Annotated in this window: 429 protein-coding genes and 6 pseudogenes (1 of these 435 cut by a window edge); 234 read left to right on the forward strand and 201 right to left on the reverse strand. The window is 67.6% G+C overall.

Going from position 1 to position 456,484, the window contains the following annotated elements; all coding sequences use genetic code 11:
- Positions 1-49: 49 nt before the first annotated feature.
- Entirely contained in the window at positions 50-679 is a 630-nt protein-coding gene (locus D7252_RS05465; RefSeq protein ID WP_120774459.1) for a LysE family translocator, read from the forward strand.
- Positions 680-743: 64 nt separating this feature from the next.
- Positions 744-1,715 (forward strand): acetylxylan esterase, encoded by a 972-nt coding sequence (locus tag D7252_RS05470; RefSeq protein WP_120774460.1) that lies wholly within the window; start codon positions 744-746, stop codon positions 1,713-1,715.
- 34 nt (positions 1,716-1,749) lie between these two features.
- Here D7252_RS05470 and D7252_RS05475 read toward each other — a convergent pair whose 3' ends face one another.
- From D7252_RS05475 to D7252_RS05515, 9 genes and pseudogenes are all read right to left on the reverse strand, one after another.
- Positions 1,750-2,862, reverse strand: a complete 1,113-nt coding sequence (locus tag D7252_RS05475) for a hypothetical protein (RefSeq protein ID WP_120774461.1) — start codon at positions 2,860-2,862, stop codon at positions 1,750-1,752.
- Positions 2,856-3,611, reverse strand: coding sequence for a hypothetical protein (locus tag D7252_RS05480; protein ID WP_120774462.1), 756 nt, complete (start codon positions 3,609-3,611; stop codon positions 2,856-2,858). Before D7252_RS05480 ends, D7252_RS05475 begins: the two co-directional genes overlap by 7 nt.
- The gene (locus tag D7252_RS05485; protein WP_259461053.1) at positions 3,608-4,843 is read right to left on the reverse strand and encodes a VWA domain-containing protein; all 1,236 of its coding nucleotides are present in this window, start codon (positions 4,841-4,843) and stop codon (positions 3,608-3,610) included. Before D7252_RS05485 ends, D7252_RS05480 begins: the two co-directional genes overlap by 4 nt.
- On the reverse strand, positions 4,825-5,811 hold the full coding sequence (locus D7252_RS05490; RefSeq protein ID WP_251050633.1) for a VWA domain-containing protein: 987 nt from the start codon (positions 5,809-5,811) through the stop codon (positions 4,825-4,827). The genes D7252_RS05485 and D7252_RS05490 overlap by 19 nt, the downstream gene beginning before the upstream one ends.
- Positions 5,802-6,293: a hypothetical protein gene (locus D7252_RS05495; RefSeq protein WP_120774464.1), complete on the reverse strand. Its 492-nt coding sequence runs from the start codon at positions 6,291-6,293 to the stop codon at positions 5,802-5,804. The genes D7252_RS05490 and D7252_RS05495 overlap by 10 nt, the downstream gene beginning before the upstream one ends.
- Positions 6,280-7,167: a DUF58 domain-containing protein gene (locus D7252_RS05500; RefSeq protein ID WP_120774465.1), complete on the reverse strand. Its 888-nt coding sequence runs from the start codon at positions 7,165-7,167 to the stop codon at positions 6,280-6,282. Before D7252_RS05500 ends, D7252_RS05495 begins: the two co-directional genes overlap by 14 nt.
- 16 nt (positions 7,168-7,183) lie before the next feature.
- Positions 7,184-8,149, reverse strand: coding sequence for a MoxR family ATPase (locus tag D7252_RS05505; RefSeq protein WP_120774466.1), 966 nt, complete (start codon positions 8,147-8,149; stop codon positions 7,184-7,186).
- A 310-nt stretch (positions 8,150-8,459) separates the two neighbouring features.
- Positions 8,460-9,185: a Pr6Pr family membrane protein gene (locus tag D7252_RS05510; protein WP_251050635.1), complete on the reverse strand. Its 726-nt coding sequence runs from the start codon at positions 9,183-9,185 to the stop codon at positions 8,460-8,462.
- Positions 9,186-9,255: 70 nt separating this feature from the next.
- Positions 9,256-10,349, reverse strand: a pseudogene (locus tag D7252_RS05515) (DMT family transporter).
- 38 nt (positions 10,350-10,387) lie between these two features.
- Here D7252_RS05515 and D7252_RS05520 point away from each other — a divergent pair.
- Entirely contained in the window at positions 10,388-11,674 is a 1,287-nt protein-coding gene (locus D7252_RS05520; RefSeq protein ID WP_120774467.1) for an adenylosuccinate synthase, read from the forward strand.
- A gap of 16 nt (positions 11,675-11,690) precedes the next feature.
- Complete coding sequence (locus D7252_RS05525; RefSeq protein ID WP_120774468.1) at positions 11,691-12,797, forward strand: beta-propeller fold lactonase family protein; 1,107 nt, start codon at positions 11,691-11,693, stop codon at positions 12,795-12,797.
- Positions 12,798-12,980: 183 nt separating this feature from the next.
- Here the strand turns inward: D7252_RS05525 and soxR are convergent, their stop codons facing one another.
- Positions 12,981-13,457, reverse strand: coding sequence for a redox-sensitive transcriptional activator SoxR (gene soxR, locus D7252_RS05530; RefSeq protein ID WP_120774469.1), 477 nt, complete (start codon positions 13,455-13,457; stop codon positions 12,981-12,983).
- Positions 13,458-13,520: 63 nt separating this feature from the next.
- On the opposite strand from soxR, the gene D7252_RS05535 reads away from it, so the two are divergent.
- Positions 13,521-14,900 carry an MFS transporter gene (locus tag D7252_RS05535; protein WP_120774470.1) on the forward strand — a complete coding sequence of 460 codons (1,380 nt, stop codon included), beginning with the start codon at positions 13,521-13,523 and terminating at the stop codon, positions 14,898-14,900.
- Between the two features lie 61 nt (positions 14,901-14,961).
- On the opposite strand, the gene D7252_RS19935 is transcribed toward D7252_RS05535, so the two are convergent.
- Entirely contained in the window at positions 14,962-15,132 is a 171-nt protein-coding gene (locus tag D7252_RS19935; protein ID WP_183055190.1) for a hypothetical protein, read from the reverse strand.
- Between the two features lie 79 nt (positions 15,133-15,211).
- On the opposite strand from D7252_RS19935, the gene D7252_RS05540 reads away from it, so the two are divergent.
- The 6 genes from D7252_RS05540 (at position 15,212) to D7252_RS05565 (ending at position 20,382) form a co-directional block, all read left to right on the forward strand.
- A complete protein-coding gene (locus tag D7252_RS05540) occupies positions 15,212-16,648 on the forward strand; it encodes an NAD(P)/FAD-dependent oxidoreductase (protein ID WP_374225762.1) in 1,437 nt (478 codons plus the stop codon).
- 157 nt (positions 16,649-16,805) lie between these two features.
- A complete protein-coding gene (locus tag D7252_RS05545) occupies positions 16,806-17,108 on the forward strand; it encodes a DUF427 domain-containing protein (protein WP_120774471.1) in 303 nt (100 codons plus the stop codon).
- Positions 17,109-17,150: 42 nt separating this feature from the next.
- A complete protein-coding gene (locus D7252_RS05550; protein WP_120774472.1) occupies positions 17,151-18,023 on the forward strand; it encodes an ABC transporter ATP-binding protein in 873 nt (290 codons plus the stop codon).
- The gene (locus D7252_RS05555) at positions 18,020-18,703 is read left to right on the forward strand and encodes an ABC transporter permease (protein WP_120774473.1); all 684 of its coding nucleotides are present in this window, start codon (positions 18,020-18,022) and stop codon (positions 18,701-18,703) included. The genes D7252_RS05550 and D7252_RS05555 overlap by 4 nt, the downstream gene beginning before the upstream one ends.
- Positions 18,700-19,422 (forward strand): ABC transporter permease, encoded by a 723-nt coding sequence (locus tag D7252_RS05560; protein ID WP_120774474.1) that lies wholly within the window; start codon positions 18,700-18,702, stop codon positions 19,420-19,422. The genes D7252_RS05555 and D7252_RS05560 overlap by 4 nt, the downstream gene beginning before the upstream one ends.
- Before the next feature lie 45 nt (positions 19,423-19,467).
- Positions 19,468-20,382 (forward strand): ABC transporter substrate-binding protein, encoded by a 915-nt coding sequence (locus D7252_RS05565; RefSeq protein ID WP_120774475.1) that lies wholly within the window; start codon positions 19,468-19,470, stop codon positions 20,380-20,382.
- 212 nt (positions 20,383-20,594) lie between these two features.
- Here the strand turns inward: D7252_RS05565 and D7252_RS05570 are convergent, their stop codons facing one another.
- Positions 20,595-21,854, reverse strand: coding sequence for an AI-2E family transporter (locus D7252_RS05570; protein WP_120774476.1), 1,260 nt, complete (start codon positions 21,852-21,854; stop codon positions 20,595-20,597).
- A 62-nt stretch (positions 21,855-21,916) separates the two neighbouring features.
- Between D7252_RS05570 and D7252_RS05575 the strand changes: the two genes are divergently transcribed.
- Together D7252_RS05575 and D7252_RS05580 are read left to right on the forward strand one after the other, a co-directional pair.
- Positions 21,917-22,216, forward strand: coding sequence for a chorismate mutase (locus D7252_RS05575; protein WP_120774477.1), 300 nt, complete (start codon positions 21,917-21,919; stop codon positions 22,214-22,216).
- A gap of 159 nt (positions 22,217-22,375) precedes the next feature.
- Complete coding sequence (locus D7252_RS05580) at positions 22,376-23,569, forward strand: ROK family protein (RefSeq protein ID WP_120774478.1); 1,194 nt, start codon at positions 22,376-22,378, stop codon at positions 23,567-23,569.
- A 38-nt stretch (positions 23,570-23,607) separates the two neighbouring features.
- Here D7252_RS05580 and D7252_RS05585 read toward each other — a convergent pair whose 3' ends face one another.
- A complete protein-coding gene (locus tag D7252_RS05585; protein ID WP_183055191.1) occupies positions 23,608-24,936 on the reverse strand; it encodes an MFS transporter in 1,329 nt (442 codons plus the stop codon).
- A 59-nt stretch (positions 24,937-24,995) separates the two neighbouring features.
- On the opposite strand from D7252_RS05585, the gene D7252_RS05590 reads away from it, so the two are divergent.
- Positions 24,996-25,592, forward strand: a complete 597-nt coding sequence (locus D7252_RS05590; protein ID WP_120774480.1) for a CGNR zinc finger domain-containing protein — start codon at positions 24,996-24,998, stop codon at positions 25,590-25,592.
- Between the two features lie 97 nt (positions 25,593-25,689).
- Here the strand turns inward: D7252_RS05590 and D7252_RS05595 are convergent, their stop codons facing one another.
- From D7252_RS05595 to D7252_RS05630, 8 genes are all read right to left on the reverse strand, one after another.
- Positions 25,690-26,478 (reverse strand): TetR/AcrR family transcriptional regulator, encoded by a 789-nt coding sequence (locus D7252_RS05595; RefSeq protein ID WP_120774481.1) that lies wholly within the window; start codon positions 26,476-26,478, stop codon positions 25,690-25,692.
- A 67-nt stretch (positions 26,479-26,545) separates the two neighbouring features.
- Positions 26,546-26,977 carry a nuclear transport factor 2 family protein gene (locus D7252_RS05600; protein WP_120774482.1) on the reverse strand — a complete coding sequence of 144 codons (432 nt, stop codon included), beginning with the start codon at positions 26,975-26,977 and terminating at the stop codon, positions 26,546-26,548.
- A gap of 88 nt (positions 26,978-27,065) precedes the next feature.
- On the reverse strand, positions 27,066-27,527 hold the full coding sequence (locus D7252_RS05605; RefSeq protein ID WP_120774483.1) for an SRPBCC domain-containing protein: 462 nt from the start codon (positions 27,525-27,527) through the stop codon (positions 27,066-27,068).
- A 9-nt stretch (positions 27,528-27,536) separates the two neighbouring features.
- Positions 27,537-28,181 carry a dihydrofolate reductase family protein gene (locus D7252_RS05610; protein WP_120774484.1) on the reverse strand — a complete coding sequence of 215 codons (645 nt, stop codon included), beginning with the start codon at positions 28,179-28,181 and terminating at the stop codon, positions 27,537-27,539.
- A gap of 1 nt (position 28,182) precedes the next feature.
- Positions 28,183-28,521 carry a helix-turn-helix transcriptional regulator gene (locus D7252_RS05615; protein WP_120774485.1) on the reverse strand — a complete coding sequence of 113 codons (339 nt, stop codon included), beginning with the start codon at positions 28,519-28,521 and terminating at the stop codon, positions 28,183-28,185.
- 53 nt (positions 28,522-28,574) lie between these two features.
- Positions 28,575-29,495: a carbohydrate ABC transporter permease gene (locus D7252_RS05620; protein ID WP_183055192.1), complete on the reverse strand. Its 921-nt coding sequence runs from the start codon at positions 29,493-29,495 to the stop codon at positions 28,575-28,577.
- Positions 29,496-29,497: 2 nt separating this feature from the next.
- A complete protein-coding gene (locus D7252_RS05625; protein WP_120774486.1) occupies positions 29,498-30,472 on the reverse strand; it encodes a carbohydrate ABC transporter permease in 975 nt (324 codons plus the stop codon).
- 30 nt (positions 30,473-30,502) lie between these two features.
- The gene (locus tag D7252_RS05630; RefSeq protein ID WP_120774487.1) at positions 30,503-31,747 is read right to left on the reverse strand and encodes an extracellular solute-binding protein; all 1,245 of its coding nucleotides are present in this window, start codon (positions 31,745-31,747) and stop codon (positions 30,503-30,505) included.
- A gap of 321 nt (positions 31,748-32,068) precedes the next feature.
- Here D7252_RS05630 and D7252_RS05635 point away from each other — a divergent pair, with 321 nt between their 5' ends.
- From D7252_RS05635 to D7252_RS05655, 5 genes are read left to right on the forward strand one after another with little or no spacing between them, the layout of a single operon-like run.
- Entirely contained in the window at positions 32,069-32,965 is an 897-nt protein-coding gene (locus D7252_RS05635) for an SIS domain-containing protein (protein ID WP_120774488.1), read from the forward strand.
- 25 nt (positions 32,966-32,990) lie between these two features.
- Positions 32,991-33,983: an ROK family protein gene (locus D7252_RS05640; protein WP_120776824.1), complete on the forward strand. Its 993-nt coding sequence runs from the start codon at positions 32,991-32,993 to the stop codon at positions 33,981-33,983.
- Positions 33,980-34,936, forward strand: a complete 957-nt coding sequence (locus tag D7252_RS05645; RefSeq protein ID WP_120774489.1) for a 1-phosphofructokinase family hexose kinase — start codon at positions 33,980-33,982, stop codon at positions 34,934-34,936. The genes D7252_RS05640 and D7252_RS05645 overlap by 4 nt, the downstream gene beginning before the upstream one ends.
- Complete coding sequence (locus D7252_RS05650; protein ID WP_120774490.1) at positions 34,933-35,823, forward strand: class II fructose-bisphosphate aldolase; 891 nt, start codon at positions 34,933-34,935, stop codon at positions 35,821-35,823. The genes D7252_RS05645 and D7252_RS05650 overlap by 4 nt, the downstream gene beginning before the upstream one ends.
- Complete coding sequence (locus D7252_RS05655; RefSeq protein ID WP_120774491.1) at positions 35,820-36,596, forward strand: DeoR/GlpR family DNA-binding transcription regulator; 777 nt, start codon at positions 35,820-35,822, stop codon at positions 36,594-36,596. The genes D7252_RS05650 and D7252_RS05655 overlap by 4 nt, the downstream gene beginning before the upstream one ends.
- 72 nt (positions 36,597-36,668) lie before the next feature.
- Here the strand turns inward: D7252_RS05655 and D7252_RS05660 are convergent, their stop codons facing one another.
- The 9 genes and pseudogenes from D7252_RS05660 to D7252_RS05700 all read right to left on the reverse strand — a co-directional run bounded on the left by D7252_RS05660 (position 36,669) and on the right by D7252_RS05700 (position 46,331).
- Positions 36,669-37,316 carry a hypothetical protein gene (locus D7252_RS05660; RefSeq protein ID WP_147406691.1) on the reverse strand — a complete coding sequence of 216 codons (648 nt, stop codon included), beginning with the start codon at positions 37,314-37,316 and terminating at the stop codon, positions 36,669-36,671.
- Positions 37,317-37,606: 290 nt separating this feature from the next.
- A pseudogene (locus tag D7252_RS20565) lies at positions 37,607-38,079 on the reverse strand (SdpA family antimicrobial peptide system protein).
- Positions 38,080-38,200: 121 nt separating this feature from the next.
- Entirely contained in the window at positions 38,201-38,560 is a 360-nt protein-coding gene (locus D7252_RS05670) for a hypothetical protein (RefSeq protein ID WP_120774494.1), read from the reverse strand.
- A 90-nt stretch (positions 38,561-38,650) separates the two neighbouring features.
- The gene (locus tag D7252_RS05675; RefSeq protein ID WP_120774495.1) at positions 38,651-39,064 is read right to left on the reverse strand and encodes an SdpI family protein; all 414 of its coding nucleotides are present in this window, start codon (positions 39,062-39,064) and stop codon (positions 38,651-38,653) included.
- 681 nt (positions 39,065-39,745) lie between these two features.
- Positions 39,746-42,196 (reverse strand): CHAT domain-containing protein, encoded by a 2,451-nt coding sequence (locus D7252_RS05680; protein ID WP_120774496.1) that lies wholly within the window; start codon positions 42,194-42,196, stop codon positions 39,746-39,748.
- Positions 42,197-42,414: 218 nt separating this feature from the next.
- Complete coding sequence (locus D7252_RS05685) at positions 42,415-43,986, reverse strand: S8/S53 family peptidase (protein ID WP_120774497.1); 1,572 nt, start codon at positions 43,984-43,986, stop codon at positions 42,415-42,417.
- Positions 43,987-44,044: 58 nt separating this feature from the next.
- A complete protein-coding gene (locus D7252_RS05690; RefSeq protein ID WP_120774498.1) occupies positions 44,045-44,500 on the reverse strand; it encodes a hypothetical protein in 456 nt (151 codons plus the stop codon).
- Positions 44,497-45,123: an RNA polymerase sigma factor gene (locus tag D7252_RS05695; RefSeq protein WP_251050637.1), complete on the reverse strand. Its 627-nt coding sequence runs from the start codon at positions 45,121-45,123 to the stop codon at positions 44,497-44,499. The genes D7252_RS05690 and D7252_RS05695 overlap by 4 nt, the downstream gene beginning before the upstream one ends.
- Before the next feature lie 140 nt (positions 45,124-45,263).
- Positions 45,264-46,331, reverse strand: a complete 1,068-nt coding sequence (locus D7252_RS05700; RefSeq protein WP_120774500.1) for a YihY/virulence factor BrkB family protein — start codon at positions 46,329-46,331, stop codon at positions 45,264-45,266.
- Between the two features lie 143 nt (positions 46,332-46,474).
- Here D7252_RS05700 and D7252_RS20325 point away from each other — a divergent pair, with 143 nt between their 5' ends.
- Positions 46,475-47,374, forward strand: a complete 900-nt coding sequence (locus D7252_RS20325) for a hypothetical protein (protein ID WP_251050638.1) — start codon at positions 46,475-46,477, stop codon at positions 47,372-47,374.
- Between the two features lie 72 nt (positions 47,375-47,446).
- Here the strand turns inward: D7252_RS20325 and D7252_RS05710 are convergent, their stop codons facing one another.
- Positions 47,447-47,920: a DUF2243 domain-containing protein gene (locus D7252_RS05710; RefSeq protein WP_120774501.1), complete on the reverse strand. Its 474-nt coding sequence runs from the start codon at positions 47,918-47,920 to the stop codon at positions 47,447-47,449.
- Positions 47,917-48,774 carry a cytochrome c oxidase assembly protein gene (locus D7252_RS05715; RefSeq protein WP_120774502.1) on the reverse strand — a complete coding sequence of 286 codons (858 nt, stop codon included), beginning with the start codon at positions 48,772-48,774 and terminating at the stop codon, positions 47,917-47,919. The genes D7252_RS05710 and D7252_RS05715 overlap by 4 nt, the downstream gene beginning before the upstream one ends.
- Before the next feature lie 297 nt (positions 48,775-49,071).
- Between D7252_RS05715 and D7252_RS05720 the strand changes: the two genes are divergently transcribed.
- From D7252_RS05720 to D7252_RS05730, 3 genes are read left to right on the forward strand one after another with little or no spacing between them, the layout of a single operon-like run.
- Positions 49,072-49,542, forward strand: coding sequence for a DUF4383 domain-containing protein (locus D7252_RS05720; RefSeq protein WP_183055193.1), 471 nt, complete (start codon positions 49,072-49,074; stop codon positions 49,540-49,542).
- A 4-nt stretch (positions 49,543-49,546) separates the two neighbouring features.
- On the forward strand, positions 49,547-50,695 hold the full coding sequence (locus D7252_RS05725; protein ID WP_120774503.1) for a zinc-dependent alcohol dehydrogenase: 1,149 nt from the start codon (positions 49,547-49,549) through the stop codon (positions 50,693-50,695).
- Between the two features lie 2 nt (positions 50,696-50,697).
- Positions 50,698-51,273 (forward strand): hypothetical protein, encoded by a 576-nt coding sequence (locus tag D7252_RS05730; protein ID WP_120774504.1) that lies wholly within the window; start codon positions 50,698-50,700, stop codon positions 51,271-51,273.
- Here D7252_RS05730 and D7252_RS05735 read toward each other — a convergent pair.
- From D7252_RS05735 to D7252_RS05750, 4 genes are all read right to left on the reverse strand, one after another.
- Positions 51,262-52,386, reverse strand: coding sequence for an aromatic acid exporter family protein (locus tag D7252_RS05735; protein ID WP_120774505.1), 1,125 nt, complete (start codon positions 52,384-52,386; stop codon positions 51,262-51,264). The genes D7252_RS05730 and D7252_RS05735 overlap by 12 nt on opposite strands.
- A 141-nt stretch (positions 52,387-52,527) precedes the next feature.
- Complete coding sequence (locus tag D7252_RS05740) at positions 52,528-53,214, reverse strand: hypothetical protein (RefSeq protein ID WP_120774506.1); 687 nt, start codon at positions 53,212-53,214, stop codon at positions 52,528-52,530.
- Complete coding sequence (locus D7252_RS05745) at positions 53,214-54,131, reverse strand: ABC transporter ATP-binding protein (RefSeq protein WP_120774507.1); 918 nt, start codon at positions 54,129-54,131, stop codon at positions 53,214-53,216. Before D7252_RS05745 ends, D7252_RS05740 begins: the two co-directional genes overlap by 1 nt.
- Positions 54,128-54,517, reverse strand: coding sequence for a GntR family transcriptional regulator (locus tag D7252_RS05750; RefSeq protein ID WP_120774508.1), 390 nt, complete (start codon positions 54,515-54,517; stop codon positions 54,128-54,130). Before D7252_RS05750 ends, D7252_RS05745 begins: the two co-directional genes overlap by 4 nt.
- A gap of 128 nt (positions 54,518-54,645) precedes the next feature.
- Here D7252_RS05750 and D7252_RS05755 point away from each other — a divergent pair, with 128 nt between their 5' ends.
- The 6 genes from D7252_RS05755 to D7252_RS05780 all read left to right on the forward strand — a co-directional run bounded on the left by D7252_RS05755 (position 54,646) and on the right by D7252_RS05780 (position 62,126).
- Complete coding sequence (locus D7252_RS05755; RefSeq protein WP_120774509.1) at positions 54,646-55,779, forward strand: class I SAM-dependent methyltransferase; 1,134 nt, start codon at positions 54,646-54,648, stop codon at positions 55,777-55,779.
- A 352-nt stretch (positions 55,780-56,131) separates the two neighbouring features.
- Entirely contained in the window at positions 56,132-57,454 is a 1,323-nt protein-coding gene (locus D7252_RS05760) for a glycine betaine/L-proline ABC transporter ATP-binding protein (protein ID WP_120774510.1), read from the forward strand.
- On the forward strand, positions 57,454-58,422 hold the full coding sequence (locus D7252_RS05765) for a proline/glycine betaine ABC transporter permease (protein WP_120774511.1): 969 nt from the start codon (positions 57,454-57,456) through the stop codon (positions 58,420-58,422). Before D7252_RS05760 ends, D7252_RS05765 begins: the two co-directional genes overlap by 1 nt.
- A 99-nt stretch (positions 58,423-58,521) precedes the next feature.
- The gene (locus tag D7252_RS05770) at positions 58,522-59,442 is read left to right on the forward strand and encodes a glycine betaine ABC transporter substrate-binding protein (protein ID WP_120774512.1); all 921 of its coding nucleotides are present in this window, start codon (positions 58,522-58,524) and stop codon (positions 59,440-59,442) included.
- 143 nt (positions 59,443-59,585) lie between these two features.
- Positions 59,586-60,497 (forward strand): glycine betaine ABC transporter substrate-binding protein, encoded by a 912-nt coding sequence (locus D7252_RS05775; RefSeq protein ID WP_120774513.1) that lies wholly within the window; start codon positions 59,586-59,588, stop codon positions 60,495-60,497.
- 168 nt (positions 60,498-60,665) lie between these two features.
- Positions 60,666-62,126 (forward strand): lipase maturation factor family protein, encoded by a 1,461-nt coding sequence (locus D7252_RS05780; RefSeq protein ID WP_120776827.1) that lies wholly within the window; start codon positions 60,666-60,668, stop codon positions 62,124-62,126.
- A 286-nt stretch (positions 62,127-62,412) separates the two neighbouring features.
- Here D7252_RS05780 and D7252_RS05785 read toward each other — a convergent pair whose 3' ends face one another.
- The 4 genes from D7252_RS05785 to D7252_RS05800 are packed head-to-tail and all read right to left on the reverse strand — an operon-like array spanning position 62,413 to position 64,680.
- Positions 62,413-63,180 (reverse strand): ABC transporter permease, encoded by a 768-nt coding sequence (locus D7252_RS05785; protein WP_120774514.1) that lies wholly within the window; start codon positions 63,178-63,180, stop codon positions 62,413-62,415.
- A complete protein-coding gene (locus tag D7252_RS05790) occupies positions 63,177-63,965 on the reverse strand; it encodes an ABC transporter ATP-binding protein (protein ID WP_120774515.1) in 789 nt (262 codons plus the stop codon). Before D7252_RS05790 ends, D7252_RS05785 begins: the two co-directional genes overlap by 4 nt.
- Before the next feature lie 2 nt (positions 63,966-63,967).
- Complete coding sequence (locus D7252_RS05795) at positions 63,968-64,333, reverse strand: DUF1048 domain-containing protein (RefSeq protein WP_120774516.1); 366 nt, start codon at positions 64,331-64,333, stop codon at positions 63,968-63,970.
- A 2-nt stretch (positions 64,334-64,335) separates the two neighbouring features.
- The gene (locus tag D7252_RS05800; RefSeq protein WP_120774517.1) at positions 64,336-64,680 is read right to left on the reverse strand and encodes a PadR family transcriptional regulator; all 345 of its coding nucleotides are present in this window, start codon (positions 64,678-64,680) and stop codon (positions 64,336-64,338) included.
- Positions 64,681-65,006: 326 nt separating this feature from the next.
- On the opposite strand from D7252_RS05800, the gene D7252_RS05805 reads away from it, so the two are divergent.
- A complete protein-coding gene (locus D7252_RS05805; RefSeq protein ID WP_259461054.1) occupies positions 65,007-70,199 on the forward strand; it encodes an S-layer family protein in 5,193 nt (1,730 codons plus the stop codon).
- A 97-nt stretch (positions 70,200-70,296) separates the two neighbouring features.
- Here D7252_RS05805 and D7252_RS05810 read toward each other — a convergent pair whose 3' ends face one another.
- Complete coding sequence (locus D7252_RS05810) at positions 70,297-72,831, reverse strand: LuxR C-terminal-related transcriptional regulator (protein ID WP_120774518.1); 2,535 nt, start codon at positions 72,829-72,831, stop codon at positions 70,297-70,299.
- A gap of 122 nt (positions 72,832-72,953) precedes the next feature.
- Here D7252_RS05810 and D7252_RS05815 point away from each other — a divergent pair, with 122 nt between their 5' ends.
- Positions 72,954-73,508 carry an ECF transporter S component gene (locus D7252_RS05815; RefSeq protein ID WP_120774519.1) on the forward strand — a complete coding sequence of 185 codons (555 nt, stop codon included), beginning with the start codon at positions 72,954-72,956 and terminating at the stop codon, positions 73,506-73,508.
- A gap of 151 nt (positions 73,509-73,659) precedes the next feature.
- Here the strand turns inward: D7252_RS05815 and D7252_RS05820 are convergent, their stop codons facing one another.
- The 5 genes from D7252_RS05820 to D7252_RS05840 form a co-directional block, all read right to left on the reverse strand.
- Positions 73,660-74,661 (reverse strand): magnesium and cobalt transport protein CorA, encoded by a 1,002-nt coding sequence (locus tag D7252_RS05820; RefSeq protein ID WP_120776829.1) that lies wholly within the window; start codon positions 74,659-74,661, stop codon positions 73,660-73,662.
- A gap of 358 nt (positions 74,662-75,019) precedes the next feature.
- Complete coding sequence (locus D7252_RS05825; protein ID WP_120774520.1) at positions 75,020-75,814, reverse strand: SDR family NAD(P)-dependent oxidoreductase; 795 nt, start codon at positions 75,812-75,814, stop codon at positions 75,020-75,022.
- Positions 75,815-75,909: 95 nt separating this feature from the next.
- A complete protein-coding gene (locus D7252_RS05830; RefSeq protein WP_120774521.1) occupies positions 75,910-76,749 on the reverse strand; it encodes an SDR family NAD(P)-dependent oxidoreductase in 840 nt (279 codons plus the stop codon).
- An 85-nt stretch (positions 76,750-76,834) separates the two neighbouring features.
- Positions 76,835-77,683: an SMP-30/gluconolactonase/LRE family protein gene (locus D7252_RS05835; protein WP_120774522.1), complete on the reverse strand. Its 849-nt coding sequence runs from the start codon at positions 77,681-77,683 to the stop codon at positions 76,835-76,837.
- Positions 77,680-78,513 carry a hypothetical protein gene (locus D7252_RS05840; protein WP_120774523.1) on the reverse strand — a complete coding sequence of 278 codons (834 nt, stop codon included), beginning with the start codon at positions 78,511-78,513 and terminating at the stop codon, positions 77,680-77,682. Before D7252_RS05840 ends, D7252_RS05835 begins: the two co-directional genes overlap by 4 nt.
- Positions 78,514-78,572: 59 nt before the next feature.
- Between D7252_RS05840 and D7252_RS05845 the strand changes: the two genes are divergently transcribed.
- The 6 genes from D7252_RS05845 (at position 78,573) to D7252_RS05870 (ending at position 83,056) form a co-directional block, all read left to right on the forward strand.
- Positions 78,573-78,875, forward strand: a complete 303-nt coding sequence (locus D7252_RS05845) for a hypothetical protein (protein ID WP_120774524.1) — start codon at positions 78,573-78,575, stop codon at positions 78,873-78,875.
- Positions 78,876-78,975: 100 nt separating this feature from the next.
- Positions 78,976-79,920, forward strand: coding sequence for a phosphate/phosphite/phosphonate ABC transporter substrate-binding protein (phnD, locus tag D7252_RS05850; protein WP_251050641.1), 945 nt, complete (start codon positions 78,976-78,978; stop codon positions 79,918-79,920).
- A 155-nt stretch (positions 79,921-80,075) separates the two neighbouring features.
- On the forward strand, positions 80,076-80,828 hold the full coding sequence (gene phnC, locus D7252_RS05855) for a phosphonate ABC transporter ATP-binding protein (protein WP_259461055.1): 753 nt from the start codon (positions 80,076-80,078) through the stop codon (positions 80,826-80,828).
- On the forward strand, positions 80,812-81,663 hold the full coding sequence (gene phnE, locus D7252_RS05860) for a phosphonate ABC transporter, permease protein PhnE (RefSeq protein ID WP_120774525.1): 852 nt from the start codon (positions 80,812-80,814) through the stop codon (positions 81,661-81,663). Before phnC ends, phnE begins: the two co-directional genes overlap by 17 nt.
- Entirely contained in the window at positions 81,660-82,427 is a 768-nt protein-coding gene (locus D7252_RS05865; protein ID WP_120774526.1) for a tyrosine-protein phosphatase, read from the forward strand. Before phnE ends, D7252_RS05865 begins: the two co-directional genes overlap by 4 nt.
- On the forward strand, positions 82,424-83,056 hold the full coding sequence (locus tag D7252_RS05870; RefSeq protein WP_120774527.1) for a TetR/AcrR family transcriptional regulator: 633 nt from the start codon (positions 82,424-82,426) through the stop codon (positions 83,054-83,056). Before D7252_RS05865 ends, D7252_RS05870 begins: the two co-directional genes overlap by 4 nt.
- Here D7252_RS05870 and D7252_RS05875 read toward each other — a convergent pair.
- A complete protein-coding gene (locus D7252_RS05875; protein WP_120774528.1) occupies positions 83,043-83,480 on the reverse strand; it encodes a VOC family protein in 438 nt (145 codons plus the stop codon). The two genes, D7252_RS05870 and D7252_RS05875, sit on opposite strands and share 14 nt — an antisense overlap.
- A gap of 74 nt (positions 83,481-83,554) precedes the next feature.
- Positions 83,555-86,095 (reverse strand): MMPL family transporter, encoded by a 2,541-nt coding sequence (locus D7252_RS05880; protein ID WP_120774529.1) that lies wholly within the window; start codon positions 86,093-86,095, stop codon positions 83,555-83,557.
- Between the two features lie 70 nt (positions 86,096-86,165).
- On the opposite strand from D7252_RS05880, the gene D7252_RS05885 reads away from it, so the two are divergent.
- The gene (locus tag D7252_RS05885; protein WP_120774530.1) at positions 86,166-86,738 is read left to right on the forward strand and encodes a TetR/AcrR family transcriptional regulator; all 573 of its coding nucleotides are present in this window, start codon (positions 86,166-86,168) and stop codon (positions 86,736-86,738) included.
- Between the two features lie 70 nt (positions 86,739-86,808).
- On the opposite strand, the gene D7252_RS05890 is transcribed toward D7252_RS05885, so the two are convergent.
- The 5 genes from D7252_RS05890 to D7252_RS05905 form a co-directional block, all read right to left on the reverse strand.
- Positions 86,809-87,159, reverse strand: coding sequence for a TraR/DksA C4-type zinc finger protein (locus D7252_RS05890; protein ID WP_120774531.1), 351 nt, complete (start codon positions 87,157-87,159; stop codon positions 86,809-86,811).
- A gap of 64 nt (positions 87,160-87,223) precedes the next feature.
- Complete coding sequence (locus tag D7252_RS05895; RefSeq protein WP_120774532.1) at positions 87,224-87,946, reverse strand: DUF2786 domain-containing protein; 723 nt, start codon at positions 87,944-87,946, stop codon at positions 87,224-87,226.
- Positions 87,947-88,152: 206 nt separating this feature from the next.
- Positions 88,153-88,308: a hypothetical protein gene (locus D7252_RS19945; RefSeq protein ID WP_183055194.1), complete on the reverse strand. Its 156-nt coding sequence runs from the start codon at positions 88,306-88,308 to the stop codon at positions 88,153-88,155.
- Between the two features lie 75 nt (positions 88,309-88,383).
- Positions 88,384-90,723 carry a phosphoribosylformylglycinamidine synthase subunit PurL gene (purL, locus tag D7252_RS05900; protein ID WP_120774533.1) on the reverse strand — a complete coding sequence of 780 codons (2,340 nt, stop codon included), beginning with the start codon at positions 90,721-90,723 and terminating at the stop codon, positions 88,384-88,386.
- An 89-nt stretch (positions 90,724-90,812) separates the two neighbouring features.
- Positions 90,813-91,754, reverse strand: a complete 942-nt coding sequence (locus tag D7252_RS05905; RefSeq protein ID WP_120774534.1) for a YafY family protein — start codon at positions 91,752-91,754, stop codon at positions 90,813-90,815.
- A gap of 107 nt (positions 91,755-91,861) precedes the next feature.
- On the opposite strand from D7252_RS05905, the pseudogene D7252_RS05910 reads away from it, so the two are divergent.
- Positions 91,862-92,315: pseudogene (locus D7252_RS05910) on the forward strand (VOC family protein).
- 118 nt (positions 92,316-92,433) lie between these two features.
- Here D7252_RS05910 and D7252_RS05915 read toward each other — a convergent pair.
- The 10 genes from D7252_RS05915 to D7252_RS05960 all read right to left on the reverse strand — a co-directional run bounded on the left by D7252_RS05915 (position 92,434) and on the right by D7252_RS05960 (position 105,171).
- The gene (locus D7252_RS05915; RefSeq protein WP_120774536.1) at positions 92,434-93,162 is read right to left on the reverse strand and encodes an SGNH/GDSL hydrolase family protein; all 729 of its coding nucleotides are present in this window, start codon (positions 93,160-93,162) and stop codon (positions 92,434-92,436) included.
- On the reverse strand, positions 93,159-94,331 hold the full coding sequence (locus tag D7252_RS05920; RefSeq protein ID WP_251050643.1) for a DUF4185 domain-containing protein: 1,173 nt from the start codon (positions 94,329-94,331) through the stop codon (positions 93,159-93,161). The genes D7252_RS05915 and D7252_RS05920 overlap by 4 nt, the downstream gene beginning before the upstream one ends.
- A gap of 64 nt (positions 94,332-94,395) precedes the next feature.
- Positions 94,396-96,513 carry a hypothetical protein gene (locus tag D7252_RS05925; RefSeq protein ID WP_215110903.1) on the reverse strand — a complete coding sequence of 706 codons (2,118 nt, stop codon included), beginning with the start codon at positions 96,511-96,513 and terminating at the stop codon, positions 94,396-94,398.
- Positions 96,514-96,544: 31 nt separating this feature from the next.
- Complete coding sequence (locus D7252_RS05930) at positions 96,545-97,357, reverse strand: carbohydrate ABC transporter permease (RefSeq protein ID WP_120774538.1); 813 nt, start codon at positions 97,355-97,357, stop codon at positions 96,545-96,547.
- Between the two features lie 2 nt (positions 97,358-97,359).
- Positions 97,360-98,235, reverse strand: a complete 876-nt coding sequence (locus D7252_RS05935; RefSeq protein ID WP_120774539.1) for a carbohydrate ABC transporter permease — start codon at positions 98,233-98,235, stop codon at positions 97,360-97,362.
- An 8-nt stretch (positions 98,236-98,243) separates the two neighbouring features.
- The gene (locus D7252_RS05940) at positions 98,244-99,515 is read right to left on the reverse strand and encodes an ABC transporter substrate-binding protein (RefSeq protein ID WP_120774540.1); all 1,272 of its coding nucleotides are present in this window, start codon (positions 99,513-99,515) and stop codon (positions 98,244-98,246) included.
- 153 nt (positions 99,516-99,668) lie between these two features.
- The gene (locus tag D7252_RS05945) at positions 99,669-101,507 is read right to left on the reverse strand and encodes a class I mannose-6-phosphate isomerase (protein WP_120774541.1); all 1,839 of its coding nucleotides are present in this window, start codon (positions 101,505-101,507) and stop codon (positions 99,669-99,671) included.
- Positions 101,504-102,409, reverse strand: coding sequence for an ROK family protein (locus tag D7252_RS05950; protein ID WP_120774542.1), 906 nt, complete (start codon positions 102,407-102,409; stop codon positions 101,504-101,506). The genes D7252_RS05945 and D7252_RS05950 overlap by 4 nt, the downstream gene beginning before the upstream one ends.
- 116 nt (positions 102,410-102,525) lie before the next feature.
- Entirely contained in the window at positions 102,526-103,551 is a 1,026-nt protein-coding gene (locus tag D7252_RS05955; RefSeq protein WP_120774543.1) for a LacI family DNA-binding transcriptional regulator, read from the reverse strand.
- Positions 103,552-103,746: 195 nt separating this feature from the next.
- On the reverse strand, positions 103,747-105,171 hold the full coding sequence (locus D7252_RS05960) for a serine/threonine-protein kinase (RefSeq protein ID WP_120774544.1): 1,425 nt from the start codon (positions 105,169-105,171) through the stop codon (positions 103,747-103,749).
- 184 nt (positions 105,172-105,355) lie between these two features.
- Between D7252_RS05960 and D7252_RS05965 the strand changes: the two genes are divergently transcribed.
- The 4 genes from D7252_RS05965 (at position 105,356) to D7252_RS05980 (ending at position 108,755) form a co-directional block, all read left to right on the forward strand.
- The gene (locus D7252_RS05965) at positions 105,356-105,583 is read left to right on the forward strand and encodes a DUF2188 domain-containing protein (RefSeq protein ID WP_120774545.1); all 228 of its coding nucleotides are present in this window, start codon (positions 105,356-105,358) and stop codon (positions 105,581-105,583) included.
- On the forward strand, positions 105,583-106,377 hold the full coding sequence (locus D7252_RS05970; RefSeq protein WP_251050645.1) for a 3-keto-5-aminohexanoate cleavage protein: 795 nt from the start codon (positions 105,583-105,585) through the stop codon (positions 106,375-106,377). Before D7252_RS05965 ends, D7252_RS05970 begins: the two co-directional genes overlap by 1 nt.
- Positions 106,378-106,488: 111 nt before the next feature.
- Complete coding sequence (gene gnd / locus D7252_RS05975) at positions 106,489-107,553, forward strand: phosphogluconate dehydrogenase (NAD(+)-dependent, decarboxylating) (RefSeq protein WP_120774546.1); 1,065 nt, start codon at positions 106,489-106,491, stop codon at positions 107,551-107,553.
- 95 nt (positions 107,554-107,648) lie between these two features.
- Positions 107,649-108,755, forward strand: a complete 1,107-nt coding sequence (locus tag D7252_RS05980; RefSeq protein ID WP_120774547.1) for a GntR family transcriptional regulator — start codon at positions 107,649-107,651, stop codon at positions 108,753-108,755.
- A 75-nt stretch (positions 108,756-108,830) separates the two neighbouring features.
- On the opposite strand, the gene D7252_RS05985 is transcribed toward D7252_RS05980, so the two are convergent.
- The 5 genes from D7252_RS05985 to D7252_RS06005 form a co-directional block, all read right to left on the reverse strand.
- Positions 108,831-109,973 carry a glycoside hydrolase family 76 protein gene (locus tag D7252_RS05985; RefSeq protein WP_183055195.1) on the reverse strand — a complete coding sequence of 381 codons (1,143 nt, stop codon included), beginning with the start codon at positions 109,971-109,973 and terminating at the stop codon, positions 108,831-108,833.
- Between the two features lie 118 nt (positions 109,974-110,091).
- Positions 110,092-111,345: an ABC transporter substrate-binding protein gene (locus tag D7252_RS05990; RefSeq protein ID WP_120774549.1), complete on the reverse strand. Its 1,254-nt coding sequence runs from the start codon at positions 111,343-111,345 to the stop codon at positions 110,092-110,094.
- A gap of 40 nt (positions 111,346-111,385) precedes the next feature.
- A complete protein-coding gene (locus tag D7252_RS05995; RefSeq protein ID WP_215110904.1) occupies positions 111,386-112,339 on the reverse strand; it encodes a carbohydrate ABC transporter permease in 954 nt (317 codons plus the stop codon).
- On the reverse strand, positions 112,339-113,295 hold the full coding sequence (locus D7252_RS06000; protein ID WP_215110906.1) for a carbohydrate ABC transporter permease: 957 nt from the start codon (positions 113,293-113,295) through the stop codon (positions 112,339-112,341). Before D7252_RS06000 ends, D7252_RS05995 begins: the two co-directional genes overlap by 1 nt.
- Entirely contained in the window at positions 113,292-114,647 is a 1,356-nt protein-coding gene (locus D7252_RS06005; RefSeq protein ID WP_259461056.1) for a glycoside hydrolase family 125 protein, read from the reverse strand. Before D7252_RS06005 ends, D7252_RS06000 begins: the two co-directional genes overlap by 4 nt.
- 480 nt (positions 114,648-115,127) lie before the next feature.
- Here D7252_RS06005 and D7252_RS06010 point away from each other — a divergent pair, with 480 nt between their 5' ends.
- The 7 genes from D7252_RS06010 (at position 115,128) to D7252_RS06040 (ending at position 122,551) form a co-directional block, all read left to right on the forward strand.
- A complete protein-coding gene (locus D7252_RS06010; RefSeq protein WP_259461057.1) occupies positions 115,128-116,750 on the forward strand; it encodes a GAF domain-containing protein in 1,623 nt (540 codons plus the stop codon).
- Positions 116,747-117,436, forward strand: a complete 690-nt coding sequence (locus tag D7252_RS06015; RefSeq protein ID WP_285229029.1) for a response regulator transcription factor — start codon at positions 116,747-116,749, stop codon at positions 117,434-117,436. Before D7252_RS06010 ends, D7252_RS06015 begins: the two co-directional genes overlap by 4 nt.
- 152 nt (positions 117,437-117,588) lie before the next feature.
- Positions 117,589-118,197 (forward strand): hypothetical protein, encoded by a 609-nt coding sequence (locus D7252_RS06020; RefSeq protein WP_147406693.1) that lies wholly within the window; start codon positions 117,589-117,591, stop codon positions 118,195-118,197.
- Between the two features lie 27 nt (positions 118,198-118,224).
- Complete coding sequence (locus tag D7252_RS06025; RefSeq protein ID WP_147406694.1) at positions 118,225-120,516, forward strand: S26 family signal peptidase; 2,292 nt, start codon at positions 118,225-118,227, stop codon at positions 120,514-120,516.
- A gap of 168 nt (positions 120,517-120,684) precedes the next feature.
- Positions 120,685-121,335 carry a hypothetical protein gene (locus D7252_RS06030; protein ID WP_120774553.1) on the forward strand — a complete coding sequence of 217 codons (651 nt, stop codon included), beginning with the start codon at positions 120,685-120,687 and terminating at the stop codon, positions 121,333-121,335.
- A 47-nt stretch (positions 121,336-121,382) separates the two neighbouring features.
- Positions 121,383-122,336: a hypothetical protein gene (locus tag D7252_RS06035; protein ID WP_120774554.1), complete on the forward strand. Its 954-nt coding sequence runs from the start codon at positions 121,383-121,385 to the stop codon at positions 122,334-122,336.
- The gene (locus D7252_RS06040; RefSeq protein ID WP_120774555.1) at positions 122,333-122,551 is read left to right on the forward strand and encodes a DUF2283 domain-containing protein; all 219 of its coding nucleotides are present in this window, start codon (positions 122,333-122,335) and stop codon (positions 122,549-122,551) included. The genes D7252_RS06035 and D7252_RS06040 overlap by 4 nt, the downstream gene beginning before the upstream one ends.
- Here D7252_RS06040 and D7252_RS06045 read toward each other — a convergent pair.
- Positions 122,542-122,922 carry a type II toxin-antitoxin system VapC family toxin gene (locus D7252_RS06045; RefSeq protein ID WP_183055196.1) on the reverse strand — a complete coding sequence of 127 codons (381 nt, stop codon included), beginning with the start codon at positions 122,920-122,922 and terminating at the stop codon, positions 122,542-122,544. The genes D7252_RS06040 and D7252_RS06045 overlap by 10 nt on opposite strands.
- On the reverse strand, positions 122,919-123,182 hold the full coding sequence (locus tag D7252_RS06050) for a type II toxin-antitoxin system Phd/YefM family antitoxin (RefSeq protein WP_120774557.1): 264 nt from the start codon (positions 123,180-123,182) through the stop codon (positions 122,919-122,921). Before D7252_RS06050 ends, D7252_RS06045 begins: the two co-directional genes overlap by 4 nt.
- Positions 123,183-123,394: 212 nt before the next feature.
- On the opposite strand from D7252_RS06050, the gene D7252_RS06055 reads away from it, so the two are divergent.
- A complete protein-coding gene (locus D7252_RS06055; protein WP_120774558.1) occupies positions 123,395-123,856 on the forward strand; it encodes a hemerythrin domain-containing protein in 462 nt (153 codons plus the stop codon).
- A 3-nt stretch (positions 123,857-123,859) separates the two neighbouring features.
- On the opposite strand, the gene D7252_RS06060 is transcribed toward D7252_RS06055, so the two are convergent.
- Positions 123,860-124,246 (reverse strand): VOC family protein, encoded by a 387-nt coding sequence (locus D7252_RS06060; RefSeq protein ID WP_120774559.1) that lies wholly within the window; start codon positions 124,244-124,246, stop codon positions 123,860-123,862.
- A 248-nt stretch (positions 124,247-124,494) separates the two neighbouring features.
- Between D7252_RS06060 and D7252_RS06065 the strand changes: the two genes are divergently transcribed.
- Both D7252_RS06065 and D7252_RS06070 read left to right on the forward strand, forming a co-directional pair.
- The gene (locus D7252_RS06065; RefSeq protein ID WP_147406695.1) at positions 124,495-125,325 is read left to right on the forward strand and encodes a hypothetical protein; all 831 of its coding nucleotides are present in this window, start codon (positions 124,495-124,497) and stop codon (positions 125,323-125,325) included.
- A 3-nt stretch (positions 125,326-125,328) separates the two neighbouring features.
- Complete coding sequence (locus D7252_RS06070; protein WP_120774561.1) at positions 125,329-125,616, forward strand: hypothetical protein; 288 nt, start codon at positions 125,329-125,331, stop codon at positions 125,614-125,616.
- A 116-nt stretch (positions 125,617-125,732) separates the two neighbouring features.
- Here the strand turns inward: D7252_RS06070 and D7252_RS06075 are convergent, their stop codons facing one another.
- Both D7252_RS06075 and D7252_RS06080 read right to left on the reverse strand, forming a co-directional pair.
- Positions 125,733-125,954 (reverse strand): response regulator transcription factor, encoded by a 222-nt coding sequence (locus tag D7252_RS06075; RefSeq protein WP_120774562.1) that lies wholly within the window; start codon positions 125,952-125,954, stop codon positions 125,733-125,735.
- An 849-nt stretch (positions 125,955-126,803) separates the two neighbouring features.
- Entirely contained in the window at positions 126,804-127,805 is a 1,002-nt protein-coding gene (locus D7252_RS06080; RefSeq protein WP_120774563.1) for an SDR family NAD(P)-dependent oxidoreductase, read from the reverse strand.
- A gap of 77 nt (positions 127,806-127,882) precedes the next feature.
- On the opposite strand from D7252_RS06080, the gene D7252_RS06085 reads away from it, so the two are divergent.
- Together D7252_RS06085 and D7252_RS06090 are read left to right on the forward strand one after the other, a co-directional pair.
- Positions 127,883-128,461: a TetR/AcrR family transcriptional regulator gene (locus tag D7252_RS06085; protein WP_259461058.1), complete on the forward strand. Its 579-nt coding sequence runs from the start codon at positions 127,883-127,885 to the stop codon at positions 128,459-128,461.
- A 180-nt stretch (positions 128,462-128,641) separates the two neighbouring features.
- Positions 128,642-129,124 (forward strand): hypothetical protein, encoded by a 483-nt coding sequence (locus tag D7252_RS06090; protein ID WP_147406696.1) that lies wholly within the window; start codon positions 128,642-128,644, stop codon positions 129,122-129,124.
- Positions 129,125-129,150: 26 nt separating this feature from the next.
- Here D7252_RS06090 and D7252_RS06095 read toward each other — a convergent pair whose 3' ends face one another.
- The 3 genes from D7252_RS06095 to D7252_RS06105 all read right to left on the reverse strand — a co-directional run bounded on the left by D7252_RS06095 (position 129,151) and on the right by D7252_RS06105 (position 133,001).
- Complete coding sequence (locus D7252_RS06095) at positions 129,151-129,477, reverse strand: hypothetical protein (protein WP_147406697.1); 327 nt, start codon at positions 129,475-129,477, stop codon at positions 129,151-129,153.
- 796 nt (positions 129,478-130,273) lie between these two features.
- Positions 130,274-131,452 (reverse strand): Cmx/CmrA family chloramphenicol efflux MFS transporter, encoded by a 1,179-nt coding sequence (locus D7252_RS06100; protein ID WP_120774566.1) that lies wholly within the window; start codon positions 131,450-131,452, stop codon positions 130,274-130,276.
- A gap of 268 nt (positions 131,453-131,720) precedes the next feature.
- The gene (locus D7252_RS06105; protein ID WP_120774567.1) at positions 131,721-133,001 is read right to left on the reverse strand and encodes a S8 family serine peptidase; all 1,281 of its coding nucleotides are present in this window, start codon (positions 132,999-133,001) and stop codon (positions 131,721-131,723) included.
- Positions 133,002-133,361: 360 nt separating this feature from the next.
- Here D7252_RS06105 and D7252_RS19810 point away from each other — a divergent pair, with 360 nt between their 5' ends.
- Positions 133,362-133,952, forward strand: coding sequence for a DUF2510 domain-containing protein (locus D7252_RS19810; protein WP_147406698.1), 591 nt, complete (start codon positions 133,362-133,364; stop codon positions 133,950-133,952).
- 70 nt (positions 133,953-134,022) lie between these two features.
- Here the strand turns inward: D7252_RS19810 and D7252_RS06115 are convergent, their stop codons facing one another.
- Positions 134,023-134,532, reverse strand: coding sequence for a DUF4188 domain-containing protein (locus tag D7252_RS06115; RefSeq protein WP_120774569.1), 510 nt, complete (start codon positions 134,530-134,532; stop codon positions 134,023-134,025).
- Between the two features lie 70 nt (positions 134,533-134,602).
- Here D7252_RS06115 and D7252_RS06120 point away from each other — a divergent pair, with 70 nt between their 5' ends.
- Positions 134,603-135,214, forward strand: a complete 612-nt coding sequence (locus D7252_RS06120; RefSeq protein WP_120776839.1) for a MerR family transcriptional regulator — start codon at positions 134,603-134,605, stop codon at positions 135,212-135,214.
- An 8-nt stretch (positions 135,215-135,222) separates the two neighbouring features.
- Here the strand turns inward: D7252_RS06120 and D7252_RS06125 are convergent, their stop codons facing one another.
- From D7252_RS06125 to D7252_RS06135, 3 genes are all read right to left on the reverse strand, one after another.
- A complete protein-coding gene (locus D7252_RS06125; RefSeq protein WP_147406699.1) occupies positions 135,223-135,630 on the reverse strand; it encodes a hypothetical protein in 408 nt (135 codons plus the stop codon).
- Positions 135,631-135,788: 158 nt separating this feature from the next.
- Positions 135,789-137,567, reverse strand: coding sequence for a DUF2075 domain-containing protein (locus tag D7252_RS06130; RefSeq protein ID WP_183055197.1), 1,779 nt, complete (start codon positions 137,565-137,567; stop codon positions 135,789-135,791).
- On the reverse strand, positions 137,564-137,899 hold the full coding sequence (locus D7252_RS06135) for a nucleotide pyrophosphohydrolase (RefSeq protein WP_120774571.1): 336 nt from the start codon (positions 137,897-137,899) through the stop codon (positions 137,564-137,566). The genes D7252_RS06130 and D7252_RS06135 overlap by 4 nt, the downstream gene beginning before the upstream one ends.
- A gap of 175 nt (positions 137,900-138,074) precedes the next feature.
- On the opposite strand from D7252_RS06135, the gene D7252_RS06140 reads away from it, so the two are divergent.
- Entirely contained in the window at positions 138,075-138,476 is a 402-nt protein-coding gene (locus D7252_RS06140) for a (deoxy)nucleoside triphosphate pyrophosphohydrolase (protein WP_120774572.1), read from the forward strand.
- Here the strand turns inward: D7252_RS06140 and D7252_RS06145 are convergent.
- Complete coding sequence (locus D7252_RS06145) at positions 138,473-139,555, reverse strand: hypothetical protein (protein WP_120774573.1); 1,083 nt, start codon at positions 139,553-139,555, stop codon at positions 138,473-138,475. The two genes, D7252_RS06140 and D7252_RS06145, sit on opposite strands and share 4 nt — an antisense overlap.
- Before the next feature lie 215 nt (positions 139,556-139,770).
- On the opposite strand from D7252_RS06145, the gene D7252_RS06150 reads away from it, so the two are divergent.
- Entirely contained in the window at positions 139,771-141,021 is a 1,251-nt protein-coding gene (locus D7252_RS06150) for a hypothetical protein (protein ID WP_120774574.1), read from the forward strand.
- Between the two features lie 107 nt (positions 141,022-141,128).
- A complete protein-coding gene (locus tag D7252_RS06155; RefSeq protein WP_259461059.1) occupies positions 141,129-142,406 on the forward strand; it encodes a DUF4041 domain-containing protein in 1,278 nt (425 codons plus the stop codon).
- A 76-nt stretch (positions 142,407-142,482) separates the two neighbouring features.
- Here D7252_RS06155 and D7252_RS06160 read toward each other — a convergent pair.
- Positions 142,483-142,984, reverse strand: a pseudogene (locus D7252_RS06160) (STAS domain-containing protein); the annotation flags it as partial.
- 322 nt (positions 142,985-143,306) lie between these two features.
- On the opposite strand from D7252_RS06160, the gene D7252_RS06170 reads away from it, so the two are divergent.
- Positions 143,307-144,386 carry a DUF2510 domain-containing protein gene (locus tag D7252_RS06170; RefSeq protein ID WP_220659885.1) on the forward strand — a complete coding sequence of 360 codons (1,080 nt, stop codon included), beginning with the start codon at positions 143,307-143,309 and terminating at the stop codon, positions 144,384-144,386.
- Between the two features lie 171 nt (positions 144,387-144,557).
- Complete coding sequence (locus D7252_RS20330) at positions 144,558-144,839, forward strand: hypothetical protein (RefSeq protein ID WP_251050647.1); 282 nt, start codon at positions 144,558-144,560, stop codon at positions 144,837-144,839.
- Positions 144,840-144,938: 99 nt separating this feature from the next.
- On the opposite strand, the gene D7252_RS06180 is transcribed toward D7252_RS20330, so the two are convergent.
- Complete coding sequence (locus D7252_RS06180; RefSeq protein WP_120774576.1) at positions 144,939-146,069, reverse strand: GTPase family protein; 1,131 nt, start codon at positions 146,067-146,069, stop codon at positions 144,939-144,941.
- Between the two features lie 241 nt (positions 146,070-146,310).
- Complete coding sequence (locus tag D7252_RS06185) at positions 146,311-147,015, reverse strand: GntR family transcriptional regulator (RefSeq protein WP_183055198.1); 705 nt, start codon at positions 147,013-147,015, stop codon at positions 146,311-146,313.
- A gap of 142 nt (positions 147,016-147,157) precedes the next feature.
- On the opposite strand from D7252_RS06185, the gene D7252_RS06190 reads away from it, so the two are divergent.
- From D7252_RS06190 to D7252_RS06215, 6 genes are read left to right on the forward strand one after another with little or no spacing between them, the layout of a single operon-like run.
- Complete coding sequence (locus D7252_RS06190) at positions 147,158-148,201, forward strand: autoinducer 2 ABC transporter substrate-binding protein (protein WP_120774578.1); 1,044 nt, start codon at positions 147,158-147,160, stop codon at positions 148,199-148,201.
- Positions 148,185-149,720: a sugar ABC transporter ATP-binding protein gene (locus D7252_RS06195; protein WP_120774579.1), complete on the forward strand. Its 1,536-nt coding sequence runs from the start codon at positions 148,185-148,187 to the stop codon at positions 149,718-149,720. The genes D7252_RS06190 and D7252_RS06195 overlap by 17 nt, the downstream gene beginning before the upstream one ends.
- On the forward strand, positions 149,713-150,678 hold the full coding sequence (locus tag D7252_RS06200) for an ABC transporter permease (RefSeq protein ID WP_120774580.1): 966 nt from the start codon (positions 149,713-149,715) through the stop codon (positions 150,676-150,678). The genes D7252_RS06195 and D7252_RS06200 overlap by 8 nt, the downstream gene beginning before the upstream one ends.
- Before the next feature lie 8 nt (positions 150,679-150,686).
- On the forward strand, positions 150,687-151,643 hold the full coding sequence (locus D7252_RS06205; protein WP_183055199.1) for an ABC transporter permease: 957 nt from the start codon (positions 150,687-150,689) through the stop codon (positions 151,641-151,643).
- A complete protein-coding gene (locus tag D7252_RS06210; protein WP_120774582.1) occupies positions 151,640-152,662 on the forward strand; it encodes a carbohydrate kinase family protein in 1,023 nt (340 codons plus the stop codon). The genes D7252_RS06205 and D7252_RS06210 overlap by 4 nt, the downstream gene beginning before the upstream one ends.
- Positions 152,655-153,725: an ADP-ribosylglycohydrolase family protein gene (locus tag D7252_RS06215; protein WP_120774583.1), complete on the forward strand. Its 1,071-nt coding sequence runs from the start codon at positions 152,655-152,657 to the stop codon at positions 153,723-153,725. Before D7252_RS06210 ends, D7252_RS06215 begins: the two co-directional genes overlap by 8 nt.
- Positions 153,726-153,795: 70 nt before the next feature.
- Here the strand turns inward: D7252_RS06215 and D7252_RS06220 are convergent, their stop codons facing one another.
- Both D7252_RS06220 and D7252_RS06225 read right to left on the reverse strand, forming a co-directional pair.
- A complete protein-coding gene (locus D7252_RS06220) occupies positions 153,796-154,359 on the reverse strand; it encodes a dihydrofolate reductase family protein (RefSeq protein ID WP_120774584.1) in 564 nt (187 codons plus the stop codon).
- A gap of 214 nt (positions 154,360-154,573) precedes the next feature.
- The gene (locus D7252_RS06225; protein WP_120774585.1) at positions 154,574-155,077 is read right to left on the reverse strand and encodes a MarR family winged helix-turn-helix transcriptional regulator; all 504 of its coding nucleotides are present in this window, start codon (positions 155,075-155,077) and stop codon (positions 154,574-154,576) included.
- Positions 155,078-155,166: 89 nt separating this feature from the next.
- Here D7252_RS06225 and D7252_RS06230 point away from each other — a divergent pair, with 89 nt between their 5' ends.
- Positions 155,167-156,096 (forward strand): NADP-dependent oxidoreductase, encoded by a 930-nt coding sequence (locus D7252_RS06230; RefSeq protein ID WP_120774586.1) that lies wholly within the window; start codon positions 155,167-155,169, stop codon positions 156,094-156,096.
- Positions 156,097-156,103: 7 nt separating this feature from the next.
- Here the strand turns inward: D7252_RS06230 and D7252_RS06235 are convergent, their stop codons facing one another.
- Positions 156,104-156,787 carry an HNH endonuclease gene (locus tag D7252_RS06235; protein WP_120776841.1) on the reverse strand — a complete coding sequence of 228 codons (684 nt, stop codon included), beginning with the start codon at positions 156,785-156,787 and terminating at the stop codon, positions 156,104-156,106.
- 146 nt (positions 156,788-156,933) lie between these two features.
- Here D7252_RS06235 and D7252_RS06240 point away from each other — a divergent pair, with 146 nt between their 5' ends.
- Positions 156,934-158,274 (forward strand): HNH endonuclease signature motif containing protein, encoded by a 1,341-nt coding sequence (locus D7252_RS06240; protein WP_251050649.1) that lies wholly within the window; start codon positions 156,934-156,936, stop codon positions 158,272-158,274.
- A 72-nt stretch (positions 158,275-158,346) separates the two neighbouring features.
- Here D7252_RS06240 and D7252_RS06245 read toward each other — a convergent pair whose 3' ends face one another.
- The 5 genes from D7252_RS06245 to D7252_RS06265 are packed head-to-tail and all read right to left on the reverse strand — an operon-like array spanning position 158,347 to position 164,288.
- Complete coding sequence (locus D7252_RS06245; protein ID WP_120774587.1) at positions 158,347-159,306, reverse strand: metallophosphoesterase; 960 nt, start codon at positions 159,304-159,306, stop codon at positions 158,347-158,349.
- Positions 159,307-159,345: 39 nt separating this feature from the next.
- Positions 159,346-160,383, reverse strand: coding sequence for a LacI family DNA-binding transcriptional regulator (locus D7252_RS06250; RefSeq protein ID WP_120774588.1), 1,038 nt, complete (start codon positions 160,381-160,383; stop codon positions 159,346-159,348).
- On the reverse strand, positions 160,380-162,164 hold the full coding sequence (locus D7252_RS06255; protein WP_120774589.1) for an iron ABC transporter permease: 1,785 nt from the start codon (positions 162,162-162,164) through the stop codon (positions 160,380-160,382). Before D7252_RS06255 ends, D7252_RS06250 begins: the two co-directional genes overlap by 4 nt.
- Before the next feature lies 1 nt (position 162,165).
- Positions 162,166-163,188, reverse strand: coding sequence for an ABC transporter ATP-binding protein (locus D7252_RS06260; protein WP_120774590.1), 1,023 nt, complete (start codon positions 163,186-163,188; stop codon positions 162,166-162,168).
- An 8-nt stretch (positions 163,189-163,196) separates the two neighbouring features.
- Positions 163,197-164,288: an extracellular solute-binding protein gene (locus D7252_RS06265; RefSeq protein WP_120774591.1), complete on the reverse strand. Its 1,092-nt coding sequence runs from the start codon at positions 164,286-164,288 to the stop codon at positions 163,197-163,199.
- A 326-nt stretch (positions 164,289-164,614) separates the two neighbouring features.
- Between D7252_RS06265 and D7252_RS06270 the strand changes: the two genes are divergently transcribed.
- The 4 genes from D7252_RS06270 to panB are packed head-to-tail and all read left to right on the forward strand — an operon-like array spanning position 164,615 to position 167,488.
- Entirely contained in the window at positions 164,615-165,370 is a 756-nt protein-coding gene (locus tag D7252_RS06270; protein WP_120774592.1) for a DUF2520 domain-containing protein, read from the forward strand.
- Positions 165,367-166,230 carry a pantoate--beta-alanine ligase gene (gene panC / locus D7252_RS06275; RefSeq protein WP_120774593.1) on the forward strand — a complete coding sequence of 288 codons (864 nt, stop codon included), beginning with the start codon at positions 165,367-165,369 and terminating at the stop codon, positions 166,228-166,230. Before D7252_RS06270 ends, panC begins: the two co-directional genes overlap by 4 nt.
- Positions 166,230-166,622, forward strand: a complete 393-nt coding sequence (gene panD / locus D7252_RS06280; protein WP_120774594.1) for an aspartate 1-decarboxylase — start codon at positions 166,230-166,232, stop codon at positions 166,620-166,622. The genes panC and panD overlap by 1 nt, the downstream gene beginning before the upstream one ends.
- Entirely contained in the window at positions 166,619-167,488 is an 870-nt protein-coding gene (panB, locus tag D7252_RS06285; RefSeq protein ID WP_120774595.1) for a 3-methyl-2-oxobutanoate hydroxymethyltransferase, read from the forward strand. The genes panD and panB overlap by 4 nt, the downstream gene beginning before the upstream one ends.
- On the opposite strand, the gene D7252_RS06290 is transcribed toward panB, so the two are convergent.
- Together D7252_RS06290 and D7252_RS06295 are read right to left on the reverse strand one after the other, a co-directional pair.
- Positions 167,489-167,710 carry a helix-turn-helix transcriptional regulator gene (locus D7252_RS06290; RefSeq protein WP_120774596.1) on the reverse strand — a complete coding sequence of 74 codons (222 nt, stop codon included), beginning with the start codon at positions 167,708-167,710 and terminating at the stop codon, positions 167,489-167,491.
- Entirely contained in the window at positions 167,710-168,198 is a 489-nt protein-coding gene (locus tag D7252_RS06295) for a DUF2975 domain-containing protein (RefSeq protein WP_120774597.1), read from the reverse strand. Before D7252_RS06295 ends, D7252_RS06290 begins: the two co-directional genes overlap by 1 nt.
- Positions 168,199-168,308: 110 nt before the next feature.
- Here D7252_RS06295 and D7252_RS06300 point away from each other — a divergent pair, with 110 nt between their 5' ends.
- Positions 168,309-168,878, forward strand: coding sequence for a TetR/AcrR family transcriptional regulator (locus D7252_RS06300; RefSeq protein WP_120774598.1), 570 nt, complete (start codon positions 168,309-168,311; stop codon positions 168,876-168,878).
- 77 nt (positions 168,879-168,955) lie between these two features.
- Positions 168,956-170,407 (forward strand): MFS transporter, encoded by a 1,452-nt coding sequence (locus D7252_RS06305; protein WP_120774599.1) that lies wholly within the window; start codon positions 168,956-168,958, stop codon positions 170,405-170,407.
- Positions 170,408-170,445: 38 nt separating this feature from the next.
- Here D7252_RS06305 and D7252_RS06310 read toward each other — a convergent pair whose 3' ends face one another.
- The 3 genes from D7252_RS06310 to D7252_RS06320 form a co-directional block, all read right to left on the reverse strand.
- A complete protein-coding gene (locus D7252_RS06310) occupies positions 170,446-170,838 on the reverse strand; it encodes a type II toxin-antitoxin system VapC family toxin (RefSeq protein WP_120774600.1) in 393 nt (130 codons plus the stop codon).
- Positions 170,835-171,065, reverse strand: a complete 231-nt coding sequence (locus D7252_RS19950) for a FitA-like ribbon-helix-helix domain-containing protein (protein ID WP_183055200.1) — start codon at positions 171,063-171,065, stop codon at positions 170,835-170,837. The genes D7252_RS06310 and D7252_RS19950 overlap by 4 nt, the downstream gene beginning before the upstream one ends.
- Positions 171,066-171,207: 142 nt before the next feature.
- Entirely contained in the window at positions 171,208-171,489 is a 282-nt protein-coding gene (locus D7252_RS06320) for a helix-turn-helix domain-containing protein (RefSeq protein WP_120776843.1), read from the reverse strand.
- A 68-nt stretch (positions 171,490-171,557) separates the two neighbouring features.
- Between D7252_RS06320 and map the strand changes: the two genes are divergently transcribed.
- The 4 genes from map (at position 171,558) to D7252_RS06340 (ending at position 176,752) form a co-directional block, all read left to right on the forward strand.
- Positions 171,558-172,328, forward strand: coding sequence for a type I methionyl aminopeptidase (gene map / locus D7252_RS06325; RefSeq protein ID WP_120774601.1), 771 nt, complete (start codon positions 171,558-171,560; stop codon positions 172,326-172,328).
- A gap of 83 nt (positions 172,329-172,411) precedes the next feature.
- Positions 172,412-173,017, forward strand: coding sequence for a PadR family transcriptional regulator (locus D7252_RS06330; protein ID WP_120774602.1), 606 nt, complete (start codon positions 172,412-172,414; stop codon positions 173,015-173,017).
- Between the two features lie 27 nt (positions 173,018-173,044).
- Positions 173,045-174,754 (forward strand): AarF/ABC1/UbiB kinase family protein, encoded by a 1,710-nt coding sequence (locus tag D7252_RS06335; RefSeq protein WP_120774603.1) that lies wholly within the window; start codon positions 173,045-173,047, stop codon positions 174,752-174,754.
- Positions 174,755-174,796: 42 nt separating this feature from the next.
- Positions 174,797-176,752 (forward strand): BCCT family transporter, encoded by a 1,956-nt coding sequence (locus D7252_RS06340; RefSeq protein WP_251050651.1) that lies wholly within the window; start codon positions 174,797-174,799, stop codon positions 176,750-176,752.
- On the opposite strand, the pseudogene D7252_RS06345 reads toward D7252_RS06340, so the two are convergent.
- Positions 176,704-178,309 (reverse strand): annotated as a pseudogene (locus D7252_RS06345) (SDR family oxidoreductase). The gene D7252_RS06340 and the pseudogene D7252_RS06345 overlap by 49 nt on opposite strands.
- A 152-nt stretch (positions 178,310-178,461) precedes the next feature.
- On the opposite strand from D7252_RS06345, the gene D7252_RS06350 reads away from it, so the two are divergent.
- The 7 genes from D7252_RS06350 to D7252_RS06380 all read left to right on the forward strand — a co-directional run bounded on the left by D7252_RS06350 (position 178,462) and on the right by D7252_RS06380 (position 184,437).
- Entirely contained in the window at positions 178,462-178,950 is a 489-nt protein-coding gene (locus D7252_RS06350; protein ID WP_251050652.1) for an SRPBCC domain-containing protein, read from the forward strand.
- Positions 178,947-179,264 (forward strand): metalloregulator ArsR/SmtB family transcription factor, encoded by a 318-nt coding sequence (locus D7252_RS06355; RefSeq protein WP_259461060.1) that lies wholly within the window; start codon positions 178,947-178,949, stop codon positions 179,262-179,264. Before D7252_RS06350 ends, D7252_RS06355 begins: the two co-directional genes overlap by 4 nt.
- A gap of 29 nt (positions 179,265-179,293) precedes the next feature.
- Positions 179,294-180,526, forward strand: a complete 1,233-nt coding sequence (locus D7252_RS06360; RefSeq protein ID WP_120776845.1) for an MFS transporter — start codon at positions 179,294-179,296, stop codon at positions 180,524-180,526.
- 79 nt (positions 180,527-180,605) lie between these two features.
- On the forward strand, positions 180,606-181,913 hold the full coding sequence (locus tag D7252_RS06365; protein ID WP_120774605.1) for an ABC transporter substrate-binding protein: 1,308 nt from the start codon (positions 180,606-180,608) through the stop codon (positions 181,911-181,913).
- Between the two features lie 70 nt (positions 181,914-181,983).
- Positions 181,984-182,856, forward strand: coding sequence for a carbohydrate ABC transporter permease (locus D7252_RS06370; RefSeq protein WP_120774606.1), 873 nt, complete (start codon positions 181,984-181,986; stop codon positions 182,854-182,856).
- Positions 182,853-183,746, forward strand: a complete 894-nt coding sequence (locus D7252_RS06375) for a carbohydrate ABC transporter permease (RefSeq protein ID WP_120774607.1) — start codon at positions 182,853-182,855, stop codon at positions 183,744-183,746. The genes D7252_RS06370 and D7252_RS06375 overlap by 4 nt, the downstream gene beginning before the upstream one ends.
- A 1-nt stretch (position 183,747) precedes the next feature.
- Positions 183,748-184,437, forward strand: coding sequence for an alpha/beta fold hydrolase (locus D7252_RS06380; RefSeq protein ID WP_120774608.1), 690 nt, complete (start codon positions 183,748-183,750; stop codon positions 184,435-184,437).
- On the opposite strand, the gene D7252_RS06385 is transcribed toward D7252_RS06380, so the two are convergent.
- From D7252_RS06385 to hisD (D7252_RS06395), 3 genes are read right to left on the reverse strand one after another with little or no spacing between them, the layout of a single operon-like run.
- On the reverse strand, positions 184,423-185,163 hold the full coding sequence (locus D7252_RS06385) for an HpcH/HpaI aldolase/citrate lyase family protein (protein ID WP_120774609.1): 741 nt from the start codon (positions 185,161-185,163) through the stop codon (positions 184,423-184,425). The genes D7252_RS06380 and D7252_RS06385 overlap by 15 nt on opposite strands.
- The gene (locus tag D7252_RS06390) at positions 185,163-185,921 is read right to left on the reverse strand and encodes an SDR family NAD(P)-dependent oxidoreductase (protein ID WP_120774610.1); all 759 of its coding nucleotides are present in this window, start codon (positions 185,919-185,921) and stop codon (positions 185,163-185,165) included. Before D7252_RS06390 ends, D7252_RS06385 begins: the two co-directional genes overlap by 1 nt.
- Positions 185,918-187,246, reverse strand: a complete 1,329-nt coding sequence (hisD, locus tag D7252_RS06395) for a histidinol dehydrogenase (RefSeq protein WP_120774611.1) — start codon at positions 187,244-187,246, stop codon at positions 185,918-185,920. Before hisD (D7252_RS06395) ends, D7252_RS06390 begins: the two co-directional genes overlap by 4 nt.
- Before the next feature lie 99 nt (positions 187,247-187,345).
- Here hisD (D7252_RS06395) and D7252_RS06400 point away from each other — a divergent pair, with 99 nt between their 5' ends.
- The 3 genes from D7252_RS06400 (at position 187,346) to D7252_RS06410 (ending at position 190,640) form a co-directional block, all read left to right on the forward strand.
- Positions 187,346-188,347 carry a LacI family DNA-binding transcriptional regulator gene (locus D7252_RS06400; protein ID WP_183055201.1) on the forward strand — a complete coding sequence of 334 codons (1,002 nt, stop codon included), beginning with the start codon at positions 187,346-187,348 and terminating at the stop codon, positions 188,345-188,347.
- A gap of 133 nt (positions 188,348-188,480) precedes the next feature.
- Positions 188,481-189,461: an ester cyclase gene (locus tag D7252_RS06405; RefSeq protein WP_120774613.1), complete on the forward strand. Its 981-nt coding sequence runs from the start codon at positions 188,481-188,483 to the stop codon at positions 189,459-189,461.
- 30 nt (positions 189,462-189,491) lie between these two features.
- Complete coding sequence (locus D7252_RS06410) at positions 189,492-190,640, forward strand: hypothetical protein (protein ID WP_120774614.1); 1,149 nt, start codon at positions 189,492-189,494, stop codon at positions 190,638-190,640.
- Between the two features lie 40 nt (positions 190,641-190,680).
- On the opposite strand, the gene D7252_RS06415 is transcribed toward D7252_RS06410, so the two are convergent.
- Positions 190,681-191,607: a LysR family transcriptional regulator gene (locus tag D7252_RS06415; protein WP_120774615.1), complete on the reverse strand. Its 927-nt coding sequence runs from the start codon at positions 191,605-191,607 to the stop codon at positions 190,681-190,683.
- A gap of 76 nt (positions 191,608-191,683) precedes the next feature.
- Between D7252_RS06415 and hisD (D7252_RS20335) the strand changes: the two genes are divergently transcribed.
- Positions 191,684-193,000 carry a histidinol dehydrogenase gene (hisD, locus tag D7252_RS20335; protein WP_120774616.1) on the forward strand — a complete coding sequence of 439 codons (1,317 nt, stop codon included), beginning with the start codon at positions 191,684-191,686 and terminating at the stop codon, positions 192,998-193,000.
- A 122-nt stretch (positions 193,001-193,122) separates the two neighbouring features.
- On the opposite strand, the pseudogene D7252_RS20340 reads toward hisD (D7252_RS20335), so the two are convergent.
- The 7 genes and pseudogenes from D7252_RS20340 to D7252_RS06455 form a co-directional block, all read right to left on the reverse strand.
- Positions 193,123-193,278, reverse strand: a pseudogene (locus D7252_RS20340) (alpha/beta fold hydrolase); the annotation flags it as partial.
- A gap of 14 nt (positions 193,279-193,292) precedes the next feature.
- Positions 193,293-193,871: a TetR/AcrR family transcriptional regulator gene (locus D7252_RS06430; RefSeq protein ID WP_120774618.1), complete on the reverse strand. Its 579-nt coding sequence runs from the start codon at positions 193,869-193,871 to the stop codon at positions 193,293-193,295.
- Positions 193,871-194,752: an alpha/beta fold hydrolase gene (locus tag D7252_RS06435; protein WP_120774619.1), complete on the reverse strand. Its 882-nt coding sequence runs from the start codon at positions 194,750-194,752 to the stop codon at positions 193,871-193,873. The genes D7252_RS06430 and D7252_RS06435 overlap by 1 nt, the downstream gene beginning before the upstream one ends.
- Before the next feature lie 126 nt (positions 194,753-194,878).
- On the reverse strand, positions 194,879-195,751 hold the full coding sequence (locus tag D7252_RS06440) for a CPBP family intramembrane glutamic endopeptidase (RefSeq protein ID WP_120774620.1): 873 nt from the start codon (positions 195,749-195,751) through the stop codon (positions 194,879-194,881).
- A gap of 48 nt (positions 195,752-195,799) precedes the next feature.
- A complete protein-coding gene (locus D7252_RS06445) occupies positions 195,800-196,573 on the reverse strand; it encodes a GIN domain-containing protein (protein ID WP_120774621.1) in 774 nt (257 codons plus the stop codon).
- An 81-nt stretch (positions 196,574-196,654) separates the two neighbouring features.
- The gene (locus D7252_RS06450) at positions 196,655-197,419 is read right to left on the reverse strand and encodes a hypothetical protein (RefSeq protein ID WP_120774622.1); all 765 of its coding nucleotides are present in this window, start codon (positions 197,417-197,419) and stop codon (positions 196,655-196,657) included.
- A 121-nt stretch (positions 197,420-197,540) separates the two neighbouring features.
- Positions 197,541-198,293 (reverse strand): SDR family NAD(P)-dependent oxidoreductase, encoded by a 753-nt coding sequence (locus tag D7252_RS06455; protein WP_120774623.1) that lies wholly within the window; start codon positions 198,291-198,293, stop codon positions 197,541-197,543.
- 179 nt (positions 198,294-198,472) lie between these two features.
- Between D7252_RS06455 and D7252_RS06460 the strand changes: the two genes are divergently transcribed.
- From D7252_RS06460 to D7252_RS06470, 3 genes are all read left to right on the forward strand, one after another.
- Positions 198,473-198,874, forward strand: coding sequence for a metalloregulator ArsR/SmtB family transcription factor (locus D7252_RS06460; protein ID WP_120774624.1), 402 nt, complete (start codon positions 198,473-198,475; stop codon positions 198,872-198,874).
- Positions 198,875-198,876: 2 nt separating this feature from the next.
- On the forward strand, positions 198,877-199,854 hold the full coding sequence (locus D7252_RS06465; protein WP_120774625.1) for an SRPBCC family protein: 978 nt from the start codon (positions 198,877-198,879) through the stop codon (positions 199,852-199,854).
- Between the two features lie 149 nt (positions 199,855-200,003).
- Complete coding sequence (locus D7252_RS06470; RefSeq protein WP_120774626.1) at positions 200,004-201,356, forward strand: FAD-dependent oxidoreductase; 1,353 nt, start codon at positions 200,004-200,006, stop codon at positions 201,354-201,356.
- Here the strand turns inward: D7252_RS06470 and D7252_RS06475 are convergent.
- Together D7252_RS06475 and D7252_RS06480 are read right to left on the reverse strand one after the other, a co-directional pair.
- Positions 201,347-202,024: a Pr6Pr family membrane protein gene (locus D7252_RS06475; protein ID WP_120774627.1), complete on the reverse strand. Its 678-nt coding sequence runs from the start codon at positions 202,022-202,024 to the stop codon at positions 201,347-201,349. The genes D7252_RS06470 and D7252_RS06475 overlap by 10 nt on opposite strands.
- A 46-nt stretch (positions 202,025-202,070) precedes the next feature.
- Positions 202,071-202,628 carry a TetR/AcrR family transcriptional regulator gene (locus tag D7252_RS06480; RefSeq protein WP_183055202.1) on the reverse strand — a complete coding sequence of 186 codons (558 nt, stop codon included), beginning with the start codon at positions 202,626-202,628 and terminating at the stop codon, positions 202,071-202,073.
- 37 nt (positions 202,629-202,665) lie between these two features.
- Here D7252_RS06480 and D7252_RS06485 point away from each other — a divergent pair, with 37 nt between their 5' ends.
- Positions 202,666-203,847: an FAD-dependent oxidoreductase gene (locus tag D7252_RS06485; protein ID WP_251050654.1), complete on the forward strand. Its 1,182-nt coding sequence runs from the start codon at positions 202,666-202,668 to the stop codon at positions 203,845-203,847.
- A 3-nt stretch (positions 203,848-203,850) separates the two neighbouring features.
- Here the strand turns inward: D7252_RS06485 and D7252_RS06490 are convergent, their stop codons facing one another.
- The 6 genes from D7252_RS06490 to D7252_RS06515 form a co-directional block, all read right to left on the reverse strand.
- Positions 203,851-204,246: a MauE/DoxX family redox-associated membrane protein gene (locus D7252_RS06490; protein ID WP_120776846.1), complete on the reverse strand. Its 396-nt coding sequence runs from the start codon at positions 204,244-204,246 to the stop codon at positions 203,851-203,853.
- Between the two features lie 38 nt (positions 204,247-204,284).
- Positions 204,285-205,043 (reverse strand): ribonuclease H, encoded by a 759-nt coding sequence (locus D7252_RS06495; protein ID WP_120774630.1) that lies wholly within the window; start codon positions 205,041-205,043, stop codon positions 204,285-204,287.
- A 49-nt stretch (positions 205,044-205,092) separates the two neighbouring features.
- Positions 205,093-205,794 carry a hypothetical protein gene (locus D7252_RS06500; protein ID WP_147406700.1) on the reverse strand — a complete coding sequence of 234 codons (702 nt, stop codon included), beginning with the start codon at positions 205,792-205,794 and terminating at the stop codon, positions 205,093-205,095.
- A complete protein-coding gene (locus D7252_RS06505; RefSeq protein WP_120774632.1) occupies positions 205,766-206,062 on the reverse strand; it encodes a hypothetical protein in 297 nt (98 codons plus the stop codon). Before D7252_RS06505 ends, D7252_RS06500 begins: the two co-directional genes overlap by 29 nt.
- 93 nt (positions 206,063-206,155) lie before the next feature.
- Entirely contained in the window at positions 206,156-206,470 is a 315-nt protein-coding gene (locus D7252_RS06510) for a protealysin inhibitor emfourin (RefSeq protein WP_120774633.1), read from the reverse strand.
- Positions 206,445-207,512 carry a M4 family metallopeptidase gene (locus tag D7252_RS06515; RefSeq protein ID WP_120774634.1) on the reverse strand — a complete coding sequence of 356 codons (1,068 nt, stop codon included), beginning with the start codon at positions 207,510-207,512 and terminating at the stop codon, positions 206,445-206,447. The genes D7252_RS06510 and D7252_RS06515 overlap by 26 nt, the downstream gene beginning before the upstream one ends.
- A 158-nt stretch (positions 207,513-207,670) precedes the next feature.
- Between D7252_RS06515 and D7252_RS06520 the strand changes: the two genes are divergently transcribed.
- On the forward strand, positions 207,671-209,260 hold the full coding sequence (locus D7252_RS06520) for an SDR family NAD(P)-dependent oxidoreductase (protein ID WP_251050655.1): 1,590 nt from the start codon (positions 207,671-207,673) through the stop codon (positions 209,258-209,260).
- Positions 209,261-209,412: 152 nt separating this feature from the next.
- Here D7252_RS06520 and D7252_RS06525 read toward each other — a convergent pair whose 3' ends face one another.
- Positions 209,413-209,751 carry a helix-turn-helix domain-containing protein gene (locus D7252_RS06525; RefSeq protein ID WP_120774635.1) on the reverse strand — a complete coding sequence of 113 codons (339 nt, stop codon included), beginning with the start codon at positions 209,749-209,751 and terminating at the stop codon, positions 209,413-209,415.
- 75 nt (positions 209,752-209,826) lie between these two features.
- Between D7252_RS06525 and D7252_RS06530 the strand changes: the two genes are divergently transcribed.
- Positions 209,827-210,483: an FMN-dependent NADH-azoreductase gene (locus D7252_RS06530; RefSeq protein WP_120774636.1), complete on the forward strand. Its 657-nt coding sequence runs from the start codon at positions 209,827-209,829 to the stop codon at positions 210,481-210,483.
- Between the two features lie 107 nt (positions 210,484-210,590).
- Here the strand turns inward: D7252_RS06530 and D7252_RS06535 are convergent, their stop codons facing one another.
- Together D7252_RS06535 and D7252_RS06540 are read right to left on the reverse strand one after the other, a co-directional pair.
- The gene (locus D7252_RS06535) at positions 210,591-211,667 is read right to left on the reverse strand and encodes a HAMP domain-containing sensor histidine kinase (protein WP_120774637.1); all 1,077 of its coding nucleotides are present in this window, start codon (positions 211,665-211,667) and stop codon (positions 210,591-210,593) included.
- Between the two features lie 10 nt (positions 211,668-211,677).
- Complete coding sequence (locus tag D7252_RS06540; RefSeq protein WP_120774638.1) at positions 211,678-212,349, reverse strand: response regulator transcription factor; 672 nt, start codon at positions 212,347-212,349, stop codon at positions 211,678-211,680.
- A 102-nt stretch (positions 212,350-212,451) separates the two neighbouring features.
- Here D7252_RS06540 and D7252_RS06545 point away from each other — a divergent pair, with 102 nt between their 5' ends.
- From D7252_RS06545 to D7252_RS06560, 4 genes are read left to right on the forward strand one after another with little or no spacing between them, the layout of a single operon-like run.
- Entirely contained in the window at positions 212,452-213,129 is a 678-nt protein-coding gene (locus D7252_RS06545) for a M15 family metallopeptidase (protein ID WP_120774639.1), read from the forward strand.
- Entirely contained in the window at positions 213,126-214,250 is a 1,125-nt protein-coding gene (gene alr, locus D7252_RS06550; protein WP_120774640.1) for an alanine racemase, read from the forward strand. The genes D7252_RS06545 and alr overlap by 4 nt, the downstream gene beginning before the upstream one ends.
- Entirely contained in the window at positions 214,247-215,197 is a 951-nt protein-coding gene (locus tag D7252_RS06555; RefSeq protein WP_120774641.1) for a D-alanine--D-alanine ligase, read from the forward strand. Before alr ends, D7252_RS06555 begins: the two co-directional genes overlap by 4 nt.
- Before the next feature lie 42 nt (positions 215,198-215,239).
- Complete coding sequence (locus tag D7252_RS06560; RefSeq protein ID WP_120774642.1) at positions 215,240-215,629, forward strand: VOC family protein; 390 nt, start codon at positions 215,240-215,242, stop codon at positions 215,627-215,629.
- Positions 215,630-215,987: 358 nt separating this feature from the next.
- Here D7252_RS06560 and D7252_RS06570 read toward each other — a convergent pair whose 3' ends face one another.
- Positions 215,988-218,522: an RNA helicase gene (locus tag D7252_RS06570; protein ID WP_120774644.1), complete on the reverse strand. Its 2,535-nt coding sequence runs from the start codon at positions 218,520-218,522 to the stop codon at positions 215,988-215,990.
- A 31-nt stretch (positions 218,523-218,553) separates the two neighbouring features.
- Complete coding sequence (gene deoD, locus D7252_RS06575; RefSeq protein WP_120774645.1) at positions 218,554-219,267, reverse strand: purine-nucleoside phosphorylase; 714 nt, start codon at positions 219,265-219,267, stop codon at positions 218,554-218,556.
- Positions 219,268-219,405: 138 nt separating this feature from the next.
- Here deoD and putP point away from each other — a divergent pair, with 138 nt between their 5' ends.
- Positions 219,406-220,917 carry a sodium/proline symporter PutP gene (putP, locus tag D7252_RS06580; protein ID WP_120776848.1) on the forward strand — a complete coding sequence of 504 codons (1,512 nt, stop codon included), beginning with the start codon at positions 219,406-219,408 and terminating at the stop codon, positions 220,915-220,917.
- 36 nt (positions 220,918-220,953) lie between these two features.
- Here putP and D7252_RS06585 read toward each other — a convergent pair whose 3' ends face one another.
- From D7252_RS06585 to D7252_RS06595, 3 genes are all read right to left on the reverse strand, one after another.
- Positions 220,954-221,622, reverse strand: coding sequence for a DNA alkylation repair protein (locus D7252_RS06585; protein WP_120776849.1), 669 nt, complete (start codon positions 221,620-221,622; stop codon positions 220,954-220,956).
- 104 nt (positions 221,623-221,726) lie between these two features.
- Positions 221,727-222,764, reverse strand: coding sequence for an aromatic acid exporter family protein (locus D7252_RS06590; RefSeq protein ID WP_120774646.1), 1,038 nt, complete (start codon positions 222,762-222,764; stop codon positions 221,727-221,729).
- Positions 222,765-222,879: 115 nt separating this feature from the next.
- A complete protein-coding gene (locus D7252_RS06595; protein ID WP_120774647.1) occupies positions 222,880-223,422 on the reverse strand; it encodes a hypothetical protein in 543 nt (180 codons plus the stop codon).
- A gap of 122 nt (positions 223,423-223,544) precedes the next feature.
- Between D7252_RS06595 and D7252_RS06600 the strand changes: the two genes are divergently transcribed.
- The 14 genes from D7252_RS06600 (at position 223,545) to D7252_RS06665 (ending at position 238,802) form a co-directional block, all read left to right on the forward strand.
- On the forward strand, positions 223,545-224,123 hold the full coding sequence (locus D7252_RS06600; RefSeq protein ID WP_120774648.1) for a TetR/AcrR family transcriptional regulator: 579 nt from the start codon (positions 223,545-223,547) through the stop codon (positions 224,121-224,123).
- 192 nt (positions 224,124-224,315) lie between these two features.
- Complete coding sequence (locus tag D7252_RS06605; RefSeq protein ID WP_120774649.1) at positions 224,316-225,656, forward strand: cytosine permease; 1,341 nt, start codon at positions 224,316-224,318, stop codon at positions 225,654-225,656.
- Positions 225,653-226,792, forward strand: coding sequence for a DUF917 domain-containing protein (locus D7252_RS06610; RefSeq protein WP_120774650.1), 1,140 nt, complete (start codon positions 225,653-225,655; stop codon positions 226,790-226,792). Before D7252_RS06605 ends, D7252_RS06610 begins: the two co-directional genes overlap by 4 nt.
- On the forward strand, positions 226,792-228,339 hold the full coding sequence (locus D7252_RS06615; RefSeq protein WP_120774651.1) for a hydantoinase/oxoprolinase N-terminal domain-containing protein: 1,548 nt from the start codon (positions 226,792-226,794) through the stop codon (positions 228,337-228,339). Before D7252_RS06610 ends, D7252_RS06615 begins: the two co-directional genes overlap by 1 nt.
- Before the next feature lie 113 nt (positions 228,340-228,452).
- Positions 228,453-228,908, forward strand: coding sequence for an SRPBCC family protein (locus tag D7252_RS06620; RefSeq protein WP_120774652.1), 456 nt, complete (start codon positions 228,453-228,455; stop codon positions 228,906-228,908).
- Between the two features lie 130 nt (positions 228,909-229,038).
- On the forward strand, positions 229,039-230,109 hold the full coding sequence (locus tag D7252_RS06625) for a DUF998 domain-containing protein (RefSeq protein ID WP_120774653.1): 1,071 nt from the start codon (positions 229,039-229,041) through the stop codon (positions 230,107-230,109).
- A 93-nt stretch (positions 230,110-230,202) separates the two neighbouring features.
- A complete protein-coding gene (locus D7252_RS06630) occupies positions 230,203-230,475 on the forward strand; it encodes a hypothetical protein (protein WP_120774654.1) in 273 nt (90 codons plus the stop codon).
- A 68-nt stretch (positions 230,476-230,543) separates the two neighbouring features.
- Entirely contained in the window at positions 230,544-233,423 is a 2,880-nt protein-coding gene (locus D7252_RS06635; protein ID WP_147406701.1) for a helix-turn-helix transcriptional regulator, read from the forward strand.
- A gap of 75 nt (positions 233,424-233,498) precedes the next feature.
- Entirely contained in the window at positions 233,499-233,702 is a 204-nt protein-coding gene (locus D7252_RS06640) for a cold-shock protein (protein WP_017831237.1), read from the forward strand.
- A 182-nt stretch (positions 233,703-233,884) separates the two neighbouring features.
- Entirely contained in the window at positions 233,885-234,913 is a 1,029-nt protein-coding gene (locus D7252_RS06645; RefSeq protein WP_120774656.1) for an iron-siderophore ABC transporter substrate-binding protein, read from the forward strand.
- Between the two features lie 32 nt (positions 234,914-234,945).
- Positions 234,946-235,992 carry an iron ABC transporter permease gene (locus D7252_RS06650; protein WP_120774657.1) on the forward strand — a complete coding sequence of 349 codons (1,047 nt, stop codon included), beginning with the start codon at positions 234,946-234,948 and terminating at the stop codon, positions 235,990-235,992.
- 2 nt (positions 235,993-235,994) lie between these two features.
- A complete protein-coding gene (locus D7252_RS06655; RefSeq protein WP_120776850.1) occupies positions 235,995-237,062 on the forward strand; it encodes an iron chelate uptake ABC transporter family permease subunit in 1,068 nt (355 codons plus the stop codon).
- Positions 237,059-237,859 (forward strand): ABC transporter ATP-binding protein, encoded by an 801-nt coding sequence (locus tag D7252_RS06660; protein ID WP_120774658.1) that lies wholly within the window; start codon positions 237,059-237,061, stop codon positions 237,857-237,859. Before D7252_RS06655 ends, D7252_RS06660 begins: the two co-directional genes overlap by 4 nt.
- Positions 237,849-238,802, forward strand: a complete 954-nt coding sequence (locus D7252_RS06665) for a siderophore-interacting protein (protein WP_120774659.1) — start codon at positions 237,849-237,851, stop codon at positions 238,800-238,802. Before D7252_RS06660 ends, D7252_RS06665 begins: the two co-directional genes overlap by 11 nt.
- Positions 238,803-238,882: 80 nt before the next feature.
- On the opposite strand, the gene D7252_RS06670 is transcribed toward D7252_RS06665, so the two are convergent.
- Positions 238,883-239,725: an alpha/beta fold hydrolase gene (locus D7252_RS06670; protein WP_120774660.1), complete on the reverse strand. Its 843-nt coding sequence runs from the start codon at positions 239,723-239,725 to the stop codon at positions 238,883-238,885.
- Positions 239,726-239,822: 97 nt separating this feature from the next.
- Between D7252_RS06670 and D7252_RS06675 the strand changes: the two genes are divergently transcribed.
- Together D7252_RS06675 and D7252_RS06680 are read left to right on the forward strand one after the other, a co-directional pair.
- On the forward strand, positions 239,823-240,386 hold the full coding sequence (locus tag D7252_RS06675; RefSeq protein ID WP_120774661.1) for a TetR/AcrR family transcriptional regulator: 564 nt from the start codon (positions 239,823-239,825) through the stop codon (positions 240,384-240,386).
- Between the two features lie 163 nt (positions 240,387-240,549).
- Positions 240,550-241,347 carry a TspO/MBR family protein gene (locus tag D7252_RS06680; protein ID WP_120774662.1) on the forward strand — a complete coding sequence of 266 codons (798 nt, stop codon included), beginning with the start codon at positions 240,550-240,552 and terminating at the stop codon, positions 241,345-241,347.
- On the opposite strand, the gene D7252_RS06685 is transcribed toward D7252_RS06680, so the two are convergent.
- From D7252_RS06685 to D7252_RS19955, 7 genes are read right to left on the reverse strand one after another with little or no spacing between them, the layout of a single operon-like run.
- Positions 241,329-242,000 (reverse strand): response regulator, encoded by a 672-nt coding sequence (locus D7252_RS06685; RefSeq protein ID WP_120774663.1) that lies wholly within the window; start codon positions 241,998-242,000, stop codon positions 241,329-241,331. The genes D7252_RS06680 and D7252_RS06685 overlap by 19 nt on opposite strands.
- Positions 241,997-244,534 (reverse strand): ATP-binding protein, encoded by a 2,538-nt coding sequence (locus D7252_RS06690; RefSeq protein ID WP_120774664.1) that lies wholly within the window; start codon positions 244,532-244,534, stop codon positions 241,997-241,999. Before D7252_RS06690 ends, D7252_RS06685 begins: the two co-directional genes overlap by 4 nt.
- Positions 244,531-245,133 carry a potassium-transporting ATPase subunit KdpC gene (gene kdpC / locus D7252_RS06695; RefSeq protein WP_120774665.1) on the reverse strand — a complete coding sequence of 201 codons (603 nt, stop codon included), beginning with the start codon at positions 245,131-245,133 and terminating at the stop codon, positions 244,531-244,533. Before kdpC ends, D7252_RS06690 begins: the two co-directional genes overlap by 4 nt.
- Before the next feature lie 42 nt (positions 245,134-245,175).
- The gene (gene kdpB, locus D7252_RS06700) at positions 245,176-247,446 is read right to left on the reverse strand and encodes a potassium-transporting ATPase subunit KdpB (protein ID WP_120774666.1); all 2,271 of its coding nucleotides are present in this window, start codon (positions 247,444-247,446) and stop codon (positions 245,176-245,178) included.
- Between the two features lies 1 nt (position 247,447).
- Positions 247,448-249,127 (reverse strand): potassium-transporting ATPase subunit KdpA, encoded by a 1,680-nt coding sequence (gene kdpA, locus D7252_RS06705; protein WP_120774667.1) that lies wholly within the window; start codon positions 249,125-249,127, stop codon positions 247,448-247,450.
- The gene (locus D7252_RS06710) at positions 249,127-249,216 is read right to left on the reverse strand and encodes a potassium-transporting ATPase subunit F (protein ID WP_120774668.1); all 90 of its coding nucleotides are present in this window, start codon (positions 249,214-249,216) and stop codon (positions 249,127-249,129) included. Before D7252_RS06710 ends, kdpA begins: the two co-directional genes overlap by 1 nt.
- Positions 249,213-249,353, reverse strand: a complete 141-nt coding sequence (locus D7252_RS19955) for a hypothetical protein (protein ID WP_183055203.1) — start codon at positions 249,351-249,353, stop codon at positions 249,213-249,215. The genes D7252_RS06710 and D7252_RS19955 overlap by 4 nt, the downstream gene beginning before the upstream one ends.
- A gap of 335 nt (positions 249,354-249,688) precedes the next feature.
- Between D7252_RS19955 and D7252_RS06715 the strand changes: the two genes are divergently transcribed.
- The 4 genes from D7252_RS06715 to D7252_RS06730 all read left to right on the forward strand — a co-directional run bounded on the left by D7252_RS06715 (position 249,689) and on the right by D7252_RS06730 (position 253,063).
- A complete protein-coding gene (locus D7252_RS06715) occupies positions 249,689-250,387 on the forward strand; it encodes a GTP pyrophosphokinase family protein (RefSeq protein ID WP_120774669.1) in 699 nt (232 codons plus the stop codon).
- Between the two features lie 94 nt (positions 250,388-250,481).
- Positions 250,482-252,104, forward strand: coding sequence for a molybdopterin-dependent oxidoreductase (locus D7252_RS06720; protein WP_120774670.1), 1,623 nt, complete (start codon positions 250,482-250,484; stop codon positions 252,102-252,104).
- 39 nt (positions 252,105-252,143) lie between these two features.
- Positions 252,144-252,632, forward strand: a complete 489-nt coding sequence (locus D7252_RS06725; protein ID WP_120774671.1) for a molybdenum cofactor biosynthesis protein B — start codon at positions 252,144-252,146, stop codon at positions 252,630-252,632.
- A complete protein-coding gene (locus tag D7252_RS06730; RefSeq protein WP_120774672.1) occupies positions 252,629-253,063 on the forward strand; it encodes a molybdenum cofactor biosynthesis protein MoaE in 435 nt (144 codons plus the stop codon). The genes D7252_RS06725 and D7252_RS06730 overlap by 4 nt, the downstream gene beginning before the upstream one ends.
- A gap of 120 nt (positions 253,064-253,183) precedes the next feature.
- On the opposite strand, the gene D7252_RS06735 is transcribed toward D7252_RS06730, so the two are convergent.
- The 5 genes from D7252_RS06735 to D7252_RS06755 all read right to left on the reverse strand — a co-directional run bounded on the left by D7252_RS06735 (position 253,184) and on the right by D7252_RS06755 (position 256,857).
- Complete coding sequence (locus D7252_RS06735) at positions 253,184-253,417, reverse strand: MoaD/ThiS family protein (protein ID WP_120774673.1); 234 nt, start codon at positions 253,415-253,417, stop codon at positions 253,184-253,186.
- On the reverse strand, positions 253,414-253,935 hold the full coding sequence (moaC, locus tag D7252_RS06740; RefSeq protein ID WP_120774674.1) for a cyclic pyranopterin monophosphate synthase MoaC: 522 nt from the start codon (positions 253,933-253,935) through the stop codon (positions 253,414-253,416). The genes D7252_RS06735 and moaC overlap by 4 nt, the downstream gene beginning before the upstream one ends.
- Positions 253,932-255,167, reverse strand: coding sequence for a gephyrin-like molybdotransferase Glp (gene glp, locus D7252_RS06745; RefSeq protein ID WP_120774675.1), 1,236 nt, complete (start codon positions 255,165-255,167; stop codon positions 253,932-253,934). The genes moaC and glp overlap by 4 nt, the downstream gene beginning before the upstream one ends.
- Positions 255,164-255,937 (reverse strand): HesA/MoeB/ThiF family protein, encoded by a 774-nt coding sequence (locus D7252_RS06750; protein ID WP_120774676.1) that lies wholly within the window; start codon positions 255,935-255,937, stop codon positions 255,164-255,166. Before D7252_RS06750 ends, glp begins: the two co-directional genes overlap by 4 nt.
- A gap of 86 nt (positions 255,938-256,023) precedes the next feature.
- The gene (locus tag D7252_RS06755) at positions 256,024-256,857 is read right to left on the reverse strand and encodes an AraC family transcriptional regulator (RefSeq protein WP_251051090.1); all 834 of its coding nucleotides are present in this window, start codon (positions 256,855-256,857) and stop codon (positions 256,024-256,026) included.
- Positions 256,858-257,101: 244 nt separating this feature from the next.
- Between D7252_RS06755 and D7252_RS06760 the strand changes: the two genes are divergently transcribed.
- From D7252_RS06760 to D7252_RS06795, 8 genes are all read left to right on the forward strand, one after another.
- Positions 257,102-261,451, forward strand: coding sequence for an LPXTG cell wall anchor domain-containing protein (locus D7252_RS06760; RefSeq protein WP_120774678.1), 4,350 nt, complete (start codon positions 257,102-257,104; stop codon positions 261,449-261,451).
- A 116-nt stretch (positions 261,452-261,567) separates the two neighbouring features.
- A complete protein-coding gene (locus tag D7252_RS06765; RefSeq protein WP_120774679.1) occupies positions 261,568-261,840 on the forward strand; it encodes a hypothetical protein in 273 nt (90 codons plus the stop codon).
- A 112-nt stretch (positions 261,841-261,952) separates the two neighbouring features.
- Positions 261,953-262,345, forward strand: coding sequence for a molybdopterin-binding protein (locus D7252_RS06770; RefSeq protein ID WP_120774680.1), 393 nt, complete (start codon positions 261,953-261,955; stop codon positions 262,343-262,345).
- A 1-nt stretch (position 262,346) separates the two neighbouring features.
- The gene (gene modA, locus D7252_RS06775; RefSeq protein WP_120774681.1) at positions 262,347-263,111 is read left to right on the forward strand and encodes a molybdate ABC transporter substrate-binding protein; all 765 of its coding nucleotides are present in this window, start codon (positions 262,347-262,349) and stop codon (positions 263,109-263,111) included.
- The gene (modB, locus tag D7252_RS06780) at positions 263,108-263,896 is read left to right on the forward strand and encodes a molybdate ABC transporter permease subunit (RefSeq protein WP_120774682.1); all 789 of its coding nucleotides are present in this window, start codon (positions 263,108-263,110) and stop codon (positions 263,894-263,896) included. Before modA ends, modB begins: the two co-directional genes overlap by 4 nt.
- Positions 263,893-264,978, forward strand: coding sequence for a sulfate/molybdate ABC transporter ATP-binding protein (locus D7252_RS06785; RefSeq protein WP_251050657.1), 1,086 nt, complete (start codon positions 263,893-263,895; stop codon positions 264,976-264,978). Before modB ends, D7252_RS06785 begins: the two co-directional genes overlap by 4 nt.
- Before the next feature lie 59 nt (positions 264,979-265,037).
- Positions 265,038-265,619, forward strand: a complete 582-nt coding sequence (locus tag D7252_RS06790) for a helix-turn-helix domain-containing protein (protein WP_120774684.1) — start codon at positions 265,038-265,040, stop codon at positions 265,617-265,619.
- Positions 265,612-266,322 (forward strand): SRPBCC domain-containing protein, encoded by a 711-nt coding sequence (locus D7252_RS06795; protein WP_120774685.1) that lies wholly within the window; start codon positions 265,612-265,614, stop codon positions 266,320-266,322. Before D7252_RS06790 ends, D7252_RS06795 begins: the two co-directional genes overlap by 8 nt.
- On the opposite strand, the gene D7252_RS06800 is transcribed toward D7252_RS06795, so the two are convergent.
- Genes D7252_RS06800 through D7252_RS06850 form a run of 11 tightly spaced genes read right to left on the reverse strand, consistent with a single transcriptional unit; the run spans position 266,311 to position 277,648 of the window.
- On the reverse strand, positions 266,311-267,528 hold the full coding sequence (locus tag D7252_RS06800) for a multidrug effflux MFS transporter (protein WP_120774686.1): 1,218 nt from the start codon (positions 267,526-267,528) through the stop codon (positions 266,311-266,313). The genes D7252_RS06795 and D7252_RS06800 overlap by 12 nt on opposite strands.
- Positions 267,518-268,486 carry an aldo/keto reductase gene (locus tag D7252_RS06805; RefSeq protein WP_120774687.1) on the reverse strand — a complete coding sequence of 323 codons (969 nt, stop codon included), beginning with the start codon at positions 268,484-268,486 and terminating at the stop codon, positions 267,518-267,520. The genes D7252_RS06800 and D7252_RS06805 overlap by 11 nt, the downstream gene beginning before the upstream one ends.
- Positions 268,483-270,474: a beta-galactosidase gene (locus D7252_RS06810; RefSeq protein WP_120774688.1), complete on the reverse strand. Its 1,992-nt coding sequence runs from the start codon at positions 270,472-270,474 to the stop codon at positions 268,483-268,485. The genes D7252_RS06805 and D7252_RS06810 overlap by 4 nt, the downstream gene beginning before the upstream one ends.
- 58 nt (positions 270,475-270,532) lie before the next feature.
- A complete protein-coding gene (locus tag D7252_RS06815; RefSeq protein ID WP_120776851.1) occupies positions 270,533-271,537 on the reverse strand; it encodes a LacI family DNA-binding transcriptional regulator in 1,005 nt (334 codons plus the stop codon).
- Positions 271,530-271,997: a hypothetical protein gene (locus tag D7252_RS06820; RefSeq protein ID WP_147406702.1), complete on the reverse strand. Its 468-nt coding sequence runs from the start codon at positions 271,995-271,997 to the stop codon at positions 271,530-271,532. The genes D7252_RS06815 and D7252_RS06820 overlap by 8 nt, the downstream gene beginning before the upstream one ends.
- On the reverse strand, positions 271,994-272,686 hold the full coding sequence (locus tag D7252_RS06825; RefSeq protein ID WP_120774690.1) for a ThuA domain-containing protein: 693 nt from the start codon (positions 272,684-272,686) through the stop codon (positions 271,994-271,996). The genes D7252_RS06820 and D7252_RS06825 overlap by 4 nt, the downstream gene beginning before the upstream one ends.
- Positions 272,679-273,638, reverse strand: coding sequence for an aldo/keto reductase (locus tag D7252_RS06830; RefSeq protein WP_120774691.1), 960 nt, complete (start codon positions 273,636-273,638; stop codon positions 272,679-272,681). The genes D7252_RS06825 and D7252_RS06830 overlap by 8 nt, the downstream gene beginning before the upstream one ends.
- Positions 273,635-274,636, reverse strand: a complete 1,002-nt coding sequence (locus D7252_RS06835) for an ABC transporter permease (protein WP_183055204.1) — start codon at positions 274,634-274,636, stop codon at positions 273,635-273,637. The genes D7252_RS06830 and D7252_RS06835 overlap by 4 nt, the downstream gene beginning before the upstream one ends.
- On the reverse strand, positions 274,633-275,652 hold the full coding sequence (locus tag D7252_RS06840; protein WP_120774693.1) for an ABC transporter permease: 1,020 nt from the start codon (positions 275,650-275,652) through the stop codon (positions 274,633-274,635). Before D7252_RS06840 ends, D7252_RS06835 begins: the two co-directional genes overlap by 4 nt.
- Before the next feature lie 35 nt (positions 275,653-275,687).
- Complete coding sequence (locus D7252_RS06845; RefSeq protein ID WP_120774694.1) at positions 275,688-276,776, reverse strand: substrate-binding domain-containing protein; 1,089 nt, start codon at positions 276,774-276,776, stop codon at positions 275,688-275,690.
- Between the two features lie 53 nt (positions 276,777-276,829).
- Positions 276,830-277,648: an ATP-binding cassette domain-containing protein gene (locus D7252_RS06850; RefSeq protein ID WP_120774695.1), complete on the reverse strand. Its 819-nt coding sequence runs from the start codon at positions 277,646-277,648 to the stop codon at positions 276,830-276,832.
- A gap of 205 nt (positions 277,649-277,853) precedes the next feature.
- On the opposite strand from D7252_RS06850, the gene moaA reads away from it, so the two are divergent.
- Both moaA and D7252_RS06860 read left to right on the forward strand, forming a co-directional pair.
- Positions 277,854-278,951: a GTP 3',8-cyclase MoaA gene (gene moaA / locus D7252_RS06855; RefSeq protein ID WP_120774696.1), complete on the forward strand. Its 1,098-nt coding sequence runs from the start codon at positions 277,854-277,856 to the stop codon at positions 278,949-278,951.
- Positions 278,952-279,038: 87 nt separating this feature from the next.
- A complete protein-coding gene (locus tag D7252_RS06860) occupies positions 279,039-279,320 on the forward strand; it encodes a hypothetical protein (RefSeq protein WP_120774697.1) in 282 nt (93 codons plus the stop codon).
- On the opposite strand, the gene D7252_RS06865 is transcribed toward D7252_RS06860, so the two are convergent.
- From D7252_RS06865 to D7252_RS06875, 3 genes are all read right to left on the reverse strand, one after another.
- Positions 279,317-280,531 (reverse strand): amidohydrolase, encoded by a 1,215-nt coding sequence (locus D7252_RS06865; protein ID WP_120774698.1) that lies wholly within the window; start codon positions 280,529-280,531, stop codon positions 279,317-279,319. The two genes, D7252_RS06860 and D7252_RS06865, sit on opposite strands and share 4 nt — an antisense overlap.
- Before the next feature lie 202 nt (positions 280,532-280,733).
- Positions 280,734-281,132 carry a hypothetical protein gene (locus D7252_RS06870; protein ID WP_147406703.1) on the reverse strand — a complete coding sequence of 133 codons (399 nt, stop codon included), beginning with the start codon at positions 281,130-281,132 and terminating at the stop codon, positions 280,734-280,736.
- 18 nt (positions 281,133-281,150) lie between these two features.
- Positions 281,151-282,110, reverse strand: a complete 960-nt coding sequence (locus tag D7252_RS06875; protein WP_147406704.1) for a hypothetical protein — start codon at positions 282,108-282,110, stop codon at positions 281,151-281,153.
- Positions 282,111-282,238: 128 nt separating this feature from the next.
- On the opposite strand from D7252_RS06875, the gene D7252_RS20570 reads away from it, so the two are divergent.
- Positions 282,239-282,478: a helix-turn-helix domain-containing protein gene (locus D7252_RS20570; protein ID WP_374225784.1), complete on the forward strand. Its 240-nt coding sequence runs from the start codon at positions 282,239-282,241 to the stop codon at positions 282,476-282,478.
- A gap of 39 nt (positions 282,479-282,517) precedes the next feature.
- On the opposite strand, the gene D7252_RS06885 is transcribed toward D7252_RS20570, so the two are convergent.
- On the reverse strand, positions 282,518-283,159 hold the full coding sequence (locus D7252_RS06885; protein WP_120774702.1) for a TetR/AcrR family transcriptional regulator: 642 nt from the start codon (positions 283,157-283,159) through the stop codon (positions 282,518-282,520).
- Between the two features lie 150 nt (positions 283,160-283,309).
- Between D7252_RS06885 and D7252_RS06890 the strand changes: the two genes are divergently transcribed.
- From D7252_RS06890 to D7252_RS06915, 6 genes are all read left to right on the forward strand, one after another.
- On the forward strand, positions 283,310-284,980 hold the full coding sequence (locus tag D7252_RS06890) for an ABC transporter substrate-binding protein (RefSeq protein ID WP_120774703.1): 1,671 nt from the start codon (positions 283,310-283,312) through the stop codon (positions 284,978-284,980).
- A 176-nt stretch (positions 284,981-285,156) separates the two neighbouring features.
- Positions 285,157-285,981 (forward strand): ABC transporter ATP-binding protein, encoded by an 825-nt coding sequence (locus tag D7252_RS06895; protein WP_120774704.1) that lies wholly within the window; start codon positions 285,157-285,159, stop codon positions 285,979-285,981.
- A complete protein-coding gene (locus tag D7252_RS06900; RefSeq protein ID WP_120774705.1) occupies positions 285,978-286,790 on the forward strand; it encodes an ABC transporter ATP-binding protein in 813 nt (270 codons plus the stop codon). The genes D7252_RS06895 and D7252_RS06900 overlap by 4 nt, the downstream gene beginning before the upstream one ends.
- A complete protein-coding gene (locus D7252_RS06905) occupies positions 286,787-287,782 on the forward strand; it encodes an ABC transporter permease (RefSeq protein WP_120774706.1) in 996 nt (331 codons plus the stop codon). The genes D7252_RS06900 and D7252_RS06905 overlap by 4 nt, the downstream gene beginning before the upstream one ends.
- A gap of 64 nt (positions 287,783-287,846) precedes the next feature.
- On the forward strand, positions 287,847-288,863 hold the full coding sequence (locus D7252_RS06910; RefSeq protein WP_120776852.1) for an ABC transporter permease: 1,017 nt from the start codon (positions 287,847-287,849) through the stop codon (positions 288,861-288,863).
- Entirely contained in the window at positions 288,863-291,109 is a 2,247-nt protein-coding gene (locus D7252_RS06915; RefSeq protein WP_120774707.1) for a glycoside hydrolase family 3 N-terminal domain-containing protein, read from the forward strand. Before D7252_RS06910 ends, D7252_RS06915 begins: the two co-directional genes overlap by 1 nt.
- 32 nt (positions 291,110-291,141) lie before the next feature.
- On the opposite strand, the gene D7252_RS06920 is transcribed toward D7252_RS06915, so the two are convergent.
- Positions 291,142-292,665: a SulP family inorganic anion transporter gene (locus D7252_RS06920; protein ID WP_120774708.1), complete on the reverse strand. Its 1,524-nt coding sequence runs from the start codon at positions 292,663-292,665 to the stop codon at positions 291,142-291,144.
- 158 nt (positions 292,666-292,823) lie between these two features.
- On the opposite strand from D7252_RS06920, the gene D7252_RS06925 reads away from it, so the two are divergent.
- Both D7252_RS06925 and nhaA read left to right on the forward strand, forming a co-directional pair.
- Positions 292,824-293,192 carry a MerR family transcriptional regulator gene (locus tag D7252_RS06925; RefSeq protein ID WP_120774709.1) on the forward strand — a complete coding sequence of 123 codons (369 nt, stop codon included), beginning with the start codon at positions 292,824-292,826 and terminating at the stop codon, positions 293,190-293,192.
- 99 nt (positions 293,193-293,291) lie between these two features.
- Entirely contained in the window at positions 293,292-294,626 is a 1,335-nt protein-coding gene (gene nhaA, locus D7252_RS06930; RefSeq protein WP_120774710.1) for a Na+/H+ antiporter NhaA, read from the forward strand.
- A gap of 21 nt (positions 294,627-294,647) precedes the next feature.
- Here nhaA and D7252_RS06935 read toward each other — a convergent pair whose 3' ends face one another.
- From D7252_RS06935 to D7252_RS06985, 11 genes are all read right to left on the reverse strand, one after another.
- Complete coding sequence (locus D7252_RS06935; RefSeq protein WP_120774711.1) at positions 294,648-295,448, reverse strand: ABC transporter permease subunit; 801 nt, start codon at positions 295,446-295,448, stop codon at positions 294,648-294,650.
- Positions 295,441-296,379 carry an ABC transporter ATP-binding protein gene (locus D7252_RS06940; RefSeq protein ID WP_120774712.1) on the reverse strand — a complete coding sequence of 313 codons (939 nt, stop codon included), beginning with the start codon at positions 296,377-296,379 and terminating at the stop codon, positions 295,441-295,443. The genes D7252_RS06935 and D7252_RS06940 overlap by 8 nt, the downstream gene beginning before the upstream one ends.
- 48 nt (positions 296,380-296,427) lie before the next feature.
- Positions 296,428-297,117: a TetR family transcriptional regulator gene (locus tag D7252_RS06945; protein WP_120774713.1), complete on the reverse strand. Its 690-nt coding sequence runs from the start codon at positions 297,115-297,117 to the stop codon at positions 296,428-296,430.
- 85 nt (positions 297,118-297,202) lie between these two features.
- Positions 297,203-298,675, reverse strand: a complete 1,473-nt coding sequence (locus tag D7252_RS06950) for a sodium:alanine symporter family protein (RefSeq protein WP_120774714.1) — start codon at positions 298,673-298,675, stop codon at positions 297,203-297,205.
- A 78-nt stretch (positions 298,676-298,753) separates the two neighbouring features.
- Positions 298,754-299,407 carry a response regulator transcription factor gene (locus tag D7252_RS06955; protein ID WP_120774715.1) on the reverse strand — a complete coding sequence of 218 codons (654 nt, stop codon included), beginning with the start codon at positions 299,405-299,407 and terminating at the stop codon, positions 298,754-298,756.
- A complete protein-coding gene (locus tag D7252_RS06960; protein ID WP_183055206.1) occupies positions 299,404-300,528 on the reverse strand; it encodes a sensor histidine kinase in 1,125 nt (374 codons plus the stop codon). The genes D7252_RS06955 and D7252_RS06960 overlap by 4 nt, the downstream gene beginning before the upstream one ends.
- Positions 300,529-300,538: 10 nt before the next feature.
- Positions 300,539-301,219, reverse strand: coding sequence for a DUF2306 domain-containing protein (locus D7252_RS06965; RefSeq protein WP_120776853.1), 681 nt, complete (start codon positions 301,217-301,219; stop codon positions 300,539-300,541).
- Positions 301,220-301,280: 61 nt separating this feature from the next.
- Positions 301,281-302,285 carry a LacI family DNA-binding transcriptional regulator gene (locus D7252_RS06970; RefSeq protein WP_120774717.1) on the reverse strand — a complete coding sequence of 335 codons (1,005 nt, stop codon included), beginning with the start codon at positions 302,283-302,285 and terminating at the stop codon, positions 301,281-301,283.
- An 87-nt stretch (positions 302,286-302,372) separates the two neighbouring features.
- Positions 302,373-304,034, reverse strand: coding sequence for a glycoside hydrolase family 13 protein (locus tag D7252_RS06975; protein ID WP_120774718.1), 1,662 nt, complete (start codon positions 304,032-304,034; stop codon positions 302,373-302,375).
- Positions 304,035-304,250: 216 nt separating this feature from the next.
- On the reverse strand, positions 304,251-305,147 hold the full coding sequence (locus tag D7252_RS06980) for an SDR family oxidoreductase (RefSeq protein WP_120774719.1): 897 nt from the start codon (positions 305,145-305,147) through the stop codon (positions 304,251-304,253).
- Positions 305,148-305,311: 164 nt separating this feature from the next.
- Positions 305,312-306,958 carry a beta-N-acetylhexosaminidase gene (locus tag D7252_RS06985; RefSeq protein WP_120774720.1) on the reverse strand — a complete coding sequence of 549 codons (1,647 nt, stop codon included), beginning with the start codon at positions 306,956-306,958 and terminating at the stop codon, positions 305,312-305,314.
- A gap of 260 nt (positions 306,959-307,218) precedes the next feature.
- Between D7252_RS06985 and D7252_RS06990 the strand changes: the two genes are divergently transcribed.
- The 6 genes from D7252_RS06990 to D7252_RS07020 all read left to right on the forward strand — a co-directional run bounded on the left by D7252_RS06990 (position 307,219) and on the right by D7252_RS07020 (position 314,239).
- Complete coding sequence (locus D7252_RS06990) at positions 307,219-308,541, forward strand: extracellular solute-binding protein (RefSeq protein ID WP_120774721.1); 1,323 nt, start codon at positions 307,219-307,221, stop codon at positions 308,539-308,541.
- A 109-nt stretch (positions 308,542-308,650) separates the two neighbouring features.
- The gene (locus tag D7252_RS06995; RefSeq protein ID WP_215110914.1) at positions 308,651-309,634 is read left to right on the forward strand and encodes a carbohydrate ABC transporter permease; all 984 of its coding nucleotides are present in this window, start codon (positions 308,651-308,653) and stop codon (positions 309,632-309,634) included.
- 1 nt (position 309,635) lies between these two features.
- Positions 309,636-310,490, forward strand: coding sequence for a carbohydrate ABC transporter permease (locus D7252_RS07000; RefSeq protein WP_120774722.1), 855 nt, complete (start codon positions 309,636-309,638; stop codon positions 310,488-310,490).
- Positions 310,491-310,602: 112 nt separating this feature from the next.
- Positions 310,603-311,715, forward strand: coding sequence for an ROK family transcriptional regulator (locus D7252_RS07005; RefSeq protein WP_183055207.1), 1,113 nt, complete (start codon positions 310,603-310,605; stop codon positions 311,713-311,715).
- Positions 311,712-312,824, forward strand: a complete 1,113-nt coding sequence (locus tag D7252_RS19815) for an ROK family transcriptional regulator (protein ID WP_183055208.1) — start codon at positions 311,712-311,714, stop codon at positions 312,822-312,824. The genes D7252_RS07005 and D7252_RS19815 overlap by 4 nt, the downstream gene beginning before the upstream one ends.
- A gap of 149 nt (positions 312,825-312,973) precedes the next feature.
- Positions 312,974-314,239 carry a hypothetical protein gene (locus tag D7252_RS07020; RefSeq protein ID WP_120774725.1) on the forward strand — a complete coding sequence of 422 codons (1,266 nt, stop codon included), beginning with the start codon at positions 312,974-312,976 and terminating at the stop codon, positions 314,237-314,239.
- 48 nt (positions 314,240-314,287) lie between these two features.
- Here D7252_RS07020 and purQ read toward each other — a convergent pair whose 3' ends face one another.
- The 3 genes from purQ to D7252_RS07035 all read right to left on the reverse strand — a co-directional run bounded on the left by purQ (position 314,288) and on the right by D7252_RS07035 (position 315,907).
- Positions 314,288-314,995: a phosphoribosylformylglycinamidine synthase subunit PurQ gene (gene purQ, locus D7252_RS07025; protein WP_120774726.1), complete on the reverse strand. Its 708-nt coding sequence runs from the start codon at positions 314,993-314,995 to the stop codon at positions 314,288-314,290.
- On the reverse strand, positions 314,992-315,240 hold the full coding sequence (gene purS / locus D7252_RS07030; RefSeq protein WP_120774727.1) for a phosphoribosylformylglycinamidine synthase subunit PurS: 249 nt from the start codon (positions 315,238-315,240) through the stop codon (positions 314,992-314,994). Before purS ends, purQ begins: the two co-directional genes overlap by 4 nt.
- Positions 315,241-315,343: 103 nt before the next feature.
- Positions 315,344-315,907 carry a DUF2306 domain-containing protein gene (locus D7252_RS07035; RefSeq protein WP_120774728.1) on the reverse strand — a complete coding sequence of 188 codons (564 nt, stop codon included), beginning with the start codon at positions 315,905-315,907 and terminating at the stop codon, positions 315,344-315,346.
- A 67-nt stretch (positions 315,908-315,974) separates the two neighbouring features.
- Here D7252_RS07035 and D7252_RS07040 point away from each other — a divergent pair, with 67 nt between their 5' ends.
- A complete protein-coding gene (locus D7252_RS07040; protein ID WP_183055209.1) occupies positions 315,975-316,595 on the forward strand; it encodes a MerR family transcriptional regulator in 621 nt (206 codons plus the stop codon).
- Positions 316,596-316,634: 39 nt separating this feature from the next.
- On the opposite strand, the gene D7252_RS07045 is transcribed toward D7252_RS07040, so the two are convergent.
- Positions 316,635-317,165 carry an adenine phosphoribosyltransferase gene (locus tag D7252_RS07045; protein WP_120774730.1) on the reverse strand — a complete coding sequence of 177 codons (531 nt, stop codon included), beginning with the start codon at positions 317,163-317,165 and terminating at the stop codon, positions 316,635-316,637.
- A 146-nt stretch (positions 317,166-317,311) separates the two neighbouring features.
- On the opposite strand from D7252_RS07045, the gene D7252_RS07050 reads away from it, so the two are divergent.
- The 5 genes from D7252_RS07050 to D7252_RS07070 all read left to right on the forward strand — a co-directional run bounded on the left by D7252_RS07050 (position 317,312) and on the right by D7252_RS07070 (position 323,253).
- The gene (locus D7252_RS07050; RefSeq protein WP_120774731.1) at positions 317,312-318,622 is read left to right on the forward strand and encodes an ABC transporter substrate-binding protein; all 1,311 of its coding nucleotides are present in this window, start codon (positions 317,312-317,314) and stop codon (positions 318,620-318,622) included.
- A 121-nt stretch (positions 318,623-318,743) separates the two neighbouring features.
- Positions 318,744-319,793: a carbohydrate ABC transporter permease gene (locus D7252_RS07055; RefSeq protein WP_120774732.1), complete on the forward strand. Its 1,050-nt coding sequence runs from the start codon at positions 318,744-318,746 to the stop codon at positions 319,791-319,793.
- Positions 319,790-320,677: a carbohydrate ABC transporter permease gene (locus tag D7252_RS07060; protein WP_120774733.1), complete on the forward strand. Its 888-nt coding sequence runs from the start codon at positions 319,790-319,792 to the stop codon at positions 320,675-320,677. Before D7252_RS07055 ends, D7252_RS07060 begins: the two co-directional genes overlap by 4 nt.
- Before the next feature lie 5 nt (positions 320,678-320,682).
- Positions 320,683-322,146, forward strand: coding sequence for a GH1 family beta-glucosidase (locus D7252_RS07065; RefSeq protein ID WP_183055210.1), 1,464 nt, complete (start codon positions 320,683-320,685; stop codon positions 322,144-322,146).
- Between the two features lie 111 nt (positions 322,147-322,257).
- Positions 322,258-323,253 (forward strand): LacI family DNA-binding transcriptional regulator, encoded by a 996-nt coding sequence (locus D7252_RS07070; protein WP_120774735.1) that lies wholly within the window; start codon positions 322,258-322,260, stop codon positions 323,251-323,253.
- 52 nt (positions 323,254-323,305) lie between these two features.
- Here D7252_RS07070 and D7252_RS07075 read toward each other — a convergent pair whose 3' ends face one another.
- Positions 323,306-323,962 carry a GntR family transcriptional regulator gene (locus D7252_RS07075; protein ID WP_120774736.1) on the reverse strand — a complete coding sequence of 219 codons (657 nt, stop codon included), beginning with the start codon at positions 323,960-323,962 and terminating at the stop codon, positions 323,306-323,308.
- A gap of 170 nt (positions 323,963-324,132) precedes the next feature.
- Here D7252_RS07075 and D7252_RS07080 point away from each other — a divergent pair, with 170 nt between their 5' ends.
- Genes D7252_RS07080 through D7252_RS07095 form a run of 4 tightly spaced genes read left to right on the forward strand, consistent with a single transcriptional unit; the run spans position 324,133 to position 329,526 of the window.
- Positions 324,133-325,410 carry an NRAMP family divalent metal transporter gene (locus D7252_RS07080; RefSeq protein ID WP_120774737.1) on the forward strand — a complete coding sequence of 426 codons (1,278 nt, stop codon included), beginning with the start codon at positions 324,133-324,135 and terminating at the stop codon, positions 325,408-325,410.
- A gap of 3 nt (positions 325,411-325,413) precedes the next feature.
- Positions 325,414-326,175, forward strand: a complete 762-nt coding sequence (locus D7252_RS07085) for a LamB/YcsF family protein (RefSeq protein ID WP_120774738.1) — start codon at positions 325,414-325,416, stop codon at positions 326,173-326,175.
- A gap of 4 nt (positions 326,176-326,179) precedes the next feature.
- Positions 326,180-327,817 carry an urea amidolyase family protein gene (locus tag D7252_RS07090; RefSeq protein ID WP_120774739.1) on the forward strand — a complete coding sequence of 546 codons (1,638 nt, stop codon included), beginning with the start codon at positions 326,180-326,182 and terminating at the stop codon, positions 327,815-327,817.
- Positions 327,814-329,526, forward strand: a complete 1,713-nt coding sequence (locus D7252_RS07095; protein WP_120774740.1) for a biotin carboxylase N-terminal domain-containing protein — start codon at positions 327,814-327,816, stop codon at positions 329,524-329,526. Before D7252_RS07090 ends, D7252_RS07095 begins: the two co-directional genes overlap by 4 nt.
- 9 nt (positions 329,527-329,535) lie before the next feature.
- Here D7252_RS07095 and D7252_RS07100 read toward each other — a convergent pair whose 3' ends face one another.
- Positions 329,536-330,876: a uracil-xanthine permease family protein gene (locus D7252_RS07100; protein WP_120774741.1), complete on the reverse strand. Its 1,341-nt coding sequence runs from the start codon at positions 330,874-330,876 to the stop codon at positions 329,536-329,538.
- Between the two features lie 119 nt (positions 330,877-330,995).
- Complete coding sequence (locus D7252_RS07105; RefSeq protein ID WP_183055211.1) at positions 330,996-331,919, reverse strand: phosphoribosylaminoimidazolesuccinocarboxamide synthase; 924 nt, start codon at positions 331,917-331,919, stop codon at positions 330,996-330,998.
- Positions 331,920-332,000: 81 nt separating this feature from the next.
- Here D7252_RS07105 and D7252_RS07110 point away from each other — a divergent pair, with 81 nt between their 5' ends.
- Both D7252_RS07110 and D7252_RS07115 read left to right on the forward strand, forming a co-directional pair.
- Positions 332,001-333,533 carry a DHA2 family efflux MFS transporter permease subunit gene (locus D7252_RS07110; RefSeq protein WP_120774742.1) on the forward strand — a complete coding sequence of 511 codons (1,533 nt, stop codon included), beginning with the start codon at positions 332,001-332,003 and terminating at the stop codon, positions 333,531-333,533.
- A gap of 71 nt (positions 333,534-333,604) precedes the next feature.
- The gene (locus D7252_RS07115) at positions 333,605-334,135 is read left to right on the forward strand and encodes a GNAT family N-acetyltransferase (RefSeq protein ID WP_120774743.1); all 531 of its coding nucleotides are present in this window, start codon (positions 333,605-333,607) and stop codon (positions 334,133-334,135) included.
- A 98-nt stretch (positions 334,136-334,233) separates the two neighbouring features.
- Here D7252_RS07115 and purD read toward each other — a convergent pair whose 3' ends face one another.
- Entirely contained in the window at positions 334,234-335,511 is a 1,278-nt protein-coding gene (purD, locus tag D7252_RS07120; protein ID WP_120774744.1) for a phosphoribosylamine--glycine ligase, read from the reverse strand.
- Positions 335,512-335,578: 67 nt separating this feature from the next.
- Positions 335,579-336,259, reverse strand: coding sequence for a CoA pyrophosphatase (locus D7252_RS07125; RefSeq protein WP_120774745.1), 681 nt, complete (start codon positions 336,257-336,259; stop codon positions 335,579-335,581).
- Positions 336,260-336,344: 85 nt separating this feature from the next.
- On the opposite strand from D7252_RS07125, the gene D7252_RS07130 reads away from it, so the two are divergent.
- A complete protein-coding gene (locus D7252_RS07130; RefSeq protein WP_120774746.1) occupies positions 336,345-336,716 on the forward strand; it encodes a sterol carrier family protein in 372 nt (123 codons plus the stop codon).
- A 66-nt stretch (positions 336,717-336,782) separates the two neighbouring features.
- Entirely contained in the window at positions 336,783-337,094 is a 312-nt protein-coding gene (locus D7252_RS07135) for a potassium transporter Trk (RefSeq protein ID WP_120774747.1), read from the forward strand.
- 3 nt (positions 337,095-337,097) lie between these two features.
- Here the strand turns inward: D7252_RS07135 and D7252_RS07140 are convergent, their stop codons facing one another.
- Complete coding sequence (locus D7252_RS07140) at positions 337,098-337,703, reverse strand: zinc-binding alcohol dehydrogenase (RefSeq protein WP_120774748.1); 606 nt, start codon at positions 337,701-337,703, stop codon at positions 337,098-337,100.
- A 148-nt stretch (positions 337,704-337,851) separates the two neighbouring features.
- On the opposite strand from D7252_RS07140, the gene D7252_RS07145 reads away from it, so the two are divergent.
- From D7252_RS07145 to D7252_RS07170, 6 genes are all read left to right on the forward strand, one after another.
- A complete protein-coding gene (locus tag D7252_RS07145) occupies positions 337,852-338,655 on the forward strand; it encodes a hypothetical protein (RefSeq protein ID WP_120774749.1) in 804 nt (267 codons plus the stop codon).
- Complete coding sequence (locus D7252_RS07150) at positions 338,652-339,068, forward strand: phage holin family protein (RefSeq protein WP_120774750.1); 417 nt, start codon at positions 338,652-338,654, stop codon at positions 339,066-339,068. Before D7252_RS07145 ends, D7252_RS07150 begins: the two co-directional genes overlap by 4 nt.
- Positions 339,065-339,640, forward strand: coding sequence for a DUF3618 domain-containing protein (locus tag D7252_RS07155; protein ID WP_120774751.1), 576 nt, complete (start codon positions 339,065-339,067; stop codon positions 339,638-339,640). The genes D7252_RS07150 and D7252_RS07155 overlap by 4 nt, the downstream gene beginning before the upstream one ends.
- Before the next feature lie 119 nt (positions 339,641-339,759).
- Positions 339,760-340,875, forward strand: coding sequence for a phosphoribosylformylglycinamidine cyclo-ligase (purM, locus tag D7252_RS07160; protein ID WP_120774752.1), 1,116 nt, complete (start codon positions 339,760-339,762; stop codon positions 340,873-340,875).
- A gap of 6 nt (positions 340,876-340,881) precedes the next feature.
- A complete protein-coding gene (gene purF, locus D7252_RS07165) occupies positions 340,882-342,354 on the forward strand; it encodes an amidophosphoribosyltransferase (protein WP_120774753.1) in 1,473 nt (490 codons plus the stop codon).
- Positions 342,354-343,679, forward strand: a complete 1,326-nt coding sequence (locus D7252_RS07170) for an MFS transporter (RefSeq protein WP_120774754.1) — start codon at positions 342,354-342,356, stop codon at positions 343,677-343,679. The genes purF and D7252_RS07170 overlap by 1 nt, the downstream gene beginning before the upstream one ends.
- 100 nt (positions 343,680-343,779) lie before the next feature.
- Here the strand turns inward: D7252_RS07170 and D7252_RS07175 are convergent, their stop codons facing one another.
- The gene (locus tag D7252_RS07175; protein ID WP_017204296.1) at positions 343,780-343,965 is read right to left on the reverse strand and encodes a DUF3073 domain-containing protein; all 186 of its coding nucleotides are present in this window, start codon (positions 343,963-343,965) and stop codon (positions 343,780-343,782) included.
- Between the two features lie 148 nt (positions 343,966-344,113).
- Here D7252_RS07175 and D7252_RS07180 point away from each other — a divergent pair, with 148 nt between their 5' ends.
- Together D7252_RS07180 and D7252_RS07185 are read left to right on the forward strand one after the other, a co-directional pair.
- Positions 344,114-344,656 (forward strand): universal stress protein, encoded by a 543-nt coding sequence (locus tag D7252_RS07180; protein WP_120774755.1) that lies wholly within the window; start codon positions 344,114-344,116, stop codon positions 344,654-344,656.
- Positions 344,657-344,695: 39 nt separating this feature from the next.
- Complete coding sequence (locus tag D7252_RS07185; RefSeq protein WP_120774756.1) at positions 344,696-344,923, forward strand: DUF6457 domain-containing protein; 228 nt, start codon at positions 344,696-344,698, stop codon at positions 344,921-344,923.
- A 134-nt stretch (positions 344,924-345,057) separates the two neighbouring features.
- Here D7252_RS07185 and D7252_RS07190 read toward each other — a convergent pair whose 3' ends face one another.
- Positions 345,058-345,690, reverse strand: coding sequence for a helix-turn-helix transcriptional regulator (locus tag D7252_RS07190; RefSeq protein ID WP_120774757.1), 633 nt, complete (start codon positions 345,688-345,690; stop codon positions 345,058-345,060).
- Positions 345,687-346,529 carry a DUF4097 family beta strand repeat-containing protein gene (locus D7252_RS07195; protein WP_120774758.1) on the reverse strand — a complete coding sequence of 281 codons (843 nt, stop codon included), beginning with the start codon at positions 346,527-346,529 and terminating at the stop codon, positions 345,687-345,689. Before D7252_RS07195 ends, D7252_RS07190 begins: the two co-directional genes overlap by 4 nt.
- 227 nt (positions 346,530-346,756) lie before the next feature.
- On the opposite strand from D7252_RS07195, the gene D7252_RS07200 reads away from it, so the two are divergent.
- The 5 genes from D7252_RS07200 to D7252_RS07220 all read left to right on the forward strand — a co-directional run bounded on the left by D7252_RS07200 (position 346,757) and on the right by D7252_RS07220 (position 350,221).
- Positions 346,757-347,557 (forward strand): MerR family transcriptional regulator, encoded by an 801-nt coding sequence (locus tag D7252_RS07200; protein ID WP_120774759.1) that lies wholly within the window; start codon positions 346,757-346,759, stop codon positions 347,555-347,557.
- A 181-nt stretch (positions 347,558-347,738) separates the two neighbouring features.
- Positions 347,739-347,990, forward strand: a complete 252-nt coding sequence (locus tag D7252_RS07205; RefSeq protein WP_120774760.1) for a cupin domain-containing protein — start codon at positions 347,739-347,741, stop codon at positions 347,988-347,990.
- Between the two features lie 251 nt (positions 347,991-348,241).
- Positions 348,242-348,754, forward strand: a complete 513-nt coding sequence (locus tag D7252_RS07210) for a hypothetical protein (RefSeq protein ID WP_120774761.1) — start codon at positions 348,242-348,244, stop codon at positions 348,752-348,754.
- 290 nt (positions 348,755-349,044) lie between these two features.
- A complete protein-coding gene (locus D7252_RS07215; RefSeq protein WP_120774762.1) occupies positions 349,045-349,419 on the forward strand; it encodes a hypothetical protein in 375 nt (124 codons plus the stop codon).
- Between the two features lie 4 nt (positions 349,420-349,423).
- A complete protein-coding gene (locus D7252_RS07220; RefSeq protein WP_120774763.1) occupies positions 349,424-350,221 on the forward strand; it encodes a nitroreductase family protein in 798 nt (265 codons plus the stop codon).
- Positions 350,222-350,233: 12 nt separating this feature from the next.
- Here D7252_RS07220 and D7252_RS07225 read toward each other — a convergent pair whose 3' ends face one another.
- Positions 350,234-351,760, reverse strand: coding sequence for an FAD-dependent oxidoreductase (locus D7252_RS07225; protein WP_120774764.1), 1,527 nt, complete (start codon positions 351,758-351,760; stop codon positions 350,234-350,236).
- Positions 351,761-351,846: 86 nt separating this feature from the next.
- On the opposite strand from D7252_RS07225, the gene D7252_RS07230 reads away from it, so the two are divergent.
- The 4 genes from D7252_RS07230 to D7252_RS07245 all read left to right on the forward strand — a co-directional run bounded on the left by D7252_RS07230 (position 351,847) and on the right by D7252_RS07245 (position 356,480).
- Positions 351,847-352,245, forward strand: coding sequence for a CrcB family protein (locus tag D7252_RS07230; protein ID WP_259461062.1), 399 nt, complete (start codon positions 351,847-351,849; stop codon positions 352,243-352,245).
- Positions 352,242-352,601 (forward strand): CrcB family protein, encoded by a 360-nt coding sequence (locus tag D7252_RS07235; RefSeq protein WP_120774766.1) that lies wholly within the window; start codon positions 352,242-352,244, stop codon positions 352,599-352,601. Before D7252_RS07230 ends, D7252_RS07235 begins: the two co-directional genes overlap by 4 nt.
- Positions 352,602-352,678: 77 nt before the next feature.
- Entirely contained in the window at positions 352,679-353,278 is a 600-nt protein-coding gene (locus D7252_RS07240) for a TetR/AcrR family transcriptional regulator (protein ID WP_120774767.1), read from the forward strand.
- Positions 353,279-353,294: 16 nt separating this feature from the next.
- Positions 353,295-356,480: an efflux RND transporter permease subunit gene (locus tag D7252_RS07245; protein ID WP_120774768.1), complete on the forward strand. Its 3,186-nt coding sequence runs from the start codon at positions 353,295-353,297 to the stop codon at positions 356,478-356,480.
- A 78-nt stretch (positions 356,481-356,558) separates the two neighbouring features.
- Here the strand turns inward: D7252_RS07245 and D7252_RS07250 are convergent, their stop codons facing one another.
- Complete coding sequence (locus D7252_RS07250; RefSeq protein WP_120776856.1) at positions 356,559-357,455, reverse strand: aldose 1-epimerase family protein; 897 nt, start codon at positions 357,453-357,455, stop codon at positions 356,559-356,561.
- 263 nt (positions 357,456-357,718) lie between these two features.
- Between D7252_RS07250 and D7252_RS07255 the strand changes: the two genes are divergently transcribed.
- Positions 357,719-360,031: a DEAD/DEAH box helicase gene (locus tag D7252_RS07255; RefSeq protein ID WP_120774769.1), complete on the forward strand. Its 2,313-nt coding sequence runs from the start codon at positions 357,719-357,721 to the stop codon at positions 360,029-360,031.
- 155 nt (positions 360,032-360,186) lie between these two features.
- Here D7252_RS07255 and D7252_RS07260 read toward each other — a convergent pair whose 3' ends face one another.
- Positions 360,187-360,726 carry a YaeQ family protein gene (locus D7252_RS07260; protein ID WP_120774770.1) on the reverse strand — a complete coding sequence of 180 codons (540 nt, stop codon included), beginning with the start codon at positions 360,724-360,726 and terminating at the stop codon, positions 360,187-360,189.
- 49 nt (positions 360,727-360,775) lie between these two features.
- Entirely contained in the window at positions 360,776-361,933 is a 1,158-nt protein-coding gene (locus tag D7252_RS07265; protein WP_120774771.1) for a helix-turn-helix domain-containing protein, read from the reverse strand.
- 124 nt (positions 361,934-362,057) lie between these two features.
- On the opposite strand from D7252_RS07265, the gene D7252_RS07270 reads away from it, so the two are divergent.
- The 7 genes from D7252_RS07270 to D7252_RS07300 all read left to right on the forward strand — a co-directional run bounded on the left by D7252_RS07270 (position 362,058) and on the right by D7252_RS07300 (position 370,311).
- Complete coding sequence (locus D7252_RS07270) at positions 362,058-363,350, forward strand: ArgE/DapE family deacylase (protein WP_120774772.1); 1,293 nt, start codon at positions 362,058-362,060, stop codon at positions 363,348-363,350.
- Between the two features lie 159 nt (positions 363,351-363,509).
- On the forward strand, positions 363,510-364,838 hold the full coding sequence (locus D7252_RS07275) for an MFS transporter (RefSeq protein ID WP_120774773.1): 1,329 nt from the start codon (positions 363,510-363,512) through the stop codon (positions 364,836-364,838).
- Positions 364,835-365,224 carry a RidA family protein gene (locus D7252_RS07280; protein WP_120774774.1) on the forward strand — a complete coding sequence of 130 codons (390 nt, stop codon included), beginning with the start codon at positions 364,835-364,837 and terminating at the stop codon, positions 365,222-365,224. Before D7252_RS07275 ends, D7252_RS07280 begins: the two co-directional genes overlap by 4 nt.
- A complete protein-coding gene (locus D7252_RS07285; protein WP_120774775.1) occupies positions 365,217-365,867 on the forward strand; it encodes an RraA family protein in 651 nt (216 codons plus the stop codon). Before D7252_RS07280 ends, D7252_RS07285 begins: the two co-directional genes overlap by 8 nt.
- Before the next feature lie 10 nt (positions 365,868-365,877).
- The gene (locus D7252_RS07290) at positions 365,878-367,587 is read left to right on the forward strand and encodes a thiamine pyrophosphate-dependent enzyme (protein WP_308162457.1); all 1,710 of its coding nucleotides are present in this window, start codon (positions 365,878-365,880) and stop codon (positions 367,585-367,587) included.
- A gap of 28 nt (positions 367,588-367,615) precedes the next feature.
- Positions 367,616-368,947 (forward strand): M20 family metallo-hydrolase, encoded by a 1,332-nt coding sequence (locus D7252_RS07295; protein ID WP_120774776.1) that lies wholly within the window; start codon positions 367,616-367,618, stop codon positions 368,945-368,947.
- Positions 368,944-370,311 (forward strand): NAD-dependent succinate-semialdehyde dehydrogenase, encoded by a 1,368-nt coding sequence (locus D7252_RS07300; protein ID WP_120774777.1) that lies wholly within the window; start codon positions 368,944-368,946, stop codon positions 370,309-370,311. Before D7252_RS07295 ends, D7252_RS07300 begins: the two co-directional genes overlap by 4 nt.
- A 66-nt stretch (positions 370,312-370,377) precedes the next feature.
- On the opposite strand, the gene D7252_RS07305 is transcribed toward D7252_RS07300, so the two are convergent.
- Positions 370,378-371,439, reverse strand: a complete 1,062-nt coding sequence (locus tag D7252_RS07305) for an Rv2578c family radical SAM protein (RefSeq protein ID WP_120774778.1) — start codon at positions 371,437-371,439, stop codon at positions 370,378-370,380.
- A 74-nt stretch (positions 371,440-371,513) separates the two neighbouring features.
- Here D7252_RS07305 and D7252_RS07310 point away from each other — a divergent pair, with 74 nt between their 5' ends.
- Positions 371,514-372,443: a M15 family metallopeptidase gene (locus D7252_RS07310; protein WP_120774779.1), complete on the forward strand. Its 930-nt coding sequence runs from the start codon at positions 371,514-371,516 to the stop codon at positions 372,441-372,443.
- A gap of 150 nt (positions 372,444-372,593) precedes the next feature.
- The gene (locus D7252_RS07315) at positions 372,594-373,757 is read left to right on the forward strand and encodes an acyl-CoA dehydrogenase family protein (protein WP_120774780.1); all 1,164 of its coding nucleotides are present in this window, start codon (positions 372,594-372,596) and stop codon (positions 373,755-373,757) included.
- A 203-nt stretch (positions 373,758-373,960) separates the two neighbouring features.
- On the opposite strand, the gene D7252_RS07320 is transcribed toward D7252_RS07315, so the two are convergent.
- The 4 genes from D7252_RS07320 to D7252_RS07335 form a co-directional block, all read right to left on the reverse strand.
- The gene (locus D7252_RS07320) at positions 373,961-374,836 is read right to left on the reverse strand and encodes a siderophore-interacting protein (RefSeq protein WP_120774781.1); all 876 of its coding nucleotides are present in this window, start codon (positions 374,834-374,836) and stop codon (positions 373,961-373,963) included.
- A gap of 10 nt (positions 374,837-374,846) precedes the next feature.
- Positions 374,847-375,665, reverse strand: coding sequence for an energy-coupling factor transporter transmembrane component T (locus tag D7252_RS07325; RefSeq protein WP_374225763.1), 819 nt, complete (start codon positions 375,663-375,665; stop codon positions 374,847-374,849).
- Complete coding sequence (locus tag D7252_RS07330) at positions 375,662-377,350, reverse strand: ABC transporter ATP-binding protein (protein ID WP_120774782.1); 1,689 nt, start codon at positions 377,348-377,350, stop codon at positions 375,662-375,664. Before D7252_RS07330 ends, D7252_RS07325 begins: the two co-directional genes overlap by 4 nt.
- 100 nt (positions 377,351-377,450) lie before the next feature.
- Complete coding sequence (locus D7252_RS07335; protein WP_120774783.1) at positions 377,451-377,993, reverse strand: ECF transporter S component; 543 nt, start codon at positions 377,991-377,993, stop codon at positions 377,451-377,453.
- Between the two features lie 168 nt (positions 377,994-378,161).
- Between D7252_RS07335 and D7252_RS07340 the strand changes: the two genes are divergently transcribed.
- The 7 genes from D7252_RS07340 to D7252_RS07370 all read left to right on the forward strand — a co-directional run bounded on the left by D7252_RS07340 (position 378,162) and on the right by D7252_RS07370 (position 387,784).
- Entirely contained in the window at positions 378,162-381,212 is a 3,051-nt protein-coding gene (locus D7252_RS07340; protein WP_120774784.1) for a S8 family peptidase, read from the forward strand.
- A gap of 198 nt (positions 381,213-381,410) precedes the next feature.
- Positions 381,411-383,699 (forward strand): carbon starvation CstA family protein, encoded by a 2,289-nt coding sequence (locus tag D7252_RS07345; protein WP_120774785.1) that lies wholly within the window; start codon positions 381,411-381,413, stop codon positions 383,697-383,699.
- Between the two features lie 10 nt (positions 383,700-383,709).
- Entirely contained in the window at positions 383,710-383,943 is a 234-nt protein-coding gene (locus D7252_RS07350; RefSeq protein ID WP_120776859.1) for a YbdD/YjiX family protein, read from the forward strand.
- A 115-nt stretch (positions 383,944-384,058) separates the two neighbouring features.
- A complete protein-coding gene (locus D7252_RS07355; protein WP_120774786.1) occupies positions 384,059-385,237 on the forward strand; it encodes a sensor histidine kinase in 1,179 nt (392 codons plus the stop codon).
- Positions 385,238-385,245: 8 nt separating this feature from the next.
- Positions 385,246-385,965: a LytTR family DNA-binding domain-containing protein gene (locus tag D7252_RS07360; protein ID WP_120774787.1), complete on the forward strand. Its 720-nt coding sequence runs from the start codon at positions 385,246-385,248 to the stop codon at positions 385,963-385,965.
- Positions 385,962-386,336 carry a heavy metal transporter gene (locus D7252_RS07365; protein ID WP_120774788.1) on the forward strand — a complete coding sequence of 125 codons (375 nt, stop codon included), beginning with the start codon at positions 385,962-385,964 and terminating at the stop codon, positions 386,334-386,336. The genes D7252_RS07360 and D7252_RS07365 overlap by 4 nt, the downstream gene beginning before the upstream one ends.
- Entirely contained in the window at positions 386,333-387,784 is a 1,452-nt protein-coding gene (locus tag D7252_RS07370) for a cation acetate symporter (RefSeq protein WP_120774789.1), read from the forward strand. The genes D7252_RS07365 and D7252_RS07370 overlap by 4 nt, the downstream gene beginning before the upstream one ends.
- 60 nt (positions 387,785-387,844) lie before the next feature.
- On the opposite strand, the gene D7252_RS07375 is transcribed toward D7252_RS07370, so the two are convergent.
- Positions 387,845-388,762 (reverse strand): pirin family protein, encoded by a 918-nt coding sequence (locus tag D7252_RS07375; RefSeq protein ID WP_120774790.1) that lies wholly within the window; start codon positions 388,760-388,762, stop codon positions 387,845-387,847.
- Positions 388,759-389,130 carry a GNAT family N-acetyltransferase gene (locus D7252_RS07380; protein WP_120774791.1) on the reverse strand — a complete coding sequence of 124 codons (372 nt, stop codon included), beginning with the start codon at positions 389,128-389,130 and terminating at the stop codon, positions 388,759-388,761. Before D7252_RS07380 ends, D7252_RS07375 begins: the two co-directional genes overlap by 4 nt.
- 113 nt (positions 389,131-389,243) lie before the next feature.
- Here D7252_RS07380 and recQ point away from each other — a divergent pair, with 113 nt between their 5' ends.
- The 31 genes from recQ to D7252_RS07545 all read left to right on the forward strand — a co-directional run bounded on the left by recQ (position 389,244) and on the right by D7252_RS07545 (position 435,984).
- Complete coding sequence (recQ, locus tag D7252_RS07385; protein WP_120774792.1) at positions 389,244-391,328, forward strand: DNA helicase RecQ; 2,085 nt, start codon at positions 389,244-389,246, stop codon at positions 391,326-391,328.
- Positions 391,329-391,680: 352 nt separating this feature from the next.
- Positions 391,681-393,765 (forward strand): acyl-CoA dehydrogenase, encoded by a 2,085-nt coding sequence (locus D7252_RS07390; protein ID WP_120776860.1) that lies wholly within the window; start codon positions 391,681-391,683, stop codon positions 393,763-393,765.
- A gap of 64 nt (positions 393,766-393,829) precedes the next feature.
- A complete protein-coding gene (locus tag D7252_RS07395; RefSeq protein ID WP_120774793.1) occupies positions 393,830-394,876 on the forward strand; it encodes an NAD(P)-dependent alcohol dehydrogenase in 1,047 nt (348 codons plus the stop codon).
- A 28-nt stretch (positions 394,877-394,904) separates the two neighbouring features.
- Complete coding sequence (locus D7252_RS07400; RefSeq protein ID WP_120774794.1) at positions 394,905-395,474, forward strand: DNA-3-methyladenine glycosylase I; 570 nt, start codon at positions 394,905-394,907, stop codon at positions 395,472-395,474.
- Positions 395,475-395,610: 136 nt separating this feature from the next.
- The gene (locus D7252_RS07405; protein ID WP_120774795.1) at positions 395,611-401,679 is read left to right on the forward strand and encodes an Ig-like domain-containing protein; all 6,069 of its coding nucleotides are present in this window, start codon (positions 395,611-395,613) and stop codon (positions 401,677-401,679) included.
- 129 nt (positions 401,680-401,808) lie between these two features.
- Positions 401,809-407,871 (forward strand): Ig-like domain-containing protein, encoded by a 6,063-nt coding sequence (locus D7252_RS07410; protein ID WP_120774796.1) that lies wholly within the window; start codon positions 401,809-401,811, stop codon positions 407,869-407,871.
- Positions 407,872-407,913: 42 nt separating this feature from the next.
- On the forward strand, positions 407,914-408,885 hold the full coding sequence (locus tag D7252_RS07415) for a MoxR family ATPase (protein ID WP_120774797.1): 972 nt from the start codon (positions 407,914-407,916) through the stop codon (positions 408,883-408,885).
- On the forward strand, positions 408,885-410,147 hold the full coding sequence (locus tag D7252_RS07420; RefSeq protein WP_120774798.1) for a DUF58 domain-containing protein: 1,263 nt from the start codon (positions 408,885-408,887) through the stop codon (positions 410,145-410,147). The genes D7252_RS07415 and D7252_RS07420 overlap by 1 nt, the downstream gene beginning before the upstream one ends.
- Entirely contained in the window at positions 410,144-412,588 is a 2,445-nt protein-coding gene (locus tag D7252_RS07425; RefSeq protein WP_120774799.1) for a transglutaminase domain-containing protein, read from the forward strand. The genes D7252_RS07420 and D7252_RS07425 overlap by 4 nt, the downstream gene beginning before the upstream one ends.
- Positions 412,585-414,006: an RDD family protein gene (locus tag D7252_RS07430; protein ID WP_120774800.1), complete on the forward strand. Its 1,422-nt coding sequence runs from the start codon at positions 412,585-412,587 to the stop codon at positions 414,004-414,006. Before D7252_RS07425 ends, D7252_RS07430 begins: the two co-directional genes overlap by 4 nt.
- Complete coding sequence (locus D7252_RS07435; RefSeq protein ID WP_120774801.1) at positions 414,003-414,818, forward strand: PP2C family serine/threonine-protein phosphatase; 816 nt, start codon at positions 414,003-414,005, stop codon at positions 414,816-414,818. Before D7252_RS07430 ends, D7252_RS07435 begins: the two co-directional genes overlap by 4 nt.
- A complete protein-coding gene (locus tag D7252_RS19960) occupies positions 414,818-416,257 on the forward strand; it encodes an FHA domain-containing protein (protein WP_183055212.1) in 1,440 nt (479 codons plus the stop codon). Before D7252_RS07435 ends, D7252_RS19960 begins: the two co-directional genes overlap by 1 nt.
- Positions 416,254-417,885 carry a serine/threonine-protein kinase gene (locus tag D7252_RS07455; protein ID WP_120774804.1) on the forward strand — a complete coding sequence of 544 codons (1,632 nt, stop codon included), beginning with the start codon at positions 416,254-416,256 and terminating at the stop codon, positions 417,883-417,885. The genes D7252_RS19960 and D7252_RS07455 overlap by 4 nt, the downstream gene beginning before the upstream one ends.
- Entirely contained in the window at positions 417,885-419,381 is a 1,497-nt protein-coding gene (locus D7252_RS20505) for an RDD family protein (RefSeq protein ID WP_120774805.1), read from the forward strand. Before D7252_RS07455 ends, D7252_RS20505 begins: the two co-directional genes overlap by 1 nt.
- Before the next feature lie 57 nt (positions 419,382-419,438).
- Positions 419,439-423,959, forward strand: coding sequence for an FtsK/SpoIIIE domain-containing protein (locus D7252_RS07465; RefSeq protein ID WP_120774806.1), 4,521 nt, complete (start codon positions 419,439-419,441; stop codon positions 423,957-423,959).
- Between the two features lie 114 nt (positions 423,960-424,073).
- Positions 424,074-424,367, forward strand: coding sequence for a WXG100 family type VII secretion target (locus D7252_RS07470; protein WP_251050658.1), 294 nt, complete (start codon positions 424,074-424,076; stop codon positions 424,365-424,367).
- Between the two features lie 124 nt (positions 424,368-424,491).
- Positions 424,492-424,719, forward strand: a complete 228-nt coding sequence (locus D7252_RS07475; RefSeq protein WP_120774807.1) for a hypothetical protein — start codon at positions 424,492-424,494, stop codon at positions 424,717-424,719.
- A 10-nt stretch (positions 424,720-424,729) separates the two neighbouring features.
- Positions 424,730-426,508: an ABC transporter substrate-binding protein gene (locus tag D7252_RS07480; protein ID WP_120774808.1), complete on the forward strand. Its 1,779-nt coding sequence runs from the start codon at positions 424,730-424,732 to the stop codon at positions 426,506-426,508.
- A gap of 88 nt (positions 426,509-426,596) precedes the next feature.
- Positions 426,597-427,295: a hypothetical protein gene (locus D7252_RS07485; RefSeq protein WP_120774809.1), complete on the forward strand. Its 699-nt coding sequence runs from the start codon at positions 426,597-426,599 to the stop codon at positions 427,293-427,295.
- Positions 427,296-427,302: 7 nt separating this feature from the next.
- Complete coding sequence (locus tag D7252_RS07490) at positions 427,303-428,007, forward strand: hypothetical protein (protein WP_251050660.1); 705 nt, start codon at positions 427,303-427,305, stop codon at positions 428,005-428,007.
- Positions 428,008-428,025: 18 nt separating this feature from the next.
- Positions 428,026-428,604 carry a hypothetical protein gene (locus tag D7252_RS07495; protein ID WP_120774811.1) on the forward strand — a complete coding sequence of 193 codons (579 nt, stop codon included), beginning with the start codon at positions 428,026-428,028 and terminating at the stop codon, positions 428,602-428,604.
- Between the two features lie 256 nt (positions 428,605-428,860).
- Entirely contained in the window at positions 428,861-429,724 is an 864-nt protein-coding gene (locus D7252_RS07500; protein ID WP_120774812.1) for a hypothetical protein, read from the forward strand.
- Between the two features lie 91 nt (positions 429,725-429,815).
- The gene (locus D7252_RS07505; RefSeq protein ID WP_120774813.1) at positions 429,816-430,517 is read left to right on the forward strand and encodes a hypothetical protein; all 702 of its coding nucleotides are present in this window, start codon (positions 429,816-429,818) and stop codon (positions 430,515-430,517) included.
- A gap of 4 nt (positions 430,518-430,521) precedes the next feature.
- Positions 430,522-431,160, forward strand: coding sequence for a hypothetical protein (locus D7252_RS07510; protein ID WP_120774814.1), 639 nt, complete (start codon positions 430,522-430,524; stop codon positions 431,158-431,160).
- 151 nt (positions 431,161-431,311) lie between these two features.
- Positions 431,312-432,013, forward strand: a complete 702-nt coding sequence (locus D7252_RS07515) for a hypothetical protein (RefSeq protein WP_120774815.1) — start codon at positions 431,312-431,314, stop codon at positions 432,011-432,013.
- The gene (locus tag D7252_RS07520; RefSeq protein ID WP_120774816.1) at positions 432,013-432,642 is read left to right on the forward strand and encodes a DNA/RNA non-specific endonuclease; all 630 of its coding nucleotides are present in this window, start codon (positions 432,013-432,015) and stop codon (positions 432,640-432,642) included. The genes D7252_RS07515 and D7252_RS07520 overlap by 1 nt, the downstream gene beginning before the upstream one ends.
- Positions 432,643-432,662: 20 nt before the next feature.
- Positions 432,663-433,043, forward strand: a complete 381-nt coding sequence (locus tag D7252_RS07525) for a hypothetical protein (protein ID WP_120774817.1) — start codon at positions 432,663-432,665, stop codon at positions 433,041-433,043.
- A gap of 122 nt (positions 433,044-433,165) precedes the next feature.
- Positions 433,166-433,864, forward strand: coding sequence for a hypothetical protein (locus D7252_RS07530; protein WP_120774818.1), 699 nt, complete (start codon positions 433,166-433,168; stop codon positions 433,862-433,864).
- Positions 433,865-433,867: 3 nt separating this feature from the next.
- Positions 433,868-434,443: a hypothetical protein gene (locus tag D7252_RS07535; RefSeq protein WP_120774819.1), complete on the forward strand. Its 576-nt coding sequence runs from the start codon at positions 433,868-433,870 to the stop codon at positions 434,441-434,443.
- Complete coding sequence (locus D7252_RS07540) at positions 434,440-434,976, forward strand: SMI1/KNR4 family protein (RefSeq protein ID WP_147406706.1); 537 nt, start codon at positions 434,440-434,442, stop codon at positions 434,974-434,976. The genes D7252_RS07535 and D7252_RS07540 overlap by 4 nt, the downstream gene beginning before the upstream one ends.
- 285 nt (positions 434,977-435,261) lie before the next feature.
- Complete coding sequence (locus D7252_RS07545; RefSeq protein WP_120776862.1) at positions 435,262-435,984, forward strand: hypothetical protein; 723 nt, start codon at positions 435,262-435,264, stop codon at positions 435,982-435,984.
- A gap of 49 nt (positions 435,985-436,033) precedes the next feature.
- Here the strand turns inward: D7252_RS07545 and D7252_RS07550 are convergent, their stop codons facing one another.
- Both D7252_RS07550 and D7252_RS07555 read right to left on the reverse strand, forming a co-directional pair.
- The gene (locus D7252_RS07550) at positions 436,034-436,504 is read right to left on the reverse strand and encodes a recombinase family protein (protein WP_120774821.1); all 471 of its coding nucleotides are present in this window, start codon (positions 436,502-436,504) and stop codon (positions 436,034-436,036) included.
- A gap of 54 nt (positions 436,505-436,558) precedes the next feature.
- Positions 436,559-437,548 carry a malate dehydrogenase gene (locus tag D7252_RS07555; RefSeq protein WP_120774822.1) on the reverse strand — a complete coding sequence of 330 codons (990 nt, stop codon included), beginning with the start codon at positions 437,546-437,548 and terminating at the stop codon, positions 436,559-436,561.
- 51 nt (positions 437,549-437,599) lie between these two features.
- Between D7252_RS07555 and D7252_RS07560 the strand changes: the two genes are divergently transcribed.
- Both D7252_RS07560 and pip read left to right on the forward strand, forming a co-directional pair.
- Positions 437,600-438,487, forward strand: a complete 888-nt coding sequence (locus tag D7252_RS07560; RefSeq protein ID WP_120774823.1) for a neutral zinc metallopeptidase — start codon at positions 437,600-437,602, stop codon at positions 438,485-438,487.
- A 70-nt stretch (positions 438,488-438,557) separates the two neighbouring features.
- The gene (gene pip, locus D7252_RS07565) at positions 438,558-439,532 is read left to right on the forward strand and encodes a prolyl aminopeptidase (RefSeq protein ID WP_374225764.1); all 975 of its coding nucleotides are present in this window, start codon (positions 438,558-438,560) and stop codon (positions 439,530-439,532) included.
- Positions 439,533-439,557: 25 nt separating this feature from the next.
- Here the strand turns inward: pip and D7252_RS07570 are convergent, their stop codons facing one another.
- The 3 genes from D7252_RS07570 to D7252_RS07580 all read right to left on the reverse strand — a co-directional run bounded on the left by D7252_RS07570 (position 439,558) and on the right by D7252_RS07580 (position 442,251).
- Positions 439,558-441,369, reverse strand: a complete 1,812-nt coding sequence (locus D7252_RS07570; protein ID WP_120774824.1) for an aldehyde dehydrogenase family protein — start codon at positions 441,367-441,369, stop codon at positions 439,558-439,560.
- 34 nt (positions 441,370-441,403) lie between these two features.
- Positions 441,404-441,667 (reverse strand): glutaredoxin domain-containing protein, encoded by a 264-nt coding sequence (locus D7252_RS07575; RefSeq protein WP_120774825.1) that lies wholly within the window; start codon positions 441,665-441,667, stop codon positions 441,404-441,406.
- A gap of 128 nt (positions 441,668-441,795) precedes the next feature.
- A complete protein-coding gene (locus tag D7252_RS07580) occupies positions 441,796-442,251 on the reverse strand; it encodes an adenylyltransferase/cytidyltransferase family protein (RefSeq protein ID WP_120774826.1) in 456 nt (151 codons plus the stop codon).
- Between the two features lie 158 nt (positions 442,252-442,409).
- Here D7252_RS07580 and D7252_RS07585 point away from each other — a divergent pair, with 158 nt between their 5' ends.
- From D7252_RS07585 to D7252_RS07595, 3 genes are all read left to right on the forward strand, one after another.
- On the forward strand, positions 442,410-443,588 hold the full coding sequence (locus tag D7252_RS07585) for a glycosyltransferase (RefSeq protein WP_120774827.1): 1,179 nt from the start codon (positions 442,410-442,412) through the stop codon (positions 443,586-443,588).
- A gap of 61 nt (positions 443,589-443,649) precedes the next feature.
- Positions 443,650-444,975: a phenylacetate--CoA ligase family protein gene (locus D7252_RS07590; RefSeq protein WP_120774828.1), complete on the forward strand. Its 1,326-nt coding sequence runs from the start codon at positions 443,650-443,652 to the stop codon at positions 444,973-444,975.
- 112 nt (positions 444,976-445,087) lie between these two features.
- Positions 445,088-446,086 carry a Wzz/FepE/Etk N-terminal domain-containing protein gene (locus D7252_RS07595; protein ID WP_147406707.1) on the forward strand — a complete coding sequence of 333 codons (999 nt, stop codon included), beginning with the start codon at positions 445,088-445,090 and terminating at the stop codon, positions 446,084-446,086.
- 3 nt (positions 446,087-446,089) lie between these two features.
- Here D7252_RS07595 and D7252_RS19965 read toward each other — a convergent pair whose 3' ends face one another.
- The 3 genes from D7252_RS19965 to D7252_RS07610 all read right to left on the reverse strand — a co-directional run bounded on the left by D7252_RS19965 (position 446,090) and on the right by D7252_RS07610 (position 450,097).
- Complete coding sequence (locus D7252_RS19965; protein WP_183055213.1) at positions 446,090-447,733, reverse strand: family 16 glycosylhydrolase; 1,644 nt, start codon at positions 447,731-447,733, stop codon at positions 446,090-446,092.
- A 115-nt stretch (positions 447,734-447,848) separates the two neighbouring features.
- Positions 447,849-448,745: a hypothetical protein gene (locus D7252_RS07605; protein WP_215110917.1), complete on the reverse strand. Its 897-nt coding sequence runs from the start codon at positions 448,743-448,745 to the stop codon at positions 447,849-447,851.
- Positions 448,742-450,097 carry a Gfo/Idh/MocA family oxidoreductase gene (locus D7252_RS07610; protein WP_308162461.1) on the reverse strand — a complete coding sequence of 452 codons (1,356 nt, stop codon included), beginning with the start codon at positions 450,095-450,097 and terminating at the stop codon, positions 448,742-448,744. The genes D7252_RS07605 and D7252_RS07610 overlap by 4 nt, the downstream gene beginning before the upstream one ends.
- On the opposite strand from D7252_RS07610, the gene D7252_RS07615 reads away from it, so the two are divergent.
- From D7252_RS07615 to D7252_RS07625, 3 genes are read left to right on the forward strand one after another with little or no spacing between them, the layout of a single operon-like run.
- The gene (locus D7252_RS07615; RefSeq protein WP_183055214.1) at positions 450,065-450,973 is read left to right on the forward strand and encodes a glycosyltransferase family 2 protein; all 909 of its coding nucleotides are present in this window, start codon (positions 450,065-450,067) and stop codon (positions 450,971-450,973) included. The two genes, D7252_RS07610 and D7252_RS07615, sit on opposite strands and share 33 nt — an antisense overlap.
- 4 nt (positions 450,974-450,977) lie before the next feature.
- Positions 450,978-451,427, forward strand: coding sequence for a PssD/Cps14F family polysaccharide biosynthesis glycosyltransferase (gene pssD, locus D7252_RS07620; RefSeq protein WP_120774832.1), 450 nt, complete (start codon positions 450,978-450,980; stop codon positions 451,425-451,427).
- Positions 451,424-451,990 (forward strand): glycosyltransferase, encoded by a 567-nt coding sequence (locus D7252_RS07625; protein WP_120774833.1) that lies wholly within the window; start codon positions 451,424-451,426, stop codon positions 451,988-451,990. The genes pssD and D7252_RS07625 overlap by 4 nt, the downstream gene beginning before the upstream one ends.
- Before the next feature lie 22 nt (positions 451,991-452,012).
- On the opposite strand, the gene D7252_RS07630 is transcribed toward D7252_RS07625, so the two are convergent.
- The 4 genes in view from D7252_RS07630 to D7252_RS07645 are tightly spaced (at most 17 nt apart) and all read right to left on the reverse strand, a layout consistent with a single transcriptional unit that may run on beyond the window.
- Complete coding sequence (locus tag D7252_RS07630) at positions 452,013-453,524, reverse strand: lipopolysaccharide biosynthesis protein (RefSeq protein WP_120774834.1); 1,512 nt, start codon at positions 453,522-453,524, stop codon at positions 452,013-452,015.
- On the reverse strand, positions 453,514-454,857 hold the full coding sequence (locus D7252_RS07635; RefSeq protein ID WP_120774835.1) for an O-antigen ligase: 1,344 nt from the start codon (positions 454,855-454,857) through the stop codon (positions 453,514-453,516). Before D7252_RS07635 ends, D7252_RS07630 begins: the two co-directional genes overlap by 11 nt.
- A 17-nt stretch (positions 454,858-454,874) precedes the next feature.
- Positions 454,875-455,579: a CDP-alcohol phosphatidyltransferase family protein gene (locus D7252_RS07640; RefSeq protein WP_120774836.1), complete on the reverse strand. Its 705-nt coding sequence runs from the start codon at positions 455,577-455,579 to the stop codon at positions 454,875-454,877.
- A protein-coding gene (locus D7252_RS07645) for a fibronectin type III domain-containing protein (RefSeq protein ID WP_120774837.1) crosses the window boundary here: on the reverse strand, positions 455,576-456,484 show its end. The gene runs 2,787 nt beyond the window's last position; the window shows 909 of its 3,696 coding nt (coding positions 2,788-3,696); the start codon falls outside the window, past its right edge; its stop codon occupies positions 455,576-455,578. The genes D7252_RS07640 and D7252_RS07645 overlap by 4 nt, the downstream gene beginning before the upstream one ends.

The raw sequence follows: 456,484 nt of genomic DNA on the forward strand, positions 1-456,484 counted from the left end.
CGGCGTCCCGCTACACTCGGCGACACTCTCATCGCCTTCGGAGGCCCCTGTGGAACTCGCGACTCTTCTCGCCTTCTCGATCGCCGCCGTCGTCGCGATCGCGATTCCCGGGCCCACGGTGCTGCTCGCCCTCGCCAACGGGTCGCGTTACGGCGTCCGCCGTGCGACCTTCGGGATGCTGGGAGCGGTCGCGTCCGACATCGTGCTGGTCGTCGCCGTCGGGCTGGGCCTCGGTGCTCTTCTTCTGGCGAGCGAGCTGGCGTTCTCGGTGGTGAAGTGGGTGGGGGTCGCGTACTTGGCGTTTCTCGGCATCCGGATGCTGCGCTCGCGCGGTGCGCTCCTGCATGGCGACCCCGGTGCCGACCCGCGCGGCGCACGCGGAGCGCTGTTCACCAAGAGCTTCCTGGTCGCCGTGACCAATCCGAAGGGCTACCTGTTCGTGGGGGCACTGCTGCCCCAGTTCATCGGGCCGGGTACCGCGCCGATCCTGCAGTATCTCGTCATCGGAGCGCTGTTCTGCGCCCTCGACTTCACCATCATGTTCGCCTACGCGATGCTCGGCTCGCAGGCGATCCGCTTGCTCAAGAAGCGCGGCACGGTCTGGATCGAGAGAGTCTGCGGCGGTGTGATGCTGGGCCTTGCCGCGTGGCTGGCCACATCGCGCCGCGCGGTCGCCTGAACCGCGCAGCCCCGGGAACCCGGTAGCGTGATCGCAGTCCATCTGCCCTGACGCTGGAGCCTTCATGCCCCGTTTCGATCTCGCTCCTGCCGAACTGCGCGAGTACCGTCCGCAGATCGCCGAACCCTCCGATTTCGACGACTTCTGGCAGCGCACGCTGGCGGAGTCGAGAGCCGCCGCCCAGGAGCCGACCCGCGCGGCGGTCGATTCGCCGCTCGCGCTGGTGGACGTCTACGACATCGAAGTCAGCGGATTCGCCGGCGATCGTGTGCGCGGGTGGCTCGTCGTCCCGAAGGACGCGACGGAACCCTTGCCGACGGTGGTCGAGTTCAACGGCTACGGCGGCGGTCGCGGACTTCCGCATGAGCGTCTCGCCTGGGCCGCCGCCGGCTACGCGTGGGCGTGCATGGACACCAGAGGGCAGGGAAGCGGCTGGGGTGCCGGCGGGGTGACGCCCGACCCGCACGGCTCAGGGCCGGCGACGCCCGGCTTCATGACACGCGGAATTCACGACCCCGACGAGTACTACTACCGGCGCGTGTACACCGACGCCGCGCTCTTCGTCGATGCCGTGCGCGGTTTCGACGAGGTCGACGCGGCGCGGGTTGCCGTCACGGGCGCGAGTCAGGGTGGGGGCATCGCGATCGCCGCTTCCGGCCTCACCGAGGGGCTCGTCGCCGTCATGCCGGACGTGCCGTTCCTCTGCCACTTCGAACGAGCGGTGGGTCTGACCGACTCCGACCCGTACCAGGAGATCGTGCGCTATCTGTCGGTGCACCGGGATGCCGCTGCCCGCACGTTCGCCACGCTCTCGTACTTCGACGGTGCGAACTTCGCGGCGCGCGCCACGGCCCCGGCGCTGTACTCGGTGGCGCTGATGGATCCGGTCTGCCCGCCGTCGACGGTCTATGCCGCGGCGAACCGCCACCTGTGCGGTGCGGAGGTCATCGAGTACGCCTTCAACCGGCACGAGGGCGGGCAGGGCGTGCAGTGGGAACGGCAGGCGGCCTGGCTCGCAGGGCAGCTGGCCCGCTGAGGGGCGGGAGCACCGTCGAAGTCGGCGGCGCGACTCAGAATCCCGGGTAGTCCTTCAACTTCTCCTCGAACTCCGCGCGGTCCGCCTCGCTGAGCACACCGCTGGCGATCACGACCAGTTGCAAGCCCTCGAGCGGCTCGCCCGTACGGGCGTTCTGCGCCTCGCGTGCGGTGCGGAAACCGCCGTCGGGGTCATTCGAGAGATCGTAGATGTTCGCGTAGAACCGCAACGGGTCGGGATAGTTCTCTGTGTAGTACTCCCAGGTGTTCTGCGTTCGCGGGTCGTCACTGCCGTACAGCTTCGCGATCACAGCCGGGTCCATGCCGGAGATCGCCGGGTCGTTGAACGCGTACAGATTCCAGAGACCGTGTTCGAGCACGACCTCATCGATCACATCCATCACCTCGAGTTTGCGTGCGTAATCCTGGATGGGCTCGTTGGTCGCCCACCCCGCCGAGGTGTACTCCGCGAGCATCGACTCACCGCCGTACCCGTTGCGCTCCGGACGCAGATCCTCATCTCGCACCTGCGTCCACGTGTATCCGAACTCCTCCGTCAACCGCGTGCGGATGTCGGCGAAGAGTTCGTCCGCCTGTGCCCGCACTTCCTCCAGCGACTGCTGGCTCAGGGTCTGCTGCGGGTCGGTGTCCTTGATCGCGGGGTATGCCTCCGCGTGCTTCTGCTCGTCCGACTTCCGGCCTTCGTAGCTCCCCGACGCCGACGTCTGCAGAGCGCTCATTCCGCCTACCGTCGCCACGTTGAACAGCAGCGCCACGACGAGAGCGATCGCGCCGAGCATCCGTCCTCGCGGCGAGAAGAGGGCGGCGACGATCACGGCCACGGTCAGCAGCTGCAACGCCAGCATGGTCACGCCGTAGAGGATGTCGGTTCCGCCGGCCAGGAGCGTGCCGAGCAGGGTGAGAGCAAAGAGAACAGAGGTGACGATCGCGGTCCAGCCGAGCGCGTTCGCCGGCTTCTTCGCGCCGTCGGCCGTGGCGTTCGCGTGGACGCCAGGGGCCGGAGGCCCGGCGACCGCCGGGGTCTGCTGTCGCCGGGCACCGCGATACCCGCCGGGCGGTGGCACGGGCGGGGCGCCCTCGGCTCCGGCGAGGTAGCGCGCCCGCTGCTTCTCGTGATCGCTCACCATGGTTTGTCCGTTCCCGAGCCGCCCGGGTCGTCGCCCTGCTGCTGGTCGCGCTCCTGAGTGCCCTGCTCGAGCTTCTCCTGCAGGTCTTCGAGCTTGTCCTCCGACGGCTGCGGCTCTTCTTCGGCCGGCTGCTCCTCCTCCGGCTGCGGCTGCTGCTCCTGCTCCTGCTGCTTCTGCTTCAGCCGCTCCTCCGTGCCCTCCAGAGTGTCCGACATGTCGCGCTCCGGGTCGGAGGACTGCTCCTGCGCCTGGTCACTGTGACATTCCTCCGGAGTCTCGACCGTGATCGTCAGAGCCTCGCCGTACAGTTCCGCCGCCGCGGCGCCGTCGCCGTCAGCGCGGGCGGCGTCGCCCATCCGCTCCACGACGAGTGCCAGGTTGATCCGCACGCCACACACCTCGAGGCCGGTCGCCAGGTCGAGGGCTTCCTCGAGTTCCGCGCGCGCCTCAGGCAGCTCATCGGCCCCGGCGAGGGCGGTGCCGACGTTGAAGGGTGCTTTATACGGTTCGAACCAGTTGAGGAACTCCTGGCCCCGGGCCGACGCCTCGGAACCGGCGTAGTCATCGACCACGTAGGCGCTGATCGCCTGATGCGCGAAGGCGTACATGCCGAGGAGCTTGCCCACGAACAACAGCGCCGCCAGCGTGAGCGGGAGAGTCCCGATCGCGACCCAACGACGGATGCTGCGCCGTCGGCGGTTCGCACGAAGGAGGGCGGCCGCGTCATCCCGGGTGTCTGAGGAACTCACTGCGCACCTCCTTCGGGCGTGGCGGGGGACGTTTCGTCTCGTCGCTGCGCTCCTCGCTCAACGACCGGGGTGCGGGCGGGCGTGGCGGGGGACGTTTCGTCTCGTCGCTGCGCTCCTCGCTCAACGACCGGGGTGCGGGCGGGCGTGGCGGGGGACGTTTCGTCTCGTCGCTGCGCTCCTCGCTCAACGACCGGAGCTTCGGTCGTTGAGCGAGCGGAGCGAGACGAAACGCCCTCCGCGGCTGCCCGCGGACCTCGCAGCTGCCGAAGCCGCGCGATCAGCATCGTCGCCCGGGCCAACTCGAAGCCCAGGAGGCCGAGCACCACCAGCGCGGCGATCCAATACAGCTCCGTGACATTGCCGACCTCGCCCGACTCGGCATAGCTGGTCGTGGTGGAGGGTGCCGCCGGGAGTTCGGGCGCAGCATCCGCCGTTCTGTGCTGGTACTCGACCCCGAGCTGGTCGGCGATGGCCTGCAGGTTGCCCTCGTCGATCACCGACAAGGCGCTCTCGCCTTCGTACTCGATGTAGCCCTCGTCTGTGCCGACGCCGCCGCTGTTGATGCGCATCGGCCCGCCCTCGGCGGTGCCGTAGCCGAACACGCCGCCCGAATCGGTGTACTCCGCGCTGGAGGAGAACGGTTCCGGCGGGGTGCTGACGGTCTGCTCGCCGTCGCCGAAGTAGAACACCATCCGCGAACGGTCGGGCGATGACTCGGCGGCCGAGGCGAGCGTCTCCGTCAGCAGCGGAGCTGCGATACCGATCGAGCTGCCGCGGGACTGGCTGGTCACCTCGGGACGCAGCACGTCGAGCGACCCCACCAGCGCAGTGGTGTCGGTGGTCAGCGGCATCCGCAGTTGAGCAGCGGCGTCGGAGGTGATCAGGGCGAAACGCGCACCCGGATACTGCTCGATGAGTGCCCGCACGTCGTCTCTCACGCCGTCGAGTCTGGGCTGGTCGCCGTCCCAGTCCTCCGCGACGATGCTCGCCGTGGTATCGACGACCAGCACGATGTCGGTGTCGGTCGCGAGCGTCTGGGTGGCGCCTCCGGGAATCCCTGGGCGCAGCAGCATCATGAGGCAGGCGAGCACCATCACCAGGCGGAGTGCCCAGAGCGCGCGCTGTCCGGATCGCACGAGAAGCCAGACGACCAGAGCAATCGCGGGCGTGAAGAGCAGCACGAGCAGCAGCGGGTTGAGTGCGGGTTGGAAGATCACAGTCTCACCCTCCACAGCACCACGATGAGCGACAGAACCGCTATCGACAGCACCACGATCCAGAGGTTCGGGGTGTCGGTCCAGACGACTTGCGCCTCGCCGCGCAACTCTGTGGCCTCCTGCTCCTGAACCCGCTCGACGATGTCGGCGACGGTGGTCGTGTCGCGGAGGCCGTAGGCCGCACCCCCGGTGGCTTCCGCCGCTGCGGCGAGTTCGGCGCTGACGTCGGCGTCCTTTCCCTGCACGGGATTCAACGCGAACACACGCACGTCCTTCGCTGCCGCATATCCGGCCGCCTCTTCGAGCGTCACGATCGAGGCACCGTTGACCTCGTTGTCGGTGGCGAAGATCACCGAGCGTGACCGCTCGTCGTCAGGACGATCGAAACCCATCGTGCACGCCGCGAGACCGTCGCCGATCAGCGAAGCCCCTTCGCCGTTGAGCGTCCCCACCCAGTGCTCCGGGATCTCGTCGACGTAGTCGAAGCTCGCCTTGAGGCTCGCCAGGTGCTCGCGGATGAAGTCGTAGTCATCGGTGAGCGGGAAGATCTGCACCGGCGAGCTGTTGAAGATCGTCAGCCCGATGCGCTCGCCCTCGAAGCCGTCGAGCAGCTCTTCGAAGACGGTCAGCACCTCGATATCGACCTCGGTCATCGAACCGGACACATCGAGACACAGCATGATGTCGCGGCTGGTGTTCACCGGCTGGATCGTCTGAGACGACATCGGCCGAGCCGCCACGACGCCGGCGACGAGGATGGCGACGGCGCCCAGAGCGAGGATGCCGGACAACGCGAGCACTCGTTTCCGCAGCGCCTGCCGGAACGCCGGCAGGCGGCGCAGGCGTTCGGCCCGAGCGACGCGAGCCCGCTCGCCGGCGTTCGTCCCCCCCGGGCGGCGCAGGCCGAGGATCAGCCCGATCGCGAGTGCGAGCAGCACCACGCCGACCGCCACGAGGATCATCCAGAAGTTCGCTAGTGCCATGTGCGCACCACCGTCCGCGCGGCCTCAGCACCGGCGATCGGGTCGATCGGCGGACCCTGGCGGAAGATGCTCGGGTAGTAGTGGCGGCCCATCGCGTCGATGAGCGCCGGGTGCACGCCGCGTGCCACGAGGTCGTCGAGCGCGAGCACCGGAGCCTCGAGTCCGCTGTACTCGTTGACGAACGTGCGGACGACCCGGCTCAGCTCGAGGTTCGCGTTCCGAGCCGAGAGCCTGCGCTCGCGGTAGTCCGTCTCGATCAGCTGGACACGGTCGAGGTACTCGGTGCGCAGCTGCGAGAGCACGTCGACGGTGAGCAGCTGCTGCCCCGAGTGGTCCGGAGGCGCGGACACGGCCCGTCGCGGTCGCGTGAGCACGATCAGCAGCCAGGCACCGAGAACCAGGAGCGCGAGAACGCCGAAGGCAAGCAGCATCCATCCCCAGCCGTACTGCGCCGGCGGATAGAGCTCATCAGAGCCGGGCATGCGACCTCCGGTTCAGCAGCCGCAGGAGCTGCGAGACGGCGTCGTCCTGACTGTCGAGCACGGCGTGACTGATCTCCATGCGCTTGAGCGTCTCGGCGAGGTGAGCGGCGTCGGCCTCGGTCTGCGCCGCCAACTCCCCGACGATGCCGAGGTCTCCCTGCACGAAATCCGGGACGTCCCAGCGGCTGTCGACGTCGCTGCGGATCGTGCGCGTGCTGTGGTCGAGCACGGGATCGGCGTCGCGCACCGTGAGCCACAGCACATCGTGTTGTACGCGCAGGCGGCGCAGCATCCGTTCGGTTTCGTCCGTGATGGGCGCCTCGTCGGTGATCACGACGGCGATCATGCGGCGGGAGATGGTGCGCGTGACGAACGAGAGCAGGGCGTCGCGATCGCTGGGCGCGGTGCTGTGGTCGATCGCGTGGTCGACGGTGCGCAGCGCATGCTCGAGCGCCCCTTCGCTGCGACCGGGCGCGCGTCGCCGCACGCGCTCCGCGTCGCCGTAGACCACGGTGAAGTCGTCGCCGTGGCGGAGCGCCAGGACGCCGAGCACGCCGGTGGCGAGGATGGCGAGATCCTTCTTCGACCTCTCATCGTGCGCGAGCGCCGCCATCGAGCGGCCGGTGTCGACCACGAACATGATGGTGTGCATGCGCATCGCTCGGTGGCGACGGACGAGCGGCGCTCCCAGCCGTGCGGTGGCCCGCCAGTCGATGTCCCGCACCTGATCGCCGTACTCGTACGCCCGCAGATCCTCGAAATCGAGGCTTCGCCCGTGCAGCAACGACGCGTATGCGCCGTCGAGCGCATGCAGCGACTTGCGTGCGGAGTGGATGAAGAGCTTGCTCTTCACCTGGGTGATCAGGCTGGCCACGGCGGTGTCCGCGTCCTCAGGGTGTGGGCACGCTGGCGAAGATCTCGTCGATGATCTCCTCGCTGCGGATGCCCTCGGCGTCGGCCTCGAACGTGAGCAGCACGCGGTGGCGCAGCACGAGGTGGCGGAGGGAGCGGATGTCCTCGGGCAGCACGTGCGCACGGCCGTTGAGCAGTGCGAGTGCCCGCGATGCCTGGAGGAACGCGATGCTCGCCCGCGGGCTCGCGCCGTACTTGATGTAGCGGGCGCGTTCCTCGCCGATGTACGGCGCCGGGTTCCGCGTCACGTAGGCGAGCGAGACGATGTAGTTGCGGATCGCCGGGTCGACGTAGATGCGGCTCGCGACATCCTGCAGCAGATTCACGTCGTCGAGGGTGACCGCGCTGGTCACGTGGCGGTCGGGGTCGAGCACGCCGGAGTCGATACGGCTGAGGATCTCGAACTCCTCGGCAGGACTCGGATACTCGACGATCTCCTTCAACAGGAAGCGGTCCATCTGCGCTTCGGGCAACTCGTAGGTGCCCTCCTGCTCGATCGGGTTCTGCGTCGCGATCACCAGGAACGGCTTCGGCAGATGGTGGATCTCGCCGCCGATGGTCGTCTGGTGCTCCTGCATGGCCTCGAGCATGGCGCTCTGGGTCTTGGCGCTCGAGCGGTTGATCTCATCGAGCAGCACGAAGTTCGCGTGTACCGGACCCAGCACGGTGCGGAACGAGCCCGTGGCCGACTCATAGATCTGACTGCCGGTGATATCGCTCGGCAGCAGGTCGGGGGTGCACTGGATGCGCTTGAACTGCGCTTTGACCGTGTCGGCGAGGGTGCTGGCCGCAGTGGTCTTCGCGAGCCCCGGCACGCTCTCCAGCAGGATGTGGCCGCCCGCGATGAGAGACACCAGCAGGCTCATGCGCAGGCGGTCCTGGCCGACCATCTTCGCCGAGTACGAGTCGGAGATGATCCGGAGCACCTCGGCCGCTCGCGACATCTCGGCCGTGGAGGGCGCCGCCTGCGGTTGTGCGCCGGACGGAGGAGCAGCCGCGGAAGGTGCCGGAGGAGCCGCGGGCGCGGGAGGCGGCGGCGGTGCGGAACTTCCCTGAGGATTCTGCGCGTAGGGCTCGTTCATGTGGTGGCTCCCTCGTTCACACGGGGACACATCTCGCAGCCATCCCCGCGCACCAGCGTAACGGCTTCCGCGTGCCCCTCACTCCGTCGGGACGCTCGTCCTTGGGGGCGCTCCGAGCGCAGTTTCTGCCGTCTGAACGTCTTCATGGCGGCAGACGTCGCGACCGGAACCGTCACATGGCCGGCAGAGGCGGGGCGAGGTCAGGGGATCGGATGCCGCGCCGCCGACCGACGAGCACCACGAGAGCCGCCGCACCGATGATGATAGCCGCGATCAGGATGACGTAGAGGGCGACGCCGCCGTAGCCGCCGCTCACCCGAGGGTCGAGGAACGGATACGGGTACCACCAGGTGTTTCCCGTCGACGGTGCCGTCACGAGGTTCGCTCGCATCAGGGTGTAGACGGCCCACACGATCGGGAAGATCGCGGCGATTCCCACCGTGCCCCAGCCGAGGGCCCGCCGTCGCGGTGCGAAGAGGACGTCGGCCAGCATCACGACGGGGATGACGACGTGGAGCACCTCGTTGGACCACGGGACTGTCGCTCCCTGCGGGAGCGATATTCCGCGTAGGAGCAGGTTGTACACGACGCCGGTGACGATCATGTAGGTGCTGGCGCAGACGAGCAGCACGGCAAGCCATCGCGGTTCCGTGGTCGTGGCGCTCTTCTGGCGAAGCGCCCAGATGCCCGCAATGGCGAGCACGACCGCCGCCAGCACGTTCGACTCGATGGTGAAGAAGCTGAAGAAGTTCGTGATCACCGTGGGCATGTGACGTCCGTAGTCCGTCTCGGCGTTCCGTGCGACGTCGAGCGACCGGGAGAGCTGGGTGACGATCGCCGCGATGGCGAGTGCGGATGCCGCCAGCCGCGCGTAGGGCCACCAGGTCGTCACAGTCATCTTCGCCTCCGCCGGTCACTCTAGCGGGCGGGCGATCCGGCGTCGGCGCTGACGCCGGGGGTGCGAACGATCAGGTACGCCGCCCCCACCGCATCCGCGTGACGAGGACCCCGAGCAGGCACAGCGCACCACCGAGGAACATCATCGGGGTGGGCACTTCGCCGAGGATGGCCCAGGACATCAGGATCGCGATGGCGGGGACGACGTACGTGGTCGCCGAGGTCTGGCCGGCGGTGCTCCGCTGCAGCACGTAGGCCAGGTGGTGAAGGCGATCGCCGTGGGGAAGATGCCGAGGTAGACCACCCACAGCGTGGCGTCGAGCGGTGCCGTCTGCAGTGCGCCGACGAGACTGCCGGCCCAGGGGAGCAGGGCGATGGTGCCGGCGCCCGCCCCGAGCCAGGTGAGCGTCGTCGCGTCTACGCCCGCACTGAGCAGGCGCTTCTGCACGAGGGTGCAGCCGGCGTACATGACGGCGGCGAGGAGCGCCAGCAGGAGACCCGTGATGTCGGGTCCGGCGCTCGTCGAGGAGTTCATGCCGATGAGGACGACACCGAGAAAGGCGATCGGCGCGCCGATCACGAGTGGCTTGGGGAAGCCCTCGCGGAGGAACAACCCGCTGAAGACGACGACCATGAGCGGCGCGAGGTTCACCACCATCGCTGCGGTGCCCGCATCGAGCGTGCGCTCGGCGCTGTTCAGAGCCAGGTTGTAGACGCAGAACCACCCCACGCCCCACACGGCGATCAGCCACCAGTGACGACGCTCGGGAAGACGGATGCCGTGGCGAAGCGCGATGATCGTGAGCACGACCGTGCCGATGGCCATGCGCAGCAAGGCGAGCGCGCCGGGGTCGTAGTGCGGGCCGGCGCCGCGGATGCCGATGAACGCCGACGCCCAGAGCACGACGGTGACGAGCGCTGCGATGAGGACGAGGGGTCCTTGCGCCTTCGGCGCCGCAGCGCTGGTGCGGGCACCGGGATCGTGGGATACGGCTTCTGGCATTCTTCGATCCTGACAGGGGCAACCGACATCGGGCGACCGGCTGGAGCGACAGCATCCGTCGGTTTTCCGCCACGGCGCACCATCGCGATCAGGGCGGCGTCCAGAGGAGGGCTGTCCGACCCCTCCCGATAGGATGGGGGCGCCCGAAGAGGGCCAGCTCATCGGCCGGTGCAAACCCGGCGAAAGCAGGGGGGACACCCATGCCAGGAATCGTGATCGTCGGCGTGCAGTGGGGCGACGAAGGAAAGGGCAAGGCCACCGATCTTCTCGGTGAGCGCACCGACTGGGTGGTGAAGTTCAACGGCGGCAACAACGCCGGACACACCGTCGTCGTCGGCAACGAGAAGTACGCGCTGCACCTGCTCCCCTCCGGCATCCTCTCGCCCGGGGTCACCCCCGTTATCGGCAACGGCGTCGTCGTCGACCTCGAGGTGCTGTTCTTCGAGCTCGAAGCGCTCGCCGCCCGCGGCATCGACGTCTCGCGGCTCCGCGTCAGCGCGAACGCGCACATCATCACGCAGTACCACCGCACGCTCGACAAGGTCACCGAGCGCTTCCTCGGCAAGCGCATGATCGGCACCACCGGTCGGGGCATCGGCCCGGCCTACGCCGACAAGATCAACCGCGTCGGCATCCGCGTGCAGGACATCTTCGACGAGAACATCCTGCGCCAGAAGGTCGAGGGTGCGCTCGACCAGAAGAACCACCTGCTGGTGAAGATCTTCAACCGTCGCGCGATCACCGCCGACGAGGTCGTCGAAGACCTGCTGTCGTACGCCGAGCGTCTGCGTCCGATGGTCGCCGACACCGGCTACCTGATCGACCAGGCCCTGGGCCGCGGCGAGGTCGTCGTGTTCGAAGGCGGCCAGGCCACGATGCTCGACATCGATCACGGCACCTACCCGTTCGTGACCTCGTCGTCGGCGACCGCGGGTGGCGCCTCGACCGGTTCCGGCGTGGGCCCTGGCGCGCTCGACCGCATCGTCGGCATCGTCAAGGCGTACACGACGCGCGTGGGTTCCGGCCCGTTCCCGACCGAGCTCTTCGACGAGCAGGGCGAGTGGCTGCGCAAGCAGGGCTTCGAGTTCGGTACGACGACCGGCCGCCCCCGCCGCGTGGGCTGGTACGACGCACCCATCACCCGGTACGCCACGCGCATCAACGGCATCACCGACCTCGTCCTGACCAAGCTCGACATCCTCACCGGCCTCGAGCAGGTCCCGGTCTGCGTGGCGTACGACGTCGACGGCGAGCACTTCGACGAGGTGCCGGTCAACCAGACCGACTTCCACCACGCGAAGCCGGTGCTCGAGTACTTCCCCGGTTGGAGCGAAGACATCTCCACCGCGCGCAGCTTCGACGACCTGCCCCAGAACGCACAGGACTATGTGCTGGCGCTCGAGAAGATGAGCAACACCCGCATCTCGGTGATCGGCGTCGGCCCCGAGCGCGACCAGGTCATCGTCCGCCACGACCTGCTCGACTGACTGGCGGAGACGGCGCGTGACACGATTCTGGCTCGGCGGCTACGGCTCCACCATGGAGGGGTCGGCTGACGGCATCGGCCTGCTCGCCGGTGACGAGGGGCGCGAGGCTTCGACGCTCGCCTACCGGGGGGCGGTCACCGAGACGCCGTCGCCGTCCTGGCTGGCGCAGCATCCGTCGCTCGACGTCGTCTATGCGGCGCTCGAGGGAGATGCGGCGGTGCAGGCGTTCGCGCGCACCGGTGACGCGTCGCTCTCGCCGCTCGGCTCGCCGATGCCGGTCGGTGAGAGCGTGTGCCATCTCGCCGTCGCCCCGAACGGCTCCGCACTGGTCGCGAGTTGCTACGGTGACGGACGCGTGGTGCGGGTCGGCCTCGACGCGGCCGGCCGAATGGTCCCCCAGAAGACCGATGCCGCGGCTGCGCTGCGCGCCGCCCTGTTCGGCGAGGATGATCCGGATGCCGCAGCCGCGACTCCCGCGGGAGTGGGGGTGGCGGCATCCGATCCGCATGCCGCGGGCCCTGACCGAGCTTCGCACGCGCATTCCGCGGCCTTCCTGCCCGATGGCCGCATCGTGACCACCGATCTCGGCTTCGACCTCGTGCGGTTCTGGCGGCAGACGAGCAACGGACTCGCACTCGACCACGAGGTCGTGCTGCCGCTCGGGACCGGCCCGCGCCACATGGTCGTGCACCCGAGCGGGCACCTGCACGTGGTCACCGAGTACTCGTGCGAGGTGTTCACGCTCGCTTCCGCGGCAGACGGCACCTGGAGCGTCGTCTCGTCGACCATGGCGAGTCCGATCGCACAGGTCGGCACCGACTTCCCTGCCGAGCTCGCGCGCTCGCGCGATGGGCAGTTCCTCTACACCGCACTCCGTGGCAGCAATACGATCGCGGCCCTTCGTGTGCGCGGCGGCGGGGAGGCCCTCGAATCGGTGGCACTTGCCGACGCCGGTGTCGACTGGCCGCGCCACCACCTCATCCACGAGGGCAAGATGCTCGTCGCCGGGCAGCGTTCCGACACGATCACCCTGCTCGACCTCGACGAGCGCACAGGCGCGCCCCTCGGCATCCGCCACGAGGCGCAGGTTCCGACGCCGACGCACTTCCTGCTCGTTCGCTGACGCGCGCCCGGCGCCGCCGGCATCCGCCGCTGCCCGGGCCCGCCACCCGTGCCCGGGCCCGCCGCTTCCCGCGGGTCCGCACACTTGTCGGGAGGTCTCACGGATTTCGGGCGACACGCCGCGATTCGGCCCGACAGGTGTGTTTTCTCCCGACATCTGTGCCCACACCGCGGGCATGGGCCGTCATTCCGCGGCGGACGCTCCGGTCGACAGCCAGCGGATCGGCCCCGCACCCTTGCGGCCGAGAACGTCGCCGGGATTCTGCAGTGCGCAGGAGGTGAGGCTCAGGCATCCGCACCCGATGCAGCCATCGAGGTCGCCACGGAGGTGTTCCAGTTGGCGGATGCGGGCGTCGAGTTCATCGCGCCACCGCTGCGAGAGACGGGCCCAATCCTTTTTGGTGGGGGTGCGCCCTTCCGGCAGCGATTCGAGGGCCGACCGGATGTCTTTCAGGGGGATGCCGACGCGCTGCGACACCCGGATGAACGCCGCCCGTCGCAGCGTGTCACGAGTGTAGCGACGCTGGTTCCCGGCGGAGCGTTCGGACGCGATGAGCCCGTTGCGCTCGTAGATGTGCAGCGCCGAGGTCGCCACTCCGCTCCGGGCGGAGACTTCCCCGATCGTGAGCCGCCGGTCTTTGTCGCCGTCCAGCTGGGGCATGCCGCCTCCTCGTCATCTGCGCGACTTGACCTCAACCATAGTTGAAGTCTTAGCGTCATCCTCATGACGACTGAGACGGGCGAGCTGCCGACGAAGAATGCGACACCGCCACGCATCCTGGATGGTGAGCACCTCTGGATCACCATCGGCGCGTGCGCGCTCGTGTTCCTGGGAGCGTTCGAGTCGCTCGCCGTCACGACCGTGATGCCGACGGTCAGCGCCGATCTCGACGGCGGCCGGTTGTACGCGCTCGCGTTCGCCGGCCCTCTCGCCACGGGTGTGATCGGAATGGTGATCGCGGGAAACTGGGCCGACCGCCGCGGACCGGTCACGCCGCTGTACACGGCGGTGGTCGTGTTCGTCGCCGGGCTCCTCATCGCGGGGCTCGCGCCCAGCATGGAGATCCTCGTGGTCGGGCGCTTCGCTCAGGGCCTCGGAAGCGGAGCGCTGATGGTGGCGCTGTACGTCGTGGTCGCGCGCGTCTACCCGCAGGAGCTGCACCCGGCGATCTTCGCGGGATTCGCTGCCGCCTGGGTGGTTCCGTCGCTGATCGGCCCCACGATCGCGGGAGCCGTGACCGAACTGTGGAGCTGGCACTGGGTGTTCCTCGGCGTCGTCATCCTGGTGCTGGTCGCTCTACTGATGGTGGTCCCCGCGTTGCGCGGCCTGTCCGCCGAGGGCGACGTGACGACGCCGTGGGCCTTCGGGCGCCTCGGCTGGTCGGTGCTCGCCGCTGTGGCCGTGCTGGCACTGAACCTGGTCGGCGACATCCCCGCGGTCGGACCGATTCTCGCCGCGGCCGCCGTCGTCGTCGCGCTCGTGGCCGTCCGCCCCCTGGTCCCGCGCGGAACACTGCGCGCCGTTCGAGGCCTCCCCGCAGTGATCCTCGTCCGCGGCCTCGCAGCGGCAGCCTTCTTCGGTGCGCAGGTGTACCTGCCGTACCTGCTGACCGACCGTTACGAGCTCTCACCGACCGTGGCGGGACTCTCGCTGACCGGTGGAGCGCTGGCATGGTCCACCGCAGCGACTGTCCAGGGGCGGATGGGCATTCGCCTGTCGAGCGTGGCGGCGGTGCGGTGGGGAACGGCACTGGTCCCCGCCGGCATCCTGGTGACGGTCGCGACTGCCGCGTTCCGCTGGGATGCCGCCGTCGTCACCGTCGCCTGGGTCATCGCCGGCGCGGGCATGGGGTTGATGAGCCCGCGCACCAGCGCTCTGACGCTGGCGATGTCGAGCCCGGAGAATCAGGGGTTCAACAGCGGCGCCATGACTGTGGCGGATTCCTTCGGCAGCGCTCTGGCGCTCGCCGTGACCGGCACGCTGTTCACATCGGTGGCCGCATTCATCGATCCGTTCACTGCGGTGTTCGCTCTGGCGGCGGTGACGGCGATGGCGGCCGCGGTGCTGGCGCCGCGAGTACGTGCGGAAGCGGACGCTTCGTGAGCCGGGTTCGGTCGGTTCGGTCGGTGCGGGTTGGGCCGCGTGGCTCACCTGTCGGGAGAAATCACGGATGCCGGGCGACACGCCGCGGTCCGGCCCGACATCTGTGACTTCTCCCGACACCTGTGCCCACGCCGACGGCATCCGCGGTGCCCACGCCGACGGCATCCGCGGTGCCCACGCCGACGGCATCCGCGGTGCCACGCCGCCGGCATCCGCCCCGCCTGCCGGGCATCCGCCACGCCGCCGGGAACAACTGGCCTGTGACTCGGCGTTGGTCATGAGCAAGACTGGGCGACGGAAAGGTGTGACCCATGGCTGCTGCGGAGATGACTGACGAATACGACCTGATCGTGCTGGGCGGAGGGCCGGTCGGGGAGAACGTCGCCGATCGCGCGGTCCAGGGAGGGCTGACGGCGATCATCGTGGAGAGCGAACTCGTCGGCGGCGAGTGCTCGTACTGGGCGTGCATGCCCTCGAAGGCGCTGTTGCGCTCAGCGCAGGCTCTCCGCGCCGCACAGCACGTGGCCGGGGCTGCGCAGGCCGTGACCGGCACACTCGACGTGCGCGCCGTCTTCGACCGTCGGGATTCGTTCACGAGCAACTGGTCCGACGACGGGCAGGTGAGCTGGCTCGACTCGGCCGGCATCGACCTGGCGCGTGGCCACGGGCGGCTCACGGGCGAGCGTGAGGTGACGGTGACGGATGCCGACGGCGCGACCCGCGTGCTGCGTGCCCGTCACGCTGTGGCGATCAGCACCGGGTCGGATGCCGTCGTCCCGCCGATCGAAGGCTTGCGGGAGTCGTCGCCGTGGACGAGCCGCGAGGCCACCAGCGCCGAGGAGCTCCCGGAGAGCCTGGCCGTGATCGGCGGCGGTGTGGTGGCGGTCGAGATGGCGACGGCATACGCCGCGCTCGGCTCGACGGTCACGCTCATCGCGCGCGGCGACCTGCTCGCCTCGATGGAACCGTTCGCGGGTGCGAAGGTCGGTTCCGGACTGAAAGAACTCGGCGTCGAGGTGCTCATCTCCACCGGCACCAAGGCTGTGCATCGAGATGCCGACGGCGTCACGGTCACGCTCGACGACGGTCGGGAGATCACGGCGACCGAGGTCCTGGTCGCGACCGGTCGTTCGCCGCGCAGTGCCGACATCGGCCTGGAGACGGCGGGGTTGGAGCCCGGTCGGTGGATCGAGACGGATGACACGCTGCGCGTTCCCGGTTCCGAATGGCTCTACGCGGTGGGCGATGTCAACGGTCGGGTGCTGCTCACCCACCAGGGGAAGTACCAGGCGCGCGCTGCGGGAGATGTGATCGTCGCCAGGGCGAAGGGCGCGGGGGTCGATGACACCGCCTGGGGTCGTCACGTCGCCACAGCCGATCACGCCGCGGTGCCGCAGGTCACGTTCTCGTTCCCCGAGGTCGCCTCCGTCGGCCTCACCGAAGCCGCCGCCCGCCAGGCGGGGCCCCACGTGGAGGTGGTCGACTACGACCTGGGCGGGGTGGCCGGTGCAAGCCTCTACGAGGACGGCTTCGACGGCCAGGCGCGGCTCGTGATCGACAGTGAGCGCGACGTCGTGATCGGCGCCACCTTCGTCGGCCCCGAGGTCGCCGAGCTGGTGCACACCGCCACTGTCGCCATCGTCGGCGAGGTTCCGATCGCGCGACTCTGGCACGCCGTGCCGTCGTACCCGACGATCAGCGAGGTCTGGCTCCGGCTGCTGGAAGGCTACGGACGGGATTCCGCATGACGATGCGCATGAGTGGTTCCCCCGTCCCGCAATCCGTTCGGCCCGCGGCGCCGAACAGCTCGCGGAATGTTTCGCCCCTTGACGGTCCTGTGGACAGCCCGCCCCGGATGTCCCTGCTGTCTTATACGCTCGAACCCACATCCGAGGAGGCACGATCATGAAGGCTGTACTCGCAGGAACCGTCATCGCCGAAGCCGACGAGAGCGATCTCGTCCGCATCGAAGGCAACTGGTACTTCCCACCCGCATCCATCACGCCCGACGCGCTCGTCGAGAGCCCGACGGCGTACACCTGCCCGTGGAAGGGCGCGGCGCAGTATTACTCGGTGCAGGCCGACGGCCAGCTGCACACCGACTATGCGTGGTCCTACCCGACCCCGTTCCCGTCGGCTTTCGACCGTGTGGGCAAAGACTTCTCCGGCTACGTGGCGTTCGACCCGAGGGTTGACGTCGCGCCGTAGCCCGAGGGTCACCGCATCGATCGACCGACGGGAGTCCACCCCATGATCGAGTTCCGCAACGCCACCAAGCGCTTCCCCGACGGCACCGTCGCCGTCAACGACTTCAGCCTGGTGCTGCCGTCGCGCAAGACGACGGTCTTCGTCGGTTCATCCGGCTGCGGCAAGACGACCTTGCTCCGAATGATCAACCGCATGGTCGAGCCGACATCGGGCGACGTCGAGATCGACGGCGAGAGCGTGCTCGGCGGGGATCCGGTGGCTCTCCGGCGCCGTATCGGATACGTGATGCAGAACTCCGGGTTGATGCCCCACTTCACGGTCATCGACAATGTGGCGACCGTTCTGCGGCTGACGGGCGTGAAGAAGGCGGCGGCGCATGCGCGCGGGCGTGAGCTGCTCGACACCGTCGGCCTCGACCAGGCCCTGGCCGACAGGTATCCGAGTCAGCTCTCCGGCGGTCAGCAGCAGCGCGTCGGTGTCGCCAGGGGTCTCGCCGCCGATCCGAACATCCTCCTCATGGATGAGCCGTTCGGCGCCGTCGACCCGATCGTCCGGGCCGATCTGCAGCAGGAGACCCTGCGACTGCAGCAGCAACTCGACAAGACGGTGGTCTTCGTCACCCATGACATCGACGAGGCCTTCCTCCTCGGCGACCAGGTCGTCATCCTCGACAAGGGTGCGCGCATCGTTCAGGTCGGCAGCCCGAGCGAGATCATCGAGAATCCGGCGGATGACTTCGTGGCCGCGTTCATCGGCGCCGACCGCGGACGCCGCGCGCTGCACCTCAAGCAGACGCCTCGCGGCACCGTGGTCGTCGATTCCGAGGGGCGCACACAGGGTGCGATCGTCGATGCCCCGGACGCCGTCGCCGAAGCCCTGCTGAGCGAGGAGAGCGTGACGAAGGGCGCCCCGTGAGCTGGGTCGTCGACAATCTCGGTCTCATCCTCGAGCTGACTGCGGTTCATCTGCAGCAGAGCGCGATCGCGATCGTGCTCGGGTTCGTACTCTCACTGCCCCTGGGCTGGGTCGCCTGGCGCTACCAGCTGGTGAAGGGGCCGGTCATCGTCCTCACCGGCCTGCTCTACACGATTCCGTCCCTGGCGCTGCTGATCCTGCTCCCGTCCGTCGCCGGGTACTCGGCCCGCAGCCCGGTGAACCTCGTGATCGGGCTCACGATCTACGCCGTCGCGATCCTGGTGCGCGCCGTCTCCGATGGTCTGGATTCCGTCGACCCTGCGATCCGGCAATCCGCGACGGCGATGGGGTACGGCGGGTTCCGACGATTCTGGACCGTCGACTTCCCGCTCGCCGGTCCCGTCGTTCTCGCGGGCCTCCGGGTCGCTGCCGTCAGCACGATCTCGCTGGCCACCGTGGGCATCCTCGTCGGGGTGCAGAATCTCGGCTATCTCTTCACCGACGGTCTGCAACGACGCATCCTCGTCGAGGTCTTCTCCGGCATCGTCGCCGTCGTGGTGATCGCGCTTCTGATCGACCTGCTGCTCCTGTTGCTCGGTCGTGCCCTCATGCCGTGGACGCGCGCCGCGAAAGTGCCGACCGCACCGCGTCAGACGATGACGCTGAGGACCGCCGCATGAACGTGTTCACGGACGCCTTCGCGTGGCTCTTCTCGCCAGATCGGTGGGACGGCCCGTATTCGCTGCCGATCCTGTTCGGTCAGCACATGTTCTACACGATCGTCTCCGTCGTGATCGCCGCGGCCATCGCGGTCCCGCTGGGCTGGCTCATCGGGCATACCGGCCGCGGCCGCGAGGTCGCCGTCGCGGTCTCCGGCGCCGCAAGGGCCATCCCGTCCTTCGGGCTCATGGTGCTGCTGGTGCTCCTGCTGGGCGTGCTGCGGATTCCGGAGGCGGCGATCATCACGTTCGTGCTCCTCGCGATCCCGTCGCTCCTCGCCGGCGCATACACCGGCTTCGAAGCCATCGACCGTCGCGTGCTCGATTCCGCGCGGTCGATGGGCATGACCGAGTGGCAGGTGTTCTGGAAGGTCGAGGTCCCCCTCGGGCTCCCGCTCCTCGTCGGCGGCATCCGTGCGGCGCTTCTCCAAGTCATCGCGACAGTGACCATCGCGGCCTACGTGAACCTCGGCGGCCTCGGCTGGCCGATCATCCAAGGCATCCCGCTGCGCAAGTTCGATCAGGTGCTCGGCGGCGCGATCCTCGTCGCCGTGCTGGCCCTGACCGTCGACCTGCTGCTCGCGATCGCGCAGCATGCCGCCGTTTCGGCCGGAGTGCGCTCCACGCCGCAGCGGCGCTCCCGAACAGCCGTGAGGGTCGCGACTGCGGCCCCCGCCTGACACCTACCCACAGCGTCCCCGTTGTCCCCAAGAAGAGGAAGTCCCATGTTCACAGCACGCACCTCACGACTCGCTCTCGCCGGTGGCGTCTCGCTCGCCGCCGCGCTCGTCCTCGCCGGTTGCTCCGGCAGCAACCCGCTGGATGCTCCGACCGAAGAATCCGGCTCCGGAGGCGACACCGTCGTCATCGGCTCGCAGGCGTACTACTCGAACGAGATCATCGCCGAGATCTATGCGCAGGCACTCGAGGGCGCCGACTTCACGGTCGACCGCCAGTTCAGCATCGGGCAGCGCGACGCGTACATGCCGGATGTCGAGTCCGGTGCGATCGACGTGTTCCCCGAGTACACCGGCAACCTCCTCGAGTACCTCGATGACAGCGCGACGGCCACGAGCCCCGAAGACGTCTACGAGGCGCTGCAGGAGGCGCTGCCCGAAGGGCTCACCGCACTCGACTACGCCGAAGCGTCTGACCAGGACACCTACACCGTGCTGAAGAGCTTCGCGGAGGAGAACGGGCTGACCAGCATCGCCGACCTCTCGAAGGTCACCACGCCGGTCACGATCGGCGCGCCTCCAGAGTTCGAGCAGCGCCCGTATGGCCCGGCCGCGGCCAAGGAGGTCTACGGTGTCGACCTCGCCTTCTCGGCGACCGGCCCGACGACGCTCGAGTCGCTGCTGGCCGGCGAGATCCAGGTCGCCGACATCTACTCGGCCGACCCTGCATTCCAGACTGAGGAGATCGTGGCTCTGGAAGACCCGGAGAACATCATCCTCGCCTCCAACGTGGTGCCGATCGTCTCGGACGACGTCGCAGACGAGGTCTCCGACGTCATCAACGAGATCAGCGCCAAGCTCACTGCCGAGGAGCTCGTCGCTCTGAACGTGCAGAGCACCGTCGACCAGAAGTCGGCGTCCGACATCGCGGAGCAGTGGCTGGCCGACAACGACCTCGGCTGAGTCGTCGTCGAAGCAGAAGTGCCCGGGCCTGATGGTCCGGGCACTTCTGTCTGTGCGCCCCGTCCGTCTGCCGGCAGCCTCCTGCTGTCTGCAGCATCCGTTCCTGCATGAGCGGACGACGGGTGCATGACCAGGTTGCCGGTTCGGCTCCTGCAGACGGCATCCGGTCATGCATCTGCTCCGGAGGAAGGCAGGGGCCGGGTCCGGACGGGCTACACCCGGGCGTCCTGGCGCGGCACCCAGACCTGTTTGATGATGATGAGGATCGACGCCGTGACGGGCACCGCCACGAGGGCACCGAGCAGCCCGAGCAATGTTCCACCGGCGAGAGCGCCGATGACGACGAGGGAGCCGGGGACCGCGACGGCCTTGTTCATCACTCGCGGGGTGATGACGTACGCCTCGATCTGCATGTAGATGAGGTAGATGACCGCGAAGATCAGGGCGCCGAGCGGGTCGGAGAGGAGCGCGATGCCGGTGCCGATGACCCAGAACAGCACCGGTCCGACGAGCGGGATCAGGGTGATGCAGAAGGCGATCGCCGCCAGCAGCGGCGGGAACGGCAGCCCGAGAATCAGGTACAGCGCGAGCACGAGCATCGCGTTGAAGAACGCGAGGATCACCATGCCCATGATGTAGCCGCCGACCGAGTCGGTGATCTGGTCGGTGATGTCGCGGGCACGGTGACGGTCGCGGGCGGGGGCGAGGCTCAGCATCCCGGTCTTCATGGAGGGAAGGCTCGCAAGGAAGTACAGCGTCAGCACGAAGACGATGATCCCGCCCGAGATGCCGGTGGCGATGCCCGCGCCGACCTTCAGGGCTCCTCCTCCGATCGTGGCGAGGTTGCCGAAGTCGGAGAGGAACGCCTGGATCTCGGCGACGAAGTCTTCGAACTGCTCACCGAACTGGTTTTCGAGCGTTGCGTAGATGTCGCTGCGCGTGAAGTCCTGGATCATGTCCGGCACGGAGCGGACGAAGGTCGCGATCTGTTCGACGACGGTCGGGATGATCATCCACAGCACGAGACCGACGACGACGATGAGTCCGAGGATCACGACCACGACAGCTTTCGCCCGGGACAGACCGCGCCGCTCGAGGAACCGCACCGACGGGTCGAGGCCCAGGGCGGCGAACAGTGCGAGCGCGATGTAGATCAGCACGGTCGACAGGTTGGTGAGCGCCAGGCCGATGGCGATGGCGGCGAGACCCCCGAGTGTCACGAGGAGTCCGAACACGAACGGTCGGTCGATGCGCGTCCAGAACGAGCGGCTGGTCGGTTGCGGGTCGACGCTGGTCGGCGGGTGCGCGGCGGCGGGTGTGGGCGCGGATGCTGTCGCTGACTCGGAGCCGACCACGGCACGATCGCGAGTAGAGCCTCCGACATCTGCAGCGGCGCGGTTCGAGGCCCTCGTCGCGGCGCTGGATGCGTCGTCGGGAAGGGGCGCGGTCACCGACGGCTCTTCGTTGCTCATGTGCTCACGATAGCGGTGAGCGACAGCTGAAGCGGGGTTGTTCGCGGCTCTAGAGTAGGGGCATGACAGCCGCTGAGGACCCGCAGGCCGAACTGCTCCGACTTCGCGCCAGTATCGACAACATCGATGCCGCGCTGATCTTTCTGCTCGCCGAGCGGTTCCGCGCCACGCAGCAGGTCGGCCAGCTCAAAGCCGAGCACGAGATGCCGGCATCCGACCCCCATCGCGAGGAGCAACAGGTCGCACGCCTTCGCGCGCTGGCCGAGCAGGCGAACCTCGATCCGGAATTCGCAGAGAAGTGGTTCAACTTCGTGGTGGCGGAGGTCATCCGGCACCACACCGAAGCGGCCGAGGGGCGCTGAGAGAGGTGCCGGACGGGCGACGGTGTGTGCAGCACTCGCCCGTCCGGAGTTGAGAGAGGCCCGCAGGCCAACTAAGTTCAATGAATAAACTTACGGAGAGACTACGGATCGCCCCGCGATCTGTCAACAGTCCGTCGCCGAGCGCCGGGGAGGAGTGACGTGCTGAACACGGACGACGCCCTCGACACGCAAGCATCCGTTCGACGTGCGAATCTGCGGCGGGCGCTGCAACTGGTCTTCTCCAGCCCTGGCACCCAGACCCGTGCCGGGATCGCTCGGGCGACAGGGCTCACCGCAGCGACCGCGTCCTCCCTCGTCGCCGAGCTCATCGAGAACCGCCTGGTGGTGGAGGGCGAACAGGCTGCGAGTACCGGGGGCAAGCGCGCGACGACGCTCAGCATCGACGCGACGCACCACCTGATCCTCGTCCTGGTGATCCAGCCGACCGGCGCGCACGTGGCGCTCGTCACCCTCGACGGCACCGAGCTCGACGCGCGTGTGGTCACGTACACGGTCGAAGATCGCGACCGTGCGCTCGACGACGCCGTCGCGGCAGTCGCGGCAGAGTTCGGGGACCGTCTCCTTGCCGCTGCGGTGCAACTGCCGGGAACCACCGACGGCCGCTCCGTGCTCGAGAGCGTGCAGCTGCGGTGGCAGAACGTCCCTCTCGCAGAACGATTCGAGCGGATGCTGGGCGCGCCGGTGCTGCTCGTCAACGACGTCGACGCCGAGGCTGTCGCCGAGACCGGCCTGGAGGATTCGCCTTCCGGATATCGACTGTTCCTGCACATCGGCGGGGGCATCGGCGCTGCTGTGACCCTCGACGGCGAGCTCGCCCCCGGGCCGCGCGATCGGGCGGGCGAGATCGGTCATGTGCAGGTGATCTTCGGCGATGTTGCGAGACCCTGCCGGTGCGGACAGCGCGGCTGCCTCGAGTCCGCCGCAGCGTTGGGGCCGATGCTCGGCGAGAGCTTCTCGGATGCGATGGATGCCGAGTCGATCCGCGCACTCGTCGCGAACGCCGACGAGAGCGCGCTCGCCGAGGGGGCAGACGCGCTGGCCAGGGCCATCAAGCTCCTCAGCGCTCTGCTCGACCCCGCCGAAGTGGTGATCGGGGGGCCGGCGACCTACCTCGGTGCGGCCTTCCTGGATCACGTGCGTCAGCAGACCGACTACCCCGCCCGCGGGACCTCCCAGGTGCCCATCCGCTACGCCGACCCCCGCGTCTCGATGTCAGCGGGTGCTGCGCAGGCAGCGCTCACCCTCGCGCTCGGTGTGCGCTGGAGCGCGGCGCAGTTGCGCGCAGCATCCGCTTCCTCGAGGGTTGCCCCGCGGGAATCCCCTTCGCGCTGAGAGTATCGGACCGCAGAAAGTGCGATCCTCCGCAAAACCTACTTCACCTCCGAGGGCGCCTTCGCACCACCGGCGGGTGCCTGGCGCTCGGTCGCCGCGAAGTCGAGCGCCAGGTCGTCCAGGCTCTGGACCCCACGCAGGGGAGAAAGCGCCACCCACACGATCGTCGACAGGCAGAGCACCGCGCCGACGAGGATGCCGAGTCGAGCCCCCAGCCACTCCCCGACGAAACCGCCCGCGAGCGCTCCGAGCGGAATGGTGCCGTACGTGACGCAGCGCATGGTGGCGTTGACGCGACCGAGCAGCTCGTCGGGCGTGCGCAGCTGTCGGATGGTGATCAGCAGCACGCTCGACAGCGCTGTCCCCGCGCCGTTCACGCCCATGATGACTGCCAGCGCGAGGACGGACATCAGCGCGGGCCACGAGGGTGCGACCGCGGGGATCAGTACGAGCATCGTGCACTCGACGACCGCGCAGAGCACCATGATCCTTCCCACACTCGCGTGGCGCGCGAGGCGCGATGCGCTGGCGGCGCCGACGAGAGCGCCGACCGCGCCGGCCGAGAAGATCACCCCGACCTGGGCGGCCTCGAGTCCGAGATCGTGGATCGCGTACAGCGTCAGCAGCAGGGTGACCCACTGGGCGAACGGATTGTAGATCGCCGAGAAGCCGACGTTGGCGCGCAGATAGGGATCACGCATGACGTGCAGCGCACCTGTTCGGAGTTCGCCGAAGAAGTGTCTCTTCGCGGTCGGCGGCCGAGTCTCTTGCGACCGCATGGCGATGAGGGCGGCGGCGGACAGCAGGTGGGTGGCGGCATTGACAGCCAGCGTCACCGTCACTCCGAAGATCTGGAGGAGGACGCCGCCGAGCCCCGGGCCACCGACTTCTCCAGCGGCTGCGGTGGCCTGGATCCGTGCGTTGGCGAATCCGAGCCGGTCGCGGGGGACGAGGGAAGGGATGGCTGACTGATGCCCGATCTCGTAGACGACGGTGAAGGTGCCCAACAGGATGGCGGCGATGAGCAGCAGGGGGAAGCCCAGGAGCCCGGCGGCGGCAGCCACAGCGAGGCCGAGAGTGAGGATGCCGCGTGCGAACTCCGACACGATGAGTAGAGTGCGGCGGCGATAGCGGTCGATCACCACGCCGAGCGGGAGGGCGAGGACGAGAAAGGGCAACCATTGCGCCGCCCCCAGGACGCCGAGGTCGACGGACGAGACGTGGAGGACCGTCACCGCGATCAGCGGGACGGCGAACTCCCGCACCTGGTCTCCGATGACCGACGTGCCCTGCGCGAACCAGAAGAGTCCGAAGTCATGCCGCCAACGGGGACGCTCGCGCTTGCTAATGGGTGATGACGTGTTCACCCGTTCAGGATGCCGCATTCATAATGCTTTGACAACCCCAGGTGCATTAGAATCGAGTCATGGATGCCATCCGCGAGCGACGCGCTGCGTTCTCTCAGATCGCCGGTCACCCTGCCCTCGATCTGGTGAACACGGTCGAATGGCGTCTCTCTGAAGCTCGTTTCGAGGAAGATCTCGTGGACTACGACGACGTCGTCCGTTGGTCGCGGCAACTCGCGCTTGTGAGTGACGACGAAGCTGACGCTCTCGAGACACTCGAATCGCGGTCTGCGGCGGACGCCGCGAAAGAGGCCGCCAACGTGCGAGCACTCCGCGAAGCGATCTACCAAACGCTCTTCCACACCGATGACGCGACGGCGGTCACGGACGAGTACCGCGACGCCGTGAATGAGGGGCGACTGAGCCGGATCGATGATGAATGGACGTGGGAGTTCCTCGTCGACCTCGCTCTTCCGCGTCGTCGGATCGCGCTCGCGGCGTTCGACCTGTTCGGCCGCGACGACCTGTCGCGGCTGGGGCAGTGCCGAGATGCGGAGTGCGGATGGGTCTTCCTCGACACCTCCCCGCGCCACAATCGCCGGTGGTGCGTGTCCGCGGACTGCGGCAACCGGAACCGCGTGCGCGAATACTACGAGCGGAGCAAGACGGCGCCGTGACTGTGTGGCGGGATGCAGAGGGGCGCCTCACCGTCCTCGCCCCGTGCGATCGTCGCGGCGAGTGGACGATGCCGTTCTTCTGAGCGGACCGCGACGATCAGCGCTGCGAATCGGGCAGGGCGCCGCCGGAGCCGGCCAGCGACTCCAACGCCGTCATCGTCCGTTCGAGCCCGAAACGATACGCGTGGTCCGGGTCATGAGCGCTGGCGTGGGCAGCGCCGGCCGCCGAACCGATGCGAGCAGCGAGGGGGTAGCGCTCTGCGGTGATCATCTCTGAGAGGAGGGCCCCCGCCTTGTCCCACCACTGCTGATCGTCTTCACCCCCGACGGATGCCTGGCGTCCGCTTTCGATGTCGCGGGCCGCATTTCGCACGAAGCCGAGGAGGAACGTGAGCGCGTCATCCGTCTCGAGATCGCTCAGACCGGAACCGCGGAAAGCGGTCAGCTCGTATTCGTACTTCGCCATCTGCCCGGGGCCCAGCGGTGGGCGGAGTGTGGACAGCTGAGCGGCCCAGGGGTGCCGCCGGTAGAGATCGAGATTGCCGTCGGCGACGGCACGGACTCGAACGGGCCACGGCTCCCCGGCGAAGGGGGGTCGCGGCATCTTCGCGAAAGCATCGTCGAGGATGAGATCGAGGACCTCGGCGCGACCGGGCACGTAGGTGTAGAGACCCATCGGCTTGACGCCCAGCCGTTCCGCCAGACGTCTCATCGTCAGTGCGGCCAGACCATCATCGTCCGCGAGGGTGGTCGCTGCTTCGACGATCGAGTCCAGGTCGAGCGCGCGCTTCGGCCCCCGCCTCGGACTCGACTCCTGTGGAAGATGCCCACGCCAGAGAAGTCGCAACGACGCGGCGGGATCGCCGGAGCTGGTGGCGTCGGTCATCCACCCATTCTGCCGGTTGCCGCGAGGCTGACTCCTCTGGCGTGAGACCTTCATCCCCCGCTGTCGATCACATCTGTTCGTGCCATCCGCCGGCGACCATGGTCTGGAACTTCCAGCCGTCCGCCGTTCGGATGAGCAGATCGCCGTAGCGCATCGCCGTCTCCTCGCCGCCCACGGTGAATGAGGCGTCCGTCACGACGAAGCAGAGCGATGGCGAAAGGAAGATCGGATGCCGGGTCGAGGTCATCTCGCCCCCTCCGTCCGCTCCGACGACCTCTCGCATCTGCGCGATGAATCTCTCGCGGTCGCACGGCGCCGTCACGCCATGCCCCGCCGCGTCATCCGTCACTTCGTTCAGTGGGAACGCGGCCATGTCGGCCATCGCTTCCAGATCGCCCGCTCGAACGAGGTCGTCGTATCGAGCGAACCAATCGAAGATCTCCTGGATCGCAGCGGAGGATGCCGCGCCGTTCTCTGCTGCTCGGGTCACATCGGACATTGAATCTCCTTCTCTCGAGACTAATAACGTACAGGGTACGCGATTATTCCGAGAGAAGGAGGGTTTTTCCGGATCGCCTGGCTGCGCGTCAGTCGAGATGCCGTGCGAGAGCGTCGAGGAGGCCGCGCGTGCCCTCTTCCCGTTGCGGCGCATCGGCCGAGAATTGGTCGAAGAAGACCCCCTGCTCGGTCTGCGTGAGCCGCGTTCCCTCCGGGATCGTCTCGAACTCGAAGGAGACGAGCGATGTCGACATGTGGATGCCGTCGATCCACATGTCGTAGGTCATGACGATGCGGACCTGGTCGACGATGTCGGTGTAGACGCCTTCGTACCGGGAGAGCGGGCCGCCGTGGAAGCGAGCTTCGTCGATGTCGCGTCCGCCCACGCGAAAGTCGAAGGCCCAGGCGGAGCGGTCGAACGCCTCGCCGTCACCGAACCAGTCGCGCTTGCGGTCTTCCTCCGCGAATGCCCGCCAGACGTTCCCCACCGGAGCGGGGTAGTCGCGGGTGAGCGTGAAGTCGGCATGTGCGAGTCGGCGATCGTGTGTCATGGCCGCGTCCTATCGGGTGAAGGTGAGATGGATCGTGCCGCTCTCGGCGACCTCGGTCGTCACGGTGTGCGTGCGCTCCAGGCCGCGGAGGTCTGCCCATACCGGGTTGCCTCGACCCAGAATGATCGGCGCGATCCCCACGTGCAGCTCATCGACGAGACCGGCGCGGAGAAATGCCCGAGCTGTGCGGATGCCGCCGCCCACGCGCACATCGAGACCGTCGGCCGCGTCGGTCGCCTCGCGGAGGACATCCTCGATCTCTCCGCTTCGGAAATGGAAGGTGGTCCCCCCGTTCATGGAGATGGGCGGCCGGGGCGCCGAATGCGTCAACACGTAGACGGGGTAGCCGAACGGCGGCTCATCTCCCCACCACCCCGTCCATCCGTCTTCAGGATGCGTGTGCAGGCCGAACATCGCCGCCCCCATGATCTCCGCCCCGATGCCTTCGAACGAGGCTCGTGCGTAGGCGTCGTCGATTCCGCTCGAGCCGGCGCCGCTGCTGTCGCCGAAGACCTTCTCCCGGAACGTGCGCGTTTTCGCGTAGGCGGCCGTCAGAGCATCCCAGTCCTCGCCCATCGGGTTGTCGACAGCAGGGTCGGGGGCGGCGGTGAAGCCGTCGAGCGACGAGAAAAGGTCGATGCGAACGCGAGTCATGTCAGATCTCCTCGAAGGATGAGCGGGAAAGATGGATGCCGAGTCGGTCTGCCCGGGTCTCGGCCGGCGTGCGTTGCTGATCGAGCCACAGATGCAGCACGTCCAGTGCCCCGGGCCGCAGGCTCACGGTGCGCACCCGACCTTGCTTGTGTGACGTGACCACGCCGGCGTCCTCGAGAATGCGGAGGTGCTGGAGCAGCGAAGGCAATGCCATCGACAACGGGCGCAGCAGTTCTGACACGACGGCCGGTGACTTCGCGAGCCGCTCCACCACAGCCCGCCGCGTCGGATCCGCGAGTGCGCGCAACAGCGCATCCACATCGTCCAAATAGTTAGGCATTTGCCTATCTATTCACCGATTCGCCACTCTGTCAAGAGGTCGGGCCCGGAGAGCTACTTCACACTTCCGGCGGTCAGCCCGCCGACGAGCCGCTTCTCGATGAGCATGAACAGGACGACGACCGGCAGGATGGCCACGATCGACACACCGAACACGTACTGCCAGCTCGTGTCGTACTGGCCGACGAACTTCGTCAGCGCCACCGACAGCGGCTGATTCTTGTCGGTCGACAGGATCACGAGGGATGCCGCGAACTCGTTCCAGCAGGCGACGAAGGTGAACACGATCGCGGTGACGATCCCCGGCCACACGAGCGGCAGGTTGATCTTGAACAGCACGGTGAAGCGTCCGGCGCCGTCGATCTGCGCGGCCTCGTCGACCTCCTTGGGGATGCCGGCGAAGAAGGAATGCATGATCCAGACCGCGAAGGACAGGTTGAACGCGGCGTTGATGAAGATCATCGCGACCCACGTGTCGCTGAGGCCCAGCACGGTGAACTGGCGGAACAGGCCCGAGGTCAGCACTGCCGGCTGCAGCATCTGCGTGACGATCACGTGGAAGAGGAACACCATCCGGCCGGGGAACTTGAAGCGGGCCGTGTAGTACGCGGCCGGCAGCGACACAGCCAGGACGAGCAGGGTCGCGAAGACCGAGATGACGATCGTCGAGATGAGGTTGTACGGCAGCGGCGTCTCCGGCGTCGACCACATCGAGAAGTAGTTCTCCCAGTGCCACTCGGTGGGGAGATATGTCGGGTCGACGGAGCGGATCTGCGGTTTCGTCTTCACGGAGCCGAAGAACATGATCAGGTACGGCAGGACGAAGATCGCCAGCACCAGGAACCCGGCGGCCATGCGAAGGATGACGCGGGGCAGGGTCACCTGGTCTTCGGTGTAGCGGCGCTTGCGGCCGCGGATGCGCGGGGCGCTGTCGGCGCCGGCGGTGGTCACGAGGGCGGTCTCGGTGACGGTCACGATCAGACCTCCTTCATGGGCTTGACGGTCTTGACGTAGATGGCGACGATCACGATCACGATGAGGAAGGCGACGACCGACAGCGCGCTGGCGACGTCCACCTTCTTCTGCAGTTCGATGTATTTGAAGATCATCGTCATGATCGTGTCGGCGCCGTAGCCCGGGATCGAGCCGGTCATCACCTTGAGGATCGGGAGCGAGTTGAAGACGTTGATGATGTTGATGAGGATCGCGACGGCCAGGGCGCTGCGCAACTGCGGCAGCACGATCGACCAGTAGGTGCGCGCGGGGCCGGCGCCGTCCATCTTCGCGGCCTCGATCGCGTCCGCGGGCACCGATTGGAGCCCGGCGAGGATCGTGTACGTCGTGAACGGCAGCGACACGAAGATCGCGATCACGATCGACCAGATGAACGCGGTCGTCGGGTTCTTGGTCCACCCGTAGCCGACGGCGTCGTCCGACAGACCGATGTCGTAGAGGAATTTGTTGAAGACCCCGAAGTACGGCTCGAGGCTGTAGTAGAAGACCATCGTGGTCATGACGACGGATGCCGCCCACGGCACGATCACGGCCATCCGGACGATCTGCCGCCCGGGGAAGGCCTTGTTCAGGATCTGTGCGAGCCCGAGCGAGATCACGACCGTGAACAGCACGACCGAGACGACCCAGACGATCGTTCGGAAGAAGATCGGCCAGAACTCCGCGAAGCCGAACACCGTGGCGAAGTTGTCGAACCCGACCGAACCCTTGTCGAGGCCCGAGAGGGAGATGTCGCGGGTGGAGTTGTAGAACATCACTCCGGCGGGGAACAGCACCACCCCGATGATGAGCAGCAGTGCGGGTGCGATCCAGGGCAGGGCCTCGAGGAGGTCCTTTCCCCTGGAACGGCCGCGAACGGCTGGTGCGGTGCTCGGAGTGCGGGGGCGGCCGGTGGAGGCCGCCCCCTCAAGGTTCGAGAACTGTGTCGTCTGGCTCATGGTGTACTCGAACCTCTCCGATCAGCGGGCTCAGCCCGCGTCGACCTGCGCCTGGATCTGCGTCAGAACCTCAGCCGCCGGCTTGTCCTGAATCTGACCGAACAGCGACTTGAACGCACCGTCCGTGGCAGACCACTGGGCGTTCGTCGACGGGTAGAACTGGGCGTCGGGCAGCACGTCGAGGAACGGCTTGAGGGCCTCCTCGCCGGCGAGCTCCTCGGAACCCGACTTCGTGACGGGCAGGAAGCCCTCGGCCTGCACCCACGGCACGTAGACGTCGGCGGAGTAGAAGTAGTCGAAGAAGGTCGTGATCGCCTCGGCCTTGTCGCCGTCGTTCTGGAACGCCATCAGCTGGTCGGCGACACCGAGGGTGAACGGCTCGCCGTCCTTCGTCGGGATCGGAACGATGGAGTAATCCAGCTCCGGGTTGCCCTCTTCGATCTGGCCCACCGTCGGCGGGAGGCCGACCTGCATGCCGATCTTGCCCTGGATGAAGATGTCCATCAGCGGTGAACGCTGCGTGGAGCCGGGGTCGCCCTGCGTCGCGCCGGCGTCGATCATCTTCTTGATCTGCTCGGCGCCCACCAGGTTCTCCGGGGTGTCGATGGTGATCTCGGACTCATCGCCGAAGGATCCGCCGCCGCCCCACAGCCAGACGGCTGCCTCGGCCTGCGCCTCCTCCGAGCCGAGCGGCATGCCGTAGCCGGCGACGCCTCCGCCGAGCTCGGAGACCTTGGTGGCGGCATCCAGCAGCTCGTCCCAGTTCGTCGGAGCCTCGACACCGGCCTGCTCGAGCAGGGCGTTGTTGACGAACAGCGCACGGGCCGATGCGATGAAGGGCAGTGCGTAGGTGGTGCCCTCGAGCTGCTCGTTCTTGATGAACGACTCCTGGAAGTCGGAGAAGGTCTCCGGGCTGGTGACCTCTTCGACGTCATAGAGCAGCTCGTCGGCGGCGAAGCCGGCGAAGGGGCCGCCGTTGTAGATGTCGGGGGCCTCGCCCGCCTGGACCTTCGTGGAGACGACCTTCTCGAGGTTGTCCCAGGACTGCACCTCGAGGTTGACCTTGATGTCGGGGTTCGCCTCTTCGAACCCTTCGATCACGTCTTCCCACAGGCCCTTGGTCTGGTCGGAGTAGCTGGGGACGAGCAGGTCGAGTGTGGTCGAACCTTCCGCGTCGCCGCTGTCGCCCGACGATCCTCCGAACCCGCACGAAGCGAGCGAGAGCGTGGCGACGGCCGCGATGGCGGCGGTGCCGAACCGCAGTGACTTCTTCATGTGTATTGCATTCCTCACTGTGAGTCCGCTCCGTCAGGCGTGGATCGTCTGGGGGCGGGGTGGTGCACAGTCGCAACAACGTCACGCGACAGTGCGTGGTGATCGATTCGCCAAGGCGGCAGCCGCGATCGTCTGAGTCGGGACCCAGGGCTCCTGCGAAGATCGGAATCGACGCAGGGATGGAACTCGTTAGATTATTTGTCAGGAGAACAAACTAATCAAGGTAGATCGCACCTCGATGTCTACGAACGCCATACTATGATCGACCAAGCATCTAAACAATCACAAGTATGCAACTTCTCGCCAGGAAGGCACACTCTCATGACCGAATCGCTCCCCGGCGCACACATGCGCGAAGAACTCAACTCGCAGCCCCAGAGCTGGGCGACAGCAGCAGACCTGAAGGCAGAGCAGGCGCTGCTGCCCCAGCCCGGCGCCCGTGTCGCCGTCGTCGGCTGCGGCACGTCGTGGTTCATGGCGCAGTCCTACGCCGCGCTGCGTGAGAGCACCGGCCACGGTGAGACCGACGCGTTCGCGGCATCCGAAGCCTTCATCGACCGCGGCTACGACGCTGTCGTCGCTCTCACCCGTTCGGGGACGACCACCGAAGTGCTCGAACTCGTCGAGCGGATCAAGGGGCGCATCCCGACGATCGGCGTGATCGGTGACGCGACCTCTCCGCTGGTCTCGCTCGTCGACGAGGCTGTGCTGCTGCCGTTCGCCGACGAGCAGTCCGTCGTCCAGACGCGCTTCGCCACGACGGCGCTCGCCCTTTTCCGCGCCTCACTCGGCGAAGATCTCTCCGCGGCGATCGCAGACGCTGCCGCGGTGCTCACCGAGCCCGGCGACGACGAACTGCGCGACGCGGAGCAGTACACCTTCCTCGGTCGCGGCTGGACCATCGGACTCGCTCACGAGGCCGCCTTGAAGCTGCGCGAATCGTCGCAGTCGTGGACCGAGTCGTACCCGTCGATGGACTACCGACACGGTCCGATCGCGATCGGGGCGCCCGGCCGAGTGACCTGGCAGTTCGGGGCAGCGCCGGAAGGCCTCGCCGCACAGGTCCAAGCCACCGGGGCCCGGTTCGAGCAGCGAACGATCGATCCGATGGCCGACCTCGTGCGCCTGCATCGTCTCGCTCTCGATCGTGCCGTAGCCCGCGGCCTCGATCCCGATCAGCCCCGCAACCTGACACGATCCGTCATTCTGGACGCGTGACGGCGACCACCGAGCGGAATCGATGATGACCGGACCTGAGGGCGCTGCATCCGTGCCCGACATCGCACGTGACGCTGCAGGCGACGCGCTCGCCGCTGTGCGACCGCTCGGTGCCGGCGCGCCCGTGCTGGCGTTCGACGTGGGCGGCACCGATATCAAGTCCGCCCTCTTCGACGCGGACGGCCGCGCTCTGGGTCTGCGCCGGACGCCCACGCCGACCGCCGACGGCGACCGCACCGAAGTGCTCCTCGACCGTCTCGAGATCCTCGCCGCAGAACTCCGTGCGGCGCATCCCGACGTGGTGCCGGGCGCGGCGGGACTGGTCGTTCCCGGGATCGTCGACGCGGATGCCGGGCTCGGGGTGTTTGCGAGCAACCTGGGCTGGCACGACTCCCCGCTGCGCGATCTCGCCAGTGCCCGACTCGGCCTCCCGGTGGCGTTCGACCACGACGTGCGCGCGGCGAGCTGGGCCGAACGCCGGCTCGGCGGCGCCCGCGACTACGCCGACGCCGTCGTGCTGGTGATCGGAACGGGCATCGCCGGAGCGCTCCTCGTCGGCGGCGTGCCCTACACCGCCGGAGGATACGCCGGCGAGATCGGACATTCCCCGATCGCCGACGGCCCCCAGTGTGCGTGTGGCGCGCGCGGGTGCCTCGAGGTGGTCGCCTCAGCCGGTGCGATCGCCCGACGCTATGCCGACGCGACGGGCGTGGTGCCCGACGGCGCGAAAGACGTCATCGCGCGGGCGGTTGCCGGTGACCCGGTCGCCGGCGAGATCTGGGACTCCGCTCTCGACGCCCTGACTCTGTCGCTCGCCCAGCTCACCGCCGTCGTCGCCCCCGAGGCCGTGGTGATCGGCGGTGGACTCTCGCGCGCGGGCGGTGCGCTGTTCGACGAGTTGCGCACTCGGCTCGCCGCACGGCTCAGCTTCCACCGCCTGCCTGTGCTGGTCCCCGCAGAACTCTCCGGCAACGCCGGCCTGCTCGGCGCTGCGCTCCGCGCACGGGAGGTCGCGTGATCCTCACCGTCACCCTCAACCCTGCGCTCGATCTCACCTGGCACGTTGATCGCCTGGTCGAGGGCGGCACTCACCGAGCGGATGCCGGAGCTGCGCGCGCCGGCGGCAAAGGCCTGAACGTGGCGCGCGTCGCGCACGCCGAGCGCGCGGAAGTGCTCGCGATCACCACGGCGGGCGGTCGTGTGGGCGACGAGTTCGCCGAGGAGCTGGGAGCGAGCGGTGTGCCCCATGCGCTGATCCCCGTTGTCGCCGAGACCCGCCGCAGCATCGCGATCGTCGACGAGGCCCGTGGCGACACGACGATCGTCAACGAGCGGGGGGCGAACCCGGACGACGCCGAGTGGGCCGCCCTGTTTGCCGAGGTCGTCGATCGCCTGCCGACCGCCGGCGTGCTCGTCATCTCCGGCAGCGTCCCCCCGGGCGCGCCCGACGCGCTGCTGCCCATGCTGATCGCGGTGGGCAGGGATGCCGACATCCCCGTGCTCGTCGACACCTCTGGTCCGGCGCTGCTGCGCGCCGCGGATGCCGGAGCAGCGGTCCTCAAGCCGAACGCGGCCGAACTCGCCGACGCCACCGGTATCGCCGACCCTGTCGAGGGAGCGCGGTCGCTGATCGGCCGCGGGGCCGAACTCGTGCTGCTGTCGCTCGGAGCGGACGGCATGCTCGCCGTGACGGCATCCGCCCTGGTCCATGCTCGCCTCGCCGAGCCGCTCGCCGGCAATCCGACCGGTGCGGGTGATGCCGCCGTGGCTGCGTGCGCGGTGCAGTACGCCGCGGGGGTGCGCGACCCTGAGCAGATCCTCCGGCGGGCCACCGCATGGTCGGCCGCTGCCGTCCTGATGCCCCTGGCCGGCGACATCTCGCCGCGGTGGACCGAGCTCGAACAGAACCTCCTCGTCTCTCATCCTGATCCTGCGTCGTACGGATCAGCGTCTCGGAAGGATCCTTCGTGACCCTCGTCTCCGCTCGTGACCTCGTCTCCGCCGCATCCGCCGCCGGAACGGGCATCGGCGCATTCAACGTGATCCACCTCGAGACCGCCGAGGCGCTCGTGCGGGCGTCGGCGCTCGCGCAGTTGCCGGTGATCATGCAGATCTCTCAGAACTGCGCGGACTATCACGGCGCTCTGGAGCCGATCGCCCTGGCGACCCTGGCCGTGGCGCGGAGGGCTGCGACGCCGGTCGCGGTGCACCTCGACCACGCCGAGCGACCGGAACTGGTCGACGAGGCCATCGCCCTGGGGTTCGGCTCCGTCATGTTCGACGGCGGCGCCCTTCCCTACGACGAGAACGTGGCGATGACGGCGGCGGTCGCCGCTCGTGCGCACGCAGCCGGCGTGTACGTCGAGGGTGAGCTCGGCGAGGTCGGCGGAAAAGACGGCGCGCATGCGCCGGGCGTGCGGACCGACCCCGCGGAGGCGCGGGAGTTCGTGAGCGCGACGGGTGTCGACGCTCTCGCGGTGGCCGTCGGTTCCTCGCACGCGATGACGGACCGCTCGGCGTCTCTCGATCTCGACCTCATCACGAGACTGCACGAAGCCCTGACGGTGCCGCTCGTCCTGCACGGCTCGTCAGGCGTTCCGGACGCGGTGATCGCCGATGCCGTCCGTGCGGGGATGACGAAGATCAACGTCTCCACGCACCTGAACGGGTTCTTCACCCGCGCGATCCGCGAGAAGCTCGCCGCTGAGGAGTCTCTGGTCGATTCGCGGAAGTATCTTTCGCCGGCTCGCGAGGCGCTGGCTGACGAGGCGGCGCGGATGCTCCGTCTGTTCGCCCTCGCTAACGTCGATGCGGTGGCCGGTGCCGGGCCGGCGGCGACCGACGCGGTGTCGCGGTGAAGCGCGCGGCGCGGCTGAACGCGATCCTCGACTTCCTCGCTGCGACCGGCGAGGTCACGGTCGATCAACTCGTCGAGCAGTTCGGCGCCTCCGCAGCGACCACCCGCCGCGACCTCGACACCCTCGCCGAGCAGCGGCTGCTCACACGCACACACGGCGGGGCGGTGGCACAGACCGTCGCGTACGAACTGCCCATCCGCTACAAGAGCCACCTGAGAACCCACGAGAAGGCGAGCATCGCCCAGGTCGCCGCCTCGCTCGTCGAGCCGGGCATGGTGGTCGGGCTGTCGGGCGGAACGACGACGACCGCCATCGCCGCCGCGCTCGCCGCGCGCGACGATCTGGCCGCACACATCGGGATCACGGTCGTGACGAACGCGGTGAACATCGCGGCGCAGCTCGCCACCCGCCCCGACATCAAGGTCGTCGTCACCGGAGGTGTCATCCATTCGCGCAGTTACGAACTGGTCGGACCGTTCGTCGAACAGCTGCTGAGGGGCGTGCGTCTGGACATCTCCTTCATCGGCGTGAACGGGATGGATGCTGCGGCCGGCGCCACCACCCAGGACGAGCGCGAAGCTGCGGTGAACCGGATGATGGCAGAGCGCGCCCGCCGTGCAGTGGTCGTCACCGACGGCAGCAAGCTCGGCGTCGTGGCCTTCGCATCCGTCGGTGGCGTAGAGCTCTTTCCGACCGTCATCACCGACGAGAAAGCGGATGCCGCCGCTGTCGCCGCGCTGCGCGAAGCCGGGCACGAGGTTGTTCTGGCCTGAGACGGTCTCTGACGCTGACCGGTGTGCGAGGCCACAAACGCATCCGGGACGGGCCTGCGGTCGAGTGCAAGGTCAGAAACGCATCGCGGAAGGCTCTTGGCGAAGCGTTTGTGACCCCGCACCTTGCGCGGCAGCGTGTGTCTGGCGGAGCACTGCCTTCTGCGTGAACGCCGCGGCGGTCGCGCACGTTACGGCACCGACCATCGCCAGCGCGAAGCTGACGAGACCGAGAAGGACCGCGATCGCGAGATGGAGTGCGATGCAAGCCCAGAGCGCGTAGCGCTGCATCTTGGTCGAGCCGAGCAAAAGTATCGCGATGGCGGCTTCCAAGGCGATGGTGCCCCACGTAAGGGTGGCACTGATTGCGGGCACGCCGGTGAGGAAGCGAGCAAGCTCGCCGAGAGGCCCCACTGCACCGAAAAACTCCATACGGACGACGTAGTACAGCGCCGTCCCGTCGCTCCATTGTTCGACGGGTAGCTTGGCGAGGGCGCTATTGATATACACGTAAGGCATCTGTATGCGCAAACCCCACAGTGCTGCCCAAGCGATCGCGTTAAGGACAGGAGAGGGGGTATGGGCTCGTCGCCTCCACGCGAACCATCGGCCGTCAGCTACGGAGACAATCGCAATCCAGAAAGTTGCGACTATGAGTATCGCCTCACCGCCCTCAGGCAGGTCGATGACCATCCCGATACTGAGGGCGATGTACCAATGCATCCAGCTGAGATAGCGGGGCGCGAGCCCCGCACCGATGGCGACGAGTAGAACCGCTAATACCCAGCGGACAGGCTCGGTCTCCGCCCAACAAAAGGCAGACTACCCACGCAACGGCTGATCGCATTTAGCGAGGGGAGGCTCTGACCCCACCGGGACAAACATCGCGCTGGTATGGGTGGTCAGCAAGAGCGATAGTTGGGATAGCGCGAGCACCGCGCGCCCGACGGCGAACCATCGTGTGCGCGCATCTAAGCGCGCTACAGCGGCATCGATGCGCGCGATGACACCTCTCATGAGCAGCCGACTTGGAGATGTGCGACACGGGACTCTTGACGCCAGCCGACGTAGTCGTCGCGGAACTGCCAGGGGACGGGCCGGGTCTCGGCGAGCAGGATGGATCCGCAAACCGTGGGATGAGGAGCAGGCGTATCGACGAACGTCGGAGACAACTTGGCAGCCTCCACGAGGCAATCCTCGCCCTCGAGTAGCTCGTCACAGTCGACCCAGTCAAGGATGCCTAGCCCCAGGCTCGCAAGCTCGGGTCCTTGCGCTCGCTGGCTTCGCCCGATCCGAAGAGGTTCTCGACCCGCGCGTTCGGGAACAGCATCGCGCTGGCGATGGCCTCATCATCGACCACAGCGTAGACATGGAACTCTGGATCGTTTGGAGGCTTGGTGAAGAACGCCCACCCCTGTGGCATGAAGCCCCTGAAGACTAACCTCAGCGCGGATCCATCGCGGAGCGAGAGTACGTTGCTCGGCATGCCAACAAAGATGGCGATGGCAAGCACTGCACCGACCGTCACTAGGCCGATCAAGCCAACTACTCCACTCAGGTGAGACTGCGTGAACACTCGCCGAGTCCGCAACGCAAACGAATCGACGTCAGCCAATGGCGCTGCTGATCTGATCGACGACGTTGTCCTGCTCGAGGGTGGAGAATCCGCCTTCCATCGAGGGAAGATAGACGGCGACGATCACCGTTACGGCAGCGCCGAGATGGAAGCCTGCGACCGCGGCGAAGACAACTGCCCATCCACCAGCAGCGACGGCGGTCACGGCCGCAAGCCAGGTTTCGGTGACCGCCCACGTGCTCCCCAGCGGTTGGACGCCTGGACCGCGCTGTTCCACCTCTGTCGCGGCATTCGCGTACAGATCCGACACGTACCGGTTGAACGTGTCGGCAAACAGGGCCAGGCCAGCATCGACACGGGCGGGGTCCCCTGTCTGAACGGCTTTCGTCACCTTTGTGGAAGTCTCTGGCTCTCAGCGACCGCCGGGGCGACGGATGCCAGGGCCAAAGCGAATGCCCCCGTCATCGCAACTACTGCATGCTTAATCCGCTTCATTGGTTACGTCTCTCTGTTTGTGATTGTCGTGGCCGGTACCAGTTGCCCTCGCAGCCCGGTTGGCAACGATGCCGCTGATTATTAGGCAGGCAAGGACGGAGGCGAAGCCTCCCAAGGTGATGACGATGACAGCGGGATTGGAAGCTTCCGCACCCATGAAACCGAGGGACGCCAATGCCAAGCCGAAAACGGTCGCCGCGATTGCCGAAGACCACACCCACGGGACTGGAGCTATATGCCCGCGAGACCACGCCTCATCGGAGGCGAGCGTCGCGCGGGTACGAATACCCAAGGCGCGATTGCGGTCGAAGGACTCGTTCTTCATCGCACGACTCATGGAACCGAAGATAACCGCCGTGAGAAAAAATCCTGCTGCGATAACGAAAAGGGTGTCTGTCACCCTTCAGCCCTTGCGTACTTCATCACTCAGGCGCCGTCGAGGAGCGACATGGGAACCATCGATCTCTGATGTGATCGCGCCTTCGAGCGCTTGCAGCACTCGCGATAAGCCCTAAGGGCTCTCGAAACGATTTTCATGACACGTGATGACACTGCACACAACCCCCTGAACTGCCTAGTACGTAAGGGTTCCACGGATCCTCACCCAGGTCCAGAAAGTGCACCTTCTATTCGTGGAGCGTTGCTCCGCGAGCGTGGTTTAGGCGCTGCTCTCTTTTGATTAGGGTCAGGGTCAGCGCGGTGGGAAACTATCACGTGCTCACGCCAATATGGCAATATAACGCGCGATATCCGCCGCCCCGCAGGCGCTCCGAGATTTGAGCCGGGACGGCCACGCGGCTTGAACACCAATTTGTGGGCTGTCCTTCACGGGTGCGACGGAGCCCCCCTAGGGCCCCGGCGTCCCCAGATCGCCGAGGCCCTGCGAGAGTGCCGCGGCCTCCCAGCCGCAGCACCCTCGGAGCAGATGGTGTCCGTGTCGTATCCGTGCTCCCCAGCGGACGGATTCCCCAGAACGACTGCGCCTCCCTCGCACCTCACGCCTTCGAGGCCCTTCGCATGACACCTTCCGAAGAACAGGAGGGGGAAGCATCCGTTCTGATACATCGAAGGGAAAAACGGCTCAGAATCCGTTCCCGTGAGTCTGGAACGGCGCACGGAGTCCGGTGCGAGCGGATGCCGCGCTCAGAGCGACCGCCGGCTCGACTCCTCGGGCGAGATCGGCATGCACGGCGCTGAGCAGTTCGCACGCGATGTCGTCGGGCACCGCGACGGGGGCGGCGATGACGCACTCCGCGCCGGCATGCAGCCACACTCTTGTCATGCCGAGTGCTTCCTCACCCCAGCGCACCGACGAACGGCCCAACTCGCAGGCGGACAGGATGACGACCTCGGGAACCCGCGGAATGAGGTCGACGTCGTAGCCGAAAAGCGTGCCGTCGACGAGCTCGAAGCCCGAGAACAGCGGGTTGTCCACCGCGTGCCTCCCGTGGGCGGCGATATGCAGCACGTCGGTGTCTGTCGCGAGGGCCGTCACCGCCGCGACCGTGGCGTCCTGCCCTTCGAGGATCTGCGGCGCAGCCGCTCTCCCGCCCCAGGCTTCCGCCGCGCGCCGCACCTCCTCAGACGCCCGGGCCACCCGGGGCCCTGCGGCCAAACCGACGACGCGGGTGCTCGACCCGCTTCGGCGTCGTCCGGAAAGCCACCGCGAGACGGAGGCGGCGAGGGTGAAGGGCGTGCCGGCCATGCCGGGCAGCATCGACCACGGCACACCACCCAACGCACCCGGCACCGTGATCACCACGCGTCCGGCAGCGGGGGCAGCGAGACGAGCCGGCGCGAGCAGGTCGGCGTCGAGGAGCCGCAACCGCGCATCGAGTGCCTTCTCGGTCACCAGCCCCATCTGCCCGCCGCGGGTGAGGGCGGCCATGTCGAGATCGGCGCGCAGTCCGTCGAGCCCTGCTTCGACCCGCGGCCACGACAGGTCGACGATCGTCGCTCCGGAAGCCGTCACCACCACGCAGTGCAGCGCCGACCCGGTGAACACGTACGACAGCACCGCTGTGTCGGGATCGAGCTGCACCATGGTGTCGCGCAGGCCGAAGCGGTCACGCGTACCGCCCGAACCGGTCGTCGCCCACTGACGTTCACGAACGCGATCACGGAGGGTGCGCACTCGGGCGTCGGTCGTCCAATCCTGGCCGGCGAGCTCGGCGCGCAGCATCCGCAGTTCGGCCAGGTCGTCGGCCAGAGATTCGTCATGCGGCGGACGCACGGGCGCCACCTGCTGGCTGAGGTGTCGGGCGCGCTCAGACCATTCGAACAGGATCGCGGGGTCGCGCAGCCGCGCAGCGGCTGCCAACCCGGCGAACATCAGCTGACTGCCGTGCATCGCGACGGACGCCTGCAGGTCGAGTGCGCCGAAGGATCGCTGCCAGGCGGCCAGGAGGTCGAGCCCCTCGGCCGTGGCACGCAGCGCCTCGCGGTGCCGTCCCGAAGCGGCGGCCCGCGCGGCCCGCACTTCGTGGGCCCGCAAACGCAACGGCGTCGGCGCGGACTCGTCGATCCGCGGCATGCGGCCCGTGCCGTCGCGCCGGGCACTGAGCCGCAGAGCCATGGCCTCGGTGCGGAAGCCACGGCGTTCGAGGACCTTCGCGACATGCGCGAACGCGTCGGCGTCAACGCGGCTCCGGGGGCGAGCCTGCTGCTGCGCCTCCAGACGGACAGCATCGGCTCGCGCCGCCCAGCCGTCGTTGCCGAGAGCCGCGAACCGTCGGGCAGCAGCGCGCGCGGTGCGCTCCGCGGCCGCGGAGTCATGGCGCAGCAGGGAACGGGCGAGATGGAACTCCGCTTCGGCTCGCGCCTGCCGCATGCGCTGCGCCCCGAACTGTGTGGCGACCTGGCCGAGCAGCGCCTCGGCTTCGGTGGTGAGGCCCGCATCGCGGAGCACCTCGGCCCGGTCGAGGTCGCTGATCGCGGCGGCCAGATCGCTGCTCGCGGCGAGCGTCGGTCGAGAACGGGTCATGAGCGAGAGTGCGGTCACGAGGTCGCCACCCAGCAATGCCGCGTAGCCGAGATTGTGCGTGGCCTCGGCGAGCGGCCCCTCGTCACCCGCCGCCTCGTAGACGGCGACCGCGCGCCGGAGATCCTCGATGCAGGCGTCGAGCTCGTGCCGCTGCATCCGCACGACCGACCTGTTCATCAGGCAGTTCGCCAGCTCGGTCGTGTCCTCGCTGGCCGCCGCGAGCGCGTCGACGGCCCGGGTGAGCATCGTCTCGGCTTCTTCCAGCCGCCCTCCGTGCATGAGGAGGGTGCCGAGCTGGCCGCTGAGGAGTGCCACCGTCTCGCGCAGCAGGCCCGCACGGCGGAGCGCCGTCCGGCAGAGACGTTCGGCCGCGGCGGGTTGACCGGTCTGCGCGAGCACGTAGGCGGCGGTGCCGTCGATGCGGGCGCGCAGGTCGGCGTCGTCGGTACGAGCGGATGCCGCATCCAACGCGCGTCTCGCCTGCGTGAACCGTCGTGCATTCGCCGCTTCGACGCCGCGCCGGTGCAACTCGATCGCGGCCAGGGGCATTCGACCAGGATGCCGTGCGCCAAGGCTCCGGGGAAGAGCGGGGACCCTCCGGCATCCGCGCCGGCGTCCAGGGGCTCGTCCGCCTTCGGGGCACAGATGTCGGAAGAAAGTACAGATGCCGGGAGACACGCCGCGTTTCGGGCCGACATCCGTCCGTCAACCCGACAAGTGCGCGGTGTGTGCCCGTCAGCAGACCCGAGACCGCTGGGCGGCAGCCGTCAGCTGCGGTCGACCGGCGTGGGCAGTGTCGTGAGCACGGCCGCGACGGCCTTGGCCGCGGCATCCGCCTTCACGCCCTCCGTCGGCACCGGCCCGAGTTGCGCGGCGATCCGCCCGGCGACATACGGGGCGGCGAACGACGTGCCGCTCCACACCGCGAAGCCCCCGCGGTAGTCGTCCGGGTCGAGGGTCTCGCGGCGAAGGCCGTCGAGGTCGGCCCGCGTCGCCGCCTGATCGCCACCGACGAATGCGGGTGATGTGCTCACCACGGCCGCACCCGGAGCATAGGTCTGCACCCACGGTCCGACGTTCGAGAACAGCGCGACCGACCGTGCCGACGGATTCAGCGCACCCACCGAGATGTGCGGCGCGGCGGTGTCGGGCCGGATGCCGTTGTCGGCTCCCGGCCATGGCCACAGCGACGCCGGGAACGAGGGCCGGTCGATGGCGTCGTTGCCTGCCGAGCAGACGACGACACAACCGAGCTCCCGGGCTTTGGCGAGCAGGGCGAACAGGGTCAGGCTGAACAGGCCGTCGGTCGGCGTCTCGTGGTAGTAGCCGAGCGAGAGACTCAGCACGTCGATCGGGAACCCGGTCTTGGGGTTCTCGCGATGACGACGCAGCAACTCCACGACCTGGCCCACCGTGCGCAGCAGAGTGCTCTCGTCGATCACACCGAGCGCGCCGGCGACACGCACCGAGAGGATGTCGGCATCCGGGGCCGCCTGGCGGACGATGCCCGCGATGAAGGTGCCGTGCCCGGCGACCGCATCGATCTCGCCGTCGAGCTGACCGTACAGATCGGGATAGCGTTCCGGGTCGGCGTCGTCGGTGAGGCCGACCGGAACGCCGTCGAGCTCGATGTGGCGGGTGACGACGTCGGCCGGCAACCAGGCGTGTTCCCCGCAGCCGGTGTCGAGGACGGCGACGACCGGCCGTCGTCCGCGCTTCGGCGCCGGTCCGCGCTGAGGTGCCGGTCCCAGCCAGCTGACCGGCTGCCGCGCTCCGCGTCCGGGTTCGAGATAGTCTTCGCTGCCGCCGGCGCCCGCCCCGCGGGTTCCTCCGCCGACGGGATTGGTGCGGCTGAAAGGGTTCGTCCGGCTGAAGGGATTCGTGCGACTGAACGGGTTGAGCCCCACCGGATCGATGGACAGCACATGCTCGAGACTTGTGCGCGGCATCGTCGAGCGCGACATCCGACGTGCTCGCTGGAGCACGCGCCAGGCGTCCGGGGCGATCGGCGACTCTCCCCGTTCCGGTTGGTCCGGCGTCGTCAGATGTGCGCGAAGGAATCCGGGGACGCCCGGGGCGATCTCGCGGGCAGCACGGTCGCCGGACTCGATCTCGAGCCGCCACCCGAACGAGTCGGCGGCGTCGCGTAGCGTCCGCACCTCCTGGTCGTAGGCCTCGTTGTCCTCCGGTGTCTGTGTGATCAGCAGCCGTTGCGGCAGGTATGCCGTGGGGAAAGCCCGGATGCCGTCGACCGGCTCGAGGCTCGGGTCGAGTGCGGTGCCGCGGCGGATCGATCCTTCGGCCCGGTCCTGCCAGGTCCATCCCTGCGGCTGATCCATGGGTCATCCTCTCGGTGCGGGTCACCCCGCGGTATCGTCGGCGGGCAGCGCCCGAGGGTCAGAGTTCGAACTGCGGCGTCGAAAGCATGCGCGAGGGAGCCTCGGACCCGGTCGTCAGACGCACGCGGGTGAGGCCGGGAGGGACCTCGTCGAAGACGAATCGCCCCGTGTCGGTCGGCGTGGTCGTCGTCGATCGCTCCCCTTGGGTCAACACGATCTCGTCGGCGCGGGCGTCGACCCAGCCGTCCACACGACGGCGTCCGGTCGCGGTCGTCGTGACATGCAAGAGGATGCTGGTGCTGCCGTCGCTGAACTGCAGCGTGAGAGCATCCGCTTCGCCGCGCACGGCGGCCAGGTCGCCGTCGACGAGGGTGAGCAGCGCATACTCGCGGTTCAGACCGTCGGCGGCGACCGCCGCGACCATGCGATCGATCAGGTCCGCGGGCATCGGGTCGACGTCCCCCCACAGCGTGCGCAGCCGCGCGAACATCGCGGCGTCATCCTGGTCGGTCACGGCAAGCCCTCCTCTCGCGGCGTGAGCGGCGCATCCAGAAGTGCGCGCAGCTTGGCGAGGCAGCGGTTGCGTGTGGGCCCGATGCTCCCGATCGGCATGGCCAGATCAGCGGCGAGTCGTGCGTAATCGGGACGGTCGTCGAAGGCGATCACCCGCAGCAGTCGCTGGCAGCGCTCGGCCAGGCGTTGGACGGCCGCCCAGAGACGGCGGTTCTCATCGCCGATCGCGGCGTGCTCTTCGGCGGAGGCCTGTTCCGGAAGAAGCACGTCGAGGTCTTCGGCATCCGCCGTGTCGATCCGGTTGCTGGCCTTGCCGACTTTCCACGCCTCACGTCGCGCAGTGGTCGTGAGCCAGGCGGCCACCGCCCGCGGGTCGGTGATGGAGACGTGCCCACGTACCAACCGCAACCAGGTCGTCTGGACGACGTCTTCGGCGAGGGTGCGCTCGAGGCCGTAGGCGCGCACGACGTGCCAGAGCACGGGCGTCATGAGGCGTACGAGCTCGTCCATCGCGCGGCTGTCGCCCTCGCGCCATGCGTCGAACGACTGGGCGGCGCGTTTCCAGCGGGCCGGTCCGTCGTCTGAAGCAGGATCGAGAGCAGCGCCGGGTGCGCCGTCGATCATGAAGCCCATTGTGATCACACCTACCAGGAGCACGGCAAGACATTCCTGATACATGTCCGGGTCCAAGAATTCCGGTGACGTGCGGGGGTGATGCGGCGACCGATGCCGTTTTCCCCGCGCTCACTTCCGATCGACCGCGGTCACTTCCGGTCGCCGTCGTCTTCCCGCGCGGCCTGCTGGCGGAGCCGGCGTCCTTCCTCGATGTCCTTCTGCTCCTTTTCCGCCGCCTTGTCGCTCTTGCGGGTGTCGCGCGCCGGGAGCTGGATGTCCTCCTCGGCGGCGATGCCCGCCTGCAGCTGTCGGCCACGTTCGAGCTCGGCATCGAACTCCGCACCGAACAGCAGCGCGAGGTTCGCGATCCACAGCCACAGCAGGAAGATGATGATGCCCGCCAACGACCCGTAGGTGCGGTCGTAGTTGGAGAAGTTCCCGACGTAGAAGCCGAAGGCGAGGGTCGCCAGGCCCAGCACGATGATCGCCAGCAGGGCGCCGATGCTGATCCAACGGAACTTCGGCTGTTTCGCGTTCGGGGTGGCGTAGTACAGGATCGCCACGATCAGCACCACGATGAACGCCAGCACAGGCCACTTCGCGATGGACCAGATCGTCTGCGCGACCTCACCGATGCCGAGGGCGTCGCCGATCGCTTTCGTCACAGGACCCGAGACGACGAGGATGATCGCGGCGATCACGATCAGCACGATCGTGATCACGGTCACCAGCAGTTGAGTGGGCTTCAGCTTCCAGAACGGCCGACCCTCCTCGATCTCGTAGATGCGGTTCATCGCCCGGCTGAAGGCACCCACGTATCCGGATGCCGACCAGATCGCGAGCAGCACACCGGTGATCAGCGCGAATCCGGCCGCGGGGGAGTCCGCGATCTGCTCGATGGGCCCGCGGATGGTCTCGACCGTCTCGCCGGGAGCGACCTGCTCGATGATCCCGAGCACCGCGTCACTGGCGGCCTTGCCCTGCCCGACGACCCCGAGGAGCGAGAAGATCGCGATGAGACCGGGGAACAGCGACAGCACGGCGTAGTACGTCAGCGACGCGGCGATGTCGGTGCACTGATCGGACGAGAACTCTCGGATCGTCTTCTGCAGGACGTACTTCCAGGACCGCTTGTGGATCTCATCCGGAGAGTCCGGCTTGCCGGGGGCTTCAGGATCGGGGCCGGTGCGGTTCGTGGAGTGGGCGTTGCTGGTCATCGCTCCTGTGTACCGGCGGATGCCGTATCGGCCAGGACCCTTGCGGTCGACGGGATCACGGTGTAAACGGCGGAACAGTACGCGCTATCGCTCGGCGGGACAAGCACCTTCGACCACAGCTCCCCGGGGCCTAGCTTCAGAGCATGAGCACCGACAACAGCAATCCCGATCCCCGCGTGACCCGCGATACGGGCACGCCTGTCCACGACCCGAGCTCGTCCGGCGCCGCGATCCCCGCAGATGACGCTCGCACCGTCCCGCACGATCAGCAGGGCGTCCGCGACCACAACGACATCCGTGACCACACGGATGTCCGTGACCACAACGATGTCCGTGACCACAACGATGTCCGTGATCACAACGATGTCCGCGATCACAACGATGTCCGCGACAGCGATGTCCGTGAGCCGGTCGTCGTTCACGACGATCGTGACACCCGCCATGTCGGCGCGCCGGGCGATGCGGTACCTGTGACCGACGCCCGCGCACTCCAGCACGACGTCCATCAGCGCGAGAAAGCCGAGTTCGGCGGTTTCAAGTTCGGCTCGGCGTTCTTCGGCTGGCTGACGGCCATGGGCACCACCGTGCTGCTCACCGCGCTCGTCACGGCCATCGGCGCGGCGATCGGCATCGGCAACGATGTCTCGCCGGAGGAGGCCGCAGAATCGGCGATGGGCACCGGCGGGATCGTCGCGTTGATCGTCATCGGCCTGGTCCTTCTGATCTCCTACTACGCCGGCGGCTACGTGGCCGGTCGGATGGCGCGCTTCAGCGGAGTCAAGCAGGGCATCGCCGTCTGGCTGTGGGCGATCGTCATCGCGATCGTCATCGCCATCATCACTGCCATCGCGGGCGCGCAGTGGGACATCCTCGGCAACCTGCAGGGCTTCCCGCGCATCCCCGTCACCCCGGAGACCGCAACGCTCACCGGCATCCTCACGGCGCTCGGTGCGGCTGTCGTCACGTTGATCGGGGCGATCCTCGGCGGCATGGCCGGCATGCGGTACCACCGCAAGGTCGACCGCGTGGGTCTCACGCGCTGAGCCACCGCTGAGGCGACGAGCGAACAACAGCGCTCGTCGCCTCAGCGCTGTCCGCGCTACCGGGGCTTCGCCTCACCGAGGCGGCGTCGTCCGGCGCTGCACCCTGACTCCGAGCACGATCCCCGCGGCGAGCAGCAGCAGCCCCGCCCCGTTCCAGGCGATGTCGTAGGGCACAAGGTCGACGTCGTACCTGATCTGGTGCAGTCGGAGGATCTTGTGGTCGACTGTTCCGTCCCACAACTGGAACGCACCCAGGCCTGTCAGAAACCCGGACGCGGCGACCGGTCCCGCGAACTGCCGTCGCCGCTGCGCATCGAGCAGGAGGAAGAAGCCCGCGCCGAGCGCCACCAGCTCCGCCGCGTGCAGGAGGCCGTCGGAGACCAGGCCGACGTCGCCGGATGCCCGGTCATAGAAGTGATGCCACTGAAGCAGCTGGTGGAAGACGATCTCGTCGAGCGCCGCCATCGTGCCGACGCCCATCAGCGCGGCGCCCCAGAAGGTCCGGGTGCGGAAGATCATCCGGTTCGTCGGCTGCGGTGAGCTCATGGCATTCCTCTCTGCAGCGCGCTCGGGCGCCGCCGCGGCATCCGACCGTCCTGTGTGGCCCGGCGCCGCGCAGGGCTGCGGTACCACCCCCACAGCAGCAGGCCGATGAGTGTCAGGTCGACCAGGTCTCCGCCGTAGAACATGATCTGCGCTCCGGTCTGCAGGTCGGCGGGTGACACATCTGGAGCGTGGACGAGCCCCGCGAGCGCGCCCGGTGCACCCACCGCCGCGGCGTACAGAGTCTTCGCCAGGATGCCGTGCGCGGCGAGGGAAAGCGCGAGCACGACGAGACGCACCGCGACGGAGGCGCGGTGCGGTGAGGGGTCGACCGCGAGGATCGAGGCGGTGAACAGGACGCCCGTGAGAAGAAAATGCGCCATCAGCAGGATGTGCAGGAACGATTCCGAGGTGTTCTGGTACAGCGGCGTGAGGTGCAGCACCCAGAGTCCTCCGACGTTGAGCAGTGCGGCGACGACCGGATGCATGAGCACCCGCACCGGCCAGCTGCGCAGCGCGCGGCTGAGGCGGCGCGCGGGAAGCACGGCGAAACTGCGCAGGGCGAGGGTGACCGGCGCCGCGAGCACGAGGAACAGCGGCGCGACCATCCCGATCAGCAGGTGGCCGACGATGTGAGCGGTGAACGGGCGGTCGGCGGATGCCAGCGTGCCGGACAACGCGATCGCCGCCGTCGCGAGCCCGAGCAGCCAGAACGTCATGCGCCACCAGGGCCACGGTCGTCCGATGCGCTGCTCACCCACCGCGGCGGCGACATAGACGATCGCCGCGGCCACGAACGGAAGCAGCATGATCCACTGCCCGAACGGCGAGCCTCCGCCAGGGGAGTGGTCGTGCACCTGAGGCCCCGTTCTTCGTACTGCGCGGAATCGATCCGAATGCGGTGGCGGGTCCCCCTCGCGGATCGAACTCGCCAGATCATGACCGTAACGAGGTTTCGACCCTGGTCTGAGGGGGTTGACACCCGGTCAGCTGAGGCCGGATCCATCCATGGCCGTCATCGGACGTCGTGAAACTAGAGCGTGATCGCCACGGCGTCAATCCCCTCTTCACAGATGCCGCAGATGGTTAGCGTCAGGCCATCCGGACCGGTTCCACCGCCGGTCGACGCACCGCCACAGCTGAGGAGCACTGTCATGAGCACAACCACCGATTCCTCGTCCGGCTACGCCAGGACGGCCATTCAGAAGACCGCGCTCGTCGTCGGCATCGTCTTCCTTCTCGTGGGTATCGCCGGCTTCATCCCGGGTATCACCCAGGACCAGCTCCACGGTGCCGGCGCCCATTCCGAGGCGATGCTGATGGGAGTGTTCCAGGTCTCCGTGCTGCACAACTTCGTGCACCTGCTCTTCGGTGTCGCCGGTATCGCCGTCGCGGCCCGCGCTCGGGCATCGCGGTTGTACCTCATCGTCGGCGGTGTGATCTACCTGGTCGTGTGGGTCTACGGTCTCATCGCCGTGAACAACGACCAGCTGAACTTCCTGCCCGTCAATGACGCCGACAACTGGCTGCACCTCGTGCTGGGCGTGGGCATGATCCTGCTCGGCCTCCTCGTGTCGCGCTCGTCTCGCACCGACCGGCCCGGCACCCGGTCGGCACGCGCGTGACGACATGAGAGCGATGGCCTACCGCGGTCCCTACAAGATCCGCGTCGAGGAGAAGCCGGAACCGAAGATCCAGCACCCGAACGATGCCATCGTCCGTGTGACGCGGGCCGCCGTCTGCGGCTCCGATCTGCACCTGTTCCACGGGATGATGCCCGACACCCGCATCGGGCACACCTTCGGCCATGAGATCGTCGGCATCGTCGACGAGGTCGGGTCGTCGGTGCAGAATCTCAAACGCGGCGACCGCGTCATGGTGCCTTTCAACATCTACTGCGGCACGTGCTACTTCTGCAGTCGCGGGTTGTTCTCCAACTGTCACAACGTCAACCCGAACGCCACCGCCGTCGGAGGCATCTACGGCTACTCGCATTCGACCGGCGGGTACGACGGCGGCCAGGCGGAGTTCGTGCGTGTTCCGTTCGCCGATGTCGGCCCGTCCGTGATCCCGGAGTGGTTGAGCTCGGAGGATGCGCTCATGCTCACCGACGCGTTCTCCACCGGCTATTACGGAGCGCAGCTCGGCGACATCGCGGAACGCGACACGGTCGTCGTCTTCGGAGCGGGACCTGTGGGCCTCGCGGCTGCACGATCCGCCTGGTTCCTGGGTGCCGGACGGGTCATCGTCGTCGACCACATCGACTACCGGCTGGAGAAGGCGCGGACCTTCGCGTACGCGGAGACCATCCATCTCGGCGAGGTCGCCGATGTCGTCCTCGCGGTGAAGGAGGCCACGGGACACCTGGGAGCGGACGTGGTCATCGACGCCGTGGGTGCCGAAGCCGACGGCAGCGTCCTCCAGCACATCGCCGGGGCGAAGCTGAAGCTGCAGGGTGGTTCGCCTGTCGCGGTGAACTGGGCTGTCGACTCGGCGCGCAAGGGCGGCACCGTCTCTCTCCTCGGAGCGTACGGACCGGTCGTGACGTCGGTGCGTCTCGGCGACATCGTGAACAAGGGGCTCACCATTCGTGGGAATCAGGCCCCGGTCAAGCGTCAGTGGCCGCGCCTCCTCGAGCACATCCAGGCGGGTCATCTGCGTCCGAGCGACCTCCTCACCCACCGATTCCCGTTGGAGCACATCGCCGACGCCTATCACGTGTTCTCGGCCAAGCTCGATGACTGCATCAAACCCGTCGTGATCGTCGGAGAGGAGTGACCATGCCCTATGAAGCAGCGAAACCCGATCTCGCGCCATCAGCGGAGGTGCTGGAGGGGCGGATTCCCGGATGGGGTGCGGACCGCGCCCCGGAGCACCGTCGAACCTGGCAGCAGCGCGACGACATGGAGCCGAACGGGGCGCACTGGACGTTCCCCGAGCGGCAGCCGAACGACGCGCGCCGAGAGCGATCGATCGAGCATGCGATGCTGACGCCCGTCTACGGGACGGCGCAGCCGTTGCACGGGCTCTCCGGGAGGATCCGCCGATTCGCCTACGACCGGCTCAGCGAGACCAAGAACACTCGCTGGCTGATACTCATCGTGGGCGACCGGGTCGAGTCGGTCGGCGCCCACATCCGCTCCCTGGCCAGCCGTCGGCCAGACGACCCGGTGACGCAGACCGGTGTCCTCTCCGAGTTCGGACATCGCCCCGTGTCGTCGCGGTTCGGGCGGGGGCGGCTGGACTCCCGGCACGCCTGGCTCGATCCGATCGTCGTCGTCGGACCCTGGGTGGGAGCGATCGTCCTCGTGGGCGCGGCTGTGCGCAAGGTGGCGGGGAGCCGGTCACACGGCTGAGTCGTCTTCGGGGGCCTCGGAGTCACGGGACCGCGGACTGCTGAGAATGAGAATGCGCCGCAGGTGCATGGCCGCCAGTACGCCCGGGCCCATCGAGCTGCGAACATCCATCGTGCGGTCGTCGACCTGTTCCAGCAGGAGCCGGATCGCTCGAGCCGCCTGGCCACGCTCGCGGTGACCCTCGCTCGAGTCGGGGTCCTCCTGCGCGATCACCTCGGCGACGGCGTGACAGGCCGCAGACAATGGCTCTGGCAGCGTCGGGTCGAGGGGCAGGGCCGTCGGCCGCTCCCAGATGGTGTCGGCGGTGACCTCGGAGATGTCGCGGATGAGGTGGGCGATCCGGTCGAGGGCCGTCAGCTGCTCGTGAATGTGGTGAGTGTCTCCTCGTCGCCCTCGCGCGCGGATGTTGCCACGGCGGCTCTCATCGGCCTCGGCCAGCGCCGCACGCAGCGACGCGGTCGTCTCAGCCAGCGAATCCGCATCCTCCGCCCACTGCTCCGTCTCGGGCGGCCAGGATTCTGAGACCGCGTCGCCGATGTCATGGAGATGGGCACTCAGTTGTTCACGGAACGCCTCGACTCGTGCCTCGGCCGCTCCGGTGAGCGGTGCCGGCGCGATCAGCACGTTCACCAGAAGGCCGATCACGACGCCGACTGCCATCTGGGTGAGGTAGCCGAGCGAGTAGTCGTCCGGGTTCTGCCCGCCGATCACCAGGACGAAGAGGGCCGCGATCGGTACGTACTCGCGCCCGGCGCCGAACCAGCCGGTGCCCGACAGCAGCACCCCGACGCCGATGACCACGGGGATCGTCCACCACGTCGGCCCGATCGTGAGAATCACCAGGGTGGCGAGGCCGATGCCGGTGGCGAGGCCGAACAGTGTCTGCAGACTCGTGCGCACCGATCCCATCAGTGTGGGATACATGCTCACCAGCGCACCGAGCGGGGCGTAGTACGGGTACTCGTCGGTGACACCGGGCATGTGCGGCGCGATCACCCACGCGAGCCCGACGGCGAGCGTTGTCTTGGCGACGAACAGCAGCCGGGTGGGTCGGACGGCCTCGCGGACGGAGGTCACGAGGCCCGAGCGTCGTTCGCGAAGAGTGATGGTCACGCGGAAAGACCCTAGCCGTCGGGATCCGCCCCTGCCACCCCCTTTGCGCCAGAGGCGGGCCGCGGGTAACGGGGTGCCGCCCACGCGACGGCGCCGGCCGCCCTGTGCAGGACGGCCGGCGCCGATTGATGCGAGGGCGGATCAGGGAATCGTGCGGCGGAACGCCAGGAACGACACGACCGTGAACACCGCGGTGACCAGAAGCGCCCAGAGTGCGATGCCGAGAGCGCCGAGCTCCATGATCGCTGCTCCCACCTCGTTCCAGAGGTCGAGGCGCGTCGCCACGAACAGCAGCCCGACCAGCAGCAGCGACAGTCCGACGCTCACGATGATCAGCACCAGCTGCCCCCAGCTCTTGTAGATCGTCGCACCCGTGAATCCGACGACGAAGAAGAACAGCGCGAGGGTGAAGTACACGACGAACGCGCCGCCGGGCCCGGCATCCCACAGCCAGGGTAGGTAGAACACGTAGCCGTTGACTCCGTAGCCGTTCGTCGCGACCTCGATCCCGCCGCCGATCAGGAACAGCACCCCCATGAGAGCGCTCGCGAGGACGGCGGTGAGCATGGTTCCGAGGAAGAACTCCCGCCGGGTGATGCTCATGGCCTGCGAGAACGGGAAGGTGAGGGTCATCGCCGACATGCCGACCGCGAAGAAGTACCACAGCGGTGCCTGGCCTCCGCCCCCGTACTTGGGCTCGTCGAACGGGATCATCGCGTAGATGATGACCGAGATCACGACGGCCGAAGCGAGGATGATCAGCGGATACCAGACGAAGGTTCCCTTGTTGATCAACTGCAGGCGGATGACGTTCATAGTGCGTCGCATCAGCGGACCTCCTCTTTCGTGACGGAGTCGTTCGTGTGGGTGTGGGCGTCCGCCTTCTGCGTGAGTCGGACGACCAGTTGCTGCAGTGACACCGGCGCGAGATCGAGACCGGATGCCGTGACCTCCGCCCTTTCGTCGGCGGTCAGACGCCCGAGTACGGTGACCGACGCGACCCGCCCGAGCGCCTCGCGGTGCAGCACTTCCCGGCCTGCTGCCCAGGCCTCGACCTTGGCGGCGTCGCCCACCACGGTCACCGCGCGGTCGCGCACCGTATCCGTGTCTTCATCGAGCAGGATCTGACCGTTGTCGATCACGATGACCTTCTCGATCAGGTTGGAGACCTCGTCGATGAGGTGCGACGACAGGATGATCGTTCGCGGGTGCTCGGCGTAGTCCTCGACGAGCCGGTCGTAGAAGATCTGCCGCGCGACCGCGTCGAGTCCGAGGTAGGGCTCGTCGAAGAAGGTGATGTCGGCTCGGGAGGCGAGCCCGATGATGACGCCGACCGCGGACAGCTGACCGCGAGAGAGCTTCTTGATCGTCTGTTTCATCGGCAGCTGGAACTGTTCGATCAGCTCCTCGGCGAACACCTGGTCCCAGTTCCGGAAGAACATGCTCGCCGCCTTGAACGCGTGCTTGGGGTAGGCGTCATCCGGATACTTCTGGCTCTCGCGGACGAAGCAGATCCGCCCGAGCACGTGGGCGTTCTCGTACGGATTCTCGCCGAAGACCTTCACCGAGCCGGAGGATTCGAAGTTCTGGGCGGTGAGGATCGACATCAGCGTGGTCTTGCCCGCACCGTTTCGGCCGAGCAGACCGTAGATCGCGCCGCCCTCGATGGTGAGTGACACATTGTCGAGAGCGCGCTTTTCCTTGTAGCGCTTGGTGAGATTCTGCACTTCGATCACGGCGGTCATGCGAGGGTCTTCCCTTCTGCGGTGGTGTTCTGGGCGGCACGCTGCTTGAGCAGTGCCGCGAGGTCGTCGGCGTCGAGGCCCAGCGTGCGTGCCTCGGCGAGGAGTGGGTCGATGTATCGGTCGGCGAACACCGCGCGACGCTCGCCGAGGAGCGCGTCCTTGGCTCCCGAAGCGACGAACATGCCGATGCCTCGACGTTTGATGAGCACACCTTTCTCGGTGAGCATGGCGACTCCCTTCGCTGCGGTGGCGGGGTTGATCCGGTAGAACGAGGCGAGTTCGTTCGTCGAAGGCGCCTGCGCATCCTCCCCGAGCGAACCGTCGATGATCGAGTCCTCGATCTGCTCGGCGATCTGGAGGAAAAGCGGCTTGCCTTCTTCGATCACGTGTCCTCCGAAGTGGTTTGTCGGTTACTTACATCACTAAGTAACCATGGAACCCGGCGAGTGTCAAGGTGTTCCTCAACGGGCGGCCCCCGGGTGAACCAGCGAGGGCCGACGCGTACAGTGGGCGAGTGCCGGAGTTCCCCTACAGCCGCCTGCGACGCTGGCCCGACGTCGAAGCGGACAATCTGCAGGCGCACGACGCCACCGACGTGCTCCTCGTCGATCGCGCGACCACGCTCGATGTGCCGGGCGACGAGATCGCGGTGATCGGCGATGAGTACGGGGCGATCACCCTGGCACTGACGGATGCCGGCCGCCACGGCATCCGTGTGCATCAAGACCTCGTCACCGGGCGGCGAGCACTGCGGCGCAACGCCGACGAGCTCGGCCTCGCGGGGTTCCGTGCGCACGAACTCGATACCGACCTGCTCGCGGGTGCGCGGCTCGTGCTGCTGCAGCTGCCGAAGTCGCTGGCCGAACTCGAGGAGATCGCCGATGCCGTCGCCCGATGGGCCGCGCCCGACGTCGTGTTCGTGGCCGGCGGGCGCGTCAAACACATGACGCTCGGGCAGAACGACGTTCTCGGGCAGAGCTTCGAACACGTCCAGGCGGAGCGCGCCGAAAGGAAGTCACGGCTGCTCGTCGCCTCTGGGCCGCGAACGGTTCCCGAGCAGAGGCCGTTCCCCGTGTCAGCGCAGCACGACGGGTTGACCCTGGTCGCGCACGGCGGCGCGTTCGCCGGGGCGCGCCTCGACATCGGCACGCGTGTGCTGCTCGAGTCGCTCGGCCTTGCCGGAGGCTCCGCTCGCGCAGCCCGCGGAACCGACGCGGGCCGCGTCGTCGACCTCGGCTGCGGAACAGGTGCGCTCGCCGCGGCCTACGCGCTCGCGCATCCCCAAGCGCGCGTGACCGCGACCGACCGCTCGGCGGCGGCCGCGGCATCCGCTCGCGCGACGATGGCGGCGAACGGTGTCGCCGACCATGTCCTCGTCACGCATGACGACGCGGGGTCGGAGCTCCCGGATGCCGCGGCCGACGTCGTGCTCCTCAACCCGCCGTTCCATCTCGGCAGCAGCGTTCACACCGGCGCGGCGACGCGCCTTTTCGAAGCGGCTGCGCGCCTGCTGCGCCCGGGCGGAGAGCTGTGGACCGTGTACAACTCGTCTCTCGGCTACCGATCGGAACTGAACCGTCTGGTGGGTTCGACCGAGCAGCTCCACCGCACCGCCAAGTTCACCGTGACGCGCAGCATCCGTCGCTGATCGAGGTCGGCGAACCTGGGGAAAATCCGAGAACCGCAAATTCTATGAATCGGCTCAATCCCCGGTCAGGCAGCGAAACGCGGATGGTCACCCGGGGCTGGATTTGTCCCTGATCGGCCATTTCGTTACGTTGGTCTGTGGGCCTGACGGCCCGAAGACCAGTCCGCGACCACGTCCTTCTTTCGATGAGCTGTGCTGCGAAGAGGCGTGGGCGTACGGTCGATGCTCTCTGCGGCGGATCCGAAATCCGCCGCCCGCGCCGCCACAGCAGTCATGTCGAACGGCCTCGTGAGGATCACCCGGGCGTAACCGAAGCAGGCTCAGTCACCCGAAGGCGAGCCGCGGGGGAAACGTGTCCGAAATCGCACTCGAAGCGCGCAATCTGTACAAAGTGTTCGGGAAGAATCCGAGCCAGGCCGTCCGTCGCCTGAAGGCCGGAGAGAGCCGTACCGCTGTCACCGATGCGGGAACCGCGGCCGTCATCGACGCCAGTTTCGCCGTCAATCGCGGCGAGATCTTCGTCATCATGGGCCTGTCCGGGTCCGGTAAATCCACCATCATCCGCATGCTCAACGGTCTGCACGATGTCACCGACGGCACGGTCACCGTGAACGGCGACCCGATCACCGGCATCCCCAGTGCACGACTGCGCGAGATCCGTCGCGACCGCATCTCCATGGTGTTCCAGCACTTCGCCCTGCTGCCGCACCGCACGGTCGCTGCGAACGTCGCCTACTCCCTCGAGCTCAAGGGCGTCGGCAAGGCCGAACGCCTTGCGAAGGCCGAGGAGATCCTCGCCGTGGTCGGCCTCGAAGGCCAGGGCGAGAAGATGCCGTCCGAACTCTCCGGAGGCATGCAGCAGCGCGTCGGCATCGCGCGTGCGCTCGCCGCCGACAGCGACATCCTGCTGATGGACGAGGCGTTCAGCGCGCTCGACCCTCTCATCCGACGGGAGATGCAGGAGCAGCTGCTGGAACTGCAGCAGAAGCTGCAGAAGACGATCGTCTTCATCACGCACGACCTCAACGAAGCCATGTTCCTCGGTGACCGCATCGCCGTGATGCGCGACGGTCGCATCGTGCAGATCGGCACGCCGGAGGAGATCCTCATGGACCCGGCGAACGACTACGTCGAGCAGTTCGTGCAGGACGTCGACCGCGCCCGCGTGCTCACCGCCGCGAACGTGATGGAGCGGCCCCGCCCCGTGGTCGCCGAGACCGCAGGTCCGCGCACGGCCCTGCGCCAGATGCGCGACGCCTACATGTCGGCCACCTACGTCGTCGGCCGTGATCGCCAGCTGCTCGGCGTCGTGACCGACCGGGACGCGGTCAAACTCGTGCGCCAGGGGGCCACCACCCTTTCATCCGTGCTGAAGCCGGTGCTGCAGAGCGTCCGCGAAGACGATGTGCTGATGAACCTCTTCGTCCCCGCCGTCGAGTCGCCGCTGCCACTCGCTGTGACGGACGCCGATGGCCGCCTCGTCGGCGTCATCCCCCGCGTCACGCTTCTCGCGGCCCTGGGTCCCGGGCCCGGGGCGACGGAGGAGATCATCCTCCCGCTGATTCCGATGCCGCAGGCCGAGATCGATGCCGTGCTCGAGGACGGATGGACGGCCGATCCGGGTGCTGCGGGCGATGCCCCGGGCTTGGACGCCCACAAGGAGGAGGTGCGCTGATGGACGGTTTCCGCATTCCGATCGGCACGTGGGCCGAAGCAGGAGTCGACTGGGTCAAGGACAACCTCGAAGGGCTCCTCGATTTCGTCTCGTTCGTCGTCAGCTTCCTCGTCGAGGGGCTCACCCAGATTCTGCTGAGCCCGAACTTCGCCGTCATCATCGTGATCGCCGCGCTCATCGCCTGGCTCGTGCGGTCGTGGCAGCTCGCGATCGGCACGGTCGTGTCGTTCGGCCTCATCGTCGCCATGGACCTCTGGGTGCCCGCGATGCAGACCCTCGCCCTGGTGCTGGTCGCCGGCGTCATCGCGGTGCTCATCGCGGTGCCGCTGGGCATCTGGTCGGCCCGCAACGCGACCGTTCGGGCGATCATCAAACCCGTCCTCGACTTCATGCAGACGATGCCGGCCTTCGTCTATCTGATCCCCGCGATCGTGTTCTTCGGCATCGGAGTGGTGCCCGGTCTCGTCGCGACCGTGATCTTCGCGCTGCCCCCGGGCGTGCGCCTCACCGAACTCGGCATCCGCGGAGTCGACTCCGAGACCGTCGAAGCAGGTCACGCGTTCGGCGCGAAGCCGGGGCAGATCCTGCGCGGTATCCAGCTTCCCCTCGCGACACCGACGATCATGGCGGGCATCAACCAGGTCATCCTCCTCGCGCTGTCGATGGCCGTAATTGCCGGTATGGCCGGCGCCGACGGGCTCGGCAAGATGGTCGTCGAGGCCATCGCCACCATCAACATCGCCAAGGGCGTCGAGGCCGGACTGGGCGTCGTGCTCATCGCCGTGTTCCTCGACCGGGTCACCGCGGCCCTCGGCACGCCGAGTGAGAACCGCTCGTCGCTGCTGGGAATGGTGTCGCGTCGTCGCACGCAACGCCGTGTCGACGCGTCCGCCGCTGCTGCCGAGGCCGCCGAGGCGGCCGAGCGCGCCGAGGCCTCTCCGCACCGCGCCCCTGTCCTCACCTCCTGACGCCGGCGCGTCCCACACGTAACACCCGCAACACCGCAACACCGCATCACACGCACACACAGCGAACGACATTCATACGGAACCGAGAGAGAGACACTCATGAAGAAGAAGCTCCTTTCCATCGCGGCGCTCGGCGTCGCAGCATCCCTCACCCTTGCCGGCTGCAGCGGCGACGGATCCGGCGGCACCGGTGGCTCGGGCGGCGACAACGCCTCCGGCTCCGGCGACAAGGGCACCATCACACTGGGCTTCCTGCCCTCGTGGACCGACGGCCTCAGCACGGCGTACCTGCTGGAGGACCAGCTCGAGAAGCTCGGCTACACCGTCGAGATGAAGACGCTCACCGAGGCCGGCGCGCTCTACACCGGTCTGGCACGGGGCGACGTCGACATGTACCCGTCGGCATGGCCCGAGCTGACCCACGCCGACTACATGGAGCAGTACGGCGACGACATCGAAGATCTCGGCAAGTACTACGAGAACGCCAAGCTCACGATCGCCGTCCCTGAGTACTCCGAGCTGAACTCGATCGAAGACCTCAAGGGCAAGGCCGCCGACTACGACGGCAAGATCATCGGCATCGAGCCGGGCGCGGGCCTCACCTCGCAGACGCAGAAGATGCTGCCCGAATACGGTCTCGACGGCGAGTACGAGCTCGTCACCTCGTCGACCGCGGCGATGCTCACCGAGCTGAAGGCTGCGACCGACAAGCAGGAAGACATCGCCGTGACGCTGTGGCGTCCGTTCTGGGCGAACGACTCGTTCGGGATGAAGGACCTCGAAGACCCCAAGGGTGCGATGGGTGAGGCCGAAGGCCTGCACTTCCTCGGACACAAGGGCTTCGCCGACGAGTTCCCCGAAGCGGCTGAGCTGATCGAGCAGATCACGCTCGACGACGCGCAGTACGGTTCGCTGGAAGACCTCGTGGTCAACGAGTACGGCGAGGGCAAGGAAGCGGAAGCCGTCGACGCATGGCTCGACGAGCACGGCGACGAGTTCGACTGGACCGTCTCGGAGTAATCGCTCTCCGCACCATCGAAGGGGCGTCGCACCTGCTGCGGCGCCCCTTTCGCGGCCCGCGGGCCGTCACGCACCACGCCGTCACGCACCACGCCGTCACGCACCACGCCGTCATGCACCAACGTCACACAGCAAGGACACCCATGACCACTCGCACACGCACTCGCAGCCTCGCCATCGGCGCACTCGGCGTCGCGGGCATCCTCGCATTCGCCGGATGCTCGGCGGGCGACGGATCCTCCCAAGCCGGAGAGGAGAGCGGAGAGACCATCACGCTCGGCTACCTGCCGTCCTGGACGGACTCCCTCAGCAACAGCTTCCTTCTCAAGGACCAACTCGAGAAGCTCGGGTACACGGTCGAGTTGAAGACCCTCAGCGAAGCGGGGCCGCTGTACACGGCCCTCGCCGAGGGTGATATCGACATCTACCCCTCGGCGTGGATCGACGTGGCCCAGGTCGGATACTGGGAGAAGTACGAGGACGACCTCGAAGACCTCGGAACGTACTACACCGGCGCCAGCGGCCTGCTCGCCGTGCCGTCGTACGTCGATGTGGACACGATCGCGGACCTCAAGGGGAAAGCCGACCTGTTCGACGGGAAGATCTACGGCATCGAGCCGGGGTCGGGTTCGGCGATCATCACCGAGGAGACCCTGATGCCCGCGTATGGGCTGGATGAGGACTACGACCTGGTCACGTCGTCGACGCCCGCGATGCTCGCCGCGCTGGGCGATGCGATCGACAAGAAGGAGCCGATCGTCGTCACCCTGTGGCGTCCGTACTGGGTCAACGGCGCGTACGACATCAAGGAGCTGAAGGACACCGAAGACGGATACGGCGAGGCGGAGGGTCTGCACTACATCGCCCACAAGGGGTTCTCGGAGGAGTTCCCCGATGCCGCCGAACTGATCGGCAAGATCAAGATCGACGACGCGCAGTATTCCGCTCTCGAGGACACCGTCGTCAACGAGTTCGGCGAGGGTGAGGAGCCTGAGGCCATCGACGCCTGGCTCGACGCGCACGGCGACGAGCTCGACTGGACCGTGCCGGAGTAGTCGTCGGCACCGTCGGCATCCGTTCCGGTCGCGGTTTCTGCCGCTTCGGCACCGTCCCAGCGGCAGAAACTGCGACCGGAGTTACAGGTGGCGACGCGAACTGCGACCGGAACGCCGGGCCGACGCAACCCCCTGCGGGCAGATGCGGGCGCGGCGTAGCCTGTGGCCGTGGACGGGTTCGCAGCGGTCGACTTCGGGTTCGCCCGCGAGGTCCTGCAGCGGGGCATCGCGGCGCTGTACTTCGTCGCCTTCCTCTCCTCGCTGAATCAGTTTCGCCCTCTCCTCGGAGAACGCGGGCTGCTCCCCGCCCCGACGCTCCTCGCGTGGGTCGGCGAGAACAGGGCGAGACGGCGGATGCTGCATCCGACCCTGTTCCTGCACGTCCGCTACTCCGACCGCCGGTTGGCCGCACTCTGCTGGTCGGGCATGGCGGTCGCCGCTCTCGTCGTCGCCGGCATTCCGCAGATCGGCCCACCCTGGCTCGCGATGCTCTGTTTCCTCGCGTTGTGGCTCGGCTACATGTCGATCGCCAGCATCGGCCAGACTTTCTACTCGTTCGGCTGGGAGATGCTGCTGCTCGAGGCGGGCTTCCTCGCCGCCTTCCTCGGCTCGAACGATCAGCCCCCGCCGACCGTCGTCATCGTGCTGTTCTGGTGGCTGGTCTTCCGGCTGGAGTTCGGTGCCGGGATGATCAAGATCCGCGGAGGTCGGGAGTGGCGCGACCTGACCGCCCTGACGTACCACCACGAGACGCAGCCGATGCCGGGCCCGCTGAGTCGCCAGGCGCACCTGCTGCCTCGCTGGTTCCATCGCGCCGAGGTGCTGGGAAACCACTTCGCCCAACTGGTCGTGCCGTTCTTCCTCTTCGCACCGCTGCTGTCCGTCTGGGTGCCGGGCCCGGTTCCGCAGATCGTCGGGACCACCGCCGGCGCCATCGTGATCGCGACCCAGGTGTGGCTCGTCGTCACGGGCAACTTCGCCTGGTTGAACTGGGCGACGATCGTGCTCGCGTTCTCGGCGGTCGGGTTGCCGCCGACCATCGAGCGAGTCCCGCCGGATGACAACCTCCTCTCCGGCATCCCGCTGTACTGGGTCGTGCTCACGTCTCTCGTCGGTGCGCTGTATGTCGTCGTGAGCTGGCCGGCCCTGCAGAACCTGTTCGCGCGGCGCCAGCTCATGAACGCGAGTTTCAACCGTTGGCAGCTCGCGAACGCGTACGGCGCGTTCGGGACGGTGACCAAGGAGCGGATCGAGTACGTGGTCGAGGGGTCGATCGACGAAGGGATGCTCTGGCGGGAGTATGAGTTCAAGGGCAAGCCCGGTGATGTGCGGCGGATCCCGAGGCAGTTCGCGCCGTACCACCTGCGCCTCGATTGGCTGATGTGGTTCCTCCCGCTGGGCAGGTCGCTCGAGGACTGGTTCTCAGCGTTTCTCGTCAGGCTGCTCGAGGCGGACAAGCCGACGCTCGCGCTGCTGCGCCACGATCCGTTCGAGGGTGCGTCGCCGCAGTGGGTGCGCGTCGTGTCTTACCGCTACCGCTTCGCCACCCGGGCCGAACGACGCGCGGGCGCGGGGCACTGGGTGCGCAGTCGGCGACGCGTGGTGCTGGGCCCCGTCGGCCTGCGCTGACCGGTCGGGGCGCCGGGCTGCCCCGGTCACCCCCGCGTTCGCTCCGGTCGCAGCATCCCCCCGTCCCGTCGTTTCGGTCGCAGTTTCTGCAGTGGCATCGTCACCTCCTCTTGTTCCGGTCGCAGTTTCTGCCGTCCTCAACCGGGCCAGACGGCTGAAAGTGCGACCGGAGTCCGTCGTCAACCCGGCCAGATCCGAAGACCCGACGGACCGGCGTCCGAGCGCGGCGAAACGCCCCGGCCGGGTCGAGTGACCCGGACGGAGCGTCCCGTCTCGCTGGGAGAGATCAGCTCACCTTCTTCCGGTAGGCGATGATCGCGAACACGTAGGCGACGACGAGGATGCCGACGCACCAGGTGAGAGCCACCCAGATCTCGGCGCCGACAGGCTGTTCGGCGAACAGCGCCTGGATCGTGTCGACGATCGAGGTGACGGGCTGGTGTTCTGCGAACCACTGCACCGGACCGGGCATCGTCTCGGTCGGGACGAACGCCGAGCTGATGAACGGGAGGAAGATCAGCGGGTACGAGAACGCGGTCGCGCCGTCGATCGACTTCGCGCTAAGTCCGGCGATGATCGCCAGCCAGGTGAGCGCGAGGGTGAACAGCAACAGGATGCCGATCACACCGAGCCAGGCGAGGGGGCTCGCCCCGGTGCGGAAGCCCATCAGGAATCCGACGGCGAAGATGATCGCCAAGGTGATGCCGTTTGCGACGAGCGACGTGAGCACATGCGCCCACAGCACGCTCGATCGGGCGATCGGCATGGAGTGGAACCGTTCGAAGATGCCGCTCTGCAGATCGTTGAAGAGTCGGAATGCCGTGTAGGCGATGCCCGACGCGACGGCGATCAGCAGGATGCCGGGGAGCAGGTAGTTCACGTAGTTGTCCACGCCGGTGCTCTGCTGCAGCGCACCGCCGAAGACGTAGACGAACAGCAGCATCAGGGCGATCGGCGTGACCGCAGTGGTGACGATGGTGTCCGCGCTGCGGAAGATGTGCCGCATCGAGCGGCCCGTGAGAGTCGCCGTGTCGGCGACGAAATGCGTGCTCATGCTGCGTTCTCCTTTCCGGAGGTGTTGCTGCCCTTCGCCGGGCCGATGAGGGTGAGGAAGATCTCCTCGAGGGTGGGCTGCTTCTCGACGTACTCGACCTTCGCGGCCGGAAGCAGTCGCTTCAGCTCGGCGAGGGTGCCGTTCGCGATGATGCGACCCTCGTGCAGGATCGCGATGCGGTCGGCCAGCTGCTCCGCCTCATCGAGGTACTGCGTGGTCAGCAGCACGGTGGTGCCGCTGTTCGCGAGTTCCTTGACGACGTCCCACACCTCGATGCGCGCCTCCGGATCGAGACCGGTGGTCGGCTCGTCCAGGTAGATGACCTCGGGGTGTCCGACGAGGCTCATCGCGATGTCGAGCCGACGCCGCATCCCGCCGGAGTACGTGCCGGCCTTGCGGGCGCCGGCATCAGTCAGTCGGAATTTCGCCAGCAGGTCGTCGGCGATCTTCCCGGCGTCGGGCAGGTGGCGGAGCTTGGCGACCAGCACGAGGTTCTCACGCCCGGTGAGGACCTCGTCGACGGCGGCGAACTGCCCGGTGAGGCTGATGCGCTCGCGCACTCCGAGGGGGTCGGTCGCCACGTTGACGCCCTGGACGGTGGCTGTCCCGGCATCCGCTTTCAGCAGTGTGGAGAGGATTCGGACGACCGTGGTCTTGCCGGCGCCGTTCGACCCGAGGAGGGCGAAGATGCTTCCCTTCGCCACCTCGAAGTCGACGCCGCGCAGCACGTGCAGGTCCTTGTAGGACTTCTCGATGCCCTGCACCGAGATCGCGGGGGCGGTCATGGTCATGCCTCCTTCTTCTTCGCGTCTTCGAACGCCTTGATGAGGCGCGCGCGCTCCTTGTCGATCCACTGCCGTCCGCCGTACGCCGCGGCGTAGTTCTCGGCGAATTCGACCGGGTCGTCGCCGACGATCGATGTGACCGGAGTGCCGTCGATGGCGGCGCGCTCCCACAGGTCAGCGATGTCGAGGAACATCTTCACGATGACGTCGCCATCCGTGACGCCTCCGTAGTACAGGTTGTAGCGCTGCTGGGCCTTCGCCATCTCGCGGTAGGGCTCCGGGAGCGCGTTGATGCGGGCCTGGGCCTGCTTGTACTGCTTCTTCTCTTCGAGCGATCCGGTGATCGCTTCGATCCACTTGGCGGCCATGGTCAGTTCTCCTTGATGTCGGTGTTCGTCGTGTTCAGCTGTTCGATGTGGTGCTTGAGGAAGTCCCAGGTCTTCCAGAACTCCCCGAGTTCGTGAGTGCCTGCCGCGTTGAGGGTGTACACCTTGCGGGGCGGACCCTTCTCGCTCGGCACCTTCTCGACGTCGACGAGGCTCTTCTGCTCGATGCGAACGAGCAGGGCGTAGATCGTGCCCTCGGCGATGTCGGTGAACCCGTGGTCGCGCACTCGTGTGGTGATCTCGTACCCGTATGCCGGCTGCTCGGCAAGGAGAGCCAGAACGATGCCCTCCAGAGTGCCCTTGAGCATCTCGGTCATCTGCTTGCCCATGAACTCCTCCTTTCTTCGGTGTCAGTACTCAGTGATGCTGGGTACCAGTAGAAAGTAACACTAGGTACCGGTACTTAGCAACACCGAATACCAAGAAACTTCCAGAGGTGCCGATGTGCGGGATCTCCGTACGACATGACCGGAGGGGTGAAAACCGGGGGTGAAATCCGTCGGTTCGCCCGTCGCCGGACCCTGGTGACGGCCATGCTTGCTGAGGCCCCGACCGGGTGCAGCGATGCTCGCGTGCGCTCGGCGGTCAACGTCTGAGGGGACGGGCCATCCGGCGCGTGAGTGCGCGCCGGGGTTGCGATCAGGGGAGAGCAGTCGTGTCAAATCGTGGTGCGCAAGAGCACACATCGTCGGATCGCCGTTCGGCGACGAAGGCAGATCGCTGGCGGCGTGGGCTGAAGAAGCTCGTGGGGGGCTTCGTCAGCACAGCGGTCGTCGCGTCGTCGATGGTCTTCGTCGGCGGGGCCATGACCGCAGCTCCGGCAGCAGCGGCAGACCCGTTCCTGTGCACCCCTGGCGCGGTCTTCGTGCAGAGCTCCACGGAGATCCGGGAGTTCGCGGTGAACGAGCAGGGTGGCGCCCCTGGGGAGGGCGGCACCCTCGGCACCGCGGGCTTCGGCATGAACCATTCGGACAACGGCCTGGGCATCTCGGCAGGCGGCCGGTATGCGTACACGGTGACCAACAGCTCGTCCAGCAAGATCCTCGCCAAGCACGACCGCATCACGGATCAGACGACGCGTACGCCGTTCACCCTCAACTCCGCCGTACTGCGCGGCGCGGTCAACCCGGTCACCGGTGTCTACTACTTCGCGAGCAGCACAGCGGGTAACGCGATCAACCTCTACGCCTGGGACGAGAGCGTCTCTCCGCAGACGTACGTGCAGGTCGGGACCCTTCGTCCGGCAGACGGCAGCAGCGACTTCGGCGCGAACGGCGACATGGCCTTCACGGCTTCGGGCCAGCTGGTACTCGTCGCCGACCGCTACATCTACTCGTCCGACCTGCCGGCGACGCTCGAATCGAGCACCGCCACCATCGAGGCCAAGCAGGTGCACGACATGGGTGCCGGTGTGCAGGGCAACGGAATCGCGTTCGGCAACCGGGGCCACATCTTCGTCTCGGTCTCCGGTGGCGGCAGCCGCATCGTCGAGGTGGACCTTCCGCGTGGCGTGACGGTGAACACCACGCCGCTGGGCAGCTTCGCGCCGACCGACATGTCGAGCTGCACCTTCCCGAACACGATCACCCTCAAGAAGGATCTGCCGGACGGGCGGCAGGCCGCGACCGACCAGTTCGGCCTCAGCGTGCAGGCACCCGTCGGCTACCAGGATCTGCAGACCGTGGCCACCACCACGGGGACGGCTGAGGGAGTGCAGCCGGACTACGCCGGACCGATCTTCACCAACCAGGGCGACACCTTCACGCTCGCCGAAACGGCTTCGGGCACGACCAACCTCGGCCAGTATGCGGCCAGTCTCGTGTGCGAGCAGCTGAACCCTGACGGCTCGACATCTCCCGTCGCCGTCAACGGCAACCAGGTGACGCAGCCCGCCGGCGCTCTCGGCACCGACGTGAACTGCACGTTCTCCAACGCTCGTCTGGTCCCGGGTCTGAACCTGAGAAAGACGGCTGATCCAGCCGCTGGCGTCGCCGTGAGCGCAGGACAACGCATCACGTACACGGTCGAAGCCGAGAACACCGGTAACACGACGCTCGACCCCGTCGAGATCAACGACGACCTCTCCGGTGTCTTCGACGACGCCGAGTACCAGGGCGACGTCTCCACCGCGATCGACGGCACCGAGGTGACCGCCGGCGCGGCGGCCATCGACGGCGATGCCCTTGCGTGGACAGGAGCGCTCGAGGCCGGACAGATCCTCACGATCACCTATTCCGTGATCGTCGACGAGGGAGTCGAAGGAGCGAGCATCGCCAACAGCGTGACCGCTTCGGGCACCCCTCCCGGGGGGATCGATCCGATCCAGCCGCCCGCAGTGACCACCGAGCACCCGGTCGCAGGGTTCACCATCGCCAAGACGGCTGACCCGGCATCCGGCTCCGTCGTCGAACCAGGGCAGGTCATCGAGTACACGGTGACCGGCACCAACACCGGGGCGACCGCCCTGAACCCGGCATCCATCGCCGACGATCTCGCCGGCGTGCTTGCACACGCGGAGTACAACTCCGACATCGCGACCGCGATCGACGGCACCCCGCTCGCGACCGGTGGTGCGACCCTCACCGGAACCGACCTCGCGTGGAGCGGTGCGCTGCAGTCCGGGCAGACGGTGACGATCACCTACTCGGTGACCGTGGGCGACACGACCTCCGGTGAGATCCTCAGCAACGTGGCTTCGGGCAGCGCCGTCCCGACGACGCCCAATCCCGCCGATCCGACCGGGCCGCAGGTTCCCGGCCAGCCCATCGTCCCTCCGACGGTGAGCACCGAGCATCCGGTGATCGGGTCAGGCTTCACCCTCAGCAAATCGGCCGACCCGACCACGGGCACGGCTGTCGAAGCCGGTGACACCATCGAATACACCCTCACCGGGACGAACACCGGTGACACGGCCCTCGACCCGGCGGAGATCGTCGACGACCTGTCGGGCGTTCTGGGCGATGCCGCGTACAACGACGACGTCACCGCCGACCGCGGTTCCGCGAACGTCGACGGTTCGACTCTGACCTGGACGGGCTCGATCCCCGCCGGGGAGTCCGTCACCATTCGCTACAGCGTGACCGTCGACGCAGGTGTGGAGAGCGCCCTGCTGGCGAATGTCGCGAACGGCGAGGCGACACCGCTGGTTCCGGTCGACCCCACCGATCCCGACGGTCCGACGACCCCGGGAACCCCGATCACGCCGCCGCAGGTCGAGACCGCTCACCCGGTCGTGGCTGCCGGCTTCGAGGTCGGCAAGACGGCCGACCCGGCCACCGGCACCGCCGTGAACGCGGGCGACACCATCGAGTACACCGTCACGGGCACGAACACGGGCAACACCGTGCTCGACCCGGCGACCATCGCCGACGACCTGTCGGCTGTGCTGACGGATGCTGCATACAACGGCGACGTCGCCGCCTCGATCGGCACGGCCGCCCTGGTGGACTCCACGCTCACCTGGAGCGGTGTGCTCGCCCCCGGCGACGAGGTCGTCATCACGTACACGGTGACCGTAGACGAGGACGCGTCCGGCGTCCTGCTGCGCAACACCGCCGAGGGACAGGCCACGCCGCTGATCCCCGAGGACCCGACCGACCCTGACAGCCCGACGAACCCCGGCACTCCGGTCACGCCGCCCCCGGCGTCGACGGAGCACCCGGTCGTCAATCCGGGCTTCGCGCTGACGAAGACCGCCGACCCCGCTTCGGGGAGCCGCGTCGACCCCGGCAGCGTGATCGAGTACACCGTGACCGGAACCAACACCGGCGACACCGTGCTCGACCCCGCCACGATCGCGGATGACCTCACCGCTGCGCTGGCCGTGGGCTCGTACAACGACGACGTCGTCGCCTCGCGCGGCGAGGCCGATGTCACCGACGAGACACTCGAGTGGACAGGCTCCCTCGTACCCGGAGAGAACGTCGTGATCACCTACTCGGTGACCGTCGACGGGGATGCCGGTGGCGAGACCGTCCGCAACTCCGCAACAGGCGAGGCGACGCCTCAGCTGCCGGCGGACCCGAGCGACCCCGAGAGCCCGACGACACCGGGAACGCCTCTCGTGCCGCCGACGGTGATCACGGAGCACCCCGTCAACACACCCGGTTTCACCTTCGCCAAGACGGTGGACCCGGCATCCGGCACCGCGGTCGACGCCGGGCAGGTGCTCACCTACACCCTGACCGGGACCAACACCGGTGAGACGACGCTGAGCCCGGTCGAGATCTCCGACGACCTGTCGGGCGTGCTGGACGATTCCACGTTCAACGACGACACCGCTGCGACGATCGACGGTGCTCCCGCAGCGCCGGCCGAACTCGTCGGCGATGAACTCTCCTGGACCGGATCGCTCGCCGTCGGCGAGGCGGTCACCATCACCTACTCGGTGACGGTCGGTGCCGATGCTGTCGGCACGCTGGTGGAGAACTCGGCAACAGCCACCGCGACGCCTCCCGGTGGCGACGAGATCACGTCACCGGAGAGCACGACGTCCAACCCGGTCAACGAGCCCGGCTTCTCTGTCTCGAAGAGCGCGGATCCCGCTCCGGGAACGGCCGTGGACCCCGGCACTGTGGTCACGTACACGGTGACCGGCGTCAACACCGGTGAGACGGTCCTCGACCCTGTCACGATCGTCGACGATCTGTCCGGAGTTCTCGCACACGCCGAACCCAACGGTGACGCGAGGGCGACGATCGACGGCGGGGCGGCACCGGCTCCCTCCCTCACCGGCGAGATGCTCACGTGGGATGGCGCGCTGCAGGTCGGCGAGACCGTGACGATCACCTACTCGGTGACCATCGCGGCGGATGCCGGCGGCGCGGTACTGACCAACTCGGTCACCGGCACGGCGACGCCTCCCGGTGGCGGATCCGCGATCGAGACGCCTCCGGCCATCACAGATCACGCGATCAACGAGCCCGGCTTCGAGCTGGTCAAGACCGCAGACCCGGCTTCGGGTTCACGGGTCGACCCCGGCAGCGTCATCACCTACACGGTGACCGGCGTCAACACCGGAGAGACGGCACTCGCTCCCGTGTCGATCAGCGACGACATGTCGGACGTGCTCACTCATGCCGAGTACAACGGCGACGCGACGGCGGTCGTGAACGGCGCAACCGTGTCGGCGCCCGAGTTCGCCGGCGAGGAACTGATGTGGACCGGCGAACTCGCGGCAGGTCAGCGCGTCATCGTCACCTACTCGGTGACGGTGGACGGTGACTCAGGTGGAGAGACCATCGCGAACGTCGCATCGGCCAGCGCGATCGCTCCCGGCGGTGCGGAGCTCTCGCCGGCACCATCTGCCACCGAGCACCGCGTCGGAAAGCCGGGCTTCACCTTCGAGAAGACGTCGGACCCGAGTTCCGGAACGATGGTCGCCACCGGCAGTGTGGTGACGTTCACCCTCACCGGGGTCAACACCGGCGAGACGGCTCTCGACGAGGTCGTCATCTCGGATGACCTCAGCGGGGTGCTCCCTCACGCCGACCTGACGGGTGATGTGGTCGCGACAGTGGGTGACCACGAGGTGGCTGCTCCCGTGATCGACGGGACGGATCTGCGGTGGACGGGAAGCCTTGCGGAAGGTGAGGTCGTCACGATCACCTACGCGGTCACCATCCATGCCGACGCCGCAGGCAAGACGCTCGAGAACGTTGCGGTCTCGATCGCCACACCCCCCGCCGGAGATGTGATCACCCCTGCGCCGAGCGGAACCACGCACCCCGTGCAGACGCCCTTGGCCGTGACGGGTGGGCAGCTGGCTCCGTGGGCGCTGATCCTCGGGCTGGGGCTGCTGCTCGGAGGCGCCGTGCTGCTGATCCTGCGTCGTCGGGCCTCGGCCTAGCGGTCGGCGGCCACTGGCCACTGTGTCTGCGCAGCTCGCGAGGGCTGCGCAGACACGGTCGTCTCTGTGGCGGAGCGAGACGCGGTGAGAGCGGTGCCTATCGCTCCGACAGCAGGTCGTGAAGCGCGGCCTGCTGGACGGCCTCCGCCCTGTTCGCGGCGCCGAGTTTGCGATACACGCTGCGAAGCTGCGTCTTGAGCGTGTTCTGCGACACATTCAGATCCGCGGCGATGTCCTGCAGCGACGAGCCTGACGTCAGGGCGCGCAGGACGACGAGCTCCCGGGAAGAGAGTCGCGGCCGGGCCGCGATCGAGGGCAGCGCAGCCGTCTGAGGGAGGGAGACCGTGACCTGGTCGGCCAGTGTCTCGCGGAGGAAGGAGAAGTCGTCCGGAGACATCAGGGCGATCGGGGTGGCCAGTTCGCGATCCTCGAGCCGAATGCCGAGTGCCTCCGTCGCAGCTCGCACGGCCGCGGCGCCTGCCGTGCGGTGGAGGGCGGCACTCTGCACCGCGGCGGTCTCCGCCCGCTGTCGTGCCGTGTCCGGCGAGAACCGCGTCTGCTCCAGCATCCGCAGAGCTTCCGACGCCTCGCCGGTCGCCAGCGCGAGTCGGGACTGCTCGAGCACCGTGTCGAACCGGTCGTGCTGCGCATCCTTCTGAAGAGTGCGTCTGGCGGCATTCAGATCGCCGACTGCGAGCTGCAACAGCGCGCGCGACCTGCTGAGCGCATCGCGGGCGTGCGCACTGCCGGCCTCGCGTCCGCGCAGGCGCGCGAACGACTCCAGCTGCTCGAGCCCTGCCGCCGCCCTGCCGTCGTGGAGTGCCACCCAGGCCTCCACTTGCGCCATCGCGACCCAGTGCTCGCTCGTCGAACGGTGCGGGCCGAAGACCCGGATGTGCTCGCGCGCCGCGTCGAGGTCGTGCGCCTCGACCGCGAGCAGTGCCTCGGCCACGCGATAGAACGTGCCACGGTAGCCGTCGAGTTGCTCCTGATCCCAGGTGCCCTGACGGATGATGTCGACATAGTGCTGGGCTTCCGGCATATCGCCGTTCCGCGCGTGGATGCCGCTGAGCAATGCCACGCCGTGCAGGGCATGCCGTGTACCGCGCGACGCCGCCAACGACGCGGCGAAGTCGAACCACTCGATCGCCTCGGCAAGACGGCCGCCGTAATACAGCGAGATGCCGAGGTGCGTGCAGAGCAGCGGGATCTCATCGATGTACGCGTCCCACTCGGACTCGGGCGTCTCCTCGAAGAGTGCGAGGGCCCTCGAAGCGACGTGACCGGCGCGCTCCGGCATCCCGATCAGCCGCAGTGCGGCGCTCTCCGCTGCCCAGATGTAGATCCGTTCCATCGCGGGCAGGTTCTTGCGCCGGGAGTTCGCGGCGGAGATCGCCACCTGCAGGAGCTGCAGTCCGCGGATTCTCCGCAGTTTGCTCGCGATGTAGCAGATCGCGAGGATCATGGCGATGAGCGGTTCGTGCTTGAGGCGTGAGAGGGGCAGCCGGCCCAGCAGCCTGACCACCGTCTTGCCGTCGTTCTCGAGGAGATTGTTCCAGCCTGACATGATCACGTGCGACGCGAGAGCGAGGTCGTCCTGCTCGACCGCCAGTCGCAGAGCCTCGGCCGGGGCACGCCGTCGCAGAGCCCCCTCGACGGCCGCGCGCCGAAGTCGCGGTACCTCTGCGGGATACGAGCGCTGCAGTTCCCGGCGCATCAGCGACCGCACGAACGGCGCGAACACGAACACCGGTGCCGCGTCGGAGGACCACCGTCCGAAACCGAATGTCTCGAGGTCGTCGAGCAGGTGAGCGGCATCCGCATCGCCGGTGAGCGTGCGCGCGAGGCCGGGGTCGACGGCGTCGGCGATGCTCATCCTGGTGAGAGACGCGAGATCGTCCGAATCGAAGCCGGAATCGGCGATGCGGATGCGCATGTAGTCCTCGACAGCGGCCGTGCTCGCTTGCAGCAACGCCTCCGGCGAACCCGGAACCGCGCGCTTCGTGGCACCGTGGATGATGGCAGGGAACCCGTCGGTCGCGTCCAGGATCCTGGTCGCTGTCGACGCGTCCACGTGCAGGGCGCGGGAGATCTCCGTCGCGTCGAACATGAGGGTGTCCGGGGCGATGAAGGTCCGGTCGATCACGAGGTCGAGTCCGTCGCTGTCGAACGTGCTGCGCCGGTTCGTCGCCGCGATCAGTCGGACATCGCGGCTGCCGGCGACGACGCGGCAGACGTCGAACACGCTTTCGCGGCTCAGATTGGCCGCATCGTCGAGGATGATGACGAGCGAGCCCGTATCGTCCTGGAGGCACTCGGACACCGCGTTCCACGGACGGTCGAGGGCTTCCTCGGTGAAGGTTCCTCTGCCGTGACGCACCAGCGCACGAAGCAGGTCGCGGGCGAAGACCGCGCTGGACGCGGCGTCGCTGTCGACGGTCAGCCACACCACGGCGGCTGCAGTCTCGCGTGCCCACTCGGCCATCGCGACCGTCTTGCCGGAACCACACGCTCCTCTGAGGACGGTGAGCCGGCTGTCGTTCTCCAGCTCCGCGGTCACTCGCGGACGCGAGGTGAGATCGCTCTGAGCGCGGGGGACGTCTGTGCGCACACCTGTGACGGATGCCGACATCGACCCTCCCCATTGCTCTCGACTCTCCACAGTATTCCGGAATTCTGCGGAGAGGAGCGGTCCAGGCGGGAACACGACTCGGCGGGTGCGAGGAGGAAGGGCCCGCATCCTAAGCTCAAGACGTGAATGATGCACCGCGGACGAATGCGATCAGGTCGATACGCACGAGCGCGCTGCTGGTGAGCGCGGCCTTCGGCGCGATCCAGGCGCTGGTCTTCGTCGCGGTCGTGCCGTTGACGTCGGTGCTGGCCGTCTCCTCGCCGCCGGCCTACGCTCTGGTGGCGGGCGTGCACAGTCTGATGCCGCTGCTCGCGCGCGTGGTCACCCGAGCCCCCGGCATGGCGACGTTCACGGCCTTCGTGACGGGACTGCTGACGTCGGCGATCTCACCGATCGGTCCGCTCGCCGCGGTGCCGCTCCTCGTCGCCGGCATCGTCTTCGACCTCGTGCTCCCGTGGGTGCGGGACCGACGCGTCGGGCCGAAGCGCATCCTCTTGGCCGGAGCGATCGTCGGAGCCGTGCTGTTCTTCGTCGCGCTGCCGGTGTTCTCTCCCGAGCATCTCGTGCTGCCCGTGCTCCTGGCCACGCTTCTCGCACGCATCGTCGGAGAGCTGGCGGTCGCCGGCGTGGTCATCGCCCTTCGGCGGCTCCTGGTGCGCGCCGGCGCGGTCCGCTAGTTGCGAGTCGGTCGGCTACGGGCAGCACAGATGTCGGGCGATGGAACAGATGCAGGGCCGTTTCGCGTGATTCGACCCGACATCTGTGCGATCGCCCGACAAGTGTCCCGAGGACGGGTGTTCCGGGGACGCGTGTTCCGGCGGCCTGGCGTCAGAGCCAGCGCTTGTACTTGAACACTCCGTACAGTGCCACGGCGAATGCGGCCATCGCGCCGAGCGCCATCGGGTATCCGAACGCCCAGTCCAGCTCGGGCATCATGTCGAAGTTCATCCCGTACACGGTGCCGACGAGCGTGGGCGCGAAGATGATCGCCGCCCAGGAGGAGATCTTCTTGATCTCGTCGTTCTGCGCGAGACCGGCCTCCGTCTGCCGGCGGGCGACGAGCGCGGAGTGCACGGTCAGCGCGTTCTCGAGAATCGCGCGGAACGAGTCGACGCGCTCATTGACGCGGATCGTGTGGTCGAGGACGTCGCGCAGCGACCGCTGCAGCTCCTCGTCGATGCGGTACTTCTCCGAACCGCGCTGCAGCCACTCCAGCATCCCGCTCAACGGGTGCACCGCGCGCTGGAAGTTGATGACCTCCCGGGAGAGCTCGTAGATGCGGCGGGAGAGGGCGTCGTCGTCGCTGTCGCCGAAGAGCTCGTCTTCGATCTCGTCGATGTCGTTCAGGAGGCCGGCGACGATCGGCTCGTACCCGTCGACGACCTCATCGAGGATCGCGTAGAGCACGGCTTCCGGTCCCATCGCGAGCAGTGCCGGGTTCGCCTCCATCCGCTGACGGACGGCGGCGAGGTTCGGTGATTCCGCGTGCCGGATCGTGACCACGAAGTCGGGGCCAACGAACAGGTGCAGTTCACCGAACTCGATCGACTCCTGCTCGTCCCGGTAGCGGGCGGGGCGCAGCACGGCGAAGAGCGTGTCGCCGTAGCGCTCCACCTTCGACCGCTGGTGACCCGACAGTGCGTCTTCGACGGCGAGCGGATGCAGGTCGAACTCGCGAGCGACGGACGCGACCTCTTCGGGGCTGGGTCGATAGAGACCGATCCAGGCGATGCCGCCCGCGGCATCCAGCATCCGGTAGGTCTCGTCCAGGTTCTTCGGGGTCTCCACGCGACGTCCTTGGACGTACACGCCGTTGTCGATGAGCGCCATGATCAGCTCTTTCTCGCAGGCGCACGGCGGCATGAGCCATCGTGCGCAGATTCGTCAGGGGCGGGAGACGCCGCCGACGGCTGCGAAGAACAACGTGCGGACGCGGAGAGGATGCTCAACGCGAGTGCGCACAGAGTCGCGACGCAGCAGTGGCGGCGTCGCTACTATCACCGGACATCGCCATCACCGCCTTTCGGACTCCTGGGGTCAGATGACCCGATCGGCCATGATACTCCTCGAAACCTGGGACAGCCGTTCCGTCTCACGAAGACGTCCGCTGTCGGTCGTTGAGCGAGCAGCGAAGCGACGAGACGAAGCGGTGCCTCCGCGTGCTCAACGACCGAGGGGGGAGGCCCGCCTACGGAACGATCGAGTCGATGTAGCCGCCGTCGACCCGCACAGCAGCGCCGGTGGTCGCCGAGGCCAACGGGGATGACAGATAGGCGACCATGTTGGCGATCTCCTGCGGTTCGATGAGCCGCTGCAGCAACGACTGCGGACGGTGCAGCCGCATGAACTCGCGCTGCGCGTCCTCCCAGGGGAGTGTCGAGTCGACGAGCTCGTACACGAAGTCCTCGACGCCGCCGGTGTGCGTGGGGCCGGCGAGTACGGAGTTGACGGTGACCCCGGTGCCCGCAGCATCCTTCGCGAATCCCCGAGAGACAGCGAGCAGCGCGGTCTTCGACATGCCGTAGTGGATCATCTCCGTGGGGATGACGACCGCCGAGTCGCTGGCGATGTTCAGCACCCGACCCCAGCCGCGCTCCTTCATCCCGGGAAGCGTCGCGCGGATGAGGCGTACCGCAGCGAGCACGTTGACCTCGAAGTACCGCCGCCACTCGTCGTCGGAGATGTCGAGCGCGGGAGTCGATCCGAAGATGCCGAGGTTGTTGACGAGCACGTCGACGGCTCCTGCGGCGGTGAGCACCGCATCCGCCCCCGCTTCGTTTGTGACGTCGCCGGGCGCGGCGACGAGCCGGCGCTCGGGTCCCTCGGTCTGGAGCTCCGAGACCACGGAGGCGACGGTCTCGGCGCTGCGACCGTTGATGGCGACGCGTGCCCCGGCATCCGCCAGTGTCGCCGCGATCGCGCGTCCGATGCCCTGGGTCGAACCCGTCACGAGTGCGGTCTTGCCGGTGAGGTCGATGATCATGGTGTTCCCTCCGTGGTGGATGCTGCCGAGTCCTGCAACCGTGGACCGGTCACATTCATGCCCGCTCTCGTCGCAGAGAAGCTCGTTTCCGGCGATCAGGCCTCGACGCCCACGAGTTCGGCGCTCTTCCTCCAGAGGGCCTCGGCGAGGTCGGCGTCATCTACCTGCGGGTTGACCCGGGTGCTCAGGACGCGCTCGTCGTAGTACGCGCCAGAGAACCAGGTCTCGTCGGGGGTTCCCTCGATGAACCAGCGCAGGTGCGAGCCGCCCTTCTCGCTGCCGATCAGGAGGAGGTGCTTCAGCGGGCTGCGGTACACCAACCGCATGATGCTCGACGATTCGGCCGCGAAGTTGGTGCGCACCGTCCCCGGATGGAAGGCCACCGCGCTCAGCCCCTCGGCATGGAACTTCGTGTGCAGGCTCTTCGCGAAGAGCACGTTCGCGAGCTTGGCATCGCCGTACGCCTTGTTCGCGCTGTACTGCTTTCGGTTGTCGAGGTCGTCGACGTCGATGCGGCCGAACAGCCGATGGCCGACACTCGACGTGTTGATCACCGCAGCGTCCGCCTTTCGCAGCTGCGGCAGCAGCAGATTCGTCAACAGGAACGGGGCGAGGTGATTAACCTGGATCGTCTTCTCGAAGCCGTCGATCGTCGGCGTCTGGTCGCCGAAGATGCCGCCGGCGTTGTTCGCCAGCACGTCGATCCCCTCGTCACCGACGAGTTCCCTGATCTGTTCGGCCAGCGCCCGGACGTCATCGAGACGAGCGAAGTCGGCGACCAGATGTTCCGCCCGGATCTCGCGCGCGACCGCGGCGGTCTTCTCGGGCGATCGACCGACGAGCAGCAGACGATGCCCCGATGCGGCGAGTTGACGAGCGGCGGCGGCCCCGATGCCGTCGGATGCTCCGGTGATGACGATCGTCTTCTGGGGCATGGAGGCCTTCCGGATCGGATGCTGCGGGGGTGTGACGAGCCGGCGGATGCCGGCGGCGATGCGTTGCGGCGCAGCGGTCCGATTCTCAGCCGGCGTACGGAGCGACGGGCAGACCGCGCACGCCGGGGCGAACCGCGAACACGGACCCCGCCGCGGTGTCATGGTCGACCGGCAGGCCCTGCGCCGAGGTCGTGATGTAGAGAGTGCCGAGGTCGTCGTCGCCGAACGTGCAGGCGCTCACCTGGGGCACGGGCAGCTCGATCGTGGCGATCAGCGCACCGGAGGCGTCATAGCCGTGCACAGCACTGCCGCCCCACAGGGCCACCCAGACGCTGCCGTCCTCGGCGACCGTCAACCCGTCGGGAGCGCCCTGCTCCTCGGGCACCTTCACGAATGCGCGTCGACCGCGCAACTCTCCGTCGACGACGTCGAACACGTCGACACGCTGCGTGGCGGTGTCGTTGAAGTACGCGCGGCGGCCGTCGGGCGAGAACCCGATGCCGTTCGACACGGTCGTGCGGGGAACCAGGGTCGACACGGCGAGGTCGGCGTCGAGCCGGAGCAGCACGCCGGCATCAGGGGTGGACTCGTAGCTCATCGAGCCGGCAAGCAGGCGGCCTCGTGCGTCGCAGCATCCGTCGTTCATGCGCACCGCGGGGTCGTCGAGGAGGCGGGCGGCCTCTCGCGCCTCACCGTCGACGTCATCCGCGAGATACAGGGTTCGGGCGCCGACGGCGACGAGGCCGCCATTCCGGCGCGGCCGGGCGAAAGCCAGGTATTCATCGTCGAAGTGCTGGCGGGTCACGCCGTCTGAGCGCAGGGTGAGCAGATCGCCGGCGTCGCCGTCGACGAAGCGCAATCCGCCCCATCCACCCCACCACACGGGGGCTTCGGCGTGGTGAGCGATCGGTCCGGTGACGTTCTCAGGGGTCATATGCCTTCTCGGGGTTTCGGCGGGGAGGAGCGCAGCGGCTCGGCGACCGGCATCCGCTCGGCTTCCGGTGGTGGCGCGGGTGCGGCTCCGGGGTCGGTGACGGGGCGCGCGGAGATCTCCTTGGCGACCTGCTGCTCGAGCACGGTCACCGCGTCGTCGGACAGCAGGATGAGCCCGTCGAGCTCTTCCCGTACACGCTTGTAGGCGACATTCCGCTCAGCCTGGGTGGCCGACTCGTCGACGGCGACCTTGAGGAGCTGCTGCGCCCGCTCGAGGCGCTTGCGCTCCGCCGCCGTGAAGGTCGAGTCCCGCAGGCGCCGCGCGTCTTTCTCGGCTATCTCGAACGCCACGGCGTAGTCGCCGACGGCCTGCAGATACTCGGCGACCTGATGCTCGGTCACCTTTCTCTCGGCGGAAGCCGGGCGCAGAGCATCCGCCGTCTTCTTCGCCCGCAGGAAAGCGGCAGTCAGCGGCTGGCGGCCGTCGCTCATGGCGGGGTAGGCGATCAGCTTGGCGACATCGAGCTCGTAGTCCAACCACCGGGCCGTGATCTCATCGTGCTCGGCGAACAGGCGTACGAGCAGGTCGTCGGGAGCGACGGATGCCGTGGTGTCGACGACCGACGGCCCGCGCCGCTTGTCCTGGCGGGTCAAGGCGCGTGCCTCGATCTCGGCGGCCTTGAGTTGGGCCTTCATGCGGAGGGTCTCCAGGCGGCGTTCGTGACGGCGCTTCGCGCTCTGCTCCCATGCTTTGGCGGCGCCACCGGCCATCCCCATGACGGGGAAGATGAGCCACCAGTAGTTGCCCGCCCACTGCCAGAACTCTTGCATGATGTGCTCAGCCTACTTCTCGTGGTGCCGCGGATGTCTGCGGTTGATACGGTCAGAGGATGATCACCGGCGTCGTGCTGAAGATCGTGCTCGTCGCAGTGGCGCTGGTCGTCCTCGTGGTGATCGTGCGGTCGCTGTTCGTGCGACCCGACCCGGCGCGGGGCCGCGGCCGCGGCATCCGACCGCCGAGGGGGATGGTGATCGCCGCCGGGGTGCTGCTGGCTCTCGGTCTGGTGTCGTCGGTGCTGGGTTTCGGCAGCGGTGACATGCGCGACCCGGTGCCGTTCCGCATCGCCTCTGTCGTGCTGGTCGCTGCCGGACTCGTGGTCCTGCTCGTCGACCGCCGTATGCGCCGTCGCTGATCGGTCGCCTGAGCGCCTCGACACCAGCCGTTCACTCAGCGTTACGTTCCGAGTACGGCGGTCTCGTAATTGCCTGTCACCTTCGCGAGTTGGAATACCGATGTTCTCGGAATTCCGGAACGTCTCCTCCCGAAAGGTCATCATGCGCCGCTTCACCCTGCCCGTCGTCGGCCTCCTGGGCGTCGCCGCCCTCGCACTCGCCGGTTGCCAGAGCCCCACAGCGGAGGCGGCCCCTGCCGATCCCGACGCTCCCATCACGATCGCCACCCTGCCCGTCGGCGACGACCCCACCGCGGAGAACCCCGTCGAGGTGTTCGCCGAGCTGCTGGAGGAAGCGACCGGCCGCGACGTCGAGGTCACCGACGTTCCCGACTACCTCAGCGTCGTCGAGGCGATCCGCGCCGACCACGTCGACATCGGCATCATGAGCGGTTTCCCCTCCGCCCTCGCCGTGAACACAGGTGAGGTCGACGCGCTGGTCGCCTTCCAGGGTGACGGCAAGCCCGTCTCCACCTGCGTCGTGCTCGACGACTCACCCATCCAGGAGGTCGAGGATCTCGAGGGCAAGACGGTCGCCTTCGCCGACCAGGCGTCGAGCTCCGGCTACTTCATGCCGGTGTACATGCTGCACGAGGCGGGCCTCGAACAGGAAACCGACTACGAAGCGATCTTCGCCGGCGGTCACGAGGGCAGCTTCGCCGCCTTGGAGCAGGGACAGGTGGATGCCGCGTGCACCGCAGTCATGCTCACCGAGCTCGGCGCCCCCATGTTCCCCTTCGCGGACGGCGAGTGGCGTGCGGTCGGCGAGAGCCCGGCCATGGACATCCAGGGTGCTGTGCTCGGACGTCAGTCGCTGGATGCCGACAAGCGCAAGGTCATCCAGGACGGCATCGCGGAGGTGTTCTCTGCCGAGAACGCCGAGAAGCTCGGGGCATACGGCGCGTTCGCGGCGGCCGAGCAGACCATCGACCCGGAAGACTCGGAGTTCGAGTCCTTCGCCGAGATCGCAGCAGTGGCGGGCGTCGAGCTCAAGGACCTCAAGTGACGCAGCTGAGCGTTTCGGCTCGCTCCGCTCGCTCAACGACCGCGGAGGTGGGGAGCGTTTCGTCTCGCTCCGCTCGCTCAACGACCGAGAGTCCTTCGGTCGTTGAGCGAGGAGCGGAGCGACGAGACGAAACGTCCGCACCGCCGCTTCCGCTCGTGACCGTCCGCGACCTCACGGTGGCGTACGACGAGCAGAATGTGCTCGACGGCGTCGACCTCGACCTCTTCCCCGGCGAGATGGTGGCGCTGCTCGGCGCTTCCGGGTCGGGCAAGTCCACCCTCATGCGCAGTCTCACCGGTTTCGCGCCGATCTCCTCGGGCTCGGTGCGTGTGGCCGGGCACGACGTCACGAATCTCCGCCGTGGCGAACTGCGCACGCTCCGCTCCGATGTGGGGCAGGTGTTCCAGCAGTTCAACCTCATCCCGCGCCTGAGCGTCATGACGAATGTGCTCACCGGCGGGCTGCACGGCGCCGGACCGATCAATGTCGTCGGCAGCTTCTCCCATGTCCAGCGGATGCGGGCGCTGGAGCTGCTCGATCGCGTGGGCATCGCGCACAAGGCATCCGCCCCCGCCCGTTCGCTGTCCGGAGGCCAGCAGCAGCGCGTGGCGATCGCGCGAGCCCTGATGCAGCAGCCGAAGGTCATCCTGGCCGATGAGCCGGTCGCGTCCCTCGACCCCAAGCTCGCCGACTCGGTGCTCGATCTCCTCCGTGAGATCGCGACGCAGGACGGCATCCCGGTGTTGGTGAGCCTGCACGTGCTGCCGCTGGCGCTCGCGCACAGCGACCGGATCGTCGGCCTGCGGCATGGCGAGATGGTCGTGTCGGGGGCGACCGCAGATCTGGATGCTGCCGCTCTGGCATCCCTCTACGACGATGAGGAGCACGGCGATGGCGACCACCACTGAACCCCGGGTGCGGCGGTCGGCTCCGACCCCGCGCCCTGAGCTGGACAGCGCCGAGCGCGCACGGCTCGAAAGCGCCTTCCGGGTGCCGCGCGCCCGTTTCCTGATCGGTCTGCCGATCGCGGCCTTGCTGTTGCTGTGGTCGTTCAACGGCGCCGAGTTCAACTTCGTCAAACTCGGCGAGGGTGCGGTCAACATGGGCGAGTTCCTCGGGCGGCTGTTCCCGCCCGACTTCTCGAAGATCAGCACCATCCTCGCGCTGCTGGTGGAGACGTTCCAGATGGCGGTGGTCGGCACCGTGCTCGGGGCCGTCCTCTCGCTCATCGTCGCGTTCGGCGCCACGTCGACCATCTCGCCGAAGTGGCTGTACTACCCGACCCGCTGGGTGATGAACATCATCCGGTCGGTGCCCGATCTCGTGTTCGCGCTCATGTTCGTCTCCGCCGTCGGGCTCGGGCCGTTCGCCGGCATCCTGGCCATGACCCTCGGGTCCATCGGCTCGATCGGCAAGATCTTCGCCGAGGCCATGGAGCAGGTCGACCGAGGGCCCGTCGTGGCGATGGAGGCGGTCGGCGCGTCGAAACGGCAGGTCATCCAGTACGGCATCCTGCCGCAGGCCGCGCCGCTGCTCACCTCGTACACATTGCTGCTCTTCGAGGGCAACGTCCGTGGCGCGACCATCCTCGGCCTCGTCGGCGCGGGCGGCATCGGCCTGGAACTGACCACCGCGATGCGCATGTACGACTACGGACACCTCAGCGCCATCATCATCTGCATCATCGTGCTCGTCACGGCGATCGACCAGGGCAGTGCCCTCATCCGAAGGAGAATCACATGACCACGATCGACACGGATCTCGTCCTCAGTGCGCCGGTCAACCTGCGCGACCTCGGCGGGATCGCCATCGAGGGCGGTGTGCTTCGTGAAGGCCTCGCCATCCGCACCGACGACCTCGCCTACGTGACCGAGAACGTCGCGGCCGAGCTCGTCGCCGGGGGGATCACCGCGATCATCGACCTGCGTTCGCCGGTCGAGGTGTCGGTCACCGGGCGGGGTCCGCTGGCCGAGCATCCGATCTCGTACCATCACCTCCCGCTGATCGCGGACGTCGGGGAGTCCATGGACCGCGACGCGCCCACCTTCAGCCACGAGAGCATGGGGCTGATGTACCTGCGCATGGTCGAGAACGCGGCGCCGCAGCTGGTCATCGCGCTCAATGTGATCGCGTACACCCCCGGTGCGGCGGCGTTCCACTGTGCGGCGGGTCGTGATCGCACCGGAGTGCTGGCGGCCATGCTGCTGCTCGCCCTCGGTGCTGCGGACGACGACATCGTGACCGACTACGCGCTCACCGGCAACAACATGCGCGCGATCATGCAGCGCACCGCCCCGGTCATGGGCGCGATGTGGCGCGCGCTGGGCTTCGACGCCAGCGCGCTCTCGAACACCTCCCGGCTGCTCGAAGGCTCGATGGACGTCTCGATGCGCAGCCTGCTCGACACCCTGCGCGCACAGTACGGCGACCCGCTCACGCCGCTGCGTGCCGCCGGGCTGTCGGAGGCGACCATCGCGCGGCTGCGCGAGAGGGCGCTGGCCGCGTGACGACGCTGACCACGGATGCCGGGGCCGCGGTTCGCCGCCGCCCCGGTCGTCCGCGCGACGAGGACATCGACGGGCAGATCGTCGCCGCGACTCTGGAGATCATCGATGCGGGCGAGGAGGTGACCGTCAATCGAGTGGTCGTGCGCAGCGGAGTGAGCCGCGCGGCGCTGTATCGACGCTGGCCGTCGCTCACCACCCTCATCGCGGCCGCGCTCGACGTGGGCCGCGAAGTGCCTCCGGAGTATCCCGCGGGGCACGACCTCCACGAGATCCTGCTCGCGGGTTTCGGTCTCGGCCCCGACGGGGTCGCCCCCTCGGCGCCCGGCTATTCGGAGGAGCGTTTCCGTCAGCGCATCCGCCTCGTGATGTCGGATCGCGCCCTGCAGAAGGCGTACTGGGAGTCGCACGTGTCACGGCGCCGCGTGCCGCTGCAGAATGCGCTGCGCGCCGGAATCGAGCGGGGTGAGCTGCGCGGCGATCTCGATGTCGAGGCGTGCTTCGACGCCATCGCGGGCGCGGCGTACTACCAGATGGTGGTGCGGGGTGATCGGATCAGCGACCCGGCGGTGGTGGCGCGGCTGCGCGCGGCGATCGAGGTGATCTGGCGCGGGATGGTCAGCTCTTCGTGAGGTCCTGTGTGAACATCACCAGGATGCCGCTGGGGCCCCGCAGGTACGTGAGCTTGTACACGCCCTGATAGTTCGCGACGCCCCGGAGCGGGTGGTAGCCGTGCCTGGCGGCGATCACCAGAGACTCCTCGATGTCGTCGACGGCGAACGCGATGCGGTGCATCCCGATCTCGTTCGGGAGCGTGGGCTCGGTCTCGATCGCTTCGGGATGGATGTACTCGAAGAGCTCGATCTGACCATGCCCGTCGAGGGTCTGGAGCACCGCGATCTTGGCATGGTTGCCGTCGAGGCCGACGGCCGTGTCGGCCCATTCGCCGCTGACCTCGTCGCGACCGAGCACGGTGAGACCGATGTCCGTGAAGAACGCGATCGTCGCTTCGAGGTCGCGGACGGCGATCCCGACATTCTCCAGAGTGATGGCCATGGGACGGATGCTACTCGCGATCGTCTCCGGAGTGAGGGGTCAGGCGTCAGGGTCAGGCGTCAGGCCGCAGGGTTTCAGGGCCTGTGCGTCGGCACCGAGTCGGTCGTCGTCGGAACGGCGACGGCCTTCATCCCGGGGTGGTCGCGCTCGAGGGCCGCACCCTCCATGTCGACGTTCGGCAGAATCCTGTCGAGCCAGCGCGGCAGCCACCACGCGGAGCGTCCGAGCAGGTGCATGAGCGCGGGCATCAGCAGCATCCGCACCACGAACGCGTCGAGCAGCACACCGAAGGCGAGGCCGAATCCGATCGAGCGGATGATCGTCGATTCGGAGAAGATGAACCCGCCGAACACGGACACCATGATGAGGGCGGCGGCGGTCACGACCGAACGGCCCGCGCGGAAGCCCTGCGCCACGGCATCCCGAGCTGAAGCCCCGTGCACGTACGCCTCTCGCATGCCGGACGCGAGGAACAGCTGGTAGTCCATCGCGAGTCCGAACAGGATTCCGACGAGGATGACGGGCAGGAAGCTCAGGATCGGCCCGGTGCTGTGGAGTCCGATGATCTCGGCGCCCCACCCGAACTGGAACACCGCGACGATGAGTCCGTAGGTCGCGAACAGCGACAGTACGAAGCCGCCGGTGGCGATGAGCGGCACGAGCAGCGAGCGGAACACCACGATCATGATCAGCAGCGAGAGTCCGACCACGACCACGAGATACAGCGGCAGCACCCCGGCGAGAGCCTCGGAGATGTCGATGTTGGTGGCGGCCTGACCTGCGACGCCGAGGGTGATCCCGTCGGTGACGGCCGGCATCGTGCGAAGGTCTTGCACGAGCTTCTCGGTGGAGGCGCTGTTGGGGCCCTCGGCCGGGACCACCTGGAACGCCAGGAGCGTGTTGTCGTCGGAAGCCGCGATCGGGGCGACCGCCACGACGTCCTCCTGGTCGGCGATGGCCTGAGCGATCGTGACCTGCGTGGAGAGAAGGTCGTCGTCGCTCACCGCATCGTCGAGGCTCGCGGTGACCAGCAGCGGTCCGTTCGCGCCCTCACCGAACTGCTCGTCCACGGTCTGGAACGCCGCGTAACTGGTCGAGTCGCTCGGCTCGCTCGAGCCGTCGGGCAGGCCGAGTCGCATCGACATCGCCGGGAGGGCGATGATCAGCAGCGCGATGACGCTCACCAGTGCAGTGACGACCGCGCGGAGGGTCGACATCCGCTTGACGGGCTTGCCGGCCGCGTGCTCCTGACCGATCGTGGTGCGGGCGCGGCGTCCGAGCAGCCGCGTGCCGACCAGCCCGAGGATGGCGGGAGCGAGTGTGATCGCGACGAGCACGGCGACCGCGACGCACACCGCCCCGACCGTTCCCATGAGTCCGAGGAACGGCACACCGGTGACGTTGAGAGCCAGCAGCGCGACGATGACCGTCGCCCCGGCGAACACGACGGCTGTGCCGGATGTACCCGTCGCGATGCCGATCGATTCGCGCACCGGGACCCCGGCGAGTACCTGCTTGCGGTGCCGGTTGACGATGAAGAGCGAGTAGTCGATGCCGACGGCGAGCCCGAGCATGACGCCCAGCACCGGGGTGACCGACGCCATGTCGACGACGCCGGAGAACGCGAGGGATGCCGTGACACCGACGCCGACCCCGACGAGGGCGGTGACGATCGGGAGGGCCGCCGCGATGAGCGACCCGAGCATCACGATGAGCACGATCGCTGCGAATGCGAGCCCGACCGCCTCTCCCACACCGAAGATCTCGGGGACACCCTGCGCGATGTCGGTGCCGAAGTCGACCTCGACCCCGTCGATGGGCGCGGACTCGAAGTGGTCGATCGTGCCCTGCTTGACCTCTTCGGAGAGCTCGAGGCGCGGGTCGGTGAACGAGACGTTGACGATGGCGGTCGATCCGTCTTCGGAGACCACGCCGATGCCGTCGGCGAGCTCGAGGAGAGCGGAGCCCTGTTCGACCTGTTCGGCGTTCTCATCCAGTTCGAGACGGTTCGCCTCGAGCGTCGCCTGCTGGGCCTCGAGTTCGGCGAGCTGTGCGTTGAGCGCGGCCAGCTGGGCGTCGAGGGCCGCGAGCTGCTCCGGGGCGGCGCCGGCTTGTTCTGCCTGGGCCCTGGCTGTGGTGAGTTGCGAGAGTCCTGCGTCGAGCTGCGACCGGCCCTGGTCGATCTGCGTCTGGCCGGCCTCGAGCTGGGCGCGGCCATCGGTGATCTGAGCCTGGCCGTCAGCGAGCTGCTCAGCCTGCTCGGCCTGCTGCTGCTGTGCATCGAAGGGGTCGATCACCGAGGCGACACCGTCGAGATCTTCAGCGCTCGCAGCGAGGTCGGAGATGGACTGCTTCTGCTCGTCGGTGAAGGCCGAGCCGTCTGTGGTCTGGTACACCACGGTTCCGGTGCCGCCGGCCGTGTCGGGCAGCTTGTCGGCGAGCTCATCGGTCACAGCGCCGGAGGCGGTGCCGGGGATGTCGAAGCTGTTGCTCAACGTGCCGCCGAGGGTGAGGAAGGCACCGATGCCGAGCCCGAGGATCACGATCCACGAGACGATCACCGGCCATGCCTTGCGCGCAGCGAACGAACCCAGACGGTACAGCAGTGCGGCCACGGTGATCTCCTTCAGACGGAAATGATCATACGGTACGTCTCGTCTACAGTTCTGTGGCTATCCTGAGAGCATGGTCAACGAGCATCGGAGCGGGCCCGTCCGCAGCACCGCTGCACGTGATGCGATTCTCGACGCGACCTCCCGTCTGTTCCATGCTCAGGGGTACGACCGGCTCACGATAGAGGGCATCGCCAAAGAAGCCGGCGTCAGCAAGCAGACCATCTACCGCTGGTGGCCGTCGCGGGGTGCGCTGATCGCCGACTGCCTCGTGGACGGACGGCTGATCCCGGTGGACTTCGTCATGCCTGACACCGGCAACCTGTTCGAAGACGTCGAGACCTGGCTGCGTTCGGTGCTCGCGATCCTCGAAGCGCCCCAAGGCGACGCGTTGCTGCGTTCTCTCGTCGCGGCCGCGGCGGACGATGCCGACGTCGGGGAGCATCTCACGGAGAGCCTCGGCGTGGAGAAGCACCTGTCTGAGCGTCTGCGGGGTGGAGTCCGAGACGGGCAGCTTCCGGCCGATGCGCCGGTCGCACAGATCGGGCGAGCCATCCTCGGTGCGATCATCGTCGAATCGCTCGGACGCGAGACCCGCGACCCGGGGAAGGTCGTCGAGCTCGTGCGGTACCTGCTGACCCGCTGAGCGTGCACTCACGCCGCGGAGCCGTCTCGCAGGCGGCGGGCGGGTCGAGCCCGTGCGCCCAGAACTCCCGTCAGCGCCCGAGCTTCTCGGCGCAGGCGACGCAATGGATCGCGAACGGGCGCACCTCCAGGCGTGCGTGCGGGATCGGGCGACCGCAGTTCGCACAGATGCCGTAGATGCCGGCATCCATTCGCGCGAGCGCGTCGTCGACCTGACGCAGTTCGGATACCGCGGCCTCGGCGAGTCCCGTCAGACGCGACCACTCCGATGAGAGCGTGACGCCCTCGGGGTCATGCTCGTCGTCGTCGTTCGAGCCCTCGCGGTCGCGCATGAGTTCGGCGAGTGCGGACGACGTCGTGGCCACGCGTGCCTGTGCCTGCACCCGCAGTTCCTGCAGCAGCGTGCGCAGATCGGCGGTCATCCCCACACTCTAGGCACCGCCTCCGACGCTGCAGCACCCCTTGTCGGCAGCTCGGGGGCGGGTGTCACCGCGTGAGCCCCCGCCCGGCGGTCACGGCGCGCTCGCCGGTGTGCGCCTCGCGGCCCGAGCGATGGCCGTGGACATATGCCCCGGCGTCGGGGCCCTGCCGCGCACGGCCTCTGCGGGTAGCCAGCCGGTCGACGGCAGCATCCACCCGATCGCGGCGAGAGGCCAGGACCAGATCGGTTCCGCTGCCCGACTCCTCGATGATGGTGCGCCGACTCTCTCGGATGCGACCTGCCGCGCCGGCGCCGAAACCGCGGATGAATCCACTCCGCGCCCGTCGCTTCTCGCTTTCGGAGTGCCACTGGTAGGCGTCTCGATGTGCGGCCCACCATGACCGCATGGCGACCATGGCCTGCACCTGCAGACTCTGAGTCAACGTGGCCGCCTGCTGCGCATCGGACGAGAATCCCACGAGATACAGGATCGAGAACTCGCCCTGATCTGCATGGAGAGGGCGCACGGTGTCGAGTGCCAACGCCACGCCGCTGCCGACCTCGCGCAGATCGCGCGCGTAGCTGCCGGTGAAGACGATCCGCTCCTGCACGACCTCCTCCTGCGTCTGCCCCAGGCGCCCGCGACGTTCGTCCAAGCGCGCCTGTTCGATGCCGTACTTCACGATCAGGCGCTCGGCGTGTTCGGTGAGCGCTTCGGCTTCTTCGGGCGTCGTCGTCTCGGCCTTCGCCAACAGCTTTGCGACGAGGTCGAGCTTCGCTTCGTTCATGAGATCCCCCTTGGTTGCGGTGCCTCATATCTTCCGCGGGGGTGCTCCCACCAGCGGTGTCCGGCTACGACGCCGGGGGACAACTCTGCGGCGCCGGCACGCGGTGCAGGAGAAGGGAGGGTGAGGTGTTTCGTCTCGCTTCGCTCGCTCGACGACCGGGGAGGGTGGCTGGGGCGTTTCGTTCGCAGGCTCGCTCGACGACCGGGTCAGCCGAAGATGATCGTGAGCACCGTCGCTCCGCCACCACCGAGGATCAGCGCGATGATGACCGTCCATGCGACGATGCGGATTCGACGGTTGCGCTTCTCGCCGAGGTCGCCGTAGTCCTCGTCGTTCGGGTTCTGCCGGCTCACGTCACTCATGCGTTTCGTCTCGCTTCGCTCGCTCAACGACCGAGGTCGAGGATGTCGGTGGTCATGCGTTTCGTCTCGCTTCGCTCACTCAGCGGCGGCGGGCGCCGGCTCGGCGACGGTCGGACCGAAGTACGAGGGCAGCGTGGCCTTCGAGCGCTCGCGCAGCTCAGCGACCGAGGCCGTGAAGACGTCCTGCACCTCGAGCTGCGGTTCGCTGTCGGTCACGCCGATGCGCGCGACGGGGTAGCCGCGTCCTTCGCAGAGGCCCTGGAACTTCACGTCGTCTTCGCGCGGCACGGTCACGAGCACGCGACCGGTCGATTCCGAGAACAGAGCGGATGCCGCATCCACACCGTCGCGCTCGATGATCTCGTTCAGCCAGACGCGCGCGCCGACGCCGAAACGCATGACACCCTCGGCGAGGGCCTGACCCAGGCCGCCTTCCGACAGGTCGTGCGCTGACGAGATCAGCCACTCGTCACGAGCCGCGGCGAGCAGCCCGGCGAGACGCTTCTCGCCCGCGAGGTCGACCTTCGGCGGCAGCCCGCCCAGGTGGTCGTGCACGACGTCGGCCCACGCCGAGCCGGAGAGTTCGGTCGAAGTCGTGCCGAGCAGGTAGATGTTCTGGCCGATGTCCTGCCAGCCCGAAGGAATGCGGCGGGACACGTCGTCGATGATGCCGAGCACGCCGACGAGCGGCGTCGGGTGGATCGGCACGTCGCCGGTCTGGTTGTAGAACGAGACGTTGCCGCCGGTGACCGGGGTGCCCAGTTCGTAGCATCCGTCGGCGAGGCCATCGACCGTCTGCCCGAACTGCCACATGACCTCGGGGTTCTCGGGCGAGCCGAAGTTCAGGCAGTCGGTGATCGCCGTGGGCGTGGCACCGGTGACGGCGACGTTGCGGTAGGCCTCGGCGAGCGCCAGCTGCGCACCGGCGTACGGGTCGAGCTGGCAGTACCGGCCGTTGGCGTCGGTCGAGATCGCGAAGCCGAGGCCCGACTCCTCGTCGACGCGGATCATGCCGGCGTCGTCGGGGAAGCTCAGAGCGGTGTTTCCGAGCACGTAGTAGTCGTACTGGTTGGTGATCCAGCTCGTGTCGGCCAGGTTCGGCGAACCGACCAGCGCGAGGAACTGCTCACGCAGCGTCTCGGGGTCGTTCGCGCGCGGCAGGTTCTCGGCAGCATCCGCCTGGAGTGCGTCGATCCACGTCGGGTAGGCGACCGGACGGTCGTACACGGGGCCGTCGACGGCGACGGTCGACGGGTCGACGTCGACGATGCGCTCGCCCTGCCAGTCGATGATGAGGCGGCCGTCGCCGGTGACCTCTCCGAGCACGGAGGTCTCGACCTCCCACTTGTTCACGACCTCGAGGAAGGCGTCGAGCTTCTCGGGAGCGACGATCGCCATCATGCGCTCCTGCGACTCCGACATGAGGATCTCCTCGGCCGTGAGCGACGGGTCGCGCAGCAGCACGTTGTCGAGCGAGACCTTCATGCCGCTGTTGCCGTTGGCGGCGAGCTCGCTGGTCGCGCAGGAGATGCCGGCAGCGCCGAGATCCTGGATCGCCTCGACGAGTTCGCCGCGGTAGAGCTCGAGGCAGCACTCGATGAGCACCTTCTCGGCGAAGGGGTCGCCGACCTGCACGGCCGGGCGCTTCGTCGGGCCGGTGCTGTCGAACGAGTCGGATGCCAGGATGCTGGCGCCGCCGATGCCGTCGCCACCGGTGCGGGCGCCGAAGAGGACGACCTTGTTGCCGACGCCGGTCGCGTTGGCGAGCTTGAGGTCTTCATGGCGGAGCACACCGACCGCCAGCGCGTTGACGAGAGGGTTGGCCTGGTAGACGGAATCGAAGACGGTCTCGCCGCCGATGTTCGGCAGGCCGAGGCAGTTGCCGTAGAAGCTGATGCCGCTGGTCACGCCATGCACGACGCGGGCGGTGTCGGGGTGGTCGACGGCGCCGAAGCGCAGCGCGTCCATGACGGCGACCGGGCGGGCGCCCATCGAGATGATGTCGCGGACGATGCCGCCGACACCCGTGGCCGCGCCCTGGAACGGCTCGATGAAGGAGGGGTGGTTGTGCGACTCGGCCTTGAAGGTGACGGCCCAGCCCTCGCCGACGTCGATGACGCCCGCGTTCTGGCCCATGCCGACCATCAGGCGTTCCTTCATCTCGTCGGAGACCTTCTGGCCGAAGCGGCGCAGGTAGTTCTTCGACGACTTGTAGGAGCAGTGCTCCGACCACATGACCGAGTACATCGCCAGCTCGCCGCTGGTGGGACGGCGGCCCAGGATCTCCTTGATGCGCGCGTACTCGTCGTCCTTGAGGCCGAGCGCACCGTACGGCTGCTCCTTCTCGGGGGTCGCGGTCGCGTTCTCGACGGAGTCGGGGACGTGCTTGTGGACAGGTGCAGGGGCGGTGGTCACGCGCACTCCAAAGGAAGGGGCCGGCGGGGCGGTTTCAGTCTACCGGGGCTCAGAGCGGCGGTCCCGTGGCGGGTGCGAGGGCGCAACCGTCACGCGGATGCTGCGGCGAAGCGGAGCGCGAGGAGGCGGGCGGCTTCCGCCAGGGGCGGCGGCCCTTCCACGGTGAAGGGCGCGTCGAAGCGGGCGACCGAGGCGAGGACCCCGGTCCACGACCAGGAACCGACGGTCACCCGGCACGAGTGAGCGTCGATCTCCTCGAGTTCTCCGTCGGCGACCCACGGCGCGACCTCCCGGGCCGGGAGCTCGATGACCACCACGCCGACGCAGGGCCAGCGGTCTTCGTTGTCCGAGCCCTTCGCTCGCGCGGCCAGGTAGGTCTGGGCATTCCCACCCGGCAGCGGGCGAGGCGTGAACGACGGGCCGGTGGGGATGCGCGGGCGCAGTCGGTCGAGCCGGAAGGTGCGCCAGTCATCGGCCTCGAGGTCCCACGCGACCAGGTACCAGCGACCCTCACGAGCGACGATCTCGTGCGGCTCCGTACGGCGGGCGGGTGCGTCGTCATCTCCGTAGTCGAAGCGCAGCATCCGACTTTCTCTCACCGCGGCACTCACCGCTTCCAGAACGGCGGCATCGACTCGCGTCGAGCTCTCGGTGCCGGAGAAGCGGATCCCGTCGACACGATGCCGCAGCCGCGAAGGCATCACCTGTCGCACGGTGGCCAGCGCCCGTGCCGCGGCCTCGTCGATGTCGATGCCGCTCGACGGCACGTTCTGCAGGGCGACGGCGATCGCGACCGCCTGCGCGTCGTCGAACAGCAGGGGCGGCAGCTCCGATCCGGCCGCCAGGCGGTAACCGCCGTCGGGTCCCTTGATCGCGCCGATCCGGTACCCGAGCTCGCGTAGGCGGTCGACGTCGCGGCGCACCGTGCGGGGACTGACGTCGAGGCGCTCGGCGAGCACGTGCCCCGGCCAGTCCCGCTGCGTCTGCAGCAGCGACAGCAGAGCGAGCATGCGTGCGGAGCTTCCGGTCATGCCTCCATTGTGCGCCGAGAAGAGGACCGAAACTGACCTCTTCTGCTGTGATCGTTGATCCCGACGGCGCTTCCACCGTCACGACACCTCGCACCGAAGGACACACCATGACTGTCACCACCACCACTCAACAACTTCCGCGGCACCGCTCGGCAGGCGCTCGAGTTCTACCAGTCCGTCTTCGGGGGAGAGGTCACCGTCGCCACGTACGGCGACTTCGGCATGCCCGCCGGGGTCCCGGGCGTTGACAAGGTCGTCTTCGGGCAGATCGAGAGCGCCGACGGCATCCGTCTGATGGCCTACGACATCCCCGGCCACGACGAGTCGGATGCTGCGGCGACCGCCGGTTCGACCCGGCGGGAGAACGGCACCACCGTCACGGACCGCACGTTCTTCCAGTCGCTGAGCGCCCCGTCGCTCGACGAGCTCGCCCGCTACTGGGACGGCTTGTCCGAGGGCGCCGACGTCATCGAGCCGCTCGCCGCCTCCGCGTGGTCGGCCGGTTTCGGCATGCTGACCGACCGCTTCGGCGTGACCTGGGTGCTCGACGTCCGGGCCTGACAGCCAGGTCGGGCACACCTGTCGGGCCAGAAGACAGGTGTCGGGCGGCAACGCGGGATGCCGCCCGACATCTGTGCTTTCTCCCGACAGGTGTACCCGGCCACCGGAAAGCGGAACGTCAGACGGGCGGCCAGAGCGGATGCCGCGCCACGGCCACCCGCGCGGTGAGGTCGGTGAGTACCCGGGAGTCGGCCGTATCGAGACCCAGCGCCTCGGCGAGACCGAGCGCCAGGAACGCGTGCCCGGCGGCGTTCGGGTGGAACGCGTCGTCGAACAATCCCCACGCGACCCCCTCGTTGCCGGGCCCCGTGCCCGCCGAGAACTCCGCGAAGCGGGTGTGCTGATCGACCAGGATGACGGCATCCCGGTCGGCGACGCGACGGATCGCCTGCGCGAACTCCCCGACCCGCGCGCGGTCGGGTGCATGCCGCAGATCGACCGTGGGCGGCGTCTGAAGCACCGGGACGGCACCGAGCCGTCGCACCCGGCGGACCAACTCCGTGACCGACTCCGCGAACGCATCGACCTCGATCACCGGATCCAGCCACTCGGTCGTGCAGTCGTTCGTCCCGATCATCACCGTGACGACGTCGGGTCGCCAGGCGGCGACGCGCCGCTCGAAGTCGCCCAGGACGAGGTCGGCACGCCATCCGGTGATCGCCGTGTTGATGACCACGTCCTGCACCCGCCCCAGGTCGCCGCGGGTCAGCTCGTGCAGATGATCGACGTAGTTCCGGGCGCCTCGGGTGTGGATCAGGCCGTGGGTGATCGAGTCACCGGTGAACACCCACGTGAGCGGCGCTCCGGAGGCAAGGAGCCCCCGGAGCGCCGCACGGTCGTCTGTCATCGGCTCACGTCCAGCTGCACGTCGATGAAACGCGGTCGGTAGATGGACGCGTCGTCGTAGACGTCACCGACGTTGTCGAAGGTGTTGACGTTGTACGTGACGAGGATGCGGTTGCCCTGACGCAGATTCGGATGCTCATGAGCGTTGTAGGTGAACACGTCCGGGTCGCCGTAGCTGCCGAAGGTCCCGGTCTCCGGTGTCCGATACAGTTCGACCGGCTCGCTGAACGGTCCCGTCGGCGAGCAGGAGGTGCGGGCGACGATACGGGTGCTGAAGATCTCGGATGTGTCCTGCGTGACGAGCAGATAGCCGTCGCGGAACTTCGCCACACTGAACTCGTTCGCGACGTACGGCGCGACCGGCACGGCATCCGCTTCTTCCGTCGACCAGCCCGAGCCGTCCCAGTACGTCCAGGTGCCCGCGATGCCCTGCTTCCCCTCGGTGCGCGCGACGTAGCCGGAACGGACACCGCCGGGGTCTGCGACACCGTAGATGTAGGTCGTGCGGCCCTCTTCGAGAGTCCACGAGCCCCAGTTGATCCCGGTCGCCGAGGGAAGGTCGGTGATGGCTTCGAGCTGCAGGCTGTCACCGTCGAGAGTGGCGAGACGATTGGCCGTCCACCGGAAGTCGAAGCTGCCGGTGCCCGTCCGTTCGAACTGCAGCAGCGGCACCTGCACCGTCCCCTTGGCGCCGGGCGTCGGGTCGCCGATCCAGTACCAGCTACCGTCGGCCTCGGGCGGGATGATCCCCGCCGGGGCGTCCGGCGTTCCGCCGGTGATCGTCTGCAATCCGCCCCGCCGGTCCTGTACGACCACCGAGTTGTTCACGAACGGCGAATCGGTCGGGCGGGAACCGTCGGGGTTCACCGTGCCGAGGAACGTGTCGGAGAAGAACCAGCCCGTCTTTCCCTTCCCCAGCGGCAGTGAGTAGGTGCTGTCGCCTCCGGTCCACTCGCCGCCGGTGTTGCCGTAGGTCGTGAACTGCTCGGTGAGCGGCTGGTTGATGCTCGCCGTCGCCGTGAGTGTCCGGTCGGTCAGCGAGCACTGACCACTCGAACCGTTTCGGTCGCCGGCGCTCGTCGGCACTGCTGCGCTCGCCGGGGCGGCTAACAGCGCGCCGGCGCAGAGGGATGCTGCGGCAAGGGCTGCCGCGATCGTGCGTCTTCTCATGTCGATCACTCCTTCGTGTTCGTGGGTGCTGCGGGGTATGGGCGTTTCGTCTCGCTTCGCTCGCTCAACGACCGGGACTCGGGGTGACACCTCCCGAGGCGTCGACGTCGTACATCCGCTCCCCCACGCGCAGACCGCGCAGGCGGGCGTCCGGGTCGAGCGCTGCCACGCACCCGGCCGCGCGGATCGTTCCGTCGGCGTCGACGGAGACGCCGAACAGGGCGTCGATCACGAGCTCGACCCACGCTCCGGATGAGGAGCAGGACCAGTCGATGATGTACGGCAGTTGCGGAGGGGCCTTGCGTGCGCCGCCGTTGATGCCCGGCACGGCCTCCTCGACGAAGTGGGCCTGTCCCATCGGTCCTTGGTTCGCCGTGCGCGAGAGCCCTGCGATCCAGTCGGTGAGCACCTCAGGGGCGCCGAGAGCGGCGAGAGCTCGACCCGCGTCAGCGGGCCATGCCGGATACGCGCCGTTCCACTGATGGTCGGGTCGAGGGCTGTAGCTGGCGTCCGGGTCCCACGGCGAGAGCGCGCGCATCCAGTTCTCCGTCTGCAGCTCGCGCTGGAAGAAGTCGACCATCTCGGTGCGGACGCGAGGTGCGAGATCATCGGCCACGGTGGTGCCCACGACACTGAAGTCGTAGCAGTGCCGCACCGGAAGCCGCGTGCCGTCGGGTTGGCCGGCAGAGAAGATGCCGTCGCCGAGGTAGCGGTCGATCACGGCGGGCAGCAGTGCTTCGGCATCCGCCCGCAGTGCTGCCGATGACTCGGCGTCGCCCTGCAGTTCGGAGAGCGCGGCGGCCGTCCGCATGCTCCAGACGTTCGCCGCGTTGAGGCTCGCGACCTCGTGCGTGTACGAGCTCACGCACTCGAGCAGGTTGTCGATCTCGCCGTAGTCGGCGAGCGGAGAGTCGTGACGAAGGGCTTTCCAGGCGGTTGCCCACTGTCGCACCGACTCGGCCACGGTGTGGTCGCCGACGACCTCGTCGAGGAAGGCCGCATCGCCCGTGAAGCGCACGTAGTCATGCACGAGTCGGGTCATGGCGTAGTCGTTGACCGAGTACCAGCGCCCCACCGGACCGCCGGTCAGTGACGACGTCCCGAAGTGGGAATGGATGTCGAGCGAGATCCAGTGCCGCACCTGATTGCGCATCTCCACGGGGTCGAGCAGGGCGTGACTGACCGAGCTGAGGCTGTAGTCCCAGATGAAGGTCGTCGTGCCCCAGTAGTTGGGCATGAGGGTGTCGTACGACCGGCCGAGCACGTTCCCGGCGAAGTCGCGGCGGAACCAGATGACGCCGAGCACCGCCCACCAGTACAGGCGCCGAAGCGGAACCGAGGCCGTCTCCAGCACAGGCAGCGAACCGGAGAACTCCCCGTCTTCGGCGGTGAAGGCCGCGCGCAGCTGACGGTTCCAGAACTCCTCTGCCGCCTCGAGCGCGGCAGGAATGTCGGCGGCGACGGCAGCATAGGCTTCGGCGGCATCCGCTTCTGAGCGACCGACCGCCTGCACGTAGCCGGTGCGTGCGGTGCCGCCCGCGGGCACCGCGAGAGTCATGATCAGCTCGCCACCCCGGCCGTTTCCGCCGATACCGGTGTCGAACGCCTCGGGCAGCTCGGCGACGCCGCTCAGCGATGCCGCACCGCCGAGGAGACCCTGGATGCTCCACGCCCCGGCGTCCGTCGACGAGAAGACGATCCGCTCGCCGTCGACCGATGCGGCGTCACGCTCCGACGGCGACTCGGCGTCGAGCCACGCCTCGGGAGACCGGGTGGCCCGCGCGGCGGACGACAGGCCGAGGCGCACCTCGCGGTCGGATGCTCCGGAGTTCGACACCGCGATGTCGATGGCGACGGCAGTCTGTCCTGGTACGCACACCGTCGTCGTGACGATCTCGAGTTCGCCGACGGACGCTCGCCGCACCACCCGGTCGGGACGCCACTCGTGGGTCACCGGCACTCCGTACGAGGCGAACAGCCGTCCGTCGACGAAGAGGACGGCGGTCTGGGTCAGCCCTTGCGAGATCGGCGGGAACTGCACCGCGCTCAGGGCGGTCAGGTCGTGGTCGACCCGCACCGTCCCGAGCATGTTCGTCAGCCCGGTCGGCGCCATCATGTCGTCGTAGTGGTGCGTGACCGCATCGGCGGCGAGGTCCTCGACGGTGGGGATGAGCGGATGCATGATGCCTTTCAGCAGGAGCGGTGGGTGGACGTCAGTACTGGCCGAGCGCGAGGCCCTTGGCGAAGAACCTCTGCGTGCAGAGGAAGAGCACGACTGTCGGCAGCGAGACGAGCACCGCCGCAGCGAGCACGACCGACATCTGCGCACCGCCGTAGGTGCTCTGCATGCCGGACAGGGTCGTGATGATCGGACGGATGTCATCGGACTGGCTGAGCGTGAGTCCGAGGAGGAGATCGTTCCAGACGAAGGTCGCCTGCAGGATGAAGATCGCGACCAGCGCGCTCGATGCCATCGGCAGATACAGGCGCAGGAAGATGCGCCAGGTGGTGGCGCCGTCGAGCACGGCCGCTTCGAACACGTTGTGCGCGACCCCGGTGAAGAAGTTCCGCATCACGAAGGCCGAGAACGGGATGGAGATCACGGTGTAGATGATCACCATCCCCACGCGGGTGTCGAAGAGGCCGATTCGGGAGTAGGCGTCGAACAGCGGCAGCAGCACCATCTGCAGGGGGAAGACGGTGCCGCCGAAGATCACGACGAACCAGAGGAAGCCGCGCTTCAGCCGCAGGGCCACGATCGCGAACCCGGCCGCGGCGCCGACGAGCACGGCGATCGTCGGCGAGACGATCGAGTACACCAGCGTGCTCAGGATGCTGTTGCCGAGCCCCGAGAGCGTGAACGCGTCGGCGAAGTTCTCGAACAGGTGGAAGTCGGTGGGGATCCACGACTCCTTCGACGTGAACGTGAGCGGATCCTTCATCGCGTTCACGACCAGGAGGTACGCCGGCAGCAGCCAGATGAATCCGAGGATGACGAGGACGGCGGTTCTGATGATCTTGGACATGGTCACATCTCGTTCTTCGGGGAGAGCTGCTGACGCAGGTAGAGCACCGAGGCGATCAGGGTGATGACGGTGAGGAACACCGCGATCGCGGAGCCGAGCCCGTAGTCGCTGTTGACGAAGGTCTCCTTGTACATGGTCAGCGCGAGGGTCTCCGAGACGGTGCCGGGGCCGCCTTTGGTCATGCCCCAGACGATGTCGAAGGTCTTCAGGCTGGCGACGATCGAGAGCCCGACGACGACAGCCGTGAGCGGCCGGAGCATGGGCCAGAGGATGCTGGTGAACAGACGGACGCCACCGGCGCCGTCGATCCGCGCAGCCTCGAGGGGCTCCTTCGGGATCGCCTGCAGGCCGATGGTGAACAGCAGCGCGTTCACGCCGACCCCCTGCCACGACGAGGCGATGATCATGACGACCGTGTTGAGCGGAGCATCCAGCAGCCACCGCGGCGGATCGGTGATGCCGAACGCGCCGAGGGCCTGATCCAGTGCACCCCCGGACGAGAGGATGAACGACCAGACGACGCCGACGCCGATGCCGGAGAGGGCGTAGGGGATGAGGAAGGGGAGGCGCAACCAGATGCCGCCGCGGAGGTTCCAGGTGAGCAGCGCGATCGTGAGACCGATCCCGACGGGGATGATCAGGGTGCCGATCACCCAGAGCACGGTGTTCATCGCCGACCCGACGAAGTCTCCATCGGTCAACATCTCGACGTAGTTGTCGAAGCCGATCCACTCGGGGCTGCCGAGCCCGTTGTAGTCCGTGAAGCTGAGGAAGATCGTCCACAGCAGGGGCAGGTAGAGCAGGACTGCGACCAGGAGCACGCCCGGGGCGATGAAGCCCCGGGCGGACCACTGGTACGGCGTCTTCTGGTGCGCCATCCGCTCGACTACTCCTGCTCTGCCCAGTACTTGTCAGCCGTCGCCTGGATCTTCTCCAGGTAGGGCATCGGGTCGCCGGGGTTGGCGTTGAACGCGCCGAACTGCTCGATGGCCGTGGTCACGATCTCGGTGGGCATCGCCTCGAAGAACCGGTCGTAGAGCTCGTGGTCGTCACCGGCGATCTCGGTGCCGAGTTCGGCGAGTGCCGGGTCGGACACCTCCGTCTTCGGGTTGAAGGCGACGTCGCCGTGCGCCTCGTTCCAGGCGGTCTGCGCGTCGGGCGACATCCACCATTCGGAGTACGCGAGGCCGAGGTCGCGCTGCTTCGAGTTCTCGGCGGTGCAGATCGGCCCGGATTCCACTGCCACCGGTGTGGCGTCGAGGTCGCCGTTCACGGCCGGGATCGCGAACATGCCGTAGTCGTCGGCGGTCATGCCCGCGCCTTCGAGGTTGCCCGCGAAGAACGTTCCGAAGTTGATCATCGCGTAGTCGCCTTGCTTGAGGCCGACCGCGGGATCGGTGGTGCTGCCGGCGTCGCTGAACCAGCCCTTCTCCTGCTCTTCGAGCCAGAGGTTCATGACGTCGACGATCTCGGGGTCGGTGTACTTCACCTCGCCGGTGGTGAGTCCGGCGTACAGCTCGGGGTCGGTCGATGCGACCAGGTGCTGGAACCACTGGAACGTGAACAGCACGCTGGTCTGGTAGTACGGGGTGACTCCGGCGTCCTTCAGCGTCTCGGCTGCGGCGTCGAGGTCGTCCCAGGTCGTCGGCACTTCGATGCCGTTGTCGGCGAAGGCGGCCTTGTTGTAGAACATGATCCAGTAGGCGATGTTCATCGGCACGCAGTACTGCTTGTCGTCGAAGGTGTAGCTGTCGCGGAGGTCTTCGCTCACCCAGCCCTCGTCGACGGCCTTCGTCCAGATGTCGGTCGTCTCGGCGACCAGGCCCTCGTCGACGAGCTCCTTGAGCGAATCGCCGGTGTGCCAGGTGAAGAGACCGGGGGATTTCGCCGTGCGGAAGGACTGTTTGATGAAGGCGTCGTACTGGTTGGCGTCGGAGTATCCGGTCGTCTTGAGCGTGATGTCGGCGGCTTCGCCGCTCACCTCGTTGAGAGACTCGAAGTCTGGTTTCCAGGCCGCCTTGTCGGTGTAGAAGTCGAGGGTCCCGGAGACCTCTCCGCCGTCCGAGCCGGAGCCGGAGTCGCCGGAGCAGCCGGACAGGACCATACCGCCGAGGATGAGACCGGCCGCGGCGGCGGCGATCGTGCGTCGCGAAATCATTCTGAACTCCCTTGTTCGTTTGGTATCGTTACCAGAAATCTGGGTTCACGCTACCAAGGTGATGAGTGCGGTGCAAGAGATTCCTGCCTCGGGCAGCTCTTGCGGGGGTGGAGCGGGCGTACCGATGCTGCGTCGTGCCGTTCTGCGCTGTGTTCAGTTGTCGCTCGTGCGCGAACCGCGCACGTAGGCCTTGACGGTCGCGAAACGCGCGCTTCGCGAATGCTCGGTGCGCTCGATGCGGTACGCGCCCACGGCGGCCGGGATGATGAACGTCTCGGCGTAGTGGATCACGAACGGCTCGAACGCTGCGGTCGGGCTGACCACGCGAACCTCGTCTCCTTCGACGAGATTGAGCACGTTGACCGTGCCGTCGGTGTCGTGATCGGCGGCGTCGTTGAACCAATGGCGGCGCACCTCGATGAACTCGAGTTCGTGGAGGCCGGTGCGTTCTTCCGTCACTCCGCCGTCCGTGCGGATCGTCTCCACCTGTCCGACCAGATTCTGTTCCACCCATGCGGTGTCACGATCCCACTGGATGTTGCGGGCGCCATGGTCGAGGTGCACAGGACGGGGGATGCCGTCGAGGCCGACGCGGCCCCAGTCCCAGAGCTTGAAGGTGAAGATGAACGGCGTCGCCGAGATCTCCAGCACCATCGAGTTCGCGCCGGAGCAGTGCACGGTGCCCGCCGGGATCGCGAAGTGATCGTGCTTGCGCGCCGGGAAGGCGTTGATGTACTTCTCTGCCGGGAACGGATGATCGCCGTCCTGAGCAGTCGCGAGATCCTGCAGCATCGCGGAACGGTCGACGCCTTCCTTGGTGCCGAGGTAGACGATCGCGTCATCTCCGACATCGAGCATGTAATAGCTCTCGTCCTGCGTGTAGTGCATCCCGAAGGTGTTCTGGATGTAATCGGTGAGCGGGTGCACCTGCAGGCTGAGGTTTCCGCCCTGCATCGTGTCGAGGAAGTCGAAGCGGATCGGGAACTCGGCGCCGAAGCGAGCGAAGGTCTTCGCGCCGAGGAGGTCGACAGGACGGCTGAACACGAGGTCCAGCGCAGGGATCTCGATGACACCGCCGTCGCCTTCGAGCAGGAGGGAGTTCTCTTCCGGCACGCAGTCGAAGCACCAGGCGTAGTTGTCCTTCGACGGGTCCAGTCCGATGAGATTCTTCATCCACTGGCCACCCCAGACGCCGGGGTCGAAGAACGGCACGACGCGAAGTGGCCGAGTGGCGGCATCCTCCAGCGCCTGCCGGAACGCCGTGCCGGTGATCATGCCGGCGTCCGGCGAGTCCGCATGCGCCTCCGCCGGTGCGATCGCGTTGCCGTCGACGACGAAGTCGACCGTGTCGAAGAGTCCGCGCTTGTGGCGGTCGGCGACGCGCCACTCCACGAAGAACCCGCGCTTGTACTTGCGCAGGTTGTCCTCGCCGGCGTTGTCGGCGCGCCAATTGGTGGCACCTCTCCGCTGGCGCAGCTGTATCTCCCACCGGGCCATATCGACCAGCACCGTGGTGGCAGGGCCGTCGATGCGCGAGTCCACGAGGGCAGCACCCCAGCCGAGGACGACGGTCGGGTTCCCGCCGACCGTGCGAGCGAGCTCGTCGAGGGCGACCTCGTCGTAGAAGTCCGTCAGGGTGAAATGGCTCATCACGCCGAAGACGCGGTCGTCGGTCAGATTGGGTGCGATCAGTTCTTCGACCTCGGCGATCGGCCGAGCAGCGGTCTCGACCTCGAGGAAATCCCAGTTCGGAAGGGCGGCCCGCACCTGCGAGGTGAGAGCCGGAACGTCGACGCCGGGATACGCGTCGACCAGCAGGACGGGCGTCGTGCCCGACACCCGAGCGCGTTCCTCCGCGAGGGCGGCGGCTGCGCGCCAGGCGTCCGGTCCGCGGACGATCCGCTCGCCGGCGGGAAGGGCGACCGTGGGTTGTGTGTCGTACCGACCTCGAGTCGTGTGGCCTTCGTGCATGTCGCTGATGGGGGTGGTCACTTTTCCTCCAGTTGGGGGTGAGCGGTGTGCGGGCGAGCGGTGTCAGCAGCGGCAGTGCCTGAGCGGGCCAGCACGCTCAGGCCGCGTGCGACGGACAGCTCGGGTTCGGGAGGGACGATGAAGCGCGGCATCGTCATCGAGGGCCACAGGTGGGTGCGCACGAATGCCTCGATCGGCGCACGGACGGCGGCACCGGCACGGAGGATGCCGCCGGAGAGGATGACCACTTCCGGGTCGTACGAGTGGACGAGCGTCGTGACGACGGCACCCCAGACGTGGAGGAACCTCTCGCGCACCGTGCGGTGGACGTCGTCCGAGAACACCTCCGCCATGCTCACTCGGTCGCCCAGCGCCCACGTGCTCGCGAGCGCTTCTCCGCAGCCGACGTTCCCACACGGGCAGATCGGTCCGTCGAGCTCGACCGTCAGGTGGCCGCCGAGGATGCCGGCATGCCCGGTCCGTCCGCGCAGAGGGACACCGTCGATCATGGCCGCCGTTCCGATGCCGGTGCCGAGCGTGATCAGCACGGCATCGCGCTCGCCTGCCGCGCTTCCCGTGGAGGTCTCGCCGACGAGTGCCGCTCTGGCGTCGTTGTCGACGGCGGCCGGATGGCCGAACTCGCGGAGAGACCAGGCGCTGAGGTCGAAGTCTCGGAGGAAGTGGTACTTCGCGTTGGCGTGCAGCATCCGTCCTGTGCGCGGGTCGACGACTCCGGGGACGGCGATGCCGACGGCGTCCGCTGTGCGCCCGGTCCGGGCGAGGAGCCGCTGAGCTTCGGCGCCCGCGGCGGCGAGGTCGGACACGCTCCCTGTGACGGGGATCCGCGTGGAGGCGATGACCTGCGCTCGGTCGGCGACAGCGAGTTTGATCTCGGTGCCTCCGAAATCGATGCACAGTTCCATCCGGCCTCCTCGTCGATGATTGGTAACGTTATCAACGAGCGAAAGTCCTGTCAACGATCTGCAACGATCGCCGGCCGTAGCGACAGCTCTCGCGCACGTCGCGAAGGGTCGGACTTCTACCGCACCCCGACCCGGAGTGACACCGGCAGTTCGATCTCGCGAGGTGCAGCATCCCGCTCGCCGCCGTCGAGCCGATCCAGCAGCAGTCGTGCCGCGGTGCGCCCGAGCTCCCGCGGGTCATGATGGATGACGCTGATCGGCACGGGGGAGAGTTCGGCGAGTTCGAAGTCATCGAAGCTCATCAGCTCGGGGAAGTCGGATGCCGTGCGCAGCCCGATACCCAGCTGATGGCTGATCTCCTTGAGCGCACCGATCGCGTTGCGGTTGTTGGCGCAGAAGACGGCCGTGGGCGGGTTCTTGGCGCGGAGGAGAGCGCGCGTCGCGTCACGCGCCTGATCGACGGTCTGCTGATCCGTCGCGATGAGCCGCGGATCGACGGAGAGGCCGCGGGCTTCGAGGGCGCGGACGAACCCGGCATGGCGGCGGGCTCCGGTGAAGATCGAAAGGGTGTTGCCCAGATAGCCGATGCGGGTGTGGCCGCGGTCGATCAGAGCAGTCACGCCGCGGAACGCCCCGTCGTCATCGGCGAGCACGACGCTGTCGGCGGCGAGACCGTCGACACGGCGAGAGGCGAGAACCACGGGTACGCCCTGATTCTGCGAGTGTGCCAGGTGCGCCGAGCTCGCGCCCGCCGGAACCACGATGAGCCCGTCGACGCGGCGACCCAGGAAATCGCCGACGAGCTCGGCCTCTCGGGCGACGTCTTCGGAGGTGTTGCCGAGCAGGATCCGCCGGCCGGCCAAAGCCGCCTCCTCTTCGACGCCCAGCGCGAAGGTGCTGTAGTACGGGTTCGCGATGTTCGTGATCGCGACGCCGATGAGCCCGCTGCTGTGGCCGGGGCGGATGCTGCGCGCATTCTCATTCCGGTGATAGCCGAGTTCGGCGACGGCTTCGAGCACGCGCTGCTGCACATCGGGCTTCACATTCAGCCCGCCGGAGAGCGTGCGAGACACGGTCATGGGGCTGACGCCCGCTCGTCGAGCGACCTCTTTGACGGTGGGACGAGGCGTTCGTTCACCCATTCCAGCCCTCCGACCCGTGGTGCCTGCGATTTTAGGGAACGTTACCAGCGCTCGGCATCGGGACGGTGTGTGGGAGAGCCGTCGGGGGCGGCGGCGCGGGGTGCAGATGTCGGGCCGAACAACAGTTGTCGGGAGATATCGCCGATTCGGCCCGACATCTGTCCGATCGCCCGACATCTGTACATAGCAGGGCGGCTACTTGTCCTTGCCCTTGGGCTTGTCGGCGTTGTCCGCCTTCTTATCCGAACCCTTGTTGCCGTTGCCGTTGCCCTCGTTGCCCTGGCCTTGGTTGCCCTCGTTGCCGTTGCCCTGGTTGCCCTGGTCGGTGACGGGCTCGACAGGAGCTTCCCGTTCGGTTTCGACGGGGGTCTCGTCGACGGTCTCCACCTCGGTGACGGGCTCGGTGGTCTCTACAGGTGCGCGCACGGCCACGTCCGATGCCGTCCGGCCGAGTTGCTCCGCGGGCGGCGTGAGGGCTGCCGCGCCGACTCCGATGCCGCCGACCACGAGGAGGGCCGCAGCGCCGATCATCACTCCGCGTCGAACGCGTGAGGAGCGTGCCTGCTCGCTCGGATCGACGGGTGCGAGTACCGCCGTCGCTCGCGTTTCCCATGGCGCGTGTGCTTCTGTGCTCGCGTTCGCCGCGCCCGCTCCACCCGGTGCCGCCGCTCCGCCTGCTGCCGCGGCTCCGCCTGCCGCCGCGGCTCCGCCTGCCGCCGCGGCCGCCCCCGCGGCGAAAGCCACCGTCTCATCGGTCTCCGCTCCGCCCGTGCGTGCGAGGTCCCGCGCCGCACGCGCGACCTCGGTGGCGGTGGGCCGCTCCGACGGGTCGAGGCGCGTCATCCGTTCCAGAAGGTTGCGCCACTCGCCCTCCACCGATGGCGGGATGACCGGCGCTGTCCCCACGCGGGCGACGGCGGATGCGCGGCCCGACCCCAGCGAGGGGTACGCCGACATGCCTGTCAGTGCTTCGATGGCGACCAGGCCGAGAGCGAAGATGTCGACCGGCGTTCCCGGATCCGCGTCGGTGAGCTGCTCGGGCGCCATGTAGGTGAGCGTCCCGAGGACGATGCCGGGCGAGGTCATCCGCGAGTTCCCGATCGAGTGCGCGATGCCGAAGTCGGCGAGTTTGGCGGCCCACGCCCCGCCACTGCGTGTGGTTCGCGGAGCCATCAGCACGTTCGACGGTTTCACGTCGCGGTGGACGATCCCCGCCGCGTGCACCACGGCCAGACCTTCGGCCAGGTCGCGGACGATGCGGGCCAGCTCGCGCGCACCGATGGGCCCGTCTGCCATGCGCTCGGCGAGAGTGGGGCCGTCGATGTACTCCATGACGAGGTACTGGGGCCGCTTGGGCTCGAGCTGCGCGTCGAACAGGGTCACGAGCGCGGGATGGCTCAGTGATGCGAGAAGGGCCTTCTCCGTGTGCGCGCGATCTGCGGAGCCGAGTTCCTCGCCGTCCGCCTCCCCCTCGTGGATCATCTTGATCGCCACGACGCGGCCGAGATGAGTGTCCTGGGCGCGATAGACAGTGGCCATGCCGCCTTTGCCGACGCGGTCTTCCAGGATGTATCGTCCGTCGAGCAGTGCCGCCGTCGGCGACATCACTTCAAACGTCATCTCACACTCCTCTGTCACGGCATTCGGGTCCAGCTTCACCTGACGTTAGTTCACCTGCCTGGGATTGCCAGAGGGCTTGACGTGGCGCGGAAACAGTGAATCGCCTCGTCGAGGCGGGTGTGTCAAGGGGCTCCCGCCTCCCTGCATCCCCTCGTAGAAAGGATGCAGACGAAAGGAATTCGGCATGGCCGCAGGCGATATCGAGACGTACCAGCGCGACGGGATCTGGTTCAACCGGATCGAGGGTGAATCGTTGACATTGGGGAGCAGCTTCGAAACCGAGGAGGAAGCGGTGAAGGTCGGACGCGGGGCCGCTGTCGCGCGCCAGGTCGCACACAACGTGCGCACCGAGGAAGGCCCCTCGCAGGACGACAGCGCCTATGACCGCCACCCGCGAGACATCATCGGTTGATGGCCGCAGCTGATTCGACGGCGATCCGTGGGCGTTCCGCCGCGCGGATGCTGCAGGCGTGCGTCAACGGAGCGCGGGACGTGGCGCAGCATCCGTGGTTGAGTGCGGACGCGACGGTTGTCGCCGCTGATGCCGCACGCGCGGTGGCGGCCGGAGCGCGGGAGATCCACGTCCACCCGAAGGATGCCGCCGGCCGGGACAGCCTGGCGCCGGAGGACGTCGACGGATGGGTGCAGGCGATGCGGGCTGCGTGTCGGGGCGTGCCGATCGGGGTCACCACCGGGGCGTGGGCCGAGCCCGATGTCGAGCGCCGACTCGCTGCGATCTCCGCCTGGACTCAGCTTCCCGACTACGCCTCGGTGAATTGGCATGAGGCGGGAGCGGACCACGTCGCCGCGCTGCTTCGGCGGCGCGGAATCGGCGTCGAGGCAGGGATCTGGGACGGCGCGGGCCTGGAAACCTGGAAGCGCTCGCCGACGCGCAGCGACTGCCTGCGGGTGCTGGTCGAACTGCCGGACGAGTCGGCCGAGATGGTCCGAGCACACGCGGAGGGGCTCATCGCTCATGTCGCTCTCGCGGAGCCGAGCATCCCGGTCCTGCTCCACGGAGAGGATCGTTCGGCGTGGCCCGCGCTCGATCTCGCCGTCGAGCTCGGCTTGGACGCGCGGATCGGGCTGGAGGACTGCCTGCTGTTCCCCGACGGACGAACGGCCACCGACAACGCCGCACTGGTGCGAATGGCGAGAGGGCGGATGCCGGCGGCAGCCCTCGGGGCACGGAACTCCGGCGGTTGAGTCCTCCGCGGCTTCACTCCGGAGAAGTGCCAGGGGCGTAACATCACGTCGAGAAGCGCCGATGGGCACACGGTCGTCGGCCGACGGAGAAGAACCACCGGAGGGACTGCGATGCAACTGGCGATGATCGGACTCGGACGCATGGGAGCGAACATCGTTCGCCGGCTGATGCGAGACGGCCACGAGTGCGTCGTGTACGACGTGAACGCGGATGCCGTGCGGACTCTGGTGGACGAAGGGGCCGTCGGCGCCGAGAGCATGGCCGACATGGCCGCGAAGCTCCAGGCGCCGCGTGCCGTCTGGATGATGGTGCCCGCATCGCTCACCGGAAAGGTCGCCGACGAGGTCGCTGCGGTGCTCGAACCCGGCGACACCCTCATCGACGGCGGCAACTCGAACTACCGCGACGACGTCCGGCGGGCTGCCGTGTTCCGGGAGCGCGGAATCGACTACGTCGACGTCGGCACCAGTGGCGGCGTCTTCGGGTTGGAGCGAGGGTACTGCCTCATGGTGGGCGGACCGGATGCTGCGGTACAGCGCCTCGAGCCGATTCTCCGCACGGTCGCCCCCGGACCGGGCGAGATCGAACGAACCCCGGGTCGAACCGGGGACTTCGCTCCCGAAGAGCAGGGCTACCTGCACTGCGGGCCGTCCGGGGCCGGACACTTCGTGAAGATGGTGCACAACGGCATCGAGTACGGCATCATGGCGGCGCTCGCCGAGGGGCTGAACCTGCTTCACAACGCGGATGCCGGTGTGCGGGAGGCGCAGCACTCCGCCGAGATCGCTCCGCTCGAGGAGCCGGAGTTCTACCAGTTCCCCATCGACACGTCGAAGGTCGCCGAGCTGTGGCGTCGCGGCTCGGTCGTCTCGTCCTGGCTGCTCGACCTGACCGCCGCCGCGTTGACCGACAACCCCACGCTCGACGGCCTGGCCGGGCGGGTGTCCGATTCGGGCGAGGGTCGGTGGACGGTCAAGGCGGCCGTCGACGTCGGAGTGCCGGTTCCGGTGCTCGCGGCATCCCTGTTCGAGCGCTTCGCGTCGCGTGACGAAGACCGTTTCGCCAACCAGGTGCTGTCGGCCATGCGGCTGCAGTTCGGCGGCCACCAGGAGCTCCCCGCCGGAGACGTGCTGGAAGCGGGCAGCCGCCGGTCGGAGTCGGGCTCCGAGAGCTGAGGCGTTCGCGCCGAGATCCGTCTGGGGCGCGTTGCCCGCCGCACCGCTGCCGCTGTAGATTAAATATAACTATTTGACACGGCGAACGGACGAGCGTGCTCTACAAGCGGGTGTATGAATCGTTGCGCGACTCGATCACGCAGGGGACCTACGCGGTCGGCGAGAAGCTGCCGTCGGAAGCCGAGCTGTCGAAGCAGTTCGAGGTCAGCCCGATCACGGTGAAGCGCGCACTGGAGCTGCTCCGTGCCGACGGAATGATCATGCGTCGGCCCCGCATCGGCACCATCGTGACGAGCGCCTCGCCGACGACAGCGGGCGCGGTATCGGAGTCCGACCGCGGACCGCGCCTCATCGGCTGCGTCCTCACCAGCTTCGACGACACCTTCGGCAACAAGGTCATCGAGGGCATCCTGGCGGCGGCGGGAGCCGACACGCACGTCGTCTTCAAGCGGTCAGGTGGAGACCTCGCCGAGGAAGACGCGTGCATCCGGGCGCTCATCGATGCAGGGGTGGAGGGTCTGCTCCTGCTGCCGAGCTCGTCGGAGTACATTCCGCCGGCGGCGCTCGAACTCGTTCCGAAGAAGTTCCCGGTCGTGATCCTCGACCGCCTCTTCGACGGCATCCCGGTGTCCGCTGTGTGCTCCGACAACGCCGGCGGTGGGCGGGCCGCCACCGAGCACCTTCTCGAACTCGGGCACCAGACGGTCGGATTCGTGAGTTCGACGAGCCACGTCTCCTCCAGCGACGACCGGCGAGGCGGCTACATCCACGCGCACGCGATGAACCATCTGCCGCTGGAGAACCGGGCTGAGCTCCGGACCATCGGCTCGACCGTGCCCGGAAGCTCGGAGACCACCGAAGACGACATCGCGCGTCTGGTCGAGTTCGTGCAGCAGCATCCGGACATCACCGGCTACGTCGCCGCCGAATACAACATAGCGCTGATGCTGCGGGAGGCGTGCCACCGGATCGGGTTGGCGGTGCCGACCGACATCTCGATCGTGTGCTTCGACCATCCGGACGCGTTCTTCGACACACAGCTCTTCCGGTTCACGCACGTGCGCCAGGCGCAGACCGAGCTCGGATCAACCTCGATCGAGTCGGTCCGCCGGCAGATCCGTGAGCCGCACGCGATCGAGAAGGTCGTCCTGCCGACGGAGTTGGTGCTCGGGTCGTCGTCGGCGGCGCCGCGAGCGCGCTAGCCCGGCGGAGGCCAAAACGCACGTGCGAGACGTCTCGCACGTGCGTTTCGACTGCGCGTCAACAGGCGGATGCTGTCAGCCGGCCACGGCGCCCGCGGGCGCAGCGGACGATGCCGTCGCACTCGACTCGGCACCGGCCTCCCGCGCCTCGAGTCGCGCCCGCTGCTCGACCGCGAAGATCGCACTGACCATGGTCGAGTACGGGATCCACTCGACAGGCTCCTTCGACCAGTCGTTGCCTGGGCGCAGGTGTCCGCCGACGACGCCGTTCTCCCACAGGGCATCCGTGCCGGCTCGCAGGAAGCGCTCCAGCTCGACGCGCTGCTCCGTGAACTCGTCGTCCCCGTCTTCCGCGAGGCGAGCGAGCACCGCGAGCAACTCCCCGAGATAGCGGTAGAAGACACCCTTGAAGAGCCCCTCGTCACCGCCGTCGCCCTCGTCGGGGAACACGGTCCCGTCGCTCAGCTCCCGCACGGCGGTCATGGCCGTCTGCACGGCACGATCGAGGTAGTGCCGAGCATCCGTCGCGGTGAACAACTCGACCGCCGCGCCGATGTAGAGGCCCTGGTTGTAGGTGAAGCGCCACTGAGTGTCGACGGCGCCGTCTTCGTTGCGGTTGACACCGTCCTCCACGAAGCCGTTCTCACTGACGAGGTTGGCGGTCAGCCACTCGAAAGCGAGCTGCGCGTAACCGAGGTAGTCGCGGGACGAGTCGTGGCGGCTGAGACGTACTCCGAGGATGACCAGCGGACCGTTCGCCGGAGTGTTCTTGTAGGCGAGCTGCTGCTTGCGCCACGCGAGGCTCCATCCGAGGGTGTCGTTCCACCCCTCGGCGATGACGTGGTCCCAGATCGCGATGGCCTCGTCGAGGTACTGCTGCTCGCCGGTGGCCTGGTGCACGCGTTCGAGGGCGAGCGCGAACCACAGCATGTCGTCGAAGTAGTCGTTGAAGAGCTGTCCGCCGTTGCGTTCCACGATGTTGTCGCGTGCGACGATCGCGAGCTGGCGCCAGGCCGGGTCGCCGGAGCGGTCCCAGGCGTCGGTGCGTGCATCGATCACGTGGGCCAGCCACCAGTAGTTGAAGACCTCGGTGTTGCCGCGGTCATGCGGGTGGCTGTTGGCGAGGTACTGCGGACCTCCGACGCGGAAGAAGTGGTCGAGGCTGTGCTGTGCGGTGTCGGCGCGGGCCGACCACGTCTGGGCGGGAGTGCTGGTCATGATTCCTTTTCCTGGGTTGCCGTGGCGTGTGTCACCGTTCGAGTGGCGCGAATGGACGCGTTTCAGCGGAGATGCGACCATTCGCGCCACTCGAGACGAAGTGAGCGGATGCTGAGGCTCAGCGGTTCTGTTCGAGGATCTGGTCGCCCTGCTCCTGAGCATCCTTCAAGGCCTGCTCGGCCGAGATCTCGCCGGAGAGGAAGCGCTCGAGTGCGGGGACGAGCGCCTTGCCGTCGACGTCGGAGTAGCCCTTCACGTTCGGTCGGGCCTGGGCGTAGTTCATCGTCTCGATGAAGGCCGCGTAGTGCTCGTTCTCGGTGAAGTAGGGGTCGTTCGCGGCTTCGATGTTCGCGGGGATCCAGCCGGCGATCTCTCCGAACGCGACACCGTTCTCGGCCTCGGTCGTCCACCACTTCATGAACTCCCAGGCGCCTTCGGCGTTCTTCGCGCCCTCGGGGATGACGAGCCCGAAGCCGCCCATGTAGGCGCCGGTGTCGCCGTCGGGGCCGGCGGGCGGGGGCACGACGCCGTACTCGAGGCCTTCGACCTGGTTGAGCGTCGACAGCGCCCACGGCCCGTCGAGTTTCATCGCGGTCTTGCTCTCGGCGAACGAATCTCCGGTGTCGCCGAAGCCCTGCTCGTAGACGTCGGCGTCGAGGAGGCTCTTCCAGAACTCCAGCACCTCGAGACCCTCCGGGCTGTTATATGCCGTCTTGGTCTGGTCGTCGTTGAGCAGCTGCCCGCCCGCCTGGGCGAGGTACATGTTGAACAGTCCCGGGTCGCTGAGGTCGAGCCCTGCCTGCTTCAGCTTGCTGCCCTCGGAGACCGCGAGTGCCTCCGCCGCGGTCTTGAGCTCGTCCCAGTCGGTGGGCGGTTCGACGCCGGCTTCCTCCAGGAGTGTCTTGTTGTAGAGCAGCGAACGATTGTCGACCAGCAGCGGCAGACCGTACAGGGTGTCGTCGACCTTCATCTCCTCGAGCGCGGGCTCGTAGAAGATGCTCGTGTCGATGGCATCCTCTTCGACGAACTCGTCGATGGGCGCGAGGGCCCCCTTGGGCGCGTAGAGCGAGGTCTGGTACCTGTCCCAGAGCACGACGTCGGGCACCTGACCGCCGGCGAGGGCGGTGAGCAGCTTCTCCTCGACGAGCTCCTGAGGCACGTAGGACACTTCGTAGTCGTCCTGCGATTCGTTGAACCGCGCAGCCTGTTCCTCGAGCTGGTCGACCTGGTCGCCCGACCAGGATCCCCACATGACGACGGGTTCGGGGCCGTCTCCGCTGCCGGCATCGCCGCCGCCGGAGGAGCATCCGGCCGCGGTGACGGCGAGTGACGCGGTGGCGAACAGGGTGAGGACTCGCAGGTGTTTCTTCATCGAACTCTCCTTGGTGAGGTGGGTGAGGGGGTGAAAGGGGTTACTTCGAGCCGACGTGCGCGACGCCCTCGATGATGTAGCGCTGTGCGAACAGGAACACCAGCAGCACGGGGAGGCTGGCGATCACGGTGCCGGCCATGAGGGGGCCGTACGCGGTCTCGTAGTTGTTGACGAACGAGGCGAGGCCGACCTGGACGGTCATCATGTCTTGGCTGTTGAGCACGATCAGCGGCCAGAGGAAGTTGTTCCAGCCCGCCTGGAAGCTGATGATGCCGAGCACGGCGAGACCTGCTTTGGCGAGGGGGAAGTAGATGATCGCGAAGATGCGGAACTCGCTCGCGCCGTCGATCCGGGCGGCTTCACCGAGCTCGTCGGGCAGCGTCTCGAAGAACTGCTTCATGAAGAAAACCGCGAATGCGCCGGCGGCCCCCGGGATGATGACGGCCCAGTAGGTGTTGATGAGTCCGAGTCCGCCCTGGCCGAGCGCGTCGTTGCCGCCGGCGAACGGGATGGATCGCAGGATCAGGAAGGAAGGGATCATCGTGATGATGCCGGGGATCATGAGCGACGAGAGGAACACGGCGAACACGGCGGCACGTCCGCGGAACTTCAGCTTCGCCAGCGCGTATCCGCCGAGGGCGCCGAAGAAGATGTTCGTCAGCGCGCCGCCGATGCCCAGCACGAGGGAGTTCACGAAGTACTGTCCGAACGGCACCTCGTCGAACACCTGCAGGTAGTTCTCCAGGGTCGGGTTCGCGGGAATCAGGTTGAGGGCACCCGAGAGGATCTCGGTCGCCGGCTTGAGTGACGTGGAGATCGTCCACACCAGCGGCGCGACCGTGATGATGCTGATGAGCACCACGCCGATGTACCAGGCGACGGTGGCGACGCGCTGCCGGGTCGTCTTCTTGCGGGCGGGCGGCAGGAGTCGCATGGCGGTGCCGGCGGCGAGAGCGGTCTCGATGGTGCGGGTGCCGCTGAGTGTGTTCGTCATCAGCTGTTGTTCCTGTTCGTGAGCCGTGCATTGAGCAGGGAGAAGACGAGGATGATCAGGAACAGCACGAACGACAGCGCCGAGGCGTAGCCCATCTCGAGGGCGCCGAAGCCTTTGTTGTAGATGTAATAGACCATCGTGACCGTCGAGTTTCCGGGGCCGCCCTTGGTCAGCACGTACGCCTGGTCGAACACCTGGAACGCTCCGATGATGAGGAGCGTCGAGACCAGGAACGTCGTGCGGGTGAGCGAGGGCAGCGTCACGTACCGGAACTGCTGCCAGGCGTTCGCGCCGTCGAGGCGTGCGGCTTCGTAGAGGTCGTTCGGGACGCCCTGCAGTCCGCCGAGGAAGATGATCATGTTGGCGCCGAAACCGGCCCAGACGCTCATCATGACGATCGCGATCATCGCCCACTGCGATTCGTAAAGCCAGGCAGGGCCGTCGATGCCGAACCAGCCGAGGACGACGTTGAGGAGGCCGTTCTGCGGGTTCAGCATCCAGAACCAGATGGTGGCGGTCGCGACGGTGGAGGCGACGACGGGGATGTAGAAGAACGTCCGGAAGAGGCGGACGGCGCGGTGGCGGCGGTTCAGCAACAGGGCGGTGCCGAGGGCGACGAGGAGTCCGGCGGGGACGTAGAGGAGCGTGTAGTACGCGGTGTTGCGGAGGGCGACCCAGAAGAACGGGTCCACCGCGATCGCGAGGTAGTTGTCGATCCCGAGCCACTCGAAGTCGCCGACGATGGCGTAGTCGGTGAAGCTGATCACGAGCGCCATGACGATCGGCAGGGCCATGAAGACGACGAACAGCGTGACCGGTACGAGCAGGAACAGCCAGGCGTTCCACGTCATCTGCCTCGCCGAGGGGTTGCGGGATTTGCGCGGGCGGCGCGGTGCCGGTTTCGTCGTCGCGGCTTCGGGGGCGGATGCCGGGGGCGTGAGGGTCGGGGCGCTCATGCGCTGCGCGCTTCCGTGAGAGGCGCTTCCGTGGCGGGCGCTTCCGTGAGGGGAGTCCGCTTCAGCGTGCGGAGGCCGGTGATGTCGAGCACCAACTCGCAGAACATCGCGTTCGCCCACGAGAACCAGGGGCGCGTGTAGACCTCGGGGTCGGTCGCGAGGAACGATTCATGCATGAGGCCGGTGCCGGCATCCGTCTCCAGCAGCAGGCGACGGATGCGATCCTTCTCAGCCGGGTCGTCGGTGGTGAGGGCTTCGATGCAGAGGCCGATCGGCCAGACATGACCGGCGGGTGTGTGGGGACTGCCGAGGCCGCTGGAGTCGGTTCCCGAGGGGAGCGCGCCTGACACGAAGGTGGGGTTCGACGTGCTGAGGATGAAGGCGCGGGTCGCGAGATACAGCGGGTCGTCGGTCTGGCACCAGCCGAACAGCGGCAGGGAGAGGAGGCTGGGCACGTTCGCGTCGTCGAGCAGCAGGATGCCGCCGCGCCCGTCGATCTCGTAGGCGAGGACGTCTCCGTGATCGGGGCTGGGGACGACCGCGTGCTGCTGGATGCCTCGTTGGATGTCGGTGCGAAGGGCACGCGCGCTCGCCGCGAGGTCGGCGTCGCCGAGGACCTCGGTGGCTATGGTCTCGATGTGCTGGAGCTCGACGGCGGCGAACATGTTGCCGGGGATGTTGTAGCCGTGGGTGCAGGCGTCGTCGCTGGGGCGGAAGGCCGACCAGGTGAGGCCGGTCGGGGCGGTATCGCTGCCGCGGCCGTCGCGCACGAGGGTGTCGGTGGGCGGGCAGTCGAAGCGCTGGAACCGGTAGGGCGACTGGGTCTCGTGGTTCTGCTCGGTGCGCCAGAGATCGATGATCACCCGGGCTGCGCGTGCGAAGGAGTCGCCGAGGTGGTCGGTGCGTCCGGTCGTGGTCCACAGGTCGTGCGCGAGCTGCACCGGGTAGCAGAGGGAGTCGACCTCGTACTTGCGCTCCCAGATCCACGGCGACTGGTCGGTGAGGTCGCTCTGGTGTCCGGCGCCGTTCGCCTCGGCGTTGAACGCGTTCGCGTACGGGTCGAGGAGGACGTACTCGATCTGCCGACGGTTGACGGCGGCGATCATGTCGCTGATCGTCTCGTCTTCGGCGGCGAAGTGCAGGTAGGGCATGAGCTGGGCGGAGGAGTCGCGCAGCCACATCGCGGGGATGTCACCCGTGAGCATGAACAGCGTTCCGTCGGGCATCTCGCGGAGCGTCGTGCCGAGTGTGTTCTCGAAGCACCGCGCGAACATCGCGGCGGTCGCCTCGTCTGTGCGTTCGCTGACGCGCTCCACGACGGAGTGGATGAAAGCCGAATGGGTCTGAGCCACGGTGCTCCTCGATCGGTGTTCCTGGGCCGCCCGGCACTGGACGACACCGCCGAGTGTAGAACGGAATCTGCAATAAGTCTATTTATATATATTGATATACGGAGGTGACGGAGGCGGACGTCTATGAGCACGCTCGCGCGCCCGAATAAGTATGTTTATTCCTGATCTCCCGTTTGTTGCGAGAGCGAAGCGAGACGAAGCGCCCCGTTCGTTGAGCGGCCCGTACTCAACCCGTGACGCGGATGGCTCGCCCGCCGCCCGCCGCCCGCCGCGGCCGCAGCCGACCGCACGCCCTATCGAACGGCCGGTCTGAGCGGTACGTTGGCATGAGATCGCAGGAGCCCTCAACGAGGATCTCGCTCAGAGTCGCGGCAGTGAAGCGCAATCGATATGACCGAAGACCACGAATTCAGCTTCCTTGATGATTCCCGCGGCGACTTGGATCGTGCGTTGGATGACCTGGTCGGTAGAGCGCGGACGGTGTTGGCCACGCAGGGCCGACTGCGTTCGCTGCTGAAGGCCAACCAGGCCGTCGTCGAGCACTTGGAGCTCCCGGTCGTGCTGAGGCGGATCGTGGAGGCGGCTGTCGAACTGGTCGGCGCCCGGTACGGCGCACTCGGAGTCGTCGCGGCGGACGGCACGCTCGAACAGCTGGTCCATGTCGGGATGACGGACGACGAGATGACGGCGATCGGCCGGCTTCCGAGTGGTCACGGTCTGCTCGGCGCGCTGATCGATGACCCCCGACCGATCCGGCTCGACAATCGATCCGAGGATCCTCGGTCCGTCGGCCTCCCGGCCGGCCATCCGCCCATGGACAGCTTCCTCGGCGTGCCGATCCGGGTGCGCGATGAGGTCTTCGGCAATCTCTATCTCAGCAATCATCCGGGAGGGAGTTTCACCGAGGAGGACGAACAACTCGTGACCGCACTCGCGGCCACAGCGGGCGTCGCCATCGAGAACGCCCGGTTGTTCGCAGAGATCCGTCGTCGGCAGGCGTGGAGCTCCGCGTCGGCTGAGATCAACGAGACCTTGGTGTCCAGCGATGAGGCGAACTCCATCTCGACGCTGGCCGCCCGGGTTCTCAGACTCGCCGAGGCAGACGTGGTCTGGGTCCTGCTTCCGACGGATGACCCGAAGCAGTATCGCGTGGAGACTGCGCGCGGACTCGATCACCTCGCGGTGGAGGGGAGCCGCATCCGGATTGCGGGGTCCGTCGTGGCGCGCGTCTTGGAAGACCATCACCCGCGCCTGATCGATGACGGTTCGACGCACGAGGTCGGATTGAGCACGGGCGACGCGATCGGGCCTGCCATGGCGGTTCCGCTCATGGCAGGGGGCCATCCTCAGGGCATCTTGTATGTGGCTCGCACAACCGGTCGTGCTCGTTTCGCGGCGTCCGATCTCGAGATGGCGGCAGACTTCGCCGGTCAGGCGAGTCTCGCGGTGGAGCTGACGGCAGCCCGAGTCGATCGCCAACGCATGGTGCTGCTCGAGGAACGAGGACGCATCGCGCGGGATCTGCACGATCACGTCATCCAGCAGCTGTTCGCAACGGGTCTCGACCTTCAGAACGTGGCTGAATCGATTGCGCCGTCATCCGTCTCGGACCACATCACCCACTCGGTGAGCAATCTGGATGCCGCCATCTCACAGATCCGGACCGTCATCTACGCCCTCACGCCTCCGGACCACGACCGGCACGATACGATCCGCAACAGGATCATCGAGCTCGCCGGCAAACTGTCGCCGGGGCTCGCGCGCACCCCGTCGGTCACATTCTTCGGCCCCGTAGACCTCGTCATCACGGCGGACCTCGCGGACGATGTGATCGCTGTGGCCCGTGAGGCCCTGTCGAACGTCATCAAACACGCCGACGCGCAGAACACCTCCGTCTCGCTGTCTGTCAGCGAGGGCTCCGTCTCTCTGGAGATAAGCGATGACGGATGCGGGTCACGCGGCGTGCTGCGGCGCAGCGGCGTCGCGAATCTCGAGCAGCGTGCGCTCCGCCGCGGGGGAGCGTTCACCTTCGATTCAGACGCGACCGGGACGCGTCTGAGATGGAGCGTCCCTTTCGCTCCCGATGATTCGCTGGGTGCATGATGGCGACGATCCGCACCTTCCTGGTCGACGACCACGAACTGGTACGGCGTGGTGTCGCCGGACTGTTGTCGACGCAGGCGGACATAGAGGTCGTCGGCGAAGCCAGCACCGCGGCACAAGCCCGTTCCCGCATCCGCGCGACGACTCCTGACGTCGTGATCCTCGACGTCAGGCTGCCGGACGGGAACGGGATCGACGTGTGTCGCGATGTGCGGTCGACGAACCCGAGCACCAGGTGCATAATCCTCACCGCCTACAACGACGACGAGGCCATCTACGCGGCGGTCTTGGCCGGCGCATCCGGTTATGTGCTGAAGGACGTCCGCGGTAGCGGGCTCGTGGAGGCGATCCGTGCAGTGGCAGAGGGGCGGTCACTCCTCGACCCCGCCCTCACCCGGCGGGTGGTCGAACGCCTTCGCTCGCCGCATTCGAGAGATCCTCGGCTCGGCTCACTGGGCAGGCGGGAACAGCAGATCCTGACCTTGATCGCCGAGGGGATGACCAATCGGGAGATCGGTCATTCTCTCGCCCTCGCCGAGAAGACCGTCAAGAACTACGTATCGTCGCTCCTCAGCAAACTGGGTCTGCACCGGAGAACGCAGGCAGCCGTGTTCCACCTCGAATCCCGCGAACCTCATCGTGGCGCGAATCCATCGAGAACCGATCCCGTCGTCGACTCGGTGTAGATGTCTCCGCGGCAGGACCTTCGGCACTGTTGCTGCCCCTCAGCGCGTCGCATGCTGAGAAGGCTGAAGGCCCACAACCACCCGATGGGGCCGGTCCTTCGTGCATCGTCGCCGTCTCGAGCGTCGGTGCCGCTTCGGAGGGGGAACTTCTCATGCAAAAACCCACTGTTCGTACTCGTCGTCTCGCAACGATGGTCGTCGGTCCAGCGGCGATCCTGCTCGCAGGCCTGATGGTCTGGCAGGGATCCAACGCCGCGTTCACCGCGACCACCCGCAACACGGGAAGCAACTGGCAGACCGGGTCGGTGATCCTCTCCGATGACGATCTCGGCGCGGCAGCCTTCCGCATCGACGGAGTGGTGCCCGGCCAGACCGGCTCGAGATGTCTTGTCGTGACCTCGCAGTCCACGGTTCCCGGGCAGGTTCGCACCTACGTGCAGAACCTCGGAGCCCAGGGTCTCGAGGACTACATCACGATCAAGCTGGAGCGCGGGACCGGCGGCAGCTTCGCTGACTGCACGGGCTTCGTGGCCACCAGCAGCCTCCCGGGGCCGCCTGTGCCCCTCTCCGCCGTCAGCGTCGCTATGAGCGGCTACGCCTCTGGTGTACTGCCCTGGAACACCACCGGAGTCTCCGGCGAGTCCACGGTCTATCGCGCGACGTGGACCTTCGACGTCACCGGATTGACCCAGGCGCAGGTCGACGCGCTGCAGGGAAAGTCGGTCAGCGTCGACGTCGTCTGGGAACTGCAGTCCTCCTAGGCGCTTCGGCGACGCGGAGGCTGACTGATGACGGGGCAACTTGTGGAGGAGGAGTCCCCGACCCGACGCGCAGTCGCTTCGGGCTGGGGGCTCTTGCTCGCGCGCCTACTCGCGCACGGGTACCTGCTGTTCCTCGTCGCGCTCCTCTGCTGCGCCGCGCTTCCGATGGCGTTCGGCCTCACCGGAAACGTCGTGCAGAGCGGGTCCATGGCGCCGCACATCCGCGTCGGCGACGTCGTGCTCTCCCGCCCGCTGCCCGCAGAGGCGCCGACGCCCATGGGCTTGGTGGTGACGTTCCCCGCGGCCCCAGGGTCGGCGACACCGGGCGAACGGTTGCACCGCGTCGTGGGCACCAACCCAGACGACTCTCTGATCACGGCCGGCGACGCCAACCGGGATATGGACAGCGCTCCGCTTGATCGCGCCGACATCATCTCGGTCGCCAGCCTGCTCATCCCCTGGATCGGCCTTCCTGCTTTCTGGTTGCAGCACGACCTCATCCTTCCGTTCGCCGGGTGGGTCGCTGTCACCCTGCTGGCCCTGATCGTCGAGTTCGTCTCCACACGCGATCAGAAGAAGGAACGTTCGAGACGCGAGCCCGAGCGCGCCCGGCCACCGCGGCGCCGCCTGCCCGCCCGGGTCGGCGCCCGGCATGCGTTGCCGGTCGTCGCGCTCGTTCTCTGTGGGGCACTCGCCGTCACCGCCCCGAACGCCCCCTCCGCGAGTGCGGCGTTCACGGCTACGACCGTGAACGTGTCGAGCAACTGGGTCGCCGCGGTAGTGCTGACTCCCGCCGAACTCGCGTTCGCCGACAGTCCGTCGAACGCGACCGGCGGCACGGCCTTCGCCACCCAGCCCGCCGTGGAGATCCACACCGCGAGCGGTGCCGACACGACGAGCACCGCGCCGGTGTCACTGTCGATCACCACGCCTGCGGGTGCCGCCCTCACCTGTGGTGCCAACCCCATGGCGGCTGTTGCCGGAACGGCCCAATTCGCCGGCTGCAAGATCGACAAGGCCGGCACGTATACGTTGACCGCAACCTCGCCAGGCCTGTCCAGCGCGACGAGCACGAGCTTCACCGTCTCCGTCGGCCCTGCCGCCAGACTCGTCTTCACAGCGAGCCCCGGCAACACGGCCCGCAACACCGCTTTCAGCAGACAGCCGGTGGTCGCCGTGCAGGACGCGGGTGGCAACACGGTCACAAGCAGCAGCATCCCGGTCACGCTGTCGGTCAACAGCGGCACACTGATCTGCACGAGCAACCCGAGGAATGCGGTCGCGGGTGTGGCGACGTTCGCCGGATGCCGGATCGACCAGGCCGGGAACAAGGTGCTCACGGCACGGTCGGGAAGCCTGACCGGAACGAGCGCCGGTTTCTCCATCTACTCGGTGGCCAGCAGACTCGCATTCCTCACCTCGCCGTCGTCGTCCGTCAGCCGCACAGCCTTCGCCAGTCAACCTGTCGTCGCCATCCAGGATTCGGCCGGTCTCACCACCGGCGGGACAAGCGCCATCACCCTCGTGATCACGACACCAGCGGGTGCCACGCTCGCCTGCAGTGCAAACCCGGTCGCCGCCGTCAACGGCACCGCGACGTTCACCGGATGCGCCATCGGCAGAGCCGGCACCTACACGCTGACCGCGACCGCCAGTGGTCTCAGCTCAGCGACGAGTATCAGCTTCACCATCCGCGCAGGCCCGGCCACGCGCCTCGGCTTCACCTCCTCCCCGTCGAGCTCGACCAGTTCAGTCGCTTTCTCCACGCAGCCCGTCGTGGCCGTACTCGACGCCTTCGGCAACACCACCACCAGCACGGCCGCCGTCACGCTCGCCGTCACGACTCCGGCTGGGACGAGCATGATCTGCACGAGCAACCCGAAAGCGGCTGTCGCCGGGGTCGCTGCTTTCGCCGGATGCCGTATCGCTCGAGCTGGCACCTACACGCTGACGGCAAGCGCAAACGGGCTGACCTCCGCCACCAGCGGCAGCTTCACCATCTTTGCCGGTGCCGCCGCGAAAGTCGTCGTCACGACCTCGCCCGCGAGCGCGGTTCGCGGTGTGTCCTTCTCGACCCAGCCCGCTGTCGCCATCCAAGACGTCGCAGGCAACCTCATCTCGACCACGGCACTGGTCACTCTCACGATCACAGCTCCGACCGGGGGAGCAACGCTGAGCTGCTTCTCCAACCCCATCGCCACCTTCGGCGGAACCTGGACCTTCAGCGGATGCCGGATCGACCGCGCCGGAACCTACACCCTGACGGCGGCGTCATCCGGATTGTCCTCAGGGCAGGGTACGAGCTTCGTCGTCGGGTGAGCCGTCGGCGGCGACGATATCCAAATCGCACACGGCGACTCGCTCCGCTCGCTGAGTGCGGGTCTCCGCCCCTGTTCGTTCAGCGACACTTCGACTCGCTCCGCTCGCTCAGTGCGGGTCTCCGCGAGACGAAACGCCCTGTTCACCTTGGCGGCTTAGTCTCGCGACATGCCGCACCAACTCGTTCCTGTCTACGCGGTCGTCGCCGGCGTCCTCATGGCCGCGTTTCAGCTCCTCCGACCGTGGGGCGATGTGACGGAAGAGCCCGGCGCCATGGCGGAGGCGTTCGCCGACCCGCGCTGGGTCATCGCCCATCTCGCGGGAGCTGCGGCCTTCGTGATGCTTGCACTCCTCGCTCATGTCGTCGTCGCCTCCGGCGTGCGCGAGCAGACGGTTCGGCGGCGGTCACCGGTCGCGCGGATCGCGCGTTACGGCACGGCACTCGGAGCGGCGCTCGTGCTCCCCTACTACGGTGCTGAGACCTTCGCGCTGCATGAGATCGGTCGCGCGGCGCTTGCCGGCTCGCCCGTTGATGTGGTGGCGTTGAGCGGCAGCATCCGAATGAATATGGCGGCGGTGACACTCTTCGGAGCCGGGTTGCTGCTGGTCGCGGTGGCGATGGTGTGCCTGTCGATCGTCGCGGTGCGGATGGGTGTTGCGGCGTGGGCCGCGTGGCCGCTCAGTGTGCTGGCGGCGCTGGTGCTCCCGCAGTTCGCGCTGCCGCCGGTGGGACGGATGGCGTACGGGGTGGCGTTCCTGGTGGCGGCGGTGCTGTTCGCGGTGGGGTGGTCACGGCATTTCACTCGCCATTCGAGTTGAGCGTGGGCAGTAGGAGCGCTGGGCATCCTGTGGCAGAGTCTTGCCCCATGACCGAAGCATCCGTCGCACCCCCTCCCGCACCGCGCGCGCGACTCCTCTCTTTCGCGATCGGGCTTGCCGGCGGCATCCTCGGTCTTCTGCCCTGGCTGGTCGGCGGCGGCATCCTTCCGCTGCAGAATCTGTGGGCGGTGGAGACGATGCCGGACGACATGCCGTTCGCCATGCTCCCGCTGAGCCAGTACTTCGCGACCCTGCTCTTCTCGCTCGTGCTGCTGGGAGGTGTCTTCGCCGGTCTCGCCGTGCACGTCGTCGGTCGGCGGCGGGGAATCGCCGCGTGGCCGGCATCCGTCGGAGTTCTGCTCGTGCACCTGATCGCGGTGGCGCAGAGCTTCACCATCCTGTCTGACGGGCTCGGGATCGGCAGGGGCGGTGACACTCGGGCGACGCTCTACTTCGCGGGGATGCTCGGCGGCGTCATCGTCGCGATGCTGTTCGCGCAGCTCGGGTTCTGGATGATCTCGCGCCCCTCGGTCGCAGTCGCCGCTCTCGGGGTGGCGCTCGCCGCCGTGCCGTTCGCGAGCTGGGTCAGTCGGTGGTTCCTCGCGGTCACCGGCGACGCGTTCCCGCCCCCGTTCCTCTCCGATCTGGGTCGCTGGCTGCCGGCCGTGATCGTCGGAGCCGCGCTGGTGTGGTGCGGGGTGCGTCCGGCGGCGCGGATCGCGGTGTGGGTCGTGTCTCTGCTCGCGCTGTGGGTGGTGCCGGCGCTGTTCACCGCGATCCAGTACGGACTCGGGATGCGGGTACTGCAGGGCAACGTGGCCGATATGGCGGAGGCGTCGGCGCAATTGTTTCCGCTGGCGCTTGCGGAGATGTGGGTGCCGGTGGTCGTCGCGCTGGTGATCGGGGTCGTCGGGACGGTGGTGCGGATGGTGCTCGAGCGCGATCGGCCGGATGCTGCGCCGGAAGCCGAGCGTGACGACGCGGTGGTGGGCGAGCGATGACGAACCGCAGGGTGGAATTCCGATACGACCCGGAGGTCGACGCGGCGTACATCCCACTCGCCGACGGCGTGATCGATCGCACGGTCGATCTCGAAGAGATGCCGCTGAAGCTTCCCGTCCTCGTCGACCTCGACAGCTCGGGCCGGATCGTCGGGATCGAGATCCTGCACGTGAGCTCGACGGTCGGGCCGGGCGAGTCGATCGGTCAGAGCTGATCTGAAGCGGGTATGCCGAGCCGAGCCGCGACGGCTGCGAACTCTCGATCGAAGGTCAAGATGCTCGTGATCGTATCTCCGAGCTCGAGGGCAGTCGCCAGGTGCAGAGCGTCGAGGGTGCGCAGACCGCAGTGGATGTCGATGGCGCGTTCGAGGGTGTCGTCGCCGAGGGAGACGAGGGCTACGCGGTCGAGGAGTTCCTGCGCCGCGTCACGGTCGATCGCGCGGCGGTCGGCGACGGCGTGCAGTTCGACGGCGAGCAGCTTTGAGGAGACGAAAGGGATGCCGTCAGCGAATGCTTTGCGGACGACGTCACTGCCGTCCTCGTCGATGAGTGCCTTCGCCGCGGCGGAGGTGTCGAGGTAGATCACACGCGGTCCCCGCGAATGTCTTCGAGGATGTCTGCGGTCGAGCGGGTGCTGCGGGCCGCGGGTGCTTCGAGGCGGCCAGACTTCTTCGGCAGGGTGACGCGCCCCGACGCGACCAAGCGTTGCCATGCCGTGTCGGCGGGTGGCGTGAGTTCAGCGATCGGCCGGCCGCGGTCAGTGATGGTCAGCCGTTCGCCGGCCTGGACGCGGGCCAGCACCTTGGCGGTCTGCTGATTGAGTTCGGTCTTCGTCACGGTGGCCATTCTCGGATTCTACCCCCTTCTAGTAGAAGTACTAGAAGGGGGTGCGGTGGGTGGCAGGTGGGGTTTCACAGGACGGTACGCGCGGCTGCCGACATGCGCCGATCGTGTTAGCGTTTCGGCAGCGTCGCGTGTCGTTGGCAGTCTGTGTCAGGCATGGAGGCGCCGGATCCGAAGGAGCGCGACGATGAACACGTCGACCCCTTCGCCCTCACGTGACTGAGGGCGAGAAGACCAGGCTCGTCGCCTGGAGTAGAGAACTGCGCAGCGTCCACCAGCGGTTGCGCAAAGCACTGTCGATCACCCAGGAAGCGCTTGCGTCCGGCGAACCGCCGGGCCGTGATCTGCTGCTGTTCTGCCACGGCTTCTGCACCGCGTTGACCGGGCATCACGAGGGTGAAGATCGGATGCTGTTCCCCGCGATCGCCGCGGAGCAGCCGGAACTGCGCGAGACGCTGCGGAAGCTGGAGCAGGATCACTCGATGGTCGCCCATCTGATCGGCGGCATGCAGGCGGCCGTGGAGTCGTCGGCGACCCCTGAGGAGTTGTCGCGACATCTCGAAGGGATCGGGGCGATCATGGAGAGCCACTTCCGCTACGAGGAACGGCAGCTGCTGTCGGTGCTCGAGACACTCGCGCTGGATGCTGACCCCGGGGTCGTGCTGGGGCCGCTGTGACCGTCAGAGGGCGTGTCGGTTCGTCCAGCCGGACCAGTCGGGGTGGTCGATGATGCAGAAACGGTTGCCCTCGGGGTCTTCCATGATGATGTAGTCGGCGTCGTCGGGTCTGCCGTCCCAGTGCACCTCGCGGGCTCCGAGGTCGGTGAGGCGGCGGACCTCCGCGGCCTGATCGTCTGCATAGATGTCGAGGTGGATGCGCGGAGGCAGCACGCGCTCGGAATGATGTGCGTCGAGCGAGATGCACGGAGCGTCGGCGTCGCGCGGACGGAGGACCGCCCAGTCATCCTGGGGCGGGTCTCGCAGGATGTAGTCGAGCGCTTCCGTCCAGAAGCGGATCTGTTCGTCGAGGTCGTTCACGCGGAAGACAATCGAGCCGATGGCCAACATGCGGTCGAGTTTAGAGCGGGGGCGGTGAGCGAGCCAGGGCTTCGGACTCTGTCCTGGCGTCGTGGTCGTCGTCGTAGGCAATGGTCTCCACGCGCGGGCATCGTCGACACACGATGATCACCGGCAATCCGGTCGACGATATTCGGCCAAAAGGCCTAACAGTCGCGGCTTCTTCAGTGTGACTCTCCTTTCACCAGGCGCTCGTGTCTGACCGCCCATCGAGGGCGCTGAAGGAGAAAGGAGACATCATGACGATTTCCGGCCGGAGGACAGGTATGGCATCCCGACCGACAGCGATCGTTACCGCGACCGCTTTGTGCGCTGCGCTTGTCGCTGTTTCGCCCACGACCGCGTGGGCCGACACAGAGAACGTTGCTTCCGAGGAGGTCGTTGCTGACGCGTTGGCAGCGCTCGACGACTCGCTCCTTCTAGACGCGACCGATGACAGCGGAGTGGGCATAGTAGCGCTGAGCCGGGGCAGTGTGAAGGTGCCAGCCGACCTGAAGGAAGGCGTTTCAATTCGTGCTGCTGGGCAAGATCCCCTGACGGTGGCGCTGCCTGAAGCGGATGTGGCCAGTGCTGCGGAGGTGCTGGCCGACGGCACGGTCACGTATCCCGCGGGACGATCGAACAACTCGGTCATCGTGAGCGACGTGGGCGTGCAGATGCTCACCACGATCGTGGGCGCCGGCGCTGCAACCTCTTTCGAGTACGAGCTGTCGCTTGAGCCGGGCCAGAAGCTCCAGCTAGTGGGTGACGGCGCCGCCGTGTTCAACGCGGACGGAAGTACGGCGGCGACGGTCGCTCGCGCATGGGCGGTCGACGCGAGCGGCGCCTCGGTGCCCACGCGTTATGAAGTCCACGGCTCGACCCTGGTGCAGCGGGTAGATCACACTGCTGACGACGTCGTCTATCCCGTCGTCGCGGACCCGATCTGGTTGGCGCCGTGGGTCGTTCGCTGTCTCGCGGGGCTCGGTCTCAATTCCTCGCAGATAGCGGGTATCGGCAGTAGCGGTAGTCCAGGTGCGATCCTGGCGGCGTTCGGCTATGCCGCGGTGCGCTGCGTATTGGGGCGCTGACCGATGTTTGCAACCGAAACGCTGGAACAGTTGATGGCGCGTCTCAAGCAGGTCGAGGCCGACATCGCTGCCCACCCGTTGGCTTCCGAGCACGTGAAGCTGGCTCAAGCCGTAGTTGACAACGCTGACGACAAAGACGAAGTCGAGGTGAATCGGCAACTCACGGAACGAGGACTGCCGAGGTTGGAGGAATTGGGGAAGATCGTGGTTCAGGGCACTGCGAGCTGGTGGCGTCTACACCGGGACAAGAAGAGGATTGAGAAGAAGATCGGCAAGCTGTCACACAGCTGACACGCTCCCCTTATGGGCAGAGGTGGCTGCGGGCCGCCTCTGCCTTGTCCTGTGTGTGCCTGCGGAGAGTCGTAATCAGGGATGTTGTGGTCTCGCCCGTCGGGCCTGATAAGAGTTCAGCTCAGGCGAATCAATCCAGCCTTCGCCGCCAACAAAACCACCTGGACGCGATCACGCACGTCCCACTTGGCCATGATCGAGCCGAGGTGGATCTTCACGGTGCCGGGTGCGAGGTGAAGGGCATGGGCGATCTCAGCGTTGGACTTGCCGCGTCCGAGCTGTTGCAGCACCTCAGTCTCTCGTTCTGAGAGGGCAGGGAGCTGGAGGTGAGGGTTCATCGGCCTTCCAGACGTGGTCGTGTCGACATGGATGCCTGGCAAGCGAAGCTCACGTATGAGGTCACCGGCGACCCGCCCTTGGGATTACGTACCTGTCGGATAGCAGCGCAGTACTCAGCGGTGCCTTTGCAGTAGTCGCAGGCAACGCGTTAAGTGGGGAGTACGTCGTGCAGTCATGAGGTGTGAGCGATCAAAAGGCCGGTCGAGTCGGCCGTGCCCGGAAAGGCTGCGTCTGCGGCACTCGTCACGTACCGGATCCTGACTATGTGATCGGCGATGTAGGCCTTTTGGCCTATCACCCCGGGTTCGCCCGGTGCGACTCTTCTTGCGTTTTTTCGCATCGCCGAAGCCGCAGCGCCAGCTGAAGAAGGCCAGCAAGGATTGCCCCCACGGCCCGGCAGAAGATCCAGCTTCGACTGGCCGCCCATACGCAGGCAACGGAGGAACGGTTGGATTCTGCATCCAGCAGGCCGGCGCATACAGTTGAGGAGAATCTGATGGCCCGTGCAAGGCTGGCGTCACGGCTTCCCGTGATAGCGCCCCTTCTGGCAGTCGGTCCAATACTCGTGAGTCAGATCTCGCCCTTTAGCGGCATCGCGGCGATTCTCTGGCTCATTTCTGGTCTTTTGCTGTTGACGGGATTGATCGCTGCCCTGGTAAACATACGGGGCAGAAGGGCCCGCATCTTTTCTGAGAACAGCACTGCCTCTGACCGCAGCCGTCCCGCGCCACCGTGATCCGAGTGGGACGGCTCAGGGAGATTGCCTGGCGGTGTCACTCGCGAGACCAGAAAAGCACCTCTCCGAGCCCGGAGAGGTGCTTTTCTGACCTGGCGCGCAGAGGCGGGGCCTACTGAACTGACCACCCGCCGTCCGACGCGAGCACGGCGCCATTGATGTTCACCGCGTCGTCCGACAGCAGGAACGTGATGGATGCTGCCAGCTGCTCGGCCGTCGCCACGGTCGGGATCGCCTGCTGGAACGGGCCGAGGCGATCGGAGCCGTACTCCGACATGTTCGGTGGCATCGGGATGCCGGTGGCCACACCGCCGGGGGCGACCGAGTTCACGCGGATGCCCTTCGGTCCGTACATGAACGCTGCCGACTTCGTGACGCCGATGATGCCGTGCTTGCTGGCCGTGTAGGCGTTGCCCGACGCGTTGCCGCGGAGGCCCGCTTCGCTCGAGACGTTGAGTACCGCGCCGCGGCCCGCCGCCTCCATCAGTGGCAGCACCGCGCGCATGAGCTTGAACGGCGCGGTGAGGTTGATCGCGATGACGCGGTCCCAGACAGCATCCGTCGTCTCGCCCGCGGGGGAGAAGTCGTCGTTGATGCCGGCGACATTCGCGAGGCCGTCGATGCGGTCGCCCGCTGCGGCGAGCACCGCGTCGATGGCTTCCTGCTTGGTGAGGTCACCGGCGACCGTGATGATGTCGGCATCCGACAACTCTGCCTTCAGGGCGTCGAGCTTCTCGGCGGCGATGTCGCTGGCGATCACGCGTCCGCCTTCACGGGCGATGCGCGAGGCGGTGGCCTTGCCGATGCCGGATGCGGCGCCGGTGACGATGACGGTCTTGCCGGCGAAGCGTCCGCCGGTGGTCTTCTCGGTCCAACCGGCGGTGTCGTCGGCATCCGGGATCTCGCCGCCGTTGGCTGCGCGCACGAGGTCGTCGACGACCGCCTGCGGCAGCTGGCCCTGGCTCAGCGCGACGAGCTGCTGCAGAGGCAGCCCCAGCACGGGAGTCAGCGTGGCGGGGTCGGCGCCCGTCTGCTCGAAGAGGCCGCGGATGAGGGGACCGCCAGTGGGGTCGTTCATCCAGTCGCCGATGGTGGAGTGTGCGGTGAGGGCCATGCGTTTCTCCTTGCTTCGGGCATTTCGCAACGGTGCGTCTACTTATGCTCGAGTCTACGCCTGAGTACGCTCGGATGGTGCCTCGTCCTCGCAGTGAGAAAGCCCGTCAGTCCGTGCTGGACGCGATGCGGCGCACGCTCGCCGCTGACGGCTACGAGGCCGTGACGATCGAGGGTCTCGCCGCCGAAGCCGAGGTCTCGAAGCAGACCATCTACCGCTGGTGGCCGTCGAAGGCGGCGATCCTCGGGGAGGCGCTGCTCGAAGGACCGATCCCAGGAGCGGATGCTGCGCCGCCGATGACCTCCGACCTCGGGGCTGACCTGCGGGCGTGGTTCTCCGCGACGTCCGCACAGTTGGCGCGGCCCGAGGGTGTGGCGCTGGCGCGCGCGCTCATCGAGGTAACCGCGGCGGATCCGGAGTTGGGGCTGCGGTTGAACGAGCGCCTTGCTGCGCCGATCCGCGAGTGGGTCGGTGAGCGGATCTCGCGGGGGCAGGATGCCGGAGATGTGCGAGCGGATGCGGATGCCGCTGCGATCGCCGACCAGCTCATCGCGATGGCGTCATACTCGGCGCTGATCGGTCAGCCGTTGAGTGCGGAGCGCGTCGAGGCGACCGTGGGGCTGTTGCTGCGGGGAATCGCGGACGCCGGTCGTTGAGCGACACTTCGACTCGCTTCGCTCGCTCAGTGCGGGTCTCCGCGAGACGAAACGCCTCATGCAGCAGGGAACCCTGGATGCCGCAGCAAAGGCGTTTCGCTCGTCGCCAATGCGCTCGCGCACCCCCAACAAAGCGCCAAAACGCTTGCGCTCGCGCATCCCGCGGAGTTCAGTGGAGTGATGAGCGAGGGTGAAGAGCTACGGAATCAGATGGACCGCCTCGTCGGCACGTGGCGATCCACGGGTCGCTTCGTGGGCGGCGACAACGCCGGTGATGAGTGGTCCGGTTATGACATCTACGAGTGGTTTCCTGGCCGACATCACATGGTGCATCGCGTCGATGTGGAGATCTTCGGCGGTCGGAAGGAAGCGATCGAGATCTTCACTCCGCGCGCAGGTTCGTCGACCGAGTTCGATCAGACGTCCTTCGACGCCGACGGCACCGTGGAGAAGGCGGTGGGCCGGTTCGATTCGGAGGGTCGATATCGCAACGACGGTGAGGGGGTTCGCGCCTTGCTGACGTTCCACGGGCCGGACGAGATGCGAGCCCGATGGGAGATGCGTCAACCGGACGGCAGCTGGATCGACTGGATGCTCGTGATCTTCGCGCGAACGGGTCCCCCGCGCATCGAGGTGCGGTCGAAGGGCGACCACAGCTCGTAGGCCCTCGAGGACCACCACCCGGCACGTCAGATCACGGGGGGAACGACGTCGCCGGTGGCTCGACCGTCGGCGTGCAGCAGGTGTCCCAGGTGAGGGGGACTTCTTCGATGCGTCCCAGCTGTCCGCCGATGTGAGCGGCCATCGCGGACGCGGATCGCCAGCCGCCCAGACTCGCGCATCTCGGCGATCGCATCCCGCACTCGTCGCGGGGCCATGCCCAGCCGTGCCGCGAGTTCCGTGGTGCCCGCGCGCCCGTCGTAGGCGAGCTCTGCCGCGATGGCGCGACGCTGGTCCGCCGAGATTCGGATCGGAGAGGTCGGCGCTCGTCGTTCGGCTGTCTCGATCTGCGTCACCTCCTGAGCTGAGAGTGCTCGGAGCCGCCACCTGCGCGCATCGCGGACAGTCTCGGACACCAGGTGGGTGCGCATCGCACGGACGCCGGAACCCCGCGGATGCGCTCCAGCGTGGAGCATCGCGATTGTCAGGCCCCACGGGCAGTCTGCACACGGTGCGCCATCGCACGAGAGTGAGGCCCGCCCAAACGGGCGGACCTCACTCTCAGTGTGCGTCGCGTGTGTGTCAGTCGTGTCGTTTGCCGCCGCGCTTGATGCGAACGAGCAGGTAGCCGACGAGCGCGACAACTGCGATGATCACGACGACCGTGATGATGAGATGCACGGGTGCGATACCGGATGACATTTGCTTGTTACCCCGTGATGTTGAAAGAGCTTCTGGACGTATAAAACGTTGCGTCGTAGTTCATCGTCCAGAGGGACGTTACTTTCCCCGCCCGCGTTTCATATAGGCCGTTTGGCCTGTAGACGAACGTCTGGTTTGCCCTATTCCCTCTCTAGTGGCGTGTGATTCCGCTTCGCGAGCCTGCCCCCATCGTCGACCCGGACTTTGCCGCTTCCCGTGAGAGTGCCAGCGGGCGGAAGGTCCCGTCGAGACTTTGGAGTTATGGAGTTTGGCCGAAAGACTCGCATGCTGAACCTTGGGCGTAAGTAAATCTACGTACGGATCTTGCCCGTGGGCGCACGGATGAGCCCACGGACGTGCGGTCGCGGATGGTTGCTGGCCTCTATCGGCCGGCAGTGGAGCCAGCGAGCACGAGGGCCCGATCCGGCGAGCGGTGATCCTCGCCGATAGTCACCGCGCCACTGCCGAAGGAGCCTCCGCGAGCAAACCCCGTGCCGCCCCGGCCATGATGAGCGCAACCGCCGTCAGCCCGGCCGCCACCAACATCGGGGCGCTCAGACCCGCACCCACCGCGATCGCCCATCCACCGAGAACCGGCCCGATAGCCGCTCCGATGTTCAACGCGGCGGTTGCGTACGATCCGCCCATGGTCGGTGCACCGGATGCCGCGTACAGAACTCGCGCGATCAGGGTGCTCCCGACTCCGAACGAGAGCACGCCCTGCGCGAGAACGAGCACAAGGATCACCGCCGGGTGGGATGCCGTCAGAGTCATCGTGATCCAGCCTCCGAGCAGCAGCGGTCCGCCGACGGCGAGGACGAGTCCGGGGTAACGGTCGGACAGCCGCCCCGCGACCGTGACTCCAGCGAACGATCCGATCCCGAAGAGCACGAGCGCGACAGGCACCCACACCTCATCCAGGCCCGCGGTCTCGGTGACGACCGGAGCCAGGAACGTGAAGGCCGCGAACGTGCCGCCGTTGATCAGAGCGCCGAGCGTCAGGGCGAGGATGAGGCGAGGCGAGGCCAGCTGGCGCAGCTCGCTGCGGAGGGTGGTGGTGGCGGGGCCAGTCATTGACTGGCCGTCCGTCTTCGTAACGCCCCGAACAACGCCGACGATGGCGGGCAGACAGAGGAGTGCGATCGCCCAGAAGGTCGATCGCCAGCCCAGCGCGGTGCCGAGCAGCGCTCCGGCGGGGACGCCGGCGACGGTCGCGATGGTCGTGCCGGAGAGCAGCACCGCCAGTGCTCGTCCTTTCCGGTCGGCTGCCACGAGCGTGGTGGCCGTGGAGAGTGCGACGGCGAGGAACCCTGCATTCGCGAAGGCGCTGAGCACGCGTGTGATCAGCAAGACAGAGAACTCAGACGTCAGCGCTCCGACGACGTGGCATCCGGCGAACACGACAAGACAGGCGACAAGGGTGAGTCGAGGTGGCCAGCGGCGGGCAAACGCCGCCATCAGCGGTGCGCCGACGACCATCCCGACCGCGAACGCCGACGTCAGCAGACCCGCGGTCGCAAGGGTGACTTCTAGGTCGGACGCGATCGCGGGAAGGAGTCCCGCAAGCATGAATTCTGAAGTGCCCATGACGAAGACCGCCAGGGCAAGCAAATAGAGAGAGAAGGGCATCGAGTACTCCGAGGTGAGAGATCAAGAAAGGGAGCTTCTTGGTCACCACGGCCATCGCCCGAGTACGACGGAGTCACGCCCGCGCAGAGGGCGGGCGTCGCTTCAGCGGTTCACGGGGCTGGCGGTGTGACCGGCAGCCCCTGACCTGTCTGACTCAGGACTCGACATGGTCACGATGCTACCTGGGCCTACAGTCTTCACGTCTTCAGTGGACGCAACAGCGACTCCGTAGCCGCCGGCATCAGCCGACGGCTACGGAGAAGGTGTCTTAGGGGAGACGGTTGAGGGCGTCGGGGATGGAGATAGTTCGACCACCCAGGGTCTGCTCCGCGCGCTCACCGGTGATGGGGGCGCCGGATCGCTGCAAGGCATCGATGCGCATATTGAAATCAGTGACTGTGCGAGGAGACCCGGCCTTATCGGCGAGTACTGCGAACGCGGCGGCGACCTGCGGAGCGGAGAATGACGTGCCCTTCGCGGTGCTTGCGCCTCCGGGGTAGTAGGTGAGCATGGTGTTGGCGGTCGGTGCCCACTCGCCGTAGCCCACCGGCGCGTAGAGAGTGCGCCAGCCCATGTCGAGCACGTTGGAGTACGCGGTCGGCACGGTCGGGTGCGCGATCTCGGTCGCACCGGACGGCACGATCGACTTTCCGCAGGTGTAGGGCGTGCTGCCTTCGGTCAAGCCTTCGTTGCCGGCCGAGATCACGACGGCAACTCCATAGGCAAGGAGCCGCTTGGCAATCGCGTCGATCTTCGCTCCCGGGGATCCAGGCGTGCACGTGGTGGCCGAGCTCCAGTTGTCGCGGTTGCCGTACATCCCTGAATTCGAGATGTTGACGGCCACGATCGGGTTGGCCTTGAGCTCTGCCGTATCGGGGCTCTTCACCAGCTTCTCGGTTTCGAGCAGAGCGTTGAGAATGCTGTTCGTCTCGAACATCGGGCCCGTCTTGCCCGTGCCGACCTTCATCGCGATGAGCTTCGCTCCGGGCGCCACACCGGAGTAGGGCTGTGTCTCATTGACTGAGCGCCACACGCGCTGGCGCGGCTGCCCGACGAGCAGGCCAGCAGTCATCGTGCCGTGCGCCGCGTGGCAGAAGCCTCCGTCATCGCTGCAGGTCTGCGAAGCGCCGTTCGACGGAGCGGAGACACCGGATCCGCCCGCTCCCTCCTGGCGCACGAAGGACTGGTCGGGGAGTCCGCTCCCGGGGTACGTCTCCGACCGTGTCATGGTCTCTCCGCCGGAGCACAGGCTCCCGAACTTTGCGTCGAGCTGCCCGAAGCAGTACTCGCCGATCACCTGACTGGCGAGCGCGGAATCGGTCAGATCGAAGGCGCCGTCGATGTCGACGATCGTCGTGCCGGACCCGTCGTAGGAGGCGCCGGTCGAGTCTTTGAACTGACCCGCGATCGTGCCTCCGAGGTTGTATGGCGCTGAGCGGATGGGAACGAGCGGGGGGTCGTCCGTTGGTGCGGCCGTTGCGGGTGCTGCGACGGTGGCGACACAGGAGAAGGCGGCGAGAACGGCGACAGCGAAGTGGGTACGTTTCATCCGGCCACCGTAGGGATGGGTGGCGAGGCCGCGGAGCGTGTCATCGCGATTAAGTGGTCAGAGCTCGGGGCAGCAGGGGTGGCACCCAGCCGTTAAGTGTTTTCGCGCCACGGATGCAGTGCTTGGCCTCAGGGGCTTAGGTGGCGAGCCCGGTCGTCGAGCGGCGCTTCCACTGGTTCCGTGCGCTGCGGGTCTCTGCGAGAGGATCGCCCGCGCCCACGCCCAGCGGATTCGGTTGGCGGATGCCGTTCCGGCGGGGGACGTAGTCGGGTCGAGGGATGGGGTCGATGCTCCGTCGGAGTGCATCGCTGAGTGCAGCGTGCTCGGGGCGTGCTCCTCGACTGCCGGGCGGCGCTGAGCATGGCTCCCCTGCCGCTACGCTCGGCATGGAAAGCAGCATCGGCGCGCGCTGTCGCGCGCCTGGAGAGGAATGACATGAGCACAAATCCTGCCGGTTGGTACCCGAACGGTGACCAGTGGGAAACATACTGGGATGGCGCGCAGTGGACCGAGCAGCACCGCGCCGTGGCGCCTACGGGGATGCCAGCACCGCCTGCACCGCCCGCGACTGTCGCTCAGCCCGCTACCGAGTCGTACAGCAATGATGGGGCGTTGCTGAGGTTCAAGTCGCACATCGACGGGAAGAACGCAGACGTCGTGATTTTCCCTGATCGCATTGAGTGGCTCATGGCTAGAGGCGTGTCGGGCGCGAAGGTGACGGCCGGAGTCTTGACCGCTGGACTCTCGGTGTTCGCGACCGGTGTGAAGAATGGCAAGGCAGGGAGCCAAATGATCCCGATGAAGTCGATCACCGGAGTTTCGACGAAGCGCGACGGAATTATCAACACGATCGTGACAGTGACGTCCTCGAGCTCGGCGATCGGCTTCCGCGTCTCGCACAAGGAGGCCGAGCAGATGCGTCAGCTCCTGAACCAGCTCATCCTCGTCTGACTCGTGCGCCGAAGCCCCGCTCAGAAGAGTCGAGGCTTCGGCGTCCGCGAATCAAGCGCTGAAACCCGGTCTACGTATTGACCGACGGATGCTGCGCCGCCTCGGTTCGCCCATCCACAAACCGCGCCTGCGCCCGGTCGTGCCGCTTCCCGACCTCGACCATCTCGGTCGCCTTCGGCAGTCCCATCGGCCTGGTCGAGACGTACACGCTCTCGGCGCGGTCGACGAGGAAGGTCTCGTGCCAGATGCCGACCGCTCCCGGAGCTTTGCGCGCCATCTTGTTGAAGCGGGTCCAAGCGGGGCGGTGTTCGTGCGAGGGGCTGGACGCGTAGGCATAGAGCTTGTCGATGGATGACCAGTACTGCACGAGGTACGGTCCGCCGGCGCCGAGGAGCAGGTGGAAGCCGAGGAGGCCCGAGTCGGGGTCGGTGGCGAGCTCGCGCAGCATCCGCGGCATGGCGCCGAAGACCGGCATCCAGAGGTCGGGGCGCCACCAGCTGTTGATCTGCATTCCGATGTGGAACACGACGAGCTCGCCCTCGTGGCGGTGCGTCATGCGTCCCTTGATGACTCGCGACATGCTGTCTCCTCGACTCGATAGTCCTGCTATCCATAATGGATAGCGCTACTATCGAAGTCAAGAGGTGGCCATGAGAATTTCCGAACTGTCAGCCCAGACCGGCGTGAGTGTGCCGACGATCAAGTACTACCTGCGCGAGGGGCTGCTTCCCGAGGGTGAGCGCAGCGCGCCGACCCAAGCCGCGTATGGCGAGAAGCATGTGGAGCGGCTACGGGTGATCCGGGCGCTGCTCGACGCCGGGGTGAGCATCGCCGAGACGCGGCGGGTGCTGGGGGCGCTCGATGATCCGCCAGAGGATCCGCACCTGCTTTTGGGGGCGGCGCATTCGGCGATCACTCCGGCGGTGGGTGACCCGCTGGATTTGGCGGAGGCTGAGCGGCTCGTTGCGGGGCTGGGGTGGAAGCCGGGGATGTGCGACGCTTCTGTCTTGAACGCGGTTGCGCGCGCGTTGCAGGGGTTGGAGCAGGCGGGGTTTGAGGTTCCGGACGCTGTGATGGCGGAGTACCTCGCGAGCATGCGGCGGATTGCGGATGTGGAGATCGCCGGCGTGCCGGAGGAGTCTGCGGAGGCTGCGGTGCGGTACGTGGTGTTGGGGTCGGTGCTAGTGGAGCCGTTGTTGTTGGCGTTGCGGCGAGTGGCGGAGCAGGTTTCGTCGGGGGAGAGGTTCGACCAGCCAGTTTGATGAGTTGTTCAGTACCCCACCAAGAGCGCGCCTTCGAACGGAAGACGGAGACGGTCAGATGCGTAGATAGCTGACAGCTGGTCGCGCGTTCGGGCGAAGGCACTAGTGCTGGTGTTCCCGTAGCGGTAGATCTCTGGCGTCATGATCACCATGTATGTTGCGTCCAGCAATAGCGACATCCGAATGATGTCGCGGTAGTCAGCGTTTCCCATTGCTCCACGGCCGGCTTCGACCTCGACCGCGATGCCGAGCTCGTCGTGGAAAGCGTCAATTTCGTAAGAGACTTCGGGGCGACCGTTGTCTCCGAACAGGACGGGGCGCCGGATTCGCTGGGCTGCTAGCTTGCCGGACTCGACGACATAGCCGAGCTCTTCCATGCCGGGACGCAGAGCGGAGAGCACGTAGTCACTGGTCAAGCGGTCGTGATCCGCAGCACGCAGGGGCTCAGTGTCGACTACAGGCCGACTGCTAGCCACCACCCCCACGAGCTGTTCGACCAGGAAGGCGGCCGAGCGTTGCGGGGGAAGTAACTCCACTTGGGATAGCTCACCTGCTCATCTTCCCGTGCTTCGCGTTAGATCGGACTCTGTCGGTCCGATGTAGATGCCAAAGAATCGTCCAGCAGCGCCGCCCGGATCTGACCGCGCAGGGCCGGATCGCAAACGTAAACGTACGTTCCACGAATCCCACGAGTCAGTAGCACTCCGTAGATGTTCCGAATGAACACCAGTAGATCGTCGTCTGAGAAGGCGTCCTTGAGGTGGCCGGTGTTCTCTTTCCCCTTCTTGTCCCGATACCGTTCACGGTCCGCGACGATCCGGCCGGAATCACGGTCGAGCCGCAGATCCGGCCCGATGATCACGCCGGCGTAGTTGAGGTCGTAGCCCTGCACCGTGTGGATGGAGCCGACCTCATCGAGAGATCCCGCAGAGTTGATCCAGTCTTTCTGCGCTTTGTTCCAGCGCATGCGCTCGCCGTCGAGCTCGATGTCGAAGGCATCACGGTCGTTCTTGGAAGCCCAGTCCCACGCATACCCAGCGACGAGCCGCGAGAGTCCAACTTCCGCGTCCTTCTCCCGTATCGCAGCACGCATCTCCCGGAGGTCGTCAAAGAACTGGAGGTCGTAGTCTCCGAGGTCAGGAAGTGCTGGTTTCTCATCGCGGAGTAGGGCTCTGATGAACTCGACGTAGTCCGCACCCGCCCGCACTCGCATCTGCGTGGTGAGGCGAAAGAAGCGGTGAGTATCCCGCGCAGCCCGCACCTCCCTGTTGAGAGTTGCAGGGGAGAGATCATGGGGACGGACACTCTGCTCGCCGTCGATGAGCAACAGCTGGTGCCTACTTCGTGCCTTGATCCAGTCGAGTTGAGTGTGACGAGGATCGTCCGCACCGAAAAGTTCAGTGTTGATGTCCCGGAACTTCTTGTTCTGAACCCCGGACGCCTGGTTCGCACGCTGACCGAGTCGGTGGGTCTCATCAACAAGGACGAGATCGTACGCGGAGTCAGATTCGCCGAGTTGGAACGGGGACAGCACCATGTCTGCATGGAGCTTCGGCGTTTTCCTGAACACCTTCTTGACTGACTCGCGCAGCGACTGTTGAGGGATCACGAGCGCCATCCGAAGGGTCCTCAGCAGGTCCCGGTTTTCGGGAACGAAGAACTCGGAGAACATCGAGTCGGGCTCGATGTCATCGTGGTCCTGATAATCGCGGATGTCGGCGAGCAGCTTCATCAGAAAGATCGCGATGATCGTCTTGCCTGTGCCGGGGTTGCCCTCCACGACCAGCGTTGACCGAGCGTTCGGATGCTGAAGGTCATCCAGCAAGCCCTCAACGATGTCCGTGATCGCGACTGCTTGGTCGTTGGTCAGCACTTTGAACGGCGAGAGTTTGAAAAGGTCGGAGTTCTCGATCTGCGGGATGCTGCGACTGAACAGTCCTTCTTCGCGGAGGGCTTCAAACACATCGCGGAACGACTCGCGATAGAGATCGCGATCGTAGTACTGGGCGTCGGTGAGACCGTCATTGCCGTTGAGAATCGCGTATCGACCGTCGCCGTGGAACCACCGGATTAGGTGGGACTCCAGGTCGAGACATACCGACTTGTTGAAGGTGTGGTCGATGACTACCCGAATCGACTCAAGTCCTTCGTTCTTCTTTGAGCCTCCGAGGTGCTGCCGCATGCGCGTCGCTGCGCTGACCGTCTCCCCGACGTACAGCCCAGGAATCTTGCGATCCGTCGCACCGTCGATCATATAGACGACAGGCCAGTTGGTGTGACGCGTATCGTCGTGTGCCCAGCAGTCGACGGCTTCGCGGCGGAAGAGGAGCCGCTGGATGCTGAAGCCGGTCAATCGCGCTCCTCGGCGAGCTTGGTGTACTTCGTCGTGCGTCCCTTTGCCAGCGCGACGGGATACTTCGCCTTCGTCGATTCCAGCTTGCGCATGACGATCTCGTCTAGGTCGACGCCGATCTTGTTCGCGAGGTGGACGCAGTAGGTGACGACATCCGCGAGTTCGGCTTCAACCTGCTCTCGATCGAACTCGGGCGACCACTGGAAGCATTCCAGGAGTTCGCCAGCCTCGATCGAGATGCTCTTCGCGAGATTCTCGGGCGAATGGAACTGGTCCCAGTCACGCTCGGCGACGAGGTCGCGCAGGGCAGCGAGAGTCGAGTCGGTCAACATGATGCGACGTTAGCAGTGCCCTCCGCAAGATCGACAGCTGCGCAATCCGGCGGTGCTAGGCAGTGCTGCTGTCAGCCGCGCTACGCGCGCCCAACTCTTCGTGAATCCGAAGCGCCGGCTCGCCGCAGTTGACGCTCGCGGCACCCTGCTAGCTTGCTCATGAGGTGATGTGGGGATGAACCGAGAACGCGTTGTTGAAGTTGTCGCGGCAGTCATCGAGCACGATGGCCGGGTACTCGCGTGCAGACGTCGCCCGAAGAAGGCTGCGGGCGGAAAGTGGGAATTCCCCGGCGGCAAGATCGAACCTCACGAGACGCCAGAGTCTGCACTTGTCCGAGAGATTCAGGAGGAGCTGAGCATCGGTATCGAAGTTGTCTCTCGGCTGCGAACCGACGAGACGCAGGTCGGAGATAGCGTGATCCGCCTGATCTGTCTTCGTGCACGTCTGACGGGCGACGCTCCGACGGTAAGTCTCGACCACGATGAACTGCGCTGGCTCGCGCCGGAGTCTCTGCCCGAACTAGATTGGGCCGCACCCGATCTGCCTGCTGTCGCCGAACTCGCCGGCAGAGCCTAAGTAGCGACTGAGAAGCTTCCTTCGTCTCGGACGACGAGAATGATGCCGAGGTCGGACATCAGCGACTCCAGATGTTTGATCGGCCGGCCCGGGAGGAGGACGACGGGAACGGCCGCAATGCCTGCACCGCGAGCAACCCGGGCGTAGTCCAAGACCTGGCCGATCGCCGTGCGGACGTATCCGCGGGCAGTTGACTTCTTGGCTTCGATGACCCATCCCGACTCGGGGACATACATGTCCGGTTCAATCATGGTGCCCGCAGAACGCAGCAGTAAACGGTTTGGCGTCTGACCCTGTTGCTGGAGCCATGCACCAAAGTCGGCTTGAAGCTCGAACTCGATGCGCGAAACCACGCGCTCATCGACCGTTGTCCTTTCGTCGACCCAATATGGCGTGGACTCGGGTGCGACCCACGATGTAACCTGCGCTTCGCGCACAAGCGACCGCGGCCGGGGATCGAGCGCCTCGATGTCGGCAGCGACTGGGACGAGGTTGAAGATGATGCCCTCACGTAGGTTTCCGTCAGAATCGGGAATCGTCTCGGGCCGGTATGGGGGCTCGCCGGTGGTGAACTCTCCCACGTAGGTGACGAACGTTGCCTGCTTCGTGAACAGGCGAATCGGCCGCCCATCTCGTGCCGCATCGCGGAGCGCGGCGTTCCCGCGGACGAACTGCTGGGGCCCGTACTGCCCTTCCCCTGTGTAGGAGAAGGAACCGTCCTCCTGAAGTCCTTCGAAAGCGTCGTATCCGTGGCGCGCGCCACTCTCAGCGCTAGTGATCACGAGGATGTCTGGAATGGAACGAGGCGTGATGATGCCGCCCTGCTCCTGCCCGCCGTAGGCAGCGTGGAGTTCGCGGCGGCGCACGGTGTCACCAACCTCCAGAGTCCAAGTGGTAGTTGTGACCCCGGACCCTTGCTCGCGAAAGCGCGCTCTCACGGCAGCCGCCTGATCTTCGTCAAGCTCCCACCGTGCGCGGTCGGCGGCGAGCGTCCCGTACAGCGCACGAAGTTGGTCGCGAATGCGCTTCTGATCCACGCCAAGTTCGAGCGACAAGGTAGCTGGCGTGATGAGGGTCATGCGCGCAGCATACTGATATTCCGGTTGATGCGAAGCGGTCTCCGATCCGAGCTCAGGATCCCTCGCCGCAGATATTCACGGTCCTAAGAGCCCGTTCTACTCAAACCTTCACGTTGATCATCGTCTGATCGATCACGGTCCAACACTCATGTCGCAGACGGGCGAGCGGCTGTGGACCCCCATCGATAGAATGCGGGAGAATTCAAGGGAGAAGCATGGCGCGTCGTAGAGGGTTTTTCGCTGAGGTTCAGCACCAGGCGAAGTTGTCGGAACAGCGCCAGCGGGCGGCGCAACGGCAGCATGATCAAGCCGTGCGGCAGGCGACCGCTGCGCAACGGGCAGCCGAGCGCGCACAGCTCGCTGCGGAGCGCGCATCGGAGCAAGACCGAAAGCGTCTCGAGCGTGAAGCTGCTCAGGCATACGCGGCCGCCCGAGTGGCCGAGGCTGAGGACATGACGACCGATCTACGTGCCAGGCTGGCGGAGTTGGACGGGTTGCTGGCCGCCACGCTCGAGGTCGACGACTTCGTTGACCTCGAGACGCTGCGCGTCGTGGCTCAGCATCCTCCGTTCCATCACCCGGAGCTTCAGTATCCCCTTCCGCCCCCTGCCCCGATCCCTCATCCGCCCCTCCCCGTGAAACGCGAACCTGAGGCCCCGAAGGGTCTCTTTGGCCGGAAGCAGAAACAAGAGCAGGCCGCTGCGGCGGCAGAGGAGCAGTACGCTGCCGACTACCGGGCTTGGAAGGTGGTCTCCGACGCGCTCCCGGCGCAGCGCGCTGCAGCGCAGGCACAGTACGAGGAAGCGGAGCGGAAGCGCCAGGCGGAGCTGGCGTTCGCGGTCGAGCGCCACAAGCAAGAGTCTGCGGAGCGAGAGCGTGAGGTCGCGGAGCAGAACGAAGCGCTTGATCAATTGATCGCGGGTTTGGCGTACGGAACTGTCGACGCAGTCCAGGAATACATCTCAGTCGTGCTCGCAAACTCGGTATATCCGGAGTGGATGCATGTCTCGCACAGCGCCGATTTCGAGCCCAGCGACGCCGAACTCAAGATGCGCATCATCGTGCCAGGACCGGACATCGTACCCACCGCGAAACACTACAAATACGTCAAGGCCTCCGACGAGATTGCGCCGGTTGGGGCAACACAGAAGGAGACCAAGGACCGCTACGCGTCGATAGTAAATAACATCGCGTTGAGGTCCGTCCACGAGGTCTTCGAAGCGGATCGCCGATCGCTGATCCAGTCGATCAGTCTCGAGCTGGGCGCAGAGACGATCAGCCCTGCGACTGGGCAGCCAATCTACGTGCCGTTTGTCGCGGTTGCGGCGAGCCGCGAAGCTTTCGAAAAGCTCGATCTTTCAGCGGTCGTGCCGCTCGCCACGCTGGAGCACCTGGGTGCCGCCGTGTCGAAGAACCCCTACGGCCTGACGCCGATCACGGCCGGCGGGGTACGGCGCGCACGATGACTGAAAGCGGCATAATCTTCAACCCGCCGCCCGGGTGGCCGAAGCCGCCTGTCGGCTGGATTCCGCCCGCAGGGTGGACTCCTGACCCGGCTTGGCCTGAGGCCCCCGTGGGTTGGCAGCTCTGGCTGACCCCTGACGATGGCCAAAAGGCGACTCAAGGGGCACCGATCAATGCGTCGATGGCGGCCGAGGTCGCTCCTGCCAGAACCCGCGCCGAGGCGAAAGCGGAGGCTTCTCGATCCACACTGAATCCTCCGAGCTCCGAGATGGCGTCGCCCACCACGGAGGCAGGAAGGATCGCCTACTTAGAGGCGGAGAATGCGTCCCTGCGTGCTCAGGTTGGTGCAGCGACGTCAGGGGATTTCGTGGAGCTCGACGATGCGCGAGTCCTGCAAGACGTCGGCATCTACCGCTATCACCACCCACTCGAGTCGGCTGCCGCCTACCAAGACGAGCTTCGCAATCTGGAGCGCGCTGTAGCCGAGCTAGTTAGTTCTGGGCGCGCGATCGTGAGGTCGGAACTCTTCACGCTGAACAACTCGCTCTCCCAAGGACGCCGCATGTCGGACGATCTCGCGAAACTCATGCTCAGGGCGTATAACGCTGAGGCGGACAACGCCATCCGCACGCTTCGCGCGGGAAACGTTGTGACAGCTCTAAAGCGTCTGGATGCCTCGAAAAAGGCGATCGCAAAACTTGGACAGCTGATGGAGATGCATATCGGTGACGAGTTTCATGAGCTACGAGTTCGAGAAATCGAGTTGACCGCTGACTGGTTGATTAAGAAGCAACAGGAGCGTGAAGCGGAGCGCGACGAGCGTGCGCGGTTACGCGAGGAGAAGCGGGTCTCACGCGAGCTCGCCGAGGAACGTGCGCGCTTGGACAAAGAACGTCTGCATCTCGTCAACACACTGGCGGCACTGCAGCAGGCTGGAGACGTAGACGACGCACTAATCCAGCGTCTTGCTGCGATTGATGAGGCGATCGTTCAGAACGACTTCCGCGCGGCCAACATCCGCGCTGGCTATGTTTACGTCATATCGAACCAGGGCGCGTTTGGAAGCAACGTGGTCAAGATCGGGCTGACCCGCCGTCTCGAGCCGCGTGAGCGGATCTTCGAGCTCGGAGGAGCGTCCGTTCCGTTCCGGTTTGACACGCATGCGTTGTTCTTCTCAGAAGATGCCGTCACGCTTGAAGCAGACCTTCATCGGCACTTCTCCGACCGAGCTGTCAACCGAGCGAATGCTCGCAAGGAGTTCTTCTTCGCTACCCCCACCGAGGTGCGCGACGTGCTCCTCAACAAGGTTGGAAACATTTTGGAGTTCACTGACGAGGTCGAGGCAACGGAGTATCGCCAATCGGTAGCGCTCTGGCCTACGCAGTAGTCCGGCCGTCAGCGGCGCTGGAAATGGCCGCTAGCCGCTTTACGAAATGAATGCTCGCACCACCTGCTCTACTCAGGCCGACCGTCAGCCGCCCCTGCATCCGCTGACTACTCTCATTCATCCCGACGATCTCCACGGGCTTCCCAGCGCCACATACTTCGTGTCGATCGCATCCAACGTGGCAACCGTCGACGCATCTCACACATGCGGCCCCGACAGATCAATCACGACGCGATCAGGATCGATTGAGTACGAGAACAACGTCGTCAGGTCATTGCTCGACGCGAGGACAGTGCCCCTTCCACGACATACGTCACAACACCTCCCGCCGCACCCAGAACCCGACGAACCGTCACGAAGTGCGTCACCCGCCGCACGAACAGCACCGACGCCACGAGCGCTCCGCCGACGACCCCGACCGCCAGGTTGTGCGTGATCAGTACCAGCACAACGGTCAACACCATCACGAAGGTCTCGCTCTTCGGCATCCGCTTCAATGTCGACGGACGCACCTTGTGCCAGTCGAACGCTCCGATCGCGACCATGATCATCACGGCCACGAGCGCCGCCATCGGGATCGTCCCGGACCTCGCGGGTCAGCATCCGCGGATTCTTCAGCGCTTGAAGCACCGTGGATTCGCCCGCTAGCGGGCAGGATCATCGACCGCAGTTGTGAAGAGAAGGCCCAGAGAAGGGTGCTCGCGAATGAAGCAGACGTCTAGCGAAGCGGATGCCGGGGCAGGTGCCTCTGCCTGCAGACCCCGCGCGACGACCAGCCGAACAGCGCGTCGGCGTGTGCGATAACAATCAACCCCGGTGGGTCACTCCCTGATAGACGCCCGTCATAACGAAGCTGCAACTCCGCACGGAAGGCTCACAGCGCTCTGCCAGGATGAGCGCATGACGACACCGAATACCACTCCCGCCGGTTGGTACGACGACGGCTCTGGTCGCCAGCGCTGGTGGGATGGTCAGCAGTGGGGGAGCTTTGCTGACGAGGTTAGCGCGGGCGGTCCCACGGCGATCGCAACGGCCCCCGCCGCCTACTCCGGTGCGCATCCCGCCGGAGCCCTTCCGAAGAAGCTCAACGTTCTCGCTTTGGTCGCTGCGATCGTTGCCGCTGTCGGATTTATTTTCGCTTGTATGCCCGGCGCCATGATCGTTGGCTGGATTCTGCTGCCGATCGCCTTCGTGCTGAGCATCGTCTCGCTCTTCCTCAAAGGTGACAAGAAGTGGCTCGGCATCGTCGGCCTCGTGCTGTCCATCGTCGGGACGATCGTTGGTGTCTTGGTGTTCCTCGGTGTTGTCGCGACCGCCGCTGACGAGGCGTTTAGCGGCGGTGACACCAGCGTCACCCAGCCGGGGGAACCTGGCGAGGCCGAGGAGCCTGCCGAAGAAGAGCCTGCAGAAGCTGCGGAGGGCAGTCGGGAGAACCCATTCCCTATCGGGTCGGAGATTAGCAACAGCGACTGGGCCGTCGTCGTTAACACGGTGAACGCTGACGGCAACGCCATCGTCTCCGAAGCCAACCAGTTCAACGAGGCGGCTCCTGCTGGTTCTCACTATGAGATCGTGAACTACACGATCACTTACAAGGGTGCCGACTCGGCCACCTCGTCCGAGGTCACGGTGGATGTCGTGACGTCCGCTGGCAATGTCATCAACAGCTATGACACCTATGTCAGTCTTTCGGATGAGTTTGGATTCGAGGAACTCTTCGCAGGTGCTACCGTCACTGGATCGCAGGCGTTCCTGGTGCCCGATGGCGAAACCATTGTCGTTCGTGTCACCCCGGTTTCTTCGCGGACGAGGTCTTCATTCAGCCGTGATCATCCGATGATGCGAATGAAGCCCTGGCACCTGCGGTGTCAGAGCTTCGCTCGTCTCGTTAGGTGGAGCGCGCTCCGCCCCCTCCCCGATGACGGATGCTGCCCCAAACTTCGCCGCAGAACACGGTATCCGCCGCCTTCCCCGGCGTGACGGTGATCGCGAGGATCCGCCGCGTGCTGACCCTTTCGCTGACCGCGGCGCTCCTATTTCCCGCCTTCATGTCGTCCAGCAAGGGCTATTGCCCGGGGTGGCGTCGACGCGAACGGCGGGTTCATCGACGCGACCGGCAAATCCGTCGAGGAGGCACCTCAATGCGTCCAGTTGACGCTGGCGCCAGGCCCGCTGGTCTTCGTCGGGATCGCGCTGATCGTCCTCATCGCGATCGGCCGGGTCATGAAGGCACCCGACGAACTCACGGCCCTGCGGATCCTCGACCGCTCGGCGATCGCCGTCGCTGCCCTCGTGGTCGTCGCGATCGTGGTGTCCCAGGTGTGGTTCCAGATGATCCCGCTCGAGGCCTTCAACGACGGGTCCTGGTCGCTCTTCAGCCCCTTCCCCTCCGGCAACATCGACGTCGAGATCACGCCGATGACGATGCCCTGACCGCAAGGTGTGGCGATGGCGTTTCGTCTCGCTTCGCTCGCTCAACGCCCGGGACGGGGCGTTTCGTCTCGCAGGCTCGCTCAACGGCCCGGGGCCGCCTCAGCCCTTCCCCGGCTTGACCTTCTTGAACCACACACCGACCTGCTGCTGGAACAGTTCCCGCACCATGTTGTTGTCGAGCGCACCGTCGATACCCCGCAACCTGCCCTGCGTGAGTTCCCCGCAGACGACAGCCCATGCGTATCCGATAGCGAGGGTGAAGGAGCTCGCCACGGCACCGGAGACCACGCCGCCCACGATCGTCCCCGCACCAGGGATGAGCTTCAGCAGACCGCCGGCCGCGGCGCGTCCTGCGGCCGAGACCGCCACCGTGGCCGCGGTTGCCGCGAGGGTGGCGGTCTCCATCTTGACGCCGTAGATGGCGGAGACTCGGGCCATCATCGCGAGCTGAATCGGCACGAGCACTCCCGCGTCGGCGACCGGGATGGGTATTGCGCCGACAGTCAGCGCCGACGCGGCAGCCGTGCGGACAACTGCTTGAGCTTGTTTGCGCTTTCTGTCCAGATCGACTTTCTGTGCTGCCGCAAGGGCTGCTTCAACACCTGCGGGAGCTGCGCGAAAGGTGGCATCAACAAGATCCTTCAGGCCGTGTTGCACCTGTCCGGTGAACTCGTCCGCCGTCGACATCACCAGGATCGGTCGGCCATTCACGATCGGCAGGTCGAGGCTGGCGATGTGCTCAGCCAGGGTCACGGCATCCGCGTGATACTGGCCCGCCCGGGACGGCACCTGCGTGAGCACGACGACGACCGGAAGGCCCAGCTGGTGGAGCTTACGGATGAACTCCGCCTCGGTCTCTTCGAATCGACGGTCCGTCGCTCGGACGCAGTACCACGCGACGTGGATCTGCTCGGAGAGCGGTTGTTGCCGCATCCGCTTGATGTACGCCCCGAGCTCCTTGATCAGAGCGTCGGTGTCCTTCCCGATCTCCAGCCCGCGGGTGTCCAGGAGCCCGAGGAAGCCGGATCGATGGATGTAGAGGTGCTCCTCCATCGTGACCGGCTCGCCGACGCCCGTGGGTGCGACGTCTTCGCCGAAGATGGCGTTGATCAGAGTGGACTTGCCGACGCCCGTCTTGCCGAAGATCGCCAGGTTGAACCGGCCGATCTCTCGCGCCTGATCCTTCCACTCCTGGCGGAAGCTGTCTTCGGAGAAGGTTTCGTCAGTCATCGCGCACGCTCTCTGAGACTGCGGCCTTGCGGCTCGTGAGAGGACTTCCCTCTCGGTGAGCATCATCGTATAGGCCGTCGCTCCGCGCCGGCCGAGGGTTGAGTGCTCGGGGCGGGGAGGCGTTTCGTCTCGCAGGCTCGCTCAACGACCGGGGCGGCGCGCAGGAAGGCGTTTCGGGTCGCCTGTGCTGCCGGTTCTGCTTCCGATGGAGTCAAGACCCTCGGGCGGGCCCCGCCGAGCTCTACTGCGTCAACTTCACGAAATACTCATACCGGTCACCCGGCGATGAGCTCGACACATACTCGACCGGCCGCCCGGAGGTATCGCTCGTCCACCGGTTGATCGTCAGCAACGGGAATCCCTCCGCGACCCCCAAAGCGTCCGCCTGCTCAGGCGTCGCGGCCTCGGCGCGGATCTTCTCGCTGGCTTCCCTGAGGTAGATGCCCAGCTCCGCGAACAGCGCATACAGCGACTGCGTTCGACCCAGGTCCTCGGCTTTGAGCCGGGCGCCGATCTCGTCGGGAACCCACGACACCATCAGGCAGAACGGCCGGTCGTCGTTGAGCCGCACACGCGCGATGCGCCAGAGGTGGGCGCCGGGCAGGAAGTCGGTGGCGTTGAGGGGCGGCGAGGGATCGGGTTCGATCACGATGTCACGGATGCCGGGCCGGAGGCCGAGATCGCGCATGACGTCGGTGAAGCTGCGCAGATCGCCGAGCGTGTGGGTCATGCCCTGCTCGCTCACGTAGGTGCCCGACCCGCGCTGCCGTCGTAGCAAGTTCACCTGGGTGAGCACGTTGAGCGCCTGGCGCACCGTGTTGCGACTGACGCCGAACAGCTCGCCCAACTCGAGCTCGCCGGGGAGGCGTTCCCCCGACTTCCACCGGCCATCGGCGATCTCCTGTCGCAGTTGGTCGGCGATCTGTTGATATGCCGGTTTTGTCACCCTGTCACCTTGCCATAAGCCAAATGTACCTACAGCTATTGAAGTTGTACCCACAACTTGATATGGTCATCTCACGCTGTACCCGACCACACGATACAAGCCAGCGCGAGCTACCCCCCTCGATCAACGAAGAGAAGAGATCATGCAACGACGCAACCACTTCCGCCGCACCGCTGCGACGGCCGCCGCTCTGCTCACCGCTGTCGGCCTCCTCGCCGCCTGCACGGGCCCCGATTCCTCCACCTCTCCGGGGGCCACGGATGGCGGCGGCGATGGCGACGCCCGCATCGCATTCGTCTCGCAGGTCGAGGGCATCCCCTACTTCTCCGGATTCAAGACCGGGGCGGAGAAGGCCGCCGAGGAGTTCGGCGTCTCCTACACGCAGTCGGGCCCCGCCAAGGCGGACTCCGCCGAGCAGAAGCGAATCGTCGACGGACTCGTCGCCCAGGGCTACGACGGCATCGCGATCTCGCCCCTCGACCCCACCTCGATGGACGGCTCGATCGCCGCGGCTTCCTCCGACGGCCTCGCCGTCATAACCGCCGACGCCGACGCTCCGAACAGCAAGCGCACCGTGTTCGTCTCCCAGGTCAGCGACGAGGAGCTCGGCCAGACGGCCATGGACCAGATCGCCGAGCAGGCCGGCAGCAAGGGCCAGTACGCGATCGTCTCGGGTGCGGCGGATGTCGCGACCTTCAACTCGTGGTCGCAGGCAGCGGTTGACCACCAGCTCGCCGAATACCCCGATATGGAGCTCGTCGGCGGCATCCGCCACACCGCTGACAGCGCCGAAGCCCTCCGCGAAGCGCAGGACCTGCTGACCGCCTACCCGGAACTCGCCGGCATCATCGCCGTCCCTTCCACCGCGGTCCCCGGTGTCGCGCAGGCCGTGCAGAACGCCGGCAAGTCCGGAGACGTGGCCGTGACCGGATTCGGCAGCCCCAAGACGGTGTCCCCGTTCATCGCCTCGGGTGTCATGAAGTCCAGCGTGCTGTGGAACGTCGAAGACCTCGGCTACCTCACCGTCTGGGCTCTCACCCAGGTGATCGAGGGTAACGAGTTCTCCGCAGAGAACGACGTCCCCGGGCTCGACGAACCCGTGCGCTACGACGAGGCCACCCAGACCCTGCTGCTCGGCGAGCCGACCGTGTTCACCAAGGAGAACGTCGATGACTTCGACTTCTGACCCGTCACCCCTCCTCGCCGTCCGCGGAGTCTCGAAGAGATTCGGCGCGGTCGTCGCACTGGAAGACGTCTCCCTCGAGATCGGCCGGGCCGAACGCGTGGCGATCATGGGCGAGAACGGTGCCGGCAAGTCGACGCTCATGAAGCTGCTCGCCGGCGTCTACAGCCCCGACGACGGCTCCATGTCGTTCGACGGGGAGCCGTACGCTCCCGCCGACCCGCACGCCGCCCTGGCCCTCGGGGTGTCGACGGTCTACCAGGAGCCGGCGTTCTTCGCCCACCTCTCGGTGATCGAGAACCTGTTCATGGGCAACCTTCCCCGCACGCGGCTCGGATCGGTCGACACCGCGGCGATGCGCACCGAGGCCCAGGCCTTGCTGCGAAGGCTCAACCTCCCGGAGAAGCTTCTCGACCGGAAGATGGGCGAACTGTCGCTCGGCGAGCAGCAGCAGGTGCTCATCGCCCGGGCCGTACGCGTCGACGCCCGCATCCTCATCCTCGATGAGCCGACCTCGATCTTGACCCGAGCCGAGTCGGAGCGGCTGTTCGACATCGTCGACACGCTGATCGCCGAAGGGACCTCCGTCGTCTCGATCACCCACCGCTTCGACGAACTCGAGCGCCTGGGGGAGCGGTTCATCGTGCTCCGGGACGGCCGCTACGTCGGCGAGACCGACGACCCGGCGCAGGAGCCGCTGCTGAAGATGATGGGTGGCCGCTCGGGCGCAGCCCTTGCACCCCTCGCCGCCGAAGAGCGCCCGCCGCTCCCCGAAGGTACGCCCCCCACCCTGACCGTCGAGCGGCTGACGGTCGAAGGGCAGTTCGAGGACATCTCCTTCGAGGTCTACCCCGGGCGCATCACCGGCCTGTACGGACTCGTGGGCGCCGGACGCAGCGAGGTCGCCCTGACGATCTTCGGAGCGACCGCGCTGACCTCGGGCACGATGACCCTCGGCGCACGTCCCTTCGCGCCGCGCAGCACCCGCGACGCGCTCAACCACGGCGTCGCCTACGTGCCCGAAGACCGCAAGACCCAGGGCGTTTTCCCGTTCATGAACGTCACCGAGAACCTCACAGCATCCACCCACGAGAAGATCACCACGACCGGGCTCATCCGCGTCGCCAAGGAGCAGGGGTTCGTGTCGGCATGGATCTCGAAGTTCTCGATCAAGACCGCGACCAGCCGAGCCGGCATCCTTACCCTGTCGGGCGGAAACCAGCAGAAGACGCTCCTCGCCCGCGCCGTCGCCACCGAGCCCAAACTGTTGATCCTCGATGAGCCCACCCGCGGGATCGACGTCGCCACGAAGGCCGAGATCCATCGCGACATCCGCGACCTCGCGGCCACCGGTGTCGCGGTGCTGGTCATCAGCAGCGAACTCCCGGAGCTGATCGCCCTGTCCGACCACGTCCACGTTCTGAGAGAGGGGCACATGACCGCCTCATTCACCCGCGAGCAGGCGACAGAGGATGCTGTGCTCCGCGCCGCGGTCGGAGCGGGGGTGAGCGCAGGTGGCTGATTCCCGTTCTCTCCGGCGCGTGCAGCTCGCACTGCTCCCGGTGCTCCTCATCGTCGAGTTCCTCGTGTTCTCGCTCCTGTCCCCGCGCTTCTTCACCCCCGAGAACCTCGCGAACATCGCCTACAACTCCGCCGACCTCGCCCTGGTCGCCGCAGGTGTCACGCTCGTCGTGATCCTCGGCGGCATCGACGTCTCGACCGGCTTCGCCGTCGGGATCGTCGCGTGGACGGTCGCCAAGCTCAGCGGCACCGGCTTGCCGGCGTTCGTGGTGATCCTCGCCGCACTTGTCGTGGGCGCCCTGCTCGGAGCCATCAACGGCAGCCTCGTGACCTTCGGCAAGGTGCCGCCCATCATCGCGACACTCGGAACCGCGGCGATCTTCCAGACCGCCCTGTTCGCACTCTGGAACAGCAACGACCTGTTCTCCAGCCCCATCGCCCCGATCTTCTCCGGCGAACGCGTGCTGGGCGTGCCGATGGTCGTCGCCCTCGTGATCGCCGTCTACGCGCTGCTCGCCTGGTTCATGCATCGGCGCCCCTCGGGCCGCGAGCTGTATGCCACCGGATCCAACCCCGAGGCCGCGCGGCTGTCGGGCATCCGCGTCAAGCGCCTCACCTTCCTGAGCTATCTGACGATCGGTGTACTGGTCGGGCTCGCCGGTCTGATCTACGTCGGCCGAGTGGGTGTCGTGCAGGCGTCGAGCGGAAACGAACTGACGCTCCTCGCGATCGCCGCGGTCGTCGTCGGCGGTACATCGATCCTGGGTGGCGAGGGCTCCGTCCTTCGCACTCTCGGGGGCCTCGTCTTCATCGTGGTGCTGCAGAACGGGATCGTCCTCGCCGGCGTCCCGCCGCTCTGGAACGGACTCATGGTCGGTACCACGATCATCCTCGCCGTGGCCATCGACGTCCTCGCGGCGCGCAAGGCCAACCGCCCACTCCTGAGAGGTCTCGCATGAATCGCGTGATGAGGTCCATCCCCTGGAGTGACCGCCGGGTCTCCCTCGCACTACTCATCCTCGTCGCACTCGTCGCGATGAGCCTGCTGTCGCCGTACTTCCTTCGCCCCGACAACCTGCTCTCCATGACGCAGTACGGCGCGGTGCTGGGACTGCTCGCCCTCGGGCAGAGCATCGTGATCCTCGGCGGCGGCGGTGGCATCGACCTCTCGGTCGGCTCGACCATGAGCCTTTCCGGCGTGGTGTTCGGACTGCTCGCGGTCAACGTCGGCCTTGACCCCTGGGTCGCGGCCCTCGGTGCCATCGCGGCGGGAGCGCTCCTGGGCGGCATCAACGCGGCTCTGATCACCCTGCTGCGCATTCCTCCGCTCATCGCCACGATCGCCACCCTGTACCTGTTCGCCTCCGCGGCGCTGGTGCTCACGAACGGCATCGACATCAATGGCTTCGACCGTTCCGGCTTCGCCTTCCTCGGTCAGAGCAAGATCGCCGGGTTCCCCACGCAGGTCGTGCTCGTCCTGCTACCCGCCTACGTGATCGCCGCCATCATCCTGTCGCGCACTCCTGCGGGCCGCCGCATCTACGAGACGGGCAACAACGCCCAGGCAGCGCTTCTCACGGGCGTGAACGTGCGCGCTACCCGCGCCGGTCTCTACATCACCTCGGGAGCGCTCGCCGGTGTCGCGGCCGTCGTCAACGCGTCATGGCTGCTGAACGCCAAGGCCGCTGCCGGTGCGGGCATGGAGTTGCAGTCGATCACCATCGCGGTCCTCGGCGGCATCGTCATCACCGGTGGCATCGGCCGCGTATCCGGCACGTTGCTGGGCCTCGTGCTCGTGGTGATCCTCAACTCCGGTCTGCAACTGGCCGGTGTGAGCAACACCTGGCAGATCGGTCTTCTCGGAGCCGTGCTCATCATCAGCGTCCTGATCGACACCCTGCGAGTACGGAGGCAGCGCACATGAGCGAGCTCAGCACCCTCAGCACCCTCATCCCCTCGATTCCGGCACGAGGCGAGCGGGCGATCGACTTGCTCGTCGTCGGCGACACCGGCATCGACCTCATGGTCGACGTCGCCGACCTGCCCGGCCGAGACGCGAAGTCGATCGGGCAGAGTCTCGGCATCCACCCCGGAGGCATGGGTGCGAACTTCGCCGTCGCAGCCGGCCTGGCGGAGTCGGCGCTGCGGGTCTCCCTGTTCTCGCGCGTCGGTGACGACCCGTTCGGCGTCGGATGCATCCGTGCGCTCGCCAGTGCGGGCATCGCGACCGATCATGTCGAGGTGATGCCCGACGAGCTCACCTGGTGGTGCGCCGTCGCGGTCGCCGCCGACGGCGAGAAGAGCCTCCTCGGCGGACGCACGCCGGCCTCTCTTCCCGATGCCTCCCGCGTGGGCCGCGACGTGCTCTCGGCGACCCGCTGGCTGCATGTGCTCGCCGACGTTCCGGGGTCGGACGACCTGATCCGGCGCGCGCGATCGGCCGGAGCGAGAACCAGCGTCGACGTCGAGGGCAGCTACGTCGTCGAAGACCCCGAACGGGCGAGGGAGCTCATCGCCCTCGCAGACCTGGCGATCATCAACACCGGCGCGGCGCAGAACCTCACCGGCACTGCCGATGACGAGACGGCGCTCGCCGCTCTTCTGGACGGCACCGCGCACCGCGCCGTCGTGCTCACTCGCGGTGCGGGCGGCTCGCTTTTCGGAGCTACAGACGGCGACGGCGCCATCTCGGTCTGGTCGCAGGCCAGCGTGATGGTGCCGCGTGTGGTCGACACGACGGGCGCGGGCGATGCATTCGCCGGCACGGTCGTCGCTTCGCTGCTCGCCGACCGTGGCGTCGACCAGGCTCTCGCCGCAGCGGCCGCGCACGCTGCCCAGACGATCCGGCACCTCGGGTCCCGCTCCGGTGGCGTCCCCGGGTGGCCGCACACCGTGACTCACCGCACACCTGCCTCACAACAAACAGGAGACATCCATGACTGAACTGACTGTCGCGACCCCGCAGACCGACCCGACGCGCTTCACCCGCCTCGAAGACAAGATCCTCGGATCACTCGCGACCGCGGTGATCGGCGACGCACTCGGTGCTCCGACCGAGACGCGCAGCATTCCCCAGATTCGCGCGCTCTTCGACGGTCCTGTGACGGAATTCCAGAAGCCCCTCGCGGATTCTCCCTACTCGAAGGGTCGTCACGCGGCGCAGATCACGGATGACAGCAGTCAGCTGCTCATGCTCGCCGAGGTGTTCATCCGCACTCGCACGGCGATCACCGCGCGCGACGTCGCCGACATGATCCTCGAGTGGTCGACGAACACCGACTACTTCCCGCACTTCGCCGGACCCACGACCCGTCGCGCGGTCGCTGCGCTTCGTGAGGGCGCAGACCCCGAGACGATCGGCGCCGCGGGTGACGAGGCCACCACCGGTGCGAGCAACGGTGCCGCGATGCGCGCCGGTGCCGCCGGACTCGCCCACCCGGGAGACGTGGGTGCCGCTGTTCAAGCGGCGCTGATCACGGCACGCCCCAGCCACTTCACCTCGGTCGGAGTCGCCGGGGCCGCCGCCATCGCCGGCGCCGTGGCCGCTGCGCTCGTCGATGACGCGAGCGTCACCGACGTGGTCGATGCCTTCCTCTGGTCGGCGCTCGAGGGAGAGCGGCTCGGACGCGAACTCGGGCGCGAGGTCCCCGCGCCGAGCGTGTACGAGCGTGCCAAGCGCGCCGCCGAGATCGCGATCGTCGAGCGCGACCAGGACCGGCTCGTCGCGCGCATCGCCGCCGAGATCGGCACCGGGCTCCCGGCAGCCGAGGCTGTTCCCGCGGCTCTCGGATTCTTCGTCGCCGCTGCCGGCGACCCGTGGCGCACCGTGCAGGCGGCTGCCAACGCGGGCGACGACACCGACACGGTCGCGTGCATGGCTGGATCGATCGCCGGAGCCTTCTCGGGCTTCGCCGCCGTGCCGCGCGACAAGTACGCGCAGGTGCTGGAGGCCAACCCGATCGACATCGCCGACGTCGCCCAGCGGTTGTACGAGGTCGTTCGCTGACGGACATCCGGCAAGGATGGGGTCGGGCCTCGGAGGTCCGGCCCCTTCCGCGTCCCTCCGCCAGCTGCCGTCAGACTCGCGGACGATACCGCTGCACGACGACTCCCGACCCGAACTCCTCGCGCCCCACGAGCTCGAGCTGCACCCGCTCGCTCAGCCCGGCGAGCAGCGTCGGCCCGTGCCCGGCGACGACCGGATGCACGGCGAACACGTACTCGTCGATGAGTCCCCACTCGGCCAATGCCGTCGGCAGCGTCACGCCGCCCACCGACAGAAAGCTGTCTCCCGGCTCCTGCTTGAGGCGCTCGACCGCCTCTCGGAGGTCGCCGTCGAGCAGTTCGGAGTTCCAGTCGACCGCAGTCAGGGTGCTCGAGACGACGTACTTCTTCGTCCGGTCGATGGCTTCGGCGAACAGGACCTCCGACTCATCCATCCAGTCGGGCCACACGCCGTCGGCCGGACGCCGCCACGCCGACTCCATCATCTCGTAGGTCACGCGGCCGTAGATCTCGGCATCCGCTCGTTTCATCTCGGACGTCCAGAAGTGCATGAACTCCTCGTCGGGTGGGAGCCCCGCCTCGTGATGGCAGCATCCGTCAAGCGTGACGTTGATGGCATATCGCAGCGGTCTCATCTGTCGCTCTCCCTTGGATGCGCAGTGCGGTTTCTCGGGAAGGTAGCAGAGCACGATCGCGCTGTCACCGGCGTGGGCACGCGAAGGAGGCGTTTCGTCTCGCAGGCTCGCTCAACGACCGGGGTGGTTGGACTCGATCAATGGCTGGACGCTGTGGGGGTGAGGCGTTTCGTCTCGCTCCGCTCGCTCAGCGACCGGCGGGGGCCGAGCTCGCTCAACGACCGGGGGTCGGCTTGCGCCGGCCGGCCGACCGCGGGGGATTCGCGCGCAGGTGCCCACTGACCTGCGTCATCACTCGCGCGAGCGTGTCGACATCGGCATCCGTCAGTGATTCGAACAGCAGACTCTTCACTGCCTCGATGTGCCCGGGGAACACTCTCGCCAGCACCTCCCGCCCCTCTGCGGTGATGGCGACGATCGTGCTGCGCTCGTCCTCGGGTGACGGCGCCCGCGTGACGAGCCCGCGTTCCTCGAGCGACTGCGCCTGATACGTCAGGCCACTCCTGCTGTAGACGACCCCGTCGGCGAGGTCGGTCATCCGCTGGCTGCCGCCCGGAGCGTCGCCCAACCGCGCGAGCAACTGGAACTGTACGTAGCTGAGCTTCCCGACATCTTTCAGCTGCTTCTCGACCGCGTGCCGCAGGAGGCTGCTGACTTCGGTGAAGGCGAAGTAGGCGGCGAGCTCCGTCGAGGAGAGCTGAGGAGGATTCGTGCTCATGCCCTAAGTATACGGCTTGCTTCGAATTCGAAGCAGTGCTACTGTCGACTTATTGCTTCGAATTCGAAGCACAACGAAAGGACAACATTATGAAGGCAGTACGGTTCCACGAAGTGGGCGGCCCCGAAGTTCTCCAGTACGAAGACATCGAGCAGCCCACGCCCGCCGCGGGTCAGGTGCGGCTGCGTGTCGCAGCATCCGCCTACAGCGCCGCCGACAACGGCATGCGCGCCGGCTTCCTCCCCATCCCCGTGGTGCTCCCCCACGTTCCGGGTTACGACGTCTCCGGAACCGTCGACGCGATCGGCGACGGCGTGAAGGAGTTCGCTGTCGGAGACGCGGTCATCGGCTTCCTGCCGATGGTGGAAGACGGAGGTGCCGCCGAGTATGTCGTCGCCCCGGCATCCGCTCTGGTTGCGGCGCCGAGCAGCGTTCCCCTCGCGGATGCTGCGGCGTTGCCGTCCGTCGCCCTCACTGCGCGCCAGGCGCTCTTCGATGAAGGGGGTCTCGAAGCGGGCCAGCGAGTCCTGATCGTCGGCGCGGGCGGCGTCGTCGGCAAGTACGCCATCGCCCTGGCCAAGAGGGCCGGCGCGTACGTCATCGCCACGGCAAGCCCGAGAAGTGCGGATGCTGTGCGCGCAGCCGGTGCGGACGAGATCATCGACCACACCGAAACCGATGTGCGCGAGGCGGTCACTGAGCAGGTCGACCTCCTCCTCAACCTCGCCCCCATCGACCCGGACGAGTTCACCGCCCTGGTGAGCCTCGTCCGCTCGGGTGGAGTCGTGGTGAGCACCACCGCCTGGATGCCGGCACCTGACGACGCCGAACGGAACGTGCGGTCGGTGGTCGTGTTCGTCCGCAGCGACGCCGAACAGCTCCGGGAGCTCGTGGCCCTGGTCGACAGTGGCGATCTGCGACTGGAAGTCACCCGCCGCATCCCGCTCACCGAGCTGCCGGCGCTGCATGCCGAGGCCACCTCCAGACCGATCGCCGGCAAGGTGATCGTGATTCCGTGAGGTGTCGTCACTCCCGTGGCAGTCGTGGTGCGCTATCCGGCCCGGAGGTCGCCACAGCTGCCGCGGGAGCGGCGGCGTGAGCTGCGGCTCGGGCGGCGTCGCGGGCCGCGCTCCGAGCGGCGTCATGCGCTTGTCGCACGCGCGTCCTGATCTCCTGCGCGTCTTGGTCGGCGACGCGCATCAATTCCAGCAGGCGCTTGTGGTGCGCCCAGTGCCGATCCCACAACTCGGGCCCGACTGCGGCGAGGAAGTCGACTTTCGTCGGGACTCCGCGGCGTTCATACTCCTGAAGCCGCGCGATCCGCTCCTCGATATCTCGGATGCCCCGGGCTGTGGGTGAGAGCCTCGCGGTGCTGCGCATCCACACGAGCCAATTCTTGTTCCCCTTGCTCTGGTTGCACTTCCCGCAGGCAGGGACGAGGTTGTGAATCTCAGAGATATAGCCGGTCGGTCGCTGCTGGTCCACGAGGGGTCGCAGATGATCCCACTCCGTGCTTTCGCCGCCGCAGTACGCGCAGGCGATGTGGTCGAGCATTCCCAGGACATCCAGCGCGTCGCGGACCTCGGCCTCGGAAGGCATCACGACCGGGATGACTCCGTTCACGAACGAGTTCGTGATGCTCGAACTGCGGCCCGAGATCCGCACCGGATTGGGCATTGCGAACCAGCTCAGATACACCGGAGAAGTCATGAGTCGATCTTCGTGGATTGGCGACCGCACGCGCACGAATCCCATCGTCGAGCGGGCATCTGGATCACTTCCACCGATATGCCGAAGTACCGGCGTAATTCGAACAAACGTTCGAAACTCGCAACGATCCGAGGTAGTATTGAGGCATGGCAGAACTGATCGGATTGCACGAGGCGATGGCTCGCCTCGATGCGGTCTGGGCAGACGCTGACGCCGCGTCCGGCCTGTCACGCGAGCAGCTGATCGCCGTGAACGACGCCATCGGCGTGGTGCAAAGGCGAGTGGATGCCGTGCACGCCGACGTCGCTGCGGGAATCGCTCATGAGTCCCGCCCCGAGTTGGGTGCTGAGGGTCTGGCCAAGCAGCAGGGGTTCCGCACCGCAGCCAAGCTGATCGCCGCGACGACCGGGGTGTCCACCGGCGACGCCAGCCGCCTGGTGAAAGTCGGAGAGGCGACCGCGCCGCGCACAGACCTTTTGGGCGCCCAGCTGCCGGCCAAGTATCCGGCGCTGCGAGAGGCACTCGCCTCCGGCGCCCTCGGTGTGCAGGCCGTGGCCCTGATCCTCGCGCTGCTGGAGCGTTGCCGCATCGCCGCCGGGGCCGAGCGCATCGCGCAGGCCGAACAGTTGCTCGCCGAGGCCGCCGTCGGACTCTCCCTCGACGACGTACGACGCCTGGTCGTGCGGGCAGAAGCCTGGCTCGACCCCGACGGTATCGAGCCCAAAGAAGACGACAAGCGCTCGAAGCGATCACTGACGATCTCCGAACGCGGCGGAATGGTGCACCTGAACGCCATCCTCGACGCCGAGACCGCAGCCCCGGTGGTGGCCGCGATCCGCGGGTACGTCACCGCCGCCTTCGCGGCGCGCCAAGAAGCACCGGATGCCGATGCACCGGATGCCGACCGCCGCAGCGTCCAGATGATCCAGGCCGATGCTCTCGCCGTATTCTGCGGCCACGTGCTCAGCTGCGGCCAGAAGGTTCCGCTCGCCGGGGCCACGGTCATCGTCCGCATGAACCTCGACGACCTGCAGAACGGCACCGGATCAGCGACGATCGACGGTCTCGATCAGCCGGTCAGCGCGAAAACCGCCAGACAGATGGCGGCCGCCGGAGGAGTGATCCCCTGCGTCCTCGGCGGGGACAGCGAGATCCTCGACTGGGGCAGAGAGAAACGCCTCTTCACACGGGCGCAACGACTCGCACTCGTGGAACGCGACGGCGGATGCGCGATGTGCGGACTCCCACCCGAAATGACCAAAGCACACCACATCCGATGGTGGAAACGAGACCACGGGCCCACCGATCTCACCAACGGGGTCCTCCTCTGCGAGACCTGCCACCACCGCATCCACGACAACGGCTGGGACATCCACATCGACGGCACCGGAATCAGCGCACACGTCTGGTTCCTCCCACCCCGCTACGTCGACCCCGACCGCACACCCCGCCTCGGCGGCCGCGCACGATTCGACATCGCCGCATGAGCCGGGGCGGCGTGGGGCGGGCGCTTCGTCTCGCTGGCGCTCGCCCAACGGCCGGGAGTCAACCACCGGGAGTCAACGACCGGCCGCCCGCCAACCGATCCCACGCCCCGCGATCCGCCGACCGGCCTCATCCGCAGGGACCGCCTCGCCGACATCCCCGCCCCACTGCAATGACACAGCCGAATGCACGATCGTGTCCGCATACACATGAACCAGGTTGTAGCCCTGCGCAGCATCCTGACCACGGGTCGCACCAGGCGGCTGTGTCAGATCCTGGCCATACGCACTCGACGACGCCGCCACCACCGGCACCCCCGCGAACAGGCCGAACGACGGGTGGTGGACATGCCCAGACAGAATCCCCCGCACCTCCGAACCCGCCAACACCTCACGCAACCGAGCCTGACCCCGCAACTCCACCATCACCGCGGTGTCCAATACCGTCGGCAACGGCGGATGATGCATGAGCAGCAAGGTCCCCGCCGACGCCGGCGCCTCGAGCTCCGCCGACAACCACGCCAACTGCGCATCGTCGACCTCACCCCAATGCGCCCCCGGCACCGTCGAATCCACCACGATCACGCGCAGATCGCCGAACCACCGGACCTCGGTGATCGGCTCCTCACCCACAAGACCGCTCGCAGAACCACCGGCACCGGAAACCGTAGGTCTACCGGCGTCCCCGGCAATCCCCGCAATCCCCGCGCCCGCCAACAACTCCGCCCGCATCGCCGCCCGGTCGTCATGGTTCCCGGCCGCCCACACGACTTCGCACCCCAGCGCTGCCGCGGCATCCTCCACCAGCGGGCGCAGCCGCCGATACGCCGACACATCGCCCCGATCCGCCAGATCACCCGTCAGCAACAGAGCATCCGGCTTCAACCCCGAAGCCACCAGCTTCGACAGCATCAACTCCAGATTCGAATCCGCATCCGCGCTGCTTCCGTACAGCGGCGAGCGTTCGCCAGGCAGATGCGTATCCGAGATGTGCACGAAAGTATGCGACGGACGGGGATGTTCGGTGAGGATCATGTCACTTCCTGGTCAGCGAACGGTCGAACAATCAACATTTCAGACAGCGGCCGCCGTCGAACCGACGACCAGCGAACCGGCGAACGACCTCCGCACGGTCGCACCAGCACCAGCACCAGCACCAACACCCGCACGCAACAGGTCCTGCATGGTCTCCACGGCCGCCGCCGCCACCGACTCCACCGGAATCCGCACGGTCGTCAGGCCCAGCAGATCGGCTCCAGGCAGGATGCCGTCGCACCCGGTGACACTCACGTCACCGGGCACGTCGAGCCCTCCGGCCAGAGCAGCCCGCATCACCGCGAGCTGCCGATAGTCCGAGGCGCACATGATCGCAGTGTCTCCCGACACCACGGCCCCCATCGCCTCGGACACCCCTTCATCCGGCCGTGCCCCGGCCGAGATCATCGTCACCGACGCGCCCGCGGCGATCAGCGTCTCCCGCATCGCCTGCGCGCGCAGATGCTCCGGATACGACGCCTCCGGACTCCCGGCCAGCACCACCACCCGGCGATGCCCCAGCGACAGCACATGCGTCGCCAGCATCCGCCCGTGCGCAGCATCGTCATAGTGCGCCGAGTGAATCCGACCCGACTCCTCGCCGCGACCCGCCCGCAGAATCGGCACCTGATCCGTGAACGGCGCTAGCTGCTCCGAGGTGATGCCACCCGTCGCCACGATCAGCCCCGCCACCCGCATCCCGAGCAGCCGGTGCAGCGCACCCACCTGCTTCGCGCCCTGCTCGTCCGCACCGATCGTCACCGTCACCAGGTCGAGCCCGCGCCGATGCGCCTCGTCCTGCAACCGCGAGAACAGCAGACCGTACGCAGGGTTGCTCGCATCGCGCAGCATCAACCCGACCGTGTCCGTGCGACCGGCCGCCAACTCCGCCGCCATCGTGTTCGGCACGTAACCGAGCCGTGCGGCGACCTCCAGAATCCGCTCCCGGGTCTCCGACGCGAAGCGCCCCTCACCCTTCAGCGCGCGCGTCGCCGTCGCCCGCGACACTCCGGCCGCTGCCGCCACGTCGCTGATCGTCACACGCAGAGCGGGCGTCGCATCCATCTCGCCGCTCATGCGGACCGCGCCTTCCGCCGCCGGCCAGAACCGTTCCGCGACCCTCGTCCGTACACGAGATACATGGTGACACCCATGATGATCATCAACAGCACCGTGTACACGAACGTGATCGGCATCGCATCGAGGTTGTTCTCACCTCGCGTGCTCTCCTGGATCGCCACACCCAGAGGCTTGTACAGCGGGTGATAGAGGAAGATCGCCGCGTCGTAGTCGTCGAGCAGGCTGTTGAAGTTCAACGCCGTGATCGCCGCCGCCGTCGGCAGCACCAGGGGGATGATCACCCGACGGAACGACGTCAACGATCGGGCGCCGAGAATCCGGGATGCATCCTCCAGCGAATCCGGCACCGACGCGAAACTCGCCTTCAGCAGCCGCAAGGTGAACGGGATCTTCACGCAGATGTACGCGACGAGCAGCAGCACCGGCGTGCCCGTCAGCACGATGTTCCCCACGATCCCGCGGGGCCGGTCGAACGCCATCACCAGGGCGAGGGCGATCAGCACGATCGGCAGAATCCACGGGATGTGCAGCACGTACTCGATCGCGGTCGTGATCGGGTTGCGGTACTTCTGCAGCACCCGCGCCACGAACAACAGCCCCACGACCACGATCACCGACGCGAGCGCGCTGTAGACGACGCTCACGATGAACGGGCGAAGCGCCGAGGCACTGCTGAACACGGTGATGTAGTTGTCGAGCGTGAAGCTGTCCAGCGTGATCGCGCCCGCCAGGATGCTGCGCGCATCGACGAACGAGAACACCGCGATGAGGATCACCGGGATCAGGTAGATCACCCACAGCACATACGCGACCACGTGCACGACGACGTTCGCGAACGGATTGCGGATCGCCTGCTTCTGAATCCGCGTCGCCACCTTCGCGACCGAGAAGTACACGCCCGACTTCTCCGCACGGTTCATGATCGCGAGCAGGATGATCGTCGCCACACCCAGCACGATCGCCAGCAACGCCGCGATGTCCCGAGTGATCGGACTCCGCGACAGGTCGATGATGAGCGGCGCGACCGTCTGGAAGTCGGGTCCGCCGAGCACCAGGGGAGCAGTCAGCGCGCCGAGCCCGATCAGGAACGTCAGCACCGTGACCGCGAACAGCATCGGCTTCATCACCGGCAGCACGATGCGTCGCAGGATCGTCCAGGTCGATGCGCCCATCAACTTCGCGGCCTCGATCGACGCGTAGTCGACCTTGCCGAGCGACGACGACAGGAACAACATGTGGTTGGTGGTCGTCGCGAACGTCATGACGAACGCCACCGCGAAGAATCCCGAGAACCAGTCGCGGTTCATGTCGGGCCAGACGTTCACCATCATGTTCGTGAAGAACCCGAACCGCCCGTAGATGAAGTTGTAGCCGGCGGCCAGCACGATGCCGCCGTAGATCAGCGTCGTCGCGTACCCGAGCCACAGCACCTTCGCGCCGCGGATCTGGAAGTACTGGGTCACCAGCACGATGAACACACCCACGACGTTGACCGTGATCGACAGGGTGATCGCCAGCAGGAAGCTGTTGCCGAGCGTCTTGATGGCCCGCTCGCTGCCGAACAGCTTCTCGACGGCGGCGATGCTGAACTGCCCGTCCGGGAAGAACGTCGTCCCCAGCAGCGCCGCGTTGGGCAGCACCAGGAATGCCACCGCGAACCAGATCACCACGACACCGGTCACCCACGCCATCGGCGAGCGCAGCATGGCCCGGATGCTGCCGCGCGGACGCTTCGTCTTGCTCGCCCGCCCCGGGATGAACGTCGTCGGATCGCTCATGTCATGCCGCCGGGTACTGCAGAATCCAGCGCGGATCGACATCCACGCGCACGGCATCGCCCGGATTCCAGCGCTGAGCGGATGCCGCAGCCGGCACGCTCACCCGCACGGCCGAATCGGCGACGGCCACCGTATAGACGCTGTGGCTGCCGTGATACGTCCGGTCGACGACGGTGCCATCGACGGATGCGACGGACGCGACGGATGCCGGCGCACCGGCAGGACCAAGATGCAGCTTCTCCGGCCGCACGTAGCTCTCGGCCCTGGCATCCAGGTCCCCGCCGATGTTGATGAGCATGGCCCGAGTGAGGCGGTTGTTCTCGCCGATGAACCGGCAGACGAACGGTGTCGCGCTGCGGTCGTAGATCTCCTCGGGAGTGCCCACCTGCTGCAACCGGCCGGCGTCGAGCACGGCGATCCGGTCGCTGAGGGTCAGCGCCTCTTCCTGATCGTGGGTGACGTAGACCGTCGTCACCCCGACTTCGCGCTGCAGTTCCTTGAGCTGCTCCCGCAGCTGCACGCGGAGCTTCGCGTCGAGGTTCGACAGCGGTTCATCCAGCAGCAGGATGCGCGGCGTCAGCACCAGCGCGCGGGCGATCGCCACGCGCTGCTGCTGTCCGCCGGAGAGTTCCGAGACGTTCCGGTCGAGCTGGGAAGAGGCAAGCCCCGTCCGGTCGGCGATCTCATCGACGCGACGCTTCTGCTCGGCCTTCGACACCTTCTGCACCGACAGCCCGAACGCGATGTTCTCCCGCACGTTCATGCTCGGGAAGAGGGCGTAGTTCTGGAACACCATGCCCACATCGCGCTTCTCGCTGGGCACGCGTGTCACATCGCGCCCCGCGATGTGGATGCGTCCACCGGTCGGCTCGACGAACCCTGCGAGGGAGCGCAGGGCCGTGGTCTTGCCGCACCCGGAGGGGCCCAGGAGGGTGAAGAACTCACCCTCCTGGATCTCCAGATTCAGCTGCGAGACGGCACGATGGTCGCCGAACACGACATCGACGTCTTCGAAACGGATCATGATGGCCCTCAGCCGATGTATTCGAGCGTGACCTTCTCGACCCAGGCGCCGAGGTTCTCGCTCACGAACGAGAAGTCGATCTCCTGACGCGGAAGCTCTTCCATCAGCGCGACGACATCAGGGTTGGCCTGCTCGACCGCCCCTTCGTTGACGGGCATGGCGTTGAACTCGGCGGCGAACTCACCCTGGACCTCGGCGCTGCCGAACCAGTCGATGAACTCCTGCGCGGTCTCTTCCTTCGCGGTGCCGGCGATCGGTGCGATCTGCTCGGTCACGTACGGGACGCCGTACTCCGGAACGATCATCCCGGTGGACGTGCCGTACTCCTCGTCGCGCGCTTCGATACCGCTGGACGGCAGCACGGCGTAGTCGATCTCGTCGCGGGTGATGCGGGCGTACGGGTCGGTGCCTTCGACGGCGGGGGAGCCGTTGGCGTAGTACGACTCCACGAGCTTCCAACCCTTGTCGCTGACACCCAGGTCGCCGTCCTCGTCGAGGTGTCGGGAGAGGATGCTCGCCAGCACGAGCTGCGGGGTCGCCTGGCCGAGAGCCGGGTTCACCTCGTAGCGGCCGGCGTTCGCCTCATCCGTCCACAGGTCGTCCTCGCTGGACGCCGGGTCGCTGACGCTGTTCTCGTCGTAGACGGTCACGATCGCCTGCTCGACCAGCGGCCAGTACACGCCGTCGGCCGCGTCGCCCGCGTCCTTCGGGACCTCTCCGCTCCAACTCGGCTCGTAGCCGGTGATCGCCTCTTCGGCCTTGAGCTGCTCGAAGAACATGTTGTTGAGACCGAACACCACATCGCCGACCGGGTTGTTCTTCTCCGCGATGATGCGGTTCGTGAGGTCGGCACCGCCGAGCCCGACGATCTCGATCTCGTAGCCGGCCTCCGCGGCCTTCTCGGTGATCCATTCGCCACGGCCGTCGCTGTTGGAGTTGGTGTAGACGATGAGCGTTCCGCCCTCGCCGCCGCCGCTTGCCCCGTCGCCCTCGCCACCGCCCCCGGAAGATTCGGTGCCGCCTGCACAGCCCGCCAATGCGATCGCTGTGACTGCCGTGAGCCCGATGAGGGACCAGCGCTTCTTCCGGATGTCGACCATGGTCGTCCTTTCTCGTCGTCGAGTGATGTCAGAGACGACATTACTCGCATGTTGTGGTGTCTATACAAAGAATGTGTTAATCCGTAGACGCGGTCGCGCGCCCGCACTCAAAGTAGGCGCTCGAGGTGAACTCCAGCGCACGCGAAGATGAATTGTGGGCACGGCTGTTCGACGCGGGAGCGATATGCATAGCGCAACGATTGATTGGGTAAGCATTTCGATAGGTGTTCACTTCTGCAACCAGTCACTCTGATCTCAGATTTGGAACGGATACCGCCACAGGCGGATACTCATGGCATCCCCGCTGCCTCCCGAACGGTTCTCCCATGAACACCGCGCACGCGCTCGCCCCCGAGGCGACCATCGTCGTCATCGGCGCCGGACGCCTGGGCCGCGTGCTCGCTCGGGCATTGGGCACCGCGGGGTTCGATGTCCGTGGCCCGATCGGGCGGGACACCGAGATCCCGGATGCCGACGTCGCCCTGCTCTGCGTCCCCGACGCGGCGATCCCCCAGGCAGCGATCAACGCCCGCGGTCATGCATCGCTGGTCGGTCATGTCTCCGGCGCGACCCCGCTCGACGATGTGGACTTCAGCATCCACCCGTTGCAGACGTTCACGGGCACCGAATCTCCCGACATCTTCCACAGCATCGGTGCGGCGGTCGCGGGCAGCACCGACGAAGCCCGCGCCGTCGCCGCCCAGCTCGCCCGCGCGCTCGGCGCCCGCCCGTTCGCCGTCGATGACGCCCACCGAGCGACCTATCACGCGGCGGCATCCTTCGCCTCGAACTTCGTACTCGCCGTGCTCGACGCCGCAGCGCAGCTCGCCTCCGCCTCCGGCATCCCGCAGCAGGAAGCGCGCGACCTCCTCGCCCCACTCGTCCGCCGCACGGTCGACAACTGGGACGCCGACGGAGCGGCCCGAGCGCTCACCGGACCGATCGCCCGGGGAGACGAGACCACCGTCGCCCGTCAGCGAGCCGCCATCGACGAAGTCGCCCTGCACCTGCGAGGGCTCTTCGACGAGCTCACGTCCGCGACGCGAGCCGTCACCGCGCGCACCGACGAGGAGACATTATGAACATCCTCCGCACCATCCTCGAGGTTCGCGCCGTCGTCGCCGAAGCGCGGAGCGCCGGAAAGAGCGTCGGGCTCGTCCCCACGATGGGTGCCTTCCACGAGGGGCACCTGTCGCTGATGCGGCGGGCGCGCGCAGCATCCGATCTCGTCGTCGTCTCGCTCTTCGTCAACCCGACCCAGTTCGGTGCGAACGAAGACCTCAGCTCGTATCCGCGCGACGAGATGCGCGATGCTGCACTCGCCGAGACCGAGGGCGTCGACATCCTGTTCGCGCCCGAGCCGACCGAGATCTACCCCGACGGGTTCTCGACCAGCATCCATGTCTCCGGCATCTCCGAGATGCTCGACGGTGCGAGCCGGGGCCCGCACCACTTCGACGGCGTCGCCACCGTCGTGACGAAGCTGTTCGGCATCGTCCGCCCCGACGTCGCCTACTTCGGTCAGAAGGATGCGCAGCAGGTGCTGGTCGTTCGTCGCGTCGTGCACGACCTCGACCTCGATGTGCGGATCGAGGCCTGCCCGATCGTGCGTGAGGCCGACGGGCTCGCGATGAGCTCCCGCAACGTGTACCTCGATACCGCGGCGCGCGAGCAGGCCACCGCGCTGAACGGCGCGCTGGATGCTGCCGCCGCGGCTCACGAGTCGGGGGAGCACGACGCGGGAAGCATCCTCGCTGCGGCCCGCCGCGTGCTCGCGGATGCCGGAATCGAACCGGAGTATCTCGAACTCCGCGACGCCGAGACCCTGCGTCCGATTCGACGAGTCGAAGCCGATGCCGTCCTCGCGGTCGCCGCTCACGTCGGCGCTGCGCGCCTGATCGACAACCATGTCCTCTCCATCACCGAGAAGGGTGCCGCCTGATGCGACGCACCATGTTGAAGTCGAAGATCCACCGCGCGACCGTCACCGGGAGCGACCTGCACTACGTGGGGTCGATCACCATCGACCCGGACCTGCTCGAGGCGGCGGACATCCTCCCGCATGAGCAGGTGCACGTCGTCGACGTCGACAACGGCGCCCGCTTCGAGACGTACACGCTCGTCGGCGAACGCGGCTCGGGGGTGGTCCAGGTCAACGGGGCGGCAGCGCGTCTCGTGCACACCGGCGACACCATCATCGTCATCTCCTACGCCGACTACTCAGCAGAGGATCTCGCGACCTACGAACCGCGCGTCGTGCACGTCGATCGGTCCAACGCGATCATCCAGGTGGATGACGCCGTCGATCAGCTGCTCACGGAGGCTCGCGCATGAGCGCCCACGCGGCGTCGCGAAAGCGGGTCACGCTGGCGGCGCTGGCAGCGAAGAAGGATGCCGGCGACCCGATCGTCATGGTCACCGCCTACGACCACCCTGGTGCGCAGATCGTCGAGGCGGCGGGAGTCGATGTCGTGCTGGTCGGCGATTCGGCTGCGATGACCGTCCTCGGCTACGACAGCACCGTGCCGGTCACGGTCGACGAGATGCTCATGCTGACCAAGGCCGTGCGGCGGGGGCTGACGACCCCGCTGCTGGTGGGCGACCTGCCGTTCGGGTCGTACGAGGCATCCGACGAGCTCGCGATCGCGACGGCGCAGCGCTTCCTCAAAGAGGCCGGCTGCGATCTGGTCAAGATCGAGCGCGGAGGCACCACCGTCGAGCGGGCGCGAGTGCTCGTGGGTGCCGGCATCCCCGTCGTCGGACACGTCGGGCTCACTCCGCAGACGGCGACGTCGTTGGGCGGCTACCGGGCGCAGGGACGGACGGCCGAGGCGGCGCTCGCCGTGATCGACGACGCGCTGGCGCTGCAGGATGCCGGATGCTCCATGCTGGTCGTCGAAGCGGTGCCGTCCGAACTCACCGCCGCTCTGGTCTCGCTGCTGCGCATCCCCGTCATCGGAATCGGGGCAGGAGCGGATGCCGACGGCCAGGTGCTCGTCTTCCACGACCTGCTCGGCATCTACGACGGGGGAGCGGCGAAGTTCGTCAAGCGATACGCCGACGTGCGCGGTGTGGCGGTAGCCGGTGTCGAAGCGTATGCCGCAGAGGTGCGCGGCGGCGTCTACCCGGCACCTGAGCACGGATACGCGATGGCCGACAGAGAAGCCGAGCGGATGCGGGAGCTGCTCGCCCGACGCTGACTACCGGGTGCCCCCGCCCTCCGGCTCCCACCGCAGCAGGTCCCCCGGCTGGCAGTCCAACGCCTGGCACAGCGCATCCAGAGTCGTGAAACGTACCGCCTTCGCGCGGCCGTTCTTCAGCACCGCCAGGTTGGTGGGGGTGATGCCGATGCGCTCCGCCAACTCGCCGACGCCCATCTTCCTCCGCGCCATCATCACGTCGATGTCGACCACGACGGGCATCAGATCACCTCGTTGTCGAGTTCGGAGCGAAGAGTGCGAGCCTCGGACTCGTGCTCGATCGCCTGCCGCAGCAGTGCCTTCATCACGACGACCAGCAGCGCCATTCCGCCGAGCACCAGAGCCGCACCGCAGATCAGACCCACGATTCCGGGCGCTGTTCCGCCGGGTGCCAGCAGCACAGCCAAGATGAACGCCAGGACGGCAGCCGCGAGGATCGCATCGATGATGACATCGACGTAGCGGAACGATGACTCCGAGAAGATCGAACCGCGTCGCACCTTCGTCAGCAGCATCCACACGCAGACGCCGAAGATCTGCATGGCGATGACGCCCAGCACGATGATCGTCACGAACGCGATCCGCCCCCAGAGCGCCTCTCCGGCGAGGTCGAACCACAGGGCCGGAACGATGAGTGCCTGCACGACCAGGGAACCCAGCAACGCGAGCCCGATCACGACCTGGAGTATGACGATCGTCGGCTTGCTCATGGGGAACCTTTCATCGAAGAACAACGACAATCTATTGTTTATCGTTCGATTGGGCAAGCATTGAACGTCGTTGCTTGCTACGAGAGAAGAGTGAGTGTACGGTCACTCATATGGCGATCAGCACCCGTAGTTCCGTTCTCTCCACGGCCGACGCTCGCCGACCTCTCGTTGCTGCCGCCGCTGTCACCGCGTTCGCGCGAGCCGGCTATCACGGCACCACCGTGGCGGATGTCGCCCGAGAGGCGAAGATCTCACCCGCGTACGCCTTCAAGCTGTACTCCGGCAAGGAGGCGTTGTTCATCGCCGCCCTCGAGGCTTGCTTCGACGCGATCCTGGTCGCCCTCGAAGATGGGGCGGATGCTGCGGCCGAACCCACCCCGGACGGCATCCTCGAAGCGATGGGAGACGCCTATGCTGCTCTCATCTCCGACCGCTCACTGCTGATGCTGCAGGTGCACGCTCAGTCGGTGGCGGACATCCCCGAGATCGGCGCTGCACTTCGCACGGGACTGGGTCGTGTCACGACCTTCGCGCAGAGCCGTTCCGGTGGGTCTGACGATGACGTGCAGCGATTCATTGCGTACGGGCAGCTCTGTCACCTCATCGTCACCACGCAGCTCGACAGCCGCACTGAGAAGTGGGCGACGCTGTTGACCCACGGCATCCGCCACCCCGACTGAAGCTGCGTCGAACAGACCGCTTTTTGTTTGTCCAAAACAGTGAGTGAACAGTCACTCAGTCATCCCAGGAGGAGATCATGACCACCCGCACCCCCACCCCCGCCACCGCTCCGCCCTTCGGCCAGCTCACCGCGTCACCCCACACGCCACGGAGCTCACGCCGCTGGTTGGCCCTCGGCATCCTTGCGCTCGCGCAGTTCCTCGTCGTGCTCGACGCGTCGATCGTGAACATCGCGCTCCCTGTCCTCGGTCAGCAGCTCGGAATGGACACCGCCGCTCTGGCCTGGGTCATCACCGCCTATGTCCTCGCCTTCGGTGGGCTGCTTCTGCTCGGCGGACGTCTCGCCGACCGGTACGGGCACCGCCGCGTGTTCCTCATCGGCACAGCCGGCTTCGTCGCGGCATCCGCCCTCGCGGGGTTCTCCGTCTCGAGTGAGATGCTGCTCGCCGCCCGAGCGGTGCAGGGAGCTTCCGCCGCGCTGCTCGCTCCTGCAGCGTTGGCTCTGTTGACGCAGCTCTTTCCCGACGCGCGGGAACGCACCAAGGCGCTGGGCGTCTGGGGTGGTGTGGCGGGCATCGGCTCGGCGGCCGGGGTGCTGCTCGGTGGCGTGCTCACCGCGAGCTTCGGGTGGCAGTCCGTCTTCTTCGTCAACGTTCCCGTCGGCGCGATCGTGTTGATCGCGATTCCCCTCCTGGTCACCCGCGACGGCGTCCGAACGCCCGGACGACTGGATGCTGCCGGTGCGGTGACCGTCACCGCCTCGCTCGTCGCTCTCGTCGGAGCGTTCAGCGCGGTGGAGCAGCTCGGCTTCCTGCATCCGCTGCCCCTCGTGCTCTTCGCCGCCGCTCTCGCGCTGGGGGCTGTGTTCGTCGTGATCGAACGACGCACCCCCGAGCCTCTCGTCCCGCTGTCCCTCTTCCGCAACCGCAGCCTCGCCCTCGGCAATGTCGTGATGCTGCTGACCGGCGCGGCGATGGTCGCCCTGTTCTTCGCCCTGTCGGTCTACATGCAGGCCGTACTCGGCTACGACGCTCTGACCACGGGCCTGACGCAACTGCCGCTCGCCGGTGCCCTCGTGCTGGTGGCAGGCGCGGTGCCGACTCTGATCGCCCGACTCGGCACCCGACCTGTGCTGTCCGGCTCTTTGCTGCTGCTCGCCGGTGGTCTCGTCTGGCTCTCCGCCGCCCCCTCGGATGCCGCATTCCTGATGCACCTTCTCGGACCGACCCTGTTGATCGGCGTCGGGCTGGGCGGGGCATTCGTGGCGACGACCCAGCTGGCCGTCGAGGGCGTCGAAGGAGGCGAAGCCGGGCTAGCCGGAGGACTCATCAACACCAGCCAGCAGATCGGCGGCGCCGTCGGACTCGCGGTGCTCGGGTCGATCGCCGGTCTCCGGACCGCGATGCTCGAGACCGACGGGGCGACAGCAGCGGATGCTCTCACCGGCGGCTTCGCATGGCTCTTCCTCGGGGCGGCTCTGCTCGCCGTCGTCGGGGCAGCGGTCGTCGCCATCTGGCCGCGCGACTGAGGGCAGGGTCCGGGCCTCGAGTAGGCCGCGACCGTCGCCTAACGCGCCGGCACTTCCGCTGTGCAATGCGCAGCTGCGGCCCCCGCGAGACGCCGGTCAAGCGTGAGGAGGGGAGACCTGCTGACCTCGGCGAGCGCGACATATGCGGCGTCGTAAGCGCTGAGGTTGTGACGCAGATCGAGCACTCGCGAGATCAGGGGCAGCGATGCGTACAGCTCGATCCGGAGTCGAGAGAGATCAGATGCTGCGGAAGCCAGACGTTCGTCGCTGAGCACGCCGCCGCGATTGAGCCCTCGGAGCGCGGAAGCGACTTCGATCGGCAGGATCTCGGGAGCGATGAGGGTCTCTGCGGCCAGTCGCTCGTGAAGTCGGGTCGGTCCGGCGGCGGCGGTCAGCAGGTCGACGACGACGGACGCATCGACGACGATCATCCTTCGCGGCCGTCGCCGACGGCGGCGATGATCGCGCTCGTCGGAATCTGCGGTTGCGGTGGCCGTGTGGCGAAGTCGGCCAACAGTTCCGCCAGCGTCGGCTGGCCTGCCAGGCGCGTGAGTTCCGCGGTCAGGTACTGCTGCAGTGACTGGCCGTGCGCCTCAGCTCGCGCGGCGAGGGCGGCGTGCACCGAAGGATCGAGGTCGCGGATGAGGACGTTCGGCATGCTTTCAGTATGCATGCGCCCGGCCGTCCCGGCAATGGTTGTCGACGTCATGACTTCAGCCTCAGCTGGGAGGGGGGGCCGGCGGGGTCACCGAGGCGCGATCAGTGCGCCGTGCCGCAAAGGCTGGAGCGTGCAGAAGTGGTCAGGACGCGATGCCGCGCGCGTGCATGTCGGCCGCGGCATCCGTCGCGATCTCCGACCACACCGCGTCGAGCGAGAGGTGCAGCACGGCGGCGACCGCGGCGATGGTCGAGAACGCCGGTGTCGCCACACGACCGGATTCGATCTTGCGGAGCGTCTCGGGAGAGATTCCCGCGTCGAGGGCGACGGTCAGCATCGAGTGATCACCGCGCGCACGCCTCAGCAGGGCGCCGAGGCGTTCGCCTCGCTCGACCTCGGCGGGGCTGAGGGGCATCCGGACCATCATGACGCCCATACTAATACCGGGATACTATTACCGGGATAGTTATTCGAAACAACAGAACGGGCGACATGATCGAGATCCTCACCGCCACCGAACTCGATCGAGCCCGCGACGCCGGCGCGCTCGTCGGCCGCATCCTGCAGTCTCTGAAGAACCGCGCCGGGGTGGGCGTCAACCTGCTCGACCTCGACCGCTGGACGAAGCAGATGATCGAGGATGCCGGAGCCGTGTCCTGCTACGTCGACTACGCACCCTCGTTCGGCCGCGGACCCTTCGGCCACTACGTCTGCACCGCGGTCAATGACGCCGTGCTCCACGGCATGCCCCACGACTATGCGCTCGTCGACGGCGACCTGCTGACCCTCGACCTGGCCGTCACCCTGTCGGGCGTCTCCGCCGACGCGGCGATCAGCTTCGTCATCGGCGACTCCCCGGCGCCGCGCGACCTCGCCATGATCGAGACGACCGAGCGGGCGCTCGCCGCAGCCATCGCCGCGGCCCGTCCCGGTGCCCGCATCGGTGACCTGTCCCACGCGATCGGCACTGTTCTGAGCGCGGCCGGCTACCCGATCAACCTCGAGTTCGGCGGGCACGGGATCGGCTCGACCATGCACCAGGACCCGCATGTGGCCAACGACGGTCGTCCCGGCCGCGGCTACAAGCTCCGTCCGGGCCTCCTCCTCGCGCTCGAGCCCTGGGTGATGGTCGACACCGACGAGCTCATCACGGATGCCGACGGCTGGACGCTGCGCAGTGCGACCGGATGCCGCACCGCGCACAGCGAGCACACGATCGCGATCACCGAGACGGGGGCGGAGATTCTCACTCTCGCGCCGTGAGCGGGCGCTGAAACTCCCACCCCACCCTCAGGGTTAACGATATATCGTTGAGTATCGTTCGACACCCCAGGTATGGAGGCATCATGAACAACACATTCCCCTTCAGCGGCCCCGGCAGCAACGACGGCGCCAACAACTTCGGCAGCCTGTTCGGCGGCGCCAACGGCCCCGCCGGCGGAATCTTCGAGGCGATGGACCAGCTTCGCAAGACCTTCGAACAGCGCCCGTCCGGCGGCTCGCGCATGGCCAAGGGTGACGTCCGCACCGCCGTGCTGTCGCTGCTCACCGAGAAGCCGATGCACGGCTACCAGATCATCAACGAGATCGCCGAACGCAGCGGCGGCTCGTGGAAGCCCAGCGCCGGATCCGTCTACCCGACACTCCAGCTGCTCGCCGACGAAGGCCTCATCTCCGCGGAGGAGCAGAACGGTCGCAAGACCTACTCGCTCACCGAGGCGGGACGCGCGGTCGCCGCAGAGGCCACGGGCACCCGTGCGCCGTGGGAGTCGTCCGACAAAGACGGCCACCGCAACGACCCGCGATTCAGCGCCCTCCCCAAGGCGGGCGTCGATCTCGCGGCTGCCGCCGCCCAGGTCGGCCGCAGCGGATCTCCTGAGCAGGTGCAGAGCGCAGTCGACGTCCTCGACGACGCTCGCCGTAAGCTCTACTCGATCCTCGCTCAAGACTGACACCGGGGTGACCGAGAGGAACCACCGATGACGGATGCCGCGGCACAGGGCGTGCATCGTGCTCGGTACCGTCGCATCCTGTCCTTCGCTGCGCGCGAGTTCATCAAGATCTGGTGGTACGAACTCGTGCTGCCCCGGTTCGGACTCAGTTCGGTCGCCGAGCGCACACGTGCACCGCGGATGCAGAAGTTCGCCCGCCGGTTCCACGTTCTCGCGGTCGAACTCGGCGGCCTGATGATCAAGGTCGGCCAGTTCATGTCGTCGCGCCTCGACGTGCTCCCGCCCGAGATCACCGCCGAGCTCGAAGGGCTGCAGGACGAGGTCCCCGCTGTGCCGTTCTCCGGCATCCGCGTCGTCGCGGAGGCAGAGCTCGGGATGCCGCTGGAGCGCGCGTACGCGTGGTTCGACGAGAACCCCGTGGCGGCAGCATCCCTCGGCCAGGCGCATCGCGCCCGATTGAACGACGTCGACACCGCAGACACCGGTCTCGAGAACGTCATCGTGAAGGTGCAGCGTCCGGGGATCGACGGGATCGTCGCGGTCGATCTCGCCGCACTCCGTCGCGTCGGCCGCTGGTTGACGCGCGTCCGCCTCGTCGCCGACCGCGTCGATGCGCCCGCTCTCGTCGAAGAGTTCGCCACGACCAGCCTGCAGGAGATCGACTACCTGCACGAAGCTGCGAGCGCCGAACGCTTCCGCGAGAATTTCACTGACGACCCTCGCGTCGACACCCCGGAGATCGTCTGGGAGCGGTCGACCCGTCGGGTGCTGACCCTGTCCGACGTCACCGCCATCAAGATCAACGATCTCGACGGGCTCCGCGCGGCCGGCATCGATCCATCCGCCGTTGCGGACGTGTTCGCCGAGGTCATGTTCGACCAGGTGTTCACGCACAGTTTCGTGCACGCCGATCCGCACCCCGGCAACATCTTCGTCACCCCGATCCCGTCCACGGAGGTGGCGGAGAACAACGGGCGCAACTTCCGTCTCACGTTCATCGACTTCGGGATGATGGCCGAGGTGCCGGACAACCTCCGCGCAGGCCTCCGTACACTCCTCATCGCAGTCGCGGGCCGAGACAGCCGCGGCCTGGTCACCGCGGCGAAGGAGATCGGCGTCCTGCTGCCCTCCGCCGACACCGCCGAACTCGAGCGCGCGCTCGCCGCCCTCTTCGCCCGCTTCGGTGGCATGGGTTTCGCCGAACTCAGCACGGTCGACCCGCGCGAGTTCAGTGCCTTCGCCGACGAGTTCGGCGACATGGTGCGCTCGCTGCCGCTCCAGCTTCCCGAGAACATGCTGCTGCTGATCCGCGCCGTCTCGTTGACGTCAGGAATGTGCAGCGGACTCAACCCGGCGTTCAACGTCTGGGATGCCGCCGAACCGTACGCCGGGCGGCTGCTGCGGGACGAATCGGGAAACCTCGTGCAAGACGTCGCGAAGCAGGCCATGACGATGGCGACGGTCTCGATGCGGCTCCCGCAGCGGATCGACAACATCATCACGCGCATCGACGACGGCAACGTGTCGTTCGACACCTCCCGGCTCGAACGGCGCCTCGATCGCCTCGAAGGAATCGCCCGCCGGATCACCTCCGGGGTGCTGTTCGCCGCGATGCTCGTCGGTGGCGCCCTGCTCGTGACGCCGCTTCCGCCGCTGGGCATCACGCTCCTGTGCGTGTCTGTTCTGCCGCTGCTGCACTCGCTCTTCGCCGGGGTGGGTCGCCGCCCGTCGCGCTGATCGTCGTGTGCGCCTCTCGCGACCATGGGAGAATCGTCTTCCATGAAGACCCCTGACGAGAAGCCGCCCGCACGCTCCGAAGGCACCGGCGCCGTACGCCTCCCTGCCAAAGCGGGCGAGGCAGCCAGCAAGATCGTCCGTGACATCTCGGCCGTTCCCCCTCGCGGGGTGCACCCGGCGCTCGTTCCCGGGGTCGGGGTCGAGGAGACCGGCCGCACGTACCGCACCGACCCGCTCGTCTTCGGCGTCGCGCTGACCCTCGTGGTGGCGTTCATCGCCTGGGGAGTGTTCGCCGGCGACAACCTCGCCGGCACCACCTCGGCCGCGCTCGGCTGGGTCGTGGAGTACTTCGGCTTCTTCTTCACCACCATCGCCACGATCGTCCTGGTGTTCATGCTGTTCGTCGGCTTCAGTCGCTACGGCCGCATCCCCCTGGGACGCGATGACGAAGAACCGCAGTTCTCGATGTTCTCCTGGATCTCGATGCTGTTCGCCGCCGGCATGGGCATCGGCCTGGTGTTCTGGGGCGCGGCCGAACCGCTGACGTTCTTCGAGAATCCGCCGCCCGGCACCGTCGAGGCGAACACTCTCGAGGCCATGCACACCGCCCAGGCGCAGGTGCTCTACCACTGGGGTCCGCAGGCCTGGTCGTTCTACGCCCTCGTCGGTGGCGCCATCGCCTACGGAGCTTTCCGCCGCGGACGCACTCCGCTGATCTCGTCGATCTTCGCTCCACTTCTGGGCGAAGGGCGCACGGCTGGGCCGCTCGGACGCACCATCGACATCTTCGCCATCATCGTCACGCTGTTCGGCACCGCAGCATCCCTCGGTCTGGGTGCTCTGCAGATCGGGCACGGTGTCGAGATCATCGGCGGCATCGGCGAACTCGGCAACGGCGTGCTGATCGTCGTCATCGCCGTCCTGACCGCGTGCTTCATCGCCTCGGCGGTCTCGGGCGTCTCGAAGGGCATCCGCGCGCTGTCGAACATCAACGCGGTGATGGCGCTCGTGCTGGCCTTCTTCGTGTTCTTCGTCGGCCCGACGCTGCTCATCCTCAACGTGATCCCCTCCATCGCGGTGGAGTTCATCGGCGACCTGCCCCAGATGGTCGCCCGCTCGGCCTCACAGGGTGAAGAGACCCAGGCGTTCCTTTCGGGCTGGACCATCTTCTACTGGGCATGGTGGATCTCGTGGTCGCCGTTCGTGGGCATGTTCATCGCGAAGATCTCCCGCGGACGGACGCTGCGTCAGTTCGTCTCGGTCGTGATCCTCGTGCCGTCCGCCATCTCGCTGGTGTGGTTCGCGATCTTCGGCACCACTGCCATTCAGCAGCAGATGGACGGTGCCGGACTCACCGTGGACCCGCCGGAGCAGGTTCTCTTCGGGGTGCTCGAGAACCTCCCGTTCCCGCTGATCACCAGCATCCTGCTCATCCTGCTGATCTCGATCTTCTTCATCACCGGTGCCGACTCCTCGTCGCTCGTGATGGGCACGCTGTCGCAGCAGGGCCGACCGGAACCGTCGCGCTGGGTCACGATCGTCTGGGGCTCGCTGGTCGGTGTGATCGCGGCCGTGCTTCTTGTCAGCGGGGAGGAGGGGAGTGGTCTGCAGTCGCTGCAGAACGCCACGATCATCGCCGCCCTGCCGTTCGCGGTGATCATGGGATTCATGATGGTCGCGTTCATGAAAGATCTGCGGCGCGACCCGATGATCCTGCGGGAGCGCTATGCGCGGGCAGCCGTCCGGCACAGTGTCATGTCGGGGCTCGAGGAGTACGGCGACGACTTCGCCCTGGTTCCCGTCGAGTACGACCACTCCGACGACGATCTCGCCTGGATCGACGAGGCGACGGTCGATGACACGCTCGCCGAGGTCTACGACGCGGCCACCGAGGCGATCAACGTCGTCCCTGAAGTGGATGCTGCAGACGGGCTCGCCGAATCAGGCGATCATGCCGAGTCCGGTGATTCGGCGACGAAGCGGCCTGATTCCGTCTGAGCCCCTGATGTCGCGCTCTCGGCTGCGGCGGTGATCCGGCGCGCCATCGACGCGAAAATGAACCCGTGGAAGGGCAGCACGGCCAACCAGTACAGTCGTCCGCTCAGCCCGCGGGGAAAGAACACGGCGCGCTGCTCGTAGCGTGCCCCACCGGAGTCGGGTGTGGTGCGCAACTCGAGCCACGCTTCGCCCGGCACCTTCATCTCGGCGCGCAGGCGCAGCAGTCCCGCGGCGTCGTCGCCGGTGCCGGGGGGGCGTGACCGCTTCGACCCGCCAGAAGTCGATCGCGTCACCGGCGCGAGCGGCCGTGCGGCTTCGTCGACCCCGTCGCAGCCCCACTCCTCCGACCAGCCGGTCCATCCAGCCGCGCACCTCCCAGAGGAACCGCGGCGAGTACCAGCCATTCTCCCCGCCGATGCCGATCACCACCTGCCACAGCTCCGAGACGGATGCCGTGGTGTCGAGCGACCGCACGTCGGTGAACACGGTCCGCCCTGCCCACTCCGGGTCGCTCGGCAGCGGATCGCTCGGGGCGCCGGAGACCTCGGCATCCTGCCAACTCGTCTCGATCGTGTCGGCGGCGTCGCGACCGAGGGCGAGGGCGACCGCACGGCGATACGGAGTCAGGCCCCCGGCGGGCCGCGGGATGAGATCGTCGATCGCGTGGTCTTTCATGATGCACTCGTTCTGCAGTGACGCGACCAGCGGCCGGGCGATCGATCGAGGCACCGGGGTGACCAGGTTCACCCAGTGGGAGGCGAGGCCCGGCGTGAGTACGGGAAGCGCGGCGATGGCCCGCTGCGGGAGACCCGCCTCGACCGCATACCCGTTCATCATCTGGCCGTAGCGCAGCACGTCGGGGCCGCCGATGTCGACCGCCCGGTTCACGCTGGCATCGATGCGGGCGGCGGCGAGCAGGTAGTAGAGCACGTCGCGCACGGCGATGGGCTGGATGCGGTTGCGCACCCACTTCGGTGCCGGCATGTACGGCAGCACATCGGTGAGGTGCCGGATCATCTCGAAAGAGGCCGACCCGGAGCCGATCACGACGCCCGCCTGCAGCACGAGCGTGGGGACTCCGGAGCGCAGGAGCCTCTCACCCACCTCGACGCGGGAGCGCAGGTGCGGAGACAGCTTCGCATCATCGGGGTGCAGGCCGCCGAGGTAGACGATCCGTCGGACACCCGCCCTGACCGCGGCGTCCGCGACCGCCGCCGCGGCACGCTCATCGCTCTCTTCGAACCCCTTGCCCGCGGTCATCGAGTGGATCAGGTAGTAGACGACGTCGACGTCGGTCATCGCGCCTGCCACGGCATCCGCATCGTCGGCTGAACCCTCGACGATCTCGCAGTCGGCACCCCAGGGGAAGGATGCCGCGCGCGCGGCGTCGCGCGGCAGCACGCGCACTCGGTAGCCGGCGTTCACCAGGCGAGGAGTGAGGCGACCGCCGATGTAGCCCGTCGCGCCGAGCACGAGCGCACGAGGCGGGGTGCCGTCTTCCCGCGGGCCGGCGCGCAGAGCATCCTCGCGTCCGGTGGGCTGCGTGAGGTCGGTCATGGTCTGAGCGTATGCCGCGGTGGCGACATGCCGAAATGGTGCAACTTGCAGGTTGCACTAATGAGTCATCCGTGCAACCCTGGAGTTGCACATGAGTGGTAATCCGTCCGCTCCTGCCAACGAGAAGAAAGCGAAGCGCCATCATGGTGAATATGACTGACAACCCCCGCTCCGTCGTCGACGAGGCGACACTCTCCGTCCGACGCACGATCCGCATCGCGGCACCGGTCGAGAAGGTGTGGCGCGCCGTCGCCGAGCCCGAGCACATCTCGCGCTGGTTCGGGCGCACGGAACTCGACGGCAGAGGCGTCGGGGCCACCGGCACCATGACCTTCGCGGACTACGGCTCCATCCCCCTGCGTGTGGAGGCCTTCGACGAACCGCACCACATCACGTACAGCTGGGGCAACGACGACGCCCAGGCGGAGCGACCGCGAGTGCTCGACGGCGCGACGTCCACCGTCTTCACGTTCACGCTGGTGTCCGTCGACGGCGGTACGCAGCTCACGGTCGTCGAGTCCGGTTTCGAGCGGACGTCCGCGCCGCTGGCCAACCTCGAGAGCCACCGCACCGGCTGGGACGAGGAGCTCGACAAGATGGTCGCGCTCGTCGAAGCCGAAGCCGCCGAAGGAGCAGCGTGACCACAGAGACCCTGATCCCGATGTTTGCAGCGCTCGCCGATGAGACGCGCTGGAGCATCCTGACGGCGCTCGGTGAGGGCGATGCTTCGGCATCCGCTCTCGCCGGGCGCCTCCCGGTCAGCCGCCAGGCCATCGCGAAACACCTCGCCGTCCTCCAGGAGGTGGGATTGGTCGAGCCGGTTCCCGTCGGTCGTGAGGTGCGCTTCCGGGTCATAGGGTCGGAGCTCGGTGCCACCGCAGCGAAGCTCGACGCGATCGGACGCGGATGGGACCGCCGCCTCGCAGCGATCAAGGAGATCGCCGAAGGCCTCTGACCCCCGGCGCCCATGGAAGGATGGGCGCGATGAACGATCCGAGCGTCCCGGATGCCGCCGAACGACGCGCGCGCATCGCGGTCAGTGCCCTGTTCTTGACCAATGGTGCGCTCTTCGCCAACATCCTGCCGCGGTACCCGGAGATCAAGGCGTCGCTCGGTCTCGACAACGTCGGCTACGGGCTGTCGATCGCGGCTCTCCCCGCCGGCGCGATAGTGGCGGGCCTGGCGGCGGCCTTCCTCATCGGCCGGTTCGGCTCGGCACGGGTGGCGGTGTTCGGCACCGTCGTCACAAGTCTCGGCTACCTGCTGGCCGGTCTCGCCCCTTCTGCACTGCTGTTCCCGATGGCACTCTTCTTCACCGGGGCCAGCGACGCGATCACCGATGTCGCGCAGAACGCGCACGGGCTCCGCGTGCAGCGCCGGTACGGACGCTCCATCATCAACTCCTTCCACGCGATCTGGTCGATCGGAGCCGTGCTCGGTGGAGTCATGGCGGCCGCGGCGATCGCGGTCGGCCTGCCCGTCGGCATCCACCTCGCGATCTCCACGGCGATCTTCGCCGCCGTCGCCCTGAGCGCCCTCCGCTTCTGCCTCCCCGGGCGTGACGAAGAGCGCGGCGAAGACACCGAATCGGATGCCGTCACCGGCGCGACCGAGATGGCCGGCGCGCAGGCACCGGTGCGCCGGGGTGTGAGCTTCCGGACCGTGGCGATGCTCGCGGCGCTCACCCTCGTCGCCATGGCGGGTGCCATCGCCGAAGACGCGGGCAACTCGTGGGCGACCCTCTATCTCGCCGACTCCCTCGGTGCCGCGGCGGCGGTCGCGCCGATCGGGTTCATCGCGCTCGTCGGGGCACAGTTCGTCGGACGGCTGCTCGGCGACAGTCTCACGGACAGATTCGGGCAGCGCGTCGTCGCCGGCGTGGGCGGGATGATCGCGGCAGTGGGGATGGCGCTGGCTCTCGCTTTCCCGAGCATCCTCGGCACGATCCTCGGATTCGCCGCCGTCGGGTTCGGCATCGCGACGCTGATCCCGGCAGCGATGCACGCGGCGGACGAGCTCCCCGGGCTCCGACGGGGCGTGGGTCTGACGGTCGTCTCCTGGTTGTTGCGCGTCGGCTTCCTCCTGTCCCCGCCGTTCGTCGGGTACATCGCCGACGAGTACAGTCTGCGAGCGGGACTGCTCATCGCTCCGGTCGCCGGAATCGTGGCCGTGCTGCTCTGCGGCGCACTGGAGAAGCGACGCGTCGGTCGCCAGTGACCGTATACGTATTCACCCCCGCGATATAATGCGAAAATAGGCTTCCCTAAGTCGACTGCATACGTATACCATCAGCCGTATGGCACACAACAAGCATCGGGCATTGCCGGTTCTCGCACTCGCAGCCGTGGGCATCGTCGCCCTCTCCAGCTGCGGCGCCGGAACCCGCACCGACAATGACAACGCGACAACGGTGTCGTGCGACTACACCGCTCCCGAGGGCAAGACCACGGTCAACGTGCTCGCCTACAACTCCTCCGCGATCGATCCCTTCACCGACACGATGGTCTCGAGCTGCTCGACCGACGACGTGACCCTGAAGCACGACCCGATCGACTTCGGTGGACAGGTGACCAAGACGACCGCCACCCTCGCCGGCGAGACGGGCACGTACGACATCCTCGAGACCTATGGCTTCGTCATCCCGGGGCTCGGCGAAGACGAGAAGCTCGTCCCGCTGAACGACCTGTGGGACACCTACGCCGACGACTACGGTCTCGGCGACATCAGCGAGTCCATGGTCGAGGGCATGTCCTACGACGGCGATATCTACGCCGTACCCATGCAGGCGCAGATGTACGTGATGGCGTACCGGACCGACGTCTTCGAAGACCTCGGGCTCGAAGTGCCGACGACGTTCGGCGAGATGATCGAGGCGGCCGAAGCCATCAAGGAAGCGGGGGTCATGGACTACCCGATCGCCCTGCCGTGGCTCGCCACCAGCGACGTCTCGACGGGATTCCAGGCGGCGATGAACTCGCTGGGCGCCGATTTCGTCACCGCAGACGGCGAGGTCACCCTCGACACACCAGAGGCCAAGGAGGCGGTCGAGGCGATGCTCTCCCTCAAGCCGTACATGGACCCCCAGGTCACCACGTTCGACCAGCCCAAGGTGCAGCAGCAGATGTTCAACGGCACGGCCGCGATGTCGATCATGTTCTCCGGCCGCATGTACGACCTGACGCTCGAGTCCAACTCGAAGCTCTCCGACTCCTTCGGGTTCGCCGGCGCTCCGAAGGTGTCGGACGACGCGGAATACTCCTACAACCGCCTGTCGATCGACGGCTGGTCCATTCCGTTCAACACCAAGCTCGACCACGAGATGCTGTTCGTCATGATGGCCTCTGCCGTCAGTGAAGACGCCTCCGAGGCATCCGTTCCTGCCGCCTACCCGGCCAGGGAAGGAATGGTCACCGAAGAGAACTCGCCGTACGGCGCAGCTGCCAACGATTCGATCGCCAGCGTGGCGCCGCCGGTCGTCTCGCCCTACACGGCGGACATCACCAACGAGATCCGCCCGATCCTGGTGCAGGTGCTCAACGGCAGCCTGGCGGTGGACGAAGGGCTCGCGCAGATGCAGGCCGCCGGCGAGAAGATCGCCGGCTGACCCCCACCGACAGCAGTGACTGTGGCCTGAGCGCGAGTTCAGGCCACAGTCCGTCCAAAGGAGGACGCCAATGAAGGCACGTGAATTCTGGGTGCTCTTCTTCCCGAGCCTGCTGGTGATGGCTGCACTCCTCGTGCTCCCTCTGGTACGCACGGTGCAGTGGAGCTTCGAACAGGTCCGCTACGGCACACCCGGGACTTTCGTCGGTCTCGACAACTTCGCGAACGCGCTCACCGACCCGCGGTTCCACAGCGCGGTCATCTTCACGGTGGCAGTCACCGTGGTGACGACGGCGATCCTGCTGGTGGCGGGCTACATCATCGCGACGGGCATCAACCGCATCACCACGTCCCGCCCGCTGGTCCTCGGCATCATGCTCGTCTCGTACGTGCTGCCGAACCTCGTCGGAGCCGTCGCGTTCTCCTGGCTCTTCGACGACAACTTCGGCGGGGTGGTGAACAGGCTGATCGGGTTCTTCGGCGGCACGCAGGTGCTCTGGTTCACCGACCAGGTGCCCAACGCGATCCTGGTCATCGCGAACACCGTCTGGCACATGCTCCCGTTCGCGATGCTCATCATCCTGGCAGGGCTGCAGGGAGTTCCGGCTGAACTCAAAGAGGCCGCGAAGATCGATGGTGCCAACGCGTTCCAGACGCACATCAGCGTCATCATCCCGACGATTCGCGGGGTGCTGGGGTTCGTCACCCTCATCACGATCATGGATGTGCTCCGCATGTTCGACAACCTGATCCCGCTGTCACCTCAGGCGCAGTCGATCGGGAACGAGTCGATCATGCTCTACGTCTATTCGGTCGCTTTCGCCGACGGCGCGGAGCAGCTCGGCCTCGGCAGCGCGATCAACGTCCTCACCATCCTGCTGATCCTCATCATGCTGATCCCGTTCATCCGGGGCATCTTCAAGGAAGCGAAGGCCGAACGATGAGTCTCACCGCCGCAGAGCTCTCCACCAGGGCCATCGTCACCCGGGGCTCTTCGCCGCGCAAGCGTCGCGGGACCCGTCGCCCACCCGTCATCACGGGGCTGCTGCTCGGCATCCTGTGCTTCGTCATGCTGAGCCCCTTCATCTGGATGACGCTGTCGGTGACCAAGCCCACCGACGTGGCGTTCGCGAATCCGCCGGTGCTCTGGGACTATCAGCCCACCCTGCAGGCCTTCGTCGACCTCTGGGAGACCACGTACTTCGCCGACTACCTCATCAACACCCTGGTCGTCGCCACGGTGTCGACGGTCGTCGCGCTGGTGATCGGGATCCCGGCGGCGTACGCGCTGTCCCGATTCCCCAGTTACGTCTCCGCGCTCCTGCTCGTGCTCGCCCTCATCTTCCGTGCACTGCCGCGCTTCGCGGTCGTGCTGCCGATGTACGACATCAGTCGCGCGCTCGGAATCTACGACACGACGTTCGCGCTCGCCATCGCGCTCGTCGCGATCAACCAGCCGTTCACGATCTGGTTGCTGCGAAACTTCTTCGCGGAGATCCCCCGCGAACTCGACGAAGCAGCCATGATCGACGGCTGCACCAGGATCGGGATGCTACGCCGGGTCATGATCCCGCTGATGGGGCCCGGCATCCTCACCGCCGGCATCTTCGTCTTCCTGTTCGCATTCCAGGAGTACCTCACCGCGCTCGTGCTCACCGACACCTCGTCGAAGACGGTGCCGGTCTTCATCGCCACGCAACTCGGGCAGACACTGCCGATGCTCCAACAGGCGGGGGCGGCATCGATGCTCTTGACCATCCCGGTGTTCGTCATCGCGTTCATCGCGCAGAAGTACCTCGTCGCAGGGCTCAGCGACGGCGCTGTGAAGGGCTGACGTGGCACCGCTGGTGCTGCTCGCCGGCATGAACTGCACGGCAGACCTGTGGGCGGATGCCGAGCTGGACGGGGTGGTCCTGCCGACGCTGGATCGCCCCACACTGTCGAGTCAGGTCGAGGTGCTGCTGGACGAGTTGCCGCGGTCGTTCGTCCTGGTCGGGCACTCGCTCGGCGCGATCGTCGCGATGGCCCTCGCGCTGCACGCACCTGAGCGTGTTGCGGGGCTCTGTCTGGTGTCGACCAACGCCAAGGCGCCGACGGATGCACAGCGCGACGGGTGGCGGGAGTGGTTGCATCAGCTCGAGAACGGGGCGACTGCCCGGGAGCTGCAGGAGAGCATTCTCGACGCGCTGCTCGGGGCCGAGGTCGTGAGCGCACGGGAAGACCTGGTGGCCCGCGCGCTCCGCATGGGAGACGAGACCGGGACAGCACGGTTGCGCGCGCAGCTCGCGATGCAGCTGACGCGCGCCGACCTGCTCTCCCGGTTGCCCGCGCTTACGGTGCCGACTCTCGTGGTGTCAGGTCTCGATGACGTCGTCTGCCCGCCGCACTTCCACACGGAGATCGTCACCGCGCTGCCGGACGCCCGACTGGTGACCCTGGACGGCGGGCACCTCTTGCCGTTGCAACGCGCGCAGGCTTTCGGCGGTCTGCTGCGGTCGTGGCAGGCGCAGCTACCGCGCGGGTGACGCGAGGTCGCGCAGATGCCCCATGAGCGACGAAGCGAGGTTGTAGACCACGAGGTCGGCACCCTGCGTGAAGGCTGTCTCGGCGGCCGCTCGCGTGCCGACGATGTCCATGCGCAGCGAACCCGCCGCAGCCAGGGCGTCGTGCACCGCGGCGATCGCGTCGGCGACCGGCGGGTCGTCGGCACACGAGCTCGCGGCGAGGTCGGCCGGACCCACCATGATCCCGTCGAGGCGCGGCATCGCGACGATCTCGTGGGCCGCGCCGACCCCGGCGGGTGACTCGATCATGCCGAGGACGAGGGTGTTCTCGAGCCACCAGTCGCGGTGGTCGGCTGCGACGACTTCGCCGAAACGACCGGCGCGGCTGTAGGTCGCGAAGCCGCGACTGCCGACCGGCGGGTACAGCGACGCATCGATGAGTGCGGCCGCATCCGCCGCGGCGTCGAGGTGGGGTGCGAGAATCCCCTCGGCTCCCTGGTCGAGCACCCGCAGGATCTGCCCGCGGTCGTTCTCGCCGACACGCACGACGACCGGAACGTCATGCACCGCTGCGAGGGCGATGTGCTGGCGGAGCGCGATGATGTCGGCAGGTCCGTGCTCGCAGTCGAGGAGGATGAAGTCGAAGTCCGCCACGGCGAGCATCTCGACGAGCTCCTCCGACGGCATCCGCAGCAAAGCGCCGATGAGCTTCTCGCCCGCCCGCGCCCTCGACCGCAGGGACGCCATCACGCGACCATCCCGGCCGACAGGTCGACGTCGGCCCCGCACATGCCCGGCATCGAGAGCATCGCGACGACCGCGGCTCCGACCTCTTCCTCGGTGATCATCCGACCGAGGGCGGCACGCGAGACGAACAACTGCTCGGCGTCGTCGACGGTGGTTCCGGAGCGATCGGCCTCGAGCCGGAAGTTCCGCTCCATGCGCGGACCCTGAACGGGCCCGGGCGACAGGGTGTTCACGCGCACTCCAGCGGGCCCGACCTCGAAAGCGAGCGTCGAGGTCAGCCCGATCACGGCCATCTTCGAGGCGCAGTAGGGGGTGCGGTGCGCGAGAGGGCGCTTGCCCGACACGGACGCGACGTTGATGATGTCGCCGTCACCGCGTTCGATCATGCCGGGGAGCAACGCTTTGCAGAGCAAGAAGGTGCCGCGCACATTCACCGCGAAGACGTCGTCCCACTCGTCGACCTCGATGTCGGTGAGGGCGGCGACCGGTCCGGGTACGCCGGCGTTGTTCACGAGGATCGAGACATCCGTTCCGGCGAGGGTGTCACGCAGAGCACCGACGGACGCCGCATCCGCGACGTCGCATGTGACGGCACGTGCACGTTCCCCGAGCTCCGCGACGACCGCGGCGAGCTTGTGCTCGCCACGGCCGACGACGACGACATCCGCGCCGGACCCATGCAGCGCGCGGGCGATGGCCGCCCCGAGGCCGCTGCCACCGCCGGTCACCACGGCGGTACGGCCGGTGAGGTCGGTCACCGCGACTCCACGACGGCAGCGTGGCTCTCTACGATCCACGCGAACTCCGCGCCGGCATGACGCCAGGCGCGGGCGTCACCCGAGCGCGCATGTCCTTCGAACAGCTCCACGCGGGCGGCGCGCCCGCAGACAGCACCGAGCTCGGCCGACGACTGCGTGCTCTGCACCTCTTGGTACGTCACCGTGCGCAGGTACTTTCCCACCCAGAGTCCGCCCGTGTAGCGCGCGGCACCGAGCGTCGGCAGCACGTGGTTGGTGCCGATGACCTTGTCGCCGTAAGAGACGCACGTGTTCTCCCCGAGGAAGAGGGCGCCGTAGTCATGCAGCCGGTCGAGCGCCTCGCGGGGGTTCTCGGTGAAGATCTGCACATGCTCGAATGCGAAATCGTCGGCGATGCGATACGCGTCGTCGAGGTCGTCGGCCACGATGACCTGCCCCCAGTCCCGCCAGGCGGGCTCGGCATAGTCACGCGTGGGCATGCCGGGCAGGATCTTGTCGATCCAGTCCATGACCTCTTCTGCGAGCTTCTGCGAGGTGGTCACCAGAACGGCGGGGGAGTCGGGACCGTGTTCGGCCTGAGAGAGCAGGTCGACCGCGGTGAAGAACGGGTCGGCGTGCTCGTCTGCGAGGATCAGGATCTCGGTCGGTCCGGCGAAGAGATCGATGCCGACCTCTCCGAAGAGCTGCCGCTTCGCCTCGGCGACATAGGCGTTACCCGGGCCCGCGATCATGTTGACCGGCTCGATCGTGTCGGTGCCCACCGCCATCGCGGCCACGGCCTGGACGCCGCCGAGGATGTAGATCTCGTCGGCACCGGCCATCTTCATCGCGGCGACCGTGGCGGCGGGGATCTCACCCCGAATCGGCGGAGTGCAGGCCACCACCCGGGGGACTCCCGCGACCTTGGCGGTGATGATCGTCATGTGGGCGGATGCCGTGAGCGGATACTTCCCGCCGGGGATGTAGGCGCCGGCCGCCTGCACCGGGACGTGCTTCTGGCCGAGGAACACGCCGGGAAGAGTCTCGACCTCGATGTCGACGAGGGAGTCTCGCTGCGCCTGCGCGAAACGACGGACCTGCGTCTGCACGAACTCGATGTCCTCGATCACCTGCGGCGACAGCGTGCCGATGATCTGCTCGATCTCGGCATCCGACAGTCGGTACGACTCGGGGCTCCAGCTGTCGAACTGCTCGGCGTAGCGTCGGACGGCGGCGTCGCCGTTCTCGCGGATGTCGCCGATGATCCCGCGGACGCGTTCGGCGACGTCCTGCTGAGCGGTGTCCGCGAACGTCTTCGTCGGCGCGGACTTCAAGTGCAGGGGCATGGCCCTTCCTTTCGTTGCATACGTATGCTCTGATTATGACCGCGTATGCACAGCAGCGTCAAGGCGTTAGAATCCGATGGATCGAGCGGAGGGCGTCAGATGGTCGTCACAAGTCGTGATGTCGCACGGCTGGCGGGGGTGTCGCAGCCGACGGTGTCCCGCGCGCTGCGCGATGACTCGCGGGTGTCGGATGCGACCAAGGTTCGCGTGCGCGAAGCGGCCCAGCTTCTGGGGTACGTGCCCAGCGAAGCCGGACGGGCACTGTCGTCCGGCCGGACGCGGCGCATCGGGCTGCTGCTGACCGATCTCGACAATCAGTTCTACTCGCACATCATCGCGCCCGTGCATCGCCAGCTTGAGGCCCTCGGCTATCAGCTCATGCTGCACACCGAGAGCGCCGACAACGACACCATCGTGGAACGGCTGCTCGCAAACGGACTCGACGGGGTGATCCTCGCGACCACGACAGTCGAGTCGGCGGCTCCGCTGCGCCTCAAGGACCGCGGGCTCCCGTTCGTCTATTTCAACCGCACGGCCGCGCTGATCGAAGCGGACGCCACGGTGGTGGATCCGATTCCGGGATACCGGCAGGCCGTCGATCGCTCCGTCGAGTTGGGTCATCGCCGCATCGGGGCCGTGCTCGGGCCGAGCAACACGAGTACCGCACAGGCGCGGGAATCCGCGCTTCGCGCCGCGCTCCTGGCCCATGGTCTCTCCCTGGCCGAAGTCGACACCCGTCGCGTACCCTACAGCGCCGACGAAGGGGAGGCCGCGGCGCGCTCGATCCTGGAGCAGGTCGACCGCCCCACCCTGCTGTTCTGCGGCAACGATGTCGTGGCATACGGCGTCCTCAACGCGGCGCACCGCGCCGGCCTGCGAGTGCCGGAAGACCTTTCCGTCATCGGCTTCGACGACCTCCCCGAAGCCGCCTGGCCGATCATCGATCTCGCCACGGTCGGATACGACATCTCGGGGATGGCTGTCGCGGCCGCGGATCTCATCGTGCGACGCATCGAAGACCGCGAGGCCCCGATCGACAACACGCTGTTCGGGTCGGAGTTCGTCCCGCGCCGGACGCTCTCCGCAGCACCGGTCCGCTGACCTTCGATCGGCGCTGACACTCGTGTGTCGCGAAACTGTTCCTTGCCATCGATTGTGCATACGCATACACTGGCGACACGAGCCCTCGTTCACCGACGAAACGCGGACTCAGATGTCAAAGGAGTGAAACAGCGTGTCTCTCGATCCGGTCGCTTACCTGCCGTACAAAGACCCTGACGACTTCATCCGTGAAGTCACCGACCTGATCTGGGTCGATCGTTCGATCCATTACATCCGGGAGAACTACGAGCCTGACTCGATCGTGCACGGGGCCTACGGCACCTCCACAACCCGCGACGAGGTGATCGAGGGAACGCTCATGCGCATCTCGGCCACCCCCGATCGCACGGGCCAGGCCGCAGACGTGATCTGGGAAGCACGTGGCGATGACGCCTTCCTCAGCTCGCACCTCGTGCTCTCGGGGCAGCTGCAGACCTCGGCCCACAGCTACACGATCGCCAACTGCCTGTACCGTCGCGGACGCATGGTCGAGGAGTGGGTCGTGCGCGACTCGCTCGCCGGCGCACTGGAGAGTGGCGCCGACGTCGACGAACTCGCGCGGGCGCAGGCGTTCCGCGGATACACCGGGTCGTGGACCGAGCCGGCTCCGGCCGACCCGATCGCGAAGGGCGACTCGGGCGCTCGCCCGGACGAATACCGCTCTGAGGTCGAGACCGTGATCGACATGATCCAGACCGTCTGGAACGAGCGCGATCTGCAGAAGGTGGAGAAGTACTTCCACCGCGATCTCGTGCTCCAGACCGTCGGCAACAAGGTTGTGATCCGCCCCGAGGGCTACCGTCGGGCGCTGTTGAAGTTCCTCGAATCCTTCCCCGCCGGACAATTCGAGATCCGAGACATCCAGACCAACTACGACGTGCGGTACGCCGGCCTCCGGGTCGCGGTGACGTGGAAGTTCACCGGCGCCTACAACGGCAAGCCGAACTACGGCTCGCTCACAGGCGCGCCCGTCGACGTCCTCGGAATCTCGCAGTTCACCTTCCACCAGGGTGCCCTCGTCAAAGAGGTGCGTCTGTGGGACGACATCGCCCTCCGTGCACAGATCGCCGGCATGCGCGGCGACGAGCCCGTCGGCCCCACCAACATCTACTGATCACTCGCGGATCGACAAGGAGAAGAAGAAATGAGCGACGTCATCGTCGACACGACCGAGATCGAACGACGGACGATCCGCCGATCGGACTGGGTCCCGTGCAACTCGGCATTCATCGACTGCCGCACCCCCGGTTCGGACCGCAAGGAGAACTACGCCTTCATCGGCGCCGGTGTCTCGCAGAACGCGAACCAGTACGTGAACCTCGAGGAGAACCACGGGTTCAACACCGGTGCCGCGGGGATGCCGAACGGCATCTCGAACAACCTGCACCTGCACTTCACGGCCGAGGTGTTCATCAACCTCGGTGGAGAGTTCCGTCTGCGCTGGGGAGTCGACGGCACGCAGGGCGAGTACATCAGCCACGACGGCGACATCGTCACCATCCCCACCTGGATCTTCCGCGGTTTCACGAACGAGGGTCCGGACGAGGGCATCCTCTACACCGTGCTCGGTCGCGACGACAACGGCGGCATCATCTGGGGGCCGTCGGTGTTGCGCGAAGCCGAGTCGTACGGATTGCACCTCACAGCCGACAACCGTCTGATCGACACCGTCGCCGGCGACGTGCTGCCCGACGACGTCGCGCTGATCACTCCGATGAAGCAGCACTACATCGATGAGCTGACCGAGTTCACGGTCGAAGACATGCGCTCGCGCGTCATCCAGCCGGGCGACCGCAAGTACTCCTCCGCCGCACTGCTGTGCGCGGCCGTCGAGGGAGGCAGGGTCGAGCTCGCCACGGCGATCGGCTACGGCATGTCGGAGAACCGACGCCAGGTCCCGAACGTGCACGAACCGCACTCGTTCAACCTCGCATGGGTGCGTGCCGAGGCCGGTCAGGGCGTGCTGCGTCACCGCCACGACAAGACGCAGGCGCTGCTCTTCAAGACGGGGCGCTGGGAGGTCACGCTCAACGACGACTCGTCCACGACGGTGAACCTCGGTCCCGGCGACGCGTTCTCCGTTCCCGAAGGCGCCTGGCGGTCGTATGTCTGCGTGGAGGCCGATGAGTCGGGGACGGGCACAGTGCTCGTCATCAACGGAGGAGACGACCGCGTGTACCTCGAGTGGGCGCCGGAGGTCGTCGAGGCCGCTGCCGCCGCGGACTGGACCATCGACCCCAACGGATATCTCGCGCCGCTCGGCGTGATGGTCACCGCGACCGAAGACGACTGAGACGACGGGGCGCGAGAGGCGGGGGCATCTCCGCGCCCCGTCAGTTGAGTGCCACCCGACCGCGATGCTCGGGAAGCCGCTCGCGCAGCATCCGCTCGGCGAGCTCTGCGAGGCGCTGGGTCGCCGGCGAGAGCAGCATTCCCTCCCGTTTCACGAGGGCGATCGTGTCGTGGATGGGCTCTGCGAACGGGGTGATGCGGATGCCGGCGGGGAAGCCGGCGGCCTCGGCGATGCTGCGGGAGACGATCGTGTCGGCGGTGCCTGCCGCGACCAGGCTGAGGGCCGTCTCGACGTGCTCGACCTCCACGGCGGGCTCCAGTACGAGGCCGACGGTTCGCGCGCGCTCGAGCAGCTGACGACGGGTCGGGTCGTCCCATCCGGCGAACGCGTCGTAGAGCACGAGCTTCGCAGCGGCGACCTCGTCGATCGTGACCGGTCCGGCATCCGGGTCTCGGGTCGCTGAGGCGTACACCACTTCGTCGCGGAACAGGGGTCGAACCTCGAGGCCGTCTTCGTCGATCGGCAGGACGAGCAGTCCGGCCTCGAGCTCGCCGCTCGCGATCGAGCGCGCGACGTGCGCGGAGTTGATGCCGACGAGACGAAGCCGCACGTTCGGATGCCGGTGGTGGAACGTCTCGGCGAGATCGGCGAGTGCGTAGTAGGCCGCGTTGCGCAGCACCCCGAAGGTGCAGGTGCCTCGTTCGAGTGAGGTGAGCGCGTGAATGGTGTCGAGGCCGTTCCGCACGGCGCTGACCGCCTGGGTGGCGTGGGGGCGCAGCTCGAGAGCGGCGGTGGTGGGAACGAGCCGGCGACTGCCGCGAGTGAACAGCGCGACACCGAGTTCGCGTTCGAGGCGGGCGACGAGTTCCGAAACCGACGCCTGGGTCATGTCGAGTTCGGCGGCGGCGGCGGTGAAGGAACCGTGCTCGAGAGCGGCGAGAAAAGCGGTCAGCTGGGCGATGGACACACCCAATGGTAGACCCTGTGGATCATCAAGGATGAGGTGGGTTGTCAGATGATTCGGGGCGATCTACCGTCGAAGCATGCGCTACTCCACACCCGTTCTCGCCCGCCTCGACGGCGCTTTCCATCACCTCAAGACTCCGCTGATCGACGCACCCGCAGCGCAGCGCGATCCCGCCGTGATCGAAACCGTGACGAACATGCTCGCCGACATCCGCGAGCGGGGTCTGGATGCCGTGATCGACTACGCCCGGAAGCTCGACAACTATCAGGGCGCGGACATCGAACTCACGGCCGAGCAGATCGCGACCAGTGGCGACCGTCTGGATCCCGCCCTGCGCGCCGCGATCGAGCTCGGCGCCGAGCGCACGCAGGCATTCGCCCGTGAACAGCGGTCCCACCTGTCCGATTTCGAGACCGAGCTCGTGCCCGGACTCGTCACCGGCGCGAAGTACGTTCCCGTCTCGCGCGTGGGCGCCTACCTCCCGGCCGGCCGCTTCCCGCTGACAGCGAGCGCGTTCATGACGGTCGGTGTGGCGAAGGCGGCGGGAGTGCCGACGGTCATCGCATGCACGCCGCCTCAGCCGGACGGCGGAGCGAACGACGCGGTCGTCTATGCGGCGCATCTGTCCGGGGTCGACCGCGTGTTCGTGATCGGCGGTGTGCAGGCGCTCGCCGCGATGGCCTATGGACTGCTCGGTGAGCTCCCCGTCGACATGCTCGTCGGCGCCGGCAATGCCTTCGTCGCCGAGGCGAAGCGCCAGCTGTTCGGCACCGTCGCGATCGATCTGCTCGCCGGTCCGAGTGAGGTCGCGGTGATCTCCGACGACACCGCCGACCCTGCCCTCGTCGCCGCCGACCTGCTCGGTCAGGCCGAACACGGACCCAACTCGCCGGCCGCGCTCGTCACGACCTCCGAGGAGCACGGACGTGCCGTGATCGCCGCGATCGAGCACCAGCTCGAGACCTTGGCGACCGCCGAGATCGCGGGCGCCGCGTGGCGCGACTACGGGGTGGTGACGGTGGCGAAGGACCGCGAGACCGCCGCCGCACTCATGGATGACCTGGCCCCCGAGCACCTCGAGCTGCTCACCGCCGACGACGACTGGTATCACGACAACCTTCGCAACTACGGGTCGATCTTTCTCGGCACGTGGAGCACCGTCGCCTACTCCGACAAGGGCATGGCGGGCACGAACCACGTGCTGCCGACCGCGGGCGGCGCGAAGCACAGCGCCGGCCTGTCGGTCTCCCGCTTCCTGAAGCCGTTGACGTATCAGCGCATCAGCCGCGAGGCCACGCCCGAACTGGCCAACGCCGTGCAGGTCATCTCCGACTCCGAGGGAATGGCCGCGCACAGCGCGACCGCGACGATGCGATTGGCGACGTTCGAGTGAAGCCGGACCACCAGCACGGTACGGCTACGACTCCCAGAACCGACGCAACCTGCGGGCGAGACAACGGGATCCTGAATCGGATGTTCTCGCACTGCGTTCTCGTGCGAGAGGTACGGCTCGCCGGCGCTGCGATCGTGACCGGGAAGGTCGGGGACGAGAAGGCGGATGTCCGAGTCGAGATGCTCCCGCAGCGGTTCCCACATCCACCCGCCCACCCCGCCGCCATGCAGCAGAAGCACGCGTCGTCCCTGTTCGTCGCCCGACTTCTCCACGTACATCCCGGACCTTCTTCCTAGAGCTCGAACGCCGACACCATGCGCGCGATGGCGTTGAATGCGCCCTCGAGATTCTCGGGATCGAGGGGCCCGAGCAGCGCGTTCGCAGAGAGCAGCCCGATCGTCGTGCTGGAGAGGGCGAGCGCCAGATGCTCGGCATCGACGTCGGCGCGCAGGCGTCCTTGCTGCTGCAGGTGACGTAGCCACTCGATGACGAGCAGGTGCCGCGCTCGGTAGCGGCCATCGGTGACGGCGGAGACATGGCTGCCCAGGACGCCGTGGTCGTCCAGAAAGGCCGCCGTCATGAGCCGGTCTTCCAGGAGCGCGCGGATCGCGCTGCGGTAGGCGCCGCTGAGGGTGACGTCGTCGCCCAACTCCGCATCGACGCGCGCCTGCATCCGCTCGCCTGCCCGTTGCAGAAGCGCGTCGAGGATGTCTGTCTTGCTGTCGAACTCGAGGTAGACCGCTCCCTTTCCGATGCCGGCGCGGGCAGCCACCGATGCGACACTGGTCGCGTCGAAGCCCTGCTCGAGGACGAGATGCTCAGCGGCGTCGAGAATCGCGGTCCGTCGGTGGGGGCGGCGAGGGCGCGGCATCAGACGCCGTTCTCGAGGAAGTCGACGATCGCTGCCGTCACGACGTCGGGTCGGTCACGCTGCACCCAGTGCCCGGCGCCCGGCACCTCCACGAGCGTCCCCTGAGGGAGAAGCTCGGCGGCTGTGCGTGCACGGGCGATACCGACGCCGCCGTCGCGGTCTCCGTGCACGACGAGGGCGGGTACGTCGATGTCGCCGAGGCGGTCGGTGTAGTCGGTACGCAGGCCACGGGGCTGCACTTGGTCCCGTTGCCATTCACCGAATGTCTCGAGCGCTGTTCCCGACGAGGCCTCATCGATCACGGCTTGAACCAGCTCCCGGGTTCGTGAGGACGGGTCGCGCACGAGGGAGCGCAGTCCGTGTTCCATCGCGGCGGGGTTCCTCGCGTATGACCTGGTCATGGCGGCGAGGAGTCCTGATCGTAGAAGCAGATACGTCGAGTAATGGGTGAGGCTGCTGAGCGGGCTGTCCACCAGTCGGGGCATGATGCCGAAGCTGCCGAGCAGCATCAGGCCGCGTGGCCCGTCGGGACGCTCGAGTGTGTGCCCAAGCGTCAGGCCGCCTCCCAGGGAAAGCCCGCCGACGATGTAGTCCGTCAGTTCCAGCCCATCGACGACTTCGCCCACGTACTGGATCAGTCTTTGCTGCGTGAGCGACCAAGTGGCCCTCGGGGTGCGGCCGAAGCCCGGGTGATCGGGGGCGAGCACCCGATATCCGGCAGACGCGAGGGCCGGCCCCAGCGCACCCCAGGAGAGTTCGGCGGTGTCGACGCCACCGCCATGCAGCAGCAGGACGGTGCGGCGGAACGGCTGCGGCGCAGCCCATTCCGCGACCGAGACCGTCGCGCCTTCGACATCGACCGAGAGTCGTCGAGCGATCATGTTGCACCTCGTTCTGACCGTATCGGTGATTTTGGTCACTACGAGTGCACCATACTTTCGGCCTGCTCGGCTGCGTTCACCCGGCGAAGCCCGCCATGTCGGCGGAGCCGGTGACCGCCGAAGCGCTTATCGCGCCAGCCGGCTCCGGTGGTGCGCGGCGAAGAGGAACGCCACGGTTGCGACGGAGCACACGACGATGGCGACGATGCTGGCTTCCGGGCCGAAGCTCCCCCCGGTGAGCCAGTCTGGACCGGCGGTCGTCGCAGTGAAGAGCGAATCGCTGGCATCAGAGCCCGAGACCACCGTGCCGAAGATTCCGCCGATGGCGACGTTCCACCCGAAGTGCAGGCCGATCGCGAGCCACAAGGATCCCGTGAGCAGGTACGCCGCTCCGAGCATGAGTCCGGCCTCGATCGCGACGGCGAGCGCTCCGTTGAGGGAGGCGCCGGGATTGATCAGATGGAGCAGTCCGAAGATCGCCGACGACACGATGAGCGCCACGATGACTCCCCATCGACTGCGGAGCAGACGGAACACGACGCCTCGGAAGAACACCTCTTCGGCGACCGCGACGGCACACATCATGCCCACCACGGCGAGCGCACCGGTGACTGATCCCCACCCGGTGATCTGGTACACGCCGAAGAGGGCAAGGAGGCCGATCGTCACCGCTGCGAGGGTCACTCCGCCGGCGATGCCCCACTGCAGATGGCGCACGCCCGCTCGGGGATCGACCTCCGCCACGCTCCGCTTCTCGAAGCGGATCCCCACCCAGACATAGAGCCACATCATGGCAGCCGCGAGAAGCGGACCGATGACGAGGCTGGCCACCGGGTTCTCGAGGGAGGAAGCGACGGAGTTCGTGGCGAGCATGGCGACCGCGAATCCGACGACCAGGATGGTCGTCCGAACCCAGGGTCGGAGAGGGGCGGTCTGCGCCGCGGTCGGAGTGGCTCTGTGAAGGGTGGGAGGTCGGTGGTCGGGCGTCTGGTTGGTCATCGTCGTGCTCCTCGTGCGTTGGTTGTGTCGATGGTCTTCTGGGGGCGATCAGCGTCGGGTGACGCCACCGGAACCGGTCACCTTCTCGGTGACGTGGGCATCGCCGTCGTGCGTGATGAGACCGCTGCCGTCGACGACCGCCTCGAGCGTCTCGTCGGCTGTCACGGTGGCGCCGCCCGAGCCGCGAACAGTGATGGATGCGTCCGTGCTGCGGAGGTCGGCGCCGTGATACCCGCCCGAGCCGTCGATCTCGACGCGCTGTGTGCGCGCGACGCCGTCGACGGTGACCTCGCCCGAGTCGTCCACCCGTACCGTCAGGCTCTCGACTGCGACATCGTGGGCTGTGATGGCTCCGGACCCCTCGATCGTGAGAGCCGCCTCTGTCGCATCGATTCCGGATGCGTCGACGTGGCCGGAACCGCGGACCGTGACGGCGGGTTCATCAGCGTCCGAGAGATCGATGGACGCGTCACCGGAACCCGTGACGGTGAGGGATTCGAGGGATGAGACCGTCAGTTCGTATCGGATGTCACCGTCGAGGAGCATCGGCTCACCCTCCATCCCCAGCCGCAGCACCCCGTCTTCGACGACGTCGGTGAGGCGGTCGATGATCTGATCCCCGGCAGTCACGGTCAGTGACGGTGTCGCACCGAGGGTGATCGTGAGGTCTCCGGAGGTGTCCAGATGCACGGCGTCGACGTCCGTGATGTCGCGCTCTTGAGTGACGGCAGGCCCGGACGTCAGAGACGCGCAGCCTGACAGCGCGGCGACGGCGGCGAAGGCGAGGACGGAAGCGGAAAGGACAAGGGAGGGGGAGCGCATGCCGTCAGCGTAGGTATGCGGCACGCAGCGTCGATAGCTACTGGGGTACTCACCGCGTCTAGCCCCGGGGTATGGTCCCGATCATCCTCGCTGAGAGAGCCGGTACGACGGTTGCCGCAGCGCTCGCACCCAGGGATAGGTTGCTGCGCCCGGAAGAGGATTCGTGTCGATGTCGAAGCGCAGATCCGGATCATCATCGGGGCGGGATCGGGACAAGCGCGCGTCGGCGAACGGATGCCATTTCCCCCGCGGAGAGGCGAAGTACAGACGCAGCGTCCACGGCTTCTCGTCCACGCTCTGCCGGAGGGCTGCCAGATCACCGGGGAGCCGTCGTGCGGGGACGGTCCTGGCGCACAGGAGGACAGGACCGCGAGCCGTGCGATACGGCAGCACGCTGCTCAGCACGGCGCGCGACAGGGTCAGCCTCGGCATCAGCAGGTACCGCCCGGGGAAGCCGATGCCGGTGGAGGAGAGTTGCAGGTCGACGGGCGCCCCGTCATGCTCCCAGCGGATGCCGATGCCGTAGACATCGGGAAGCAGGGAAGGCAGTCCGACCGAGCGTGATACCCGCGCGACGATCGTGACCGGACCGTCCGGCGGATCATCGATCCACCCGATCCCCGACGTCGCACCTCGACGCAGGGCGGTCATCTCCCCCTCGAAGACCGCCCCGCGTGAGTGAATGGGTCTGGGGCGTCGCAGGAGAAGCAGCACCGCGATGCCACCGCGTAACAGCCACCCGCCGAGCCGGGAGGTGAGGGACGCCACCGGCTCAGCGCTCAGGGTCGAGCGGGTCGAATCACTCTCAGCATCCTGCGGGGACGTCTCGACGTTGCTGTTCGGCATGCTTCTCCTCGCTTCTGAAGGGGCGCTGGCGATCGCATCGTCGCGCGTCCCACGCGGCAGGAATACCGCCTTGACAAGCGGTGCGCAAGCGGACGGACAAGCGGTCCCGACAGAAAGCCGGTCAGGGCGCGGTGTATCCGCCGTCGACCAGATGGTAGCTGCCGGTGATGAAGCTGGCTGCGTCGCTCGCGAGGAAGGCGATGAGGTTCGCGACCTCGTCGGCCTGGCCCAGCCGTCCGATCGGGTGCTTGCTGACGAGGAACTCTCGTGCGTCGGAATCCATCGTGGCGAGCAGCGGGGTATCGATGAAGCCGGGGCCCACGGAGTTCACCCGCACGCCCTGCGCGGAGTACTCGAGTGCGGCGGACTTCGTCATGCCGACGACGCCGTGCTTGGCGGTGACGTAGGCCGGGGAGTTCGCGAAGCCGACGCTGCCGAGGATCGACGCGATGTTGACGACTGATCCACCGCCGTTCGCGAGGATCGACGGGATCTGCGCCTTCATGTTGCGGAAGACGGCGTTGAGGTTGATGGCGATGACCTTGTCCCAGGCCTCGTCCTCATACTCGGCGGTGGGGGCGGAGGCGCCGCCGATTCCGGCGTTGTTGACGCCGATGCGCAGTGGCGCGAGGGTGTTCGCGAGTTCGACCGACGAGGCGATCCACGACACGTCCGTCGCGTCGCCGACGGACGCTTCCGCGATGCCGCCGGCGGCGCGGATCTCGTCGACGACGGCGTGCGCGTTTTCGGCGTTCAGGTCATTGACGACCACGGATGCGCCGTTCTGCGCGAGCAGCAGGGCGGTCGCGCGTCCGATGCCGCTTCCCGCTCCCGTCACGATCGCCGAGCGGTTCGAGACGTCGTACTGAGCCACGAGAGACTCCACTTCCGGGCGGGCACGGTGCCGGGAGATCTTCTCGGACGGTCCGTCCTTCTCTCCACCCTACGTCCGATTTCGGGTAGATGGATTCACGTGGATGGACTTGCGTGCCGACGTGCCGTCGACAAAGTACCTCTTGACACAGCTCCCACTCAGGCATAACGTACAACCAAATGGTTGCACAAAGAGAACTGAGCGAAGCGGAGGTCGACCGTGTGTTCCACGCATTGGCGACGTCGACCCGGCGTGACATCCTGCGCCGGACGATCGAGCGGGAGCAGTCCGTCTCGACCCTCGCCTCCGAATACGACATGTCGTTCGCCGCAGTCCAGAAGCACGTCGCCGTGCTCGAGGCCGCGAACCTCATCGTCAAGCGCGCCGAGGGACGCGAGCGGCTCGTCCGCGCGAACCCCGAGATGATCGCCCGCGCCAGGGTGCTTCTCGCCCGATACGAAGAACTGTGGCGGTCGCGCATCGCGCGGCTCGACGACCTGCTGGCTGGTTCGTCGAACGCAGGCGCGGAAACCGACCCCGAGAACAACAACAAGAACGCACGAAACCAAGAAGGAGACTGAAAATGCCCGTCACCGAAGTCACCACCGATGCCGAGAACCTGACCATGACGGTCGTGGCCGATCTCGCAGCATCCGTCGATCGCGTCTGGAACGCGTACAGCGACCCGGCACAGCTCGAGCGCTTCTGGGGCCCTCCCGGATGGCCCGCGACCTTCTCGACCTGGGACCACACCGTCGGCGGCCGAGCCGTCTACACGATGAACGGTCCGCGGGGTGAGACGTCATCCGGCACCTGGGAGTTCCTCGCCATCGAGGCGCCGCACCGCTTCGAGGTCATCGACTCGTTCGCCGAAGAAGACGGCACGCCGGTCGACTCCCTCCCGTCGATGCGGATGACGTTCACCTTCGAGCCCACGGCCGACGGCACGCGGATGGTCACGCAGAGCCATTTCGCTTCCACCGAGGCACTGGAGCAGGTCGTCTCGATGGGCGCCGTCGAGGGCACGAAGATGGCGATGGCGCAGTTGGATGCCGTCCTGCAGGATCTTCGCGAGTACGCGCAGGGCAGGGGGACGCAGGTCGAGTTGCTCGACGACACGCACGTGCGCATCACGCGTCTGGTCGAGGGCCCCCGCGATCTGGTCTGGCGTGCGCACAACGAGCCGGATTTGATGAAGCAGTGGATGCTCGGACCGGACGGCTGGGAGATGACGGAGTGCACCGTCGCCACCGAGGCCGGCCAGTCGTACCGCACGTCCTGGGCGCCCGTGGGCGACACCGAGGGCGAGCCGTTCGGGTTCGAAGGGGAGGCGCTGCTCGTCGACGCACCCCGCCGCTCGGTGACCACCGAGCGGATGCAGGGCGTGCCGACGGAGACCCTCAACGACCTCAACCTCTACGAGGAGGATGGGGCGACGCTCATCACGATCCTGATCGAGTATCCCGACGTCGAGACACGCGACATGATCCTCGCCACGGGCATGACCGACGGCATGGAGGCCTCGTACGCGCGACTCGAGAGCGAGCTCCTCACCGTCTGATCGCCCACCCCCACGCCGCGACAGCCCTCGCCGGATCAGGCAGTTTCCCTCGGAGACTGCCTGATCCGGCGCGTCTGCCTGAAGCGGCGCGGCGCAGAGCCGCGGATGCACTCGCTCGCGCGTCCGCGGCGGGATAAAGTGGCGACACGATGAGGATCACGCGCCGCACACTGCTCCTGGGCGCCGGAGCGGGCGCCGTCTCGGTGCTGCTCGCCTCGTGCACACCGGAACCCGAGACGACACCGACCCCCACGCCCACCCGCGAGCCACAACCGCAGCCGGGCGTTCCACAGCCGACTCTCCGCCTGCGCAGCTCCTGGACGACCGACCCCTTCGCCTACGGAGCCGTCAGCTTCACGCCCGTCGGCGTCCTCGCCGAGACCCGCTCCCAACTCGCCCGCCCGGTCGACGACCGCCTCTTCTTCGCGGGCGAAGCCACCGAGGAGGAGAACCCCGGAACGATGCGGGCCGCGATCCGCTCCGGTTCCCGTGCGGCGGACGAGGTCGAGGAGCAGGCGGAGCCCGGCGAGCGGGTCGCCGTGATCGGTGCGGGTCTCGCCGGCGCCACGGCGGCAGCGCGTCTCGCCGCCGCCGACCTGCAGGTGACCGCCTTCGAGGCGCGCGACCGCATCGGCGGACGCATCCACAGCGTGACCGATGACGCGTGGCCGGTGCCGGTTCAGCTCGGCGCATGGCTGTTCGGTGACGTCGACGAAGACTTGCGTGAACGGTTGGACGACCGCGAGATCGGGGTGGTCGACCTCGCCGGCGCACAGTGGCATGCGCCGGACGGTGACATCGAACCGGTCGACGACCAGCCCCTGGAAGCCGCGATCGCGTCAGCACAGGCCGGACCCACCGACGTCTCGCTGGCGGATGCACTGGTCGCCGCAGGTGGCGACCCCGAGGATCCCGCCACCGCCGCCCTCCTCGCGTTCCTCACGACGACCTCGGGCGCGGATGCCGCTGACCTCTCCAGCTGGTTCCCTCCGCCCCTTCCTCCCACGACTGTCGAGGCGGCCCGCGACAGCCTGACGCCCCTCATCGAACACGCGCTCGACGGCGTCCGGGTGTCGCTGTCCTCTCCCGTGAGCAACATCACTCACGACGACACGGGCGTGAGCGTGCGCCTCGGCACCGGGGAGGCCCTGTCGTTCGACCGGGTCGTCGTCACGGTCCCGCTCGGCGTGCTGCAGGAGCAGGACATCGAGTTCGAGCCGCCGTTGCCCTTCGTCAACCGCAACGCGATCACCGCCCTCGGCATGGGGCGGATCGAGACCATCTGGCTGAACTTCGACGAAGCGTTCTGGGAATCGGACGCGGCGATCTGGCACACCGTGGGCTCCGACGTCGCGATCCGCACCTGGATCAACCTGCGTCCTGCGACAGGCGAGAGCATCCTCGTCGGAATCGTCGGCGGCGACGCAGCGGACGAATTCGCGGCCCTCGACGACACCGCCGCGCTCGAGTCGGCCCTCGCCGCGCTAGCCGTCTACGTCTGAGCGGCCGCCTCCGTCTGGCCGGCGCCCCCGGGCACACGCCACCGCTCCCGGACCGGCAGCCGACTGATGAGGACCAGCGCGGCCGCGACCAGAGCGAAGACGGCGAGAGCGATTCCCGAGAACATCAGGAACTCCGCCGGCCCGCTCACCTGCCGAGGGTCGAGGAAGTAGTACGGATACCAGCCGATGAGCGGCCCGCGCCACAGGGTCACCACGCCCCAGAGGATCGGATACGCCAGGGTGGCGGGGACCACTGGCCAAGGCACGGTGCGGTGCCCTGGCGCCAGCGCCCAGGCGGCGATCGTGCAGGCCGGCAGCCAGAAGTGCAGCACCTGATCCGACCACGGCACATCGATGCGGATGCCGCGCTCACCCGCCTGCCACACCAGGAGGGCGAAGACGAGCCCGGCGGTGATGGTCCACGACAGCACCATCGCCAGGGCGACCGTCAGCCAGCGTGGGTCATCGGGGCGCCGCAGCGCGATCACGCCGCCGATGATCAGCAGCACGACGAAAGCGATGTTGGACTGATTGGTGAGGTAGGCGAAGAAGTTCTGGCTGGCGATCGTGTTCGACGCCAGTCCCCAACTCAGTCGGTGGATCAGCGCGACCAGGCAGATGGCGGCGGCGCTCAGCCGGAGCAGGCCGAAGACGGTACGCGCGTTCACCGCCCGGTCACCGTCCTTGCCATCAGCCGAGTCTACGGATCCGGGCTCAGCGGATCATCGAGAGCAGGAGGTGTCCTGCTTCATCGCGGGACAGTGCACGGAACATCGGGAGCGCGAGCACGTACCTTCCGAAGAGGAATCCGACGATGGCGACGGCCATCCGCCGTGCGTGTTCGCGCCCGAAGTCATCGACGAGAGGCTGGAAGACCGAGTTCTCGATGTAGGCGCTGATCGAGTCCGCCGACCCGCTTCCCGAGCCCAGTCGGCGCGCGAACTCGACGAGTCTCTCGCCGTGCTCCGGATGCTCCCACACTGCGAGGATGCCGTGGGCCAGACGTGACAGGTCGACCTGGCCATCGCTGTCGCGTGAGAGGGCGATGACATCGTGCGGCGCAGCGCGCAGGGCGATCGCGGCCGACACCAGGCCGTCGCGCGAACCGAAGTGGTAATTGACCAGCGTGTGGCTGACGCCGACTTCTGCGGCGAGCTCGCGGGAGGAGAGGCGGGGGAGGTCACCCCGGTCGAAATGCTTCTGGGCAGCATCCATCAGTCGATCGCGGGCGGTGGACTCCCCACGGGGACGTCCGCGGCGATTATTGACCATGGTGGCATGGTGCCACCCGGAAGAGCACGCTGGCCCTATGAACATGCCGAAGGAAACGGATTGCGTCATCGTCGGAGGAGGACCGGCCGGACTCATGCTCGGCCTGCTCCTCGCGCGGCAGGGCCTGGATGTGACCGTGGTCGAGAAGCATGTCGACTTCCTCCGCGACTTCCGGGGCGACACGATTCACCCTTCGACGCAGGAGCTGCTCCGCGAACTGGGGCTCCTCGATGAGTTCCTTGCGAGGCCGCACGCCGACATGTCGCGCGTCACGCTCAGTTGGCACGGGACCGAACTCACCCTGGCCGACTTCTCTCGCCTGCCGACCGCACGCAAGGTCATGACCTTCATGCCGCAGTGGGACTTCCTCGACCTGCTCGCCGAAGCCGCGCATCGTCACGACGGCTTCCACCTCTGGCGTTCGACCCGCGTCGATGCGGTCATCCGGGAGGAGGGGCGGATCGTCGGGATCACCGGCCCCGGGCCGCATGGCGAGATCGAGATCCGTGCGCGGCTCGTCGTCGATGCCTCGGGCCGCGATTCGGAGGTGCGTGCGGCCGCAGGGCTCGTGCCGACGGGCGTCGCGGCCGCGATGGACGTGCTGTGGTTCCGCCTGCCGAAGCGCGACGGAGACACCTACCCGTTCGTCCAGGCGGGGGCCGGCATGATCATCACGATCGATCGCACGGAGTTCTTCCAGGTCGCGCACGTCATACCGGCCGGCTCCTGGACCGGATCCGTCGAGGACGTGCGGAAGATGATCGACCGCCTCGGCCGCATCTCGCCCCGTCTCGGCCAGGCTGCCCGGCATCTCACCCCCGCCGACGTCCACGTGCTGCGCGTGCGCCTGGAACGGCTGCGTCGCTGGCACGTCGACGGGCTGCTCTGCATCGGCGACTCGGCCCACGCCATGTCTCCGGCGGGAGGCGTCGGCATCAACCTCGCCATTCAAGACGCTGTCGCCGCCGCGCGCATCCTGGGTCCGGTGCTGCAGAAAGGCATCCCGGACGCTGCCGACCTGCGGCGGGTGCAGCGGCGTCGTGCGTGGCCGGTGCTCGTCACGCAGGCGGTGCAGCGTGTGATGCAGAGACCGCTGCTGGTGACGACCGAGCCGGGCTCACCACTCCCGGTGCCGCTTCGGATGCTGCGCGATCACCCCGCGCTGACCCGGATCACCGGCCGGTTCGTGGGGCTCGGGGCGCGGCCGGAGAAGCTCTGAGGATCAGCGACGGCGGCGCGGCTCGCGCGTCGACCAGAGCGACAACGCGATCAGCACGGGCTGGAAGAACAGGCGACCGAAGCGCTTCATGTCGGTGTCGAGTCCGAACCTGTCGCGATGGTGCATCCACTGCGCGACGTTGCCGGGGAAGACCGCGAGGAAGAACAGGGCGGCGACGGTTCCGGTGAGTCGACGGTGGCCGTGGGCCCACAGCAGCGCTGAGCCGAGGGCGACTTCCGCCACGCCGGAGGCGACGACCGTCACGTCGGGATCGAGCGGCAGCGACTCGGGCACCTGCGCCTGGAACTCCTCGCGGGCGGTGGTCAGGTGCGAGATGCCGGCGAAGACGAGAGACGCGCCCAGGAAGACGCGGCCGAAGGTGCGGGCGGGAGTCGACATGCTGCGAGTGTACGCCTGCGACCGCATCTCACGAACGGTCAGATCAGCCGACGAAGCGCCTGCTCCAGGGAGATGCCCTGTGCCTCGGCTCGGTCGCGCAGACGCGCGTGCTCGTCGCCGGAGAGGGTGAGCCGCACGTCGATCGGGTCGGCAGACGGCGCATCCAACCCATCGAGCAGGTCGGAGGCCTCGGCCCACAGCGGCTCGGGAGGAGCGGTCGTCGTCGTCCCGGTGCGCGCCGTCACGGCGGTGGGGACGGATGCTGCGGACGAAGCAGGTGCTGCGGATGCGGCGATCGGTGCGGATGCCGCGACCGCGGCTCCGGCATCCGTCCCGCGGGTGAAGCCAGGGCCTCGACGCGGTTCCTGCTTGTTCTTGTAGGCGTTCGCTGCGGCGTTCGCCCGCTCATCCGCGGCCTCGTTGAGTTCGTCGCCGGCGTGGCCCTTCACCCAGGAGAATTCCACGTCGCGCCCACGCATGGCTTCGTCGATACCCTCGAGCAGGTCGCGGTTGAGCACCGGACCTCCGTCGGACTTGCGCCAGCCGCGACGTTTCCACCCCGGCATCCACTTCGTGACGGAATCGATGACGTAGCGGCTGTCGCACCAGATGTGCAGCTTCTCGTCGCTGCCCGCCGTGGCCTTCAACAGTTCGAGCACGGCCTGCAGCTCGCCCTGGTTGTTGGTGCCGTGCGCGGAACCGCCGGCCGCCCAGTTCGCGTCGTCGATGTACCAGGCCCACCCGTTCGGGCCGGGGTTGCCCAGGGCGGAGCCGTCTGCGGCGGCGGTGATCGTCATCCCTCCACCGTAGCCGCGGCCGACGGCGGCGCCGGACGTCGAGGCGATGTCAGCGGGCTCGACGGGCGTCGGCCGCCTCGAGCCCGCGCCGCATCTTCTCGCGGGACTCCTCTGGCCACGGACCGGAGTACGTCAGCGGGATCTCGGTCAGGAAGCGGCGCTGATCGGAGGGGATGCGGGCGGCGACGGCATCCGGATCGGACTCGGCCATTCCGTAGAGGCTCGGGCCGTCGGCGTAGTACGGATCGATGACGACCAGCCGGTCGTCGCCGCCGCGCATCACGTTCGACGGGTTCTCGTCGAGGGGGCCGCACCACGGAAGCTCCGCCTGCGCGCGAGCGTGAATCCGACGGATGATGTCGGTCAGCTCGGCGACCTCGGGTGCGCGTGCGGCGATCGCGGCGTGGAAAGCCGCGGCGTCGGACTCCTCGGCCGGACGAAGCCACTCCAGCACCTGCAGGTCGCCACCGCCGGCAAGGCGGCGATGGGCGAAAAGTGTGGGGACCTGGCGGGTGGCGGCGGCATCACGATACAGCTGGGCAGCATACGGTCCGGTCGGATCGAACGGGCTGATCCGGGAGACCACGGCGCCATCGGGCGAGCGAAGGGCGATGGCCCAGTCTCCGGCGCCACACGGCTGCCACCCGGCTTCGCGGAACGACCGTTCCGCGTCCCGATGATCGGCATCCAGGCCGAGGGTCGCGAGGACGCGCTCGAACGAGTCAGCCGGCATGCGAGTCGTCGGCGTCACCGACGTCAGAGTCGTCGCTCTGGTCGCTCTCTTCGCTTTCTTCGGGCTCGTCGCCTTCGTCCGGCTCGCGACTCTCGATCGAGAACGCGGCGGCAGGAGGCGGAGCCACCGGGAACACGATCGAGCTCACCTCCGCACCCAGGCCGAGAGTCATCGGGTCGACCACCGGAGCGGTGTCGAGGACGTCGGAGCCCCGGTCGAGCGGCTCAGACGGAAGGCCGGCCCACTGGTTCTCTTGCTCTTCCGGGCGGTGCTGAAACAGTCCCATGGGACCCATTCTGCGCGCACCTGTCGGCTGCGATGCCGGATTCACACCCGATTGATCGGATGGCCCACCGTCGGCGCCGGGAATCGCGCGCGGTCAGTCGTCGGATTTCGCAGCTTCGCGCACAGCGTCGACCAGTGCCCGCCACGGCCCGTCGACCTCGGAGTCGGTCAGTTCGCGCTCGTGCCGCTCCGACGGAGTGCGCGCGCGGATCCGCCAGACGAAGCGGTCGGCGCCCGTCGCAGCATCCGCCTCCTGATCCCAGGGGCAGCTGTCTATGAGGGAGATCCAGTCGTCTGCGTCGGGGGACTCTGCCTCGACGCGCCATTGACGACGGATGCCGGCGAACCCACCCGTACGCACGACGGCGATGACGACGCGCAGGTCAGTCGGTGGAGGGGACTCGCTCATTCTCATAGACTCCCACGGCCGTCCACGCGCGTCGAGCGGCCATGGCGGTGTCATCTCCGAGGGTCGCCGCGGCCGCCACTGTGGCGTCGGCGAACTCGGTGAAGGTGGCGGTGCTGGACAGCCCGCCCGTGAGGGCGCGGTACCAGACGGTGCCGGCCCGCTCCCAGGCGTTGCCGCCGAGGTCGAGCGCGAAGAGCGCGAACGCGCGGTTGGGAATCCCGGAGTTGATGTGGACGCCGCCGTTGTCTTCGGTGGTGCGGACGAAATCGCTCATGTGGGCGGGCTGCGGATCTTTGCCGAGTTCGTCGTCGTCGTAGGCGGTGCCGGGCTCGATCATCGACCGCAGCGCCTTTCCCTGGACCGCGTCGGTGAAGATCTCGGCACCGATGAGCCACGTCGCCTGGTCGGCGCTCTGGCCGAGTGCGTGCTGTTCGGTCAGAGCGCCCAGCACATCGGCCACCGACTCGTTCAGCGCACCGGGCTGTCCGTGATATTCGAGGTTCGCCGTGTGCTGGATGACGCCGTGGGCGAGTTCGTGCCCGATGACGGTGGTCGAGGCGGTGAAGCCGCGGAACACCTCGCCGTCACCGTCGCCGAACACCATGCGCTCGCCGTCCCAGAACGCGTTGTCGTAGTCGACGCCGTAGTGCACGGTCGCTTCGAGCGGGGCTCCGGCGTCGTCGAGCGAATTGCGCCCGAACGAGCTCAGCAGCATCTCGAAGGTCGCGCCGAGACCGTCGAACGCCTCGTTCACCGACGCGTCGGCCACCGGAGCGTCGTCTTCACCCCGCACCACCATGCCCGGCAGGTTCTGCGTGTTGCCGGCGTCGCTGATCGTGCGATTCGGAGCGTCGGAGAGGTGCGCCACCAGGTCGCCGTTCTCATCGATCGAGAGGTCGATGCGCGCGCGGAACGGAGGGCGCCCCGCCGTCAGCGTCTGTCGTGCGGCTGCCGCGGCCTTGGGGAATCGGCCCGACTCGGCCAGGCGTGCAAGCAGGTAGGAGGGGATGACCCCGTGGCGTTCGGATGCTGTGCTGCTCATGCTGCGACGATACGCCGGGCCGCCGACGTTCGAACAGTGAACGTTCGTCGATGCTTCGCAGCGAGTGGCCGCAGAAATCTGTCGGGGCGCACGTCGCGATCCGCCGCAGCGACCGGCCCGGCGGCTGATGCCCAGGACACTCGCGTAAAATCGGCACAATGACCGACGCACCTGGATCCTTCGACGAGCTCAGGGACCCAGAAGAGGGGACTGAAACCCTCGACCCCGCGCGTGAACTCCAGGAGTCCGTGCGCGAGGTACTGGGCGCCGGCATCGAACCCGACGATCTCGCCACGACGCTCCGCGTCCTGTCGCAGCTGCACGAGATCGACAACGAGCATCCGGATTTCGTCGCCGTTCGCCACGCGACCGCGGCGATGTTCAAGGCGGTCAAGCGGGTGCGCCGCAAGGAGATCCGCGATGCGATCGCCGAAGCCGACAAGGCCGTCGTCGCCCGCACCGCCACCGGAGCCCCTGACCGCATCGATGACGAGACCCGCGGTAACGATCTCGCGACCAGCGTCACGGATGCGCCGATCGCAGGCGAGCTGCTCAAGCCTCGCAACTGCTACATCTGCAAGCAGCCGTACACCGTGGTCGACGCGTTCTATCACCAGCTCTGCCCGGACTGCGCACGGTTCAGCCATGGCAAGCGCAACGCCCGCACCGACCTTGCCGGCAAACGTGCCCTGCTCACCGGCGGACGGGCGAAGATCGGGATGCACATCGCGTTGCGGCTGCTCCGCGACGGAGCGCACACGACCATCACGACGCGATTCCCGCGCGATGCGGTGCGCCGTTTCTCGGCTCTTCCCGACTCGTCCGACTGGCTGCACCGCCTGCGAGTGGTCGGCATCGACCTGCGTGACCCCGCCCAGGTGATCGGGCTCGCGGATTCCGTCGCGGCGCAGGGGCCCCTCGACATCCTGATCAACAACGCCGCCCAGACCGTGCGTCGATCCCCTGGGGCCTACTCGCTGCTGGCGGATGCCGAGCTGCAACCGCTCCCCGACGGGCCGCTGCCCGAGATGGAGACCTTCGGCCACACCGCCGATCCGCACCCGCAGGCGCTGCAGGCCTCCGTCGATGCGCATCCGCTGCTGTCCGTCGCCGCCCTCGGCGGGACCGTCGCCGAGCAGGGCGGGCAGGCGCTGACCGCCGAGGATCTCGCGCGCCTCGCGATGGCACCCGGGTCGGTGTCGCTGGAGAAGCACGCCGACGGTTCCGCGATCGATGCCGGCGGACTCGTGCCGGATGTGAACCGCGTCAACAGCTGGGTGCAGTCGATCGAGCAGGTCGACCCGCTGGAGATGCTCGAGGTGCAGCTCGCGAACACCACCGCGCCGTTCCTCCTGATCAGTCGCCTGCGGGCGTCGATGGCTGCGTCCGGTGCGCATCGCAAGTACGTGGTGAACGTGTCGGCGATGGAGGGGCAGTTCTCCCGCCGGTACAAAGGACCGGGGCATCCGCACACGAACATGGCCAAGGCGGCGCTCAACATGCTCACGCGCACCAGCGCCGGCGAGATGCTCGAGACCGACGGCATCCTGATGACCGCCGTCGACACCGGGTGGATCACCGACGAGCGCCCGCACTACACGAAGGTCCGCCTCGCCGAGGAGGGGTTCCATGCCCCGCTCGACCTGGTCGACGGTGCCGCCCGCGTCTACGACCCGATCGTCCGCGGCGAGGCCGGCGAAGACATCCACGGCGTCTTCCTGAAGGACTATGAACCCAGCCCCTGGTGACGCGTGCTAGTGACCGGTTTCGGAGTTCCGCGCTTCATGTGCATGAGGAATCTCCGGATGCATTATGGGCCCTCGGTATGTCTGCCTGCGTCCGTCGCGCAGTCATGCAGGTGAGGGGCGTGCAGGGCGTGTAGGGCGTGGGGGGACGCGACTCAGTGCGCGCGCTGCGCCAGGTTGGCTGACGCCCAGGTGCCCAGCTGATCGAGGATCGGCAGCAGGTCACGGCCGCTCGCGGTCAGGGCATAGGAGACCGTGACCGGCGGGCCGGCATCGACCGTGCGCGCGACGAGGCCGGTCTCGGCGAGTTCTGCCAGCCGGTCGGAGAGCACGGTGTCGCTGATGCCCGACACTGCGCGGCGCAGCGACACGAAGGTCGACGGACCGCTGCCGAGCGAGGCGACGATCATCCCGTTCCAGCGTTTTCCGAGCACGCTGAAGGCCAGTGTGACGGCGGCGTCGCACACTTGGATCGCTTCGCTGACCTCGGCCATGCTCACATCCTACTCGTGCTACGTTAACCAGCGTCGCTAATAAAAAGTTAGCGACTACGAAAACGAGAGGTAGTCATGTCCCTGTTCCGCCTGGATGCCAGCATCCTTCCCGCGTCGTCCGCCAGCCGCTCGCTCGCCGACCTCGTCGAAGCCGAGTGGACCGCGTCGCACCCCGACTCGACCGTGCTCCGCCGCGACCTCGCCGCCGACCCGGTCCCCGCGACCGCCTGGGCCGACGCCGTGACCGGTGGCTTCGTGGACGAGGCTCAGCGCACCCCTGCGCAGAACGAGGCACGTGCCCTGGCCACGACCTTCGCCGACGAGCTCATCGGAGCCGACGCGCTGCTGTTCGCCGTGCCGCTGTACAACTACGGCGTCTCGCAGCACTTCAAGACCTGGTTCGACCTCGCGTACACCGACCCGCGCATCGACCCCAGTGGCACGGCGCTGCGCGGCAAGCCCGCGACTCTCGTCACGGTCCTCGGCGGCAACTACGCCCCCGGAACCCCGAAAGACGGCTGGGACCACTCGACCGGCTGGCTGCGTCGCGTGCTCGCCGACGTCTGGGGCCTCGACCTCCGCGTCGTGCAGCGTCCGTTCACCCTGGTGGGCGTGAACCCGGCCCTCGACGCGTTCGCCGACACCGCCCTCGAACTCAAGGAAGCCGCCGAGTCCGACGCGCGCACCTACGGCCAGGAGCTGGCCGCGCTCCGGGGGAGCAACGTCGCCTGACGTTTTCGATCACACCTGTCGGGAGACAGCACGGATGCAGGGCCCGAAACCGCTTTCCGGCCCTGCATCCGTGAAAACTCCCGACACCCGCCCGACACCCGCCCGGCTCAGCGCAACGGCGCCGGGTACGGATGGGGCAACCAGACGGTCACGATCAGGCCGCCCTCCGCCCGCGGCGTGAGGACCAGCGTGCCGCCGTGCGCCTGAGTGATGCGCTCGGCGATCGCGAGGCCGAGGCCGACACCGGCGTGGTCGGCGCTGCGGGCGCGGTCGGCACCGCGCTGGAAGGGCTCCGTGAGAGTCGCCACCCGGTCGACGGGCATCACCTCACCGGTGTTCTCGATCACCAGTGCGAGCGCCTCGGGAAGGGCGTGGGTGCGCACCGCCACCGCTCCACCCGACGGCAGGTTGTGCACCACGGCATTGAGCACGAGGTTCGTGACGAGTTGCTGCAGCAGAGTCGACGACCCCAGGACGGATGCCGGGGCTCCGCCCACCTCGACCGCGACGCCTCGGCGGTCCGCCAACGGCAGCAGGATCTCGACGGCTTCTTCGGCGAGCAGAGACAGGTCGACGAGCTCACGCGGAAAAGAGCGGCTCTCGGCTCGGCTGAGTACGAGCAGCGCCTCGGTGAGTTCGACCGCCCGCGCGTTCACCTCTTCGAGGCGTGCGATGAGAGCGTCGACGTCGCGGTCCGGATCGGTGCGGGCCACCTCCAGCAGCGCCTGCGAGATGGCCAAAGGCGTGCGCAACTCGTGTGAGGCGTTGGCGGCGAAGCGCTGCTGTTCGGCTACTTGCCTCTCGAGTTGCTCCAGCATGGAGTCGAACACGTCGGCCAGATCGCGGAACTCGTCGCGCGGGCCGTCCAGGGCGACGCGGTGCGACAGCGAGCCCTGCGTCGCGAGTTTCGCGGCATCGCTGATCCGGTCCAGGGGTGCCAGCATCCGTCCGGCGAGGAGCCAGCCGCCCCCCAAGCCGATGGCCAGCAGCACCACCATCACGGCAGTCGCCACCGGCACGAAAGCGCGAATCAGGTCGGAGCGGTTGGGGACGAACGGCTCCGCGATGATGTTCACATCGGGCACGTAGCGCAGCAGGAACAAGGACACCGCGGCAAGAAGCAGCAGCCCCGACACGACGACGATCCCGGCATAGCTGATCGTGAGCTTGAGGCGGGCACTCATGCCGCGGCGTCTAGGCATCGGCATCCGTCCCGATGCGGTACCCGACGCCGGGGACGGTGAGGATCAGCCACGGTTCGCCCAGGCGCTTGCGCAGGGATGACACGGTGATGCGGACCGCGTTGGTGAACGGATCTGCGTTCTCGTCCCAGGCGCGCTCCAACAGCTCTTCGGCGCTCACGACCCCGCCCTCCGCTTCGACCAGGACCTCGAGGACCGCGAACTGCTTGCGGGTCAGAGCGACGTAGCGGTCGTCGCGGTACACCTCGCGCCGGAACGGGTCCAGGCGCAACCCGGCGAGCTCGCGCACCGGCGGTCGGGATCGGTGCCTTCGACGGTCGAGCGCGCGAAGGCGCAGCACCAGTTCCCGCAGCTCGAACGGCTTGGTGAGGTAGTCGTCGGCACCCATCTCGAAACCGGTCGCCTTGTCGTCGAGACGGTCGGCGGCGGTCAGCATCAGAATCGGAATGCCGCTGCCGGAGGCGACGATCGACCGGGCGATGTCGTCACCGGAAGGTCCGGGGATGTCACGGTCGAGCACCGCGATGTCGTACGCGTTGATGCTCAACAGTTCGAGGGCGGTGTCGCCGTCACCCGCGATGTCGGCGGGGATCGCCTCCAGGCGGAGCCCGTCCCGGACGGCCTCCGCGAGGTACGGCTCGTCCTCGACGATCAATACGCGCACGGCTGGGCTCCCATGTGCTCAGATCCTACGCACCCGTGCGTATCGCGAGCGTATGCAGAAGTGCATACGCTCCCGCAACGGGCCACCTCCTTCACTGGAGACATGAACACCCGAACCGCCACCATCCGCCCGCACCGCCGATGGCGCCGCCTGCTCGTCTCCGTCGGCGCGCTCGCCGTCGCGGGCGCCCTCGCCTTCGCCGTGCAGCAGTCGTTGGCGCCGGCATCCGCGGCCGTCCCGACCGGCATCCCGGCCACCGTTCCGACCTCCGAGTCCGTCGGGGAACCGGTGGGCGACGTCACCGGATCGGTCTTGGCGCCGAGCGAAGCCGACGGGGTGATCCGCGACGGCGACCAGCCCACCGTCTTCGACGTCGACCGTGAGGCGATCGGCAAGCTCGATCCCGCGCTCCTCGAGGCTCTGCAGCGGGCGGCGACGGATGCCGCGCACGACGGTGTGGACGTGCGGGTGAACAGCGGTTGGCGCTCGGCGGCGCTCCAGGATCGCATGCTGCAGGACGCGATCGCAGAGTACGGCTCAGAGGCCGAGGCGGCGCGCTGGGTCGCCACTCCGGCGACCTCGGCCCATGTGTCCGGCGACGCCGTCGACCTCGGTCCGCTTCCGGCGCTGGACTGGCTCGCTCAGCGCGGTTGGCGCTACGGGCTCTGCCAGATCTACGCCAACGAGTCGTGGCACTACGAGCTGCGACCGGATGCCGCCACCGACGGCTGCCCCGAGATGTACGCCGACCCCACCGAAGACCCGAGGATGCACCCGTGACCGTTCTGCTCGCCCCGGAGCGCAGCGCGCTTTCCCTGCTGCCTGCACCCGCCCTGTGCACGCTGCCGACCGCTGTCACCGAGAACCTGCGCCATATCCGTGCCGCCACCGACGCCCGCATCATGGCCGTGGTGAAAGCCGACGGCTACGGCCACGGTGCGGTGTCGGTCGCGCGAACCGCCGTCGATGCCGGCGCGGAATGGCTCGGCGTGACAGATGTCGCCGAAGCGGTGATACTGCGGGACGCGGGCCTTCGTGTTCCGATCCTCGCCTGGCTGAATCCGTCGGGGATCGATGCGGCACAGGCGGCCGAGCACCGGATCGACGTCGCGGTCGGGTCGGTCGAGGAGTTGCGTCAGCTCATCGCGGATGCTGCGCGGCCGCTGCGCGTACACCTGCAGATGGACACGGGGATGTCGCGCGGCGGTTGCCCGCTCGGCGAGTGGACCGAGTTGTTGCGGCTTGCACGAGCCGGACGAGGGCGAGTCGAGGTCGTGGGAGTGATGGGGCATCTTCCGCGCGCCGACGAGGGCGACCCGCGAGCCAACGAGGCCGCGGTGCTGCGGATGCGTCAGGCGCGGGATGCCGTGCTGCGGGCGGGGTTCGGGCCGGTCCTGGTGCATCTTGCCGCGACCTCCGGGGTGCTGACCGACCCCGCCACCCACTTCGACATGGTGCGCATCGGGGCGGGCCTGGTCGGCATCGATCCGTCCAGCACCGTGACGCTGGCGGGGGCTTCCCGGTTCACGGCATCCGTCGTGCACAGTTCGTGGGTGCCGGCCGGCACGCCCGTCGGGTACGGGAGCACACACCTCACGACGAGGGGGACGCATCTGAGTGTCGTCGGCGTGGGGTACGCCGACGGCATCCCGCGCGAACTCGGGGCGGGCGCCGCGGTCGAGATCGCCGGGCGGAGGTGCCCGATCGTGGGACCCGTGTCGATGGATCAGATCGTCGTCGACACCGGGGACACGGCGGTTCCTCGAAGCGCGGCGGTCACGGTGTTCGGTCCGGAGGGCGGTGCCGTGCCATCGGTGCAGGAGTGGGCGCGGTGGGCGGGCACCATCCCGCACACCGTCGTCACCGGTATCGGTTCGCGCGTGCAGCGGTGCATCGCATGACGACGCACGTCCTGGTCATCGGGGGAGGGCAGAACGCGGAGCATGACGTCTCGCTGGCGTCGGCCGCGGCTGTCGCGGCAGCGCTGGGGATGAGCGGCCACGTGGTCAGTACGGTGACCATCGATCGCTCGGGGATCTGGCGCGCCGACGGCATCCCGCCGTGCGTCTCTCCGGCTGAATCGCTGGTGCGCGCGATGCCGTTGATCGCCCGAGCCGACGTGGTCTTCCCTGCGGTGCACGGAGCGCTCGGCGAAGACGGCGCGCTCGCCGCGTTGTGCGCGCTGGCCGGTGCCAGGGTCGTCGGGTCCGGTCTGCGCGCGGGCGCACTCGGGATGGACAAGTGGGCGACCAAGCTGGTGGCGGATGCCGTCGGCATCCGCACGGCGAGAGGACGCCTGATCGCGGCGGAGGACGCGGGAGATGCGGAGTTCGACGGCGAGGTCGTGGTGAAGCCCGTATCGGCGGGGTCGAGCTACGGCGTGAGCCTGGTGCGGCAAGAAGGAGAACTGCTCGCCGCACTGCACACGGCGGCGAAGTTCGATCGACGCATCCTCGTCGAGGAGGTCGTGCGGGGGCGAGAGATCGATGTGGCGGTGCTGCGGGAGTCCGGCGGGGTGCGGTGGGCGGCGCCGCCGTTGGAGATCCATGCGACCGGACTCTTCGACACCGCCATGAAGTACGACGGGAGCGCGCGGTTCACCGTGCCGGCTCAGCTCGATGCGGCGGAGACCTCCGCGCTCAAGCGCGCCGCGGTGGCGATGTTCGACGCGCTCGGCTGCGCGGGAGTCGCCCGCATGGACTTCTTCCTGACAGACGACGGGCCGGTGCTGAACGAGGTGAACACGATGCCGGGGCTGACCGCGGCCTCGCAGGTGCCTCGGATGTTCGCGGCGGCCGGAGTCGAGTACACCGACCTCGTGACGCGTCTCGTGCGGGCGGCGCGATGAAAGGGTATCGACAAGCGGGCTCGGGCGGCGGATGCTGGACACATGGCGGCTTTCACTGTGGATGGTGCGTTCAGCGGATTCAGCGTCGATGACATCGACGCGGCGAGGGAGTTCTACGGCACGACCCTCGGGCTCGACGTCCAGGACAACGCGATGGGATTCCTCGATCTGCGGCTGTCGAACGGCGGGATGATCCTGATCTACGGCAAACCGAATCACGAGCCGGCGAGCTTCACGATCCTCAACTTCCCCGTCGCCGACATCGACGCCGCGGTCGACGAGCTCATCGCACGAGGAGTCACGACCAAGATCTACAGCGACGCGGAGTTCCCCTCCGACGAGCGCGGGATCGTCCGTGGCAACGGACAGGGGCCCGACATCGCGTGGTTCCGCGACCCGGCCGGCAACGTGCTCGCGGTCATGGAAGCCTGACACCGGTTCCACCGTCCGTCCCGAATCACGGGTGCGCACCACCGAACGCTTCCCGGCTGACCACTTAACCCTCCGTGGCGAACCACGTAACGCTGGCGGTGCGACTACTGAACGCCGACTCGCCGCCCCTCCTGCCACCCGATCGCAGGAAGGCTGGCGAGTTCGATGGCGAGTTGACGACGCGGAAGGGAGGCCGGAACGTGTCCTTCGGTAGACGTGATCGGGATCGGAGGCCGGGCGACCTGGCCGAGCGGTGCCGAGTACAGGAACAGCACGAGCCGCACAGCTGGCAGGTCAGTCCCACGGTGTATGCCGCGTGCGGCGGGCACGCCCCCGAGCGGCCGCAGAGGATGCGGGACTAGAGCCGATCGACGCCGGTGACGGTGAGCACAGCTTCCCCGGCCTCATCGGATGCCGCGAGGTCGACGGTGGCCGAGATGCCCCAGTCGTGGTCGCCTGCAGGGTCGTCGAAGATCTGGCGGGCGGTCCACTCGGTCGCTCCTTCCGAGAGCAGGAGGAGCTTCGAGCTGCGCGCATCCGCACCGGTGAGGATCTCGTCATGGTCGGTGAAGTAGCCGTCGAGCGCATCGGCCCATGCGTCGGCACCGAACGCCGAGTCGAGCTCGCCGAGCGCGTTCACGTTCTCTCGGGCTGCGAGCTGCACGCGGCGGAACAGCTCGTTGCGCACCAGGGTGCGGAAGGCGCGGGTGTTGCTGGTGAGCCGCTTGGGAGCGGGCGGCACGATGGGCTCATCGCCCGCGGGGCCGCCGTCGAAGCGTCCGTTGTCGATGCCGGCGCGCAGTTCCTCCCACTCGTCGAGCAGGCTCGAGTCGACCTGGCGCACGAGCTCCCCGAGCCATTCGATGAGGTCGCGCAGATCCTCGTCCTTCAGCTCTTCGGGAATGGTCTGCGACGCCGCGCGGTACGCGTCGGAGAGGTAGCGGAGAACCACTCCCTCGGAGCGAGCGATCTTGTAGTACGCGACATATTCCCCGAACGACATGGCGCGCTCATACATGTCACGGACAACCGACTTCGGGCGCAGCTCGAAGTCTCGGATCCACGGCTGCGCCGCGCTGAACGTCTCGAACGCGGCCGAGAGGAGTTCTTCGAGGGGCTTGGGGTAGGTGATCTCCTCCAGGAGCTCCATCCGCTCGTCGTACTCGATGCCCTCCGACTTCATCGCGGCGACCGCCTCGCCACGGGCGAGGTACTCCTGCTGGCTCAGCACGGCGCGAGGGTCGTCGAGCGTCGACTCGACGATCGAGATCATGTCGAGTGCGAACGACCCGGTCCCGACGCCGCCTGACGCGCCCGGCTCCGGGTCGAGGAGCTCGAACGCCGCGAGGGCGAACGGGGACAGGGGCTGGTTGAGAGCGAAGTTCGGCTGGAGGTCGACCGTGAGACGGATGCCGTCGCCGTCGTTCTCCACGATGCCCGATTCACGGAGGGTCCGGTAGATTCCGAGCGCACGGATCGCCAGCTGCCGCTGCCGTGCACGCGGCTCGTGGTTGTCGTATACCAGGGAGCGCATATTGCCGAAGACGTCGCCGCTGCGCGCGATCACGTTGAGCATCATCGCGCTGGTGATCTGCATGTGTGAGGTCAGCGTCTCGGGCACGGCATCGATCAGCTTGCGGAACGACGGCTCTCCCCACGACACGAAGCCGTCCGGGGCTTTCTTGCGGGTGATCTTGCGCTTCTTCTTCGGGTCGTCGCCGGCCTTCTTGATCGCGGCGATGTTGTCGCTCTCGTGCTCGGGCGCCTGCGCGACGACGGTTCCGGCGGTGTCGAAGCCCGCGCGTCCCGCGCGCCCCGCGATCTGGTGGAACTCACGCGCGTTGAGCTGCCGCATCCGAGTGCCGTCGTACTTCGTCAGTGCCGTGAGCAGCACGGTGCGGATCGGTACGTTGATGCCGACGCCGAGCGTGTCGGTGCCGCAGATCACCCGCAGCAGCCCGCGCTGGGCGAGCTGCTCGACCAGGCGACGGTACTTAGGCAGCATCCCGGCGTGGTGCACTCCGATACCCGCCCGGAGGAATCGGGAGAGGGTCTTGCCGAACGCGGTCGTGAAGCGGAACTCGCCGATCAGGTCTGCGATCCTGTCGCGTTGCTCGCGCGTCGCGACCTTCGTGCTCGACAACGCCTGGGCGCGCTCCATGGCCGCCGCCTGCGAGAAGTGCACGACGTAGACCGGAGCCTGCCCCGTGCCCAGCAGGTCGTCGATGGTCTCGTGGATCGGCGTCGTCTCGTAGAAGAAGTGCAGCGGCACCGGACGTTCGACACCCGTGACGGATGCCGTCTCTCGGCCCGTGCGTCGCGTGAGGTCGGCGGCGAGTTCGGTCACGTCGCCGAGGGTTGCGGACATCAGGATGAACTGCGCCTGGGGGAGCAACAGCAGCGGGACCTGCCATGCCCAGCCGCGCTCGGGGTCGCCGTAGAAGTGGAACTCGTCCATCACGACCTGCCCCAGATCCGCTGCCGTGCCCTGCCGCAGAGCGAGGTTCGCGAGGATCTCCGCTGTGCAGCAGATGATCGGCGCGTCCGCGTTCACCGCAGAGTCGCCGGTCACCATGCCGACGTTCTCGGCGCCGAACACGTCGACCAGCGCGAAGAACTTCTCGCTCACCAGCGCCTTGATCGGGGCGGTGTAGTAGCTGCGCCTGCCCGAGACCAGGGCGGCGAAGTGCGCGCCCACCGCCACCAGGGACTTTCCGGTGCCCGTCGGGGTCGACAGGATCAGGTTGTTGCCCGAGACGATCTCGATGACCGCCTCGTCCTGCGCGGGATACAGGCGGATGCCGGTCGACTCCGCCCATTCGACGAACGCCAGGTAGACGGCATCCGGGTCGGTTCCGTCTGGCAGGGTGGCGGGGTCGAGGAGCGCAGGCATGGTCCTTCGATCATCCCTTACTGAGCGGGGATCAGACTGCGGTCGCCGCCTGCAGGGCGATGCGGATCATGTCGCCGAAGGTCTGCTCCCGTTCCAGGGCGGTGGTCTGCTCGCCGGTGACGATGTGATCGGACACGGTGCAGATGCTCAAGGCCCGGCGGCCGTAGTAGGCGGCGAGGGTGTAGAGCCCGCTCGTCTCCATCTCCACCCCGAGCACGCCGTGCTGTACGAACGGTTGGTTGAGTTCGGGGCGCGTGCTGTAGAACTGGTCGCTCGAGAAGAGCAGACCCACGTGCACGGCTGACTCCAGCGGCTCCGACCCGCTCGCCTCGACCGCCGCCCGCAGCAGCGAGAAGTCGGCGACCGGTGCATAGTCCTGTCCGTGGAAGCGCACGCGGTTGATACCGGAGTCGGTGCACGCGCCGTTGGCGATGATGATGTCGCGCACCGCCAGCTTCTCGGTCAGAGCTCCGCACGAACCGACCCGCACGATGGTCTGCACGTCGTACTCGTCGAAGAGCTCGGTGGCGTAGATCGCCATCGACGGCTGACCCATTCCGGAGCCCTGCACAGAGATGCGATGCCCGTTCCAGGTGCCGGTGAACCCCAGCATCCCGCGGGTCTCCGTGTACAGCTCTGCGTCGTCGAGGAAGGTCTCCGCGATCCACCGGGCCCGCAGCGGGTCGCCGGGGAAGAGGACGATGGGGGCGATCTGGCCGGGGTCGGCGGCGATGTGCGTGCTCATCGTGCCAATGTACTGACCTCGTCGGGTCGGCGGGCAGGAGCGGCGGCGCGCCGCCGCGGCCCTAGGTCGCGGCAGCCGTCTTTGGCATCATCGGATGACGACCGGATGCGGTGGCTTCACCGCGAGGGAGGGACGACGATGTCCGACCAGATCTTCACATTCGCGGCTCTCGGGCTGTACTTCGCAGCGATGCTGCTCATCGGCTGGATCGCGTTCCGGCGGACCGGCGACCACGAGGACTACATGCTCGGCGGGCGGAACCTGCCGCCGTGGGTCGCGGCGCTCAGCGCGGGAGCATCCGACATGTCGGGCTGGCTGGTCATGGGGCTTCCGGGCGCGATCTATGTCTCGGGACTCATCGAGGCGTGGATCGCGATCGGGCTGACCATCGGCGCATATCTGAACTGGCTGCTCGTCGCGCCGCGCCTGCGGGCGTACACCCAGGTGTCGCGCAACTCGATCACGGTCCCGAGCTTCTTCGAGAACCGGCTGCGCGATACGACGCGATTGCTGCGAGTGCTCTCCGGTGTCGTCATCCTCGTCTTCTTCACCCTCTACATCTCTTCGGGCATGGTCGCCGGCGGAGTCTTCTTCGAGAGCTCGTTCAACGGCGACTACCTCACCGGGATGCTGCTGGTCACCGGCGTCACCCTCGCGTACACGCTCTTCGGCGGTTTCCTCGGCGCCTCGTTCACCGACGTCGTGCAGGGGCTGATGATGGTCATCGCGCTGATCGTGATCCCGGTCGCCGCGATCGTCGCCATCGGCGGCCTGGCCGAGACAGGGCAGCTCATCAACGAGGTCGCGCCCGATCACCTGTCGATGCTGTCCGGTACGGCACTGACCGGCGGCACGGTCCTCGCCATCGTCTCCTCGCTGGCCTGGGGCCTCGGATACTTCGGGCAGCCGCACATCATCGTCCGCTTCATGGCGTTGCGCTCGCCGCAAGAGGCCAAGAGCGCGCGCCGCATCGGCATGTCCTGGATGATCGTCTCTCTCTTCGGCGCCGTGATCTCGGGGCTCGTCGGCATCGCCTACATCGCCAAGACGGGCACCGATCTCACCAACCCGGAGACGGTGGTGCTGGTGATGTCGCAGACGCTGCTGCATCCGTTCGTCGCCGGTCTGGTGCTCGCCGCGGTGCTCGCCGCGATCATGAGTACGATCTCGAGTCAGCTGATCGTCTGCTCCTCGGCCCTCGTCGAGGATCTTTACGGCGTCTTCCGGCGCACGCCTCCCTCTCAGAAGACACTCATGCTGATGGGGCGTCTGGGCGTGCTCGGCATAGCGATCGTCGCCGCGCTGCTCGCGATCACGCCGAACGACACCATCCTCGGCCTCGTCTCGTTCGCCTGGGCCGGCTTCGGTGCCGCATTCGGGCCGGTGATCCTGTTGAGCCTCTACTGGCGCAAGCTCACCAACTGGGGCGCCCTGGCCGGGATGTTCGTCGGGGCGGCGACCGTCTTCATCTGGAAAGCCTTCGACACGGGGCTCTATGAGCTGCTGCCCGCATTCGCCTTGGCGATGCTCGCGGCCGTCGGCGTGAGCCTCGTCACCTACACGCACGACGACGACATCCAACAGGAATTCACCGACACCGGCACGATGGTCGCAGTCCGCCGGCCGCACGCGGTCGGCGACACCCCGTAGCGCTCGTTCGCCGAGCGGTCTGCCGCGGGCGAGCGATCAGCCCTCGCGGCGGCGCACGATCTCGCCGATCCACAGCGGAGCGAAGGGCGAGGTGCACCCCGGCGCCGTCGGGTAGTCGGCGAGAACCTGCAGTCGTTCGCCGATCTCGAGCGCCCTGGCGCGGTACTCGGGGTGGAAGATGCCGATGTTCGCGAGGGTCTCGTTCATCGCCCACTGCAACCGCGACGGCGCATCCTTCAGGTCGCGCTCGATGAGGTCGAGAAGGTGCTCGAGGTCGAGTCCTTCGGGCTCCTTCATCACGCGAACCGTCGTCAACGACCAGGCGGCCGCGGCGACGGTCGGGTCCTCGTCGTCGAACCAGCGCAGCCGCATCTCCTCAGCGAGTGGCGTCTTCTTGGCCACGTAGTTGACGAACCAGTCGTTGACCTTCGGGGCACGGGTCTCGCGCAGCATCCCGTCGAGCTCGTCGGCGCTGAAGGCCCGCGGCTTGCAGATCAGGAGCGCGAGCAGCAGAGCCGGTGTCTCGCCGGTCGCCCAGAGTTCCTGCGCGAGGGCCTGGTCGGTCTTGATCTTCTTCGCGAGGCCGCGCAGCTGACTGAGATTGATGCCGTGATCGTCGCCGCGCTTCTCATTCGCGGCGCGCATCTTCGGATCTTCGAGGGCGGCCAGCTCACCGAGCGCCTCCGCCAGGGTCATGTCGGGCATGGTTCCAGGGTAGGCCGCCAGCTCCGGTCGCAGGAAGGCATCCATGTCGCCGCCGGATGCCTGCGTTCTCGCGACCGGAGCGGCACCGTCGGAGCGATACCCGATCACTCCTCGTCGAGCAGTTCACCGCGGATGCGGCGGAGATCTTCCATCAGTGAGCCGATCAGGATCCAGTGCTGAGACGACGGAGGGCGGATCACGAGCGGAGCTGTCAGTGCGGGGATCGCGGAGGTCAGCATCTCCGGCTCCGGTGAGACGTCGGCGATCTGCACCGCCAGGCGGACGTCGTGCCCCGCACGGCGCAGCTGCTCGGCGATCGCGACGACGGCCGGCTCCTCGCCGATCGAGTCGTCGTAGTGATCGAAGTAGGCGCGCGTCATCCCGATCGTCTGGGTCACGATCGGGGAGAGCCGCTCCAACAGCGCGCGCATCTCGCGCAGCTCGGCTCGATGCGTGGAACGGCGGGGGTTGAGGGTGAGCGATTCCTCGCCGGCGGCGATGGATGCGTCGGCGGCATCCTTCATCGGGCGGAGCAGTCGAACCTCGACCATCATCTCCTGCAGCCTCGCCGGCGTCTGCGGGTGCGGCAACGCATCGGCCAGGCGGTCGAGGCTTGCGGCGAGCTCTTGCCCCAGCAGGCCGACGTCGCGGCGTGCCGGAGCCACCAGCACGGGCGGGACGATCAGCGCGTTCACGACGATGCCGATCACCACGCCGATGAGGGTCTCGACGATGCGCGCGAAGGCGTATTCGGGGCTGGATGAGCCCAGCGCAAGCACGAGCATCGCGGAGATCGCGACCTGATTACCGGTGCCAGGAGTCGCCCGGAAGGCCCACGCCACGAGCATCGACACGACGATCGCGAGCAGCACGATCCAGCTCGGAGAACCGAGCAGCAGCCCGAGACCGACGGCGATCACGACTCCGGCTATCACGCCGATGCTGCGCTCGAGCGCTTTCGACAGCGACTGGTTGACGCTCGGCTGGACGACCAGCAGGGCAGCGATCGCTGCGAACACCGGCAACTGGTTCGGGAACACCCACCCCGCGAGCAGCCACGCACCGATCGTCGCGGCAGCGGATTTCACCACCTGCAGCAGGGGCGCGCGCTGCGAGGCGCGGATCGCGGCGTGGATGCGCATGGCTCCACGGTAGTCCTCGCCGGGTCTTCCGCCGCTGACCCGGGTCGTAGCGTCCAGGGGAGATCGTTCCCGAACGGGAGCGAGGTGCTCGACCAGGCGTGAGCCTGCTGGTCGGCTAGTGCACGAGGGCCTTCAAGACGACGAACACGGCGCCGAACGATGCGGTACCCAGCGCCCCGAGAATTCGGACGAGCTGAGAACTCCCGCGGCGCAGGAAGGCGACGTAGCCGAGGAACGTCAGGATCACGACTCCCGACCACAACGCCGCGTCGTTGGCCGCGTCGTCGGAGATGACGCGGGTCGTGCCCGCGAGGAGGAACGCGGCGGGCACGGCCGCGGAGGTCAGCATGCCGAGGGAGTGCTGCACCGACGAGGTGAACGCCGCCGTGATTCCCACTCTCGGGCCGTGCGCCTTCTCGGTGTGGTCCGAGAGGCGGGCCACGGTTCCGGCGTACACGTGCGCACCCCAGAAGACGAGCACCGTCACGCCCACCGTCAGCAGCACGACGAATGACGTCTCTCCGTGCGCAGAGGACACGGCCACCAAGCCGCTGACGAGGATCGTGCCGTAGACCGCCGCCTCGGTGCCGAATCCGGGCCGAAGCGCGCTGTGGACACGGAGGATCCCGCGGTCGGTGGTCGTCGGAGCGGGAGGCATACTTCACTGTGCTGTCGTCGTCTTCGCTTTGTCAACGACGGCGCTCGAGCCGCACGGGCCAACCTCTTGCGCTCCCCCGCAACGGAGGACTACCCTGCCTAACTAACAGTCGTTAGGCAGTCATGACCCGAGCAACCATCCTCGCCGAGGCCCGAACGATCTTCGCGCGCCAAGGCTACGCCGAGACCAGCCTGCGCGAGATCGCCGAGGCCGTGGGCATCAAGACGCCCTCGCTCTACGCACACTTCTCGAGCAAGGAGGCCCTGTACGAGGCCGTCTACGCCGAGGTCGCCGTCGAGCACACCGCCTTCTTCGACGAACTGGCCCGCCGCAGCGGCGAACTCGAACCGCTCGCGCGCCTGCGTCACCTGCTGGGAGGCATCGAGGACTACTACCGCGACCGTCCCGACCTCGCCGAGTTCAGCCTCCGCGCGGCAGTCGCCGAGTACGGACCCGGTGGCCAGAATCTGCGCGAGATCTTCCTCGACAGCGAGTCGACCCTCGCCGCCGCCGTCCGCAAGACCTACGACGACGGTGCCGCGAGCGGGACGTTCGCGGCAGGCGATGCCGACGGGTTCATCGCTCTGGTGTTCGTCATCATGGACGGCCTCTTCCTCCAGCTCACCCACTACACACCAGAGGTCTACCGGGAACGCTTCGAGCACACCTGGCAGCACCTCGCCACGATCCTGTCTCGCTGACCCACCTCCGAGACATCACACGCACACCCTGCACCGATCCGTCGGCACGGAGCCACGAACTCCCGAACGACACCGCACGACAGTCGGCATCACCCGCCGGCACCCCATGACCAGCCCTGCGAGCCGCCCGCCTTCTCGGGAACCCGAATCCCCCGGGCGGCTTCGCAGGGCCACCTCCTGAAGGAGCGCACGATGACCACCACCGACTACGAACACGGCATCGTGCCGCAGGACCAGCGCAAGAGCTGGTTGTCGATCGCGACCGTGTGGATCGCCATCGGCATCGATCTGTCCGGAGCGTTCCTCGGAGTCGCGCTCGCCGCAGGGATGGCGTTCTGGCCGGCGATCGCCGCCACCATGCTCGGCTCGTTGCTCCTGGGCCTCCTGGCCATGGCCTGCGCCTATGTCGGCGCGGCCACCGGACTGAGCAGCGCCATGATCTCCCGCGCCGTCTTCGGCAAGATCGGCGGCGCCATCCTCGCGCTGGCGATCGCCATCAGCCTGATCGGCTGGTTCGCCGTCCAGGCAGGGTTCTTCGGCACGAACGCCCAGATCGCGTTCGCGGAGTTCACGGGCATCGACGTCCCCGTGCAGGTCTTCACCGGCATCGGCGCCGTGCTGATGGCCATCACGGCATTCTGGGGCTACCGCTCGATCAATCGACTCAGCTCACTCGCCGTCCCGTTGCTTCTCCTGCTGCTGATCGTCGGAATCGTCGTCGCCTTCACCGTCAACGGCGCCGCGGGACTGGACGCGCCCGTCGAGGCGACCTTCACCTTCGGCGGCGCGGTCTCGCTGGTGATGGGCATCTTCATCCTCGGCGTGGTCCTCGCTCCCGACATGGCGCGCTGGGCGAAGACCCCGAAGCAGGCCATGATCGCCGGCTTCGTCGGGTTCTTCTTCGGCAACTCGATCATCCTCGTGGTCGCCATCGTGCTGGCCCGCGTCATGAACGGCACCGAACTCATGGCGATTTTCTTCGCGCTCGGCCTCGGTGGCGTTGCGGTCATCGTGCTCATCCTCGCTCAGTGGACGACCAACACCACCAACCTCTATTCGGCCGGCCTCGCGTTCGCCGCGATCAGCGAGCGCCTCGACCGCCGCATCGTGACCGTCGTGCTCGGCGTGATCGGCATCGTCGTCGGCGTGATCGGCGCCGCCGACTACTTCGTGCAGTTCATCCTGGTGATCGGCGTCATCATCGCCCCGTACGGCGGGGTCTACCTGGCGGCGTACTTCACGGGCCGAAAGGGCGCGCGCTGGGCGCACGACGCAGCGGTCCCGACGGTCGACGGCTGGTCGGTGGCGGCCTGGGTGGCCGGCATCCTCGTCGCCGTGGCGACGACCAATCCTGCCGACGGACCGGGCTTCGGCTGGTTCACGCTCACCACCATCTCGGCCCTCGACGGCCTGCTCGTCGGTTTCCTCGTCTACCTCGCTCTCGTGCCGCTGCGTCGCCGCACGGAACCGGATGCCGCGGCATCCCCCCACGTCGAGGAGACTGCTCGTCTCGGCGACGGAGCACACGCATGACCGACAGGCATCTCACCGAAGCCGACATCGACGAGATCGCGCTCGGTGCCGCCGTGCTGGGGACCGGCGGCGGCGGCGACCCGCACGTGGGCTCTCTGATGGCGAAGCGGCTCATCCGCCTGCACGGGCCGGTGCCCCTCATCGACGTCGACGATCTCACGGCCGACGACTTCATCGTGCCCATCGGCGGCATCGGAGCGCCGTCGGTGAGTGTCGAGCGCATTCAGGCCGAGTCCGAACTGCTCGCAGCCCTCACGGCGATCGAGCGCGCGGTCGGTCGCCGACCCACTGCGGTGATGCCGATCGAGGTCGGCGGCGGCAACTCGATGATCCCGATCGCGACGGCGGCCCTCGCCGGACTCCCCGTGGTCGACGGTGACGCGATGGGCCGTGCCTTCCCCGAGGCGCAGATGGTGACCTTCCATCTCGCCGGGTACGGCCCGGGAGCGACCGTCATGGTCGACCACCACGGCAACGAGGTCGTCAGCCGGCCTGTCGACGGGGCGTGGTCTGAGCGTCTCGCGCGCGCGGTGACGGTCGAGATGGGAGGAGGCGCGACCATGATCGACTACGCCTACGGCGGCGACGTCGTGCGCGAGTGCGCGATCCCCGGCACTCTGACGCTGGCGAAGCGCATCGGTCGCATTCTGCGGGGCGAGGATGCCGCAGGCCGAGAACTTCGCGACGACGAGCGCATCGACGCCCTCTGCGACGATCTCGGGGCGCTGCGTCTGTTCGAGGGCAAGGTCGCCGACCTGCAGCGCGCTGTCGACGGCGGGTTCACCCGCGGGGCCGCCGAGCTCGACGGTGTCGGTGCGGATCGGGGGAGCGTCTTCCGTCTCGACTTCCAGAACGAGATGCTGCTCGCCCGTCGTGACGGGGAGTTGGCGGCGGTCACCCCCGATCTCATCGCCGTGCTCGACCTGGCCACGGGGATGCCGATCACCACCGAGTCGCTCCGCTACGGCGCGCGCGTCGCGGTGGTGGCGATTCCGTGTCACGAGAAGTGGCGGACGCCGATGGGCCTCCGCACCGCAGGGCCCGCGCACTTCGGGTACGACGTCGACTGGATTCCGGTGGAGGACATCCCGCGAGGCCGCGGCGTACGCACGACGACCGAAGGGGAGGCGGCCTGATGCCCCGGTACCGCATCGGAATCGACGTCGGTGGAACGAACACGGATGCCGTGATCCTCGATGACCGGCTGGCCGTCGTCGCGTCGGTGAAGCGACCGACCACCCAGGACACCGGCGACGGCGTCTCGGACGCGATCGATGCCGTGCTCGCCGCATCCGGAATCGATCCTGCCCTGATCGCGCACGCGATGCTCGGGACGACGCACTGCACCAACGCCATCGTCGAGCGGCGTGGTCTCGGGCGCGTCGGAATCCTCCGGCTCGGCGCCCCGGCGACCACAGCGGTTCCGCCTCTCGAGGGGTGGCCGGACGACCTGCGCCGCGCGATGGGCGATCACGTCCACGTGCTGACCGGTGGCTTCGAGGTCGACGGCCGAGTGCTCGCTCCCATCGACGAGCAGTCGGTGCGCGACGCGTGCGGTCTGATGCGCGGCGAGGTCGACGCGGTGGCTGTGGTGGGTGTCTTCGCGCCGATCGATGAGAGTCAGGAGGAGCGCGTCACCGCGATCGTCACGGAGGAGCTCGGCGTTCCGGTCTCCCGGTCGGCACGCATCGGATCGCTCGGGCTCCTCGAGCGTGAGAACGCGACCGTTCTCAATGCGGCTCTGATGCAGACGCTGACGCAGATGGCGGCAGGCTTCGTCGCCGCACTGCGCGAGCGAGGCATCCCTGCCACGCCCTACTTCGGTCAGAACGACGGCACGCTCATGCAGCTCGAGTACGCGCTGGAGTTCCCGGTGCTCACGATCGGCTGCGGACCGACGAACTCGATCCGCGGCGCCGCGCACCTCTCCGGCGCGACCGACGCGCTGGTCGTCGACATCGGCGGCACGACGACCGACATCGGGGTGCTCGTCGACGGCTTCCCCCGTCAATCAGCACATGCCGTGGAGATCGGCGGCATCCGCACGAACTTCCGGATGCCGGACGTGCTCTCGGTCGGGCTCGGTGGCGGCACCGTCATCCACTCCGCCGGCGGTTCCGTCGCCATCGGCCCGGACAGTGTCGGGTACCGGTTGCCCCAAGAAGCGCTGGCGTTCGGCGGCGGCATCCTCACGGCCACCGATGTCGCACTGGCTGTGGGCGGTGCCGAGATCGGGCGCGTGCCGGTGCCGGTCGTCGACGCTCAGCTCGGATCCGACGCCTGGGACGCGATGCGCGCGATGCTGGAGGACTCCATCGACCGGATGAAGCCGAACGCCGCGCCGGTGCCGGTGATCCTCGTCGGCGGCGGAGGCATCATCGCGCCGGCCGAGCTCGACGGAGTCGCATCGCTCATCCGCCCGGACCACTTCGGTGCGGCGAACGCCGTGGGTGCGGCTCTCGGTGAGGTCGCCGGTCAGATCGAGAAGATCTACCGGGCCGATCCGACTGACCGCCGCGCATCACGCGACGATGCCGCTGCCGAGGCCACGGAGCGCGCGCGTCTGGCCGGGGCGGAGCCTTCGACGATCGAAGTCGTGGCCGTGGAGGAACTCCCCGTCGCCTACTCCGACGGGACCACCGTCCTCATCCGTGCGCGAGCAGTGGGGCGATTGGCGGCCTGACGGCATCCGCTCTGCTCGAGGGGTCCACAGGCCCCGCTGTCAACCCCTTCGCCGATTCCGACGTGTGCCGGCTGAATGGGAACACACGAACGACGAACAGTGAGGAGCATCACATGGTGCAGATCATCGAGACAATCGACGTCGACGTTCCCGTCCGCACGGCCTACAACCAGTGGACGCAGTTCGAGAGCTTCCCGGAGTTCCTCGACGAGGTCGAGTCCATCACCCAGATCGACCCGACCCACACCCGGTGGAAGGTGAAAGTCGGCGGCGCGACGCGCGAGTTCGATGCCGAGATCACCGAACAGCATCCCGACGAGCGCGTCGCCTGGAACAGCATCGGCGGGGAGACGGAGCACGCGGGAGTGGTGACCTTCCACAAGCTCACCGAGACTTCCACGCGCGTCACGGTGCAGATCGACTGGGAGCCCGAGGGGCTGCTCGAGAAGGTCGGGTCGCTCGTCGGCGCAGGATCGCACGCCGTGAAGAAGGACCTGGACAACTTCAAGGAGTTCATCGAGAAGCGCGGAGTCGAGACCGGCTCCTGGCGCGGCGACGTGGACGCCTGACCGGAGAAACGCAGAAAAGGCCCGAACGGCAGCTCACGCTCCGCTCGGGCCTTTTCATGCCGGTCTGCCTCGTCCGCAGATCGCGGCGGAGCGGATGTCGGGCGTCGGCGCTGCGTGATTCGATGGGCACATGGATACGGAGCAGCGGCTGCGCGGCGAGACGAGGGCCGTCTGGGCGACCGTGGTCTGTTTCGTCGTGGGCACGGGCGCCGGCGTCGTGCTGCTGCGGGGCGATCCGCGGCCGCTGACCGGTGCGGACTCACTCGCGTTGCCGGCGGCCGTCATCGCCGGCGTCGTGGCCGCCGCCGCCTTCGCCGTGAGCACGCGCATGCACCGTCGTGGCGAGACGAGGGCGATGCCCCGCTGGCAGGCCGCGGTCTCGATGCTCTCTGCAGCGGCGCTGACCGTCGCCTTCGGGGCGGTGACGATGATGGGCGTTCTCCTCGCGGGCGAGATCCTTGCGGCGGGCCTCCAGGGTCTCGAGTTGGCGGGGGTGGGCGGCGGCCTGCTGACCGGGGTCGCCTCGGCGGTGGGTGGGCGATTCGCCTTCGGTGCCGGCATCGGGCTGCGCACGGCAGATCTTGCCGGGCTGCTGTTCGGTTTTCTCGTGATCGGCACGCTGTTCGCCATGGTCACCGCGGTTGACCCGCGGTGGTGGGAGGAGAACTTCTCGCAGCTCGGGAACGGCGACGGGTCATGGGCGTTCAACGGCACCCTCGTGGTGGCGGGGCTGCTGATCGCCACGGTGGGGGCGTACATCGGTCGGGACCTGCACCGGATGCTCGGCGACGCGCCCCTCCTGCGCATCGCCTGGATCGTGGCGCTGTGGGCTCTGGCGGGTGCCGCCCTGGCTGCCGTCGGGCTGCTGCCGCTCGGTCAGGTGGAGGTCGCGCACAACATCGCCGCGTTCTCGACGCTCATGCTGTTCGCGGTGGCCGGCGTCGCCACGGTCGCCACGGTTCCGGGGCGCCCCGGCGCGCTCGTGATCACGACCATCGGTGTGATCCTTCTGATCGTCATCGCCGTCGCCCTGTGGGTGCCGTTCGGGGTGTACTCGGTGACCGCGCTGGAGGCGATCGTCATCGGACTCGGACTGCTCTGGGTCATGACCCTGGTGCGCGTGCTCGCCATCCTCGCTCCCGCCGAGTCGCGGCCCTCGGCGCGTGCCGCGCTGCTGCGCCACCGACCGCGGCATCCCTAGGCGGACGCGCGGGAAAGATAGGGCATCCGTCCGATGTCGGCGGGGCACCTCAGAGCGGAGTGTAGGGATATCGCACACCGCCGAGGAGAAACCATGTTCGATCACCCCTATCTCACCCAGATGGTCAGCACCTTCGAGCAGGAGGAGATCGGCCGCGCCGCCGAACGGCGCCGGTTCCTGCGTGAGCACGCCGACCAGATCGTCCCTCGCCCGGAGGGAAGGGTGCGGCGGATGCTGCGCCGGGTCTTCCGCCCGGGCGGTGGCGTGGCAGACGCGGAGGCGGCGGCCGGAAAGGCGGAGATCGCTCGCGGCGCGCTCACGCGGACGGCCTCCCCGTGCGAGACGACGGCGGTCGCGGCGCGGTGAGCATCGTTCCCGCGACCCGGGGGTCAGGCCCGGTCACAGATGTCCGTCCGGAGTGGCACGATGTGTCCATGCCCGCATCCGCTTCGAGCACCGTGATGATCGGCCGCGATGCCGAGATCACCGAGCTTCGCCGCCAGTTCGACGACGTTCGCGCCGGCGGGTTCGCGGCGTTGCTCGTCGAGGGCGAAGCAGGCATCGGCAAGTCTCGTCTGCTGCGCGAATTCGGCGGAGAAGTCGCCCGGAACGCCGACGTGCACGTCGGATGGTGCCTCGATCTCGGTGGTTCTCGCACGCCCTACGGCCCGCTCACCGGCATCCTCCGTTCGATCGTGGGGCGCATCGGTGTCGACCGGGTACGCGAATCCGTGGGTGTGGGTGTCGAGGCTCTCGGGATGCTGCTGCCAGAACTCGCGTCCGCGCCCGACGACCGCGAGAGCACCAGCCCGGAACGACTCCGAGACGCCATCGCGTCGCTCATCGAGTCGGCGGCCGAGAGCGCCCCGCAGGTGCTCGTCGTCGAAGACCTGCATTGGGCCGACGAATCGACTCTCGCGATGCTGTCGTTCCTGCTGCGCGCGCTCAGCCGGGGTCGCATCCTTCTCCTGATCACCTGCCGTACCGACGACGTGCGCCGCGGTGACGCGGTGAGCCGCTTCATCGGCGAAGCCACTCGCGCGCGCCTCCTCGACCGCCTCGCGATCACCCGGCTCGATCAAGACGCCGCGCGCGAACTCGCCCGGCAGATCACCGGCCGCCCGATCACGTCCGCCGCCCTGGAACGCATGCAGGAGCGGGCCGAGGGCGTTCCTTTCTTCATCGAAGAGCTGGCGTGCTGCTCCAGCGGCCCCCTCCCCGACAGTCTCCGCGACCTCCTGCTGGCGCGCTTCGACCGGCTCGGCGACGACGCGCGGCACGTCGTGCAGGTCGTCTCCGGAGCAGAGCGGCCGCTTTCGCACTCGTTGGTCGCGGTTCTCGCTGCCTTGCCCGAGCAGCGACTCGACGAGGCCTTGCGCGAGGCGATGCGCAGCGGCATCCTCGTGACCGTCGATGACGACTACCGTTTCCGGCACGCGCTTCTGCGTGAGGCCGTGCATGACGATCTTCTTCCGGGGGAGCGCGCGCGACTGCATCGCGCGTACGCCGAAACGCTGGAGGCGCAGCACGCGACCACCGACGACGGCGACGCCGCCGCCCTCGCGTATCACTGGCAGCTCGCGCAGGACGACCGGCGTGCTCTCATAGCGGCCGCGCACGCGATGCGGCACGCGAAAGCCCGCTACGCCTTCGCGAGTGCAGGGCGTTTCGGGGAGATGGTGCTCGAACTGTGGTCACGGGTACCCGACGCCGCGGATGCCGCAGGTGTGGAGCGCCTCGACCTGCTGCTCCTGCTCGGCTCGATCCTGCGCAACGCCGGCGATGGGGAACGGGCGCTGGCCGTGGCGAACCTCGCGTTCGACGAGATCGATCCGGCAACCGTCGATCCGCGCCGGTACGCGCGTCTCCTGCGCAACAAGGCGCTGTACCTGGTCAACCTCGGTCGTCTTGGTGCCATCCCGCTGCTGCAGCAGGCCCTGGCCGTCGCCGAAGAGCGCATCGACGACGAGGTGTTCCGTGCAGAACTGCTCAACCACCTCGCGAGCCGCGTCGCGATCGCGGGCGATCGCGAGGAGGCGATTCGTCTCGTCGATGAGGCCGAGCGTGCGGCGGCGCACGCGACGAGCACGGATCAGCTGTCGATCGCCGCGAACGTGCGCGGCGGCACGTTGGCGCAGCTGGGTCACGTCGACGCCGGCGTGCGCGAGTACGAACGAGCACGGCAACTCGCCAGCGGCCCGAACGCGGAGTTGCGGTACCGGGTGAACTACTCGGACATGCTCACACTCGTCGGACGGTATCGAGAGGCGGTCGAGGTCGCCGAAGAGGGCCTGCGCCGTGCGCGTGCGTTCCGCGTGGAGCGCACCTCCGGGTCGATCATGGCGCAGAACATGATCGTGCCCTTGCTCGAGCTCGGGGAGGTGGGGCGCGTCGAGGAGATGCTCGCACGCGACTTCATGCAGGGCACTCTGCGTGTCTTCCGGATGTACATGAGCATGACGCGGGTCCGCGTGCTGGCGTGGCGCGGCCGGTCGGCGGAGGCTGAGGAGATGCTGCAGGAGTGGCTGCCCGCGTTCGAGGAGACGGGGGTCTCGGAACGTCAGATCTGGTACGACCGCGTGATGATGACGGTGGCGGCTGCCCAGAGCGCAGGCGACCTCCCTCGGGCGCTCGACGCGATCCTCGAGATGCTGCGGGATGAGCGACCGAGGCTGTTGCATCAGCGGCGGTTGCTGCTCGAGGGCGGGGCGATCATCGCGGAGCTGCGCGCGTCGGGCGTCGATGTGTCGGCAGCATCCGAATCCGTCCGTGCCGCGTGGATCGCCCAACCGGCGCAGCTGCAGAACGACGCGTGGTCCACGATCCTCTTCGCTCTGCTCGACCCGCGTCCCGACGCCGTCGACGCGGCGATCGGCTGCGCCGAGGGCGACGACGTCCCGGTGACGTTCCGGGTCGTCCTTCGGCTGGAGCGCGCACGGACGCTGGTGAACGACGGCGATCGTGCCGCGGCGGCGGTCACGCTCGCCGAAGCCGGAACGCTCGCCGCGTCACTCGAGCACGCGCCGCTGCAGGACGCCGTCGCGCGATTCGCTCGGGATGCCGGGCTCGGCACGTCCCCCGCCTCGACCGAGGCCGACGTGCTGACGGCGCGGGAGCGGCAGGTGCTCGACCTGATCGCCGAGGGGCTGAGCAACCGCCAGATCGGCGAGCGGCTGTTCATCAGCGTGAAGACGGTGAGTGTTCATGTGTCGGCGGTCCTGCGCAAGCTGGGCGTCAGCACGCGCACCGAAGCCGCCCTCGCGCATCAGAATCCGACGCACTCTGCCGCTGGCCAGCCAACCGTGGTACCGTGAGCAAGCGCGCGTATCGGACGTTCCGATTCCGCGTAGGCCGTGCAAACGGCTAAGTAAACAGAAAGTAGAAAACACATGGCCACTGGCACTGTGAAATGGTTCAACGCTGAAAAGGGCTTCGGCTTCATCGCTCCCGATGACGGCTCGGACGACCTTTTCGCCCACTACTCGGCTATCGCCGGCTCCGGTTTCAAGGAGCTCCGCGAGAACCAGAAGGTCGAATTCGACGCTGAGCGTGGCCCCAAGGGCATGCAGGCGGCGAACATCCGCGCTCTCTGAGCGCGCGCTGACTTCCTGAAGCCGGCCGGGTCCTCTTGGACCCGGCCGGCTTTTGCGTACCCCGGGGTATGTGACCACCGGGTACTGAGGCATACCTAACCTTCTGCTAGATTAGGCCAGGCTTACCAAAGCCCGGCGCGCTTCGCGCCGCACCTCCCACCCCGAACTCGAAGGGAACGCCTGTGCGCACCTCCCGTCTCATCGCCCTCGGCGCCGCGGCAGCTCTTGCTGTCGGCCTCGCCGGATGCGCGTCGTCCGCTCCGGAATCCACCGCCTCCGCCGGAGGGAACCCCGCGTCCGACGAAGCGTTCCCCGTCACGGTGGAGCACGTCTACGGCGAGACCACCATCACCGAGAAGCCTGAGCGCGTCGCGACACTGGCGTGGGCCAACCACGAAGTCCCGCTTGCCCTCGGCGTCGTCCCGGTCGGCATGGGCAAGGCGGCGTGGGGTGACGACGACGACAACGGCGTGCTGCCCTGGGTCGAGGAGAAGCTCGAAGAGCTCGACGCCGAGACGCCCGTCCTGTTCGACGAGAGCGACGGCATCGACTACGAGGCCGTGGCCGACACCGAGCCCGACGTGATCCTCGCGGCCTACTCCGGCCTGACGCAGGAGGAGTACGACACTCTCTCCAAGATCGCGCCCGTCGTCGCCTACCCGAAGGTCGCCTGGGGCACCTCGGTCGACGAGATGATCGAGCTCAACTCCGCCGCCCTCGGCCTGGCCGAAGAGGGCGACGCCCTCATCGAGGAGCTGCACGCCGATGCGGATGCCGCCCTCGAAGCCAACAGCGAGCTGCAGGGCAAGAAGGTGCTCTTCGCGTACCTCGACGCCGCAGACCTCAGCCAGGTCGGTTACTACACGGCGATCGACACGCGCCCCGGATACCTCACGAGCATCGGCCTGCCGTTGCCGGCCATCGTCGAGGAGAACGCCGACAGCACCGAGTTCTACCTGACGGTCAGCTCGGAGGAGGCGGACAAGTTCGCCGACGTCGACGTGTTCGTGACCTACGGCGACGAGTCGATCGTGCCGCTGCTGCAGGCCGACCCGCTGCTGTCGAAGATCCCCGCCATCGCCGAGGGTCGCATCGCCATCCTTCCCGATGCCACGCCGATCGCGGCATCCGCGAACCCGTCGCCGCTGTCCATTCCGTGGGGCCTCAGCGACTACCTCGGCATCCTGGCCGCGCCGCTCGCGGCACAGTGAGCCTCGGCTCCACCGGTTCGATCTGAGCACCAGTGACCACTGTCGTCGCCGCCACCACACCCGGCACCGCAGACCTGCGGCGCCCGGTGTGGGCGCGCACCCTCTGGCTGCTGGTCGGGGTGGGGGTGCTGCTCGCGCTCTGCATCCTCTCGATCTGCTTCGGTGTGCGCGCGGTGAGCGTCGACGATGTCTTCGCCGCTCTCGCGGGCCAGGATGACACGCTCGCTCAGGCGGCCATCATCAAGCGCCTGCCCCGGACCGTGCTCGCGCTCCTCGTCGGAGCGGCGTTGGCGCTGTCGGGGGCGACGATGCAGGCCGTCACCCGCAACCCGATCGCCGACCCCGGGATCCTGGGCGTCTCGAACGGAGCCTCGCTCGCCGTCGTCGTCGGTCTCGCCTTCGTCGGCCTCACCGACCCCTACGGCCAGATGGCCCTCGCGATCGTCGGTGCCGCCATCGCGGCCGCCTTCGTCTACACGGTCGGCTCGCTCGGCCGCGGAGGGGCAACGCCTCTCAAGCTCGCCCTCGCGGGTGCCGCCACCTCGGCCGCCTTCGCCTCCCTCATCAGCGCCATCATGCTGCCGCGCGTCGACCTGCTGCAGGCCTTCCAGTCGTGGCAGATCGGTGGTGTCGGCGGAGCGGAGTGGCCGCGGATCGCCCTCACCGCTCCCGTCCTCGCACTCGGCGCCCTCATCTGCTTCGCGAGCTCGCGCGGCATGAACTCCCTCGCCCTCGGCGACGACATGGCCAAGGGGCTGGGCGAGCACGTCTTCCGCACACGTCTGTTCTCGGCCCTCGGCGCCGTGATCCTCGCCGGCGCCGCGACCGCCATCGCCGGTCCGATCGGATTCGTCGGCCTCGTCATCCCCCACGTCTGCCGGATGTTGATCGGCACGGACCACCGCTGGCTGCTGCCCTTCTCGGCCCTCGGTGGCGCCGCGCTGCTGCTGGCGAGCGACATCATCGGACGCGTCATCTCCCCGACGAGCGAAGAGATCCAGGTCGGGATCATCACCGCACTCATCGGAGCACCCTTCTTCATCTGGATCGTCCGCCGTCAGAAGGTGCGTGAGCTGTGAGCATCACCGAACAGACCCTCGCCCCGGCAGGAAAGCCCTCGTCCGCACAGGTGGCGGCGATCATCGCCGGTCGGCGCGCACGGCATCGACGCCATGCCACGGCCACGATCGTGCTCAGCATCCTGCTGCTCGCGCTCTTCGCGACCGCGCTCATGGTCGGCAACACCTTCTACAGCCTGGATGAGGTCGTCCGGGTGATCGTGGGCCAGACGGTTCCGGGCGCCTCGTTCACAGTCGGCGAGCTGCGACTGCCGCGGGCGGTGCTGGCGGTCCTGACCGGTCTGGCGTTCGGCATCGCGGGCGTGAGCTTCCAGACGCTGCTGCGCAACCCGCTCGCGTCTCCCGACATCATCGGCATCTCCAACGGCGCGAGCGCCGCCGCGGTGATCGGGATCGTCGTGCTCTCGCTGAACGGCCCGGCCGTCTCGGTGTTCGCCCTCGGGGGAGCGCTGGTCACCGCCGGCGCCATCTACCTGCTGTCGATCAAGAGCGGATTCGCCGGTACTCGGCTGATCCTCATCGGGATCGGCGTGGCGGCGATGCTCCAGAGCGTCGTCTCCTACGTGCTGTCGCGGGCGGCCGCCTGGGACATCCAGACGGCGATGCAGTGGATCGCCGGCAGTCTGAACAATGCGTCCTGGGAAAGGGTCGCTCCGATGGCGATCGCCGCCGTCGTCATCGTCCCGCTGATGTTCGCCCAGGGGCGAGCGCTCGGCGCGATGCAACTCGGGGACGACTCCGCCTCCGGCCTCGGGGTGCGGGTGAATCGCACCCGGCTGCTCTTCATGCTCGGCGCGGTCGCCCTCCTCGCCTTCGCCACGGCCGCAACCGGACCCATCGCGTTCGTCGCCTTCATGGCCGGACCCATCGCTGCGCGCATCACCGGTCCAGGAGCGAACCTGCTCGCCCCCAGCGCTCTCGTCGGCGCTGTTCTCGTGCTCGGTGCCGACCTGATCGCACAGTTCGCCTTCGGCGCCCGCTACCCGGTGGGTGTCGTGACGGGTGTGCTCGGCGCCCCGTACCTGATCTACCTGCTCATCCGCACCAACCGCTCGGGAGGATCGCTGTGACCGTCTCGCACAGCCTGTCCGCAGAGGGTGTCACCCTCTCTTACGGTGACCGCACGGTCATCGACGGCCTCGACCTCGCGATCGCGCCGGGGAAGATCACCACCATCGTCGGCGCGAACGGATGCGGCAAGTCGACCCTCCTGCGCTCGCTCGCCCGTCTGCTCTCGCCGAGCGAGGGGCAGATCGTGCTGGACGGCAAGTCCGTGCACTCGCGGCACACCAAGGAGGTCGCGCGCATCCTCGGACTGCTGCCGCAGTCGCCGGTGGCACCCGAAGGCATCGCCGTGGCCGACCTGGTGGGGCGAGGACGGCATCCGCATCAGAAGATCCTCGCGCGGTGGAGCGCTCACGACTACGAGGTCGTCGCCGACGCTCTCGCCGCGACGGGCACGACCGAACTCGCCGACCGCAGCGTCGACGAACTCTCCGGCGGGCAGCGTCAGCGCGTGTGGATCGCCATGGCCCTGGCTCAGGAGACCGACATCCTGCTGCTGGACGAGCCGACGACCTTCTTGGACGTCGCCCACCAGATCGAGGTGCTCGATCTGCTCACTGATCTGAGCGTGTCGCGCGGCACCACGATCGTCATGGTCCTGCACGACCTCAACATGGCCGCCCGGTACGCCGACGAGCTGGTCGCCATGAAGGACGGGCGGGTGCACGCCGCCGGTGCTCCACAGGACGTCGTGACCGCCGGCCTCGTCGAAGAGGTCTTCGGCCTCGCGAACCAGATCACCATCGACCCCGTCTCGGGGAAGCCGATGGTCACACCGATCGGAAGGCATCATGTCCGCTGAGGCGACCACCACCGAACGACCGACCTACGTTCTCACGCGAGCGGAGGTGCGCGCTGTCGAGCGCATCTCGCCGTACTTCGTGCGGGTGACGTTCGGTGGTGATGACCTGTTCGAGTTCGGCACACCGGGCGACGTCTTCGACGCTCGGGTCAAGCTCATCTTCCCGCCGGCATCCGGGGTTCTCTGCGAACTCGATCGGTCGGGCGACGACTGGTGGCAGTCGTTCCTCGCCGTGCCGGAGGAGGAGCGGGGCTCCATGCGCACATACTCCGTCCGTCAGCTTCGGGTCACCGAAGCCGGAACCGAGGTCGACATCGACTTCGTCCTGCACCTCGAGCCCGGGCTCACCGGACCCGCGTCACGCTGGGCGAGCACGGCGGCCGTGGGGCAGGAGCTCTACCTCATCGGTCCGCGGCGTGGCGTTCGTGAGCACGGCGGGGCTGAGTACGCTCCGGGAACCGCGGCGTCGGTCGTGCTCGCCGGCGACGAGACGGCGGCTCCGGCCATCGCCCGCATCCTCGAGGACGCTCCCCGCGACCTGCGGGGCGTGGCGTTCATCGAAGTGCCCTCCCCGCCCGACATCCTGCGCATCGACGCTCCGTCGGGCGTCGAGGTGCACTGGCTGCCGCGCGAGGCCGGCGAGCTGCACGGCCGGCAACTGATCCCCGCCGTGCTGGAACACCTCGGGGACGAGGATGCCGCAGAAGAGATCCGTGTGAAGGACATCGAGGGCGAAGCGCTGCTCTGGGAGACGCCGGAGTACTCCGGCCTCGGTGAGGAGATCCCCGCCGCGGATGCCGTCGCCGAACGCTACTTCTGGATCGCGGGAGAGAGCGGTGTCGTGACGACCCTCCGCCGGCACCTCGTGAAGGACCTCGGCATCGACCGCGGGCAGGTCGCCTTCATGGGGTATTGGCGTCGCGGCGTCGCGATGCGCGGCTGAGTCCCAGAGCAGGGTTTGCGGCGCGGGGAGCACGAAGAAGCCCGGCATCCACGACGGATGCCGGGCTTCTTGCGGCAGGGTCACTTCGAGAGGAAGTCCTTCAGCGCGGCGTTGACCTCGTCGGCGTGCGTCCAGAGCAGCCCGTGGGGAGCGCCCTCGACCTCGACGTAGTCGGCATCCGGCACGGCCTGGTGGAAGCGGCGCGCGGTGGCGTCGATCGGCAGGATGTTGTCCTTCGTGCCGTGCAGGATCAGGGTGGGCTTGGCGGCGGCGCGCACAGCCTCGACGTCGCCGCGGAAGTCCTCGATCCAGGCCGGCACGACCGCGTAGGCCGCGACCGGGGCGCTGGTGACGGAGAGGTTCCAGTTGGCCGTGACGACCTCCTGGCTGATGCGGGATCCGAGGTTCTCGTCGAGGTTGTAGAAGTCGTTGTAGAACTGCGTGAACCAGGAGTAGCGGTCGCCCTCGGCGGCTGCGGCGATGCCGTCGAAGACCTCCTGCGGGACACCCTCGGGGTTGTCGTCGCGCTGCACGAGGAAGGGCTCGAGTGAGGCGAGGAAGGCGAGCTTGGCGACGCGGTCGTGGCCGTAGCGGGCGACGTAGCGGGCGAGTTCGCCGGTGCCCATCGAGAAGCCAACGAGGACGACGTCGCGCAGGTCGAGGGTCTCCAGCACCGTGTTGAGGTCGGCGGCGAAGGTGTCGTAGTCGTAGCCGACGTTCACCTTCGAGGACTGGCCGAAGCCGCGGCGGTCGTAGGTGATGACGCGGTATCCCTGGTCGAGCAGCTCGCGGGTCTGACGCTCCCAGCTGTGTCCGTTCAGCGGGTAGCCGTGGATCAGGACGACCGGCTGGCCCGAGCCCTGGTCTTCGTAGTAGAGCTCGATGGCGGTGCTGTTCTCTTGTCCGACAGTGATGTAGCCCATGATCCTGATCCTTTTCGCTAGGGGTGAGAACGTTCGTTCTCGCTTGATGTTCACAACAGTAGAGAACGTCCGTTCTCATGTCAAGTAAACTCTTGGTATGACCGAAGAAGAGGCACGCGAACGCATCCTCGCCGCGGCGGAGGATCTCTACTACCGCAAGGGATACGCGGCTGTCGGCATCGACGAGCTCCGTCAAGCCGCCGGCGTGTCGCTGCGGCGTCTGTACGGGATCTTTCCCGCGAAAGACGACATCATCGTCGCGGTGCTCGCTCGAAAGCACCGCCTCTGGGAGGACTCGCTCTCGACGGCGGTGACGGATGCCGGAGACGACCCGCGCACGCGCCTTCTGGCTGTCTACGACTACCTGCAGGCGTGGTTCTGCACCGACGACTTCCGCGGCTGCGCCTTCATCAACGCGTTCGGCGAGCTGGGCGGCACCCATCCCGAGGTCGCGTCGATCGTTCGCACACACAAGGCGTCGTTCCAGGAATACATGGCCGGACTCGTCGCGAGCACCGGGGCCTCTCCGCTGCTGGCGGCGCAGTTGTCGATCCTGGCGGAGGGAGCGCAGAGCACCGCCGCGATCTCCGCGGACCCTGAGGTCGCCGTGCAGGCACGCCGCGCCGCCGAGGTGCTGATCGACGCGGCGATCTCCCGCTGACGGTCGCGAGCCTTACTCGGTCTCGCGCACGATGAGCCCGGTGTCGAGGAGGTCAGGCGTTGAGCGGTTGTTACGCAACCAAAGTGTCTTACTTGGTTAGCGAAATGATCGCTGCGTGTCAAGGCCGGTGCGCGGGACGGCTGAGCCTCGTACCGTACTGAACATGGAATCCCGGACGCAGGATATCGCCCGCCAGGGCCTGATCATCGCCTCGGCGACCTTCATGCTGATCGCCGCCGCCATCGGATCCGGTGCTTTCGGGGGCACGTCGGTGAGTGAACTGCAGGATGGCGCTCTCTCCGCGCAGGGCTCTTATCTGGCGCCCGCCGGACCCGCGTTCTCCATCTGGTCCCTGATCTACCTCGGATTGATCGCGTACACGGTCTGGCAGGCGCTGCCCGCGCAACGTGCGGATGAGCGTCAGCGCGCCGCCGGCGGATGGATCGCCGCATCCATGGTGCTCAACGGCCTCTGGCTGGTGACGGCGCAGTTCTGGTCGCTCATCGCCACCGTCATCGTGATCGCCCTGCTGCTCGGCGTTCTGGCGCGGGTGATCGTGGTGCTCGGGCGCTTCCCCGCGCGGAACCTCGCCGACCGCATTCTCACCGACGGCGCCAACGGGCTCCACTTCGGCTGGGTCACGATCGCGACCGTGGCGAACACCAGCGCCTGGCTCACGCAGATCGCGCCCGCCAGCTGGGCCGACCAGGCCGAGGTGTGGGCGATGGCCGTGCTGGTCGTCGTGCTCGTGATCGGTGTCGCCAGTGCCTGGTTCACCGGCCGCATCGCACCGGCGCTTGCGACAGCATGGGGCCTGGCATGGCTTGCCGTCGGCCGACTGACCGGAGAGCCCGAGAGCACCACCACGGCGATCGTGGCGATCATCGTCGCCGTCGTACTCGTCGCCGCCGGGGTCGTCGGGGCGCTGCGCCGCCGTAGGGCTCACACGACGAGTCGGTAGCCCATCCCGGCTTCGGTGAGCAGATGCTCGGGCGCGCCCGGCTCCCGCTCGAGCTTCTTGCGCAGCTGCGACATGTACAACCGCAGGTAACCGGAGTCCGAGACCTGCTCGCTGCCCCAGATCTCCCTCAGCAGATCCTGCCGAGTCGCGAGCGACCCCGGATGCCGCGACAGGTGCTCCAGCATCCGCCATTCGGTGGGGGTCAGATGCACTCGGGACCCGGCCCTGGTGACGGTCTTGGTCGCGAGGTCGACGACGACGTCGCCGAAAGCCACCGTCGATTCGCCGCCCGTCGGCAGAGATCGACGCGAGAGGGCCCGCAGCCGCGCCAGCAGCTCATCCACCTGGAACGGCTTGGTGACGAAGTCGTCGGCCCCCGCGTCGAGTGCATCCACCTTGTCGGCGGAGCCCGTGCGCCCGGACACCACGATGATCGGAACGCTCGTCCATCCACGCAGCGCCTGGATCACCTCGATGCCGTCGAGCCGCGGCATACCCAGGTCGAGCATGATGATGTCGGGGTGGCTCTGCGCAGCCACGGCGATCGCGGCGGCGCCGTCGGCCGCGACCACGATCTCGTAGCCGTGTGCGCCCAGGGTGATGCGCAGCGCTCGGACCATCTGCGGGTCGTCATCGGCGATCAGGAGCTTCATGCCGTCTCCTCGGACTCGGCAGATTCCGCGGCGAGGGGCAGCGAGATGACCATCGTGAGACCCCCACCAGGAGTGTCCTCGGGTGTCAAAGTACCGCCCATGCCTTCGGTGAAACCGCGGGACAGGGCGAGGCCGAGACCGAGGCCGGTGGTGTTGTCGGTGTCGCCGAACCGTTGGAACGGTTCGAAGATGCTGTCGCGCCGCTCCGGGGCGATACCCGCACCGCGGTCGATGATGCGGATTTCGGCGCGGTCGCCGAGCGCGCTGGTGGAGACGATGACCCTGTTGCCGGCGGGCGCGTGACGGTGGGCATTGGCGAGCACGTTGACGAGCACGCGCTCCAGCAGCACAGGATCGGCCAGCAGTGGGGGCAGGTCGGCATCGAGGGCGAGCTCGACGTCGGCGGGCCCGAGGCCCAGTTCATCAACGGCCGCCAAGACGGGGCCGGCGGCATCGATCCGTGAGGCGGAGACGCCGAGCACTCCCGCCTGCACACGGCTCACATCCAGCAGGTCGGTGACGAGCGCCGAGAGCTTCGCGAGACTCTCGTCCGCGGTCTCCAGCAGCTCGGCGCGGTCTGAGGCGGACAGCTCCTGCGCGCCGCGAAGCCCTCCGATCGCGGCGACGGCCGACGCGAGAGGGCGGCGAAGATCGTGACTGACGGCGGAGAGCAGGGCGCTGCGCATCTGGTCGGTCTCGGCGAGAGCTTCGGCCTCGCGGGCGGTGGCGCGGAGGTCGGTGTGTTCGATGGCGGCTGACAGCTGCGCCACGATCGCGTCGAGCAGGCGGCGTTCCGGGCCGGCCAGGGGAGCGCCGTGCAACTCCAACGTCGCGCGCGCGACGCCATCCGCACCGACACCGACGGGTACGGTGCTGGCGCGCCCGTCGGCCACCGGTTCACCGTCACGGGCGATGACCTCTCCGTCGGGTGCGAGCAGGCGCACGCCGCTCAGTCCGAATGCCTCCCGGGTACGGCTGACCAGGGCGAGCACGGCGTTGTCGCCGCGGAGCACATTGCCGGCGACCGCGGCGAGGAGTTCGGCCTCCGCGGCCGCGCGCTGAGCGGTGCGAGCTCGCCGTGCGGCCTGGTCGACGATGATGCTCACGAGGATCGCGATCAGGACGTAGAGCGCGAGGGCGAGCACGTGCAGCGGATGGGCGACGGTGATGGTGAAGAGCGGCGCGACGAAGAGGAAGTCCAGCGTGACGCCGGAGAGAACCGCGGCGAACACGGCAGGGCGCACGCCGCCGATCAGAGCGACCACCACCACGAGCAGCTGATAGGCGAGCACTTCGGCCGTGATCGATTCGGGGCTGCGGTAGGTGAACATCACCCACGAAAGGATGGGGCCGATCAGGAGGGCGACGCCGAAGCCGAGCAGCTGCCGTCGCCAGCCCAGCGCGCCGCCGGTGACCCGAGGGAGGGCGAGGCGCCCGCCGGCGGCCGCGTGCGTGACGATGTGCACGTCGATGTCGCCGGAGCGCCGGATCACCTCGGCGCCGATCCCCGGCCCTGTCACTGCGGCGGTCAGTCGGCCGCGCCTGCTGACCCCGATGACCAGCTGGGTGGCGTCGGCTCCCTGGGCGAATTCGACGAGGGTGCCGGGGATGTCGTCGCCGACGACCTGGTGGTAGCTGCCGCCGAGGGACTCCACAAGTGCCCGCTGCGCGGCGAGAGTGCCCGGCGTCTCATCGCGCAGCCCGTCCTGTGCGGAGACGTGCACGGCGAGCAGCTCTCCTCCGGCGGAGCGCGCCGCGATGCGGGCGCCTCGTCGCAGGAGCGTCTCACCCTCCGGTCCTCCGGTGAGCGCGACGACGACCCGCTCGCGAGCCTGCCAGGCGCTTTCGATGCCCTGCGCCGCGCGATACGTGCGCAGGGCGCTGTCGACCTCGTCGGCGAGCCAGAGAAGCGCGAGTTCTCGGAGCGCAGTGAGGTTGCCGAGGCGGAAGTAGTTCGACAGAGCCGCGTCGATACGCTCCGCCGGATACACCTGGCCGGCGGCGAGTCGATCGCGCAGCGACTGCGGGGCGAGGTCGACGACCTCGATCTCGTCGGCGGCACGGACCACGGCATCCGGGATGGTCTCCTGCTGGGCGATGCCGGTGATCTTCTCCACGACCGCGTTCAAAGACTCGACGTGCTGCACGTTGACGGTGGTGATGACGTCGATGCCCGCCGCGAGCAGCTGCTCGACGTCCTGCCACCGCTTCCGATGCTCGGACCCGGGACTGTTCGTGTGGGCGAGCTCGTCGACCAAAGCGATCTCGGGGGAACGGGCGAGGACGGCGCCGAGGTCGAGTTCGGTCAGGGGCACGCCGCGGTGATCGTCCACGCGGCGAGGGATCACCGGCAAGCCGACGGTCTGCGCCTGAGTCGCCGCCCGACCGTGGGTCTCGACGATCGCGATGACGACGTCGTGCCCTTCCTCCTGCAACCGACGGCCTTCGCCGAGCATCTCGAAGGTCTTGCCGACGCCGGGGGCGGCGCCCAGCAGAACGCGAAGACGGCCGCGGTGTGACCGCTCTGCGCTCATTCACTCTCCCGGTCGTCCAGCGCGAGGTTGAGTTCGGCGACGTTGATGCGTTGCTCGCCGAGGAATCCCAGATCCCGCCCTTGAATCCTAGACTCCACGAGGGTGCGCACCTCCTCCGTGCTCAGGCCTCTGGCCTCGGCGACGCGTGTGACCTGGAGCAGCGCGTACGCGACGCTGATGTGAGGATCGAGGCCGGAAGCGGACGCGGTGACGGCGTCGGCGGGGACTCCGTCGACGGAGACCCCCTCGCGCTCCGCGATCGCCGACCGGCGCTCCTCGATGGCCGCGACGAGGTCGGGGTTCTCCGGCCCGAGGTTGCTGCCACCGGACGCCGTGCCGTCGTAGCCGTCGCCGGCTGCCGACGGACGCGACTGGAAGTACTCGGGCAGCGCGTCGCCCTCGGCATCCTGGAACGACTGCCCGATGAGCGCGCTTCCCCGGTCGCCGTCCAGCGGGGAGCCGTTCGCCTGCCACGGCAACGCGAGCTGACCGATCCCGGTGACCAGCAGCGTGTACCCGACGCCGAGCACGAGGGTGAGGACGAGTATCGCGCGGACGGCGACGCCGGCGGTGCGGACAGTGCTGCGAGTGGATGACATGGAGTGCCTTCTTTGCGGGTCGGAAGCCGGGTCGGAGATGGATCAGAAGCCGGGGATCAGGCTCATGAGGAGATCGATGAGCTTGATGCCGACGAAGGGGGCGACCACCCCGCCGAGGCCGTAGATCAACAGGTTGCGCTGCAGGATCTGCGAGGCGCTCGCCGGCCGGTACTTCACGCCCCGCAGCGCGAGGGGGATCAGGAAGACGATCACGATCGCGTTGAAGATGATCGCGCTCGTCACGGCGGATGCCGGGGAGTGCAGCTGCATCACGTTGAGCGCCGCGAGCCCGGGGAAGATGCCCATGAACATGGCGGGGATGATGGCGAAGTACTTCGCGACATCGTTGGCCAACGAGAACGTGGTGAGCGCACCCCGGGTGATCAGCAGCTGCTTGCCGATGCGGACGATGTCGATGAGCTTCGTCGGGTCCGAGTCGAGGTCGACCATGTTGCCGGCCTCCTTCGCAGCCGACGTGCCGGTGTTCATCGCGACTCCGACATCCGCCTGCGCGAGTGCGGGAGCGTCATTCGTGCCGTCGCCGGTCATCGCGACCAGTCGCCCGCCCTCCTGCTCGCGTCGGATGAGGGCGAGCTTGTCCTCCGGGGTGGCCTCGGCGAGGAAGTCGTCGACTCCGGCCTCCGCGGCGATCGCCTTGGCTGTCAGCGGGTTGTCGCCCGTGATCATGACCGTGCGGATGCCCATGCTGCGGAGCTCCTCGAACCGCGCGCGGAGTCCGTCCTTCACGATGTCCTTCAGGTGCACGACGCCGAGGACCCGGGCGCCCTCCCTGTTGTTGCGTGCGACTTGTCGGGAGATTTCACGGATGTCGGCCCGATTCGCGGCATCCGGCCCGACATGTGTACTTTCTCCCGACAAGTGTGCCGCCGCAGGACTCGCGGGGACGACCGCGACGACGAGAGGTGTGCCGCCGCTCTGGGCGACAGCATCCGTTCTGGTGCTGAGTTCCTGGTCCACCTCGTCGAGACCGAGCCACGCCGCCACCGCGGACGCCGCACCCTTGCGGATCTGTGTGCCGTCGGCAAGGTCGAGGCCGCTCATGCGGGTCTGGGCGGTGAAGGGCACCACGACCGCATCCGCCGGCTGCTCGACCCGGATGTCGTGAGCCTCGGCGAGCTGGACGATCGAGGCGCCCTCGGGGGTGGGATCTGCGAGCGACGAGAGCGCGGCGACCCGCAGCAGCTCGTCGGCATCGACACCGGGGAGGGGAAGCACCTCGTGCGCTCGCCGGTTGCCGTACGTGATCGTGCCCGTCTTGTCGAGCAGCAGCGTGGTGACGTCGCCCGCGGCTTCGACCGCTCGCCCCGACATCGCCAGGACGTTGCGCTGCACGAGCCGGTCCATGCCCGCGATGCCGATGGCCGACAGCAGGGCGCCGATGGTCGTGGGGATGAGACACACCAGCAGTGCGATCAGCACCGGGATGCTCACGGGAGACGCGGCATACGCGGCGATCGGGTTAAGCGCGAGGACCACCACGACGAACACGATCGACAGGCTCGCGAGCAGGATGTTGAGGGCGATCTCGTTCGGCGTGCGCTGCCGACTCGCGCCCTCGACGAGAGCGATCATCCGGTCGACGAAGGTCTCTCCCGGCTTCGAGGTGATGCGCACCACGATGCGGTCCGACAGCACCCGGGTTCCGCCGGTGACGGCGCTGCGATCACCGCCGGACTCGCGGACGACCGGGGCGCTCTCACCGGTGATCGCGGATTCGTCGACCGTCGCGATCCCGGCGATGATGTCGCCGTCACCGGGGACGAGCTCACCCGCGGACACGACGACGACGTCGTCTCGCTGCAGCTCTGCCGACGAGACCTGCACCGTCTCGGCATGCTCGGCGGCCGCATCCGCCTTCTGGTCGTAGCCGACGACCTGTCGTGCCTGGGTGCTCGTCCGGGTCTCGCGCAGACTCGCGGCCTGGGCCTTGCCGCGGCCTTCCGCCACCGACTCGGCGACGTTGGCGAAGAACACCGTGAGCCACAACCAGACGGCGATTCCCCAGGTGAACGGCGCCGGGATGGGCGTGCCTCCGGAATCGGCGGGCCCGCCCAAGAACGGTTCGGCGACGGCGAGCACGGTGGTGAAGGCGGCGCCCACCCACACCAGCATCATCACGGGATTGCGGGCGAGGGCGGCGGGGTTGAGTTTGCGCACCGCGCCGGGCCCCGCCTCGACGAGTTGCGACCAGCCGAAGGCGCGGGCAGGTTTCGACTCGGTCTCGGTCGTTGAGCGAGCGGAGCGAGACGAAACGTCACGTGCGGCGGCAGGAGAGGTGGTGTCGATGGACATGTCAGATGAGTCCTTCAGCGAGGGGGCCCAGCGCGAGCACGGGGAAATAGGTGAGTGCGGTGACGATCACGGTCACGGCGACGAGCAGGCCGACGAACTGCGGCCGATGGGTGGGGAGGGTGCCCGTGGTGGAGGGGATGCGCTCCTGCGCGGCGAGGGAGCCCGCCAGCGCCAGCACGAGCACGATCGGCAGGAATCGGCCGAGGAGCATCGCGACACCCAGTGCGGTGTTGAACCACGGGGTGTTCGCGGTGAGGCCGGCGAATGCCGAGCCGTTGTTGTTCGCGGCCGAGGTGAACGCGTAGAGCACTTCACTCATCCCGTGCACACCTGGATTGAGGATGCTCGTCGACTCGACGTCTTCGCGGATGCCCGGCACCGCGAAACTCAATGCCGTGCCCCCGAGGACGAGGGTCGGCACCACGAGGATGTAGAGGCTGGCGAGCTTGATCTCACGCGGTGTGATCCGCTTGCCGAGGTACTCCGGGGTGCGTCCGACGAGCAGGCCACCGACGAACACCGCGATGATCGCCAGCACCAGCATCCCGTACAGGCCGGAGCCGACCCCGCCGGGAGCGACCTCGCCGAGCATCATGTTCAGCATCGGCATCATGCCGCCGAGAGCCGTGTACGAGTCGTGCATCGAGTTGACGGCGCCGGTCGAGGTGAGCGTGCTGGCGCTGCCGAAGAGGGTGGAGCCGAGGATGCCGAAGCGCTGCTCCTTGCCCTCCAGAGCCGCTCCCGCGAGTTCCGGGGCGCTGCCTCGGCCGGCCAGCTCGATGGCCGACAGTGCAAAGGTCGAGACGAGGAAGATCATGCCCATGACCGCGGCGATCGCATAGCCCTGGCGGTGGTCGCCGATCATGCGGCCGAACGTGCGGGGAAGGGCGAACGGGATCACGAGGATCAGCAGGATCTCGACGAGGTTCGTCCAGCCGGTCGGGTTCTCGAAGGGGTGGGCGGAGTTGGCGTTGAAGAACCCGCCGCCGTTCGTGCCGAGGAGCTTGATCGCCTCCTGCGAGGCGACCGGGCCGCCCGGGAGAGTCTGCGTTCCGCCGGAGACCGTGGTGACGTCGGTGAATCCGCCGAAGTTCTGAATGACCCCGCCGGCGAGGAGCGTCACCGCGCCGATCAGCGCGAGCGGGACGAGCAGGCGTCCGAGGCCGCGGGTCAGATCGACCCAGAAGTTCCCGATCGTCGGTGAGGCACGGCGTGCGAGGCCGCGGATCAGCGCGATCGCGATCGCGAGGCCGACCGCTGCGGAGACGAAGTTCTGCACGGTGAGGCCGGCGAGCTGAACGACGTAGCCCATCGTCTGCTCGGGCGAGTAGGACTGCCAGTTCGTATTGGCGACGAACGACGCCGCGGTGTTGAACGCGAGCCCCTCGGGCACGGCGGGCAGGCCGAGCGAGGCGGGCAGGAACGCCTGCAGTCGTTGCAGTCCGTAGACGAGAAGGAAGCCCACCAGTGAGAAGGCGAGGACGCTTCGTGCGTATGCGCGCCAGGTCTGCTCCGCGCGGGAGTCGACGCCGATGAGGCGGTACAGGCCGCGTTCGATGCGGAGATCGCGCGGAGACGAGTAGACGTGGGCGATGTAGTCGCCGAGGGGGCGATACAGCACGACGAGCACGACCACGACGGCGATGGCCTGCAGGATGCCGAACCAGATCGACGCGTCCATCAGAACCGCTCCGGCGCGACGAGAGCGACCACGAGGTAGACGACGGCGGCGACCGCGAGGGCGGCGGCGGCGATCTCGAAGACGATCACGAGAGGTCCTCTCCGGTCACGGCTTCGCGGCGAGCGGAGGCGCCCCGGCGCGGGCCGGGGCGTTCCACGCCGGAGGCGACCAAGGAGACGAGGGAGAAGAGCGCAATAGTCAGCGCGATGTAGAGGATGTCGAGCACGCTGTCGATCCAACTCCCGCGCGGGCTCCGCTTCCGCGATCCTCACGCTTTCCCTACGGTTTCCCGCCCGACCCATGCGCGTTGCTCACGGCATCCGACTTTCTGCGCGGGCTCCGGTCGCACTTTCGGCCGGGCTGGCCGGTCTCCTTTCCGTTCCGGTCGCACTTTCGGCCGGGCTGGTCGGCCGGAGGCGGCGGCAACTGCGACCGGAATCGACGCCTACTGGTCGGTAGTAGCACGAACTGCGACCGGAGCGGTCGACCCTCACGAAATCGTTCAAGGGGGCGTCGCGGATCCACAGCCCATTCCGATCACGAACCCGTAACGTCGAGGACATGACGTCGCTGCAGGTCACCGAGGATGCGATCAACGAGGCCCGTGAACTGCGTGACGAGTTCCAGCGTTTCCTGCGCGAGTACGAGTTCGGGATGCGCGAGGTCGAGACGAAGATCTCGATCCTTCGTGACGAGTTCACCCACGATCACGCGTACAACCCGATCGAGCACGTCAAGAGTCGGCTGAAGACGCCGGACAGCATCGTGGAGAAGATCGCGCGCAAGGGCATCGCGGAGCCCGACTTCGAACGCATCCGCGCCGAGATCACCGACATCGCGGGGGTGCGGGTGACGTGCAGCTTCGTCGCCGACGTGTACCGGCTCTTCGATCTCCTCACCGCTCAGGACGATGTCACGGTGCGGACGGTGAAGGACTACATCGCCTCGCCGAAGGAGAACGGCTACAAGAGCCTGCACGCCATCATCGAGGTGCCGGTGTTCCTGTCGACCGGTGCGCTGACGGTGCCGGTCGAAGTGCAGTTCCGCACCATCGCGATGGACTTCTGGGCCAGCCTCGAGCACAAGATCTACTACAAGTTCTCGAACCGCGTCCCCTCCCACCTCGTCGACAGCCTGACCGAGGCCGCGGATGCCGCCGCCGAGCTCGACAGCCGCATGGAGCGCCTGCACCGCGAGGCCCACGGCACGCCGCACGCAACCCTCGCTCCGCCACCCCCGCCGCACATCGTCGAGGTCTGACGGCGCGCCGTTCCATCCGATCGCGGCCTGTCTCCGAACAACGGGTGAGCCCACCGTCAGGTGAGCACACCGTCAGGTGGCAGAGGAGACGATCATGGCCCAGCGCAGCGGGAAACGATTCATCGTATGGGCGGCTCTCGCGGGCGTGATCAGCGGCGCCGTGTTCCTCGCGGCCGCGGAGTTGTTCGCGCTGCTGTTCGCGCGGGCGGCGAGTCCCGTCCTCGCGGTGGGTGGGTTCGTGATCGACATCGTGCCTCAGCCGTTCAAGGAGTTCGCGATCGCGACCTTCGGCGAGTACGACAAGATCGCCCTTCTGGCCGGTCTCGGACTGGCCGTGTTCATCGCCTCCGCGATCGCCGGCGTGTTGCAGCTGCTGCGTCCGCCGCTCGGCGTCGTCGCACTGGTCATCGCGGGAGTGCTCTCGACGGCGGCGATCGTGACCCGCGCCGGAGTGACAGCTCTCGCCTTCCTCCCGCCTGTTCTCGGCACGATCGCCGGGTGCGTCATCCTCCTGTTCCTCGTCCGGCGCCTGCGGGCATGGCGGGCGGCGACGACCCTCGCAGTCCAGAGCGACGACGACGCGGTGACCGACACCACCGACAAGACCGACACCACCGATGCGCCGGTAGACCCGGCTGCGCGGACCGGGTTCGACCGTCGCCGCTTCTTCATGCTGGCAGCCATCTCCGGAGCATCCGCGGTGATCGTCGGTATCACGGCGCGCACAGTGAGCATGGCGGTGTCGTCGGTCGAGGCGATCCGCGGCGCTCTCAAGCTCCCGGCGGCCAAGACGACCGTGACGGTCCCGTCCGGTGCCGAGCTCGACATCCCGGGATTGAGCCCGCTGTTCACCCCGAACAAGGACTTCTACCGTGTCGACACGGCACTGACGGTCCCCACGATCGATCCGGAGACCTGGCGACTGGTCATCGACGGCATGGTCGACGAGCGCGTCGAGCTGTCGTTCCAGGACATCCTCGACATGGGCCTCGACGAATACGCGATCACGCTCACCTGCGTCTCGAACGAGGTGGGCGGAGAGCTGGTCGGCAACGCGATATGGCTCGGTGTGCCGTTGCGCGATGTGCTGGCCAAGGCCGGACCGAAGTCGGGCGCCGACATGGTGCTGTCCCGCAGCGTCGACGGGTACACCGCGAGCACGCCACTGGCGGCACTCACGGACGACGGACTCGACGCGATCCTCGCCGTCGCCATGAACGGAGAGCCGTTGCCCCTCGAGCACGGTTTCCCGGTGCGCATGGTGGTGCCGGGTCTGTACGGCTACGTGTCGGCGACGAAGTGGCTCACCGAGTTGAAGGTCACCACGTTCGCCGATGACGAGGCCTACTGGACACCGCGCGGCTACAGCGCGGAGGCGCCGATCAAGTTCTCCTCGCGACTCGACACTCCGAGCATCGGCGAGGCGGTTCCGGCGGGCCGCATTCCGCTCGCCGGGGTCGCATGGGCGCAGTCTGTGGGCATCGAACGCGTCGAGGTGCGCATCGACGAAGGGGAATGGACGCCCGCGACGATGTCGACGCCGATCAACGACGACACCTGGGTGCAGTGGTTCATGGAATGGGACGCGACGCCTGGCACCCACTACGTCGCCGTTCGCGCGGTCAACAAAGACGGCGACCTCCAGATCGAGGAGCGTGCGCCCATCGCGCCGAACGGTTCCTCCGGATGGCAGCGTTCGCTCATCCGGGTCACCTGAGCCGGTGCGGCCGGGTGCGTCCACCCCTAGGGTGGACCCATGACGACGCTCCCCGCGCACGTGATCACCGTTTCCGACCGATCGTTCGCGGGCGAGCGCGAGGATCGCAGCGGACCGATCGCCGTCGGCCTGCTCCGGGATGCCGGATGGCACTGCCCCGATCCTGAAGTGGTGGCCGACGGCGCCGACTCGGTGGCGGATGCTCTGCGCAGAGCCGTCGCCCGCGGCGTCCGGTTGATCGTCACCACCGGCGGTACCGGCGTGAGCCCGCGGGACCTGACGCCGGAGGGCACGAGCAGAGTCATCACTCGGGAGATCCCGGGGATCGCAGAAGAGCTGCGGCGCAGCGGTCTGGCCGACACGCCCCTGTCTGTGCTGTCCCGCGGCCTCGCCGGCATCGTCGACCCCGAGGGCGCGCTGATCGTGAACCTCCCCGGTTCGGCGCGCGCCGTGTCCTTCGGAGTTCCCGTCGTGCTCGGCGTCGCCGCGCACATCGTCGATCAGGTCAAGGGTGGAGATCACACATGAACGATGTACGAGTGGCGGCGTTGAGTGAGGAGCTCCTCGACCTCGACGCGCATCTGCGAGCGGTCGACGATCCGGCTCTGGGAGCCGTGACGACCTTCATCGGGCGGGTGCGGGACAACGACCCGGATGCCGCCACCCCGGTGGTCGGTCTGGAGTACTCGGCACACCCCGACGCGGAGGCGACTCTGCGGCGGATCGCCGAGGAGGCCGGGGCGGATGCCGCTGCTCCCGCGGTCGTGGCGGTCAGTCATCGTGTCGGTCGTCTCGACGTCGGCGATGCGGCCGTGGTGATCGCGGTGGCCTCTGCCCACCGGGCCGAAGCGTTCGAGGTGTGCCGTGCGGTCATCGAGGCGATCAAGCGCGATCTCCCCGTCTGGAAGCGGCAGCTCGAGTCCGACGGCTCGACGTCGTGGAAGGGCATCGGCGGCTGACACGCCGTCTGCTCGCGCACACACGTCGGGAGCTTTCACACACGTAGGCCCGTAACCGGGCATACGTGCCGGCATCCGTGAAAAGTCCAGACAAGTGTGTGGAGGTCGGGAGGGCCCGCATCAACCGCCGGCGAAGGGCGGGAGGACATCGATGAGCTGCGCGTCGTCGAGGGGGCGGTCGTCGTCCGCCCGCACACCGTCGATCATCACCGCGCAGCGCGGCAGGATGTCGGCGAGGGCCGGATGCTCCGCGACGACGGCGGCACGGAGGGCGGAGAGCGAGCGCTCGCCGCGTTCCTCCTGATCCACGCCGGCGGCTTCGGCCGCTGCCGCGAAGTAGCGCACGCGGGTCATCGCGGTTCCTCGGATGCCGCGGCGGCAGCATCCATCCGGCTCTCGGGCTCGCCGGGGCGGACCCAGTCTCCCGAACGCCCGCCGGACTTCGCCACGATGCGGACGTCTTCGATGACGACCGAGCGATCGATGCCCTTGATCATGTCGACGACGGCGAGCGCGGTCACCGACACGGCGGTGAGGGCTTCCATCTCGACGCCGGTGCGGTCGGCGGTTCCGACGGTCGCCTCGATGAGCACACCGTCGTCGACGATGTCGAGCTCGACGCTCGCGCGGTGCACGCCGATCACGTGCGCGAGGGGAAGCAGCGCGGGGGTCGACTTCGCCGCCTGGATGCCGGCGATACGGGCGACCGCCAGAACGTCGCCCTTGGGGGCCGTGCCGTCGCGGAGTGCCGTGATCACCTCGGTGCTGCAGCGCACGAAGCCGCGCGCAGTCGCGGTGCGGACGGTCGGCTGCTTCGCGGTGACATCGACCATGTGCGCGCGGCCGGCGGAATCCAGGTGCGGGAAGCTCATCCGACCAGCATGACATCGATCACGTCGCCGACGGCAACGGCAGCGATGTCCGCCGGCACGATCGCGAATGCGTGCGCACGGGCGAGGCCCCCGGCCAGGTGTGAACCCGATCCGCCGGCGGTCGCTGGTCGTACGGTACCGGCGGCGAGATCGACGACGGCCGGCAGGTACTGGCGGCGTCCCGGGGGCGTGGTCCACGCGGTGTCGGCGGTGAACGGCGCGCGCGGGCGGTGGATGTCGGCGCGGCCCTGCAGGGCGAGGAGGGCCGGGCGTACGAACACCTCGAAGGAGACGGCCACGCTGACGGGATTGCCGGGGAGACCGAAGACCAGGGCGCCCGATGTCAGCACCCCGAACGCCTGCGGTTTGCCGGGCTGCATCGCGACGGGCGCGAACTCCACCTGGCCGCCACCATCGAATGCTCCGCGCACCGGTTCATAGGCGCCTGCGCTCACGCCGCCCGTGAACACGATGACGTCGACACCGCGGGCGACGGCATCGGCGGTGACGGTCCTGACAGCATCGGCATCGTCGGGCATGCGGGCGACGAGGACGACCTCGGCATCGGCATCCGTCACCAGCTGGGCGAGCAGGGGGCCGTTCGAGTCCGGGATGCGACCGCGCGCCGGCGGCTCGCCGGGGGTGAGCAGCTCGCTCCCGGTAGAGATCACGGCCACGCGCGGCGCGCGAGTGACGGCGACTTCGGAGATGCCTGCAGCCACGGCTGCTGCGAGCTGGAAGGCGCCGAGGCGTTCACCCGCGGGCACCACCTCGTCGCCCTGCTGCAGATCCGCGCCGCGTCGACGCACGAAGGCGTTCGGCTTCGCGGGGGAGCGGAGAACGGTCACCTCGCCGAGCGAGTCGGCGAGACCGCCGACGGTGTCTTCGAACGGCACGATCGTGTCGGCAGCCGTCGGAGTCGGGGAGCCGGTCATGATGCGGGCGGCTTCCCCCTCGTCGAGCGGCGGGTCGGTCGAGACCCCGGCGGGAAGATCGGCGATGACGCGCAACCTGACTGGATTCTCTTCGGATGCCGTGGCCACGTCCGCCGCTCGCACGGCGAAGCCGTCCATCGCGGAGTTGTCGAAGGGTGGGATGTCGTGGGCTGCGGTCGCCGAGTGCGCGAGGGTCCTTCCCGCGGCATCCCGTACCGGTCGCGTCTCGCCGGGGAGGACGCGGACGGCGTCGAGGACGCGAGCAAGCTGGTCTTCGACCGTGCGGAGCGTGTTCATGCGGGTGCCGCCGCGGCGGGGCGGATCGCGATCTCGTGCTGGCGTGCCGAGAGGGCGTCGATCACCGCGAGCCGACCGAGCAGAGGCGTGCCCGCGCCGGTGAGGAGTTTCACGACTTCGGTGGCCAGCATCCCGCCGACCTGCACGCACAGCGCTCCGAGCACGCCGACCTGGGCGCAGCTCGGTGGCTCTCCCTCCGTGCCGAGGGGAAAGAGGTCCGTCAGCACGACCGGCTCGCCCTCGGGTGGATTCGACCAGAAGACGGTGACCTGGGCGTGCCATTCCTGCACGGCACCCCAGACCAGGGGGAGCCCCAGCGTTTCAGTGGCGGCGGCGACATCGCGACGCGTCGCGAACGAGTCGCTGGTGTCGACCACGACGTCGGCGCCCGCAAGCAGACGCTCGGCGTTGGTGGTGTCGAGGCGCTCCGGGAGCTGGGTGACCACGGTGGTCGGGGAGAGTGCCGTGATGGCGCGCGCGGCCGAAGCGGTCTTCGCCGTGCCGATGTCTTCGACGCGATGCGCGAGCTGGCGCTGCAGATTCGTGAGCTCGACGTGGTCGTCGTCGATCACGGTGAGTGAGCCGATGCCGGCCGCGGCGAGGGCGAGCAGGGCGGGCGATCCGAGACCGCCGGCGCCGATGACGGTGACTCGTGCGGCCGCCAACCGGCGCTGCCCTTCTTCGCCGATCCCGGTGAGGACCGCGTGCCGGGCGGTGCGGATGAGCTCGGTCGGCTCCAGCGCCGGGGCCGGCGCGACGAGAGGATGCATGGGTTCAGGGTATGCCCGGCCGCCGGGTACCCGCAGAGCGTAGATCTACGAAGGCCCGCCGACCGGTCGAGCGTGGTCGCGTCGTGTCACGGGCGCCGCGCGAGCGCGCGGTTCATCTGCTTGGCTGACGCGAATCCTGCGAGCTCGGCGGCCTGGGAAGCCGGGAGAACTTTCGCGTGCGGCATCCGATCGATCTCGGTGACGCGGCGCCGTTCGATCTCACGGCGCGGAGTAGTCCCGAACCGCGCGAAGGCGTTGTGCACCGTGCGGACACTCACTGACAGCTCTCTGGCGAGCCTCGCAACGTCGAAGCCCGGATTGCGGAAATGCGACTCGATCGCATTCTGCGCCGCCATGAACAGTCCGTCGTGATGGAGAGAGTCCCAGCCGATCTCGTCGCTGCCGGCTTCATCGAGTGCGCCCGCCACCAGATGCTCGAGGGCGAGGCCGAGGTGTCGCTGCGCGGTCACGCTTGTCGGTGCGGGTGAGTTCAGCACCGTGTTCGTCATTGTGAGAAGGGCGCGGACGGACGCGTTGCGCATCGAGATCGGTTCGTGGAAGCGGAAGCGTGATTGTCCCTCTTTGAGGAACGTGGGTTCGAAGTACCAGACGAAGCGTGCGGTTGTGGTGAGTGTCTGTGCCGTCGTCGGCGCCTCACCGTCGAGAAGGATCAGTGAGTCAGATTCAGCGGTGACCGCTTTGCCGTCGACGTCGAATTCGAACCCGCCCTCTACCGTGTAGACAAGGTACGTCCGTTCGGGGGCTGTGGTCAGGTTGTAACCCGCCGAATTGGACCATGCACGGCCCATTCCATACTGCGGGTGCTGAGTGGTCTCGGCGACCAATCCGGGGTCGATCTCACCTCGTGGATGCCATCCGAAGTCGTCGCATTCTTCGGCCGCGTCCACGCCCATCGCCATGATCTTCACCAGCGTTCCCCTCCCAAGGATCTGCCGTCTACGTTATTTGATCCGCCCTCGGCCTGGCCGCTCAGGAGCGCGGTTCGGCGGGCGCCAGGCGGGTCAATTTCTGCACCGCCTGGACACTTTCTGCACACTTGCCGCTGCCGCATATCGGAGCCTGGTGATTCGCTGTGAGCGCCCCTAGGTTTGGCTCGGAATGTCTCCCGTCGCCTGGACGGGAACTCGGAGCCGGAGGGGCACAATGCGTCTGAAATACAGGGACGGTCGGGCACGACCGTCGTGGATTCGAAAGGCCGGTTCACTGCTGGCCACGGGAGCGCTCGTCGCCTCCGGCCTTGCGGTGGCGACGGCCACGCTGGCCGCACCGCCCGCGCAGGCGGAAGAGAACGTCCCTGGCGTGCCGGCCGGATTCGAGACGACTTTCTACGCGTACATGGAGGCGGGCGACAGTCTTGACGTCTCCTTCACCAAAGCATTCACGAATGACGACGGGGGCTACGCGTTTAGCGTCATCGATCCCACGGGCACCGTCGCCTGGTCGTGTTCGATCACGGAAGCTCAAGCTGTGGGGACGACCTGCGCTATCCCCGATCTCACGGGGCCCGCGGGTGCGTGGACGATCGTGCAGGACCAGACCACGACGTCCGGCGGCAGCAGCTTCGACTGGAACATCACCGTCAGCAACAGCGCCGATGTCGCCCAGACCGGTCGCGTGTGGACCAACAACTACGGCGCCTATCAGACCGACGGCGTGCAGACTCGCGATCTGTCGTACACCGTTCTGAACGACACCGGCTACCGCTACGCCGTCAACCTCAACGACTACAACGGCATCGGCTCGCGGATCATCGCGAACAGCCTGGGCCTGACCGGCCCGGATGGGGAGCCGTTGTACGAGTCCGGACCGGCAGCCGGTATCAACCCCGCCTTGACCAGCCCGCCGTACCGCATCTTCTTCGAGGAGCCTTCGGCAGCGCTTCCCGCAACCGCACCGTCCGCGGAAGGAACTCTCACCGTCGCTCCGCCGCTGCTGACTCCCGCCGAGCTCGCAGTGGACGATCTGGCGTTCACGCCGTCCTCCGTGAACTCGGGCTCCGGCACCTTCTCCTACTCGATCAACGAGCGCTTCTCTGGCGCATACAACTTGCAGGTCGACACGAACGGCAACGGCTCCTATGACGACGCCGTGGACCGCACGATCAGGCTAGGCGCAGACGGGTCAGGGGAGTACACGTATGACTTCGACGGCCTCGACGGCGAGGGCAATGTCGTCGCGGACTGCACGCTCATGAACGCGCGCATCTTCTTCGACCAGCTCGGAGAGTTCCACCTGCTCCAGGTCGACGTCGAAGGCCGCACCGGCGGCCTCGAGATCATCCGCCTCAATGGCTCCGCCGCCGCTGCGGACACGATCTACTGGAACGACACGAACCTCGAAGCCACGACCGGACCGCGCGCGAACACGACGCCGGTGCTCGACGGCACCGCTGGGGTGGCAAGCACGGGCGGCGTGCACGGCTGGGCCAACAACGGCAACAGCTGGGGCAACAACCGCACCATCGATGACTGGACGTACGACCCCATCGCGCTCGCCGCTGGCGAGATTCAGATCGGTGGCCGCTGCCTCGACATCGAGAAGACGTCGGATGCTGACGCCGACACGCGCGTGGGCGACACCGTGACCTACACCGTCACGGCGACCAACACCGGCGTTCTCGACTACACCGAAGCGACCCCCGCCACCGTCACCGATGACCTCGCCGGTGTCCTGGACGACGCGACGTACAACACCAACGCTTCGTCTGATCTGCCGGGAACGGTCGTCTACGAGGAGCCCAAGATATCGTGGACCGGTGCACTTCCGGCCGGTGAAACGGTGAGTATCACCTACACCGTGACGCTCGTCGCGGGTGGCGACGGTGCTGTCCGAAACGTCGCTTTCTCGCCTCCGCCGGGTATTACGACGACGCCTGTCTGCGACCCACCCGATGCTGATGGACTCGACCCCGAGACCGGCATTCCCTGTGCGGAGAACGAGTTCGAGCTGCCGCGTCTGACGGTTGAGAAGACCTCTGATGTTGCGGACCTCCCGGCCGATGGTGGTGAGGTCACGTATGAGGTGACGGTCACGAACGCGGGTCCCGGTGTCTACACCGAGGACGCACCCGCGATGCTCACCGACGACCTCAGCGACGTTCTCGACGACGCCGAGTTCGGTTCGATCGTCGCCCCCGCAACGGGTGCGGAGTTCGACGAGGCGACGGAGACCCTGACCTGGTCGGGACCGCTGGGTGTGGGCGAGTCGGTCACGATCTCGTACACGGTTACCTACGACTCGACCACCGGCGACAACGTGCTGTTGAACGTCGCCTGTGTCCCCGAGGGGGAGACCGCTCCGGGCGCGGAGAGCTGCGACACGGTTCGCATCCCCGCCGCCGCCCTCGAGGTGACGAAGTCGGTCGACCCGGCTTCAGGAACCACGGTGGCTGCCGGTGAGACGCTGACGTACACGCTCAGCTTCATCAGCACAGGTGAGACGGCCGCGACAATCGACAAGGTCGACGACCTCGCCGACGTCCTCGACGACGCCGAGCTGGTGGCGGGATCGATCGTCACCTCGAACCCGGCGCTGACGGCGGAGCTCACGGGCACCGACCTGGCGATCACCGGTTCGGTTCCCGCGGGTGAGACCTACACGGTCACCTACTCGGTCCGGGTGAACCAGTACCCCGAGCAGGCGAACCACATTCTCGCGAACGTGGTGCAGAACCCCGACGGCACGTGTGATGTCGGTGGCTGCCCGGAGACGGAGAACCCGATCCGCCACTTCTCGATCGAGAAGTCCTCGGACACCGTTGAAGGTGTGCAGACCAGTGATGTGGTGACCTACACGGTCACACTCACGAACGACGGAGAAGGTGCATACACCGACGACGTGCCGGCAGGCATGACTGACGACCTCACCGACGTGCTCGACGACGCCGCCTACAACGGCGACGCCGAGGCGGTCGCGTCCGACGGGTCCCAGGTTCCGGCACCCACCTTCAGCACCCCGGTGCTCGCATGGTCGGGTCCGCTGGCCGTCGGAGAGTCCGTCTCGATCACCTACACGGTGACCGTGACGAACCAGGGTGACGCTGACCTCGTCAACGTGGCCGGTCCGGTCTGCGGTCCGGAAGAGGTCTGTGACCCCACTCCCCCGGTAGAGATCCCGCTCCCGCGGATCACTCCGACCAAGTCGTCTGACCCGGCCACCGGTTCGGACGTCGTCGCCGGTCAGGTTGTCACGTACACCGTGACATTCACCAACGACGGCCAGGCCGCCGGGGACGTTGCAGCCACGGACGATCTGAGCAGTGTCCTGGACGACGCTGAGCTGACCGACGGGCCGACCACGGACGTGGACGCGATCAGCGCGGAATTCGACTCCGAAGCCCAGACGCTTCGTGTTGAAGGCCCGCTCGCCGCGGGTGCGACTGTGACGGTCACCTACCAGGTGACGGTGCTGCCCGATGGGGAGCGCGGGGACAACTTCCTCACCAACGTCGTGACCTCGGACACCCCGCCGTACGAATGCGACCCGGCTGACACCGACTGCGACCCGTTCCCGCCGCCCACGACCGAGCACCAGATCGGTGAGCTCGACGACTGGAAAACGGTCGACCCGGCATCCGGATCGACGGTTCGCGCCGGCCAGGTCGTGACCTACACGCTGCACTTCGAGAACACCGGAGAGGCACCCGTGTCGGTCGACCGTGAGGATGTCCTGACCAAGGTCCTGGATGACGCGACGGTCACCTCGCAGCCGGCGAGTTCGGATGCAGCGCTGACTCCGTCTGCCGTTGAAGGAGAGCGATTCTCCATCACCGGTTCCCTCGCTGCCGGCCAGGTCGTCACGGTCACCTACCAGGTGACGGTGAACGCCGACGGCGCCCGCGGTGACGACCAGCTGGGTAACTTCCTGGTCGACACCGGCGAGGTCCCTCCGACGGAGTGCGTCCCCGAGGACACGGAACGCCCTGACTGCACCGTGAACTACGTCTCCAACGTCGCGGTCACCAAGTCGGCGAACCCGACCTCTGGCACAGAGGTCGAGCAGGGGCAGGAGGTCACCTACACGCTGACGTTCCGCAACGTGTCGACGAACCCGGCTGCGGCAGATGCTGACGTCGACTACACCGACCACATGGCCGATGTTCTCGATGACGCTACGCTGACGCAGGCACCGCAGGCTTCGGCCGCCGCGCTGACCGCGACGGCTTCGGGGCAGAACATCCGGATCGTCGGAGCGCTGGCTTCCGGCGAGACGGTGACGGTCACGTACGGCGTCACGGTGAAGGACTGGTCCGCGCAGGGCAACCACAGCCTCGGCAACGTCGTTGCTGTGAGCGGCGAGGAACCGATCTGCGTTGACGGCAACGAGCTGTGCACGTCACACCCGTTGACGGAGCCTGAGGGGCTCGCAATCACCGGTGGTGAGGTTGCTGCATGGGTCGTGATCACGGGTCTGATGCTTCTCGTCGGAGGTGGCGCGCTCATGATGGCTCGCCGTCGCCGGGAGGAGATCGCCGCGGTCGAGTCGATCGACTGACCCGAGTGACCAGGTGGTGTGCCCCCGCGTATTGCGCGGGGGCACACCCTTGTTCGGTCTTGTTCTTGCCCGCCAGGGCTGCCGTCAACGTCCCTGACATCGAACCGAGCGGAGCCATGGAGCGCAATCACACAGTGTGGGACAAAGCTGCCGTCATCGACCAGCTCGACGGTCTCCTCGAAGGCGGCTGGATCAGGGGCGGCAATACTTTCGAGCTGCTGAGCGTCGTCGGGATGCGCATCCTGATCGTGGTCGACCACGCCGTCACGGTGCACCATCGCGGAGTCCGGGACGAGTTCTTCACCTCAGCCACCTTCGCTGGCCCCGATGCGGCCGAACGGGCTGCGGCGCACGCCGGCGCCACCGCACGCCGCGCCGCGCGGCGATGAAGGCTCATCGACCACGCTGCTTCCAGAGCGGCGGCAACTGCCCTGTGAGGAAAAATCCGCGTACGCGTCCGTTCTGCTCCTGAGCATCCGCACCAGCGGTAGTCTGCAGTGCATGCAGACCTACCGAATCGCCCGCGCCGCGCAACTCCTCGGTGTGAGTGACGACACGGTGCGCCGCTGGATCGACCAGGGGCTGCTGCCGGTGACGGATGCCTCACCCGCAGAGATCCCCGGCGATGCGCTCGCAGCTCGCGCGGTCGCACTCGCAGCCGAGGCAAAAGCTGCGGGCGACGCCGCCTCCAGTGCACGCAACCGGTTCGTCGGCATCGTCACTCGCGTGCAGATCGACGGCGTGATGGCTCAGGTCGATATCCAGGCCGGGCCGCATCGCGTCGTCTCGCTGATGTCTGCCGAGGCCGCACGCGACCTGCACCTGGAGGTGGGCTCCTTGGCTACGGCATCCGTCAAGGCGACGCAGGTCGTCGTCGAAGTCTCGAAAGGCTGACATGTCGCGCGCGCTCCGCTCCGCGACGGTGGCTGTCGCTGTCGTTCTAAGCCTCACGGGCTGCGCGGGTCCTGCCCAGCCGGCCGGATCCGCATCCGACGACGGCCTCAGCGGCGAGGTGACCGTCTACGCCGCCGCGTCCCTCGCCGGAGCCTTCGACGCGATGAGCGAAGCCTTCACCGTGGCGCACCCCGACGTGAAGGTCAGCCCCGTCTATGACGGCTCCGCGACGCTCGTCACCCAGATTCTCGAAGGCGCCCCGGCCGACGTCTTCGCCTCCGCGGACGAGGCGAACATGCAGAAGGCCGCCGAACTCACGGCCGAGCCGACCGTCTTCGCGACCAACACGCTCGTGATCGCCGTGCCTGAAGGCAATCCCGCCGGCGTCGAAACGCTCGCCGATCTGGACGACGTCACGACAGTGCTGTGCGCACCCGAAGTACCGTGCGGTGCAGCATCCGCTGAACTCCTCGAGACCGCTGATGTCACCATCGAGGCTGCCAGCGTCGAGCAGAACGTGACCGCCGTGCTCACGAAGGTCGCAGCCGGAGAAGCCGACGCCGGTCTCGTCTACTCCACCGACGTGATCGGCCGGGATGACGTCGATGCCATCGTCCCGGAGGGGGCCCACGAAGTCGTCAATCGCTATCCGATCGCGACGCTCGCTGACGCGCGCAACGCGCAGGCCGCTGACGTATTCGTCTCCTTCGTGCTCTCCGGCGAAGGGCAGAGCATCCTGTCGCGCTTCGGCTTCGGGGCGCCATGACCGAGGCCCGCACGCAGGGGTACGCGCCTCGGTCGCTCGCGGTTCCCGCGCTCGTCGGCCTGGCGTTCCTCATCCTCCCGCTCGCGGCTCTCGTCGCCCGAGTGGAGTGGTCGACGTTCGTCGCCGACGTGACTTCGGATGCCGCGCTCTCAGCCCTCGGGCTCTCGCTCAGCACAGGTCTCGGCGCCACCGTGATCTGCATCATCGTCGGCGTCCCTCTGGCGCTGTACATCGCCCGGTCGGGGCCGCGGCTCGCTGCCGTGCTCCGCGCGGCTGTCACCGTGCCCCTCGTGCTTCCCCCCATGGTCGGCGGCGTCGCGCTGCTGTACCTGTTCGGCCGCGCGGGGTGGTTCGGCGGGCTCGGACTGTCGTTCAGCACACCGGCCGTCGTTCTCGCCCAGACGTTCGTCGCGCTGCCGTTCCTGGTGCTCGCCGTCGAGGGCGCGGTGCGGGCGTCCGGCGTGGACTACGAGCGCACGGCCGCTGCGCTGGGGGCGAGCAGGTGGACCATCCTGCGACGCATCACACTGCCGCTCGCGGCGCCCGGAATCGTCGCCGGTGTCGTGCTGTGCTTCGCGCGCGCCATCGGCGAGTTCGGTGCGACGGCCCTGTTCGCCGGAAACCGTCCGGGTGTCACGCAGACGATGCCGCTCGCGATCTACACCGCGTTCAACGGCGCCGGGGTCTCGCAGGGGGCGGCGGTGGCGCTCGCCTTGCTGCTGCTCGCCGCCGCGATCGCCGTGCTGCTGCTCGTGCGCGGATGGCGGCCGGGGGCGGCGCGATGAGCGGGGTTGATCGGGCTCCGTCGGGGGCGAGCGGACTCCGCGCCCATGTCGTCGTGGCCCGCGAGCACTTTGCTGTCGACGTCGCCGTGGAGGTGGCGGCGGGAGAGACCGTCGCTGTCATGGGGCCGAGCGGCGCGGGCAAGTCGACGCTCCTCCAGGCGCTGGCCGGGCTCGAACCGTTGACGGCGGGCGTGGTCGAGATCGACGGGCGCACAGTCGACCGGGCGACTGCTCCGCGGGTGCATGCGGCCCCGATGAACCGTGGCATCGTGCTCCTCGGGCAGGATGCGCGGCTGTTCCCGCACCTGTCCGTGCGGGAGAACGTCGCCTTCGGGCCACGGGCGGCAGGCGTCGATGCCCGCGCGGCGCGGGACTCTGCCGATGGGTGGCTGGCACGTGTCGGCCTGCCCGGTGCGGGGGATCGGATGCCGCGCGAGCTCTCCGGCGGTGAAGGGCAGCGCGTCGCCGTCGCCCGCGCGCTCGCCGCCTCGCCGCGTGCCGTGCTGCTGGACGAGCCGCTCGTGGCCCTCGACCCGGAGACGGCCGGTGACATCCGACGGATGCTGCGCGACCAGCTCGCGGGCGTCACCACCATCGCCGTCACACATGACGCGGCCGATGCCGTCGCCCTTGCGGAGCGGTTGATCGTCATCGAATCCGGCCGCGTCACCCAGAGCGGCCCGGTGCGAGAGGTGCTGGCGACACCGGCATCCGGCTTCGTCGCGTCGATCGCCGACGTCAACCGGATCGTGGGCGTGGCGAGAGACGGCGGATGGCAGAGCGGCGGGGTGCGGTTGACCAGTGCGGATGCTGCCTCGCGTGCGCATGCAGAAGTGGACGGCACGGCGCTCGCCGCAGTCTTCCGCCCGACGGATGCACAGATCGTTCACGCGTCGCGGGACGACCCCAACACGTGGCTCACCGATGTCACACGGATCGAGCCCACCCTCGACGGCGCTCGAGTGCAGACCCCGTCCTGCGTAGTCGACGTGTCCTTGGCGGAGGCTGCGCGGCTGGCGCCCGGTGACTCCGTGCGCCTGCACATCGAACCTGCGCACGTGCGCTTCGTCCGGGCGGCGTGAGATTCATCTCCGCGATTGCGCCATTGACAAATTAAACTGTCAATACGGACAATGAGTCCATGAAGTTCCTCGACACTCCCGATCTCGTCCGGGCGGCGCTGTCGCCGATCCGGCGCAGCCTCCTTGAGATGCTGCAGGACCCGAGTTCCGCCAGCCGTTTGGCCGAGGAGCTGTCCGTTCCGCGACAGCGGGTGAACTATCACCTCAAGGAACTCGAGAATGCCGGCCTCGTCGAACTCGTCGAGGAGCGGCAGCGCCGCGGTTTCACGGAGCGGGTGTTCCGCGCGACCCATGCGTCGCTGGTCGTCGATCCCGCGGTGGTCAGCAGCGCCGTCGAGGAGTTCCAGGACAACTACGCCTCCGAGCACCTCGTCGACGTGGCGGCCGGCACCGTGCGGGACGTCGCGCGGATGCAGTCCGAGGCGGAGAAAGCGGGTCAGCGGCTCTTGACCTTCACGATTGAGACGGAGGTCCGCTTCGCGGAGCCCGGCGACCTGTCCCGCTTCGCCGAAGCGCTGACGGATGCCGTGCGGCAGACCGTCGAAGCGTTCGACGCGGTCGACGGCCGCCCCTATCGGCTGGTCGCGGGTGCTCATCCCGCGCCCAGGGCACGAAGAGATGAAGGAGTGAGCGATGTCTGAAAGGCCCAAGATCCAGATCACCGTTGCTGCACCCGCAAGCGCAGTCTGGGAGGCACTGCGAGACCGAGATCGGATCCGCCAATGGCACGGTTGGGAGTTCGACGGTGGGGTGGACGGCAGTCTGGACCAGGAGATCGACCTCATCTACTTCACGGACGTCAAGGAGGACGAACGGGGGATCCTGCTCAACGGCGGGGACCGGGTCGACGTGGAACCGGTGGACGGGGGCACGAGGGTCACGCTGACGCGGGCCGCGCCGTCGGGCGACGCCGACTGGGATCGCTACTACGACGACATCACGGAAGGGTGGATCACCTTCATCGAGCAGTTGGGATTCGCCGTCGAACGGCACCCGAGCGGCACGAGGCGAACGATCCTTCTCCGGGGACACGTGAGCGTGTCTCCCCTGGATGCGATGGGCGTTGCAGACCTTCAGCCGGGCGACCGGTTCATGGCCGCCCTGCCCGCGGCGACGGTGACCGGCCGCGTCCGCTTCCGGTCCGAGCACCAGATCGGTCTCGTCGTCGACGGATGGAATGACGGGCTGCTGGTCCTCAGTCACGTGCCGGAGAGCGGTGTGGGGATGGCGCTGCTGAGTCTCTACGACGTGAAGGACGACGTGATCACAGCGCTCAGCGAGCGCTGGGGAGAGTGGTGGTCCTCCGCGATCCAGCATCCGCATACGCCTCGCTCAGACGGGTGATCGCCGCTGCACCCGGCTCCAGAGAATGACTCCACCCGCACCGAGTGCGCACACCGCGAGAAATACGGCCGTCGGGTACACCGTCGAGACGCCGAAAGACGCGACGAGGGGCGCGGCGAGTGCACCGGCGATCATCGTCGAAGAACCCAGCACGGATGCTGCTGTGCCGGCGCGGGCGCCGTGGTTCTGAAGCGCCGAGGCCTGCAGGCACGGCGACAGCACGCCGAACGATGCCGTGAAGCAGAACAACGGGCCGACGAACGCCGCGAGCGAACCAGGAGGCGCCACCAGGACCCCGGTGACGAGCACGACGACGGAACCGGCCGCTCCGGCCGCGCCCAGGGCGATGACCTTCTGCAGTCCCCAGCGCCCGCTCAACCGCGCACTGACCTGCGCTCCCACGATCATGACCGCCCCGTGCCCGCCGAAGACCAGTGCGTACGCGGTCGGGCCCAGCCCGTAGACATCCTGGAAGAGGAACGACGACGACGCCATGTATCCCATCATTCCGGCCCACAACAGAGTGTTCGCCGCGAGAGGGAACCGATAGCTCGCGTCTGTGACCATGGCGCGATAGTCGGCTGTAAGCGCGCGGATGCTGCCGGAACTGCGCGACTCCGGCGCGTGGGTCTCGTGCGGCGCCACGGTGAAGACGATGGCGACGCCGAGCGCTGCGCCGAAACCGACCAGCGTCCAGAAGAGGCCTCGCCAATCGGTGATCTGCAGCAGCAACGCTCCCAGGGCAGGAGAGGTCACCACGAACGTGCCGTTGATCAGCTGAAGCCGGGCGAGGAGGCGAACCATCCGGGCGCCCGCCGCACAGTCCCGGACGATCGCGAGGGTGATCACCGCGCCGGCTGACGCGCCGACGCCCTGCACCACCCTTGCCCCGATGAGAACCTCGATCGAGGGAGCCGCCGCGCAGATGACGGATGACACGACGTACAGTCCGAGCGCGGCGACGAGCGGACGCATCCTCCCGATTCGATCCGACAGGGGGCCGGCCGTCAACTGTCCTGCGGCCATCCCGAGAAAGGCCCCGGTGAGGGTGAACGACACGAGCCCCGGCGTGGCGTCCAAGCTCGTCGCGATGGCCGGGAACGCCGGCAGATACAAGTCCATCGTGAGCGGCCAGAGCGCCTGCACGAATCCGAGGACGATGAAGAACAGGGCGGAGGGCGCCGAGACCTTTTCACTACCAGGCATATGCCTCGGGAGCCGGGCCGCCCGGACCCGGCCAGATGCGGTCCAGCTCGGCGAGGTCTTCTTCGGTGAGTTCTATGTCCAGCGACGCCAGCGCGCTGTGCAGATGCGGCATCCGCCGCGGTCCGACGATCGGCGCGGTGACGGTGGGCTGATGGAGCAGCCAAGCCAGCCCGAGGGCTGCCGGATCGACCCCGCGGTCGTCAGCGAACCGCTCGTACCGCTCGACCTGCTCACGTCGGTGCCCGCTGAGCCGCGCCGCGTCACTGCGCGAGGTGTCGGTCTTTCGAAGCACGCCGGCGAGCTCGCCGCCGGCGAGCGGTGACCAGGGAAGCAGGCCCATGCCGTATTCGGCGGCCGCCGGCGCGACTTCGAGTTCGACCGTCCGTTTCGCCAGACTGTAGACCGACTGCTCTGTCACGAGAGGCTGTCGGCGTCCGGCAACCGCGTTCTCCTGGTACTGGGCGATGTTCCATCCGGCGAAGTTGGACGATCCGACATAGACGATCTTTCCTTGATCGGCGAGACGGGAGAACGCGTCCTGCACCTCATCGACGTGCACCCCCTTGTCGATGTGGTGCATCTGATAGAGATCGATGCGATCCGTCTGGAGACGACGGAGCGACGCCTCGACGGCACGACGGATGTTGAGCGATGAGAGTCCTTCGTCATTCACGCCTGCGCCCATCCGTCCGTACACCTTCGTGGCGAGGACGATCTCGTCGCGGTGCCCGCGCGAGGAGAGCCATCGACCGACCAGCTCCTCGGTCTGCCCGGGTTCGTCGCCCCACGGCCGGCCGCCGTACACGTCGGCGGTATCGAAGAAGTTCACCCCCGCTTCGAAAGCCGCGTCGAGGATCTCGAAGGATTCCTCCTCACCGATCACGGGTCCCATGTTCATCGTCCCCAGTGCGATCCGGCTCACCCGCGCTCCGGCGCGACCCAACTTCGTGTATTTCATGACGTTTCCTCCTCGGTTCGGATGATGGCCCACTCGTACGGCTGCAACCGCAGCTGAGTGACCGGCTGAGATGTATGAATGTCCGTGCCGCTGATGGGCACGGTGGCGTCGATGCCTCCGTGGTTGATGATCGTCACGTACTCGCCCCGTCGGCTCGCATCGACGAAGGGGACGGGAGCTCCGTCCAGCAGGGACTCGATGCCGAGGGTGGCGCAGAGGGATTCCAAGATCGCGCGTGCGGCGGAGGCGTCGGGCACTGTCGCGAGGTAGTCGGCATGACCGTCGCCGAAAGTGTTGCGAGTGAGCGCCGGTGCGCCGACCTCCCGGCCGCCAGCGAATCGTCCGATCACCTCCGCGCCGTGCACCCGGATCACCTCGGCGGCGGTGTGACCGCGGAGATCTCCGAACGGCGTGTGCACCGTCACGCTGTCGAGGCCCGGCCCATGGTCGCCTCCGGGTGGGACCAGAGCGCCGAACTCGAGCGCCTCGATGCCGAGCACTTCGCGGAGGGCGACCGTGAAGCCGCCTTCGCGGAAGGCGCAGTCCGCGTCGACGACATCGGAGAAGGCCGTCACGAAGAGGTGTCCGCCTGCTTCGACGTAATGACGGAGGACCCCGGCGGTGCGGTCGTCGACCAGGAAGAGGCTCGGGGCGATGACGAGGTCGTAGCGGGACAGGTCCTCGTCGCCGCGGACGAGGTCGACGGGGAGGTGAAGCTGCTGCGCGGCGCCGTGCCATGCGCGCGCATGCGCCTCGTAGTCGACGACCGTCGGCAGGTCTGGACTGCTCGCCGCCCACCAGCTGTCCCACTGGAACACCAGGGCGATGCGGGCGCCGCTGGTGCCGGCGGGGAGTTCGGGCAGCGCGCGCAGAGCCTCTCCGAGCCGGACGACCTCGCGCCAGATCCGGGTGTCGGTGCCGGCGTGCGGCAGCATCGCGGAGTGGAATTTCTCAGCCCCGCGGCGGGACTGACGCCACTGGAAGAAGAGGATCCCGTCCGCGCCACGGCCCACCGACTGCAGCGACAGCGCCTCAGCCTGGCCCGGAGCTTTGGGAGCATTGGTGATTCGGGAGTTCGCCGCCTCCGTCGCCTGCTCCATCACCAGCCAGGGGAGGCCCGGCTTCAACGAGCGCATGAGGTCTCTGGTGAACGCGGAGTCGAGGTACGCTTCGGGGTCGTTCGGATCCGGGTACGTGTCGTCGGAGATGATGTCGACCTCCTGAGCCCACCGCCAGTAGTCGGCCGCGGGAAAGGCTCCCATGAAGTTCGTCGTGACGGGCTGGGTCGCTCCCGCGGCGCGGAGAATGTCACGCTCCATCACGAACAGTTCCAACAGAGCGTCCGAGGTGAACCGGCGGAAGTCGAGTTCGGACGCGGGGTTGTGTATGTACGGAGCGTGGCGCGGAAGCGGAACCTCGTCGAACGAGCCGAAGCCCTGTGACCAGAACACCGTCCCCCAACGGGCGTTGAGCGTGCCGATGTCGCGATACTTCTCCTGCAGCCAGCGACGGAATGCCCGCTCGGCGTTCTCCGAGTAATCGTGATGTAGGTGGCAGCCGTACTCGTTGTTCACGTGCCACATCTGCACGGCCGGATGCCGGGCATACCGTGCTGCCATCGTCGCGACGAGGTCGGAGGCGAGCCGTCGGTATTCGGGCGACGTCGGTGCGTAGTGCTGACGGCTGCCCGGCGAGTAGACGACGCCCTCACGGTCGCGCGGCAGCATCTGCGGATAGGCGGTCGTCGCCCACGGAGGTGGTGAGGCTGTGGCCGTGGCCAGGTTCACTCCGATACCCGCGCCGTGCAGCAGATCGAGGATCTCGTCCAGCCAGTCCCAGTCGAATTCGCCCTCCCTCCGTTGGATGCGCCCCCAGGCGAACACGCCGACGGTCACGAGAGTGACGCCGGCCTCCTGCATCCGTTCGATGTCCTCCTGCCAGATCGCTCGGTCCCACTGTTCGGGGTAGTAGTCGCCGCCGTAGTGCATGCTCGTCCTTCGTCGAATCGGGGCGCTCTCGGGCACAGGGCGGCCGAGGTGCGGGAATTCAATGGGTGCGGGTGGATTGGCGCTGTACGAGAGAGGGTTGGAACCGCACGGATTCCAGGGACTCGGCGGGACCCGCGAGGGCCGCGAGCAGAAGGCCTGCCGCCCGGCGCCCCATCTCGACGCTCGGCTGACTGATCGATGTCAGCGGCACGATGGCGGAGCCGGCGAAGTCGATGTCGTCGTATCCGATGATCGCGATATCCGCGGGCACGGAGACCCCGTGATGGATCAGGCTCTGCAGGATCCCGAGTGCGACCTCGTCGTTGCCGCCGAAGACCCCGTCAGGACGATCCGCCGGGTCCATAGCCGCGATGCGATCGCCGATATCCCGACCGAGGCGAACGTTGAGAGTCGTCGTCTCGATGACGCTGAAGCGTGCTCCGGCCTGCGTCACGGCGCGCTGCGCACCCTCGAAGCGCTCCCGCATCTGAGCGACGCGGAACGGGCCGCCGACGAACGCCACGTGCCGAGCGCCCGCCGCGAGAAGATGCTCCGCCGCCATGGCTCCCCCGCGCACGTCGTCCAGCGACACGGACAGATGGACTCCGGACGGGTCCGCGCGGTCCACCAGCACGATGGGTACGTCGCGCTTTTCGAACCGGTCCAGACCCGAGAGGTCGTCCGAGACGGGCGCGAGCAGGATCCCGTCGAGTCGCTGCCGGTCGAACAGATCCAGGTATCGCGATTCCCGTTCGTGCGAGTCGTAGCTGTTGCCGACGATCACGGCGTAGCCGGACTGCTCGGCGACCTCTTCCGCACCCAGCACGGCGCCCGAGAAGAAGGGGTTCGTGATGTTGATGACAGCCATCCCGATCGCATCGCTGCGCCCCGCTCGCAGCTGCCGGGCGGCGACGTTGGGCACATAGCCGAGTTCGTCGATCGCCTGGTGCACGCGGAGCGCGGCGGATGCCGAGACCAGCTCCGGCCGATTCAGAACGTTCGAGACCGTGGCGACGGAGAGCCCTGCACGGCTCGCGACGTCGCGGATGCCGACATCAGCCACGGCGACCTCCCACACGCTGCAGGCTCGTCAGGAGATCGATCCGTGCGTCGATCTTCTCCGCAGCGGGACCGTGCACGATGCTGACCGCCCACGGGGCGTCCGTCGCAAGCCCGATGCCGCCCTCTTCGGCGTCGTCCGTCGGAGACGCGGAGACGAGAGCGATGCCGGCGGTGCGTACGGAGGTGCCGTGGTCTTTCCACTCCTTGGTGGGGGCCGGGTAGAAGACCACGCGGCCTGCGTGGAGCTGGAGGGACGCGGCCAGTCGGCCGTGGCTGAAGATCTCGAGCCGGTCACCCCGGTCCGACGCCAGCATGAGGTATCCGGCGACGAGTCGCCATTTCGGTGTGAACGACACATGGGCGTCGGTGAAGGAGCCGAGTTCATCGCCGGCGGGGCTGCCGACTCGTACGAGCTCGTAATCGATGGCGTCGACCGCGATCCCCTTCCACATCTTTCTCACCTATGCGCCTCCGATGCCGTCAGAAGCGCGCCCGCGGTCGCCGCAAGCCACTCCGCGTGCACGGCGGACTCGAAGGACTCGACGCCATGACCGAGGGCGTCGTAGACGACGGGCCCGCCGCTCGGAGTCGGCCCGGTCCACCATACGAGCGGATACGTGGTGCCGTCCTCGGTGTGCCGGGCCAGCACCTGCACGTGGGGACGAACGTCCAGCGAAGTGTATCGCTCGTCATAGACGAAGAAATCACCTGGGAACGCCACCATGCCCGATGGAGAGGTCTCGACAGCGGCCGTCTGGATGAGCGCGTTGCCGATCTGCGGATGCATGCTGACTCCCGGCACCCAGCGGCCGCCGAGCATGCGGAACCAGCGCTCATCGTCCCGGAAGGCCAGGGAGCTCGAGTGCATGGCGAGTATCGGACCTCCTGCACGATGGTGCGCCTCGATCGCGTCGACCTGGGCGCCGGACGGGGACGGCGGAACCGAAAGGTCGCCGCTCACGTTGAGCACGAGCAGATCGGCGGGACCCCAGGAGCTCGGATCGATCGTGGTCGCGATCCGCACATCGCCGACACCGCTCACGACATCCGCGATCGCAGCGGAGGTGGCATCGAGCGCGTGCCAGGGGTCAGCATGGCCGTCGGCGCCGCTCACGATGACCACACGGCGCGCGGTTCCCGGATCAGTCATTGATCCACGTCCGCTCTGCGGGGCGCAGGCTGTCGAGCTCGTCCCACAGCTCGTCCGGGATGGGAACTGCGAGCTGGGTGATGGTGTCCTGAAGCTGCGCAGGTGAAACCATCCCGCAGATCGTGGAGTGGATGCGAGGATCGCGCGTCGAAGCTTGCAGTGCCGCCGCGATCAGCGGCACGCCGTGACGTTCGCACGCGCGTCCCATCGCGTCGACGGCGGTGAGCAGCTCATCCTGAGCCCTTCGGTAGTGATAGTTGTCGGTGACACGCGGCCATGCGCTCAGGATGCCGCCGCCATAGACCGCGCCGTTGATCACTCCGATTCCTGCTTCCGCGGCGACCGTGAGCAGCTCGTCCGCCGTGCGGTCTACCAGTGTGAAGCGGTTGTGCGTGATCAGGGCGTCGAAGATCCCGGTTTCGACGAATCGCTGCAGCAGCGTCGCCGGTCCGCCAGAGATGCCGACGTGATCGGCATACCCCTCATCGCGCAGCGCCATGAGCGTTTCGACGGGGCCGCCGGCTTCCATTGCCTGTTCGAAGGTGATGTGCTCGGGGTCGTGCAGGTACAGCAACGGCACTCGAGAGAGACCGAGGCGGGTGAGGCTTTCGTCCAACGAACGTCGCATCCGGTCGCGATCGAAGGAGTCCGTGATCGGATCGCGATCGAGCTTCGTCTGGATGACGAAGTCGTCCGGCGCCTCGGCCTGAGCCAGAGCCACTCCGATCCGCCGCTCACTCTCGCCGTCTCCGTAGTTGTTGGATGTGTCGAGGAAGTTGACCGACGAGCTGAAGGCGGCATGGACCGTCGATACGGCATCCTCCTCGGGAACGGTCAGTCCGTGCACCGGAGAGGCCACACCCCATGCTGCGGTACCGAGACAGACGGGCGACACGCGCAGGCCGGTTCGGCCCAGCTCCACCCGGCCGATCGTGATGTCGACGGAAGTCATTCGAACGAGTCACCTCCTCGGAGACGGTCCACCAGCACAGCGACGATCAGGATCGCAGCGACGATGAGGTCGAGGTAGTCAGGATCGAAGAAGTTGATGTTCAGGATATTCGTGATCCCGGCGACCACGAGCAGGCCGAACAGTCCGCCGAGGGGATTTCCCACGCCTCCACGGGTGATGGAATAACCGCCGATCATGAGCGCGGCGTAGATCTGGAACTCGAGTCCGATGCCGAGGACGTTCGAGGCGGAGCCCAACTGGCCGACGTAGAGGATCCCGCCGATGGCTGCACCCACGCTGCTGGCCACGAGCGCTGCGATGCGCACGCGCGAGACCGAGATGCCGGCACGAGCTGCGGCGCGGGGATCACCGCCGACCGCCTGCACCTTTCGGCCTCCTCGCGTCTTGGAGACGAACCCGGCGGCGATGAGAGTCAGGCCCATGGCGATCAGCAGCAGAGTCGGGAAGCCGAGCACAGCGCCCTGGGTGAGGTCGTACAGCGGCTCGACCAGTGTCGTGGGCGGCGCGTTCACCACGATCACCTGACACAGCCCGCGCAGAAGGGTCAGCATCCCGAGGGTTACCGCGAGAGGCTCGGCGCCGAACCGGACGATGACCAGCGCGTTGACGAGCCCGACCACCGCTCCCACGACGACGGTGATGCCGGCGACGAGCCAGGGGTCCAGCCCCGCCGAGACCAGCTGATTGAAGATGACCGCGCCGAAGCCGACCATCGAGCCGATCGAAAGGTCCACGACCCCGGCCAACAGGGCGAACGATGCCATCACGGCGACGATGAGGGGTATCGCGACGCTCACTCCGACGATCTGGATGTTCGACGGTGAGAGGAAACCCGGTCCTGTCCACAGGAGCCCGATGATGATGGTCGCCGCGAGCGTGACCCCGATGCTGCCGATCGGCCCCTTGAGCGACTCGACCACGCGAGCGCGGCCGGAAGGTGGCGCATCGCTGAACAGCTGCGCGGTAGTGGTGGTCATCGTGCGCTCCTCTTCAGGCGGAAGCCATCGAATCCGACGGCGAAAATCAGTAGTGCGCCTTGGAAGACCATCGCCCATGCCGGAGCGAGGCCGAAGAAGGCGATGGAGGTCGGGATGGTGGCGAGGAAGCCGACGCTCAGCAGCAGGACGAGCAGGTTGCCTTTGCCGCCGGAGAGGCTCACGCCGGCGAGGATGACCGCGGCGATGACGATCAACTGGAACCCGGCGCCGGCGTTCGGGGTGAAGCTCGGGTTGACGGCGGTGAACATCACTCCGGACAGGCCGGCGACCGCACCGGCGCCGATGAAGGTGCCGAGGCGAGCCCGGCGCAGCGAGATGCCGCGCGCTTTGGCGGCCTGGGCGTTGCCACCGACGGCGATGAGTCGGCGACCCCACCGGGTGTAGGCCAGAGCGAGGCCGGCGAGGACGACGACGGCGATCATCGGCCAGAAGATGTTCGGAAGCCCGAGGAACCTCCCGAGACCGAACTGGCGCAGCTCGCTGCCGGCGGGGATCTGCGCCGACTGGAAGAGGAGCAGCATGAGCGCGAGGCCGCCGAACCCCGTCGCGAGCGTCACGATGATCGGATTCAGCTTGCCGAACACGACGATCAGGCCGTTGAGTGCTCCCCAGGCGGCACCGGTGAGGATTCCGACCGTGACGGCGACGGCCGTCGGGCCGCCGGCGTTGAGCACCATCACCGTCGTCCAAGCGCTGAGGATCAGACTCACGGGCAGGCTCAGGTCCAGGAGGCCGCCGCTGATCACGACAAGAGATTGCGCGACGGCGAGCATGCCGGAGATGGATGCGGTGAAGGTCACCGCGAGCAGGGTCTGGGTCGACAGGAAGTCAGGGCGGACGATGGTGGTCACCACGATGAGAAGCACCCACACGCCTGCGATCGTCAGGGCATCTCGAACCGCCGTGCCCGACCGGGCGTCGGAACGGCCTGCCGGCACGTTCCGACGCCCGGCGGGGGTCGCCGGTTCGGTCGAGGAGAGGAGAGAGGATTCCATGATCTGTCGTACGCGTCTCAATCGACCGGGCGGATTCAGGGCTGGCAGAACAGGTCGTAGAGCGTGGTTCCCTCCGGAGCATCCGCCAGGGCAGCGACACGGTCGTCGATGCTCGGAATCTCGGATGCCTGCTCCTGGCTCACGGCGCACGGCGTCACACTGACAGCGGCGTCGTCGCCGGTGTCTTTGACTTCCGGGGCCTCACCGGCGGCGATCTGGTCGGCGATCTCGAACGCGAAGGCGGGGTATCCCTCGAGGAAGTACATCACGCTGCCAGCGAGGTTCGGGTCGACGTTGTCGCCTGTGATGAGTCCGCCGTCCTGGCCCCACCCCATGATCGAGGCATCGCGGCCCAGCTGGGTCGCCGCCTGCAGTGCGCCCACGACGGCCTGGTCGTTGAGGCCGACGACGAGGATGTTCTCCGCGTCCGGGTTGGCGGCGAACACGCCGGGCGCGTTGGCCAGGGACGTGGTGAGGTTCCCATCCGCCTCGAACGACACATACGCGTCTTCTGGGATGTCCGGGCATGTCTCCTTCACGGCGTCGCGGGCGTTGCCGGTGCGCCACGTGTTGATCTGACCGGCCGATGTCCCCTCCGCGGAGATCACCAGGTCGACGTCGCAGTCCCACTCCTGCTTGGCGAGTTCGCCCAGGCGCGTTCCACCCTCTGTCCCGGCGTCGGCGTTGTCCACCCCGACGAAATACCAGCCCTCCTGAGCGATGTCGAAGGTGATGACGGGAATCTCGGCATCGGCGTACTTCTTGGCGATCACCGGGTTCACCGACGGCTGACCGTTGAACATCATCACGACGTCGACGCCCTGCTGGATGAAGAGGTCGGCGTTCTTGGTAGCGGTCGCCTCGCTGTTGTCGTTGCTCAGCTCGACGAACTCCCAGTCGCGCTGCTCGGCGAGAGCGGCGGCGACGTCGCCCTGCAGCTCCTGCCAATCGGCGTCAGGCTGGCCGCCGACGGCGAAACCGACGGTGAAGGTGTCGTCATCGCCGCCGCCGGTTCCCGCACCGCTGCCGGTGTCGCCGACGGTGCTGCAACCGGTCAGAAGAGCTGTCGCCGCGGCGACGGAGATGATGCCCGCGCGGAGGCGGGGGACAGTGGAGTGCTTCATTGCAAATGCTCCTTTGTGATTTCGGACGTGCTCGGTGGATTCAGGCAAACGTTCTAGGTGACGACGGGCGCCGTGTCTTCGGGCGTTTCGACGTCGGCGGGGATGGCGCCGGTGATGAGGCCCACGATGACCTCCGGGGTGACGTCGGCCACGTTGCGTGTCGCGATGGAACGCCCGAGGCGCATGACGGTGAAGCGATCGGCGACGGTGACGAGCTGCTGCATGTTGTGACTGACGAGGATGACACTGACGCCGTGGTCGCGCAGCCGCTTGATCAGGTCGAGCACCTGCTGCGATTCGCGGACGCCGAGCGCCGCGGTCGGCTCGTCGAGGATGACGATCCGCCGGCCCCAGAGAAGCGCGCGGGCGATCGCCAGGCATTGCCGCTGGCCGCCCGACATGCCCTTGACAGATACGTTGACCGACTGGATTCCGACCTGGAGCTCCTGCAGCACCTTTCGCGCCTCGCTCCGCATGGCGCGATCGTTGACGACATCGAGGAACCGCAGGATCGCGTTCTTCGAGAGGACTTCGCGACCGAGGTAGACGTTCTGCACTGCGGACATCGTGTCGACCAGTGCGAGATCCTGATAGACCGTCTCGATGCCCGCGCTCAAGGCATCGGACGGCTTGCGGAACGAGACCCGCTCACCGTCGACTTCGATCGTGCCCGCGTCGGGGACGACGGCGCCGGACAGGACTTTCAGAAGAGTCGACTTGCCCGCGCCGTTGTCGCCGACCAGCCCCATGACCTCGCCGCGTCGCAACGTGAGCGATGCGTCCGCGAGTGCCACAACGGCCCCGTATCGCCGAGTGATGTTCCGTGCCTGCAGCGCGATCGTGCCGTCCGCGCTCGCCTCTGCTCGCTCCATACCAACCCCATCGTTCGTACTTGAAACGTTTTAGATGAAACGTTTAAATCAGTAAAGCACGGCCTCTGAGAAGTTGGCAAGCACTATTTCCGACGCCAGCGGCCCGGGGATGGCCCCTGGCAATACACCGCCCATCGCGTCACGCGACCCTGCGCGTCATCCCCGAGGGTTAGTCTCAGAAGATGTCGGGGAGCGAGGGGCAGCGATGACGGCCGTGCCGGTCGTGATCGGTGTGCGAGCGCCTGCTGCGCCGCCCGTTCCGACCCCCAGCCCCATGGCCGCCGGCACTCTTGTCGACACGCACGGCCGGGTGCATCGCGACCTGCGCATCTCGCTGACCGACCGCTGCTCGCTGCGCTGCACCTATTGCATGCCCGAGCAGGGTAACGAGTGGCTCGCGCGCACCAGCATCCTCTCCACCGACGAGATCGTCGAGGTCGCCGAAGTGGCCGCCTCTCTCGGCATCCGCACCTTCCGGCTGACCGGCGGCGAGCCGCTGCTGCGCGCCGACATCGTCGAGGTCGTGCGCCGTGTCGCGCGCATCGAGGGTGCCGACGGTCCCGTGGAAGTCGCCATGACCACCAATGGGATCAGCCTCGCAAAGAAGCTTCCCGAGCTGATCGACGCCGGGCTCACCCGACTGAACATCAGCATCGACACGGTGAACCGCCAGCGCTTCGCCGACCTCACCCGCCGCGATCGCCTCGACGACGTCCTCGAAGGCATTGCTGCGGCAGCGGCATCCGAACTCCGCCCCCTCAAGCTCAACGCCGTCGCGATGCGCGGCGTCAACGATGACGAGCTCACCGACCTCGTCGCCTTCGCGATGGAAGTCGGCGCGCAGCTGCGTTTCATCGAGCAGATGCCGTTGGATGCCGGCCACACCTGGGACCGCGCCACGATGGTCACCCGCGAAGAGATCCTCGAGAAGCTCGGCGAGCGCTGGCAGCTCGAGCCGGTGCCGGGCCGAGGGGGCGCCCCCGCCGAGAAGTGGCGCATCGACGGCGGCCCGCACGAGGTCGGCGTGATCGCGTCCGTGACCGCACCGTTCTGCGGGGCGTGCGACCGGCTGCGTCTGACCGCCGACGGCCAATTCCGCAACTGCCTCTTCTCCAACGCCGAATACGACCTGACGACCCTGCTGCGCGGAGACGCCTCGACTCCGGCATCCGTTCCGGGCCGACGTGTCGACGCGATCGCCGACCTGCTGCGCGCGTGCGTGCACGGCAAGCTTCCCGGCCACGCCATCAACGACCCGTCGTTTCTGCAGCCCGCCCGCGGCATGAACGCCATCGGCGGCTGAAGCAGGCCGACTCGCGCCATACTCGCGCGATCTTGCGATCGGGCGCCAGTACTGGGAGCATCGCCTGGTGGAACAAGGGGAGCGACGATGAGCGCAGCGCGTGTCGGAACGGAGACCATCGCCGACCTCGACAAGGTCACCGACCTCGACGAGCTGGTCGGCATCGACCGCGGACAGCAGATCTGCGAGTGCGATCACGGGACCGAAGAGGCGTACGCGCCGTGCGGCCGAAAGGCCAAGTGGCGCGTCAGCATCGACTGTGTCTGCGGAGAGAACCACCCGCGCCGCGTCGAACTGCTGTGCTCGCGCTGCCTGCGCACCCTGCGCATGGACTACGACCGCGAGGCCATCACCGCCCGCCGGCTCTAGCCGAGGAACTCCCGAGCCGCGGCCGACAGAGCGGTGACGCCGACCTCGATGGTCGGGTGGATCTCCGGCGCGTAGAACGGCGAGTGATTCGTCGGAATGTCCTTATCGAGGCGACCCGCGGCCGACGCCTCGGCGAACCGGGCCGCGTCGACCCCGCCGAAGAACCAGAACACCAGGGGAGCGCCGGCGTCACGGGCGAACCACGAGACGTCCTCGCTTCCGGTGAACATGCCGGGGTCGATGACGGATGCTTCGCCCAAGGCTCGTTGCAGTGCCGAGGTCGCACGTGCGGTGGCTTCCTCGTCGTTGATCGTCGCCGGCAGCGTGTGGAGGGTGTGGATCTCAGGCTCGCGTTCGGCGCCGGACGCCATCGCCTCGGCGCGCACGATGCGCTCGACGCTCGCCAGCATCTTCTCGCGGGCCTCGTCGTTCGGGTAGCGCAGGCTCAGCTCCAGCTTCGCCTCGGCCGGGATGATGTTGTTCTTCAGGCCGGCATGAATCGAACCCACCGTGACGACGCCCACGCCCTGCGGGTCGACCTCGCGGGAGGCGATGGTCTGCAGGCGCATGACGGTCGCCGCGGCCATCACAATCGGGTCGATCGTGGAGTGCGGACGTGAGCCGTGGCCACCTCGCCCGTGCAGGGTGACAGTCAGGCCATCGGATGCCGCCATCTGCGTGCCGCTGCGCACCCCGATGACTCCGGCGGGAAGCGGGGTGACATGCTGACCGAGCACGACGTCGGGCTTCGGGTAGCGATCCAGGATGCCGTCGCTCAGCATCGCGCGTGCGCCGGCGCCGTACTCCTCAGCGGGCTGAATCAGGACGACGAGCGTGCCGGTCCACTCGGCGCGATCGGAGACGAGCTTCTCGACGGCACCGATCATGGCGGTCACGTGCATGTCGTGGCCGCACGCGTGCATGACGGGCACGGTGTTGCCTCCGGGATCGACGCCCTTCGCCGTGCTCGCGTACGCCAGGCCGGTCTGCTCCTCGACGGGCAGCGCGTCCATGTCGGCGCGGACCCACACGACCGGGCCATCGCCGTTGCGAAGGATGCCGACCACTCCCGTGACTCCGACGCCCTCCTCGACCTCCAGGCCGAGATCACGCAGATGTGCGGCGGCGATGCCGGCGGTGCGCGTCTCCTGGAATGACAGCTCCGGATGCTGGTGCAGGTCGATATAGAGCGCTTCGAGGTCGATCGTCATGGCCCCGAGCCTATCCGGAGGTGCGAGCTTGACGTTCCGGTCGCAGTTGCTGCCGTGATGCGCCCGGCACCGATGCTCCGGTCGCAGTTACTGCCGTCACAGCGTCGTCGATCCGGCACGAAGTGCGACCGGAACAGACGAGCGGATGCCCAAGTGACACGAACCGAGACCGGAAACCGCAACGCTCGACGGCAACTTGCTCTCAGCTTCGCGCGCGAGCGGACTCCCGGAGGCGGAGGGCGCTGTACGCACAAACCGCCGCTGAAGCAATGAGGGCGATCCCGCCGAATCCGGATGCTGCGCCCAGAGGAGTCGCGAATGCGTTGACGAATGCCGTGACTCCCATGACCGCGAAGAGTGCAGCGAGGATCGCGCTGGCGCGGGCCGTGGCGGCGACGCGCCACCACGGCCTCGGCGCGTCACTCTCCTGGGGTCCGCGAAAGAACCGAGCGCACAGTGCGAACAGACCGATCGCGGCGACGATCCACCAGATGTACCCGGCCAGCACACTCACGAGAGCAAGCGCGACGGCGATGAGCACTCCGAGGATGATTCCGGCCAGCACGAAGCCCGCTTTTGCGGGAGTCTCTCGAATACGCATGCAAATCACGCCCTTTCGCTACGCCACCACGTAGAAGCTGGTTGAGCTGCAGTAATTGAATCCGCATGAGCGGTAGTCGACGCGGACTCGTTTGTTCTGCCAGTATGCCTGCTCGATCGCAGTCCGCGGAGCGAGCCCTGCGCAAGAAATGCTCAGAGGCCACGGGATGGGTACAACAGAGCAGAGTGAGCCGAGGTTCCTCAGCCCGCTGTACATCCTCCTCACCTCAGCCTTCGAAATGTAGATCGATGAAGTGGTGTAGCTCGGATCTGCCACGACCGGGTAGGCGATATCCCCGTCCAGGTTGACGATCTGGGTCAGGGTCGCACCGTCGACCTCATAGTGCGTTGCGACATCCTTGCCATTGGCATCCTTCGCCCACGGCGAAGCGAAGGCACCTACCTCGTGTCCCGTCACGTCGAGGAGCACGGCTCCGGTCCCTTCGAGCGACAGAGTGACGCCCTCTGGGAGGTCGAGAACATAGTCATATCGTGTCGGTGCTTCGTCGCTGCTTATGAAGGTGGCAACCTGCACGGTGCTGTCTTCATGGATGACGACCACGCTACTCGTCGAGTTGGCGTTGTCGAATGTGACAGTGCCCAGATCGGTGCTTGCACCGATGTGTGCGTCGTCGGCAAATGGTAAGCCGATGTTGAGGACGCCGTCACCGACGCCCACGGATAGTCCATCGCCAGCGTCCGAAGTTAGGGGCTGGACCAGTTTCGTCGGTGCTGAGGCCTGGCTACCGAGAATGTCAACGTCGACGGCAGTCGCCATGTCTTTTGGTGTGGCCCGAGTGAACGCGTCGACAGCGGTCTCAGCATCAGCATCAGCATCAGCGGACCCGGCGCTGAGCATGGAAGCGACCAACACGAGCGTCCCAAAGATCGCTGCTGTTGTTTTGCTTAACATGTTCCTTCTCCTTTGCGTTGGGGATCCGTCTCTGAAGTCGGTGCGGCGGCCCCTCGTGTTGGACATAACGAGAGTCTTCGCCGTAGCCGCGTGAAGTCCAGAAAGCGCACCTTCTGGACTTCTGTCGCAGGACGTGGCACGCTCGCGCACAGCTCGCACGACGCAGTTGGAGGTGAGCGATGCCCTCACGAGTGATGGATCTCGTTGCAGAGCGACTGCTGGCGTACCGCCGCAGATATGAGCTGTCCCAGGAAGAAGCAGCGCAGCAGATCGGATGTTCGATTCCGACGTACAGACACCTGGAACAGCCAAGCGCTGATCCGGATCACATCCCAGATCCCAAGCTGAGCACACTCATGCGCATCTTCACGACGCTGCAACTCGACCAAACTCTGCTCGACGCATTGACTCGATCTGAGCACGAGGGGCGATAGCGGATTCGCGGTCAGGGCGGCTGGTCGAGCCGGTCCGGATCAGTTCTTGCGAAGGTACGTCCGCAGTTGGGGCGCCGGGCGCAGCACGCCGTTGACGATCGCGCGGATGGCGAACTCGGTGGCGGCGCCCAGTTCGATGACCTCCGGATGCAGGAGCCACTGCAGCTGCAGACCGTCCATCACGGCCAGGATCGCGGCGGATGCCTCGGCGACGGCATCCGGATCGTCGACGCCCTCCTGCGCGCATAGCTGGTGGAACGCGGCCGTCACCTCGCGGCGGAGCGTCGTGTACCGCTCTTCGAAGTACTCACGTCCGGGATGGTCGTCGGTGACGGATTCTGAGGAAAGCACCGCATACGCCTGGACGATTCCCGGCCGCTTCTCGTTGGCGAAGGCTGTGCGCACGAGGTGCACGAACAGTTCGGGCCCGCCGGGGATGTGCTTCTCGGCGAGTTCGGCGACATCGGTCTGGTCGCGGTAGGAGAGGACCTCCAGCAGGAGCTTCTGCTTCGACCCGAAATGGTGAAGGACCCCCGCATGCGTGAGTCCGACCTGCTCCGCGACGTCGGCGAGCGTGCCGTTCGTCGACCCCTTGTTACCGAAGATCTCCACAGCAGCCTTGAGGATCTGCTCGCGCTTCGCTCGGGTCGACGGACGTACCCGGGATTCCCCGTCTGCCACTGTGACCCCTTTGCCGATTCGTTACTTGCCATCGTACTTACCAGTCAGTAACCTCACAACTACTTACTTTCTCGACAGTAAGTAATCCCGGAAGCATCGGGCGGACGTCCGGTGGCCACACAGCACAATGACCGTGCCCAAGGAGAAGCAATGAAGCTCAGAAGATCCCTGATCGCCGTCGCAGCGATCGCCGCCCTCAGTACCTCGGTGCTCGCCGGATGTGCAGCCGGGGGCGGCTCGGACGACGCCGGAGACTCGAAGGACTCTCCGGCTCTCACCATCGCCAAGCCCGACGGTGCCATCACCACCGAGTCGAACAACCCGTGGGTCGGCGACTCGTCCGCCAACCGCCTCGGCTACAAGAACGTCATCTTCGAACCCCTCGCCCTGGTCAACCCGGTCGGCGACAACGAGACCACTCCGTGGCTGGCCGAGAAGGTCGAGTGGAACGACGACTTCACGCAACTCACCGTCACCCCGCGTGCCGACGTCACCTGGAGCGACGGCGAGGAATTCACCGCTGACGACGTCGTCTTCTCCTACGACCTGATCCGCAACACTCCCGCCTTCGACACCGGCAACATCCAGCTCACCGACATCGCCAAAGACGGGGACAACGTCGTTCTCTCCTTCGCGGAGTCGAAGTTCGTCAAGCAGGCCCAGGTCCTGCACATCCCGATGGTCCCCGAGCACGTCTGGAAGGACATCGCCGACCCGACCACCGAGGTCGCCCCCGATCCCGTCGGCACCGGCCCGTACACGCTCGAGAAGTTCAGCAGCCAGTCGGTCACGCTCCAGGCGCGTGACGACTACTGGGCCGGCGACCTCGCCGTGCCGACGCTGTACTACATCTCGTACAACGACAACACGGCCCTCACCACCGCCCTCGCCAACGGCGACGCCGACTGGGCGCAGGCCTTCATCCCCGACGTGCAGAGTGCATTCGTCGACAAGGACCCCGAGCACAACGTCTTCTGGGCGGCGAACACGCTCTCCCCGGATGTGCTGTTCCTCAACCACCAGGCGAAGCCGTTCAACGACCTCGCCTTCCGTCAGGCCGTGAACATGGTCATCGACCGTGCCGCGCACACCGAGATCGCGCGGGAGAACGCCGGACCGGAGCTCACGTCCGTCACCGGACTTCCGACGCCCGTCGGCGAGAAGTACGTCGCTGAGGAGTTCAAGGGCGAGGAGTTCTCGATCGACGTCGACGGCGCACGCGCGATCCTCGAGGACGCCGGCTACACCTGGGACGGCGACGCCCTCATCGACCCGGACGGCGAGCCCGTCTCCTTCACCCTGCAGGTTCCGCAGGGGTGGAACGACTACGTCACCGGCATCAGCCTGATCGCCGACCAGGTCAAGGAGACCCTCGGCGCAGACGCGAAGGTCGACACCCCGGATGCCGACACCTGGTGGGCCAACAAGCGCACCGGTGACTTCGACGCGATCATGCACTGGGTCGACGGCGGCACCACACCGTACGACCTCTACTCCGACACGATGGACGGCCGCTGGCTTCTCGCAGGCGACGAGGTCGACTTCAACTTCGGTCGCTACGAGAACGAGCGGGCGACCGAACTGCTGAACACCTACGCGACGGCGGCCACCGACGAGGAGCGCACGGCCGCGATCGAAGAGGTGCAGAAGATGTTCGTGGAGGATGTGCCGGTGATCGCCGTCGGCACCCACCCGGTGCTGGGCGAGTACAACACCCGCGGCTACGTGGGATGGCCGAGCGAAGAGGACCAGTACGCGACGGCTGACCCCGTGCAGGTCACCGTCCCGCTGATCCTGACGAAGCTCAAGCCGGCCGAGTAAGAACGGCGCACCCGGTCGTGGGGCGCGAGGCGTTTCGTCTCGCTTCGCTCGCTCAACGACCGGGTGCCGCCCGCTCGCTCAACGACCGGGTGCCGCCCGCTCGCTCAACGACCGGGTGCCACCCGCTCGCTCAACGACCGGGTGCCGCCCGCTCGCCTCCCACGAAAGCGAACCTCATGCCTGACCCTCTCCTCAGCGTGCGCGACTTCTCCGTCGTGTACGACGTCTCCCCTCCCGTCGAGGCGGTGAAGCATGTCACCCTCGAACTGCAGCGCGGCGAGATCCTCGGCCTCGCCGGAGAGAGCGGATGCGGGAAGACGACGCTCGCCTACGGTGTGCAACGCCTGCTCCGCGCCCCGGCCGTGATCACAAGCGGCAGCGTCACGTTCCACGACGCATCCGGAGTCGACGTCGACATCAACTCTCTCGACGCCGACGCGATGCAGCGCTTCCGGTGGGACAAGGTCTCGATGGTCTTCCAGGGGGCGATGAACGCCCTCAACCCGGTCGCGACGATCGGCATGCAACTGGAGGACGTGTTCGAGGTGCACCGCCCCGATCTGAGCCGCCGCGAGCGCCGCGCCGCCGCCGAGGAGCTGCTCGAACTCGTCGCCGTGGGCAAGGACCGCATCCGCTCCTACCCGCACGAGCTCTCGGGCGGCATGCGCCAGCGCGTGATGATCGCGATGGCCCTCGCGCTGCGCCCGCAGCTGATGGTGATGGATGAACCGACCACGGCCCTCGATGTGCTCGTGCAGCGGGAGATCCTTCGTCAGATCTCGCAGCTCCGCCACGAGTTCGGGTTCTCCGTCATCTTCATCACCCACGATCTTCCGCTTCTGCTGGAGATCAGCGACCGCATCGCCGTCATGCGTGAGGGCGAGATCATCGAACTCGCCACCGCCCGTGACCTCTGGGAGCGACCGCAGCACGAGTACACGAAGACGCTCCTCGCGTCGTTCCCGCGCCTCACCGGCGAGCGGGGAGTGCTGGTCCGATGACTCTCCTCGAATTCCAGAACGTCTCCAAGCGCTACCGCGTGCGCGGTGCCGCACCTCTCCTCGCCCTCGACGACGTCAGCTTCACGCTGCGCGACCGGCAGACGATCGCGCTGGTCGGCCAGTCCGGCAGCGGGAAGTCGACGATCGCGAAGATCCTGACGCAGCTCGAGACCCCGACCTCCGGGCAGGTCAGCCTCGACGGGTCGCCGATCCCTCGTCACGGACGGGGCCTGCGCCGATACCGCCAGCAGCTGCGGATGGTGTTCCAGGATCCGTTCGCGTCGCTCAACCCGGCCCACTCCATCCGCTACCACCTGGAGCGTCCGCTGCAGCTCGACTCCGTGGTCCCCAAAGACGAGGTCGAGGCCGAGGTGCGGCGCCTGTTGGAGCGGGTGCGCCTTGATGCGGATGCCGTGATCGACCGTCGTCCGCACGAACTCTCCGGTGGTCAGCGACAGCGCGTCGCGATCGCCAGGGCTCTCGCGTCCCGCCCCCTGCTCCTCGTGGCCGACGAGCCGGTGTCGATGCTCGACGTCTCCATCCGGCTCGGCGTGCTCCATCTGCTCGCCGATCTGCAGCGCGAGGAAGGTCTCGGCGTGCTCTACATCACCCACGACCTCGCAACCGCCCGTCACTTCAGCGACGAGATCATGGTGCTCCACCACGGGAAGGTCGTCGAGCACGGCCCCGCCGACGACGTCATCCTGAATCCACAGCATCCGTACACCCGAGAACTCCGCGCCGCCTCACCCGATCCCGAGAAGCACTTCGCCGTTGCGGCACCGCACCCGTTCGGAGGACTCGAATGAAGATCCCGGTCCGCTTCATCGCCGGTCGCACCGCGTTCTATCTGTTCACCGCGTGGGCGGCGATCACGATCAACTTCTTCCTGCCTCGGATGATGAAGGGCGACCCGGTCACCGCGTACATGCAGAAGAACGCCGGCCAGATCAGTCCGGAGGCCGAACGCGCGCTGCGTATCCTCTTCGGTCTCGATGAGGACTCCTCCCTCTGGCAGCAGTACGTCGACTACTGGCAGCTGCTCTTCTCGGGCGACCTCGGCCGGTCGTTCTCCAACGGCCTCGCACCGGTCGGCGAGGTGATCGCGGGGGCCCTGCCCTGGACGGTCGGTCTCGTCGGCATCGCCACGATCCTCTCGTTCCTGATCGGGACGGCAGCGGGGGCCGTGATCGGGTGGCGACGCGGCAGCCGAGCCGACGTCATCGTGCCGATCTCGACCTTCTTCAGCACCGTGCCGTACTTCTGGCTCGGGCTCATCGCGATCGCGGTCCTGTCGTCCACGCTCGGCTGGTTCCCGGCATCCCACGCCTACGACAAGGGCTCGAGTCCCGAGTTCAGCGCAGACTTCGTCGGACAGGTGATCGCTCACGGCGCTCTCCCGGTGCTGACGATCGTCGTGGCGTCCCTCGGCGGATGGATCCTCGGCATGCGCAACATGATGCTGACCGTCCTCGACGAGGACTACATCACCGTCGCACAGGCCAAGGGCATGCCGAACCAGCGGGTGCTGTGGCGCTACGCCGCTCGCAACGCCGTCCTGCCGCAGCTGTCCAGCTTCGCGCTCTCGATCGGCTTCATCGTCGGCGGCACCATCGTCATGGAGATGGTGTTCTCCTACCCCGGCGTCGGCAAGCTGCTGCTGGACGCCACCAACGCGAAGGACTACCCGCTCATGCAGGGCCTGTTCCTCATCATCACGATGGCGGTCCTGCTCGCAAACATCCTCGCCGACATCGCATACGCGGTGCTCGATCCGCGCACTCGGCAGTCGGAGGCCTGAGATGACACTTTCCCCCTCGGCGGAGAACACCGCAGCGGCGACCCCGAACGTCCCGCACACCGGGATGCCGGAGACGGCCACCCTCCGCACCCCTGCCACGAAGAAGCCGCCGGAGAAGACCTTCTGGTCGCAGCTCGGGTCGTCGTTCGCCATGTTCCGCAACCGGAAGTCGGTCGCCGGACTCATCATCCTCGGTGTCTTCGTGCTCATCGCGATCTTCAGCGACGTGATCGCGCCCTACGGTCCGCTGGAGAAGGACTACACGGCACTGCGTCAGCCGCCGTCCTGGGGTCACCTGCTCGGCACGACCCACATGGGTGAAGACATCTTCAGTCAGATCATCTACGGCACCCGCGGTGTTCTGATCGTCGGCTTCCTCGCCGGCATCATGGGCACCTTCATCGCGGTGATCATGGGCGTCGTCTCGGGATACACCCGTGGCTGGCGCAGCGAGTCTCTCTCCGCTCTGACGAACGTGTTCCTGGTGATCCCGGGGCTTCCGCTGATCATCATCGTCGCATCGCAGTTCGAAGATCCGCCGCTCGTGCTGATCGCCGCCGTCCTGGCCCTGACCGGCTGGGCGTGGGGGGCGCGCGTCATGCGGGCGCAGACGATGTCGCTGCGCAACCGCGACTTCATCCAGGCGGCGCGGGCGAACGGCGAACCGCTCCGGCGGATCATCTTCGTGGAGATGCTGCCCAATCTCCTGGCCATCATCGCCTCGAGCTTCGTCGGAACCGTGACGGCCGCCGTGCTCGGACTCACCACCCTCGCGTTCATCGGGGTCATCCCGATCACGAACCTCAACTGGGGCACGATCCTGTACTGGGCGCAGCAGAACGGTGCCTTCCCCAACTACTGGTGGTGGTACGTGCCCGCCGGTCTCTGCATCGCGATTCTCGGAGTCGCGCTGTCGCTGATCAACTTCGGCATCGACGAATACGTCAACCCGCGCCTGCGCTCGGCCGGCGAGCGCGCCAGGGCCATGAAGAAGAAGGGGCTCGACGTGAACGATGCGGTCACCGCCGTCCGCAGCGTCCCCGAGTCCGCCACGACCACGAACCCACAGAACTCGAAGTGATGACCTCTCAGACCCTCACCGCCGTCCTCCCGTACCAGAACCCCGCACTGCCGATCCCGGAGCGCGTCGCCGATCTGCTCACTCGAATGACCCTCGAGGAGAAGATCGGGCAGATGCTGCAGCTCGACGCTCGCGATGATCTCGACGACCACATCCTGCGCCGACACGTCGGATCGATTCTGCACACCTCCCCGGAGCGGATCCTGCGCGCGAACGAGCTGACCCGGCAGACGCGGATGCAGATCCCACTGCTCGTGGCGGAGGACTGCATCCACGGCCACTCGTTCTGGCCGGGAGCGACCATCTACCCGACCCAGCTCGGCATGGCGGCGTCGTGGGATGCCGACCTGCTCGAACGGGTCGCCCGCGCGACCGCGGAAGAGGTCGCCGCAACCGGCATCCACTGGACGTTCTCCCCGGTGCTGTGCATCGCCCGGGATCTGCGGTGGGGCCGGGTGAACGAGACGTTCGGTGAAGACCCGTTCCTCCTCGGCGAACTCGCCAGCGCCATGGTGCGGGGATACCAGGGCGACGGTCTCGACGACCCGACCGCGATCCTCGCCACCGCCAAGCACTTCGCCGGTTACTCCGAGACGCAGGGCGGTCGGGACGCGAGCGAGGCCGACATCTCTCGCCGGAAGCTGCGCTCCTGGTTCCTGCCGCCGTTCGAGCGGGTCGCCCGCGAAGGATGCCGGTCGTTCATGCTCGGATATCAGACCATGGACGGTGTGCCGATCACCACGAACGAATGGCTGCTCAGTGACGTGCTCCGCGGCGAATGGGGATACACCGGTACCCTCATCACCGACTGGGACAACGTCGGACGGATGGTCTGGGAGCAGCGTGTCCAACCCGACTACACGCACGCGTCCGCGGCGGCGGTCACGGCGGGCAACGACATGATCATGAACACGCCGGGATTCTTCGAGGGCGCTCTGGATGCCGTGGCGCAGGGCCTGCTCGCGGACGACGCGTTCGACGTGGCGGCGGGGCGGATCCTCACGCTGAAGTTCGAGCTCGGCCTGTTCGAGAATCCGCGCCTGCCCATCGAAGGGCTGGAGGAGATCGTCGGCAGCGACGAGCACGCGGCGCTGAACCTGGAGGTCGCCCGCCGCTCCATCGTGCTGCTGGAGAACGACGGGCTCCTGCCGTTGCGGCCGGCGGACGTGGCACGCGTGGCGGTCGTCGGACCGCTCGCCGATGACGCGCAGAGTCAGCTGGGGGACTGGGCGGGCGGGTCCGGTCAGGCCGGCTGGCTCGACGGGCAACCGCGAGAGATGATCAGCACCGTGCTCGACGGTCTGCGCGAGATCGCGCCGTGGACGGTGAGCTACGCGCGGGGAGCGGAGATCCTGACGCTCGCCCCGAACCCCGCCGGGGCGACCTTCCCGGACGGGCAGCCGCGCCCGCCGGTCGTGAAGCCGTCGGCGCCTGATCAGACGCTCATCGCCGAGGCGGTCGCGGCAGCTGAGGCGTCGGATGTGGTCGTCGCGGTCGTCGGCGACCGGATCGAACTCGTCGGCGAGGGCCGCTCGACGGCGACGCTGGAGCTCGTGGGCGGGCAGAACGCGCTGCTCGATGCCGTGATCGCCACCGGAAAACCGGTGATCGTGGTGCTGCTCGCCTCGAAACCACTGGTGCTGCCGGCATCCGTCGAGCGCGCGGCCGCGGTGATCTGGGCGGCCAACCCCGGCATGCAGGGCGGGCGTGCGCTCACCGAGATCATCACGGGAGCGGTGGAGCCCTCGGGGCGTCTGCCGATCTCGTTCGCCCGGCACGCCGGGCAGCAGCCCACGTATTACAACCAGATCCGCGGCCAGCACGGCGACCGGTATGCGGACCTCACGCAGACTCCGGCCTGGTCGTTCGGTGAAGGGCTCTCGTACACGACGCTCGCCTACTCCGACCTGGTGCTCGAGTCGGCGACGCTCGGACGCGACGACACGATCGTCGGACACGTCACCGTCGCCAACACCGGTGCGCGGTCGGCGCGCGAGACCGTGCAGGTGTATGTGCGGGATGCCGTGACGAGTGTCAGCTGGACCGACAAGGAACTGAAGACCTACCGCCAGGTCGACATCGAGCCCGGTGAGTCGGTGCGGGTGCGGGTCGAACTCCCGGTCGCGGAGTGCACGATCGTCGATGCCGACGGCATCCGCCTGGTGGAGCCCGGAGCATTCGAGCTGCTCGTCGGCCCGAGTTCTCGAGACGAGGCGCTGCTGGCGGCCGGCTTCGAAGTGCGCTGAGTGCGGCTGGTCCGCAACTTCTGCGCCCAGACTCAGTGGCCGTCGCCCAGTTTCCCGGAGAGCCGGTCATGCAGGGCGGCGGCCGTGTCGTTGAGTCCGCGGATCTCGACGGTCTTCCCGCGCTGGTCGTACTTCGTGACGACCGCGTCGAGCGCGGCCACGGTCGAGGCATCCCAGACGTGCGAGCCGCTCATGTCGATCACCACGCGGTCCGGGTCATCCGTGTACTCGAACTGTGTGGTGAGGTCGTTGCTGGAGGCGAAGAAGAGCTCGCCGTCGACGGTGTAGTGCGCGGTGGGCTGCTCTCCATCGGTCGACACGGTCCGCGTGACGGTGACGAAGTGTGCGACGCGCCGGGCGAACATGACCATCGCGGCGAGAACGCCGAGGACCACACCGATGGCGAGATTGTGCGTCCAGACGGTGGCGACGACGGTGATGAGCATCACGGCCGTCTCGCTCTTCGGCATCCGCTTCAGAGTCGACGGACGGATGCTGTGCCAGTCGAAGGTCGCGAACGAGACGAGGAACATCACCGCGACCAGCGCGGCCATCGGCATGATCGCGACGACATCGCCGAGAGCGAGCACCAGGATCAGCAGGAAGACTCCGGCGAGGAATGTCGAGATCCGCGTGCGGGCACCCGATGCCTTGACGTTGATCATGGTCTGGCCGATCATCGCGCAACCGCCCATGCCGCCGAAGGCCCCGGAGAGGATGTTCGCCGCACCCTGGCCCCAAGCTTCGCGGGTCTTACGCGAGTGGGTGTCTGTGATGTCGTCGACCAGCTTCGCGGTCATCAGCGATTCGAGAAGACCCACAGCCGCCATCGCCAGCGCGAAGGGGGCGATGATCGCGAGCGTGTCGAACGTCAGAGGGACATTCGGGATGAAGAGCTCGGGCAGGCTCTGCGGAAGCTCGCCCTGGTCGCCGACTGTGGGCACGTCCCAGTTGAAGACCACCACAGCGGCGGTGAGGAGCACGATCGTGACGAGTGGCGCGGGGACGACTTTCGTGATCCGCGGCATCACGAACAGGATGAGCAGCCCGACTGCGACGAGCGGGTAGACGAGCCACGGTACGTCGAAGAGCTGCGGGAGCTGGGCAACGAAGATGAGGATGGCGAGCGCGTTGACGAACCCCACCATCACCGAGCGCGGGATGAAACGCATGAGCTTCGCGACCCCGAGAAGCGCGAGCACTATCTGGATGACACCACCCAGCAGGACCGTGGCGATGAAGTAGTCCATGCCGTACTCGCGCGCGACAGGTGCGATGACGAGCGCGATCGCTCCTGTCGCTGCCGTGATCATGGCCGGACGCCCGCCGAGGAAGGCGATCGCCACCGCCATTATGAACGATGAGAACAGGCCGACCCGGGGGTCGACACCGGCGATCAAGGAGAACGCGATGGCCTCCGGGATGAGCGCGAGCGCGACGACCAGCCCGGCGAGCACCTCGCGAGTCAGCAGGCGGGGGTTTCGCAGCGCTTGCATGACGGTGGGTTCGATTCGGTAGCGCGAAGCGTTGTCGCGCGGCGGAACGACGGCGGTCATGAGTCCTCCTGGGACGGGTGGAAGAAAGGGGTGCGTGCGACGACGCGCGGGCGCCGGTCAGGCCGACGCGAAAGAATGGAGAGCGAGTGCAGCGGATGCGCTCGACATAGACTCTAACGTAACGTGAGGTTTGTGTGCGAATCGTGGAGGGCAGAGCCGTGACCGACCTGGAGACGATGCGGATCGGCGAGGTGGCCGAGCAGACGTCGCTGTCGCTGCGCACACTTCGGCACTACGAAGACATCGGGTTGGTCATTCCGTCCGCTCGCACCGACGGCGGTTTCCGTCTCTACACCGAACGTGATGTCGCGCGCCTGCTCATCGTGCGCCGCATGAAACCCCTCGGCTACACGCTCGAGGAGATGAGCGCGCTCCTGCGGGTGGTCGACGACCTCGAGCGCGATGAAAGCCCGGAACTGCGCTCTCGTCTGACGGAGATCCGCGAGGAGGCGCGCCTGCGCCGTGAGCAGCTCGCCGCGCGGGTGGATATGGCGGACGAGTTCCTCGCTCGGTTGGACGATATCTGAGCACCAGCCGTGAACGGCGGCGGAGGCCTCCGATAGAATGATGGTGGAGAGTCGGGAAGCCTGGTCGACGACATCATTCGTCGACTCACGGAGTTTCCCATGGCCACGCACGACCACCCGTTCCCCTCCGAGTTCCCCGCCCGCGGGAGCTACCGCGAAGCCCGACGCATCGGCACCTTGCTGCGCAAAGAGAGCGTCGGCGGCATCCTGCTCGTCGTCATGGCGGCGATCGCGCTGATCTGGTCGAACTCGCCGTTCGCCGAGGGATACTTCGCTCTCCGCGACTTCGAGATCGGCTACGAGCCCTGGCACCTGAAGCTCAGTCTCGGTGCCTGGGCCGCCGATGGCCTTCTTGCGATCTTCTTCTTCCTCGTCGGACTCGAACTCAAACGCGAATTCGTCATCGGGGATCTGCGTGACATCCGTCGGGCGATCGTCCCGGTGGCGGCCGCGATCGGTGGGGTGGTCGTCCCCGCGCTCGTCTACGTGCTGATCGTCGGTCCGCAACCCGACCTGCTCCGCGGCTGGGCGGTGCCGACGGCGACCGACATCGCCTTCGCCGTGGCGATCCTCGCGATCATCGGATCGCATCTGCCCGCTGGCCTTCGCCTCTTCCTCCTGACCCTCGCCGTGGTCGACGACCTGATCGCCATCGTCATCATCGCCGTCTTCTACACCGACGACGTGAACCCGATGCCCATTCCCGGGGCGATCCTCGCGCTGGCGCTGTACGCGCTGCTCGCGCAACGACGCAAGGGATTCTTCCTCCGGCACCGTTTCGCCGCCTGGCTGATCCTGCTTCCCATCGGTGTCGTCGTCTGGGCGTTGGTGCACGCCTCAGGAATTCACGCGACGATCGCCGGCGTGCTGCTGGGGTTCATGATCCCGGTCCGATCGGGGACCACGGACGCCGACGGGGTCGAGGAAACAGGTCTGGCGGAGGAGTTCGAGCACCGGTTCCGCCCGCTCTCGGCCGGGTTCGCCGTGCCGATCTTCGCCTTCTTCGCTGCCGGCGTCACGGTTGTCGGTGACGGGCTCGTCGAGACTCTGACGCATCCGGTGACGATCGCGATCGTCGTGGCCCTCGTGCTGGGAAAACCGATCGGGATCGTGCTCTCCACGTGGATCGCGACCAAGCTCACCCGCAGTCGCATGAGCGACGGTCTCGGATGGATCGATCTCATCGGAGTGGGAGTGCTCGCCGGCATCGGCTTCACCGTGTCGCTGCTGGTTGCCGATCTGAGCTTCCCGCAGGGCATCGAACACGACGCCGCGAAGGTCGCGATCCTCCTCGCCTCCGTGTTGGCGGCGGCACTCGCCGCCGTGATCCTCGGTATCCGGAACCGTCGCTACCGTGCGATCGCGGAGCGGGAGGCCGTGGATGCCGACGCCGACGGTGTGCCCGATGTGTACCAGCGCGGCGACCGGGCCTGAAGTTGCGCGGCCCGACGGTGCTCAGCCTGAGATGTCCCGTCGACGCAGTGCCCACGCGCCACCGGCGACGAACACCGCAGTGAAGCCCCAGAGGGCGATGGCGCCGACCGGATCCAGGCCCTCGACCAGCGGTGGCTGATGGAACGCCCAGGAGTAGGGCGACAGGTAACGCAGCCACTCGGCATCCGGTGCCTGGTTCGCGATCGCATTGAACGCATAGCCGACCACGGCGCTCCCCGCTCCGGCAGCGATCCCGAAGGTCTTCCGGCCGGTGATGGCACCGACGAACAGGGCCAGGCTGCCGGCGAGCATCGTCAGCCCGAGAAAGACGACTGTCGCGTCGATGATGCGTGCGGGTTCGATCTCGAGCTTCGCCGACTCGTTCAGGCCGAGGATGACGACGGCGGCGAACACGCTCAACCAGAGCAGGCGAACGAGTATGGCCGCGGCTGATTGGAGGGCATGCGACGCGCGCCCGATGCCGTGTGCGAGGTCCAACTCGAGTCGCCCTGACTCTTCCGCTCCGGCGATGGCGCCCGCTCCCCAGCCGATCGCCGCGATCGTCAGCAGCAGGAATCCGATGAGTCCGTAGAACGTGCCCTGCGTGTAGCCCGCGCCGGTCCCGATCTGGTCGTAGCCGAGGGCGTTGACGAGTTCGGGTGGGAGGCTCTCGATGATCTGCTGCATCTCGCCGTTGCCGCCGATGCTCGGGAACAGCGGGAGGTACATGAACAGCACGGCGGCGACGCCGAGGGTCCACCCCAGCAGACCACGCCACGATTCACGGAGTGCGCGACGGAAGACGGGAAGCGGCTTACGCATCTCCGTCTCCTTTCGTGGCTGTGCTCTGATCGCCGTACAGCCGCAGGACGGACTCCTCGAGATCGGGTTCCTCGACGGCGAGGTCCACGATGCGGTGACGGGCGATCGCTTTCACGAAGGGGTCGATGTCGCCCTCGACCGTCGCGGAGAGCCGGACCGCCTCGCCGGACGCTACGACCTCGATGTCGGCCAGGTGGGGAAGCTCCGCGAGCTCGCGGCGCAGCGTCTCCTCGTCGACGCCGGTGAGTCCGGCGCGCACCCGGCGGATGGCGCCGAGACGCAACGAGGCCACATCGCCCTCGGCCACGATGCGCCCGGCGCTCAGCACCGCCACGGCATCCGCCGTCTGCTGGATCTCGCTGAGCACATGTGAGCTCAGCAGTACCGTCTGCCCACGTTCGCGCGCCTCGCGGACGAGTTGCAGGAACTCCCGCTGCACCAGGGGATCGAGCCCGCTCGTGGGCTCGTCGAGCACGAGAAGCTCCGGCTCATGCATGAACGCCTGGACGATCCCGAGCTTCTGCTTGTTGCCCTTGGACAGCGTCCGCACCTGTCGGCTGAGGTCGAGGCCGAGTCTGGACGCGAGCCGATCGATCATGCCCGCAGGGACCGGGCCCGACACTTCGGCGTAGAAGTCCAACATCCGCCGGCCGGTCATGCGCCCGTCCAGCCGGAGCTCGCCGGGAATGAACCCGACGCGGCGACGCAGATCCGGGCCGGCGATGCGCGGATCCTCCCCGAGGACTCGGACGGATCCGGACGTCGGGCGGATCACGTCGACGATCATCCGAAGGGTGGTGGTCTTTCCCGCGCCGTTCGGGCCGATCAGGCCGAACACGGATCCGGTGTCGACGGACATGTTCAGCGAGTCGACCGCGGTGCGGTGGCCGTAATTCTTGTGCAACTGGGTCAATTCGATGGCAGGACTCATGGCGCCTGCTCCTTTCGACAAGTGGTGATCAGGACGGAGGATCGCGCGTCACTGCGGCGGATCGGGGTCCTGGTTGGGGTCGTTCTCGCCCTTGTCGGAGCGCGGCCCGGTCTTTCGCGCGAGGGCTTCTCGGGCCGCGACGAGCAGACGGTCGTCGGTGTACAGACCGTGGGTGAACAGTTCCAGCACCGGGATGGTGGACCGTTCGAGCAGGTGCGTCGTCAAGCGCTCCTCGCCGAGGGAGCGTGCCAGATGCCTCTGCAGGAGGACGGGGCCGAGCCCGTACAGGGTCATGTACGCGGCGGTCACGTCGAGGTCGGACAGCGGGTGCATGACCCCCTCCTCGACCTGGCGCTCGAGCATGCTGCGCGTGCCGGCGAGGAACGCGTCGAAGAGGCGATCGGATGCCGCGGACGTGTCGACCAGCATCCGAGTGAGGTAGTCCAGCAGCACGATGTGCTCTTCGGGGGCGTCGAGCGCCGCCCGCATCATGTCTGCGGCAGCGCTCCCCGTGATCGCATCGTTCTCGTCGAGGAACGAGGCGACCACGAACTCGTCGCACGCTTCTCGCAGCCCCTCCTTGCCGCCGAAGTGATGGACGATGAGCGCCGCGCTGACGTCGGCCTCGGCGGCGATCTGGCGCAGCGTCGTGGCGGCGAAACCGTCGCGTGAGAAGCACGCGATCGCCGCATCGCGGATCCGCGCGCGGGCCGAGAGATCATCCGGGGCTGAACGCATGTTCAGAAGTCTAAACAGGTGTTCAGTGATAATGCAAGGGCCCCTCGTGCGAGGGGCCCTTGCTTCATCGGTCGTGCGTCGCGGGTCAGGTGCGGTTCGAGCGGCGCCCGGCCACGACCGGGATCGGGCCCGTCACGCTGAGCTCGTCCTCCCAGCACTGGATGCCGGTGACCTCAGGCAGGCGCGCCTTGGTGAAGACCGGGTCGAGACCGGCCTTGCGCTGCTCCGAGTAGTCCCGCAGCAGTTTGAAGGCGATGCCGGAGAGCAAGCCGATGGCTATCAGGTTGATGATCGCCATGACGCCCATGATGCCGTCGGCCGTGCTCCAGATGAGGTCCGCGGAGGCGATCGAACCGAGGAACACGACGGCCACGACAACGGTGCGGAAGATCGTGAGGACGATCGGCTTGGCGTTGATGAACTCGATGTTGGACTGGCCGTAGTAGTAGTTGCCGATGATCGAACTGAAGGCGAGCAGGAAGATGATGACGCTCAGCAGGACGTTCGACCAGGAGCCGAGCGAGTTGACGAGCGCGTTCTGCGTGAGGACGATGCCGCGCTCGGCGTTCGCCAGATCAGGCGTGGCGACGAGCACGATGAACGCGGTGATCGAGCAGATGAGGAACGTGTCGAAGTAGACGCCGAGCGTCTGCACGAGACCCTGCTTGACGGGGTGCGTGACGGCTGCGCTGGCGCCGGCGTTCGGAGCGGATCCGAGACCGGCCTCGTTCGAGAACATGCCGCGCTGAGCACCGACCATGATGATCGCGCCGATGGTGCCGCCGACGACCTCCTGCGTTCCCCAGGCCTGCGTGTAGATCGAGGCGAAGACCTCGGGCAGGCGCTCGATGTTCATCCCGACGATGACGAGGCCGAGAAGGAGGTAGAGCAGTGCCATCGCCGGCACGACGGACTGGGTGACGGTCGCGATGCGACGGAGCCCGCCGAAGATGACGAGACCGGTGAGGATCGCGAGGATGCCGCCGACGACCCAGGGGATCCAGGTGATCTCGCCGCCGAAGCTGCCCGAGATGGTGGCGGCGATGGTGTTCGCCTGCAGCGAGTTGAAGGACAGCGGGAAGCAGAGGATCAGGACGACCGCGAAGACGATGCCCATCCAGCGCGCCTTCAGTCCGTGCTGCATGTAGTACGCAGGACCGCCGCGGAAACCCTCGCTGTCACGGACCTTGAACGCCTGGCCGAGGGTCGACTCGATGAAGCTGGATGCTCCGCCGATGAACGCCATCGTCCACATCCAGAAGATCGCGCCCGGGCCGCCGATTGCGATCGCGGTGCCGACACCGGCGATGTTGCCGACGCCGACGCGGGATGCCGCGGAGATGGTGAACGCCTGGAAGGCCGAGACCGACTGCGGTTCGCCGTTCTCCTTGCGCGGGGTCTTGTCAGTCAGAGTGCGGAACATCTCCGGGATCATCCGGAACTGCACCACACCGGATCGGAAGGTGAAGTAGAGGCCGAGTACGAGGAGGAGGGGCAGCACTGCCCACGTCCACAACTTGTCCCCGGCGAACACTACGAAGTCATTGAGCGCGTCCATCGACCCAGTATGGCGGCGGGTCAGTTCGCGCGCGAGTCGGCGTGCTGCCCTGTTGCTGACCCAAGACAGCCCGAGGGGTCAACGCCCGGGTCCGACACGGCCCGTGTCGAAGGCCCACATGGCGGCCTCCACGCGGTTGCGGAGCCCCAGCTTGGTCAGGATCGCCCCGATATGGGTCTTGACCGTGCCGAGGGAGAGGAACAGGCGCTCCCCGATCTCGACGTTCGTCAGCCCCTGGGCGAGGAGGACGAGCACCTCTTCTTCACGACCCGTCAGCCGCTCCGCGGGCGCGGCGATGTCGGGACGCGGAGCGGCGAAAGCGCTGAGCAGGCGCGTCGTGATCTGCGGCGAGACGAGCGACTCCCCCGACGCCGCGGCGCGGATGGCTTCGCCGATGAGCTGCGCGCCGGCATCCTTCAGCAGAAACCCCTTGGCCCCCGCGCGCAGGGCTCTGTGCAGGTACTCGTCGAGGTCGAACGTCGTGATGATGACCACCGCAAGGGGGTCCTCGACACCGGGCCCTGCGAGTCGCGCCGTGGCTTGGATGCCGTCGAGATGAGGCATGCGGATGTCGAGCAGGGCCACGTCAGGGCGCAGGGTCCGAGCCAGCGCGACCGCCTCGAGTCCGTCGGCCGCCACGCCCACGACTTCGATGTCCGAGAGGGCGTTCAGCAGCATGCGCAGGCCCGTGCGCACCGGCTCCTGGTCGTCGGCGACGAGGACACGGATCATGGGGCCCTCCGAGGGATCCGCGCGTGGACCAGCCAGCCGCCCTCCGGCTGCCGGCCCGCATCGACCGTGCCGCCCAAGAGCGCGACGCGCTCGGCGATGCCCACCAATCCATATCCCTCCGATGCGGCCGTCGCCGGTCCTCTCCCGTCGTCGCGCACCCTGAGGTCGAGGTCTTCTCCCTCGGCGCGCAGAGTGATCGACACCTCGGTGACAGCATCCGCGTGCCGACGAGCATTCGTGACCGCTTCTTGAGCGACACGGTACAGCGTTGCCGCATGGAGCTCGGACGGAGCATCCATCTGCTCGATCTCCACCGTGACCCGAGGCGGCCCGACCGTCGCGAGTCGAGCGAGGTCCGACAGCCCGGTCGCCGGCGCGTACTCCGCCGCGGTGCGCAGCGTGCGGACGAGAGAACGCATCTCGTCGAGGACGGTCTTGGCCTCGGTCTCGATGACACGGAGCGAATCCGCGACCACCGACGGATCGTCGACGGCGAAGGCAGTGGCCTGGGCGCGGATGGCGATGGCTGACACGTGGTGACCGATCGTGTCGTGCAGGTCCCGTGCGAGTGCTTCGCGTTCCTGGGACCGTGCGACGGCGATCTCCTTCTGCCGGCGCTCGGCGCGCTCCCGCCGGAGTGCCCCGAGCAGGCAGGCGCAGCCGACGAACAGTACACCGGCGAGCGCGCCGATGACGCCGTCTCCGGCAGGTTCCGGCCCCAGAGCCGCGGAGGACAGGACTCCCGCGGCGAGAGCGACACCCCCGATGACGCGCGCGTTCCTCGCTCCCCAGCGGAACAGGGAGTACGGCGCCAGGATCAATGCGAACATCGTGGCCATTCCGTCTCCGGGGACCCCGGCGGCGAACTGCGCGACGTCGAGAGCGGCGGTGAGAGCGGTGACGATCAGAACGACAGCGAGGGGGTGGCTTCGCCGCCAGAGAAGCCCGGACAGCATGACCACGGTGAGAACGACCGTCGCTGCCGGCCAAGACAGATCATCACGGAGCGAGCCCTCGACGATCGCCGCGACGATCAGGACGGCGACGACCACCGACTCCCGAAGGCGCGGCAGAGCTTGTCTCCCGGTCGTCGGACGAAGCCGCACGGTCGCAGTGCCCACACGGGGCATGCTACCCACCCACCGCGACGGGGCGCGGCCGCCGAACGCTCCGGACTACCCTCTGGCGGCGGATCACCACCTCCGCGACGACCATGTTCAGAACCCAGCCGGCATCCATCTGCACCAGCCGCCAGAACTCGTCGGGAGCTCCGAAGGCGATCAGAAAGGGCGCCGAGGTGAGCACCTGCGTGCCCGCGCCCAGTGCCAGTGCATACCCGCGGATCATCCATGCGCGATGGCTCGCGACATCGAGGCGCAGGATGGCGGTGAGCCCAAGGACGATGAACGCGACCATGAGAATCCCCACGACATAACGGGAAAGCTGCAGAGCGACTCCGTCGACGGGCGGGACATCGTAGAACGCGGTCATCCACAACCCGGTGCCCGCCACGATCAGCCCCGAGGGCACCAGCAGGTAGCGTCCCGCGAAACGGTGCCACCCGATGTGCCGTCGACGAAGCCCGGGCAGGAACTGGAAAGCGCCGACGAAAGAGAAGACGAGCGCGCCGATGATGTGCAGCACGACCGGGAGCGGCATCCGGACGAACCGGGCGTTCTGCGCCGTCTCGGCGGCGCCGGATGCGAGTTCGCCGAGGCGCACGCCGCCGGCGAGTGAGGGGATGAGGGCGAGGGCGATCAGTCCGGCGGCGATGAGCCATTCCCCGCGGTGCGCGGGTCGTGTGGTGTGCATCCCCCCACGCTCGCGGTTCGGCGCCGTCGCCACATCGGCCATTCGGCCGGTTGCGTGGGGATCAGACGCGAGCGGTCGTCCCGCGCACGTTCAATTCGTAGGGGAGAGCTGCGGGGATGCGCACGGCATCCGGCTCCGCGAGCTTGGCGAGGACCGCCTCGGCCGCCCGCTCGCCCTGCCCGAGGGGGAACTGATCGACCGTCGACAGGCGGAAGAACTCGCCCAGCTCATGACCGTCGATGCCGACGATCGAGAGATCCTCCGGCACCCGGAACCCCAGATCGCGGGCGGCGAGGAGAGCGCCGATCGCCATCTCGTCGGATGCCGCGAACACCGCGCTCGGGCGAGGACCGGGGCGACCGAGCAGCTGTTTCGCCGCCCGGTATCCGCCTTCCACGGTGAAGTCCGCGGGCTCCAGGAATGCCGGATTGAGGGGGATGCCGGCCTTCGCGAGTGCCCGCTCGAAACCCAGCCGCCGGTTGGTCGGGATGTGGAAGTCGATGTCGAACTCGGGGTTCGCGCCGATGTGTGCGATGTCGCGGTGTCCGAGTCCGAGCAGGTGTTCCGTGGCCAACTGCGCGACCGCGATGTCGTCGACCGTGAGCGTGTCGAGCTTCGGGTTCGGCCCGCCGATCGCGATGACCGGCAGGCCGAGGTCGAGCAGGTGCTGTGTCTCCGCCTCATCGAGCTCGATCGCCACCGCGATGACGGCGTCCACTCGCTGACGGCGCAGGAAGGTGTCGAAGACGTGTCGGCGCACGTCCTTGTCGGCGGTGATGTTGTAGAGGGTGATGTCGTAGCCCTCCCGCATCAGCGCGGCGGAGACGCCGGAGAGCACCGTGCTGAAGAACCAGCGGTCGAGGAACGGCACCACCACGCCGATGTTCCGCGTGCGGCCGGATGCGAGGCTGGACGCGCGTGACGAGACGACGTAGCCCAGCGACTGCGCCGCCGCCTGCACGCGTTCCCTGGCCGACTCGGACACGTGCCCGCGGCCGCTCAGGGCGCGCGAGACGGTGGCGGTGGAGACGCCGGCGAGCCGGGCCACTTCGTCGATGCTCGCCATGAGTTCTCCGTTTTGCGTGCTCCGGTCGCGAGATGTCAGGCCCGCCGGGGCGTTTCCCGTGACATATCGCGACCGGAACAGGATGGGTCAGGCCGTGGTGTACCAGACGGTGGTGTCCACGGGGAGGGAGGTGCCCTCGATCGGCTGGCTCGACAGCACGATCCGGGCATCGGACGGCAGCTCGAGAGACGCCGTCCCGAGGTTGGCGACCACGTGCACGTCACCGCGACGGAAGGCCACGGCATCGGCTCCGGCCTCTTCCCAGACGAGTGAACCTGAACCGAAGCCGTGCTCGCGACGAGCGGCCAGCAGCTGCTTGTAGAGGGTGAGTGTCGAGGACGAGTCGGCCTCTTCGACGTCGCGCGCGTAGGCCGCCCACTCGGCGGGCTGCGGCAGCCACGAGCGCCCGGTGTCGTTGAACCCGAAGGCCGTGCCCTCTGCCGTCCAGGGCAGCGGCACTCGGCATCCGTCACGTCCGTAGCGCTTGCCCTCGGTGCGGAACCAGGTGGGATCCTGGCGGAACGCGTCGGGGATCTCCATCGCCTCCGGAAGTCCGAGCTCCTCCCCCTGGTACAGGTAGGCAGAGCCGGGCAGAGCCAGCATCAGGGTCGTCGCCGCGCGCGCACGGGCCAGGCCGATCGCGGTGTCGGGCTTGTCTGCCGTGTTCGGTCCGATGCCCTCGCCCTGCGGGTTGTCCGCCGTGAGGGCGAGACGGGAGGCGTGGCGGACGACGTCGTGATTCGACAGCACCCAGGTGCTCGGGGCTCCGACGGCACCGAACTCGTCAAGGGACTCGCGGATGACGTCGCCGAGTTCTTTCGCGTCCCACGCGGTCATCAGGTACGGGAAGTTGAACGTCTGGTGCATCTCGTCAGGACGCACCCACAGAGCGGTCTGCTTGAGCGTCGGCATCCACGCCTCACCGCAGAGGGCGCGGTCGCCGTCGTACTCCGCAAGCACCTCGTGCCAGTCGCGGTAGATGTCGTGCACGCCGTCCTGACCCCAATACGGCACGTTCGCCTCGCCGCCGCCCATCGAGTCGGCATCGCTCGGAGGCGTGTAGTCGGGGAGTCCGTCGGCCTTGATCATGCCGTGCGCCACGTCGACGCGGAACCCGTCGACGCCGCGGTCGAGCCAGAAGCGCAGGATCGAGCGGAACTCTTCGCGAACCTCTTCGTTGTTCCAATCGAAGTCCGGCTGGGTGGGATCGAAGATGTGCAGGTACCACTGGCCGGGTGTGCCGTCGGCTTCGACGACGCGCTCCCACATTCCACCGCCGAACACGGACTCCCAGTTGTTGGGCGGGAGTTCGCCGTTCTCGCCCTTGCCGTCGCGGAAGATGTGACGCGCACGCTCGGGGCTGCCAGGAGCCGCCTTCAGCGCTTCCTGGAACCAGGCGTGCTGAGCGGACGAGTGGTTGGGGACGAGGTCGACGACGACGCGGATGTCGCGGGCATGCGCTTCCGCGAGCATCTCGTCGAAGTCGGCGAGCGTGCCGAACAGCGGGTCGACATCGCGGTAGTCGGCGACGTCGTAGCCGGCGTCGCGCTGCGGGCTCGTCATGAACGGGCTGAGCCAGATGGCGTCCACGCCGAGGTCGGCGAGCGAGTCGAGCCGCGCGGTGATCCCCGGCAGGTCGCCGATGCCGTCTCCTGACGCATCCGCGAAGGAGCGCGGGTAGATCTGGTAGATGACGGCGGTGCGCCACCACTCGGAACCGGGGGCTGCGATCTGCTCAAGCTGTGCCATGGGACGAGACTAGTGCAAACGCTTGCAGTCCTGCCAGATCGCGGATCGAATCGGTTCGGAGGCGTGATCGGATCGCCTTCCGGGTGATCGTTTGCATCCCTCGGTGGCACTCCTCCTTGTCGGACGAAACGCCAGATGTCGGACGCAACGGGGCGAAGCATCCGACATCTGGCGCGTCGGCCCCCAAAGTGGGGACGGGGTCCGGTGGATGCCGGGTCAGGGAGTGGGCATCCCGCCGTTGACGTTGAGCGTCTCGCCGGCGACGTAGCTCGACTCGGCCGAGGCGAGGAAGACGTAGGCGGGAGCGAGCTCCGCCGGCTGCCCCATCCGACCCAGCGGCGTGTCCTCGCCGAAGCTGTCGATCTTCTCCTGCGGCTGACCGTCACTGGGCTGCAGCGGCGTCCAGATCGGTCCGGGCGCGACGGCGTTCACGCGGATGCCCTTGGGCGCGAGCTGCTGCGCGAGACCCTTCGTGAAGGCGTTGATCGTCGCCTTGGTCGAGGCGTAGTCGACGAGGATGTCAGACGGCGAGTAGGCCTGGATCGACGTGGTGTTGATGATCGCGGAGCCCGCGGGGAGATGCGGGAGCGCGGCCTTCGTGATCCAGAACATCGCGTAGACGTTCGTCTTGAAGGTGTCGTCGAACTGCTCGTCCGTGATGTCGGCCAGCGACTCCTGGAAGATCTGCTTCCCGCCGTTGTTCACGAGGATGTCGATTCCCCCCAGGGCGGCCACGGCGTCGGCGACCAGCGCACGGCAGTACTCAGGATCGCGGAGATCGCCGGGCAGCGTGGCGACGTTCGCGCCCGCTTCCCGGAGGATCCCGGCGATGCGGCTGGCATCCTCCTCTTCCTCCGGCAGGTAGGAGATGGCGACATCGGCACCCTCGCGGGCGAACGCGATGGCGGTGGCGGCGCCGATGCCCGAGTCGCCGCCGGTGATCAGGGCCTTGCGGCCCTTCAGGCGGCCGCTGCCTCGGTAGCTCTCCTCGCCGAGGTCGGCCTTCGGGGCGAGATCGGCGTCGAGGCCGGGCTCGGGCATGTGCTGCTTCTCGGGCTCGATGTCCGAGTAGAGCTCGGCAGGATTGACGAAGGTGTACTGGTCGCGGGCCATGGTGTGTCCTTTCCTTTTCCCGGTCGGCGGCTGCGTTTCGAAACGCGACCGAACGAGCGGAGCGAGCGGATGGCAGGCCCCCATCCTGCGCAGAGTCGCCGCAGTGGGGCAAAGCCTTGCCAGGTCGCGATCCCTTTGCTACAAGGCCCTGCCCCGCGCGTGCGTCACCCGATGTTCGCGGTGATCTTCGCCAGGTGGGCCGCCGCCTGCTCGGCGGACCGCGTCCGTCCGCTCACCCCGGGACGCTCCTGCCAGGGCCGCGGGCCATCCGCGGGACGGTACTCGACGCCGACAGCGTCCAGACGGGCGAGGTGCTCGCTCAGCCGCGGGGCGAACTCGGCATACTCGCGGTCGCCCGCGGTCCACAGTGCTTCGGCGACAGCGCACAGTCGGGGGAAGGCGCGGTAGTCGAGGCCACGCATCGAATCGATGTGCTCGGTCCAGAGGTTCGCCTGTCCGCCGAGCACGTGCCGCGCCTGCTCGACGTCGAGCTCCGCGGGCACCGGATCGAAGGAGTACGCCGTCTCCGTCGTCGTGACAGTTCCGGTCGGGATCGGCTCGGACGGGAGATCGGATTCTCGGTAGTCGAGATAGACCGTGTCCTCAGGGCAGGCGATGACATCGTGGCCGGCACGCGCCGCGGCCAGGGCTCCGACGCGCCCGCGCCAGGACAGGACCGTCGCACCGTCCGCCAGCCCGCCCTCGAGGATCTCGTCCCACCCGAGAAGCCGACGTCCGCGGGATGCCAGATGCCGGCCGATGCGACCGACGAACCAGCTCTGCAGCTCCTCCTCGTCGTGCACACCGATTTCTCGCATGCGCTCCTGCGTTCGCTCATCCTCGACCCACTGGATCTTCGGGCATTCGTCGCCGCCGATGCAGATGTACTCCGAGGGGAAGAGGTCGATGACTTCGTCGAGTACGTCGCAGAGGAAGCGGATCGTCGATTCCTCGACGTTGAAGATCACGGGGTTGACGCCCCAGAGCGTCCACGGTGTGGGCGGGGCGTTGTCGCCGACGCCCAGCTCGGGGTATGCGGCCACCGCGGCCTGCGCATGACCGGGAAGTTCGATCTCGGGCACCACGGTGATCCCACGCGCGGCGGCGTACGCCACGATCTCGCGGATGTCGTCCTGCGTGTAGAACCCGCCGTGGGGCCGTCCGTCGGCGGGCGATCCGGGCTGGGCCCCGAGTTGGGTCTCCGGCCGCCATCCGCCGACCTCGGTGAGACGCGGGTATCGGTCGATCTCGATGCGCCAGCCCTGATCGTCGGTGAGATGCAGGTGCAGTGTGTTGAGACGGTGCATCGCGAGCAGATCGATGAAGCGCAGCACATCGCGGGTCGGTGCGAAGTGCCGGGCGACATCCAGCATGGCGCCGCGCCAGGAGAACTTCGGCGAATCCTCCACGCGGGTCACGGGAGTCGTCCACCGCTGACTCGAGACGGGGGAGCGCCGGTGCACCGCCGCAGGGAAGAGCTGCAGCAGTGCCTGGACGGCCCAGTGTCCCCCTCGTCCGGTCGACGCTGAGAGGCGGACGAACCCCGGCGTCGTGTCGAGTTCGAATGCCTCATCGGCGAGCGTCGGACGCACGTCCAGACGGATGCTCGGGCCTCCGTCGGCCACATCCGTCGATGCGTTCTCGGTCACGCTCAGCGGCAGGACGAAGCCGGTCGCTGCTCGCAGCCGCTCCTGCAGTCTCAGGGCGGGTTCGATCAGATCGGGATGGGTGGACAGCCGGCTGTCTCCGGTGAGTTCGAACTCTCCGGGTGCGGTCGTCTGAATTGCGGGTCGAGGCAGAAGGGTCGGCATCCGGTGACTCCCTAGTCATTTCGAGGGGGACATGAATTCGTTGGTTACATGTCCTAATAGTTAGTAAACAATGTGACTTAATTGCAGGCGTCCTGTCAGGCCGCAATGTCGAAACATCGCCGTCACAACGCGGAAACTTTGCAGTGCAACATCTACCAACATAATGATTGACAAAGGATATGCAACAGATGTGTACTAATTTCACCGCTCGACACATTGATGTATCCGACCGCGGTATCCCACCTACCAAGGAGAGTTAAGTGGCAATCAGAAAATCGACGGCAATCGGTGCGTTCGGCATCGTCACCGTCCTCGCACTCACCTCATGCTCAGGCTCGACCGGCGCAGGCAACGCTGCTGCCCCCACGGACGGAAAGGTGCCCGAGGTCGACGGGAAGGGCAAGAAGCTCACCGTCTGGGTCATGGAGAACGACTACACCGCCGAGACGCTGGACGCCATCAACGCCGAGTTCACCGAAATCACCGGCGCCGAGGTCAGCGTGCAGTCGCAGACGTGGGACGGCATCACCACCAAGATCACCACCGCCCTCGCGACCGACACCCCACCCGACGTTCTCGACGTCGGCAACACCCAGATCGCCAGCTATGCCGCCAACGGCGGGCTGCTCGATCTCACGCCGTATCAGGACGATCTCGCGCAGGGGCAGACGTGGCTCGACGGACTCGTCGACCCTGCCACGATCGACGGCAGTCTCTACGGGGTGCCCGGATTCGCCGGTGCCAGAGCCGTCATCTACAACAAGAAGATGTGGGCGGATGCGGGTGTGACCGCGGCGCCGACCACGTACGAAGAACTCACCGCGGCGCTGGACAAGGTCAAGGCCGCGAACGCGCAGACGCCGGACTTCTCGGCCTTCTACCTGCCGGGACAGTACTTCTACGCCGGGATGCAATTCGTCTGGGATGCCGGTGGGGAGATCGCCACCGAGGAGGACGGCGAATGGGCCTCCGGTTTGGGCTCCCCGGAGGCTGTCGAGGGGCTCGAGGCTTTCCAGGAGTTCCAGAACGAATACTCCACCGCCGCATCCGCGACGCTCGACACCTTCGAGCCGAACCAGAGCCAGCTCTTCGCCGACGGGAAGGCCTCCGCCATTCTGAACACCAACACCGGAGCGATCCTGAAGATCAACCCGGCACTCGAAACCGACCTGGGCACGTTCCCGCTTCCCGGAATCTCGGGTGAAGCTCAGCCGGTCATGCTCGGCGGGTCGGACTGGGCGATCCCGGTCAAGTCGAAGAACTCCGACCTCGCCCTGAACTGGGTGAAGATCGCGGCGAGCCCTGAGATTCAGAAAGATCACGTCTTCGGCGTCGACGGGTGGATCCCGAACAGCGTCGAAGGCATCGAGTTCGCTCAGGAATCGCTGGACGACGTCAAGGCGAGCTTCTTCACGGCCGCACTTCGCTCGAAGGCCACCCCGGCCAACGCGAACTGGACGACGATCGAGAGCAACAAGGCCATCAACAACCTCTTCTCGTCGATCGCGTCGGGCGCGAAGACTGCCGAAGAGGCGGCGAGCGACTTCGACGCCGATGCCGACAAGACGCTGAACACCCCGTAGCGCCGCGGGTGCCGTGCGATCGCGCCCATCGCGCGGCACCCTCTCGCGTCCGAACTTCTCCGGCACTGCCCTCGTGCGGCAGCGCCGCGACCCGACGAAAGGCGAGACCTTGGTCACCACTTCAACGGAGCCCCCGCCGACGGCTCCTCTTCTCTCCCCGCGGCCGCCGCGACCGCCGCGGACGCGCCGCGCCGGTGGTCTCACCCGTTCATCGGCACCGTTCTGGCTGCTGACGCCTGCGGGTCTGATGATCGTGTTCGTGACGCTGCTGCCGATCGGGTTCCTGATCTTCACATCGTTCACCAACTACAACCAGCGCACGCTCTTCACCGGCGCCTTCGAGTTCGTCGGCCTCGATCAGTACGCCGCGGTCATGGCGGACCGGGAGTTCTGGCTCTCACTCACCCGCACCATGATCTTCACCGCCGCCCTCGTCGTCGGCAGTGTCGCCATCGGTGCGGGCATGTCGCATCTCATGACCCGCCTCCCCTCGGCCATCCGCCATCTGACCACGGTGGTCCTCATCCTCGCGTGGGCGATGCCGAACGTGGCGTCATCGATCGTGTGGTCCTGGCTGTTCCAGCCGCAGTACGGCGTGATCAACTGGATGCTGACGCAGCTCGGCGTCTTCGGCGACATGACCAGCCGCGACTGGGCATCCGACCCCGTCCTCGTGTGGGTCTGCATCTGGCTCCTCGTGGTGTGGCAGGCGGTGCCGTTCATCGCTCTGACCCTCTATGCCGCCGAGACGCAGGTGGCGGTCGAGCTGAAGGAGGCCGCCCGCCTCGACGGCGCCTCCGAGTGGCACGTCTACCGCGTGGTCGTACTGCCCTCCATCGCGCCGACGATCCTGCTGGTGACGATGCTCTCGATCATCTGGGACTTCAACGTCTTCAATCAGATCTGGCTCATCTCCGAGGGCGGCCCCGACGGCGCGACCTCGACGCTCGGCGTCTTCACCTATACGACCGCCTTCTCGGGCAACCTCCAGATCGGTGCCGGTTCAGCGATCGCGGTCGCCTCGACGATCATCCTCGCGGCCTTGAGTGCCGTGTACATCCGACACCTCGTGCGCTCGGGAGAGGACCTCTGACATGACCACTCGCACTCGCCGTCTGCGCCGGGTCCCCTGGATCAGCAGCACCATCGCGATCCTGTTCTGCATCGTCTGGGCGTTCCCCGTCTACTGGATGGTCAACACCGCCTTCAAACCGCGGTCGGAGATGCTCAGCAGCACGCCCCACTTCTTTCCGGAGGCGCCGACACTCGACAACTTCTTCACCGCGATCGGCAAGGGCCAGTTCCTGGTCTACCTGCAGAACTCGGTGATCGTGGTCACCGGAGCGGTCGTCTTCGCGATCGTGCTCGGCATCTTCGCCGCCGCCGCGCTCTCGCGGTTCCGGTTCCGCGGGCGCCGCTCGATCCTCGTCCTCATCCTCATCGTGCAGATGCTTCCCGGGACCGCCCTGCTCATCCCGCAGTTCCTCATCTTCAACTCGATGGGCTTGCTCGGCACCTACTGGGGCCTGATCTTCGCCTACGTCGCCAGCGTGCTGCCGTTCTCGATCTGGGTCATGCGCGGCTTCTTCCTCGCCATCCCGATCGAGATCGACGAGGCGGCGCGCATCGACGGCGCCTCGACCTGGCAGGTGCTCACACGAGTGCTCTTCCCGCTCGTGATGCCGGGGATCATCTCCAGCAGCGTGTTCGCCTTCATCGCCGCCTGGAACGACTACATCATCGCCTTCACCTTCATGAAGGACCAGGTGAACTACACGCTCCCGGTGTGGCTGAACTCCTTCACCGTCTCGGTCGGCGGCGAGATGGGCACGGACTACGGCGGACAGATGGCGGCGGCGACGCTGTTCTCCTTGCCTGTGGTGGTGTTCTTCATGATCATCCAGCGCAACCTCGTCACCGGCATGTCCGCCGGCGCCGTCAAGGGCTGAGCGCGCGTGGATGTCCGCTGATCACACGAGCGGATCGAGCAGCCGCGCGGTGCCCGATCCGCCCGTCGAGGAAACAGTGCCCCCGGATCCGGGGCGCGGGAGACAATGGGCTGTGGCCGATCTCCGCATCACGACCAAGGCGCTCCCCGAGCACAACCGCCGGCGCAACCGCGCGATGCTGCTGCAGACCCTGTTCCACGAGGGGCCACGGAGCCGGGCGGACATCGCACGCGGCTCGGGCTTGAACAAGGTCACGGTCTCGGCGATCGTCGGCGATCTGATCGAGCAGGGCATCCTGGTGGAGGCCGGGCACTCGACCGATGTCCGAGTCGGCAAGCCGGCCACGCTCGTGGCCATCGACGACGACTCGCGCTCGGTCATCAGCCTCGACCTGTCGGATGCTCTGTCGTTCCGGGGAGCGGTGATGAACCTGCGCAGCCGGGCATCGCACCAGCTGCAGGTCGATGTCCGCACCGAGCGGGGGGATGCCGCCATCGCGCGCGTGATGGCGCTGGCCGAGGAACTGCTCGCGCAGGCCCCCGCTCCGGTGCTGGGCATCGGCGTCGGCAGCCCCGGCGTGGTGGACCGCACGGGAGTCGTACGCTTCGCCCCGCACCTGGGATGGTTCCACGCTGATCTCCGCGGTGCGTTGAGCGAGCGGTTCGGCCTTCCCGTGCACGTCGTCAACGATGCCAACGGGATGGCCCTGGCCGTCCACACCTTCCGGGAGAACGACGGCCGCAGCATCCTCATCGTGACCATCCAGCGCGGTGCGGGCGCGGGACTGATCGTCGGCGAGAGCCTCATCGACGGGATGGATTTCACTGCAGGCGAGATCGGCCATGTCGTGGTGGACCCGCGTCGGGAGACCGACTGCCTGTGCGGGCGAGCGGGATGCCTCGACTCCATCGTGGCCGTTCCCGCGATCCGGCGCCGCCTCGACGCCGGGGAGGATCGCCAGGTGGTGATGGACGATGCCGCGGATGCGCTCGCGGCCGCCGTCGCGCCCATCATCTCGCTGCTCGGCGCCACCCACGTGGTGATCGTCGGCCCGGAGGATGTCTACGACGAGGACTTCGCCCGACGCACGCGAGAGCACCTGGCGGAGCGCACGTTCCCGTCGACGACGAGCTCGATCGGTGTCGACATCGCCTCCGACGGCGGGCTGCTGGCCCTCCAGGGGCCGCTCGTCGCCGTGCTCTCCGCAGAACTCGGCATCTCGTGAGCACCGCGCGGGGCACGGAGAAGGCTCTGCCCGAGCACACCCGTCAGGTGAACCGTTCGCTGATCCTCCGGACGCTTTTCCGTGCTGACGCGATGAGTCGCGCTGACCTGGCGCGGGCGACAGGACTGACCCGCGTGAGCGTGTCGCGGATCGTCGATGAGGTATCCGCCGAAGGGATCGTGCGCGAGAGCGGACCCCGTCCGGAAGGCCGGGTGGGCAAGCCCAGCACGCTCATCGCGCTGAATCCGGATTCGTATCACGTCGTCACGCTCGACCTGTCGGCGTATGCGGAGCTGAGCGGTGCGATCATGAACCTCGCCGGCGAGGTCGTCCACTCGCGGACCGTACCGACCGGCGGCGCTCGCGGCATCGCGCTCCTCGACAAGGTCTGCGCTCTCGCGGCCGCGCTCGTCAAGCGGTCGACCGTGCGGGTCCTCGGAGTCGGCGTCGGCTCACCCGGTGTCGTGAACGCGGCGGGCGTGGTGCGCGAGGCGGTCGCTTTCGACTGGCACGACCTCGATGTCGCCGCGGCGATCGCCGCAGCGGTCTCGGTGCCGGTGCACGTCGCCAACGACGCCAACGCCGCGGCTCTTGCTGCCCGCACGTACGGCCAGCCTGGCGTCGACAATCTTGCCCTCGTCCGGATCGGGCAGGGCATCGGAAGCGGTGTCATCGTCGGCGGCGCGCTCGTCACGGGCCGCCGATTCACGGCGGGTGAGATCGGGCACGTCCTCGTCGACGACGACGGCGAGGTCTGCCGGTGCGGCCGGCGCGGGTGCCTCGAGGTTGTCGCCGCCGTTCCGTACATCCGGCGACGTCTGGCCGAGCCCGGCGCATCGCCAGACGCCGTCCTGGCCACGGCAGGGCGAGCCCTCGGCCGCGTCCTCACGCCGGTCGTCGCGGCACTGGGGCTCGAGCACGTGGTCCTGTCGGGGCCGCTCGACATCGTCGGGGGTGTGTTCCTGGAGGCGACGAAGGACGCCATCGAGCACGACGCGCTGGCGATCGTCACCGATGACTTCGAGATCCGCGTCGCGGTGCGCGGAGACGACATCGTGCTGCTCGGCGGTACCGCGCTGGTCGTCGCCGAGGAGCTCGGCATCCGCTGATCCGCAGGTTCGGTGCCGGCGCTCGCCGAAGGTCAGAGAACTATGGACTTTCGCCACTTCTCCAGCCTCGCGCGCCATGCGAGGCTGCTTTTGCGACGTGTGTCGCCCGCACGAGATCGGCTCGGACGCGGTCCGATCGAAGGGGTCCCATGCCTGGTTCCATGCGTCGATCCGGACTTTCGGCGGTGCTCGCCGCTGTCGTCTCGGCGGCGATGCTCGCCAGCGCGGCGCCCGCGGCATCGGGTGACAGCGCGCCGTCAGGAAGTGCGGCGCCGGAAACCACCGCACCCGGTCAGGCGGAGTCCGTCGAGGGGGCATACGACTTCCTGGACGATCGCGTGGACGAGTTCTGCGACAGTGCCGGCCGCTGCCTTCCCCGGAGCTATCAGGGCGGATTCTTCACGACTCCGAGCTGGGACTTCACGCCGTCTTTCGTCTACGACGACTCTCTGGTGGTGATCGCCTACACGGCCCGCGGCCTGCCGGAGGACATCCGCCGGGCGCAGGCCATCGGCGACACCCTGCTCTTCGTGCAGGAGAACGATCCGATCGCCGACGGCCGAGTCCGCACGTCGTACGAACCGCACGGAATCCGTCAGGGACGGGTGGAGATCACCGGACCGGGCACCTTCACCGGCAATCAGGCGTGGGTGGGAATGGCCCTTGCGCGGCTCTTCCACGCGACCGGCGAGACCAAGTACCTCGACGGAGCGGTGCGGATCGGTCAGTGGGTTCAGACGAACACTGCCGATATGGTGCGCGCTCCCTACGGCTACACCGGCGGTCAGGTCGACGATGGCACGTCGCTGACATGGAAGTCGACCGAGCACAATGCCGACCTCGCAGGATTCTTCACGCAGCTCGCCCAGCTCACGGGCGACCGGGTCTGGGCGGAGCGCGCCGAGGTCGCAGCCGGTTTCGTGGCGGCGATGCAGTCTGCCGACGGCCACGTCGACACGGGAACCCTGCTCGATGGAAGCACGATCAACACGCGTCCGATCCCGCTGGACGCGCAGACCTGGCCGGCACTCGCCACCGGCGATGCCCGTTACGGCGCTGCTCTGGATTGGACGCTCGGGCACCTGATCGCCACGGACGGACCGTACCAGGGGCCGTCGATCAGCGACACCGACGTCTCGAAGGTGTGGTTCGAGGGCAGCGGCCAGATGGCGTTGGCGCTCCGGCTTCGCGGCTCAGACGGTGATGAAGCTCGGGCCGAGACGTTCCTCGCCGGCATCCGTCTGGCGCAGCGCGAACAGCCGAACGGCGACGGCAGAGGGATCGTCGCGACGTCGAAGGACGGCCTGGATTCCGGCTTCGGCGATCTCTACTACGCGAGTCTGCACACCGGAACGACGGCCTGGTACCTGCTCGCCGCGGCGGCGGACAACCCCTTCGCCCTTCCGGGCGACTGAACCCGGGCGACTGAGCCGAGCGACCGGACCCGAGCGACTGAACCCGAGTTACGCGGCGACGCGCGCGATCGCGGCGACGGCGCTGGTGAAGAAATCGAGTCCGTCGATTCCGCTGCGCATCGCCACGGTCGTGTCGGGACCGAATCCCGGCTCTGTGGCGTGTTCGGGGTGAGGCATCAGGCCGACGACGTTGCCCGCTTCGTTGGTGAGCCCCGCGATGTCGCGCAGCGAGCCGTTCGGGTTCACGCCCGCGTAGCGGAAGGCGACGAGGCCCTCGCCTTCGAGGCGGTCGAGCGTCTCGTCGTCGGCGATGTAGCCGCCGTCGCCGTTCTTCAGCGGGATGACGATCTCCTGGCCACGACGGAAGGCGTTGGTCCAGGCGGTGTCGGCGTTCTCGACGACGAGCCTCTGGTCGCGGCGCACGAAATGCTGGTGATCGTTGCGGATCAGGCCGCCGGGCAGCAGGTGTGCCTCGACGAGCATCTGGAAGCCGTTGCAGATGCCGAGGATGGGCATGCCGGATGCCGCGGCATCCTTCACCTCGGCCATGATCGGCGAAAGGGCGGCGATGGCCCCTGCGCGCAGATAGTCGCCGTAGCTGAATCCGCCGGGGAGGACGAGGGCGTCGACGCCCTGGAGGTCGTGCGATCCGTGCCAGAGGGCGACCGGCTCGGCGCCGGCGAGGCGGACGGCCCGCTGCGCGTCGCGATCGTCGAGCGAACCGGGGAAGGTGATGACCCCGACGCGAACGCTCACTCGACGACCTCGATGCCGACGACGTCTTCGATCACGGAGTTGGAGAGCACCTCGTCGGCGACGCGCTTGGCCTCGGCGAGAAGCTCGTCGGTGACCTCGCCCTCGACGGTGAGCTCGAAGCGCTTGCCGATGCGGACGTCGCTGAAGCCCTCGACACCCAGGCGGTTGAAAGCGCCGGAGACGGCCTTCCCCTGCGGGTCGAGCAGTTCGGACTTGGGCATGACGTCGACGACGATGGTGGGCATCGTGATCCTCCTGGCGGCCGCAGGTCGCAGCTGTGGTCATTGAGCGACGAGCGCAGCGAGGAGTCGAAACGCCGGGAGTCGCGGGCGGACGGGCGCGTCCAGTCTACTGCCCTGCTGCTCGGGCGATCTCCGGCGCGGCTGCCCCTTCGTTCGCCTTCGACGCCGCCCGCTTCCGCGACGCGCGGGCGCGCGCTCGGGCGTCGAGCATCCGCCGCCCGGCGGGGGAGAGCACTGCCGCGACCCAGAGGGTGGTCGCCACGATGATCGCCGCCACGATCGACCAGAAGAGTGTCGGATCATCGACGGCGAGGGTCGGGATCGCCCGCCCCGGCGCCACAGCGGCGAAGGTCCCGGCCGCGACGGTTCCAGCCCAGGAGCCGATCATGTTCGCACGGTGCGCCTTCACGTCACCTCGGATGATCGCGCGAATGCCGAGCGTGGTGGTGATCAGAGTGAAGATCGCCAGAGCGTGGAAGATCCCGAAGCCGCCGCCTTCGTAGATCAGCAGGCCGGAGACGCAGACGAAGTACATCATGACAGCGAAGGTGCGTCCGAGCAGGCGGTGCGCAGCATCCTTCCGGCGGCGCAGGAAGTTGACCGGGCCGATCAGGATCACGAACGACGCGGCGACGGCGTGGATCGGAATGAGGATGTGCAGGGGGTCCATGTCTCATAAGATAAGGTCGCTATCCAAACCCTGCATCCTGGATAGCGAAGGGCCCACGGACGATCCGATGAAGCTGAGTCAACTCGCACGCCGCACCGGAGCGAGCACTGCGTCGATCAAGTTCTGGATCCGGTCGGGCGTCCTTCCCGCGGGCGAGCTGCGCAACCAGACCACCGCCGTCTACGGCGAGCATCACGTCGAACGCATCGCCCTCATCCAGACGCTCCGCAGCGAGTTCGATGCGTCGACCGAGGGGATCCGCGCGCTGACCGACCTCGTCGACGATCCCGGTGCGACACTGCTCGACATCATGGAGGCGTGCCAGGTGCTCGCGACCGGGATGGTCGTCTCGACGGAGCCCGACGACGTGCAGGCCGCATTGATCGGCGAGCTCCAGGAGCGGATGGGTTGGCTGCGCTTTCGCAGCGTCGCGTCGTCTGCGCTCATCCGGGCGCTCGCCGGCTCCGCGCGCGTCGGCTATGCGTACGATCTCGACGATCTGGTGCACTATGCGGAGGCGCTGGAGCCGATCGCGATGGCCGACATCGGGTCGATCCAACCGGAGGGCACGCGGGACGTCGTCGCGCGCAACGTGCTCGTCGCGGCCGCAGCGCAGCATCGCGTCCTCGTGGCCATGAACCAGCTCGCGCACACCGCGGCCGCGATCCGCACCGCCACCGGCGGGTGAGTACCAGCCCGCGCGAAAAAGCCGCGGTAGACGTGGGCCTCAGGCGTGGAAGACCGTGTGCAGGTCGCCGATAGCCGCGCGCCCGCCGAGCCCGTCGATCTCGAACAGCACCGAGATGCCGATGACGTGGCTGCCGAGACGTTCGACCAGCTCTCGCCCTGCCGCGAGGGTGCCGCCGGTGGCGAGCACGTCGTCGATGAGCAGGACGCGTGAGCCGGCGGGCAGGTCGTCGTGCATCTCGATCGTCGCGGTGCCGTATTCGAGGGCGTAGTCGACGGATGCCGCGGGCCGCGGAAGCTTGCCTGCCTTGCGGATCGGGATCAGCCCCACCCCCGCGGCGATGGCAGCCGTGCCGGCGAGGATGAACCCGCGCGCTTCGATGCCGGCGACCACGTCGAACTGGCCGGCGAAGGGCTCGATGATCGCCTCGGTCGTGGCGCGGAGAGCCTCGGCATCCGCCAGCAACGGCGTGATGTCGCGGAAGACGATCCCCGGCTGCGGGTAGTCGGGGATGCTGCGGATCAGGGTCGCGGCGCGGGTGAGGGCGGGGGAGAGCGGGGCGGAAGGCACCGAGCAAGGCTAACTCAGACCCGCTCTTGACTTTCATGGGAGCGCTCTCATAGAGTGACTGGTCAAGCCGTGGGAGCGCTCCCACGACTTGTCCCGCGCATCACATTGCACGATCCCGCACGACCCCGCACACAAAGGAGTGACTTGTGAATACACGTGCCCGCACCCGGATCCTGGCGACTGCCGCCGTCGCATCCGTCGCCGCCCTCGCCCTGGCCGGCTGCTCCGGCAGCTCCGGCGACGCCGCCGAAGGCAGCGCCGACGAGGACGTCACACTGACGGTGACCACCTTCGGCACCTTCGGTTACGAAGAGCTGTACAAGGAGTACGAGAAGGCCAACCCGAACGTCACGATCGAGGCGACCAACATCGACACCGGTGGCAACGCCCGCACCGACGCCTTCACCAAGATCGCCGCAGGCAGCGGTCTCAGCGACATCGTCGCCGTCGAGGAGGGCTGGCTCGGCGCGATCATGAAGAACTCCAGCACGTTCGTCGACCTCCGCGACCACGGCATCGAAGACCGCAAGGGCGACTGGCTCGATTGGAAGTACGACCAGGCCACCGATCCTGAAGGCCGAGTCATCGGCTACGGCACCGACATCGGCCCGAGCGGCATCTGCTACAACGGACCCGCTCTCGAGGCGGCCGGGATGCCCAGCGACCGAGAGGGCGTCGCCGAGCTGCTCGACGGCGACTGGGAGAACTACTTCGCCGTCGGCAAGGAGTACACCGAGAAGACCGGCAAAGCCTGGTACGACCACTCCGGCTTCGTCTGGAACGCCATGGTCAACCAGCTCGAAGAGGGCTACTACACCGCCGACGGCGAGCTGAACGTCGACGGCAACAAGGAGCTCATGGAGCGCTTCGAACTGCTCGGAGCAGCCACCGAGGGCGGACAGTCCGCCGCGCAGAAGGCGTGGGACTGGAACGGCGGCAAGTCGTTCGTGGACAGCTCGTTCGCGACGTTCGTCTGCCCCGGATGGATGCTCGGCATCGTTCAGGGTCAGGTCGAGACCGGTGGCGGCGATGCGTCGACCGGCTGGGACTTCGCCGACGTCTTCCCCAACGGCCCGACGAACTGGGGAGGCGCGTTCCTCTCGATCCCGGAGACGTCAGAGCACAAGGAAGCCGCAGCCGAGCTCGCCAGCTGGCTGACCGAGTCCGAGCAGCAGGTGAAGCAGTCCGCCGCTGCCGGCAACTTCCCGTCCACCGTGAAGGCGCAGGAGACGCTCGCCGAGGACGCGACGCCGAACGAGTTCTTCAACGAAGCGCCCACCGGTGCGATCCTGGCCGAGCGTGCCAAGGGCGTCGTGGCGCAGTTCAAGGGACCGGACGACTCCATCATCCAGGAGAACGTGTTCGGCCCCGCTCTGCGGAGCCTCGATCTCGGTGAGGTCGACACCCAGGGTGCCTGGGACAAGGCGGTCGACCTGCTGAACCAGCTGGTCGACTGACCCTCGGGGCGTTTCGTCTCGCTTCGCCCGCTCCACGAGCGGTTCCGGTCGCCGAGCGAGACGAAACGCCCCACCCTCCCCCGCAGCATCCGCCACTTCCCGCCCGAGACAAGGACGACTCATGACTCTCACCGCACCCCCCGCGGAGCGCAGTGACGCAGCATCCGCTCCACAGAAGAAGGCGGATGCTCCCCCCAAGCGCCCCTGGCGTCACCGCGTCTCGCGGTTCGACCAGCACGCGTCCCCGTATCTCTACATCTCGCCGTTCTTCCTGCTCTTCGGGCTGGTCGGCCTGTTTCCCCTGCTGTACACCGTCTGGGTCGCCGTCCACGAGTGGGATCTCCTCGAGGGGCAGGGCGAGTTCGTCGGCATCGGCAACTTCGTCGAGATCCTCGGCGACCCGATGTTCTGGAACTCGATCTTCAACACGCTGAGCATCTTCCTGCTCTCCGCGATCCCGCAGCTCGCGGTCGCCCTGTTCATCGCCTACCTGCTGGACCGAGGCCTTCGCACTCCGACGTTCTGGCGGATGAGCGTGCTCATCCCCTTCGTCGTGACCCCGGTGGCGGTCGCCATCATCTTCTCCAGCATCTTCAACGAGGCCGACGGCCTCGCCAACAACCTGCTGAATCTCATCGGCATCGCCGACCAGCAGTGGAAGACGGACACCGGCCTGTCGCACATCGCGATCGCCGTCATGGTGAACTTCCGCTGGACCGGCTACAACGCCCTCATCCTGCTCGCCGCCATGCAGTCCGTGCCCCGTGACCTCTACGAGTCCGCGGCCCTCGACGGGGCAGGGTCGGCGCGGCGCTTCTTCTCGATCACGATCCCGACGATCCGTCCGACCCTGATCTTCGTCATCATCACCTCGACGATCGGCGGTCTGCAGATCTTCGCCGAGCCGAAGCTGTTCGATGCGTCCACCGCCGGCGGCATCGGCGGCAGCGACCGGCAGTTCCAGACCACGGTGCTGTTCCTCTGGGAGCTCGCCTTCTTCCGTCTCAACCTCGGTGAGGCATCCGCCGTCGCCATCCTGCTGTTCCTCCTCATCGTCGGGATCGGCGTGATCAACTTCCTCATCTCTCGGAGGATCTCCACCGGAGACGACCGGCGAAACCGCGCCGCTCGGCGCCGCGCCCGCCCGACCAGCAAGGAGGAGGCGCGATGACCGCCACCCAGGCACTGAGCGTTCCGGAGAAGATCCGCCGCCGCAGCACGTCCGCCGGGACCGCCGGAATCGGCAGCCGTCCCGGATTCCTGACCTACGGCCTGCTCGCCGCGTTCATCATCGGCAGCGCCTATCCGCTGTGGTGGTCGGTCGTGGTGGCCAGTGGCACGAACTCCACCCGGGGTGAGACGCTGCCCCTCATCCCCGGCGGGAACTTCTTGGCGAACGCGGCCAAGGTGTTCGACGCGATCCCGTTCTGGCTGGCCCTGGGCAACTCGTTTCTGATCTCCAGCATCATCACGATCTCGGTGGTGACCTTCTCGACCCTGGCGGGCTATGCGTTCGCGAAGCTCCGCTTCAAGGGCCGCGATGGCCTGATGATCTTCGTGATCGCGACTATGGCGATCCCGACGCAGCTCGGGATCATTCCCCTGTTCATGCTGATGCGGGAGTTCGGATGGACCGGCTCCATCGGCGCGGTGATCATTCCGACGCTCGTCACGGCGTTCGGCGTGTTCTTCATGCGGCAGTATCTCGTCGATGTCATCCCGGACGAGCTGATCGAGGCGGCCCGGATGGACGGCGCGAATCAGTTCCGCACCTTCCTGACCGTCGGCATCCCGGCGGCCCGGCCGGCGATGGCGATCCTCGGGCTCTTCACCTTCATGACCGCGTGGACCGACTACCTGTGGCCGCTGATCGTGCTCTCCCCTTCGAACCCGACCCTGCAGACCGCCTTGAGCCAACTGCAGTCCGGCTACTACGTCGACTACTCCATCGTGCTCGCCGGTGCCGTGCTCGCCACTCTCCCGCTGCTCGTGCTCTTCGTGGTCGCGGGACGTCAGCTGGTCAGTGGCATCATGGCCGGCGCGGTGAAAGGATGACCCTCATGACGCGCTCCTTCCCCTCGAACTTCCTCTTCGGCGCGGCGACCGCCGCCTATCAGATCGAGGGTGCCGCGTTCGAGGACGGCCGCACCGCCTCGATCTGGGACACCTTCGCGCGGGTTCCCGGCGCGGTCATCGGGGGCGACACCGGCGATGTCGCGTGCGACCACTATCACCGCTACGCGGATGACGTCGCGCTGATGACCGAGCTCGGCCTGCAGACGTACCGGTTCTCCACGTCCTGGTCGCGGGTGCGGCCCGACGGCGGGGCCGTGAACGCGGCCGGAGTCGACTTCTACGAGCGCCTCGTCGACCGGCTGCTCGGTGCCGGCATCCTGCCCTGGCTGACCCTGTATCACTGGGACATGCCGCAGGCGCTGCAGGATGCCGGGGGGTGGACAAACCGCGACACGGTCGACCGCTTCCTGGAGTACGCGGGCACCATGCACGACGCTCTCGGAGATCGGGTGAACGTGTGGACGACCCTGAACGAGCCGTGGTGCTCGTCGTTCCTGTCGTACACCGGCGGCGAGCACGCCCCCGGTCACACCAGCGTCGCGGAGGGCCTCCTCGCCTCCCACCACCTGCTGCTCGCGCACGGCGCGACGGTGCAGGAACTCCGCAGCCGTGATGCGTCGCTCAACCTCGGCATCACCCTGAACCACACGGTCGCCGACCCGGCCGATCCCGCGGACCCCGCCGACGTCGACGCCGCCCGCCGCGTCGACGGGCAGTTCAATCGCTGGTTCCTCGACCCGATCTACCGGGGTGCGTATCCGGCGGACATCGTCGAGGACATCCGGGCGGTGGATGCGGATGCCGTGGCCCTGTTCGAGGCCGCGATCCACGAGGGCGACCTCGCGACCATCTCGCAGCCGATCGACACCCAGGGCGTGAACTACTACCACGGCGACTTCCTGTCGGGAACGGCGCCCGCGCTCCGGCCCGCGTCCGGGGGCCCCGCGACCGAGCGGAAGGGACGCAGCCCGTACCCGTCGAGCGAGGGCATCCATTCGGTCGAGCGCGGACTCCCACGGACCGCGCAGAACTGGGAGGTGCAGCCGGAAGGATTGACCCGGGTGCTGCAGCGGGTGTGGACGGAGTACGCCGAGCCCGCCGGAACCGTGCTGTACATGACGGAGAACGGCGCCGCCTATGACGACGTCGCCGTGGTCGAAGACGGAGAGACGCGCGTGCACGACGTCGAGCGCACCGAGTTCCTCCGCCTGCATCTGGGGGCGGTGCTGGATGCCGCCGAATCCGGCGTCGACGTGCGCGGCTACTTCTACTGGTCGATGTTCGACAACTACGAGTGGGCATGGGGGTACGACAAGCGCTTCGGAATCGTGCGGGTCGACTACGACACTCAGGAGCGGAGTCTGAAGGACTCGGGCCGAGAGTACGCTCGCATCATCGCGACCCGCACTCTCACAGAGAAAGACGCTCTCGCCGTTCAAATCGCGTGAACGACCGCAGCTAACGTCGAAACCCGGACCGTCTGCGCGACTCGAAACGGCGGTGGCGCGCGAGTCCCCGCCGAACAGACAGAATGGGTCGATGGAAGAGAACGTCCGGTGATGTCGCCACGAGCGACCATCGAAGAGGTCGCATCCGCCGCCGGTGTCTCCCGGTCGACGGTGTCACGGGTGGTCAACGGCTCGACGGCGGTGAGCCCGGAGGCGCTGGCAGCCGTTCGCAAGGCGATCGATGATCTGAACTACGTTCCCAACCGGGCGGCCCGATCGCTCGCTTCGCGTCAGACGCACGCGATCGCGCTGATCGTTCCCGAAGACACCACGCGCTTCTTCGGTGACCCGTTCTTCGCCTCGATCGTGGCCGGCATCACGGGGGCATTGGGCGGCTCCGAATATCTGCTCAACCTGCTCATCGCCAGCGACGACCCGGGCGACAAGATGAACAGCTTCGTGCGCAACGGCGGCGTCGACGGCGCCCTCATCGTGTCGCACCACACCAGTGACGCCTTCATCGACCGGATCGCCGAGGCGGTGCCGGTCGTGTACGGCGGGCGCCCGGTGCGTCGGCGCGAGGGCGACTACGTCGTCGACGTCGACAACGTCACGGGCGGCCGCAACGCCACCCGCCGGCTCGTCGAGATCGGCCGGACGCGGGTGGCGACGATCTCCGGACCGCTGACCATGGTGTCGTCGGTCGATCGCGTCCAGGGTTTCCGCGACGCGTTGGCGGATGCCGGCCTCGCACCGTTCGCCGAAGAAGAGGGTGACTACAGCGAGAGCAGCGGAGCGGATGCCGCGCGACGCATCCTCGCGGCCGGTCGCCCGGACGGGATCTTCGTCGCGAGCGACCTCATGGCTCGCGGGGCGCTCACGGCGATCCGCGCGGCCGGACTGCGTGTTCCCGACGACGTCGCGCTGGTCGGCTTCGACGACTCCTCGGTCGCGGTGAGCACAGACCCGCAATTGACGACGATGCGTCAGCCGATGTACGCCCAGGGGGAGGCGATGGCGAGTGTGATGCTGTCGCGGCTCACCGGGGGCGACGCCCCGAACACGACGATTCTGCCGACGGAGCTCGTGGTGCGGGCGTCGGCGTAGCATCCGCTCGCATTTCGGCCGAAGTTCGACCTGGCCGCAGAAGGTCAGTCCGTCAGGCCGTGCCCATCCGGGAGAAGGCGCCGAGTACGGCGCGTTCGGACTGGACGAGGTATCGCTCGAGCTCGTCGGCTCCGGCATCCGGCCCGTGCTCGACGAAGGCCGTGAGCACCGCACGATTCCTGCGGACGAACGGCTCGTGCAGCGATCGCGGATCGTCGATGGTGAGGAATGCGAGCCGCAGCTCGGCGGCCACGTTGCGATAGGTGCGGGCGAGCCGGGGGCTGTCTGCGAGATCGACCAGAGCGACGTGGAACGCCATGTTGGCGCTGCCGACGCCGCGCCAGGCGCCGTCGTCACGTCCTGCGGCCCCCGAGCTGCTCGCCTCTGCGGCCTCGACCGCCGCGCGCATCCGCTGGACGGCGGGATGCTCCGGCTCGGACTGCCGCAGCGCGGCGCATTCGATGACGCGTCGCGCTCGGTAGATGTCGACGACGTCGGCGATCGAGGGGGAGGCCACCGAGACCCCGCGGTGCGGGATGTGCTCGACCAGGCCTTGTTCGGCAAGTACCCGGAACGCCTCGCGAAGGGTGTTGCGCGAGACGTCGAACTGCTCGGCGAGGGCCGCTTCCGACAGGCGTGAGCCCGGTGCGAAATCGCCGTCGATGATCCGCTGACGGAGCACGTCGGCGAGCATGCCCTGCTGATTCATGCCTTCATCGTAGGTGGCGGAGCAGGTGGATCGTCTACGGAAGCTCTCGATGAATCACACGACGGCAATCTCGTTGTAGCACGGCGGAAACATCATTGTTGAACAATACGAGTCAATCCGCTCTACACTGGGTGTCAATCGACACCCACCAACGACGATGGGAACACCCTATGTCCGAGCAGTCCACTGCCTCCCTGTCACCGGAGGACCACGCTCGCCTCGCCTCAGCCAAGAAGCGCGCCGGACGCGGCGCCGTCATCGGCGCGATCTTCCTCATGGCCACCAGTGCCATCGGTCCCGGCTTCATCACGCAGACGGCGACGTTCACCGCCACGATGGGCTCGGCATTCGCATTCGCCATCCTCGTGTCGATCCTGATCGACATCGCCGTGCAGCTGAACGTCTGGCGCATGATCACCTCGTCGGGCAAGCGCGCGGGTGAACTGGCCAACAGCGCCATCCCCTTCTCCGGCCACCTCATCGCCGTCCTGGTCGTGATCGGCGGGCTGGCTTTCAACATCGGCAACATCGCCGGCGGCGGTCTGGGGCTGAACGCGCTGCTCGGGATCGACGCCAAGATCGGCGGCATGCTCACCGCCGCCCTGGCGATCGTCATCTTCCTCCTGAAGAAGGCCGGCCCCGTCATGGACGTGGTGCTGGTCGTGCTCGGGATCGCGATGATCGTGATGACCGTCATCGTGGCCGTCATCGCGCAGCCGCCCATCGGCGAAGCACTGCGCCAGACATTCGTGCCTGACGAGCTGAACTTCGCCACCATCACCACCATCGTCGGCGGCACCGTGGGCGGCTACATCACCTACTCGGGTGCTCACCGCTACCTCGACTCCGGTCACACCGGCCCTGAGCATGCCGGACCCGTGATGCGCGCGGCGGCGAACGGCATCATCATCACCGGCATCATGCGCTACGTGCTGTTCCTCGCCATCCTGGGCGTCGTCGCGTCGGGTGTCGCGCTCGACCTCTCCAGCCAGGCTGCCAACCCCGCGGGGCAGGCTTTCGGCTCGGTGCTCGGCGACGCAGGGCTGCGCATCTTCGGTGCCATCTTCTGGGCAGCGGCGATCAGCTCCGTGATCGGTGCCGCCTACACCTCGGCGACCTTCCTCTCGACGTTCACCCGCAAGCTCGCCGGCGGATGGCCGCTGCAGCTGGCGACGGTCGCGTTCATCGTCGTGTCGCTGATCGTGTACCTCTCGATCGGAACGGCACCGGCAGCGATCCTCGTCTTCGTCGGTGGATTCAACGGCCTCATCCTTCCGATCGGGCTCACCGTGTTCATGTACATCGGCTGGTTCCGTCGCGACCTCCTCGGCACGGCGAAATACCCGATGTGGCTCCTCATCGCGGGGACCCTCGTGACCGCGCTCACCTGGTACATGGGTGCGGTGTCGATCGGACCGATCTTCGCCTTCCTCGGAATCGGAGGCTGAGCCGTGGCAACCATCGACCTCAACTCGGATCTCGGAGAGAACGTCCCCGACCGGATCGTCAGCGATGACGAGAGCATGCTCGCCATCGTCACCAGCGCCAATGTGTCCTGCGGGTTCCACGCCGGGAGTCCGGAGGGCATCCGATCCACCCTCGCCGCGGCCGTGCGTGGCGGGGTGGTGATCGGCGCCCACCCCGGGTACCGCGACTACGACAATTTCGGGCGCACCGCGATGGACATCGACTCGGCCACGTTGCAGGCTCACGTCGAGTATCAGCTCGGGGCACTCAGCGGTCTCGCCGCGGCCGTCGGCGGCACCGTCGCGTACGTCAAGCCGCACGGCGCGCTGTACAACACGATCGCGCGCGACGAACGACAGGCCGAGGCCGTCGTCGCCGCCGTCCGCGCGATCGACCCGAGTCTCGTCCTGCTCGGTCTCGCCGGGGGTGTCGTCCTCGAGGTCGCCGAACGTGCAGGACTCGCCGTCGCGGCCGAGGCGTTCGCCGACCGTGCTTATCTTCCCGACGGACAGCTGGTCCCGCGCACGCAGGAGGGGGCCGTGCTGCACGATGCCGAGGCGGTCGCCGAGCGCATGGTGCGCCTGGCCGACGAGGGTGTCATCCGGGCGATCGACGGCACGGACGTCGCTGTGCGCGCCCAGTCGATCTGCGTGCACGGCGACAGTCCAGGGTCGGTCGAGATGGCTGCAGCGACCCGGCGGATGCTCGAGGCGGCAGGAATCACCGTCGCCCCGTTCGCCCGGTGACCTGATGCGCATCCTCACGGCGTCGGATCGAGCGCTCCTCATCGAGGCGGCGGACCTCGACGAGGCGATGCGCCTGAACCTCGCCTGGGGTGGTGTCACGGGTGTCGTCGAGCTCATCCCCGGCGCCCGTACCGTGCTGGTGCGGTTCGACCCGCTCCAGATCTCCGCCGCGGACCTCGGGGCGGTGCTCGCCCAGACGCATGTCGACGCCGAGCATGCGCCCGTGGTGCGAGAAGTCACGATCCCGGTGCACTACGACGGGGAAGATCTGGATGAGGTGGCCGCGCTGCTCGGCGTCTCTGCGGAAGAGGTCGTCGCGCGGCACCTCGCGGCCGAGTGGCGGGTGGCGTTTTCCGGCTTCGCACCGGGGTTCGGGTACGCGGCATCTTCGGATCCCCTCTTCGACGTTCCGCGGAGGTCTTCGCCGCGCACGCGGGTTCCGGCGGGGTCGGTCGCCCTTGCCGGGAACTTCACGGGGGTCTACCCCCGGGAGAGCCCGGGTGGGTGGCAGCTGATCGGACGCACGGAGGCGGTGATGTGGGACATCGAACGCGACCCTCCCGCGCTGCTCTCTCCCGGCACCCTGGCTCGTTTCGAGCGCCTCGGCCCCGAGACCGTGTCAGCCGCGTCGGGTCGGGGTGCCGCGTCGGCCTCGTCGGCCGCATCGGAAAGTGCCGATGACTCCGCGGCTCCGCCGCATGCCATGCCCCCAAGCGCTGCGGCTCAAGGGGATGGGCTGGGTTTCGACGCGCCGCGCCGGATCGAGGTCGTCCGCTCGTCGCTTCAACTGCTGGTGCAGGACCTCGGGCGACCGGGTCATGCGGCCCTCGGCGTCTCGGCATCCGGTGTCGCCGACCGCACGGCGATGCGCGATGCGAACCGAGCGGTCGGCAACGATGCCCACACGGCGGTTCTCGAGAGCGTCGGGGGGATGCTGTTGCGGTTCCAGGGGGCCGAAGTCGCCACGGTGACCGGGGCGACCGGAGCGCTCACGCTCACCGATCGCGACGGAGCCAGTCGTGTTGTCCCGCATGGTGCGCCGTTCGCGCTCGCCGATGGCGACGAACTGCTGTTCGGGCACCCCGAACGGGGCCTGCGCTACGTCGTCGCCGTGCGCGGCGGCATCCGTGCACTGTCGGCTCTGGGCAGCGTCTCCACAGACACGCTCGCCGGACTCGGACCGGCACCGCTGGCCGCCGGCGACGTCGTCGAGCTCGGCGACCCCCGCACCGCCCCGCATTCGGTGGCACCGCTCTCGATCCCCCGAGCCTTGCCGGGACCGGGCGAGACCGTCGAACTCGAGATCACCCTCGGCCCACGCGACGACTGGTTCACCGCGTCGGCGCTGGAGACTCTCACCCGTCAGGTCTGGGAGGTCACGCCGCGCTCCGACCGTGTCGGCATCCGGCTGGCAGGGGAGATTCCGCTGGAGCGCGCTGTCACGGGGGAACTGCCGAGTGAGGGCGCGATCACCGGCGCGATCCAGGTCCCGCCCGACGGCCAGCCGGTGCTGTTCCTGCCGGATCACCCGCTCACCGGCGGGTACCCGATCATCGCCGCCGTCACCGATCGAAGCCTGGACATCGCCGGGCAGCTGGCACCGGGAGTGCGCATCCGCCTCGTTGTGAAGGAGACCCCATGAAGAAGGTGCTGATCGCCAATCGCGGCGAGATCGCTGTGCGCATCATCCGAGCCTGCGCGGAGGCGGGGTATATGTCGATCGCGGTATATGCGGATCAGGATGCCGACGCTCTGCACGTGCGGCTGGCCGACGAGGCCACCGGCCTGGGCGGCACGACGTCCGCGGACACCTACCTCTCGGTCGAGGCCCTGCTCGACGCCGCGAAGCGGATGAAGGCGGACGCCGTCCACCCCGGCTATGGATTCCTCTCCGAAAGCGCGGAGTTCGCCCGCGCCGTGGAGGACGCCGGCCTCGTCTGGATCGGACCGGCACCGGCGAGCATCGAGGCGCTCGGCGACAAGATGACCGCACGGCGGATCGCTCTGCGCGTGGGAGCGCCGCTGGCCCCCGGCACCGATGAGCCGCTCGCCGGTCCTGCGGAAGCGGTGGACTTCGCCGAGCAGCACGGCCTGCCCATCGCCATCAAGGCCGCGTTCGGTGGGGGTGGGCGAGGTCTGAAGGTCGTCCGTGAACTGTCCGACGTCGCTGCCGCGTTCGACGCGGCGACGCGTGAGGCGATCGCTGCGTTCGGTCGCGGCGAGTGCTTCGTGGAGCGATTTCTCGAAAGCCCGCGGCACATCGAGGTGCAGGTGCTGGGTGACGGCCGAGGAGGCGTCGTCGTCGTGGGCGACCGGGACTGCTCGATGCAGCGCCGCAACCAGAAGCTCATCGAAGAGGCACCGGCACCGGGGCTCTCCGCCGATCAGCGGTCACAGATCCACTCCGCGGCACAGGCGATCTGTGCCGAGGTGCAGTACCGCGGAGCGGGCACCGTCGAGTTCCTCCTCGCCGCCGACGGCACGATCTCGTTCCTCGAGGTGAACACCCGGTTGCAGGTCGAGCATCCGGTCACCGAGCAGGTCACCGGGGTCGACCTGGTTCGAGAGCAGTTCCGGATCGCTTTCGGCGAGGGGATGTCGTTGTCGCAGACGCCCGAGCCACGGGGGCACGCCTTCGAGTTCCGCATCAACGCCGAGGATCCAGGACGCGGATTCCTGCCCAGTCCCGGGCGAGTGGACATCCTGCGTGTACCGGGCGGTCCGGGCGTGCGCTGGGACAGCGGCATCGAGGCAGGTGACGAGGTGCAGCCCGCGTTCGACTCGATGATCGCCAAGCTCATCGTGCACGCGGACACGCGTGACGCCGCTCTCGTGCGATCGCGTCGGGCGCTCCGCGAACTGGTGGTGGAGGGGCCGGCGACAGTCGTCCCCTTCGCCCGGCTCGCGCTCGAGGAGGAGGCATTCGCCACACGGGCTTTCGCCGTCCACACGCAGTGGATCGAGAGCACGCTCCTCCCGCGCTTGGAGCCTCAACTCCGCCCCAGCCCCTCGACGGAGGCGGCGCTGCAGCGGTTCCCCGTCGAGATCGACGGCCGTCGGGTGATGCTCGGTCTCCCGGCCGCGCTGCTCGCGGGCTTCGCGCAGGGTGCGACTGACCTGGCACCCGCCGTCGGGTCCGACCCGGGAGAGCTTCGCGCGCCTGCGCCGGGCACGCTGGTGCGCTGGCTCGTCTCCGAAGGGGCTGACGTCGTTGTCGGCGATTCCGTCGCCGTGCTCGACGCCATGAAGATGGAGACGACCGTCACCGCCCATCGCGCCGGCGCCGTGTCTCCGCGCGTCGAGGTCGGCTCGTCGGTCGCGGCCGACGGCGTGCTCGCCGTCATCGCCTGAGCAGCGGCGTTACCTCGGGTCGCCGCCGAGCGGTCCGACCGCGGGGATCGGCCCGCCGTCGTCGGCGCCGCTCTTGCGCCAGCGGGCGATCGCGTTGCCCAGGTGGTAGATCAGCAGTGCTGCCACAGTGCCGAGGACGATGGCCCCGAGCTGGAAACTCCCCCAGCTCATCGCGAAGCCGGCGATGGCGACGACGAACGACACCGCCACGGTGTACTGGTTCACCGGGCGCGAGAAGTCGACGCGGTTGTCGACCCAGATCTTGATGCCGATGACGCCGATCAGACCGTACAGAGCAGTGGTCACGCCGCCGAGCACCCCGGCGGGAATCGTGTTGAAGATCACGCCGATCTTGGGGGAGAAGGCGAGCAGGATCGCCACGGTGCCGGCGATCCAGTAGGCCGCGGTCGAATACACGCGCGTCGCGGCCATCACTCCGATGTTCTCGCCGTAGGTGGTCGTGCCCGATCCGCCGAATCCGCCGGCCAGGGTCGTCGCGAGCCCGTCGGCGACCAGCGCACGACCCGTGTGCTTGTTCATCGTCGGGTCTTCCGTCATCGTCGCGACTCCGCGCACGTGTCCGACGTTCTCGGCGATCAGCACGAGCACGACGGGGAGGAACATCGGCACGAGCCCCCAGGCGACCGGGTCGCCGACGGCCACGAGGTGGAAGTCGGGGAGACCGATCCAGGCGGCTTCGGCGACACCGTCGAATGTCACCTGCCCCGTGAAGAGGGCGACGATGTAGCCGACGATGACGCCGAGGAAGATCGAGATGCGGCCGAGGAATCCGCGGAACAGCACGCTGAACAGCACCACCGCGATGAGGGTCACCGTGGCGAGCTCCGGCTGCAGCTTGAAGTTGTTCCACGCGGCCGGCGCCAGGTTGAAGCCGATCAGAGCGACGATCGAACCCGCCACCACCGGCGGCATGAGCTTGTCGATCCAGCCCGTGCCGACGGCCTGCACCAGGAAGCCGATCGCGGCGAGGAGGACTCCGGCGGCGACGACACCGAGGAGCGCCTGTGTGATCTGTTCGCCGGACTCGAGCGCGTTGCCCCCGTTGAGTGCGGTGATCGGTGCGATGAAAGCGAAGGAGGAGCCGAGGTAGCTGGGCAGCTTGTTCCGGGTGAGCAGGAGGAAGAGCAGCGTGCCCAAGCCGGAGAAGAGGAGGGTCGTCGACACCGGGAACCCGGTCAGGATCGGCACCAGGAAGGTCGCACCGAACATGGCGACGACGTGCTGCACGCCGATCGCGATCGTGGCCGGCCAGTTCAGTCGTTCATCGGGACGGACGACGGCGCCGGGTTCGACCGTGCGGCCGTTTCCGTGCAGCTTCCACAGGGCCATGCGGGCTCCTCAGGTTCGGGGGATGTCGGGAGTGCTGGAGCAACACTACCGATTCCTGAGTGTTCCCTGGGCGCGCAGCATCCGACGCGCAGGTCAGGAGGGCAGCGGGCCGCGCATGCTCACGCCCCGAGTCGGTCGATCAGTTCCCGATAGCGGGCGGCGGTGCGCTCGACGACGTCGTCCGACAGCGCGGGCGCGTCTCCCTGCTTGTCCCAGTTCGCGGCCAGCCAGTCGCGCACGATCTGCTTGTCGAAGCTCGCCATCCGCTCTTCGGGAGTGGTGCCGCTCCGCCACGTCTCGGCATCCCAGTACCGTGATGAGTCGCTGGTGAGCACCTCGTCGGCCAGCCGCAGGGTGCCGTCGGCATCCGTCCCGAACTCGAACTTGGTGTCGGCGAGGATGAGGCCCTTCTCTTCGGCGATCGCGGCCGCGCGGGTGTAGAGCGCCAGCGAGGTGTCGCGCAGTTCCGCGGCGCGCTCTGCGCCGACCAGTTCGACGGTCTTCTCGAAGGTGATGTTCTCGTCGTGCTCGCCCATCGGGGCCTTGTATGCGGGGGTGAACAGCGGCTCGGGCAGCCGGTCGCCGTTGTGCAGACCGCCCGGAAGCGGGATGCCGCACACTGTGCCGCTCTGCTGATACTCCGCCCATCCGGAGCCGGTGATGTAGCCGCGCACGACGCACTCGATGGGCAGCATCCGGAGCGACTGTGCGAGCATGGCGCGATCGGCGACGGCATCCGGGATATCGCCTTCGGCGAGGTGATTGGGCACGTCGGAGAGCTGTGCGAACCACCAGCGGCTGAGCCGGGTGAGCAGGGCGCCCTTGGCGGGGATGCCGGGGGAGAGCACGGAATCGAAGGCGCTCACTCGATCGGATGCCACGACCAGGATGCGCGTGTCTTCGGCGTCTTCCGAGGCGTACAGGTCTCGGACCTTGCCGGAGTAGATGTGCCGCCAGCCGGGGATGCTCTGTGCCGTGCCTGAAGGAGTGCTCACGTGCCCATTATCGCGGGTGCCTGAACGATCGAATCCGCCGGCCGACATCGAGGCGTGCCCGGCGCTCGCTTTTGGTGCTCCGTGCAGGTTGGGCGTATAGTCCAGCGTCGCCAGAAAGGCAGCTGCTCGATGACAGAATCACGCCAGTCCGCAGGCCCGTCCACGGGCACCTTCGCCGTGGGCGACCGCCCCCAGAGCCCGTGGCCCGCACTCTGGGCCCTCGTCATCGGCTTCTTCATGATCCTCGTCGACACGACGATCGTCTCGGTCGCGAATCCCGCCATCAAGGTGGCCCTCGATCCCGACACGAACAACCTCGACAACGTGGTGTGGGTGACCAGCGCATACCTCCTCGCCTACGCGGTGCCGCTGTTGATCACCGGGCGTCTCGGTGACCGCTTCGGCCCGAAGAACATCTATCTCATCGGTCTGGCGATCTTCACCCTCGCGTCGCTGTGGTGCGGACTCTCGTCGAGTTTGGAAGGACTCATCGCCGCTCGCGCGGTGCAGGGGCTGGGCGCCGCGTTCATGACGCCGCAGACGATGGCCGTCATCACGCGCACGTTCCCGCCCGATCGGCGGGGCGCTGCGATGGGGCTGTGGGGCGCGACCGCCGGTGTCGCGACTCTCGTCGGCCCTCTCGTCGGCGGCCTGCTCGTCGACAGCCTCGGCTGGGAGTGGATCTTCTTCGTCAACCTCCCCGTCGGCATCGTGGCGTTCGTGCTGGCCTGGATGCTCGTCCCGAAGCTCGCCACGCACCCGCACCGATTCGACGTCCTCGGGGTCATTCTGAGCGCGGTGGCACTGTTCCTGATCGTCTTCGGCCTACAGGAGGGCGAGAAGTTCGACTGGGGCGTGATCTGGGGACCCATCTCCGTCTGGGGCCTCATCGTCACCGGACTGGTGGTGCTCGCGATCTTCGTCGTGCAGCAGGCACGCACCCGCAGCGAGCCCCTGGTCCCGCTCGATCTGTTCCGCGACCGCAACTTCTCCGGTGCCAACGTCGCCATCGCCGCGGTGGGTTTCACGGTCACGAGCATGTCGCTGCCGCTGATGTTCTTCCTGCAGACAGCCCGATCGCTCACCCCCACCGAGGCGGCGCTGCTGTTGATTCCGATGGCCGTCCTCTCGGGGGTTCTCGCGCCTGTCGCGGGCAGACTGCTCGATCGGGTCGACCCGCGCATCATCCTCATCCCCGGGCTGCTCTGCGTCGGTGGCGCGCTCGTCTGGTACTCCGTGCTCATCGGCATGGACACCCCGATCTGGATGTTCCTGCTGCCCTCGGCGCTGATGGGAATCGGCAACGCGGGCATGTGGGGCCCTCTCGCCACCACGGCCACCCGCAAACTCCCGCCGCATCAGGCGGGTGCCGGAGCGGGCATCTACAACACCACCAGAACCATCGGATCGGTCATCGGCTCCGCGTCGATCGCCGCGTTCATGCAGTCGCGCCTCGAAGCGAACATCCCGGGTCTGGATGAGGCACCCTCCGGTATCAGCGGCGGCACGTTGCCCCCGCAGGTGGCGGACGGATTCGCCGCGGGAATGTCACAGGCGATCCTGCTTCCCGCCTGCGCGATGGTCGTGGCACTCGTCGCCGCCCTGTTCCTGGGGTGGTACGACAAAGCGGATGGCGTTCCCGACGCGACTCGAGCCGATTGACCAATTGCGACCTCGGAGCGGGTGCTGCCCACGGTTTTGCGTGCGCGGCATCCGCATGATCTCATCGGGTGATGACGATCGACCTCATCCGACCCACCACCGATCTTTTCGACAGCTGGGCGGAGGCCGTCGCCGAGTTCGGTGATCTGCACATTGACGGATCGGGTCTCCAGGCGCCGGTCACTCCGGATCGCGCGACGCTCGACGCGCTGATCGAGAAGGCGACGCTGTTCGCCGACACCACGGTCGCGCCGCCCGAGGGCCTCGTGCACAACGACCTGTACTGGATCGTCGTCGACGACGAAGTCATCGGTTTCCTCTCGTTTCGGCACACGCTGAACGACTGGCTGCGCGAAGCCGGCGGGCACATCGGCTACGCAGTGCGCTCGTCGCATCGGCGTCAGGGGTACGCCACGGCGGCGCTCGCTCTCGGCCTCGAGCGCGCCAGGGAGATCGGTCTCGATCGTGTGTTCGTCACCTGCGACGACGACAACGTCGCCTCGGCCCGCACGATCGAGAAGGCTGGCGGCGTGCTGCAGGACGTGAGCGACCAGTCGGAGCGCGGCCACGCGATGCTGCGCCGGTACTGGATCGAGCTGTAACGAGGGAGCGCACGAATTTCTGCGGGCAACCCCACGAATTGCGGCCTCGGCGACCCGGAGCATCCGGAGACGGTGGGCCCTTCCGAAGAAGTGTGCGGCTACTCGGCGACGCGGGCTGCGATGTCCGTGCGGTAGTGCGAGCCCTCGAGCCGGATGAGCCCGATCGCCTCGTACGCGCGGTCGCGGGCGGTGCGGAAGTCGGATGCCACGGCGACGACGTTCAGCACCCGGCCGCCGGTCGCGATCAGTGATCCACCCGGAGCGTCAGCGCTTGCCGTGGCGGCGTGCACGAGTCGGACGCCCTCCACGGCGGCGGCCTCCGCCAGCCCGTCGATCGGCCGCCCGGTCTGGGGAGCCTCGGGGTATCCCTCACTGGCGAGCACGACCGTGAGGGCGACCTCGTCGCTGAAGGTCGGCGCGGGCTGGTCTTCGAGAGTTCCGGATGCTGCGGCGAACAGAAGTTCGGACAGCGGGGTCACCAATCGGGGCAGCACGACCTGGGTCTCCGGATCGCCGAAGCGGGCGTTGAATTCGATCACGCGGATGCCCGTGGGGGTCAGGATGAGCCCGGCATAGAGCAGCCCGATGAACGGGGTGCCCTCGGCGTCGAGCTGGCGGATCACCGGGACGGCGACGTCGCGCGTGACCTCGTCGACGAAAGCCTGCTCGCTCCCGAACTGCTCGGTGAGCCACGGCAAGGGGGAGTATGCGCCCATGCCGCCGGTGTTGGGGCCGGCGTCGCCGTCGAGTGCGCGCTTGAAATCCTGCGCGGGGCTGAGCGCGCGCACGGTGTCGCCGTCGCTCAGGAAGAACAGCGAGACCTCGGGGCCGGACAGGAACTCTTCGACGAGCACCGGTCCCGACGGGAGATAGTGCTCGGCGTGCGCCAGAGCCTCAGCCCGGTCGGAGGTGACGATGACGCCCTTGCCCGCGGCGAGGCCATCGGCCTTGACGACATACGGGGCACCGAGGTCGTCGAAAGCGGCTTCCACGTCGGCGACGGTCGTGGCGCGCACCGCGCGACCGGTCGGCACGCCCGCGGCGTCCATGACCCGCTTGGCGAACGACTTCGAGCCCTCCAGCTGCGCGGCGGCCCTGCCCGGCCCGAACACCGGGATCCCGCGCTCGCGCAGTCCGTCGGCGACACCGGCGACCAGCGGGGCTTCCGGGCCGATCACGACGAGGTTGATCGCGTGCTCGTTGGCGAACGCGGTCACCGCCGCCGGGTCGAGCGCGTCGACGCGGACCGGGGTCGCGTGCCGCGCGATGCCGGCGTTGCCCGGGGCGACGAGGATCTCGTGCTCCGTCTGCTCGGCGCGCAGGGCGAGGATGATCGCGTGCTCACGGGCACCGGAACCGAGGACCAGAATCTTCACCCGTCCAGCCTACCGAGGCGGCGTCCGGGATTTCGGGGCGCGTGTCCGCCCGAGCTTCCGGGGTGGGTCAGAGCTCGATCGGGCGCTCGACCTCGGCATCCCAGGGCACGGTCCAGCCGGCGGCGTCGAAGAGCGCGTCGAGCACCATCGCCGTGAAACCCCAGACGATCGTGCCGTCGACATCGAACGCCGGCCCGCGGAAAGTCTGGCCCAGGCGGTGGAGTGTGGACGTGAAGCGCGTCTGCGGATCGAGCAGCTGTGCCACCGGCACACGGAACACCTCGACCGTCTCCGCGTGATCGACGGCGACGACGCTCGACGGCGAGCGCCACCACGCAAGCACGGGCGTGACCAGATGGTTGCTCGCGGCGAGTGGGATCTTCGGCAGCGTGGCCAGGATCTCGACGCCGGCCGGGTCGAGGCCGGTCTCCTCTTCGGCCTCGCGGAGAGCCGTCGCGACGGCATCCGCATCGCTGGGCTCGGTGCGCCCGCCGGGGAAGGAGACCTGCCCGGGGTGCGAGGAGAGGGTCGGAGCTCTCCGCTGTAGCAGCACGTCGAGGTCGGCGGCGACCGTCAGCCCATCGGAATCGGTCGGGATGCTGTCGAGACGGCCGAACAGGATCAGAACGGCAGCGGAATGGGTGATGCCGGCGATCGGCGGGAGCGACGGCATCCACCCTGCGTCACGCTGCGCGGCAGCGAGCAGTTCGGCGCGTGCGCCCTGCAGGGTGTCGGGATCGAGACTCATCAGCTCGAGCTTATGCCTGCGGAATGGGGCCGGGGCGGTGCGGTTTCCACGGATTCGTGCGCGCGGCGAGGCGTAGCCTGATTCCATGCCCTCCCGCAGAATCGACATCATCGACGGACGTGCGGCTCTCGACGCCGTGCGAGCCGCGGATGCCGCAGCCACCCCGCCGCAGCGCACGGACCTCGCCACGACCGTGCGGTATCTGCTGCAGCTCCTCGACGAGAAGGCCCCGGGAAACAGCGTCGAGGTGCGGGTGCCGCCGTTCGGTGCGGTGCAGGTCATCCAGGGACCCCGCCACACCCGCGGTACGCCTCCGAACGTCGTCGAGATGGATGCCGCGACCTGGATCGCCGTCGCCACCGGCGAAGAGGCATGGGCGGATGCGGCGGCGGCCGGGCGCATTCACGCCTCCGGCACCCGCGCAGACCTCTACGGCGTGCTGCCACTTCGGCCGTAACAGGCTGCGAACTCACCCTCGCGAAAGCCGGGGCGCGGGCACACGGATCGGTGGGACAATGGATGCATGGCCCCCACCGACACTCACCAGACCGTCGAGGCGACGATGCGTCGCGTGCCGCGGTACGGCGTGCTCATGGGCATCGGCGTCGTGCTGGGCATCATCGCCGCCGCGATCCTGACCTGGACCGGCAGCTTCGATGAGTCGCAGGCCCTCGACGTCGTCTACCCGCCCGAGCAGGTCTTCGGATTCCTGCTGCTGTGGACGGTGCCGATCGGCATCGCACTCGGTGGTGTGACGGGCATCGTTCTCGAGAGGCTCGCCCGGCGCCATGATCGTGTCGTCCAGGTCGACCGGGAGACGGTCGTCGAAGACTGACCCCTACGCCAGTTCGGCGATGACCGGGCGGATCGCGGCGTCGAACGCCACGACATCGCGGCGCAGGCCGTCGGTCACAGCCACGGTGAGTGCACCGATCCACCAGATGCCGCGTTGCGTGAACGGCAGCACCTGCACGTTCAACTCGAAGGAATGCGCTCGTCGTCCGATGTCCCGCTCGAACTCGGCGATGGCGCTCGCGTAGGCGCGGTAGGCGTCACCGCCGGTGTGGCTCTTCATCGAGTTCACGTAACGGTCATGCGCAGCGCGCGCGTAGCGCAGGACGGATTCACCGTGCGGGGCGACCGCCGCGGTGAGTTCCTCGGCGCCGCTGGCGGGCAGCGCCACCAGCGTGTCGAAGCCGTCGACGAGCTCGAGAGGTCCGTCCGCGGGGTGCGCGCGCGGCTCCACCGTCATGTCCCAGTAGCTTCGCCACTGCGCCTCGATCGCGGGCGTCGCGTCTGCGGCATCCGGCGCTCGCACGGCGAGTTCTCGCAGGCTCGGCAGGTCTTCGGGTTCCCGGATGCCCAACGTCTGGCGCAGCGCGAGCGCGACGAGCACCGGAACGCTCGCGTCTTCACGGATGAGCCACTGCGGCTTGTCGGCCATGGCCCCATCGTATGCGGGCGGAGGGTGGCTGCGCGCGAGAACGGTAGCCCCGTCGCGCCATATCGTCAACCCTCGCGACATCTGTCGGCAACGGCGGGAATCTGGGCTCCAGGCCGGTTTCCGCCGGCAGCACCGGAAGGGAATAACGATGTCGCAGAGCTATGGAGAAGGGGCACCCGGCGTCGAGCACGCCGGAAGCCAGTCGTCCGGGACGATCGAGACGGCCAAGCAGGATGCTGCGGAACTGAAGGACTCCGTCACCCAGCACGCGGGTGACGTGGTCGGGACCGCCAAGTCGGAGGCCGGCGCCGTCGCCCATGAGGCGAAGAACCAGGCGAAGGATCTCTACGCCCAGACCACATCCGAACTGAAGGAGCAGGCGGCGGTGCAGCAGCGCCGGGTCGCTGAAGGGCTCCGCGCGGTCGGAGGGGAACTCGGCACGATGGCGGACAACTCCGAGGAAGGTGGAGTCGGGGCGGACCTCGTCCGCCAGGTCTCGCAGAAGGTCGAAGGTGTCGCCGGCTGGATCGGCGACCGCGACCCCGGCGCCCTGCTGTCGGAGGTCAAGTCGTACGCTCGAGCGAAGCCGGGCACGTTCATCGCCGTCGCCGCTCTGGCGGGACTGGTCGCGGGACGCCTGACGCGCGCCCTGTCCGAGGGGGCGAAGGAAGCCCACGATGCTTCGTCCACCGAAGCATCCGGAACGGGTGTCGGAGCGACGAGCGTCCCCGCCGTCACCACGCCGGCACCGCCGGCCCCGCCGGTCGTGCCCCCCACCGCGAACGAGTGGACGGCGCCGCCGCCGCCCGCACCCCCGGTCGTTCCCGCTGCGCCCGACGGCATCAGCGGGCAGCAGGCCGGCACCGCCACGTCACCGGCTGACGGCGACACCCCCGTCTTCGACCAGACGGGCGGCGCGAACCGCACTCCGTTCGGAGATGAGCGACCATGACCGATGCCACGACACCGTCCGAGCACAAAGCGGAGACGACGTCGCTCGGCGACCTGCTGGGCGAGGTGACTTCGGACCTCTCGACGCTGATGCGTCAGGAGTTGGAGCTCGCCAAGGCGGAACTGAAGCAGTCGGCCATGAAGGCGGGCCGCGGAGCCGGGATGCTCGGTGGAGCGGGATACGCCGCCATGATGGCGATCTTCTTCCTCTCCGTCGCGCTGTGGTGGGCCATCGGGTACCTGACCGGTCTCGGTTGGTCGGCGGTCATCGTGGCCGTCATCTGGGGCATCATCGCCCTGGTTCTGTTCCTGAACGGCCGCAAGCAGTTGAAGAGCGTCGACGGGGCGCCGCGCACAGTGGACACCCTCAAGCGCATCCCTGATGCAGTGAAGAGAAACGAGGAGAACAAATGAGCGATTCACCGGAGGCCATCCGCGCCGACATCGAGCGGACCCGCGCAGAATTCAGCAGCGATGTCGACGCTCTCGCTGACAAGGTCACGCCGTCCAAGGTCATGCACAGGCAGACCGCGAAGATGAAGGGCGCCGCCCGCTCGGTCGTCGACCGCGTCATGGGCGCGGCCGATGACGCGGGTGACCGGATCGGCGAGGCAGGTTCGTCCGTCGCATCCGCCGTGAGCGGCACCGGCCGCAGCGCGACGGCGAAGGCGCAGGGCAATCCTCTCGCAGTGGGCGTCATGGCGTTCGCCGCGGGCCTCGTGGTCGCTGCGCTGATCCCCTCGTCCGACAAGGAGAAGGAGCTCGCCTCCGATCTGAAGGACAAGGCGCAGCCGTTGATCGACGAAGCGACCGAGGTCGCCAAGACGGTCGGCGAGGATCTGAAGCAGCCCGCGCAGGATGCGGTCGCAGCCGTCAAGGACGAGGCGACGGATGCCGCCGCTCACGTCAAGGACGAAGCCACCAATGCCGCCCAGGCTGTCTCGGGTGACGCGCAGCAGGCTCGGGACCACCTCAGCGGGAGCTAGGTCGCCACACCGAACGGAGGGGTACAGCGAGGCGCACTCGCTGTACCCCTCTTCTGCATCCGTGAGGTGCGCGCGCAGATCCGGAGAGTTGCTCTCCTTCCGGGCGGTAGGCTGAACGGGTGGCTGCCTCCCCCACCAATCCCTATTCCGAAGCCGGCGTCGACACCGCTGCAGGTGATCTCGCCGTCGAGCTGATGAAGTCTTCCGTGCGCGCGACGCACGGCCCCGAAGTGCTCGGCGGGTTCGGCGGCTTCGCCGGGCTCTTCGACGCCAGTGCGCTGCGCGAGTTCCGTCGCCCGCTGCTCGCGACCAGCACCGACGGCGTCGGCACGAAGGTCGCCATCGCTCAGGCGATCGACAAGCACGACACGATCGGCCAAGACCTCGTCGGGATGGTCGTCGACGACATCGTCGTGGTCGGCGCGAAGCCGCTGTTCATGACCGACTACATCGCGTGCGGCAAGGTGTTCCCTCAGCGCATCGCCGACATCGTCCGCGGCATCGCCGAAGCATGCGCGGACACGGGCACCGCACTCGTCGGTGGCGAGACCGCCGAGCATCCGGGGCTCCTCGGCCCGCGCGACTACGACGTCGCCGGCGCTGCCACCGGAGTCGTCGAAGCCGACGCGATCCTGGGTGCTGAGCGCGTCCAAGACGGCGACGTGGTGATCGCGATCGCCTCCAGTGGACTCCACTCCAACGGCTTCTCCCTGGTGCGCCACATCGTCACCGGCGCCGGCATCACCTATGCCGACACCGCCGCAGACTTCGGCACGACCTGGGGTGAGGCCCTCCTCGAGCCGACCCGCCTTTACACGCTTCCGCTGCTGCGGCTGATCGAGCACCTTCCCGGTTCGGTGCATGCTCTCAGCCACGTCACGGGCGGTGGGATCGCGGCGAACCTCTCGCGAGTGCTTCCGCAGGGGAGCTGGGCCGAGGTCGACCGCAGCACCTGGTCGCCGAGCGCCGTCTTCCGCGTGCTCAGTGACATCGCGGGCTCGACGCTCGAGTCCGCCGAAGGCACCTGGAACCTCGGCATCGGCTTCCTCGCGGTGATCGCCGCAGAGCAGAAGGATGCGGCGATCGCGGCGCTCGCCGCAGAGGGAATGCCGGCCTGGCAGGTGGCCACCGTCGGTTTCGGTGGGCGCCCGGCAGGGGAATTCGAAGAAGGCGCCAAGGGCGTCGAGGGTGGAGCTGTGCGCCTGGTCGGCGCGTACGCGGACGGAGCGAAGTAAGAGCCCATGTGCGGCATCGTCGGAATGGTGGGGTCTGCCCCGGTCAATCAGGACATCTACGACGCACTCCTGCTGCTGCAGCATCGCGGCCAGGATGCGACAGGCATCGCCACGGCGGAGGCCAACGGCGTCATGCACAACGCGAAGGCGCAGGGCATGGTGCGCGAGGCGTTCCGCACGCGCGACATGCGCGCCCTGTTGGGGAACGTCGGACTCGGGCACGTGCGCTACGCCACGAAGGGCACGGCATCCAACGAGGAGGAGATGCAGCCGTTCTACGTGAACGCGCCGTACGGCATCATCCTCATCCACAACGGGAACCTCACCAACACGCGTGAGCTCACCGCCGACATGGCGCAGCGCGACCGCCGCCACCTGAACTCCTCCAGCGACACCGAGCTGCTGCTCAATGTCCTCGCGGGCGAGCTGCAGAACACGACGTCCGCCGTCGACCTGGAGCCGGAGCGCATCTTCGAGGCGGTCGCGCGCACGCAGGAGCGCATCGAAGGCGCCTACGCCGTGATCGCGGTGATCGCCGGGTACGGTCTCCTCGCATTCCGTGATCCCTTCGGCATCCGCCCGCTGATCCTCGGACGTCGTCCGTCGACCGTGCCGGGCGCCGAGGGCGAAGACGAGTGGGTCGTCGCGAGTGAATCGCTCGTTCTCGAGAACGGTGACTACGACGTCGTTCGCGAGGTCGAACCAGGAGAGGCCGTCTTCATCTCCAATGCGGGCGAGCTGTTCACCAAGCAGTGCGCGGTCTCGACCCTGCTGGCGCCGTGCGCGTTCGAGTATGTCTATCTCGCACGTCCCGACTCCGTCATGAACGGCATCTCGGTGTACGAGTCGCGTCTGCGGATGGGGGATCGTCTCGCCGACACGATCGCCAAGCACGTGCCGATGGACAAGATCGATGTCGTGATGCCGATCCCGGACTCGTCCCGCCCGGCCGCGATGGAGGTCGCCCGCAAGCTCGGTATCGAGTACCGCGAAGGCTTCTACAAGAACCGTTACGTCGGTCGCACCTTCATCATGCCCGGCCAGGCGGTGCGCAAGAAGAGCGTGCGACAGAAGCTGAACGCCATGTCGACGGAGTTCCAGGGCAAGAACGTGCTCCTCATCGATGACTCGATCGTGCGCGGGACGACGTCCAAGGAGATCATCCAGATGGCGCGGGATGCCGGGGCGGCCTCCGTGACCTTCGCATCCGCGGCGCCGCCGGTACGGCATCCGCACGTCTACGGAATCAACATGCCGTCGCGTCACGAGCTGATCGCGCACGGAAGGACGATCCCTGAGATCGCAGAAGTGCTCGGTTGTGATCACCTGGTCTATCAGGAGGTCGACGACTTGAAGGCGGCGATCATCGAGGGGTCCGCTCTGACCGATCTCGACATGAGCTGCTTCGACGGCCACTACGTCACCGGCACCGTCTCCGACGAATACCTGGCTTGGGTGGAGGGGTCGCAGACCTCTTGATGGCCGGGTCTTCCGGTCTGTCGGCAGGCCGGCCGCTCTGGCAGGGCCGCGGCCTCGCGATGGTCGGGATCATCCTGGTCGCGTTCTCGCTGCGCTCGGCCGTCGCCTCGCTGTCGCCCGTGATCGACCACATCGCCCGGGACTTCGCCGTGTCGTCGGTGGTGGTGGGGCTGATCGGCGCGGCGCCGCCGGTGTGCTTCGCCGTCTTCGGTCTGCTGACCCCGCTGTTCGAGCGGAGGTTCGGGCTCGAGCGCGTCGCGATCGCTGCCATCACACTGATGGCGACGGGTCTGCTGCTGCGCGGTCTGGCGTTCGACTCGGTGAGCCTGCTCGCGGCCACCGCGGTGGTGTTCGCGGGCGTCGGGTCCGGCAACGTACTCCTGCCGCCCTTGGTGAAGAAGTACTTCCCCGACCGCATCGGCGTCATGATGACGGTGTATTCGACGACGCTGGCGGTGTCCACATTCCTGCCGCCGCTGGTCGCGGTGCCGGTCGCCGACTCCCTCGGCTGGCGGGTGTCGTTGGGCATGTGGGGCGTCGTCGCCGCCGTCGCTCTGGTTCCCTGGGTGACGCTGCTCATCCGCGAGCGATCGGCGCCGGTCGTCCGGGCCTCGCCCCGCGTGGTCGAGGACGATCCCGACGATGGCCACCACGACGTGCAGGATGCCGTGGCCGTCGCCACCGGCCCGATATCGACTGCCCCGGCGAACCCGCGATACTTCGGCCGCCTCTGGCGTCTGCCGTTGGCGTGGGCGCTCGCGCTCGTCTTCGGCACGTCGTCGACGATGGCGTACGTCTCATTCGCCTGGTTGCCCACCCTCCTCGTCGATGTCGGAGGTGTCAGCCCCGCCACCGCCGGGTTCCTGCTTTCGCTGTTCGCGCTGATCGGTCTGCCGTGCTCGCTGATCGTGCCGATCCTCGTGGTGCGATTCCAGGCGACGCGACCCCTCTTCTTCGTCGCCGTCGCCGGCGGGCTGGTCGGCCTCGCCGGTCTGCTGTTCGTGCCCACCGTGGCGTTGCCGCTGTGGGTGTGCATCTTCGGTCTCACGGCCATCATGTTCCCGTTGAGCCTCGTGCTGCTCAGCATCCGTGCGCGCAACCCGGAGAGCGCTGTGGCGCTGAGCGGATTCGTGCAGAGCATCGGGTACGCGATCGCCGCGGTCTTCCCGCTGCTGGTCGGCTTGCTGCATGAGACGACCGGAGGCTGGCGGGTTCCGCTCGTCGTGGTCGCCGCCGTGCTCGTGGTGTCGATCCCCGCGGGCATCGTCGCCGGGCGTCGGCGCACTATTGAAGAAGAGTGGGAGCGCCGCTACGGGCGCTGGTGACGCGCGCGCTGATCGCCGAGTCCTGGAGGCCCATCCGCGCCGCCCGGATACGACGAAACCCCCGTGGGTCGCACGGGGGAGAGGTTGGGCGGAGGGGCGGTTAGGCCTTCTCCAGCTCGTCCTCGTCTTCGTCTGCGTAGTCGTCGGCCCACTTATCGACATAGGCGTCTTCATCGGTCGGATGAGCCAATTCGCGCTCGAGCGCGGAATAGTTCACCGACGGACTGTACGCCTTGAGTTCGCGGGCGATCTTGGTGTGTTTCGCCTTCTGACGGCCACGGCCCATGCGCGAGACCCCCTCACGAGTTTAGCTGCGGGCGGCAGGAGCCCACGCGTTTCACGACACCGGTTCGAGGCCGGTAAGAGTAGCATTCAGAATAGCACGCGCGTCAGCCCCTTCGGCTGATGCCAGGCTGGAGAAGGGAGCGATCCTCATGACCGACAGCACCTCGACTCCGTCCGATGAGGCTGCACAGAACGCGATGCTGCAGAAAGCCGTCATCGTGGGGATGCAGCCCGATCAGAATCCTCGCGTCCTCGACGAGGCCACGCGGTACGCGCGGTTGCTGAACGCTCCGCTCGTGGTCGTCCATGTCGACGTCACCCGATTCGTCACATACGAAGACCCGGACGGGTACGTCCACTCCGCCCCGATCGACATCAACTTCGATGCGGGAACCGCGGAATTCGAGGCTGTTCAGGCGTCTGCCGCTGCGTTGCTCGACGGCACAGGGATCACCTGGACCGCTCGTCAGCTGGTCGGCGATCCCGCCCTTTCGATCAAGAAGCTCGCGGAGCGGCTCGATGCGCAGCTGATCGTCGTCGGTACTCGCAAGCGCGGGATCGGGGAATCGATCCGGGAGTTCTTCACCGGATCCGTGGCGGCTCGGCTGGCACACCGTCAGCACCGTTCGATTCTCGTGGTGCCGCTGGGCGAGTCGGTCCCGGATGATCAGAAGGAGATCTGGCCGGAATGACGGTCCGTTCGGTCAGGACGCCAGCGGAGGGGCGCGCACATGGTCGACGCGCCCGATGAACTGTCGGCGTGGGTCGAGGGTCTCGCCGTAGCGCTGGGTGTCGAGGGCGAGGTCCCGGTCGACGACCTCCTGAATCTCACCAGAGAGGCCGCGCACGGGGTCACGCGTCCCGCGGGGCCGTTGACGACCTACCTCGTGGGCCGTGCCGTCGCCCAGGGAACCCCGCTCGCCGAAGCCATCGTCATCGCTCGCGCTCACATCGGCTGACGGCAGGTGCCGTCCGTTCCGGTGTCATCGGCGGCGGCGGCGTGCGCACGACGAAACGCCCCTCGACTCGACCCGCAGGTCGAACGCCGAGAGGCGTCTCGTCTTCCCACTCGCCGTCCGACGAGTGCTGTCGCTCAGCGCGCGGGGCGCAGCCCGTCGAGAGCGGAGACCACTCCGTGAGCGGCAGCATCCAAGCCATTCTCCAGATCGGTCACGACGGATGCCGGCAGCACTCCGCCCTTCGCCACATGAGTGCGGAGGTCTGTGCGGACCTGCGCGCGGAAGGCGTTGATGAGGGCGTCAGCGCGGTGGAGCTCTTCGCGACTGGTCGCCCTGGCGTCGTCGGCGGCGGACGCGGGTCGGTTCTTCGCCGACTGGCGTTCATCGTGAGCTGCGGATGCGAGATCGGCGCGGAGGCTCTTCATCGCGTCCTTCACGCTCTGGCGTACCTCGTTGGCGATCAGGCGGACCGAGTCGGTGAGGCCGGCCTCGATACCGGCCAGGTCGCCTTCTCGCGATGCCAGCTCGGCGCGACCGGCATCCGTGATCGCATAGATCGTGGTGCGGCCGTCGACGGTCTTGGTGACGAGGCCCTCTTCCTCGAGCTTTGCCAGGCGAGGATAGATCGTGCCGGCGCTCGGGGTGTAGGTGCCTCCCGTGCGGTCGGTGAGCGACTGGATGATGCCGTACCCGTGCTGCGGTGCTTCAGCGAGCAGTGACAGCAGGTACAGGCGCAGGTCGCCGTGGGAGAACACTGCGGGACTCATGCTTCCTCCCATTCGGGGTCGTTCGTGATGGATGCGGGGGAGCGGCGGAGCACAGTGACGCCACCGGAGACGGAGTTCGCCCGGAGGTCGACGAATCGGCCCGAAAGCTCACCGGTCGTGCCGTTGTAATTGCTGGGGCCTGAAGAGCTGCGCTCCACTCCGTCGATCAGCAGTCGACCGCTCAGCGTGCGGACGACGTAGTTCGCGGCGAGTGACTCGTCGAGGCGCACGGTCGTCCCACCGGATACGGAGTTGACGGTGATCGTGTTCACGTCGCCCGCGGCATCCACCAGCGTCGAGCCGGAGACGATGTCGATCGTCGCCTTGCGGATGGTGCCGGTGACGGCCACGTCGTCCGAGACGCTGTTGGCGCTGAGAGAGCCCGTGAGTCCGCGGACCTGCACGTCGCCGGAGACGGAGTTGACGGTGAGGTCGCCGATCAGGGTGTCGACGATGATGTCACCGGACACTGTGTTGAGGCGAGTGTCGTTGCGGATGCCGGAGACCAGGGCGCCGGCGCTGACGACGCCGAGGTTCAGCGCGATGGAGCGGGGGACGGCGACGCTGACCTCTGCGCGCGGACCGCCGGAGCCGAAGTTGCGGAAGACCTCGAGGAAGTTGTCCCAGCCGAGCTGCGGGTGGTCGATCTCGACTTCACCGTCGCGCGCTTCGATGCGGAGGTCCTTGGTGGTCACCCCGTGCACCTCGATGCGGATGCCGGGTTCGTCGTGGGCGATGATGTCGACCTGTCCGCCGACAAGACCGACCTTGAGACGGGTGACGGATTCGATGTCGATGACGCGTTCCTCGCCCGGGGCGATGAGCCACTTCTCGGTCATGTCTGCTCTCCTGGTTCGTGGGGGATCACGATATATCGTGTGCGAGAGAGAGTAACACGATATATCTCGACCCTGTCAAGCCGATTCCACGTTCTCGCCGCAAACATCCAGCTACGTCACTGCACGATCGATGATCCCCCCCCCGACCGGGGGATCTGGACAGCGCTTGACATTGACGCAGCGTCAACTTCTACGGTGGGAGATATCCATGACGGAGGGAGGACGCTGTGCACACGGACGACTGGCCGATCCAAGACATCGCGCGGCTGGCAGGAACGACGAGCCGGACGCTGCGGCATTACGACGACATCGGGTTGTTGCGACCGTCGCGCATCGCGCCGAACGGCTACCGCCACTACGACGGAGAGTCGCTCGTGCGTCTGCAGCGCATCCTGCTGCTGCGCGAACTCGGATTGGGGCTGCCGCAGATCGCCGAGGTGCTCCGGCCCTCGGAAGGCTCGGCCGGGGCTGCCTCTGGCGAAGCTTCCGCCCTGGAGACCCACCTCGCCCTGCTGCGCGAGGAACAAGACCGGCTGGCGCGACAGATCGCGTCGGTCGAATCGACCATCAGAGCACTGAGAGGAGGTGAGAATCTCATGGCAGAGAACATGTTTGACGGTTTCGACCACACCCAGTACAAGGAGGAGGTCGAAGATCGCTGGGGAAAGAAGGCCTACGCCGACAGCGACCGCTGGTGGCGCGGCATGACCGACACCGAGCGCGCCGATTGGCAGAAGCGCGTGTCCGACCTCGGTCGTGACTGGGCCGGGGCCGCGGAGAGCGGCATCGACCCGGCATCCGCCGAGGCTCAGGGCATCGCCCGGCGCCACGTCGAGTGGCTGACGAGCGTGCCCGGCACCCCGGCATCCGTCCCTGGCGGTGACGTCAAGGACTACGTGATCGGGCTCGGCGAGATGTACGTCGCAGACCCGCGCTTCGGTGCGAACTACGTGACATCGGACGGTGGCACCCGCGGTGCCGAGTTCGTCCGCGACGCGCTCCGCATCTACGCGGAGGGCAACCTCTGAGTGACGTCGTCGTGACAGCGCTGAGTGGGAGGGGGCAGTCGCCTCTTCCCACTTCGTCGACACCAGCATCGACAGGCCCTTCCATTCCGCAGGGGAGAAGATCGACGTACTCGCGCGCATCGCGCTCGCGGGTGTCGACCTTCCGCAGGGCGCGACTCCGCTGGAAGGACGCGAGCTGCGCATGCGCAGGGTCGTCATCGGGCCCGGTGGCGTCATCGCCGCGCACCCGCACGCCAACCGCCCGGCGATCGTCTACATCTCCACGGGGCGGCTTCTGGAGTTCCGCACCGATCGTGAGGAGGCCGTCGAGCACGTGGCGCCCGCGGTCGTCGTACCCGCCGCTGAGCACTGGTGGCGGAACCCGGGCGACGAGGACGCCGTGATCATCGGGGCGGACCTCCTCGATCCCGCTTCCGACCCCGCCCAGGGCTAGGGCTCCGTCGGAGGAACGGCGACCACTTAGTCGAGGGGCGCGCATACTCATCCACCGCCGGAGGCTACGCAATCTCGGGTCCCACGGGCTGCGGACGCAGATGACCGCGAAAGACTGCACACGGGATCCGCGCTCGCCGCGGATTCGGGGAGGGCTCGGGTCCCTCCCCTGTTGCGGGGTGGTCCCACGCCACCCCGCAACACGAATCCCGGGCCGTTGCCCATCCCGTTTCCCGAAGAGAAAGGCCGTCCGTGACGACGTCGACCAAGACCGCCAAGCGCGCAGCGCCGATCGAGACCGCTGAACCCCTCGATCGGGGCAAGGACCTGGAACTGTCCGCCGGCCTCACCGCGGCGCGGATCGTGCGCTCTGCCCCCGGAGGCACGTACGGCTTGCTGGACTTCTTCGACAAGGACACCTGGATCTCTTTGCTGGGGGAAGGCCACGGTGTCGACGTGCTCAACGGAACGATCCTCGGAGCAGCAGGTGCGGTCGCGGCACGGGGCCTGACGGAGTTCGACCTGGACTTCCCGCTCGAGGCGTCGCTCACGGCGATCAGCCAGGACGACCTGCGGATCGCGCGTCGGTGGCTTGCAACGGCTCTCGCCACGTCATCCGGCACGACGGCTCATTCGCGGGAGCCGGCGATTCTGCTCGCGGCGCGAGGGTGGACGGGCAACTCGCTCCGGATCACGTCGCTCGTGCTGGCCGTGGTCTGCCTCGCTGTCCACTCGGTGAGTGTGGCAAAGCATCGGCGGAGATGACGCGGCTACTCAACCGCGCCGGGTAGACGCTCAATGCGCGCCCCAATCCCTACTCAATCGTCGGCCGGGGTGCCGGCGGAGGGCGGGGGCCGGGCACGCTGGAACTGTTGTCAGACCTGCTGTTCTTCTCCTCGGACGGCACCTCCCGACTGACAGCTGCTCAGAGCGCAACCTCTGACGCACGGACGGGGTGGCGCTCGGGGCTTGGGGAAGACTCAGCGCCACCCCGATCCGGCCGTCGAAGGCTCGGCTCCGCGGACAGACCCGCCCCCGGGCGTAAGGTCGATTTCATGGGTTCCGGTCGTACCCCCCGAAGCGGGGCGCCACTGTTCGCGGCGACGGCTCTGAGCTACGGCGCCAACTGCATGCTGGGGGCGGCGGTCGCGCTGAAGCTCATCGACACCCGCGACTTCCGCTGGGTGCACCACGCGCTCTACATCGCCACCAGCGCCTTCACGGTCGCGGCCGTCAGCGCAGGGTGGTGGGGCTCGCCCGTGTCGCCCTCCCGCCCCGCCGCGATCGCCCTCGTGCCGGCCGTGGTGCCGCTCGCCGTCATCCCGTATGCGGGCACCCGCGGCAGACGCCATCCGCTCGTCGCGCTCGCCGCGGCACCCTTCGTCATCGCGGGCCTGATCCTCGCGTCCCGCCCCGCCAATCGGAAGTGACCACATGGAGCTCCTCGACGCCATCCGCCGCCGTAAGACCACGAACGGGGCGTTCCTGCCCGATCCGGTGTCGGAAGAGCACCAGCGGATCCTGCTGGAAGCGGCCGGGAGAGCGCCCTCGCAGCTGAACAGCCAGCCGTGGCGCTTCGTCGTGATCGAGAACCGCGAGACCATCGATCAGATCGCCCGCATCTCCGGTGAGAGCATGAGCGAAGCGATGTCGAACGGCACCTTCTTCGAGCGCTACAAGCCGTATTTCCGCTTCAGCCAGGCCGAGATGGAGGAGAAGCGCAGCGGGATGCTGTTCGACAAGCTTCCCGCGCCCCTTCGGCCGTTCACCGGGCAGGTATTCACCAAGCGCGGCCAGAGCCTCATGAATGCACTCGGCGTCCCCAAGACGCTCGGCGGCGAGAACCGCAAGCTGGTCGCGGGGTCGCCGCTGCTGCTCGGCGTGATGCTCGATCGAAGCGAATACCGTCCGGGACAGCTGTCGTCGTTCTACTCGGTCTTCAGCATGGGCGCCGCGATGGAGAACATCTGGCTCACGACCGTCGAGCTCGGCATGGGCATCCAGTTCATCTCCTTCCCGATGGAGGTTCCCGGGCGCTGGGATGAGATCGTGAACCTTCTGCACGTGCCGGACGACCTCGAGCTGATGGCTGTGTATCGGCTCGGCTACCTGCCACCCGAGCAGCGTCGTCCTGCCATCGACTGGTCGAGCAGCCAGCGCAAGCTCGTCTCCCAGTACGTCTTCCGGGAAGACTGCGACACGCCCCAGCAGGGCTGGGACGTCACGACCTGACGACGCGAACCATCAGTCGCCGGTCCGCGGCAGGTTCTCGAGGTTGCGGACCGCAGGTCCTTCGATGCGGGTACCGTCCGGGGCGAAGCGGGAGGCGTGCAGGGGGCAATCCCAGGTGCATTCGGCGTCGTTCCAGTCGAGCACGCCACCGAGATGCGTGCACACGGCGCTGACCGCGCGGGTGATGCCGTCGACGGTCGAGATTCCCACCGGGTGGCCTGCGCGTTGGGCGACCACACCGCTGCCCTCAGCCGGACGCTCGACGGGAACCGCCCGAGTCTCGGCATCCACCCACCCGGAAACCGCCGCCGCGGCGACCTTCGCTCCTTCGGTGGCTGCACGGGCGATGTCGGACGGCCGGGTCATGCGGGTGCCGAGAGCGGTCATCCAGCTCGCCCGGTCGCGACGGTCCGTGCCCAGGATCTCCGATGTGATCCTCAACGCGGCGCCCGGCGCATTCGAGAGTCCCCACTTGGCGTATCCGGTGGCGACGCGGATGACGCCGAGCCCTCGCGGCAGGGCGCCGACGAACGGGATGAGGTTGTGCGACTCGTAGTCCTGCGCCGACCAGCGATGTGTCTCCTGCGCGCCGGGAAAATGCTGCGTGGTCCACGCGACGAGGTCTTCGACGGCGGCAGTCTCGCTGTCCGAGCGCCCGACCGGATGGCCGTTGCCGCCGACGATGAGTTGCGCGGTTCCTGCCGGTCCGTCGGCCGCGGAGACCGGGCGGATCGAGCGCGACGGGCTGTCGACGGAGAGAAAGGTCCCTTCCAGTACGTCGCCGGGAACGCGGAACGAGACGCAGTACGACCGACTGCCGCGCACCTTGGAGAAGTAGAGTCCACGGTCGAGGATCGGGGTTCCCGTCGCAAGGACGATGTGATCGGCGAACAGTGGTCCGGCCGCAGTGTCGACGCGTGACTCCCCGAGCGCATGGGCGCCGGTGACACGGACGCCGGTGTGCAGAGTCCCGCCCCCGGTGAGCAGTTCTCTGGCGAGGGCCTGTGCCACGGCGACCGGGTCGATCGTCACCTGGTCATCGAGGGCGACGGCTCCGACGATCGGGAACGGCGCCGTCGGCAGATCGGCGGGCGCCAGCATCCGCGTCGGCAGACCCGCTTCTCGCGCCGCGTCGTGCTGCGATCGCACCGTGTCGACCCCTTCGGCGGTCTGCGCATAGGTATGGTCGGTGCGCCAGGTGTACGGCACGCCGGCAGTGTCGGCGAAAGCGGTCAGCCAGTCCATGCCCGCGCGGTTGGCATCCACGTAGGCCTGCACGAGAGAGGCCGGATGCTGCGCCCTGATCTTCGCCAGCGTCTGCCCCTGGAGAAGCGAGAGCTTGCCCGTGTTCCCACCCGTCGAGAGTTCGGCGACCCGTCCGGCATCGACGACAGCCACATCGAGGCCTGCGCGTGTGAGCATCACAGCCGTCGAGAGCCCGGTGAGTCCGGCGCCGACGACGACGACGTCGTGGTGAGCCCCCGGCTCGAACGGAGAGCCGAGGGGCGTGGTCGGGTCGATCTTCCACAGAGGCTTCATGCTGTCATTCAACGGGGCGAGACGGCTTCCACCCACTGCCTTGACATTCGGTCGGGGCGCTGGCACGGGCGACTACAGTGACGAACGTGAGACTCCGCGCCCTCCTGCTCGTCGCCGCCGGCGGCACCGTCGGAACGGCGGCGCGATTGGGGCTGGGGTTCGCCATCCCGCAGACCGACGGCTTCCCGCTGGCGGTGTTCGTCGCGAACGTCGTCGGCGCTCTGCTGATCGGCGTGTTGGCCGCCCGCCCCTTTCGAGCGCTCGACGAGCCCGCCGCGGCGGATCTCCGACTCCTGGTCGGCACGGGGATGCTCGGCGGATTCACCACGTACAGCGCGTTCACGACGAGCACGGTGTCGCTCTGGCTCGACGCTCCCCTGCTGGCCAGCGTGTACGCCGTCGGGAGTCTCGCGCTCGGGCTCGCCGCCGCCGCTTTCGGGCTGCACCTCGGACGACCGCGCCCGAGTTCGCTGGAGGTGCCGTGAACCCGGGCCTCTTCCTTCTGGCGGCGGTTGCCGGTGGCCTCGGTGCGATGCTGCGCTATCTGGCCGATCTCGGTGTCGCGCGGCTGGCCGGACGCCGTTTCCCCTGGGGGATCATGCTCGTGAACATCAGCGGTTCCTTCGCGCTCGGATTGATCACGACGGCGCTGCCCGATGCGGCATTCCTTCTCGGGGCGGGACTCCTGGGCGGCTATACGACGTTCAGTACGGCGATGCTCGACACGGTGGCCCTTTGGCGTGACGACGAGCGTCGAGGGGCTGCCTTCAATGCGGTCGGGATGCTGCTGCTGGGGCTGGTCGCGGCTGCTGTGGGGCTGCTCGTCGGATCGGTGATCTGAGCCGGACCGGCACCTCTCAGCATCCTCACAATCCGAAAATGTACAAATGTACATGTACGGATCTCAGGGGGTCGCTGATGGGGGAGAGCACGCGTCGTCGACGTGATCCCGAAGCGCGCCGTCGCGAGATCGTGACCGCCGCTGCCGAGCTCATCGTCGAGGTCGGCGCCGATGCCCTCACCCACCGACTGGTCGCAGCCAGAGCCGACGTGCCGCTCGGCGCGACGACCCAGTACTTCGACACGCTCGACGACCTCCGCGCCGCTGCGCTGCGCGTGCTCGCCGACGAGGTCGACGCCCGGCTCGAGGGAGTGCGCGCCGCCCTCGCCGAGCGTGGAGTGACCCCCGCCGTCATCGCCGAGCTGATCACCGCGGGGCTCGAAGACGCCCGTGCGGTCAAGGCGGACCGCGCCGTCGTCACCGCGGCGATTCACGATCCGAAGCTGCGCGAGCTCGCCCGGCACCTCTCCGAGCAGCTCGAAGGCTTCCTCGAACCCACGTACGGCACGGATCGTGCCGTCGCCGCGACGATCTTCATCGACGGCGTCATGTGGAGTACCCACATGCGTGACACCGTGCTCGAGCGCTCCTTCATCGAAACCGTCCTCACCCAGATCCTCGGCGTGCCCGAGACTGATAACACCTCCGGTCGCACCGCAGCGTCCTCCGCACCCTGAACCGAGGAAATCCGCCTTGTCGAATCTCGCCGTCCTGAGCCTGAAGAACCGTGCTCTCATCGCCCTCGTCACGATCGTCGCCGCGGTGTTCGGCGGTCTGGCGCTGACGAACCTCAAGCAGGAGCTCATCCCGTCGCTCGAGCTGCCGGCGCTCGTCGTCATGACGACCTACCCCGGAGCGTCGCCCGAAGTGGTCGAGAACGACGTGTCGACGCCGGTGGAGTCGGCGATCCAGGGCGTGCCCGGCCTGGAATCGACCACCGCGACGAGCACCACCAACGCTTCGATCGTGCAGGCGATGTTCGCCTACGGCACGAACCTCGCCACGGCGGAGCAGAAGATCCAGCAGGCCATCAACCGCATCTCCTCGCAGCTGCCGGAAGACGTCGACCCGCAGGTCCTCTCCGTCTCCATCGATGACTTCCCGGTGATCCAGGTCGCGATCACCGGATTCGAGGACGCGGAGAACGCCCAGGCGGAGCTCGAGACTGTCGCGATCCCCGAACTCGAAGACGTCGACGGCGTCAACGCCGCCGAGATCGTCGGCGGGGTGGGGCAACGGATCACCATCACCCCCGACGTGGCGAAACTCGCTGCCGAAGGGCAGAGCACCCAGGCCATCACCTCGGCGCTCGACCAGAACGGCACCCTCTTCCCCGGTGGGGACATCACCGAGAACGGCCAGACGCTCACGGTGCAGACCGGAGCGAAGATCACCTCGGTCGACGAGATCGCTGCCCTTCCGCTGGTGGGAACGCCCCTGACCATCGGCGACGTGGCGACCGTCGCCCAGGAGTCCGATCCGGTCACCTCGATCTCTCGGGTCGACGGTGAGGACGCTCTCTCGATCTCGATCACGAAGCTCCCCGCGGCCAACACCGTGGAGGTCTCGCAGGGCGTGATCGCGGCGCTCGATGAGATCGGCAAGGCGTTCCCGGATGCCGAGTTCACGATCATCTTCGACCAGGCGCCGTTCATCCAGCAGTCCATCGAGACGCTCGCGACCGAGGGCCTGCTGGGCCTCGTCTTCGCCGTCATCGTCATCCTCGTCTTCCTGCTCTCGATCCGATCCACGCTGGTCACGGCGATCTCCATTCCGACCTCGGTGCTGATCACGTTCATCGGATTGCAGGCCTTCGGTTACTCCCTGAACGTGCTCACCCTGGGAGCGCTGACGATCGCCATCGGTCGTGTGGTCGACGACTCGATCGTCGTCATCGAGAACATCAAGCGTCACTACGTTGGCGATGCCGACAAGGGGGATGCGATCAGGCTGGCGGTGCGCGAGGTCGCGATGGCGATCACCGCATCCACGATCACCACCGTCGCGGTGTTCCTGCCGATCGTCTTCGTGGGCGACATGGTCGGAGAGCTGTTCCGACCGTTCGCGATGACCGTGACGATCGCCATGGTCGCGTCGCTCCTCGTCGCGCTCACGATCGTGCCGGTGCTCGCGTACTGGTTCCTGCGCCCGGGCAAGGAGCTGCGGGACGACGCCGGCAACGTTATCGATCCCGAACATCCGGATGCTCCGCCGACTCCGCTTCAGCGCGTCTACCGCCCGATCCTGGGGTGGACGCTCAAGCACTCCGGGGTGACCGTGGTGCTCGCCGTCGTCGTGCTCGGCGCCACGATCGCCGCTGCTCCGCTGATGAAGGTCAACTTCCTCAGCGACTCCGGTCAGAACACCATGACCGTCACCCAGGATCTCGGTCCCACCGCGAGCCTGCAGGCGAAGTCCGACGCGGCCGTCTCGGTCGAAGACGCACTGCTCGACATCGACGGCATCGAGCACGTGCAGGCTTCGATCGGCACCAGCGGTTCCGCGCTCAGCGACGCCTTCTCGGGCGGCGCAGGCGTCACCTACTCGGTGTTGACCGACGGCGATGCCGACCAGGAGAAGCTGCGCGCCGATGTGCAGGACGCGATCGACGGCCTCGGCGACGAGGTCGGGGAGGTCTCGGTGGCCGCATCCGCAGGCTTCGGCTCCAGCGACATCGAGATCACGGTGTCCGCTTCCAATGCCGAAGATCTGCAGACCGCGACGACGTCGCTGGTCGAAGAGCTCGACGGCGGCGAGGGCATCGGCCAGGTCACGGACAACCTGGCGGCATCCCTGCCGTACATCGCCGTGGTCGTGGACCGGGACGCCGCCGCGCAGCGAGGTCTCTCCGAGGTCGCCGTGGGCTCGATCGTCTCCAACACGATGCGTCCGCAGCAGGCGGGTTCGGTCGAGATCGACGACACCGCGCTGACCGTCTACATCGTCACGCCGGAGCCGCCGACCACCGTCGACGCGCTGCGCACCCTGGAGATCCCGACGCCCCTCGGTGTCGTGCAGCTCCAGGACATCGCGACGGTGGAGGAGCGCAACGGCCCCACCTCGATCACGACGGAGCAGGGTCTGCGCACCGCCACGGTCACCGTGCCGCCGGCATCCGACAACCTCGCCGTCGCGACCCAGTCGGTGACCGAGGCGCTCGCCGCCGCGGAACTTCCCGACGGCGCCTCCGCCGAGGTCGGGGGCGTCGCCTCGCAGCAGGCCGACTCGTTCTCCCAGCTCGGGTTGGCGATGCTCGCCGCGATCCTGATCGTCTACGTGGTGATGGTCGCGACCTTCAAGTCGCTGCGTCAGCCGTTGCTGCTGCTCATCTCCGTGCCGTTCGCCGCGACGGGCGCCATCCTGCTGCAGATCGTCACCGGTGTGCCGCTCGGTGTCGCGTCGCTGATCGGTGTGCTGATGCTCATCGGCATCGTGGTCACCAATGCGATCGTGCTCGTCGACCTGGTCAACCAGTATCGGGAGAAGGGGCTGTCCACCGTCGAGGCGGTGAAGGCCGGGGGCGAGAAGCGTCTGCGTCCCATCCTGATGACCGCACTGGCGACCATCTTCGCGCTCACGCCGATGGCACTCGGGATCACGGGGCACGGCGGCTTCATCTCGCAGCCGCTCGCCATCGTGGTGATCGGCGGCCTGATCTCCTCGACCGTCCTGACCCTCATCGTGCTGCCGACGCTCTACAACCTCGTGGAGGGGGCGAAGGAGCGTCGGCGGGCTCGCAAGGGCGGCGGCGACGGTTCAACGGAGGCCTCCGAAGGCCCCGGACCCGAGGGCCCCTCCGGATCGGGTGATGCCGCCGTCTCCGCGGATTCCTCCGAGGAGCATCACCTCACCCGTCGGGAACTCCGCACCGGTCACTGACCGTCCGGTCGCCGATCGCAGAAAGGGCCCCCTCCGCACCGCGGAAGGGGCCCTTTGTGCGACTCGAAGCGCGGCGACTCAGTCGAGGGAGATGCCCCAGGTGAGGGCCCAGGACTCGTCCGGGGCGAGTCGACGGATGCCGATGCCGCTGTTCAACGCATCTGCCGGCGCGGTCATCGGCTCGATCGCGATCGCGAGATCCTGCCCCGGGTAATTGGTCGCCGTGTAGACCTGCACGAAGTCGAACCCTTCGCCCTGCCACAGCGTGACCCGTCTCCCGTCCGGCGCCGTCAGGGTGGTCCGCACCGAGCCGTCGGCGTCCCGGGTGAGGTCGGTGAATCCCGTGTCGAGGGTGACGTCCCCCACGCGAACGCCCTCGCGCAGAGCGGCATCGGCCGGATGGGCGCCCGTGGGCAGCATCCGCTCGTCGGTCTCGATGGCCGTCGCCGCCGGGACCCGCAGCATGAGGTCGTGCGTGTCGACGTCGCCGATGCCGACGAACGGGTGCGTGCCCAGAGCCACCGGGGCTGCGGTGGCAGAGCGGTTCGTGAGGACGTGCTCGACCGTGATGCCGGTGTCGGTGAGGGAGTAGGTGACGGATGTCTCGATCAGGTACGGGTAGCCCGTCTGGGGCACGACGGTCGCGCGCAGGGTGGCGGCAGCATCCGTCTGCTCGATCTCGTAGGCGGTGAAGCGCAGCAGCCCGTGACTGGCGTTGCCGAACTTCGGCTCGGTGACCGCCAGCTGGCGGGTGGTCCCCTCGTCGTCCCAGGCGCCGTCGCGGACACGGTTCGGCCAGGGGGTGAGGACGACGCCCGAGGCGGACGGAGTCGGCTCATCCTGCGGGTAGGGCGTCACGAGGTCGACGTCGCCGATGCGCAGCCCGCGGAGAGAAGCGCCGACTTGAGCGATCTGAGCCGACACGTCGCCTCGTCGAAGATGCACCTGAGTGCCGGTGGGAGAGAGGGAGTTCACCTCGTTATCGTACGGCGCGCGGAGCACTCTCTCAGGCGCGACCGGTAGACTCCTTCGGTCGGCTTCGGACACCCGCGCACAGCGCGGACGTTTTTGTGTAAGAAGTGTGAGTCCAGGGGCCGATGGTGAACGTCGATCGACGTAAATCAACCATCACATGAATGGCCCCGGCCGCTGACAGTCCGGACCCCGAGCTTGTCGGAGGGTGTCTGCGCGCGTGCGCAGCGCTGTTCTCGTGCTGAGAACCTAGAAGGACAACTGCAATGCCCAAGAGCAAGAAGCCCCGCGGCGGCCGTCCGGCCGCCAACTTCGAACCGCGCTACGGCGCGAAGAAGACCTCTTTCCATGACCGCCACGCCGGTGGTGCCGCCCGCGACGGCGCGCGCCCCGAGCGCGGCGGACGGCCCGATACCGGTGACCGTCGCAGCGCACCTGCGGCCGGCGGCTACGACCGTCGTCCCGGAAGCCGAAGCGCGAGCCACCGCGGATACCGTCCCGCCGAGGCCGAATCCGGTGCGCCCAAGCAGCGCTGGACGGCCTCCGAGCGCGTCGGTCGCGATGAGGCCCGCAGCATCCGAAACCGCGCCGAGTCCGGCCGCCGTGAGGCGCCGCACCACCGGGGCGACGAGCGTCCCCGTCGCGACGACCGCGCAGGGCAGCGGCCCACCGGTCCGGGAACCTACCGCGACGAGCGTGGCGGCCAGCGTTCCGACCGCGACGAGCGTTCGCGGTCCACGGGCGGATCCGAGCGTCGCGGCTTCCGCGACAATGACCACCGCGACGGCGGCCGTCCGGTTCGCGACGATCGTCGCGGCCAGCGCCCGACCGGTCCCGGCAGCTACCGCGACGAGCGTGGCGGTCAGCGCCCCACCGGTGCCGGCAGCTACCGCGACGACCGTGGCGGCCAGCGCTTCGACCGCGACGAGCGTCCGCGTCGTGACGACCGTGGAACCGGGACCCAGGGTCGCGGCTACGACCGTCCGAACCGCGGTGGCGCCGATCGCCCGGAGCGCTCCTACGACGCTGATCGCGCGCGTCGGGCATTCGACCGCGACCGCACCCAGCGTTCGTTCGACGCCCCGCGTGATGAGCGTCCCCGTCGTGACGAGCGCACCTCGTCCGACCGCACCGAACGCCCCCGCTTCGATCGCGATTCCCGCGGTGGCGAGCGGACCCGACCGTCGACCGGTGGCGCGTACCGCACCGATCGCGTGCGCCCGCTGACCTCGGACACCCGTGGTCGTCCGGCCCGCAACGATCGTCCGAGCCGCAACGACTGGAACGCGACGAGCGCCTCCGCGCCGACGACCGCGAAGTTCGAGCCGGGCGCTGACGTGGTGCACGACCGCCTCGAGGCGAAGTCCGTGGAGGCCGTCGAGGTCGACGGTGTGACCTTCGCCGACCTCAAGCTGGGTGCGAACATCGTCGAGACGCTCGCCAACATGGGAGCGGCGACCCCGTTCGCGATCCAAGCGGCGAGCATCCCGGCTGTCCTCGACGGGCGTGACGTGCTGGCCCGTGGCCGCACCGGCTCCGGCAAGACCATCGCGTTCGGTGCACCCCTGGTCGAGCGCGTGCTCCAGTCGCAGGCCGGAAAGCGTCGTGAGTTCGGTCGCTCCCCACGGGCGATCATCCTCGCCCCGACGCGAGAGCTCGCGCTGCAGATCGACCGCACGATTCAGCCGATCGCCCGCAGCGTCGGCCTGTTCACCACCCAGATCTACGGCGGCGTGCCCCAGGGGCGCCAGGTCGGAGCGCTCAAGAAGGGCGTCGACATCGTGATCGGCACCCCCGGCCGCGTCGAGGACCTCATCAATCAGGGCAAGCTCGACCTCTCCGACTGCCGCACCGCGGTGCTCGACGAGGCCGACCACATGTGCGAGCTCGGATTCGTCGAGCCGGTGCAGCGCATCCTGCGGCACACCGCCGACGGCAGCCAGAAGCTTTTGTTCTCGGCGACGCTGGACCGTGAGGTCGCGGCTCTCGTCGATGAGTTCCTGATCGACCCGGCGGTCTTCGAAGTGGCCGGCGAAGACCAGGGATCCAGCACGATCGAGCACCGCGTTCTCGTGATCGAGCACCGGGACAAGGCAGAGATCCTCACGTCGCTCGTCGATCGCGAGGGCAAGACGCTCGTCTTCGCCCGTACCCGCGCGTACGCCGACATGCTTGCCGAGCAGTTCGACGACGCCGGCATCCCCGCGGTTTCGTTGCACGGTGACCTGAACCAGGCGAAGCGCACGCGCAACCTGGAGCGGCTCACCTCGGGACGCGTCAACGTTCTGGTGGCCACGGATGTCGCGGCCCGCGGCATCCACGTCGACGACATCGATCTGGTCGTTCAGGCCGATGCGCCTGACGAGTACAAGACGTACCTGCACCGCTCCGGTCGTACCGGTCGTGCCGGTCGGTCGGGTCGCGTCGTCACGCTGATCACGCGCCAGCGTCAGCGTCGCATGACCGAGTTGCTCGACCGCGCCGAGATCGATGCGCCGTTCGAGAACGCGCGTCTCGACGACGACATCATCGAGGAGATCGCCGGTCGCGTGCCGACCGCGGCAGACCTGACCGCCTGAGCCAGAGGCCGCTCGCGCCGCCCGTGAGGCGCTGCTTCGGAGGAGATCTGCACTGCGGAGGACCGATTCTTCGGAATCAGCCTCCCGTGTGCAGGTCTCCTTCGTCGTGCGGGCGCGGCGGAGTCCGCCGGCCGCGGTCGAGTCGCGCGGCGGGGCTATCCGAGCTCGTGCTCATGGATCGCCGTCGTGACGCTCGTGCCGTTCAGGTCGAGGTACAGCACCTGCTCCGTGACCGTGAGAGTGGCGGTGTTCCGCCGCTCGATCAGCGCGGATGCCGCGTCGATGAACCCCGGGTCGAAACTGTAGACGCGGATCGCGTCGGACCGGTGGATCTTCTTGCCCACCCACGACGCCATCACCTTCGCGGGGTCGCGATGCGTGTAGACCACGGTGCGCTCGGCGAGCCGGCTGCCGTAATGCAGGCGTTCCGCATCGGGTGCGCCGATCTCGATCCAGGCGGTGATCTGCCCGGTCATGTCGCGCGCGAGGACGGCCGGTTCCTCGGTCGATGAGATGCCGTCGCCGAACGCGATCCCCTCGGTGTGCTCGAGTCCGTGGGCGAGGACGCGCGTGAGCATGTACGCGCCGGTCTCCGACGGATGCCGCGCCACACGCAGTGAGTAGTCCTCGTAGACCCCGCGATCCATGTCAGCCAGTTGAACGTCGAAGGTGTGCATGGTGGAGCCGGTAGCCATAACCGAGAAGCCTACGCCGCGCCGGGGCTCACTGACGCCGAGCGCGCGGTCATCTCGCTGCGGCTTCGCGAGCGACGGCGTCCGTGCTGCTCAGGACGATGCGGATCGCACCGGCATCCGCGGGAACGGTCGGGTCGAGATCCGTGGCGAGTGCGAAGCGCGTCAGCCGATTCAGCACCGTGTTGCGGTGGCAGTAGAGCGCTGCTGCGGTGCGGGTGACGGATCCGTTGCCGAGGTACTCGCGCACCGCCTCGATCAGCAGACTCTGCTCGCGTTCCGGTAGAGCGTGGAGCGCTTCGAGAGCCTGACGCGAATACGCGCGGGCGACGGTGCCGAATCGGTCTGTGAAGAGACGATCCCAGTGACGCTCGAGCATTGCGGCTCGGTTCGCGGCGTCGACCAGTGCGGCGAGGTCTCGCGCCACTCTCCACAGCGCGCCGATCTCTTCGGCTCCCTGCGCGATCGGGGGAAGACCCACGGGCAGGGAGCGGAGCGCCTCGAGCTCCCGCGCCGACAGCGAGGCGGCGTCGAGGATGGCGAACTCAGAGCCGTCCAGACGGTCGACCGGCACGGAGGGGAACAGCGTGCGCATGCCGGTGCGGAATTCTGCGGCGAACGGCATGCTGCCCACCACGACCAGGAACGAGCCGACCGGATCGAGGCCGAGGGATTCCGCCGCCTGACGGGGAAGACGGACGTCGCGGCTGCCATCCTCGAGCAGCCGACGCAGCAGGAACGCCCGAGCGAGTTCCAGCTCTCGATCCATGTCGGCGAGTTCGGCCATGTAGCCCGCATGGACGTTCATGGTGTGCACTTCGACGGCATCCCAGATCGTGACGACCTCATCGGCGAACGCCGGGAGGTCCTCTTCCGCCACGTAACCGCGCATCGCGTTCCACAGGAACCGGAAGTCCATGCGAACCGCCCGAAGGAGCGAATCCAAGGGGATGCCCTGACGCGCGCGCCGGCGCCCCAGCCGTTCGGAGTGCGCCATCAACTGGGCGTCCAGGTCGGCTCCGATGATCAGCCCGAAGAGCATCTCCAGTGAGGCTCGAGCGGCGCGGAACAACTCCGCGTCGTCGATCACGGATTCGAGGTATCCGGAGATCGCTCGGACATCGTGCACGTAACGCCACGCGACCTCGTCGATCTCGGAAAGACATGACTCGGCGATCTGTGCCGCGAACGTCCGACGCTGGTTATGCATCTGCACAGTGTAGGCGCGAATCTCGCGGCGTTCATCGGTTGTTCGCGCAGCATTTCGCTACCAGCATGGAAGACGCTGCCTGCGAAGCGCCCCTCGGCGGCATCCACACATTCAACGGAGACCCATGAAGCTGACCAGCGAAATCGCCGAAAAGATCTGTGCGGCCGTCGATGCGGCCTTCGACCAGCAGATCGCCTTCACTCAGGAACTCGTTCGGCATCGTTCCTTGCGCACGAGGGAAGCGTCGGCCCAGGACCTCCTGTGCGAGGCGATGCGTGAACGCGGACTCGAGATGGATCGGTGGGATCTCGATCCGTCCGAACTCGCCGAGCATCCGGGCGCCGGGCCCGTGGCCGTGTCGTACGAGAACGTCGGCAACGTCGTCGGCACGTACACGCCCGCGTCCGAGGAAGGGCGTTCGCTGATCCTGAACGGGCACGTCGACGTGGTGCCGGAGGGGCCGCACGAGGAGTGGTCTCGGTCGCCCTGGGATGCGCCGGTGATCGACGGCTGGCTTTACGGGCGTGGGAGTGGCGACATGAAGGCGGGCCTCGCCGCGAATCTGTTCGCCTTCGACGCCCTCCGCACGGCGGGACTCGAGCCGACCGGGCGGATCCATTTCCAGTCCGTGGTGGAGGAGGAGTGCACCGGCAACGGATCGCTGTCTGCGCTGCAGCGGGGCTATCGTGCCGACGCGGTGATCATCCCTGAGCCCGAGGAGGACATGCTCGTCCGGGCCAACGTCGGCGTGATCTGGTTCACGGTGCGCGTCGCGGGGCGACCGACGCATCCGCGCGAGATGAGTGCCGGTTTCAACGCGATCGACGCCGCGCACCATGTGATGGAGCGGCTCCGAGAGGTCGAGACCCGATGGAACTCCGAGAAGTCGGCGCATCGGTACTTCGAAGACCTCGACCACCCCATCAACTTCAACCTCGGCGGCATCCGCGGCGGTGACTGGCCGTCGAGCGTGCCGGCGTGGTGCGAGCTCGACGTGCGCATCGCGCTGTATCCAGGTGTGACGGCGGACGCGGCATGGGCGGAGATCGAGGAGTGCCTCGCCTCGATCGAGGTCGACGAATCCGGGAACCCCGTCGAGGCGGTCGCGACCCGCAATGGTTTCTACGCCGAGGGTTACGTCCTCGAGGAGGGCACTGATGCGGAGTCGACTCTGCGTGATGTGCATCGCGAGGTCTTCGGCGACGAGCTGCGCACGTTCACCACACCCGGATACCTCGACGGACGGGTTTTCGCGCTCTACGCCGATACTCCGGCACTCGTTTACGGGCCCGTCTCCGAGGCGATCCACGGATACGACGAGCGCGTCGACGTGGAGTCGGTCCGGCGGATTACCAAGTCGATCGCCCTGTTCATCGCACAATGGTGCGGCGTGACTGTGCAGATGCACACGGACTGACCGAAACTGAGGGAATATATCCCTTGTCGCCCGGGCATTCGCCCCCACAGAGTAGTTCTCACCCGCAAAACTCACCCTCACTCCCTCGGAGGATCCGTGTCCGCCACATCCCCATCGGCCTCGTCGTCGGCCGAATCAGGTCGCCTCGACCGAGCCAAAATGCGCAAGATCGCGACCGCCAGTGTCATCGGGACCACGGTCGAGTGGTACGACCTGTTCCTGTTCGGCACCGCCTCGGCGCTCGTGTTCAACCAGGTGTTCTTCCCCGATCTCGACCCCGCCGTCGGCACGATCCTCGCGTTCCTCACGTTCGCATCCGCGTACCTCGCGCGAATCGTCGGGGCCATCCTCTTCGGCCACTTCGGAGACCGGCTCGGCCGCAAATCCATGCTGCTCATCTCTTTGATCACGATGGGAGCGGCGACGCTCGCGATCGGGCTCATCCCCGACTTCGCCACCATCGGCATCGCCGCACCGTTCATCCTGCTCACGCTGCGCGTCATCCAGGGTCTCGCACTCGGTGGCGAATGGGGCGGCGCGGTTCTCATGACCGTCGAGCACGCGCCCCCCGCCAAGCGCGGGTGGTACGGATCGCTCGTGCAGGTGGGTGTGCCGGCGGGAACTCTCATCGCCAACATGGCGTTCCTCATCGTCACCGCCATGGTCGATGACGAGGCTCTCGTATCGTGGGGATGGCGCGTGCCGTTCATCGGTTCGATCGTCCTCGTCGCGGTGGGCATCTACATCCGGTTGAACATCGAGGAGACGCCCAGCTTCCGCAAGGTGCGCGAGCGCGGTGCCAAGGCCAAGCTCCCCTTCGCCTACCTGATGCGCCACTACTGGAAGCAGGTGCTGCTCGGTGGCGTCGCGACCCTGTCGACCGGATCGACCTTCACCTTGCTGGTGGCCTCCGGAGTCAACTACGGCACCTCGGAACTCGGTCATTCCAACGATCTGATGCTCTGGGCCGTGCTGGTCGCCTGTATCGTCGCACTCTTCGCAATCCCTGCCTTCGGTCGCCTCTCCGATCGGGTCGGCCGCAAGCCCGTGATCGCCGCCGGCATCATCGCCGAGATCGTGCTCGCCTTCCCCTTCTTCTGGCTCCTCGACACCGGGATCGACGCGATGGTCTTCGTCGCCTACGCCCTGATGATGCTGGCGTTCTCGGCCAACTACGGACCGATCGCGACCTTCCTCGCCGAGCTCTTCGGATCCAAGGTGCGGTACTCGGGACTCTCGGTGGCCTATATGCTCTCCGGTCTGCTCGGATCGGCGATCACCCCCGCGGTCACCGTCGCGCTGCTGTCGATGACGGGCCAGAGCTCCTCGATCGCCTGGTACGTCGGCGGTGCCGCTGTGCTTTCCCTGATCGCGCTGTTCCTCCTCGCGGAGGGTCTGCACAAGAACATCGACATCGTGGGTGCCGATGACTCGACCGGCGGCGATGAGCCGATCCGCGGCGACCTCTCGGAGACGGTCGGGAGATGACGATCAGAAGGGTGCGGACAGTTGACGGCCTCGCCGGACCGGTCGGTCCGTTCTCGCAGGCGGTCGTCGCGAATGGTTTCGTCTACACCTCGGGCCAGATCCCCGCGGGCGTCGATGGCACCATGCCCTCCGACTTCGAAGGGCAGCTGGAAGCGACTCTGCACAACCTCCGCACCCTTCTGGAAGGCGTCGGCAGCGGCATCGATCATGTCGTGAAGGTGAACGGATACCTCACCGATGCCGCCGATCTCGAGGCATACAACCGCATCTATGCGCGGTGGTTCGGCGAACACCTCCCCGCGAGGACGACCGTGGGCGTCAGCCTGTGGGGCGTCGCCCTCGAGCTCGAGTGCGTCGCCCTCATGAAGGACGAAACGGATGACTGAGGCATCGTCCGTGGCCGGTGATCCTCTTGTCCACGCGATCCTGCGGGTCGAACTCCCCACCCTCGGCCACTTTCTCGAGGACGGGTTCTGCGATACGCGCATCCGTCCGGTCGGAGCCGTCGGCCGAATGGCGGGGCGAGCGGTGACCGTCGACCTCACCGAACCCGACGCGATCGCGGTGAATCATGCGCTGCTGCGTCTCCGGCCGGGCTCCGTGCTCGTGATCCAGGTGCACGGTGGGCGCCATGCCCCCGTCGGCGCGGTGACGGCCGCAGCCGCCGCCGCGCGGGGAGCGGCGGGAATCGTCGTGGACGGGCCCGTGACCGACCTGTCGGCTTTGAAGGCCACGGCCGCGGTGCTGCCCGTCTTCGCCACCGGCGCGACGGCATTGACCACGAAACGCCTGGGCACCGCCACTGCGGGCGTCGGTCGGCCGGTCATCGTCGGAGGCGTGCCTCTCTCTGATGGTGATCTGGTCGCCGGTGACGAGAACGGCGTGGTCGCCTTCGGTTCCGACGCTCTCGACGCCGACATCCTGGATGCCGCCCTCCGTTCCGACCTTGCAGAACCCGAGCTGCTCGCGCGCATCCGCCGGGGGGATTCTCTCGAGGATCTTCTCGCCCTCGACATCGAAACACTCTGAAAGGCTCTGAATGACCATCGAGACGACCACCGACTTTCGTGTGGCAGACATGCCGGGCACGCAAGGCCCCGCGCCGGAATCCGTGACGCGCTCCGCCGGGCACCTCATCGTCGCCCAGCTCGAGCGAGAAGGCGTCCAGCGCGTCTACGGTGTGCCGGGCGAGTCGTATCTCGACGTGCTCGACGGCCTCCACGACTCGTCGATCGAGACCGTCATCACCCGGCACGAGGGTGGGGCGGCATTCATGGCTCTCGCCGAGGGGCGATTGACCGGCCGTGCCGGCGTCGCGATGGTCACCCGCGGTCCCGGCGCCGCGAACGCCTTCATCGCCGTGCACACCGCTTGGCAGGATGCGACGCCGATGGTGTTGTTCGTCGGACTCATCCCCGTGGCCGACCGTGGACGCGAAGCGTTTCAGGAGTTCGACCTCACCGGGTGGTTCGGGTCGACGGCGAAGCACGTCACCACACTCGACGACCCGTCGTCAGCGGCGCGCGTCGTGACCGAGGCCATGCGGATCGCGCGCTCCGGTCGACCGGGCCCCGTGGTCATCGGTCTGCCTGAAGACGTGATCCGGCTCTCCGCCGATGGCTCAGCGACCATCGAGCCGACCGCGGTCGCCGGGGCAGAGGCGGGCGCCACGGCCGTCGATGAGCTGGTTGCGCGTCTCCTGCGGTCCGAGCGCCCGGTCATCGTGGTCGGCGGGGAGGGCTGGTCCGCCGACACGGGTCAGGCGCTGAGCGATTGGGCGGAGCAGCACAGGATCCCGGTTCTGTCGGACTTCCGAGCGTACGACGCGGTTCCGCACGGCGGGGCGTACGTGGGAGCACTCGGTTACGGTCGGGCGGACCAGGCGGCAGCCCTCTTCGACGAAGCCGATCTTCTCGTCTTCATCGGGACCTCGAGGACGGACGTGCTGAGCGATGGCTACCGGCTCGGACATGACGCGACGACCGTCGTCGTGCTCCCTGGGGAGCCGACAGGGCACTCCGGACGCCTGGATCAGCAGATCGCCTCCGACGCCGCGAACCTCATCGACCGCCTGCCACGTTCGCTGGGGGTGACGTTCGACGAGAGTCGTCTTCGCGAGGCACGCGAGGCTCACGTCCGCTTCTCGACCCCTTCCACGCTGGTCGACGAGGCGCGGACGGATGCCGGCGGCGAAGAGTACGTCGATCTCACCGAGGTGATGGCGGTGCTCCGCGAGGAATTGTCCTCCGACGCCGTGATCACCTTCGGTGCCGGGAACCATGCGATCTGGCCGGCCCGCTATCTGCCTCACCACGCGCCGGCGACCCTTGTGGCACCCCGTAACGGGGCGATGGGTATGGGTGTTCCCGCCGCGGTCGCGGCCTCTCTCGTCTTTCCCGGGCGCGAGGTGCTGTCCATCGCCGGCGACGGGTGCTTCCTGATGAACGGTCAGGAGCTCGCGACAGCTGTCGGATACGGAGGACGATTCGTCGCGATCGTCGTGGACAACGGCGTGTACGCGACCATCCGTGAGCACCAGGAGGCCCACTACCCGGGCCGCCCCTCGGGGACGCACTTGACGAACCCGGACTTTGCGGCGTTGGCGCGGTCGTACGGAGCGTACGGCGAGACGGTTGCGAGCACCGCCGGATTCCGCGATGCGTACCGGCGGGCCCGTGCGAGCAGGCTTCCTGCCGTGCTCCATCTGCGCCAAGACCCGGCCGTTCGCGCACCGTCGACTGCCGTCTGACATCGTGCCGATTCGAGGAGGATCCGCCATGCCCATCGAACACGGAGCGGTCGCCCCGGCCCCTTCAGACTCCGCCGACGGTGAAAGGCAGGCCGTGCAGGCCGAACGCTTTCTCGCCGACTTCGCTCGTCTGAGCGCCTTCGGAGCGACAGGTAACGGAGGCGTCGACCGGCAGGCGGGCAGCGAAGCCGACGTCGCCCAGCGGCGTTGGTTCGCTGCGCTTCTCGAGGCGCATGGTCTGCGGGTGGAGTACGACCGGATCGGCAATCAGTTCGGTCTGCTCGTGGTCGACCCGGAGGCGCCATACGTCGTCGTCGGCTCACACCTCGACTCTCAGCCGACCGCCGGGCGCTACGACGGCGCATACGGTGTGCTCGCCGCCGCGCATGCCGCATTCCGGCTTGCGGACGAGTGGTCGGCGGACGGCGCGACGACACCGCGGTACAACCTCGCCGTGGTCAACTGGTTCAACGAAGAAGGCTCGCGGTTCACTCCGTCGATGATGGGCTCGAGCGTCTACACGGGTGTGCTGCCGTTGGAGCAGGCGTTGCGCACGACGGATCGCGCAGGAACGACCGTGACCGAGGTGCTGCAGCCTGCGGGTTTCCTCGGCGCCGGTGACGGTCCGGAAGCCGCGTTCTGCGCCGAGATCCACATCGAGCAGGGACGGGTGCTGGAGAACTCGGGCACCACGATCGGTCTCGTCACCGCGAGCTGGGCGGCCAGCAAGTACGTCGTCACCGTGGAAGGCGCGCAAGCGCACTCAGGGGCGACAGTGATGGGCGATCGCAGAGACGCCCTGTACGGCGCGTCGCTCCTGGTGGTGTTCGCGCGCGAACTGGCAGACAGATTTCCCGGCGTGCTGCACACGGCCGTCGGGCAGCTCGACGTCTACCCGAACTCTCCGGTCGTGGTGGCCTCGCACGTCCGATTGCTGCTCGACCTTCGCTGCGCCGACGAATCCGTCCTCTCCCAAGCGAACGCACTGCTGCAGGAACGCTTTGCCGAGATCGAGGACATCGCGGGAGTCGGCATCCAGCGGGTGCTGTCCCACGAATGGGGTATCGACCCCTATCAGCCGGAGGGCGTCGACCTTGCGCGGGCTTCTGCGGAATGGCTCGGGTACTCCCGTGAGGAGATCCTCACCGTCGCCGGGCATGATTCGATAAACATGAAGAGGCAAGTGACCACGGTCATGTTGTTCGTGCCTTCGGTGGACGGTGTCTCTCACAACGAGGGCGAATACACCCGCGACGAGGACCTGGTCGCCGGACTCGACGTCCTGACCGACGTCGTCAGACGACTCGCGCAGGGAGAATTGGCGCCCATCTCCGGCGCTGCTGAGGAGCGAACCAGATGACCGACTACATCGTCACAGATCCTTCGACCAACCAGGTGGTGCGCCGGTTCGAGTCAGCGACCGACGCCGACGTGGATGCGGCCGTCGCCCGGGCGGCGCAGGGCTTCGAGGCCTGGCGCAGGCTCACCATCGAGGAGCGGTGCCGCTACCTCGCGGCGGTCGCCGCGGAGTATCGCGCGGACAGTGATCGCCTCGCCCGCATCATCACAAGGGAGATGGGGAAGACGACGGCGGAGGCGCTCGGCGAGATCGGGATCGTGGCCGATATCTACGACTACTATGCGGTGAACGGCCCGGCATTCGCCGCGGATCGGCCCCTCCCGGTCGCGGAGGGTGAAGCGGTCGTTCGCACCGCCCCGATCGGAGTGCTCCTGGGAATCATGCCGTGGAACTATCCGTACTACCAGGTGGCGAGATTCGCGGCGCCCAATCTCGCGCTGGGCAACACGATCGTGCTGAAGCATGCGCCGAGCTGTCCGGAGTCGGCGGCGGCCATCGCCGAGCTGTTCGAGCGGGTCGGCCTGCCAGAAGGGGCATACGAGAACGTCTATGCCTCTGAGGCGCAGGTCGCACGCATCATCGAGCACCCCGCGGTGCAGGGAGTCTCGCTCACCGGTTCGGAGCGCGCCGGCCGTGCTGTGGGCGAACTCGCCGGAAGAGCCATGAAGAAGGTCGTGCTCGAGCTCGGTGGATCGGATCCGTTCATCGTGTTGCCGGATGCCGACGTCGACGCAGCTGCCCGCGCCGCGGTGATCGGACGGATGGGCAATGCGGGCCAGGCCTGCACTGCCTCGAAGAGGTTCATCATCTCGGATGAGGTGTACGACGCATTCGTCGAACGCTTCACTCGTCTTGTCAGCGAGCTACGCGTCGGCGATCCGCTCGAAGACGGCGTTTCCTTCGGGCCGCTGTCGTCGGAGGCGGCGGCGAGAGCCGTCATCGACCAGGTCGACGATGCGACCGCCCATGGCGCGACCGCGCTCACCGGCGGACGTCGTCTCGACCGTCCTGGCGCGTTCGTGGAGCCCACCATCCTGGTCGACGTCACCCCGGAGGCCCGCGCCTATCGCGAGGAGATCTTCGGGCCTGTCGCCGTCGTGCACCGCGTCACCTCGGTCGACGCCGCGGTGCAACTCGCGAACGACACGCCCTACGGCCTCGGCAGTGTGATCTTCGGATCGGATCGTGGCCTCATCGCCGACGTCGCCGATCGACTGGATGTCGGGATGGTGTCGATAAACGCGCCATCGCAGACCCAGGCCGATCTGCCGTTCGGTGGCGTGAAGGCTTCGGGAGTCGGACGAGAGCTGGGCGAATACGGAATGGCGGAATTCGTGAACCGCAAGCTCATCCGGTGGCAGTGACGGCCGGGGCGTGCGCTCCGCCGGTCACCGCGTCGTCTGCCATCTGCCGCTTCGCCGGGTGTCGGCTCAGAACAGCATCGGCTGGGGTGCGGTCGCGAGTGCAGGTGCGGACGCTGATCTCGTGGCCGGCGCTGTGCGCGCGAAACTCCCTCGCCATGGTGTGAGGTCTTCCTCGTCGCTTCCGTCGAGCCCATGCATGCGGATCAGTGGTCGCGCTCGTTTGGCGAGCCACTGCCGATAGGGCTTCGGGGCTTCGGCGGACATCCCGGGATACAGCCCGAGGTAGGAGGAGACGAGGTCGGGTCGCGCCTCGCCGAGCCACTTCATGAACCAGGGCTTGACCCCGGGTCGAAGGTGGAGCGCGCCGTAGATGACACGTCGGGCTCCGGCTTCTTTGATGCGTCGGAGCGCGTCGTCGATGGCCTCGACCGAATCGGTCATGTGCGGCATGATCGGCATGAGGAAGACCGTCGCGCGGAACCCGGCATCCGCCAGAGCGCGCACCGTGTCGAGTCGAGCCTGCGTCGTCGGCGCCCCCGGCTCTATCGCCTTCTGCAGCTCATCGTCGTACATCGCGATCGACATCTGCACATCGACGGGAACCCGCGTGCCGGCCGCCACCAGCAGCGGGATGTCGCGGCGGATCAGCGTGCCCTTGGTGAGGATCGACATCGGAGTCCCCGAGGCGGCGAGTGCATCGATGATCCCGGGCATCAGCTTGTAGCGGCCCTCTGCCCGTTGGTACGGATCGGTGTTCGTTCCCAACGCGACGGTCTCGTGCTGCCAACTGCCGCGCCGGAGCTCTTTCTCGAGCACATCGACGACGTTCACCTTGACGACGATCTGCGAATCGAAGTCGGCTCCTCCGTCGAGGTCGAGGTACTCGTGGGTTCCGCGCGCGAAACAGTAAACACAAGCATGACTGCATCCGCGGTAGGGATTGATGGTCCAGGCGAACGGCATGCGCGAGGCTCCGGGCACATGATTGAGCGCAGACTTGGCGAGAACCTCATGGAACGTCATCCCGGCGAACTCCGGCGTCGTCACGGAGCGGATGATGTTGCGATCCTCCATGCCCGGCAGCGCCGCGGCATCGGTCTCCCCGACTTTCTGTCCCTGCCATCTCATCGATACATTCGAACATAGAACCGAAACAACGGCAAGTCTTCATGCGACATCCGTTCGAATGAGAGAATGAAGCAATGCACCTCTTGCCGCACGCCCAGCATGCGGCTCCGCGTTCCCCGATCCGCGGGCCGGCGCTCCCGATCGGCGTGGCCGTGACCGCCGTCGGGATGATGCTGTCGATCGCCTCGGCACCCCTGACCCCGGCGTCGGAACCGACGATGCCCGAACCCGTTGCCGTCGTTCAGGTCCCGTCTGTTCGCGTCGAGGCCACGGAGGCATCCGACCCGTGCGGAGAGCCCTCGGTGCAGCAGGCGCTCGCCGCCGGTGACGACGCGGCGACCATCGCGGGTTTCGGTGGGGGCGAGAACTTCCGCGCCGCTGTGGTCGCGGGCAACGCGCCGTGCATCTCGCTGAGCGACCCGGCTCGCGTCTGGGTCGTGGTGAACAAGGGTCGTCCGCTCGACCCGCCCGACTATGAGCCCTCGGGCCTCGAACCGGTACCTCTGCAGATGACGACGCTCTCGGGTCGCGTGCGCTCCGAGGTGGCTGCCGCCGTCGGCCAGATGGCGGACGCGGCGGAGGCCGCAGGTGTGGGGCGCATCGGGGCCAACAACGGCTACCGCTCCTACGGGCTGCAGGTGACCACGTATGAGTCACACGTCCGCGCGCAAGGCCAGAGCGGTGCGGATGCCGGCTCGGCCCGACCCGGCCACAGTGAGCATCAGACGGGGCTGGCGCTCGACGTCGTCGCCTGCGGGGCCGGTTGCGGTGGGCTCGATGGTTTCGGCGGAACGGGGCAGAGCGACTGGGTGGCGGCCCACGCCTGGGAGTACGGCTTCATCGTGCGCTACGAGGATGCCGGTACCCCGGTCACGGGCTATGCGCCGGAACCCTGGCATCTGCGTTACGTCGGAGTAGATCTGGCCGCCGCCTACCATCAGGGCGGCTTCCACACGCTCGAGGAGTTCTTCGGGCTGCCGGCGGCGCCCGACTACGCCCACTGATCGGCGCGGATGCTCGGGTTGCGGCATCCGACAACCACGGAACCCAGTTTCACGTTTCGTGGGATGCATTCTCACAATGAGCTGTCTCGGGTCCATGCTGCGCCCTAGAATCGCCGGAGCAACGATGCATGAGACGTTCAGGAGGACGGCATGGAACGCGACATCTATGAAGAGGATCACGAGGCTTTCCGGGACCTCGTCAAGGATTTCGTCAAGCGCCACGTGACGAACGCGACGATCGAGAAGTGGGATGCCGACGGAGAAGTCGACCGTGCGACGATGCTCGCGGCCGGCGAAGCCGGGATCATCGGGCTGTCCGTCCCCGAGGAGTTCGGCGGTGCCGGCATGCTGCAGGACTACCGGTTCCGCGCGGTCGTGAACGAAGAGGTCATCGCGGTGGGCGCCGGTTCGCTCGCCGGGGCCTTCGGCATCCAGGACGACCTGGCCATCCCCTACCTGGTGCACATGGGCACGCAGGAGCAGAAGGAGAAATGGCTGCCGCGGATGGCAACCGGTGAAGTCGTCGGCGCGCTCGCGATGACCGAGCCGGGAGCCGGCAGCGACCTGCGCGGGATCAAGACCACCGCCAAGAAGGTCGACGGCGGCTACATCGTCAACGGCGCGAAGACCTTCATCTCGTCGGGCGCGACCGCCGACCTCGTCGTCACCTTCGTCAAAACAGGAGAGGGCAACCGCCCCGACGCGTTCAGCCTCGTGCTGATCGAGAACGGCATGGAGGGGTTCGACCACGGCAAGAAGCTGCACAAGATGGGCTTCCAAGGTCACGACACCGCCGAGCTGTCGTTCAGCGACGTGTTCGTTCCGGACGAGAACCTCATCGGCGGCAAAGAGGGTATGGGCTTCATCCAGCTCATGATGAACCTGCCGCTCGAGCGCCTGTCGATCGGCGTCGCGGGAGCCGCCGCGGCCCAGGCCGCTCTCAACTGGACGGTCGCCTACACGAAGGACCGCGAGGCCTTCGGCGAGCGGATCATCGACTTCCAGAACACGCGGTTCAAGATCGCCGACATGGCGACCACGGTCGACGCGCTCTGGGCATACATCGACCGCGCGCTGCTCGCCTACAAGGAGGGCAAGCTCACTCCGGAGGAGGCCGCGAAGGTCAAGTTCTGGGCGACCGAGCGCGAGTGGGAAGTGCTCGACACCGGCGTGCAGCTGCACGGAGGCTACGGCTACATCACGGAGTACCCGATCGCCCGGGCATTCCTCGACGCCCGTGTGCACCGCATCTACGGAGGCACCAACGAGATCATGCGCGAGATCGTCGGCCGCCAGATCGCCGGCAAGCGCTGAGGTCCGCTGACCCTTCACTCTCCTCCGGTGCGGGGGTCAGAAACACACCCCGGGAGGTCCGGGATGCGTTTGTGGCCTCCCACCGCGTGGGCGCCCGTGCCGGACTCAGCGCGACCGTGGCGTGCGGCCGGGGCGGCCGATATCGGCCCGGGCGTCGCTGCGAGTGTCCGTCGGCATCGATTCGCCCGCGGCACCCGACCGGCTCATGCCGAGGGCTCCGCCGCGATCTCGCGAGCGGACTTCGATGCGGGCGCCGCCGCACCGCTCTTCCAGTAGCCGCAGAAGCTCACTGCGTGCTTGTCGACTCCCCGTTCGCCGACGAGGAGCTTGCGCGCCCCCGATGCGAGGGCCTGCTCGCCCGCCGCATAGGCGTGGAACGGAGCCCCCGGCAGAGGAGTCCGGCTCAGCGTCTCGAGGGCGAGCGAGCCGGGAACGACGTCCTGCGGCCGGACGATCCAGACGACCGCGATGCCCGACGGATGGCGGAACTCCTGCGCATCTTCCTCGGACGGCACCTCGATGATCGCCGTGCCCACAGCATCCGTCGGCAGCGAGGCGCAGATCGAGGCGATCGCGGGCAGGGCGGTCTCATCGCCGGCGAGTAGCACGCGTTCGGTTCCCCGCTGCGGGTTGAAGGTGAGCCCCTCATCGATGATGAGGACGTGTTCACCGGGCTGGCACGTCTCCGCCCAGCGCGATGCCGGGCCCGCGGTTCCGTCTGCGGCCGAGCCGTGCAGGAAGAAGTCGACATCGATCTCGGCGCCGGCCGTCGCGGTCGCGGGCCGGTAGGCGCGCACCGTGTAGTTGCGCATCACCGGACGCTCGCCCTCGGGAATGCGCAAGAACTTGAGGTAGCCGAACATCTTGTTGGCCTTCGCGGGGACCCGGTCGAGGCCCGCATCACCCCCGACGGGCAGGAACAGTCGGAACCATTGATCGAAGCCCATCGGGCGGAACTTCGCGATGTCGCCACCGCCGAGTGTCACCCGTGCCCAGTGCGCGGAGAGCCGTTCGCTGCGCACGACCGTCAGATGGAGGAGATCCGACGATTCGGGTTTGACCAGTTTGCTGTATGCCATGGGGCGCCTTTCAGGGGAGCTGCCAGGGGAAGAATGCGACGAGGATCACGACGGATGTCGCGAAGCTCGACACGGTGAAGACGGCGTCCCGCACGCGGAAGGGCACGAGGTGGCGCTCGGTGCGCGTCGCGTGCGCGCCGAAAGCGCGAGAGTCCATCGCGAGGGCGACGCGCTCGGCGTGGCGGATGGCCCCGGCGAGCAGCGGCACGATGTACCCCCACCCCCGCGCGATGCGTGCGAACGGCCCCCGGCCGCCGTGGTGCCCGCGCACGCGGTGCGCCGCGCGGATGACGGCGAGCTCATGGCCGAAGCGGGGGACGAACCGGAAGGCCGCGAGGGCGGTGTAGCCGATTCGATAGGGCACCCGCACCTGCTGCACGCTGGCCCGGACGAGGTCGGGGCCGGTCGTGGTGAGCCCTCCGATGAGCGCGAGGGCGACGATCGATCCCAGCCGCAGCGCCGTCGCGAAGCCGATCTCCAGCGCTCCCGCGTACAGGGTCCACGTGCCGATCCGGACGATCGCCGGGCTCTCAGCGACCAGGCTCGCGTCGACCCAGAGGGAGAAGCCGATGCCGATGGCCAGCATCCCGATCGGCAGGGCGAGCAGCAGCAGGGCGAGGAGGCGGGCAGTCAGTCGGGCGCCGATCAGGATGATGGCATACGCCAGCAGCAGGAACACTGCCGGCGTGGTGAGATCTCGCACGAATACGAGGACGATCATCGCCGGTGCGAAGCCGATGATCTTCGCGAGCGGGTTCAACGCGTACAGGAACTGGTGACGAGAGGTCACCGTCATCGATGCGTACGGGTCGATGGTGACGGTCGTCACGGCGTGACCTCCCTGCCTGCGGATGCCAGCACGCGCTGCAGCGGGGGAAGACGCAGTCCCGCCCCCGCGAGCAGGTCCTCGTCCTGGAACAGCTCCGAGGTCGGACCCGCGGCATGCACGCGCCCGGCAGCCAGCACGATCGTGTGGGTGGTGTGCTCCGCGACGAGCTGCAGGTCGTGGGTCACGATCACGATCGTCGTACCCTCGGTGCGCAGACTCTCCAGCAGATCGAGGAGTTCGGTTGCTCTGGCACGATCCTGCCCGAACGTGGGCTCGTCGAGGGCGAGTACCCGGGGGCGCGTGATCAGCGCGGTTCCGACGGACAGGCGACGCTTTTCGCCTCCGGAGAGCAGGAAGGGATGCACCGTGGCCTTGTGCTCGAGTCCGAACCGGATCAGCATCTCTTCGACGCGCGACGTGATCTCGGCATCCGGAGTCTTGCGCAGCCGCAGCCCATGCGCGAGTTCATCGAAGACGGTGTGGGCGATGAACTGGTGCTCCGGGTTCTGGAAGACGAACCCGATCCGCGCAGCGAGGTCGCGCGGCGATGCCGCCCCGGGGTCGATGCCGTCGATGCTGACCTGCCCCTTCGGCGGAGGGACCACTCCGGCGAGAGCCTGGATGAGCGTGGTCTTGCCTGCCCCGTTGGCGCCGATGATCGCGGTCAGGCTGCCTGCCTCGATGTCGAGATCGATGCCGTGCAGGATCGGGGTGTTCCGTCGGCGTACCGTCAGCCCGCGAGCGCGAGCGCGGATGAGGGGGAGGGCGGAGGATGAGGGCGCGGCCGGGCGTTTCGGGTCGGTGTTTCGCACCTCGCGGGGCGAACGGGTGGGGGGTGTGAGCTGGGCGGCGAGTTCCTCCGGCGAGAGTGGCAGAGGATCGAAACGGTGGCCCCCGGCCTGCAACCTCAGCGCCGCCAAGGTCGCTGCGGGGAGCCAGACACCCATCCGGACGAGGTCGTCGGCATTCTCGCGGATCACCTCGCCCGCCGCTCCGTCGAAGGCCACGCGGCCCCCACGGTCGAGCACGATCGTCCGCGTGACGAAGCTCATCGCGGCGTCGAGGTTGTGCTCGACGAGCAGGATGGCGCGGTCTCCCGTCGCGACCACATCCGCGAGTGCGGCGTAGACATCGTCGATCCCTTGCGGATCGAGGTTCGCGGTCGGTTCGTCGAGCACGATCAGCGGCGATCCCATCGCGAGCGCACACGCGATTGCGAGGCGCTGTCGCCCGCCGCCGGAGAGGTGGTCGGGATTCTCGTCGCGGCGATCCCAGAGCGCGACCCGCCGAAGCGCGTCCTCCACCCGGGATCGGACCTCGTCGAGGGGGAGCAGGAGGTTCTCCGGCCCGAACGCGACTTCGTCGTAGACGCTGCCGGTGACGATCTGTGCATCCGGATCCTGGAAGACCATCCCGACATGCGTGCTCAGCGTCGCCGGGAGCGTCGTCGCGGTGTCGAGGCCTCCCGCCTCGACCGTGCCGGTCATGGCGGCGGGGAGAGCGTGCGGGATGAGCCCGTTCAGCGCGAGCGTGAGCGTCGACTTGCCCGAACCCGACGGGCCGAGGAGGAGGACGACCTCACCGGGCTCGATGTCGAAAGTGACGTCGCGGGGTGACGGGCGCGCAGCATCCACGTGGGTGAGAGACAACTCACGCACGCTGAGCAGGGGCGCGGATGGGCGCACGGCGAAGTCCAGAGGTCGGGGATCGGACCCTCTCAACTTAGCTGAGCCTTACCTGATTTGCCATCCGCACCGAAGAGCGCATGCACAGGAGTCGGAGCGGTCAGCGGCGAGCCACTCCCGCGCGGGTGAGCGCTGTGCCGACAGCCAGACCGACGGCTGTCCAGGCGATCGGGCCGAGCACCGAGATCGCCAGATACAGAACCTGTGCCCAGAGGGGCATCGTGCTCAGATGCGCAGCGAAGAACACGACGATCGCGACGACGACACCGATCGCGGCGGCCGAGACGAAGAAACGCCAGGCACCCCAAGACCGGTAACGGGTCAGGGCGGCGACGCCCTCCTGGATCGCGCCGAAGAGCAGCGCGGTGCCCAGGAAGCGAAGGGACCATGCCGGGTTGAAAGCGCTCGCCACCAACGCCGCGAGCACATGGCTGATCAGCGCGACGAGGGGTCGACGCAGCACCTCCTGCGCGATGATTCCGGGGAGCACGTGCGAGCCGAGGACGATCCCGTAGAGGAACGCGGGGCCCGCGAGGACCGGGATCGTGACCCACCCGGCGATGCCGCCGACGATGCCGGTGGCGACGCCGATCGCTGCACAGACCAGGAGGGTTCTGGTTGACAGGACGGGAGTTCGGGCCACGGTTCCAGCCTAGTTGCGGGGCTGCGGGCGGGCGCCGAGGTCGACGAAAGTCACCCCCCTGGCCGTTCGTCTAGGTTTCGTCGCTGCATATGGTGTCGTCCGCGAACGCGGACTATTTTCAGCCGTGGTGCGGCAACGCCGTCGCACCCCGATCATCGGGAGAAGCACATGGGTCGAACACCCCTCCGATTGGCAGCGGCCGCCACCCTGGCCACGCTGTTCATCGCATCGACAGCCGCCGCGGGCTACGCGGACGCCGAAACGGCGACGCATCCGGCACCCGTCGCCGGCACGCCGGGCCATTACATCGTGGTCATGAAGTCCGACCCGCTCGCCAGCTACGAAGGTGACGTCAAAGGACTCAAGGCCACCAAGCCCGCGGAGGGTGAGCAGCTCGAGACCCAGTCCGAGGACTCGCGACGCTACGTCAAGCACCTGCAGACGAAGCAGACCGACCTCGCCACGAAGGTGGGCGTGACTCCCGACACCACGTACCAGGTCGCACTCAACGGGTTCAGTGCCGACCTCACCGGCGACCAGGTCGACCGGCTGCGTGCCTCGAAGGACGTGTACGCCGTCTTCCCGGACGAGGTCCGCCACCCCGACGCGCAGACGTCGACCGACTTCCTCGGCCTCGGCGACGACCGCAAGGGCCGCGGCGGCGTCTGGCAGCAGACCGGCGGGGTCGACAAGGCCGGCGAGGGCGTCGTCGTCGGCGTCATCGACACGGGCATCGCGCCCGAGCATCCGTCGTTCGAGGGCAAGAAGCTCAAGAAGCAGAAGAAGCAGCCCAACCGGCACAAGGGGAGCCAGCCGTACACCGACGGCACCTCGGTGTTCTTCGACAAGTCCGACGGCGGGCAGTTCCAGGCAGCGATGATCGAGGGCCAGGAATGGGACAAGAGCGACTACTCGTCCAAGCTCATCGGCGCCCGGCACTTCTTCGCCGGCGCCGAGGCGGCAGGCTTCGACTTCCAGTACGACTACCTTTCGCCGCGTGACGGCGATGATCACGGTTCGCACACCGCGAGCACCGCGGCCGGGAACTTCGGTGTGGAAGCATCCGTCGGCGGAGTCGAGTTCGGCACCGTGTCCGGCGTCGCACCCGGCGCCAAGGTCGCGGCCTACAAGGCCTGCTACGTCGGGCCCGACGACGCCGTGACCGACGATGACATCTGTGCATTGAGCGACCTCGTCGCGGCGATCGACCAGGCCGTCGCCGACGGAGTCGACGTGATCAACTACTCGATCGGAGGGGGTGCGGCCAAGACCGTGCTCGCCCCGGAGGACATCGCGTTCTTCAACGCCGCGGCCGCAGGCGTCTTCGTGGCCACCAGTGCCGGCAACGACGGACCCGACCCGGTCACCGCCGACCACGCCTCACCCTGGTACACGACCGTCGCCGCCTCGACCGTCCCCACCTGGGAGGGCACGGTGCAGTTCGACGGGTTCGAGCAGGCGGGCGCCTCGGTGAGCGTGCCCTTCGGCGAGACCGTCACCGGACCTTCGATCTACGCGGCGGATGCCGCCGCAGCCGGCGCGGTCGATCCGCGTCTCTGCACTCCGGGCTCCCTCGACCCGGCCAAGGTCACCGGCCACATCGTCGTCTGCGATCGCGGCGGCAACGCTCGAGCAGAGAAGTCGCAGGTCGTGAAGGATGCCGGCGGCATCGGCATGGTCCTCGTGAACGTTCCCGGCGAGGCCGACTCGCTGGACAACGACTTCCACGCGGTGCCGACCGTGCACCTTAACGCTGTGCACCGCGAGGCCGTCCTGGCGTACGTGCAGGGCGGTACTGACCGGCCCATCACCCTCGTCGGCGAGAACACGACGGGCGTGACCACGCCGACTCCGCAGATCGCGGGCTTCTCGAGCCGTGGACCGATGCTCGCAGACGGCAGCGACGTGCTCAAGCCCGACGTCTCCGCTCCCGGTGTCGCGATCCTCGCGGCGACGCACAACGCTCCGGGTGAGGACCCGACATTCGGCATCCTCTCCGGGACCTCGATGTCATCCCCGCACGTCGCAGGGCTCGGCGCCCTGTATCTCGGGGAGCGTCCGAACGCGACACCGGCGGAGGTGAAGTCCGCGATGATGACCACCGCGTACGACACCGTCCTCGCCGACGGGTCGGCGAACACCGACCCGTTCGAGCAGGGCGCCGGTCACGTCGATCCGAAGCGCTACCTCAACCCGGGTCTGCTGTACCTCAACGGAGTCGCAGATTGGGCGGCGTTCCTCGAAGGCAAGGGGCTGGCGGAGTTCAACGGCGTCGAGCCCATCGACGGCAGCGATCTCAACCAGGCCTCCTTCTCGATCGGATCACTCGCCAGCGCCCAGACCGTCACCCGTTCCGTGACCTCCACGGAGGCGGGGACGTTCACGGCGGCGGCGGAGGTGCCGGGCGTGAACGTGACGGTCGAGCCGGCCACGCTGTCCTTCGACGCACCGGGGCAGACGAAGTCGTTCACGGTCACCTTCGACAACGCCAGCGCGCCCGTCGAGGAATGGGCGACCGGTTCGCTGACCTGGAAGAGCGCCGAGAACACGGTGCGCACACCGATCGCGGTGTTCCCGGTGACCGCGGATGCTCCGGCAGAGGTCGCCGGCACCGGCGTGGACGGCAATGCCACCGTCGAGATCACCCCCGGTCTCGACGGCGAGCTCCCGCTCGGCCTATCCGGTCTCACGCCGTTCGAACTGCTCGCCGATCCGGACAACCCGGTCGAGGGGCACTCGGGTGACGAGACCTCGGGAGACGAGAACAAGGACGTGTCGTGGGTCGTGACCGTGCCGGAAGGAACGACGCTCTCCCGGTTCGATCTCGACTCGTCGGATGACGAGGGCAGCGACCTCGACCTGTCCGTGTACCGGGTGGTGAGCGCGGATGACCTGAGGTACTACGAGCGGTGGCAGTCGGCGACCGCCTCCGCGGACGAGCAGGTCACGATCCCCGCGCCGACCGCCGGCACGTACCTCGTCGTCGCCAACATGTACTCGACGACGGGCCCCATGACATGGGACATGACCTACGCCAACGTGCTGCCCGAGGGTGAGGGGGCGTTCGCGGCGACGCCGAACCCTCTCCCCGTGATGCGCGGGGAGCAGACGAGCTACGAGCTCAGCTGGTCCGGCCTCACTGCCGGCACCCGCTACCTCGGGCTCGTGCAGTACGGCGACTCGGCGGTCCGGACGATCGTCACCGTCGACGCCGGATAATCGCGGCGTTTCGTCTCGCTCGCTCGGCGACCGGAAACGGTCGTCGAGCGAGCGGAGCGAGCCGGACGGAGCGCCGGTCGGACCGTTCGTCGCGTTGACCGCGCCGCTCGTCGCAGCATCCGCCACGGTGGTCGCGGAGGGCCGGAGCAGCTTTCTATCGTGGGGGAACGCAATGATGCGCATCCTGAGGAGAACCCCATGACCGCACCCTCGTCGCGCCGCCGCGACGTCGACGGACTCGCCGACGGCAGAACCCCCCTCGCCACCGACCCCGACCTCCCCGCAGTCGCCCTGAGCGACGAGCACCGGGAGAACGCCGAACGTTGGACCTGGCCGAAGATCCTCATCTGGGCGGCCATCGCGCTGTTGGGCGCTGTCGCCTGGACGATGCTCGCCATCGTCCGCGGTGAGACCGTGAACGCGATCTGGTTCGTGTTCGCGGCCGTCTGCACGTACCTCATCGGCTACCGCTTCTACTCGAAGGTGATCGAGAAGTACATCACCCGACCGGACGACCGCCGCGCGACGCCCGCCGAGGTCAAACAGGACGGCAAGGACTACGTCCCCACCGACCGTCGGGTGCTCTACGGTCACCACTTCGCCGCCATCGCCGGGGCCGGTCCGCTCGTCGGACCTGTGCTCGCCGCGCAGATGGGCTACCTCCCCGGAACGATCTGGATCATCGTGGGCGTCGTGCTCGCGGGCGCCGTGCAGGACTACACGGTCCTCTTCTTCTCGATGCGCCGCGGCGGTCGCACGATCGGTCAGATGGCACGGCAGAAACTCGGCCGCATCGGCGGGACGGCGGCGATCATCGCCTCCCTGCTGATCATGCTCATCATCGTCGCGATCCTCGCGCTGGTCGTCGTGAACGCGCTGGGGGAGAGCCCGTGGGGCGTCTTCTCGGTGGCGATGACCATCCCGATCGCCATCTTCATGGGTGTCTACCTGCGATTCCTGCGACCCGGCAAGGTCACCGAGGTCTCGATCATCGGGTTCGCGCTGCTGATGGCCGCGATCATCGGCGGCGGCTGGGTCGCGGGCACCGAGTGGGGTCAAGCGATCTTCCACCTCGACCGCACCACGATCGCCTGGGGCATCATCATCTACGGGTTCATCGCCGCCGTGCTCCCCGTCTGGCTGCTGCTGGCACCGCGCGACTACCTGTCGACGTTCATGAAGATCGGTGTGATCGTGATGCTCGCCGGAGCGATCATCCTGGTACGTCCGGAGATCACGGTCCCCGCCGTCAGCATCTTCGGCGAGAACGGAATGGGACCGGTGTTCGCCGGGCCTCTCTTCCCGTTCCTGTTCGTCACGATCGCGTGCGGGGCGTTGTCGGGCTTCCATGCTCTGATCGCATCGGGCACCACTCCCAAGCTCATCGAGAAGGAACGGCAGACGCGCTTCATCGGCTACGGCGGCATGCTCATGGAGTCGTTCGTCGCGATCATGGCGCTGGTGGCCGCGATCTCGATCGACCAAGGCATCTACTTCGCGATGAACGCGCCGGCGGCAGCGACAGGCGGGACGGTCGAGGGCGCCGTGGCGTTCGTGAACTCCCTGGGGCTCACGGGGGTGAACCTCACACCGGAGATGCTCACCGGCACGGCGGATGCCGTGGGCGAGGAGTCGATCGTGTCCCGAACCGGCGGCGCCCCGACCCTCGCTCTCGGACTCGCGAACATCATGCAGCAGGCCCTGGGCGGTCAGGCGCTCATGGCGTTCTGGTACCACTTCGCGATCATGTTCGAGGCGCTGTTCATCCTCACCGCGGTGGATGCCGGAACCCGCGTCGCGCGCTTCATGCTGCAGGACTCGATCGGCGCCTGGTTCCCGAAGTTCCGTGACGTCTCCTGGCGCCCCGGCGTCTGGATCTGCACCGCCATCATGGTGGCGGGCTGGGGAGCGATCCTCATCCTCGGCGTGACCGACCCGCTCGGCGGCATCAACACCTTCTTCCCGCTGTTCGGGATCGCGAACCAGCTGCTCGCCGCGATCGCGCTCGCCGTGGTGCTGGCGATCGTCGCGAAGCGCGGGCGGAGCTACTTCAGGTGGCTGTGGATCATCGCCGCGCCGCTCGCCTTCACCGCCGTCGTGACGATCACGGCCTCGCTGTACAAGATCGCCTCGCCCGTCCCGGCGATCGGCTACTGGGCCAATCACTTCCGCTACGTCGAAGCCCGCGACACGGGTGACACGTCGCTCGGCGCTCCGGAGGTGCTCGACGCGGTCATCCGCAACACGGCCGTCCAAGGCACGCTGTCGATCATCTTCGTCACGCTCGCGATCATCGTGATGGTCGCAGCCGTGATCGTCACGATCCGGGCCATCCGCAACGGCGGGGGTGACAACACCGAGGACGAGCCGGTGGCATCGCGTCGCTTCGCTCCCGCGGGCTTCCTGCCATCGGCCGCGGAGCGCGATCTCGAGAAGGAGTGGGAGCCGATCCTCACAGCCGACCGCAAGACGTCGGCCCATGGATGAGAACGCGATGATGACCAAGGCGGATGCTGCGACCACCCCCCTGCGTGCGCTGTTCGGCGCCGCGGGGCGGGTGGGCCGCGGCATCCGCTGGTACATGACGAATCTGATGGGCGACAGCGCCTACGCGACGTATGTCGCCCATCACCACCGCCAGCATCCGGACGAGGAGCCGATGACGGAGCGCCAGTTCTGGCGGCAGCGCATGGACGACCAGGACCGCAACCCGGGCGCTCGTTGCTGCTGAGGCCGGAACTTCTGCGGCCTGTCGCATGTTCGGCGGCCTTTCCCGCCGAATCGGGCCGCAGGAGTGGGCTTCGGCCGCAGACGTGCCTGGCGAAGCCCAGTCCTAGGCTGAGGGCATGACCGACGTCGTTCTCGCTGCGGTGCTGGGTGTGCTCGGCGGGATCGTCCTGACGGTTCTGCTGCTGCTCGCCCGACGACTGGCGCGCGGCACCACCGACCTGGGCAGCGAAGCAGAACAGGCGGCGCTCGCCGCTCTCCATCACGCGAGTCTGGCCGCTCCGCACCTGCGGGCCGGTCTCGCCGCACCCGATGTCGTGAAGGCCGCTCGCCACCTTCGGGTGCTGCTGGGCAGCGCCGCCGTGGCGATCGTGAGTGCCGACGGGACGGTGTCATCCGACGGATCCGACGGGATGGAACCGGCAGCCATCCGTATCGCAGAGCGTGTCACGGCATCCGGTCGGCGTCAGGTCTTCCCCTCGCCGGAGGCCTCCGACCACCTCGAAGGCGTCGGGGCACCCATCCGTGTCGACGGTCAGATCGTGGGTGTCGTGGTCGCCTTCGCCGCCCCCGTGCGGGCCGCCCTGGTGCGCGCTGCCGAAGAGGTCGCCGACTGGTGCGCGGCGCAGGTGGAGCTCGGCGGGCTCGACGCCTCGCGGACTCAGTTGGCCGAGGCGGAGCTGCGATCGCTTCGAGCGCAGATCTCCCCGCACTTCATCTACAACGCGCTCACGGCCATCGCGTCGTTCATCCTCACCGACCCCGCCCGCGCGCGGAAGCTCGTTCTGGAGTTCGCGGACTTCACCCGGTATTCGTTCCGGCGGCAGGGTGAGTTCACGACGCTCGCGGAGGAGCTGGGCAGCATCCGCTCGTATCTCGAACTCGAGCGGGCGCGCTTCGGCGAACGACTGAAGGTCACCCTGCAGATCGCGCCGGAGACGCTCTCGACCGTCATTCCGTTCCTCTCGGTGCAGCCGCTCGTGGAGAATGCGGTGCGGCACGGTCTCGAGCCCGGGGAAGGCGGCGGTGAGATCCGCATCGTGTCGCGCGACGACGGCACCCACACCGACATCACGGTGGAGGACGACGGGGTCGGAATGGATCCGGAGAGCCTCCGTTCGACGCTGACCGCCGTCGATGACGGGCTGCACGTCGGTCTCCGCAACGTCGACACGCGCCTGCGTCAGCTCTACGGATCCGAGGGCGCGCTGGTCGTCGAGACCAATACGGGCGCCGGTACCCTGGTGCGCATGCGGGTCCCGAAATCACAGCCGATGCACGACCCGGACAACGACTGAGGCCGCCCATGATCGACGTCCTCGTCGCTGACGATGAGAAGCCCGCACTCGACGAACTCGTCCATCTCCTTCGCGCGGATGCGCGGATCGGGGAGATCTTGACCGCGGGCAGCGGCGCGGAGGCGCTCCGCGTCCTGTCAGCGCGCGTCGTGCAGATCGCTTTCCTCGACATCCACATGCCCGGTCTCACGGGTACCGAGCTGGCGCGCGCACTGCTCTCGCTCTCCCGGCCACCGGTCGTCGTCTTCGTGACCGCCGACGAAGCCCGGGCCGTGGAAGCTTTCGAGTTGCGTGCCGCGGACTATCTGCTCAAGCCGGTGCGTGCGGACCGATTGCGTCGCGCCGTCGATCGGGCCGTCGAACTCGCCGACGCGGCGCCATCGGGGGACGACGAAATCCTCCCCGTCACTGTCGGATCGGCGGTGCGCTTCGTGCGGCGGGCCGACGTGCTCTGGGTTCAAGCGCAGGGAGACTACTCGCGGTTGCACACCGGCGAGGGGGCCGGTCATCTCGTGCGCATCCCGATCTCCGAACTGGAAGCGCGATGGACGGATGCCGGGTTCCTCCGCATCCATCGCTCTTCGCTGGTCCGCACGGCGGCCGTGACCCAGGCGCGTCTCTCCGGCTCGGACCCCTCCGTCTCGCTGGGCGACCTGACGCTCGCGGTCAGCCGTCGGCTGGTCCCGGCGGTGCGCGAAGCTCTCGTGCGCGGCGAGGCAACCGGATGACCGAGAGGCCACGACGCGTGCGAGTGACGTCAGACCTGCCTGCCCGGCGTCCGTCTGCGTTCACCCGCGGCATCGCACTGCCGGGTTCGCCGGTCGATGAGGCGGATGCCGTGTACGCCAGGGCCCTCATGCGCAGTCAGTTTCGTCTGGCGCTCGGCACTGTCGCCGGGTTCGTGGTGGTGGTGATCACGATGACGCTCGCCATCGCACTGATCCCCGAGATCGGGCTGGTCGTCGTGTGGGGCGTGCCCCTCTCGTGGCTGTTGCAGGCGTATGCGTTCTACCCGGTCATCCTCGTCTTCGCCGTGCTGTTCGTGCGGACTGCCGCGCGTAACGAACGCCGCTATCGGGCGCTGCGGGACCGCGAATGAATGCGGCGATGGATCTGGTCGGCGTCGCCCTCGTCGTGATCGCGACCCTGCTCATCGGCGTGTACGGGCTGCGCATCTCGCGTACGACGGGAGATTTCTTCGTCGCCTCGCGCACAGTGCGTCCGGTGTGGAACGCCTCAGCGATCAGCGGCGAGTATCTTTCCGCCGGCACCTTCCTCGGGCTCGCCGGCATCGTGCTGCTCGACGGCGCCCGTGGCTTCTGGTTCCCGATCGGCTACGCGGCCGGCTATCTCCTGGTGCTCGCGTTCGTGGCGGCGCCCCTGCGGCGCAGCGGCGCCTACACGATTCCCGACTTCATCGAAGCGCGATTGGAGTCGACCGCCGCGCGACGCGTCACCAGCCTCGCCGTGCTCATCATCGGCTGGCTCTACATCGTGCCGCAGCTGCACGGCGCCGGCATCACGCTGCTCGCCGTGGCTGGTCTCCCCCAGTGGGTCGGAGCCGTGACGGTCGCTGTGCTCGTGGCCGGTGCGGTGGCTGCCGGCGGAATGCGAGCGATCACCTACGTCCAGGCGTTCCAGTACTGGCTCAAACTCACCGCCCTTCTCGTGCCGGTCGTGTGCATCGCATTCGCGTTGAGCGGCGGCCCGCATCCCTTCGACCCTGCCCTGGTGTTCCCCGCCGAAGCAGGACCGTCGGGGTTCGATGCCTACGAGACGGCATCCCTGCTGCTCGCGCTGCTGCTCGGAACGATGGGTCTGCCGCATGTCCTGGTGCGGTTCTACACCAGCCCGACAGGAGCTTCCGCGCGACGGACGACAGTCATCGTCATCGCGATGGTCAGCGCTTTCTACGCGGTGTCGAGCACGATGGGACTGCTCGCTCGCATCGCCGCCCCCGATCTCGCCGTTCCCGGCATCGCGGACACCGTCGTGCTGCAGCTGCCCTCCCGCGTCTTCCCCGGGATGTTCGGGGAGCTGCTCACGGCGCTCATCGTCGCCGGTGCCTTCGCGGCGTTCCTCGCGACCTCGGCGGGCCTGGTCGTCTCCCTCGCCGGGGTCATCAGCCAGGACGTCTTCTCCGGCTCGGTTCGATCGTTCCGATTGTCGGCCGTCCTCTGCGCGATCGTTCCTCTCGTCGTCGCGCTCCTCACCGCTCCCGCGGGACTCGGATCGAGCGTCGGCGTGGTGTTCGTGGTGGCGGCGTCGACGCTTTCGCCGGTCGTGCTGCTCGGAGTCTGGTGGCGAGGACTCACCGCGCGAGGAGCCGTGGCCGGGATGCTGTCCGGCGGGCTCGCGGCCGGCCTTGCTCTCCTCGTGCACGCGGCGATCGGAGGCGTCGGGATCGCCGCGCCCTACCTCGCTCAACCCGCTGCGTGGACGATCCCGTTGGCCGCGGCCGTCACCGTCTTCGTCTCGATCGGGGATCCGCGGGGGCCGTCGCCCCGGACCGACCGCTTCCTCGCGAGGGTGCATACGCCGCGTTGAGGAGTCGGGGTGCGAGGCGGGCGTGCGCCTCGGGTGGGGACGTGGTGCGGCGGGACCGCGTCAGATCTTGCGACTGCGGGGCATGAGCCGCACGGGTGGCAACGGCGGAGCCGGGATGCGCTGATCGTGCCCGACGACCTCGCCGAAACGAGCGGATGCCGCCTCCCAGGCCTCGCGCGCCGTGGCGATCTCCTCGTGCGTGCGTCCGGCGAAGTTCCACCACATCACGATCTCGTCCTCGAACGGCTCGCCACCGAGGAGGAACAGCATTGCACCCTCGCCTGTCGAGACCTCCACCTCATCACGGGAGTCGCCGAGGTACAGCAGTCCGTTGCGTTCGAGCGGATGCTCCGACACCACGGCGTCGCCTTCGACGAGCATCAGCGCGTGCTCCCAGTCCGAGCGCAGTGGGACGCGTACGCGTGTGCCGGGGGAGAGGGCGATCTCAGCGCCGACGATGGGAGTGTGCACGGTCGCAGGCGAGCGCACGCCGGCGAACTGGCCGAGGACGACGGTGGCGGCGGCATCCGCGCCCTCGTCGGCGGCGAGCGTCACTCGGGGGAGGTCGGTGTGGCGTTCGAAGCCTGCGGCTCCCTGGCGCGCGGAGTCGGGCAGCACCACCCAGAACTGCAGTGCGTCGAGCGGCACCGGGCCCTCTCCGACCGAGTACTCCGAGTGCGAGATGCCGTCGCCGGCGGTCATCAGGTTGAGCTGACCTCGTCGCAGATCGACGTCGCTGCCGAGTGAGTCCCGGTGGCGGATCTCGCCGACGAGCGGCCAGGTGACGGTCTGCAGGCCGATGTGCGGATGCGGCTCGACGCGCATCCGCGTCTCGGCGGGACCGAACCGATCGAGGAAGCACCAGGCGCCGATGGTGGGGAGGTTGCGATGGGGCAGCGCGCGCAGCACGCTCATGCCGCGGACGCCGCCGAGGGGAACCTCTCGCGGTTCCAGCAGGAGCCGGCGAGCCCCGATCATGACGCGCTGCTCGGTGCCGTCGAGCCGTCCTCGCTCCGGGATGCGGCGTCCGTATGAGTCGATGTCGCTGATCCGTTCGACGTGCGCCGGCGGATCTCCGCGCCGGCGATCTCGTGCGTTTCCAGATACTTCGCGATGTACGGGCACAGCGGCACGATCGCGGCGCCCGATGCCGCAGCATCCGTCAGCGCATCGAACGCCAGCCTGCTCGCGAGGCCCTGGCCTTGGAACGCCTCGTCCACTTCGGTATGGATGAAGCGGATCGCCCCGGGGCGGATGTCGAACGCTGCGAAACCGGCGAGAACCCCGTCCGCGCGGATCTCATACCTCGAGGCATCGTCGTTGCGGGTGACGGTGATGTCGGTCATCGGATGCTCCTTAGGGCGCCTGGATCAAACTTACGCCCGCCGGCGACGCGCGGGTCGGCGGCGGGGTGTGGAGAGCCGTCCTCGACGTCGGCGGGGATGGTTACGCTGGATGGATGCCGCAGACTTCCCGTGACCCGTACGAAGGATGGGTCCCCGAGCCGGTCGACGGCCACTCCGATGAACCGTGGGGAGACGGCTGGGAACCGGCGGAGCCGCCCGAGCCGTTGGATTGGGAACCGCAGGGCGCAGGCTTCGAACCCCCGCTCGACTGGGGTCCAGGGCCGACGACGCCCGTGTCGCCGCGGTCCGGGCCGACGGGGGTTGAGCCGTCGGGTTCGGTGGGGACGGTGCGGAGAGCCACGCCCAGCCGCTACCCGACTGCTCGCGACGCGCTGCACACGGTCTTCGGTTATGACGAGTTCCGCAGTGATCAGGCTGAGATCGTCGAGCAGGTGATCGCAGGTGGCGACGCCGTCGTGCTGATGCCGACGGGCGCCGGAAAGAGCATCACCTACCAGGTCCCGGCGCTCGTGCGCGAAGGGACAGGGCTGGTGATCAGTCCGCTCATCGCACTGATGCACGACCAGGTCGACGCCCTGCGCGCCAACGGCGTGAAAGCCGCGTACCTGAACTCGACGCAGTCGCCGCAGGAGCGAAGCAGCGTCGAGCGGTCCTACATCGCCGGCGAACTCGACCTGATCTACGTCGCGCCGGAGCGGCTGTCCAGCCCGCAGACGACCTCGCTCCTGCAGCGCGGCACACTCAGCGTCATCGCGATCGACGAAGCGCACTGCGTGTCCCAATGGGGTCATGACTTCCGTCCGGACTATCTGGCGCTCGGCGATCTGGGGGAGCGTTTCCCCGGAGTGCCGCGCATGGCGCTCACCGCCACCGCGACCCGCGCCACGCACCGGGAGCTCACCGAGCGCCTGCGTCTCGACGCGGCGAAGCACTTCGTGGCGAGCTTCGACCGGCCGAACATCCAGTACCGGATCGTGCCGAAGGTCGACCCCCGCAAGCAGCTGGTCGCCTTCATCAAGTCCCAGACACCGGCGACCGATTCCGGCGCGCAGCCCGCGGGCATCGTCTACGCGCTCAGCCGCAAGTCCGTCGAGCAGACGGCGACGTACCTCGCCGCCCAGGGGATCGACGCGCTGCCCTACCATGCGGGCCTGCCCGCAGAGGTGCGGGCGGCGAACCAATCGCGTTTCCTCCGGGACGACGGCGTGGTGATGGTTGCGACGATCGCTTTCGGCATGGGCATCGACAAGCCAGACGTCCGTTTCGTCGCGCACATCGACCTGCCGAAGTCGGTGGAGGGGTACTACCAGGAGACCGGCCGCGCAGGTCGCGACGGCGAGCCCTCGGTTGCCTGGATGGCGTACGGACTCGGCGACGTGGTGCAGCAGCGCCGCATGATCGACCAGAGTCCTGGCGATCGCACGTTCAAGATGCGGTTGGGTCAGCATCTCGACGCGATGCTGGCGTTGTGCGAGACGGTGGAATGTCGTCGCCAGAATCTGCTCGGCTACTTCGGGCAGGAGTCACAGCCCTGCGGCAACTGCGACACGTGCCTCGACGACATCGAGACCTTCGACGGACTCGTGCCGGCGCAGAAGCTGCTGTCGACGATCGTGCGATTGAAGCGCGAACGCAATCAGTCGTTCGGTGCCGGGCATCTCGTCGACATCCTCCGTGGCGCCTCGACCGAGCGCATCCGGCAGCAGGGGCACGACAAGCTCGCCACCTACGGGATCGGCGCCGATCTCTCCGATCAGGACTGGCGCAGTGTCGTGCGGCAGCTTCTGGCCCGCGGCATCCTGGTCGCTCAGGGCGACTACGGCACCCTCGCTCCCGGCGAACTGGCAGCGGGAGTGCTGCGTGGCGAGACAGCCGTGCCGCTGCGAAAAGACACGATCGGCCGCCCCACATCATCGCCGCGCGCACGCAAGGCCAGTGCCGCGGACGCGTTGGACGCCGGCGACCGGGGTGTGTTCGAGGCGTTGCGTGCATGGCGTGCCGAAACCGCTCGCGAGCAGGGCGTCCCGGCCTACATCGTGTTCGGCGACGCGACACTTCGAGCGCTCGCCGAGCATCGTCCGGCATCGCTCGGCGACCTCGACGGCATCACAGGCATCGGAGCGAAGAAGCGCGAGGCGTACGGCGAGGGCGTCCTCGCCGTGATCGCCGCGGCCTGAGCTCGCCGCGGGTGTGTCCGCGGGCTCCGGTCGCACTTCGGCCGGGCTGGCTGGTGTCCCCGGTTCCGGTCGCACTTTCGGCCGGGCTGGCGGCCGGGAAGCGGCAAGAACTGCGACCGGACGGTGCGCGCGCGGCCTGGCCCCGGTTCCGGTCGCACTTTCGGCCGGGCTGGTGGCCGGGAGGCGGCAAGAACTGCGACCGGACGGGTGGCGGAAGTCCCTCCTGTCGGCTGCCGACAATCGACGCGGGGCATGCCCCGGGAACGGGTTAGAGGATGGGTACAGCGGAGTTCCCGCTGCTTTGTCGTAGACCTACCATGGGGGCATCTCTACTTCCTCTGGAGGAATGCTCATGGTCGACGCTGCCGTCCGTCCCTCGACGCCGCCCCGCACACCGCACGATGCCGCATCCGTCCCGCCGATCGATGTCGCCCGTCTCAACGACGCGCTGATGGGAACCTGGGGCGATGTCCGTCGACAGGCGCGCGAGATGATCAAGGATTCGGCCTTCTGGCGCAAGGATGAACTCGGCAAGGACGAGCATCGCGAGCGGGTGCTCAGCCAACTGCACCTGCTGGTCGACAACAAGGCCGTGCACCGCGCGTTCCCGACATCGTTCGGCGGCGAGGACAACAACGGCGCCAACATCGCCGGCTTCGAGGAGCTCGTGGTCGCCGACCCGAGCCTGCAGATCAAGTCGGGAGTGCAGTGGGGACTGTTCGGTTCGGCCATCCTGCAGCTCGGTACCGCCGAACACCACGAGAAGTGGCTTCCCGGTGTGATGGATCTCTCGATCCCCGGCGCATTCGCGATGACGGAGATCGGCCATGGCTCGGACGTCGCCGCCGTCGGCACCACCGCCACGTACGACCCGGACGCCGAGGAATTCGTCATCCACACCCCGTTCCGCGCGGCAACCAAGGAGTACCTCGGAAATGCGGCCCTGCATGGCGTCGCCGCGACGGTCTTCGCCCAGCTGATCACGAACGGCGTCAACCACGGCGTGCACTGCTTCTACGTGCCGCTGCGCGATGAGAACGGCGCTGACCTTCCGGGGATCGGCCGCGAAGACGACGGGCTCAAGGGCGGACTGAACGGAATCGACAACGGTCGCCTCTCCTTCGACCACGTGCGAGTCCCGCGAACCAACCTGCTCAACCGGTACGGCGACGTCGCGGTCGACGGCACATACTCCAGCGCCATCGACAGCCCCGGTCGCCGTTTCTTCACGATGCTCGGCACCCTCGTGCAGGGCCGCGTGTCGCTGGACGGCGCCGCCTCCTGGGCATCCGCTCTCGGTCTGCACATCGCGATCACCTACGCGACCCAGCGTCGGCAGTTCGACGGTGCGGACGGACAAGAGGTCGTCCTCCTCGACTACGGCAAGCATCAGCGCCGTCTGCTCCCGCGACTCGCGACCACCTACGCGCAGATCTTCGCGCACGACGAGTTCCTGCGGAAATTCGACGGCGTCTTCTCCGGTCGCATCGACACGCCGGACGACCGGGAAGACCTCGAGACCCTCGCCGCAGCGCTCAAGCCGCTGTCGACCTGGCACGCGCTCGACACGCTTCAGGAGGCTCGTGAGGCCTGTGGCGGGGCGGGCTTCATGTTCGAGAACCGTCTGGTCGGCCTCCGCCAGGACCTCGACATCTACGTGACCTTCGAGGGTGACAACAACGTTCTGCTGCAGCTGGTCGGCAAGCGGCTGCTGACCGACTATGCCCGGCAGTTCAAGGGTAAGGATGCGGCGGCACTGGCGAAGTTCGCCGTCGGGATGACGGCCGGCAAGGTCTTCCACGGTGCGGGTCTTCGTCAGCTGGGTCAGGCGGTCGCCGACTTCGGTCAGGTCTCGCGCTCGGTGGAGAACGGTCTGCGGGAAGAGCAGCAGCACGACCTGCTCGCCGGCCGCGTGCAGCAGATGGTGGCGGACATCGCCGGCCGGCTGCGCCCGGGCGCGAAGGACAAGGCGCTCGGCGCGCGACTGTTCAACGAGAACCAGGCCGAGCTGATCGAAGCCGCCCGGGCGCACGGAGAGCTTCTGCAGTGGGAGGCGTTCACCGACGCGGTGCGGGCGATGGAGGACCCCGCCACCAAGAAGGTCCTCACCTGGATGCGCGACCTCTTCGGCCTGCAGCTGATCGAGAAGCACCTGGCGTGGCACCTGATCCACGGACGGCTGTCGACGCAGCGGGCCGCGGCCGTGTCGAGCTACATCGACCGGTTGTGCGCTCGACTGCGCCCGCACGCCCTCGACCTCGTCGAAGCGTTCGGCTATGAGCCGGAGCACGTTCGCGCGCCGATCGCGAGCGGTGTCGAGAAGGAGCGTCAGGACGAGGCGCGCGCGTACTACGCCGACCTCGCCGCCTCGGGCAACGCCCCGGTGCGCGAGAAGAAGGTCAAGCCTCAGCCGCTGGAGGACCTGCAGAAGCACTGACCGCCGATTCGAACGGCGCGGGTGGGCTAGTCTCGCATCGCCCGTCCACGGAAAGAGGAGCCGAATGATCCGCGTCAACGCCTACGCAGCCCCGAGCGAAGCCGCTCCGCTGGAGAAGACCGTCATCGAGCGTCGTGAGCTCGGTCCGCTCGACGTGCTCATCGACATCGCCTTCGCAGGCATCTGCCACTCAGACATCCACACCGTCAGCGGAGACTGGGGCCCGCAGCCCTACCCGCTGGCGCCCGGTCACGAGATCACCGGCACCGTCGCAGCTGTCGGCGCCGAGGTCACGCGGCACGCCGTCGGCGATCGCGTCGGCGTCGGATGCCTGGTGAACTCGTGCGGCGAATGCCGGAACTGTCTGCGCGGCGACGAGATGTTCTGCACCGAAGGAGCCGTCTTCACCTACGGCGCGACCGACCGCGACGGCACCGTCACCCAGGGCGGCTATTCCGAGCAGGTCGTGGTGACCGAAGCGTTCGTCCTCTCCATACCGGACGCGCTGCCGCTGGACGCCGCCGCTCCACTGCTGTGCGCCGGCATCACCACATACTCGCCCCTGCGGCACTGGAACGTGGGGCCGGGCACCCGGCTCGCGGTCGTGGGACTCGGTGGGCTCGGTCACATGGGCGTGCAGATCGCCCATGCGCTCGGCGCAGAGGTCACCGTGCTGTCGCAGACGCTCAGCAAGAAGGATGACGGCCTCCGGCTCGGCGCCGACGACTATCGGGCGACCAGCGACCGCGCGACGTTCCGGGAGCTGCGGAACTCGTTCGACGTGATCCTGAACACGGTGAGCGCAGTGATCGACATGCGCTCCTACCTCGGGCTGCTCGACGTGGGCGGCACCATGGTCTGCGTCGGAGCGCCGGCAGAGCCGCTTCCCGTCCAGGTGATGTCGCTGATCGGCGGTCGTCGTTCGCTCGCGGGGTCGAACATCGGCGGCATCGCCGAGACCCAGGAGATGCTGAACTTCTGCGCGGAGCACGGCATCGTCGCAGAGATCGAGGTGATCCCGGCATCCGAGATCAACGCCGCGTATGACCGCGTGCTCGCCTCGGACGTCCGCTACCGCTTCGTCATCGACGCGGCGACCTTCGCCGACTGACGTCGGCGGCCCCGGCTAGCGTGGCCCCATGACCTCACTCCTCACCGGCCCTGACGGCCGAGCCCGCTGCGCCTGGGTGGGCGACGACGTCGAGTACCGCCGGTACCACGACGAGGAGTGGGGGTCGGCGCTGCACGGCGACCGGGCTCTGTTCGAGAAGATGGCGCTCGAGGGGTTCCAAGCGGGGCTCTCGTGGATCACGATCCTCCGCAAGCGACCGCGGTTCCGCGAGGTCTTCGCGGGGTTCGAACCCGAGTTCGTCGCTGAGTACGGAGACGACGATGTCGAGCGCCTGATGGCGGATGCGGGCATCATCCGCAACCGCGCGAAGATCGAGGCCACGATCGGAAACGCTCGGCTCGTGCGCGCGATGTCCGCCGGCGAGCTCGACGATCTGATGTGGTCCTTCGCCCCGCCGGCATCCGGCATCCGCCCCGCGACGATGGCCGACGTCCCGGCGGTCACGCCGGAATCCACGGCGCTGAGCAAAGAGCTGCGGCGGCGAGGTTTCCGTTTCGTGGGGCCGACCACCATGTACGCCCTCATGCAGTCGTCGGGGATGGTCGACGATCACCTCGACGGATGCTGGAGGGCGTGAGGCGGCGCTGAGAAGAGCAGGTGGGCAGAATTGCCCCACACCGGTTTTCGGAGACGCGGTTAGGATGAACGAGCGTCGTCGGGCCGCAGAGCCCGGCGCAAGAGTTGAAGAGTGCTGAACCTGGGGGGAACCGGGCATGAAGGCGTTGTCGTGGATTCGCGCGCGTCCGAAGACGCTGGCGTCGGCGGCCGGCGTCACGGTGGGTGTCATCGCCCTCACGACGATGGCCCTCACATACGAGGGATTCCCGACCACGAAGGTCGACCTGAACGACGGTGGCGTCTGGATCACCAAGACCTCGAGTCTGCTGGTCGGGCACTTCAACCACGAGTCCACCGTCCTCGACGGGGGTCTGCGGACTGTCAGCGAGGACTACGACATCCTCCAGGACACGACCAACGTGCTGGTGGTGGATCAGGCCGGCTCGACCGTGACCGCCATCGATCCCGCCCGCGTCTCGCTCGGTGACACGACGGCCATCCCGTCGTCGGCGAAGGTCGCTCTCGGCGCGAACACGGCGGCGATCCGCGATCAGAAGTCCGGCGACCTCTGGGTGGTCCCGGTGCAGGGTCTGGCAGGCTTCGAGATCGAAGCGGCCGAGCCCCTCGCCGAGCTGGGCGACGGCTCCGACGTCACCGTGGCCACCGACGGAACCGTCTTCGCCCTCTCCGGCGAGCGTGGCGAGGTCGTGACGGTTCCCGTCGACAAGGAGGGCGCCCCGCAGGATTCTTCGACGGCATCCGTCGGTGACATCGACGTGGCCGAACAGCCGACGATCACCGCGGTCGGCAGCACGCCGGTCGTGCTCGACGCGGCCGCAGGCGCCGTGATGACACCGGGCGGGTTCCGTACCGAGGTCGCGGGGGCGCAGGACGCCGTGCTGCAGCACGCTTCCGCGAAGACGGATGCCGTGGCTCTGGCGACCCCGACTGCCCTGGTGCGCGTTCCCCTCGACGGAGGAGAGCCGTCGGAGACGTCGGCCGGAGCTCCGGGGGCCGCGGCGGCACCGGTGTCGCTGCGCGGATGCACCTACGGCGCGTGGGCGGGGTCGGCCACCTTCATCCGCGAGTGCCCCGGCGACAAGAACGATGTCGACGCGCCGATCGAGGGTGCGGAGAGTTCTCTGAGCCTGACGTTCCGCGTCAACCGAGACGTGATCATCCTCAACGATGCGGTCGGCGGCGCAGCGTGGTTGGCCAACGAGAGCCTCCAGCGCGTCGACAACTGGAACGACCTGACCCCGCCCGAAGGCGAGACCGAGAACGAGGACGACTCGACCGAGGAGACCGTCGAGACCACCCTCCCCGAACGCAGCGAGCAGAACACGCCGCCGATCGCCGAAGACGACACGTACGGCGTGCGCCCCGGTGCGACCACGCTGCTGCCCGTGCTCGACAACGACAACGACCCGGACGGTGACGTGCTCGTCGCCACCCTCGCCGAGAAGCAGCCGTCGATCGGGACGGTGCAGGCGATCAACAACGGCGGTGCGCTGCAGATCGCCGTCGACGAGAAGGCCAGCGGGTCGTCGACCTTCAGCTACGAGGTCGACGACGGGCGGGGTGGGAAGGACACTGCGCAGGTCACCCTCACGGTGCGCGACTGGAACGAGAACGACGCGCCGAAATCGAAGCGCAAGACGTCGCTGGCGGTCGAGACCGGCGGCACGATCTCGTACAACATCCTTCCGGACTGGATCGACCCCGACGGCGACGACATCTACCTGAAAGAGATCATCCCCGCCGCCGGTGACGAGGTCGATTTCAGCAAGGACGGGCAGATCACCTACAAGGCGACCGCCAGCCTGCAGGGGCGCAAGGACCTGCAGGTCACCGTCGCGGATGCTTCGGGAGAAACCGGCAGCGCGACCATCGCCCTCGATGTCCGACCGCAGGGTTCGACCAGTCCGAAGACGAACGCCGATCACGTGATCACCCGAGCGGGGGAGCAGGTCACCGTCGCCCCACTCGTGAACGACACCAGCACCGGTCGTGAGCCCCTGCGCCTGAGTCGCGTTCTCGAGACCGCCGGCGCGACGATCCACCCCGACACCCCCAACAAGACGTTCACGTTCAGCGCCGAGAAGACGGGCGTGTACTACGTGCAATATCAGGTGACCACCGGCCCGAAGAACGGGGAAGGCCTCGTACGGGTCGACGTGATGCCCGAGTCCGAGAGCGACCTGCCACCCGTCGCCGTGCGCGATGTCGCGCTGCTCCCCACGGGCGGCGACGTCCTGCTGGGCGTGCTCAACAACGACACCGATCCGGCGGGCGGGATCCTGGTGGTGCAGTCGGTGACGCTGGAGCCCGGCAGCGGCATCTCGGTATCGGTGCTCAACCACGAGACGCTGCGCATCACCGATCAAGGCGCCCTCGACGAACCGGTGCGTCTGCAATACCGCATCTCGAACGGAGCGATGTCGGCCGACGGCGAGGTGGTGGTGATCCCGATTCCGGCACCCACCGAGATCCTGCAACCGATCGCGAACCCGGACTCGGCGACCGTCCGCGTCGGGGATGTCGTGACCATCCCCGTCCTCGACAACGACACGCACCCGAGCGACGACGTCCTGCACGTCGAGCCCGAACTCATCGAGCCCTTCGTCGACCCGGAGGACGGCGAGGCGTTCGTGTCGCAGGATGCCGTGCGATTCCGGGCCGGACCCGAAGCGAAGACGGTGTACCTCACCTACGAGGCGTCCGACTCACGGCAGCAGAAGGCCGCCGGGTATGTCACGATCCAGATCCTGCCGGTCGATGAAGAGACCAACGCGGCACCGCGTCCCCAGGACATCACCGCGCGAGCGCTGTCGGGCACCGAGGTGAACATCGCCGTCCCGCTCGACGGTCTCGACGCAGACGGCGACTCCGTCGAACTGATCGGAATCGACTCCAGCCCGACCAAGGGCCGCATCACCACCGTCGGCCCGAACTACTTCACGTACGAAGCGGCCCCGGAAGCCGCGGGCGTCGACGTCTTCAAGTACCGAGTGCGAGACCGTCTGGGCAAAGAGGGTGTCGCGACGATCCGCGTCGGCATCGCTCCTGCCGAAGAGATCAATCAGCCGCCGTATGCGGTGAAGGATGCCGTCGTGGTGCGCCCCGGTCGCGAGATCGCCGTGCCCGTGATGGAGAACGACTCCGACCCCGAGGGTGACAAGCTCGCGCTCGTCGAGGACGGACTCGAGTTGCCGGAGAACCTCGAGGGGCGCGTCTCGGGTGATCGCGTGCTGGTGACGGCACCGAACGAAGAGGTCGAGACCTCTCTGCAGTACACGGTGAGCGACGCACGAGGAGCGACGGCGACCGCGACCCTGCAGGTCACCGTCGACGATGACGTGCCGTTGCAGGCGCCGGTCGCCCGCGACGACCGCCTGCAGCCGGCCGATCTCGAGGACGGCAGCCTGTCGGCCGACCTGGAGATCCTGAAGAACGACGAAGATCCCGACGGCACCAAGGACAAGCTCGACGTAGAGGTCGGAGCGGGCGGCACCCTCCTCGAGAACGGCAAGGTGCGTGTCACCGTCACCGACGAGCTCCAACTCGTCCGCTATACGCTCACCGACCCGGACGGCCTCCAGGCGTCAGCCTTCGTCTTCGTGCCGTCTCGCGACGGACTGCGCCCGACACTGACCTCCACGAAGCCGCTGGAGGTCATCAGCGGTGAGACGGAGACGCTCCCGCTGTCGGAGTACGTCACGGTCGCCGGCGGCGGTGATGTGACGATCACCGAGAAAGCCAAGGTGAGTGCCAACCATGCCGACGGCGCCGACCTCCTGAAAGACGCGAGCACCCTCGAGTACACCTCCGCAGAGGGGTACTTCGGTCCGGATGCGCTCACCTTCGAGGTCACCGACGGCGACGGGCCCGATGACCCGGAGGGGCGCAAGGCGACTCTCAGCATCCCGATCAACGTGCTCCCGCCCGACAACCAGCCGCCGACGTTCGTACAGGGTCAGGTGAACGTCGCACCCGGGGAGGAGGCGACGCCGCTCGACCTCGCCGCTCTCACCGACGACCCGGACCCGGAGGACAAGGGCAAGCACGACTACTCGTTGGTCGGCGGTGAGGGCAGGGGGATCTCCGCCCGCATCGACGGCGACAGGCTCTTCGTGGAGGCGTCGTCGAATGCCGACAAGGGCGCGACGGCCACGCTCACGATCCGGGTCTCCGATGGTGAGACCGAGCCCGTCGAGGGAACGGTCACCGCACTTGTCACTGCCTCCACCCGATCGATGCCGGCGGCGAACACCGACACCGTCTCCGAGGCGGATGCCGGAGAGCCCATCACCGTGCCGGCGCTCGCGAACGACTTCAACCCGTTCCCGGACACGCCGCTGACCATCGTCTCGGCCGTGACCGAGTCGGGCCGCGGCGAGGTGTCGTTCACGACCGACGAGGTCACCGTCACACCGGCGGAGGGTTTCGTCGGGACGCTGGTGGTCCGCTACCGGATCCAGGATGCGACGGAAGACGTCGATCGTGAGGTGAACGGTCAGATCGTCGTGACGGTGCAGGACGTTCCGGCGGCTCCCGGCGTGCCGATCGTCGCCAGCGTGCAGGACCGGACCGTGGTCGTGTCGTACTCGGCACCCTCGAACAACGGTGCCGAGATCACGAAGTACACCGTGACGTCGGTGGGCGGGAGCGGATACACCAAGGAGTGCCAGTCGACGACGTGCACGCTCGACGGGCTCACCAACAACGTCGAGTACACCTTCCAGGTGACGGCGACGAACCGGGTCGGCGACTCCGAGCCGTCGCGCGCGTCCGAGGTCGCGCGGCCGGATGCCCGTCCCGACACTCCGAACCCGCCCACCCTCGAATTCGGAGACAAGTCGTTGAAGGTCGCGTGGGCGACACCGTCGACGCCGGGCTCCCCGGTCGACAGGTACACGCTCGAGATCTCTCCCGCGCCGCCCTCCGGGATCACGCAGAAAGAGGTCACCGGCAACTCGCTCACCTGGGAGGGGCTCGAGAACGGCTCCGACTACCAGGTGCGTGTGCAGGCACACAACCGCGCGCCCGACCCGTCCAGCTGGAGCGGTTGGTCGTCGTCCATGATCCCGGCCGGGCCTCCGCTCGCCTCGGGAGCACCGTCGACGCAGGAACTCTCGCCCGTCGACGGTCAGGCGCAGATGCAGGTCTCCTGGTCGCCACCGAACAACAACGGCGATTCCATCCGGAGCTATCAGCTGCAGGTGCTGCGCGGTGGTCAGCCGGTGAACACCATCACGCCGGGCCCCCAGGAGACGAGCCAGGCCGTCGTCGTCGAGACGTCGGAGACCGCGTACACCTACCGCATCCGTGCGCAGAACAAGGCCGGATGGGGTGAGTGGAGCGCACAGTCCGCACCGCGCCGAGGCGTGATCCCGCCCGGCGCGCCGACCAGCCTTCGGGTGACCCAAGAGGGCGACCGGTTCCTGGACATCGCGTTCAACGCGGGTTCCAGCGGAGGCGCCTCTTCGGGTGAGATCCGCTACGAGTACCGGCTGGGCGGTGGCCAGTGGCAGGGCGTGCCCGGCGACAAGCGGATCGGCGGCCTCGACAACGGCGGGAAATACACGGTCGAGGTGCGCGCCGTCGCGACCGTGAGCGGCTCGACCTACGCCGGCGCGCCGTCCAACAGAGCCACGGGCAGCCCGCACGGCACTCCGCACGCACCGGGGACGAATGCCGAGTCTTTGTACACGCAGGTCCGTCTGCACTGGAACGCCAGCGGGTCGGCGAACGGGCGCGACATCGACCTCGTCCAGATCAGCATCGACGGCGGCGGGTGGCAGGATGCCGCGCTCTACGGCACGATCGATGTCGGCAACGGGCACAACGAGACCCACAGCATCAAGGCACGGGCGCGGGACACGAGTGGCGCCTGGTCGCCGGAGAGCCCGGTCGCTCAGCACACCTCGCAGCCGCCGCCCACGCCTCGCGCCTGGGTCACCCGAGGCCAAGCCGTCAGCAACTCACAGTGCAACGACGGCACCTGCGCGAAGTTCGTCATCAACACGCAGCACTTCCCGGCCGGCAACTACGCGGTGTCCTGCAACAGCGACGCACCCGCGGGCCACCGGTTCTCGAGCTATCGGTCCGTCGCGATCCCCGCCAACGGGCAGGTGGCCCTGAGTTGCTTCCACGGCTACGGCGGCAGGGCGCAGGTCTGGGTCACGATCGGTGGCACCGACTACGAGCGAACGGCGTGGTGACGGCATCCGGCGGGCAATTCTGCCCATTGAGCTGAACCGCCGCACGATTAGGATGAACGAGTGCGGCGCTTCGCGTGAGCACGGTGCAGATCGCGGGGAGAGTCGCGAAGCTCGGGGGGAGACCGGGGAATGAAGGCATTGTCGTGGATGCGTGCGCGCCCGAAAGCGCTAGCGTCGGCGGCCGGGGTCACTGTCGGCGTCGTCGCCATCACGACCATGGCTTTCACGTACGAGGGCTTTCCGACGACCAAGGTCGATCTGAACGACGGTGGCGTCTGGATCACCAAGACGTCGAGCCTGCTGGTCGGCCACTTCAACCACGAATCCACGGTCATCGACGGCGGTCTGCGCACCACCGGCGAGGACTACGACATCCTGCAGGATGCCACGAACGTGCTCGTCGTCGACGAAGGGGCCTCGACCGTCAACGCGGTGGATCCGTCCCGTGTCTCGCTCGGCGACTCGGCCAGCATCCCCAGTGCGGCGAAAGTCGCGCTGGGCAAGGAGACCGCGGCGATCCTCGATCACAAGTCCGGAGACCTCTGGGTCGTGCCGGTGAAGGGCATCGCGTCGTTCGAGATCGAAGCCGCGAAACCGATCGCGGAACTCGGCGAGAACGCCGACGTCGCGGTCGCGCAGGACGGCACCGTCTTCGCGCTGTCGAGCAAGCGCGCCGAAGTCGTCACCGTTCCGGTCGACAACGAGGGTGCACCGGGCGAGCCCTCGGCCGCGTCGCTGGGTGACGTCGATCTCTCCGAGAAGTCGACGGTCACGGTCGTCGGTCGAACTCCGGTGGTGCTCGATGCGGCATCCGGAGTCGTGATGACCGCCGGTGGCCTCCAGACGCAGATTCCCGCGCCCGACGGTGCCGTGTTGCAGCAGGCCTCGGCCGAGACCGATGCCGTGGCGGTCGCGACCGCATCCGCTCTCGTGCGCGTCCCGTTGGACGGCGGCGAGCCGACGACGACGGATGCCGGCGGCGAAGGCAACCCTGCGGCACCGGTGTCGCTGCGCGGCTGCACCTACGGCGCGTGGGCGGGGTCGGCGACCTTCATCCGGGAGTGTGCGGGCGACGGCAGTGACGTCTCCGAATCGATCGAGGGTGCCGAAGACTCGGCCAGTCTCACGTTCCGCGTCAACCGCGATGTGATCATCCTCAACGATGCGGTCGGCGGTGCGGCGTGGATGGCGGACGAGAGCCTGCAGCGCGTCGACAACTGGAACGACCTCACGCCACCGGAAGGTGAGACCGAGAACGAGGAGGATTCCACCGAGGAGACGGTGGAGTCGACCCTTCCCGAGCGGAGCGACGTCAACACGCCGCCGATCGCCGAGGATGACTCGTTCGGGGTGCGCCCCGGCGCCTCCGCACTGCTGCCGGTGATCGACAACGACAACGACCCCGACGGCGATGTCCTCGTCGCGACCGTCAAGGACAAGCAGCCGACCGTCGGCACCGTCCAGCCGATCTACAACGGCGGCTCGCTGCAGATCGCCGTCGAAGAGAGCGCGACCGGATCCGGCTCCTTCACCTACGAGATCGACGACGGCCGAGGAGGCAAGGACACAGCCAGCGTCTCCCTCGCGGTGCACGGGTGGGACGTGAACGGTCCGCCCGTGCCGAAGCGGAAGACATCGCTGACGGTGGAGTCCGGCGGCACGGTGTCCTACAACATCCTCCCCGACTGGATCGATCCCGACGGCGACGACATCTACCTGAAGGACGTGATCCCCGCTCCGGGTGACGAGGTCGACTTCAGCACCGACGGTCAGCTGACCTACAAGGCCACGGCGAGCATGCAGGGACGCAAAGACGTCCAGGTCACGGTCGCCGACGGTTTCGGAGAGGTCACCACGGCCACGATCCTGCTCGACGTGCGCGCCCCGGGGACGACGAAACCCAAGACGAACGCCGATCACTTCGTCACACGCGTGGACGAGCAGATCACCGTGGCACCGCTGGCCAACGACACCAGTTCGGGGCGTGAGCCGTTGCGACTCGGTCGTGTCGACGAGGTGTCCGGTGCGACGATCTCACCCGACTTCGCCAACAAGACCTTCACGTTCTCCGCTCCGGCCGTGGGCGTCTACTACGTGCAGTACCTGGCGACGGCGGGCCCGGAGAACGGGGAGGGCATCGTCCGCATCGACGTCACGGAGGAGACCGAGGTCGACCTGCCTCCGGTGGCCGTGCGCGACGTGGCCCTGCTGCCCACCGGCGGAGACGTGCTGGTCGGCGTGCTGAACAACGACACCGATCCCGCTGGCGGCATCCTCGTCGTGCAGTCCGTCTCGATCGAGCCCGGGACCGGGGTGTCGGTCTCGGTGCTCAACCACGAGACCCTGCGCATCACCGACCAGGGCACGTTGGAAGAGCAGGTGCGCATCAGCTACCGGATCTCCAACGGCGAGCAATCCGCCGAGGGCGAGGTCGTGGTGGTGCCCATCCCGGCCCCGGACAAGATCCTCCAGCCGCTCGCCAACCCCGACAGCGCCACTGTCCGGGCGGGAGACGTGGTGACCATCCCGGTGCTCGACAACGACACCCACCCGAGCGATGACGCGCTCCATGTCGCGCCCGAGCTCATCGAGCCCTTCGTCGATCCGGAGGACGGCGAGGCGTTCGTCTCTCAGGACGCCGTGCGCTTCAAGGCCGGCCCCGAAGCCAAGACCGTCTATCTGACCTACGAGGCCGTGGACTCCCGCCAGCAGAAGGCCGCCGGCTACGTCACCATCCAGATCCTGCCGGTCGACGAGGAGACCAACGCCGCCCCGCGTCCGCGCGACCTCGTCGCCCGGGCTCTCTCCGGCACCGAGGTCAACATCGCCATCCCCTTGGACGGCATCGACGCCGACGGCGACTCGGTCGAGCTCATCGACGTCTCCTCCAGTCCGACCAAGGGGCGGATCACCGAGGTCGCGCAGAACTACCTCACATATGAGGCTCTCGACGGTTCCACCGGCGTGGACGTGTTCAAGTACCGTGTGCGCGACCGCCTCGGCAAGGAGGGCACCGCCACGATCCGTGTCGGCATCGCGCCGTCGGAGGAAGTGAATCAGGCGCCGTACGCGGTGAAGGATGCCGTCGTGGTGCGCCCGGGGCGCGAGATCGCAGTACCGGTCATGCTCAACGACTCCGACCCCGAAGGCGACGAGATCTCGCTGGTGGAGGATGGCCTCGAGGTCCCCGAGATCGACGGGCTGTCGGCCAGAGTGTCCGGCGATCGGGTCCTCGTGCAGGCGCCGAACAACGCCCTGGAGACATCTCTGCAGTACACCGTGAGCGACGCCCGTGGCGCGACGGCGACGGCGGTACTGCAGATCACCGTCGACGAGGACGTTCCGTTGCAGGCGCCTGTCGCCCGTGACGACCGGCTGCGTCCGGTGGATCTCAAGGAGGGCAGCCTGACGGCCGACCTCGACATCCTCGACAACGACGAAGACCCGGATGGGACGACGGAGCGCCTCGAAGTGCAGGTCGGTGACGGCGGGCGGCTGCTGGAGAACGGCAAAGTCCGGGTCACCGTGACCGATGAGCTTCAGCTGATCCGCTACACCCTCACCGACCAGGACGACCTCCAGGCGTCGGCCTTCATCTTCGTCCCCGCGGAAGACGGACTGCGTCCGACGCTCACGTCGACGAAGCCCTTGGAAGTCGTCAGCGGCGAGACCGCGGAGGTGCCGCTTTCGAAGTACGTCACGGTCGCCGGCGGTGGTGACGTGGTCATCACCGAGCACGCGAAGGTCAACGCGATCAATTCCGACGGCTCCGACCTGGTCAAGGACGAGCGCACGCTCACCTACACGTCGGCCGACAAATACTACGGCCAGGATGCTCTGACGTTCGAGGTCACCGACGGAACAGGACCGGACGACCCGGAAGGGCGGAAGGCCACGCTCAGCATCCCGATCAACGTGCTGCCTCCGGACAACCAGCAGCCGGAGTTCGCCGGTGGCGAGATGAACGTGGCGCCCGGTGAGGAGGCGAGCGTGCTCGATCTCGCCGCTCTCACGACGGATCCCGACCCGGACGACGCCGGCAGGCACGATTACTCGCTCGTCGACGGCGAGGGCAAGGGCATCAGTGCCCGGGTCGACGGCGACAAACTCTTGGTCGAGGCATCTTCGAATGCGAAGAAGGGCGCGGCGACGACGCTGACCCTGCGCATCTCGGATGGGGAGACGGAACCGATCGAAGGCACGGTCCTCGTTCAGGTCACCGCGTCGAACCGCGCGATGCCGGCGGCGAACACCGACACGATCGCCGAGGCGAACCAGGGCGAGAGCGTCACGGTGCCCGTGCTGGCCAACGACTTCAACCCCTTCCCGGATACACCGCTCGAGGTCATCTCCGCCGGTGTCGAGACCGGGTCGGGACGAGCGGCCGTGGACGGCGACAACGTCGTGGTCACGCCCTCTGCCGACTTCGTGGGCACGCTGGTCGTGGGCTACCGCATCAAGGATGCGACGAACGACCCGGACCGTGAGGCGATGGGTCAGGTCGTGGTGACGGTGCAGGGCGTGCCGGACGCGCCGGGCGCCCCCACGGTGACGAGTGTGCAGGACCGCACGGTCGTCGTGTCGTACGGCGCCTCGGCGAACAACGGCGCAGAGATCACCGGGTACACCGTGCGATCCGTCGGCGGCAGCGCGTACGAGAAGCAGTGCCAGTCGACGACCTGCACCCTCGATGGCCTGACCAACAATGTGGAGTACACGTTCCAGGTCACCGCGACGAACCGTGTGGGGGAGTCGGAGCCCTCCGGCGCCTCGGCGGTGGCGCGCCCGGATGCGCGACCCGACACTCCGAATCCGCCCACCCTGACCTTCGGCGACAAGTCACTGAAGGTGGCGTGGGCGACGCCCACCACCCCCGGCTCGCCGGTGGAGCGGTACACCCTGCAGATCTCGCCGGCCCCGCCTTCCGGCGTGACGCAGAAGGAAGCCACGGGCAACTCGCTCACGTGGGAAGGCCTGGAGAACGGCGGCAACTACCAGGTGCGGGTACAGGCACACAACCGCGCGCCGGAGCCGTCGAGCTGGAGCAACTGGTCGGCATCCGAGATCCCGGCGGGTCCGCCGCTGGCAGCCGGCGCACCGACCACCGCCGAACTGCACCCGGTCGGCAACCAGGCGCAGATGCAGATCAACTGGGGGACCCCGCCGGCCAACGGCGACGCGATCGACGCCCTGAGCCTCGAGATCTGGGAAGGCAGCACCCTTCGCAACACGTTGACGCCCAGCCCCGGAACGACCAGCCAAGCGGTCGAGGTCCCCACGTCGGAAACGGCGTACACGTACCGGATCCGCGGCCACAACAAGGCCGGCTGGGGCGCGTGGAGTGACATGTCCGCGCCGCGTCGTGGCGTGATCGCCCCGTCGCCGCCGCAGATCACCCAAGTCGCGCCGGGCGACGGCAGGCTCACGGTCTCTTTCAACCCCGGATCCCGCAACGGTGCGAAAGAGGGCGAGGTCGGCTACCAGTACCGGCTCAACGGCGGCGGCTGGGCGGGGATGCCCGGCAACGGCGTCATCGGCGGTCTCCGAAACGGCACGCAGTACACGGTTGAGGTGCGCGGCGTCGCCACGGTCGACGGCACCACTTACGTCGGGGGGGCGTCGAGAGGCGTCGCGGGGACCCCGTACGGCAATCCGACCGCGCCTGCCGCCAAGGCGACGAACCTCGGCACGAGCGTGCAGGTCTCCTGGGACTCCAGGCAGTCGTACAACGGCCGTCCGATCAACGTCACGCAGATCAGGATCGACGGCGGCAACTGGCGGGATGTGTCGGCGCACGGTTCCGACACCGTGGGCAACGGCTACGAAGAGACTCACCGGATCGACGTCAGGGCGCAGGACTCGACCGGTACGTGGACGCCCGTCGCCTCCGACTCGGCGCGCACCAACGACCGGCCGACGCCGCGCGCCTTCGTGACCCGCGGCGACAGCGCCCAGGGCGAGGACGGATGCAGCACCGCAGGCTGCGCGTTCTTCAAGGTGAACACGGTCGACTTCAACCCGGGCAACTACAACATCACCTGCCACTCCGATCGCGGCCGTATCGGCTCCGGTACCTACAACAAGAACCTCCAGGCGAACGGCTCGGTCCAGCTGAACTGCTACTTCGGCTACCCGGGAGTGAACGTGTGGGTGGAGATCAACGGCAAGGCGTACGAGAAACGCGGCTGGTAGGGCCGCCCCGAAGATTTGACGACACAAGAGAAATGAACGCACATGACAATGACTCCTGAGCAGGCGGCCTGGTTCCACGGCACCTTCCAGCGCCTGGTGGACAACATCGACAAGGCCGTGCAGGGCAAGCGCGAGATCGTCGGCCTCGTGCTCTCCGCCATGCTCGCCGAGGGGCACGTCCTCCTCGAAGACGCTCCGGGCACGGGCAAGACGAGCCTCGCGAAGGCACTCGCCGCGACCGTCCAGGGCACGAGTGCGCGCATTCAGTTCACCCCCGACCTGCTGCCGTCCGACGTCACGGGTGTGACGATCTACGACCAGCAGTCGCACAAGTTCGAGTTCCACAAGGGACCGATCTTCGCGTCGATCGTCCTCGCCGACGAGATCAACCGCGCCTCGCCCAAGACGCAGTCGGCCCTGCTCGAGGTCATGGAGGAGTCGCGCGTCACGGTCGACGGTGTGACCCACGAGGCCGGCCGTCCGTTCCTGGTGATCGCGACACAGAACCCCATCGAGCAGGCGGGAACGTACAAGCTGCCCGAGGCGCAGCTCGACCGCTTCCTGGTCAAGACATCGATCGGATACCCGGACCTCGCGGTGACCGAAAGCATTCTGGCCGGAGCATCCGACCGCAACCCGTCCGCGGGCCTGTCGGCCATCATCACCACGAGTGCTGTCGCCGACATGGCTGATCTGGCGGCATCCGTCCACGTCGAGCCGGCACTGCTGCGCTACGTGGCGGAACTCACCGAGGCCACACGAGCGGACTCGGCGACCCGTCTGGGCGTGTCGGTGCGTGGCGCGATCGCGATGATCCGCATCGCGAAGGTGTGGGCGGCCGCGCACGGGCGCCACTTCGTGCTCCCGGACGACATCAAGACCCTGGCGCTTCCCGTCTGGCAGCACCGTCTGATCCTCGATGCCGAGGCGGAGTTCGCGGGCACGAACAGCGATGCTGTGATCGCGCGCGTACTCGACGGGGTCGCAGCACCGCAGGCACGAGCAGCGGCCTGATGACAGCGGAGGCATACTCGGTCGCGCCCGCCCCGACGGAACGCGACGCCGGTTGGCGTGACATCGCGGCTGTCGTCGGCGCGCGCGTGCTGACGCGCCTCCGTCTGATCACTGCGGCCATCCGCCCGCTGGCCTGGGTCCTGATGGCGCTCGCCGTCGTCTTCTGGGTTCTCGGTCAGATCGCCGGCTGGTCGGAGTTCACGGTCGCCGCGATCGTCATCGCGATCACGGTCGCGTTGTGCGCGCTGTTCCTGATCGGACGCACCGCCTATGACGTCTCGCTCGACCTGGCGCGCACCCGGGTCGTGGTGGGCGAGCGGGCGGTCGGTGGACTGACGCTCGCCAACCGCGGGAACCGCGCGATCCTGCCCTCCCGCATCGTTCTGCCGGTGGGCTCCGGACGCGGTGAGTTCGGCATTCAGCGCCTGGCGCCCGGCGAGGAGGCGGAAGAGCTCTTCGCCATCCCGACGCAGCGGCGCGGCGTCGTGAAGGTCGGTCCGGTGAGCGTCGTCCGCGGCGATCCGCTCGGCCTGTTCGAGCGCGCACATCGTCGCGATGACCCCGTCGACCTCTTCGTGCACCCGCGCACCGTTCTCTTCGACGGGCAGTCGCTGGGGTACCTGCGCGACCTCGAGGGGCTTCCGGCGGCCGATCTCTCCCGCGACGACGTGTCGTTCCATGCGCTCCTCGAGTATCAGCCCGGCGACGACCTTCGGCACGTGCATTGGCGCTCCACCGCCCGCACCGGGACGATGATGGTTCGCCAGTACGAGGAGACACGCCGGTCGCACTTCGTCATCGGCCTCTCCCGCTCGAGCGGCGACTATGCGCAGGACGATGATTTCGAACTCGCCGTGTCCGCCGCCGGCTCGATCGGACTCCGCGCGCTCCGCGACTCGCAGCGCGTCGACATGCGGGTGCAGGGGCGCGAGGTGCCCGCAGGCACCGGGAAGCAGCTGCTGGACTCGCTGTCGGCAGTGGAGAGCAGCAAGCCCAAGGAGGGCGGCATCGCCGATCTCGCCGGGATCATGTCGGCGACGATGCCGTTGGCGAGCGTCGTCGTGCTCGTCTGCGGTTCACGGGTGAGTGCCGACGACCTGCGCCTGGCGTGTTCCCGGCTCCCGTACGGGGCCAGAGCGCTCGCGGTCGTCGCGGACACGTCGGTGTCCTCCCCCGCGCTGCGGCGGATCGGAGAGGCCGACGTCGTCACCATCGGCGCGCTCAACCAGGTTCCGCTCGCTCTGCAGAAGGTGCTCGCATGACCGCGCCCGCCGCCCCCGCCCGGTCGTCGAGCGAGCGGAGCGAGACGAAACGCCCTGCCGCGTCCGAGATCTCCGTCCGCCGCTGGGTTCTCGACCTCGGGGCCACGGCGCTGCTGGTGATCGTCGCGATGATCGGTTTCTGGCCGACCTTCGCGGGACCGTCCTTCCTCCCGGCGGCCATCGGCGGTGTCGTCCTCGGCCTCGCGATCTCCGCGGCCGCGGCATGGCGGCGCTGGGGCATCCTGGTCATCACCGGCCTCACGATCGCCGCCTACTTCGTCTTCGGTGCCGCTCTGGCTCTCCCGCAGACGGCCATCCTCGGCGTGATCCCGAGCCTGGAGACGCTGCAGAAGCTCGCCGTCGGCCCGGTGACCGCGTGGAAGCAGATGCTCACCACGGTCGCACCGGTCGCCGCGTCGGACGGGCACCTGCTCGTGCCTTACCTGCTGGCCCTGGTCGCCACCGTGTTGACGGCGTCTCTCGCGCTGCGGCTTTCGCACGTGGCATGGGCGCTGTTGCCCGCCGGCGTGTTGTTGATGCTGGTCATCGCGCTCGGAACGCCGGAACCGGCGTTCCCGGTGGTGCAGGGGCTGGTGTTCGCCGTGGTGAGTATCGCCTGGTTGGCGCTGCGTCAGCTGTGGGCTCCGCAGAACGCGGCGGTTTCGGTGGGCGAGGTCGATCCGTCCCGCGCCAGCCACATGCGCACGCGGCGTCTGCTGGCCGGAGTCGCCGTCCTCGCGGTCGCGGGGGCTGCGGGCGTCGCCACCAGCGCGATCGCCGCCCCGGCACAGCCGCGTCATGTCTTCCGAGACGTGATCATCCCGCCGTTCGACATCCGTGACTATCCGAGCCCTCTGCAGGCGTTCCGTAAGAACGTGCGCGATGCGGTCGACGACACTCTCTTCACGGTGCAGGGGCTGCCCAAGGGCGCGCGGGTGCGCACCGCGGTCATGGATCAGTTCGATGGAATGGTCTACAACGTCACGGACGGCGGTCCGACGTCGTCCAGCGCGTTCTCGCCGTTGCGTTCCAACATGTCCCCGGAGGCCGAGGGCGTCCCGGTCACGCTCAAGATCGCCATCGAGGACTACAACGGCGTGTGGATGCCGACGGCCGGTCAGCTGTCGGAGATCCGCTTCCGCGGCGATCGCGAGGAAGAGCTGCGTCGCGGCACCTATGTGAACACCATGACCGGCACCGCCGTGGCCACCCCGAAGCTCGCGAAGGGCGATGAGTACACGGTCGACGCCGTGATGCCTGCCGAACTCGACGACAAGCAGCTCGCCGAGGTGCCCTTCGGCACGGTGGCGATGCCCAAGCCGAGCAACGTCCCCGAAGAGCTCACGACGCTGGCCGCCGAGACGGTCGCGAGTGCCGAGACGCCGATCGAGCAGGTGCGCGCCCTGGAGAGCTTCCTCGCCGAGGGCGGATTCTTCAGCCACGGGTTGGAGGGCGAGGTCCTCTCGCGTGCCGGGCATACGGCGGAACGCGTCTCGACGCTCGTCGGCGGCGACCAGATGATCGGTGACGACGAGCAGTACTCGGTCACGATGGCGCTCCTGGCCGGCGAACTCGGCATCCCGGCGCGGGTGGTGATGGGGTACTACCCCGACGAGGAGCAGGAGGGCGAGGCGACCTTCACGGCGACCGGCGACAATGTCCACGCCTGGGTCGAGGTCAACTTCGAAGGGGTCGGCTGGCTCACCTTCAACCCGACGCCGCCCGAGGACCAGGTTCCGAACGACCAGAACACCAAGCCGCGCGTCGATCCGAAACCGCAGGTGCTGCAGCCGCCGCCGCCGCCGCAGGAGCCCGTGGACCTGCCGCCGACGTTGCCCGACGACCGCGAGTCCGAGGACGAGAATCTGAACCTCGCCGGCCTCATCGGCGCGATCCTCCTCATCGGCGGCATCTCGCTGGCCGTCATCGCCATCCTCGCGTCTCCGTTCATCGTCATCGGTGCGTGGAAAGCATCCAAGCGGCGGGCGCGTCGAGCTGCGGAGCGCACAGCTGACCGCATCAGCGGTGGCTGGGACGAGCTCACCGACCGCGCCGTCGACTACGGTGCGAGACTCCCCGCGGGTGGCACGCGCACCGAAGAGGCATCCACGCTGGTGGAGACGCTTGCGGTGCCGCAGGTGGCAGGGCTCGCCGTGCGGGCCGACGCCGACGTCTTCGGACCCAGCGAACCGACGCCTCAGGATGTCGAGGCGTTCTGGACCGAGGTCGATTCCATCGTGGGTGACCTGGGCAAGGATGCCGGATTCTGGAAGCGCACGAAAGCGCGACTGAGTCTGCGATCGCTGCTGGGTGGCTCTGCTCTGTCCTCCGGGCTGCAGGGGCTGAAGGATGCCGCCGCCGCGCGCGTGCGGCGGGAACCTGGCACCATCGATAGAAGCAGTACGTCTTCCCCCGTCGCACCCGAGAGCGAGACCTCATGACGCAGCCCGCGTTCGCCCAGATCGCGCCGATCTCCCGCCGCGCCATCGGCTACCTCATCGACGCTCTCATCGCGGGCGGGCTGACGATCGTGCTCGGTGGCCTCCTGATCGTCATCGCGACCCTCAGCGGCAGCGCTCAGGGGATGCTCGCGACGCTCGCGATCGGCGGGCCGCTGGTCTCGCTGCTGCTGTTGGGCTGGTTCGTGGTCTACACCCTGATGCAGGCGGGCAAGGGCTCGATCGGAATGCGCGCGCAGGGGCTGCGCCTTGTCTCCGCCCGCGACGACCTGCCGCTGGGCTTCGGGCGGACTCTGCTGCGCAACATCATCTTCGGCCTGTCGGCCTCGATCGTCGTAGGCTACTTCACCCCTCTGTTCGACGGTTCGGGTCGTTTCCAGGGCTGGCACGACAAGGTCGCCGGCTCGCTGATGCTGGATGCTCGTGCTGCGGCGTCTCCCGCCGGAACGGCGTCTGCGTCGGCATCGGGTTCGTCATCGGGGCTCGCGCCTGCCGCCGCAGCGGGACAGCAGTTCGCTTCCGGACGCCCCGGGCCGCCGCTTCGTCCCGGTGCTCCCGCGATTCCCGGCATCCCGCAACCCGCCTCGCCCGCTGCCCCCGCGCAGCCGGCGACGCCCTCTTTTGGTGCTCCTGCAGCTGCGGCGCAGGCCCCCGCTGCACAGGGCGTCGGCCAGCCGATGCCCGCCGCCCCGGCTGCGCCGGCGTTTCCGACCCCGTCGCTTCCGCCCACGCCTCCGCGCCCGACGGTGCCGGCGGAATCGCAGGCCGACTCCGGTTCCCTGATCGCCTTCGTTCCCGGCATCACACAGGATGCTCCGCCTCCGCGTGTTGCTCCGGTGCCGGCCGAGTCCGACCTCGATGTCACCGTCAGGCAGCCGGCGGGCTTCCCATCCGCGGCACCTTCCTCTGCGCCGAGCGTGCCCGTCGCGCCCGCCGCTTCCGCTCCGCCTGCGTCTGTCGCGCCGGCCGCCGCTGGGCCTGTCGCGCCGACCGTCGCTGAGTCTGTCGCCCCGGCCGCTTCCGAGCCTGTCGCGCCCGAGGCGGAGGACCTCGAAGACACCCGGATCAGCATCCCGGGCCATCGACTCGTGTTCACCTGGGACGACGGAACGCGCATCTCGGTCTCCCGCCGCACGATCTTCGGTCGCAATCCCGCTCCGGAAGAGGGCGCGATGCTCGTCCCGGTCCGCGACGAGACTCTCTCACTCTCCAAGACGCACTTCGAAGCGGCGGCGGAGCCTGCCGGGGGCTGGGTCCTCGATCGGCATTCGACCAACGGGATGACGATCGTCCGCGAAGGGCAGCGCATCGCGTGCCCTGCGGGTCAGCGGGTCCCGGTGCGGCTCGGTGATGCGATCGAGATCGGCGACCGCATCGTGACGATCGGGGGATACGCGTGAGGCCCGCGCTCCTCGTCTCGACGGGGTCGGCCACGCATCCGGGGCTCCGTCGCGCTCTCAACGAGGACGCGCATCTCGCGAGCGCGCCGGTGTTCGTGGTCGCCGACGGCATGGGCGGCCACGAGGCAGGCGAGCGCGCGAGTGCGGCAGTGATCGCGGAGTTCTCCGGCTCGGTCGGACGCGCCTCCCTCGAGCTCGACGATGTGCGGCTCGCTCTCTCGCGGGCACGCGCGAGCGTCGAGGAGCTGTCGACCTCGGGCAACGGCCGCGCGGGCACGACGCTGAGCGGCGTCGTCATCGCGTCGGTCGACGGCATGGGGTACTGGTTGGCGGTGAACATCGGCGATTCGCGCACCTATCGACTCACCGACGGCGAGCTGGAGCAGATCAGCGTCGACCACTCCGTCGTGCAGGAGCTGATCGAGTCGGGCGAACTCAGCGTGGAAGACGCAGCGACCGATCGCCGACGCAACATCATCACCCGGGCCATCGGCGCCAGCAGCACGGGAGACGCCGACTATTGGCTGTTCCCGGCGGAGCTCGGCGATCGGATCATGGTGTGCTCCGACGGCCTCACTTCGGAAGTCGCGGATGCCCGCATCCGCGAGGTGCTGCAGAGCTCGCCAGACCCGCAGGAAGCGGCCGACATCCTCGTCGCGGAGGCGGTCAGCGCAGGCGGCAGGGACAACATCACCGTCGTCGTGGTGGATGCCGTCTCGGTCGCCTCGCGACCGGGAACGCTCATGGAGACCGACTCCGACATCGATATGGACACGCGACCGCGTGAAGCCGCAGCAGGAGGGGTTCGCTGATGCAGACGATCTACCGACCGGGACAGTGGTACCTGATGGTGATCCCCGGAGCCCTCGTCGCACTCCCGCCCGACGTGCCGGGAGACGTGGTGGCGCGACTGTGGGCGCGGATGCCGGAGCAGAAGACCCTCGCCGCGGTGATCGACGTGCTGACCGCCGGCACCGGCGGGTCGTTCGCCGCGCTGCCGCCGTTCGTCGCTGCCGTGGCCGAAGGCACCGACATGCGGATCGCCCTGCGCGGCGGTGTCGCTGCGCGGGTGAGCACCGATACGGAATCCCTCGAGCTGTCGGGTGCGGAGGTGACCACCTGGAGCGAGCGCTTCGTCGGCGGCGCCACGCGCGTGGAGATCACGGTCGAGGGTGTCGCGGGTGACGCCGCTCTCCCCGTGCACAGCGGCATCGTGCGCGCAGCAGCGGTGAGCGCCGAGCTCGAGGCCGGAGACGACAGCCCGCTCGCGGGGAACGCCGGACCGGCGCCCGTGATCGAGCGTGCAGAGTCCGGTGCATCCTCCGGAGCGCTGAACGGCACCCCGGCGCCGCTGCTCGCACTGTTCGGCGCTGGTGCGCTGGCGACGCCATCCGCTGCCGCAGCTGGTTCCGATGACGCTCCTGCAGCGGAAGCCCACGGGTCTGACGCGGCAGCCGACGAGCAGGCATCCGAGAAGGAGCCCGCCGATGCCTCTGCGGTGCCCGAGCCTCAGGTGGACCCCGCTGCAGAGTCGGCTGCTGAACCGGAGTCTGCCTCGGAACCGGAGTCTGCCCCTGAGCCTGAGCCTGAGCCGGAGCCGGAGCCCGAGTCCGCACCGGCATCCGAGCCGCTGGTCGATGGAGTGACGATGGTCCCCACCGACGTCACGATCGCTCCGACGAGCGACGACGACTTCGATCAGCTCTTCGGCGCCACCGTGCACTCTGCCCCGTCCGCGGCTGCCGCACTGCCGGGAACACCGCCGCCGCTGCCGCCGGCCGTGTTCGCCGAGGGTGACCACGACGGGGCGACGATCTCGGCAGCGGAACTCCGGGCGCGCCGACAGCAGGCTCCGGCCGGCAACGATGCGCCGACGGAGGTGCTTCCGGTCAGCCCCGGTCCGACCGGTGTCACCGGCCGGGTGAGGGTCTCGACCGGCCAGGTCGTCACGCTCGATCGCACCGTCATCATCGGTCGTCGGCCTCGTTCGACCCGAGCCAGTGGGGCCAATCTGCCGCATCTGGTCGCGGTGGACAGCCCCCAGCAGGACATCTCGCGCAGTCACCTCGAGATCCGTCCGGAGGCTGACACCGTCGTGGTCGTGGATCTTCACACCACCAACGGGTCGACGCTGATTCGCCCCGGCTCGGACCCGATGCGCCTGCACCCCGGCGAGCAGACGCTCGTCCTCTCCGGAGACGTGGTGGACCTCGGCGACGGGGTGACGGTCGCCTTCGAGGACCTGCCGTGAGCAGACGGCCCTCTCCGCCGCCGGAGCTGCCCGGCTTCACGTATCTCGAGCTGTTGGGTACCGGCGGCTTCGCCGACGTCTTCCTGTATGCGCAGGAGATGCCGCGGCGTCGCGTAGCGGTCAAGGTGCTGCTCGCCGACCGCATCTCGGGCGGCGCGGCTCAGGAGTTCACCGACGAGGCGAACGTCATGGCGATGCTCTCGACGCATCCGGCGATCGTCACGATCTACCAGGCGGGTGTCGCGGGCGACGGGCGGCCGTACCTCGTGATGGAGTACTGCCCCCGGCCCAACCTGCAGCTGCGTGCTCGGAGGGAGCCTTTCTCGGTCGCGGAGGCACTGCGGGTCGGCGTGCAGGTCGCGGGAGCCGTCGAGACCGCGCATCGCGCCGGCGTGCTGCATCGCGACATCAAGCCGGCCAATATCCTCGTCACCGAGTACAACCGGCCGGCGCTGACCGACTTCGGCATCGCCTCGACGACCGGCGCCACCGGTGAGGCGTCGGGCATGTCGATCCCGTGGTCGCCGCCGGAGTCGTTCGCCGAGGTGCCCCAGAGCGGTCCGCGCACCGACGTCTGGGCGCTGGGCGCCACGCTCTACACCCTGCTCGCCGGACGCACGCCCTTCGAACGGGCGGGGGAGCGCAACTCCAGCGCCGACCTGATCGAGCGCATCGAGCGTGCGGCGCTGCCATCGCTCGGGCGCCCGGACTCACCGGCCAGCCTGCAGCGCGTGCTCGAGCGTGCCATGGCCAAGAACCCTGACGACAGATTCCCCAGTGCCGTCGCGTTCGCCCGAGCCCTGCAGAAGGTGCAGATCGAGCTCTCGCACTCGGTCACCCCGATCGACATCGTCGACGATCATCCCCCCGCCGAAGATCTGGAAGACGACGGGGATGGCCTGACCCGGGTCCGCGAGATCGTCAGCATCGACCCGGATGTCGCCGCGTTCACCCGACCGTCCGCCACGACCCAGCCCAAGGGCCCCTGGCCGTTGCCGGATGTGCCGCGTTTCGACGCGCCACAGCGAGCGGACGCCGTGGACGGGGCGACCCAGATGCCTGGCCCGGCGGCGAGCAGATCGCCGGAAGCGGAAGATCGCACCATCCTCCGCCCGCCGATGGTCGTCGCACCGCAGGCACCGGCATCCCTTGCTCCCGCATCACCTGCTCTGCAGACGCCGCCCGCGTCGGTCGCCGAACCCGCCGCCCCGGCACCGCGGCGCGACCGCCGGGGGCTGTGGATCACGCTGGCCGCCGTCGTGACGCTCATCGTCGTCGTCGGCACGATCGTCGGTCTCAACGCGCTGGTCGCAGGCATCGAGACCCCACCGGAAACCGAAGAGACGGCGGAGCCGCAGGACGTGGTGTCGGACTTCGTCCCGAAGGTCTCGGATCTGGTGGGTGCCCGCGCAGGCGGTCAGGTCTCGTTCACGTGGACGAACGAGGCCGCTCAGGACGGGGATTCCTTCATCTGGACCGTCGTCAATGTCTCGGGCGAAGTGGATCCGCAGCGCACCGAGGAGCCGAAAGCTCAGTTCGCTGCCGGATCGGGCACTGTCTGCATCGATGTGATGCTCCGCCGAGAGGATGGGCGGGTCTCGGAGCCGGCCCGCGGGTGCGTCGACTGATGGTGTGGGAGATCGACGAGCAGACCCAGGAGATCGAGGGGCTCGACGCAACGGGCCGCCCGGATCCGGCCTACGCGGCCGCCTTGGGGCTGCTGCGTGCTCCATTCGGTCGCCGCGCGCTCGCCGCGATCTCGGACGCAGCGATCTGGGTCGTACTGCAGTTGCCCCTCTGGTTCGGAGCCATCCCGCTGCTGTTGAAACTGGCGACCGGATCGATCTCGACGTACGGGTTCGTCAACCATCCCGACTTCGTGCTCGCCATCGTCATGGCCAGCATCACGACGCTGTTCACCCTGATCTTCCTCCTCGTGCAGCTGGTCCTCCACGGACGAAAGGGCTTGACGATCGGAAAAGGCTTCACCGGCCTGCGCAGCGTCAACGTGCGCACGTTGGAGCGCCCAGGAGTCGGGGCCGTGCTGCTGAGGTTCCTCGTCGTGATGGTCTCCGGCGTCGTACCCGTGCTCGGACCTGCACTCATCCTCAGCTCACCGACCTTCGACCCGGAAGGCCGCGGGCGCGGGCTCCACGACAAGGCCTCGAAGGTCTGGCTGGTCGACATCCGCAACGGGCTGAACCCCTATGACGAGAAACGGATGCGCGTCGCCCGCAAGGTCGTCAAGACGGCACCCACGCCCGAGCGCTCCGCACTGCCCTCTCTCGCCACTCCCATGGACCCGACGGAGCAGCCGCAGTACCGCCCGGGCAACCGCGTCAGCGCCGGTGTCCTCGGTGTGGCCCGGCCGTATGAGCCGCACGAGCGCCCGACCGTCGGTCTCCCGCAGGGTGTCCCGTCGGTCGGCGTCGTTCAGAACGAAGCGGGAAAGCCCGTGCTCGGCGGATACCGGGTTGCCGACGGCGATCGCGTCGGCGAATCCCGGACTTCCGGTTCGGATGCTTCGGCATCGCTGCGTTCGCCCGCCGCACCCCTGCCGGCTCCCACGCCCGCCGCACCGGCTCCCACGCCCGCCGCACCGGCTCCCGCGCCCGCCGCACCGGCTCCCGCGCCGACTCCGCAGCCTGTGCCCGTCGCGCAGCCGTCACCCGAGCCCCAGGCGCCACCCACGCCGCCGCAGGCTCCCGCGCTCCAGCCCGCTTCCGCGCCTCAGCCCGAGTCCGCACCTCAGCCCGAGCTCCTGCGACCACCGGCGCCGACGCCGACGACGCGGGCCACGCTGCGGTTCGGTCTGCGCTTCGACACGGGCGAGAGCATCCTGGTCTCCGAGATCGTCGTGCTGGGGCGCAACCCCGACGCGACGGGGCATCCCGGTGCGCGAGCGATCGCCCTGACCGACGACAGCCGTTCGCTGTCCAAGACCCATATGGTGGTGCGCCCGGTCGATGGTGGGATCGAGATCGTCGACTGCCACTCCACGAACGGGTCGGGGCTCGTCCGCGACGGTGCGGAATATGCTGTCGCTCCGGGCGCGCCGACACTCGCGACCGAGGGCGACATGATCCGGCTCGGCGACCGTGTCGCGGCCGTGGTCCGGCTGTGACCGAGGTGAACGAGCGATGATGGTCGCTGGCACGCGCCGCGAAACTGGGGGAGAAGCATGAGGCTGAAGCTGACCTTGCATCGCCAAGGCGGTGTTCCCGTCGACATCGTGATCAAGACGGACTCGACGGCCACCGCGGCCGATGTCGCGCGTCATGTCGCGACAGCGGACCCGACCCGGTCGACGCCTGTCGCCGAGGGCGATGTGGTCACGCTCGCCGTCGCCCCTCCCACCGGTGACCGTCTCGTGCCCCTGCAGCCCGATGTGCCGATCGGCGAAGCGCCGATCGGGTCCGGGTTCGCAGCATCCATCGTCAACTACGGGCCCGACTACGCCGCTGCCGGTCAGCGGGACGTCGTCGGCGTGCTGGTCGCGACATCCGGAGCGTTGGCCGGTCAGGAGTTCCCGATCAGCGCCGGGCACGTGTTCCTCGGCCGAGACGCGGTCAACGACGTCGTCCTCAGTGATCCGATGGTGTCGAAGCGGCACGCCCGCCTCGAAGTCGGCACCCACATCGAGGTCGTCGACCTGAACTCCGCGAACGGCGTGCTCGTCGACGGCATCGCCGTCCAGCGCGTCCGCGTCGAGGAGGGGGAGCCGTTCGTCATCGGCGGCACCACCCTCGTCCTGCGTCTCGCGCGGACGTTCGACGGGTCGGCGACGGAAGATCCGATCATCGAACGAGGCGGCGGGTTGCTTTTCAACCGCAGCCCGCGCGTCGAGGTGCGCTACCCCGGCACGCTGTTCAAGGTGCCGCGGCTTCCCACCGAGAAGATCGGCAGGATGTTCCCCTGGCCGATCCTGATCGCCCCGATCCTCATGGGCATGGCGCTGTATGCGCTCAACGGCAATCCGCGGTCGCTTCTGATGATCGTGATGACCCCACTGATGGCGTTCGGCAACATCATCAACCAGGCTGCGCAGAGCAAGAAGGGCGAGAACCATGAGTTCCTGCTCTTCGAGCGGCAATACGAGCAACTCGAAGAGGACTTCTTCCGGGGCAAGCCGGAGGAGGAGCGTGCGCGCAACGCGGAGGCACCCCCGGTCGCCGAGGTCTTCGACCACGCCATGCGGCTCGGCCCGATGCTCTGGACGCGGCGGCCCGAGCACTGGAACTTCCTCGGTCTCCGGCTGGGCAGCTGTCGACTCCCCGCCCGCAACAGGATCGATGATGCCGAGGCGCCGGATGGTCTGCCCGACTTCATCGATCGGGTGGACAGGCTTCGTGAGCGCTATGCGTTCGTCGACGACGTCCCCGTGTTCGACACCTTCGCCGACGCGGGGTCGATCGGCATCGCCGGCCCTCAGGGGCCGGTGGCCGACACCATGCGTGGGATCGCGGTTCAGCTCTTCGGCCTGCACGCGCCCAACGACCTCGTCGCCGTCGCCTTCACGGATTCCGCGTGGACGCCGGAGCTGGAGTGGCTCAAGTGGATGCCGCACACGTCGAGCGAGCGGAGCCCGTTCCAAGACATGGCGCTGGCAGACTCCGCACCGACCGCCGCCGCCCTGCTCAGCTCGCTCGAGGAGTACGTCTCCCGCGCGGCATCCGCGGGCAGCGGCGAGCCGCGCGGTCCTTTCAAGGAGGACTGGAATCCCCTCCTGTACGGCACCGACGTCGCCAGGGCGGCGACCGAGCACAAGAGCACGCCGCCGATCTCCGTGGTCGTCTTCGTGTCGTCCGACGCGCCCGTCGACCGCGGACGCCTGACCGAGGTGCTGGAACGCGGGGCCGACCACGGCGTGCACGCGGTCTTCGTCTCGCCGACCGTGGAGTCCCTGCCGGCCGTGTGCCGCAGCTACATCGACGTCACCACCGGCCTCGAAGACGCGCAGGTGGGACTCGTCCGCAACGGCGAGAACTTCGAACACGTGCGGGTGGAAGGCGTGTCCGACGCGTATATGCAGATGCTCGCCCGACGCCTCGCTCCCGTGGTCGACGCGAGCACCGCCGTTCACGACTCGTCCGACATCCCGAGCGCGGTCATGTTCCTGCAGCTCGTGGACCCGGCGATCGCCGAAGATCCGCAGGTCGTGATCGAGCGGTGGCGGCAGAACAACACCATCGTCGATCGCACGCCGGCCCCGCGGCCACGGCTGAAGAAGTCCGGAACCCTCCGTGCCATCATCGGGCAGGGGCCGAGCGACGCGATGGCCCTCGACCTTCGCACTCAGGGTCCGCACGCCCTCGTCGGCGGCACCACCGGTGCCGGAAAGTCGGAATTCCTCCAGGCGTGGGTGCTGGGTATGGCCGCCGCGCACAGCCCCGACCGGGTGACCTTCCTCTTCGTCGACTACAAGGGCGGGTCGGCGTTCGCCGACTGCGTCGAGCTGCCGCACTGCGTGGGCCTTGTGACCGACCTGAGCCCGCACCTCGTCCGCCGTGCGCTGACCAGCCTCCGTGCCGAGCTGCAGCACCGCGAGCACCTGCTCAACCGCAAGAAGGCCAAGGATCTGCTCGAGCTCGAGAAGCGGCAGGACCCGGAGTGCCCTCCGGCGCTGGTGCTCGTGATCGACGAGTTCGCGGCATTGGCGTCCGAGATGCCGGACTTCGTCGACGGCGTCGTCGACATCGCACAGCGCGGCCGCTCCCTCGGCATCCACCTGATCATGGCCACCCAGCGGCCCGCCGGTGTGATCAAGGACAACCTGCGTGCGAACACGAACCTCCGTATCGCGCTGCGCATGGCCGATGAGGCCGATTCCCGTGACGTCGTCGACGACGGCATCGCGTCGACGTTCTCCGCGTCCATCCCCGGGCGAGCGATCGCCAAGACCGGCCCCGGGCGCCTGGTGCCGTTCCAGTCGGCCTACGCGGGCGGCTGGACCACGGATGACGATTCCGTCGCCGCTGAGGTGAGGGTGGCCGAGCTGCGCTTCGGCTCCAGCGCCGAATGGGAGCCCGACCGGCCTGCCGAGTCCGACTCGCATCTGGAGGACCTCGGTCCGAACGACCAGAAGCGCATCGTGTCGACGCTCATCCGTGCGGCCGACAAGGCGGCCCTCATGCGGCCCCGGCGTCCGTGGCTCGACGACCTGGCGCCGCTGGTCGATCTGCGCGATCTGCCGAACGAGGGGGACACCCGGATCCCGCTCGCGCTGCTGGACGTCCCGGAGAAGCAGCTGCAGCAGCCGGGAGTCTTCAATCCCGACCGCGACGGCTCGCTGGTGATCTACGGCACCTCCGGATCCGGCAAGTCGACGCTGCTCAAGACGATCGGCACCGCGGCGGGGATGCGACCGGACCGCGGCCGCGTGCAGGTGTATTGCCTCGACTTCGCCTCGGGCGCGCTCGGTGCGCTCTCGGCGCTGCCGCACGTCGGTTCGGTCGTGGACGGCGCCGACGTCGAACGCATCCAGCGTCTCCTGCGGACTCTGGACGGCGAGATGGATCGCCGTGCCGCCGCCTTCTCGGCGGCGAGTGCGGCGTCCGTCCAGGAGTACCGTGAGCTGGTGGACCCGCGGATGCCGCGCATCCTGCTCCTGATCGACAACTATCCCGAGTTCAAGAAGGACTGGGAGGTCGCGCCGGGGCGTGGGCCGTTCTACCGCATCTTCATGCGCATCCTCGGCGAGGGTCGCACCCTCGGGGTGCACACGGTCATCACCGCCGATCGCGGCAACGCGGTGCCCAGCGCGGTGGCCGCGAACATCTCGCGCCGCGTCGTCCTGCGCATGGGCGATCCGAGCCAGTACATGCTGCTGGGAACCCCTCGGGATGTCCTGGACGACCAATCCGCCCCGGGGCGGGCAATCGTCGACGGGCATGAGGCGCAGATCGCGGTGCTGGGCGGCACGATGAACGTCGTCGAGCAGACGAAGGCGCTCGCCGTGCTCGGCGACGAACTGCGCAAGGCAGGCGTGCGGGATCTGCCGGAGATCGGTGCGCTTCCGACCATGGTCCCGGTGGATGAGATGCCGGCGCAGGTCGACGGGATGCCGGTGTTCGGTGTCGCCGACGACACGCTGGCCCCCCATGGGTTCGAGCCGATCGGATCGTTCGTCATCTCCGGGCCCCCGGCGTCCGGACGGACGAACGCGCTCAAGGCGCTGGTCGTGGCGATGGAGCGCTTCGACCCGAACGTGCGCATGTACCACTTCGGCAGTCGCCGCGCGGAGCTGAAGGACTTCCGTCCGTGGGTCCGCAGCGCCACGAAGGCCGAGGACGAGAAGGAACTCGCCGCGGAACTTGCCGAGCTCGTCGTGAGCGATGCTCCCGGCGGCGGTCGCATCATGATCGTCATCGAGGACATCCCGCACCTGGCGGATGGCCCGGCGGACCGTCCGATGCGCGCGCTGCTGCAGGCGATGAACAACAGCGATCACATTCTGATCGGCGAGGCCGAGATCACTCGGGCCAGTGGCAGCATCGGCGTGCTGGGCGAGTGGAAGACCGGTCGCCAGGGCATCGTCCTCAAGCCGGACACGTACGACGGCGAGGGCATCTTCAAGACGCCGTTCGGTCGTGTCAAGCGTGCCGACTTCCCGGTCGGACGTGGCATCTTCGTGCAGGCTGGGCGGGCTGTCACCATGCAGATCCCGTTCGTCCCCGAGGCGCCTTCGGACGGGCAGCGCTGATGGGCAGAGCTGACATGGGTACCACTCCCCGTATGCTGCCGAGTGATCACGGGCTAACCTCATCTCAAGAGGCCGAAAGGGCCTGAAGACGACGAACGCTGGGAGGCGGTTCTCATGGCCGGACATGATTTCGGGGCAACATACAGCGAGATGGAAGGCGCGGCAGCGCGTCTCCGCGACGGACGCAGCTCCGTCACCGACACACTCAAGGAACTCCAGGGAGTCATCGACGACCTCGTTCAGGACGGGTTCAAGACCGAGAACGCGTCGGAGGCGTACTCCACCGCATACTCGGAGCTCACCGCTTCGCTGGATGACGCTGCCGAGGCCGTGAACGACATGGCTCAGGCCCTCGACCGCATGGCGGACTCGATCCGCGACAAGGACGCCGAGCTCGCCGGCGGTTGAGCCGCGGCAGTTCCCGAGGTCGTGGCACCGGTCGAGACGCCGGCGCCACGACCTCTGTCTGTGTGCGGATCACTCCCGGTGCGCCGCATAGAATCATCGAGAACACGAGCAGAGGACGGTACGGATGAGCGTCGGATCACAGCCTTACTGGTACAACCTGTCGACCCAGTCGGTGCAGCGCGCCGACGAGCGGCCGTCCGACGACACGATCGGCCCTTTCGCGACGGCAGCCGAGGCCGAGGAATCCCCGGCCGTGCTCCTGGAGCACGCCCGCGCGTGGCTGGAGAGCGAAGAGAGCGAGCCCTTCCGCGAGATGGCGGCCGAAGACGGCGACGGCATCGATCTCGTGTGACGGCGTCGTCATGAGGGGGAGACGTCGTGTCGCCGCGCTGGCAGCCATCGCTGTCGCCGCGAGTCTTACCGCCTGCGCGCCGGCGTTGCCCGAGACGGTCGTGCCGGGTTCGGCCGTGACCGTCGGGTGGTCGGGCGAACTGACATCGATGAATGCGGCGGCCGCTCCGACACCGGGCAACCTCGACATCGCCGAGACGATCCGCGCCGACTTCGGCGACCTGGTCGACGGGGAATTCATCCCCGATGAGGGTTTCGGTACCGTGACGATCATCAGCGACGACCCGTTCACGGTGCGATACGACTTGGCGGAGCCGGCGTGGTCCGACGGCATCCCGCTCGACGCCGCCGATCTGCTGCTGGGGTGGGCGGCGGCATCCGGGCTTCTCGTGGCGCCGGAAGAGGGCGAGGACGACGAACCGAAGATGGACGACGCGGAGTCGGATGCCGAGCCGACGGCCGAGCCGGACGCCGAGACCGAGACCGGCGATGCCGAGGTCGACGCCGGACCGAAGCTTCCGAAGATCGACGAGTTCGCGCGGTCGATCGACGTGACGTTCCCGCAGCCGGTGTGGAACTGGCAGCGATTCGTCTCGGTGCCGGTGCCGGCGCATGTGGTCGCCGCTCGTGCACTGGGCGTGGATGACGCGATGGAGGCGAAGCAGGCTGTCATCACGGCGGTCCGGGACGAGGATGCTTCTGCACTCGCCTCGCTCGCGAAGGTCTGGCACGAGGGCTTCGCGCTGCCCGAGAAGGGTGAGCTACCGGCCGATCTGCTGATCTCGAGCGGGCCGTTCCTCGTGGACGAGATCGGCGGCGACGAGGGGGCGCAGAGCGTGACGCTCGTGCCGAACTCCGCCTACCGGGGCCTTGTGACGCCGAAGGTGGCGAAGATCGAGCTCACCCCACCCGCAGACGATGCGGCCTTTGCCGTGAGCGACCAGCTGAACGTCGTGCAGACCGCGCCCACCAGGGGGAACAGGGCTCCGATCCGCGAGCTCGAACGCAAGGACTTCACCGTCGCCGCATCGCACGACGGGACGATGTGGGCGCTGCTGCTCGATCCCTCCGGCATCTTCACCGAACGTCAGACGCGCACCGCATTCATCCATGCGATCCCGGCGAATGAGATGGCGCAGCGGGGCGCCGGAGAGTGGGCATCCGCCTTCACCGGCACGACCTCGATGGTCTCGTCACCGGGATCACGCGCCTATGACATCGTGAACGAGGATTCCGGTTTCGCCGAATCTCTGGCGACGGCTCGGGATGAGCCCGCCCTCGAACGTGAGGCCGCGGGCGTGGCGCCAGGCACCCGCGTGTGCGTGCTCTTCGACCGAGGGAGCGAGTTCGCGGCCGGTGCGTTCGCCGGCCTGCGCGATGCCGCGTACGAGGCCGGCTGGACAGCGGTCGACTGCGGCAGCGACGACTTCACCGGTGCGCTCGCCGCCGGAAAGTGGGATGCCGTCATCGCGCGGGTGCCGATTCCGCAGACCCCGGAGCAGATCGCCGCGCAGTGGGGCAGTGGGGGCGCAGCATCCATCACCGGCGACGCGGATGCCGAGCGTGACGCTCTCATCGTCGACTACGCGCAGACGGCCGACGTGTACGAGGCCAGGGACATTCTCGCCAAGGTCGAGGCGACGATCGTCCGTGCGGCCGTCGCCCTGCCCATCGCGGTGAACCCGCGGGTGACGATCGCCGATCGCGACGTGAGCGGCATCAGTCCTCGCACCGGTGCCACAGCCTCGCTGACGTACGACGTGGCGCAGTGGGAAGCCGTGCCGGACTGAGTGTGGACACTGCCCACCCCGGGTTGTTCTCCCCATCGCGATGATCGCTCGCGCCCCATAGAGTCGTCCTGGAGGTTGTGCCGTGGGAATGATGTTGCCGAATGAGCTGATCTGGGTCATGGAGAAGCTCGGTTTCGAGTGGCCGGACATCGACGAGGATGAGTTGCGTCGTGGTTCCGGGATGGTTCGCGTGTTCCGCGACGAGCTCGAGGGAAAGCTGATGGCCATGGACCGCAAGGTCAATGGCGACCTCGCGGCGGCGATGCGCGGTCAGGCGGGCCCCGCCTACGTGGGTGCCTGGAACACCAACCGCTCGCAGAACCTCGACAAGCTGCTCGATGTGCTGGGTCCCGTGCCGACGGGGATCGACATCGCCGCGGACGCCGTCTTCGCGCTGAAGATGAAGGTCATCGCCGACGTCACGACGACGATGATCGCGCTGGTGGCGATGCTGACCAACCCGGTCACTGCGCTCGGCGCCGGGCCGATGCTGATCATCAAGAAGCGGCTGCTCAATGCCGCGGTCGACATCGCGGTGGAGCAGGTGCTGAACCAGGTGCTGCCGATGGTCGTCGAGCCTCTCGTGGAAGAGCTTCCGGCCGTGATCATGGCGGCACTGGAGTCGCCCATCGTCGAGGCGGTGGCCGGTGACCCCGACGAGTTCTACGCCGACCTGCAAGCCCTGGAGCAGGCGGAGGGCGAGATGGAGCAGCACGCAGGAGACGTCGAGACGCTCACGGAGCGGCTGATGTCGGATCTATCCAGCCTCAACATCGGAGGAGACTGATATGGGTATGGGACCCGTCGTCCGCCAGATCAAGGACGCACTCGACGACACTCCGGTGCATGTTCGCCAGCTTGCGGAGATGTTCCGCAAGCACGGGCAGAAGCAGAATCGGAACACGAGCGGGGTCAACGACCTCGACGCCACGGACGTGCCGCAGTCGCTGCGCGACGGGTGGAACACCAATGGCCCCACACCTAACCAGGTCGTGGACGCCGGCAAGGGGAACCGTCCAAACCCGGACACGTATCTCGATGAGGACTACATAACCCAACACCTCGACCAGTTTGCGAACGGCGCCACCCGCATCTACAGGACGGACAGCATCCTGGACTGGGGGCCCGGCAACAATCAGGTGCCCGGTAACGCGACGAATACGGCGTACGTCTTTCCGACAGACCAGCTCAACAATTTGATGCAGCAGGTGAACAGTCCGACTGAACTCGCTCAGGCGTTGGGCCTGCCGAGCGACTTCTTCGAGGGCGCTGATGTTCAACTGCGCGACTTCGGTCCGGAAGACCTGGCGGGCCTTCGGATGCCGTCTGGCAACGAGGGCGGGACAGACGTGGATCACTGGATTCCTGGCGGGTATCTGCCCAGCGGTATCCCGGAGGCGGTCATCGATATCCCGGCCGATGCAACTGGATGGCAAAATGGCGACGGAGTGCTCGACCAATCTCGGTGGCCGGGAAGTCGGCGTGACCTCGATCTCTGACCCGACGCGAGGAAAGAAATGAGCAGCAACGCAGTTTTCGGGGCGGGATCCCTCACCGCTGGCGCGATCATCCCTGCGGCGGGCCGCGATCTGATGATCCGGAACGCCGGCCTGCCCCCTGGGGCGACCGACGTGGCGCACGATGGGTGGCTGACGCCCGAGTTGCCGGTGCTGATCCGGAGTGATGCGAGGATTCTGCCGTTGGCCTGGTGGGGAGATCCCCAGAGCGGGTACAACCCGTATGCCGAGCCCGGTCAGATCTCGGCATTCGCGTCACGGCTCCAAGGAGCCGGTCTGCACCGCGCTGGCCCCTGGACGTTGCTGGACCTGACAGCAGATCGACGTGACAGCATCGGGTCCTACGCGGCCGCGCTCCAGAACTCCGGCGCCACCCGAGTGGATGCCTGGGTCTATCCGGAGGGGGTCGGTCTGGCGCTCGTCTGGGCAGGCGACGAAGATGCGGGGGACGGTTCTCTGGCTGTGCATGTCGTCCCGCCCAGCTGGGTGTCCGAGCGTGCGGCCGCAGGGTCCGTCGATGACATCGATGTTTCCTGGTCGTGGGCGGATGTCATCGCGCTGCACCAGTCCCGTTCGTGAGGATGCGTCGACGCTCGGTCTTCGCAGTGTCAGGTGACGCGCTTCTCAAAGGAGCTGTGATCTCGTACAGCGGTGACACGCTGGTCGCATCGGGCGGAGCCATCGTCGAGTCAGCCGCGTCGCAGCTCTGCGGCCGTGGTTCCCCACCGAGTCGCCGCGACCATTGGCGTAGACGCGTGACGTCGTCCACAGGACCGCGGAGTGCGTGTCGGCATCCGGATAGTCTGGGCACAAGCCGAGGAAAGGGTCAGGGTTCATGACGAACGCTTTCGGAAACGTGGATGTCGCATCCGTCCCTCGCGTCTATGGCGCGAGCGAACTGGGCGTGCTGTCCATCACCGCTCCCGGTGAGGTCCACCCGCGTGTCGAATACGTGGGCGGCGAGGTCTTCGTCGGGCTCGACGACGTGCCCGGCGGCCCGGCGATCACCCAGGGACAGGCCGAGACCTGGAAGCGGCCGTTCGCAGAGGCCGTCGCTGACGCCGTCTCTCGCGCAGGCGCTCTGCCCGAGCCCGTGGATGGCGCGATCCTCGTTCAGGACGAAGCCGTCGCGGCCTCTGTGCTGACCGAACCTGACCGGGTCGAGGGCGCGGGGGTATCGGGAGCCCCGGTGGTGTTCGCCTTTGCGCGCGACCGACTCCTGATCGTCGGGTCCGATGACGAAGCCGCGGTCACCCGGGCGCTGGACCTGGCCGAAGAGCTCTATGAAGCGGGCGGCCCGCTCGTCAGCGCGCATCCGATCGTGTTGGCCGACGGGAAGTGGGCTCCGTTCCCGTGGCGTGAGCGGTTCCCGTCGCTGGAACTGCGGTTCGAACGGATGCTTCGCCTGTTCAGCGTCCGCGCGTACGAGGCGCAGTCCGTCGCGCTGCAGCGGCCCGACGTCCACCTCGCCGATCCCAAGATCCACGTCCGCGAAGACGGCGTCACGCTCACGTTCGCGGCATGGCCGAAGGGGACGGCGACGCTGTTGCCCGTCGTCGACAACGTGATGGTCGCCGACCCGGCCGGCTCGCTCAGCGTCGCGACGATGAACGAGTTCCTCGACGCCGGTGGCGACGCGATCGTGCGCACCGGACTTTCGCCGTTGCGGTACTTCGTTCCCGGCGCGCCGCCGGCCTGAGACCGGATCCCCAGGGTGATGGGCTGATCTCCCCATCGCCTCTGCACCACTCTGATCGGTAGCGTCACCTGCGGAGGTGGTCGCCGTGGGAATGATGCTGCCGAACGAGTTGATCTGGGTGATGGACAAGTTGGGCCTCGAATGGCCCGACATCGACGAGGATGAGGTCCGCAAGGCCGCCGTGTACGTGCGCGGGTTCCGCGACGACATGGAGACGCTCGTCCAGACCGCGGACCGCCGCATCAACGGTGAGCTCGCCGCCGCGATGACCGGGCAGACCGGCATTGCACAGGTGAACGGCTGGAACCGCAATCGATCCGAGAACGTGCAGCAGCTGCTCGACGTTCTGGGTCCCGCCGCGGTCGGCATCGACATCGCCGCCGACATCGTGCTCGCTTTGAAGGTGAAGGTGATCGTCGACGTCACGGTGACCCTCGCCCAGCTGATCCCGCTGCTGGCCGCGGGCCCCTTGGGTGCCGGTGGCGCGGCGGTGCTGATCCTCGCGCGCAAGAAGCTGTTCGCCATGGCGATGGAGGCGACCCTCGAGAAAGTCATCGACGAGGTGCTGCCGCTGGCGATCGAACCTCTCGCCGAGCAGGTCCCCGTTCTCGTCATGGCGCTGTTGGACTCTCCCGTCGTGGAGGGCAGCGTGGGCGATGTCGACGAGTTCGCCGCCGACCTCCAAGCTCTCGATCAGGCCGCCGACGACATGGATGCCCACGCGGCCGACGTGGAAGAGCTGACCGACCGGCTGCTCGCCGACATCGCCAACCTGCAGATCTCGGGGGAGTGAGACCATGACGCTGAAGAAGCTGATGCGCGACATCGTGGATGCCGTGGACGGCGCAGGAAACGAGTTCAAACGAGGATTCTCGGGAGCGTTTCGCAAGCGGGGCGGGAAGCACAGAGCGGATGCGGATGCCATCCGCGGCTGGGACAAGCGGAACTCCGACCACACTCCGAAGCACCGTGGGGACGGGAAGCCGCCGACCTCCCATGCCAAGGACTACGACATTCGCACCGATGTGCGGCGTGGGGTGGAGACGTTCGGTCATACCCCGCGGCACGCCGACCCGGACTACAACGCCGCCCGCGACCTGGGGACATCCGTGGGCAAGGACGTCCGAGGGCTTCCCGGTGACGTCATGGACGAGATCAAAGGCGTGCCGAAGAAGGCCCCGAAGCAGCTGGTCGAAGAGCTGTATGAAGATGCGATCGGGCAGGACAGCCCTGACAAGTACGGCGTGAAGAGTCAGGGCGACATGCGCCTTCTCGCGCCGGCGAGTGAGCGAGGAGATCTGAGCGGGCTCAGCAACGCCCAGCTCGAGGAACGCTTCGGGCTGGATCCCGGCTCGCTCGACGGCGCGACCGTCGACGTCAAGGTCATCCCTGATTCCCGCTTCGTCAGCATCGAGATCACGCGCCCGGTGGACTGACCGTGGCCCTGAAGCTTCTCGTTCCGTCCTGTCGAGGTCGCGCCTGGATCATCCGGACGCTTCCGACGCCGCACCCCGGGTGAGAAGTTCTACCCATGGTGTGGATAGATGCCTGCGACGTACAGTCTGTGCAGGAGGTGTCGCCGTGGGGATGATGTTGCCGAACGAGCTCGTCTGGGTGATGGAGAAGCTCGGGTTCGAGTGGCCGGATATCGATGAGGACGAAGTGCGCAAAGGTGCTGTGCTGGTGCGCAATTTCGGCTCCGATCTGGAGGGCGTGATCCAGGCCGTCGACCGGAAGGTCAATGGTGATCTGGGTGGGGCGATGCGGGGCCAGACGGGTCCGGCGACGCTGGGCGCGTGGAACACCAACCGGTCGCAGAATCTGCAGAAGCTGATCGACATCATGCCGCCGGCGGCATCGGCGATGGACATCGGCGCGGACGCGATCTTCGCGTTGAAGATGAAGGTCATCGCGGATGTGACGACGACGATGATCGCGTTGGTGGCGATGCTGACGAACCCGATCACCGCGGCCGGCGCGGGTCCGATGCTGATCATCAAGAAGAAGCTGTTGAATGCAGCGGTGGACATCGCGGTCGAACAGCTTCTGAATCAGTTGGCGCCGATGCTGATCGAGCCGATGTCTGAGCAACTGCCTGCGGTGATCGATGCGGTGCTGGATGCGCCGATGGTGGAGTCGACGGCGGGAGATTCGGATGAGTTCTATGCGGATCTCGCCGCGTTGGAGGACGCGCAGTCGACAATGAAGGTGCATGGGGCGGATATTCAGTCGCTGACATCCAACTTCTTTGCGGAGTTCTCCGCACTCGACTTCGGAGGCGATGACTGATGAGCGTGATCAAGCCGATCATTCGTGAGACCAAGCAGGCCGTCCTCACGGGCATGGCCCACTCGAAGGACAAGCTCCATCAACTGACAGACAATATGAACGACCACCTCGACAACGTGGTCAAGCAGGTGCGCGACAAAGACAAGTTCGACACGACGACGACTCGTGGCAGAAACGAGAAGGTGACGCACTGGGATCCGAACAGCGGCAGGCCTGTCTCGGAGCGCGGTCGCATCAACGAGGACTTCGGAAGCTCCGATCGCGGTGACAATGCGACAGCAGTGGGAAACCTCGGCACCCGCACCGATGATGGCGGACATCTCGGCGCGCACCGCTTCTTCGGGGACACCCCGGATGAGGGGATCGTGCCCCAGGCAGCCAACCTCAACCGCGGTGCGTGGAAGAAGATGGAGAACGAGTGGGCCGACTGGGTGGGGAAGGGTTTCCAGGTCGACTACAACATCGACGTCAATCCGCCTGGCGCGGTACGTCCTGATAGTTTTGACGTCGAATACACGGTCACCAATCCGGCGACCGGCGAGGTCGTCCACCGAAACTGGCCTGAGTTCGAAAACGTCGACGGGCAGAGTTTCGACCGCGTGCCTCGTCGCGACATGCCAGAGCTTTGAACCCGTCCACGAGGAGAGTCATGTCGAGTGACGTCACAGCAGATCTCATCCGCGCACTGATCGAGAACATGAAGGGCGCAAGCGACGACTGGGAGACGTTGGCCATGGTCATCGACTTCAGCGGTGGCCGGTTCAGCGGAACCCACGGATATGCGTACGCGCCGAGCGGAGTCATCTCCGCGGTGGCTTCACGGCCATCCGCCATCCGACCGGCAGTGAACGCGTACATCGAGGATCACTACCAGCCCGGTGCAGCCCTTCCCGTCGCGATCCTCGTGCAATTCGACCGCACCAAGGGTGAGTTCGAGGTGACCTTTGAGGATTCCGACGCATCGCGCTGGAAAGTGACTCCTGCGAACATCGACGAGATCCGCGAGAAGCTGCGCCCGTCATTCGCCTGATCGCCGCGAGCTGACGCCTATGGTGTCCTGACTGTCTCGACGGCGCTCAAGGGAGAAGTTCTACCCATGGTGTGGATAGATGCCTGCGACGTACAGTCTGTGCAGGAGGTGTCGCCGTGGGGATGATGTTGCCGAACGAGCTGATCTGGGTGATGGAGAAGCTCGGATTCGAGTGGCCGGATATCGATGAAGACGAAGTACGCCGCGGAGCGGTGATCGTCAGCACGTTCCGTGACGAGCTGGAAGGCCGCGTGATGGCCGTCGACCGGAAGGTCAACGGCGACTTGGCTTCGGCCATGCGCGGTCAGGCCGGGCCGGCGTTCGTCGCCGCATGGAACACGAACCGCTCGCAGAATCTGCAGAAGATGCTCGATCTGCTGGGGCCGGTTCCCACGGGGCTGGATATCGCTGCCGGCGTGGTCACGGGGCTGAAGATCAAGGTCATCGCGGATGTGACGACGACCATGATCGCCTTGGTCGCGATGCTGACCAACCCGATCACCGCGGTCGGTGCAGGGCCGATGCTGATCATCAAGAAGAAGCTGCTGAACGCGGCTGTCGACATCGCGATGGAGCAGGCGCTGGGTCAGGTGCTGCCGATGGTCGTCGAACCGCTGGCGGAAGAGCTGCCCGCGGTGATCATGGCCGCGCTGGACGCCCCGGTGGTCGAGGCCGTCGCGGGCGACCCCGACGAGTTCTACGCCGATCTCGACGCGTTGGAACAGGCTGAGGGCGAGCTTGCCATGCACGCTGGCGACATCGAGTCACTGATCGAACGTCTCGCATCCGACCTTTCGAGCCTGAACATCACGGGGGATTGAGCAATGGCGAGAATCGCAGACGAGTTCGGTGAACCGATCGTCCGGGCGCTCCGCGACGCACCGGAGGCCCTGCGCCCGCTCCGTGGGGTCATCGACGGCATGCAGGCGAAGCAGCTCCGCAACCACGACGGGGTCGGCGACGTCGACGTGTACGACGGTCCGGGCGGAGCTGGTCCTGTCCAGGGGCCGCAGCTTCCCAACCCGGATGGCGACGGTCCGGTGGAGTTCAGGGTCCCGGACGACGCGACGCCGGACGAAGTCGCCCAGTTCCACGACTACGTCAACCGCAGCAATCAGTATCTTGCCGACGGGTCGTTGTCTGACTCGGGGCGTGTGAGCACCGCAGGGGAGGTCTCGCGCGAGGCCCGTCGCGAGGCTCGACTCGAACGCATCCGTGCCGCGGAAGCCGGCACGCCTTACACAGGGGTCGCGGCACACGTTCCGGATTCGACGTGGGTCGGCCGTGGCAAGCCTCCGGGGTGGGGCGATTACACTAGTCGCGTGAACTCGAGCCTCGCCGGGCAGGTCAATCGCTATCCGGTGGGACATAACCCGACGCACTTCATAGTGAGGGAATGATGACTGACTGGCCCGCAAAGATCGTGGAACTGGTGCGCGTCAAAGAGCGCATCGCGAGCCTCGACACCGACCAGATCTTCCCGTACACTCTGCCGGCCGTCGCGGCGCCGCCTGCCCGCGTGGATGCCTTCGAAGAGCACACTGGCCTGACGCTCGATGCAGGTCACCGGTCGTTCTTGGAGTCTGCGGATGGCTGGCGCGCGTTCTTCGAGACGCAGGATTTGCTGAGCCTCGAACAGCTGGCAGCGGGCGAGCACCGAGACGTGTTCACCGCCTGGATGGAAGCTGCCCCGCCACAGGCGATCGCGGAAGGATACTCCGCGGCAACACTGCTCCCGATCGCGGTCGACCTCGAGATGCCTTTGTTCGCAGCCATGCCCGTGGTCGAAGGAAGGGTATTGAGCCAGGTTCTTTCTTTGGATCCGTCGGGCATCATCGACGACTTCGACTCGTTCGAGGCATACTTCGATTCGACCATCGCCTACACGCGACGGAACCTGGAAGATTTCGAGTCGGGCGCTTACCGCGTGTGAGCGCCCGCTATCGCGCACCTGCCGAAGGTCGGGCCGATCAGGGTCCCGAAGTTCGGGGAATGGGGAGAATTCTTCCACCCCGACCGTGACAAGCGACCTGATCGGCCGTTGCGAGGTCAGAAATGCACCCTCCCGGCATGTCAGGGAAGCGTTTCTGATCTCCTAAGCGCGAGCGGTCGAGGCCGCGCCGTGGCAGGATGTTGCGCAGGGGGTCGCTACGTGACTAATCAGGATGCTGCAACGAAGGTCGACGAGCCTGCTGTCGATGTGACAGAGGCCAAACCGATCGCACCGCTCCATCTCGAATTCGCCGGTGAGTGGCATGAGTTGCCCACTGATCGCCCGTTCATCATCGGGCGCGAGGGCGACCTCGAGATCGACGACAACCCCTACCTGCACCGACACTTCCTCGAACTGCAGCACCGCGACGGGCTGTGGTGGTTGGCCAACATCGGTGTGCGCCTGGCGGCCACGATCTCCAGCGCCGGCGGCGCGGTGCAGTCCTGGCTCTCCCCAGGGGCGCGGATGCCGCTTGTCTTCGAGCGCAGCGTCATCGTGTTCACCGCCGGTCCCTTCACCTACGAGTTGAGCCTGCACACCGAGCAGGCTCCCTACGAGGTCTCCAGCCAGGTGGCGGAGTCGATGAGCGGCGAGACGACCGTCATGCCTGCCAGCTTCACGCCGCTGCAGAAGCAGCTGATGGTCGCCCTCGCCGAACCGATGCTCCGTCGTGAGGGTGTGAGCATGAATGAGCTGCCCTCGTCGAGTGCCGCGGCGAAGCGTCTCGGCTGGACGATGAGCAAGTTCAACCGCAAGCTCGACAACGTCTGCGACAAGCTCGACCGCATGGGAGTTCAGGGACTCCGCGGCGGCGCCGGCAAGCTGGCGACCAACCGCCGTGCCCGTCTCGTCGAGTACGCGGTGACCTCGCAGGTCGTCACCCGCTCAGACCTCCCGCTTCTCGAAGACGAGGCGCTGCGTAACCAGCCCGATCCCGACGGCGACTGATCCCGACGGCGACCGATCCCGGCGGCGACCGACCTCGCCGTGTCGGACCTCAGTGCGTCGCGTCGGCGAGGTGACGGGCGTCGTGGCTCAAGACCTTGACGATGATCCCGTGCCGGCGCAGCTCTGCCGCGGTGCGCGTGCCCTCTTCGGCATTGCGGCCCAGAGCGTTGATGTTCGCCACGACCAGCACGTCACCGACATTGAGCGTCGCGATGAGTCTGCCGAGCCGATCGCTCCAGCTCTCCAGGATGTCGGGAGCCGGATGCCGGAACCCCTCGATCGGCACACCGAACCGGGTGAGATCCTCGCGCTGCTTGACGACCGATGGCATCCCCTCGCGGGCCACCACAAGACCCACCAGGCGTGCGCCGTCGGGGCGAGCGGTCCAGAAGTTGCGGTTCTCCTGCAACTCGGTGAAGCACTTCGGGCACTCGGCAGCCGGATGCGGCAGGTGCAACGGACTCGTCAACGCGGCATCGACGGATGCCGGAGACTTCAGGGACTCAGTCGTGTCGTTCATCGCGCACCTCCGGCATCCATTCTGCCCTGCCGGGGCCGCGCGCGGTGACCAGTCTCAGAGCATTCCGAGCGACCGCACCGCTTCTCGCTCCTCGACCAGCTCGGCGACCGACGCATCGATCTTCGAGCGCGCCCAGTCGCTCACTTCCAGACCCTCCACGATCTGCCACTGCCCGTCGACCGAGCGCACGGGGAACGACGAGATCAATCCTTCGGGCACGCCGTACTCGCCGTGGGAGACGACTCCCGCCGAGGTCCATTCCTCGGTGCCCTGCACCCAGTCGCGGACGTGGTCGATCGAGGCGCTCGCCGCCGAAGCAACCGACGACGACCCGCGCACCTCGATGATCTCCGCGCCCCGCTTCGCCACGCGCGGGATGAAGGTCTCCTCGAGCCAGGTCGGCACGTCGCCCACGATCTGCGCGAGAGCTTCCCCGACAGGCTGACCGGCGACCGTCGCGTGCGAGATGTCGGGGAACTGGGTCGCCGAGTGGTTGCCCCAGATCGGCACCCGCCGGACGGTGTCCACCGGCGTCCCGAGAGTCTGGGCGAGCTGCGCGCGCGCCCGATTCTCGTCGAGCCTCGTGAGGGCGGCGAACCGCTCGGCGGGAACGCCGTCGGCGGCAGCGGCGGCGATGAGTGCATTGGTGTTGGCCGGGTTGCCGACGACGGTCACCCGCACATCGGAGGCCGCGTGCGCCGCGATCGCCGCACCCTGGGGTCCGAAGATGCCGGCATTGGCGGCGAGGAGATCGGCTCGTTCCATACCGGGGCCGCGGGGCCGAGCGCCGACCAGCAGCGCGAGCTCGCACCCGTCGAACCCGACAGCAGGATCATCAGTGACCTCGACGTGCTCGAGAAGGCCGAACGCGCCGTCCTGCAGCTCGAGCGCGGCACCCGCCGCCGCACCGAGCCCCTGCGGGATCTCCAGCAGCCGCAACCGCACCTTCTCCGCGGGGCCGAGCAGATCGCCGGCTGCGATGCGGAACAACAGGGCGTAGCCGATCTGTCCGCCGGCTCCGGTGATGGTGATCGTCGTCGTCATGCCCCGAGCCTACGACCGTTCCGTGTCGCCCGTGCGGAGTAATCTCGACGCATGACGTTCAATCCCGACGCCGACATCTCTCACAACAGGACGCGCCGTCGCGGACGCAACACCGCCATCGCCGGCGGTGGAGTCGTCGGTGTGCTCGGCATCCTCGCGCTGATCGCCGGCCCGCTTCTCGGCATCGACCTGACCGGTCTGCTGGGCGGTGGCGCCGCCCCGAGCGGGGGATCGGAGCCCGGCGGAGGGTCGATCATCGAGAACTGCAAGACCGGTGAAGACGCCAACGCCGACGTCGATTGCCGGATGGCGGGTGCGCAGGTCGCCCTCGACGAGTTCTGGACCGAGAACGTCGAGAACTATCGCGCCCCGCAGATGGTCGTCGTCGACGGCGCCACCTCGACGCAGTGCGGGACGGCCTCCAACGCGGTCGGCCCGTTCTACTGCCCGCCGGAAGAGGGCGTCTTCATCGACCCGGAGTTCTTCCGACTCATGCAGGAGCAGTTCGGTGCCTCCGCCGGCAACCTCGCCCAGCTCTACATCGTCGGGCACGAGTGGGGGCACCACATCCAGAACATCACCGGCGTCATGGAGCAGTATCCGAACAACGGCACCGGTCCGGGAAGCAACGGCGTGCGGAACGAGTTGCAGGCCGATTGCTACGCAGGGGCATGGATCGGACGGATGACCGAGCAGGAGGACGCGGACGGCGACCGATACCTCGAGAAGCCGACGGAAACCCAGATCGAAGATGCTCTGAACGCCGCAGCGACCGTCGGCGACGATCACATCCAAGAGCAGTCCGGCTCCGTCAATCCGGAGAGCTGGACCCACGGCTCGAGCGACCAGCGTCAGCGTTGGTTCGCCGAGGGGTACCAGAACGGACTCGCTGCCTGCGAGCAGCCGCTCACCCTGCCGGTCGACCAGCTCGACCCGTAATCCCGGGTACGGACCCCTCCTCCGATACCGTGGAGTGGTATCGCGCACCACGTGGGCTTGGGGGCCAAGGATGATGAACCTGGATTCGCTGTATCCGCCGATCGAGCCGTTCGAGACGGGCGAGCTCCTGGTGGGCGATGGGCATCGCGTCTACTGGGAGGTCAGCGGCAACCCCGAGGGCAAGCCGGTGGTCTTCCTGCACGGCGGACCCGGAAGCGGCACGTCACCCTGGCAGCGACGGTTCTTCGATCCCGAGAAGTACCGCATCGTGCTGCTCGACCAGCGTGGCTGCGGAAAGAGCACGCCGCATGCGAGCGACCCTGCCGCGGATCTTCGCCACATCACCACCGCGCATCTCATCGCCGACATCGAGCTGCTGCGAAAGAACCTCGGTATCGGCCGGTGGCAGGTGTTCGGGGGCTCCTGGGGGAGTGCTCTCGCACTCGCCTACGCACAGGCCCACCCGGATGCCGTCACCGAGCTCATCCTTCGCGGGATCTTCACATTGCGCCGCGCGGAACTGGAGTGGTTCTACGAAGGCGGTGCCGCAGCGCTGTTCCCGGACCTCTGGGACGACTTCATCGCACCGATCTCGGTACTCGAACGCTCACGCATGATCGAGGCGTATCACCGGCGCCTGTTCGATCCCGACCCCGAGGTTCACGTGCCGGCGGCTGTCGCCTGGTCGACGTGGGAAGCGTCGACCGTCACGCTGCGACCGGACGCCGAGCAGATCGCGTCGATGTCGGATGCGCGCACCGCGACCGCGTTCGCTCGCATCGAGAACCACTTCTTCGTCCATCGCGGCTGGTGGGAAGAGGGGCAGCTCATCGCGGGGGTGCCCGGCATACGCCATATCCCGACCGTGATCGTGCAGGGGCGGCACGATGTGTGCACGCCGATGATGACCGCCTGGGATCTGCATCGCGCCTGGCCTGAAGCGGAGTTCGTCGTGGTCGACGACGCCGGTCACGCAGCGACGGAGCCGGGAACCCAGAAGGCGCTGCGCGACGCGACGGATCGATTCGCCGCTTCCGCTCGCTGACACCGCTTCAGGCGCTGGCGCTTCTTCAGGCGCGCATCGCCTGAAGAAGGGTCTTCACCAGGCCGAGCGTGCCGCCGTTCGCGCGATGCCGCGTCAGTCCCTCGCTCACGACCGCCCCGGTGCGCGCCGAGACGAACCACGGCGGTTTCGGCAGGATCGTGGCTCTCGACGACTTCAGCGATCCGGGGTGGCGGAGACCGCTGGTGAGCCAGCGCGGTGACGGGCGGAAGGGGCCGCGCACCACGGAACGCTCCACGTGGTCGAGCAGCAGCGCGTTGTGAACGACACCGATGCCGCTGCCGACGTCGTCGATCGTGCTTCCGGGATATGCCCCCCAGGTGAGTGTCGGGGTGATGAACCCGAACGCCGTCCACCCGTTGATCGCGATCGAGCCGTAGCGCAGGTCGGCGATGGCACGTTCGAAACCCGTGCCGAGCGCCGACTCGGTCGCAGGATCGATGAGCAGATTCGCCCCGAGAGTGCCCTGAAGCTTGTCGTTCGCGTGGATCACCGCAGCATCGAGGAACTCCTGTCCGGCGCCCGGCAGGCTGACGACGCCGAGGACGGGGGCGAAGTACTCGGTGGTGAAGAGGGCGGAAGGGTCGTCGCCCTCATCGATCTCCACGAGAAGGCGGTCGCCCAGCACGAGCCCATCGGGGTAGGCGTCAGCGGCGAGCGTCATCCGTGAAGTGGCGCCGGGGTACCAGGTCGGACGCTCGGGGGCGCTCGCATACGCGCTGCGCAGTGCTGCGCGGAAAGCGTCGGCCTGATCCCAATCGGACGAGATGATGACGACCTGACCGGCGATGCAGTTGTGGCCGCTGTTCTGCAGGCGCATGGTCGCGATGTGCTCGGCCTGATAGGTGAGGTCTGCGTGCGTCCAGTCGCCGGGGACCACGATGATCGGCGAGACCCCGCCGAGTTCCGCCGTGATGGGCTTCTTCAGCAGGGGGCGGTTCTCGCGTCGGCGTCGGGTCGTCGCCGCCTTCGCCGGTCCTGTCGAGGGCCCCCAGACGATCGCATCGAAGGTGGCAGCGGAGCCGGTGATGTGCACGTGGGACAGGTCCGGGTGGCCGGTCAGATACGCACCGACCTCGGGTCCGCCGCGCGTGATGCGCAGGAGTCCGGTGCTGATGAGCGGCGCGAGGGCGCGCTTGTACACGGCCACCAGGGGGTCCTGCGTCGGGTTCACCTTGAGGATCACCGTGCGGTTGTGGGCGAGCAGCTCGTACATCACGTCGAGCACCGGGATCGAGGTGACGTTGCCGGCGCCCAGCACCAGGCCGACGCCGCCAGAGTCGGCCGGCGTGCGTTGGGCGAGGCCCGCCTCCGCACGGGCGGCACGGGGGGTGATGCCCGGTTCGAGCCAGACCTCGCCACTGAACCCGGAGAGCAGGAATCGGTCGACCCCGGTCAACGGGAATGCATGCACGCGGGTGCGGCCACCGGGAGCCCGAGCGAGCGAGACACCGTCGAGCGGATTGATCCCCTGCGCCAGGCGCGAAAGCGTCTCGATGTACGCATCGAGTGCGCCGAGCACACTGTACGGGCCGCTGAGCCATTCTTCGCCGCGAAGCGGATGCTGCGGGCCGAGGCCTTTGGAGGAGGCAGCGGTGATCGCCCAATCCTCCGCGGTGGCGGCGACGCTGGTCCGCACCCCCCGCAGAAGAGTCACCCGTTGCGCGACGGTCAGTGCCGACCAGGTGCGAGCACCCGCCTGGAGTTCGCCGATCGCTCCGTCGAGTCGCGCACGTTCGCTCTCATCGAGTGCGGGGTGCGAAGCCTTCTTCGTGCGCGGGGCGGCCGCCGATCCGACGGCGGCGGGAGTGGCAGACATCAGCGTCTCCTTCAGGCGGGGCGTCGCGACCCGGTCAGATCAGCGAGAGTTCGCGCAGCTTCGCCTCGACGTCTGCGTTCGACGGCTCGACATGGTGCGAGGCATCCGGGTAGAGGACCACAGGGATGTTCATCCGGCCGGAGATCTCTTTCGCGACGTCGGCAGCAGAAGGGTCGGCCTCGAGATCGACGTACGTGTACTCGACGCCGAGCGTGTCGAGTTGCTTCTTGGTGCGGCGGCAGTCGCTGCACCACTCGGCGCCGAACATCGTGAGGGTGTCAGAAGCGGGAGCAGTCATGTCTCCAGCCTACGACCGCCTGACTGGGGCGGCGCTGGACGGGTCCTCGGCGGCGCGAAGAGCTGTGCGAGGACGTCCCGAGCCCCGCATCGGGCCCGCGGGCGATGGGCGCAGGATGCCGGCGGGCGTCAGCGCGTCGACGCCAGGGCCGGCGTCTTGGCTCCCGCCGTGATCGCGTCGAGCGCTCGCCGCAGCGACGAGCTCGACGTGTGCGCCGTATACGGGAAGTACACGACTTCGACGCCCACCTCGGCGAACTCCCGTTCCAGGCGCAGCCCCTTGTCGGTGCCGCGCCAGTCGTCGCCCTTGAAGAAGTGCGTGAACTGCACGTCGCGCCACGAGTCGAGCTTCGACGGTGTCGCCTCGATGTAGACGTCGTCGACGAAGGTGATGTGCTTGACGATCTCCGCACGCTCCGCTGTCGGGATGACGGGCTCGATGCCCTTCACCTCACGGAGCATCTCGTCGCTGACGACGCCGGCGATCAGAATGTCGCACTGCTGTTTGGCGTGACGAAGAAGGTTGAGGTGCCCGACGTGAAACAGGTCGAAAGCACCCACGGCATAGCCGATACGCGTCCCCATGATCTCCCCAGATCAGTAATTCCCCAGTAAGCGGATCCCCATCCGCTCGCGACTCCCACAGCCGCGATGCCGATTCTAGCAGCAACGTGTTCCTGCGCCACAGGAAGCCATGAAACGATGGATGCCGCGGAGGACGCGCAGGCGGAAGTGGGGAACACGTGGGGGCAGCGGTCACGGTCATCGTGCCGACGTTCAACGAGCGCGAGAACATCGCCGAGCTCGTCGAACGAGCATCCGCCGCACTCGTCGGCCGCGACGCCGAGATCCTGTTCATCGACGACAGCGCCGACGACACCGCCGGGGAGATCGCGCGGGTCGCCGCCGACGCGTCGATCCCGGTGCGAGTGATCCATCGCACCGACAACACCGGTGGCCTCGGTGGCGCGGTGGTGGTCGGGCTCGCGGCGGCGGCATCCGACGTCTGCATCGTCATGGACGGCGATCTGCAGCATCCGCCCGAACTGCTGCCCGCTCTGCTCGACCGATTCTCCGTCGGCGATGCCGATGTGGTGGCTGCCTCGCGCTACATCGGCGGTGGCGATACGAGCGGCCTCGGCACCGCGGTGCGCTTCGGCGTCTCCCGGGTGGCGACGTGGCTGACGAGGGCGATGTTCCCGATCCGCCTCGCACGCAGCACCGACCCGATGACCGGATTCTTCCTCGTCGACCGCCGCCGCCTCGACCTCGCCGCCCTTCACCCACAGGGCTTCAAGATCCTGCTGGAGATTCTGGCACGCACCGACCTCCGCATCGCCGAGATGCCGATGGAGTTCGCCGAACGCCGCCACGGCGACTCCAAGGCGAGCATGCGACAGGGTGCGACCTTCCTCGCGCATCTGGCCCGGCTGCGGTTCGGCAAGATGTCGTTGTTCGCTCTGATCGGCGTGATCGGGGCCGTGGCGAACATCGGGATCATGTGGGCACTGACCGCGGCGGGAGTCCCGTACGTGTGGGCGGCGATCATCGGGGCGGAAGTCACGATCATCGGCAACTTCCTCCTGCAGGAGCGGTTCGTCTTCGCCGACATGCGAACGGATGCTCGTGCTCTCGGCGTCCGGTTCGCCACCTCGTTCGCATTCAACAACGTCGAGGCGGCGCTTCGCATCCCCGTCATGGCCCTGATGGTCGAAAGCTGGCACATCTCGAGCGTGCTCGCGACCGCGCTCTCGTTGTTCGTCGCGTTCTTCGCACGGTTCCTGTTCCACTCCCTCGTCGTCTACGCGCCGCAACGCCGGCGGAAGGCAGATGCCGAGGCGGGCGAGCCGCCGGTCGACACCGCCGCGCAACGGGTGATCCGCGCCATCGACGTCGAGGTGATGAAGCCGGGCGAGCTCTGAGCACCCACCTGTCGCTCTACCATGGGAGGGACCGGCACGGCGCCGGAGCTTGTGGGGAGCTGTGAAGAGAGCGATCTTCGACGTCAAGACTCGCCTGCTGATGCGCCGCGATCGCCGTGCTTTCGACCAGATGCTCCGAAACGAGCGCCTCGACGCCGCGGGAATCGGAGCGCTCTCCGACGCCGCTGCGTCTCGCATCGCTCTGCATGCATTCGAGTCCAGCCCCTTCTATCGAGACCTGTACACCGAGGCCGGCTTCTCCCGCGCCGACGTCGCGGCACGGGAGAACTTCTCCGCTCTCCCGATCGTCACCAAGTCGATGCTCCGGGACGCGGGAGACAGCATGTTGTCGACGGCGGCCGCGCCGTCGCGAGCGCTCATCTCGCAGACCGGTGGGAGTACCGGTTCCCCGCTGCGCGTCAGGAACGATGCGGCGGCGCCGACCGCTCCCATGTGGTGGCGCATCTACCGCTGGTGGGGTGTGCACCCGGCCGATGACGTCGCCTTCATCTATCGCCGGCTCCGCCAGGGGAGGGAAGCGATGATCTACGCGGCCCAGTGGTGGCCGAGCAGGCACATCCATCTCGATGCGCGAGCGGTCACCGACGACGCCATCGAGGAGTTCGCGCGCACCTGGTCACGCGTGCAGCCGCGTCTGCTCGTCGCCTACGTCGAGGGCGCCACGGCGGTGGCGGCGCACCTCGCGAAGACGGGACGCACGCTCCCCACCCACGCGGTCTCCGTGACCGCGGCGATGCTGCAGCCTGGACAGCGGGAGCTTCTCGAGACCGTCTTCCGTACACCGGTGTTCGACACCTATCGTTCGGCCGAGATCCCGTGGATCGCCGCCGAGTGCACGCACCACGACGGGCTTCACGTCGCTGCAGACCAGCGCCTGGTGGAGATCGTCGACGCCACAGGACGCCCCGCCGCCCAGGACGAAGAAGGGTCGGTGATCGTCACCGACTTCAGCAACGAGGTCTATCCGCTCGTCCGATACGAGATGGGTGACCGCTCCCGCAGTCTCACCGGTCGCTGCGGCTGTGGTCTCGCCTTCGCGCGCATCGCTCCGGTGCAGGGCCGGATCGCCGATGTGCTCCGTACCCCGGCGGGTCGGCAGATCACCGGCGGATTGAGCGGGTTGTTCCTCGGAGACCCCGGTGCGGTCCGGCAGATGCAGATCGTGCAGGCGGCGGACTTCTCCGTCAGCATCCGCTACGTTCCCACCGCTCCAGGTGAGGCGGCGGAAGCGGCGGAAAGGGCCGTGCGCGCACTCCGCGATCTGCTCGGCGACGAAGTCGTGGTGGCCGCCGTCGAGGTGGAGAGCATCGAGAGCTCTGGCGGAAAGGCGCGACTCGTCATCTCGGACGCAGCGATGCCGCTCTGACCCTTGCCTTTTCGCCTGGTCACGCTCGGTGATCGGCCAGCAACGGCTTGTAGGATGACGGGGGATTCTGCGACCGACGGTCTTGTCGTGCGCGTAACTGGGGGGACGCACCTTGGCGACACACTGGACACTCGAGGACCTCTACCGCGGAGTCATGCAGTCGTGGCTCGTGCTGGTGGGGACGATCGTCGCGTTCGCGCTCATCGGGCTCGGCGTCTGGGCCATCTACCCCCAGAAGTACACCGCCGAGGCGCAGCACACCGTCGAGCCGATCAGCGTCCTGTCATCCGGTTCCAGCTTCAACACGGTGAACATGGAGACCGAGAAGGTCGTCGCGACTTCGACGGCGGTGCTCGACGGAGCAGTGAAGACTCTCGACGACACGTCCGTTGAGGCACTCCGTCAGAACACGGTCATCGAGGTTCCCCGCAACTCTCAGGTGCTCATCTTCCAGGTCACGGCGAACACGCCGGAGCTCGCGGCGGAGCGGGCCAACGCGCTGGCGACTGCCTACGGCGAGCAGCGCACCGACAATGCGCGGTCGGTCGTGGAGAGGACCACCGAAGAACTCGGCGCATCGATCGCGCAGCTGCAGGCCGTGGTCGAATCGCAGCCCGAGGGCAGCAGCGAGCGCGCCGCGACGCAGCTCCAGCTCCAGGCGCTCCTCGACCAGCAGGCGCGGATCACGGCGACGCCGTTCTATTCCGGCCTGCTCGTGACGCCGGCCGACCCGCCGCAGCAGTCCAACCGTCCGTCCGCCCTCGTCTTCGTTGCCGCCGGGCTGTTTCTCGGGATGCTCGTGGGAGCCATCGCGGCGCTCATCGTGACGCGGGTGCGCAACGGGCCGGGCTCCGCATACAAGCGCAGCGTCGCGGGACGGGTCGATGAGGAAGAGGGCGACGTCGCCCCTGCCACCGAGCGCGACGCCACCGATCACGACGACGTCGAGCTCGATGACGACGACGTCGAGCTCGATGACGACGACGTCGAGCTCGATGACGACGACGTCGAGCTCGATGACGACGACTCGATCATCGAGCCCGACGACTCGCATGCTGCGCCGGCGCACCCGATCGAGGCGCCGAAGCGCGGCCACACGAAGAACCGCTGACGCCTAGGGCTGATAGCTCCAGACGCGCACGTAGTCGACCTGGAAGTCGAGGTTCTGCGTCGCCCCCTTGTCGGCCGGGTTCGGCAGACCCCAGTACGTCGCGGAGGGGCCGACGTGGAGGTTGAGGCGCATGTGCAGTGGTGAGCCGAAGTGGTCCGGGTCCCAGAGATTCGGGTGGGTCGACGGCGTTGCGCGCAGCATCTCGACACCGTCGACGATCACAGCCGCATACGTCGGCGTGAACTCGAAGGCGTACGTGTGGAAGTCCTTCCACACCGGAGTGGAAGCGCCGTAGTCGGCATGGTGCCAGATGAATCGTCGGTTCTCCGACGGGCTCGAGGTGTGGGTGTGCACGGTCGTCGTGGCCGTGTCGATCCTCTGATCGCGGACGGCCGTGTCGTCGTAACCCCAGGCCTCCATGATGTCGATCTCGCCGGACTGGTTGTTGCGGAGCCAGAAGGCAGAGAGAGCTCCGAAGGTGTTCGGCCCGCTGGGCGTCTTCGCCCTGATCTCCCAACGGCCGTAGGCCTGGCCGATGTTCACGTCGCCGGCACCGAGATTGCGCTGATCGAGGTAGCCGGTCTTGTGCCAGAGTTCTCGGGGTCCGGCCTGAGAGGAGGGGCGGATCACCGGTGAAGCGAGCCAATCGGCGCGGATGTGCAGGATGCCGGACTTGTCGACGGAGACCTGTTCCGCCCGCGGCACGGCCGCGTCGAAGAGCAGGCCGAGATCACCTTGATCACGAACGTTCCACTTTCGAGGGTCGACAGTCGGCCGCCCGGCCGCGTCGACATAGGTGAACTCGTCCCGCCAGGTGGGAGCTCCCCAGCCCGGGATCGAGCCACCGGCGACGGGAGGGGCGGGTGCCGGTGCGGGCGGCGGGACAGGTGCAGGCTTGACCGGGGGCTTCGGGGCCGGTGCTGGGGGCTTCGGCGCGGGAACCACCGGCGGCTTGGCGACCGGCGGCGGTGTGGTGGTCGCGCGATCTTCTCGCACCAGATGCGCGTCGAAGCTGAGGTTCCTCGTGAGGCGCCAGTTCGACAGGACCTGCACGGCGACGGTGTTCTTGCCCTTGCGCAGGATGTCGACAGGAATCTTGAAGGTGACCGGGCTCTTCCGCGCGGCGGTGGACGAAGGCGCAGCCGTGGCGTAACTGTTCGGCGTGATCGTGCCCTTCGGAGCGTTCTTCCGCCCGATCTCCTTGCCGTTGACCCACACGACGATGCCGTCGTCGGCCCAGGTGTTCAGCCACGACCACTCCGGCAGGTCTGACGTGAGGGTGAAGGTCTTGGTGAAGTAGGTCGCGAGCGGCTGCCGCCCGGAGACGGGTGGCAGGGTCGTCTTGACCTGCCCGGTGCCCGCGCCCACGCCGAAAGGGGCGGTTCCGCTGCGCCATGCGGGCGGGCTGGTCTTCCAGCCGACGGCGGGAGCTGCGGTGCCGCGGTAGTACGACCAGCCGGTCGCATTGCGGGGGATCACCGAGGAGACTTTGTTCGGCGCGGCGGTGGCTGCGGCGGGTGAAGCCGGGGCGGTGGCTGCGTCCGCAGGCCTCGTCGTCAGCAGCGATCCACCCATCACCGCGAAGATCGCGGCGGAAGCGAGCAGGAGCCGAAGGTGTCTGGTGTGTTTACGATGCGTCAGCTTCATATCGAGGGGGTTGCGAAACGAACTGCGTCAACAGCACGGTTCGCCGGAGCCTTATCCGGGTTGTGGATGCGGGCCGAGCTTTCCCCCTCGATGCATCCGATTGACGGGTATCCGCCTAGTGTAGGGGGTCCGTTCCCCAAAGGTCACTGACAATCTCCGTCGTGCTCACGATCGAACTCCGCGAGGAGGCGCCGAAGACGATGGACTCGACGTTGGCGTGATCGTGGATCCACTGGAGTGCGCGACGCGGCGCGATCGCACCCGAGGCGAACACCGACATCGCCACCGGGCGGAAGGGACGCTCGCGAAGCGCATCCTCATAGGCGGCGATTCCGCCCGACATCCGGAACCCGATCTCGTTGATGTTGGCGCACACGATGGGATTGGCGATCCCGACCCGGTCGAGGGTATCGAGCAGCATCGGGAGATTCATGGTGATGTACGCGGGTTCGGCACCGTAGCGCTCGCGCACGTGGCGGTCGAAGATCACGAAAGCATCGTCGAAGCCCAGACCGAGCATCAGATCGACGACCACGTTCTGGAGGAACACCACGGGAGTGTTCAGCCCGTGGAACATCTTCATCTCGGCATCCACCAGGAGGGTGATGATGCCTTCGATGTCCTTCTTGACGAAGGATCGTCCGCCGCGTAACGCCGCGTTGAAGAGACCTTCTTCGGGGAGGAACTGCTTCAGTGCGCCGAGCATGCCGTGGTCGGTGACGGCGTTGGCGTATTTGTGTGCGTACGGCATGCACGGGTAGAAGCGATAGTCGGCGTAGCGCTCGGGATCGGCGCGCATGTGGTCGCAGACCTCGGCGATGCGCTCGTGCGTGGTGCACATGAGCGTGCGGATGCCGTTGTCGAGCGCGATGTCGACGACGTCGATGATCGCCTGCGTGTCCTGGAACCGGATGGCCTGGGCGCGAGCCTTCTCCTCCGACATGTGGTTGATGCCGAAGAACTGGTTGTCACCGAGCAGCAATCGGTCCATGCTCGTGGTCGTCTCGCTCATGCCCGCTTCCCCCGTTTGAACAGTCCGCGCTTGGGCGCGGGTGCGGCGCCGGCCGCGACCGGCTGCGCGCCGGCCGTGACCGCGGGAGCCGCGGAATCCTGCAGAATCCATTCGATGACCCGGTCGGTCTCGGAAGCGCTCGTGAAACTGTTCTGCCGTGCCTGCTTCTCTCCGGCGCCGACGGCGGCGACGAAGCTCTCCAGCTGTGCGCTGTACTCCTCCCCGCGGAGATAGAACGACACCTGCTCGGTGAGGTCGGTGGTGTACGAGATGTTCCAGCCCGCGCGGTATCCCTCGGGGATGTCCGCGCCCTCGCGCAGATACACGCGAAGCTCCTGACGATCGGCGACGATGCGTCCCTGGGAGCCGGAGATGGTGATCGACGTGGACATCTTGCGGAACGAGTCGTCCGACCAGTTGACGGAGAGCTGCACGCTCGCCCCATCGGCGTACTCGAGTGTCGAGTAGACCTCGTCGTCGGTGTCGGTGGAGAAGATGCTGTTGAGCACGGAACCGCGAACTCGTTGCGGCGAGCCCAGGTACCACTGCACGAGGTCGAGCGGATGCGCGGCGTAGTCGTACAGGCAGCCGCCACCCGTCGTCCGCTTGCTGCGCCAGGTCGACCCCTTCGGCTTCAGCACGACGGGGCCGTATGCCTCGGCCAGGACGTGAGTGACGCGGCCGATCGCAGACAGGTCCAACAGGCGCTTCACCTCCTGGAAGGTCGCGATGAAGCGGTTGTGGTAACCGACCTGCGCGACGAGACCACGTGTGGCAGCGATCGCCGACAGCTCTGCGGACTCGGCGGATGACAGGGTGAGCGGCTTCTCGCAGAAGACGTGAACTCCGCGATCGAGAGCAGTCCGAACGAGCTCGGCGTGCGAACCCGTCGGCGTCGCGATGAGTATCGCTTCCGGCTTCGCCTCGTCCAGCATCTTCTCCACGGAGGAGAAGGTGGCCGCGCCGGTGTATTTGTTCAGGATGTCGAGCAGATAGTCGGTGGCATCCACGACGCCGACGAGCTCGACGTCTTTCAGAGCGCGGACGATCGCCAGATGGGAGAGCCCCATCTTCCCGACTCCCACGACCCCGACGCGTACGCGTCTATGGTCAGATTCTCCTGGCACGACGAATCCCCTTCCCCAGCGTGTTCCCCTAGCCAACAGTGCTTCTTCCCACGGAGGCACCGTCCGATATACTAACGCGAAAGCCGCGCCGATGTCAGTGCGGGTTTCTCGGCGGGATGGGGCCCGTCGTACTGGGGATTCCGACGGCGTCCGCGCGATGACGGTCGGATGCGTCACATAAGGGGAGTGCGCATGCGTGAAGTTTCTGTCGTCGTACCGACACACAACCGACCTGAGTTGATGAAGCTGGCGGTGCAGAGCGTTCTCGCGCAGCAGACGGCCGTCACCGGCGAGGTCATCATCGTCTTCGACGCCTGCCCAATCGAGGTGCCCGACGTCGCGGCGCACGAGGGGTGGATCGTCCGCGGCATCTCGAACACCCGCAGCCGGGGGCTCGCCGGCGCGCGCAACTCCGGCATCGACGCCGCGGAAGGACGCCTCGTCGCCTTCCTCGACGACGACGACGAATGGCTACCGGGCAAGCTCGCCGCGCAGCTTCGCCGTTTCGACGACAAGCCGGATGCCGTCATCGTGGGCACCGCGATGATCATCGACGACGGCGAGAGCACGCACGTCCGCCTGGTCCCGTCGGAGGAGCTGTCCCACGAGGCGTTTCTTCGCAACAGGAACCCCGGCCTGCACTCCTCGAGCCTGATGTTCCGACGCGAGGTGCTGCTCGGCGACCTCGGCCTCATCGATGAAGATCTGCCACGGAGCTACGGCGAGGACTACGACATCCTCCTGCGAGGGTCGGCGCTGGGTCTCGTGACGGTCGTCAACGAGCCGCTGGTCCGAGTCCTCTGGAAGGGACAGTCCTACTACTTCGGCCAGTGGGCGTCGTACGCCGAGGCGCTGCAGTACCTTCTTCACAAGCATCCCGATTTCGCCGACATTCCCGCCGCGCTCGGACGCATCGAGGCCCAGGTCGCCTTCGCGCTCGCGGCGAGCGGAGAAGGGCGCGACGCAAGAGTATGGGCGCGCCGAGCGCTGCGGCACAACCCGAAGCAGGTCAAGGCGGCGCTCGCGGTCGCCATCTCCTGGAAGCTCGTCACGCCGCAGACGATCACGAAGATCGTTCAGAAGCTCGGGCGCGGGATCTGATCCCATGAAGGTCCTCATCGCCTGCTCATCCGGCGGACACCTCACCCAGGCTCTCGCGTTGCGCGAATGGTGGGGGCAGCACGAGCGGGTCTGGGCGACCTTCCCGGTGGAGGACGCGCGCTCGCGCCTGGCCGAGGAGAAGGTCTACGAGATCCACTACCCGACCGTGAGAAACGTGCCCAACCTGCTGAAGAACTTCAGCCTGGCTCGCAGGGTGCTCGCCGAGGAGCGGCCCGACATCGTCTTCTCCACCGGTGCGGCGATCGCGCTGCCCTTCTTCACACAAGCCCGGTTCTTCGGCGCGCGAACCGTATATCTGGAGCCCGTCGACAGAATCACGACCCCGGGGCTGAGCGGGCGTCTGGTCTATCCGTTCGCCGACGAGTTCCTCGTGCAGTGGGAGCGGATGCGGCAGTTCTACCCGGGATCGCGCAACGTCGGGGTCGTGCTGTGAGCTCGTCGCTGGTCGTCGTCTCGGCCGGGACCTACCATCTTCCGTTCGACCGCCTCTCCGCGTGGATGGAGGAATGGCTCCGCACCCGTCCTGACGTGCGGCTCGTCATGCAGCACGGTCCTTCGGCCACCGTCGCCGGTGCCGAGAACGTCGAGATCCTGCCGTACCCGGAACTGCTGGAACTCTGCCGACAGGCTGACGCCGTGGTGCTGCAGGGCGGCGCAGGCGGAGTGATGGACATGCGTGCGCTCGGTGTCGTGCCCATCGTGGTGCCGCGGGTGCCGGGCGGCGGCGAGGTCGTCGACGACCATCAACTCGTCTTCAGCGCCGAGATGGCCGAACTGGGCATCATCCGTCGGGCGCTGACCTCCGAAGAACTCACCGATCTGCTGGATCAGTCACTGTCGGGGGAGGTCACGATGCCGGGAAGCATCGCGACCCCCGGTGCGGACGCGGTGCGTTCGCTCCTCGACCTGCCGATTCGGCGCTCCGGGTGGTACGTGTTCGTCCCGCGGTCGTTCCGGAGCGTCGGCGCAATCCTGCTTGCGAAGCTGCGCCGCTGACTCCGCAGCGTCGCGCCGGCAATCAGGCCCGAGGACCGAGGTAGGGGATCTTCCGCCAGAGGTTCTCGATGTGCAGCCGCCGACGGAGCAGCCACAGCACGACGGCATAGACGAGACAGAGCGTCACGCCGCCGATCAGCAGAATCACGAAGCTCGAACCGCCCCACCAGCTGAAGAGCGCTCCTCCGCCCCCGAACACGACGATCGGCGGCACCATCGCCGCGACCAGTCGACCGGGCTGGAGGTTCACGTGCATACCGCGGTGCACCTGGACAGCGGCGATGAGGTTGTCCGCCACGACGACGATCACCCACGTCACGGCTGCTCCCCAGATCCCGATCACCGGTACGAGGATCAGGTTGCCGGTGATGCTGAGGGCGAGCGCGACCGCCTTGTTGTACATCTGCCAGGTGCTCTTCCCGCCCTGGAGCAGGATGCTCTGCAGCATTCCGCACGCGGTCTGGAACATCATCGCCAGAGCCAGGAGGACCATCGGGCCCCAGCCCGACCGGAACTCCTCGCCGAAGATGTTGAGCACGGCGGGGCCCATGGACACGAGCAGCATGTAGAAGGGCCAGTTCATGAGGATCATCGCGCGCACCACGGAAGTGTGCAGGCGGGTCGACTCCTCGTAGTTCTCGCGTGCGAGCAGCGCGGAGATGGTCGGCGAGACCGCGACCCGCATCGCTTTGTCGACCACTCCGCCCGCGCGCACGGCGCGTGTGATCACGGCGTAGACACCGGCCGCGGCCGGAGAGGCGAGCGCGGCGACGATGAGCACGTCCGACCACTCGAGGGCGGTCTCGAGACCGGAGCTCACCGTGCGCGGTGCGTTGAATCGCCAGAACGAGCCCAGACTCGGCCGCGACGACGGTGAGCTCTCGCCTCGGCGTCGGACGTCGCGGATGAAGGGACCGAGGACGATGATCGCGGTGATCGCGAGCCATACCGGCAGCGGCCAGAGCCACGCTTCGAAAGCGCCCCAGGCAGCCACGCCGCCGAGCGAGACGGCCAGCAGGACGGTGACGAGGCGGCTCGCCGGAAGGAGAACACTCTGCAAGAGGGTGAAGGTGGTCACGCCGCGGAGCATCCGGGCGGTGATCTGGAGGACACCGATCAGCGCCCCCATCATGATGAACGGCGCCATGGCACGGAGCAGGTCGGCGAGCTCATCCGCATCCCCGGGAGCCGCGAGCCATGCGCTGAGCGCGTCCGCGAGCAACCAGATCGCCAAGGAGACGACGCCCGAGACGATGGCCACGGGAACGACCGCGAAGAGGACGATTCGCCACTCGGCCCCGACACGATGGAAGGCGCGCTGCTCCGCGATGAAGCGCACGATCCCGCTGTTCGTCCCCAGGCGGAGAACCTGCGTGAGAATCGTGAAGATGCCCATGGCCTGGAAGAACAGACCGGTACCGCTCGCGCCCAGCGTGTTTCCGACGATGGCCGTGAGGATCAGAGCGGCGGCAGCGGCGAACGCTGAGCCGACGAGACTGATCAAGCCACTGCGAGCGAGCCCTTCATTCCTCATTCTTGGCTCTCGCGAACGGCGTCGGTCGCGCCGTCCAGTACGACGAGTTCCCCAGATACTTCTCCCGCAGCAGAACGGCGAGGGCGATGCCGACGAACACCAGCTGCCGGTCGAGTCCGTAGAAGATCGACAGGAAGACGGTCACGACCACGCTCGCGTGAATCCACACGGCCGACAGGTTGGGGGCGTCGAAGGTGCGTACCGCCCCGAGGACGATCATGCCGAGGAACAGGACCAGGCCCACCAGACCGAAGCAGAACATGGCGTTCCAGATCGCTCCCTGCGTTCCCACATAGATCTCACTCCACGTGCTGGGGCGCGGGGCACCGTAACCGATCACGGGGGATTGCAGAGTCCTCTCCCAGGTCTCCGCGTAGAGGTTGCCGCGGCCCTCGGTCGTGTCGACCGTCTCCTGACGCGCGGTGATGCCGTCGAGGAAGCCGGAGAGGAAGAGGATCACCGTGCCGGCGACCCCGAGCATCGTCACCCAGAAGAAGGCGAGCAGCCGGCCACGGATCAGGAGGCAGAAGAGCACGTACGCCACGGCACCGGCGATTCCGAGGAACAGTCCCCGATTGGTGGTGGCGATGGCCGGCGGGATCGCAGCGACCAGGGCGATCACGAGCGCCCACATCGCGCGCGCCGTCCGGTGACCGATCGCGGTTCCGATGGCGATCGGTGTCAGCACCGCCATCGCGGCCCCCCAGCCGTTCGTGTAGGAGAACGGCGCCGACGGGCGCACGAAGGGTTCCTCGGCTCCCCAGGGTGTCTGAATCTCGGCCAGCGTCGGGAACACGAGCTCGGACACGTAGTCGTTGCTCGAGATCGCGTCGGGGAGGAGGCGGCCGATGGTCATCGTGAGCTGCGCCTCGGGAAAGAACATGCCCAGGTAGCCGCCGACGATGACGAACACCCAGATGAAGGTGAGCCCGTTGAATACGCGCTTCGGTGAGAGCGAGGTGCGCGCGTTGACGATGTAGACCATGATGATCGCCAGCGCGAGGAACTGACTGAAACGCACTCCCAGCCCGACCCCCCGTCCGAGCTCATCGATCATGAGCGCGGACGGGATCATCCATAGAACGAATCCGATCCAGGGAAGGATCCCGGGAACGATCAGAATCCGTCTCCGCATGATCAGAAGCGCGAGCATGGGGATCGCCATGATCACCGACGCGAAGGGGAGCATGCCGACCAGCCAGAACAGCGGGTAACCCCAGAGCACCGTGAGAACCGGCCAGGCAGGAAGGACACGTGTCTCCACCTCGAGGCTCGCGTCCTGGCCGGTCGCTGCGATGAGCGACCGACTCGGAGAGGCGATGAACGAAGCCATACGAGACGATTCCCGATTCAGAGAGAGACGAGCTGAGCGTGCTTGCGGCGAAGCGAGACGGCGAAGATCGCGGTATGCCAGGCGAACAGCCCGGCGTACAGCACGGCGAAAACTACCGGCAGACCGATGAACGCCACGACCACGTAGGTCGTCGAGGGATCCTGAGGCTGCTTGACGAACGACTCCAGGATGCCACGACCGGAGTCGCGAGCAGGTCGATTCGGTTTGGGCAGCAGCTTCTCGGCGAGAAGCTGCGACAGGAACCATCCCGAGACCAGGACGGAGAACAACCCCGCGATGAGCACCAGCCACAGTGCGGCATCCGTGCGCAGGAGGTGCACCGCGACGGCGACATGCACCAGAGGGGCGCGCACACCGTCGACGACGTGGTCCAGCCACTCGCCCGCCGGTCCCCCGCGACCCTGGATGCGCGCGAGCTGACCGTCGGCAGAGTCGAGGAGGTACCCGATCAGCAACAGAGCGGCGCCTACCGGTCCCGCCCACCATTCGGGGAAACCGGCGAGCACGCCGATACCGACGGCGCCGACGAGGGCGCTCACGGCGGTCACCCCGTTCGGGCTCGCGCCCCACGTTGCCGCGATGACCGCGGTTCTCCCGCCGAGCGGGCGATTCACCCAGCGCAGGTACGCCGGAACGCCCGCCCCCGCTTTCTGGGCGGAGGCGAGCGCCCGACGTGCCTCGGCGTAGGACAGCCTGCTCATCCGCGAAGCATACTCAACGCGAGATCGAAGCTCAGGTCGGGCGTCGTGCGATAGTTCGCGTGGACCGACGCGGAGATGACGTTGTCGCCTTCGACCAACAGGTTCGCCGGAACGGTGAAGGTCACGCGGTTCGCTCCCGCGGTGGTGGCCCGCGGGGCCGCAGTGGCGTAGGAGTTCTGGGTGAGCGCTCCGGTTCCGAGGTTCGCCCGGCCCAGCTCGACGCCGTTGAGGTACACGACCACACCGTCATCAGCGATGAGGGTGACCGTGCCGTCCTCGACATCAGCCGCGTCTACGACGGTGAAGGTGTGGCGGAATTGCGCGCTGAGCGGCTTCGGCGAGAGGTTGGCCGGATCGACGTTCGTCGCGGCAGCAGCGACGCCCCGAGCGAGCAGACCCTGGCCGGTGCTCCATGCGGAGGCGTCGAACGTCACGGCGTTCCAGTTCACGGGCAGCGCGTCGGCCGAGTAGCGCCACGACCAGGTCGAGCCGTTCTCGATCGTCACGGGTACCTCGTTCTCCGCGGGCGGAGTCGTCGTGCTCACCTGCGCCGTGGCCGGAGCGGACGTGAGGCCGCCGATGCCGACGGCGACCACACTGTAGTCGTATGCCGTCGATGCGGTGAGCCCTGTCTCGGTGAACGCCGTCGTGGCGGCATCCGTCGTGCCGACCTGCTGGCCGCCGCGGCGGATGACGTACGACTGCGGGGCGGTGCCGCCGGTCGGCGCCGTCCAGTTGAGCGTGACCGAATCGATCGTGCTCGTGCCGGTCAGATCCGTCACCGCGTTCGGTGCAGCCGGGGCCTGGCCGCGCTCTGCCGTGAAGGCGAGATCGAAGCTCAGGTCCGGGGTCGAACGGTAGTTGGCGTGCACCGAAGCCGCGAGCACGTTCGTGCCGTCGACGAG

Origin of the sequence: Microbacterium sp. CGR2, from assembly GCF_003626735.1 — a bacterium.
Taxonomy (GTDB): Bacteria; Actinomycetota; Actinomycetes; order Actinomycetales; family Microbacteriaceae; genus Microbacterium.

Coding starts and splice junctions, on each gene's coding strand:
- D7252_RS07415 (WP_120774797.1), top strand. CDS start 407,914: ATGACAATGACTCCTGAGCAGGCGGCCTGGTTCCACGGCACCTTCCAG.
- D7252_RS07345 (WP_120774785.1), top strand. CDS start 381,411: ATGACCGCACCCTCGTCGCGCCGCCGCGACGTCGACGGACTCGCCGAC.
- D7252_RS06100 (WP_120774566.1), bottom strand. CDS start 131,452: ATGCCCTTCTCTCTCTATTTGCTTGCCCTGGCGGTCTTCGTCATGGGC.
- D7252_RS06255 (WP_120774589.1), bottom strand. CDS start 162,164: ATGAGCGATCCGACGACGTTCATCCCGGGGCGGGCGAGCAAGACGAAG.
- D7252_RS06375 (WP_120774607.1), top strand. CDS start 182,853: ATGAGTCTCACCGCCGCAGAGCTCTCCACCAGGGCCATCGTCACCCGG.
- map (WP_120774601.1), top strand. CDS start 171,558: ATGATCGAGATCCTCACCGCCACCGAACTCGATCGAGCCCGCGACGCC.
- D7252_RS07275 (WP_120774773.1), top strand. CDS start 363,510: ATGCGCAAGATCGCGACCGCCAGTGTCATCGGGACCACGGTCGAGTGG.
- putP (WP_120776848.1), top strand. CDS start 219,406: ATGTCCGACCAGATCTTCACATTCGCGGCTCTCGGGCTGTACTTCGCA.
- D7252_RS07150 (WP_120774750.1), top strand. CDS start 338,652: ATGACCGATGCCACGACACCGTCCGAGCACAAAGCGGAGACGACGTCG.
- D7252_RS06260 (WP_120774590.1), bottom strand. CDS start 163,188: ATGATCCGTTTCGAAGACGTCGATGTCGTGTTCGGCGACCATCGTGCC.
- D7252_RS06910 (WP_120776852.1), top strand. CDS start 287,847: ATGCCGGAGACGGCCACCCTCCGCACCCCTGCCACGAAGAAGCCGCCG.
- D7252_RS06240 (WP_251050649.1), top strand. CDS start 156,934: ATGGCAGAACTGATCGGATTGCACGAGGCGATGGCTCGCCTCGATGCG.
- D7252_RS07525 (WP_120774817.1), top strand. CDS start 432,663: ATGTCGAGTGACGTCACAGCAGATCTCATCCGCGCACTGATCGAGAAC.
- D7252_RS05740 (WP_120774506.1), bottom strand. CDS start 53,214: ATGCGACGCACTATGAACGTCATCCGCCTGCAGTTGATCAACAAGGGA.
- D7252_RS07355 (WP_120774786.1), top strand. CDS start 384,059: ATGACCGACGTCGTTCTCGCTGCGGTGCTGGGTGTGCTCGGCGGGATC.
- D7252_RS07500 (WP_120774812.1), top strand. CDS start 428,861: ATGACGAACGCTTTCGGAAACGTGGATGTCGCATCCGTCCCTCGCGTC.
- D7252_RS07055 (WP_120774732.1), top strand. CDS start 318,744: ATGACTCTCACCGCACCCCCCGCGGAGCGCAGTGACGCAGCATCCGCT.
- D7252_RS07190 (WP_120774757.1), bottom strand. CDS start 345,690: ATGAGTCCCGCAGTGTTCTCCCACGGCGACCTGCGCCTGTACCTGCTG.
- D7252_RS06875 (WP_147406704.1), bottom strand. CDS start 282,110: ATGTCCAACACGAGGGGCCGCCGCACCGACTTCAGAGACGGATCCCCA.
- D7252_RS07470 (WP_251050658.1), top strand. CDS start 424,074: ATGGCCGGACATGATTTCGGGGCAACATACAGCGAGATGGAAGGCGCG.
- D7252_RS06485 (WP_251050654.1), top strand. CDS start 202,666: ATGAACATGCCGAAGGAAACGGATTGCGTCATCGTCGGAGGAGGACCG.
- D7252_RS06170 (WP_220659885.1), top strand. CDS start 143,307: ATGACGACACCGAATACCACTCCCGCCGGTTGGTACGACGACGGCTCT.
- D7252_RS05540 (WP_374225762.1), top strand. CDS start 15,212: ATGGCTGCTGCGGAGATGACTGACGAATACGACCTGATCGTGCTGGGC.
- D7252_RS07505 (WP_120774813.1), top strand. CDS start 429,816: ATGATGCTGCCGAACGAGTTGATCTGGGTGATGGACAAGTTGGGCCTC.
- D7252_RS06675 (WP_120774661.1), top strand. CDS start 239,823: ATGACCGAAGAAGAGGCACGCGAACGCATCCTCGCCGCGGCGGAGGAT.
- D7252_RS06265 (WP_120774591.1), bottom strand. CDS start 164,288: ATGGTCGACATCCGGAAGAAGCGCTGGTCCCTCATCGGGCTCACGGCA.
- D7252_RS06850 (WP_120774695.1), bottom strand. CDS start 277,648: ATGGAGCGAGCAGAGGCGAGCGCGGACGGCACGATCGCGCTGCAGGCA.
- D7252_RS07420 (WP_120774798.1), top strand. CDS start 408,885: ATGACAGCGGAGGCATACTCGGTCGCGCCCGCCCCGACGGAACGCGAC.
- D7252_RS06525 (WP_120774635.1), bottom strand. CDS start 209,751: ATGGCCGAGGTCAGCGAAGCGATCCAAGTGTGCGACGCCGCCGTCACA.
- D7252_RS07515 (WP_120774815.1), top strand. CDS start 431,312: ATGATGTTGCCGAACGAGCTCGTCTGGGTGATGGAGAAGCTCGGGTTC.
- D7252_RS07080 (WP_120774737.1), top strand. CDS start 324,133: ATGTCCGAGCAGTCCACTGCCTCCCTGTCACCGGAGGACCACGCTCGC.
- D7252_RS20570 (WP_374225784.1), top strand. CDS start 282,239: ATGGATCTCGTTGCAGAGCGACTGCTGGCGTACCGCCGCAGATATGAG.
- D7252_RS06075 (WP_120774562.1), bottom strand. CDS start 125,954: ATGAACCCTCACCTCCAGCTCCCTGCCCTCTCAGAACGAGAGACTGAG.
- D7252_RS07320 (WP_120774781.1), bottom strand. CDS start 374,836: ATGGCATACAGCAAACTGGTCAAACCCGAATCGTCGGATCTCCTCCAT.
- D7252_RS05965 (WP_120774545.1), top strand. CDS start 105,356: ATGGCCGCAGGCGATATCGAGACGTACCAGCGCGACGGGATCTGGTTC.
- D7252_RS07195 (WP_120774758.1), bottom strand. CDS start 346,529: ATGACCGAGAAGTGGCTCATCGCCCCGGGCGAGGAACGCGTCATCGAC.
- D7252_RS06135 (WP_120774571.1), bottom strand. CDS start 137,899: ATGTTGACCGACTCGACTCTCGCTGCCCTGCGCGACCTCGTCGCCGAG.
- D7252_RS07315 (WP_120774780.1), top strand. CDS start 372,594: ATGGAACGCGACATCTATGAAGAGGATCACGAGGCTTTCCGGGACCTC.
- D7252_RS05990 (WP_120774549.1), bottom strand. CDS start 111,345: ATGAAGAAACACCTGCGAGTCCTCACCCTGTTCGCCACCGCGTCACTC.
- D7252_RS05770 (WP_120774512.1), top strand. CDS start 58,522: ATGAAGAAGAAGCTCCTTTCCATCGCGGCGCTCGGCGTCGCAGCATCC.
- D7252_RS06810 (WP_120774688.1), bottom strand. CDS start 270,474: ATGCACTACGGCGGCGACTACTACCCCGAACAGTGGGACCGAGCGATC.
- D7252_RS05605 (WP_120774483.1), bottom strand. CDS start 27,527: ATGACACACGATCGCCGACTCGCACATGCCGACTTCACGCTCACCCGC.
- D7252_RS06495 (WP_120774630.1), bottom strand. CDS start 205,043: ATGACGATCACCGCCGCCGCAGACGGCTCCGCCCTGGGCAACCCCGGC.
- D7252_RS06790 (WP_120774684.1), top strand. CDS start 265,038: ATGAAGTTCCTCGACACTCCCGATCTCGTCCGGGCGGCGCTGTCGCCG.
- D7252_RS05495 (WP_120774464.1), bottom strand. CDS start 6,293: ATGCCCGGCTCTGATGAGCTCTATCCGCCGGCGCAGTACGGCTGGGGA.
- D7252_RS05545 (WP_120774471.1), top strand. CDS start 16,806: ATGAAGGCTGTACTCGCAGGAACCGTCATCGCCGAAGCCGACGAGAGC.
- D7252_RS06065 (WP_147406695.1), top strand. CDS start 124,495: ATGACGATTTCCGGCCGGAGGACAGGTATGGCATCCCGACCGACAGCG.
- D7252_RS06605 (WP_120774649.1), top strand. CDS start 224,316: ATGACCACCACCGACTACGAACACGGCATCGTGCCGCAGGACCAGCGC.
- kdpC (WP_120774665.1), bottom strand. CDS start 245,133: ATGTCATCCACTCGCAGCACTGTCCGCACCGCCGGCGTCGCCGTCCGC.
- D7252_RS06905 (WP_120774706.1), top strand. CDS start 286,787: ATGAAGATCCCGGTCCGCTTCATCGCCGGTCGCACCGCGTTCTATCTG.
- D7252_RS06920 (WP_120774708.1), bottom strand. CDS start 292,665: ATGACCGCCGTCGTTCCGCCGCGCGACAACGCTTCGCGCTACCGAATC.
- glp (WP_120774675.1), bottom strand. CDS start 255,167: ATGAACACGCTCCGCACGGTCGAAGACCAGCTTGCTCGCGTCCTCGAC.
- D7252_RS06935 (WP_120774711.1), bottom strand. CDS start 295,448: ATGCGTAAGCCGCTTCCCGTCTTCCGTCGCGCACTCCGTGAATCGTGG.
- D7252_RS07300 (WP_120774777.1), top strand. CDS start 368,944: ATGACCGACTACATCGTCACAGATCCTTCGACCAACCAGGTGGTGCGC.
- D7252_RS07555 (WP_120774822.1), bottom strand. CDS start 437,548: ATGACGACGACGATCACCATCACCGGAGCCGGCGGACAGATCGGCTAC.
- D7252_RS06730 (WP_120774672.1), top strand. CDS start 252,629: ATGAACGATGTACGAGTGGCGGCGTTGAGTGAGGAGCTCCTCGACCTC.
- D7252_RS07510 (WP_120774814.1), top strand. CDS start 430,522: ATGACGCTGAAGAAGCTGATGCGCGACATCGTGGATGCCGTGGACGGC.
- D7252_RS06945 (WP_120774713.1), bottom strand. CDS start 297,117: ATGCGTTCAGCCCCGGATGATCTCTCGGCCCGCGCGCGGATCCGCGAT.
- D7252_RS06760 (WP_120774678.1), top strand. CDS start 257,102: ATGCGTCTGAAATACAGGGACGGTCGGGCACGACCGTCGTGGATTCGA.
- D7252_RS06670 (WP_120774660.1), bottom strand. CDS start 239,725: ATGGGCTACATCACTGTCGGACAAGAGAACAGCACCGCCATCGAGCTC.
- D7252_RS05685 (WP_120774497.1), bottom strand. CDS start 43,986: ATGGATCAGCCGCAGGGATGGACCTGGCAGGACCGGGCCGAAGGATCG.
- D7252_RS07155 (WP_120774751.1), top strand. CDS start 339,065: ATGAGCGATTCACCGGAGGCCATCCGCGCCGACATCGAGCGGACCCGC.
- D7252_RS07100 (WP_120774741.1), bottom strand. CDS start 330,876: ATGGCCCTGTGGAAGCTGCACGGAAACGGCCGCACGGTCGAACCCGGC.
- D7252_RS06140 (WP_120774572.1), top strand. CDS start 138,075: ATGAACCGAGAACGCGTTGTTGAAGTTGTCGCGGCAGTCATCGAGCAC.
- D7252_RS06860 (WP_120774697.1), top strand. CDS start 279,039: ATGAGCGCAGCGCGTGTCGGAACGGAGACCATCGCCGACCTCGACAAG.
- D7252_RS05470 (WP_120774460.1), top strand. CDS start 744: ATGCCCCGTTTCGATCTCGCTCCTGCCGAACTGCGCGAGTACCGTCCG.
- D7252_RS07390 (WP_120776860.1), top strand. CDS start 391,681: ATGGTCGACGCTGCCGTCCGTCCCTCGACGCCGCCCCGCACACCGCAC.
- D7252_RS06220 (WP_120774584.1), bottom strand. CDS start 154,359: ATGAGACCGCTGCGATATGCCATCAACGTCACGCTTGACGGATGCTGC.
- D7252_RS05820 (WP_120776829.1), bottom strand. CDS start 74,661: ATGGCGCTCATCGACAACGGCGTGTACGTCCAAGGACGTCGCGTGGAG.
- D7252_RS05600 (WP_120774482.1), bottom strand. CDS start 26,977: ATGTCCGATGTGACCCGAGCAGCAGAGAACGGCGCGGCATCCTCCGCT.
- D7252_RS07180 (WP_120774755.1), top strand. CDS start 344,114: ATGACCGACAGCACCTCGACTCCGTCCGATGAGGCTGCACAGAACGCG.
- D7252_RS05960 (WP_120774544.1), bottom strand. CDS start 105,171: ATGACGTTTGAAGTGATGTCGCCGACGGCGGCACTGCTCGACGGACGA.
- D7252_RS06195 (WP_120774579.1), top strand. CDS start 148,185: ATGACTTCGACTTCTGACCCGTCACCCCTCCTCGCCGTCCGCGGAGTC.
- D7252_RS06410 (WP_120774614.1), top strand. CDS start 189,492: ATGAGCGACGTCATCGTCGACACGACCGAGATCGAACGACGGACGATC.
- D7252_RS19935 (WP_183055190.1), bottom strand. CDS start 15,132: ATGCCCGGCAGGCGGGGCGGATGCCGGCGGCGTGGCACCGCGGATGCC.
- D7252_RS07375 (WP_120774790.1), bottom strand. CDS start 388,762: ATGATCGGGGCTCGCCGGCTCCTGCTGGAACCGCGAGAGGTTCCCCTC.
- D7252_RS05565 (WP_120774475.1), top strand. CDS start 19,468: ATGTTCACAGCACGCACCTCACGACTCGCTCTCGCCGGTGGCGTCTCG.
- D7252_RS07305 (WP_120774778.1), bottom strand. CDS start 371,439: ATGAGATGGCAGGGACAGAAAGTCGGGGAGACCGATGCCGCGGCGCTG.
- D7252_RS06510 (WP_120774633.1), bottom strand. CDS start 206,470: ATGAGCGAGTCCCCTCCACCGACTGACCTGCGCGTCGTCATCGCCGTC.
- D7252_RS06765 (WP_120774679.1), top strand. CDS start 261,568: ATGGAGCGCAATCACACAGTGTGGGACAAAGCTGCCGTCATCGACCAG.
- D7252_RS06520 (WP_251050655.1), top strand. CDS start 207,671: ATGACCGACGCACCTGGATCCTTCGACGAGCTCAGGGACCCAGAAGAG.
- D7252_RS06050 (WP_120774557.1), bottom strand. CDS start 123,182: ATGGCCACCGTGACGAAGACCGAACTCAATCAGCAGACCGCCAAGGTG.
- D7252_RS06435 (WP_120774619.1), bottom strand. CDS start 194,752: ATGATCGCTCGACGACTCTCGGTCGATGTCGAAGGCGCGACGGTCTCG.
- D7252_RS06340 (WP_251050651.1), top strand. CDS start 174,797: ATGAAGACCCCTGACGAGAAGCCGCCCGCACGCTCCGAAGGCACCGGC.
- D7252_RS06015 (WP_285229029.1), top strand. CDS start 116,747: ATGATGGCGACGATCCGCACCTTCCTGGTCGACGACCACGAACTGGTA.
- D7252_RS07480 (WP_120774808.1), top strand. CDS start 424,730: ATGAGGGGGAGACGTCGTGTCGCCGCGCTGGCAGCCATCGCTGTCGCC.
- D7252_RS05795 (WP_120774516.1), bottom strand. CDS start 64,333: ATGGCCGCCAAGTGGATCGAAGCGATCACCGGATCGCTCGAAGAGAAG.
- D7252_RS07295 (WP_120774776.1), top strand. CDS start 367,616: ATGCCCATCGAACACGGAGCGGTCGCCCCGGCCCCTTCAGACTCCGCC.
- D7252_RS07520 (WP_120774816.1), top strand. CDS start 432,013: ATGAGCGTGATCAAGCCGATCATTCGTGAGACCAAGCAGGCCGTCCTC.
- phnE (WP_120774525.1), top strand. CDS start 80,812: ATGGCGACCACCACTGAACCCCGGGTGCGGCGGTCGGCTCCGACCCCG.
- D7252_RS06530 (WP_120774636.1), top strand. CDS start 209,827: ATGTCCCTGTTCCGCCTGGATGCCAGCATCCTTCCCGCGTCGTCCGCC.
- D7252_RS06360 (WP_120776845.1), top strand. CDS start 179,294: ATGAACGATCCGAGCGTCCCGGATGCCGCCGAACGACGCGCGCGCATC.
- moaC (WP_120774674.1), bottom strand. CDS start 253,935: ATGAGCTTCCCGCACCTGGATTCCGCCGGCCGCGCGCACATGGTCGAT.
- hisD (WP_120774611.1), bottom strand. CDS start 187,246: ATGCCCCTGCACTTGAAGTCCGCGCCGACGAAGACGTTCGCGGACACC.
- D7252_RS06755 (WP_251051090.1), bottom strand. CDS start 256,857: ATGGCGATGGGCGTGGACGCGGCCGAAGAATGCGACGACTTCGGATGG.
- kdpA (WP_120774667.1), bottom strand. CDS start 249,127: ATGGACGCGTCGATCTGGTTCGGCATCCTGCAGGCCATCGCCGTCGTG.
- D7252_RS07615 (WP_183055214.1), top strand. CDS start 450,065: ATGCGTGAAGTTTCTGTCGTCGTACCGACACACAACCGACCTGAGTTG.
- D7252_RS07575 (WP_120774825.1), bottom strand. CDS start 441,667: ATGACTGCTCCCGCTTCTGACACCCTCACGATGTTCGGCGCCGAGTGG.
- D7252_RS05680 (WP_120774496.1), bottom strand. CDS start 42,196: ATGCCCCTGGCCGCGATCGAGTTGCACCGGCGCGGCGTCGAAGCGGCG.
- D7252_RS07635 (WP_120774835.1), bottom strand. CDS start 454,857: ATGGCTTCGTTCATCGCCTCTCCGAGTCGGTCGCTCATCGCAGCGACC.
- D7252_RS19960 (WP_183055212.1), top strand. CDS start 414,818: ATGCAGACGATCTACCGACCGGGACAGTGGTACCTGATGGTGATCCCC.
- D7252_RS06295 (WP_120774597.1), bottom strand. CDS start 168,198: ATGAGCAAGCCGACGATCGTCATACTCCAGGTCGTGATCGGGCTCGCG.
- D7252_RS07570 (WP_120774824.1), bottom strand. CDS start 441,369: ATGTCTGCCACTCCCGCCGCCGTCGGATCGGCGGCCGCCCCGCGCACG.
- D7252_RS06555 (WP_120774641.1), top strand. CDS start 214,247: ATGACGACGCACGTCCTGGTCATCGGGGGAGGGCAGAACGCGGAGCAT.
- D7252_RS06560 (WP_120774642.1), top strand. CDS start 215,240: ATGGCGGCTTTCACTGTGGATGGTGCGTTCAGCGGATTCAGCGTCGAT.
- D7252_RS05890 (WP_120774531.1), bottom strand. CDS start 87,159: ATGACCGCCGATCTGCGCACGCTGCTGCAGGAACTGCGGGTGCAGGCA.
- D7252_RS06630 (WP_120774654.1), top strand. CDS start 230,203: ATGTTCGATCACCCCTATCTCACCCAGATGGTCAGCACCTTCGAGCAG.
- D7252_RS07270 (WP_120774772.1), top strand. CDS start 362,058: ATGAAGCTGACCAGCGAAATCGCCGAAAAGATCTGTGCGGCCGTCGAT.
- D7252_RS06615 (WP_120774651.1), top strand. CDS start 226,792: ATGCCCCGGTACCGCATCGGAATCGACGTCGGTGGAACGAACACGGAT.
- D7252_RS05775 (WP_120774513.1), top strand. CDS start 59,586: ATGACCACTCGCACACGCACTCGCAGCCTCGCCATCGGCGCACTCGGC.
- D7252_RS07310 (WP_120774779.1), top strand. CDS start 371,514: ATGCACCTCTTGCCGCACGCCCAGCATGCGGCTCCGCGTTCCCCGATC.
- phnD (WP_251050641.1), top strand. CDS start 78,976: ATGTTCTCGGAATTCCGGAACGTCTCCTCCCGAAAGGTCATCATGCGC.
- deoD (WP_120774645.1), bottom strand. CDS start 219,267: ATGAGCACGCACATCGCCGCCGACCCCGGCCAGATCGCCCCCATCGTC.
- D7252_RS05505 (WP_120774466.1), bottom strand. CDS start 8,149: ATGTCGCGAGCGGCCGAGGTGCTCCGGATCATCTCCGACTCGTACTCG.
- D7252_RS06610 (WP_120774650.1), top strand. CDS start 225,653: ATGACCGACAGGCATCTCACCGAAGCCGACATCGACGAGATCGCGCTC.
- D7252_RS05905 (WP_120774534.1), bottom strand. CDS start 91,754: ATGACCGGAAGCTCCGCACGCATGCTCGCTCTGCTGTCGCTGCTGCAG.
- D7252_RS05615 (WP_120774485.1), bottom strand. CDS start 28,521: ATGCCTAACTATTTGGACGATGTGGATGCGCTGTTGCGCGCACTCGCG.
- D7252_RS05915 (WP_120774536.1), bottom strand. CDS start 93,162: ATGACAGACGACCGTGCGGCGCTCCGGGGGCTCCTTGCCTCCGGAGCG.
- D7252_RS05550 (WP_120774472.1), top strand. CDS start 17,151: ATGATCGAGTTCCGCAACGCCACCAAGCGCTTCCCCGACGGCACCGTC.
- D7252_RS05800 (WP_120774517.1), bottom strand. CDS start 64,680: ATGGGCAAGCAGATGACCGAGATGCTCAAGGGCACTCTGGAGGGCATC.
- D7252_RS05630 (WP_120774487.1), bottom strand. CDS start 31,747: ATGAAGAAGTCACTGCGGTTCGGCACCGCCGCCATCGCGGCCGTCGCC.
- hisD (WP_120774616.1), top strand. CDS start 191,684: ATGCGCTACTCCACACCCGTTCTCGCCCGCCTCGACGGCGCTTTCCAT.
- D7252_RS06030 (WP_120774553.1), top strand. CDS start 120,685: ATGCCGCACCAACTCGTTCCTGTCTACGCGGTCGTCGCCGGCGTCCTC.
- D7252_RS06600 (WP_120774648.1), top strand. CDS start 223,545: ATGACCCGAGCAACCATCCTCGCCGAGGCCCGAACGATCTTCGCGCGC.
- D7252_RS06950 (WP_120774714.1), bottom strand. CDS start 298,675: ATGGACGCGCTCAATGACTTCGTAGTGTTCGCCGGGGACAAGTTGTGG.
- D7252_RS05570 (WP_120774476.1), bottom strand. CDS start 21,854: ATGAGCAACGAAGAGCCGTCGGTGACCGCGCCCCTTCCCGACGACGCA.
- D7252_RS06465 (WP_120774625.1), top strand. CDS start 198,877: ATGCCCGTCACCGAAGTCACCACCGATGCCGAGAACCTGACCATGACG.
- D7252_RS07280 (WP_120774774.1), top strand. CDS start 364,835: ATGACGATCAGAAGGGTGCGGACAGTTGACGGCCTCGCCGGACCGGTC.
- D7252_RS06915 (WP_120774707.1), top strand. CDS start 288,863: ATGACCTCTCAGACCCTCACCGCCGTCCTCCCGTACCAGAACCCCGCA.
- D7252_RS05695 (WP_251050637.1), bottom strand. CDS start 45,123: ATGATCGACGGCGCACCCGGCGCTGCTCTCGATCCTGCTTCAGACGAC.
- D7252_RS05930 (WP_120774538.1), bottom strand. CDS start 97,357: ATGTCCAAGATCATCAGAACCGCCGTCCTCGTCATCCTCGGATTCATC.
- D7252_RS07405 (WP_120774795.1), top strand. CDS start 395,611: ATGAAGGCGTTGTCGTGGATTCGCGCGCGTCCGAAGACGCTGGCGTCG.
- D7252_RS06690 (WP_120774664.1), bottom strand. CDS start 244,534: ATGAGCGCAGAGCGGTCACACCGCGGCCGTCTTCGCGTTCTGCTGGGC.
- D7252_RS06835 (WP_183055204.1), bottom strand. CDS start 274,636: ATGACCACCACTACCGCGCAGCTGTTCAGCGATGCGCCACCTTCCGGC.
- D7252_RS07290 (WP_308162457.1), top strand. CDS start 365,878: ATGACCATCGAGACGACCACCGACTTTCGTGTGGCAGACATGCCGGGC.
- D7252_RS07495 (WP_120774811.1), top strand. CDS start 428,026: ATGAGCAGCAACGCAGTTTTCGGGGCGGGATCCCTCACCGCTGGCGCG.
- D7252_RS06235 (WP_120776841.1), bottom strand. CDS start 156,787: ATGACTTCTCCGGTGTATCTGAGCTGGTTCGCAATGCCCAATCCGGTG.
- D7252_RS06020 (WP_147406693.1), top strand. CDS start 117,589: ATGCAAAAACCCACTGTTCGTACTCGTCGTCTCGCAACGATGGTCGTC.
- D7252_RS07225 (WP_120774764.1), bottom strand. CDS start 351,760: ATGAAGCCTCTGTGGAAGATCGACCCGACCACGCCCCTCGGCTCTCCG.
- D7252_RS05590 (WP_120774480.1), top strand. CDS start 24,996: ATGGATGCCATCCGCGAGCGACGCGCTGCGTTCTCTCAGATCGCCGGT.
- D7252_RS06735 (WP_120774673.1), bottom strand. CDS start 253,417: ATGACCCGCGTGCGCTACTTCGCGGCAGCGGCCGAAGCCGCCGGCGTG.
- D7252_RS06215 (WP_120774583.1), top strand. CDS start 152,655: ATGACTGAACTGACTGTCGCGACCCCGCAGACCGACCCGACGCGCTTC.
- D7252_RS06585 (WP_120776849.1), bottom strand. CDS start 221,622: ATGCCCGACATGACCCTGGCGGAGGCGCTCGGTGAGCTGGCCGCCCTC.
- D7252_RS05935 (WP_120774539.1), bottom strand. CDS start 98,235: ATGGCGCACCAGAAGACGCCGTACCAGTGGTCCGCCCGGGGCTTCATC.
- D7252_RS06715 (WP_120774669.1), top strand. CDS start 249,689: ATGACGTCGCTGCAGGTCACCGAGGATGCGATCAACGAGGCCCGTGAA.
- D7252_RS05720 (WP_183055193.1), top strand. CDS start 49,072: ATGAGCACAACCACCGATTCCTCGTCCGGCTACGCCAGGACGGCCATT.
- D7252_RS07630 (WP_120774834.1), bottom strand. CDS start 453,524: ATGAGGAATGAAGGGCTCGCTCGCAGTGGCTTGATCAGTCTCGTCGGC.
- D7252_RS07430 (WP_120774800.1), top strand. CDS start 412,585: ATGACGCAGCCCGCGTTCGCCCAGATCGCGCCGATCTCCCGCCGCGCC.
- D7252_RS07640 (WP_120774836.1), bottom strand. CDS start 455,579: ATGAGCAGGCTGTCCTACGCCGAGGCACGTCGGGCGCTCGCCTCCGCC.
- recQ (WP_120774792.1), top strand. CDS start 389,244: ATGCCGCAGACTTCCCGTGACCCGTACGAAGGATGGGTCCCCGAGCCG.
- D7252_RS06845 (WP_120774694.1), bottom strand. CDS start 276,776: ATGAAGCACTCCACTGTCCCCCGCCTCCGCGCGGGCATCATCTCCGTC.
- D7252_RS06150 (WP_120774574.1), top strand. CDS start 139,771: ATGGCGCGTCGTAGAGGGTTTTTCGCTGAGGTTCAGCACCAGGCGAAG.
- D7252_RS07605 (WP_215110917.1), bottom strand. CDS start 448,745: ATGAGCGAGACGACCACGAGCATGGACCGATTGCTGCTCGGTGACAAC.
- D7252_RS06450 (WP_120774622.1), bottom strand. CDS start 197,419: ATGCCGAACAGCAACGTCGAGACGTCCCCGCAGGATGCTGAGAGTGAT.
- D7252_RS05730 (WP_120774504.1), top strand. CDS start 50,698: ATGCCCTATGAAGCAGCGAAACCCGATCTCGCGCCATCAGCGGAGGTG.
- D7252_RS06205 (WP_183055199.1), top strand. CDS start 150,687: ATGAGGTCCATCCCCTGGAGTGACCGCCGGGTCTCCCTCGCACTACTC.
- D7252_RS06305 (WP_120774599.1), top strand. CDS start 168,956: ATGACCACCCGCACCCCCACCCCCGCCACCGCTCCGCCCTTCGGCCAG.
- D7252_RS06060 (WP_120774559.1), bottom strand. CDS start 124,246: ATGTTGGCCATCGGCTCGATTGTCTTCCGCGTGAACGACCTCGACGAA.
- gnd (WP_120774546.1), top strand. CDS start 106,489: ATGCAACTGGCGATGATCGGACTCGGACGCATGGGAGCGAACATCGTT.
- D7252_RS05830 (WP_120774521.1), bottom strand. CDS start 76,749: ATGCCCCAGAAGACGATCGTCATCACCGGAGCATCCGACGGCATCGGG.
- D7252_RS05535 (WP_120774470.1), top strand. CDS start 13,521: ATGACGACTGAGACGGGCGAGCTGCCGACGAAGAATGCGACACCGCCA.
- D7252_RS05765 (WP_120774511.1), top strand. CDS start 57,454: ATGGACGGTTTCCGCATTCCGATCGGCACGTGGGCCGAAGCAGGAGTC.
- D7252_RS05925 (WP_215110903.1), bottom strand. CDS start 96,513: ATGCATCCGCTCATCCCCACCGTCGAGGACCTCGCCGCCGATGCGGTC.
- D7252_RS06430 (WP_120774618.1), bottom strand. CDS start 193,871: ATGCCGCGCCCTCGCCGCCCCCACCGACGGACCGCGATTCTCGACGCC.
- D7252_RS07255 (WP_120774769.1), top strand. CDS start 357,719: ATGCCCAAGAGCAAGAAGCCCCGCGGCGGCCGTCCGGCCGCCAACTTC.
- D7252_RS05920 (WP_251050643.1), bottom strand. CDS start 94,331: ATGAGAAGACGCACGATCGCGGCAGCCCTTGCCGCAGCATCCCTCTGC.
- D7252_RS07410 (WP_120774796.1), top strand. CDS start 401,809: ATGAAGGCATTGTCGTGGATGCGTGCGCGCCCGAAAGCGCTAGCGTCG.
- D7252_RS06785 (WP_251050657.1), top strand. CDS start 263,893: ATGAGCGGGGTTGATCGGGCTCCGTCGGGGGCGAGCGGACTCCGCGCC.
- D7252_RS06805 (WP_120774687.1), bottom strand. CDS start 268,486: ATGAAATACACGAAGTTGGGTCGCGCCGGAGCGCGGGTGAGCCGGATC.
- D7252_RS05895 (WP_120774532.1), bottom strand. CDS start 87,946: ATGAACGAAGCGAAGCTCGACCTCGTCGCAAAGCTGTTGGCGAAGGCC.
- D7252_RS06300 (WP_120774598.1), top strand. CDS start 168,309: ATGGCGATCAGCACCCGTAGTTCCGTTCTCTCCACGGCCGACGCTCGC.
- D7252_RS05865 (WP_120774526.1), top strand. CDS start 81,660: ATGACCACGATCGACACGGATCTCGTCCTCAGTGCGCCGGTCAACCTG.
- D7252_RS06115 (WP_120774569.1), bottom strand. CDS start 134,532: ATGTCGCGAGTCATCAAGGGACGCATGACGCACCGCCACGAGGGCGAG.
- D7252_RS05840 (WP_120774523.1), bottom strand. CDS start 78,513: ATGCAAGAGTTCTGGCAGTGGGCGGGCAACTACTGGTGGCTCATCTTC.
- D7252_RS05700 (WP_120774500.1), bottom strand. CDS start 46,331: ATGACCAGCAACGCCCACTCCACGAACCGCACCGGCCCCGATCCTGAA.
- D7252_RS07140 (WP_120774748.1), bottom strand. CDS start 337,703: ATGGCCGACAAGCCGCAGTGGCTCATCCGTGAAGACGCGAGCGTTCCG.
- D7252_RS06975 (WP_120774718.1), bottom strand. CDS start 304,034: ATGGCACAGCTTGAGCAGATCGCAGCCCCCGGTTCCGAGTGGTGGCGC.
- D7252_RS05790 (WP_120774515.1), bottom strand. CDS start 63,965: ATGACCGCCCCCGCGATCTCGGTGCAGGGCATCGAGAAGTCCTACAAG.
- purS (WP_120774727.1), bottom strand. CDS start 315,240: ATGCCCACCATCGTCGTCGACGTCATGCCCAAGTCCGAACTGCTCGAC.
- D7252_RS07260 (WP_120774770.1), bottom strand. CDS start 360,726: ATGGCTACCGGCTCCACCATGCACACCTTCGACGTTCAACTGGCTGAC.
- D7252_RS05610 (WP_120774484.1), bottom strand. CDS start 28,181: ATGACTCGCGTTCGCATCGACCTTTTCTCGTCGCTCGACGGCTTCACC.
- D7252_RS05995 (WP_215110904.1), bottom strand. CDS start 112,339: ATGACGAACACACTCAGCGGCACCCGCACCATCGAGACCGCTCTCGCC.
- D7252_RS07205 (WP_120774760.1), top strand. CDS start 347,739: ATGCGCAGGGTCGTCATCGGGCCCGGTGGCGTCATCGCCGCGCACCCG.
- D7252_RS05940 (WP_120774540.1), bottom strand. CDS start 99,515: ATGATTTCGCGACGCACGATCGCCGCCGCCGCGGCCGGTCTCATCCTC.
- D7252_RS07130 (WP_120774746.1), top strand. CDS start 336,345: ATGCCCTCCCGCAGAATCGACATCATCGACGGACGTGCGGCTCTCGAC.
- D7252_RS07090 (WP_120774739.1), top strand. CDS start 326,180: ATGCGCATCCTCACGGCGTCGGATCGAGCGCTCCTCATCGAGGCGGCG.
- pssD (WP_120774832.1), top strand. CDS start 450,978: ATGAAGGTCCTCATCGCCTGCTCATCCGGCGGACACCTCACCCAGGCT.
- D7252_RS05955 (WP_120774543.1), bottom strand. CDS start 103,551: ATGGGTGAACGAACGCCTCGTCCCACCGTCAAAGAGGTCGCTCGACGA.
- D7252_RS06750 (WP_120774676.1), bottom strand. CDS start 255,937: ATGCATCCTCTCGTCGCGCCGGCCCCGGCGCTGGAGCCGACCGAGCTC.
- D7252_RS06320 (WP_120776843.1), bottom strand. CDS start 171,489: ATGGTCCGGATGCCCCTCAGCCCCGCCGAGGTCGAGCGAGGCGAACGC.
- D7252_RS05875 (WP_120774528.1), bottom strand. CDS start 83,480: ATGGCCATCACTCTGGAGAATGTCGGGATCGCCGTCCGCGACCTCGAA.
- D7252_RS20325 (WP_251050638.1), top strand. CDS start 46,475: ATGAGCACCGACAACAGCAATCCCGATCCCCGCGTGACCCGCGATACG.
- D7252_RS06310 (WP_120774600.1), bottom strand. CDS start 170,838: ATGATCGTCGTCGATGCGTCCGTCGTCGTCGACCTGCTGACCGCCGCC.
- D7252_RS06440 (WP_120774620.1), bottom strand. CDS start 195,751: ATGACCAACCAGACGCCCGACCACCGACCTCCCACCCTTCACAGAGCC.
- D7252_RS07240 (WP_120774767.1), top strand. CDS start 352,679: ATGGGGGAGAGCACGCGTCGTCGACGTGATCCCGAAGCGCGCCGTCGC.
- D7252_RS07540 (WP_147406706.1), top strand. CDS start 434,440: ATGATGACTGACTGGCCCGCAAAGATCGTGGAACTGGTGCGCGTCAAA.
- D7252_RS05710 (WP_120774501.1), bottom strand. CDS start 47,920: ATGAGCTCACCGCAGCCGACGAACCGGATGATCTTCCGCACCCGGACC.
- D7252_RS06090 (WP_147406696.1), top strand. CDS start 128,642: ATGAGCGAGGGTGAAGAGCTACGGAATCAGATGGACCGCCTCGTCGGC.
- modB (WP_120774682.1), top strand. CDS start 263,108: ATGACCGAGGCCCGCACGCAGGGGTACGCGCCTCGGTCGCTCGCGGTT.
- D7252_RS05625 (WP_120774486.1), bottom strand. CDS start 30,472: ATGAGCCAGACGACACAGTTCTCGAACCTTGAGGGGGCGGCCTCCACC.
- D7252_RS07560 (WP_120774823.1), top strand. CDS start 437,600: ATGACGTTCAATCCCGACGCCGACATCTCTCACAACAGGACGCGCCGT.
- D7252_RS06955 (WP_120774715.1), bottom strand. CDS start 299,407: ATGATCCGTGTCCTCGTCGCCGACGACCAGGAGCCGGTGCGCACGGGC.
- D7252_RS07035 (WP_120774728.1), bottom strand. CDS start 315,907: ATGGACCCCCTGCACATCCTCATTCCGATCCACGCCGTCGCCGCGTCG.
- D7252_RS06270 (WP_120774592.1), top strand. CDS start 164,615: ATGAACACCGCGCACGCGCTCGCCCCCGAGGCGACCATCGTCGTCATC.
- D7252_RS05635 (WP_120774488.1), top strand. CDS start 32,069: ATGACCGAATCGCTCCCCGGCGCACACATGCGCGAAGAACTCAACTCG.
- D7252_RS07350 (WP_120776859.1), top strand. CDS start 383,710: ATGACCAAGGCGGATGCTGCGACCACCCCCCTGCGTGCGCTGTTCGGC.
- D7252_RS06725 (WP_120774671.1), top strand. CDS start 252,144: ATGACGACGCTCCCCGCGCACGTGATCACCGTTTCCGACCGATCGTTC.
- D7252_RS06105 (WP_120774567.1), bottom strand. CDS start 133,001: ATGAAACGTACCCACTTCGCTGTCGCCGTTCTCGCCGCCTTCTCCTGT.
- D7252_RS06000 (WP_215110906.1), bottom strand. CDS start 113,295: ATGAGCGCCCCGACCCTCACGCCCCCGGCATCCGCCCCCGAAGCCGCG.
- D7252_RS06840 (WP_120774693.1), bottom strand. CDS start 275,652: ATGGAATCCTCTCTCCTCTCCTCGACCGAACCGGCGACCCCCGCCGGG.
- D7252_RS06825 (WP_120774690.1), bottom strand. CDS start 272,686: ATGACTGATCCGGGAACCGCGCGCCGTGTGGTCATCGTGAGCGGCGCC.
- D7252_RS06985 (WP_120774720.1), bottom strand. CDS start 306,958: ATGCCGACCCTTCTGCCTCGACCCGCAATTCAGACGACCGCACCCGGA.
- D7252_RS05510 (WP_251050635.1), bottom strand. CDS start 9,185: ATGACTGTGACGACCTGGTGGCCCTACGCGCGGCTGGCGGCATCCGCA.
- soxR (WP_120774469.1), bottom strand. CDS start 13,457: ATGCCCCAGCTGGACGGCGACAAAGACCGGCGGCTCACGATCGGGGAA.
- D7252_RS06800 (WP_120774686.1), bottom strand. CDS start 267,528: ATGCCTGGTAGTGAAAAGGTCTCGGCGCCCTCCGCCCTGTTCTTCATC.
- D7252_RS06365 (WP_120774605.1), top strand. CDS start 180,606: ATGGCACACAACAAGCATCGGGCATTGCCGGTTCTCGCACTCGCAGCC.
- D7252_RS05475 (WP_120774461.1), bottom strand. CDS start 2,862: ATGGTGAGCGATCACGAGAAGCAGCGGGCGCGCTACCTCGCCGGAGCC.
- D7252_RS06535 (WP_120774637.1), bottom strand. CDS start 211,667: ATGAGTGCCCGCCTCAAGCTCACGATCAGCTATGCCGGGATCGTCGTC.
- D7252_RS06570 (WP_120774644.1), bottom strand. CDS start 218,522: ATGCCTGCGCTCCTCGACCCCGCCACCCTGCCAGACGGAACCGACCCG.
- D7252_RS07000 (WP_120774722.1), top strand. CDS start 309,636: ATGACCACTCGCACTCGCCGTCTGCGCCGGGTCCCCTGGATCAGCAGC.
- D7252_RS05970 (WP_251050645.1), top strand. CDS start 105,583: ATGGCCGCAGCTGATTCGACGGCGATCCGTGGGCGTTCCGCCGCGCGG.
- D7252_RS07135 (WP_120774747.1), top strand. CDS start 336,783: ATGGCCCCCACCGACACTCACCAGACCGTCGAGGCGACGATGCGTCGC.
- D7252_RS06640 (WP_017831237.1), top strand. CDS start 233,499: ATGGCCACTGGCACTGTGAAATGGTTCAACGCTGAAAAGGGCTTCGGC.
- D7252_RS07185 (WP_120774756.1), top strand. CDS start 344,696: ATGGTCGACGCGCCCGATGAACTGTCGGCGTGGGTCGAGGGTCTCGCC.
- panC (WP_120774593.1), top strand. CDS start 165,367: ATGAACATCCTCCGCACCATCCTCGAGGTTCGCGCCGTCGTCGCCGAA.
- D7252_RS07020 (WP_120774725.1), top strand. CDS start 312,974: ATGCCTGGTTCCATGCGTCGATCCGGACTTTCGGCGGTGCTCGCCGCT.
- kdpB (WP_120774666.1), bottom strand. CDS start 247,446: ATGTCCATCGACACCACCTCTCCTGCCGCCGCACGTGACGTTTCGTCT.
- D7252_RS07040 (WP_183055209.1), top strand. CDS start 315,975: ATGAAGCTGAGTCAACTCGCACGCCGCACCGGAGCGAGCACTGCGTCG.
- D7252_RS06890 (WP_120774703.1), top strand. CDS start 283,310: ATGAAGCTCAGAAGATCCCTGATCGCCGTCGCAGCGATCGCCGCCCTC.
- D7252_RS07465 (WP_120774806.1), top strand. CDS start 419,439: ATGAGGCTGAAGCTGACCTTGCATCGCCAAGGCGGTGTTCCCGTCGAC.
- panB (WP_120774595.1), top strand. CDS start 166,619: ATGAGCGCCCACGCGGCGTCGCGAAAGCGGGTCACGCTGGCGGCGCTG.
- D7252_RS19965 (WP_183055213.1), bottom strand. CDS start 447,733: ATGAAGCTGACGCATCGTAAACACACCAGACACCTTCGGCTCCTGCTC.
- D7252_RS06025 (WP_147406694.1), top strand. CDS start 118,225: ATGACGGGGCAACTTGTGGAGGAGGAGTCCCCGACCCGACGCGCAGTC.
- D7252_RS05835 (WP_120774522.1), bottom strand. CDS start 77,683: ATGACCCCTGAGAACGTCACCGGACCGATCGCTCACCACGCCGAAGCC.
- D7252_RS05825 (WP_120774520.1), bottom strand. CDS start 75,814: ATGATCATCGACCTCACCGGCAAGACCGCACTCGTGACGGGTTCGACC.
- D7252_RS06590 (WP_120774646.1), bottom strand. CDS start 222,764: ATGCGCATCCACGCCGCGATCCGCGCCTCGCAGCGCGCGCCCCTGCTG.
- D7252_RS06290 (WP_120774596.1), bottom strand. CDS start 167,710: ATGCCCGTCGTGGTCGACATCGACGTGATGATGGCGCGGAGGAAGATG.
- D7252_RS06190 (WP_120774578.1), top strand. CDS start 147,158: ATGCAACGACGCAACCACTTCCGCCGCACCGCTGCGACGGCCGCCGCT.
- D7252_RS05640 (WP_120776824.1), top strand. CDS start 32,991: ATGACCGGACCTGAGGGCGCTGCATCCGTGCCCGACATCGCACGTGAC.
- D7252_RS06230 (WP_120774586.1), top strand. CDS start 155,167: ATGAAGGCAGTACGGTTCCACGAAGTGGGCGGCCCCGAAGTTCTCCAG.
- D7252_RS06370 (WP_120774606.1), top strand. CDS start 181,984: ATGAAGGCACGTGAATTCTGGGTGCTCTTCTTCCCGAGCCTGCTGGTG.
- D7252_RS20505 (WP_120774805.1), top strand. CDS start 417,885: ATGGTGTGGGAGATCGACGAGCAGACCCAGGAGATCGAGGGGCTCGAC.
- moaA (WP_120774696.1), top strand. CDS start 277,854: ATGACGGCCGTGCCGGTCGTGATCGGTGTGCGAGCGCCTGCTGCGCCG.
- D7252_RS07485 (WP_120774809.1), top strand. CDS start 426,597: ATGATGTTGCCGAATGAGCTGATCTGGGTCATGGAGAAGCTCGGTTTC.
- D7252_RS06720 (WP_120774670.1), top strand. CDS start 250,482: ATGGCCCAGCGCAGCGGGAAACGATTCATCGTATGGGCGGCTCTCGCG.
- D7252_RS19945 (WP_183055194.1), bottom strand. CDS start 88,308: ATGAGTGACGTGAGCCGGCAGAACCCGAACGACGAGGACTACGGCGAC.
- D7252_RS06595 (WP_120774647.1), bottom strand. CDS start 223,422: ATGCCTCCCGCTCCGACGACCACCGACCGCGGGATCCTCCGTGTCCAC.
- D7252_RS06245 (WP_120774587.1), bottom strand. CDS start 159,306: ATGATCCTCACCGAACATCCCCGTCCGTCGCATACTTTCGTGCACATC.
- pip (WP_374225764.1), top strand. CDS start 438,558: ATGATGAACCTGGATTCGCTGTATCCGCCGATCGAGCCGTTCGAGACG.
- D7252_RS06385 (WP_120774609.1), bottom strand. CDS start 185,163: ATGGCGTCCCTGCGGTCGAGGGCGCGGGCGGGCGAGAAGCTCATCGGC.
- D7252_RS06505 (WP_120774632.1), bottom strand. CDS start 206,062: ATGGGACTGTTTCAGCACCGCCCGGAAGAGCAAGAGAACCAGTGGGCC.
- D7252_RS05885 (WP_120774530.1), top strand. CDS start 86,166: ATGGTCAACGAGCATCGGAGCGGGCCCGTCCGCAGCACCGCTGCACGT.
- D7252_RS07400 (WP_120774794.1), top strand. CDS start 394,905: ATGACCTCACTCCTCACCGGCCCTGACGGCCGAGCCCGCTGCGCCTGG.
- D7252_RS05575 (WP_120774477.1), top strand. CDS start 21,917: ATGACAGCCGCTGAGGACCCGCAGGCCGAACTGCTCCGACTTCGCGCC.
- D7252_RS05490 (WP_251050633.1), bottom strand. CDS start 5,811: ATGGCACTAGCGAACTTCTGGATGATCCTCGTGGCGGTCGGCGTGGTG.
- D7252_RS06625 (WP_120774653.1), top strand. CDS start 229,039: ATGGATACGGAGCAGCGGCTGCGCGGCGAGACGAGGGCCGTCTGGGCG.
- D7252_RS07075 (WP_120774736.1), bottom strand. CDS start 323,962: ATGAATCAGCAGGGCATGCTCGCCGACGTGCTCCGTCAGCGGATCATC.
- D7252_RS06225 (WP_120774585.1), bottom strand. CDS start 155,077: ATGAGCACGAATCCTCCTCAGCTCTCCTCGACGGAGCTCGCCGCCTAC.
- D7252_RS06515 (WP_120774634.1), bottom strand. CDS start 207,512: ATGAGCAGCACAGCATCCGAACGCCACGGGGTCATCCCCTCCTACCTG.
- D7252_RS19950 (WP_183055200.1), bottom strand. CDS start 171,065: ATGCCGAACGTCCTCATCCGCGACCTCGATCCTTCGGTGCACGCCGCC.
- panD (WP_120774594.1), top strand. CDS start 166,230: ATGCGACGCACCATGTTGAAGTCGAAGATCCACCGCGCGACCGTCACC.
- modA (WP_120774681.1), top strand. CDS start 262,347: ATGTCGCGCGCGCTCCGCTCCGCGACGGTGGCTGTCGCTGTCGTTCTA.
- D7252_RS07490 (WP_251050660.1), top strand. CDS start 427,303: ATGGGACCCGTCGTCCGCCAGATCAAGGACGCACTCGACGACACTCCG.
- D7252_RS06470 (WP_120774626.1), top strand. CDS start 200,004: ATGAGGATCACGCGCCGCACACTGCTCCTGGGCGCCGGAGCGGGCGCC.
- D7252_RS06035 (WP_120774554.1), top strand. CDS start 121,383: ATGACCGAAGCATCCGTCGCACCCCCTCCCGCACCGCGCGCGCGACTC.
- D7252_RS06145 (WP_120774573.1), bottom strand. CDS start 139,555: ATGACCCTCATCACGCCAGCTACCTTGTCGCTCGAACTTGGCGTGGAT.
- D7252_RS07060 (WP_120774733.1), top strand. CDS start 319,790: ATGACCGCCACCCAGGCACTGAGCGTTCCGGAGAAGATCCGCCGCCGC.
- D7252_RS06545 (WP_120774639.1), top strand. CDS start 212,452: ATGAACACCCGAACCGCCACCATCCGCCCGCACCGCCGATGGCGCCGC.
- D7252_RS07380 (WP_120774791.1), bottom strand. CDS start 389,130: ATGACCGACATCACCGTCACCCGCAACGACGATGCCTCGAGGTATGAG.
- D7252_RS06665 (WP_120774659.1), top strand. CDS start 237,849: ATGTCCGCTGAGGCGACCACCACCGAACGACCGACCTACGTTCTCACG.
- D7252_RS07395 (WP_120774793.1), top strand. CDS start 393,830: ATGATCCGCGTCAACGCCTACGCAGCCCCGAGCGAAGCCGCTCCGCTG.
- D7252_RS07125 (WP_120774745.1), bottom strand. CDS start 336,259: ATGAGTCTCGATCCCGACACCCTGCAGGGCGCACGCGCCGAACTGCTC.
- D7252_RS06120 (WP_120776839.1), top strand. CDS start 134,603: ATGAGAATTTCCGAACTGTCAGCCCAGACCGGCGTGAGTGTGCCGACG.
- D7252_RS06940 (WP_120774712.1), bottom strand. CDS start 296,379: ATGAGTCCTGCCATCGAATTGACCCAGTTGCACAAGAATTACGGCCAC.
- purF (WP_120774753.1), top strand. CDS start 340,882: ATGTGCGGCATCGTCGGAATGGTGGGGTCTGCCCCGGTCAATCAGGAC.
- D7252_RS06980 (WP_120774719.1), bottom strand. CDS start 305,147: ATGGCCCGCGACCAGTACACCTTCGTCAATCCTGCCGAGCTCTACTCG.
- D7252_RS06210 (WP_120774582.1), top strand. CDS start 151,640: ATGAGCGAGCTCAGCACCCTCAGCACCCTCATCCCCTCGATTCCGGCA.
- D7252_RS07370 (WP_120774789.1), top strand. CDS start 386,333: ATGAATGCGGCGATGGATCTGGTCGGCGTCGCCCTCGTCGTGATCGCG.
- D7252_RS07535 (WP_120774819.1), top strand. CDS start 433,868: ATGGCGAGAATCGCAGACGAGTTCGGTGAACCGATCGTCCGGGCGCTC.
- D7252_RS06965 (WP_120776853.1), bottom strand. CDS start 301,219: ATGCACACCACACGACCCGCGCACCGCGGGGAATGGCTCATCGCCGCC.
- D7252_RS06635 (WP_147406701.1), top strand. CDS start 230,544: ATGCCCGCATCCGCTTCGAGCACCGTGATGATCGGCCGCGATGCCGAG.
- D7252_RS06180 (WP_120774576.1), bottom strand. CDS start 146,069: ATGACTGACGAAACCTTCTCCGAAGACAGCTTCCGCCAGGAGTGGAAG.
- D7252_RS06770 (WP_120774680.1), top strand. CDS start 261,953: ATGCAGACCTACCGAATCGCCCGCGCCGCGCAACTCCTCGGTGTGAGT.
- D7252_RS05845 (WP_120774524.1), top strand. CDS start 78,573: ATGATCACCGGCGTCGTGCTGAAGATCGTGCTCGTCGCAGTGGCGCTG.
- D7252_RS07110 (WP_120774742.1), top strand. CDS start 332,001: ATGACAGAATCACGCCAGTCCGCAGGCCCGTCCACGGGCACCTTCGCC.
- D7252_RS05745 (WP_120774507.1), bottom strand. CDS start 54,131: ATGACCGCCGTGATCGAAGTGCAGAATCTCACCAAGCGCTACAAGGAA.
- D7252_RS05725 (WP_120774503.1), top strand. CDS start 49,547: ATGAGAGCGATGGCCTACCGCGGTCCCTACAAGATCCGCGTCGAGGAG.
- D7252_RS06795 (WP_120774685.1), top strand. CDS start 265,612: ATGTCTGAAAGGCCCAAGATCCAGATCACCGTTGCTGCACCCGCAAGC.
- D7252_RS07580 (WP_120774826.1), bottom strand. CDS start 442,251: ATGGGGACGCGTATCGGCTATGCCGTGGGTGCTTTCGACCTGTTTCAC.
- D7252_RS05595 (WP_120774481.1), bottom strand. CDS start 26,478: ATGACCGACGCCACCAGCTCCGGCGATCCCGCCGCGTCGTTGCGACTT.
- D7252_RS07285 (WP_120774775.1), top strand. CDS start 365,217: ATGACTGAGGCATCGTCCGTGGCCGGTGATCCTCTTGTCCACGCGATC.
- D7252_RS07065 (WP_183055210.1), top strand. CDS start 320,683: ATGACGCGCTCCTTCCCCTCGAACTTCCTCTTCGGCGCGGCGACCGCC.
- D7252_RS07550 (WP_120774821.1), bottom strand. CDS start 436,504: ATGAACGACACGACTGAGTCCCTGAAGTCTCCGGCATCCGTCGATGCC.
- D7252_RS07340 (WP_120774784.1), top strand. CDS start 378,162: ATGGGTCGAACACCCCTCCGATTGGCAGCGGCCGCCACCCTGGCCACG.
- D7252_RS06400 (WP_183055201.1), top strand. CDS start 187,346: ATGGTCGTCACAAGTCGTGATGTCGCACGGCTGGCGGGGGTGTCGCAG.
- D7252_RS07220 (WP_120774763.1), top strand. CDS start 349,424: ATGGAGCTCCTCGACGCCATCCGCCGCCGTAAGACCACGAACGGGGCG.
- D7252_RS06490 (WP_120776846.1), bottom strand. CDS start 204,246: ATGTCGACTCCCGCCCGCACCTTCGGCCGCGTCTTCCTGGGCGCGTCT.
- D7252_RS06680 (WP_120774662.1), top strand. CDS start 240,550: ATGGAATCCCGGACGCAGGATATCGCCCGCCAGGGCCTGATCATCGCC.
- D7252_RS06335 (WP_120774603.1), top strand. CDS start 173,045: ATGACGGATGCCGCGGCACAGGGCGTGCATCGTGCTCGGTACCGTCGC.
- D7252_RS06895 (WP_120774704.1), top strand. CDS start 285,157: ATGCCTGACCCTCTCCTCAGCGTGCGCGACTTCTCCGTCGTGTACGAC.
- D7252_RS06970 (WP_120774717.1), bottom strand. CDS start 302,285: ATGGCGAGCATCGACGAAGTGGCCCGGCTCGCCGGCGTCTCCACCGCC.
- D7252_RS05785 (WP_120774514.1), bottom strand. CDS start 63,180: ATGAGCACGCATTTCGTCGCCGACACGGCGACTCTCACGGGCCGCTCG.
- D7252_RS07265 (WP_120774771.1), bottom strand. CDS start 361,933: ATGCATAACCAGCGTCGGACGTTCGCGGCACAGATCGCCGAGTCATGT.
- D7252_RS06330 (WP_120774602.1), top strand. CDS start 172,412: ATGAACAACACATTCCCCTTCAGCGGCCCCGGCAGCAACGACGGCGCC.
- D7252_RS07070 (WP_120774735.1), top strand. CDS start 322,258: ATGTCGCCACGAGCGACCATCGAAGAGGTCGCATCCGCCGCCGGTGTC.
- D7252_RS07360 (WP_120774787.1), top strand. CDS start 385,246: ATGATCGACGTCCTCGTCGCTGACGATGAGAAGCCCGCACTCGACGAA.
- D7252_RS06685 (WP_120774663.1), bottom strand. CDS start 242,000: ATGAAGCTCCTGATCGCCGATGACGACCCGCAGATGGTCCGAGCGCTG.
- D7252_RS06900 (WP_120774705.1), top strand. CDS start 285,978: ATGACTCTCCTCGAATTCCAGAACGTCTCCAAGCGCTACCGCGTGCGC.
- D7252_RS07425 (WP_120774799.1), top strand. CDS start 410,144: ATGACCGCGCCCGCCGCCCCCGCCCGGTCGTCGAGCGAGCGGAGCGAG.
- D7252_RS07365 (WP_120774788.1), top strand. CDS start 385,962: ATGACCGAGAGGCCACGACGCGTGCGAGTGACGTCAGACCTGCCTGCC.
- D7252_RS05985 (WP_183055195.1), bottom strand. CDS start 109,973: ATGACCAGCACTCCCGCCCAGACGTGGTCGGCCCGCGCCGACACCGCA.
- D7252_RS06350 (WP_251050652.1), top strand. CDS start 178,462: ATGACTGACAACCCCCGCTCCGTCGTCGACGAGGCGACACTCTCCGTC.
- nhaA (WP_120774710.1), top strand. CDS start 293,292: ATGGCCACGCACGACCACCCGTTCCCCTCCGAGTTCCCCGCCCGCGGG.
- D7252_RS07215 (WP_120774762.1), top strand. CDS start 349,045: ATGGGTTCCGGTCGTACCCCCCGAAGCGGGGCGCCACTGTTCGCGGCG.
- D7252_RS07170 (WP_120774754.1), top strand. CDS start 342,354: ATGGCCGGGTCTTCCGGTCTGTCGGCAGGCCGGCCGCTCTGGCAGGGC.
- D7252_RS05950 (WP_120774542.1), bottom strand. CDS start 102,409: ATGGAACTGTGCATCGATTTCGGAGGCACCGAGATCAAACTCGCTGTC.
- D7252_RS06620 (WP_120774652.1), top strand. CDS start 228,453: ATGGTGCAGATCATCGAGACAATCGACGTCGACGTTCCCGTCCGCACG.
- D7252_RS07175 (WP_017204296.1), bottom strand. CDS start 343,965: ATGGGCCGTGGCCGTCAGAAGGCGAAACACACCAAGATCGCCCGCGAA.
- D7252_RS06070 (WP_120774561.1), top strand. CDS start 125,329: ATGTTTGCAACCGAAACGCTGGAACAGTTGATGGCGCGTCTCAAGCAG.
- D7252_RS06460 (WP_120774624.1), top strand. CDS start 198,473: ATGGTTGCACAAAGAGAACTGAGCGAAGCGGAGGTCGACCGTGTGTTC.
- D7252_RS05660 (WP_147406691.1), bottom strand. CDS start 37,316: ATGCATTGGTACATCGCCCTCAGTATCGGGATGGTCATCGACCTGCCT.
- D7252_RS07115 (WP_120774743.1), top strand. CDS start 333,605: ATGACGATCGACCTCATCCGACCCACCACCGATCTTTTCGACAGCTGG.
- D7252_RS07095 (WP_120774740.1), top strand. CDS start 327,814: ATGAAGAAGGTGCTGATCGCCAATCGCGGCGAGATCGCTGTGCGCATC.
- D7252_RS06250 (WP_120774588.1), bottom strand. CDS start 160,383: ATGAGCGGCGAGATGGATGCGACGCCCGCTCTGCGTGTGACGATCAGC.
- D7252_RS06080 (WP_120774563.1), bottom strand. CDS start 127,805: ATGGCCCTCACCGCACACTCCACCATCGGCGACTGGATGAACGACCCC.
- D7252_RS05810 (WP_120774518.1), bottom strand. CDS start 72,831: ATGTCGGCATCCGTCACAGGTGTGCGCACAGACGTCCCCCGCGCTCAG.
- D7252_RS06865 (WP_120774698.1), bottom strand. CDS start 280,531: ATGACGATCGACCTCGAAGCGCTCTATATCGACCTGCACCAGCATCCG.
- D7252_RS07530 (WP_120774818.1), top strand. CDS start 433,166: ATGATGTTGCCGAACGAGCTGATCTGGGTGATGGAGAAGCTCGGATTC.
- D7252_RS07105 (WP_183055211.1), bottom strand. CDS start 331,919: ATGTCGGCCGGCGGATTCGATCGTTCAGGCACCCGCGATAATGGGCAC.
- D7252_RS06445 (WP_120774621.1), bottom strand. CDS start 196,573: ATGCGCTCCCCCTCCCTTGTCCTTTCCGCTTCCGTCCTCGCCTTCGCC.
- D7252_RS05520 (WP_120774467.1), top strand. CDS start 10,388: ATGCCAGGAATCGTGATCGTCGGCGTGCAGTGGGGCGACGAAGGAAAG.
- D7252_RS19810 (WP_147406698.1), top strand. CDS start 133,362: ATGGCTCCCCTGCCGCTACGCTCGGCATGGAAAGCAGCATCGGCGCGC.
- D7252_RS05560 (WP_120774474.1), top strand. CDS start 18,700: ATGAACGTGTTCACGGACGCCTTCGCGTGGCTCTTCTCGCCAGATCGG.
- D7252_RS07145 (WP_120774749.1), top strand. CDS start 337,852: ATGTCGCAGAGCTATGGAGAAGGGGCACCCGGCGTCGAGCACGCCGGA.
- D7252_RS06830 (WP_120774691.1), bottom strand. CDS start 273,638: ATGACTTCCGTCGACATCACGATCGGCCGGGTGGAGCTGGGCCGAACC.
- D7252_RS06870 (WP_147406703.1), bottom strand. CDS start 281,132: ATGCGTATTCGAGAGACTCCCGCAAAAGCGGGCTTCGTGCTGGCCGGA.
- D7252_RS06040 (WP_120774555.1), top strand. CDS start 122,333: ATGACGAACCGCAGGGTGGAATTCCGATACGACCCGGAGGTCGACGCG.
- D7252_RS06480 (WP_183055202.1), bottom strand. CDS start 202,628: ATGGTCAATAATCGCCGCGGACGTCCCCGTGGGGAGTCCACCGCCCGC.
- D7252_RS07475 (WP_120774807.1), top strand. CDS start 424,492: ATGAGCGTCGGATCACAGCCTTACTGGTACAACCTGTCGACCCAGTCG.